Origin of the sequence: Halomonas binhaiensis, assembly GCF_008329985.2 — a bacterium.
GTDB classification, from domain to species: Bacteria; Pseudomonadota; Gammaproteobacteria; order Pseudomonadales; family Halomonadaceae; genus Halomonas; species Halomonas binhaiensis.
On sequence record NZ_CP038437.2, the window covers coordinates 1,094,590 to 1,555,962 of the forward strand.

The 461,373-nt window shown below is 57.4% G+C and carries 389 protein-coding genes, 11 tRNA genes, 3 rRNA genes, 1 other RNA gene and 4 pseudogenes (1 of these 408 only partly in view); 236 read left to right on the forward strand and 172 right to left on the reverse strand.

Features of this window, described 5'->3' with window-relative positions; genetic code table 11:
* Positions 1 to 146 precede the first annotated feature (146 nt).
* Together E4T21_RS04715 and E4T21_RS04720 are read right to left on the reverse strand one after the other, a co-directional pair.
* Positions 147 to 620 carry a DMT family transporter gene (locus E4T21_RS04715; RefSeq protein ID WP_187775113.1) on the reverse strand — a complete coding sequence of 158 codons (474 nt, stop codon included), beginning with the start codon at positions 618 to 620 and terminating at the stop codon, positions 147 to 149.
* 23 nt (positions 621 to 643) lie between these two features.
* Positions 644 to 1,075 carry a DMT family transporter gene (locus tag E4T21_RS04720; RefSeq protein ID WP_149283935.1) on the reverse strand — a complete coding sequence of 144 codons (432 nt, stop codon included), beginning with the start codon at positions 1,073 to 1,075 and terminating at the stop codon, positions 644 to 646.
* Between the two features lie 86 nt (positions 1,076 to 1,161).
* Between E4T21_RS04720 and E4T21_RS04725 the strand changes: the two genes are divergently transcribed.
* The 3 genes from E4T21_RS04725 (at position 1,162) to E4T21_RS04735 (ending at position 4,055) form a co-directional block, all read left to right on the forward strand.
* Complete coding sequence (locus E4T21_RS04725) at positions 1,162 to 2,076, forward strand: LysR family transcriptional regulator (protein WP_149283936.1); 915 nt, start codon at positions 1,162 to 1,164, stop codon at positions 2,074 to 2,076.
* Between the two features lie 93 nt (positions 2,077 to 2,169).
* The gene (locus E4T21_RS04730; protein ID WP_149283937.1) at positions 2,170 to 3,039 is read left to right on the forward strand and encodes a methyltransferase domain-containing protein; all 870 of its coding nucleotides are present in this window, start codon (positions 2,170 to 2,172) and stop codon (positions 3,037 to 3,039) included.
* Positions 3,036 to 4,055 carry a class I SAM-dependent methyltransferase gene (locus tag E4T21_RS04735; protein ID WP_149283938.1) on the forward strand — a complete coding sequence of 340 codons (1,020 nt, stop codon included), beginning with the start codon at positions 3,036 to 3,038 and terminating at the stop codon, positions 4,053 to 4,055. The genes E4T21_RS04730 and E4T21_RS04735 overlap by 4 nt, the downstream gene beginning before the upstream one ends.
* Positions 4,056 to 4,072: 17 nt before the next feature.
* Here E4T21_RS04735 and greB read toward each other — a convergent pair whose 3' ends face one another.
* Positions 4,073 to 4,630 carry a transcription elongation factor GreB gene (gene greB, locus E4T21_RS04740; RefSeq protein WP_149283939.1) on the reverse strand — a complete coding sequence of 186 codons (558 nt, stop codon included), beginning with the start codon at positions 4,628 to 4,630 and terminating at the stop codon, positions 4,073 to 4,075.
* A gap of 104 nt (positions 4,631 to 4,734) precedes the next feature.
* Positions 4,735 to 5,712 carry a LysR family transcriptional regulator gene (locus E4T21_RS04745; RefSeq protein ID WP_149283940.1) on the reverse strand — a complete coding sequence of 326 codons (978 nt, stop codon included), beginning with the start codon at positions 5,710 to 5,712 and terminating at the stop codon, positions 4,735 to 4,737.
* 186 nt (positions 5,713 to 5,898) lie between these two features.
* Between E4T21_RS04745 and amaB the strand changes: the two genes are divergently transcribed.
* The 11 genes from amaB (at position 5,899) to E4T21_RS04800 (ending at position 17,120) form a co-directional block, all read left to right on the forward strand.
* The gene (gene amaB, locus E4T21_RS04750) at positions 5,899 to 7,392 is read left to right on the forward strand and encodes an L-piperidine-6-carboxylate dehydrogenase (RefSeq protein WP_149283941.1); all 1,494 of its coding nucleotides are present in this window, start codon (positions 5,899 to 5,901) and stop codon (positions 7,390 to 7,392) included.
* Between the two features lie 78 nt (positions 7,393 to 7,470).
* Complete coding sequence (locus E4T21_RS04755; RefSeq protein WP_149283942.1) at positions 7,471 to 8,949, forward strand: sodium-dependent transporter; 1,479 nt, start codon at positions 7,471 to 7,473, stop codon at positions 8,947 to 8,949.
* Positions 8,946 to 9,248 carry a DUF8026 family protein gene (locus tag E4T21_RS04760; protein WP_149283943.1) on the forward strand — a complete coding sequence of 101 codons (303 nt, stop codon included), beginning with the start codon at positions 8,946 to 8,948 and terminating at the stop codon, positions 9,246 to 9,248. Before E4T21_RS04755 ends, E4T21_RS04760 begins: the two co-directional genes overlap by 4 nt.
* An 81-nt stretch (positions 9,249 to 9,329) precedes the next feature.
* Positions 9,330 to 10,610, forward strand: a complete 1,281-nt coding sequence (gene amaA, locus E4T21_RS04765) for an L-pipecolate oxidase (protein WP_149283944.1) — start codon at positions 9,330 to 9,332, stop codon at positions 10,608 to 10,610.
* A gap of 202 nt (positions 10,611 to 10,812) precedes the next feature.
* The gene (locus tag E4T21_RS04770) at positions 10,813 to 11,463 is read left to right on the forward strand and encodes a tetratricopeptide repeat protein (RefSeq protein ID WP_240349292.1); all 651 of its coding nucleotides are present in this window, start codon (positions 10,813 to 10,815) and stop codon (positions 11,461 to 11,463) included.
* Between the two features lie 173 nt (positions 11,464 to 11,636).
* Positions 11,637 to 12,263: an NUDIX domain-containing protein gene (locus E4T21_RS04775; RefSeq protein WP_149283946.1), complete on the forward strand. Its 627-nt coding sequence runs from the start codon at positions 11,637 to 11,639 to the stop codon at positions 12,261 to 12,263.
* A 113-nt stretch (positions 12,264 to 12,376) separates the two neighbouring features.
* Positions 12,377 to 12,829, forward strand: a complete 453-nt coding sequence (locus E4T21_RS04780; RefSeq protein WP_149283947.1) for a DUF1249 domain-containing protein — start codon at positions 12,377 to 12,379, stop codon at positions 12,827 to 12,829.
* Positions 12,830 to 12,864: 35 nt separating this feature from the next.
* A complete protein-coding gene (locus E4T21_RS04785; RefSeq protein WP_338036115.1) occupies positions 12,865 to 13,605 on the forward strand; it encodes a metallophosphoesterase in 741 nt (246 codons plus the stop codon).
* Between the two features lie 120 nt (positions 13,606 to 13,725).
* Positions 13,726 to 14,688, forward strand: coding sequence for a sulfate adenylyltransferase subunit CysD (cysD, locus tag E4T21_RS04790; protein ID WP_149283948.1), 963 nt, complete (start codon positions 13,726 to 13,728; stop codon positions 14,686 to 14,688).
* A gap of 170 nt (positions 14,689 to 14,858) precedes the next feature.
* Positions 14,859 to 16,283 (forward strand): sulfate adenylyltransferase subunit CysN, encoded by a 1,425-nt coding sequence (gene cysN, locus E4T21_RS04795; RefSeq protein WP_149283949.1) that lies wholly within the window; start codon positions 14,859 to 14,861, stop codon positions 16,281 to 16,283.
* 591 nt (positions 16,284 to 16,874) lie between these two features.
* Positions 16,875 to 17,120: a Rho-binding antiterminator gene (locus E4T21_RS04800; RefSeq protein ID WP_149283950.1), complete on the forward strand. Its 246-nt coding sequence runs from the start codon at positions 16,875 to 16,877 to the stop codon at positions 17,118 to 17,120.
* A gap of 350 nt (positions 17,121 to 17,470) precedes the next feature.
* Here the strand turns inward: E4T21_RS04800 and cmoB are convergent, their stop codons facing one another.
* Both cmoB and cmoA read right to left on the reverse strand, forming a co-directional pair.
* Positions 17,471 to 18,478, reverse strand: coding sequence for a tRNA 5-methoxyuridine(34)/uridine 5-oxyacetic acid(34) synthase CmoB (cmoB, locus tag E4T21_RS04805; protein ID WP_149283951.1), 1,008 nt, complete (start codon positions 18,476 to 18,478; stop codon positions 17,471 to 17,473).
* A complete protein-coding gene (gene cmoA / locus E4T21_RS04810; protein ID WP_149283952.1) occupies positions 18,479 to 19,222 on the reverse strand; it encodes a carboxy-S-adenosyl-L-methionine synthase CmoA in 744 nt (247 codons plus the stop codon).
* 137 nt (positions 19,223 to 19,359) lie between these two features.
* Here cmoA and pgi point away from each other — a divergent pair, with 137 nt between their 5' ends.
* The 6 genes from pgi (at position 19,360) to E4T21_RS04840 (ending at position 28,015) form a co-directional block, all read left to right on the forward strand.
* Complete coding sequence (pgi, locus tag E4T21_RS04815; protein ID WP_149287043.1) at positions 19,360 to 21,039, forward strand: glucose-6-phosphate isomerase; 1,680 nt, start codon at positions 19,360 to 19,362, stop codon at positions 21,037 to 21,039.
* Positions 21,040 to 21,171: 132 nt separating this feature from the next.
* Complete coding sequence (locus E4T21_RS04820; RefSeq protein WP_149283953.1) at positions 21,172 to 21,804, forward strand: YqiA/YcfP family alpha/beta fold hydrolase; 633 nt, start codon at positions 21,172 to 21,174, stop codon at positions 21,802 to 21,804.
* A 26-nt stretch (positions 21,805 to 21,830) separates the two neighbouring features.
* On the forward strand, positions 21,831 to 23,711 hold the full coding sequence (gene parE / locus E4T21_RS04825; protein WP_149283954.1) for a DNA topoisomerase IV subunit B: 1,881 nt from the start codon (positions 21,831 to 21,833) through the stop codon (positions 23,709 to 23,711).
* A gap of 6 nt (positions 23,712 to 23,717) precedes the next feature.
* Positions 23,718 to 25,976 carry a DNA topoisomerase IV subunit A gene (gene parC / locus E4T21_RS04830; RefSeq protein WP_149283955.1) on the forward strand — a complete coding sequence of 753 codons (2,259 nt, stop codon included), beginning with the start codon at positions 23,718 to 23,720 and terminating at the stop codon, positions 25,974 to 25,976.
* Between the two features lies 1 nt (position 25,977).
* Positions 25,978 to 27,183: a phosphoserine phosphatase SerB gene (gene serB, locus E4T21_RS04835; RefSeq protein ID WP_149283956.1), complete on the forward strand. Its 1,206-nt coding sequence runs from the start codon at positions 25,978 to 25,980 to the stop codon at positions 27,181 to 27,183.
* A gap of 4 nt (positions 27,184 to 27,187) precedes the next feature.
* A complete protein-coding gene (locus E4T21_RS04840; RefSeq protein WP_149283957.1) occupies positions 27,188 to 28,015 on the forward strand; it encodes an ion transporter in 828 nt (275 codons plus the stop codon).
* 259 nt (positions 28,016 to 28,274) lie between these two features.
* Here the strand turns inward: E4T21_RS04840 and E4T21_RS04845 are convergent, their stop codons facing one another.
* The gene (locus E4T21_RS04845) at positions 28,275 to 29,573 is read right to left on the reverse strand and encodes a glycerophosphodiester phosphodiesterase family protein (protein WP_149283958.1); all 1,299 of its coding nucleotides are present in this window, start codon (positions 29,571 to 29,573) and stop codon (positions 28,275 to 28,277) included.
* A gap of 534 nt (positions 29,574 to 30,107) precedes the next feature.
* On the opposite strand from E4T21_RS04845, the gene leuA reads away from it, so the two are divergent.
* On the forward strand, positions 30,108 to 31,814 hold the full coding sequence (gene leuA, locus E4T21_RS04850) for a 2-isopropylmalate synthase (protein ID WP_149283959.1): 1,707 nt from the start codon (positions 30,108 to 30,110) through the stop codon (positions 31,812 to 31,814).
* A gap of 272 nt (positions 31,815 to 32,086) precedes the next feature.
* Here leuA and epmB read toward each other — a convergent pair whose 3' ends face one another.
* Entirely contained in the window at positions 32,087 to 33,109 is a 1,023-nt protein-coding gene (gene epmB / locus E4T21_RS04855; protein ID WP_240349367.1) for an EF-P beta-lysylation protein EpmB, read from the reverse strand.
* Between the two features lie 123 nt (positions 33,110 to 33,232).
* On the opposite strand from epmB, the gene efp reads away from it, so the two are divergent.
* Positions 33,233 to 33,799, forward strand: coding sequence for an elongation factor P (gene efp, locus E4T21_RS04860; protein WP_149283961.1), 567 nt, complete (start codon positions 33,233 to 33,235; stop codon positions 33,797 to 33,799).
* 194 nt (positions 33,800 to 33,993) lie between these two features.
* Positions 33,994 to 34,968 (forward strand): EF-P lysine aminoacylase EpmA, encoded by a 975-nt coding sequence (gene epmA / locus E4T21_RS04865; protein ID WP_149283962.1) that lies wholly within the window; start codon positions 33,994 to 33,996, stop codon positions 34,966 to 34,968.
* A 53-nt stretch (positions 34,969 to 35,021) separates the two neighbouring features.
* On the opposite strand, the gene asd is transcribed toward epmA, so the two are convergent.
* From asd to rsgA, 3 genes are all read right to left on the reverse strand, one after another.
* Positions 35,022 to 35,858: an archaetidylserine decarboxylase gene (gene asd, locus E4T21_RS04870; protein WP_149283963.1), complete on the reverse strand. Its 837-nt coding sequence runs from the start codon at positions 35,856 to 35,858 to the stop codon at positions 35,022 to 35,024.
* A gap of 127 nt (positions 35,859 to 35,985) precedes the next feature.
* On the reverse strand, positions 35,986 to 36,816 hold the full coding sequence (locus E4T21_RS04875) for a sulfurtransferase (RefSeq protein WP_149283964.1): 831 nt from the start codon (positions 36,814 to 36,816) through the stop codon (positions 35,986 to 35,988).
* Positions 36,817 to 36,891: 75 nt separating this feature from the next.
* Positions 36,892 to 37,923 (reverse strand): small ribosomal subunit biogenesis GTPase RsgA, encoded by a 1,032-nt coding sequence (rsgA, locus tag E4T21_RS04880; protein WP_149283965.1) that lies wholly within the window; start codon positions 37,921 to 37,923, stop codon positions 36,892 to 36,894.
* Between the two features lie 60 nt (positions 37,924 to 37,983).
* Between rsgA and orn the strand changes: the two genes are divergently transcribed.
* On the forward strand, positions 37,984 to 38,583 hold the full coding sequence (gene orn, locus E4T21_RS04885) for an oligoribonuclease (protein ID WP_149283966.1): 600 nt from the start codon (positions 37,984 to 37,986) through the stop codon (positions 38,581 to 38,583).
* Positions 38,584 to 38,678: 95 nt separating this feature from the next.
* On the opposite strand, the gene queG is transcribed toward orn, so the two are convergent.
* Positions 38,679 to 39,779, reverse strand: coding sequence for a tRNA epoxyqueuosine(34) reductase QueG (queG, locus tag E4T21_RS04890; protein WP_149283967.1), 1,101 nt, complete (start codon positions 39,777 to 39,779; stop codon positions 38,679 to 38,681).
* Positions 39,780 to 40,018: 239 nt separating this feature from the next.
* Here queG and E4T21_RS04895 point away from each other — a divergent pair, with 239 nt between their 5' ends.
* The 16 genes from E4T21_RS04895 (at position 40,019) to E4T21_RS04970 (ending at position 59,144) form a co-directional block, all read left to right on the forward strand.
* The gene (locus E4T21_RS04895) at positions 40,019 to 41,548 is read left to right on the forward strand and encodes an NAD(P)H-hydrate dehydratase (RefSeq protein WP_149283968.1); all 1,530 of its coding nucleotides are present in this window, start codon (positions 40,019 to 40,021) and stop codon (positions 41,546 to 41,548) included.
* On the forward strand, positions 41,526 to 42,113 hold the full coding sequence (tsaE, locus tag E4T21_RS04900) for a tRNA (adenosine(37)-N6)-threonylcarbamoyltransferase complex ATPase subunit type 1 TsaE (RefSeq protein ID WP_149283969.1): 588 nt from the start codon (positions 41,526 to 41,528) through the stop codon (positions 42,111 to 42,113). Before E4T21_RS04895 ends, tsaE begins: the two co-directional genes overlap by 23 nt.
* On the forward strand, positions 42,110 to 43,585 hold the full coding sequence (locus E4T21_RS04905; RefSeq protein WP_420827726.1) for an N-acetylmuramoyl-L-alanine amidase: 1,476 nt from the start codon (positions 42,110 to 42,112) through the stop codon (positions 43,583 to 43,585). Before tsaE ends, E4T21_RS04905 begins: the two co-directional genes overlap by 4 nt.
* Positions 43,586 to 43,617: 32 nt before the next feature.
* A complete protein-coding gene (mutL, locus tag E4T21_RS04910; RefSeq protein WP_420827727.1) occupies positions 43,618 to 45,693 on the forward strand; it encodes a DNA mismatch repair endonuclease MutL in 2,076 nt (691 codons plus the stop codon).
* Positions 45,694 to 45,695: 2 nt separating this feature from the next.
* Positions 45,696 to 46,670, forward strand: a complete 975-nt coding sequence (miaA, locus tag E4T21_RS04915; RefSeq protein ID WP_420827728.1) for a tRNA (adenosine(37)-N6)-dimethylallyltransferase MiaA — start codon at positions 45,696 to 45,698, stop codon at positions 46,668 to 46,670.
* A 197-nt stretch (positions 46,671 to 46,867) separates the two neighbouring features.
* Positions 46,868 to 47,113: an RNA chaperone Hfq gene (gene hfq / locus E4T21_RS04920; RefSeq protein ID WP_149283971.1), complete on the forward strand. Its 246-nt coding sequence runs from the start codon at positions 46,868 to 46,870 to the stop codon at positions 47,111 to 47,113.
* Between the two features lie 17 nt (positions 47,114 to 47,130).
* Positions 47,131 to 48,447: a ribosome rescue GTPase HflX gene (hflX, locus tag E4T21_RS04925; RefSeq protein ID WP_149283972.1), complete on the forward strand. Its 1,317-nt coding sequence runs from the start codon at positions 47,131 to 47,133 to the stop codon at positions 48,445 to 48,447.
* A gap of 193 nt (positions 48,448 to 48,640) precedes the next feature.
* The gene (gene hflK, locus E4T21_RS04930; protein ID WP_149283973.1) at positions 48,641 to 49,897 is read left to right on the forward strand and encodes an FtsH protease activity modulator HflK; all 1,257 of its coding nucleotides are present in this window, start codon (positions 48,641 to 48,643) and stop codon (positions 49,895 to 49,897) included.
* Entirely contained in the window at positions 49,898 to 50,776 is an 879-nt protein-coding gene (gene hflC, locus E4T21_RS04935) for a protease modulator HflC (protein WP_149283974.1), read from the forward strand.
* Positions 50,777 to 50,988: 212 nt separating this feature from the next.
* On the forward strand, positions 50,989 to 52,185 hold the full coding sequence (locus tag E4T21_RS04940) for an ATP phosphoribosyltransferase regulatory subunit (protein ID WP_149283975.1): 1,197 nt from the start codon (positions 50,989 to 50,991) through the stop codon (positions 52,183 to 52,185).
* Between the two features lie 133 nt (positions 52,186 to 52,318).
* Entirely contained in the window at positions 52,319 to 53,614 is a 1,296-nt protein-coding gene (locus E4T21_RS04945; protein ID WP_149283976.1) for an adenylosuccinate synthase, read from the forward strand.
* A 451-nt stretch (positions 53,615 to 54,065) separates the two neighbouring features.
* Positions 54,066 to 55,637: a Re/Si-specific NAD(P)(+) transhydrogenase subunit alpha gene (locus E4T21_RS04950; RefSeq protein ID WP_149283977.1), complete on the forward strand. Its 1,572-nt coding sequence runs from the start codon at positions 54,066 to 54,068 to the stop codon at positions 55,635 to 55,637.
* A gap of 15 nt (positions 55,638 to 55,652) precedes the next feature.
* Positions 55,653 to 57,095 (forward strand): NAD(P)(+) transhydrogenase (Re/Si-specific) subunit beta, encoded by a 1,443-nt coding sequence (locus E4T21_RS04955; RefSeq protein WP_149283978.1) that lies wholly within the window; start codon positions 55,653 to 55,655, stop codon positions 57,093 to 57,095.
* Positions 57,096 to 57,213: 118 nt separating this feature from the next.
* Complete coding sequence (locus E4T21_RS04960; RefSeq protein ID WP_149283979.1) at positions 57,214 to 58,293, forward strand: NAD(P)H-dependent glycerol-3-phosphate dehydrogenase; 1,080 nt, start codon at positions 57,214 to 57,216, stop codon at positions 58,291 to 58,293.
* On the forward strand, positions 58,286 to 58,786 hold the full coding sequence (sixA, locus tag E4T21_RS04965) for a phosphohistidine phosphatase SixA (protein ID WP_149283980.1): 501 nt from the start codon (positions 58,286 to 58,288) through the stop codon (positions 58,784 to 58,786). The genes E4T21_RS04960 and sixA overlap by 8 nt, the downstream gene beginning before the upstream one ends.
* 43 nt (positions 58,787 to 58,829) lie before the next feature.
* Positions 58,830 to 59,144 (forward strand): antibiotic biosynthesis monooxygenase family protein, encoded by a 315-nt coding sequence (locus E4T21_RS04970; protein WP_149283981.1) that lies wholly within the window; start codon positions 58,830 to 58,832, stop codon positions 59,142 to 59,144.
* Positions 59,145 to 59,371: 227 nt separating this feature from the next.
* On the opposite strand, the gene E4T21_RS04975 is transcribed toward E4T21_RS04970, so the two are convergent.
* Positions 59,372 to 60,328 (reverse strand): AEC family transporter, encoded by a 957-nt coding sequence (locus E4T21_RS04975; protein ID WP_149283982.1) that lies wholly within the window; start codon positions 60,326 to 60,328, stop codon positions 59,372 to 59,374.
* Positions 60,329 to 60,600: 272 nt separating this feature from the next.
* Here E4T21_RS04975 and kdgD point away from each other — a divergent pair, with 272 nt between their 5' ends.
* The 8 genes from kdgD to E4T21_RS05015 all read left to right on the forward strand — a co-directional run bounded on the left by kdgD (position 60,601) and on the right by E4T21_RS05015 (position 70,822).
* Complete coding sequence (gene kdgD / locus E4T21_RS04980; RefSeq protein WP_149283983.1) at positions 60,601 to 61,518, forward strand: 5-dehydro-4-deoxyglucarate dehydratase; 918 nt, start codon at positions 60,601 to 60,603, stop codon at positions 61,516 to 61,518.
* Between the two features lie 64 nt (positions 61,519 to 61,582).
* Positions 61,583 to 62,641 (forward strand): type 2 periplasmic-binding domain-containing protein, encoded by a 1,059-nt coding sequence (locus E4T21_RS04985; protein WP_240349293.1) that lies wholly within the window; start codon positions 61,583 to 61,585, stop codon positions 62,639 to 62,641.
* Between the two features lie 78 nt (positions 62,642 to 62,719).
* Entirely contained in the window at positions 62,720 to 63,163 is a 444-nt protein-coding gene (locus E4T21_RS04990; protein WP_149283984.1) for a tripartite tricarboxylate transporter TctB family protein, read from the forward strand.
* 17 nt (positions 63,164 to 63,180) lie between these two features.
* Entirely contained in the window at positions 63,181 to 64,689 is a 1,509-nt protein-coding gene (locus tag E4T21_RS04995; RefSeq protein ID WP_149283985.1) for a tripartite tricarboxylate transporter permease, read from the forward strand.
* Positions 64,686 to 66,257, forward strand: a complete 1,572-nt coding sequence (gene garD, locus E4T21_RS05000) for a galactarate dehydratase (RefSeq protein WP_240349294.1) — start codon at positions 64,686 to 64,688, stop codon at positions 66,255 to 66,257. The genes E4T21_RS04995 and garD overlap by 4 nt, the downstream gene beginning before the upstream one ends.
* 107 nt (positions 66,258 to 66,364) lie before the next feature.
* Positions 66,365 to 67,690 (forward strand): enolase C-terminal domain-like protein, encoded by a 1,326-nt coding sequence (locus tag E4T21_RS05005; RefSeq protein WP_149283987.1) that lies wholly within the window; start codon positions 66,365 to 66,367, stop codon positions 67,688 to 67,690.
* Between the two features lie 244 nt (positions 67,691 to 67,934).
* Positions 67,935 to 69,512, forward strand: coding sequence for an aldehyde dehydrogenase (NADP(+)) (locus tag E4T21_RS05010; RefSeq protein ID WP_149283988.1), 1,578 nt, complete (start codon positions 67,935 to 67,937; stop codon positions 69,510 to 69,512).
* Positions 69,513 to 69,739: 227 nt separating this feature from the next.
* On the forward strand, positions 69,740 to 70,822 hold the full coding sequence (locus tag E4T21_RS05015) for an SMP-30/gluconolactonase/LRE family protein (RefSeq protein WP_240349296.1): 1,083 nt from the start codon (positions 69,740 to 69,742) through the stop codon (positions 70,820 to 70,822).
* Between the two features lie 46 nt (positions 70,823 to 70,868).
* Here the strand turns inward: E4T21_RS05015 and E4T21_RS05020 are convergent, their stop codons facing one another.
* On the reverse strand, positions 70,869 to 71,762 hold the full coding sequence (locus E4T21_RS05020; RefSeq protein WP_149283989.1) for a LysR family transcriptional regulator: 894 nt from the start codon (positions 71,760 to 71,762) through the stop codon (positions 70,869 to 70,871).
* Between the two features lie 355 nt (positions 71,763 to 72,117).
* Between E4T21_RS05020 and E4T21_RS05025 the strand changes: the two genes are divergently transcribed.
* The 3 genes from E4T21_RS05025 to E4T21_RS05035 are packed head-to-tail and all read left to right on the forward strand — an operon-like array spanning position 72,118 to position 75,792.
* Complete coding sequence (locus E4T21_RS05025; RefSeq protein WP_149283990.1) at positions 72,118 to 72,576, forward strand: (2Fe-2S)-binding protein; 459 nt, start codon at positions 72,118 to 72,120, stop codon at positions 72,574 to 72,576.
* A 10-nt stretch (positions 72,577 to 72,586) separates the two neighbouring features.
* Complete coding sequence (locus E4T21_RS05030) at positions 72,587 to 74,812, forward strand: xanthine dehydrogenase family protein molybdopterin-binding subunit (protein ID WP_149283991.1); 2,226 nt, start codon at positions 72,587 to 72,589, stop codon at positions 74,810 to 74,812.
* 2 nt (positions 74,813 to 74,814) lie between these two features.
* Positions 74,815 to 75,792, forward strand: a complete 978-nt coding sequence (locus tag E4T21_RS05035; RefSeq protein WP_149283992.1) for an XdhC family protein — start codon at positions 74,815 to 74,817, stop codon at positions 75,790 to 75,792.
* A gap of 73 nt (positions 75,793 to 75,865) precedes the next feature.
* On the opposite strand, the gene E4T21_RS05040 is transcribed toward E4T21_RS05035, so the two are convergent.
* Positions 75,866 to 76,885, reverse strand: coding sequence for a LacI family DNA-binding transcriptional regulator (locus E4T21_RS05040; protein ID WP_149283993.1), 1,020 nt, complete (start codon positions 76,883 to 76,885; stop codon positions 75,866 to 75,868).
* 351 nt (positions 76,886 to 77,236) lie between these two features.
* On the opposite strand from E4T21_RS05040, the gene E4T21_RS05045 reads away from it, so the two are divergent.
* The 3 genes from E4T21_RS05045 to E4T21_RS05055 all read left to right on the forward strand — a co-directional run bounded on the left by E4T21_RS05045 (position 77,237) and on the right by E4T21_RS05055 (position 80,766).
* Positions 77,237 to 78,058: a TIM barrel protein gene (locus E4T21_RS05045; RefSeq protein ID WP_149283994.1), complete on the forward strand. Its 822-nt coding sequence runs from the start codon at positions 77,237 to 77,239 to the stop codon at positions 78,056 to 78,058.
* 26 nt (positions 78,059 to 78,084) lie between these two features.
* The gene (locus tag E4T21_RS05050) at positions 78,085 to 79,101 is read left to right on the forward strand and encodes a Gfo/Idh/MocA family oxidoreductase (protein ID WP_149283995.1); all 1,017 of its coding nucleotides are present in this window, start codon (positions 78,085 to 78,087) and stop codon (positions 79,099 to 79,101) included.
* Positions 79,102 to 79,302: 201 nt separating this feature from the next.
* Positions 79,303 to 80,766, forward strand: coding sequence for a sugar porter family MFS transporter (locus tag E4T21_RS05055; RefSeq protein WP_149283996.1), 1,464 nt, complete (start codon positions 79,303 to 79,305; stop codon positions 80,764 to 80,766).
* 105 nt (positions 80,767 to 80,871) lie between these two features.
* Here E4T21_RS05055 and E4T21_RS05060 read toward each other — a convergent pair whose 3' ends face one another.
* The 4 genes from E4T21_RS05060 to E4T21_RS05075 all read right to left on the reverse strand — a co-directional run bounded on the left by E4T21_RS05060 (position 80,872) and on the right by E4T21_RS05075 (position 86,245).
* Entirely contained in the window at positions 80,872 to 82,638 is a 1,767-nt protein-coding gene (locus tag E4T21_RS05060; RefSeq protein WP_149283997.1) for a glycerol-3-phosphate dehydrogenase/oxidase, read from the reverse strand.
* Positions 82,639 to 82,641: 3 nt separating this feature from the next.
* Entirely contained in the window at positions 82,642 to 84,147 is a 1,506-nt protein-coding gene (glpK, locus tag E4T21_RS05065; RefSeq protein ID WP_149283998.1) for a glycerol kinase GlpK, read from the reverse strand.
* A 59-nt stretch (positions 84,148 to 84,206) separates the two neighbouring features.
* Positions 84,207 to 85,046 carry an MIP/aquaporin family protein gene (locus E4T21_RS05070; RefSeq protein WP_149283999.1) on the reverse strand — a complete coding sequence of 280 codons (840 nt, stop codon included), beginning with the start codon at positions 85,044 to 85,046 and terminating at the stop codon, positions 84,207 to 84,209.
* 296 nt (positions 85,047 to 85,342) lie between these two features.
* Positions 85,343 to 86,245, reverse strand: a complete 903-nt coding sequence (locus E4T21_RS05075; protein ID WP_149284000.1) for a LysR family transcriptional regulator — start codon at positions 86,243 to 86,245, stop codon at positions 85,343 to 85,345.
* A 113-nt stretch (positions 86,246 to 86,358) separates the two neighbouring features.
* Here E4T21_RS05075 and E4T21_RS05080 point away from each other — a divergent pair, with 113 nt between their 5' ends.
* Both E4T21_RS05080 and E4T21_RS05085 read left to right on the forward strand, forming a co-directional pair.
* Entirely contained in the window at positions 86,359 to 87,660 is a 1,302-nt protein-coding gene (locus tag E4T21_RS05080) for an SGNH/GDSL hydrolase family protein (protein WP_205423457.1), read from the forward strand.
* 3 nt (positions 87,661 to 87,663) lie between these two features.
* Positions 87,664 to 88,809: an alkene reductase gene (locus E4T21_RS05085; RefSeq protein ID WP_149284001.1), complete on the forward strand. Its 1,146-nt coding sequence runs from the start codon at positions 87,664 to 87,666 to the stop codon at positions 88,807 to 88,809.
* 68 nt (positions 88,810 to 88,877) lie between these two features.
* Here the strand turns inward: E4T21_RS05085 and E4T21_RS05090 are convergent, their stop codons facing one another.
* Both E4T21_RS05090 and E4T21_RS05095 read right to left on the reverse strand, forming a co-directional pair.
* Positions 88,878 to 89,279, reverse strand: coding sequence for a hypothetical protein (locus E4T21_RS05090; protein WP_149284002.1), 402 nt, complete (start codon positions 89,277 to 89,279; stop codon positions 88,878 to 88,880).
* Entirely contained in the window at positions 89,258 to 90,631 is a 1,374-nt protein-coding gene (locus tag E4T21_RS05095; RefSeq protein ID WP_149284003.1) for an MFS transporter, read from the reverse strand. Before E4T21_RS05095 ends, E4T21_RS05090 begins: the two co-directional genes overlap by 22 nt.
* 103 nt (positions 90,632 to 90,734) lie before the next feature.
* On the opposite strand from E4T21_RS05095, the gene E4T21_RS05100 reads away from it, so the two are divergent.
* Complete coding sequence (locus E4T21_RS05100) at positions 90,735 to 91,610, forward strand: LysR family transcriptional regulator (protein ID WP_205423458.1); 876 nt, start codon at positions 90,735 to 90,737, stop codon at positions 91,608 to 91,610.
* A 20-nt stretch (positions 91,611 to 91,630) separates the two neighbouring features.
* Here the strand turns inward: E4T21_RS05100 and E4T21_RS05105 are convergent, their stop codons facing one another.
* Positions 91,631 to 92,182 (reverse strand): hydrolase, encoded by a 552-nt coding sequence (locus E4T21_RS05105; RefSeq protein WP_149284005.1) that lies wholly within the window; start codon positions 92,180 to 92,182, stop codon positions 91,631 to 91,633.
* A gap of 315 nt (positions 92,183 to 92,497) precedes the next feature.
* Between E4T21_RS05105 and E4T21_RS05110 the strand changes: the two genes are divergently transcribed.
* Complete coding sequence (locus tag E4T21_RS05110) at positions 92,498 to 93,487, forward strand: quinone oxidoreductase family protein (RefSeq protein WP_149284006.1); 990 nt, start codon at positions 92,498 to 92,500, stop codon at positions 93,485 to 93,487.
* A gap of 140 nt (positions 93,488 to 93,627) precedes the next feature.
* Here E4T21_RS05110 and E4T21_RS05115 read toward each other — a convergent pair whose 3' ends face one another.
* Positions 93,628 to 94,653, reverse strand: a complete 1,026-nt coding sequence (locus tag E4T21_RS05115; RefSeq protein ID WP_149284007.1) for a MerR family transcriptional regulator — start codon at positions 94,651 to 94,653, stop codon at positions 93,628 to 93,630.
* Positions 94,654 to 94,695: 42 nt separating this feature from the next.
* Positions 94,696 to 95,079 (reverse strand): winged helix-turn-helix transcriptional regulator, encoded by a 384-nt coding sequence (locus E4T21_RS05120; protein WP_149284008.1) that lies wholly within the window; start codon positions 95,077 to 95,079, stop codon positions 94,696 to 94,698.
* Positions 95,080 to 95,256: 177 nt separating this feature from the next.
* Here E4T21_RS05120 and E4T21_RS05125 point away from each other — a divergent pair, with 177 nt between their 5' ends.
* Positions 95,257 to 95,961, forward strand: coding sequence for a glutathione S-transferase family protein (locus E4T21_RS05125; RefSeq protein ID WP_149284009.1), 705 nt, complete (start codon positions 95,257 to 95,259; stop codon positions 95,959 to 95,961).
* A gap of 70 nt (positions 95,962 to 96,031) precedes the next feature.
* Here E4T21_RS05125 and E4T21_RS05130 read toward each other — a convergent pair whose 3' ends face one another.
* The 5 genes from E4T21_RS05130 to E4T21_RS05150 all read right to left on the reverse strand — a co-directional run bounded on the left by E4T21_RS05130 (position 96,032) and on the right by E4T21_RS05150 (position 99,339).
* On the reverse strand, positions 96,032 to 96,208 hold the full coding sequence (locus E4T21_RS05130; RefSeq protein ID WP_149284010.1) for a DUF1289 domain-containing protein: 177 nt from the start codon (positions 96,206 to 96,208) through the stop codon (positions 96,032 to 96,034).
* Positions 96,209 to 96,574, reverse strand: coding sequence for a hypothetical protein (locus E4T21_RS05135; RefSeq protein ID WP_149284011.1), 366 nt, complete (start codon positions 96,572 to 96,574; stop codon positions 96,209 to 96,211). It abuts the gene before it with no gap.
* A gap of 202 nt (positions 96,575 to 96,776) precedes the next feature.
* Positions 96,777 to 97,454, reverse strand: coding sequence for a type 1 glutamine amidotransferase domain-containing protein (locus E4T21_RS05140; RefSeq protein WP_149284012.1), 678 nt, complete (start codon positions 97,452 to 97,454; stop codon positions 96,777 to 96,779).
* 55 nt (positions 97,455 to 97,509) lie between these two features.
* A complete protein-coding gene (locus E4T21_RS05145) occupies positions 97,510 to 98,538 on the reverse strand; it encodes an NADP-dependent oxidoreductase (protein WP_149284013.1) in 1,029 nt (342 codons plus the stop codon).
* A gap of 195 nt (positions 98,539 to 98,733) precedes the next feature.
* Complete coding sequence (locus E4T21_RS05150; RefSeq protein ID WP_149284014.1) at positions 98,734 to 99,339, reverse strand: TetR/AcrR family transcriptional regulator; 606 nt, start codon at positions 99,337 to 99,339, stop codon at positions 98,734 to 98,736.
* Between the two features lie 73 nt (positions 99,340 to 99,412).
* Here E4T21_RS05150 and E4T21_RS05155 point away from each other — a divergent pair, with 73 nt between their 5' ends.
* Entirely contained in the window at positions 99,413 to 100,135 is a 723-nt protein-coding gene (locus E4T21_RS05155; protein ID WP_149284015.1) for a GNAT family N-acetyltransferase, read from the forward strand.
* Here E4T21_RS05155 and E4T21_RS05160 read toward each other — a convergent pair.
* Positions 100,108 to 100,593: an NUDIX hydrolase gene (locus E4T21_RS05160; protein WP_240349297.1), complete on the reverse strand. Its 486-nt coding sequence runs from the start codon at positions 100,591 to 100,593 to the stop codon at positions 100,108 to 100,110. The genes E4T21_RS05155 and E4T21_RS05160 overlap by 28 nt on opposite strands.
* A 576-nt stretch (positions 100,594 to 101,169) precedes the next feature.
* Between E4T21_RS05160 and E4T21_RS05165 the strand changes: the two genes are divergently transcribed.
* The 6 genes from E4T21_RS05165 (at position 101,170) to E4T21_RS05190 (ending at position 108,200) form a co-directional block, all read left to right on the forward strand.
* Positions 101,170 to 102,006 (forward strand): alpha/beta fold hydrolase, encoded by an 837-nt coding sequence (locus E4T21_RS05165; RefSeq protein ID WP_149284016.1) that lies wholly within the window; start codon positions 101,170 to 101,172, stop codon positions 102,004 to 102,006.
* A complete protein-coding gene (locus tag E4T21_RS05170) occupies positions 102,003 to 102,896 on the forward strand; it encodes an alpha/beta fold hydrolase (protein ID WP_149284017.1) in 894 nt (297 codons plus the stop codon). The genes E4T21_RS05165 and E4T21_RS05170 overlap by 4 nt, the downstream gene beginning before the upstream one ends.
* A 176-nt stretch (positions 102,897 to 103,072) precedes the next feature.
* Entirely contained in the window at positions 103,073 to 104,371 is a 1,299-nt protein-coding gene (locus E4T21_RS05175) for a DUF3100 domain-containing protein (protein ID WP_149284018.1), read from the forward strand.
* Positions 104,372 to 104,446: 75 nt separating this feature from the next.
* Complete coding sequence (locus E4T21_RS05180) at positions 104,447 to 105,601, forward strand: M20 aminoacylase family protein (protein ID WP_149284019.1); 1,155 nt, start codon at positions 104,447 to 104,449, stop codon at positions 105,599 to 105,601.
* Positions 105,602 to 105,789: 188 nt separating this feature from the next.
* Entirely contained in the window at positions 105,790 to 106,695 is a 906-nt protein-coding gene (locus E4T21_RS05185) for an NAD(P)-dependent oxidoreductase (RefSeq protein ID WP_149284020.1), read from the forward strand.
* Positions 106,692 to 108,200, forward strand: coding sequence for an aldehyde dehydrogenase family protein (locus tag E4T21_RS05190; protein ID WP_205423459.1), 1,509 nt, complete (start codon positions 106,692 to 106,694; stop codon positions 108,198 to 108,200). Before E4T21_RS05185 ends, E4T21_RS05190 begins: the two co-directional genes overlap by 4 nt.
* Before the next feature lie 52 nt (positions 108,201 to 108,252).
* Here the strand turns inward: E4T21_RS05190 and E4T21_RS05195 are convergent, their stop codons facing one another.
* Positions 108,253 to 109,194 carry a LysR family transcriptional regulator gene (locus tag E4T21_RS05195; protein WP_149284022.1) on the reverse strand — a complete coding sequence of 314 codons (942 nt, stop codon included), beginning with the start codon at positions 109,192 to 109,194 and terminating at the stop codon, positions 108,253 to 108,255.
* Positions 109,195 to 109,565: 371 nt separating this feature from the next.
* On the opposite strand from E4T21_RS05195, the gene E4T21_RS05200 reads away from it, so the two are divergent.
* Complete coding sequence (locus E4T21_RS05200; protein ID WP_240349298.1) at positions 109,566 to 110,564, forward strand: MBL fold metallo-hydrolase; 999 nt, start codon at positions 109,566 to 109,568, stop codon at positions 110,562 to 110,564.
* Between the two features lie 26 nt (positions 110,565 to 110,590).
* Entirely contained in the window at positions 110,591 to 111,598 is a 1,008-nt protein-coding gene (locus E4T21_RS05205) for a zinc-dependent alcohol dehydrogenase family protein (protein WP_149284023.1), read from the forward strand.
* 111 nt (positions 111,599 to 111,709) lie between these two features.
* Here the strand turns inward: E4T21_RS05205 and E4T21_RS05210 are convergent, their stop codons facing one another.
* Positions 111,710 to 112,129: a VOC family protein gene (locus E4T21_RS05210; protein ID WP_149284024.1), complete on the reverse strand. Its 420-nt coding sequence runs from the start codon at positions 112,127 to 112,129 to the stop codon at positions 111,710 to 111,712.
* A 154-nt stretch (positions 112,130 to 112,283) separates the two neighbouring features.
* Positions 112,284 to 112,601 (reverse strand): NADPH-dependent FMN reductase family protein, encoded by a 318-nt coding sequence (locus tag E4T21_RS05215; protein WP_187775114.1) that lies wholly within the window; start codon positions 112,599 to 112,601, stop codon positions 112,284 to 112,286.
* On the opposite strand from E4T21_RS05215, the gene E4T21_RS05220 reads away from it, so the two are divergent.
* Genes E4T21_RS05220 through E4T21_RS05235 form a run of 4 tightly spaced genes read left to right on the forward strand, consistent with a single transcriptional unit; the run spans position 112,595 to position 115,582 of the window.
* Positions 112,595 to 112,807 (forward strand): hypothetical protein, encoded by a 213-nt coding sequence (locus tag E4T21_RS05220; protein ID WP_240349299.1) that lies wholly within the window; start codon positions 112,595 to 112,597, stop codon positions 112,805 to 112,807. The genes E4T21_RS05215 and E4T21_RS05220 overlap by 7 nt on opposite strands.
* Positions 112,808 to 112,864: 57 nt before the next feature.
* Positions 112,865 to 113,224: a YciI family protein gene (locus tag E4T21_RS05225; protein ID WP_149284026.1), complete on the forward strand. Its 360-nt coding sequence runs from the start codon at positions 112,865 to 112,867 to the stop codon at positions 113,222 to 113,224.
* Positions 113,221 to 114,429, forward strand: coding sequence for an RNA polymerase sigma factor (locus E4T21_RS05230; protein WP_149284027.1), 1,209 nt, complete (start codon positions 113,221 to 113,223; stop codon positions 114,427 to 114,429). The genes E4T21_RS05225 and E4T21_RS05230 overlap by 4 nt, the downstream gene beginning before the upstream one ends.
* Before the next feature lie 55 nt (positions 114,430 to 114,484).
* A complete protein-coding gene (locus E4T21_RS05235; protein WP_149284028.1) occupies positions 114,485 to 115,582 on the forward strand; it encodes a patatin-like phospholipase family protein in 1,098 nt (365 codons plus the stop codon).
* Positions 115,583 to 115,639: 57 nt separating this feature from the next.
* Here E4T21_RS05235 and E4T21_RS05240 read toward each other — a convergent pair.
* A pseudogene (locus tag E4T21_RS05240) lies at positions 115,640 to 116,044 on the reverse strand (Smr/MutS family protein); the annotation flags it as partial.
* Positions 116,045 to 116,241: 197 nt separating this feature from the next.
* Here E4T21_RS05240 and prmB point away from each other — a divergent pair.
* From prmB to phaC, 5 genes are all read left to right on the forward strand, one after another.
* Positions 116,242 to 117,195, forward strand: coding sequence for a 50S ribosomal protein L3 N(5)-glutamine methyltransferase (prmB, locus tag E4T21_RS05245; protein WP_149284029.1), 954 nt, complete (start codon positions 116,242 to 116,244; stop codon positions 117,193 to 117,195).
* Between the two features lie 57 nt (positions 117,196 to 117,252).
* Complete coding sequence (gene aroC / locus E4T21_RS05250; RefSeq protein WP_149284030.1) at positions 117,253 to 118,338, forward strand: chorismate synthase; 1,086 nt, start codon at positions 117,253 to 117,255, stop codon at positions 118,336 to 118,338.
* 138 nt (positions 118,339 to 118,476) lie between these two features.
* Positions 118,477 to 118,890: a hypothetical protein gene (locus tag E4T21_RS05255; protein ID WP_149284031.1), complete on the forward strand. Its 414-nt coding sequence runs from the start codon at positions 118,477 to 118,479 to the stop codon at positions 118,888 to 118,890.
* A gap of 192 nt (positions 118,891 to 119,082) precedes the next feature.
* Positions 119,083 to 119,559, forward strand: a complete 477-nt coding sequence (locus E4T21_RS05260; RefSeq protein ID WP_149284032.1) for a phasin family protein — start codon at positions 119,083 to 119,085, stop codon at positions 119,557 to 119,559.
* A gap of 102 nt (positions 119,560 to 119,661) precedes the next feature.
* The gene (gene phaC / locus E4T21_RS05265; RefSeq protein WP_149284033.1) at positions 119,662 to 121,500 is read left to right on the forward strand and encodes a class I poly(R)-hydroxyalkanoic acid synthase; all 1,839 of its coding nucleotides are present in this window, start codon (positions 119,662 to 119,664) and stop codon (positions 121,498 to 121,500) included.
* A gap of 105 nt (positions 121,501 to 121,605) precedes the next feature.
* On the opposite strand, the gene lnt is transcribed toward phaC, so the two are convergent.
* The 5 genes from lnt to miaB all read right to left on the reverse strand — a co-directional run bounded on the left by lnt (position 121,606) and on the right by miaB (position 127,105).
* On the reverse strand, positions 121,606 to 123,147 hold the full coding sequence (gene lnt / locus E4T21_RS05270; RefSeq protein ID WP_149284034.1) for an apolipoprotein N-acyltransferase: 1,542 nt from the start codon (positions 123,145 to 123,147) through the stop codon (positions 121,606 to 121,608).
* A 62-nt stretch (positions 123,148 to 123,209) separates the two neighbouring features.
* On the reverse strand, positions 123,210 to 124,076 hold the full coding sequence (locus tag E4T21_RS05275) for an HlyC/CorC family transporter (protein ID WP_149284035.1): 867 nt from the start codon (positions 124,074 to 124,076) through the stop codon (positions 123,210 to 123,212).
* Positions 124,073 to 124,552: an rRNA maturation RNase YbeY gene (gene ybeY, locus E4T21_RS05280; RefSeq protein ID WP_149284036.1), complete on the reverse strand. Its 480-nt coding sequence runs from the start codon at positions 124,550 to 124,552 to the stop codon at positions 124,073 to 124,075. Before ybeY ends, E4T21_RS05275 begins: the two co-directional genes overlap by 4 nt.
* Complete coding sequence (locus E4T21_RS05285) at positions 124,549 to 125,652, reverse strand: PhoH family protein (protein ID WP_149284037.1); 1,104 nt, start codon at positions 125,650 to 125,652, stop codon at positions 124,549 to 124,551. Before E4T21_RS05285 ends, ybeY begins: the two co-directional genes overlap by 4 nt.
* 109 nt (positions 125,653 to 125,761) lie before the next feature.
* Positions 125,762 to 127,105 carry a tRNA (N6-isopentenyl adenosine(37)-C2)-methylthiotransferase MiaB gene (gene miaB / locus E4T21_RS05290; RefSeq protein ID WP_149284038.1) on the reverse strand — a complete coding sequence of 448 codons (1,344 nt, stop codon included), beginning with the start codon at positions 127,103 to 127,105 and terminating at the stop codon, positions 125,762 to 125,764.
* Positions 127,106 to 127,897: 792 nt separating this feature from the next.
* Here miaB and E4T21_RS05295 point away from each other — a divergent pair.
* Together E4T21_RS05295 and E4T21_RS05300 are read left to right on the forward strand one after the other, a co-directional pair.
* Positions 127,898 to 128,521, forward strand: coding sequence for a TIGR04211 family SH3 domain-containing protein (locus tag E4T21_RS05295; protein WP_149284039.1), 624 nt, complete (start codon positions 127,898 to 127,900; stop codon positions 128,519 to 128,521).
* Between the two features lie 13 nt (positions 128,522 to 128,534).
* Positions 128,535 to 129,167: a thiopurine S-methyltransferase gene (locus tag E4T21_RS05300; protein WP_149284040.1), complete on the forward strand. Its 633-nt coding sequence runs from the start codon at positions 128,535 to 128,537 to the stop codon at positions 129,165 to 129,167.
* A 28-nt stretch (positions 129,168 to 129,195) separates the two neighbouring features.
* On the opposite strand, the gene E4T21_RS05305 is transcribed toward E4T21_RS05300, so the two are convergent.
* The 5 genes and pseudogenes from E4T21_RS05305 to E4T21_RS05325 form a co-directional block, all read right to left on the reverse strand.
* Positions 129,196 to 129,783 (reverse strand): YajG family lipoprotein, encoded by a 588-nt coding sequence (locus E4T21_RS05305; RefSeq protein WP_149284041.1) that lies wholly within the window; start codon positions 129,781 to 129,783, stop codon positions 129,196 to 129,198.
* Positions 129,784 to 129,998: 215 nt separating this feature from the next.
* Positions 129,999 to 131,093: a sulfate/molybdate ABC transporter ATP-binding protein gene (locus tag E4T21_RS05310; protein WP_149284042.1), complete on the reverse strand. Its 1,095-nt coding sequence runs from the start codon at positions 131,091 to 131,093 to the stop codon at positions 129,999 to 130,001.
* On the reverse strand, positions 131,090 to 131,917 hold the full coding sequence (gene cysW, locus E4T21_RS05315; RefSeq protein ID WP_149284043.1) for a sulfate ABC transporter permease subunit CysW: 828 nt from the start codon (positions 131,915 to 131,917) through the stop codon (positions 131,090 to 131,092). The genes E4T21_RS05310 and cysW overlap by 4 nt, the downstream gene beginning before the upstream one ends.
* Complete coding sequence (gene cysT / locus E4T21_RS05320; protein WP_149284044.1) at positions 131,917 to 132,774, reverse strand: sulfate ABC transporter permease subunit CysT; 858 nt, start codon at positions 132,772 to 132,774, stop codon at positions 131,917 to 131,919. The genes cysW and cysT overlap by 1 nt, the downstream gene beginning before the upstream one ends.
* 199 nt (positions 132,775 to 132,973) lie before the next feature.
* Positions 132,974 to 133,707: pseudogene (locus E4T21_RS05325) on the reverse strand (substrate-binding domain-containing protein); the annotation flags it as partial.
* Between the two features lie 278 nt (positions 133,708 to 133,985).
* On the opposite strand from E4T21_RS05325, the gene rpe reads away from it, so the two are divergent.
* From rpe to E4T21_RS05340, 3 genes are all read left to right on the forward strand, one after another.
* Positions 133,986 to 134,627: a ribulose-phosphate 3-epimerase gene (rpe, locus tag E4T21_RS05330; RefSeq protein WP_149284045.1), complete on the forward strand. Its 642-nt coding sequence runs from the start codon at positions 133,986 to 133,988 to the stop codon at positions 134,625 to 134,627.
* Positions 134,628 to 134,859: 232 nt separating this feature from the next.
* Positions 134,860 to 135,144 carry a GIY-YIG nuclease family protein gene (locus E4T21_RS05335; RefSeq protein ID WP_205423460.1) on the forward strand — a complete coding sequence of 95 codons (285 nt, stop codon included), beginning with the start codon at positions 134,860 to 134,862 and terminating at the stop codon, positions 135,142 to 135,144.
* Between the two features lie 123 nt (positions 135,145 to 135,267).
* On the forward strand, positions 135,268 to 136,134 hold the full coding sequence (locus E4T21_RS05340) for a mechanosensitive ion channel family protein (protein ID WP_240349300.1): 867 nt from the start codon (positions 135,268 to 135,270) through the stop codon (positions 136,132 to 136,134).
* Between the two features lie 87 nt (positions 136,135 to 136,221).
* Here the strand turns inward: E4T21_RS05340 and E4T21_RS05345 are convergent, their stop codons facing one another.
* Positions 136,222 to 137,523, reverse strand: a complete 1,302-nt coding sequence (locus E4T21_RS05345; RefSeq protein WP_149284046.1) for an NAD(P)/FAD-dependent oxidoreductase — start codon at positions 137,521 to 137,523, stop codon at positions 136,222 to 136,224.
* 200 nt (positions 137,524 to 137,723) lie between these two features.
* On the opposite strand from E4T21_RS05345, the gene E4T21_RS05350 reads away from it, so the two are divergent.
* The 5 genes from E4T21_RS05350 to trpC all read left to right on the forward strand — a co-directional run bounded on the left by E4T21_RS05350 (position 137,724) and on the right by trpC (position 143,020).
* A complete protein-coding gene (locus tag E4T21_RS05350; protein WP_149284047.1) occupies positions 137,724 to 138,389 on the forward strand; it encodes a phosphoglycolate phosphatase in 666 nt (221 codons plus the stop codon).
* 280 nt (positions 138,390 to 138,669) lie between these two features.
* Positions 138,670 to 140,154: an anthranilate synthase component I gene (gene trpE, locus E4T21_RS05355; RefSeq protein ID WP_149287053.1), complete on the forward strand. Its 1,485-nt coding sequence runs from the start codon at positions 138,670 to 138,672 to the stop codon at positions 140,152 to 140,154.
* 341 nt (positions 140,155 to 140,495) lie between these two features.
* Positions 140,496 to 141,077 (forward strand): anthranilate synthase component II, encoded by a 582-nt coding sequence (locus E4T21_RS05360; RefSeq protein WP_149284048.1) that lies wholly within the window; start codon positions 140,496 to 140,498, stop codon positions 141,075 to 141,077.
* Positions 141,078 to 141,112: 35 nt separating this feature from the next.
* Positions 141,113 to 142,132: an anthranilate phosphoribosyltransferase gene (gene trpD, locus E4T21_RS05365; RefSeq protein WP_149284049.1), complete on the forward strand. Its 1,020-nt coding sequence runs from the start codon at positions 141,113 to 141,115 to the stop codon at positions 142,130 to 142,132.
* Between the two features lie 87 nt (positions 142,133 to 142,219).
* The gene (gene trpC / locus E4T21_RS05370) at positions 142,220 to 143,020 is read left to right on the forward strand and encodes an indole-3-glycerol phosphate synthase TrpC (RefSeq protein WP_149284050.1); all 801 of its coding nucleotides are present in this window, start codon (positions 142,220 to 142,222) and stop codon (positions 143,018 to 143,020) included.
* Positions 143,021 to 143,131: 111 nt separating this feature from the next.
* Here trpC and E4T21_RS05375 read toward each other — a convergent pair whose 3' ends face one another.
* Positions 143,132 to 146,347: an FAD-binding and (Fe-S)-binding domain-containing protein gene (locus E4T21_RS05375; RefSeq protein WP_149284051.1), complete on the reverse strand. Its 3,216-nt coding sequence runs from the start codon at positions 146,345 to 146,347 to the stop codon at positions 143,132 to 143,134.
* A gap of 219 nt (positions 146,348 to 146,566) precedes the next feature.
* On the opposite strand from E4T21_RS05375, the gene serS reads away from it, so the two are divergent.
* Positions 146,567 to 147,841 (forward strand): serine--tRNA ligase, encoded by a 1,275-nt coding sequence (serS, locus tag E4T21_RS05380; RefSeq protein WP_149284052.1) that lies wholly within the window; start codon positions 146,567 to 146,569, stop codon positions 147,839 to 147,841.
* A gap of 83 nt (positions 147,842 to 147,924) precedes the next feature.
* Here serS and E4T21_RS05385 read toward each other — a convergent pair whose 3' ends face one another.
* The gene (locus E4T21_RS05385) at positions 147,925 to 148,728 is read right to left on the reverse strand and encodes an SIMPL domain-containing protein (protein WP_149284053.1); all 804 of its coding nucleotides are present in this window, start codon (positions 148,726 to 148,728) and stop codon (positions 147,925 to 147,927) included.
* A 177-nt stretch (positions 148,729 to 148,905) separates the two neighbouring features.
* Positions 148,906 to 149,229, reverse strand: coding sequence for a thioredoxin (trxA, locus tag E4T21_RS05390; RefSeq protein WP_149284054.1), 324 nt, complete (start codon positions 149,227 to 149,229; stop codon positions 148,906 to 148,908).
* A gap of 267 nt (positions 149,230 to 149,496) precedes the next feature.
* On the opposite strand from trxA, the gene cysB reads away from it, so the two are divergent.
* On the forward strand, positions 149,497 to 150,468 hold the full coding sequence (gene cysB / locus E4T21_RS05395; protein ID WP_149284055.1) for an HTH-type transcriptional regulator CysB: 972 nt from the start codon (positions 149,497 to 149,499) through the stop codon (positions 150,466 to 150,468).
* Between the two features lie 165 nt (positions 150,469 to 150,633).
* Here cysB and E4T21_RS05400 read toward each other — a convergent pair whose 3' ends face one another.
* Positions 150,634 to 151,254 carry a phosphoadenosine phosphosulfate reductase domain-containing protein gene (locus E4T21_RS05400; RefSeq protein ID WP_149284056.1) on the reverse strand — a complete coding sequence of 207 codons (621 nt, stop codon included), beginning with the start codon at positions 151,252 to 151,254 and terminating at the stop codon, positions 150,634 to 150,636.
* Positions 151,255 to 151,371: 117 nt separating this feature from the next.
* A complete protein-coding gene (gene pabB / locus E4T21_RS05405) occupies positions 151,372 to 152,772 on the reverse strand; it encodes an aminodeoxychorismate synthase component I (RefSeq protein ID WP_149284057.1) in 1,401 nt (466 codons plus the stop codon).
* Between the two features lie 206 nt (positions 152,773 to 152,978).
* Here pabB and E4T21_RS05410 point away from each other — a divergent pair, with 206 nt between their 5' ends.
* From E4T21_RS05410 to rlmM, 15 genes are all read left to right on the forward strand, one after another.
* The gene (locus E4T21_RS05410; RefSeq protein WP_240349301.1) at positions 152,979 to 153,794 is read left to right on the forward strand and encodes a GntR family transcriptional regulator; all 816 of its coding nucleotides are present in this window, start codon (positions 152,979 to 152,981) and stop codon (positions 153,792 to 153,794) included.
* 73 nt (positions 153,795 to 153,867) lie between these two features.
* Positions 153,868 to 154,764, forward strand: a complete 897-nt coding sequence (prpB, locus tag E4T21_RS05415; RefSeq protein WP_149284058.1) for a methylisocitrate lyase — start codon at positions 153,868 to 153,870, stop codon at positions 154,762 to 154,764.
* A gap of 166 nt (positions 154,765 to 154,930) precedes the next feature.
* Positions 154,931 to 156,058 carry a bifunctional 2-methylcitrate synthase/citrate synthase gene (gene prpC / locus E4T21_RS05420; protein WP_149284059.1) on the forward strand — a complete coding sequence of 376 codons (1,128 nt, stop codon included), beginning with the start codon at positions 154,931 to 154,933 and terminating at the stop codon, positions 156,056 to 156,058.
* A 146-nt stretch (positions 156,059 to 156,204) separates the two neighbouring features.
* Positions 156,205 to 158,826, forward strand: a complete 2,622-nt coding sequence (gene acnD, locus E4T21_RS05425; protein ID WP_149284060.1) for a Fe/S-dependent 2-methylisocitrate dehydratase AcnD — start codon at positions 156,205 to 156,207, stop codon at positions 158,824 to 158,826.
* A gap of 1 nt (position 158,827) precedes the next feature.
* The gene (prpF, locus tag E4T21_RS05430) at positions 158,828 to 160,030 is read left to right on the forward strand and encodes a 2-methylaconitate cis-trans isomerase PrpF (protein ID WP_149284061.1); all 1,203 of its coding nucleotides are present in this window, start codon (positions 158,828 to 158,830) and stop codon (positions 160,028 to 160,030) included.
* A 53-nt stretch (positions 160,031 to 160,083) separates the two neighbouring features.
* The gene (locus tag E4T21_RS05435; protein WP_149284062.1) at positions 160,084 to 161,565 is read left to right on the forward strand and encodes a bifunctional 2-methylcitrate dehydratase/aconitate hydratase; all 1,482 of its coding nucleotides are present in this window, start codon (positions 160,084 to 160,086) and stop codon (positions 161,563 to 161,565) included.
* Positions 161,566 to 162,139: 574 nt separating this feature from the next.
* Positions 162,140 to 163,677, forward strand: a 16S ribosomal RNA gene (locus E4T21_RS05440).
* A 166-nt stretch (positions 163,678 to 163,843) separates the two neighbouring features.
* A tRNA-Ile gene (locus tag E4T21_RS05445) sits at positions 163,844 to 163,920 on the forward strand.
* Positions 163,921 to 164,017: 97 nt separating this feature from the next.
* A tRNA-Ala gene (locus tag E4T21_RS05450) sits at positions 164,018 to 164,093 on the forward strand.
* Positions 164,094 to 164,368: 275 nt separating this feature from the next.
* Positions 164,369 to 167,239: ribosomal RNA gene (locus E4T21_RS05455) — 23S ribosomal RNA — on the forward strand.
* Between the two features lie 97 nt (positions 167,240 to 167,336).
* Positions 167,337 to 167,452, forward strand: a 5S ribosomal RNA gene (gene rrf / locus E4T21_RS05460).
* The 16S, 23S and 5S rRNA genes sit together here with 2 tRNA genes alongside, the layout of an rRNA operon.
* Positions 167,453 to 167,804: 352 nt before the next feature.
* Positions 167,805 to 169,364: a BCCT family transporter gene (locus tag E4T21_RS05465; protein ID WP_149284063.1), complete on the forward strand. Its 1,560-nt coding sequence runs from the start codon at positions 167,805 to 167,807 to the stop codon at positions 169,362 to 169,364.
* A 134-nt stretch (positions 169,365 to 169,498) separates the two neighbouring features.
* Positions 169,499 to 170,038 (forward strand): YaeQ family protein, encoded by a 540-nt coding sequence (locus E4T21_RS05470; RefSeq protein ID WP_149284064.1) that lies wholly within the window; start codon positions 169,499 to 169,501, stop codon positions 170,036 to 170,038.
* Positions 170,039 to 170,056: 18 nt separating this feature from the next.
* Entirely contained in the window at positions 170,057 to 170,530 is a 474-nt protein-coding gene (locus E4T21_RS05475) for a DUF2721 domain-containing protein (RefSeq protein ID WP_338036116.1), read from the forward strand.
* A complete protein-coding gene (gene rlmM, locus E4T21_RS05480) occupies positions 170,517 to 171,578 on the forward strand; it encodes a 23S rRNA (cytidine(2498)-2'-O)-methyltransferase RlmM (RefSeq protein WP_149284065.1) in 1,062 nt (353 codons plus the stop codon). Before E4T21_RS05475 ends, rlmM begins: the two co-directional genes overlap by 14 nt.
* Positions 171,579 to 171,600: 22 nt before the next feature.
* Here the strand turns inward: rlmM and E4T21_RS05485 are convergent, their stop codons facing one another.
* Positions 171,601 to 171,897, reverse strand: a complete 297-nt coding sequence (locus E4T21_RS05485; protein ID WP_149284066.1) for an antibiotic biosynthesis monooxygenase family protein — start codon at positions 171,895 to 171,897, stop codon at positions 171,601 to 171,603.
* Positions 171,898 to 171,923: 26 nt separating this feature from the next.
* Here E4T21_RS05485 and tusA point away from each other — a divergent pair, with 26 nt between their 5' ends.
* Positions 171,924 to 172,178: a sulfurtransferase TusA gene (gene tusA / locus E4T21_RS05490; protein ID WP_149284067.1), complete on the forward strand. Its 255-nt coding sequence runs from the start codon at positions 171,924 to 171,926 to the stop codon at positions 172,176 to 172,178.
* Between the two features lie 92 nt (positions 172,179 to 172,270).
* Here tusA and E4T21_RS05495 read toward each other — a convergent pair whose 3' ends face one another.
* The 3 genes from E4T21_RS05495 to E4T21_RS05505 form a co-directional block, all read right to left on the reverse strand.
* Entirely contained in the window at positions 172,271 to 172,978 is a 708-nt protein-coding gene (locus E4T21_RS05495; RefSeq protein WP_149284068.1) for a hypothetical protein, read from the reverse strand.
* Positions 172,979 to 173,101: 123 nt separating this feature from the next.
* Positions 173,102 to 174,031 (reverse strand): DUF3080 family protein, encoded by a 930-nt coding sequence (locus tag E4T21_RS05500; protein WP_187775116.1) that lies wholly within the window; start codon positions 174,029 to 174,031, stop codon positions 173,102 to 173,104.
* 131 nt (positions 174,032 to 174,162) lie between these two features.
* Positions 174,163 to 175,605: an MATE family efflux transporter gene (locus E4T21_RS05505; protein ID WP_240349302.1), complete on the reverse strand. Its 1,443-nt coding sequence runs from the start codon at positions 175,603 to 175,605 to the stop codon at positions 174,163 to 174,165.
* A gap of 155 nt (positions 175,606 to 175,760) precedes the next feature.
* Between E4T21_RS05505 and E4T21_RS05510 the strand changes: the two genes are divergently transcribed.
* Positions 175,761 to 176,348, forward strand: a complete 588-nt coding sequence (locus E4T21_RS05510; protein WP_149284070.1) for an elongation factor P hydroxylase — start codon at positions 175,761 to 175,763, stop codon at positions 176,346 to 176,348.
* A gap of 12 nt (positions 176,349 to 176,360) precedes the next feature.
* Here the strand turns inward: E4T21_RS05510 and E4T21_RS05515 are convergent, their stop codons facing one another.
* Together E4T21_RS05515 and E4T21_RS05520 are read right to left on the reverse strand one after the other, a co-directional pair.
* Positions 176,361 to 176,852 carry a hypothetical protein gene (locus E4T21_RS05515; protein ID WP_149287056.1) on the reverse strand — a complete coding sequence of 164 codons (492 nt, stop codon included), beginning with the start codon at positions 176,850 to 176,852 and terminating at the stop codon, positions 176,361 to 176,363.
* A 17-nt stretch (positions 176,853 to 176,869) separates the two neighbouring features.
* Positions 176,870 to 177,790 (reverse strand): TatD family hydrolase, encoded by a 921-nt coding sequence (locus E4T21_RS05520; protein ID WP_149284071.1) that lies wholly within the window; start codon positions 177,788 to 177,790, stop codon positions 176,870 to 176,872.
* Positions 177,791 to 177,944: 154 nt separating this feature from the next.
* On the opposite strand from E4T21_RS05520, the gene E4T21_RS05525 reads away from it, so the two are divergent.
* A complete protein-coding gene (locus E4T21_RS05525; RefSeq protein WP_149284072.1) occupies positions 177,945 to 179,906 on the forward strand; it encodes an ATP-binding cassette domain-containing protein in 1,962 nt (653 codons plus the stop codon).
* Positions 179,907 to 179,955: 49 nt separating this feature from the next.
* Here E4T21_RS05525 and E4T21_RS05530 read toward each other — a convergent pair whose 3' ends face one another.
* Positions 179,956 to 180,402 carry a universal stress protein gene (locus tag E4T21_RS05530; protein ID WP_149284073.1) on the reverse strand — a complete coding sequence of 149 codons (447 nt, stop codon included), beginning with the start codon at positions 180,400 to 180,402 and terminating at the stop codon, positions 179,956 to 179,958.
* A gap of 109 nt (positions 180,403 to 180,511) precedes the next feature.
* Between E4T21_RS05530 and E4T21_RS05535 the strand changes: the two genes are divergently transcribed.
* Positions 180,512 to 181,036 carry a preprotein translocase subunit YajC gene (locus tag E4T21_RS05535; RefSeq protein ID WP_149284074.1) on the forward strand — a complete coding sequence of 175 codons (525 nt, stop codon included), beginning with the start codon at positions 180,512 to 180,514 and terminating at the stop codon, positions 181,034 to 181,036.
* Positions 181,037 to 181,105: 69 nt separating this feature from the next.
* Here E4T21_RS05535 and slyA read toward each other — a convergent pair whose 3' ends face one another.
* Together slyA and E4T21_RS05545 are read right to left on the reverse strand one after the other, a co-directional pair.
* Positions 181,106 to 181,561: a transcriptional regulator SlyA gene (gene slyA, locus E4T21_RS05540; protein WP_149284075.1), complete on the reverse strand. Its 456-nt coding sequence runs from the start codon at positions 181,559 to 181,561 to the stop codon at positions 181,106 to 181,108.
* Between the two features lie 67 nt (positions 181,562 to 181,628).
* A complete protein-coding gene (locus E4T21_RS05545; RefSeq protein WP_240349303.1) occupies positions 181,629 to 182,957 on the reverse strand; it encodes a DUF5924 family protein in 1,329 nt (442 codons plus the stop codon).
* A 316-nt stretch (positions 182,958 to 183,273) separates the two neighbouring features.
* On the opposite strand from E4T21_RS05545, the gene fadB reads away from it, so the two are divergent.
* Entirely contained in the window at positions 183,274 to 185,439 is a 2,166-nt protein-coding gene (fadB, locus tag E4T21_RS05550; RefSeq protein ID WP_149284077.1) for a fatty acid oxidation complex subunit alpha FadB, read from the forward strand.
* A gap of 24 nt (positions 185,440 to 185,463) precedes the next feature.
* Entirely contained in the window at positions 185,464 to 186,642 is a 1,179-nt protein-coding gene (gene fadA / locus E4T21_RS05555) for an acetyl-CoA C-acyltransferase FadA (RefSeq protein WP_149284078.1), read from the forward strand.
* Positions 186,643 to 186,737: 95 nt separating this feature from the next.
* Here the strand turns inward: fadA and E4T21_RS05560 are convergent, their stop codons facing one another.
* Entirely contained in the window at positions 186,738 to 187,199 is a 462-nt protein-coding gene (locus E4T21_RS05560) for a flavodoxin family protein (protein WP_149284079.1), read from the reverse strand.
* Between the two features lie 137 nt (positions 187,200 to 187,336).
* Between E4T21_RS05560 and E4T21_RS05565 the strand changes: the two genes are divergently transcribed.
* The 3 genes from E4T21_RS05565 (at position 187,337) to E4T21_RS05575 (ending at position 189,025) form a co-directional block, all read left to right on the forward strand.
* On the forward strand, positions 187,337 to 187,816 hold the full coding sequence (locus E4T21_RS05565; RefSeq protein ID WP_149284080.1) for a YbhB/YbcL family Raf kinase inhibitor-like protein: 480 nt from the start codon (positions 187,337 to 187,339) through the stop codon (positions 187,814 to 187,816).
* Positions 187,817 to 187,890: 74 nt separating this feature from the next.
* Entirely contained in the window at positions 187,891 to 188,226 is a 336-nt protein-coding gene (locus E4T21_RS05570) for a zinc ribbon domain-containing protein YjdM (RefSeq protein ID WP_149284081.1), read from the forward strand.
* A 169-nt stretch (positions 188,227 to 188,395) separates the two neighbouring features.
* Positions 188,396 to 189,025, forward strand: a complete 630-nt coding sequence (locus E4T21_RS05575; protein ID WP_187775117.1) for a hypothetical protein — start codon at positions 188,396 to 188,398, stop codon at positions 189,023 to 189,025.
* A gap of 92 nt (positions 189,026 to 189,117) precedes the next feature.
* On the opposite strand, the gene E4T21_RS05580 is transcribed toward E4T21_RS05575, so the two are convergent.
* Positions 189,118 to 189,705, reverse strand: coding sequence for a helix-turn-helix domain-containing protein (locus E4T21_RS05580; protein WP_149284082.1), 588 nt, complete (start codon positions 189,703 to 189,705; stop codon positions 189,118 to 189,120).
* A gap of 234 nt (positions 189,706 to 189,939) precedes the next feature.
* Here E4T21_RS05580 and gltX point away from each other — a divergent pair, with 234 nt between their 5' ends.
* The 3 genes from gltX to E4T21_RS05595 all read left to right on the forward strand — a co-directional run bounded on the left by gltX (position 189,940) and on the right by E4T21_RS05595 (position 191,670).
* Positions 189,940 to 191,418 carry a glutamate--tRNA ligase gene (gltX, locus tag E4T21_RS05585; RefSeq protein WP_149284083.1) on the forward strand — a complete coding sequence of 493 codons (1,479 nt, stop codon included), beginning with the start codon at positions 189,940 to 189,942 and terminating at the stop codon, positions 191,416 to 191,418.
* 84 nt (positions 191,419 to 191,502) lie between these two features.
* Positions 191,503 to 191,578, forward strand: a tRNA-Ala gene (locus E4T21_RS05590).
* Positions 191,579 to 191,594: 16 nt separating this feature from the next.
* A tRNA-Glu gene (locus E4T21_RS05595) sits at positions 191,595 to 191,670 on the forward strand.
* Positions 191,671 to 192,313: 643 nt separating this feature from the next.
* On the opposite strand, the gene E4T21_RS05600 is transcribed toward E4T21_RS05595, so the two are convergent.
* Together E4T21_RS05600 and gltA are read right to left on the reverse strand one after the other, a co-directional pair.
* Positions 192,314 to 193,201, reverse strand: coding sequence for an NAD(P)-dependent oxidoreductase (locus tag E4T21_RS05600; protein ID WP_187775118.1), 888 nt, complete (start codon positions 193,199 to 193,201; stop codon positions 192,314 to 192,316).
* Positions 193,202 to 193,380: 179 nt separating this feature from the next.
* Positions 193,381 to 194,664 (reverse strand): citrate synthase, encoded by a 1,284-nt coding sequence (gene gltA / locus E4T21_RS05605; RefSeq protein WP_149284084.1) that lies wholly within the window; start codon positions 194,662 to 194,664, stop codon positions 193,381 to 193,383.
* Positions 194,665 to 195,134: 470 nt separating this feature from the next.
* Here gltA and sdhC point away from each other — a divergent pair, with 470 nt between their 5' ends.
* The 9 genes from sdhC (at position 195,135) to sucD (ending at position 207,023) form a co-directional block, all read left to right on the forward strand.
* Entirely contained in the window at positions 195,135 to 195,512 is a 378-nt protein-coding gene (gene sdhC / locus E4T21_RS05610) for a succinate dehydrogenase, cytochrome b556 subunit (RefSeq protein WP_149284085.1), read from the forward strand.
* Positions 195,506 to 195,853, forward strand: coding sequence for a succinate dehydrogenase, hydrophobic membrane anchor protein (gene sdhD / locus E4T21_RS05615; RefSeq protein WP_149284086.1), 348 nt, complete (start codon positions 195,506 to 195,508; stop codon positions 195,851 to 195,853). Before sdhC ends, sdhD begins: the two co-directional genes overlap by 7 nt.
* Before the next feature lie 3 nt (positions 195,854 to 195,856).
* Entirely contained in the window at positions 195,857 to 197,629 is a 1,773-nt protein-coding gene (gene sdhA, locus E4T21_RS05620) for a succinate dehydrogenase flavoprotein subunit (RefSeq protein ID WP_149284087.1), read from the forward strand.
* Between the two features lie 12 nt (positions 197,630 to 197,641).
* Entirely contained in the window at positions 197,642 to 198,352 is a 711-nt protein-coding gene (locus E4T21_RS05625; RefSeq protein WP_149284088.1) for a succinate dehydrogenase iron-sulfur subunit, read from the forward strand.
* Between the two features lie 302 nt (positions 198,353 to 198,654).
* Complete coding sequence (locus tag E4T21_RS05630; protein WP_149284089.1) at positions 198,655 to 201,510, forward strand: 2-oxoglutarate dehydrogenase E1 component; 2,856 nt, start codon at positions 198,655 to 198,657, stop codon at positions 201,508 to 201,510.
* Positions 201,511 to 201,552: 42 nt separating this feature from the next.
* Positions 201,553 to 203,073: a 2-oxoglutarate dehydrogenase complex dihydrolipoyllysine-residue succinyltransferase gene (odhB, locus tag E4T21_RS05635; protein ID WP_149284090.1), complete on the forward strand. Its 1,521-nt coding sequence runs from the start codon at positions 201,553 to 201,555 to the stop codon at positions 203,071 to 203,073.
* A gap of 221 nt (positions 203,074 to 203,294) precedes the next feature.
* The gene (lpdA, locus tag E4T21_RS05640; RefSeq protein ID WP_149284091.1) at positions 203,295 to 204,734 is read left to right on the forward strand and encodes a dihydrolipoyl dehydrogenase; all 1,440 of its coding nucleotides are present in this window, start codon (positions 203,295 to 203,297) and stop codon (positions 204,732 to 204,734) included.
* A 250-nt stretch (positions 204,735 to 204,984) separates the two neighbouring features.
* Positions 204,985 to 206,151: an ADP-forming succinate--CoA ligase subunit beta gene (sucC, locus tag E4T21_RS05645; RefSeq protein WP_149284092.1), complete on the forward strand. Its 1,167-nt coding sequence runs from the start codon at positions 204,985 to 204,987 to the stop codon at positions 206,149 to 206,151.
* Positions 206,151 to 207,023: a succinate--CoA ligase subunit alpha gene (sucD, locus tag E4T21_RS05650; RefSeq protein WP_149284093.1), complete on the forward strand. Its 873-nt coding sequence runs from the start codon at positions 206,151 to 206,153 to the stop codon at positions 207,021 to 207,023. Before sucC ends, sucD begins: the two co-directional genes overlap by 1 nt.
* Before the next feature lie 112 nt (positions 207,024 to 207,135).
* Here the strand turns inward: sucD and E4T21_RS05655 are convergent, their stop codons facing one another.
* Together E4T21_RS05655 and E4T21_RS05660 are read right to left on the reverse strand one after the other, a co-directional pair.
* A complete protein-coding gene (locus E4T21_RS05655; protein ID WP_149284094.1) occupies positions 207,136 to 208,242 on the reverse strand; it encodes a glucosaminyl phosphatidylglycerol flippase in 1,107 nt (368 codons plus the stop codon).
* The gene (locus E4T21_RS05660; protein ID WP_149284095.1) at positions 208,235 to 209,350 is read right to left on the reverse strand and encodes an N-acetylglucosaminyl phosphatidylglycerol synthase; all 1,116 of its coding nucleotides are present in this window, start codon (positions 209,348 to 209,350) and stop codon (positions 208,235 to 208,237) included. Before E4T21_RS05660 ends, E4T21_RS05655 begins: the two co-directional genes overlap by 8 nt.
* Positions 209,351 to 209,541: 191 nt before the next feature.
* On the opposite strand from E4T21_RS05660, the gene E4T21_RS05665 reads away from it, so the two are divergent.
* Positions 209,542 to 211,002, forward strand: coding sequence for an amidohydrolase family protein (locus E4T21_RS05665; protein ID WP_205423461.1), 1,461 nt, complete (start codon positions 209,542 to 209,544; stop codon positions 211,000 to 211,002).
* 57 nt (positions 211,003 to 211,059) lie between these two features.
* Here E4T21_RS05665 and E4T21_RS05670 read toward each other — a convergent pair whose 3' ends face one another.
* On the reverse strand, positions 211,060 to 213,006 hold the full coding sequence (locus tag E4T21_RS05670; RefSeq protein WP_149284096.1) for an exoribonuclease II: 1,947 nt from the start codon (positions 213,004 to 213,006) through the stop codon (positions 211,060 to 211,062).
* 334 nt (positions 213,007 to 213,340) lie between these two features.
* Here E4T21_RS05670 and E4T21_RS05675 point away from each other — a divergent pair, with 334 nt between their 5' ends.
* The 13 genes from E4T21_RS05675 to E4T21_RS05735 all read left to right on the forward strand — a co-directional run bounded on the left by E4T21_RS05675 (position 213,341) and on the right by E4T21_RS05735 (position 229,517).
* A complete protein-coding gene (locus E4T21_RS05675; protein ID WP_149284097.1) occupies positions 213,341 to 214,075 on the forward strand; it encodes a GntR family transcriptional regulator in 735 nt (244 codons plus the stop codon).
* 9 nt (positions 214,076 to 214,084) lie between these two features.
* Positions 214,085 to 215,221, forward strand: coding sequence for an N-acetylglucosamine-6-phosphate deacetylase (locus tag E4T21_RS05680; RefSeq protein ID WP_149284098.1), 1,137 nt, complete (start codon positions 214,085 to 214,087; stop codon positions 215,219 to 215,221).
* Positions 215,205 to 216,224: an SIS domain-containing protein gene (locus tag E4T21_RS05685; protein ID WP_205423462.1), complete on the forward strand. Its 1,020-nt coding sequence runs from the start codon at positions 215,205 to 215,207 to the stop codon at positions 216,222 to 216,224. The genes E4T21_RS05680 and E4T21_RS05685 overlap by 17 nt, the downstream gene beginning before the upstream one ends.
* Positions 216,225 to 216,278: 54 nt before the next feature.
* Positions 216,279 to 218,828, forward strand: coding sequence for a phosphoenolpyruvate--protein phosphotransferase (gene ptsP, locus E4T21_RS05690; RefSeq protein ID WP_149284099.1), 2,550 nt, complete (start codon positions 216,279 to 216,281; stop codon positions 218,826 to 218,828).
* The gene (nagE, locus tag E4T21_RS05695; RefSeq protein WP_149284100.1) at positions 218,825 to 220,537 is read left to right on the forward strand and encodes an N-acetylglucosamine-specific PTS transporter subunit IIBC; all 1,713 of its coding nucleotides are present in this window, start codon (positions 218,825 to 218,827) and stop codon (positions 220,535 to 220,537) included. Before ptsP ends, nagE begins: the two co-directional genes overlap by 4 nt.
* A gap of 138 nt (positions 220,538 to 220,675) precedes the next feature.
* Positions 220,676 to 221,488 carry a Cof-type HAD-IIB family hydrolase gene (locus E4T21_RS05700; protein WP_149284101.1) on the forward strand — a complete coding sequence of 271 codons (813 nt, stop codon included), beginning with the start codon at positions 220,676 to 220,678 and terminating at the stop codon, positions 221,486 to 221,488.
* A 108-nt stretch (positions 221,489 to 221,596) separates the two neighbouring features.
* A complete protein-coding gene (locus E4T21_RS05705) occupies positions 221,597 to 222,322 on the forward strand; it encodes a response regulator (RefSeq protein WP_149284102.1) in 726 nt (241 codons plus the stop codon).
* On the forward strand, positions 222,322 to 223,767 hold the full coding sequence (locus tag E4T21_RS05710) for a sensor histidine kinase (RefSeq protein ID WP_149284103.1): 1,446 nt from the start codon (positions 222,322 to 222,324) through the stop codon (positions 223,765 to 223,767). The genes E4T21_RS05705 and E4T21_RS05710 overlap by 1 nt, the downstream gene beginning before the upstream one ends.
* A gap of 105 nt (positions 223,768 to 223,872) precedes the next feature.
* Positions 223,873 to 225,075 carry an AGE family epimerase/isomerase gene (locus tag E4T21_RS05715; RefSeq protein WP_149284104.1) on the forward strand — a complete coding sequence of 401 codons (1,203 nt, stop codon included), beginning with the start codon at positions 223,873 to 223,875 and terminating at the stop codon, positions 225,073 to 225,075.
* A 108-nt stretch (positions 225,076 to 225,183) separates the two neighbouring features.
* Positions 225,184 to 226,458, forward strand: a complete 1,275-nt coding sequence (locus E4T21_RS05720) for an ABC transporter substrate-binding protein (protein WP_149284105.1) — start codon at positions 225,184 to 225,186, stop codon at positions 226,456 to 226,458.
* A gap of 89 nt (positions 226,459 to 226,547) precedes the next feature.
* Positions 226,548 to 227,477 carry a carbohydrate ABC transporter permease gene (locus E4T21_RS05725; RefSeq protein WP_149284106.1) on the forward strand — a complete coding sequence of 310 codons (930 nt, stop codon included), beginning with the start codon at positions 226,548 to 226,550 and terminating at the stop codon, positions 227,475 to 227,477.
* Positions 227,470 to 228,366, forward strand: coding sequence for a carbohydrate ABC transporter permease (locus E4T21_RS05730; protein WP_149284107.1), 897 nt, complete (start codon positions 227,470 to 227,472; stop codon positions 228,364 to 228,366). The genes E4T21_RS05725 and E4T21_RS05730 overlap by 8 nt, the downstream gene beginning before the upstream one ends.
* A 38-nt stretch (positions 228,367 to 228,404) precedes the next feature.
* The gene (locus tag E4T21_RS05735) at positions 228,405 to 229,517 is read left to right on the forward strand and encodes an ABC transporter ATP-binding protein (RefSeq protein ID WP_149284108.1); all 1,113 of its coding nucleotides are present in this window, start codon (positions 228,405 to 228,407) and stop codon (positions 229,515 to 229,517) included.
* Positions 229,518 to 229,583: 66 nt separating this feature from the next.
* On the opposite strand, the gene E4T21_RS05740 is transcribed toward E4T21_RS05735, so the two are convergent.
* From E4T21_RS05740 to E4T21_RS05765, 6 genes are all read right to left on the reverse strand, one after another.
* Positions 229,584 to 229,886: a hypothetical protein gene (locus E4T21_RS05740; protein ID WP_149284109.1), complete on the reverse strand. Its 303-nt coding sequence runs from the start codon at positions 229,884 to 229,886 to the stop codon at positions 229,584 to 229,586.
* A 116-nt stretch (positions 229,887 to 230,002) separates the two neighbouring features.
* A complete protein-coding gene (locus E4T21_RS05745; protein ID WP_149284110.1) occupies positions 230,003 to 231,076 on the reverse strand; it encodes a YcjF family protein in 1,074 nt (357 codons plus the stop codon).
* Positions 231,073 to 232,464, reverse strand: coding sequence for a YcjX family GTP-binding protein (locus E4T21_RS05750; RefSeq protein WP_149284111.1), 1,392 nt, complete (start codon positions 232,462 to 232,464; stop codon positions 231,073 to 231,075). Before E4T21_RS05750 ends, E4T21_RS05745 begins: the two co-directional genes overlap by 4 nt.
* A gap of 84 nt (positions 232,465 to 232,548) precedes the next feature.
* Positions 232,549 to 233,718: an MFS transporter gene (locus tag E4T21_RS05755; protein ID WP_149287061.1), complete on the reverse strand. Its 1,170-nt coding sequence runs from the start codon at positions 233,716 to 233,718 to the stop codon at positions 232,549 to 232,551.
* 107 nt (positions 233,719 to 233,825) lie between these two features.
* Positions 233,826 to 234,830 (reverse strand): GlxA family transcriptional regulator, encoded by a 1,005-nt coding sequence (locus E4T21_RS05760; RefSeq protein ID WP_149284112.1) that lies wholly within the window; start codon positions 234,828 to 234,830, stop codon positions 233,826 to 233,828.
* A gap of 182 nt (positions 234,831 to 235,012) precedes the next feature.
* Positions 235,013 to 236,605 (reverse strand): solute:sodium symporter family transporter, encoded by a 1,593-nt coding sequence (locus E4T21_RS05765; RefSeq protein WP_149284113.1) that lies wholly within the window; start codon positions 236,603 to 236,605, stop codon positions 235,013 to 235,015.
* 417 nt (positions 236,606 to 237,022) lie between these two features.
* Between E4T21_RS05765 and E4T21_RS05770 the strand changes: the two genes are divergently transcribed.
* Complete coding sequence (locus E4T21_RS05770) at positions 237,023 to 237,574, forward strand: DUF924 family protein (protein ID WP_149284114.1); 552 nt, start codon at positions 237,023 to 237,025, stop codon at positions 237,572 to 237,574.
* Positions 237,575 to 237,704: 130 nt separating this feature from the next.
* Here the strand turns inward: E4T21_RS05770 and gabT are convergent, their stop codons facing one another.
* Positions 237,705 to 238,997 carry a 4-aminobutyrate--2-oxoglutarate transaminase gene (gene gabT, locus E4T21_RS05775; RefSeq protein ID WP_149284115.1) on the reverse strand — a complete coding sequence of 431 codons (1,293 nt, stop codon included), beginning with the start codon at positions 238,995 to 238,997 and terminating at the stop codon, positions 237,705 to 237,707.
* Positions 238,998 to 239,022: 25 nt separating this feature from the next.
* On the reverse strand, positions 239,023 to 240,468 hold the full coding sequence (locus E4T21_RS05780) for an NAD-dependent succinate-semialdehyde dehydrogenase (RefSeq protein ID WP_149284116.1): 1,446 nt from the start codon (positions 240,466 to 240,468) through the stop codon (positions 239,023 to 239,025).
* A gap of 287 nt (positions 240,469 to 240,755) precedes the next feature.
* Between E4T21_RS05780 and E4T21_RS05785 the strand changes: the two genes are divergently transcribed.
* Together E4T21_RS05785 and E4T21_RS05790 are read left to right on the forward strand one after the other, a co-directional pair.
* A complete protein-coding gene (locus E4T21_RS05785; protein ID WP_149284117.1) occupies positions 240,756 to 243,212 on the forward strand; it encodes a DUF1266 domain-containing protein in 2,457 nt (818 codons plus the stop codon).
* A gap of 258 nt (positions 243,213 to 243,470) precedes the next feature.
* On the forward strand, positions 243,471 to 244,085 hold the full coding sequence (locus tag E4T21_RS05790; protein ID WP_149284118.1) for an NlpC/P60 family protein: 615 nt from the start codon (positions 243,471 to 243,473) through the stop codon (positions 244,083 to 244,085).
* A gap of 43 nt (positions 244,086 to 244,128) precedes the next feature.
* Here the strand turns inward: E4T21_RS05790 and E4T21_RS05795 are convergent, their stop codons facing one another.
* Complete coding sequence (locus E4T21_RS05795; protein WP_187775119.1) at positions 244,129 to 244,290, reverse strand: hypothetical protein; 162 nt, start codon at positions 244,288 to 244,290, stop codon at positions 244,129 to 244,131.
* 37 nt (positions 244,291 to 244,327) lie between these two features.
* The gene (locus tag E4T21_RS05800; protein WP_149284119.1) at positions 244,328 to 245,215 is read right to left on the reverse strand and encodes a LysR family transcriptional regulator; all 888 of its coding nucleotides are present in this window, start codon (positions 245,213 to 245,215) and stop codon (positions 244,328 to 244,330) included.
* Positions 245,216 to 245,304: 89 nt separating this feature from the next.
* On the opposite strand from E4T21_RS05800, the gene E4T21_RS05805 reads away from it, so the two are divergent.
* Positions 245,305 to 246,507, forward strand: a complete 1,203-nt coding sequence (locus E4T21_RS05805; RefSeq protein WP_149284120.1) for an MFS transporter — start codon at positions 245,305 to 245,307, stop codon at positions 246,505 to 246,507.
* Positions 246,508 to 246,509: 2 nt separating this feature from the next.
* On the opposite strand, the gene msrA is transcribed toward E4T21_RS05805, so the two are convergent.
* On the reverse strand, positions 246,510 to 247,163 hold the full coding sequence (gene msrA, locus E4T21_RS05810; protein ID WP_149284121.1) for a peptide-methionine (S)-S-oxide reductase MsrA: 654 nt from the start codon (positions 247,161 to 247,163) through the stop codon (positions 246,510 to 246,512).
* A 230-nt stretch (positions 247,164 to 247,393) separates the two neighbouring features.
* Here msrA and E4T21_RS05815 point away from each other — a divergent pair, with 230 nt between their 5' ends.
* Complete coding sequence (locus tag E4T21_RS05815) at positions 247,394 to 249,598, forward strand: FAD-dependent oxidoreductase (RefSeq protein WP_420827735.1); 2,205 nt, start codon at positions 247,394 to 247,396, stop codon at positions 249,596 to 249,598.
* A gap of 20 nt (positions 249,599 to 249,618) precedes the next feature.
* Positions 249,619 to 250,266, forward strand: a complete 648-nt coding sequence (locus tag E4T21_RS05820; protein ID WP_149284123.1) for a CDP-alcohol phosphatidyltransferase family protein — start codon at positions 249,619 to 249,621, stop codon at positions 250,264 to 250,266.
* 154 nt (positions 250,267 to 250,420) lie between these two features.
* On the opposite strand, the gene E4T21_RS05825 is transcribed toward E4T21_RS05820, so the two are convergent.
* Positions 250,421 to 250,903, reverse strand: coding sequence for an FKBP-type peptidyl-prolyl cis-trans isomerase (locus tag E4T21_RS05825; RefSeq protein ID WP_149284124.1), 483 nt, complete (start codon positions 250,901 to 250,903; stop codon positions 250,421 to 250,423).
* Between the two features lie 255 nt (positions 250,904 to 251,158).
* Here E4T21_RS05825 and E4T21_RS05830 point away from each other — a divergent pair, with 255 nt between their 5' ends.
* A complete protein-coding gene (locus E4T21_RS05830; RefSeq protein WP_149284125.1) occupies positions 251,159 to 251,440 on the forward strand; it encodes a hypothetical protein in 282 nt (93 codons plus the stop codon).
* A gap of 125 nt (positions 251,441 to 251,565) precedes the next feature.
* Here E4T21_RS05830 and E4T21_RS05835 read toward each other — a convergent pair whose 3' ends face one another.
* The 9 genes from E4T21_RS05835 to E4T21_RS05875 all read right to left on the reverse strand — a co-directional run bounded on the left by E4T21_RS05835 (position 251,566) and on the right by E4T21_RS05875 (position 260,463).
* Positions 251,566 to 252,039 carry an outer membrane lipoprotein gene (locus E4T21_RS05835; protein WP_149284126.1) on the reverse strand — a complete coding sequence of 158 codons (474 nt, stop codon included), beginning with the start codon at positions 252,037 to 252,039 and terminating at the stop codon, positions 251,566 to 251,568.
* A 203-nt stretch (positions 252,040 to 252,242) separates the two neighbouring features.
* Positions 252,243 to 253,838 (reverse strand): isocitrate lyase, encoded by a 1,596-nt coding sequence (locus E4T21_RS05840; RefSeq protein ID WP_149284127.1) that lies wholly within the window; start codon positions 253,836 to 253,838, stop codon positions 252,243 to 252,245.
* Between the two features lie 346 nt (positions 253,839 to 254,184).
* Entirely contained in the window at positions 254,185 to 254,628 is a 444-nt protein-coding gene (locus E4T21_RS05845; RefSeq protein ID WP_149284128.1) for a GNAT family N-acetyltransferase, read from the reverse strand.
* Positions 254,621 to 255,832, reverse strand: a complete 1,212-nt coding sequence (locus E4T21_RS05850) for a cupin domain-containing protein (RefSeq protein WP_149284129.1) — start codon at positions 255,830 to 255,832, stop codon at positions 254,621 to 254,623. Before E4T21_RS05850 ends, E4T21_RS05845 begins: the two co-directional genes overlap by 8 nt.
* Before the next feature lie 127 nt (positions 255,833 to 255,959).
* Positions 255,960 to 257,336, reverse strand: coding sequence for an adenylosuccinate lyase (purB, locus tag E4T21_RS05855; protein ID WP_149284130.1), 1,377 nt, complete (start codon positions 257,334 to 257,336; stop codon positions 255,960 to 255,962).
* A gap of 111 nt (positions 257,337 to 257,447) precedes the next feature.
* A complete protein-coding gene (gene hflD / locus E4T21_RS05860; protein WP_149284131.1) occupies positions 257,448 to 258,086 on the reverse strand; it encodes a high frequency lysogenization protein HflD in 639 nt (212 codons plus the stop codon).
* Positions 258,083 to 259,195 (reverse strand): tRNA 2-thiouridine(34) synthase MnmA, encoded by a 1,113-nt coding sequence (gene mnmA / locus E4T21_RS05865; RefSeq protein WP_149284132.1) that lies wholly within the window; start codon positions 259,193 to 259,195, stop codon positions 258,083 to 258,085. The genes hflD and mnmA overlap by 4 nt, the downstream gene beginning before the upstream one ends.
* 228 nt (positions 259,196 to 259,423) lie before the next feature.
* Complete coding sequence (locus tag E4T21_RS05870; protein ID WP_149284133.1) at positions 259,424 to 259,873, reverse strand: NUDIX domain-containing protein; 450 nt, start codon at positions 259,871 to 259,873, stop codon at positions 259,424 to 259,426.
* Complete coding sequence (locus E4T21_RS05875; RefSeq protein ID WP_149284134.1) at positions 259,870 to 260,463, reverse strand: pseudouridine synthase; 594 nt, start codon at positions 260,461 to 260,463, stop codon at positions 259,870 to 259,872. The genes E4T21_RS05870 and E4T21_RS05875 overlap by 4 nt, the downstream gene beginning before the upstream one ends.
* Positions 260,464 to 260,650: 187 nt before the next feature.
* Here E4T21_RS05875 and icd point away from each other — a divergent pair, with 187 nt between their 5' ends.
* From icd to clpA, 3 genes are all read left to right on the forward strand, one after another.
* A complete protein-coding gene (icd, locus tag E4T21_RS05880) occupies positions 260,651 to 261,907 on the forward strand; it encodes an NADP-dependent isocitrate dehydrogenase (RefSeq protein ID WP_149284135.1) in 1,257 nt (418 codons plus the stop codon).
* Positions 261,908 to 262,385: 478 nt separating this feature from the next.
* The gene (clpS, locus tag E4T21_RS05885; protein WP_149287062.1) at positions 262,386 to 262,724 is read left to right on the forward strand and encodes an ATP-dependent Clp protease adapter ClpS; all 339 of its coding nucleotides are present in this window, start codon (positions 262,386 to 262,388) and stop codon (positions 262,722 to 262,724) included.
* Positions 262,725 to 262,928: 204 nt separating this feature from the next.
* The gene (clpA, locus tag E4T21_RS05890) at positions 262,929 to 265,208 is read left to right on the forward strand and encodes an ATP-dependent Clp protease ATP-binding subunit ClpA (RefSeq protein ID WP_149284136.1); all 2,280 of its coding nucleotides are present in this window, start codon (positions 262,929 to 262,931) and stop codon (positions 265,206 to 265,208) included.
* Between the two features lie 211 nt (positions 265,209 to 265,419).
* Here the strand turns inward: clpA and infA are convergent, their stop codons facing one another.
* From infA to aat, 3 genes are all read right to left on the reverse strand, one after another.
* Complete coding sequence (infA, locus tag E4T21_RS05895; RefSeq protein WP_013332816.1) at positions 265,420 to 265,638, reverse strand: translation initiation factor IF-1; 219 nt, start codon at positions 265,636 to 265,638, stop codon at positions 265,420 to 265,422.
* Positions 265,639 to 265,809: 171 nt separating this feature from the next.
* Complete coding sequence (locus tag E4T21_RS05900; RefSeq protein ID WP_149284137.1) at positions 265,810 to 266,547, reverse strand: arginyltransferase; 738 nt, start codon at positions 266,545 to 266,547, stop codon at positions 265,810 to 265,812.
* Positions 266,548 to 266,593: 46 nt separating this feature from the next.
* Positions 266,594 to 267,307, reverse strand: coding sequence for a leucyl/phenylalanyl-tRNA--protein transferase (aat, locus tag E4T21_RS05905; protein WP_149284138.1), 714 nt, complete (start codon positions 267,305 to 267,307; stop codon positions 266,594 to 266,596).
* Positions 267,308 to 267,717: 410 nt separating this feature from the next.
* Here aat and E4T21_RS05910 point away from each other — a divergent pair, with 410 nt between their 5' ends.
* Together E4T21_RS05910 and lolA are read left to right on the forward strand one after the other, a co-directional pair.
* Entirely contained in the window at positions 267,718 to 271,107 is a 3,390-nt protein-coding gene (locus tag E4T21_RS05910) for a DNA translocase FtsK (protein WP_420827736.1), read from the forward strand.
* 200 nt (positions 271,108 to 271,307) lie between these two features.
* Positions 271,308 to 271,946, forward strand: a complete 639-nt coding sequence (gene lolA, locus E4T21_RS05915; RefSeq protein WP_149284139.1) for an outer membrane lipoprotein periplasmic chaperone LolA — start codon at positions 271,308 to 271,310, stop codon at positions 271,944 to 271,946.
* Between the two features lie 138 nt (positions 271,947 to 272,084).
* Here the strand turns inward: lolA and E4T21_RS05920 are convergent, their stop codons facing one another.
* Positions 272,085 to 273,422: a replication-associated recombination protein A gene (locus E4T21_RS05920; RefSeq protein WP_149284140.1), complete on the reverse strand. Its 1,338-nt coding sequence runs from the start codon at positions 273,420 to 273,422 to the stop codon at positions 272,085 to 272,087.
* A 273-nt stretch (positions 273,423 to 273,695) separates the two neighbouring features.
* Between E4T21_RS05920 and E4T21_RS05925 the strand changes: the two genes are divergently transcribed.
* From E4T21_RS05925 to E4T21_RS05940, 4 genes are all read left to right on the forward strand, one after another.
* Positions 273,696 to 274,244, forward strand: coding sequence for a hemerythrin domain-containing protein (locus tag E4T21_RS05925; RefSeq protein WP_149287064.1), 549 nt, complete (start codon positions 273,696 to 273,698; stop codon positions 274,242 to 274,244).
* A 308-nt stretch (positions 274,245 to 274,552) separates the two neighbouring features.
* A complete protein-coding gene (gene murI, locus E4T21_RS05930; RefSeq protein WP_149284141.1) occupies positions 274,553 to 275,359 on the forward strand; it encodes a glutamate racemase in 807 nt (268 codons plus the stop codon).
* A gap of 53 nt (positions 275,360 to 275,412) precedes the next feature.
* Positions 275,413 to 276,516 carry a tRNA (uridine(54)-C5)-methyltransferase TrmA gene (gene trmA, locus E4T21_RS05935; protein WP_149284142.1) on the forward strand — a complete coding sequence of 368 codons (1,104 nt, stop codon included), beginning with the start codon at positions 275,413 to 275,415 and terminating at the stop codon, positions 276,514 to 276,516.
* A gap of 220 nt (positions 276,517 to 276,736) precedes the next feature.
* Positions 276,737 to 281,575 (forward strand): NAD-glutamate dehydrogenase, encoded by a 4,839-nt coding sequence (locus E4T21_RS05940; protein WP_149284143.1) that lies wholly within the window; start codon positions 276,737 to 276,739, stop codon positions 281,573 to 281,575.
* Positions 281,576 to 281,774: 199 nt separating this feature from the next.
* Here E4T21_RS05940 and E4T21_RS05945 read toward each other — a convergent pair whose 3' ends face one another.
* On the reverse strand, positions 281,775 to 282,620 hold the full coding sequence (locus E4T21_RS05945; RefSeq protein WP_149284144.1) for an IclR family transcriptional regulator: 846 nt from the start codon (positions 282,618 to 282,620) through the stop codon (positions 281,775 to 281,777).
* 261 nt (positions 282,621 to 282,881) lie between these two features.
* Here E4T21_RS05945 and xsc point away from each other — a divergent pair, with 261 nt between their 5' ends.
* Positions 282,882 to 284,705, forward strand: coding sequence for a sulfoacetaldehyde acetyltransferase (gene xsc, locus E4T21_RS05950; protein ID WP_240349304.1), 1,824 nt, complete (start codon positions 282,882 to 282,884; stop codon positions 284,703 to 284,705).
* Between the two features lie 164 nt (positions 284,706 to 284,869).
* Positions 284,870 to 285,886, forward strand: coding sequence for a phosphate acetyltransferase (gene pta / locus E4T21_RS05955; protein WP_149284145.1), 1,017 nt, complete (start codon positions 284,870 to 284,872; stop codon positions 285,884 to 285,886).
* A gap of 32 nt (positions 285,887 to 285,918) precedes the next feature.
* On the opposite strand, the gene E4T21_RS05960 is transcribed toward pta, so the two are convergent.
* Positions 285,919 to 287,646 (reverse strand): cobaltochelatase CobT-related protein, encoded by a 1,728-nt coding sequence (locus E4T21_RS05960; protein WP_149284146.1) that lies wholly within the window; start codon positions 287,644 to 287,646, stop codon positions 285,919 to 285,921.
* On the reverse strand, positions 287,643 to 288,638 hold the full coding sequence (locus E4T21_RS05965) for an AAA family ATPase (protein WP_149284147.1): 996 nt from the start codon (positions 288,636 to 288,638) through the stop codon (positions 287,643 to 287,645). Before E4T21_RS05965 ends, E4T21_RS05960 begins: the two co-directional genes overlap by 4 nt.
* A gap of 301 nt (positions 288,639 to 288,939) precedes the next feature.
* On the opposite strand from E4T21_RS05965, the gene E4T21_RS05970 reads away from it, so the two are divergent.
* Entirely contained in the window at positions 288,940 to 289,332 is a 393-nt protein-coding gene (locus tag E4T21_RS05970) for a nuclear transport factor 2 family protein (RefSeq protein WP_149284148.1), read from the forward strand.
* A 43-nt stretch (positions 289,333 to 289,375) separates the two neighbouring features.
* Positions 289,376 to 290,818, forward strand: coding sequence for an NAD(P)/FAD-dependent oxidoreductase (locus tag E4T21_RS05975; protein WP_149284149.1), 1,443 nt, complete (start codon positions 289,376 to 289,378; stop codon positions 290,816 to 290,818).
* A 76-nt stretch (positions 290,819 to 290,894) separates the two neighbouring features.
* On the opposite strand, the gene mgtE is transcribed toward E4T21_RS05975, so the two are convergent.
* The gene (gene mgtE / locus E4T21_RS05980; protein WP_149284150.1) at positions 290,895 to 292,250 is read right to left on the reverse strand and encodes a magnesium transporter; all 1,356 of its coding nucleotides are present in this window, start codon (positions 292,248 to 292,250) and stop codon (positions 290,895 to 290,897) included.
* Positions 292,251 to 292,380: 130 nt separating this feature from the next.
* On the opposite strand from mgtE, the gene E4T21_RS05985 reads away from it, so the two are divergent.
* The gene (locus E4T21_RS05985) at positions 292,381 to 293,388 is read left to right on the forward strand and encodes a quinone-dependent dihydroorotate dehydrogenase (RefSeq protein ID WP_149284151.1); all 1,008 of its coding nucleotides are present in this window, start codon (positions 292,381 to 292,383) and stop codon (positions 293,386 to 293,388) included.
* A gap of 186 nt (positions 293,389 to 293,574) precedes the next feature.
* Here the strand turns inward: E4T21_RS05985 and rmf are convergent, their stop codons facing one another.
* Positions 293,575 to 293,781: a ribosome modulation factor gene (rmf, locus tag E4T21_RS05990; protein ID WP_149284152.1), complete on the reverse strand. Its 207-nt coding sequence runs from the start codon at positions 293,779 to 293,781 to the stop codon at positions 293,575 to 293,577.
* A 324-nt stretch (positions 293,782 to 294,105) separates the two neighbouring features.
* On the opposite strand from rmf, the gene rlmKL reads away from it, so the two are divergent.
* A complete protein-coding gene (gene rlmKL, locus E4T21_RS05995; RefSeq protein ID WP_149284153.1) occupies positions 294,106 to 296,331 on the forward strand; it encodes a bifunctional 23S rRNA (guanine(2069)-N(7))-methyltransferase RlmK/23S rRNA (guanine(2445)-N(2))-methyltransferase RlmL in 2,226 nt (741 codons plus the stop codon).
* 4 nt (positions 296,332 to 296,335) lie between these two features.
* The gene (locus E4T21_RS06000) at positions 296,336 to 296,725 is read left to right on the forward strand and encodes a glutaredoxin family protein (protein ID WP_149284154.1); all 390 of its coding nucleotides are present in this window, start codon (positions 296,336 to 296,338) and stop codon (positions 296,723 to 296,725) included.
* 39 nt (positions 296,726 to 296,764) lie between these two features.
* On the opposite strand, the gene E4T21_RS06005 is transcribed toward E4T21_RS06000, so the two are convergent.
* Entirely contained in the window at positions 296,765 to 297,733 is a 969-nt protein-coding gene (locus E4T21_RS06005) for a LysR family transcriptional regulator (protein ID WP_149284155.1), read from the reverse strand.
* Positions 297,734 to 298,557: 824 nt separating this feature from the next.
* On the opposite strand from E4T21_RS06005, the gene E4T21_RS06010 reads away from it, so the two are divergent.
* Together E4T21_RS06010 and E4T21_RS06015 are read left to right on the forward strand one after the other, a co-directional pair.
* The gene (locus E4T21_RS06010; protein ID WP_149287066.1) at positions 298,558 to 299,748 is read left to right on the forward strand and encodes an efflux RND transporter periplasmic adaptor subunit; all 1,191 of its coding nucleotides are present in this window, start codon (positions 298,558 to 298,560) and stop codon (positions 299,746 to 299,748) included.
* A gap of 14 nt (positions 299,749 to 299,762) precedes the next feature.
* Positions 299,763 to 302,960, forward strand: a complete 3,198-nt coding sequence (locus tag E4T21_RS06015) for an efflux RND transporter permease subunit (protein WP_149284156.1) — start codon at positions 299,763 to 299,765, stop codon at positions 302,958 to 302,960.
* Between the two features lie 210 nt (positions 302,961 to 303,170).
* Here the strand turns inward: E4T21_RS06015 and E4T21_RS06020 are convergent, their stop codons facing one another.
* Positions 303,171 to 303,452, reverse strand: a complete 282-nt coding sequence (locus tag E4T21_RS06020; protein WP_149284157.1) for a hypothetical protein — start codon at positions 303,450 to 303,452, stop codon at positions 303,171 to 303,173.
* 115 nt (positions 303,453 to 303,567) lie between these two features.
* Between E4T21_RS06020 and pdxB the strand changes: the two genes are divergently transcribed.
* The gene (gene pdxB, locus E4T21_RS06025; protein WP_149284158.1) at positions 303,568 to 304,731 is read left to right on the forward strand and encodes a 4-phosphoerythronate dehydrogenase PdxB; all 1,164 of its coding nucleotides are present in this window, start codon (positions 303,568 to 303,570) and stop codon (positions 304,729 to 304,731) included.
* A 69-nt stretch (positions 304,732 to 304,800) separates the two neighbouring features.
* Positions 304,801 to 305,445, forward strand: coding sequence for a Vat family streptogramin A O-acetyltransferase (locus tag E4T21_RS06030; RefSeq protein ID WP_149284159.1), 645 nt, complete (start codon positions 304,801 to 304,803; stop codon positions 305,443 to 305,445).
* A 98-nt stretch (positions 305,446 to 305,543) separates the two neighbouring features.
* Here E4T21_RS06030 and E4T21_RS06035 read toward each other — a convergent pair whose 3' ends face one another.
* The 5 genes and pseudogenes from E4T21_RS06035 to msrB all read right to left on the reverse strand — a co-directional run bounded on the left by E4T21_RS06035 (position 305,544) and on the right by msrB (position 310,011).
* Positions 305,544 to 305,909: a RidA family protein gene (locus E4T21_RS06035; protein WP_149284160.1), complete on the reverse strand. Its 366-nt coding sequence runs from the start codon at positions 305,907 to 305,909 to the stop codon at positions 305,544 to 305,546.
* A 165-nt stretch (positions 305,910 to 306,074) separates the two neighbouring features.
* Complete coding sequence (gene htpX, locus E4T21_RS06040; RefSeq protein ID WP_149284161.1) at positions 306,075 to 306,974, reverse strand: protease HtpX; 900 nt, start codon at positions 306,972 to 306,974, stop codon at positions 306,075 to 306,077.
* A 349-nt stretch (positions 306,975 to 307,323) separates the two neighbouring features.
* Positions 307,324 to 308,405: pseudogene (locus tag E4T21_RS06045) on the reverse strand (pyridoxal phosphate-dependent aminotransferase).
* Between the two features lie 26 nt (positions 308,406 to 308,431).
* Positions 308,432 to 309,484: a ribosome biogenesis GTPase YlqF gene (gene ylqF, locus E4T21_RS06050; RefSeq protein ID WP_149284162.1), complete on the reverse strand. Its 1,053-nt coding sequence runs from the start codon at positions 309,482 to 309,484 to the stop codon at positions 308,432 to 308,434.
* Positions 309,485 to 309,612: 128 nt separating this feature from the next.
* Entirely contained in the window at positions 309,613 to 310,011 is a 399-nt protein-coding gene (gene msrB, locus E4T21_RS06055; protein ID WP_149284163.1) for a peptide-methionine (R)-S-oxide reductase MsrB, read from the reverse strand.
* 371 nt (positions 310,012 to 310,382) lie between these two features.
* Here msrB and E4T21_RS06060 point away from each other — a divergent pair.
* From E4T21_RS06060 to E4T21_RS06110, 11 genes are all read left to right on the forward strand, one after another.
* Positions 310,383 to 310,458, forward strand: a tRNA-Glu gene (locus E4T21_RS06060).
* 27 nt (positions 310,459 to 310,485) lie between these two features.
* Positions 310,486 to 310,560: transfer RNA gene (locus tag E4T21_RS06065), tRNA-Gly, on the forward strand.
* A 3-nt stretch (positions 310,561 to 310,563) separates the two neighbouring features.
* A tRNA-Glu gene (locus E4T21_RS06070) sits at positions 310,564 to 310,639 on the forward strand.
* A gap of 40 nt (positions 310,640 to 310,679) precedes the next feature.
* A tRNA-Gly gene (locus tag E4T21_RS06075) sits at positions 310,680 to 310,754 on the forward strand.
* Between the two features lie 3 nt (positions 310,755 to 310,757).
* Positions 310,758 to 310,833, forward strand: a tRNA-Glu gene (locus E4T21_RS06080).
* A 21-nt stretch (positions 310,834 to 310,854) separates the two neighbouring features.
* Positions 310,855 to 310,929, forward strand: a tRNA-Gly gene (locus E4T21_RS06085).
* 269 nt (positions 310,930 to 311,198) lie between these two features.
* The gene (locus E4T21_RS06090) at positions 311,199 to 312,140 is read left to right on the forward strand and encodes an ABC transporter ATP-binding protein (protein WP_149284164.1); all 942 of its coding nucleotides are present in this window, start codon (positions 311,199 to 311,201) and stop codon (positions 312,138 to 312,140) included.
* Positions 312,137 to 312,910, forward strand: a complete 774-nt coding sequence (locus E4T21_RS06095) for an ABC transporter permease (protein ID WP_149284165.1) — start codon at positions 312,137 to 312,139, stop codon at positions 312,908 to 312,910. Before E4T21_RS06090 ends, E4T21_RS06095 begins: the two co-directional genes overlap by 4 nt.
* 38 nt (positions 312,911 to 312,948) lie before the next feature.
* The gene (gene queF / locus E4T21_RS06100) at positions 312,949 to 313,797 is read left to right on the forward strand and encodes an NADPH-dependent 7-cyano-7-deazaguanine reductase QueF (RefSeq protein WP_149284166.1); all 849 of its coding nucleotides are present in this window, start codon (positions 312,949 to 312,951) and stop codon (positions 313,795 to 313,797) included.
* A gap of 44 nt (positions 313,798 to 313,841) precedes the next feature.
* A complete protein-coding gene (locus E4T21_RS06105) occupies positions 313,842 to 314,402 on the forward strand; it encodes a nitroreductase family protein (protein WP_149284167.1) in 561 nt (186 codons plus the stop codon).
* 31 nt (positions 314,403 to 314,433) lie between these two features.
* Complete coding sequence (locus E4T21_RS06110; protein ID WP_149287067.1) at positions 314,434 to 314,925, forward strand: YiiD C-terminal domain-containing protein; 492 nt, start codon at positions 314,434 to 314,436, stop codon at positions 314,923 to 314,925.
* Between the two features lie 81 nt (positions 314,926 to 315,006).
* Here E4T21_RS06110 and E4T21_RS06115 read toward each other — a convergent pair whose 3' ends face one another.
* Complete coding sequence (locus E4T21_RS06115; RefSeq protein ID WP_149284168.1) at positions 315,007 to 316,017, reverse strand: Ldh family oxidoreductase; 1,011 nt, start codon at positions 316,015 to 316,017, stop codon at positions 315,007 to 315,009.
* A gap of 264 nt (positions 316,018 to 316,281) precedes the next feature.
* Here E4T21_RS06115 and E4T21_RS06120 point away from each other — a divergent pair.
* From E4T21_RS06120 to E4T21_RS06130, 3 genes are all read left to right on the forward strand, one after another.
* A tRNA-Ser gene (locus E4T21_RS06120) sits at positions 316,282 to 316,369 on the forward strand.
* A gap of 655 nt (positions 316,370 to 317,024) precedes the next feature.
* Positions 317,025 to 317,510, forward strand: coding sequence for a hypothetical protein (locus E4T21_RS06125; protein ID WP_149284169.1), 486 nt, complete (start codon positions 317,025 to 317,027; stop codon positions 317,508 to 317,510).
* Between the two features lie 400 nt (positions 317,511 to 317,910).
* A complete protein-coding gene (locus E4T21_RS06130) occupies positions 317,911 to 318,324 on the forward strand; it encodes an EVE domain-containing protein (protein ID WP_149284170.1) in 414 nt (137 codons plus the stop codon).
* A gap of 208 nt (positions 318,325 to 318,532) precedes the next feature.
* On the opposite strand, the gene katG is transcribed toward E4T21_RS06130, so the two are convergent.
* Positions 318,533 to 320,767, reverse strand: coding sequence for a catalase/peroxidase HPI (katG, locus tag E4T21_RS06135; protein ID WP_149284171.1), 2,235 nt, complete (start codon positions 320,765 to 320,767; stop codon positions 318,533 to 318,535).
* 589 nt (positions 320,768 to 321,356) lie between these two features.
* Between katG and E4T21_RS06140 the strand changes: the two genes are divergently transcribed.
* Both E4T21_RS06140 and E4T21_RS06145 read left to right on the forward strand, forming a co-directional pair.
* A complete protein-coding gene (locus E4T21_RS06140; protein ID WP_149284172.1) occupies positions 321,357 to 321,764 on the forward strand; it encodes a VOC family protein in 408 nt (135 codons plus the stop codon).
* A gap of 105 nt (positions 321,765 to 321,869) precedes the next feature.
* Positions 321,870 to 322,886 carry a hypothetical protein gene (locus tag E4T21_RS06145; RefSeq protein WP_149284173.1) on the forward strand — a complete coding sequence of 339 codons (1,017 nt, stop codon included), beginning with the start codon at positions 321,870 to 321,872 and terminating at the stop codon, positions 322,884 to 322,886.
* Between the two features lie 128 nt (positions 322,887 to 323,014).
* Here the strand turns inward: E4T21_RS06145 and E4T21_RS06150 are convergent, their stop codons facing one another.
* Positions 323,015 to 323,767, reverse strand: coding sequence for an IclR family transcriptional regulator (locus tag E4T21_RS06150; RefSeq protein ID WP_187775121.1), 753 nt, complete (start codon positions 323,765 to 323,767; stop codon positions 323,015 to 323,017).
* A gap of 216 nt (positions 323,768 to 323,983) precedes the next feature.
* On the opposite strand from E4T21_RS06150, the gene E4T21_RS06155 reads away from it, so the two are divergent.
* From E4T21_RS06155 to E4T21_RS06180, 6 genes are all read left to right on the forward strand, one after another.
* Positions 323,984 to 324,745 carry an enoyl-CoA hydratase/isomerase family protein gene (locus E4T21_RS06155; protein ID WP_149284175.1) on the forward strand — a complete coding sequence of 254 codons (762 nt, stop codon included), beginning with the start codon at positions 323,984 to 323,986 and terminating at the stop codon, positions 324,743 to 324,745.
* A gap of 132 nt (positions 324,746 to 324,877) precedes the next feature.
* Positions 324,878 to 326,410 carry a class I adenylate-forming enzyme family protein gene (locus tag E4T21_RS06160; RefSeq protein ID WP_149284176.1) on the forward strand — a complete coding sequence of 511 codons (1,533 nt, stop codon included), beginning with the start codon at positions 324,878 to 324,880 and terminating at the stop codon, positions 326,408 to 326,410.
* Positions 326,411 to 326,447: 37 nt separating this feature from the next.
* A complete protein-coding gene (locus E4T21_RS06165; RefSeq protein ID WP_149284177.1) occupies positions 326,448 to 327,497 on the forward strand; it encodes a TRAP transporter substrate-binding protein in 1,050 nt (349 codons plus the stop codon).
* Between the two features lie 68 nt (positions 327,498 to 327,565).
* The gene (locus E4T21_RS06170; RefSeq protein WP_187775122.1) at positions 327,566 to 328,108 is read left to right on the forward strand and encodes a TRAP transporter small permease; all 543 of its coding nucleotides are present in this window, start codon (positions 327,566 to 327,568) and stop codon (positions 328,106 to 328,108) included.
* Positions 328,108 to 329,415, forward strand: coding sequence for a TRAP transporter large permease (locus tag E4T21_RS06175; RefSeq protein WP_149284179.1), 1,308 nt, complete (start codon positions 328,108 to 328,110; stop codon positions 329,413 to 329,415). The genes E4T21_RS06170 and E4T21_RS06175 overlap by 1 nt, the downstream gene beginning before the upstream one ends.
* Positions 329,416 to 329,457: 42 nt before the next feature.
* The gene (locus E4T21_RS06180) at positions 329,458 to 329,835 is read left to right on the forward strand and encodes a bleomycin resistance protein (RefSeq protein WP_205423463.1); all 378 of its coding nucleotides are present in this window, start codon (positions 329,458 to 329,460) and stop codon (positions 329,833 to 329,835) included.
* A 165-nt stretch (positions 329,836 to 330,000) separates the two neighbouring features.
* On the opposite strand, the gene E4T21_RS06185 is transcribed toward E4T21_RS06180, so the two are convergent.
* Positions 330,001 to 330,294 (reverse strand): hypothetical protein, encoded by a 294-nt coding sequence (locus E4T21_RS06185; RefSeq protein WP_149284180.1) that lies wholly within the window; start codon positions 330,292 to 330,294, stop codon positions 330,001 to 330,003.
* 400 nt (positions 330,295 to 330,694) lie between these two features.
* Positions 330,695 to 331,939 (reverse strand): MFS transporter, encoded by a 1,245-nt coding sequence (locus tag E4T21_RS06190; protein ID WP_149284181.1) that lies wholly within the window; start codon positions 331,937 to 331,939, stop codon positions 330,695 to 330,697.
* 103 nt (positions 331,940 to 332,042) lie between these two features.
* Here E4T21_RS06190 and E4T21_RS06195 point away from each other — a divergent pair, with 103 nt between their 5' ends.
* From E4T21_RS06195 to E4T21_RS06215, 5 genes are all read left to right on the forward strand, one after another.
* Positions 332,043 to 332,489: a winged helix-turn-helix transcriptional regulator gene (locus E4T21_RS06195; RefSeq protein WP_149284182.1), complete on the forward strand. Its 447-nt coding sequence runs from the start codon at positions 332,043 to 332,045 to the stop codon at positions 332,487 to 332,489.
* 372 nt (positions 332,490 to 332,861) lie between these two features.
* Positions 332,862 to 333,449, forward strand: coding sequence for a Csu type fimbrial protein (locus E4T21_RS06200; RefSeq protein ID WP_205423464.1), 588 nt, complete (start codon positions 332,862 to 332,864; stop codon positions 333,447 to 333,449).
* A 39-nt stretch (positions 333,450 to 333,488) separates the two neighbouring features.
* Complete coding sequence (locus E4T21_RS06205; RefSeq protein WP_149284183.1) at positions 333,489 to 334,214, forward strand: fimbrial biogenesis chaperone; 726 nt, start codon at positions 333,489 to 333,491, stop codon at positions 334,212 to 334,214.
* Complete coding sequence (locus E4T21_RS06210) at positions 334,186 to 336,624, forward strand: fimbria/pilus outer membrane usher protein (protein ID WP_149284184.1); 2,439 nt, start codon at positions 334,186 to 334,188, stop codon at positions 336,622 to 336,624. Before E4T21_RS06205 ends, E4T21_RS06210 begins: the two co-directional genes overlap by 29 nt.
* A gap of 8 nt (positions 336,625 to 336,632) precedes the next feature.
* Positions 336,633 to 337,586, forward strand: coding sequence for a Csu type fimbrial protein (locus E4T21_RS06215; protein WP_205423465.1), 954 nt, complete (start codon positions 336,633 to 336,635; stop codon positions 337,584 to 337,586).
* Positions 337,587 to 337,674: 88 nt separating this feature from the next.
* On the opposite strand, the gene E4T21_RS06220 is transcribed toward E4T21_RS06215, so the two are convergent.
* From E4T21_RS06220 to E4T21_RS06240, 5 genes are all read right to left on the reverse strand, one after another.
* Positions 337,675 to 339,018 carry a hypothetical protein gene (locus E4T21_RS06220; protein WP_149284185.1) on the reverse strand — a complete coding sequence of 448 codons (1,344 nt, stop codon included), beginning with the start codon at positions 339,016 to 339,018 and terminating at the stop codon, positions 337,675 to 337,677.
* A 265-nt stretch (positions 339,019 to 339,283) separates the two neighbouring features.
* Positions 339,284 to 341,032 carry an acetyl/propionyl/methylcrotonyl-CoA carboxylase subunit alpha gene (locus E4T21_RS06225; protein WP_149284186.1) on the reverse strand — a complete coding sequence of 583 codons (1,749 nt, stop codon included), beginning with the start codon at positions 341,030 to 341,032 and terminating at the stop codon, positions 339,284 to 339,286.
* A gap of 64 nt (positions 341,033 to 341,096) precedes the next feature.
* Positions 341,097 to 342,707, reverse strand: a complete 1,611-nt coding sequence (locus E4T21_RS06230) for a 5-oxoprolinase subunit B/C family protein (protein WP_149284187.1) — start codon at positions 342,705 to 342,707, stop codon at positions 341,097 to 341,099.
* 92 nt (positions 342,708 to 342,799) lie between these two features.
* The gene (locus E4T21_RS06235; protein ID WP_149284188.1) at positions 342,800 to 343,645 is read right to left on the reverse strand and encodes a LamB/YcsF family protein; all 846 of its coding nucleotides are present in this window, start codon (positions 343,643 to 343,645) and stop codon (positions 342,800 to 342,802) included.
* Positions 343,646 to 343,654: 9 nt separating this feature from the next.
* On the reverse strand, positions 343,655 to 344,899 hold the full coding sequence (locus E4T21_RS06240; protein WP_149284189.1) for an NRAMP family divalent metal transporter: 1,245 nt from the start codon (positions 344,897 to 344,899) through the stop codon (positions 343,655 to 343,657).
* A 296-nt stretch (positions 344,900 to 345,195) separates the two neighbouring features.
* Here E4T21_RS06240 and E4T21_RS06245 point away from each other — a divergent pair, with 296 nt between their 5' ends.
* From E4T21_RS06245 to E4T21_RS06260, 4 genes are all read left to right on the forward strand, one after another.
* Positions 345,196 to 345,873, forward strand: coding sequence for a GntR family transcriptional regulator (locus tag E4T21_RS06245; RefSeq protein WP_149284190.1), 678 nt, complete (start codon positions 345,196 to 345,198; stop codon positions 345,871 to 345,873).
* A gap of 184 nt (positions 345,874 to 346,057) precedes the next feature.
* Complete coding sequence (locus tag E4T21_RS06250) at positions 346,058 to 346,399, forward strand: hypothetical protein (protein WP_149284191.1); 342 nt, start codon at positions 346,058 to 346,060, stop codon at positions 346,397 to 346,399.
* 321 nt (positions 346,400 to 346,720) lie between these two features.
* A complete protein-coding gene (locus E4T21_RS06255) occupies positions 346,721 to 347,185 on the forward strand; it encodes a copper chaperone PCu(A)C (protein WP_149284192.1) in 465 nt (154 codons plus the stop codon).
* A 24-nt stretch (positions 347,186 to 347,209) separates the two neighbouring features.
* Positions 347,210 to 347,788, forward strand: a complete 579-nt coding sequence (locus E4T21_RS06260) for an SCO family protein (RefSeq protein WP_149284193.1) — start codon at positions 347,210 to 347,212, stop codon at positions 347,786 to 347,788.
* Positions 347,789 to 347,888: 100 nt separating this feature from the next.
* Here E4T21_RS06260 and E4T21_RS06265 read toward each other — a convergent pair whose 3' ends face one another.
* Both E4T21_RS06265 and soxR read right to left on the reverse strand, forming a co-directional pair.
* Positions 347,889 to 349,448: an alginate O-acetyltransferase AlgX-related protein gene (locus E4T21_RS06265; RefSeq protein ID WP_149284194.1), complete on the reverse strand. Its 1,560-nt coding sequence runs from the start codon at positions 349,446 to 349,448 to the stop codon at positions 347,889 to 347,891.
* 589 nt (positions 349,449 to 350,037) lie between these two features.
* On the reverse strand, positions 350,038 to 350,499 hold the full coding sequence (gene soxR / locus E4T21_RS06270) for a redox-sensitive transcriptional activator SoxR (protein WP_149284195.1): 462 nt from the start codon (positions 350,497 to 350,499) through the stop codon (positions 350,038 to 350,040).
* Positions 350,500 to 350,648: 149 nt separating this feature from the next.
* On the opposite strand from soxR, the gene E4T21_RS06275 reads away from it, so the two are divergent.
* The 6 genes from E4T21_RS06275 to madM all read left to right on the forward strand — a co-directional run bounded on the left by E4T21_RS06275 (position 350,649) and on the right by madM (position 359,501).
* Complete coding sequence (locus E4T21_RS06275) at positions 350,649 to 351,779, forward strand: efflux RND transporter periplasmic adaptor subunit (RefSeq protein ID WP_149284196.1); 1,131 nt, start codon at positions 350,649 to 350,651, stop codon at positions 351,777 to 351,779.
* Positions 351,776 to 354,871 (forward strand): MexW/MexI family multidrug efflux RND transporter permease subunit, encoded by a 3,096-nt coding sequence (locus E4T21_RS06280; protein WP_149284197.1) that lies wholly within the window; start codon positions 351,776 to 351,778, stop codon positions 354,869 to 354,871. Before E4T21_RS06275 ends, E4T21_RS06280 begins: the two co-directional genes overlap by 4 nt.
* Before the next feature lie 233 nt (positions 354,872 to 355,104).
* On the forward strand, positions 355,105 to 356,463 hold the full coding sequence (locus E4T21_RS06285) for a malonyl-CoA decarboxylase (RefSeq protein WP_149287071.1): 1,359 nt from the start codon (positions 355,105 to 355,107) through the stop codon (positions 356,461 to 356,463).
* Between the two features lie 134 nt (positions 356,464 to 356,597).
* Entirely contained in the window at positions 356,598 to 358,136 is a 1,539-nt protein-coding gene (locus E4T21_RS06290; RefSeq protein WP_149284198.1) for a malonate--CoA ligase, read from the forward strand.
* A gap of 202 nt (positions 358,137 to 358,338) precedes the next feature.
* Positions 358,339 to 358,740 carry a malonate transporter subunit MadL gene (gene madL, locus E4T21_RS06295; protein WP_149284199.1) on the forward strand — a complete coding sequence of 134 codons (402 nt, stop codon included), beginning with the start codon at positions 358,339 to 358,341 and terminating at the stop codon, positions 358,738 to 358,740.
* Positions 358,737 to 359,501, forward strand: a complete 765-nt coding sequence (gene madM, locus E4T21_RS06300; RefSeq protein WP_240349306.1) for a malonate transporter subunit MadM — start codon at positions 358,737 to 358,739, stop codon at positions 359,499 to 359,501. The genes madL and madM overlap by 4 nt, the downstream gene beginning before the upstream one ends.
* Before the next feature lie 79 nt (positions 359,502 to 359,580).
* Here madM and E4T21_RS06305 read toward each other — a convergent pair whose 3' ends face one another.
* The 5 genes from E4T21_RS06305 to E4T21_RS06325 form a co-directional block, all read right to left on the reverse strand.
* Complete coding sequence (locus E4T21_RS06305) at positions 359,581 to 360,567, reverse strand: APC family permease (RefSeq protein ID WP_205423466.1); 987 nt, start codon at positions 360,565 to 360,567, stop codon at positions 359,581 to 359,583.
* Between the two features lie 11 nt (positions 360,568 to 360,578).
* A complete protein-coding gene (locus E4T21_RS21540; protein ID WP_205423467.1) occupies positions 360,579 to 360,941 on the reverse strand; it encodes an APC family permease in 363 nt (120 codons plus the stop codon).
* Between the two features lie 211 nt (positions 360,942 to 361,152).
* A complete protein-coding gene (locus E4T21_RS06315; RefSeq protein WP_149284200.1) occupies positions 361,153 to 362,184 on the reverse strand; it encodes a histone deacetylase family protein in 1,032 nt (343 codons plus the stop codon).
* 306 nt (positions 362,185 to 362,490) lie between these two features.
* The gene (locus tag E4T21_RS06320) at positions 362,491 to 363,516 is read right to left on the reverse strand and encodes an ester cyclase (protein ID WP_149284201.1); all 1,026 of its coding nucleotides are present in this window, start codon (positions 363,514 to 363,516) and stop codon (positions 362,491 to 362,493) included.
* Entirely contained in the window at positions 363,513 to 364,094 is a 582-nt protein-coding gene (locus E4T21_RS06325; RefSeq protein ID WP_149284202.1) for an ester cyclase, read from the reverse strand. The genes E4T21_RS06320 and E4T21_RS06325 overlap by 4 nt, the downstream gene beginning before the upstream one ends.
* A 154-nt stretch (positions 364,095 to 364,248) precedes the next feature.
* Here E4T21_RS06325 and E4T21_RS06330 point away from each other — a divergent pair, with 154 nt between their 5' ends.
* Positions 364,249 to 365,115, forward strand: coding sequence for a helix-turn-helix domain-containing protein (locus E4T21_RS06330; protein ID WP_149284203.1), 867 nt, complete (start codon positions 364,249 to 364,251; stop codon positions 365,113 to 365,115).
* A gap of 79 nt (positions 365,116 to 365,194) precedes the next feature.
* Here the strand turns inward: E4T21_RS06330 and E4T21_RS06335 are convergent, their stop codons facing one another.
* The 10 genes from E4T21_RS06335 to E4T21_RS06380 form a co-directional block, all read right to left on the reverse strand.
* Entirely contained in the window at positions 365,195 to 366,208 is a 1,014-nt protein-coding gene (locus E4T21_RS06335; protein ID WP_149284204.1) for a nuclear transport factor 2 family protein, read from the reverse strand.
* Between the two features lie 113 nt (positions 366,209 to 366,321).
* Positions 366,322 to 367,392: a porin gene (locus tag E4T21_RS06340; protein WP_149284205.1), complete on the reverse strand. Its 1,071-nt coding sequence runs from the start codon at positions 367,390 to 367,392 to the stop codon at positions 366,322 to 366,324.
* Positions 367,393 to 367,446: 54 nt separating this feature from the next.
* A complete protein-coding gene (locus E4T21_RS06345; RefSeq protein WP_149284206.1) occupies positions 367,447 to 368,145 on the reverse strand; it encodes an RraA family protein in 699 nt (232 codons plus the stop codon).
* 9 nt (positions 368,146 to 368,154) lie between these two features.
* The gene (locus E4T21_RS06350; protein WP_149284207.1) at positions 368,155 to 368,880 is read right to left on the reverse strand and encodes an alpha/beta fold hydrolase; all 726 of its coding nucleotides are present in this window, start codon (positions 368,878 to 368,880) and stop codon (positions 368,155 to 368,157) included.
* Positions 368,881 to 368,900: 20 nt separating this feature from the next.
* A complete protein-coding gene (locus tag E4T21_RS06355) occupies positions 368,901 to 369,914 on the reverse strand; it encodes a cupin domain-containing protein (protein WP_149284208.1) in 1,014 nt (337 codons plus the stop codon).
* Positions 369,911 to 370,882 (reverse strand): nuclear transport factor 2 family protein, encoded by a 972-nt coding sequence (locus E4T21_RS06360; protein WP_149284209.1) that lies wholly within the window; start codon positions 370,880 to 370,882, stop codon positions 369,911 to 369,913. Before E4T21_RS06360 ends, E4T21_RS06355 begins: the two co-directional genes overlap by 4 nt.
* Positions 370,883 to 370,909: 27 nt before the next feature.
* Entirely contained in the window at positions 370,910 to 371,662 is a 753-nt protein-coding gene (locus E4T21_RS06365) for an SDR family NAD(P)-dependent oxidoreductase (RefSeq protein WP_149284210.1), read from the reverse strand.
* Positions 371,663 to 371,686: 24 nt separating this feature from the next.
* Complete coding sequence (gene hisD / locus E4T21_RS06370; protein ID WP_240349307.1) at positions 371,687 to 373,000, reverse strand: histidinol dehydrogenase; 1,314 nt, start codon at positions 372,998 to 373,000, stop codon at positions 371,687 to 371,689.
* A 171-nt stretch (positions 373,001 to 373,171) separates the two neighbouring features.
* Positions 373,172 to 374,782: a sodium:solute symporter family transporter gene (locus tag E4T21_RS06375; RefSeq protein WP_240349308.1), complete on the reverse strand. Its 1,611-nt coding sequence runs from the start codon at positions 374,780 to 374,782 to the stop codon at positions 373,172 to 373,174.
* 197 nt (positions 374,783 to 374,979) lie between these two features.
* Positions 374,980 to 376,173 (reverse strand): LacI family DNA-binding transcriptional regulator, encoded by a 1,194-nt coding sequence (locus E4T21_RS06380; RefSeq protein WP_240349309.1) that lies wholly within the window; start codon positions 376,171 to 376,173, stop codon positions 374,980 to 374,982.
* A gap of 766 nt (positions 376,174 to 376,939) precedes the next feature.
* On the opposite strand from E4T21_RS06380, the gene E4T21_RS06385 reads away from it, so the two are divergent.
* Positions 376,940 to 377,785 (forward strand): helix-turn-helix transcriptional regulator, encoded by an 846-nt coding sequence (locus E4T21_RS06385; RefSeq protein ID WP_205423468.1) that lies wholly within the window; start codon positions 376,940 to 376,942, stop codon positions 377,783 to 377,785.
* 56 nt (positions 377,786 to 377,841) lie between these two features.
* Here the strand turns inward: E4T21_RS06385 and E4T21_RS06390 are convergent, their stop codons facing one another.
* From E4T21_RS06390 to E4T21_RS06400, 3 genes are all read right to left on the reverse strand, one after another.
* On the reverse strand, positions 377,842 to 379,257 hold the full coding sequence (locus tag E4T21_RS06390) for an NAD(P)/FAD-dependent oxidoreductase (protein ID WP_149284212.1): 1,416 nt from the start codon (positions 379,255 to 379,257) through the stop codon (positions 377,842 to 377,844).
* 68 nt (positions 379,258 to 379,325) lie between these two features.
* On the reverse strand, positions 379,326 to 380,705 hold the full coding sequence (locus E4T21_RS06395) for a Na+/H+ antiporter NhaC family protein (protein ID WP_149284213.1): 1,380 nt from the start codon (positions 380,703 to 380,705) through the stop codon (positions 379,326 to 379,328).
* A 54-nt stretch (positions 380,706 to 380,759) separates the two neighbouring features.
* Complete coding sequence (locus tag E4T21_RS06400; protein WP_149284214.1) at positions 380,760 to 382,100, reverse strand: NAD(P)/FAD-dependent oxidoreductase; 1,341 nt, start codon at positions 382,098 to 382,100, stop codon at positions 380,760 to 380,762.
* A 207-nt stretch (positions 382,101 to 382,307) separates the two neighbouring features.
* Here E4T21_RS06400 and E4T21_RS06405 point away from each other — a divergent pair, with 207 nt between their 5' ends.
* A complete protein-coding gene (locus tag E4T21_RS06405; protein WP_187775123.1) occupies positions 382,308 to 382,964 on the forward strand; it encodes a GntR family transcriptional regulator in 657 nt (218 codons plus the stop codon).
* Positions 382,965 to 383,045: 81 nt separating this feature from the next.
* Here the strand turns inward: E4T21_RS06405 and E4T21_RS06410 are convergent, their stop codons facing one another.
* The gene (locus E4T21_RS06410) at positions 383,046 to 383,930 is read right to left on the reverse strand and encodes a LysR substrate-binding domain-containing protein (RefSeq protein ID WP_149284216.1); all 885 of its coding nucleotides are present in this window, start codon (positions 383,928 to 383,930) and stop codon (positions 383,046 to 383,048) included.
* A 230-nt stretch (positions 383,931 to 384,160) separates the two neighbouring features.
* Here E4T21_RS06410 and E4T21_RS06415 point away from each other — a divergent pair, with 230 nt between their 5' ends.
* Genes E4T21_RS06415 through E4T21_RS06425 form a run of 3 tightly spaced genes read left to right on the forward strand, consistent with a single transcriptional unit; the run spans position 384,161 to position 388,282 of the window.
* Complete coding sequence (locus E4T21_RS06415) at positions 384,161 to 385,657, forward strand: sodium/glutamate symporter (protein ID WP_149284217.1); 1,497 nt, start codon at positions 384,161 to 384,163, stop codon at positions 385,655 to 385,657.
* Positions 385,657 to 387,279 carry an amidohydrolase gene (locus tag E4T21_RS06420; RefSeq protein WP_149284218.1) on the forward strand — a complete coding sequence of 541 codons (1,623 nt, stop codon included), beginning with the start codon at positions 385,657 to 385,659 and terminating at the stop codon, positions 387,277 to 387,279. Before E4T21_RS06415 ends, E4T21_RS06420 begins: the two co-directional genes overlap by 1 nt.
* The gene (locus E4T21_RS06425) at positions 387,266 to 388,282 is read left to right on the forward strand and encodes a CobW family GTP-binding protein (RefSeq protein ID WP_187775124.1); all 1,017 of its coding nucleotides are present in this window, start codon (positions 387,266 to 387,268) and stop codon (positions 388,280 to 388,282) included. The genes E4T21_RS06420 and E4T21_RS06425 overlap by 14 nt, the downstream gene beginning before the upstream one ends.
* 8 nt (positions 388,283 to 388,290) lie before the next feature.
* Here the strand turns inward: E4T21_RS06425 and pdxR are convergent, their stop codons facing one another.
* Complete coding sequence (pdxR, locus tag E4T21_RS06430) at positions 388,291 to 389,760, reverse strand: MocR-like pyridoxine biosynthesis transcription factor PdxR (protein ID WP_149284220.1); 1,470 nt, start codon at positions 389,758 to 389,760, stop codon at positions 388,291 to 388,293.
* A gap of 244 nt (positions 389,761 to 390,004) precedes the next feature.
* Here pdxR and E4T21_RS06435 point away from each other — a divergent pair, with 244 nt between their 5' ends.
* The 4 genes from E4T21_RS06435 to E4T21_RS06450 all read left to right on the forward strand — a co-directional run bounded on the left by E4T21_RS06435 (position 390,005) and on the right by E4T21_RS06450 (position 393,638).
* Complete coding sequence (locus E4T21_RS06435) at positions 390,005 to 391,141, forward strand: TRAP transporter substrate-binding protein (RefSeq protein WP_240349310.1); 1,137 nt, start codon at positions 390,005 to 390,007, stop codon at positions 391,139 to 391,141.
* A 68-nt stretch (positions 391,142 to 391,209) separates the two neighbouring features.
* Positions 391,210 to 391,755: a TRAP transporter small permease gene (locus tag E4T21_RS06440; RefSeq protein WP_205423469.1), complete on the forward strand. Its 546-nt coding sequence runs from the start codon at positions 391,210 to 391,212 to the stop codon at positions 391,753 to 391,755.
* A 2-nt stretch (positions 391,756 to 391,757) separates the two neighbouring features.
* Positions 391,758 to 393,098: a TRAP transporter large permease gene (locus E4T21_RS06445; protein ID WP_149284221.1), complete on the forward strand. Its 1,341-nt coding sequence runs from the start codon at positions 391,758 to 391,760 to the stop codon at positions 393,096 to 393,098.
* A gap of 57 nt (positions 393,099 to 393,155) precedes the next feature.
* Entirely contained in the window at positions 393,156 to 393,638 is a 483-nt protein-coding gene (locus E4T21_RS06450; protein ID WP_149284222.1) for a universal stress protein, read from the forward strand.
* Positions 393,639 to 393,788: 150 nt separating this feature from the next.
* On the opposite strand, the gene E4T21_RS06455 is transcribed toward E4T21_RS06450, so the two are convergent.
* From E4T21_RS06455 to E4T21_RS06480, 6 genes are all read right to left on the reverse strand, one after another.
* The gene (locus E4T21_RS06455) at positions 393,789 to 394,007 is read right to left on the reverse strand and encodes a hypothetical protein (RefSeq protein ID WP_149284223.1); all 219 of its coding nucleotides are present in this window, start codon (positions 394,005 to 394,007) and stop codon (positions 393,789 to 393,791) included.
* A gap of 142 nt (positions 394,008 to 394,149) precedes the next feature.
* Positions 394,150 to 394,668, reverse strand: a complete 519-nt coding sequence (locus tag E4T21_RS06460) for a DUF417 family protein (RefSeq protein ID WP_149284224.1) — start codon at positions 394,666 to 394,668, stop codon at positions 394,150 to 394,152.
* Between the two features lie 411 nt (positions 394,669 to 395,079).
* Complete coding sequence (locus E4T21_RS06465; RefSeq protein WP_149284225.1) at positions 395,080 to 395,862, reverse strand: IclR family transcriptional regulator; 783 nt, start codon at positions 395,860 to 395,862, stop codon at positions 395,080 to 395,082.
* Between the two features lie 112 nt (positions 395,863 to 395,974).
* Complete coding sequence (locus E4T21_RS06470) at positions 395,975 to 397,255, reverse strand: TRAP transporter large permease (RefSeq protein WP_149284226.1); 1,281 nt, start codon at positions 397,253 to 397,255, stop codon at positions 395,975 to 395,977.
* An 11-nt stretch (positions 397,256 to 397,266) separates the two neighbouring features.
* Positions 397,267 to 397,929 carry a TRAP transporter small permease gene (locus E4T21_RS06475; protein WP_205423470.1) on the reverse strand — a complete coding sequence of 221 codons (663 nt, stop codon included), beginning with the start codon at positions 397,927 to 397,929 and terminating at the stop codon, positions 397,267 to 397,269.
* Entirely contained in the window at positions 397,929 to 399,158 is a 1,230-nt protein-coding gene (locus E4T21_RS06480) for a TRAP transporter substrate-binding protein (RefSeq protein ID WP_149284227.1), read from the reverse strand. Before E4T21_RS06480 ends, E4T21_RS06475 begins: the two co-directional genes overlap by 1 nt.
* 204 nt (positions 399,159 to 399,362) lie before the next feature.
* Here E4T21_RS06480 and E4T21_RS06485 point away from each other — a divergent pair, with 204 nt between their 5' ends.
* Positions 399,363 to 401,141, forward strand: coding sequence for a GMC family oxidoreductase (locus E4T21_RS06485; protein ID WP_240349311.1), 1,779 nt, complete (start codon positions 399,363 to 399,365; stop codon positions 401,139 to 401,141).
* Positions 401,142 to 401,180: 39 nt separating this feature from the next.
* Positions 401,181 to 402,284 carry a YeiH family protein gene (locus E4T21_RS06490; RefSeq protein WP_240349312.1) on the forward strand — a complete coding sequence of 368 codons (1,104 nt, stop codon included), beginning with the start codon at positions 401,181 to 401,183 and terminating at the stop codon, positions 402,282 to 402,284.
* A gap of 3 nt (positions 402,285 to 402,287) precedes the next feature.
* Here E4T21_RS06490 and E4T21_RS06495 read toward each other — a convergent pair whose 3' ends face one another.
* On the reverse strand, positions 402,288 to 403,310 hold the full coding sequence (locus E4T21_RS06495; protein WP_149284228.1) for a lactonase family protein: 1,023 nt from the start codon (positions 403,308 to 403,310) through the stop codon (positions 402,288 to 402,290).
* A 506-nt stretch (positions 403,311 to 403,816) separates the two neighbouring features.
* Here E4T21_RS06495 and E4T21_RS06500 point away from each other — a divergent pair.
* Entirely contained in the window at positions 403,817 to 404,581 is a 765-nt protein-coding gene (locus E4T21_RS06500; protein ID WP_149284229.1) for a hypothetical protein, read from the forward strand.
* Positions 404,582 to 404,756: 175 nt separating this feature from the next.
* On the opposite strand, the gene E4T21_RS06505 is transcribed toward E4T21_RS06500, so the two are convergent.
* Positions 404,757 to 405,761, reverse strand: a complete 1,005-nt coding sequence (locus tag E4T21_RS06505) for a Bug family tripartite tricarboxylate transporter substrate binding protein (protein ID WP_149284230.1) — start codon at positions 405,759 to 405,761, stop codon at positions 404,757 to 404,759.
* A 221-nt stretch (positions 405,762 to 405,982) separates the two neighbouring features.
* Complete coding sequence (locus E4T21_RS06510; RefSeq protein ID WP_149284231.1) at positions 405,983 to 406,897, reverse strand: LysR family transcriptional regulator; 915 nt, start codon at positions 406,895 to 406,897, stop codon at positions 405,983 to 405,985.
* A 153-nt stretch (positions 406,898 to 407,050) separates the two neighbouring features.
* Between E4T21_RS06510 and E4T21_RS06515 the strand changes: the two genes are divergently transcribed.
* Positions 407,051 to 408,244 (forward strand): CaiB/BaiF CoA transferase family protein, encoded by a 1,194-nt coding sequence (locus E4T21_RS06515; RefSeq protein ID WP_420827729.1) that lies wholly within the window; start codon positions 407,051 to 407,053, stop codon positions 408,242 to 408,244.
* Between the two features lie 50 nt (positions 408,245 to 408,294).
* Positions 408,295 to 409,254, forward strand: a complete 960-nt coding sequence (locus E4T21_RS06520) for a hydroxymethylglutaryl-CoA lyase (protein WP_149284233.1) — start codon at positions 408,295 to 408,297, stop codon at positions 409,252 to 409,254.
* Between the two features lie 29 nt (positions 409,255 to 409,283).
* On the opposite strand, the gene E4T21_RS06525 is transcribed toward E4T21_RS06520, so the two are convergent.
* From E4T21_RS06525 to nhaC, 10 genes are all read right to left on the reverse strand, one after another.
* The gene (locus E4T21_RS06525; RefSeq protein WP_149284234.1) at positions 409,284 to 409,880 is read right to left on the reverse strand and encodes a LysE family translocator; all 597 of its coding nucleotides are present in this window, start codon (positions 409,878 to 409,880) and stop codon (positions 409,284 to 409,286) included.
* Positions 409,881 to 409,974: 94 nt separating this feature from the next.
* On the reverse strand, positions 409,975 to 410,805 hold the full coding sequence (locus tag E4T21_RS06530; RefSeq protein WP_149284235.1) for an AraC family transcriptional regulator: 831 nt from the start codon (positions 410,803 to 410,805) through the stop codon (positions 409,975 to 409,977).
* Between the two features lie 207 nt (positions 410,806 to 411,012).
* Positions 411,013 to 411,984 carry a cysteine synthase A gene (cysK, locus tag E4T21_RS06535; RefSeq protein ID WP_149284236.1) on the reverse strand — a complete coding sequence of 324 codons (972 nt, stop codon included), beginning with the start codon at positions 411,982 to 411,984 and terminating at the stop codon, positions 411,013 to 411,015.
* A gap of 308 nt (positions 411,985 to 412,292) precedes the next feature.
* A complete protein-coding gene (locus E4T21_RS06540; protein WP_240349313.1) occupies positions 412,293 to 413,798 on the reverse strand; it encodes a tripartite tricarboxylate transporter permease in 1,506 nt (501 codons plus the stop codon).
* A 29-nt stretch (positions 413,799 to 413,827) separates the two neighbouring features.
* Positions 413,828 to 414,394: a tripartite tricarboxylate transporter TctB family protein gene (locus tag E4T21_RS06545; RefSeq protein ID WP_149284237.1), complete on the reverse strand. Its 567-nt coding sequence runs from the start codon at positions 414,392 to 414,394 to the stop codon at positions 413,828 to 413,830.
* Positions 414,391 to 415,356 carry a Bug family tripartite tricarboxylate transporter substrate binding protein gene (locus E4T21_RS06550; protein WP_149284238.1) on the reverse strand — a complete coding sequence of 322 codons (966 nt, stop codon included), beginning with the start codon at positions 415,354 to 415,356 and terminating at the stop codon, positions 414,391 to 414,393. Before E4T21_RS06550 ends, E4T21_RS06545 begins: the two co-directional genes overlap by 4 nt.
* Before the next feature lie 150 nt (positions 415,357 to 415,506).
* Complete coding sequence (locus E4T21_RS06555; RefSeq protein ID WP_149284239.1) at positions 415,507 to 416,037, reverse strand: chromate transporter; 531 nt, start codon at positions 416,035 to 416,037, stop codon at positions 415,507 to 415,509.
* Positions 416,034 to 416,636: a chromate transporter gene (locus E4T21_RS06560; RefSeq protein WP_149284240.1), complete on the reverse strand. Its 603-nt coding sequence runs from the start codon at positions 416,634 to 416,636 to the stop codon at positions 416,034 to 416,036. The genes E4T21_RS06555 and E4T21_RS06560 overlap by 4 nt, the downstream gene beginning before the upstream one ends.
* A 14-nt stretch (positions 416,637 to 416,650) precedes the next feature.
* Complete coding sequence (locus tag E4T21_RS06565; RefSeq protein ID WP_149284241.1) at positions 416,651 to 418,297, reverse strand: gamma-glutamyltransferase family protein; 1,647 nt, start codon at positions 418,295 to 418,297, stop codon at positions 416,651 to 416,653.
* Between the two features lie 48 nt (positions 418,298 to 418,345).
* Complete coding sequence (gene nhaC / locus E4T21_RS06570) at positions 418,346 to 419,839, reverse strand: Na+/H+ antiporter NhaC (RefSeq protein ID WP_149284242.1); 1,494 nt, start codon at positions 419,837 to 419,839, stop codon at positions 418,346 to 418,348.
* A 264-nt stretch (positions 419,840 to 420,103) separates the two neighbouring features.
* Here nhaC and E4T21_RS06575 point away from each other — a divergent pair, with 264 nt between their 5' ends.
* Both E4T21_RS06575 and E4T21_RS06580 read left to right on the forward strand, forming a co-directional pair.
* A complete protein-coding gene (locus E4T21_RS06575) occupies positions 420,104 to 420,781 on the forward strand; it encodes a GntR family transcriptional regulator (protein ID WP_149284243.1) in 678 nt (225 codons plus the stop codon).
* A 223-nt stretch (positions 420,782 to 421,004) separates the two neighbouring features.
* Positions 421,005 to 422,198 carry a BamA/TamA family outer membrane protein gene (locus E4T21_RS06580; protein WP_149284244.1) on the forward strand — a complete coding sequence of 398 codons (1,194 nt, stop codon included), beginning with the start codon at positions 421,005 to 421,007 and terminating at the stop codon, positions 422,196 to 422,198.
* An 86-nt stretch (positions 422,199 to 422,284) separates the two neighbouring features.
* On the opposite strand, the gene E4T21_RS06585 is transcribed toward E4T21_RS06580, so the two are convergent.
* The gene (locus tag E4T21_RS06585) at positions 422,285 to 422,974 is read right to left on the reverse strand and encodes a GntR family transcriptional regulator (RefSeq protein WP_240349314.1); all 690 of its coding nucleotides are present in this window, start codon (positions 422,972 to 422,974) and stop codon (positions 422,285 to 422,287) included.
* 64 nt (positions 422,975 to 423,038) lie between these two features.
* Entirely contained in the window at positions 423,039 to 424,799 is a 1,761-nt protein-coding gene (locus tag E4T21_RS06590; RefSeq protein WP_149284245.1) for an IlvD/Edd family dehydratase, read from the reverse strand.
* A 237-nt stretch (positions 424,800 to 425,036) separates the two neighbouring features.
* Between E4T21_RS06590 and E4T21_RS06595 the strand changes: the two genes are divergently transcribed.
* From E4T21_RS06595 to E4T21_RS06625, 7 genes are read left to right on the forward strand one after another with little or no spacing between them, the layout of a single operon-like run.
* On the forward strand, positions 425,037 to 426,008 hold the full coding sequence (locus E4T21_RS06595) for a tripartite tricarboxylate transporter substrate binding protein (RefSeq protein ID WP_149284246.1): 972 nt from the start codon (positions 425,037 to 425,039) through the stop codon (positions 426,006 to 426,008).
* Between the two features lie 38 nt (positions 426,009 to 426,046).
* Positions 426,047 to 426,538 carry a tripartite tricarboxylate transporter TctB family protein gene (locus tag E4T21_RS06600; protein WP_149284247.1) on the forward strand — a complete coding sequence of 164 codons (492 nt, stop codon included), beginning with the start codon at positions 426,047 to 426,049 and terminating at the stop codon, positions 426,536 to 426,538.
* Positions 426,539 to 426,598: 60 nt separating this feature from the next.
* Positions 426,599 to 428,110, forward strand: coding sequence for a tripartite tricarboxylate transporter permease (locus E4T21_RS06605; RefSeq protein ID WP_149284248.1), 1,512 nt, complete (start codon positions 426,599 to 426,601; stop codon positions 428,108 to 428,110).
* A gap of 54 nt (positions 428,111 to 428,164) precedes the next feature.
* Positions 428,165 to 429,286 (forward strand): mandelate racemase/muconate lactonizing enzyme family protein, encoded by a 1,122-nt coding sequence (locus tag E4T21_RS06610; protein WP_149284249.1) that lies wholly within the window; start codon positions 428,165 to 428,167, stop codon positions 429,284 to 429,286.
* Positions 429,287 to 429,313: 27 nt separating this feature from the next.
* Positions 429,314 to 430,240: a dihydrodipicolinate synthase family protein gene (locus E4T21_RS06615; RefSeq protein WP_149284250.1), complete on the forward strand. Its 927-nt coding sequence runs from the start codon at positions 429,314 to 429,316 to the stop codon at positions 430,238 to 430,240.
* Positions 430,233 to 431,246, forward strand: coding sequence for a 2-hydroxyacid dehydrogenase (locus tag E4T21_RS06620; RefSeq protein WP_149284251.1), 1,014 nt, complete (start codon positions 430,233 to 430,235; stop codon positions 431,244 to 431,246). The genes E4T21_RS06615 and E4T21_RS06620 overlap by 8 nt, the downstream gene beginning before the upstream one ends.
* Positions 431,243 to 432,430 carry an alpha-hydroxy acid oxidase gene (locus E4T21_RS06625; protein ID WP_149284252.1) on the forward strand — a complete coding sequence of 396 codons (1,188 nt, stop codon included), beginning with the start codon at positions 431,243 to 431,245 and terminating at the stop codon, positions 432,428 to 432,430. Before E4T21_RS06620 ends, E4T21_RS06625 begins: the two co-directional genes overlap by 4 nt.
* On the opposite strand, the gene E4T21_RS06630 is transcribed toward E4T21_RS06625, so the two are convergent.
* The 3 genes from E4T21_RS06630 to E4T21_RS06640 all read right to left on the reverse strand — a co-directional run bounded on the left by E4T21_RS06630 (position 432,418) and on the right by E4T21_RS06640 (position 437,343).
* Positions 432,418 to 432,837, reverse strand: coding sequence for a SpoIIAA family protein (locus tag E4T21_RS06630; protein ID WP_149284253.1), 420 nt, complete (start codon positions 432,835 to 432,837; stop codon positions 432,418 to 432,420). The genes E4T21_RS06625 and E4T21_RS06630 overlap by 13 nt on opposite strands.
* Before the next feature lie 214 nt (positions 432,838 to 433,051).
* The gene (locus E4T21_RS06635) at positions 433,052 to 436,183 is read right to left on the reverse strand and encodes an efflux RND transporter permease subunit (protein WP_149284254.1); all 3,132 of its coding nucleotides are present in this window, start codon (positions 436,181 to 436,183) and stop codon (positions 433,052 to 433,054) included.
* Complete coding sequence (locus E4T21_RS06640) at positions 436,183 to 437,343, reverse strand: efflux RND transporter periplasmic adaptor subunit (RefSeq protein ID WP_149284255.1); 1,161 nt, start codon at positions 437,341 to 437,343, stop codon at positions 436,183 to 436,185. The genes E4T21_RS06635 and E4T21_RS06640 overlap by 1 nt, the downstream gene beginning before the upstream one ends.
* Before the next feature lie 149 nt (positions 437,344 to 437,492).
* On the opposite strand from E4T21_RS06640, the pseudogene E4T21_RS06645 reads away from it, so the two are divergent.
* Positions 437,493 to 438,155 (forward strand): annotated as a pseudogene (locus E4T21_RS06645) (aminoacetone oxidase family FAD-binding enzyme); the annotation flags it as partial.
* 50 nt (positions 438,156 to 438,205) lie between these two features.
* On the opposite strand, the gene E4T21_RS06650 reads toward E4T21_RS06645, so the two are convergent.
* Positions 438,206 to 439,759: a helicase HerA-like domain-containing protein gene (locus E4T21_RS06650; RefSeq protein WP_149284256.1), complete on the reverse strand. Its 1,554-nt coding sequence runs from the start codon at positions 439,757 to 439,759 to the stop codon at positions 438,206 to 438,208.
* 274 nt (positions 439,760 to 440,033) lie between these two features.
* Here E4T21_RS06650 and E4T21_RS06655 point away from each other — a divergent pair, with 274 nt between their 5' ends.
* On the forward strand, positions 440,034 to 440,993 hold the full coding sequence (locus E4T21_RS06655; protein WP_187775125.1) for a CHAD domain-containing protein: 960 nt from the start codon (positions 440,034 to 440,036) through the stop codon (positions 440,991 to 440,993).
* A 13-nt stretch (positions 440,994 to 441,006) separates the two neighbouring features.
* On the opposite strand, the gene E4T21_RS06660 is transcribed toward E4T21_RS06655, so the two are convergent.
* The gene (locus E4T21_RS06660) at positions 441,007 to 441,747 is read right to left on the reverse strand and encodes a ParA family protein (RefSeq protein WP_149284258.1); all 741 of its coding nucleotides are present in this window, start codon (positions 441,745 to 441,747) and stop codon (positions 441,007 to 441,009) included.
* Between the two features lie 309 nt (positions 441,748 to 442,056).
* On the opposite strand from E4T21_RS06660, the gene E4T21_RS06665 reads away from it, so the two are divergent.
* Positions 442,057 to 442,293 carry a DUF2164 family protein gene (locus tag E4T21_RS06665; protein WP_149284259.1) on the forward strand — a complete coding sequence of 79 codons (237 nt, stop codon included), beginning with the start codon at positions 442,057 to 442,059 and terminating at the stop codon, positions 442,291 to 442,293.
* A gap of 394 nt (positions 442,294 to 442,687) precedes the next feature.
* On the opposite strand, the gene E4T21_RS06670 is transcribed toward E4T21_RS06665, so the two are convergent.
* The 4 genes from E4T21_RS06670 to E4T21_RS06685 are packed head-to-tail and all read right to left on the reverse strand — an operon-like array spanning position 442,688 to position 445,008.
* Positions 442,688 to 443,002: a YqjK-like family protein gene (locus E4T21_RS06670; RefSeq protein ID WP_149284260.1), complete on the reverse strand. Its 315-nt coding sequence runs from the start codon at positions 443,000 to 443,002 to the stop codon at positions 442,688 to 442,690.
* The gene (locus E4T21_RS06675; RefSeq protein ID WP_149284261.1) at positions 442,992 to 443,399 is read right to left on the reverse strand and encodes a phage holin family protein; all 408 of its coding nucleotides are present in this window, start codon (positions 443,397 to 443,399) and stop codon (positions 442,992 to 442,994) included. The genes E4T21_RS06670 and E4T21_RS06675 overlap by 11 nt, the downstream gene beginning before the upstream one ends.
* On the reverse strand, positions 443,399 to 443,791 hold the full coding sequence (locus E4T21_RS06680; protein ID WP_149284262.1) for an ElaB/YgaM/YqjD family protein: 393 nt from the start codon (positions 443,789 to 443,791) through the stop codon (positions 443,399 to 443,401). Before E4T21_RS06680 ends, E4T21_RS06675 begins: the two co-directional genes overlap by 1 nt.
* A 53-nt stretch (positions 443,792 to 443,844) precedes the next feature.
* Positions 443,845 to 445,008, reverse strand: a complete 1,164-nt coding sequence (locus E4T21_RS06685; RefSeq protein WP_240349315.1) for a phospholipase A — start codon at positions 445,006 to 445,008, stop codon at positions 443,845 to 443,847.
* A 245-nt stretch (positions 445,009 to 445,253) separates the two neighbouring features.
* On the opposite strand from E4T21_RS06685, the gene mscK reads away from it, so the two are divergent.
* Positions 445,254 to 448,679, forward strand: coding sequence for a mechanosensitive channel MscK (gene mscK, locus E4T21_RS06690; protein ID WP_149284263.1), 3,426 nt, complete (start codon positions 445,254 to 445,256; stop codon positions 448,677 to 448,679).
* 28 nt (positions 448,680 to 448,707) lie between these two features.
* Here mscK and E4T21_RS06695 read toward each other — a convergent pair whose 3' ends face one another.
* A complete protein-coding gene (locus E4T21_RS06695) occupies positions 448,708 to 449,466 on the reverse strand; it encodes a TlyA family RNA methyltransferase (protein ID WP_149284264.1) in 759 nt (252 codons plus the stop codon).
* 160 nt (positions 449,467 to 449,626) lie between these two features.
* Here E4T21_RS06695 and E4T21_RS06700 point away from each other — a divergent pair, with 160 nt between their 5' ends.
* Complete coding sequence (locus E4T21_RS06700; RefSeq protein WP_149284265.1) at positions 449,627 to 450,667, forward strand: AbrB family transcriptional regulator; 1,041 nt, start codon at positions 449,627 to 449,629, stop codon at positions 450,665 to 450,667.
* A gap of 184 nt (positions 450,668 to 450,851) precedes the next feature.
* An RNA gene (ffs, locus tag E4T21_RS06705) (signal recognition particle sRNA small type) lies at positions 450,852 to 450,948 on the forward strand.
* A gap of 83 nt (positions 450,949 to 451,031) precedes the next feature.
* Here ffs and E4T21_RS06710 read toward each other — a convergent pair.
* Genes E4T21_RS06710 through E4T21_RS06725 form a run of 4 tightly spaced genes read right to left on the reverse strand, consistent with a single transcriptional unit; the run spans position 451,032 to position 455,518 of the window.
* Positions 451,032 to 451,697 carry a nucleotidyltransferase family protein gene (locus E4T21_RS06710; protein ID WP_240349316.1) on the reverse strand — a complete coding sequence of 222 codons (666 nt, stop codon included), beginning with the start codon at positions 451,695 to 451,697 and terminating at the stop codon, positions 451,032 to 451,034.
* On the reverse strand, positions 451,684 to 452,670 hold the full coding sequence (locus tag E4T21_RS06715) for an XdhC family protein (RefSeq protein WP_149284266.1): 987 nt from the start codon (positions 452,668 to 452,670) through the stop codon (positions 451,684 to 451,686). Before E4T21_RS06715 ends, E4T21_RS06710 begins: the two co-directional genes overlap by 14 nt.
* 2 nt (positions 452,671 to 452,672) lie before the next feature.
* On the reverse strand, positions 452,673 to 455,021 hold the full coding sequence (locus E4T21_RS06720; RefSeq protein ID WP_149284267.1) for a xanthine dehydrogenase family protein molybdopterin-binding subunit: 2,349 nt from the start codon (positions 455,019 to 455,021) through the stop codon (positions 452,673 to 452,675).
* A gap of 14 nt (positions 455,022 to 455,035) precedes the next feature.
* Entirely contained in the window at positions 455,036 to 455,518 is a 483-nt protein-coding gene (locus E4T21_RS06725; protein ID WP_149284268.1) for a (2Fe-2S)-binding protein, read from the reverse strand.
* Positions 455,519 to 455,887: 369 nt separating this feature from the next.
* On the opposite strand from E4T21_RS06725, the gene E4T21_RS06730 reads away from it, so the two are divergent.
* Entirely contained in the window at positions 455,888 to 456,622 is a 735-nt protein-coding gene (locus E4T21_RS06730; protein ID WP_149284269.1) for a tellurite resistance TerB family protein, read from the forward strand.
* 154 nt (positions 456,623 to 456,776) lie between these two features.
* Here E4T21_RS06730 and dauA read toward each other — a convergent pair whose 3' ends face one another.
* Positions 456,777 to 458,561 (reverse strand): C4-dicarboxylic acid transporter DauA, encoded by a 1,785-nt coding sequence (gene dauA, locus E4T21_RS06735; RefSeq protein ID WP_149284270.1) that lies wholly within the window; start codon positions 458,559 to 458,561, stop codon positions 456,777 to 456,779.
* A gap of 255 nt (positions 458,562 to 458,816) precedes the next feature.
* On the opposite strand from dauA, the gene E4T21_RS06740 reads away from it, so the two are divergent.
* Positions 458,817 to 459,017, forward strand: a complete 201-nt coding sequence (locus E4T21_RS06740; protein ID WP_149284271.1) for a CopG family transcriptional regulator — start codon at positions 458,817 to 458,819, stop codon at positions 459,015 to 459,017.
* A 78-nt stretch (positions 459,018 to 459,095) separates the two neighbouring features.
* Here E4T21_RS06740 and E4T21_RS06745 read toward each other — a convergent pair whose 3' ends face one another.
* Complete coding sequence (locus tag E4T21_RS06745) at positions 459,096 to 460,337, reverse strand: coiled-coil domain-containing protein (protein ID WP_149284272.1); 1,242 nt, start codon at positions 460,335 to 460,337, stop codon at positions 459,096 to 459,098.
* 314 nt (positions 460,338 to 460,651) lie between these two features.
* On the opposite strand from E4T21_RS06745, the gene dnaX reads away from it, so the two are divergent.
* On the forward strand, positions 460,652 to 461,373 hold the 5' end (the start) of the coding sequence (gene dnaX / locus E4T21_RS06750; protein ID WP_149284273.1) for a DNA polymerase III subunit gamma/tau. Its footprint extends 1,507 nt past the window's final position; the window shows 722 of its 2,229 coding nt (coding positions 1-722); the start codon lies at positions 460,652 to 460,654; its stop codon lies off the right edge, out of view.

Consider the following 461,373-nt stretch of genomic DNA (forward strand, 5'->3'; position numbering starts at 1 on the left):
GTCGCGCATTATAAGCATCTGACTCGTCAAGATAAACCCATGTTGTGGAAAGTGTTTGAATTGATGGTATTCCGTCGCGATACCATGATGCATGGGCAATGAACGCGAATCAGGCATGCGGAGACAGCGCGACGGCAGGATTCGCGTCAAGTGCTGTGCGCTACCAGACGTTCACGGCGCGCATTGCTCGCATAGATCAGGCATAGCGCACCGGCCAGCAGGACGATGGCTATCATGCGTGAGCTATCCAGTGGCAGGCGAGTATTACCCAGCCAGCCGAAGTGATCGATCATCAGGCTCATCAGCATCTGCCCCGAGATGACGGCGACAGTGGCCGCAGCGGTACCGACGCGGGGAATGGCAAATACAATGGCGAGCATATAGACCACACCAAACAATGCACCAGTCAACTGCCACTTGGGCACGCTGAACAGGGTGGCCTCGTGATGCGGTTCAAAGAAGAACACCAGCAGAAAGGTCACGACGGCACCCATCGAGAAGGTGAGCCAGGCACTGGCTAGTACACCGACAGTGGAACCGAGGCGGCCATTGATGGATGACTGAGCGGCGAGCACGGCTCCGCCTAGCAGCAGAAGCGGATATATCAGGGTGAGAAGCACTGGAATCTCCTTGGATGTAAGGTTCAGTAGATGAGCCACAGCGCAGCGAGAATCAGGACCAGGGCACCGATCCGATAGCTGTCGACTGCTCGCCGTTCGCTGCCCAGCCAGCCGAAGTGATCGATCACCAGGCTGGCGGCGACCTGGCCACACAGAATGCCCACCATCGTCATGCCGACGCCGACCAGCGGCGTGGTGACAGTCAGCACGACGACGTAGATTGGCCCAAGCAGGCCTCCAGTCAGTAGCCAGCGTGGTTGATTGAACAGGGTAGAGATTGGCGCACGGCCAACGAATACCATGGCCAGCGACAACAACAGAGCCCCCACCAAAAAGATGGATAAGGTTGCCGACAGGTGACCAACCTGTTCACCCAACGGGCCTAGCAGGCCGGCTTCGACCGATAGGCCCATGCCAGCGCAAAGCACTAGCAGCAAGATCGTGAGTTGCGGCATGTCCGCCTCCGCTTGAGGAAAGCCGACACCTTAGTTTTATGCTGTAATAGGCACAATCCAGTGAATTGACAAAGGTTCATTGTCCTATGGGCAACGATGTGCAACTGCTGTCACTGCGGCTTTTTATTCGAGTGGCCCATTCCGGCAGCTTCACTGAGGCCGCGTACGATTTCGACCTCCCGCCATCCTCGGTGTCACGTCGCATCTCTGCACTGGAGCAGGCGCTGGGCCAGCGCCTGTTGTATCGACATTCTCGAGCCGTAAGGCTGACAGAGGCGGGCGAGCGTTATCTGAGCCAGGTCAGCGAGGCACTGGCACTGCTGGATATGGCTACCGACGAAGTCTCCGGAACGGCGAGCGTGCCCCGGGGCATATTGCGGATCAATGCGCCGGTGGCATATGGCCGCAAGCACATTGCTCCACTGTTGGAAGCCTTTCAGTCCAGATACCCTGAACTGGAAATCGAACTGACCCTGACCGATGCGTTTGTCGATCCGGTGCAGGAAGGGGCAGATGTGGTGGTGCGCATCGGCGCCTTGGAGGACTCCAGCCTGGTGGCACGAGAGCTGTCTTGGCAACGTTTTGTGATTGCTGCTTCACCCGGCTATCTGGCCCGCCACGGCGTGCCCACGCAGCCTGAAGACCTGGGCCATCATAATTGTCTGGTCTACAAGGGGACGCGGGGGAAACAGCCCTGGTACGTACGTCGCGAAGACCACGAGTCATTCCAGGCCATCGAGGTGCATGGCAACCTGCGCAGCAACAATGCCGAGAGTCTGATTGAAGCTGCCATCAGTGACCAAGGTGTGGTGCTCTTTCCCACATGGCTGCTGCAGGATGCATTGAATGATGGAGGATTGGTCCCTGTGCTGGAAGATTGGCAGGCTGCCAATCAGCCTCGCATCGACGGTATTCATCTCATCTTCCCGGAGAACCGGCTGCGTTCTCCCAAGGTGGGGGCCTTTGTCGATTACCTGTTTGCTCAACACTCCAACGGATAGTAGGGGCTTGGGCTCGGGCTTGCGTGATGCGGATGCCGCCGCGCGCATTCCTCGGTAGAATGCGCTCATCCATTCCCTCTGATCTGTTCCTGCATGTCTGACTCTTCTTCTCCGCTTGTCCCTTCATCCTTTCTGTCAGCGCGTGGTGATCGCCACTTCGATGGCCTGGCCGACAAGTTCTCTGCGTCCCTTTACGGCCATCTGCGTGGTGAGCTGCGTCTATCGCTGCTGGATCGCTTGTTGCCGGAGATGCTCGACCTGCATGGCCAGCCGGTGCTGGATGTCGGGGCGGGTCTCGGGCAGCAGGCGTGCTGGTTCCTGCAACGTGGCCATCATGTAACGTTGGCGGAGCCTGCGGAGGAAATGCTGGCGCGGGCACGCCAAGTGGTGGGTGAGGGCGAGTCGGCCAGCTTTGTACATGCGCCATTGCAGGAACTGGTTCAGCAGGCGCCGGGACCCTGGGCGCTGGTGATATGCCATGCCGTGCTGGAGTGGCTGGGGAATCCTCGCGAAGGGCTGGCTCATCTGGCCTCTCTGGTAGCGCCGGGCGGTCAGCTGTCGTTGATGGTGTTCAACCGTGATGCTCTGCGCATGTCCAATGTGGTCAAGGGCAATCTGGAAAAGGCACTGGCGGATCGCCTGGAAGGCAAGGGCGAGCGTCAGCGGCTGACACCGATCTCTCCGTTGATCCATGACCAGGTGATGGACTGGAGCGCCGAGCTCGGGTTGCACTTTGAAGGTGTCGCAGGCATTCGCGTTTTCCATGACTACCTGCGCCGCCCTCCGCAGAGCGAGCAGGAACTCAAGCATCTGGTCGAGCTGGAGCATCAATATTGCCGCAGTGAGCCACATTGGCGTCTGGGGCGTTATCTGCTGTACACCTTCAGCCGCCCCTCCGCGGCAGAGGCAGTATCAGGAGAGCAGTCATCACAACCACTATCACCACAGGAGAACCCGCGATGAGCGCCGAGACCCCGGTATGCCAGCTATTGGAGCGTCAAGATGCGGACTATCGCGGCTGGTGGTGGGTGGCTCCGCCTCGCGATGCCTGGCTGGAAGGAGGTGAAGGCCGTTTGATCAGTGCTGACCTGGCCGTGAGACAGGCCTGGCAGGCGCGGGGCCGCGAGGCGGTATCACCGTTTGTGGAGGATTCCTCGCTGCAAGGTCCCGGTGCTGTGCTGTTCTGGCCCAAGGCACATGCACTGGGAGAATGGTGGTTGCTGTGGTTATGTGCCAACTTGCCGGAAGGCACACTTCTGCAACTGATCGGTGAGCATCAGGGGGGCATCAAGCGTGTGCTCAAGGTGCTGGCTGCACTAGGTCTGGGGTGCCGCAAGGTCGATAGCGCCCGACGCTGCACCTTGTTCGAGACGCGCACGGCGCGACTGGCGCTGCCGCCGGAAGCGGTATGGACGCAGTTTACCGCGGAGGGCATCGCGGAAGGGCTGACCCTGGCCAGCCATCCGGGTGTGTTCGGCCACGGCAAGCTGGATGAAGGAACCTTGCTGCTGCTGGAACAGTTGCCCGCCCAGTTACCTGCGGGCGAAGTGCTGGACATGGGTTGTGGTGACGGCATTCTGGCGGCCTGGATGGCTCGGGAAGGACGCGATGTCACGGCGGTGGATGTCAGTACCTTTGCGGTAGAAGCCACGCGACGCACCCTCAGGGCGAATGAGCTGGCTGGGGAAGTGCTGGAAAGCGATGTCTATTCGGCGCTGAAGGGAGAGACCGCACAGGAGGGGAAGCGTTTCGATGCCATCATCAGCAACCCGCCATTCCACCTCGAACGCGCCATCGATTATGGGCCTGCAGCACGGCTGATCCAGCAGGCCCCCGAGCATCTCAAGCCCGGTGGGCGCCTGGTCCTGGTGGCCAATGCCTTTCTGCCTTATGCAGAACCTCTGGAGCGCGCTTTCGGTGGCTTCGAAGTGCTTGCCGATAATGGGCGGTTCCGGGTGTATGCCGCGACCCGCCGATAACCTGACGCCTGGTCAGGTCAGGCATCAGTCTCCGCATCAGCCCCCGGCAGGCGATAGTGAATCTCGCTGATCAACCAGGTCTGTTCGCCGCCGGGGGCAGCTACCGTCACTTCGTCATCCAGTGACTTGCCCAGCAATGCCTTGGCCAATGGAGCATCCACACTGATCCAGTGCCTGGTGGTGTCTGTCTCATCGTGGCCGACGATACGAATGTGCATTTCTTCGCCCTGTTCGTCTTCCAGCGTCACGAAGGCACCGAAATATACCTTGTCAGTGTTGGCCGGGAGACGGTCCACGACCTGCAACTCATCGAGGCGCTTGGTCAGGTAGCGGATGCGTGCGATGACCCGATTGAGTTCTTTCTTGTTGTAGGTGTAATCCGCATTCTCGCTACGGTCGCCCAAGGCAGCGGCTTCGCCGACCTTGGCTGACAATGCCGGGCGCTTTACCCGCGACAGGTGGTCGAGGATGCCGCGCAGGCGCTGGGCACCTTCCAGGGTGATCAGGTTGCTCTTGGGTTCCTGGCGCGGGTCCTTGGCAGGGTCGCGCCAGCGGGTCATATTGCGGCCTTTCATGACATACCTCGAAATTCTCAGGCCGTTGAGATTGCCTTGGCGCCTCCCTGAAGACAAGAGGGGCGCTCCAAGACAGTACGGCGACCTGCAAGCAAAAGAACAGGTTAATGCATTCCAAAAAAGACTGAACTTGCTTCCTCATCCTTGTCTTTTACGGCTGGTGCTCCGTGTCGGCATTGCTCGGAGTTCTCCAGGTCTTCTAGATGTTCGAGCACCCATTCGATGAAGCCCTTGACCTTGCCTACTGCGCCTTTGTGCTCGGGGTAGGCCAGGTAATAGGCGCTGCTGCTGAGCAGCGAAAAGGACCACGGAATCACCAGTTGTCCTGACTGCAGTTCTTCCTCGGCCAGAAAGCGCGGGACCAGGGCAACACCGCATCCAGCCCTGGCGGCCTGCATGGCCATGTAGAAGGTATCGAAGCGGGGCCCATGATAGCTATGCGAGGTGTAGCAGTTCTGGGCTTCGAACCAGTCATGCCAGGCTTCGGGGCGCGTCGAGTTCTGCAACAGCACCAGACGTGTCAGTGCCAATGGGTCATCAATGCCCTCATCGGGAATCACCAACGGCGAACAGACCGGCACGACGTCTTCATCCAGCAGCTTGATGCACTCGGCCCGGGGCCAGGTGCCATGGCCAAAGAAAAAAGCCACATCGATGCGTTCTTGTTCCAGGTCGAAAGGTTCTACCCGGTTGCTGATGTTCAGGTAGACATTGGGATGGCGAAAGCGGAAACCGTTGAGACGCGGAATCAGCCAGCGCGCCCCGAAGGTGGGCAAGGTGGTGATATTGAGCACTTCGCTCTGGCCGCCATAGGACTGCATGTAGCGCGTCGACATCTCGACCTGAGCCAGTATCTTGCGTACTTCGGTCAAGTACAGCGATCCCTCCGGGGTGACCTGAAGGCGCTTGCGTACCCGGCGAAACAGGGGCTGCTCAAGAATCGATTCAAGCTGAGCCACCTGCTTGCTGACCGCGCTCTGGGTCAGGCTCAGCTCTTCCGCGGCGCGGGTGAAACTCAGATGTCGCACCGAGGCTTCGAAACAGCGCATGGCGGTCAGAGTAGGGATATGGCGGCTATTCATGCGCTAATTCCTGGTCGAGGTCGGTGCAAGAAAAAAAGGAATGATGTTGGTATAAAACGTCGTTTGAGATAGATCAAGGGCCAACGCAATACTGCGGACGTTGTGTATCCAAATGAATCGCGTATCCAAATGAATCGCGTATCCATTTGAATCGTGCATCCATTCGAATCATCCGCAGGAGCCATAATGATCGATTCCATCATGCAGCGTCTCGGTGTGGCCGAGTCCCTCTATCGAGGCGGCGACTATGCCGTGATGTCGCCCACTGACGGTCGCGAGATCGGTCGCGTTCAACTGGAGAATGGCGAGCAGGTCGCTGCGCGCATTGCCCGCGCGCAGAGCGCCTTTGAAGCATGGCGTCAGGTTCCGGCTCCGCGCCGTGGCGAACTGGTTCGCCTGTTCGGTGAACAGCTACGCCGGCACAAGGAAGACCTTGGCGCCCTGGTGACCCTGGAGTGCGGCAAGATCCTTCAGGAAGGCCTGGGCGAAGTGCAGGAAATGATCGATATCTGCGATCTTGCCGTGGGCCAGTCGCGTCAGCTCTACGGTCTGACCATCGCTTCCGAGCGGCCGGGCCATCATATGCGTGAAAGCTGGCATCCGCTTGGGCCGATCGGCCTGATCACGGCCTTCAATTTCCCGGTGGCACCCTGGGCGTGGAATGCTGCCCTGGCGCTGGTCTGCGGCAACAGCCTGGTGTGGAAGCCTTCCGAGAAAACCCCGCTGTGTGCGCTGGCCTGCCAGTCCTTGCTGGAGCGTGCCATGGCGGAGTTCGGTGATGAGGCTCCAGCCGATCTCAGTCAGGTCGTCATCGGTGATCGCGAGGCCGGCGAACGCTTGGTCGACGATCCTCGCATTCCTCTGATCAGTGCAACCGGCAGTACCCGCATGGGACGTGAAGTTGCCCCGCGTGTCGCGGCACGCTTCGGGCGCAGCATTCTCGAACTCGGGGGCAACAATGCCATGATCCTGGCGCCCAGCGCCGATCTGGACATGGCGGTGCGTGCCATTCTGTTCTCTGCCGTTGGTACGGCTGGTCAGCGTTGCACGACCCTGCGCCGCTTGATCGTGCATGAGTCGGTACGTGACGAAGTGGTCGAACGGCTGAAGAAGGCATATGCCGGCGTCAGCATCGGCAATCCCATGGACGGCCACCTGATTGGCCCGCTGATCGATGCCCAGGCCTATGACCAGATGCTGTCCGTGCTGGACTCGGCCCGTCAGCAAGGCGCCAAGGTCTTTGGCGGAGAACGCCAACTGGCCGATCGCTATCCCGATGGTTTCTATGTGTCCCCGGCCATTGTCGAAGTCGAGAGCCAGAATGCGCTGGTCAAGAACGAGACCTTCGCGCCCATTCTGTACGTGCTCAGCTATCGCGATTTCGCTGAGGCTGTCGCGCTGAACAATGACGTACCCCAGGGGCTGTCTTCCTGTGTCTTCAGCACCGATGTGCGTGAAGCCGAAGCCTTCATTTCCGACCTGGGCAGCGACTGTGGCATTGCCAACGTCAATATCGGCCCCAGTGGTGCCGAGATCGGCGGGGCCTTCGGTGGCGAGAAGGAAACCGGCGGCGGTCGTGAGTCTGGCTCGGACGTCTGGAAAAGCTACATGCGTCGGCAGACCAACACCGTGAACTATTCCCGTGAGCTGCCGCTGGCGCAAGGTATCAAGTTCGATTGAGGATGAGAGCCGCCACCTGCCACTGGCTGTGTGGCGGTCTTGCACGTGTTTCCTGAACAGGTGTCACGGAGGCATACGATGACAATAACAAATACAGCAACAAATACATCAACCACAATATCGCGAGAACAATGGGGTAGCCGTTTCGGTTACCTGATGGCCATCATCGGTGCCATGGTGGGCGCGGGTAATATCTGGCGCATGCCCTATGTCACCGGGGAGAACGGAGGCGGAGCCTTTCTGATCGCCTATTTCGTGCTGCTCTACCTGATAGCCGTTCCAGGCTTGATGGGGGAAACCGCCCTTGGGCGTTATACCCGCCAGGGGCTGATCGGTACCTTTCGCAAGGTCTATGGCAATAACCGCATGGTGGGGCTGGGCCTGGTGATTCTGGTCTTCAACATCGTGTTGATGTCGTATTACTCCTCCGTGGTCGGCTGGTCGATCTACTATGCCTACCATGCATTGATTGGCACCTTCACGCAGACCGGCTTCGATACCGCGGCCCTGTGGCAATCGTTCAGCCACAACAAGGTACTCAATATCGGCATGCACACGATTGCCATGCTGATGGTCACCGGCATTCTTCTGCTGGGCATCAAAGGCGGCATCGAGCGCATGGCCAAATGGATGATGCCGATCCTGACGATTGCACTGATCGCCATCGCCATCCGCGGTTTGACGCTACCGGGGGCCATGGCAGGGCTCGAATTCAGTTTCTCACCAAACTGGGAATATCTGGCCCGCGGGCAGACCTGGCTGGCGGCACTGGGTCAGGCGCTGTTTTCCACAGGCCTGGGTTGGGGCATTGCCCTGACCTATGGCAGCTACCTGGGACGCAACGATGATATTCCGCTGGGTGGTGGCCTCTTCACGGCGGTGGGCAATACCAGCTTTGGGTTGCTGGCCGTCTTTGCTGTCTTTCCCATCGTGTTTGCTTTCGGTATTTCTCCGACGTCGGGCCCAGAATTGGCATTCGTTGCCCTGGCCAGCGCCTTCGGCAGCATGACCGGCGGTTATGTCTGGGCGTTGCTGTTTTTCGCGGGTTTCTTCTTTGCCAACCTGACCACGGCACTGGCGATTACCGAAGTCGGGGTCACGACCTGCAAGGAGGAGCGCAACATCCCCCGTTCCCGGGCTGTGCTGATGATCTGCGGCCTTATCTGGCTGCTGGGCATTCCCAGTGCCATCAATGCCGACATCCTGGGTTATCTGGACTTCGTGCTGGGCAACTGGGGGCTGCCGCTGGCGACCTTCATCATCATGATCACCATCGGCTGGAAGTTCGACGCCAACCGGTTGCGTATCTTGAGTCTGAACCGTGGATCAGATCTCTATATTCCCAGTGCCTGGGAGGCAACGGTGCGTTACCAGATTCCTCTCATCATGCTCGGCATCATGGCGTATTTCCTCTATAGCAACCTTGGCGAGGCACCGCTGAAAACGCTGAGTGGCCTGTTTGTCCTGATGCTGATGATCCCTCTGTGCATGGGCGTCATGAAGCGCCGCCTTGAGGGCCAGGATTCCCAACATGTCGCTGGAGGACGGTTGTCATGAGCTTTTCCGCTATTGTCGTCATGGTGTCTTCCATGCTGGCGCTATGGGGTGTCGCCACGCTGGCGATGATCTACTCGATGCGTCAGGAAGATCGCAAGCTGACATTGCTCAAGGAGCAGGGCGACTTCGAGCCATTCTCGCCTGCCGCCCAGAGAGATATCGAGGACTGGCTGGCCCGTCATCCGGATGGTGACGAGGCTCGGGAAATGCGCGAACTGCTTGAATGCCAGCGCCAGGCAATGCAGAACAATGCCCGGCATTTCTACCCATGGCCGAGTATCGGGGCCGAGCGTCAATAAGCATGGAATGCTGCCATGAAATATCTCGATAGTGTGAGGTGGAAGTCAGCGCTTGGTCAGCCTGTGAATGCAGGAGTTGCCATGAAGGACCGTTGTCTTTGGTATGACAGCTCGCCAGAGGCCCCTCTGTCTCTGCAGCCGCTGCAAGGCGAATGTTGTGCCGAGGTGGCCGTGATCGGTGGTGGGATCACGGGGCTCAGCACGGCGCTGCATCTGGCCGAGGCGGGTAGCGACGTCGTTGTGGTCGAGGCCGGGGATATCCCGAGTGGGGGCTCGGGACGTAACGTTGGCCTGGTCAATGCAGGGATGTGGATTCCTCCCGACGATATCGTCGAGACCCTGGGAGAAGAGGATGGCGAGCGTGCCAACACCTTGCTTGGCAATGCGCCAGCGGAGGTCTTTGCCCTCATCGAACGCCATGCGATCGACTGTCAGGCAACGCGTACAGGCACATTGCACTTGGCACATAACGCCAAGGGTGAACAGGAGCTGGCCCGGAGGGCCGAGCAGTTCCTGAGGCGTGGCGCGCCGGTGGAGCTTCTCGAAGGCGAGGTATGCCATCAGCGCGTCGGAACTCAGCGCATCCAGCGTGCCCTGCTTGATAGGCGGGCGGGGACACTGAACCCTGCGGCCTATACCCGGGGCCTTGCCAGGGCAGCGAAGCAAGCAGGCGCGCGTATGCATACGCATAGTCCGGTCAACGGTATGCGGCGCCAGGGAGAAGACTGGGTAGTGAGCACGGATAGCGGCCATATTCGTGCCGCGAGAGTGGTGCTTGCGACCAATGCATATACCGAGGATGACTGGAACCAGGTGCGTGAGCACTTTTTCCCTGGCTATTTCTTTCAAGTTGCATCGCCTCCTCTGCACACTGATGCGGCGAAGGAGATTCTTCCTGAGCGCCAGGGGGCCTGGGATACTCGTATGGTGCTGAGCAGCATACGTCGTGATGCCGAAGGGCGACTGATACTGGGTAGCCTGGGACGTGGCGATGGCCGGCCAATGGCGTATATCCGCCACTGGGCAGACCGGGTTCAGTGCCACTACTTCCCGCAGTTGGGTAAGCTCGACTGGCAGTACACCTGGACGGGACGTATTGCTTTCACCCCTGAGCACACATTACGTCTTTTCGAACCTGCACCGGGCATTCTGGCCGTGACAGGCTACAACGGCCGGGGTGTGACAACGGGAACTGTCGTAGGGAAGGGGTTTGCTCGTTATCTGCTCAGTGGGGATGACAGTCTGTTGCCACTTCCCATCCGGCCCCACACGCCGGTGCTCGGCAAGGCCGTGCGTAGCTGCGGATATGAATGCGGCTTCACGCTCTATCATTCGGGACAATGCCTGCGGGTATTGACCTGACCGTTGATGCTGTCGATACGCAGAAGGGCTCATGAGCGGCAATCGACAACCGGTTGCCGCTCGTTGCATTCATGCACTGTTTCTGGCCGCTGAGCACTCAACTATAAGGTTTCCAGTGCTCTTGGACTTTAGGTGAACGGAAAATCATTCAAACGTTCGTTACATTTTATGAGTCCATAATGACAATGACTTGGAGATGCTCATGGTTCGCCCTTTTTCACATCGTGTTCGTATTGGTATAGCCACTGTTCTGGCAACGTCTCTCTGCTTGGCTTCCAGCCTGGCCATGGCCTGGGAAAGCGAGCTGGACCAGCTTCGCCAGCGCTGGGAAACGGCGACCACGTCCACCCCGGCATCTCAACGCGAAGGTACTTTGACCACACTGGCCGATGAAGCGGTTCAGCTGGTTCAGGCCAACCCGAATGTCAGTGACCTGCTGGTTTGGCAAGGGATCGTCCAAGCGTCTCTGGCCCGGGAGAAAGGAGGACTCGGTGCCCTGGATGATGCCAAGGCGGCACGTCGCGCGCTGGAGCGTGCGGTGACTCTTGATGCTGACGGCATGCAGGGTTCTGCCTATGTCACGCTTGGCGCCTTGTATGATCGTGTGCCCGGTTGGCCTGTTGCCTTTGGCGACGATGAAAAGGCCGAGCAGATGTTCCAGAAAGCCATGGCGATTCGGCCGGATGGTATTGATGTGAATTATTACTATGCGGTCTACCTGGCTGATGAGGGACGCAAGCAGGAAGCGCGCAGCCATGCAGAAAAAGCGGCCAATGGCGCACCGCGGCCGGATCGGGAGGCATCGGATCAGGCCCTGCAGGCTGAGGCTCGCACACTGCTGGGATCGCTATAGGTTCCTTGGTTTCCCCGCTGAGGGCTCTTGATAACCCCGCTGAGGGCTCTGCAACAGGGCCCTGTCTGCCGGGAATCCAGCATCGCGAAAGCATTCGTTGTCGCGACGACCCTTGGAACTTGCTCGCATCGCCCAGATAATGAGGAGATCCTAAACCGTTTCCAGAGGTCTCTATGGCGAAGCCAGCCGGTATTGATGCTCCTTTCTCGCCCGATGATGTGGATATCATCGCCCGGGACTGCCTGTACCAGGGTTTTTTTCGTCTGGAGAAAGTGACTCTGAAGCATCGCCTGTTCGAAGGCGGCTGGAGCCGTGAATTCTCCCGTGAAGTGCATCGCCGCCACGATGCTGTCGGGGTGATGCTTTACGATCCTGAGAAGGATGCGGTGGTGCTGGTGGAGCAGATACGTGCCGGAGCACTTGATGACCCGCTCTCGCCATGGAAGCTGGAGTGTGTGGCTGGACTGGTCGACAAGGAAGAATCGCCCGAGGAAGTGGCGCGCAGAGAGGCGCTGGAAGAAGCTGGCTGTGAAATCAGGGATCTCATCTTTTTGCATAGCTACTATCCTAGTCCCGGTGCCTGCGATGAGCGCGTCTCGCTATATTGCGGTATGGTCGATAGTTCCGAGCTGGGTGGGGTTCATGGCCTGGATGAGGAAAACGAAGATATCCGCGTGCATGTGCTACCGTTTCAACTGGCCTGGGAACTCCTAGGCGATGGACGACTCGATAACGCTATGTGCCTGATCGGTTTTCACTGGCTGGCAGCCAATCGGGCATCCTTGCGAGCATGCCGTTGATAAGGGTGTCGCAGAAAACGGATGTCGCTGAATAAGGGCATCATTGAGCAAGGCGTATCGTGGATATGGTACGTCGTTGAAGCGGTACGTCGTTGATATAAACAGGAGGTAACGTGACAAATCGGAATGCCTACGTCACCGACCTGAAGGCGCTCCAGAGCGAGTGCACGGCCAACTATGTGCGCTTGAAGCGGCTGCTGGGTGATCTGGATGCCGGTGAAACCCGCGAGGTCGAGCTGCTCAGCGGTGATCGTCATCTTGGTGCGCTATGCCTGTACCTGGAAGAGCTGGCACCATATACCAGCGTCATCCGAGTCTCCCAGCGAGGCGTTCTGGATGGCATCCTCGATACACCACGCATGCGGGTGCATCTGTACCATGATGTGCGCATGGCCGAAGTGACCGACTTTCAGCGCAAGCGTCATTTCGATGGGCGCTATCGCTACCCCAATGCCCATATGCACCAGCCGGATGAGAAACTGCAGCTCAATCGGTTTCTTGGTGAGTGGCTGGACCATGGCCTGACCCATGGGCATTCTTCCCTGGACCTGTCTCATCTGCCCTGATGGGGTGGGTCTCTTGATAACTGGTGAGCAGAGCCTTGATACGTCTAGTTCAGATCAGTGACTGTCATCTTTATGCCGATCCCATGCAACCTTCCCGTCGGGGATTGCCGGCTCGCCAATTGGCTGCGGTTGTCGATGCGGCGCTGCATGATCGCCCTGACATGGTGCTGGTGACAGGCGACCTCAGCCAGGACGAAAGCGAAGGCTCCTATCGCCTGGCCATGGACAACCTGCTGCGTTTCCAATGCCCGTGGTACTGGATTCCTGGCAATCACGATGATCTAGCGCTGATGGTCGAACACTGGGAAGTCGAGATCGACATCGGGGCGGCAGCGTGGCGTATTGTGCAGCTCAATACGCGCATCGAAGGCGAAGTGAAGGGGCGTGTCGGCGAAGAACAGCTGGCGGCACTGAGTGAGCTTCTGGCTGATGATGAGCGGCCCACTGTCGTTGTAATGCACCATCCGCCGGTTCAGGTAGGCAGTGTCTGGATCGATGAGCTAGGACTGGTGGACCAGGAGGCCTTTCAAGAGGTGGTAGGAGCCTTTCCTCAGGTGAAGGTGGTGCTGTGTGGTCATGTGCATCAGGCCTTCCATGGCAAGATCAATGCCCCGCATGGTGATATTGACGTTTTCGCCTGTCCCTCGACCTCTGACCAGTTCCTGGCGGGTAGTGTGGAGTTCGCTGTGGATGAAGCTTCTCGCCCAGGCTATCGAGTGCTGGATCTGAGTCGCGATGGCAGCTGGCAGACATGGGTGGAGCGTGTCGAGATCTGAACGGTATGTCGATATCGCTATTTTTGATATAAAAAGATAGATATTAATTCTTTTACGTTATTATCTTGATGACGGTATCCTCGCAGGATATTTCTCCACGTCATGCGAGGTCTCCAGACCATGACTAGCCTTCAGGCTCCTTCCAAGGCTGGAGCCGCTCAGCCCGGCTCGCCAATCACTCCGCAGCGTCTCACACATCTCAAGCAGCTTGAGGCCGAGTCCATTCACATCATTCGTGAAGTGGCCGCGGAATTTTCCAACCCGGTGATGATGTACTCCATCGGCAAGGACTCTTCTGTCATGCTGCACCTGGCCCGCAAGGCCTTCTATCCGGGTACACCGCCGTTCCCGCTGCTGCATGTGGATACCACCTGGAAGTTCAAGGAAATGATTGCGTTCCGTGACCGTATGGCCAAGGAAGCAGGCATGGAGCTTCTGGTACATACCAATGAAGAAGGGCGGACTGCCGGTATCAACCCCTTCGACCACGGCTCCAGTGGTTATACCGACGTGATGAAGACCCAAGCGCTCAAGCAAGCGCTGGACAAGTACGGCTTTGATGCGGCCTTCGGTGGTGCACGCCGCGATGAGGAAGCCAGCCGCGCCAAGGAGCGCGTATTCTCCTTCCGCGACAAGTACCATCGCTGGGATCCCAAGAACCAGCGTCCGGAACTGTGGAATCTCTACAATGCCCGCGTAAACAAGGGTGAGTCGATCCGTGCTTTCCCGCTCTCCAACTGGACTGAGCTGGATATCTGGCAATACATCTATCTCGAAGAAATTCCCATTGTCCCGCTGTACTTCTCTGCACCGCGCCCGGTAGTGGAACGCGATGGCATGCTGATCATGGTCGATGATGAGCGCATGCCGCTGGAAGACGGAGAAAAGCCCGAAGAGACGTGGGTGCGCTTCCGTACCCTGGGGTGCTACCCGCTGACGGGTGCAGTGGAGTCCAAGGCTCAGACATTGCCAGAAATCATCCAGGAAATGCTGCTGACTCGCACCAGTGAGCGCAGTGGCCGTGCCATCGATCATGATCAGGCCGGCTCCATGGAGAAGAAGAAGCGCGAAGGGTACTTCTAGTCACGGGCTACGAGCTGCGAGCCACGGGCGCCTTCACAGAGGCTTGTGGACCACTCGACCGCCGTTGAACATAACCATAGACAGCGGATCTGGAAAGGGCGGCTCGAAGCTCGAGACTCGTAGCTCGCCGCCTTTTCCACTATCCCATCACAGGACGGAGTACCAGGGCCGTGTCTCACCAATCTGAATTGATTGCCGATAACATCGAGCAATATTTGCACGAGCACGAAAACAAGGACCTGCTGCGTTTCATTACCTGCGGCAGTGTGGATGACGGCAAGTCGACCTTGATCGGTCGCCTGTTGCACGATTCCAAGATGATCTTCGATGACCAGCTTGCTGCCATTACCCAGGCATCCAAGACCCAGGGCACGACGGGGGAGGAAGTCGACCTGGCGCTGCTGGTGGATGGCCTGCAGTCCGAGCGCGAGCAGGGCATCACTATCGATGTGGCTTACCGCTTCTTCTCCACCGACAAGCGCAAGTTCATCATTGCCGACACGCCTGGGCATGAGCAGTACACTCGTAACATGGCCACGGGGGCTTCCACAGCCGGCCTGGCGGTCATTCTGATCGATGCCCGCCATGGCGTGCAGACCCAGACGCGTCGGCATAGCTTCATTGCCGATCTGCTGGGGATTCAGCATCTGGTCATTGCGATCAACAAGATGGACCTGGTGGAGTATTCCGAGGCACGCTTCAATGAGATCGTCGAGGAGTACCGTGACTTCTCCGGTCAGTTGGCGGCCAAGGATATTCGCTTTGTCCCGTTGTCCGCACTCAAGGGCGACAACGTCGTCAATCGTGGCGAAAACCTGGGCTGGTATCAGGGGCCGACACTGCTGGAATTGCTGGAGAGCGTGGAAGTCAGCCGTGACCAGAATCTCAGTGACTTGCGTCTGCCGGTGCAGTATGTCAATCGCCCGAACCTGGATTTCCGCGGTTATGCCGGCACCTTGGAAGCCGGTATCCTGCGTCCGGGACAGGCGGTCAAGGTGCTGCCTTCCAACAAGGTCAGCAAGGTCGAGCGCATTGTCACCTTCGATGGCGATCTGGAAGAAGCCTATCCGGGGCAGGCCATCACGGTCACGCTGGAAGATGAAATCGACATCTCGCGTGGCGACTGGCTGGTGGGGTCAGGTGCTGATGTCACGCTGGCCGATGCCTTCGAGGCCGATATCGTATGGATGCACGAGACTCCGCTGGAGCTGGGGCGCCAGTACGATATTCGCATGGCAGGCCGTGGCGTAGCAGGGCGTGTGGAAGCCATTCACTACCAGGTGGACGTCAATACCCTTGAGCGCCATGATGCTGCACGACTCGAGCTCAATGCCATCGCGCGTTGCCGGGTCGGGCTGACGGCTGAAGTGCCCATCGATGAATACGCACGTATTCCTGGCACCGGTAGCTTCATCGTCATCGACCGCCTGACCAATGTCACTGTCGGTGCCGGCATGATTCGTGGTGCTGCCAAGGCCGAGTCTACTGCCCGGGAAGTCGATTGGGCGGGTTTTGAGCTCGAACTGAATGCTCTGGTGCGCAAGTACTTTCCGCATTGGGAAGCCAAGGACTTGAGCGACCTGTTGAAGCGTTGATCTTCATCTTCCATGACTGACCGTCCCATGGGCATGGGCCCGTGGGACGGTTTCGTGTTGGCTTCCTTCACGAAAAGCACAGACGCTCCCCCGTTTTTCGCACACAACCTGGCGATGCATGTGCTGAGTGGCTGCACATGTTGCTTCTTCAGAGATGGCCAGAGCGCTGCTGTCCACACAGCGTCGCTTGTGGCTTTTGGTTGCTTGTAACCCTCGACCGCTGGTGCTCCTCAACCGTTTGTGGCCCTGAAATGTTGAACAGCGGGTTCTGGTTATGACCCGAAGCCGAGAAAGGTTCATCTGTTGTCGTTTTGCTGTCATATACAGGCATTATTCTGGCATCCCAAAAATAGGGTGCCATGAAGAATGTGTCGCAGACAAATACTAAAGTCGACACCATGGAAGTGGGGGTATTTATATTCGGTATGTTACATTGATTAACTCAAAGTGGGCATGGGTAAGGCTACTATCTAGCGCCATGAACCTGCTTCGGGCAAGATGCCCGCTTCAGGCAATATACCTAAAATAATGATGAAAGATGTCATTGAAATCTAAAAATTTATTGGTAGGGATACCAGGAGGGTAGTCGGCATGATCGCTTGCCACCTCTACGATAATATCGAGCTCGCTTGCCTTTATCATTTTCCAGTAAAACTTTCACTGCGTAATGGCAGCAGTCGCGAAGGCAGCGCGGTAGACACAGACTTCAACGACCAGCATGAAGAGTGCCTATCTCTGAAAACACACAATGGCAAGAAGTTGGTTGTGCTTGATGAGATTGCTCGTATGGAAGTGCTAGTTGATAACCCTCATTTCATGGTGCTTGATTTTGCATGATTTATGTTGAATGAGTGATAAAAAATAAAGCGAACGATTTGAGTGTCGCGAGTGAGCGAATAAGGGAAGGCTAGAATAGAAAAAGCCCCTGCTATCTAGAACGTGTTGTTTTAGATAGCAGGGGCTTTTTAGATGCAGGGAATCTTTTAGATATAGGAGCTTTTTAGATATAGGAGCTTTTTAGATATAGGAGCTTTTTCAGGTGCCGGGATTTTTCAGGTACAGGGAGGTGCAGGTATAGGGAGGGCCAGGTATAGAGGCTTTTTCAGGTATAAGGGCTTTTTCAGATATAGAGGCTTTGTTTTCCGGCAGGGGGCAACATGCCTTCGCCGTTACCCCCTTCGGTGTTGTCAGTGTTCTTTCGTCGCTATCAACACCGCCCGCCGGGGGGCGGGATGGCCTTCGCGAGTCCGGCTGGGGTCATTCGGATCAAGGAAGTCGGGCAGGGACTGGAAGGTCATCCAGTCGGTAGCGCGCTGTTCCTCGACGCTGGTAACGGCTTCGTCGACGATACGCACATCCTTGAATCCCGTTTTTTCCAGCCATGTCTTGAGCGCTCGGGATGAGGGCAGGAAGTAGACATTCGGCATGGCGGCATAGCGATCACCGGGCAGCAGCACGGTTGTCTCGTCGCCTTCCACCACCAGGGTTTCCAGAACCACTTCGCCACCGGGGCGCAGGGCTGCATGCAACTGGGCCAGGTGTTCCAATGGAGAAGGCCGATGGTAGAGCACTCCCATAGAGAATAACGTATCGAAAAAGCCCAGATTTGGTGGCACATCTTCGATACCGACAGGCAGGAAGTGCACACGTCCCTCATCAGCGTTACCCACAAAGTGGCGTACCGCCTGGAACTGCCAGTAGAAGCGCGGAGAAGGATCGATCACCAGGACGAAGCCAGCCCCTTGCCCAGCCATGCGCCAGGCGTGGTATCCATTGCCCCCACCTACGTCCAGCACCCGCCGACCGGTCAAGGGAGACAAGTGAGGGGCGACCCTTTGCCATTTCCAATCGGAGCGCCATTCAGTGTCAATGGTGATGCCGGCCAACCGATAGGGACCCTTGCGCCAGGGCATCAATGCCCGTAGCAGGCTTTCGCACTGACGCAGGCGGCTGTCATCCAGTTCCACGTCGACGCCGACATGGTCGTCATCGAGCCTGACGGTACGTTGTTCGGGCAAAGGCGGCAGCTTGCCGACGGCTTTTTCCCAGGCGGGCAGGTCGCCGTAGCGCTTGCGGTCCAGCCCCCGAGCCAACTGCTCGGGTAGCCGGGCGAGCCAGTCCGCCATGGCCTGATGGTGAAAGGACTGTTCGAGAAACGCCCGATACAGGGCGCGCTGATGCTCAGGAAGGCTCACTCACTTTTCCTTGAAGGCAATCATGGAAGAGAAGTTCAGGTACTGGAACCAGGTCAGGGAACGCGTGAAACCGACTCGGGCCAGGCGCTCGTGATGGGCTTCCAGGGTATCCGGGACCAGGACGTTCTCCAGTGCGTTACGCTTCTGGCTGATTTCCAGATCGCTGTAGCCATTGGCGCGCTTGAAGTCGTGATATCGCTCGACCAGCCAGGCATTGTCCTGTTCATCCCCGGCCTTGATCTTCTCCGACAGCACTAGAATGCCGCCTGGTTCCAGGGCGTTGTAGAGTTTGTGCAGCACATCATCGCGGTCCTCGGGAGAGAGGAACTGCAAGGTGAAGTTGAGCACGATCATGCCGGCAGGCCGATAATCGAAAGTACGGATATCGCCTTCCACCACCTCGATATCATGGTCTGGGCATTCTGTGGCAAGGGTTTCGCGGGCACGCTCGACCATGGCCGGAGACAGGTCAATTCCCGTCAGGCTGAAGGCATCCTTGGGGAGCTGCCCGGCCAGGGCCAGACCTACTGCGCCAAGCGAACAGCCCAGGTCGTAGACATGGGCGCCGTGGCGCAGATGACGCTGGGCGATCAGTCCCAGCATGCCGAGAATCTGGCCATAGCCTGGCACCGACCGACGAATCATGTCGGGGAAGCAGGCGACGACTGTCTCGTCGAACGAAAAGCGCGCCACCTTGTCCAGAGGTGTGGAAAATATGGCGTCACGGTAAGATGCGTCACTCATAGGCGGACGATGTCTTGGGCTCTGGATAGCAGGAAAACACGTATTCTACGCGTCAAGGCTCAAAGCTGCACGGTTGCCAAGGCCCAAGGTTGTCAAAGCCCAAGGTTGCCAAGGCGCAGGTTGCCAAGGAGAGGATGATGGTACAGATTGATCGGACGAATGCCTGGCAGGCATTGCAACAGCATGCTGATGACATTGCCAAGCGTCACCTGAAAGACATGTTCCGTGAAGATGAGGATCGCTTTGGCACCTTCAGTCGTGAAGGTGGCGGACTGCGCGTGGATCTTTCCAAGCAGCGTTGGCAGGCAGAAACCCTGGATCTACTGCTGCAGCTGGCCGAGGAGGCGCAAGTGCCCGAGGCGATCTCGCGCTTGCTCTCTGGTGACAAGGTCAACATCAGCGAAAATCGTCCCGCACTGCATACGGCGCTGCGCCTGCCGGCAGATGCCAGTCTTGTGGTCGAGGGCCAGGATGTCGTGCCTGGGGTCCACCGCACCCTGGACCACATGGCCTCCATGGTCGATCGTTTTCACTCCGGGCAGTGGCGTGGTGTCACTGGCCAGCCGATCAAGGACGTGGTCAACCTGGGCGTCGGGGGCTCGGACCTTGGGCCGTTGATGGTGACCCATGCGCTGTCTGACTACCGGGTCAAGGATGTGCACGAGGTGAATGTACACTTTGCCTCGACCATGGATGGCTCCCAACTAGCGGCATACCTGACGCATTTCGACCCGGAGACGACGCTGTTCGTGCTGTCGTCCAAGTCCTTCACCACCATCGATACTCTATCCAATGCCACGACTGCCCGTGACTGGCTGATGGCTCGCTTGGCAGGGCATGGCCGGGAGGGCATCGATGCGGACCTGGTCATGCGTCAGCACTTCATTGGTGTATCAGCAAGTCCCGAGAAAATGTCCGAGTGGGGCATTGCCGAGAATCATCAGTTGGAGTTCTGGGACTGGGTGGGGGGGCGCTACTCTCTCTGGGGAGGCATTGGCCTGCCTATTGCCCTGGTCATCGGCATGGAAGGCTTCCTCCAGTTTCTGGCGGGTGCGCATGCGATGGATCGCCATTTCCAGACAGCACCCCTGGCCGACAACCTGCCGGTACTGATGGCGCTTGCGGGGATCTGGAACAACAATTTTCTCGATATCCGCGCACATTCGATCCTGCCTTACGACGGACGCCTGGAATATTTCGCCGCCTACCTGGAACAGCTGGAGATGGAGTCCAACGGCAAGTCGGTGACCAATGAAGGCGAAAGTGTCACCTATTCGACCTGCCCCGTGTTGTGGGGACAGTTGGGACCGAATGCCCAGCATGCCTTCTACCAATTGCTGCATCAGGGGACCCAGGCGGTGGAGTGTGATTTCATTGCGCCTCTGGTGCGCTATGACGATGTTGAAGATCCCGCTACCCGTGAGCGCTTGATGGGCCAGCATCGTCTGACGTTGGCAAACTGCTTCGCGCAGTCGCGTGTACTGATGCTGGGTGATGATGCCATCGCGGATGATGGTCCGCGACCTGAGCACAAGCGTTACCGTGGCAATCAACCCTCGAGCACTGTATTGCTGGAACGCCTGACGCCGGAGAGTCTTGGTGCCTTGATCGCCTTGTACGAACATAAGGTCTTTGTTCAGGCGACCATCTGGGGCATCAACCCCTTTGACCAGTGGGGTGTTGAACTGGGCAAGAAGATTGCCAATGAGACGTGTGACATCATAGAACGACGTGACGGCTGTGACGCCGAACTGAAGCAGATGGACGCTTCGACGCGTGGTTTGATCGAGGCGACCTGGAATAGCAGTCGAACGTAGGTGCCATGAAGCAGGTGCCAAGAAAACGTAGCTGCCAAGAAGCAGGTGTCATGAGACGTGAGGTGTCATGGAATCAAGGCGTCTTGATATGAGTCGCTCAAGAATGCTGGTCAAATATACAGGGTTTTGGGTATGCTGAGTGCATCGAGTGCGCCTCCCCCGGCAAGTGGCCTCCTTTATCTGCACGGTTTCAACAGTGCCGGTGCATCGCCCAAGGCACGTCTGGTGCAACAGGCATGTCAGTCGCTGGGTCTGGCCTGTCTCGTGCCAGATTTGCCTCATCACGCTGAAGAGGCCCTGGACCTGGCAGAGAGCCTGCTGGATAGCCTCGGACCTCGGCCGGTATTGATGGGTAGCTCCATGGGAGGTTTCTTGTCCACGGTACTGGCAGAGCGGCATGGGCTGCCAGCTGTGCTGGTCAATCCGGCGGTGCGACCGGCTCGCCTGGTCAAGACAATGCTCGGCCAGGGTTTCATCAATGCCTATACCGGTGAGCGCTTCAGTGTCGAGCAGAGCCACTACGACCAGATAGTGGCGATGACGCCGGAGCGGGTGGATCCACAACATTACCTGCTGTTGTTGGTAACGCAGGATGAAACCCTGGATAGCGCTGATGCCTTCAACTTCTATCGTGGTGCCAGAATGGTGCTGCATCCAGGGGGAGAGCATGGCTTTGACAGGCTGGCGGACTATTTGCCGGCAGCCTTTGCTCACGCAGGATATACACTGGTGCCTGGTAGCATCGCACCTGTGATGAAGGAATGACGCTCAATAATGATGGATCTCCATACATGACCCAATACAGTGCCAGCTCTATTGAAGTGCTTTCCGGGCTCGAGCCCGTGCGCAAGCGTCCCGGCATGTACACGGATACCTCCCGCCCAAACCATCTGGCTCAGGAAGTCATTGATAACAGTGTCGACGAGGCCCTGGGTGATTTCGCCGACACCATACGCGTCAAGCTGCTCGACGATGGCGGCATCGAAGTGGAAGACAACGGCCGCGGGATGCCCATCGACATTCACCCGGAACATGGTGTTTCGGGTATCGAATTGATCATGACCCGCCTGCATTCCGGTGGAAAATTCTCCTCTTCCAGTTACCGTTTTTCCGGTGGTCTGCATGGCGTCGGGGTTTCTGTGGTCAATGCGCTGTCCAGGAGACTGGAGGTCGAAGTGCAGCGCGATGGCCAGCGTTATGCCATGGCCTTCGAGCATGGCGAAACGGTGTCTCCTCTGGCGGCGATAGGCACGGCAGCCAAGCGCGCCAAGGGAACCCTGGTGCGCTTCTGGCCAGAGCAGAGCTACTTCGACAGCCCCAAATTGTCTGTCTCGAGGCTCAAGCACCTGCTGCGCGCCAAGGCGGTACTCTGTCCTGGTCTCAAGGTCGAGCTGATCGAGGCCGACGGGACAGCGACCACCTGGCAGTTCGAAGATGGCTTGCGCGACTATCTGGCCCAGAGCACGAACGGCTATGAGGTGTTGCCGGCGTCGCCTTTCGTGGGTCATTTTTCCGATGAGGAACAGGCAGCGGACTGGGCCATACAGTGGTTGCCCGAAGGCGGTGACTCGCTGATGGAAAGCTACGTGAACCTGATCCCTACGGCGCAGGGAGGCACTCATGTCAATGGCTTGCGTTCAGGGCTGCTGGAAGCACTGCGTGAATTCTGTGAATACCGCAGCCTGTTGCCTCGGGGTGTAAAACTGACCGCTGAGGATCTGTGGGAACGGGTCGCCTATGTACTCTCGGTGAAGATGCTCGACCCTCAGTTTGCTGGTCAGACCAAGGAGAGACTGTCATCACGCACCGTGTCAGGCTTCGTTTCCGGAGTGGTAAAGGATGCCTTCTCGTTGTGGCTCAACCACCATGTAGATCAGGCCGAGGCGCTGGCGGAGCTGGTGATCAGCGCTGCTCAGCGGCGCCAGAAGACTGCCAAGAAGGTCGCTCGCAAGAAGATCACCTCAGGCCCAGCGCTGCCTGGCAAGCTGGCTGACTGCAGTGGTCAGGACCCAGCCCGCAGTGAACTGTTTCTGGTAGAAGGGGATTCGGCTGGCGGCAGTGCCAAGCAGGCTCGTAACCGCGAGACCCAGGCGATTCTTCCCTTGCGCGGCAAGATTCTCAATACCTGGGAAGTGGATTCCCACGATATCTATGGCTCCCAGGAAGTGCACGACATCGCAGTGGCCATCGGCATGGATCCCAACAGCGATGACCTGTCCAAGCTGCGCTATCACAAGATCTGCATTCTGGCTGATGCGGATTCTGATGGCCTGCACATCGCCACCCTGCTGTGCGCCTTGTTCGTGCGCCACTTTTCGGCGCTGGTGGATGCTGGTCACGTCTTCGTGGCCATGCCACCGCTGTACCGCATCGATCTGGGCAAGGAAGTGCATTACGCCCTGGACGAGAGCGAGAAGGCAGCCATCCTCAAGCGCCTGGAAAGCAAGCGGGGAACACCCAATGTGCAGCGTTTCAAAGGCCTCGGCGAGATGAGCCCGTTGCAATTGCGCGAGACCACCATGGCCGTCGAAACCCGGCGTCTGGTCCAGCTTACCCGGGAAGAAGGCGACGGCACCATGGAAATGATGGACATGCTGCTGGCCAAGAAACGCGCTGCCGACCGCAAGAGCTGGTTGGAGGATTACGGCAATCTGGCGGACATCGAGGTGTAACGTCTTATGACCATGGATATTCAGGTGGCGGAGGGCGACGTCGAACGTCTGTCCCTGCGCGAATACACGGAGAAGGCCTACCTCGATTATTCGATGTACGTCATTCTCGACCGGGCGCTACCCCATATCGGCGATGGCATGAAGCCCGTGCAACGGCGCATCGTCTATGCCATGCGCGAGCTGTCATTGACGGCCAATGCCAAGTACAAGAAGTCCGCTCGCACCGTCGGCGACGTATTGGGTAAATTCCACCCCCACGGTGACAGTGCTTGCTACGAGGCCATGGTACTCATGGCCCAGTCATTCAGCTATCGCTATCCGCTGGTGGATGGCCAGGGCAACTGGGGAAGCCCGGACGATCCCAAGTCCTTTGCTGCCATGCGCTATACCGAAGCGCGCCTATCGCGCTTCTCTGAAGTCCTGTTGTCGGAACTTGGGCAGGGGACGGTGGACTGGACGCCGAATTTCGATGGCACCATGAATGAACCGGTGGTGCTGCCGGCGCGCTTGCCCCATGTGCTGCTCAATGGTGGCATGGGGATTGCCGTGGGCATGACCACGGATATTCCGCCGCATAATGTGCATGAAGTGGTCGAGGCCACCTGCCAGGTATTGCGCAACCCGGGCGCGACCACTGCGGACTTGATGAAGCACCTGCCAGCACCGGACTTTCCCACCGAGGCCGAAATCATTACGCCCCGGGCCGATCTGCGCAAGATCTATGAAGCAGGTCGAGGCAGTGTCAAGCTGCGTGCTCGCTACATGCTGGAAGATGGCAATGTGGTGATCACGGCGCTGCCGTATCAAGTCAGTGGTGCCAAGGTGCTGGAGCAGATCGCCGCCCAGATGCAGGCCAAGAAGCTGCCTATGGTAGCGGATCTGCGTGATGAGTCGACCCACGAGGATCCGACCCGACTGATCATCGAGCCGCGCTCCAACCGGATCGATATCGAAGCATTGATGGCGCACCTGTTCGCCACGACCGACCTGGAAAAGAACATACGGGTCAACCTCAACGTCATCGGGCTCGATGGTCGCCCGCGAGTGATGCCGTTGCCCGAGTTGCTGGGCGAATGGCTCGATTTCCGTCGTACCACGGTACGTCGGCGCCTGGAGCATCGCCTGGGCAAGGTGATGGACCGGCTGCATATCCTTGCAGGCTTGCTGATCGCATACCTCAATATCGATGAGGTCATCCGCATCATTCGCGAGGAAGACGAGCCCAAGAGCGCCCTGATGGACGCTTTTGGCCTGTCCGATCGCCAGGCCGAGGCCATCCTCGAGTTGCGCTTGCGTCACTTGGCCAAGCTCGAGGAAATGAAGATTCGCACCGAGCAGGATGAGCTTGAGGAAGAGCGAAAGTACCTCGAGAAGCTGCTGGGTGATGCCGGAGCCATGACCGATCTGATCGAGGAAGAGCTACGCAAGGCGGGTGAAGAGTATGGCGATGCGCGTCGCTCGCCGATCGTCGAGCGTGAAGAGGCCAAGGCGCTTTCCGAAGTCGAGCTGGTCGGTGCAGATCCGGTGACTGTCGTGCTTTCGGAAAAGGGCTGGATACGTGCGGCCAAGGGCCACGACATCGATCCGGAAGGGTTGTCCTACAAGGCGGGAGACAAGTTTCACCTGGCGGCGCGAGGCAAGACCAACCAACCTCTGGTCTTACTGGATGACACTGGCCGAGCCTATACCTTGCCTGCTCACCAATTGCCAAGTGCCCGTGGTCAGGGCGAGCCCGTTACCGGAAAGGTCAATGTGGTTGCCGGTGCGCACATGGCCGGGGTGATGCTGGCACCGCCGGACACTCGCTATCTGTTGGCTTCGGATGGCGGTTATGGTTTCGTGGCCAAGCTGGTCGAGCTGACTGGCAAGAACCGATCAGGTAAATCGATCCTGTCACTACCTAATGGCTGCAATGTGCTGGCACCGGTGGAAGTGCCGGGTGGTGAAGAAGGCTTGAGCGTGGCGGCGGTATCCAATGAAGGGCGTCTGTTGCTGTTCCCGCTGGAGCAGTTGCCGGAGATGGCCAAGGGCAAGGGCAACAAGATGATCGACATTCCCGGGGCGCGGGCAGCGCGTCGCGAGGAATTCGTGCGTGACCTGGTGGTGTTGGCGCCAGGAGATTCCCTGGTGGTGCATTCCGGCAAGCGCAAGCTGACACTGAAAGGCGAAGAACTCGACTATTACCGTGGTGACCGCGGCAGACGCGGCAGCAAGTTGCCACGTGGCTTACAGAAAGTGGATCGCCTGGAGCGCCAGGAAGGATGACATGACAAGACGAATCTTGATGCGTGCCACTGGTCAGGCACGGCCGGGACAATTGGCTGGCCTGGGCTGTGCACTGGCCAGAAGCGGAGCTCGGCTGCTGGATATCAACCAGAGCGTGACCTTCGGTATCCTGTCGCTTGAGGCACTGGTCGCCCTGGACCATGAAGCGGAGCTGGAGCAGGCATTGTCTGAAGTGGGCGATGAGCTTGGCCTGGATGTACAGGCTATTCAGATCAGTGCCGAGGAATATCATCGCTGGAGCGTGGATGCCAGCCAGCCTCGACTGATCATGACATTGCTGGCGCCGAAATTGCCGGCCGGCATTCTGGCGGAAGTCGGTGCCTTGACCGCTGAGCATGGCCTGACCGTTGAGCTGATTCATCGCCTGTCCGGGCGTGAGCCCCTGGATGGTGAAGCTCCCGAGCATGGCAGCTGCGTCGAATGCTGGCTGCGTGGAGAGGAGGTCGATGTCGAGGCGCTGCACGAGAAAGCCTTGGCATTGGGGGCTGCCCATGGGGTGGATATCGCTCTGCAGGAAGATTCCATCTGGCGCACTCATCGTCGATTGGTGTGCTTCGATATGGATTCGACCTTGATCAAGGCGGAAGTCATCGATGAGCTGGCGCGTCGTCATGGCGTCTACGATGAAGTGGCTGAAGTCACCGAGCGGGCCATGCGGGGAGAACTGGATTTCAAGCAGAGCTTCCGTGAGCGAATGTCCAAGCTCAAGGGGCTTGATGAATCCGTGTTGGCCGACATCGCGGCAGAGCTACCGCTGATGGATGGTGTCGAGACGCTGATGAAGCAGCTCAAGCGTCTGGGCTATCGTACGGCCATCCTGTCCGGTGGCTTCACCTATTTTGCCGAATACCTGCAGGCGCGCCTGGGCTTCGATGAGATCCATGCCAATGAACTGGTCATCGAAAATGGCAAGGTGACGGGAGAGGTGCGTGAACCGATCGTCGATGCTGACCGCAAGGCACAATTGCTTCACGAGATTGCCGAGCGTCAAGGCATTCGCATGGAGCAGACCATCGCGGTGGGAGATGGTGCCAACGACCTGAAGATGCTCGCTGCCGCAGGCCTTGGCATCGCTTTCCGTGCCAAGCCTCTGGTGCGCCAGCAGGCACGTCATAGTATCTCGACATTGGGTCTGGATGCGGTGCTTTACCTGATCGGCTACCGTCAAGCCGACCTGGAGGCATAGCAGCATGGCTGTAACTGCGAGCAACTGGCGTGGACGCTTCGAGCAACTGCGTGCCAACAAGCTGTTTGAGCTGGTTGTCATCGCCATCATCATCCTGTCGGCGCTGTTGATTGGGGCCAAGACCTACGAAGAAACCTCCCGTTTCCAGCAGGCTCTCGTGGTGCTGGATATGGGCGTCACCGCGTTTTTCCTGGTCGAGTTGCTGATTCGCATGGCAGCAGAGAGGCGCGTGCTCGACTTCTTCAAGAAGGGCTGGAATGTCTTCGATTTCCTGATCGTCGTCGCCAGCCTGGTGCCCTTGAACGACTCGGAAATGGTATTGCTGGCGCGTTTGCTGCGTATCTTCCGGGTCTTGCGTCTGGTATCGATGATTCCTGAACTACGCATCCTGATGGTGGCGTTGTTCAAGTCGATTCCCCGCATGGGCTACGTGCTTCTGTTGATGTTCATCATCTTCTACATCTACGGTGCAGTCGGCAGCTTTCTGTTCGTGGACGTGGACCCCAAACTGTGGGGCAATATCTCTCTGGCCATGCTGACGCTGTTCCAGGTCGCAACTTTCGAGAGCTGGGCCACGGCAGTGCTCTATCCGGCCATGGAGCATTACCCATACGCATGGATCTACTTCCTGACCTTTATCTTCCTCAACGCTTTTGTCTTTCTGAACATGATGATCGGTATCGTTCTGGACGTCATGCAGAAGGAGAGCGTAGCTATTGAGCTGGAGAATGGCGAAGGGGAAGCCGCGGAGCTTCATGGACTGCGAAGCGATGTGCGTGAGCTGCGCGACCAGCTCAACCGGATGGAATCGTTGTTGAAGGAGCGTAGTTGATGGAATGTCGCTGATTTACCTCATCAGCCTGTCATCCGCGTGACATGAGTGATCTTCCGCCTACTCAATTGAGAACTACGGTACTACCGCCGATGGGATAGGTACGTGGCTGTTGCTTGGCGCTAGCATGGACATGCAAGGCGTTAAGGGCGCTAAGCACCAAGGAAGGCGCATGGCCGGGAGGGATTCCTCCCGGCTTTTTTTGCGAGCGGCGAGCTGCCGGTGGCAAGTGTGGTGGGGGAGATGGTGATGGAGCGGTCTACAGCTCGAGTTCATCTGCCATGCAGTTGGCATAGAAGGTCACACTGGCTGGCCAGTCAGAGAACATGGCGCGAATGCCGATGTCTCGGGCCATGACATCCAGCGCCACCATTTTATCGCCTTCATTGTCGACGACCGAGTCGATGGTCTGAAAATACCAGTCACCGTCCTCAGTCAGGGGGGCGGAGCGCTCGAAGGACCAGGCAATGATGTCGAGGCCTGCGGCTTTGGCTTGTTCAGCATAGGTGGATGGCACAATGGGCTTGTCGGGATCATCGTTGGCAGCCAGCAGCATCCACAGCGGAGGTGCCAGGATCTTGACCCCCATGTCAGCCAGTTCCTCCATCGAGGGCGACCAGGTGTCCGGGTTGGCGATGTTGAAGTCGGGTTGTGTGTCGCGATCATCCAGGAATACCGCCTGGTCACCGAAGTCGGTGTTGTCGACCCAGTAGCGAACATCATCGAGCAGGAAAGACTGGGGGAAGACATCTGACGGGTCGACGTCGGCGGCGACATACTCGTCAATCATCTTTTGTGCGTAGTCCTGCTGGGTCATGCCATCGAAAGGCATATCGACAGTCGGCGTCTTGAGTTCAGGGGTCATCTTCACGCCGAGGCTCTTGAACAGCTCGATGCTTTCGGCATGCGTCATCAAGGTTCCGGAGTTGGCCGCGTAAAGTTCCGTGCGCCAGGTTGGATTCCCGGCCAGGTAGTCATCCAGGGTCTTGGCCTCGGTGTTGACGCCATCCATGCGCCCTTCGAGTGTCTTGAACTCGGCCAGGGTGATATCGCTGGTGGAGCACATGATATCGGCGGCATTACTGAGATTGCCGGCGTCATCGAATGTTGGCGGCACACTGCACTTTTCGGCCAGCGGTGTTTCCAGGATATTGGTCGTGGAGTGCAGGTCGCTCTGGGAATGACGACAGACCAGTTCCTTGTCCTTGGTGAAAGCCACGTCACACTCCAGGACTCCGGCCCCCATGCGTGCGGCGGCCATGTAGGATTCCCGGGTGTGTTCCGGGAACATCAAGGGAGCGCCGCGGTGACCGATGGAGAAGTCACTGCGTTCATAGCTGTCCATGCTGGAAGCGCATTGTTGCAATTGAGTCTTGAGTTCGGCGGATTGAGCACTGTCCTCATCCATGTCATCGACGAGAAAGAAGGGGCGTGGCCCCAGCGTAACCGGCAACTGATCGATATCATCGACAACTTCATTCTCGGCAGAGGCATGGGCCGGACCAGCAAGGCTCACGACCAGCACGGGGAGCAAGGCAGCAGTCTTGGGCAGCTTCATCTTGTCATTCCTTAACAGCACAGAAAGTGGGTGCAAAATGGCGCGCATCAGTCTAACTGGACACCTGTGACAAGGTGATGGCAGTGCGAAGATGCGACATCAAACCATCAGCATAGTTGACAAGAACCTTCAGTCCTGATTTTCTATGGGGTATGGACATGACATATCGCAACTTCGATCTAGACCTACGACTACTAGCCCACCACTGAAATGTGTGCTGGGCGATGCCTCTTGCGTCGCCATTTGTCAGGTTTAATCGAGGTTGTTTACATGTCTTCCACCACTGCTCGCCACGCCATGAACGTTCGTTGTGTTCAAGTTATCGGTGCCAGCCGCCGACATTGTGTCGCTGCTCGCCATATCGTCGCGAGCGCAGTAACGCCAAACGCAGCAATGCCCGTCGACGTCACTACTGCTGCTACTGAATTTCACAGCGCCCCACCTGCCATTTGCAGGTGGGGCGTTTCCGTTTCTAGACCTTGTGTTTCAAGGTTTTTCATCTGATTCGCTGCACACGACCTGGAGAATGCCGCCATGATGCTCAACGATCCCTCGAAGAAATATCGCCCCTTTGTCGCTGTCGATATCCCTGATCGCCAGTGGCCCAATCGCCGTATCGAGACACCCCCGATGTGGTGCAGTGTCGACCTGCGCGATGGCAACCAGGCGCTGATCGATCCGATGGATCTGGAACGCAAGCAACGTTTCTTCGACATGCTGGTCAAGATCGGTTTCAAGGAGATTGAAGTCGGCTTTCCGTCCGCTTCCCAGACCGATTTCGACTTCGTGCGCGACCTGATCGAAAATGGCAAGGTTCCTGATGATGTCACCATCCAGGTCCTGACACAGGCGCGTCCGCACCTCATCGAGCGCACATTCGAGTCGCTCAAGGGAGCCAAGAACGCGATCGTGCACGTGTACAATGCCACGGCCCCGGTGTTCCGCCGGGTGGTCTTCAATGTCAATCGCAGCGAGTGCATCGATATTGCTGTCACCGCCACACGCCAGATTCGCGAGTTGATGGATGCGGCTCCGGAAACCCACTGGACCTTCCAGTATTCTCCAGAGCTGTTTACCAACACCGAGATGGATTTTGCGGTAGAGATTGTCAATGCCGTGAGCGAGACCTACGGTGCCACGGCGGACAAGAAGATGATCGTCAACCTGCCGGCAACGGTGGAATGCGCTACGCCCAACAATTATGCCGATCAGGTGGAATGGTTCTGTCGCAACGTGGCGCATCGCGACCACCTCATCGTCAGCGTGCATCCGCACAATGATCGTGGCACGGGCGTTGCTGCTGCTGAGCTGACCGTGATGGCTGGCGCCGATCGAGTCGAGGGCACCTTGTTCGGCAATGGCGAGCGCACCGGTAATGTCGATATTGTCACGCTGGCCATGAATCTCTATACCCAGGGTGTACATCCGGGACTGGACTTCTCCAACATCACCCCGATCATGCGCGAGGTCGAGTATTGCAACCAGTTGCCGGTTCATCCTCGCCATCCTTATGTCGGGGACCTGGTGTTCACTGCCTTCTCTGGCTCTCACCAGGACGCGATCAAGAAAGGCATGGCGATGCGCAAGGATGATCCGGATGGCGTCTGGGAAGTGCCTTACCTGCCGATCGACCCGCTCGATGTGGGACGCAGCTATGAGGCAGTGATCCGGGTCAACAGCCAGTCCGGCAAGGGCGGTGTCTCATACCTGCTCGAGCAGGAACATGGCATCGAGCTGCCGCGTCGTCTGTCCATGGAGTTCAGCACGGTGGTGCAGGAAGTGGCTGATCGGATTGGCAAGGAAATCACTTCCAAGATGATCTATCAGGCTTTTGTTGATGAATATCTGGAGCAGAAGACGCCGCTCGAGCTGGTCAGCCATCGCCTGTTCTCCGAGCCAGATAGCCCTGTCGTCACCATGGAGGCCTGCATCAGCAAGAATGGTGAGCGCCAGACCATCACCGGGCAGGGCAACGGCCCGCTGGCGGCATTCATCAAGGCACTGGCGGGTGAAGGTCATAACGTCGAGATCATCGACTATCACGAGCACGCACGTGGCCAGGGCTCTGATGCTGAAGCCATCGCCTATGTGGAGGTGCGCATCAATGGTGAAGCCGTGTTCGGTGTGGGTAGCGACGAAAGCATCACCAGCGCTTCCATCAAGGGAGTGCTGAGTGCCATCAACCGCCAGCTTTCCACGGCTGAAGTTGCCGCCAACGTGACGGCAGAAACCGTCGTCTGAACAAGAGCTGTAAGCGGTAAGTGAATAAGCCATAAGCTTCAAGCTTCAAGCTGTAAGCCATGAGCTTGGAGTGATAAGTGAAAGCCCCTGCACAGTGAAACGTCAGGGGCTTTCTTGTGTTGTTGCATGGGCTCGGCCCTGGCGCAATACTGCTGGCTTACCGCTTACCGCTTACCGCTTACCGCTTACCGCTTACCGCTTACCGCTTACCGCTTACCGCTTACCGCTTACCGCTTACCGCTTACCGCTTACCGCTTACCGCTTACCGCTTGTCAAAGCGGTGTCTTGCTTGCCCCGCCAGGGACTTCTCGGACCAGGGCCGGCATCAGGAAGCCGGGAAGCCGTGTGCGCAGTTCTGCAACGAGCTGCTGGGCTCTTGCGTCATCCACATCGAAGTGGGCAGCACCGACCACCGGGTCGAAGGCGTGCAGGTAGTAGGGCAGGATGCCGGCCTCGAACAGGCGCTCGGACAACTGTTCCAGGGAATCCACATCATCATTGACCCCGCGCAGGATGACGCTCTGGTTGAGCAAGGTGACGCCAATGTGGCGCAGGCGGTTGCAGGCGGCGATCACGGCATCGTCGATCTCGTTGGCATGGTTGATGTGCAATACCATGACCTTCTGCAGGCGCGTACTGGCCAGCCAATCAAGCAGGGCGCCATCGACACGATCAGGGATCACGACGGGGAGACGGCTATGCAGGCGCAGCCGCTTGAGGTGGGGAATGGCGTCAAGTCGCTCGACCAGCCAGGCCAGTTGACGATCACTGGCGGCCAGTGGATCGCCTCCGGACAGGATGGCTTCACGCAGTTGTGGGTCGGCACGTAGATAATCCAGCGACTCGTCCCATTGTGCCCGGGATGGTGCGTTGTCGTGGTAAGGAAAATGGCGACGAAAGCAGTAGCGACAGTTGATAGCGCAGGTCGGGCTGGCGATCAACAGTACTCGGCTGGCGTATTTGTGTATCAGTCCTCGACGGGCAGTATGTTCGGCTTCATCCAGGGGGTCGGTAACATATCCGGGGGAGATGTCGCTTTCTGCTTCCAGTGGTAATACCTGGCGCAGCAAGGGGTCGGCAGGGTCGCCGGGGTGCATGCGTCTGGCAAAGGCTTCCGGCACGCGAACCTCGAACAGGGCGTGTCCGCTTTCGGCACCAGGCAGTAGTGATGGGTCAAGCCCAAGACGTTGGCACAGAGCCCTGGGGTCACGAATGGCACCTGCAAGTTGACGCTGCCATGCCCCTGTCTCGGGCAAGTCCCTGTCACCCGGGGGCTGCGAGCAATGTAAAAGCATGGGGCTTCGGGTTATCATGCGTGCCACCCATAAATGCGAGCGAGGGATGCACCCTCGCGAAATGTCAGTCGTGTGCTGCCCTGCATTGAGTGCGGGGCCAGGCACCAAGAGGAATGAGAAGTCATGGCGAACTATTCTACCAATGAATTCAAGGGCGGTCTGAAAGTCATGCTGGATGGCGACCCTTGCTCCATCGTCGAGAACGAGTACGTCAAGCCTGGAAAAGGGCAAGCCTTCAACCGTGTCAAGCTGCGTAACCTGATGACTGGGCGCGTCTGGGAACGGACTTTCAAGTCCGGTGAGTCCCTGGAAGGTGCTGATGTTCTCGACCAGGACATGGAATACCTCTACACCGACGGTGAGATGTGGCATTTCATGAAGACTGATGGTTCCTTCGAGCAGTATGCCGTGGACAAGAAGGCCTTGGGCGATGCCGAGAAGTGGCTGAAAGAGCAGGTGGTGTACAACGTTATCCTGTGGAATGACAACGCCATCTCTGTGACTCCGCCTAACTTCATCGAGCTGGAAGTGGTCGAGACGGACCCCGGCCTCAAGGGTGATACCGCTCAGGGTGGATCCAAGCCGGCAACGTTGTCCTCTGGTGCAGTAGTCCGTGTGCCGCTGTTCATCAACCGCGGCGAAGTGCTGCGCATCGATACGCGTTCCGGCGAGTACGTTTCTCGCGCTTGAGGAGCGGGCCGGCTTGGCCAGCAGCAGTATCCGCCGTTGAGTTGCCGATGAACGTCCTGTGTCATCGTTGGCCAGCCACTCTTGCCGGTCACTCTTGTTAGCTATTCTTGTGAGCGACTCTCGTTATTCACTACAGGCCACGCTTTCGCGTGGCCTGTGTTATTTAGTCTGTGTTAATTAGAGGTGATCTGCATATGACAAGCGATTGGCGTCCTGTTGCCTCTATCGAGACGCTGCGCGCACGGGCGAAGCTGGTGGCCCAGGTGCGTCATTTTTTCGCTGAGAGAGATGTACTGGAAGTGGAAACGCCGATTCTCGGTCATGGCGGCAGCACGGATGTGCATCTGGCATCGTTGTCGTGTCATGCACTGACGCCAGCGGGGCGGGAGCGTCTATGGCTGCAGACTTCGCCGGAATTCGCCATGAAGCGGTTGCTGGCGTCAGGTTCGGGGCCGATCTTTCAAATTGCTCGCAGTTTTCGCGACGGCGAAGTGGGCCGCCGACATAACGTCGAGTTCAGCATGCTCGAATGGTATCGGCCTGGCTGGAGCCTGGGCGAGCTGATCGACGAGACGCAAGCCCTGATTCGTGTCCTGTTACCGGCCGACCCAGGTCCAACTCGGCAACGCCGCTACCGGGACCTGTTCATCGAGCAACTGTGCCTGGATCCCTTCGCGTCGCCACTGGCGACGCTGCGTGATGCAGCAGAAGAACGCAGCGGTATGGAGATGAAAGCGGCCGAGCGTGATGAATGCCTGGATCTTTTGATGAGCCTGGTGATCGAACCCACACTTGGGTGTGGCGGCATTGATATCGTCGTCGACTACCCTGCCAGTCAGGCAGCGTTGGCCAAGCGCCACCAGGACCCTCGCGATGGTAGCTGGGTGGCCTCGCGCTTCGAGATCTATCTCAAGGGAATTGAACTGGCCAATGGCTACGATGAGCTTACCGATGCATCAGAGCAGCGTCGGCGTTTCGATGAGGATAATGCCGCACGCTGCGCAGCAGGGTTGCCGCAAGTCGATGTGGATCAGTGTTTGCTCGATGCTCTTCAGGCCGGCATGCCCGAGGGCAGTGGCGTGGCATTGGGGCTGGATCGCTTGATACAGCTGGCGTTGGGAAAGGACAGCCTTGAACAGGTGCTGGCCTTCCCGACGCCACGATGTTGAGAATCATTGAAAGCTGTTGGAAATTGTTGAAATGTCCGGCTGGGTGAGCGGGCTCACATATCTCCCAGGCGTTGCCCCATGCGTACTGCAATGGGGCCATTGGCGCTGTTGGCTTCGAAGGTTGCCTTGTTGGCGAAGGCCATCACGACAGTAGAGCCGAGCTTGAAGCGTCCCATTTCTTCCCCCTGCGCCAGGTGGACGGGCTTGTCGAAGCGTACTCGTTCGACACGACCGGATAGCGGGGTCACCTGTCCACTCCAGACGGTTTCGATGGCAGCGACGATCATGGCGCCGACCAGCACCATCACCATGGAACCTTGCTCGGTCTCAAAGTGGCAGACCAGGCGCTCGTTGCGGGCAAACAGGCCTGGGACATGTCGAGTGGTCGCGTCGTTAACCGAGAACAGGCGTCCAGGCACATAGACCATTTCGGTGAGAGTGCCGGCGACGGGCATATGTACCCGATGATAATCCTTGGGCGACAGATACACGGTGGCGAAGCTGCCGTTGCGGTAGTCACTGGCCTTCAGAGGATCTCCACCCAGTAGCTCAGCCATGCTGAAGTGGTGGCCTTTGGCCTGGATCAGGCGGCCTGCATCGATTTCCCCCCATTGAGAAAGGGTGCCATCTGCCGGACTCAGCAACCCTTCGTCCAGAGGCCGGGCATCTGCCTTCAATGCCCGGGTAAAGAAGGCATTGAAGGTCGGGTAGACCGTGGGATCACTCTCCACCGCTTCATTCATGTTCACCTTGAACTGACGAATGAAGGCCTTGATCAGAGCATTCTTCAGCCAGCCAATGCGGCATTCGGCAAGGCATCCCACCAGCCGCGACAGCAGATGGTGAGGCAGGGGATACTGAATCAGGGCAAACAGTTTGGCGGGAATCACGAAGGTATTGTCTCTCAAAGAGGCTGATGAATAATTGAGCTACGAGCTACGAGCTACGAGCTACGAGCTACGAGCTACGAGCTACGAGCTACGAGCTACGAGCTACGAGCTACGAGCAGCTCGCGGCTTACTTTTCAATAGGGGTGTCGTCGCGATTGCCCCATTCCTTCCAGGAGCCTGCGTAGGCTCGAATCTTGCTGAAGCCGAGTGCTTTGCCTACCAGCCAGGTGAAACCACTGCGATGGTGACTCTGGCAATGAGTGACCACTTCCATTTCTGGTGTCAGCCCTTTGGCGCCCAGCTCGGTGAACAGCTCTGCGTAGTCGCGTATGCGTAGTGAGTGCTCACGATCCATGGCATCTGTCCATTCCATGTTCACTGCGCCTGGAATATGACCGAGATGCTTGTTGTTGCCTTTTCTGCCGGCAAATTCATCGGCAGAGCGGGCATCCCAGATGGCGAAGTCATCACTGCCGAGCTTGTCGATCAATTCACCACGCTCGATCAGCACCTCGGGATGCCTGATGGTTGCCTGGTAATCTCTGGGGGAGGGGCGGTGCTCCTCGGTGGACACCGGCAAGGCTTCTGCACGCCAGGCATGGATGCCACCATTGAGGTAGGAGTAACGGCTGTGGCCGATCAGCTCCAGGGTCCACAGCAGGCGCCCAGCCCAACCACCGCCTTCATCGTCGTAGGCCACCACATGGGTGTCGCGAGTCAGCCCCAGGGACGAGAACAAGACCGACAGAGCCTCGATATCGGGTACATCATTGGGCACTTCGCCGGAACCCTTCAACAGACGGTCATGATCAAGAAAGATGGCACCAGGTACATGGCCTGATGTGTAGCTGTCAGCCTTGAGAGGGACATCGATGATCAGGATGTCTTCATGGTCGATCACTGCGGCCAGTTCTTCGGGCTCGGCAATCAGTGGCAGTAGGTTGTCTTCTGAGCTCATGGCAGCTCTCCTCGAAACGTGTGGTCAGAGGCACGTGCGGTCAGGCAAAGGAAACACCGTATCAAGTGCCGTCATTCAGGGATTATCCAGACTATCGACGATACGGCGGTAACTGGCAAAGCGCTGAGGGTGAATGTCGCCCCGCTCAACGGCTGCCAGCAAGGCGCAACCGGGCTCCTGACGGTGACGGCAGTCGCGAAAGCGGCATTGTTCCAGGTAAGGGCGGAACTCGATGAAGCCTTCAGTGACCTGGCGCTCATCCAGGTGAGTGAGTCCAAACTCGCGGATGCCAGGAGAGTCGATCAGGGCGCCTGCTGTCACGCTGTCGCTGAGTGCTGGTAGATGATAGAGCTGGGCCGTGGTCGTGGTGTGACGTCCCTTGCGCGTATCAGCAGATAAAGCGCCAATGCGCAGCTGTTCATTGGGCAGGAGCAAGTCGATCAGAGAGGATTTGCCTACGCCGCTCTGCCCGACAAACACTGAGGTGCGTTCCGCCAGGCAGGCATGTAGCGCATCCATTCCCCCTTCACTCGTGGTCGAGGTAGCAACCACGGCATAACCGAGGTCTTCATAGCGTGCCAGCAGAGCGCGCAGCTCACCGCCTTGCTCAGGAAGCAAATCCGTCTTGTTGAGCACCAGCACGGGGGTGATGCCGGTGGCCTCGGCTGCGACCAGGTAGCGGTCGATCAAACCTGCGTGAGGCTCGGGTTCCACGGCGAAAACGATCAGAATCTGGTCGATGTTGGCAGCCACGGGCTTGAGCAGGCCGCGCATATCCGGGCGCTCCAGTACATTGTCGCGTTCACCGCGAGCGACAACGACACCGCTACCGTCTTCGCCTGCACGCCAGATCACCCGATCGCCTGTGACCAGCCCTTCCAGGTTGGCTCTCAAGTGACAACGTACGGGTTTTTCTCCCAGACGTTCCGTGACATCAAGCGTGCGGCCGAAGTGGGCGGTCACTCGCCCATCGCGCTCGGTGCCATACTCTCCGGCAGAGAGTTTCTCATCATCATGGTTCTGACGCTTTTCTGCACGCTTGGCCCGTTCGGCCTGGACCTTCTCGATGCGCCAGCGTTGCTGGCGACTCAGCTTACGTTTGCTCACATGACAGCCCGATGCTCGGTACAATGAGCTGCATTGTACTCATTCTCAAGGATGGCTGATATGACCGAGCGTACTCAAGGCACAACCCCTGCCCCGACCAATGCCTCAACAGAAGACGAACCTCGTTCCGATCTCCTGGTGTGGATCGACCTGGAAATGACCGGCCTCGACCCCAACAAGGAGCGCATCATCGAGGTGGCAACCCTGGTAACCGATGGAGACCTCAATGTCGTTGCAGAAGGGCCAGTGATAGCCGTCCATCAGAGCGAGGCGCTGATTGCCGGCATGGACGAGTGGAATACCAGAACCCATGGCGATTCTGGCCTGATTGAGCGAGTACGACGTAGCACCGTGAGCACGCAGGAGGCGGAAGCGCGAACCTTGGCGTTCCTGCAGACGTATGTGGTGTCCGGTACTTCGCCCATGTGTGGTAATTCCATCCATCAGGATCGCCGCTTCCTGGAGCGGGAAATGCCTGAACTGTGGTCTTTCTTCCATTACCGCAACCTGGATGTCTCTACGCTCAAGGAACTGGCCAAGCGCTGGAATCCTCAGGCCCTGGACGGCTTTTCAAAGCGCAATGTGCATCTGGCCATGGACGATATAAAGGAATCCATCGCGGAGCTGGCGCACTATCGCAAGACCTTCCTCAAGGCCTAGAACGTCATTCAACTGGCTGAACGGATACAAGGCCCAAGGCCTGGTTCAAGAGGAAGAGTGGCCAGGGGCAGCGATGTCACTGCGTTGGCGAGATGTCACTCGGTGCTGGCTATCAGCGTGCTGCGTTTCCTGCGCTGCTGCTTCAGAGCCCAGCGGACGTGCTCGCGTACCAGGTCGGAAGGATAGGCCAGGCGCACCAGAAGCGCTGTCTCGATGGCTTGGCTCCAAGGGGCATTGCCCAGGCCAATGGCGAGGTTGCGTAACCAGCGCTCATAGCCGATACGACAGATGGGGCTGCCGGCAGTGCGGGAGAGGAACTCCTCTTCCCCCCAGTTGAACAGGGTGAGCAGCTCTGCACGGTCGAGATCGTGGCGTGGGGCAAAGTCGGGCTCATTGCTGGCCCGGGTGAAGCGGGTGAAGGGGCATACCAGCTGGCAGTCGTCGCAACCAAACACCCGATTGCCCATTGCCTCGCGATACTTCTCGGGGATGCTGCCAAAAAGCTCAATGGTGAGATAGGAGATGCAGGCTCTTGCATCGACAATCCTGTCGTCGACGATGGCTCCGGTAGGGCAGGCCTGACGACAGGCACTGCAGCTACCGCAGTGGCTGTCCTCGAAAGGGGGATCTACCGGCAATGGCAGGTCGGTATACAGCTCCCCGAGAAAGAACAGCGAGCCGGCCTTGGGGTTGAGCAGCATGGCGTTCTTGCCGAACCAACCCAGGCCGGCCTTGCGTGCCAGGCCCCGTTCCATTACCGGGGCAGAGTCGACGAAGGCACGGTAGCCAATGGGGCCGACTTCGGCCTCGATCTGCCTGGCCAGGCTTTGCAGGCGCTTGCGCATCAGCTTGTGATAGTCGCGCCCGGTGGCATAGCGGGAGATATAGGCACGATGTGGTTGGCCCAGCACCTTGCTGGTTTCCACCTCCGCCGGAAGATAGTCAAGGCGCACGCTGATCACTCGCACAGTGCCAGGCTCCAGCTCGGCAGGGCGTGTGCGTTTGGTGCCATGCTTGGCCATGAACCCCATTTCACCGTGGTAGCCAGCATCCAGCCAGCGCTGAAGGTGGGCTTCATCCTCATGCAGGTCGATGTCAGTGATACCGACCTGCTGGAAGCCCAGCTCGCGTCCCCAGGCCTTGATGTTCTGGGCCAGGTGCGCCAGTTCAGTGGCATTGAGTGTCTTGGTGGTCATGGACGTGTCGGTGAATGCAGACGGGGTATGCGGGAAAATGGTGATACCTTGCACATCAGAGAAAGCTGTCTTGGCGAATGGGTGTAACACCTTAGACTGACAGATGGTAAAGGAAAGATGCCGTGAATGCCTGCGTCAGTATACTCCCCGGCCATGCATGGTGTATCGCATCAGCAAGGAAACGATAATTGAAGTCGCGCGTTACCATGAAGACAACGTTTCCACAGGAGGGAACATTTATGAGTGCCCCACAACATCGTGGGTTGATGCCATTGTACTGCGCCGACCAGGTGCGTGAAATCGACCGCCGTACCATTGCCAATGAGCGTGATGGTTTTGCTCTGATGCAGCGTGCTGCTGGTACAGCATGGCGCTGGCTTCGAGCGCGCTGGCCTTCTGCCAAGAGCTTGACGGTGTTCTGTGGTGGCGGCAACAACGGTGGTGATGGCCATGTTCTGGCGGCATTGGCGGCGCGGGAAGGCTGGCAGGTGCAGCGGCTCTCTCTGACGCCTCGTAGTCGACTGCATGGTGACGCCCTGCGTGCCGCCTTGCTTGCTGATGAAGCCTGTGTGGAATGGCGCGAGTGGCGAAAAGGCGTGGTCATCGAAGGCGAGGTGATTGTGGATGCCTTGCTCGGCACCGGGTTCTCGGGTGATCTGCGCATTCTCTATGCGGATGCCATCACGGCGATCAATGACAGTTCCCGCCCGGTGTTGGCCATCGATATTCCCTCCGGAATCAGTGGTGATGATGGCAGTGAAAGGGGCTTGTCGGTCAAGGCGGACATGACCGTGACCTTCATCGCCGACAAGCTGGGACTGCATACCGGACGAGGGGCCGCACGGGTGGGTGAGCTGGTGCTGGATTCTCTCGGTGTCGATGCGTTGACCCATACCGATATTCGCCCCACGGCCTGGCGCCTGGAAAAGTCTTTGTTGCAGGCAGCTCTACCTCCCAGGGAACGCGATATACACAAGGGCGACCTGGGATTTGTCGGTGTGCTGGGCGGAGCGCCGGGAATGGGTGGTGCGTCCCTGCTGGCAGCGGAAGCCTGTGCTCGAGTGGGGGCTGGCCGAGTCATGCTGGTCACAGCGCCGGAGCATGTGACCGCCAGTCTGATGCGTTGTCCCGAGGTAATGGCCAAGGGGGTTTCTGCTGCCACTCAGGTTGGCGATTTGCTCGATCGCCTCAGTGTGCTGGCGGTTGGCCCAGGGCTAGGGCAAGGCAGCTGGGGGCAAAGCCTGTTTCAAGTAGCCCTTGAAACGGTGGCTCCGCTAGTCGTGGATGCCGATGCACTCAACCTTCTGGCGTCGCGCTTTCGTTCTACCCGGCGTGATGATTGGGTGTTGACGCCTCATCCTGGTGAAGCGGCGCGCTTGCTGGATACTTCGGCTGCTGAAGTCGAAGCGGATCGTCCGGCCGCAGCACGTGCCTTGCAGGAACTGTACGGAGGCGTCGTGGTCCTGAAAGGCTCCGGTACGCTTATTTGCGGTCCAGATGGGCTGGCGCTATGTCCTTTTGGTAATCCGGGCATGGCAAGTGGCGGTATGGGAGATGCACTTTGCGGTATCATTGCCGGCCTTCTGGCTCAGGGGCTGGAGCTGGAAATGGCCGCCAGGACTGGGGTGCTGGTACATGCCATGGCAGGCGACATGGCTGCCCGAAAGGGTGGTGAGCGTGGTCTGTTGGCCAGCGATCTGGCATCCTGTGCGCGAGTTTTGGTCAATCCGACGATGGACGAGGAAAATGTTGCTGCGACTCGACGATGAACAGCGCCAGGTAGCACTGGGAGAATGCCTGGGGCGTGCCCTCGAGGGACGCGGACGTGTCCATCTTTCTGGTGACCTGGGGGCAGGCAAGACCACGTTGTCACGTGGGATATTGCGTGCCTACGGCTACCAGGGAGCGGTGAAGAGCCCTACCTATACCTTGATCGAGCCATATGAGCTGGGGCCATGGCGACACCTGGACAAGGTGCGGGTACATCATTTCGACCTCTATCGTCTGGGGGACCCCGAGGAACTGGAGTTCATCGGCGGCCGTGACCTGCTTGCCGATGATGTCCTGTGCCTGATCGAATGGGCTGAACGTGGTGAAGGCTGGTTGCCGCAGCCGGATGTGGAGATCGCTCTGGCGCATGCCAATAGTGGGCGTGAAGCACGCATCGTTGGCCATGGAGCCAGGGGCGCTGCCGTGCTGGAGCGCCTGAACAAGGAACTGAGTACTGCGGGGTTTGCCGTGGATACGCAAGGTACTGATGACCCAAGTACTGATGACCAACGTACTGATGGCCAAGGCCGGGCAGAGGGAACTTCGCAGGGAGGCGCGGCATGAGGCTGGTGATGAATCGTTGGCTGGGGTGGAATCGTTGGATGGGCATGTTGGCGCTGGCTTCTCTGGGAAGCCTGCACACTGCCAGTGCGGAAGCGGGGGATGTGGACAATATTCGGCTGTGGGCTGCGCCTGACCACTCGCGCCTGGTATTTGACCTGTCATCACCCGTCGATGCAGAGGTCTTCCAGCTCGACAACCCTAGCCGACTGGTCATCGACCTGACCGATGCCCAGCTCAAGGATGACCCCAGCAGTCTCAACCTCAGTGGCAGTGCGATCAACAGTGTGCGAACGGGAGTGCGTGACGGCACTGGTCTGCGTGTAGTGCTGGAACTCAACCGCCCCATCGAGCCACGCCACTTCTCCCTGGCGCCCAACGATCAGTATGGTGATCGCCTGGTGGTGGACCTGGAATATCCAGGTGAGAGTGCGGTAGATGACCCCATCGATCCGATCGAGAAGATGATCCGTGAGCAGGAAATTGCTGCCCAGCGTGCCAAGACGGAAGCGGTGGCTGAGGGGCGTGCCCCGGAGGAAGCCGCGGCTGCGACCCCGGTGGACCCTGCCAAACCTCATCCCAAGCGTGACATCATCATTGCTGTTGACGCAGGACATGGCGGCGAAGACCCAGGAGCCACAGGCCCCAGCGGTACTCGCGAGAAGGATGTGGTACTGCAGATGGCCGATCGTCTGGCCAAAATGATCAACCAGACACCAGGCTTCAAGGCCGTGATGATTCGTGATGGCGACTATTATGTTGGCCTGCGTCAGCGGACCCTGATCGCACGTGAACAGAAGGCTGACTTTTTCGTCTCCATTCATGCTGATGCGTTCAGCAGCCCTCGCCCCTATGGCAGTTCCGTGTTCGCCCTGTCCCAGAGTGGTGCCACTTCCGAGACAGCCAAGTGGCTGGCAGCCACCGAGAACCGTTCGGACTTGATTGGTGGCGTTGACGGTAACCTGTCACTGGATGACAAGGATCAGGTGCTGCGCGGTGTGCTGCTCGACCTGACCATGACGGCAACCCTCAACGACTCCCTGGCGATTGGTGGTGACATGCTGGAGCGGATCGGCCAAGTCAACCATTTGCACAAGAGTCGTGTGGAGCAGGCGGGCTTCGTGGTGTTGAAGTCACCGGACATTCCCTCGTTGCTGGTTGAAACCGGGTTCATCTCGAATCCAGAGGAAGAGCGCAACCTACGTAATGGCGCCTATCAGGAACGCATGATGAGTGCAGTGCTCGGCGGGATTCGTACCCATTTCGAACGTAATCCGCCGCCGGCCAGCCTGTTGGCCTGGCAGCGTGACCATGGACGTTCCACGGCAAGCGGTGAGTATCGTATTCAGGCGGGTGATACCTTGTCGGGCATTGCACAGCGCCATGGGGTGTCATTGTCTCAACTGCGTCAGGCCAATGAGCTTGCCAGCGATTCGATTCGCGTCGGTCAAGTGCTGCGCATTCCCAGCTCTTGAAAAGAGCCCTGAACGGCATGTAAGGAATGACCATGACTGAGAGTTCTGTCCAGCAAGATACGTCGGTGCGTCGCCGTATCCAGGTTCTTGATCCTCGGCTGGCCAACCAGATTGCCGCAGGGGAAGTGGTGGAGCGGCCGGCGTCGGTAGTCAAGGAGCTGGTGGAAAATGCCATTGATGCTGGTGGCTCGCGCATTGACATCGAGGTGGAAGTCGGTGGTGCCAGGCTGATCCGTGTACGGGATGATGGCTGTGGCATTGCGGAAGATGACCTGCCACTGTCGTTGTCGCGCCATGCCACCAGCAAGATTGCGTCTCTCGAAGAGCTGGAAGGCGTTGCCAGCCTGGGCTTCCGCGGTGAGGCCCTGGCATCGGTCAGCTCGGTGTCGCGTCTTGAGCTGGTGTCCAACGTCGAGGACGACCCTCGGGGTGGCTGGCGGGTCGTGGCGGAAGGTCGCAACATGGAACCTCGCGTGACGCCTGCGCCTCATCCGCGAGGAACCTCGGTCACTGTGCGTGACCTGTTCTTCAATACGCCGGCCCGGCGCAAGTTCCTGCGTACCGAGAAAACCGAATTCGGTCATGTAGAAGAAACCTTTCGCCGTCAGGCGTTGTCGCGTTTCGACATCGGCTGGACCTTGCGCCACAACAGCAAGACACTACACCAATTGCCTGTGGCTGAGAGTGTCGAGGAGCGTGAGCGGCGTCTCAGGTCGTTGCTTGGCAAGGACTTCCTGGGAAATGCCCTGAACTTGGATATCGCCGCAGGCGGTCTGCGTCTATGGGGTTGGGTCGGGCTTCCGACGCATTCCCGCGCGCAAGCCGATCAACAGTATTTCTTCGTCAATGGTCGCGTGGTGCGCGACCGACTGGTGGCCCACGCCATTCGGCAGGCCTACCGGGATGTGCTGTTCCATGGCCGCCATCCCGTGTTCGTGCTGTATCTCGAGGTCGATCCGACGGTGGTGGATGTCAATGTCCACCCGACCAAGCATGAAGTGCGCTTTCGCGATGGCCGTATGGTTCACGATTTCCTGTTCTCCAGTCTGCATCGGGCTCTCGGTGAAGCCCGGGCCGGGGGAGAGCGTGATGCCGGGCAACTGGCTTCCGACCAGGATGGGCTTGAAGTCGACCCGACCACTGGTGAAATCAAGACACCTTCGACGCTCGCCAGGGAAAGTGGGGAGGCATCCGCCCAACCCGCCTGGCAGCAGCAGCCCATGGCGCTTCATCCTCGTCGTGAGGATGCAACGGCAAGCGTGACACCTGACCGGGTGCGGGCCTTCATGGATGGCTACCGTCAGTTGCATCCCGAGCATGAGGAAAGCCTGCTCACCCCTCAGCCTGGAGCGCCTCAGGTAGGAGGGCGTGCTGCAGAGGTGGCCCTGGCGGAACGTGCCGGCGAGTACACGGCAAGAACGCTGCCAGCAGCCCAGGGTAGCGGCCCTCGGGAGAACCGCATCCAGAATGACGGGGGGCTTCCTGCGCCATCTGATCCAATGGCTGAGGAAGATCCCACCCAGGCTCCGCCACTGGGTTTTGCCGTTGCCCAGCTCCACGGCATCTATATTCTGGCCCAGAACGCCCAGGGCCTGGTGCTGGTGGACATGCATGCCGCTCATGAGCGTATTGTCTATGAGCACATGAAAAACCAGGTACATGGTGGAGCCCTGGAGGCGCAGCCATTGCTGGTCCCTGTGTCCCTGGCTGCCAGCCCGGCAGAAATTGAAACCGCAGAAAGTGAGCGTGAAGCCTTCTCCCGTCTGGGGGTGGAACTGGATGCTGCAGGCCCGGAAACGCTGCTGGTGCGCCAACTGCCGGCCCTGTTGTCGGATGCGGATGTAGAGCCGCTGATCCGTGACATGCTTTCGGACCTGGAGCGCTATGGCCGCTCGGACCGTATCGAGGCGCATATCAATGAACTGCTTGCGACCATGGCGTGTCATGGCAGCGTGCGGGCTAACCGTCAACTGACGATTGCCGAAATGAATGCGCTGCTGCGCGATATGGAGCGTACTGAACGCAGTGGCCAGTGTAATCATGGCCGCCCGACCTGGACCCAGATGAGCCTGCGCGAACTGGATCGTCTGTTCCTGCGAGGGCAATGAGCATGGCATCGCTTGACGTGTCAGATACGCGACCTTTTGCCGTGCTGCTGATGGGACCTACGGCTGCGGGCAAGACAGACCTGGCCATCGCCCTGCATGAGCGCCTGGGAGCCGACATCATCAGCGTCGACTCCGCCATGGTCTATCGTGGGATGGATATAGGCAGTGCAAAGCCTTCTGCAGAAGAGTTGTCTCGTGCCCCTCATCGCCTGATCGATATCCGCGATCCGGCTCATGCCTACTCGGCAGCGGACTTCCGTACCGATGCCCTGCGTGAAATGTCGGACATCACTGCCAAGGGACGGATTCCACTGCTGGTCGGCGGCACTATGATGTACTTCAAGTGTCTTATTGATGGGGTAGCCAAGATGCCAGCAGCAGACCCTCAGGTGCGGCAGTTGCTTGAACGAGAAGTCGAGCAGCATGGGCTTGAGGCGCTGCATAGGCGATTGGCTGAGGTCGATCCAGAGTCGGCAGCCCGCATTCACCCCAATGACCCTCAGCGCTTGATGCGCGCTCTGGAGGTGTTCGAGATCAGTGGGCGCTCCATGACGGAGCTATGGCGTGAACAGCAGCGTGAAACCTTTCCCTATCGGACGCTGTCCATAGGGCTCGCCCCGGCACAGCGTTCCGTGCTACATGAAAGAATAGCAAGGCGCTTTGAGGCGATGCTGGAAGGTGGCTTCCTTGATGAGGTTGCTGCTTTGAAGGCAAGGGGAAATCTCTCGCCTGACCTGCCGTCGATGAAAAGCGTCGGCTACCGTCAGGCCTGGAGTTATCTGGATGGCGAGTATGATCTGAGTGAACTGCGCAAGCGTGGAGTGATTGCCACTCGTCAACTGGCCAAGCGTCAATTGACCTGGATGCGTAGTTGGTCAGATCTACACTGGATCGACTCGCTGGCTGACAGTCCCGAACAGCGGTTATATGACGCTGTTGCCAGGAGCATTGCCAAGGGGACTACCAAGACCTCGTGAGCAATGCGGAAATACTTGTCGCGCATCTTAAAATCGTGCGTGGTGCTGGCACATAGCGTAAGATATCGAGTTCGTGTGGCTGCATGACCAGGCCCCGCCGAATCCAAGACGTTCGCCGTTCCTCACGGGAAGAGTGGGTGTCAGGGAAGCACTTATTTATTTAACGTTAACAACCTAGAGATTACAGGGAGAGCAAGATGTCCAAAGGGCAGTCCCTCCAAGACCCGTACTTGAACATTCTGCGCAAGGAGCGCATTCCGGTGTCGATTTTCCTGGTCAATGGCATCAAGTTGCAGGGCCAGATCGAATCTTTCGACCAATTTGTCATCCTGCTGCGTAATACCGTCAGTCAGATGGTCTACAAGCACGCCATCTCCACCGTGGTGCCGTCTCGCAATGTGCGACTGCCGGCCCAGGATCCTGCGGCGCAGCCGGATAGCTGATATCCGTGAGGTATTGATTGTTTTTTGAACGTCCCGACGCCGGTGAAACGGCGATACTCGTCCATATCGATTTTCAGGACGAGCAGGAGCGCGAAGATCCCAGCGAGTTTCTCGAACTGGTGAGGTCGGCGGGCGCTGAGCCCGCCACTCTGATCACTGGTAGCCGTCAGCGGCCCGATCCCAGGAGCTTCGTAGGCTCGGGAAAGCTGGATGAGCTACGTGATGCTCTCTCGGTGCACGAAGCCGAGCTGGTGATCTTCAACCATGCGCTCAGTCCCTCTCAGGAACGTAACGTCGAGCAGGCGCTCAAGTGCCGTGTGCTTGACCGTACGGGCCTGATTCTTGACATCTTTGCCCAGCGTGCACGTACCCATGAAGGTAAGTTGCAGGTGGAACTGGCTCAGCTCGAATACATGTCTACCCGACTGGTTCGTGGCTGGACCCACCTTGAACGCCAGAAAGGGGGGATTGGTCTGCGTGGCCCGGGTGAAACCCAGCTTGAGACTGACCGTCGCCTGCTGCGGGCGCGGATCAAGTCGATTCACAGGCGTCTCGACAAGGTGCGCAGTCAGCGCACCCAGAATCGCCGTGCACGCTCCCGGGCAGAGATCCACAGTGTGTCGCTTGTGGGCTATACCAACGCCGGTAAATCGACGCTTTTCAATTCATTGACCTCTGCTGAGGTCTATGCGGCAGACCAGCTCTTCGCTACTCTCGATCCTACGCTGCGGCGTCTAGATGTCGAGGATGTGGGCTCCGTGGTGCTGGCGGATACCGTAGGTTTCATTCGCCATCTACCGCATAAACTGGTGGAAGCGTTTCGCGCAACCTTGCAGGAAGCTGCGGAAGCGACGTTACTGGTGCATGTGATAGATGCCGCTGACCCTGACCGTGATCTCAACGTGGCTCAGGTCAACGCGGTGCTGGAGGAAATAGGTGCCTCGAAGGTACCGACCCTCAAGGTGATGAACAAGATCGACGTGTTCGATAGTGCTCCACGCATCGAGCGGGATGAGCACGGAGTCCCTCAGGTCGTATGGTTGTCGGCACGAGAAGGCCGTGGTCTCGACCTGCTGAAGCAGGCATTATCCGAGCGTCTGTCGGATGACATCATCGACTTCTCTCTGACATTGTCGCCGGCGCAGGGGAGAATGCGTGCTGCACTTCACGAGTTGGGGGCAGTACGTGGGGAAGGTTTCGATGACGCAGGACATACTCAGCTGAGGGTCCGCCTGCCACGGCGCGATTTCAATCAGCTGATGGCGCGGCTGGGAGAGAGCGCCGACGATTATCTTCCTGAGGCGCTCAGGGAACGCGAAACCTGGGAAGCTTGAGCACACCTCATGGACTGCAGTCTAGGCTGATAACGAACGAGGAAGCTCAACTGGTGATCTAGATGAGTTTTCCTGGGTCGATAGAAACGCAGGATGGCCAAGAATGTAGCGAGCCATGAGTGGGTTCGGATATAAGACAAGGATCGCAACCGATGCTCCTCTGCAGAGAGGAGCACCAGAGTGGAGACATTGTATGGCCTGGAATGAGCCTGGTGGCGGCAACGGCAACCAGCATGACCCCTGGAGTGGCGGGGGGCGCCGTGGCAGTGGTGGCGGCGGCAACAAGGGCGGAGGTGATAATCAAGGGGGACCTCCTGACCTCGATGAGGCGCTGAAGAAGTTTCAGGACAAGCTCAACAGCATGTTGGGTGGCCGTGGCAATCGCGGAGGCAAGGGTGGTCGTGGCGGCCGAGGGGGCCGTTCGCGTAACCCCTTCACCTTGCCGGGCTTGCTGATCATCATTGCGCTGGCAATATGGGCGGCCAGTGGCTTCTATCTGGTCGACCAGTCTGAACGTGGCGTGGTTCTGCGCTTTGGCAAGTTCCAGGAAGTGGTCTCGCCGGGTCTGCAGTGGAATCCGCCGTTGATTGATGATGTACGCATGGTCAATGTGACCCGTGTGCGCTCTGTCAGCCAGACACAGTCAATGCTGACCCAGGATGAGAACATCGTCTCGGTGGAAATCTCGGCCCAGTATCAGGTTGCTGATCCGCGTGGCTATGTCCTCAATGTCCGTGACCCGGAGCTGTCTCTGGCAAATGCTCTCGACTCGGCTCTGCGCCATGTCGTCGGCGGCACCGACATGATCGATATCCTGACCTCCGGTCGTGAGATTCTTGGCTCTGCCGTGTCCAACCGTTTGCAGTCCTACATGGACAGCTATGGTACAGGCATCAGCTTGGTGACCTTGAACGTCGAGTCGACCTCGCCGCCTGATGCGGTGCAGGATGCCTTCGACGACGTCATCCGTGCGCGTGAGGATCGTCAGCGCACCATCAACGAAGCCATGGCATACGCCAATGCCATCATTCCGGCTGCCCAGGGGCAGGCTCAACGCGTTGTCGAGCAGGGCCAGGGGTATCGTGAGTCTGTGGTCGCCGAGGCGCGTGGTCAGGCCAGCCGTTTCTCTGCCTTGCTGGCGCAATATCGTGATGCTCCGCAGATCATGCGTGAACGTCTCTACCTTGACGCGATCAGTGAAGTACTTGGCCAGACCAACAAGGTGCTGGTGGATGTAGACCAGAACAGCCCGTTGATGGTTCTGCCCATGGACAAGCTGAGCCGTTCCAGTGGCTCCAGTGCGGCAGCGTCGGACGCTGACCATCAGCTGGATCCCAAGGTGCTCGAGCGCATTCGAGCCGAGTCACGGGCAGCCGGCGAAAGCAGCACATCCAGCAGCAGTGTTGGCAGCTCTGGCGGTAGTACTGGTATCCAGCGGGAGGGTCGCTAAATGATCAATAACAAGTCTCTGATCATTGTCGGTGGCCTGGCGGCTCTGGCCTGGCTCGCCAGCAACACTCTGTACGTGGTCGACGAGACCCAGCGTGCGGTGAAGCTGCGCTTTGGTGAAGTCATCGAGGAAAACATCCAGCCGGGCCTGCATGCCAAGGTGCCGATCACCCAGACTATCCGCAAGTTCGACACTCGTGTGCTGACACTGGATACCGAAACCAGCCGTTATCTGACCAGAGAGCAGAAAGCGGTGATCGTGGACTCTTACGTCAAGTGGCAGGTGATCAACCCGACACGCTACTACGAGGCGACGGCGGGCGACGAATTGATGGCGGTACGCCTGATTCAGCCGCGGGTCGATGAGAGTCTGCGTAATGAGTTCGGTCAGCTCAGCTTGCAGCAGATCATCGCGGAAAAACGCGATGAACTGATGTCCGGCCCTACCGCAGATCTCAATGCATTGATGCGTGAGGAGCTTGGTGTGGCAATCCTTGATATCCGCGTCAAACGCATCGATCTGCCAGAGGATGTATCCTCGGCGGTATATGACCGCATGCGCTCTGAACGTGAACGTGAAGCTCGTGAGTGGCGCGCTCAAGGCAAGGAAGAGGCCGAGCGCATCCAGGCCAACGCGGATCGCCGTCGTCAGGTACTGCTGGCTCAGGCCAACGAACGGTCAGAGACCTTGCGCGGTGAAGGCGATGCTGAGGCTGCGGCAATCTTTGCACAAGCCTATGGGGAGGACCAAGAGTTCTTCTCGTTCTGGCGCAGCCTCAATGCGTATCGTGACACCTTCGGCGCCTCCGGTGGCAACATGATGGTGCTCGATCCGTCCAGTGATTTCTTCCGTTATCTGAAGAGTCCAGACGCCAATTGAGGTAATGGGTACACCTCTGTGCAGTACAGGGGTGTACCCGAGCCATAAAGCTGATAGAATCTGTCAACCGGGCGTGGCCCGGTTTTTTTGTGCGATTTTTTTGTGCTGCCACTTCCGTTCATCGCCTGCACGCTGGGGGAAATACTGCCCCCGATAGTGCGCGAGGTTTCGCGTGCGCGCAGGCTTGGCCCACAGTCCAAGCAGGATAAGACATGACCATCGCTGACCGCTGGCTCTTGCCCGACGGCATGGACGAGGTACTGCCGCCTCAAGCCAGTCGCATGGAGGAGTTGCGCCGGGCGCTGCTCGACCTTTATCACCTATGGGGCTATGACCAGGTCATGCCGCCTCCGGTAGAGTTTCTCGACTCTTTACTTACCGGTACAGGCACCGATCTTGATCTGCAGACCTTCAAGCTCACCGATCAGCTCAGTGGTCGCATGATGGGGGTCAGTGCCGACGTCACTCCCCAGGTAGCACGCATGGATGCCCATTCGCTCAAGCGCGAGGGGCCGGTACGTCTGTGCTACTGCACCAATGTGTTGCGTGCCAAGGCCGACCAGCATCAGGGCGGTCGCAGCCCGGTGCAGGTTGGCGTTGAGCTGTTCGGGCATGCCAGTCTTGCTGCGGATCTCGAGATACTGCTCCTGGCCCTGGAAAGTCTGGATGTGGCCGGTGCCCACGAAATCCACCTGGCTCTGGGGCATGTGGGCATCTATCGTAATCTTGTACAGGCTGCGGACCTGAATCAGGACGCCCAGGAGGCTTTCTCCGCTGCCTTGGCGCTGAAATCGCCAGGCCAGCTGGAAGAGCAGGTCACGCGTCATGTCAGTGATCCTGCACTGGCTGACATGTTCCGGGCACTGGAAGAACTGCACGGTGGGCCTGAAGTGCTCGAACGCGCTCGCGAGGTATTCGCCGAAGCGCCCCAGGCGGTCAACGATGCACTCGACAAGCTATGTGATCTGTACCGTGGTGTGAGTGCCGAGCATCCAGAGGTTGCCTATTATTTCGATCTGTCGGAGCTGCGTGGCTATCAGTACCACACCGGCATGATGTTTGCCGCCTATGTTCCGGGCTATGGCCAGGCACTGGCGAAGGGCGGACGCTACGATGACACCGGTCGGGCTTTCGGTCGTGCCCGTCCGGCGACAGGGTTCTCCATGGATCTCAAGGTGCTGGCATCACTGGCACCGAAGGAACCCGCCAAGGATGCTGTCTGGGCGCCAGCCGAGGACGCCGAGGGCTTGAGCGAGGCCATTCAGGCCTTGCGTGCGCAGGGGCGCAGGGTGGTTCGCGCTCTGCCTGGCCAGCGCACCGGAGCAGAGCAGCATGGCTGCTGTGAGCGCCTGGTCAGTACGAAGCAAGGCTGGACATTGGCGCCTCTCGATGAGGCGGAATCTGCTTGATCAAGAACTGCATGACCTGCAATGCGGGTCATGCAGCGTTAATTTCGTGCGCTTTCGCACATGACATTTCCGATGCGCCGTGGCGCAGCACATTTTCGCAGCGCCATGGCGCTAAACGGAGAGATGAGAAGCAATGGGCAAGAACGTAGTCGTACTGGGCACCCAATGGGGCGATGAGGGCAAAGGCAAGGTGGTTGACCTGCTGACCGAGTCTGCCTCTGCGGTGGTGCGTTTCCAGGGCGGTCACAATGCGGGTCACACCCTGGTGATTGATGGCGAAAAGACCGTCCTGCATCTGATTCCTTCCGGCATCCTGCGCGAAGACAAGACCTGTGTGATCGGCAATGGTGTAGTTCTCTCACCAGAAGCCCTGCTCAAGGAGATTCACGAGCTGGAGGCCAAAGGCGTACCAGTGCGTGAGCGTCTGCGCCTGTCGCCGGCCTGTCCGCTGATCCTGGATTACCATGTGCGTCTCGACCAGGCGCGTGAGAAAGCTCGTGGCGTCGCCAAGATCGGTACCACCGGTCGCGGCATTGGCCCGGCCTATGAAGACAAGGTGGCGCGCCGCGGTCTGCGTCTAGGCGATATGCTTCACCGCGAACGCTTTGCCTCCAAGCTGGGGGAAGTACTGGATTATCACAACTTCGTGTTGACCCAGTATCATGGCGAACCGGCAGTGGACTTCCAGTCCATTCTCGACAGCGCCATGCAGATGGCTGACGAGTTGCGGCCCATGGTGGCTGATACCGTGGGATTGGTTCACGACCTACGCAAGGCGGGCGAAAACATCCTGTTCGAGGGGGCTCAGGGCTCTCTGCTGGATATTGACCACGGTACCTACCCGTATGTGACCAGTTCCAATACCACGGCTGGTGGTACCGCGACAGGCTCTGGTGTCGGTCCTCTGTATCTGGATTACGTGTTGGGTATCACCAAGGCTTACACCACTCGTGTCGGTTCTGGTCCTTTCCCCACTGAGCTGTTCGATGAGCATGGCCGCCACCTGGCCGAGCGTGGTCATGAATTCGGTGCAACCACAGGGCGTGCTCGCCGTTGCGGCTGGTTCGATGCCGTGGCTCTGCGTCATGCGGTGCAGATCAACTCCGTGTCTGGCCTGTGCCTGACCAAACTGGACGTTCTCGATGGCCTGGAGAACATCCGTGTCTGTGTAGGGTATCGCAGCAAGGATGGTGAAGTGCTGGACACCCCTGTGGATTCAGAAGGTTACGAGGCCGTTGAGCCGGTTTACCAGGACCTGCCGGGCTGGAATGAGTCCACTCTGGGGGTCAAGCGTGTCGAGGATCTGCCGGCCAGCGCCCGCGCCTACATCAGCTTCCTCGAGGAGCAGGTAGGGACGCCGATCGATATCATCTCCACAGGCCCCGATCGCAATGAAACCATTGTGCTGCGTAACCCGTTTTCTGGCTGATCAGTAGCGGAATTGGCAGGCAGCGAGAGACCCGGTAGACCTGGAAAATCGAGGGTAGACCGGGTGTCGGGAAACTGTTGAAGCAACCAGATGGATACAAGTCTCTCATGACAGGTGTAGCGAAATCAGATAACACCAAGTCGGGGAGATATAATAAACATCGTAAAAAGGCTGACATCATTGTCGGCCTTTTTTATGCGAATCCAGAGAAGAAGGTTCTCTGAATGGATTCAGTAATTTGTCGTTATGTTGCTATGCACAATAATAATACATGTGCCTCTTGTGTCGGTATCCACAAGAGGTAACACTGATAGGAACGACAAAAAGTAATAGATAGCAAGCGAAACATAATAAGTGGGATTAACGTGCAGCTTGTCGTACTGCTCAGCCAATGATTGGCTGAGAAGGCTCGCACGTGTCCATACAACGTTGGCCACATGGGAGATCCATAGTGATAGTTGGAGCACTAAGGGAAAGGTACGAGGGGGAAGCGCGGGTAGCGTTGACCCCCGAAAGTGCTGGGCAGATTCAGAAACTGGGTCATGAGTGCCTGGTCGAGAGTGGTGCCGGGGAGCTTGCCGGGTTCTCTGATGAAACTTATGAGCAGGCTGGCGTTACGGTCGTGGCGAATGCCCAGGCGTTGTTCGATCAGGCCGATGTAGTGGTCAAGGTGCGTGAGCCGAGTCAGCAGGAAGCTGACCAGCTGCGCAAGGACCAGACGCTGATCAGTTTCTTCTGGCCAGGCCAGAGTGAAGAGATGCTGGAGCGCTGCAAGGAAAAGGGCGCTAATGTCATTGCCATGGACATGGTGCCGCGGATCTCCCGCGCCCAGAAAATGGATGCTCTGTCTTCCATGGCCAATATTGCCGGGTATCGTGCGGTCATCGAAGCTGGCAACCAGTTTGGCCGCTTCTTCACCGGACAGGTTACTGCGGCGGGCAAGGTGCCTCCGGCCAAGGTGCTGGTCATTGGTGCTGGTGTCGCCGGTCTGGCAGCCATCGGTACTGCAACCAGCCTGGGAGCCGTGGTGCGTGCTTTCGATGTGCGCCCGGAAGTGGCGGAACAGATCGAGTCGATGGGCGCTGAGTTCCTGTTCCTGGATTTCGAGGATAGCCAGGATGGCGCTGCGACAGGTGGCTATGCGGCGCCTTCCAGCCCCGAATTCCGCGAGAAGCAACTGGAGTTGTTCCGCCAGCAGGCTTCGGAAGTGGACATCGTCATTACCACTGCCCTGATCCCGGGCCGTCCTGCGCCGAAGCTGTGGCTGGATGACATGGTCAAGGCCATGAAGCCGGGCTCCGTGGTCGTCGACCTGGCCGCTGAACGAGGTGGTAACTGTGATGCTACCGTGCCCAACGAGCGCATTGTCACTGACAATGGTGTGGTCGTGGTGGGTTACACGGACTTCCCTTCACGCATGGCGACCCAGTCATCACTGCTGTATTCCACCAATATCCGTCATATGTTGACCGATCTGACACCTGAGAAGGACGGCCAGATCGTGCATGACATGGAAGATGACGTCATCCGTGGTGCTACGGTCACCTACCAGGGTGAAATCACTTTCCCGCCACCGCCTCCCAAGGTTCAGGCGATCGCAGCAGCGAAGCCCAAACCCAAGGAAAAGGAACTGACCGCGGAAGAGAAGAAGGCGGCGGAACATGCCTCCTTCGTGGCACAGAGCAAGCGCCAGATCGGCATGCTTGCCGCTGGTGGTGTGCTGATGCTGCTGCTGGGTCAGGTGGCACCGGCTTCTTTCATGCAACATTTCATTGTCTTCGCGCTGTCATGCTTCGTGGGCTTCCAGGTGATCTGGAACGTCAGCCACTCATTGCATACTCCGTTGATGGCGGTGACCAATGCCATTTCCGGAATCATCGTTCTCGGTGCCGTTCTCCAGGTAGGATCGGGCAGTTGGCTGGTCACGTTGCTGGCGGGTATCGCGGTGCTGATTGCATCCATCAACATCGTGGGTGGCTTCCTGGTGACACGCCGGATGCTGGCCATGTTCCAGAAGTCCTGACCGCGGAGATACGATATGTTTGGACATCAATTCGTAACTGCCGCGGCAATAGCGGCAAGTGTCCTGTTCATCCTCTCGCTAGGTGGACTGAGTAATCAGGAAAAGGCCAAGCGAGCAGTATGGTATGGCATCGTCGGTATGGGCCTGGCGGTGTTCTTTACTGCCTTCGGGCCGGGTATCGGCAGCTATTGGCTGATGCTGCCGATGATGGCCATCGGTGCGGCCATCGGCGTGGTGGTGGCAAAGAAGGTCGAAATGACCGAGATGCCGCAATTGGTTGCTGCCCTGCATTCCTTCGTCGGTCTGGCGGCAGTGTTCGTCGGCTGGAACGCCGACCTTGAGCGCGAGCGTGTCCTGTCCATGCGCGCTGCTGGAGAATCCCTTGATTCCCTGTCGGCCTTCGCCGGGACACTGGCACACAAGACTGCCGCAGAGCTGAGCTTCCTGCAGGTTGAGGTTGTGCTGGGCGTATTCATCGGTGCGGTGACATTCACTGGCTCGATCATCGCTTTCGGCAAGCTGGCAGGCAAGATCGACGGCAAGCCCAAGCAGTTCCCGGGCGGTCACTGGCTGAATGCAGGTGCGGCGGTACTGTCCTTGCTGCTGGCCATTGCCTACTTCAGTGGCGCAGGCTTCTGGACGTTGCTGCTGATTGCTGCTCTGGCATTCTTCATTGGCTGGCATCTGATCCAGGGTATCGGTGGTGCGGACATGCCGGTGGTGGTGTCGATGCTCAACAGCTACTCCGGTTGGGCCGCAGCGGCTATCGGTTTTACCCTGTCTAACGATCTGCTGATCGTGACCGGGGCCCTGGTGGGTTCTTCCGGTGCGATTCTGTCGTACATCATGTGCAAGGCGATGAACCGCAAGTTCATCAACGTCATCCTGGGTGGCTTTGGTGGCAGCAAGGGCCCGGCAGCCGAGATCGAAGGCGAGCAGATCGCCATCGACTCCGGAGGCGTGTCCGCTGCGCTGAATGATGCTGACAGTGTCATCATCGTTCCCGGATATGGCATGGCGGTGGCCCAGGCGCAGAACGCTGTCAGCGACCTGGTACGCAAGCTGCGTGCGGCAGGCAAGGAAGTGCGCTTCGGTATTCACCCGGTAGCGGGGCGCTTGCCTGGCCACATGAACGTGCTGCTGGCCGAAGCCAGGGTGCCGTATGATATCGTGCTGGAAATGGATGAGATCAACGATGACTTTGCCTCCACGGACGTGGTCATCGTCATTGGCTCCAACGACATCGTCAACCCGGCCGCCCAGGAAGATCCCAACAGCCCCATTGCAGGGATGCCGGTACTGAAGGTGTGGGAAGCCAAGCAGGTGTTCGTGAGCAAGCGTGGTCAGGGAACGGGATACTCCGGTATCGAGAACCCGCTGTTCTACAAGGAGAATACCCGCATGTTCTATGGCGATGCCCGCGAGAGTATCGACTCTTTGCTGTCCTTGATCGACTAGTTGCCGTCGTTCGACGGGTACCAGCGTCATCAATTGCAGTATGTCCTGATGGAAACGCCCCTTGCGAGGGGCGTTTTTCGTTACAATCCGTACAGGACATTCTTGGGTTGGAGACAGTATGACTGATGAGCGCATGACGGTAGCGGTTCTGGGCGGTGGTAGCTTCGGCACGGCGCTGGCCAGCATCGCAGCGGACAATGGTTGCGAAGTGCACCAATGGTTGCGTGATGCCTCCCTGGTGGAAAGCATCAACCGCGATCATCGCAACCCGAGCTATCTGCCAGATTACGTCATCAATTCCGCGGTGGTGGCTTCGACTGACATGAGCAAGGTACTGGACGGCGCCGATGTCGTTCTGGTGGCCATTCCATCGAAGGCTTTTGCTGACGTCGTACGACAGGCGCGCCCCTGGCTCAAGCCGGAGCAGACTCTGGTCAGTACGACCAAGGGAATTCAGGAAGATGGCTTCAAGCTGATGAGCCAGATTCTCGAGGATGAAACCGGCTTTTCCCATGTCGGGGTGCTGTCTGGACCCAACCTGGCCTCGGAAGTGGCCGACAAGCAACTCACCGCCACAGTGATTGCCAGCCAGGATGCCACGACGCGTTCACGTATCCAGGCTGCCCTGGGGTGTGATTATTTTCGCGTGTATGCCAGCAACGATCGCTATGGTGTCGAGCTGGGTGGCGCACTGAAGAATATCTATGCCATTGCGGCTGGCATGGCGGCCGCTCTGGGCATGGGAGAAAACACGCGAAGCATGTTGATGACCCGGGCCTTGGCCGAGATGAGTCGTTTTGCCGTGGCTCGGGGCGCCAATCCCATGACATTCCTTGGCCTGGCTGGGGTGGGGGATCTTATTGTGACATGCTCATCCCAATTGTCGCGCAACTATCGGGTCGGCTACGCCCTGGGGCAGGGCAAGGCGCTGGATGAGGCAGTGGAATCCCTGGGGCAGGTAGCGGAAGGCGTCAACACAGTTCGCCTGGTGCGCGATAAGGCGCGTGAGGACAATGTCTACATGCCGCTGGCCGAGGGGCTTTTCCAGGTGTTGTTCGAGGGCGTGCCAGCCCGGGAGATGGCAAAGCTGCTGATGCGTGGCGAACAGAGCAGCGATGTGGAATTCGTACTGCCTCGCGAGCATGTGCAGCAGGACCAGCGACAGGCAGAAAACCCAGGGGAGCGAAGCGATGGCTGAACCCTTGTTGATCATGCGTCATGGCCAGGCGGAGCCAGGTTTTCCTGACCCTGATCGGCGCCTGTCCAGGAAAGGTGAGAAGGAGGCCCGTCGCATGGGACGTTGGCTGGCCAAGCGCAAGGACCTGGATGTCGCACGTTTGCGCCTTGTTGCCAGCCCATACGTGCGTGCCCAGCAGACCGCGGCCCTGGTGGCGGATGCCCTGGCCGACAGGTCAGGGAGCGAGCCTGATATCGACACCCTCGAACTGATCACTCCGGATGATTCTCCCCAGGTCGTCATCGATTGGCTGCTGGGCGAGGATGATGATTGTCCGTTGATACTGGTCAGTCATATGCCGCTGGTTGCAGCACTCACCGGCATGCTGATCGAAGGGCGCAATGATGCCGGCATCGGCTTTTCCACGGCCGCCATTGCTGAGTTGCACGCTGATGTACGTGCTGCCGGTTGCTCGCGCCTTGTCGGTCTGATGACACCATCGCAGTTGAAATGAGCCGTCGCAGCTGAAATGAGCCGTTGCTGAACAGGAGAACCCGATGGGCTATATCGTCAATAACCGGATCTATGTGAACCCTGGTTTCGAAGAAGAGTTCGAAGCACGTTTTCGTGCCCGGGTCGGCCAGATCGACAAGCAGCCTGGCTTTGTTGCCATGCGCGTATTGCGCCCCATGGGCAACCAGGCGCCCTATGTCGTCGAAACCGAATGGGAAAGCCAGGATGCCTTTCGTGCCTGGGTAGGCAGTGAAGACTTCAAGCTTGCCCATGCCAACCCACTGCCCAAGGAAGCCACCCGAGAAGGAGGTGGCCTGGAACAGTTCGAGGTGGTAGTGGGGACGGAATCCAGGGGCTGAGCAGTGGAACGGCCTAGGCTTTGTGTAAAAAGTCGGCGAGCGATGATCAGGCAAGGCGGAATCGATCGACAAATCGTCAGGAATGGCGATTTGGGCAGCTCCGCTGCTCGTAGAGCGAGCGGCAGGGAGGCCGCGAGTCAAAAAGCAGAGTTTACAGGGTGTAAATGAGCATTTTGAGATCGCTGCCAACGCAGCATGAGCAAGCGCAGGCACTTTTCGTACAAAGCCTAGATCAGTCCACTGACCCGAAGTACAAACACCCCGGCCGTTACCGTGATGCTGGCCAGGAGTGTTGTCAGGGCGATGATGTTGGCAGTCAGCGTTTCGCCACCACCCATGGCCTTGGCCATGACGAAGGCTGCAGCCGCGGTGGGGCTGGCGAAGAACAGGAACAGCACACCCAGCTCCCGTCCTTCGAAACCGCATGCCCATGCCAGCCAGGTCGCGACCGCCGGAATGACCACCATCTTGGCGATACTGGCACTGAACGTGGTGCGATATCCCTGGCGCAGGGCTCGGGTGGAAAGGGTCGCGCCGATGCAGATCAAGGCCAGAGGCAGGGTCAGTGAGGCGAAGTAATGGCCGCTGGTGTCCAGCCACTTGGGCAGGTTGATATCAAGGATAGCCAGCGGGATGGCGGCCAGCACAGACAGAATCAACGGGTTATGCAGGATATGGCGAAAGATGCTGGCCCAATCCACCCCGGTGCCATCCTGGCGTTCCTGGTAAGTAGCCAGGGCGATCACCGACAGCACGTTATAGCTCAGTATCACCACCCCCAGCAGCAGGCCTCCTGTCGAAAGACCAGCGTTACCATACATTCCCGCCGCCAGTGCCAGTCCGACAATACCGGCATTGCCCCGGAAGGCCCCCTGGATATAGATGCCACGCAGTGGTCGTTTCACTCGCAGAATGGCCCAGCCCCAGCAAGCCAGGAAGCTGGCCAACGTGGCCAGGGCAAAGAACCCCAATAGCCAAGGGTTGAACGTCGTATCGAGGTCGGCATTCAGCAGGCTGAGGAAGATCAGTGTCGGCAAGGTGCCACGAAATACCAGTCTGGAGGCGGTGTTGACGAAGGTCTGGTCGATCCACTTCAAGCGCTTGAGACCGATACCGATAAAGACCATGGCGAAGACGGGCAGGGTGATATTGAGGGTGGCGAGAAAGATATCGAGGAGCGACATTCCGCTGTCCTGGAGGTAAGGCCGACCTCTTTGTTCACGACCTGACGAGATCGTTTCCAGATGCTGTCAGTAGTGATCGGGAAGGCAGGGTGGTGGTTAAACTTTGGTCTAAATCTACCATATCGTCTCTTGTCAGTCAGTTTCAGGATGGCTAGTTTATCATTTGTATGATGTATGACATTGAGGCTATCAAGGGATGCGCAGCCACTCATGCGCGTGTCTCCTCCTGGCTTCATGTTCCCACATAGAACAGGTGAGATGAGGGCTATCAGGTGAGTTTTACACGCGAACAAGTCAAACAGGCCATTGGCGATGGGTTGCTGTCATTTCCGGTGACAGATTTCGATGATCAGGGTCGCTTTGACGCTGACAGCTATCGTGCGCGCCTGGAGTGGTTCATCAGCCACGACATTTCCGCCGTGTTCGTTGCGGGGGGGACAGGGGAGTTCTTTAGCCTGTCTGTCGACGACTTCCGGGAAGTGGTGCGTCTGGCCGTGAAGACTGTCGCCGGCAAGATTCCGGTGATTGCCAGCGCCGGCCTTAGCGTGGCCACCGCTTCCACCTTTGCCCAAATTGCCGAGGAAGAGGGCGCCGACGGCATTCTGTTGATGCCCCCTTATCTGACCGAGTGTCCTCAGGATGGCCTGGTCGAGTATGCCCGTCAGATCTGTGATTCCACTTCTGTCAGCGTGATCTATTACAACCGTGGCAATGGCGTGATGAATGCACGCTCCGTGCAGCGCTTGGCCGATGCCTGTCCGAACCTGATTGGTCTCAAGGATGGCAAGGGCGATATGCAGGCCCTGAACCGTATCATCAAGTCCGTTGGTGAGCGGCTCAGCTATGTCGGAGGGGTACCCACGGCAGAGATCATGGCAGAAGCCTATCTCGCGGTGGGTGTGAATACCTACTCATCCGCTGTCTTCAACTTCGTGCCTGACATGGCGGTAACGTTCTACAAGGCACTGCGTGCAGGAGACTCTGACACGGTGCGCAAGATTTCCCGTGAGTTCTTCCTGCCCTTTGTCGATCTGCGTGACAACAAGTCCGGCTATGCCGTGAGTCTGATCAAGGAAGGCACCAAGCTGATTGGCCGTCCTTCCGGTAGCGTACGCGCCCCGTTGGAGATGCCGGATGCCGAGGAAAGTGCCCGCCTTGCGCAGTTGATCGAGCGTGCCAGGAGCTTCTGAGCATTCGCGTAACGACCCATATCATCAATAACACCAATAACAACGATCGTTTGAGAGGTGAAAGATGAGCACGCCCAAGAATCCTTTTGCATTTGGCATGGTCGCATCTGTACTTGCTGCAACACTGGCCCTGGGGGCTGGTGTTGCCATGGCGGCAGATGGTCCTCTGCGCGGTAATGTACGTGTCGTGATCGGCTCCAGCTCCACTGGCGGCGATACCTACCAGAATTCTTCCATCGTGGTGGACAAGCTGGCCGACAAGCTGGGGGTTCGCATGAAGGTCGATGCGGTAGGGGTGAGTGCCGCCTATCGTGCGCTGGATCGTGATCCGCGTGGCAATACCCTGATGATCTTCCATGATCAGTCCTACCTCGGCCACCTCTACGGCGTGGAAGGTTACAAGGATCCCTTCGAGAACTATACCGTCGGTCCGACCATTGCCATCAACCCAGGCAATGCCTATCTGGTTCCCAAGGACTCTCCCTACCAGACGCTCGATGACATCATCGAGGCAGTCGGCAATGGCACAACAGTTCGAGTCGCGATCCAACCGGGCGGTGTCTCGGAAATCGGCTATACCGCACTCAAGAATGCCATTCGCATTGAGCATCCCGGCAAGGAAGACAACCTGGTGGCGGTCAATACCGGTTCTCAGGCGGACAAGAACCAGCTGCTGTTCGATGACCAGGCCGATCTGATCAATGGTTCCGTGCAGGCCAACGAGCAATACACACGCTTGCCGGAGGACGATCAGAAGGCCATGCGCTTCGTCTGGTTGACGGCCCGGCACGACACTATCCAGCAGGCACCGGAAAGCGGCCTCGGCGAAACCGACCGCGAGACTCTGCTGCAGTATGTGGAACCCAATGTCAGCGTGACCATGGGAGATGAAGACTTCACCTTCGATAAGGAGTTCTTCTTCCTCTACAACAAGGACATGGATCCAGCGATTGTCGAGCAGATCGACGCCACGCTGGAAGAGATCTATGCCGAAGGGGAAATCCAGGAAGAACAGAAGAAATCCTTCTTCATCCCGGACTTCATGCCTTCAGATGAGGCCCAGGCCCATCTCAAGGAAAAGGCGTCTCGCTACGAAGACATCATCGACAGCCTCAAAAAGTAAGCGGGGGCTCTTCTCTGGTACGGGAAAGGCGCGGCCAAGGCTGGCGCTTTTCCCTGTCGATGCCCTCCCGGAGTCACTATGGAATCCGTGCAGTCTTCCTTGTTCAACGTCTCGATTGATTTCGGGACCTCGCACTTGTTCTTTCCGCACATCATCCACTGGATTCTGGCGATTCTGTTTGCCTTCATCCTGGTGCTGAAAGTCCTGCCTTTCCTTGCCGCGGTCAGGCGTGGAGAGCGTACGCTTCCCATCATCGGGGAGCCGATGCATGTCAGCATGTTCATCGGAACGCTGGTTCTGATAGCGGCATATTTCTATCTGATGGGAGTGATCGGTGAGCTGTTTCCGTACACCGGGCTTGGTTTCCTGTTCACCTCCATTGTCTTTGTATTCCTCATGTCGTTGATGTTCATGGGCAGAAAATCCAGGCGCAAGGTCATCACTGCTCTGATCAATGCCATCGTCGCGCCCACTCTGGCCTGGTTCATTCTGGGCAAGCTGTTCTACATCACCTTGCCCTGACGGAGGCGGCTATCATCATGGATATTCTGGCTTCACTCGATTTTTCCTTCTTCCTGCTGGCGGCCCTGGGGACCCTGGTCGGTATCATCTTCGGTGCCATCCCCGGCATGACCGCGACCATGGCGGTGGCCGTCTGCCTGCCGCTGACCTATGCCCTGGGGCTGGAGCATGGTCTGGCATTACTGCTGGGCCTCTATGTCGGCGGGATTTCCGGAGGCATGGTGCCTGCCGTGCTGCTCAATATTCCCGGGACGCCTTCCTCGATCACCACCACCTTCGATGGTTATCCCATGGCCCAGAAGGGGGAAGGTGAGAGAGCGCTGAAAGTCTGCATCGTGGCGTCCCTGGTGGGGGGCTTGATCAGTGCGGTGGTGCTGTTCCTGTTTGCCCCCATGCTGGCGGACTTTTCGATCAAGTTCTCCTACGTGGAAAAGTTCCTGATTATCCTGCTGGCGCTGACGGTCATTGCTTCACTGTCGAGCAACATGCTGGTCGGTGTGTTCAGCGGGGTGATTGGTGTCTGGCTGAGCCTGATCGGTACCTACAGCCTGTCTGACGGGGGCAACGGCAAGACCCGCCTGATGTTCGATTTCCTCGAGCCCTATCTGGTCGATGGCTTTGCTCTGTTGCCGGTACTGATCGGGATCTTTGGTATTTCCACCATTCTGCTGGAGGCGGAAAAGGGCGTGAAAGGGGGGCTTTCCGGCAAATCCCTGAAGATTGGCAAGGAAGGCCATTTTTCTCTGGGACTGTTCAAGGGACGCTTGACCAACCTGGTGCGCTCATCCTTCATCGGCACCTTTGTTGGCATGTTGCCTGGAGTCGGTGGCAGTGCCGCCTCAGTTCTGGCCTATACCCAGGAAAAGAACCTGGCCAAGGACTCCAGCCAGATGGGCAAGGGGGCGCCGCAAGGTCTGATTGCTTCCGAGTCAGCCAACAATGCGCTGACCGGTGGGGCACTGATTCCACTGCTTTCCCTGGGAATTCCCGGCGATTCCACCACCGCGGTACTGATCGGAGCCTTCACGCTACAGGGAATTCAAGTCGGCCCGCTGTTCATTCCGGAAAACTCCACGACCTGGTACATCATGATGGTGGCGCTGGTGTTCGCCAACTTCGTGATGTTCTTCCTGATGTTCTTTGCCATCAAACACATTGCCAAGGTGGTGCTGGTACCCAAGTACATTCTCTATCCCCTCATCGTAATGATGTGTGTGGTCGGCGCCTACGCCATCAACTACGGCATCATGTTTGATGTCTGGACCCTGCTGATCTTTGGCGTGGTCGGGTATCTGGTGCAGAAGATAGGCCTTGAAGTCGCCCCCTTGATCATCGGCTTCATCCTGGGCGGCTCGGCGGAGGTCTACTTCGTCAAGAGCCTGGAATCCTTCGGCACCTATAGCATCTTCTTTACCAAGAGCCCCATTGCCATGGTGTTGTGGGGATTGATTGCCGCATCCGTGATCTTTGCCATCGTGATGGAATGCAAGAAGCGGGCACAGCATCGCCTGGAGGCAGCTCAGTGAAATTCGATCAGACTCCCAAGACGCATGTCATCAAGGTTCATCCTGACGACAACGTGGCCATCGTCGTGGAGGCAGGTGGCCTGAGCGAAGGCACGCGCATTGCCGATGATGTGGTGCTGGTTGCCGCCATTCCCCAGGGCCACAAGGTGGCACTCACCGAGCTGGCCGAGGGCGATACAGTGGTTCGCTATGGCGAAGTCATCGGCACCGCCACCCGTGCTATTCCCAAGGGTGGCCACGTCAATGAAACCAATGTACGCCTACCGACACCACCGCCCCTCGACAGCTTGCCGCTGGCGACTCGCAAGGCAGCGCCTGTAGAGCCGCTCGAAGGTTACACCTTTGAAGGCTTTCGCAACCCGGATGGCAGTGTCGGCACCAAGAACGTGCTGGGTATCTCCACCAGTGTGCAGTGCGTGGCGGGCACCGTGGAACATGTCGTACAGCGCATCAAGCGTGAGCTATTGCCGCGATTCCCCAATGTGGATGATGTCGTTGGGCTCAATCATGCCTATGGCTGCGGGGTGGCGATCAATGCTCCGGCGGCGATAGTGCCGATTCGGACGCTGAAGAACATCGCCTTGAACCCCAACTTCGGCAACGAAGTGATGGTCATCGGCCTGGGCTGCGAGAAGCTGCAGCCTTCGACACTGATCGACGATCGCCCGGTCAAGATCTACGAGAACACTGAGGCCGCGAATCCCGATGCCAATGTACTGAGCCTTCAGGACGAATCCTTCCAGGGCTTTGGCGACATGATCGACGGCATCCTGGCCATGGCTGAGCGCCATCTGGAGCGCCTCAATCGTCGCCGTCGCGAGACGTGCCCGGTTTCCGACCTGGTGGTGGGAACTCAGTGTGGTGGCAGCGACGCCTTTTCTGGCGTGACGGCCAACCCTGCTGTCGGCTTTGCGGCAGACCTCATCGTGCGTGCCGGTGGCAGCGTGATGTTCTCCGAAGTCACGGAGGTTCGGGATGCCATTCACTTGCTGACGCCACGTGCCGTGACCCCGGAAGTGGGGCAGGCATTGCTCGATCAGATGGCCTGGTACGACGACTATCTGTCCCAGGGGCAGGCTGATCGCAGTGCCAACCCTTCCCCTGGCAACAAGAAAGGGGGGTTGAGCAATGTAGTGGAAAAGGCACTGGGCTCCGTCATCAAGTCCGGCAATTCTCCGATAGCGGATGTCATTGGTCCCGGAGAGCGCCTGCGCCGCAAGGGGATGACCTTTGCCGCAACCCCGGCTAGTGATTTTGTCTGCGGCACCCTGCAACTGGCGGCAGGCATGAACCTGCAGGTGTTCACCACCGGGCGTGGGACGCCCTACAACCTGTCCATGGCCCCTGTGATCAAGGTGTCCAGCAACTCGACCCTGGGCCAACGCTGGCATGACCTCATTGATCTGGATGCCGGGCGTATTGCCACCGGAGAAGCTTCCATCGAAGACATCGGCTGGGAGCTGTTTCATTTGATTCTCGATGTGGCCAGCGGCCGAAAGCAGGTCGCGGCTGAGCGACTGGGGCTCTACAACGATCTGGTGCTGTTTAATCCTGCTCCGGTGACGTAAGGCCCTCGCCATCGCAAGCGTCTGTCATCGGCGCTTTGTATAGATGGCTGTGCCTTATGTGATCGTGCTTTCCATTTTTCTGATTCTGTTTTTCCGAGGCTCAACCGATGTTCCCGAAAATCACGCAAATGAAGATCGTGCCCGTCGCTGGCGAAGATGGTTTCCTGCTCAATCTCAGCGGTGGTCATGCCCCCTGGTTCATTCGCTGTGTGGTGATACTGGAAGATGATGCCGGCAACCGCGGTGTCGGCGAAATTCCCTCCAGTGCAGGTATCCTCAAGGGCTTGGAACAATGCCGCACGCTGGTGGAAGGCACTCGGGTCAATGAGATCAAGCAAGTCCTGAGCCGAGTGCGCCAGGCGCTGTCGCAGAATGGCCCGGAAGAGCGTGGCCGCCAGACCTTCGACCTGCGTGTGGCGGTGCATGTGATCACGGCCATCGAATCAGCCCTGTTCGACCTGTTCGGTCAGGCGCTGGGAATGCCGGTGGCCGATCTGCTGGGCCAGTATGGTCGTCAGCGTGATGAAGTCGAAGCCCTGGGTTATCTGTTCCTGCTCGGCGATCCGAACAAGACCGATCTGCCTTATCCGAAAGTCACCAACCCGGTGGATGCCTGGGACGAAGTGCGCTATCGCGAAGCCCTGACCCCGGAAGCGGTCGCCAACCTGGCCAAGGCCGCCTATGAGCGCTACGGTTTCAAGGACTTCAAACTCAAAGGGGGCGTGTTGCGTGGGGAAGAGGAAGCGGACTGCATTCGCGCCTTGCACGAGGCGTTCCCCGAGGCTCGTCTGACGCTCGACCCCAATGGCGCCTGGAAGCTGGACGAAGCCGTGCGCGTACTGGAGCCGATCAAGGATCTGCTCAGCTATGCCGAAGACCCCTGCGGGCAGGAAGGCGGCTACTCCGGACGCGAGACCATGGCCGAGTTCAAGAAGCGCACCGGTCTGCCCACGGCAACCAACATGATCGCTACCGACTACCAGCAGTTGAAGCTGGCGGTGCAGCTCAACTCCGTGGACATTCCACTGGCGGATTGTCATTTCTGGACCATGCAGGGGGCCGTGGCAGTCGGTGAGCTATGCAACGAGTGGGGCATGACCTGGGGCTCGCACAGCAACAATCACTTCGATATCTCCCTGGCGATGATGACCCATGTGGCAGCCGCCTGCCCGGGGCAGATCACCGCCATTGATACCCATTGGATCTGGCAGGACGGGCAGCGTATCACCAAGGAGCCCTTCAAGATTCAGGGTGGCAAGCTGCGCGTTCCCGATGCTCCTGGCCTGGGGGTCGAGCTGGACGATGCCAAGTTGATGGAAGCTCACGAGAAGTACCGGGGACTGGATGTGACCCAACGCAATGATGCCATGGCCATGCAGTATCTGATCCCCGGCTGGGAGTTCGATCCCAAGCGTCCAGCGCTTGTTCGCTGATGATGGTATGACATTGCATCAAGGAAACGCTGAATAAATCAGCCGAGCGGGATGAAGGCTATGTTCGTTCCTGACGAACAATCGCACTTCCCACATCCATGTGGGTCGCACAAGGCGCACGGAGCGCAACCACCGGAGCCTATGGGGTATAGGTGAGGATGGTGAGCACCGCGCAACGCAGTGATTCGCACGCACAGGCCTTTATGCAGTGTTTCCCTTATCAACCAGACACAGGAGAAGCTTCATGTCTCTCGAAGGCAAGCAACTGATAGGTAATCAGGCGGTACTGGCCTCGGGCCGTGCTATCCACGGCATCAACCCGGCCACTGGCGAAACGTTGGAGCCGGGCTATCCCGGTGGTGGCCAGGCTGAAGTCGAGCGCGCCTGCGAACTGGCTTGGCAGGCCTTCGATGCCTATCGCGAAACCGGACCCGAACAGCGTGCCTCCTTTCTGGAAACCATTGCCGATGAAATCGAGGCCATTGGCGATGACCTGATCGTGCGTGCCATGGCCGAATCGGGCCTGCCGCGCGCCCGCCTGGAAGGCGAACGTGGCCGGACTTGTGGCCAGTTGCGCCTGTTTGCTCAGGTGGTGCGTGCTGGCGAATGGCTGGATGTGCGCATCGACCCGGCACTGCCTGAGCGTCAGCCACTGCCGCGTGTCGACCTGCGCCAGCGTCATATCGCTCTGGGGCCGGTGGTCGTGTTCGGGGCCAGCAACTTTCCGCTGGCCTTCTCGGTGGCCGGTGGCGATACCGCCTCGGCACTGGCGGCCGGCTGCCCGGTGGTGGTCAAGGCCCACTCCGCGCACCCCGGCACTTCCGAACTGGTCGGCCGGGCCATTCAAGCTGCGGTGGCCAAGCGTGACTTGCCCGAAGGCGTGTTTTCGCTGCTGTATGGCTCAGGCCGTGAAGTGGGCCAGGCCCTGGTCGCCGATCCGCGCATCAAGGCGGTGGGCTTCACCGGCTCTCGCGCCGGTGGCACCGCGCTGATGAAGACCGCTCAGGCTCGCCCTGAACCGATTCCGGTCTACGCCGAGATGAGTTCCATCAACCCGGTGCTGCTGATGCCGGAAGCGCTCAAGGCGCGTGGCGCAGAACTGGGCCAGGGTTTCGTTGCCTCCCTGACCATGGGGGCGGGGCAGTTCTGCACCAACCCCGGCCTGGTCATCGCCATCAAGGGGCCGGACCTGGATGCCTTCCTCAATGCCGCCGCCGAAGCCGTGCGTGGCGCTGCCGCCCAGACCATGCTGACACCGGGCATTCACGATGCCTACCAGAGCGGTGTGGCAGGTCTGGCAGCCAGCGACAAGGCCAATGAAGTGGCACGCGGCCAGCAAGGTACGGGGCCCAACCAATGCCAGGCTGGCCTGTTCGTCGCCGAGGCTCAGGACTTCCTGGCCGACGAGGCGCTGCAAGCCGAGGTGTTTGGTTCAACCTCGCTGGTCGTGGCCTGTTCCAGCCTCGATGACATGCAGCAGGTCGCCGAGCACCTGGAAGGTCAGCTCACCGCTACCCTGCAGATGGACGATGGCGACATCGATGCCGCGCGCCGCCTGCTGCCGACCCTGGAACGGCGTGCCGGGCGAGTGATGGTCAATGGCTGGCCCACTGGCGTGGAAGTGTGTCACGCCATGGTGCATGGCGGTCCGTATCCGGCGACTTCCGATGCCCGCACCACCTCTGTGGGCAGCGCGGCCATCTATCGCTTCCTGCGCCCGGTGTGCTACCAGAACCTGCCCCAGGCGTTGTTGCCCGAGGCCTTGCGTGATGGCAACCCGCAAGGTGTCAGCCGTCTGGTCGATGGCAAGCGAGAAGCTTGATGAGGTGACTGGCCCGGGGAGTTTCCCCGGGCTTTTTCTCAGAAGCACTGCATAAATGTCTGCGCGTACGAATCACTTCGTTGCGCGGTGCTCGCAATCCTCACCTATCCCCTCATAGGCTCCGGCTGCTGCGCTCCGTGCGCCTTGTGTTTCATTCTGCTCGACTGATTTATTCAGTGCTTCCCTAAAAAACAGGTAGTTATAAGAACAAGGAATTCATGATGAAGATGACACGTCGCACCGTTCTGTCATATGGGGCTGCTGGGGCCGCCACTGTGGCTTTTGGCAAGGCCTTTGGGCAGTCCTTCGCTTTTACCCCCAATCAGCGCTATCCAGACCCCGCTGTGCTGATCCTGGACCCCAGTTTCGCCAACTATCGAATTTACTCAGCAACGGTCGAACAGCTCGGCACAGGAATGCGCTGGGCGGAAGGGCCTGCGTATTCCCGGCAGGATGGCGTGTTGCTGATGTCTGATATCCCCAATAATCGCATCATGAAATACGACGAAGCTGACGACTCCTTCAGTGTCTTTCGCGAGCCCGCGAACTTCTCCAATGGCAACGTCTTCGATGCAGAAGGTCGCCTGATTACCTGCGAGCATTCCGTGACCCGGCGTGTCGTGCGTACGGAGAAGGACGGCAGTCAGACGGTATTGGCCGATCAATATCAGGGAAAGAAACTCAATGCGCCCAACGATGTCGTGGTCAAGTCGGATGGCAGTATCTGGTTCACTGATCCGCTGTTCGGCATCAATGGCAACTATGAAGGCGAACAGGCCGAGCCGGAGCAGGAAACCACCAATGTCTACCGCATCGATACGGATGGCACCCTGACAGCAGTGCTCACTGACCTGGTCAACCCTAACGGCCTGGCATTCTCACCGGATGAGAGCAAGCTCTATGTGGTGGAATGGAAGGGCACACCCAATCGCAGCATCTGGAGCTACGACGTTGCTGCTGATGGCACCCTGGGCAACAAGGCCAAGCTGATCGACGCAGCTGATTTCGGAGCGCTCGATGGCTTCAAGGTGGACCAGGACGGCAACCTGTGGTGCGGCTACGGTAGCAACGGAGCGCTCACTGAAGAGCCTGTGGAGGAGGCCGGACGCAAGGTGTTTACCCTGAAAGGCAAACCGGAGGAACTGGATGGGGTGATGGTGTTCAATCCTGAAGGCAAGCCGATCGGTTTTATCCGCCTGCCCGAGCGTTGTGCCAACCTGACTTTTGGTGGACCCAAGGGCAATCGGTTGTATATAGCTTCCAGTCATTCCCTTTACGCGCTTTATGTGAATACCCGAGGGGCGGCGTGATACCTGCAGATGAGGGGGCTCTATCTGTACTGGTGTGGTCCTGCAATCAGTCGCGATAGCGCAGTGTTTCGACCAGCAGCGAGAAGGCGGGAGACGCTTGACGGCGATTCGGGTAATAGAGGTGGAATCCCGGGAAAGGCAGGCACCATTCGTCCAGGACCTGAACGAGGCGTCCGCTATCAATATGCGGACGCACCATATCCTCTGGTAGGAAGCCCAGGCCGATTCCGTTCAGGATGGCTGTCAGTATCTGCTGCGAGTTATTGACGACGAGCTGGCCGCTGACCTGGACGTTGAACTCTCGACCGTCCTGCTCGAATTCCCAGGCATACAGGCCACCATGAGTGGGAAAGCGAAAATTGATGCAATTGTGTCGGGTCAAGTCACGGAGCGTTCCTGGTTCAGGGTGGCGTGAGAAATAGTCGGGAGTGGCCACCACGATCAGGCGTATATCCGGCCCGATGCGGGTTGCAATCATATCCTTGGCCACCTGCTCGCCGAGACGCACGCCAGCATCGAGGCGCTCGGTGACGATATCGCTCAGGCCATCGTCAATCTTCAACTCGACCTGGATGTCGGGATACTCAGCAAGAAATGGCGTCAGCTTGGGCAGCAGGATAGTGTCGGCTGCCAGGCCGCTGGTGGTGATGCGGATAGTGCCGGAAGGCGTGTCGCGTAGCTCGCTCAAGGAAGATAGCCCGAATTGAATCTCTTCGAAGCAGGGCCCCAGGCTTTGGATCAGGCGTTCGCCGGCCTCAGTTGGAGAGACGCTGCGCGTCGTGCGTGCCAATAGGCGAATTCCCAGCCTTTCTTCTAGACCACGGATAGTGTGACTCAATGCCGATTGGGAGACGCCAAGTTCAGCCGCTGCTCGGGTGAAGCTGCCTTTTTCTGCCACCATCAGGAATGCGTGAAGGTCGTTGAAGTTCTCGCGAGACATTAATGAGTGCCTTTCATGAGTTCCATATTTCCCAGCATATAAGCATGAATCAGCCATGTTCATCATCATGGCGAGGTCGTTATCGTTCGATCAACCTTCAGCACTCGATTCATCATGGGGTTTCGCACCAGATCGGTGCATGTCGATCCTTCTGGCCTGTCATGCGGTGGCAGTGCCGATATCTCCTCTGTGGTAACCCGTCTGGCAGCATTCATGAGCTGAGCTCATGACGACATGTTGGTTATGCCGATAATACAAGTGCCTTGTGACTGCTAATGTGAAGGGTATTTGGGCCGACGGGCATGCCGGCAGCGGATCGTATTGTCGCCGGATGCCACATCATGAGGGGGAGATCATGATCACACTTAATATCAACGGCCAGGCGCAGGAAGTCGATGTCGAAGGCGATACGCCCTTGTTATGGGTATTGCGCGACACGCTCCAGCTCACTGGTACCAAATTTGGCTGTGGGATGTCGCTGTGTGGGGCTTGCACTGTCCATGTGGATGGCAAGGCGACGCGTTCATGCATGCTGCCGGTATCCGCAGCAGTCGACAAGGAAATCGTGACCATCGAAAGCATCGGCGATAGCCGGGTCGGCGAGGCGGTACAGGAGGCATGGCAGCGCCTTGATGTGGTGCAGTGCGGATATTGCCAGTCCGGCCAGGTCATGAGTGCCGTTGCGTTGCTGGAAGAGAACAGGGCGCCATCGGACGAGGATATCGACAACGCCATGGGCGGCAATGTCTGTCGCTGTGCCACCTATGTACGCATTCGGGCCGCGATTCATGAAGCGGCCGAGTCGCTGGCCTGAGGGAGAGAACATGACCCGACACATCGAGAACGAAAGTCGTCGACGCTTCCTGAAGGGTACGGCGGGGCTCACCTTGGCACTTTATATGCCCTGGAGCATGGCGCAAGGTACCGGCTCTGACGGCACTAATGGTGCAGCAGACGCTCAGGATTTCGAGCCCAATGCCTTTCTGCGCATTGACGAGGATAACAACGTCACCGTGATCGCCAAGCATCTGGAGATGGGGCAGGGCACCTACACAGGGCTCGCCACGCTGGTGGCCGAGGAGCTCGATGCCGACTGGTCCCAGGTCCAGGTCGAAAGCGCACCTGCGGATGTCAGTCGCTACAACAATCTTCACTGGGGGCCGAACCAGGGCACCGGTGGCAGTAGTGCCATCGCCAATTCCTGGGAGCAACTGCGTCAGGCCGGGGCGGTTGCCCGTGCCATGCTGGTAACGGCAGCGGCACAGCAGTGGCAAGTGCCTGCCGAAGAGATCACTGTCGAGAAAGGCGTGGTAAAGCACTCGGCCTCGAATAATGAAGCGAGCTTTGGAGAGCTTGTCGGCGCTGCTGCCGAGCTGCCGGTGCCGTCCGATGTGGCCCTCAAGGACCCTGCCGATTTCACCTTGATCGGTCAGCATATTCCGCGCCAGGACAGCGCAGACAAGAGCACGGGGCGTGCGGTGTTCACCCAGGATATCCATTTGCCCGACATGCTCACGGCGGTGGTGGCGCATCCGCCGCGCTTCGGTGCCAAGGTAGGTTCCTTCGATGCGACAAAAACTCGTGAGGTAAAAGGCGTTGTCGATGTGGTCGAGATTCCTTCCGGGGTAGCGGTATTGGCCCGTGACACCTGGAGTGCCAAGAAGGGGCGCGATGCATTGAGCGTCGAATGGGACGAGGCCGATGCCTTCACTCTCGGTTCCGAACAGATCCTCGAACGCTTCCAGGCGTTGGCCGAGTCGCCGGGTACGCTGGCGGAGCAGCGAGGTGATGTCGAAGCAACGCTCGCTGAAGCGGCACAGACGCTGGATGCGGCCTATGACATGCCTTATCTGGCTCATGCCGCCATGGAGCCGCTGAACTGCGTGATTCAGCTTACGGATGAGGGTTGTGAGGTCTGGAATGGCGACCAGATGCAGACCTATGACCAAAGCGTTCTGGCAGAGCTGTTCGGGCTGGAACCGCAGCAGGTGCGTATCAATACGCTCTATGCCGGCGGCAGTTTCGGGCGGCGTGCGGCCAAGAAAGCGGATTACATTCTCGAAACGGCGCATATCGTCAAGGCCATCGATGGCCGGGCACCGGTCAAACTGGTATGGCTGCGCGAAGATGACATGCGTGCCGGCAATTATCGCCCGATGTTCCATCATCGGCTGTGGGCGGGGCTGGACGAGCAAGGCCAACTGGTGGGCTGGCGTCATCGCCTGGTCGGACAATCTGTTGCCGCGGGTTCTCCCTTCGAGGGAATGATTCAGGACGACATCGACCCCACTTCTGTTGAAGGTGCTTCCAACCTGCCTTACGCCATTGCCAATTTTCAGGTGGAACTGCATACCCCGGAAGATATCGGTGTACCTGTGCAGTGGTGGCGTTCGGTGGGTTCGTCGCATACGGCTTTCTCGACGGAGTGCTTCATTGATGAGCTGGCGACCGAGACCGAACGGGATCCTGTTGCCTGGCGCCTTGAGATGCTGGCCGAGCATCCCCGCCATGCAGCCGTGTTGAAGCTCGCGGCAGAAAAGGCCGGGTGGGAGTCTCCGCTTGCTGAGAGTGAAGAAGCAGGGAGTGAAGAAACAGAGCGCGAAGAAGGCGAGAAGCGCGGTCGAGGCGTGGCAGTGCACGAGTCGTTCAACAGCTATGTCGCTCAGGTGGCGGAGGTCAGTGTCAGTAGCGATGGGCAGGTGCGCGTGGATCGAGTGGTCTGTGCAGTGGACTGCGGCATTGCCGTCAATCCCGACGTAGTGAAAGCACAGGTGGAAGGTTCGATCGGATTTGCCCTGACGGCTGTTCTGTACGGCGAGATCACGCTGACGGAAGGCAAGGTGGATCAATCGAACTTCCATGACTACCAACCGCTGCGCATCGGTGCGATGCCGAGTATCGAGGTGCATATCGTGCCCTCGGCAGAGGCGCCCACCGGGATCGGTGAGCCACCGGTTCCACCTTTGGCGCCGGCAGTCGCCAATGCGATCTTTGCCGCCACCGGCAAGCGCATTCGGCGTTTGCCGCTGGGTGACCAGCTGGCGAGCTGAGCATGCAGCATCTCGACCTTCAAGTCATCGAGCAGGTCCTGAGCTGGGCGCGCAATGGCGAGACAGTGTGGCTATGTACGGTGCTGGCCACTTATGGCTCCTCGCCGCGTGCCCCGGGGTCACTGTTGGCGGTGCGCGGTGATGGACGGCACGTCGGTTCGCTGTCGGGAGGTTGCGTCGAGGAAGACTTCCTGGCCCGGCTGCAGGGTGGCGAGTTCGATACGCCCATCACTGTACTGCGCTATGGCGAGGGTGGCATCGATGGAACCGGGATTGCGCTGCCTTGTGGCGGAATCCTGGATGTGCTGGTCGAGCGCCTGGCACCGGAAGCCGAAACCCTGGTGCACCTGGAGGTGCTGCTGGCCACTCTGCAAGGCCAACGGCCTCTGGCTCGTCGGGTCGACCTGGCCAGCGGAGCTCGGCACTTCGTGGAAGATGATGGCATTGGGCCGCAGGTGATCCATGATACTGAGCGCAGTGCCGTGCAGATCCGTCTGGCGCCAGTGGCGCGTCTGATCATTGCCGGTATCTCACCGGTCTCGTCGTTCTGCGCCCAGTTCGCCCAGGGCCTGGGCTTTGAGGTGATCGTCTGCGATCCCCGCGAAGAGATGCTGGAAAATTTCGTTGTCCAGGGCGTCGAGGTGCGCCCTGAACTGCCTTCACGTTACATCGCGGCAGGAGGTTGTCATGCTGCCACTGCCATCGTCGCCCTGACTCATGACCCGAGGATCGATGATCTGGCGATGATAGAAGCCGTGCGTACCTCAGCCTTCTACATCGGAGTAATGGGCTCTCTGCGCACTTCCGGAAAACGTGCTGAACGCCTGCGTCGCTCCGGAGGGTTGAGTGACGACGACATCGCCAGGATACATATGCCCATCGGCCTGGATCTTGGCAGCAAGACCCCCGCCGAGATAGCCCTGTCCGTCATGGCCGACATTCTGCGTGTCCAGCGCGGCAAGGCACGCGATGAGCTTTGATGCTGAAGATCACTCATGATTCCTGGAGAGGAGGAGACTTTTTGTATCCCTGTCTTTTATCCAATGAATGAATTCATTTCTTCAGGTGAGACTCTCTCAATACGATTTGACCTGGTGCAATGAACCGACTTTCTTCAGTATCTCCACGCTCCAGCTGGGCCACGGCCTCAGCGGCCAGTCGCTCGTATGGCTGCCGGTAAGATGTGAGCCTGTAACAGCTGGAAGCGCCTAGCTCGATACCGTCAAAGCCGACGATGGCGATCTTTGAGCCATTTTTATGGTCCCGGAGAGCATCCAGTGCACCAATGGCAAGGCTATCGTTTTCGCAAAACAGTGCATCGATCTGGTCATCGACCCGGGTAGTGCGTAAATATTTTGATAGCACCTCATAGCCGTGTTGGTGCTGATAGGACCCCGCTTCAAGTGTCAACTCCAGCTCCAGGCCGTGCTGGTCAAGTGCAGCATGGAATCCTTCCACCCGCTTCAAGCGTGTCGAACCATTGGGAAGACCGGCCATATAACCCATCCGTCGATGGCCCTGAGTTAACAGCAGCTCCGCAATTTGCTTCCCAGCATGATAGTCATCGGTAGTGACGACCTGAACGCCCGGAATGTTGCTATCTCGATAGAGGACAATCAGGGGAATATGGCGAATTTCTTTGATCAGGTGAACGAATTCATCCGGTAATGTTGCGCCAAGAAAAACCACCCCATCGACCTGAAACTGATCTGCCCGCAATAGCGCAGGAGCATAGCCATTATCGGCGTTAATATTCAGCAGCATAGTGCTGAAACCCTTCAGTTGCAGTTGATGAGTGATTTCATCCAGTACTGGCAGGATATTGAGGTTGGTGAATTCGTCGACCACCAATCCGACGATGCCTGAGCGTTTTTTGGTAAGACTGCGAGCCAGCAGGTTGGGGCGATACCCCAGTTCCTCGGCCGCCTTCATGACGCGTTTTCGGCTGTCCGGGGAGATGTAAGCGCCTGGCGTATAGGCCCGCGATACTGTCCACTTCGATACGCCCGCTTTTTCGGCAACGTCGTTCGCTGTGACCTTGCGGGAAGTGTTTTTTTTGCTGTGGTCGCTCATGGGTGACAGAACTGTTAGTCGAATGGGGCGAAATCAAGATGTTATCTGCAATTGGGTGTAGGCGCACTTGAATTCACCATATTGTGCACTCGGGTGCATGAATATTGGATCGAAATCCTATGTTGGAAGATTCTACTCTTTCTTGATGACATTGTTTTTCATTTAATATTTTTATTTAAAAATCAAAAATTTATTGTAAGTTTTTAGATGGCTTTCCTATCGTGCGTCCCATGGATGACACTAAAGTCTGATTGAAAATATCTGCTTAGACTCAAATAGTTGCACAATAATTCTGCAACCGGGTGCAGATATTTTGCACAGAAATGCACATACAGGTGCTGGAGAACATCCATGGCCCCACATGAGAAGCAAGCCGATCAACCTTTTGCGCTTGCTGTCTGCGCTGAGATGGTGTTTCGCGACCTGCCTGTCGCGGAGCGCATAAAACGAATCGATGCCCTTGGCTTTCAAGTCGAGATTTGGGATTGGACCAAGCATGATTTGAAAATGCTGGCTGGGAGCGGTGCAACCTTTTCGTCGATGACAGGGTATGTCTCTGGAACCCTGTCAGATAGCGGTGGTGCTGAAGAGCTTCTTCGCACAGCAGAACAGTCAATTCCAGTCGCCAAGGACCTGGGAATACCACGGCTCAATTTGCATGGCACGGGGCTTGATGGCCAAGGGCTGCCAGTCAAGTCATCGAGCAAGACGACGGGTGCCATGTGGATCAAGGCATCTCAGACGTTGGACCGGCTTGCGGATCTAGGCGAGAAGCATGGTGTCACTTTTGTGCTCGAAAACCTCAATACCGAGGTTGACCATCCTGGTGTTCCTTTTGCCAAGGCACAGGAAGTATTGGAGCTGGTCGCCAGTGTGAACCGGCCAGGACTTCGCATGATGCTGGACCTGTATCACGCACAGATTGGTGAGGGAAACTTGATCGACCTGATTCGCCGTAGTGCGCCATATATTGGTGAAGTCCAGGTCGCTGATGTGCCTGGTCGTTGTGAGCCTGGGACCGGTGAAATCAACTATCCGGCCATAGCGAGGGCTCTTCATGAGGTTGGCTATCGAGGCAATGTTGGCCTGGAGGGTTGGGCTTCCGGCGACGATGAACTCGCTCTTGACCGGTTCCGTAAAGCTTTCACCTACCCCTTTTCCGCCTTCCTCTGATCTTGATATTGCCAGGAGCTAACATCATGTCACTCAACAATTCCGTCAATGTCGCTTTGATTGGAGCTGGCCGTATTGGCTCCTTCCATGCTGAAAGCGTGGTATACCGTTTAGCTGATGCCAATCTGGCTGCAATCGCTGACCCTGCTCCAGGAACAGCCAATCAGCTTGCGGAAAAACTGGGATGTTCGTTTGCCACGACCGACCCGAAAACAGTGCTTTCTGATCCTGATATTCATGCTGTCATTATCGCGACACCTGCTCGTTACCATAGCAACCTTGTTGCTGCAGCAGCCGAAGCTGGAAAGGCAGTGTTCTGTGAAAAGCCGATGGCACTTACGATTGAGGAAGCCAACCGGGCCATAGATGCAGCAAAATCAGCGAATGTTCCTCTGCAAGTAGGATTCAACCGGCGTTGGGACAAGGCATTTTCTGAAGGGCACGAGGCCATCGCCAATGGCCAAGTAGGTACACCTCAGCTATTGCGTTCCCTAACCCGAGACCCTGGCCCATTTGGTGCTGATCCAGCAAGAATTCCAAACTGGACCATCTTCTATGAAACCCTGATCCACGACTTCGATACCTTGCTTTGGCTTAATATCGGTGCCAAGCCTGTTGAGGTTTATGCTGTTGCCGATGCATTGATTCGTCCTGATTTCAAGGAAGCAGGCCACCTGGATACGGCCGTTGTCACTATCCGCTTCGATAACGGTGCTATTGCTGTGGCCGATGCCAACTTCAGCGCACTTTACGGATACGATGTGCGAGGGGAGGTATTTGGCTCGGAAGGAATGGTAACGATGGGGGATGCTCGACGTTCGAGCATGACATTGTTCAATTCCCAGGGGGTCTCATGCGATACCTTTCGCCTGGATGCGCACCATTTTCTCGATGCCTATACAGCCCAACTTGCATCCTTCATCAACACCGTAAGAACCGGCGAGGTAAAAGGACCTGGTGGAGAAGATGCCCGTTCAGCCCTGAAAATTGCACTGGCATGCATCCAGTCAGTCAAGATCAAAGCCCCTGTAAGCCTGGGTTGATAGTTATAGAAAGGAATATTTCGATTAAGAGATATTCCTTTCTCTCCTATAAAGATAATGATAAATGACCCGTTATCTTTGGCTGTGTGTCGTGAAGCATATACTTTGCTTGTCAGGGGTAGATTGTTTCCTGACTTAAGCTCCATGTTTTCGCAGTAGCTATCGTTAACTTGCGTGATAAATATAAAGCTGGGGAATATAATGTCTCAAGTGAGTTCGAATAAACGCTATGTAGTTTCTATGGTGATCATTGCATCGCTGAGTGGCATTATACTCGGCTATGATGCAACCATTATTTCTGGCGCCATTGATCCACTCACAAAATATTTCGATCTTTCGCCTGCAATGAGTGGGTGGGCTGTATCTAATGTTATCTTTGGTAGTATTGTTGGTGCTTATTCTGCTGGGCATATTGCCGATAGAATGGGGCGAAAACTTACACTTTTTTTCACGGCACTGCTTTTCATTGTATCCGCAGCCGGTTCGGCATTGGTCACGGATTTCGTCTGGTTCGTTGCCTTTCGCATGCTGGGAGGGATTGCGGTAGGCATCGCTTCTGCAGTTACTCCCATGTATATCTCAGAGATTTCCCCCAGTGCCATACGTGGCCGTATGCTTGGTCTGCAGCAGTTTCTGATGGTGGGTGGTCAAGTTATCGTCTACATCGTTAATTTCAGTATCGCGGATGGCAACACTCCTGAATGGTTGGTTTCATATGGCTGGCGTTGGATGCTGGCATCAGAGTTGGTGCCATGCATGCTATTCCTGTTGTTCGCTTGTTTTCTTCCTGAATCACCACGCTGGCTAGTAATGAGGAACCGGAATGAAAAGGCTCAAGCTATACTTAAGCGTATATCGGGAGAGCAGTATGCCAACACGGTGGTAAACAAGATCAAGGAATCATTGGCCACTGATGGCCAGTCCACAGGAGGGAGAGTACACCTGTTTCGTGATGCCAAGGCTCGTTATATCTTGATAATTGGCTGTACAATAGCGGTACTTCAGCAGGTCATGGGAATCAATATCCTTCTTTACTATGCTCCATCGCTTTTAAGCAATGTTACATCAACAGCTCATGACTCGCTGTTCCAAAGTATCTTTATTGGTCTTTCTTTATTCGTTGGTGTTGTCTTGTGTTCATCCATTATTGATAAGTTTGGGCGAGTTAAATTGTTGCGCTGGGGAGCAATAGGATGTGGAGTAAGTTTGCTTTATACAAGCTATACCTTCATGACTTTTTCAGGTGGTTACTGGCCCCTTGTCGGCTTGATGGGATTCATCCTTTCATTTGGACTGTCGTGGAGCCTGGGGGCGTGGTTGTTGATCTCGGAAATCTTTCCAAACCGTATGCGGGCAGTGGCCATGGGGTTTGCTTTTTCTTCCATGTGGGTGTCTAACTTTCTCGTCACTCAGTTGTTTCCAATGCTGAACCGTAACGTGTGGCTGATGGATACCATGAACGGTGCTTTTCCGTTGCTAATTTGTGCAGGTTTCTCATTCATGGCTTTTTGGTTCATTGGTCGGTTTCTCCCCGAGACCAAAGGGGTTCCACTGGAATATATTGAGCCAGTCATGCTTTCCAAATCACGCCAATTTGGCTCAAATGATGTAGTGCAAGAGGTGTCTGAGAGCGGGCCTCGGCCGGAATCATCCATTGTCTCGTGACAAATGCCTGGGAGCGGAAAGTCTCACTTGGAAGAATTTCCGCTCGCCATGCAGGAGGGCATTCGTCAGCAACTACCTCCAGTTTTTGTATTCTGCGCATCCTGCCTAGGATGGGGTCATCCCCGCGATCTTGAGGGGTGCCGGATTGCCTGCGGAATCATCACCAGGCTCGTTGCTGCAGTTCTCATTGGACAAGTATTCTCTGGGCGAGCGCTCGGCGGCAAAATACTCATCGAAACGTGCCTGGGCCTGGTCGCCGAACAGTATCCGGCAGGCTTCCATCAGCCCGGGGGATTGGCGAATCTGGTCGTCGGTCGCCACCAGGGATATCTTCGAGCGCCGGCGCAGGAAGTCCTCGAGCCGTGTGATCATTTCGCGGCGTTGGGCCTGGTATAGCTCGCAACGCAGGTATTCGGTGCCTTCGATCAACAACTCGCCCTGACTCGGGTCCTCTCGAATGGCCTCGAGCATATCCATGGCCTGGGCCCCATAGCGGCGCCACAGGCGGGTGGTCAGCGGCTCGCTGGATTCTGGTGAGGTCATGGCATCGAGGTTCATCAGCCTGGCCTGGTGCAGGAAGGCTTTCTTGACCGCTTCGGGAGGCTCGCCATACCAGCGATAGTGCGGATGCGGGATGTCCACTCCAAGATGCTTCACCTCATCGACAATCTCTTCTCCTACATTCAGACAGTCGGTCAGCTTGCCGCCGAAGATACTGATGTGAGCGGTGTCGCTGTCAGTATCAATGGCGTGCTTGCGCGAAAGCTGCAGGAAGTCGCGGTCGTTGCCATTGCTGGCCTTGATGGCGAGAGGGCGGACACCGCAGCGAGTCGAGATGATGTCGCTTTTGTCGAGCGGCTTGTCCAGGCAAAGGCGTTTATTGATGTTGTCCAGCACGAAGGCGATATCTTCGTCGGTGACATGTACTTCAGGGCTTTCCATGCGGGTATCGGTCGTCCCGATGCAGGTGCGCTGCCCCATGGGGATGACGAAGAACAGCCGGCCGTCATCGGCGAAGAAAGCCAGTACACGCTGGCTATCGGTCAGCCGTGGCACGATCAGGTGGATACCCTTGGAGTAGGCGTGATGGTGCTGGGTCTGCTGCCCGGTCAGCCTATTGTGCTGATCGACCCAGGGACCGGCAGCATTGATCAGCACCTTGGCGCGAATCTCGAAGCTATTCTCGTCAGGGCTATTCTCTCCGGGGCTGTTCTCGTCAGGTCTGTCTTCGTCAGTCCCAGCCTTCATGACATCGCGGGCCTGGATGACCCAGGCACCGTTTTCGCGATGAGCCCCCAACGACTCGACATAGTTGGCTGCCACGGCGCCATGATTCAGCGCGGTACGCACGAAGTTGAAAACGAAGCGTGCGTCATTGTCATGCAGGTAGGCATCGGAGTACTCGAATCCACCAACGGCTTCGCGGGTATCGATGATCGCTTCTTCTTTCTTGATGGCCGATGGTTTCAGAAAACGCGGCAGGCGTGTGAAGCCATTGCCCATCAACCAGTAGAGCCAGGTGCCCGCCCAGAGATAGCGAGGCTGGTAGCGAAAGCCCTTGGCGATGGTGGTCAGGAAGCGGATTTCCTGGACGGTAGAAGGAAAGCTCTTGATCAGGTGGTTGCGGCTCTTGCACAGCTTGCGGACCAAGGCGAAATCGTGGCTCTCCATGTACTTGATGCCTCCCCATACCAGATTGGAGGAGTGCATGCTGGTGCTGCCAGCGAAATCGCCGCGATCAATCAGTCCCACCCTGACGCCCTTGCCGGCCAGGGCAGCCGCTGCCGAGGCGCCATTGATGCCGCCACCGATGACCAATACGTCGAATGTCTCGCTGGTCAGCTTGCGAATATTGCTGTTGCGCAGTTGCATAAGTTACTCCATGTCCTCCAGCTCCCACTCCATGGTGCGCCGCACGGCTTTCTTCCAACCCTTGTACTTGCGCTCGCGTTGCGTGGCATCCATGTGTGGTTCGAAGGTGCATTCCAGCTTGCCCTTGTCGACGATCTCTTCCTTGGTCCACAGACCCACGGCGATGCCGGCCAGGTATGCAGCTCCCAGTGCGGTGGTTTCAGTCACTTGGGGGCGATCCACGTTGACTCCGAGCATATCGGCCTGGAATTGCATCATGACGTTGTTGGCCACGGCGCCGCCATCGACACGCAGCGATTTCAGCGGGATGATCGAGTCAGCCTGCATGGCATCGATGATGTCGCGAGTCTGATAGGCCAGGGATTCCAGCGTGGCCCGGGCGATGTGTTCCTTGCGCGTGCCTCGGGTGATGCCGAAGATGGCTCCGCGGGCATACATGTCCCAGTAAGGGGCTCCCAGGCCGGCGAAGGCCGGGACCACGTAGACACCACCGGTGTCCTCGACCTTGCTGGCGAAGTATTCCGAGTCTTCCGCAGAGTCGATGAGCTTGAGCTCGTCGCGCAGCCACTGTACTGCTGCGCCAGCGATGAAGATGGCGCCTTCCAGGGCATATTCCACCTTGCCATCCATTCCCCAGGCGATCGTGGTGAGTAGACCGGACGTCGAAGGCACCGGGGTTTCCCCCGTGTTCATCAGCAGGAAGCAGCCTGTGCCGTAGGTGTTCTTGACCATGCCTTCTTCGAAGCAGGCCTGGCCGAACAGGGCGGACTGCTGGTCACCGGCGATACCGGCGATGGGCATCTGGGCACCTCCGAACATCTCGGCGTCGGTGGTGCCGTAGACCTCGCTGGAGGGACGAACTTCCGGCAGCATGGTGGACGGAATGCCCAGCTCGTCCAGCATGCGGGCGTCCCATTCCAGGGTGCGGATGTTGTAGAGCATGGTGCGCGAAGCATTGCTGTAATCCGTCACATGACGCTCGCCACGGGTCAGGTTCCACACCAGCCAGGTATCCATGGTGCCAAACAGCAGGTCGCCACGTTCTGCCCGCTCCCGAGCGCCCTCGACATTGTCGAGAATCCAGCGAATCTTGGTGCCCGAGAAGTAGGCGTCCGCCACCAGCCCGGTCGTCTCGCGGATATAGTCTTCCAGGCCGCGAGCGCGGAGCTCATCACACAGCGGGGCGGTACGCCGATCCTGCCAGACGATGGCGTTGTATACCGGTTTACCGGTGTGTCGGTCCCAGACCACGGTCGTTTCACGCTGGTTGGTAATCCCGATGGCAGCGACTTCGGAAGGCTTGATCCCTTGTGTTTCCAGAACTTCACGGGCCACTCCCATCTGGCTGCCCCAGATCTCCATGGCATCGTGCTCGACCCAGCCTGGCGTCGGATAGTGCTGGTTGAACTCCTTCTGGGCGACGCCCACGATCTGAGCGTCACGATCGAAGAGGATGGCGCGGCAGCTGGTGGTGCCCTGGTCGAATGACAGGATGTATTTTTGTGACATGGAACTATTCCTCGAAAATGTCGCTTGATGGCTGCGAAAGGGGTGCACCGGAGCCGCTATCATCCGTTGTGCTTCATGGCGGTTCTGCTGCTCGAGCCGTGTTTGCTTGAGTCGCGTTTTTCGGTAATGACGCTGGCGGCCAGGCACATCACGAGCACGACCAGTCCTGCCAATAACGCCAGTGGATTGCCATCAACGAATACATGGCGATAGAAGAGGGCTCCTGCGACGCCCCCGACCAGCGGTCCGACGACGGGAATCCAGGCATATTTCCAGTTGGAGCTGCCCTTGCCGGCAATCGGAAGGAAGAAGTGCGCCAGTCGTGGGCCCAGGTCGCGGGCCGGGTTGATGGCGTAACCGGTGGTGCCGCCCAGTGACAGGCCAATGGCGAGGATCAGCAGGCCGACGATCAGCGGATTGAGGCCTTCAGTGAAGTCGTTGGCGCCAATGGCGAGAACACCCAGTACCAGAATGAAGCTGCCGATGATTTCGCTCATCAGGTTCGCTGGCGTGTGGGGGATAGCAGGATCGGTACAGAACACGGCCAGCTTGGCTCCCTGGTCTTCAGTGGCTTCCCAGTGCGGGTAGTAATGCAACCAGACCACAACGGCGCCGATGAAGGCCCCCATCATCTGGCCCAGTAAATAGACCGGGACCTTGGCCCAGGGAAATTCTCCGATCGTTGCCATGCCGATGGTGATCGCAGGATTGAGGTGGGCGCCGCTGAACTGGCCCACTGCGTAGATCGCCATGGCGACACCAAGGCCCCAGCCAAAGGAAATGACGATCCAGCCGCTCGCCTCGGCCTTTGAGCGCTTCAGGACGACTCCGGCGACAACGCCGCCGCCGAAGATGATGAGGATCATGGTGCCGAGTATTTCGCCGATGAAGGGTGTCATGAGGGGCCTTTTCTTGTCAGTGTTGGATATTCTGAAAGTTCGGAATAGAAACCTAATGTGCGATAACGAACATTTCAACACCTGGTGGAAAAAGACTTGGTGAAACGAGAGCATTCGTTTGATTTTAATTTAATTTTCTTGTTTTTATACTTTTGTCTATAAGGGGTGTCATGATGTAAAGCGAAAGAAGCTATGTGCGATTTTGCCCTATCCTGATCGCAATGTTCGATTTAGAACCTTGCGGTTGCAGATATCTGGGGAGGGGGGGCTGGGAGTCTCGTCTTTGTGTTCAAATACTAGAGCTGCACACGCTCCACGAGAAAATCAAGAAAGGCACGCACGCGCAGTGGCAGGTAGCCGCCTTGCCCCATGAATACGGCATGCACTTCTTCACCATCACCTGGATTGCAATCTTCGAGCAGCGCTATCAGTCGCCCAGCGGCAATGTCATCGAGCGCCTGGAACCTGGCCAGCCTTGCCAGTCCCAGACCGGCGACAGCCAGGCGGCGGACTGCCTCGCCATCGCTGGCCTGGGCATTGCCGGAAGGCACGATGAGATGTTCTTTGCCATTGCAATGGAGTGGCCAGCCGCTGGTGGCACGTGTGTAGTTCAGGCCCAGCATGTTGTGGCGCTGTAGCTCTTCGGGAGTCGTTGGGGTGCCATGGCGCTCCAGATAGGAGGGCGCGGCAACGATCACCATGCGGGTGACGCCGAGCTTGCGTGCGACCAGGCTGGAACTCTTCAGTGGGCCGGCGCGAACGGCCACATCGGTGCGTTGCTCCAGAATGTCGACGACCTCATCTGTCAGCACGATGTCCAGGTCCACCTCGGGGTGTCGTTGCAGGAATTCGGGTACCAGCGGGAGAAGAAAGTGGTGGCCGAACGGCACGTTGGCATTTACGCGTAGGCGCCCGCGCGGTGTGGCATTGGCACTGGCACAACGTTCGGCCTCATCCAGGTCGGCCAGTACGCGTACGCCTCGTTCATAGAATGCGCATCCTTCCGGGGTGAGCTGCAGCTTGCGCGTGGAGCGGTTCACCAGGCGGGTTGCCAGCCGCTTCTCCAGTCGTGTAACCAGCTTGCTCACCGCCGAGGGCGTCATGCCACAGGCGCGTGCAGCAGCGGAAAAGCCTCCCAGCTCGATGACACGGACGAAGACTTCCAGCTCACCGGCACGGTTGACGTCGAGTCGAGCCATGACAGAGGACTCCTGTGAATTCAATTCATGAATGTTTGTCCTTCAGTCAGTCTATTCCTTTTGTGTCCTTGAATTCATCATCAAATCTCTTGTTGGTGATGAGTTCATAAATCATGAAACCTGTTTTCGACGACATGAACGCAGTAGCGCTCGATAACGCCGGTGACAGGGCAAGAGCATGCACTGATGAAGTTGTGCCTGCTCCTGCCTGGGTTGCCAGTTGGACAGCCAGTCCGCAAGCGGTGTGGGAGCCAGGCTTCCTGTTCCCCACCAATGTGCCGAACGAGCTGCACGACCAGACGGTACGTCAGGTAGCGCGTATCAGTCTGGGGGGAAGGCGGCTGCGCATCGTGCTGTCCAACGCTTATGGCAAGGCGCCATTGGTCATAGGAGGTGCCAGCGTAGGACGGGAAGGCATGCAAGGTGCGCTCGCAGGGGAGCTATTGCCTGTCACGTTCGATGGAGAGCCGACAGTGACCATTGCCCCTGGCGCCTCGTTGACCAGTGACCTCATCGCGCTTCCCCTGGCTGCGTTATCGAGGGTCAGTGTGAGCCTGTACCTGCCACAGAAGACACCGCTATCCACCTTTCATTGGGATGGGCGCCAGACTGCCTGGATAGCGGCGGGAAACTGGACGGCCGAGCGTGATCTTGCCGTGGACGCGCAGGCTACCACAGCACGACTGCTGCTTAGCGCTATCGAAGTGGAGGCAGAGGCTTCGGCCTGGAGTGTGGCTGCCATTGGTGACTCGATCACGGATGGTGCGGCTGCCAGCCTGGATGCCGACACGCGCTGGACGGACTTCCTGGCCGAGCGATTGGCGCCACAGGGAGTGGCGGTGATCAATGCGGGTATCTCCGGTGCTCGCCTGCTGTCCGATGGCATGGGTGTCAATGCCTTGGCTCGCCTCGAACGTGATGTACTGGCCCAGCCGGGCGTTCGCAGTGTTGTGGTGCTGCTGGGCATCAATGACATCAGTTGGCCGGGAACGGCATTTTTCCCGGATGGCTCTCGGCCTGCGCTGGAAACGCTGGTTTCCGGTTATCGGCAACTGATCGCACGAGCCCGGAGCCGAGGCCTGCGTGTGATCGGCGCAACGTTGCCACCTTTCCTTGGTGCACTGCCTGATACGCCGCTGGAAGACTATTACCACCCCGACAAGGATACCTTGCGCCAACAGGTCAATGCCTGGATTCGCGAAAGTGATGCCTTCGATGCTGTAGTCGATTTTGATGCGGTACTGCGTGACCCTGACAATCCTGCGCGTATGGCGGAACCTTTCGATTCCGGTGACCACTTGCATCCAGGGGATGCCGGCAACAGGGCCATGGCCGAAGCGGTGGCGCTCGACACCTTAGGAGTTCGCATGAATTCTGCGATGAATGCTTTATCATCTGCCGTGCAGGAGCGCTGAACCATGCTGTTTTCTTCCTACCGTCTGGGTGAGCTGGAATTACCCAACCGCATCGTCATGCCGCCGATGACCCGCGCACGTGCCGCCAACGGCAATGTTGCCACTGAGCTGATGGCCGAGTATTACGCCCAGCGTGCCTCTGCCGGATTGATCATCACTGAGGGCACGCAAATCAGCCAGCAAGGCCAGGGCTATGCCTGGACACCAGGTATTCATTCTCCTCAACAGGTCGCTGGCTGGCGCGCTGTGACCGATGCAGTGCATGCTGCTGGGGGGCGTATCTTCGCTCAGCTATGGCATGTCGGCCGGGTTTCCCACGTTTCCTTGCAACCTGGTGGCGCTGCACCGGTGTCGTCTTCTCCGCTTATGGCCGAAGGCGTCAAGGTCTTCATTGATCCTGAGGGTAGAGGGCCTCAGGCCGGTGAAGGGCAGATGGTGCAGCACTCGTCTCCGCGTATGCTGAATGCAGAAGAGATTGCCGGCATTGTGCGCGACTATGCTGATGCTGCCCGTAACGCCATGGCAGCAGGTTTTGATGGTGTCGAGCTGCATGCGGCCAATGGCTACCTCATCAACCAGTTCATTGATTCCCAGGCCAATGCGCGTACTGATGAGTACGGAGGCAGCCTGAGCAACCGGCTGCGTTTTCTGCAGCAAGTCGTCGAAGCGGTGGCTGTTGTTACCGGGCCTGAGCGCCTCGGCGTTCGCCTGGCGCCATTGACCACATTGCAAGGTGCCGTGGATGACACACCACAGGCCACCTATCTGGGCGCAGCAAAATGTCTCGATGAGCTCGGAGTGGCCTATATCCATGTCGCCGAAGCGGATTGGGACGACGCGCCGGTGATGCCGGAAGCGTTCAAGGAAGCGCTGCGCCTGATCTATGGTGGCACGCTGATCTATGCAGGCAAGTACACGCAGGAGCGAGCCGAAACGGCACTGCGTAATGGCTGGGCCGACCTGATTGGTTTCGGGCGACCGTTCATCGCCAACCCTGATCTGCCGGAGCGCCTGCGCCAAGGCATTCCCTTGAATGAACTCGATACCACACATTTCTTCGGAGGAGGTGCCGCGGGCTATACCGATTATCCACTTGTCGTGTCTGATGTCCCCGAGCCTGCTGCAAGAGAAAGCTCGGCACGAGTGTGATATCACACTTCGGCCGGCCTGTGACATCTTGATGGAATGGGCTGTCACAAGCCGGCCGGCATCATGCATTACTCCGCTATTTTCGTTTCGTGAAGGTAGCGCCAACGCGGCTTGTCCTTATCCAGCTCAATCATCACCACTGACCAACGCGTCAAGACTTCTCCGGCGTTGTGATGCGTTTCCCGATATCGGCACATCACGCCATGGGGCGCATTGAGCAGCATCTCGTAACCATCAATGGCAATGCGCAGATCCGGAAAACGGCCAATGTTTTTGTGAAACAGGCTCTCAACCTGGGAGAAGTTTGCTGTCTGGCCCCCTATTGTCACCATAGTGAAGCTTTCACTGAAGCTACCAAGCAGCTTCTCCAGTGAAGCGTCATATTCGTTTTTTCCGGTGAAAACGTCTTCTATCCATTGATGAATTTCAATCACACTGTGATAGGCAATTAATTCCCTTCGGGACTGCATGGCGACTCCTGATGTCTGCTGAGCTGAGAGAGGCGGAGCAAGGGGAGTAATCCCAGTGCAGCCGCAATAAGAAATGTGATGTGATAGGCCGATGTCGTAGTGGTCTGCTGTTGCAACAGGTTAAAGATGAAGGTGAAGACTGCCGCCCCGATACTGAGCGATAGTTGGCGATTGAGATTCCAGATGGTACTGGCCCGGGCGAGACTTTCGTCTTCGAAATCCAGCATGGCAGTGGTCTGAGCAGTGTTCGCGACAACTCCGCCACCCGCTCCCATCAACAGATACGCGGCGACCAGTAGTAATAGTGAAGAAAGGTGTGCCTGGCCAACCAGAGAAAGTAAGGCAATGCCCGCAGCATGCAGCACTATGCCGGTGAAGAACAACGGCATGGCTCCGGTGCGGTTGTAAAGTCGTCCACAGGTCAGTATGGCGAAGAAGGCTGCTACAGCATAAAGCACCATCAACAGGCCAGATTGCCCGGCTGACCATCCCAGCACTCTCTGAAGGTAAAAAATGCTCAATAGATTCACGCCGGTAAAAACACCAGGAACAGCGTGATAGACCATAACTGAAAGACGCATGCGAGAGTTGTTCAGCATGCTTAAATCGAGAATCGGATCTTGCTTGTTACGGTAATGCTTCCAATAAAGCTGAGCGCAGAAAATTCCCAGCATGACCAAGCCAAGAGGTATATGTTTGGCAGCAGAGTCGGCATAGAGAGATAATCCAAGCAGTAGTGTGGCAACCGAAAGGCTGATCAGTAGAAGTCCCTTAAGATCCGGGCGTCGAACTATGATTTTCTCTGGCCTGATCCAGAGTAATGCCAGTACAGCAACTGCAAGGCTCAGCGGGATATTGCTCAAAAATACCCAGCGCCAGGAAAAGTGGTCGACAATGGCGCCGCCTGTACTGGGAGAAATAGCTGGCGCAATCAGTGCCACTGTCATGACCAATGTGGAGATCCGGGCACGTTCGTGTTTCTTGAATAGATTAAGTGTGAGCGCCTGGCCGACTGGGATCAACAGGCCACCACCGAGCCCTTGAATGATGCGGGACAGTACGAGTAATGAAAGGTGATCGGATATTCCTGAAAAGAATGCACCAAATGAAAATATTAGCATGGATGCCATAATGGTCAGGCGTGCTCCAAAAAGGCTGGAGAGCCAGTTGCTGACCGGAATGACAAGAGTGATCCCGAGGATATAACCATTGGCTACCCAAGTGATGCTGGATTCAGAAACCTGCAGCTCGCGAGCAATATCCGGCAAGGCAATTGCTGACATGAAGATGTTTATGCAGTCGATAAAGAAACCGATCAGGAAAATCAAGGCAATACGATAACGATATGTCATTTTAGACCTCCGGTGTGAAGTCTAATTTGGCTTGACCGAAGGCGTCGACTAAATTACTTTGAACGCATCGTTTACTTATTATTAACCGTCAATGCATAATCATTTGAATCGCATACAGGCCTTTTTGTCTGTGGTGGATAGTGGATCATTCACCCGTGCAGCAGAGCGGCTTTTCATTAGCAAGGCGATGGTGAGTATCCATGTGAAGTCACTGGAGGAGGCTCTGAATGTTCCCTTGCTTATTCGTAATTCACGAGGAATATCTCTAACGGAGTCAGGAGAAGCGCTCTATCATGATTTTAAAGAAATATTCGCTAATATAGAGGCATCGCTGGAAAATGTTGCGGATATACATCGCTCACTTAGTGGAGAGTTGAGGATCACTTCCACAGCAGAATTTGGCGAGCAGTTTGTTCTTCCCTTGGTTGGAGAATTTTGCAAAGAGCATCCTGGTATCAACATCAGCTATTATGCTGACTCTTCCTTGAATAACCTGGTCAATGAACGGATAGATCTGGCAATCCGTCTGGGTACGTTGCGTGACTCCTCTCTGAAGAGCCGAAAACTTGCGAGTTATGGAATAGTGATGGTGGCTTCTCCTCAGTGGTTGGAGGAAAACCCAATCAACACGCTGGATGACGTGAATTCGGCCACATGGATTGCGAACACCAATTTGCCCACGCCCACGCAGTGGACATTACGCAAAAGCCATCACCCGGATTTCGAGGTGCGCGCTGTCGCACGCTTCCACAGTAACGCATCGTCTTCCACGAAGGTCATGGCTCGCTCTGGTCTGGGGATCGCGATTCTGCCTGAATGGATGGCTCAGGAAGACATTGCCCAAGGACACCTTGTTCACCTGTTTCCTGACTGGTCATTACCTCAGCAGGACGTCAGTGTCGTCTTTCCAGGGGATCATCGCGTCCGTCTGAAATGCCGGGTGTTTATCGATTTCCTCATAAAGAACCTGCAGATATAAATTAACCTGCATAATTCCCGCTAGTCGGCGGCCTTGATGAGCTCCAGCACCTCCCGGAAGTGTGGATGCTTGCAGTCATGCAGCCATTCGAACAGCACCATTTCGTGGGTCACGATGGTCGCCCCGGCTTGCTCCAGTCGGTTCATGGCCGCTGCATGGTCCTCGGGGTGACGCGAGCCACTGGCATTTGCTACCACCCATACCCGTTTGCGGGCTCGAAGCAGGCCTAGCGCTGTTTGCAGCATGCAAACATGCGCTTCGCAGCCAGCAATGATGACCTGATCACACTTCTTGGTGGCTCCTGCCAATTCCTCAACCAGCCCATCCGCGCAAGCGTCAAAGTGCGTTTTGGCGAGGGTATGAGTACATTCGGACTTCACCGGTGCGATGTTGGGCCCAAGCCTCGACGGGTTCTGCTCTGTTCCGAGCACCGGAATGCCAAGTATCTGCGCTGTTCGAGCGAGGATCCGGGCATTGCTCGACACTTTTTCTGCGTCGTGAATGGCGGGCATCAAGCGCGCTTGATAATCCACCAATACCAGGGCGCTTGCTCTTGCATTGATCGCCTGCATCCTTCATCTCCAGAGAAGCTGATTCGGCTAGCCGAGTGAGGGCATAGATTGAGAAAGTGGATCTGAGTATTGATGACCTCGCCCGTTCTTTGCTCTGTTCGTTGGTGCTGGATGAGGTCGATTGAAGTCATAGTATCACCGGGACCAGACGCTGGACTGACCAAGGCACATCGCCCATTTCGAAGGTCCCTGGCGGTAATGTGCTCCTATCTATCCATAAATCGGCATAGTCATATGCATCTGGTTCATCTACCGGATAGGAGTGGGGCTGGCTACCTTGGAGTTCTGTAATAGGACTCAAAGGAGAACAAGGCTATGGCACAGAGCATTCCTGACACCATGAGGGCGGTTGCGGTCAATCGCTTTGGCGGCATCGGCGAGATGGCACTACAGACGGTTCCCGTGCCTGATCCGGGACCCGATGAGATTCTGATCCGAGTGGAATCTGTTGGCGTAGGGGTATGGGATCAATGGGAGCGCGAAGGAGCTTTTGCCGAACTCTTTCGTGAGCGGCATGGCAGTGAGCCAACATTTCCCTATGTCATCGGTTTTGATGGGGCAGGTACCGTCGCCATGACGGGAAGCGATGTCACACGATTCAAGCCAGGGGATCGTGTATATGCCGATCGGCACATCAACCCCAAAGGCGGGTTCTATGCCGAGTATGTCGCGGTAAAAGAGGACTTCGTCTTTCCTGTTCCGGCAAACCTGAGCATAGAACAGGCGGGAGCGATGCCGGTAGACGCGATCACAGCACTTCTGGGGCTCGATGATACGTTGCAACTCAAGGAAGGAGAGTCACTGCTGATCTTTGGTGCAGGCGGTGGTCTTGGACACTTGGCCTTGCAGTTGGCAAAGCGGATGGGGGTGCGTGTGATCGCGGTCGCTTCGGGTGAGGATGGCGTGGCGTTGGCCACTCGTCTGGGAGCTGATGCGACAGTGAATGGACGCAAGGATGATGTGGTTGCAGCGGCACGCGAGTTTGCGCCGGAGGGCCTGGATGCAGCATTGCTCACTGCTGGCGGGGAAGTCGCCCAGCGTACGCTTGAGGCATTGTGTAACGGCGGGCGCGCTGCCTATGCACGTGGAGTGAGTCCAGCGCCTCAGGCTCGGCCCGGTGTGGAGATCAAGGAGTACGTCGGTGATGAAGCGGGGCGTGCGGTATTCGAAAAGCTCAATCGCCTGATCGAGTCCGGTCCATTCGAAGTGCACGTTGCTCGCACATTTTCACTCGAGCAGGCCGCAGACGCTCATCGAGCCCTTGGTGAGCACTATCTGGGAAAACTTGCCTTGAAGCTGGAGTGATGAACCGGTGTTCCTGCTTGTCTGCACCTGGCCATGCCGAGGATCTGGCTGTCGGGCCAGGGCAGACAAGCGGGAAACTCCAAACGAATGGGATGCATGGATATCACGCATCGGTCATCCTGCGAACCCAAGGATCAGCGTCAGCTCTCCATCAAGTGCGTCACGGCTTGGGTCAGATATTCCTGCATGGGCTCGTTCATCCATGTGTTTTTCTTCAGCTCTGGCTCCTGTTCGTTGGCCTGGCGAATCCTCGCGTGTGTTTCGAGATTGTCACCGGCAAACCTTCGCAATAATGCCAGCCATGCTCCTGCCAGTTGCTGGGCAGCAGGTGCCTCAGGAGGTGTTTGATCTTCCACCAATTGGCGGAGCTGGGCCATCAAGGGGGGCCATTCATGCATGCACTGTGGATAGTTCTCGCTCATGAGCTGGAACTCGTCTTCCGACAGGTATTGCCGGTAGATGGCCAGCTTGTGCGAGGCAAGTGCCTGCATCACGAAGTCCGCGACTTGCGTGGAAATGCCTAGCTGATTCTGGACCCCAGGCTCATTGGCATGCATGGCATTCAGCTTGTCGAGCAGGCGAGGGTCGCCGTCCGTATCGCGCTCCAGTGTCGTCATCCAGCGCTTGGCTAGCTCCTGGGCCTCGGTCGAGGAAGGCAAGGCGTTGTGGCTCAACAATGTTTCGGCCTGTGTTATCAGGTTTTGCCATTGTGTCTCGCACTCGGCATCGGCCTGATAGAGCTGCAGGCGATTCAACTCTTCGGGGGTGAAGTAACGGTCATACATGGTCATCAACTCCAGCGTTTTCAGCCAATCGCCCATGGCAGGCTCTTCACCGTGCACGAACTGCCGGTGCATGTTTCGCAGCCGGTCACACAGCAGACGGCGGTGAGCAATCTGCTGTTCCAGCATGTGAATCTGCCGTTCGATCACCGTAGCCATTGGTGGCGATGGCTGGTCGAGCAGGGTGCCGATATCGCTCAATGTCATACCCAGGGACTGTAGCGCCTGAATGCGGTGCAGGCGGTCTATATCCTGACGTCGATAGAGTCGATAGCCGGCCTCGGATCGCATGGACGGTTTGAGCAGACCAATGTCGTCGTAATGGTGAAGTGTTCTGACCGTGAGTCCCGTGCGTTTGGCCAGTTCACCAATGCGCAGCAACATGCCTCATCTCCTTGCGTTCATGCGTGACTGGAGCATGAAGGATCACGTTACGTGAGGGTCAAGCGTGCTGTTGGACGCTTTTTGCGTGCTGGAGGATGACTCGCTTTCTTCATCTTTGTCTGAGGTCGTTTCCCACCATTGGCCCAAGGCATCGATCAGCGGTACCAGTTGGTGGCCGGCGGCTGTCAGGTCGTATTCGACACGCAATGGATATCCCTCGAACTCGGTGCGTTCGACGATGCCGGCTTCCTGAAGCTTGCGCAGCTCCATGGTCAGCATCTTATGAGAAATGGTGGGATTGTCCCGGCGCAGGTCGGCAAAGCGCTTCGTGCCTTCCTTCAGGTAATAGATCAGCAGAGTCGGCCAGCGGCCACTCAGGATCTGCATCACTTCTTCGATGGGGCAGCGTGAAACCAGATCTTTCATGGCAGGCCTCGTAGTTCAATTTCTTAGTTCAATCTCGTCGTTGCAGTCTCGTAGCGACAATCTCGTCGTTGCCATCATGGTTACCAAAAAGTGCGTAATTTACTTGCCTGGGAAGGCGAGTAGGATCGGACCGAGCTGCGCAGCGTCATGACTCATTCGTGTCTTGGAGAATAGACGATGGAACCGATCCTACTTTACGGCTACCCCTTGGGCAGCTCAATGGGGCTTGTCGCTGCCCTGGAATGGCTGGGCCAGCCTTACCGCCTGTGCCGCGTTGATATGCTGGGCGAAATGCGTGATCCATCCTATGCGCGGATCAATCTTCGCCATGAAACACCCGCTTTCATCACTGATGAGGGCAGGGTGCTGAGCGAAACCATGGCGATTGCTGCCTGGCTAGAAGCCAGAGACGTCGAGCGGCGTATCAGTTTCGATCCGTTGACAGCGGAGGCTGATCGCATGCATCAGTTGATGGGGTTCGTGAACAGCGGCTTCACAGGGGCATTCACTCCTCTGTGGATTGCTTTGGAGATGGAAGTGCCAGACCCCACCATTCAGGCGATGCTGCGGAAATCAGGTATTGAGCGGGTTATCGAGCGGCATGACAAACTCGAAGCCATGATCGGAGAGGATGCCTTTCTTATTGGCGAACACCCGACACTCGCGGATGCGCTGCTGGCTGGTGTTGCCCGCTGGCTTGAGTACTTCGATGTTGCCGCCAAGGCGCGCTGGCCGAAACTAGCGGCACTTCGTCAGCGATTGGAAGCCGAGCCAGCCGTGATCTACGCGACAGCATTGGAAAGCGGCGAGAGTATCCAGGGAGCGGGTGCCTGCCTTGGCCATGTGTCACTGGCTGAGGTGATCGAGCGTTACGGTAACTGAGATCTCCTCACGCGAAGCCACCGGCTTTGGCTGGCTTCGCATGAGCATGATGTCCTTACTGGGGCTGGCGTCAATCTCGCGAGAGCTTCTTGACTCGTTGCTCGGCACGTTTCACTGTCGCTATTTTCTCTGGTCGTTTCATGGCCTTCCAGCGACGTATTTCATCTATCGTGCGCCCACAATCGACACATAGCTCCCCTTGGAGTCGGCAGGCAGATATACAGGGGCTATCTATTTTCTTCGCCATTCAATGACTCTCCGGTTTCGAGCGTAGTCGTCGTTGCCAGTTGCCTCCGTGGGCTCGCTGGCACTCTTCTTCGCTATCGAAGTCGACATGGCGAGAGATGTCGTCGACGTGGATACCCATACTGGCAAAGGCTTCGGCGGTAAGGTCGAGAATTCGTCCATGGGCTCTGCCTTTCAACGCCTTGGCAAGGTGGGTATGCGTATCGAATACCCAGATCACTTCCAGGCTTTCGGGAAAGTGTTGGTAGTCGACTCGATGAGTCAGCCAACAGAACCCGAGCAAGGTTGGCTTGGCCGCCTCACAGACGCGTGTCAGCTCCGTGACTAAAAGCCGATCCATCTTGCCGCGTTCTCGCTTGGCAATCATGCAGGCTCCTGTGTGTCAAAGTGGTCGAGAAATGTGTCGATCTGATCCAGAAACGAGTGAGTTGCCTGTCGACGTTTCTTGGGCCAATGACACGATGGCGGCACGGATTCGTATCTTTCAAGATGTTATAACATATCCATACTGAAAGGCCGATTCCAGAAAAGTGGGGTTGGCTTGCTATCGCTCCAACCCCACTCTCTGATCAGGACAGCAGCTTCAACAGCGCCAGAGCGGATGCTTCGGATGAGGCGGGGTTCTGGCCAGTGACCAGCAAGCCATCCACTTCGACATGGGACTGCCAATCGTCCCCCTTGGTATAGCGACCGCCATTATCCTTGAGCATGTCTTCCACCAGGAAGGGGACGGCCTGGGTGAGTCCCACAGCATCTTCTTCGCTGTTGGCGAAGCCGGTGACGGAGCGGCCATTGACCAACGGTTTGCCGTCGCTGTCTTTGACATGGCGCAGTACACCGGGAGCATGGCAGACGGCTCCGATGGGCTTGCCTGCTCTGTCGGCACTTTCCAGCAGCATGATGGAGTCGTGATCCTCGGCAAGGTCCCATAATGGGCCATGTCCGCCGGGATAGAACACGGCATCGAAATCCGCGATGGAGACATCGGCCAGCTTGCGGGTATTGGCCAGGGCCTGCATGGCCGCGGTATCGGCCTCGAAACGACGAGTGGCGTCTGTCTGGGAATCGGGCTCGTTGCTCTTGGGATCGAGCGGAGGTTGGCCACCCTTGGGAGATGCCAGGGTCAGGCTGGCACCCGCATCGATGAAGGCATAGTAGGGGGCTGCCAGCTCCTCGAGCCAGAATCCCGTCTTTGCGCCAGTATCACCGAGTTGGTCGTGGGATGTCAGGACAATGAGAACGTTCATGATATGCCTCTGTGCATGCTCTGGTGTGTAAGTCCGGTGTGCTGGTACGCAAGCTTTACAGCTCGCCGACGCGGACGACGACCTTGCCGAAATGCTTGCCTTCAAGCAGGTCGATAAGGCCTTGGGGCGCTTGTTCCAGTCCATCGATGAACGCTTCGCGCAGCTTGACCTTGCCTTGTGCCAGCCATTGGCTCATGTCGCGCATGAAGGGGGCCAATCCTGTCTCGTAATGGTCGAGGATGATAAAGCCCTGCATATGCAGGCGTTTGGCCAGTATCTGCATCATCAGTTGCGGAACGCGGTTCGGGCCTGCGGGTAGCTCTGTCTGGTTATAGTGGGCAATCAGCCCGCACACGGGAATGCGTGCTGCGACATTGAGCTGGGGTAGAACGGCTTCGAACACCGCGCCACCGACGTTTTCGTAGTACACGTCGATGCCATCGGGAGTGGCGGTGGCCAGCTGCTCGGCGAAATCCGCAGCCCGGTGGTCAAGGCACACATCAAAGCCTAGCTCTTCCACTGCATAGCGACACTTTTCTGCGCCACCGGCGATGCCTACGGCGCGAGCTCCCTTGAGTTTGGCCAACTGGCCCACTACCGCGCCGACCGGGCCGGTGGCCGAGGCCACGACGACCGTCTCGCCAGCCTGGGGCTGACCAATGTTCAGCAAGCCGTGATAGGCCGTGAAGCCTGGCATGCCCAGTGCGCTCAAGGCCAGCGATGGCTGCGGCATGTTGTTGTCGAGTGGAATGAGATCAGAGCCATCCGAGAGTGCATATTCCTGCCAGCCGCTATTGCCGTTGACCAGGTCGCCAACCTTGAACTCAGGATGACGAGACGCTTCCACGCGGCTGACCGTGCCGCCGACCATCACCTCGCCGAGCTCTACCGGAGGGGCATAGGAAGGGGCATCGCTCATGCGTCCACGCATGTAAGGATCGAGGGAGAGATAGATCGTGCGCAGCAGTACCTGTCCCTCGCCAGGTGTTGGCACCGCTTGCTGCTCAAGGCGAAAATCGCTTGGCTTGGGAGCCCCGTTGGGGCGTGAGTTCAGGACGACTCGGCGATTGCTGGGGGTTGTCATGGTAGCTCCTTGAGTTGTGAGCATCGTGATGAATTTCAAGAGTAGACCAGTCGTCTACAGGGTGGGCGAAAAAGTGGGTAAAAAAACAGAGAGTAAAACTTCAGGGGCAACACATTCCGCTAAGTCGAAATTTCACAAAGTAGAAGTTGTAGAGAATGAAATGGTAGGTAGTGAAAGTTTTAGATCATGGAAACTTTAGATCGAGGAAGAAGGCAGCCCCAGAAGAACATGGGTGGCTCTCAGCGCCGTATCCAAGGGCTCACGGTCGCGAGTGATCTTGGCGCGCAAGCTTGCCCCCAGCCAAAGCTGATATAGCGTAGTCGCCGTATCCTGTGGGCTGCTCTGGTGCAATAGGGAGCCATCGGTCATACCGGCTTCGATTGCCCGTGCCAACCGCGCGATCACCTGATCGGTACCATGTTGCAGCACGATACGCATGGATTCGGACAGATCACTGACTTCCGCGGCCAGTTTCACGGCGAGACATTTGCCCTTCGGGTCACAGTCGGACTGGGTATCCCGCCATTTGATCCAATAGCCCATCAACAACTCGGCTCCGGATACGCCAGGTTGGGTCAGGCATGCCTCGAGCTGGTCCAGATAGGCGGAAAAATACGTCTCCAGGAGAGCTTCACCAAAGGCTTCCTTGGAGCCGAAGTAATGGTAGAACGAACCCTTGGGCACGCCTGCTGCCTGGAGGATCTCATTCAGGCCAACCGCCGAGAACCCCTTGCCGCTGATGATAATCTGGGCAGTATCGAGGATGTGCTGGCGCATTTCGTTGATGGGGGATGTTTTCATGCTCTGCAGCATACTCATTATTAGACCAGTCGTCTACAAGCCGGTCGTCTATCAACATTAGGGAGCCAACGTAATGGATACAGCACTGGCCGCAGCGTGCGAAGCCACATGGCCCGCCACAGAATATGCCAAGGCAGGTGGATTCAGCGTAGGGCGTGGACTTGGCGCAGGAGGGCGCGTCAGTTCCGCCCGAGCGATAGGTGACTGGCAAGAGAGTGACATTGATGCTGTCATCGCCGTGCACCAACACTGGCAACAAGCACCACTCTTTCGGGTGGTGGATGACGAACAACGGCTAATTGTGGCTCTCGAAGCTCGCGGGTTTCAGTGTGAGAACCCGACCGTGGTCATGGAAACCGCAACAGTTGAATTGGCCACTGTGGCATTACCTCGAGGAATGGCTTCTTCCATCTGGCCACCATCTGAGAGCCAGCGTGACATCTGGGCTGCGGGAAATATCGGCCCACAACGCCAGGCGGTGATGGAGAGAGTGAAGGGCGCCAAAGCTGCCATTCTTGGTCAAGTGGAAGGATGTTCGGCAGGTGCCGCTTTCGCCGCTATAGCGCAAGGTGTGGCAATGGTGCACTGCGTCGAGGTGCTGCCCGACTGGCAGCGTAGGGGCGTGGCCAGCCGCATGATGCACCAGGCTGCGCTTTGGGCTGCCGAGCAGGGAGCGTCGCGGCTGGCGCTGGCCGTTGGTCGCGAGAACATGGCTGCGATAGCCCTGTATCGGCGTCTTGGGCTTCGGGAGGTGGCGGGATATCGCTATTACTCGCCACCAGAAGGAGAGATCTGAATCTGCTCGCCTTGCCTGGTACACCATGCCTGGATTGATCTTGCATAGCCGGGGGGCAGGTTTCCAGGCAGGTCATTGATCGGGAAAGTTTCGATCATCTCGTGTTCATGGCTCACCAGGGGAGCGAACTGGCCGAGCAACGTGCAGCCGTAGGTGGCAATGAAGACATGCTTGTGCGGAATTACCTCAAAGAGGTAAGTATCGATAATATCCTCGACACACACTTCTATACTGATTTCTTCCTGAAACTCCCGCGCCAGGCAGCCTTCAGGCGTCTCTCCGAGTTCTATGCGTCCCCCTGGAAGTTCCCATTCGTTACGCTCATTGAGTGCCAATACCACCTTGTTGGACGGTAAGAGCAAGACGCCTTTTATTGATACAGGAAACATGACGACCTCTGGTAGTGACAGGTGGTAGTGACAGGCGTGATGACTTTGAACCTGTAAATGCATGTTCATGGGTATTCAATGATCACCCTACCCCTGAATCAAGCCCACTGTCTGCATGGCAAACAGGGCACTCAGCAACGCGTGTAGAGATCAGAACGAAGAAAGAATATCAGCCATCACAACGGTGACTTGATGCTCGCTAGGTGGAGCCGGGTGGTGAATCAGGGTTGAGGAGCAAGACCGCTATAACAGGTGTCATACAGAGAAACCCATGATAGAAAAGAAATGCATGATGTATGGGCGTGAATGGCTGCCGTAGTAACCGACAGCTCATCGCGCTGGAAAAGGAACATCAACGGCTTAACCACAAACCTGCTGCCACGGCAACGGCCACGGTGATGAAGAAAATGCGATTGCGCATGCGGGTATCGCGAGGGGGCTTGGCACTCATCAGGCTTCCTCGAAGTGAACGGATTGGTTTTGCCAATGGCAATGGGGTGACACATGGTAATCCCGTTGTGCGGCTATCTCTACTCGCTGGACTCTGCAGCGATGATTGGAGAAATGCCTGTGCCCATTGGCTTTTCGTGCATGGCCTGGAGAAGGTGATGTCCCGGCGAATGCAACAGTACAGGAGAAGCCCTGATGACTCAGCCCAATACAACACCTACAAAGACGCTCCTGCCGACGCTGATGTTCGCTCATGCCAATGGCTTTCCAGGACGCAGCTATCGCAGCCTGCTTGAACCGCTGAAGCAGCATTTTCATGTCCAGCCGGTGGATCGCCTTGCTCATCATCCGGATTTTCCGGTGGGACATAACTGGCTGGCCTTGCGTGATGAATATCTGGAAGGACTCGCGCAGATTGAGGGGCCGGTGATCGGAGTGGGCCACTCCATGGGGGGAGTGATCACTGCGATGGCAGCGAGTGAGGCCCCTCAGCGCTTTTCCGCTGTGATCATGCTCGATCCTCCGCTGATGTTGGGGATTGATGCCCTGGCAATACGGGCAGCCAAGTTGCTGGGCATGGTTGACCGCGTTACCCCGGCGGGCAAGACCCTGGGTCGTCGACGGCAGTGGCAGAATCGTGAAGAAATGCGTGCTCACTTACGTCGCAAGGGGCTTTTCCGTGACTTTACCGAGGATGCCCTGGACGACTATATCGCCGGAGGGACCCAGGATCTCGACGATGGCAGTGTGGTGCTACGCTACGATCCCGATATCGAGGTGGAGGTATTCCGCCATATTCCCCATCATCTCGACAGCCTGCCGCAGGAATTGTGGGTGCCGGTTGGGGTGATTGCCGGGGTGGATTCGGACCTGCTGAACAAGTCGCGTCGGCGCCGCTTCAAGCGCCGGGGAATTCCTCTGGAAGTCGTGCCCGGTAGCCACATGTTCCCCATGGAACAGCCTGAAGCTACACGTGCGGCACTGGTCGAGATGATAGAGCGGCTGCGGGCCGGAAAAGAGGAAAGTGCATGAGTGTAGTTGAACAGTCAGTTGATCAGTCAGTCGAGGCTATCACCCTGGCCGATGGACGGCTTGCTGGCCTTGCCTGGGGACGTCGGGATGCACCGACTTGGCTGGCATTGCATGGCTGGCTCGACAATGCTGCCAGCTTCACTCTGCTGGCCCCCATGCTGGTCGAGCGCCTGGGTATTCGCATTGTGGCCATCGACTTTTCCGGGCATGGTGAATCTGCCTGGTTACCAGGCAAGTATGACTATGCCCTGTGGGATTACTGCCACGATGTGCTCGATGTCCTCGACGAGCTTGGTATCGAGCGCGCCACGCTGCTGGCCCATTCCATGGGGGCAGGGGTGTCTTGCCTGGTAGCTTCGGCAATGCCGGAACGTGTCGCTCGCATGACGCTGATCGATGGGCTGGGTGCGCTCACCACGCCGGCCGAAGAGACCCCCCAGCAGTTGGCCAGGTCGCTGCGTGTGCATCGTCGCCTGCGTACTGGCTCTCCGCGCTATGCTGATCTCGAAGGTGCTGTAGCGGCGCGCGTTGCAGGAGGGGTGACCAAGGTCGATGCAGATACGGTGCGTCCCATCGTAGCGCGCAATATCGTTGCACTTGATGAGGGTGGCGTGAAGCTGCGCACGGATCCTCGCCTGGTGCGGCCTTCGCCGGTGCATCTGACGTCGGAGCAGGTCACCGCCATGCTGGGTGCCATCGAATGTAGGGTGACTCTGATCGAAGCCGCTGAGGGTAGCATTCTTGGCGAGAGCGAAAGTGGCAAGGAGCGGCGTGCTGCAGTGTCTCATCTCACACGTCATGTGCTGGCAGGAGGGCACCATCTGCATGCGTCTCCGGCCCACGTGCAAGCGGTCGCTGAAACCATCATTGGGGCCCATGACAGCATCTGATCCTGGCCGAGCAGCAATGCCTGAGCCTGTGTCTCAAAAGCCCCTGATCTAAAAAACAGTACATTATTGTCCTTTTATTAGAGCGTGCCCTGCTTCGATACTCGTGATGACGATATGGCTCTGCCCTTGTGTAAGGAGAGCCGTCGTTGCCGCTATTACAACAACAGGGCACTCTCATGAAACTCTCCATGCTCCTCGATTGGCGCTTGCACAGCATCGTGGCGGTTGCCGCCTTGATCTCTGAAGCCATCGGCATCATCAAGATCCCGCTTGGGCCCGGTACGTTACTGCTACTGCCACTGTTCTATGCCTTTATCATCGGGCTTCTGCTCAACCCCCACTTGTTCTCGGCTACATCTCGCCTGGTGCCGGTAAAGCTGAGTGAAGCGGCGGCTCCTGTCATTCTGCTGTCGATCATGCCGTTCATTGCCCGTTTCGGTTCCACGATTGGACCGGCGATCGAGCAGATTCTCAGTGCCGGCCCAGCCTTGATCCTGCAGGAACTGGGCAACCTCGGCACGATGCTGGTGGCCATGCCATTCGCAGTGCTGGTGTTGAAGATGGGGCGGGAAGCCATTGGCGCCACATACTCCATTGCCCGTGAACCCAATATTGCGATCATCTCTGACAGATATGGTCTCAAGGGGCCGGAAGGTATTGGTGTCATGGGGGTCTACGTCGTGGGCACCATGTTCGGCACACTCTGGTTTGCATTGCTGGCAGGTTATCTGACGACATTGGATATCTTTGACCCCCGTGCCCTCGCGATGGCGTGCGGAGTGGGTAGCGGCAGTATGGTGGCAGCCTGTTCGGGTGCCATTGCCGGTGCCTTGCCGGAGCTGCGTGATGAGCTGTTGGCTTTCGCCGGTGCAAGCAACCTGCTGACCTACGCAACGGGCCTGTATATCTCGCTGTTCATTGCACTGCCGATGGCCGAACGTATCTTCAAGTGGTGTTCAGGACACCGGGCAGCACGCTCCGTCGGTGCCAAGGCCACCGTCGAGCAGGATTTCGCTGCCACGGTCAGTGACGAGGAGCGTCCCGAGCGTCACCTCGGTCAGACCGCCATCGTCATGGCGGTGGTCTGTGTGGTCGGATGGATCAGCAATACCATCAATGGCGGCTCCCTGATGATGGCGCTGCCGGGGATGGTGATCCTTTATGCCATGACCATGCTGGGGCTGGTCATCACTCGCTTTGCTCCTTTCTATCTGCCGGGTGTGGCCTGGGTCTCGCTGGTCAGCATTGTCGTGACCCTGCCCTGGTTCCCTGGCAATGCCTGGATCATCGAACAATTGGAGTCGGTGAGCTTCCTTGCCATCGTAACTCCGGTGCTTGCCTATGCCGGACTGGCACTGTCACCGCGGGAATTCACCATGTTCCGACAGGTCGGCTGGAAGCTGGTCATCGTGTCGCTGCTGGTCTTTACCGGTACCTTCATCGGTTCGGCTGTCGTGGCCCAGGCGCTGCTGTAGCCGAAGTGACTGCCATTGATGCAACTGCGACTGATGTAACTGCAACTGATGCGACCGTAAAACAGAGAGAACGCTATGTCGACGATCACCCCGGACCTGCTGCGTGAATGGCGTCGTGACTTTCATTGCCATCCGGAAACTGCTTTTGAAGAACATCGCACGAGTGCTCGCATCGTCGAGATCCTGAGTGGTGAAGGGATCGAAATGGTCACTGGGCTGGGCGGTGGTACCGGCGTGGTGGCTTGGGTCGATGGTCGCCATGCCAGTGACCGTGCCATTGGGTTGCGTGCCGATATCGATGCGTTGGATGTGAGCGAGGCCAATGACTTCGCTCATGCTTCCCGGATTCCGGGCAAGATGCACGCCTGCGGTCATGATGGACACACCACCATGTTGTTGGGAGCCGCTTGTGCGCTGGCCAAGGATCCTGATTTTGCTGGCCGTGTTTACTTCATTTTCCAACCGGCGGAGGAGAATGAGGGCGGTGGACGCGTCATGGTCGAGGAAGGGCTCTTCGAGCGCTTTGCGATGGAAGCCGTCTATGGGGTGCATAACTGGCCTGGCCTGGAGGTTGGCGAGGCCGCTGTGCATGACACCGCGGTGATGGCTGCGTTCGATGTGTTTCGGGTGAAGATCACCGGCCATGGCTGCCATGCCGCCATGCCGCATATGGGCAAGGATGTGGTGCTGGCGGCGTGCCAGCTGGTCAATCAATTGCAGGGGATCGTCAGCCGCGAGACACCGGCTCACCAGACTGCCGTCATGAGCGTGACCCAGTTCCATGCCGGGGATGCCTATAATGTCATGCCGGAAAGCGTCGAGCTGTGCGGCACCGTACGTTGTTTCGACGCCGAACTGCGTGACTATCTCGAGGAGCGCTTCCGCCAGGCGATTGCGGCGATGGCGGCCTTCCATGGCCTGGAGGCCAGTGTTGACTACCAGTCGCGCTATCCAGCCACCTTCAATACGCCTGCTCATGCCAACCGCTGTGCAGAAGTGCTGGAAGCGATGCCGAATATCCGCCAGGTACACCGAGACCTGCCGCCTTCGATGGCATCGGAAGACTTCGCCTTCATGCTGCAGCAGCGCCCCGGTGCCTACATTTGGCTGGGTAATGGCAAGGACAGTGCGGCCCTGCATAACCCGAATTACGATTTCAATGATGAGCTGGCGCCGATTGGCGTGACGTACTGGAGCGCTCTGGTGAGAACACTGCTCAGCCAGGCCTGACCAGGCGGACCTTCCTTTCCCCAAGGAAGCGCAGCAACTTATTCAGCATTTCCCATACGACATGGTCTTGCCATGCCATCGTGGCATGGCCCGGGGTCCCTTTGCCTGAATTCTGGCGCTGGCGGCTCGCATCAGACAAGCACAAACCAGACAAGCACAAACCAGATAAGCACAAGCCAGGAGTTATCATGAAGATCGTCGTAATAGGTTTAGGTCATATGGGCGGCAACATGGCCCTGACCCTGCATGCCGCCGGATTCGAGGTCCTAGGGACGGATGTCACGGAGAATGCGCGCAACGGCATGGCATCACGTGGGCTCTCGGTGTTCAGCCCGGAGGACGCGTTGCCATCAGCCGACGTCTACCTGCTGTCATTACCTACGTCGGCACATGTCAGGGAGGTGATCGAGTCCTCTCCCGGAATACTGCGGCAGGCGCCTGCGGGCAGTGTGATTGTCGATACCTCGACCAGTGATCCGGTGGTCACCCGGGAGTTGGCAGGGAAGGTCGTCGAGGCGGGCCTGGAGTGGCTTGATGCCCCGGTCAGCGGTGGGCCAGCAGGGGCCGCTGCGGGAACTCTCGGCATGCTGCTGGGTGGCGGGGAGGCGACCATCGAACGTGTCGAGCCCATGCTCAAGGCAATGTCGTCGCGCTACACCCATGTGGGCGCCGCGGGAAGCGGGCATGTGGTCAAGCTGGCCAACAATTACCTGTGCGCAGCACATCTGCTGACAACGGCCGAGGCTGTCGCGCTGGCACAACGGGCCGGCGTGGAACCCGAAGCTTGCCTGGCGGGGCTGAACAGTGGCTCTGGGCGCAGCGCTGTCAGCGAAGTCAACTTCCCCAAATGGATTATTTCCGACACCTTTGACTCCGGTTTCACCACGGGGCTGATGCGCAAGGACCTGCGTCTGGCGCGCGATGCCGCCATTGGTCAGGGGCTGTCGCTGGATCTGCTGAGCCAGGTGGTGGAGCGCTGGCACGCCGGGCTCGACGACTTGCCCGACAGTGCGGATTTCAACCATGTCACCGATGCGATTCTGCGCCTTGCCCAGGGAAGTGATACATCATCCAGCCAGGAGGACGTGCAATGATCTCTCCCAGCCATGTTCGCAACAGCAATGCTCTCAACAGCAATGCTCTCAACAGCAAGGCAATAGCGAGAGTCTCCGAACTGCTGGCCGCACTGGAAATGCAGGCGGAGACGCCGCTGACCAACTGGGTCAACGGGAAACTGGTGGCCGGGCAGGGAGAGGTCATTGAGCTGCTTGATCCTGTGACAGGGCTGCCCCTTGTTGCATATCGTGATGCGGGGAGAACTGTGGTCGAGCATGCTGTGGAAGCTGCAACCCGTGCCCAGCAGGAGTGGATGGCGCTGACGGCCAGTGAGCGTGGACGGCGTATGACGGCTGCGGCTGGGGCGTTACACGGCTATGAAGAGACGCTGGCACGGCTGGAGAGTGTCGTGGCGGGCAAACCCATTCGTGACTGTCGCGGTGAGGTCAACAAGGTCCGTGAGATGTTTGAATACTATGCCGGCTGGTGTGACAAGCAGCACGGTGAAGTGATTCCGGTACCTACGTCTCATCTCAATTATGTACGCCCTGTACCTTATGGCGTTGTCGGCCAGATCACCCCTTGGAATGCACCGATGTTCACCTGCGGCTGGCAGCTGGCTCCAGCCATTGCAGCAGGCAATGGTGTGGTGCTCAAGCCCTCGGAGATGACCCCTTTCTCGTCGGTGGTGATTGCCATGCTGCTGGAGCGCAGTGGGCTGCCCAGGGGGCTGATCAATATCGTCAATGGTGTAGGACCAACCACGGGGGCCGCGTTGACCGGTAATCCCGGCATCAGCAAGCTGGTCTTCGTCGGTTCGCCAGAAAGCGGTCGGCGTATCTGGAGCTGGGCAGGCTGGGGCTCGACGACGCGTGGCCAGGCTGCCAGCCGCTGCCAGAGTGTGTCTGGTTCCCGGTTGCTGGTACAGCGGGAAATCCTCGAGGAGGTCTGTGAGCGTCTGGCACGCGCGGCTAGTGAGATAACGGTCGGGCTACCTGATGATGATGCCACCCTGATGGGGCCAGTACAGAACGCCAGGCAATATCAGCACATCAGCTCAATGCTGGAGACGGCGCAGCAGCAGGGCGCACGAGTACTGTGTGGCGGGAAGCGCCCGGAGACCCTGCCGCCAGAGGCCACTGGCTATTATCTGGCCCCGACCGTGCTTGTCGATGTCACGCAGGACATGGCCATCGCTCAGGAAGAAGTCTTTGGTCCAGTGGTGGTGGTCATGCCATTCGATAGCGAGGACGAGGCAGTACGCATGGCGAATGCTACGCGCTTTGGTCTGGCCGGTGCTGTGTGGACTCAGGATCCAGCTCGCGCCCACCGGGTGGCTGCTCGTCTGCGTGCCGGTACGGTATGGATCAACAGTTACAAGGCGATCAATGTCATGTCACCGTTTGGTGGCTTTGGCGAAAGTGGGTTCGGCCGCTCCAGCGGTATCGAGGGACTCAAGGAATACACGGTCGCCCAGAGTGTCTGGGTGGAAACGGCGACATCCGCCAGCGTGGCCATGGGTTATGGCAACGGCGTAGGCTGATGAGTGATCCTGTAGCCAGGTTCGGTTGACCTGGCTGCAGGTCTTGAGCGGATCAGGAGTGTGTGGCGTTGATGCCTGCTTCAGTTCGTGAGTTGAAGGCGCGCATCCAGCGTTCCAGATGACGCAACAATTGCAGTCCTGCTCTGGGCATGCGCCGACCGACTCGTGTGACGATATGAGCATGAGCCTGAAGAAAACGTTCACAGTCCACGCTACGGGCAACGAGCAAGCCGTCCTCCAGCTCCCTGGCTGCTGCGAACGCGGGCAGTAGCGTCAAGGTCAGTTCGGAACGGGCGGCATGCTTGAGCACGGAAAGTGAGTTGGTCTGCATGCTGACCTGGTGGCGAAGACCTGCTTCCCGGAAGCCCTCCTCGACCAGTTGGCGAACCCCATGCCCGGTACGCCATAGCGCCAGCGGGTGTTCGCTGAGTACCGCCAGGGGCAAGGCATCCTGTTCCCTGGCCAGGCGGTGTGTCGGAGACATCAGGGCGACCAGTGGCTGGCGGCTGGAGTGCCAGAAGCGCAGTTTAGGATGGACTCGCTCGTGGTACATCAATCCGATATGGGCTTCGTCCTCGACGACGGCATCAATGATTTCACTGGTGCTTCCCGTATTCACATCGAGGCGTACGCCGCGATAACTCTCGGTAAAGGTACGTAGCGGCGTATCGATCAAGTCGCCGACGAAGCCTTCGCCGACGGTCAGTGACAGGTGGCCGGTTTCCAAGCGTTGGTAGGCATCGAGTTCTTCACTGAAGGCATCATCAAGGGCTGAGCGCTTGCGGCAGTAAGCCAGCAGCATTTCTCCCACTGCTGTCGGTACCACGCCATTGCGTGAGCGCTCCAGTAATGGAGCGCCGAGAGCTGTCTCGATCAACGTGAGCTGGCGACTGACAGCAGAAGGGGCTATATCCAGGCGTGCTGCGGCCTGACGCACAGAACCCGCCTCGATTGTCACCTGGAAGTAGACCAGCCGCTGGTGAGGAATATCCATGTGATGTTCTCTAATTGCTCAAGCGACGAGTGTACTGGTCTCTTGGCCAGTTTTCCTGATAGGTGATGGGTAGCAGGCCTTGAGGCGACTTAATCTTGGGGAAAGGTCGAGAGAATTGGGTACTGTCGAGAGAGCTGCAATAGATAACATCGTGGCGAGGAGCCTCCGTTCTATCTCGCCCGTTTCATCTCGCCCGTTTCATCTGCCATTCCTGTGCAGCTTGCCTGGATAGGAGGGAGGACAGGCAAGAACAGGAAAACTGTGCTATCCCTTCGCAGGCGAATAAAGGAAATGCTGAATAAATGGCGTGATCTGTTTCTCTCGATGTCACTTCTCTCGCTGACACTGATTTCTCTGGACGGGATCCTCCAATGACCAAGCTTCTGATGGACAGGCCTTGTCGTTCCTTGTGGCTGGCGATAGGCGCCGGCTGTATGACATCGTCAATGATGGCGGCCTCCGTCGCCAGTGCGGCACCCCCCGAGCAGCGTCATGATCAGGTCGCGGGCTGGTTTCGCATGATGGTCGGTGGAGATGAGGTCACGGCGCTATACGACGGCTATGTCGGTATTGATACCGCACTGCTGTCCGGCCTCGATCAACAGCAGATTCGTGAGCGTCTGGATAGCCTGTTCATCGATAGCGAGAACGGTGTGCAGACGGCGGTCAATGCTTTCCTGGTACACACCGGAGAGCACCTGGTGCTGGTGGATGCCGGGTCTTCGGCGTGCTTTGGGCCGACCCTGGGGCATGTGCCCGACAATCTGCGAGCTTCCGGATACACGCCTGAAGATGTCGATACCATATTGATGACGCACCTGCATCCGGATCATGTCTGTGGCCTGACAGACAGTGAAGGCAATGCCATCTATCCCAATGCTGAATTACGTGTCAGCCAGGCGGATGCAGATTACTGGTTGAGTGAGGAACAGGCGGCGGCTGCCCCTGAAGATGCCAAAGGCTTCTTCGAGATGGCACGCAATGCTGTCGCTCCCTATCAGCAGGCAGGGCGGCTTGAGACCTTCCAACCGGGAGATGAGCTGATGGACGGTGTGTCGGCTCAGGATACTTCTGGACATACTCCTGGCCACACCAGCTTCCTGTTCCAGAGCGAAGATGATGACATGCTGGTATGGGGTGATGTGGTCCACAGTTACGGGGTGCAGTTTGCTGACCCTGGCGTGGCCATCGAATTCGACAGCGACCAGCAGCAGGCGATTGCCGCCCGTCAGGCAGTATTGTCAGCCGCTGCGGAAGATCAGCATTGGGTGGCCGGGGCGCATATGCCGTTCCCCGGCATCGGCCATGTGGTACGTGATGGCGAGGGCTATCGTTGGTTGCCAGTGGAGTATGGCCCAGTCAGTGAATGACATATGCATTCAGGGAGAAACGAAGAATGAAAGTCGTGACCCTCAAGGCCCCAGGTGGGCTCGATAATCTGGTGGTGGAAAAGCGTGAGGCTCCGGGAGAACCGGGGCCTGACGAGATTCGTGTACGCCTGCATGCCAGTTCGCTCAATTTCCATGATTACGGCGTTGCTATTGGTGCCATTCCCACTGCGGATGGTCGTATTCCCATGGCGGATGGAGCCGGGGTCGTCGAGGCCGTAGGTGACGGTGTGACGGATTTCTCGGTAGGCGATGCCGTGGTGTCGACATTCTTTCCAACATGGTTGGAAGGACCTGCGCGCGTCGGCGATTTTTCCACCACCCCGGGGGATGGTGTCGATGGCTATGCCCTGGAGAGCGTGGTACGCCCGGCGACCTGGTTCACGCATCAGCCCAAGGGCTATTCCCATGAGGAATCTGCCACGCTGACCACGGCAGGTCTTACCGCATGGCGAGCGCTGGTTGCTGATGGCGGGCTCAAGGCCGGCGACACGGTGCTGGTGCTGGGAACGGGAGGTGTCTCGATCTTTGCTCTGCAATTCGCAAGGATGATGGGAGCGCGTGTGATCGCTACGTCTTCATCGGAGGAAAAACTGGAGCGGCTCAAGGCCATGGGGGCCGAGCATGTGATTCATTATCGTCAGGAGCCCGAGTGGGGGCGCAAGGTAAAGGAAATCACTGCGGGCGTCGGTGTCGATCATGTGGTCGAGGTGGGCGGCCCTGGAACCTTGCCGCAGTCGATCGAGGCAGTGCGCATTGGTGGGCATATTTCACTGATAGGTGTACTGACAGGACGCCAAGGAGACATTCCTACCGCCAAGCTGATGGCCAAGCAGGCGCGTTTGCAGGGGTTGATCGTTGGCAGCCGGCGTCAACAGATGGAAATGATCCAGGCCATCGAAGCCTGTGGCATGAAACCGCTCATCGATAGCAGTTTTGCTCTGGAAGACATTGCTGCAGCCTTTCGTCACCAAGAATCTGGCAAGCACTTCGGCAAGATTTGCCTGAACTGGTGACAGGCCGCAGCAATCGGCGTGGCTTTCCGCGCCTGGAACACCAGGCGCTGGATACATGAGGCTAGGCCTTGTCTTGAAAGTCGACGAGCGTAGGCACTTTTCAACCAGGCCCTAAGCCTCTTTCTCGCAGTTGACCATCCAGGCAACGCCAAAACGGTCCGTCAGCATGCCGAAGCGCTTGGCCCAGAAGGTTTCTTCCATCGGCATCTGTATGGTGGCGTTGTCGGATAACGCCTGGAACAGGCGCTCGGCCTCTTCGGGAGTATCGACGCCCAGGGTCAGGCTGATGCCTTTGATGCCTTCGAAGGGCGCAGGACAATCGGGCGAGACATCCGATCCCATCAGCACATGGCCGTCGACCACCAGGCGGGCATGCATGATCATTTCCCGGGACGTGACGGATATCTGTTCATCGTCGGGGGCCTCGGCATAGGTGAACATGGCAACGATCTCGCCACCAAGGGTGCGCTGGTAGAACTCGAAGGCTTCGCGACAGTTGCCATCGAAGGTCAGGTAGGCATTGAGCAACATGAGTCTTTCTCCTGGGGGTAAATGACATTGGGTGAAGGACATCTTGATGGATGACGTCATGTAGTCGAATGAAAGCGTGCAGATTCGACAACGCTTGAAACATGACTAGGCAATATTGCGCGATAGCGCCTTCTGGAAGCGCAGATTCCTTGGCTCAGGGGCGCCAGGCCAATGGATGATCCGCATTGAGCACACCATTTTCATCCCAGTCGTTCCAACCACTGAAAGGGATGGGAGCATCGCTGTCGAGCCGTTGCAGGCGGCGTATCCAGCCTGCCTTCTCGTCTTCCAGACGGACGCGAAATTCACTCTCGTCCTGATAGCTGACACCACTGCCCTGTATACCGTAGATCACGTGCGGCGATAGCACCGTCATACCTAGGTAATACAATGAGCAATGCAGAGGCCACAGCAAGGTCGCCATGTCGCCGCCACGGCCATTGTGGGTGAAGGCGAGAGGCGGTATTGCCATGCTACCTGGCAGATGCCGAACCATCCCTGTGCCGGCTTGGCGAGCCTATCCATGAGCTTGCAACCGATCTGTGGCTACTGACGCATCCTGACTTGCGCCGAGTGGCACGTATCCGTGCCTTCATGACTTTCATGGCTGATGCACTGGCAGCCCGGTCGATGCAGCTCGACCCGGATGTCGATTCTCCAGACCTTCATTCGAGATAACAGTGAGGCACAGCCAAGCTGGGCCAGCTACTTTTCGAATAGCGAGGAGGGAAGATCATGCAATACATGCTGATGTGCTGTATCGAAGAATCGCTTTGGGAGGCATTGCCAGAGGCTGAGCGGGCTGGGGTCATGGAGGATTACAATGTCCTGATCCAGGATATGGTGACCAGCGGGACGTATCGCGGCGGTGCTCGTTTACAGTCGACGGTCAGCGCGACGACGCTGCGTCAGAATAATGGAGAACTGACGATGGTGGATGGGCCCTTTATCGAAAGCCGAGAGCAATTGGGTGGCTTTCATGTGGTGGAATGCCGTGATCTTGACGAGGCACTGGCCCTGGCTCGGCGTATCCCGCCGCTGCGCGTTGGAGGTTCGGTGGAAGTGCGGCCGGTGGATCCGGCGTATCGGCTGTGAACCTTGACACTCTCTACCGGCGTGAGTACGGGCATCTGCTGGCCGGGCTGATTCGTCGCTTTGGTGATTTCTCCCTGGCCGAGGATGCGCTGCAGGCTGCCTTCGAGGCGGCAATGGTCCAGTGGCCCAAGGAAGGAGTTCCAACAACGCCAATATCCTGGCTGTCGGCCACGGCGCGGCATAAGGCGCTGGACCAGTTGCGTCACCGCCAGATGCGCGAGCGCAAGTCGAATGAACTGGCCAGTCATGTCGAACTACTGCTCGCAGATGACCCTGATGAGCCGGAACCTCTGGACAGCCTGCGGCTGATGTTCACCTGCTGCCATCCGGCTCTGGGGCGACCGGCACAGGTTGCCTTGACGCTGCGCACACTCGCCGGGTTGACCACCGAGGAAATAGCTCGGGCTTTCATGGTGCCAGTGCCGACACTGGCCCAGCGTCTGGTGCGAGCCAAGGCCAAGATTCGCGATGCCGGCATTCCGTTTGACGTACCCGATGGTGATGCCCTGAGCGAGCGCCTGGACGCTGTACTGGCTGTCATCTACCTGATCTTCAACGAAGGTTACGCCGCGAGCCAGGGAGAGCGCGTGGTGCGGAATGATCTGTGTCAGCAAGCGATAGAGCTGGGGCGCCAACTGGTAGGGTGGTTGCCGGCAGAAAGCGAGCCGCGTGGCCTGCTGGCCTTGATGCTGCTGCACCACTCTCGGCGAGATACTCGTACTGACGAGGCGGGGGATCTGGTGCTGCTGGAGGATCAGGACCGGTCACGCTGGGATAGCGAGGCAATCGAGGAGGGCATGGCCCAGATCGGTTTGGCAATGCATAGTACCGCTCTGGGGCCCTATACATTGCAAGCGGCCATCGTCTCTCATCATGCCAGGGCGGCAACGGCGGAGGAAACGGATTGGCGACGTATTGCAGCGCTCTATAGCCTGCTCTATCGCATGCAGCCGAGTCCCGTTGTGGCACTCAATCGTGCTGTGGCAGTGGCCATGGCCGATGGCCTGGAGCAGGGGCTGGATCTGCTCGATCAGGTTCATTTGACAGACTATCACCTGCTGCCGGCCACCCGTGCTGACCTGTTGCGTCGTCTCGGTCGCTTGTCTGAAGCCGCTGAACAATATCGTCAAGCTCTGAGCCTGGTGACTCAGGAGCCAGAGCGACGTTTCCTTGAGCGGCGCCTGGCGGAAGTCACGGGAGGCTGAGAGAATGATTGGACTAGCCTGGTAAGCAGGTCTGATTGCGATCAAGGAGGATGGAATGATCCAGGTACATCGGCAGAGCTATCCTTCTTCGGTTTCTGGCAAGCGTATTGCTCTGACCCTGGGGAGTGGTGGCGCACGTGGCTATGCCCACATAGGCGTGATCGAGGAACTGCTGGCACGGGGCTATGAGATCACCGCGATCGCCGGCTGTTCGATGGGCGCGCTGATCGGAGGGATCTATGCCGCCGGACAGCTTGAGGCCTATCGCCAATGGTCGGAGGAACTGAGTACCTTCGGCGTGCTGCGCCTGCTGGATGTGACCTTCGGTTCCATGGGAGCCATGCATGGCAAGAAGGTCATGGGCAAGATCGAGTCATTCATCGGCGATATCCAGATCGAGGACCTGCCTATCCCTTTCACTGCTGTTGCCACTGACCTGGTGCGCCAGCGAGAGGTGTGGTTTCAGCGTGGTCCTCTGCTCAAGGCTATCCGAGCATCCATTGCCATCCCCGGGGTGTTCACGCCGGTAGAAGATGAGGCTCGTTTTCTGGTGGACGGAGGATTGCTCAATCCCTTGCCGATCCTGTCCACGGTATCTGAAGACGCCGATCTGATGATGGCCGTCAATGCGACAGCCATCAATGCAGCGAATGTGACGCTCCGGGATTTGCTGCCCGAAGAGAATGCCGAGGCTGAATCCAGCTCAAAATCCCATTCAAGGCCGTTTGCAAAGTCCAGTGCAAAGCGCCTGTTTCTTGGAGAGCTTCGTCGAAGTGGGCGGCAGACCCCTCTGAAGGAGGAGAGTGATGATGCCGAGGTTCATGAGCTAAACGATGATGAAAAAGAAGAGGCCACCCATCGGCTATTGGCCTCGGTGCGTCGCGCCGCAGAGGCAGATCGTGCCGAACGTGGCGTAGCGGCGCTGGGCAAGAAGGAGTGGAGTCGGTTGGCGATGATTCTGATGTCTTTCGATGTCACCCAGGCTGCGCTGGCACGCTACAAGATCGCTGGGTGTCCACCGGATATTCTGGTGGAGATACCCAAGTCAGTATGTGGATCCTTTGAATTCCATCGTGCCCATGACCTGATTCGCCTGGGACGCCACTTGACCAGCCAGGCGTTGGATCGCCTGGAGCGCTATACGGACGGTTGATAGAAGTGTGCCAGGTCGCGGGCCTGATGAGGCCTTCAGCATCATGTACTAACCAGCACAGCGCTGACCTGATGCATAGCTATCACGCAGGAAACTTTCGAGCTCGATGCGCGCCTCCTCCAGGTTATAGCCATGCAGGTCGAGGCCTGCTTCCCAGGAAATTTCACCGCGCTTGAGCTGACTACGGGTGCGATAAGGCAGGTCGGGCAGGGCGAAGTCGAGATATTCCGATGGGCGCACGGCTTCAACACGACCATCGGAAGTGCGACCTGTGACGCTGTTGTCAGCACTGAGAGCAGCCGCACGACGTGCGGCTGCTGCGGGATCCAGCTCATCATTGTCGGCGCGGCGTCGTTTGCCAGGATCAGCCTGGTTGGTCTTGATGCGTCGTACGCCAGCCTGTTTCAGGGCCTGACGAAAGGCATTGATTTCATCATCGGGCGGAGGCTGGTGTCGACTCATGGGCAATACAGAACTGGGTTTTGGCAGGGCTGCACAGTATAACGTGCCAAGGTGGCGGCGATAACCGCTTCTTTGTGACGCCTCGTTCGTACAGATTGCCGTGTGAGAACAGCAATCGTGCGGGGTTTTCGCTACAATCTCGAACGCGGTCGGGCTAGCTGATCGCTTATCGTTAACCCTATCGACAGGATTGCCCCTTGGCCGATACCGCTTCCAATGCCTCTACGCTGGTGCTCGATGACAAAGCCCTGGCCGAAGGCCTGATCACTTTGCGCGATTGTTTACGCTGGGCCACCAGTGAATTCCACCTGGCCGGCCTGACATATAGCCATGGTACGGACTCAGCCTGGGACGAAGCTGTCGCCTTGATACTCGGTGCCCTGCACTTGCCTTGGGACGTGGATCCCAGCGTGCAGGAGGCGCGTCTGCTGCCGATGGAGCGGGAGCGTATCGTATCCCTGGTTCGCGCACGTATCAGCGACCGCCGACCGTTACCCTACCTGCTGGGCGAGGCATTCTTTGCTGGCCTGAGCTTTGTGGTGGATGAACGCGTGCTGATTCCGCGCTCGCCCATTGCTGAACTGATCGAAGATGGCTTCCAGGCCTGGTTTCCCGAGGAGCCGCCGGCACGCATCCTGGATTTGTGCACGGGCTCTGGCTGCATCGGTATCGCTGCGGCCCATTACCTGGCAACGGCTGAAGTGGACCTGGCGGATATCAGCCAGGATGCGCTGGCAGTGGCCCGGGCCAATATCTCCCGCCATGATGTAGGACGCCGGGTGCGTGCGGTGCATAGCGATGTCTTCGATGGCCTGCAAGGGCAGCGTTATGACCTGATCGTATCCAACCCCCCGTATGTCGATGCGCGTGACCTGGCCAACATGCCAGCAGAATTCCGTCATGAACCAGGGCTGGCGCTGGGAGCGGGGGATGATGGCCTGGATATTGTGCGTCGCATCCTGCGCGAGGCTCGCGAGCACCTTACGGATCGCGGTGTGCTTATCGTCGAGGTGGGCAATTCTGACCACCACCTGGAAAAGGCCTTTCCTGAAGTGCCTTTCCTGTGGCTCGAATTCGAGCGTGGCGGCCAAGGAGTGTTTGCCCTTGCCGCTGATGAACTCGACGCCCATGCGGCGTCCTTTGCCTCCTGAAATGGCTCCCTGAAACCTGTTGATGAGAAATTCAGGCCGAACGACTGAGGAACGCCCATGTCTGGCAATACTTTCGGCAAGCTGTTCACTGTAACCACCTTCGGCGAAAGCCATGGCCCTGCATTGGGGGCCATCGTCGATGGTTGTCCTCCGGGTATGCCTCTGTGCGAGGAAGACCTGCAGCATGATCTGGATCGCCGCCGTCCGGGGACATCCCGGCATACTACCCAGCGTCGCGAACCGGATCAGGTAAGGATTCTGTCTGGTGTGTTCGAAGGTGTCACCACCGGCACTCCGATTGGTCTGCTGATCGAGAATACCGATCAACGTTCCAAGGATTACGGCAAGATCAAGGACCAGTTCCGGCCGGCGCATGCGGACTACACCTATCACCACAAGTACGGCGTTCGTGATTATCGAGGCGGAGGGCGTTCGAGTGCCCGGGAGACTGCCATGCGTGTGGCAGCCGGAGCCATCGCCAAGAAATACCTGGCTGCCCAGGGCATCCAGGTGCGTGGTTACATGAGCCAGCTTGGGGACATTGCCATCGAGTTGCGTGACTGGGAGGCGGTGGATAGCAATCCCTTCTTCTGCCCTGATCCTGACAAGCTGCCGGAACTCGAGGCCTATATGGATCAACTGCGACGTGACCAGGACTCGGTAGGGGCTCGTGTGACTGTCGTGGCCGAGGGCCTACCGCCTGGACTGGGTGAGCCGATCTTTGATCGCCTGGATGCTGAGCTGGCCCATGGGCTGATGAGCATCAATGCAGTGAAAGGCGTCGAGTTCGGCGATGGCTTTGGTGTCGTGACTCAACGAGGCAGTGAGCATCGTGATGAAATGACCCCTGAAGGCTTCCTGTCCAATCATGCTGGCGGTGTGCTGGGGGGAATTTCCAGTGGCCAGACGCTTATCGCTCATCTGGCGCTCAAGCCGACTTCCAGCATCACCATTCCCGGACGTTCCATCGACGTGCATGGAAACCCCGTGGAAGTGGTCACCAAAGGTCGCCATGATCCCTGCGTTGGCATTCGTGCCACTCCCATCGCCGAAGCAATGATGGCGTTGACCCTGATGGATCATCTGCTGCGCCATAGAGCACAGAATCTGGATGTAGAAGTGTCGACTCCGCGCCTGCGCTAGGTCATTCTGGAGAAGTCATTCCAGGTACGCAGCCAGTCTTGCCAGACTGGCTGCAATCGACTGCTACACTCAGGGTACCGGAATACAGGTCCAGGTGACTGGTACTACCGGTACTAATAGGTAGATGAAGAGGCCGCCATGAAGATCAATGTCGAGTTCGACCTCACCCCCGAGGAGTTTCGCCAGGCACTGGGCCTGCCCAATATCGAGGCATTCCAGCAAGATCTGCTTGACCGGATTCAACGCCAGATGGAATCCGGAGTGGAAGGCTATGATCCAATGAGCCTGATGCAGCCTTTTCTCCAGCAGCCCGCGTTGCAGCAAGGGCTTTCCCAAGGGCTGGCCAGCTTTGGCAACTATCAGAAAATGATGCTCGATATGCTCACCCAGGCAGCTAGCCGTGCCCGTGCGAGCAGTCACGAAAACCATGAAGATGATACTGCCACAGACGACAGTGCCGCCAAGGCAGCATCGGCGAGCCGATCCTCGGCCTCGGCCAGTTCTCGCACCAAGCGCAGCAGCTCAACACGTAGCGGGAGCAGTAAATCCTGATACGCAAACTGGCAATGATATGGAGGCTGCCAAGGAAGAACCCGGGATTTGGCTCCTGTCATGGAATTGTCATTGCGGGTATGCCAGACTGAAGTTTGCTGCGATGCAGCACGACCATTTTTCTGATGGCTCACGACTTGACCGATTGCAATCCCACAGGCCATTACCACTTGATATCAGGAGGATAAGGCCATGCAAGACAAGGTATTCGAAAACTTCAACGAGCAGACCCGTCAGTTCTTCGAGCCGATGCGCAAGCTCAACTCCCTGATGCTCGACAATATGGAAAAGCTGTCGCAGCACCAGATGGAGTCAATGAAGCGCTATAGCCAGATGGGCACCGAGCGCATGCGTGATGCGACAGAAATTGCCGATACTGAAGGGTTGCACGACTTCACTACCCGTCAGGCTGAGATGCTCAATGAGCTGTCTTCGCAGATGTTGGAAGATGCACGCACCATGAGCGAGATGAGTCTGGAGTTCAAGGCTCAGCTCGAAGCCTTGCTTGCCGAGTCCGGCCAGGCGTTTGTCGATCAGGTTTCCCAGATGGGCAATCAAGCCAGCGAGGTCGCCCAGCAGATGGGAGAGCAGGCCAGTGAAGCCGTCCAGAAGGCAGCCCCGAAATCCAGCCCGGCACGCGCTTCCAGCCGCCGCAAGACATCTTCCTGAGCACGATTTCTGACTTGCAGGCAGAACCGATGCGACAAGGAGGTTGCGTCGCGCAGAATTCAATCAACAAGAACCCAGCTTTCGTGTGTGCAGGAGGTGGCAATGTTGTCTGGTGACCCGAAGATGTCACAGGATGCAGCTCAGGAGTGGAGCGACCAGTTATCTGCCTTTGGTGAGCAGTATCAGGCACTGATGGAAGACATGCTGGGCCGCATGATTCCCAGTGAAGCAGCTGATGCCGTGCTGGAAGATATCCGCAACAGCTTTCAGGCGGGGGCAGAGTCGCTGATGAACAATCCGACTCTGCTATGGGAAACACAAACCAAGCTACTGCAGGACCAGTTGGCACTGTGGCAGCAATCCATGCAGGTGGCCAATGGGGAAAGCGCAGGGGTACCCCTGGCACAGCCGCCGAAGGGAGACCGCCGTTTCAAGGATGAGGCCTGGACGACAGAGCCTGCCTACAACGCCATCATGCAGCAGTATCTGCTGTTCTCCGAGACAGTGGAAAGGCTGGTCGGACGCCTGGAAGGCATGACCTCGGGCGACAAGCGCAATCTGTCGTTCTATGTGCGGCAGATGGTCAATGCCATGTCGCCCACCAACTTCGTTTCCACCAACCCGGAAGTCATGCGCAAGACGCTGGAGACACGAGGCCAGAACCTGGTCGATGGTCTAGCCCGCCTGCGGGAAGACCTGGCCAACTCCGCAGAAGGTCTCAACGTTACCATGACTGACCGCAAGGCCTTCGAAGTCGGCGGGAATATCGCCATCAGCCCTGGTGCGGTGGTGATGGAAAATGAATTGATTCAGCTGATCCAGTACACGCCGAGTACCGAGAAGGTCTTCAAGACGCCATTGCTGATCATCCCGCCGTGGATCAACAAGTACTATGTGCTGGATCTGCGCCCAGAGAATTCCATGGTCAAGTGGCTGGTTGACCAGGGACATACCGTATTCCTGATTTCCTGGCGCAATCCGGGGCCTCCCCAGAGTGACCTGACCTGGGCAGACTACATGCAGCTTGGCCCCATTGCGGCACTTGAAGGCATTGAACAGGCGACAGGTGAGAAGTCGGCTAATTTCCTGTCCTACTGCATTGGTGGAACCCTGGCAGCTTCTACTATGGCCTATCTCACCAGTACTCGTCGTGGCCGCAAGGTCAAGTCTGTGACCTATATGGCGACGCTGCAGGATTTTCGTGATCCGGGCGAGATCGGTGTCTTTCTCAGTGAGCCTGTATTGCAGGGCATCGAGACCAAGCTGGAGAGGGATGGCTACCTGGATGGCCGGGTGATGGCCTATTCCTTCAACCTGTTGCGCGAGAATGATCTGTTCTGGTCATTCTATGTCAGCAACTACCTCAAGGGGGAAGAGCCGGCAGCCTTCGACCTGCTGTACTGGAATACCGATGGCACCAACCTGCCGGCAGGCACTCACGGTTGGTACCTGCGTCACTTGTACCAGGAAAATCGCCTGGTGGAACCGGGTGGTGTGGAGCTTGATGGGGTCAAGATCGATCTGCGCAAGGTCTCTACCCCAAGCTATTTCGTTGCGACCCGGGAAGACCATATTGCCAAGTGGAACAGCAGTTACTACGGTGCATTGTTGCCCAAGGGGCCGGTCACGTTCGTGCTCGGAGGATCCGGTCACATTGCCGGAATCGTCAATCCTCCGCACAAGAACAAGTATGGCTACTGGACCAACGATGAGCTGCCGGAGAGCCACGAGGCATGGGTGGCTGGAGCCGAAGCCCATGAAGGGTCCTGGTGGCCACACTGGCAGGAATGGATGACCGGCAACGGCTATGTCGATGCAGACAAGATGGTTGATGCCCGTCAGCCAGGGGATGGCGAACTTCCGCTGCTGGAGCCCGCTCCTGGTCGTTACGTCAAGCAGAGCATTCCTGACGTGTTGGGGGAAGCAACCCAGAACGGATGAACCGTTCGTCTATACAGGCATTTATGCAGTGTTTCACAAAAAGCCCGGATTCTGGTGACCAGAGTCCGGGCTTTTTTGCGATTGACCGCCTGAACAGACCTGGCTTCAGGACTTGTCGTATCCAGACTGAGTTTGCGCTGATGAATCGGTCTTGGCAGTACTGCCAGAGCGACGATGGATCAATCCAGGTAGCACCAGAAGAGCGGCAAGAAGCCACACTGGCCAACTTCCGGTGCGAGTGAAAGGTGTCAGTCCCTGCATGGCCTGTACCTGACCGTCGAGGCGTGCAGTTTCGAACTGGGGGGCCTGATCGAGGATATTGCCCTGGTCGTCGATGATGGCGGTGATGCCATTGCTGGTGCCACGAATGACGTAACGACCATTTTCCAGTGCGCGCAGGCGGGCCATTTCGAGGTGTTGATGAGGGCCGAGGGAATCACCGAACCAGCTGTCGTTGGACACGGTGAGCAGAATATCTGACTGGCGAGCACGGCTGGCCACCAGGTCGGAGTAGATGATCTCGTAACAGATAGCATTGCCGAGGGTGTAGCCTGCCGCATGAATCGGTGGTTGATCGTCTCTTTCCGGGGTCATGGCCGGCATGGGCAGGTCGAAGAAGGCAATGGCACCGCGCAGCAGACTCTCCAGTGGCAGGTATTCACCGAAAGGCACCAGGTGGGCCTTGCGGTAGTGGCCGCTGGCGTTACCCATGCCTACCACGGCGTTATAGAAATTACCGTTCTCGTCACGCTGCAGGATACCCGTGATCAGAGCTGTATCCGGGGACAGTGCCGCCTGGGCACGAGCCAGTACGGGTTCAGCTTGATCCTCGAACATGGGCAGGGCGGCTTCGGGCCATATCACCATGTCTGGAGTGCTGCCGTTCCTGTCTCCCTTGACGCCAAGCTGAGTGGTCAGGCCGAGATAGGTATTGACGGCCTCACGCTGACCCTCGGCACTCCATTTGATTTCCTGTGGCAGGTTACCTTGCAGCAGGCTGACCTTGAGGGGCTCGCCCTTGGCGGTGGTCCAGTGGTTCGGCAGAACCAAGGGAATCAACCACGCGACGACCAGTGGGGCGAGAGCCAGCCAACGGCCACGACACGCTTGCACGAGCAGGGCACCGCTCAAGGCGATGACCAGGGAAAGCAGGTAGACACCACCGATGGGTGCCAGGCTGGCCAGAGGCGAGTTCACCTGGCTGGTGCCAAGCAGCAGCCAGGGAAAGCCGGTGAACAGCCAGGTACGCAGCCACTCCATCAGCACCCAGGTGCCGGCAAAGGTGAGCACGCTAAAATGTTGACCGCAGAAGCGCCGATACAGGCCAAGGGGCACAGCAATGAACAATGCCATGCAGGCCACGAACAGGCTGGTCAGGAAGAAGGCCAAGGGGGCACTGGTGTAGCCGTACTCGTGGATCGAGACGTATACCCAGGACGCCCCGGTGCCGAACAGCCCCAGGCCATACATCCAGCCGCGCATGAAGGCCTGACGGCCGTTCTGGCGAGAGAGACCGGCATACATCAAGGCGGCAGCAACAGGAGCCAGCCACCAGTGGGAAAAGGGTGCAGAAGCCAGGGTTGTCAGGCCTCCGGCAATGACGGCGGCGGCGTAACTGGCCCGGCCGCTGAACAGACGCTCCAGCATGTGGATCCATCCTCAAGAAAGTGGGGCGAGTGAGAATAGACCGTCACCTGGACGGTCTTGGGTCATTCGTCGTCAGCGGGAGCCGCAGGCTCCATCTCCAGCAGACGAATGCGACGATTATCGGCGTTGAGCACAGTAAAGCGCCAGTTGCCGATGGTGGCGTGTTCGCCTCGGCTGGGCAGATGGCCGAAACGCTGCATGACCAGGCCGCCGAGGGTGTCAAACTCATCGTCGGGAAAGTGAGTGTTGAAGCGCTCGTTGAAATCCTCGATGGGAGTCAGGGCGCGGACGGCATAGCGATTGTCGCCCAGGTCACGGATATCCACTTCCTCATCGATATCGTGCTCATCTTCAATGTCGCCAACGATTTCTTCGAGGATGTCTTCAATGGTAATGATGCCTGCGGTGCCGCCGTACTCATCCACCACAATGGCCATGTGATTGCGAGTATCGCGGAATTCCTTGAGCAGACTGTTGAGGCGCTTGGATTCCGGCACGAACATGGCCGGGCGCAGGACTTCTTCGAGCTTGAAAGGGAGAACGTTGTCTTTGCTGTGGAGCAGCGGAAGGAGGTCCTTGACCAGCAGGATGCCTTTGACTTCATCCAGGTTTTCGCCAATGACCGGATAACGAGAATGTGCCGTTTCCAGGATGATCGGAAGATAGTCTTCCAGAGGCTGGTCGATTTCGATGGCGGTGACCTGGGAGCGTGGGATCAGGACTTCTCGGACCTGCTGATCGCTGATGTTGAGCGCGCCCTCTATGATGGTCAGGGAATCCTGTTCGAGCTTCAGCCGGGTGGCAGCCTCGCGCAGGAAGTCACGGAGCTCAGCACGCGAGCTGGGTTCATCACTGTCGCTGGAAAGGGCGCTGAAGAGTTTTTCGAGCCAGGACCTGCTGCCCTGGCTACTCGATCGGTCTTCGCTCATGCGTTGGTTCTCTCGTCCTCACTTGCATAGGGGTCGGCGATACCTAAGCCGGCCAGGATCTCTCGTTCAAGGCCTTCCATGTGCTCGGCCTCGTCGTCCTCGATATGGTCATACCCCAGCAGGTGCAGGGTGCCATGTATTACCATATGAGCGTAGTGCTGCGTCAGGGTCTTGTCTTGTTCAGTGGCTTCCAGGGCAACGACTGGATGACAGATGATCAGATCACCGAGCAGTGGCAGTTCCAGGCCTTCAGGTGCTTCAAAGGGGAATGACAGCACATTGGTTGGCTTGTCCTTGCCGCGATAGTCGCGGTTCAGGCTCTGGCTCTCATCATTGTCCACGAAACGTATCGTAAGTTCCGTATTCTGCTGATTCGGGTGTCGGGTGAGCACAGCATTGACCCAACGCTCCAGGCTAGCCTGATTCGGCAAATCGGTCGCAGCAATGGCGACCTGGCGGTCGACAGTCGCACTCACGACGATGCTTCCCTGGATGAGTCGCTGGCCTGTTCCTGACGCCCGTTTCGCTTCTCTTGGGCCGCAGCGGCACGCTGCTGTTCCCGAATCTCGCGCTGGGCACGCTCCTCGACTTCCTGGTCAGCTTCGAACTGCTCGTAGGCTTCGATGATGCGCTGAACCAATGGGTGGCGCACCACATCCTTGGAAGCAAAGTGAGTGACCCCGATTCCGGAAGTACCCTTGAGTACGTCGAGCACCTGGATCAGCCCTGAGTGCTGTCCACGAGGCAAGTCCACCTGGGTGACGTCACCGGTGATCACGGCCGTGGAACCGAAGCCGATACGGGTCAGGAACATCTTCATTTGCTCGCGCGTGGTGTTCTGGCTCTCGTCGAGAATAATGAAGGAGTCGTTGAGCGTTCGCCCGCGCATGTAGGCCAGCGGGGCGATCTCGATCACCTGGCGTTCGATCAGCTTGCCGACCTGCTCGAAGCCGATCATTTCATAAAGGGCGTCGTACAGCGGTCGCAGATAAGGGTCGATCTTCTGTGCCAGGTCACCGGGCAGGAAACCTAGTTTCTCACCGGCTTCCACTGCCGGGCGTACCAGAAGAATGCGACGCACCTGCTGCTGGTTGAGCGCTTCTACTGCGGCAGCCACGGCCAGGTAAGTCTTGCCGGTACCCGCGGGGCCGATACCGAAGTTGATATCGTATTGGCGGATATTGGCGACATAACCTTGCTGGTTGAACCCGCGAGGCTTGACTACCAAGCGTGGAGTACGAATCAGTACCTCGCCGGCAGTCTCGTTGCCATCATCCTCTTCCAGAGACTCAAGCCCGGCTTCCTGCAGGAACAGGTGTACGCTATCTGGCGTCAGCTCAGCGGCTTCAGCTTCGCGATATAGCTGCTCGACCACGTTGGCAGCGGCCTTGACCTGGGAGGTGGGACCGGCGAGCTGGAAGATGTTGCCGCGGTTTCTCAGGGTCACGCCGAGTCGTTCTTCGATCAGCTTGAGATGTTCGTCACGCTGACCACAGAGGTTGGCCAAGCGGCGTGGCTCGTTGGGTTCGAGATTGAGCGTGATGATGCGATTGGCCTGGGAAGATGGCTGGCTCAAGACAGAGTGGTCCATGCGTTGGTGGTAGGTAATTGGCGTCAGCTGTCAGATTACTGCCCTGACCTAGGCCAGGGCAATGCTATAGCAGGACGATCTTAGTTGGACTTGATCAGAAACGCTCAGCAGAGGCAAGTTCTCCGCGCAAGGAGTTGGGCAATGCCTCGGTAATCTCCACATCAACGAAGTAACCGATCAGCTCGGTCGGATTGGCCGCCCGGAAGTTGACCACTCGGTTGTTTTCGGTACGGCCGGACAGCTGCCCTGGATCCTTGGATGAGAAACCAGTGACCAGAATACGCTGAGTGGTACCGACCATGCGACGGCTGATCTGCATGGCTTGCTGGTTGATGCGTTCCTGCAGTATAGCCAGACGCTGCTTCTTTATTTCCTCCGGAGTATCGTCCGGCAAACTTGCTGCCGGAGTTCCCGGGCGGGCGGAATAAACGAAGCTGAAGGAAGCATCGAAGCCAATACGATGGATCAGGTCCATGGTGGACAGGAAGTCTTCTTCCGTTTCCCCCGGGAAGCCGATGATGAAGTCGGAGGAAAAGCTGATGTCCGGACGCAGGGCGCGGATACGTTCCATCTTGTCGACATACTCCTCGACCGTATGGCCACGCTTCATCGCTGCCAGGATTCGGTCGGAGCCGGCCTGTACCGGCAGGTGCAGGTGACTGACCAACTCGGGAATCTCGCCATAGGCTTCAATCAGACTATCGCTGAACTCCACGGGGTGCGAAGTGGTGAAGCGGATGCGATCGATGCCATCCACTGTGGCAATGCAGGCAATCAGTTCCGCCAGATCGAGTTCATCGCCATCTTCATTGATACCGCAATAGGCGTTGACGTTCTGACCCAGCAAGTTGATCTCGCGTACGCCCTGGTCGGCCAGGTGGAAGACCTCGTCCATCACGGCCTCGAAGGGGCGCGATACCTCTTCACCACGGGTATAGGGAACAACGCAGAAGGTGCAATACTTGGAGCAACCTTCCATGACCGAGACGAAGGCTGTTGCGCCATCGGAACTTGGCTTGGGCAGGTGATCGAACTTCTCGATTTCCGGGAAGGTGACATCGACCACGGATATCTGGTTGTCACGGCTGGCATCAAGCATGGAAGGCACGCGGTGCAGCGTCTGAGGACCGAAGACCATGTCCACATGCGGTGCCCGCTTGCGGATGGCCTCGCCTTCCTGGCTGGCCACACACCCCCCCACGCCAATCACCAGGTCGGGGTTGGCTTCCTTGAGCTTTTTCCAGCGGCCGAGCTGATGGAATACCTTTTCCTGGGCCTTTTCACGGATAGAGCAGGTGTTGAGCAGAATGACATCCGCATCCTGTTCGTTGTCAGTCAGCTCCATCTGATGAGATTCACCGAGCAGATCCGCCATGCGTGCGGAGTCATACTCGTTCATCTGGCAGCCGTGGGTCTTGATGAATAGTTTCTTCGTCATGGGATTCTGGAAAACACCGGAGGTGCGTATCGACGGAGGTGAATGGCTTGCGAGTGCGAGAAACGTTACCGTTGCTGGCGTCATGAACGATCGCCGAGAAACAGCGATATATCGCGAGTGGCAAATGAATACTGTGGTTAGACAGGCACCACCAAGGAAACACTGCATGAATGCCCGCGCTTCAGGCGATCTGCGCCGGGCATGCTCGTCGAATCGATTCGTTCAGTATTTCCCTGACGCCGCGGCAACCGTCGGCGGAGTTTCTCGATGGGCCAATGTATCTGGTGGCGCATTATACTCGCCGGATGAGACAGGGGCCAGCATCGGTAGAAACAGACGCCGATCATTATGGTAGTCTTGCCCATCGAGATGACAGGTCTGGCGAATGCTGCTGGCGATAAAGCCTGGTCAGATAATGACCGATTTGTGCTCAGGGCAGGGCTTCCGCCGCTCTTGTCGTGGTTTCCAGCGGTTTTCCCGATAGTTGTCCACAGAAGTTGTGGAATACTTGGTTGTGAAATACCTGGTTGTGAAATACCTGGTTGTGAAATACCCGGTTGTGGAATACCTGGTTGTGGAATACCTGGATGCGATGGCAGGGCATGACTCGCGCTGGGTCGATGCAAGGAAATGGCCAGTGTGAGAAGACTGTACTTGAGCGAGCACGCTGAGCGGTCGAGTTGGATAGATCGGTCTTGAAAGACTAGTGTGAAAAATTTTGTAGGAAAGGTTTCGCATGGGTAGCTTGGAAAGGCAGTTGCCATTCGAGCCTAGGATAGCCAGGAACAGGGCATGAAAACGATTCTCAAGACTTTGACACTGGGTACAGTGCTCTCCGCCATGGCCATGCCGGTGGTGGCTCAACAGGACGATACCAGCCGTTGGGTGTCGGATGAACTGTCTACCTTTGTGCGCAGTGGGCCGACCGACCGTTATCGCATTGTGGGCACGTTGACAGCCGGACAACCGGTGACGCTGCTTTCTACCAATGGCGAATATTCCGAAGTGCGTAGCGAAAGCGGCGATGTGGTCTGGGTACAGAGCAAGGAACTGCAAGAGGAGCCCAGCGCCCAGGACCAGCTTCCTGAGCTGCAGGACAGGGTCAAGGCACTGACCAGCGAGCTCGATGGCATCAATGACACCTGGGAAAAACGCACCAGCGCCATGCGTGACAATCTGGCGGTGCGTGAACAGCGTATCAATGAGCTGGAGGCACGAAACCAGGAGCTGGAAAGCGCCAATGCTGCCATTGGCCAGGCCAATCGGAAGCTCGAGGCTCGTCTTGATACTCAGAAAGAAGACTTGCTGATGCGCTACTTCATGTATGGCGGCGGTGTCGCTGGAGCCGGGTTGGTGGTTGGCCTGCTGGTGCCTCATCTGCCACGGCGTCGTCGCAAGCGCGATCGCTGGTTCTGATACGGGGCTTGTGATGCAGGAAGACTGGCTCAAGCGCTGGGAAGAAGGCCGCATCGGTTTTCATCGCGATAGTGTCCATCCAACCTTGGTGCGGCATTGGCCGACGTTGGGTGTTGCACCTGGCTCCAAGGTGCTGGTGCCGATGTGTGGCAAGAGCCTGGATATGCGTTGGCTTGCTGAGAAACAGCACCCGGTTCTTGGCATCGAGCTTTCGATGCTGGCGCTGGAGCAGTTTGTATCGGAGGGCTCAGGAGATGTGGCGCGCTATCAACATACGGGTTTCTCGGTCATGCGCCAGGGAAACATCGAATTGTGGTGCGGTGACTTTTTTCACTTCCACATCCAACAGGCTGCAGAGGTTGGTGCCTTCTATGACCGTGCGGCCCTGATTGCGTTGCCCGAGGCAACGCGTCAGCGTTATGCCTTTCACATGGCTCAGCTGGTACCGCCGGGAACGCCAGGGTTGTTGATCAGCCTGGCTCGTCCTGAACCTCATGGACCTCCTTTCAATGTAACGTCCGATGAAGTGCAGCGCCTGTTCGCGCCTAACTTCACCATCACGCATCTGGGAGATGGTGAAGTCGAGCCTAATGGCTTTCAGGAAAGTGCATGGGCCCTGGTGCGTCGAGGGCCCATCGAATCATGATGATGGCCTGGCGATCTTCGCCTGCGATTCACTTGCCCAGCATCTGACCCAGGGCTGGATCGGAGAAGGCGCGGTTGAGAGCATCGGAGAGCAGCTCTGTGACCATGCTGGTATTGGCAGCCTTGTTAGGCGCGACGGCATAGCTCTGATTGCGCAGTGAAGTATATTTGCCTGTATAGGTTTCTCCACCATTCTGAGCCTGCACTTCGATGACCCCCTTCAATTGGGCTTCTGGCAGTACGACCTGGCTGGCGCCGCGCAGGTAATTCAGTTCCTTCAGCGTCAAGGTCAGGGAAGGGGCGCCCTCGACCGGGGCGGCCGTTGGAGTGAAGCCCATGTCATGTACCGCGCGCTCGGCTTCAGCCTGTAGCTGGGGCACGATCTCGTGTGCATTGACCCGGATTTCAGCAGTGGAATTGGCTACACCACTGCGGGTTCCAAGGACATCGGAGGAGCGACCATCCACTGCAATGACTGACACCTGCTGCCCTTGACCGGCAGTAGCGACAGGAATGCTGCGCTTAGGTTCGGGAAGCAAGCTCTGAGGGGCTGCGCAGGCACTAAGCAAGAGTGCGGCTGCCAATGCTGAAGCAGTCAGGTACATGCGACGAAGCATTCCATTTCTCCTGTCAGGAAACGATACAACTCTTTGGTCGAGATGTTGTTTTTTGGCATCATCCCATCATCTGGACAGGCCGTCAGGCGGGTATGTCCAGGCTGTGTGTCAGATACATGAAGGTAACGGGAAGTTCCGTTCTTGAACTTCCACCCTCTTTCTCTCCATGCCTTGGCAGTGCATGGTATTACCGACGCCAGGCACCGTCACTATCCTCAGGCTGGCTGTGCAGTTCCTTGCGCTGAGGCGCTTGTGCTCTGTGGATAATGATGCCAGCTCAAGGGGCGGGCATAGACCTTCTTGCCTCTGGCCAGGCCGAGGGCGCTGGCTTCCTGATGTCGCACGGTGGCCAGCCAAGGCTGGTCCATCCATTCTGCCGTGAGTTCAACACGTATTTCAGCCCCTACCGGTACCACTGACGTAACAATGGCAGGTAGGTGGGCAATATCGTCGGCGCTGGAGGACAGAGTGACTTCATGTGGACGAAACAGGAGTTGCTGACGGCCTTCTGGCAGCTCCACATGCAACTTGGCATCGCCGCAGGTCAGCACGCCTTCACGTACTTCGCCTTCCATATGGTTGACATCACCCAGGAACTCGAAGACAAATCGATTGGCCGGGTTGCGATATAGCTGGTCTGGTGTGTCGACTTGCTCGATGCGGCCATTGCTCATCACCACAACTCGGTCGGATAGTTCCAGAGCCTCTTCCTGGTCATGGGTGACGAATACGCTGGTAAAGCCCAACTCGTCGTGCAGATGGCGTAGCCAGCGGCGCAAGTCCTGGCGCACCTTGGCATCCAGGGCACCGAAGGGCTCGTCAAGCAGCAGGACTTCGGGCTTGAGTGCCAGTGCGCGGGCCAGAGACACACGTTGCTGCTGTCCGCCGGAGAGCTGTGCGGGATAGCGGGCGGCAAGGTGCTCGAGCTGGACCATTTCCAGCAATCGATATACCTGGGCACGGATCTCGTCACTGCTTGGTCGAGAGCGGCGTGGCAGAACGGTCAGACCAAAGGCCACGTTGTCGAACACGCTCATGTGACGGAACAGGGCGTAATGCTGGAACACGAAGCCGATGCGACGATCGCGGACATGGACCCGAGTCACATCACGTTCTCCGAACAGAATGCGGGGGCCAGCCTCGGCATCCGGACTCTCCAGACCGGCGATGATGCGTAACAGGGTCGTCTTGCCCGAACCTGAAGGTCCCAGCAGACCGATCAATTCGCCATTGTCGATATGCAGGCTGGTCGATGTCAGTGCCTGAGAGCGTCCGAAGTGCTTCTGAATATTTTCGAGGCGAATGCTCATGCGGCAACCTCCCGGCGCGATACGCGCCATTCGAGCAGGGCCTTGGCGGCCAGAGTGAACAGGGCGATCAGTGCAAGCAGGGCGGCGCTGGCAAAGGCGCCGACGGTGTTGTAGTCCTGATAAAGCAGCTGTACGTGCAATGGCAGTGTATTGGTTTCGCCGCGGATGGCGCCGGATACGACAGAAACCGCACCAAACTCGCCGACCGCACGTGCGTTGGTCAGGATCACCCCATACAGCAGTGCCCAGCGGATGTTAGGCAGGGTGACGCGGCGGAACAGGGTATATCCCTTGGCACCAAGAGTGACGGCTGCCTCTTCTTCCCGGGAGCCCTGGGCCTGCATCAGCGGGATCAGTTCCCGGGCGACAAAGGGACTGGTCACGAAAATGGTCACCATCAAGATACCCGGCCATGCGAACATCAGCTGTATGTCATGGCTATCAAGCCAACCGCCGATCCAGCCATTGCGCCCGTAGAGCATCAGGTAGACAAGCCCAGCCACCACGGGGGAAATGGCAAAGGGAATATCGATCAGGGTCTGCAGCAGACGGCGTCCGGGGAAGGCGAAACGGGTCACGAGCCAGGCCAGTGCCACGCCAAACACCAGATTGACCGGAATGGTCAGTATCGTCACCAATACGGTCAGGCCAATGGCGGCGAGAGTATAGTGCTCGGTGACATTGGCAATGAAAGTACTCCATCCGCTGGCAAAGGCCTGGGCAAAGATCGCCACCAGAGGCAAGAGCAGAAATAGCGCCGAGAACGCCACGGCAGCGCTGATCAGGCTGTAGCGAACCCAGCGGGCATCTCCGATACGTTGCATCAGCGGCCTCCATGCAGGCGGCGAATGAATCGGCCTTGCCATAAATTGATGGCCAGCAGCATCAGCAAGGACACTGCCAGCACTATGGAAGCGATGGCCGAGGCGCCTGCATAGTCATACTCCTGCAGCTTGACGAAGATCATCAGCGAGGTGATTTCCGTCTCGTAAGGCATATTGCCAGCGATGAAGATGACTGCGCCAAACTCCCCGAGTGAGCGTACGAACGCCAGCCCTGTGCCTGTGACCAAGGCAGGCCACAAGTGTGGAAGGATGACGCGTCGAAATGCGACGCCATCTCTGGCACCAAGTGCCATGGCGGCTTCATCGACCTCGGCAGGCAGGTCCTCCAATACCGGTTGCACGGTACGAACCACGAAGGGAATGCTGGTAAAGGCCATGGCCAGAGCAATACCGACCCAGGAGTAGGAAATTTTCCAGCCAAGCGGCTCCAGCAACTGGCCCATCCAGCCATTGGAAGAATACAGCGTCGCCAGTGTAATGCCGGCCACGGCTGTGGGAAGCGCAAAGGGCAGGTCCATCAAGGCATCGAGCAAGCGCTTGCCCGGGAAGTCGTAGCGTACCAGCACCCAGGCCAGCAGGAGGCCAAAAGCGGCATTGATCACTGCTGCCACCGCAGCACCACTGATGGTAGTGACGTAGCTGGCGACTACTCTGGGCTCAGTGACGATCGCCCAGTACTGGGGCAGGGACATTCCCTTGAGTTCACCGATCAGGCCTGTCAATGGCAGCAGCAGTACCAGCGACACGAAGGTCAGGCTGATACCCAGGGAAAGGCCAAAGCCTGGCAACACACGTTGCTGGGATTGCCAGGGAAGTCGGAATGACAAGGCGCTCATGATGTTTCCTGTATGCGTGCTATCTCTATGCGCACGATCTGCATGCGTATCAACTGTCTGCATGCCAGATTGCCCAGGAAGTGATCGCATGCATGAAGTCTGCTGGCAACCTGCCGAAGACGTCTTCACCCGGTTTCGAATTGCGGAGAACTCTTTCGCCACTTCTTCGTCATGCACCCCAGTATGCGCCAGGTGTAGCCAGATAATCCTCGGCAATATCCAGATTGCCGTTGCGTTCTGCGCTGTCTTCTACCACGGCCACCGGGAATTCAGCGAGAATATCCACAGGAGGCACGATCACTTCGTAGTCATCACTGCCGTATTCTTGGCGGATATTGTTGACCTCTGACTCGAAGCTGATCAGCACATCGCCGATACCACGTTCAATGAAGGTGGTGGTGGCACCACGGCCGCCTGTATCGAAGACTTTTACATTGCCCAGGAAGTCGCGCATGAAGTCCTGAACCTTCTCTTCATCCCCGTTGAACTGCTGCTCTGCAGCACCCCAGGCAGCGCCGCCGGAGGTCGGGGTGGGAATATCTCCACGCCGCGAGGTCGCTATGTATGCCCTGGGGTTGTCACGAGAAACTGGCTTTGCCAGTCTTCGGCGACCAGGCCGGCATCGGCCAGTACTTGTACGTCAGTGACCTGGTTATAGGTCACGACATCGGCCTTGAGCCCCTGCAGAATGGCCCGGGCCTGAGCCGAAGACCCTCCATGAGACTGCTTGATGGTCAGGGTGTCGTCATGTTCTGCCTGCCAGTGTTCCTTGAACGCAGGATTGATAGTGGCAAACAACTCACGCGCAATGTCGTAGGAAGAGTTCAACAGCTCGCGCTCTTCGGCCATGGCGGGCATTGCCATGCCGGCTCCGACGCCAGTGGCCAAGGCCAGAGACAGGGTGGTTCGACGCAGAAACGCGGGCAGAATCATGGATGACTCCCTGAGCAAAAGTGGGATTGAGGGTATTGTGTGCAGACTAATGGCTACCTAAAGGAATTACAATTATGTCTGTTATGATTTTTGGGCATAACAATGCACCACAGTTGCGTGCCACCAGTAGCATCGAGAGTGGGTATTAGAGTGGGCATTGAGGCGGTCGGGATGCTCATTGCGTAGATTTTGCCCTCATGGAGTGCCACGCAGGCCCCCAAGCTCGCCGGCAGCTGCTAGAATGCGGACTTTCTATGCCTTAATCCGCGACTGCGACCATGACAGCGACTTCCAATTTTCAGATTGCTCCTTCGATTCTTTCCGCCAACTTCGCCAAGCTTGGTGAAGAAGTGGACGACGTGCTGGCTTCCGGCGCCGATATTGTTCATTTCGATGTGATGGACAACCATTTCGTACCCAATCTGACGATTGGTCCCATGGTCTGTGAAGCCCTGCGCAAGCATGGCGTTACTGCTCCCATCGATGTGCACCTGATGGTCAAGCCAGTGGACAGAGTGATTGGTGACTTCATCGATGCCGGTGCCACCTATATCACCTTTCACCCCGAAGCCTCCGAACATATCGACCGTTCCCTGCAGTTGATCCGCGATGGCGGTTGCAAGGCCGGACTGGTGTTCAATCCAGCGACACCGCTGTCTTATCTCGACTATGTGATGGACAAGGTCGATATGGTGTTGTTGATGAGCGTCAACCCAGGTTTCGGTGGACAATCTTTCATTCCTTCTACACTGAACAAGTTGCGTCAGGCGCGTCAGCGTATTGACGAAAGTGGCCTGGATATCCGCCTGGAAGTCGACGGCGGTGTCAAGATCGACAACGTTGCAGAAATTGCCCGTGCGGGTGCCGATACCTTCGTTGCCGGTTCTGCTGTGTTCGGGGCTCGACAGTCGGTCTGGTGATCGGCGGTTACGATACGGTGATCGGTCCTGTTCCGCGAACAAAGATCTGCCCGTGCGGGTGCCGATACCTTCGTTGCCGGTTCTGCTGTGTTCGGGGCTCGCCAGGAGTCTGATCCACATCGTTACGATACGGTGATCGGTCGTTTCCGCGAACAGTTATCGCCGCTGACCTGATGATATTGTGATCTGGATGGTGAGTGGTGATGCTGACAATAAGCGTGCCAAATCGGGCATGAGTGATGAGAGTCGCCATCGCCAGGAAGTGCGTATTTGGCACCTTTATGTCATCAAAACAGCGGCTGGAGCACTCTACACCGGTATTACCACGGATGTGGAAAGGCGCTTTGAAGAGCACCGCAAAGGCCGTGGTGCCAAGGCACTGCGTGGCAAGGGGCCGATGACGCTCGTCTACCAGGAATGCATTGGTGGACACGGTGATGCCTTGCGCCGAGAGGCTGCTTTCAAGCGCTTGTCAGCAACTGCCAAACGACAGTGGTTGAAAGATCAGGGCTATTAAGGGGTTCTGTGTCCCCGTTTACAGGTAATATTGCCACTGTAACGCAAGGGAAGACACCGGTGCATGGAAAGGCTGGTGCTAGGTAGTTGACGTCTTTGATGGCTCGAAAACAAGGAGTTCCGTATGGAGTCAATGGAAAATGTGAATGTAGATGCATTGGTCGAATTCGCATCGACCACTGGACTGCAGTTCTTGATCAATCTGGTGGCAGCTGCCGCTATTTTCATTATTGGCCGTTGGGTCGCGAAAGCGATTCATCGCCTGGTGATCAAGGGAATGGAGCGGGCCAAGCTGGAGCCGCTGCTGGTCAAGTTCCTGGGCAATATTGTTTATACCTTGCTGCTGCTGTTCGTGGTCCTGGCGACCATCAGCAAGCTTGGTATCCAGACCGCTTCATTGATTGCGGTGCTTGGTGCCGCAGGCCTGGCAGTGGGGCTGGCGCTGCAGGGGTCCCTGGCCAACTTCGCTTCCGGTGTCATGGTCATCATCTTTCGTCCGTATCGCATCGGTGATTATGTCGAAGCTGGTGGTGTCAGTGGTACCGTGCAGGATGTGCAGATCTTCACCACTGAACTGACCACGCCGGACAACCGTAAAGTCATCGTGCCCAATGGCCAGATGATGGCCGGAGCCATCACCAACTACTCCGCTCACGCCACCCGGCGGGTGGATCTGGTCGTGGGTGTTGGCTATGACGATGATATCGATACCGTGCGTCGTGTACTGGAAAGCGCTGTAGCTGATGATTCACGTGTCATGGAAGCACCTGAATCTACAATTCGTATCGGCACCATGAATGAATCCAGTGTCGACTGGATTGTGCGTCCCTGGGTGAAAGCCGAAGATTACTGGGATGTGTACTGGGGGCTGACCGAAGAGATCAAGCGTCGCTTTGACAAGGAAGGCATCAGTATTCCGTTCCCGCAGCGTGATGTTCATGTCTACCATCATGGTGACAATGCTCCGGGCCTGGACAAGCAGGACCAATAACGGTTCTGTTCTTCAGGTCTGCTTTAAATGAAGAAGGTCGCCCTTGGGCGACCTTCTTCATTTGCTGTGTCGTTTTTATGGCATCGCTCAGTGCAGTTTCATGCGTGGCTTGAGATAACGGTTGATGCCATCGACCACTACCATCATGCCGGTCTTGAAAGTACCGTGAATGGCACGCTGGTGCATGCGGTACAGCGAGGCATAGAAGAATCTTGCCAGATTCCCCTCGATAAACAGGCTGCGGGCGGATGCTGCGCGCATTAAGCTACCGATGGCATCGAAATGAGCCAGGGAAATCAGCGAGCCGCGATCACGGAACTTGAAGTCCTTGAGCGGCTTGCTGTCCATCGTAGCCACCAGGTTCTTGTAAAGCACTTCGGCTTGCTGGTGGGCTGCCTGGGCGCGAGGTGGTACCACGGAGCCATCTTCCTGAGGGCAGCTGGCACAATCACCGAAGGCAAAGATGCGAGGGTCGTCCACGCTCTGCAGGGTTGGCTGCACCTTGATACGGTTATTGCGCTCGACCGGTAGCCCGAGTTCGGCAAGAAACCCTGGTGCCTTGATGCCTGCTGACCAGACACCGAGATCAATCTCGATGTTGCCTTCATCGGCTGTGTGAATCGCTTCGGCATCGACCTTGGTCACTCGGGTATTCACATGTACCTGAACACCAAGCTTTTCCAGCTCTCGATGCACTGCCTGGCTGATGCGATCAGGAAGGGCGGGAAGAATCTTGGGCGCAGCCTCGATCAGGTGCACCTTGAGATGTTCGCGACCCTTGGCAGAGAATCCATAACTCTTGAGCATGCGTGAGGCATCGTGGAGTTCGGCTGCCAGCTCCACGCCAGTGGCACCAGCACCGATGATGCCGATAGAGATGAACGGGTGATCTTCATGGCTGTCCTGGCTGCTGTAGCGCAGGAAGGTATTGAGCATGGCCTTGCGGAATTCTTCAGCCTGCGCCGTGCTATCGAGGAAGTGGCAGTGTTCACGGACGCCCTCGGTGCCGAAATCGTTGCTGACACTGCCGATGGATAGCACCAGATAATCGTAGTTCAGCTGGCGTGCCGGCAGCACTTCATTACCGTCCTCGTCAAGGATCGGGGCCAGCGTCAGTGTGCGGGCTTCACGGTCCAGTCCGCATAAAGTACCGCGCTGGAAGCGATAGCCGTTGGCAGCGGAATGGCCTTGGTAGGAAATGCTGTCAATGCTGGAGTCGATGACCCCAGTGGCGACTTCATGCAACAGTGGTTTCCAGACATGGGTGGTGTCACGATCGACAAGCACAATGTCTGCCTTGTCCTTTTTGCCTAGCTTCCGTCCGAGTCGGGTGACGAGCTCCAGGCCGCCGGCGCCTCCGCCGACAACCACAATAGTGGGTTTGCTCATGTTGATGAGCTCCTGAAAATGAGTGGAGCCCTCATCATATGCGCAGGAATGGAACCTTGCTATCTTTTGCACTGCACAATGCAGCGGATCGCATAGCCATGCTGTTCCCGTTATGGTCTTGCCCGTAACATATGGCCGGCATGAACAGGTAGCAACAGAACTGTTGCTGGCCGAGATCCTTGACGATAGAGAGACCCTTGATGCACCCATTGCTGACCGATATTCGCCTGGTAGCTTTCGACCTTGATGGTACTCTGGTGGATTCCGTACCAGATATGGCCGCAGCAGTGGATGCGGCACTCATTGATGTGGAATTACCCGTGGCAGGCGAGGACAAGGTGCGCCATTGGGTGGGTAATGGCGCCAGGGTATTGCTGGAGCGGGCTCTCGATGATGCGTTGGGTGAAGCCCCTGGCCATACCCTGACCGAGACGGCCCTTGAGCATTTTCTGGAGCATTATCACTGTGCTCCCTGTGCTCGAACACGCCTTTATCCTGGTGTTCGTGACGCCTTGGAAGGACTTCACGGCTCTGGCAGGACGCTATGCCTGGTAACCAACAAGCCTGAGGCGTTTATTGCTCCAATACTGAGTGCACTGGATGTGGAGAGGTTTTTCTCGTCCTTCCTCGGAGGGGACTCGCTTCCCTGGCGAAAGCCGGACCCCATGCCACTCATGCACTTATGCCAGCGCTTCGATGTTTCACCGCGCGAATGCCTGATGGTGGGAGACTCTCGTCATGATGTTGCTGCGGGCAAGGCCGCTGGTTTTCGCACATTGGCGGTGCCCTATGGATACAACCACGGCGAGCCGGTGGAACAGAGTGACCCCGATGCAGTAGTTGAATCGCTGGCCCAACTCCTTTAGGTTGATAGCGAGTCGGCACCATGTTTGCCGATGGTCATTGTTCTGAACTCGCTGCGATGGACAGCCCCATGCACAGCCCCTTCATGCGTACAGCGCTATTCCTTTCGCTTTCGGCCAGCATGCCGAAGGTCTGCCTGATCCCTGCACAAGCCCCCGGCCTCAACGGCTCTTGGCGATGGTGAAGCTTCGCCATTGAAGTGCCGTGCTGGCGCTTCGCCCTGCAACCATCATATTTCCAGCATTTTCTGCGTACCGCTATTTTCTCGAGGATTCGGGCATGATGACCCCTGAGCGCTTCAACGACCTGGCCGCGGCTGGCTATAACCGTATTCCCGTCACCCGTGAGGTTTTGGCAGATCTGGACACCCCGTTGTCCACTTATCTGAAGCTGGCTGACGCCCCCTGGACTTTCTTGCTGGAATCGGTCACCGGAGGGGAGAAGTGGGGACGCTATTCCATCATCGGCCTGCCGTGTCGTGAACGTATCGAGGTACGTGGTCATACCGTGACTCACCTGGTCGATGGGGAGGCCCTGGGCGTTTCGGAGGTGACAGATCCGCTGCAATGGATCGAGAACTTCCATGCTCGCTTCAAGGTACCGCAACTGGACGATCAGCCACGCTTTGACGGTGGCCTGGTGGGATATTTCGGTTACGACACCATCCGTTATATTGAGCCGCGCCTGGCGGGTGTGGAAAAGCCGGATCCCATCGGGGTACCGGATATCCTGTTGATGGTTTCCGATGAGCTGGTGGTGTTCGATAACCTCTATGGCCGCCTGACTTTATGGACTCACGCCGATCCCGCTGATGCAGATGCGTTGCAGCGGGCTGAAGGGCGTCTGGCAGAGTTGGAAGAACGATTGCGCAATCCCTTGGCCATATCGCCGTCGCCGATTCGCACTGATCGTCCTCCGGTGGAAGAAGGTCACTTCACTTCTGGCTTCACCGAGGAGGGCTTCAAGGCGGCAGTAGAAAAGATCAAGGAATACGTGCTGGCGGGTGATGTCATGCAGTGCGTGCCATCACAGCGCATGTCGATTCCTTTTACTGCAGCTCCGTTGGACCTGTACCGTGCCTTGCGTAGCCTCAATCCGTCGCCCTACATGTTCTTCCTGCACCTGGAGGATCACCATGTCGTCGGTTCGTCTCCGGAAATCCTCACGCGTCTGGAAGATGGCATGGTCACCGTGCGCCCCATCGCAGGCACTCGTGTTCGCGGCAAGACAGAAGCCGAAGACAAGGCGCTGGAGGAAGACTTGCTCAGTGATCCGAAGGAAGTTGCCGAGCACTTGATGTTGATCGACCTGGGACGCAACGATGTGGGGCGTATCAGCGAGACGGGAAGCGTCGAAGTGACGGACCAGATGGCCGTCGAACGTTATTCCCATGTCATGCATATCGTGTCCAATGTCACTGGCCGCTTGAAACCAGGTTACAGCGCCATGGATGTGCTGCGTGCCACCTTCCCGGCCGGTACCTTGTCTGGGGCGCCGAAGGTCCGTGCGCTGGAGATCATCGATGAGCTGGAGCCGGTCAAGCGTGGCATCTATTCCGGGGCGGTGGGCTACCTGTCCTGGCACGGCAACATGGACACCGCCATCGCCATTCGTACCGCTGTGATCAAGGATGGCCAGCTGCACGTGCAATGCGGGGCTGGCATTGTGGCTGATTCGGTGCCTGAAATGGAATGGCAGGAAACGCTGAACAAAGGACGGGCACTGTTCCGTGCTGTTGCGATGGCAGAGCGCGGACTGGGTTCCTGACAGCAGCAATTGTGGCCCGACAATAGCCATTGTGGATAGCGATACCTTGACAGGCCTTGGGCCGAGACACACTATAGACGCCATGATGACTCAGACTGCGTTCTTCGCCATTTCTGCCCCTGCCCTGGTTGCTATCCAGTGGTGGCGTCCTTTCTTCTGAAGGGGCGGTAGGCTCGTGTGCGAGTCTGGTCTGGAAAATGCCGCCCACCGAGGCGGCATTTTTGTGTGCGTTATAGATCAAGGTGCTGCACTTCGACGATGACGGTGCCGATGAATCGGTGGGTTACATTCATGACATCACCAAGGTGATGAAATAAGAAAATCAAGAGGTTATTTCAAGAATGATCTTGATGCTGGATAACTACGACAGCTTTACCTTCAACATCGTCCAGTACCTGGGCGAGCTTGGGGCCGACGTTGTCACCCATCGTAACGATGCCATCACTCTCGATGAAATCGAGGCATTGTCACCGACCCATCTCGTCATCTCCCCGGGGCCTTGTACGCCAAATGAGGCTGGAATTTCCCTGGATGTGATCCGCCATTTTGCCGGAAAGCTGCCCATTCTCGGCGTATGCCTTGGACATCAGGCCATTGGCCAGGTATTCGGCGGCAAGGTCGTGCGCGCTCCACAGGTCATGCATGGCAAGACATCGGACATCCGGCACTCTGGCCAGGGCGTATTCACTGGCCTGGATGATCCACTGCCCGTGACCCGCTACCATTCTCTGGTAGTGGATCGCGACAGCTTGCCGGAGTGTCTGGAGATCACGGCCTGGACAGACGATGATGATGTGACCCCGGGACTGATCATGGGGTTGCGCCATAAAGAACTGGATATTGAAGGAGTGCAGTTCCACCCTGAATCCATTCTTTCGCGCCAGGGCCACGAGATGCTGGCCAATTTCATCAAACGCCGCTGAAGGTCGGTGTTGACCCAGAATACAGGAGCCTAAGTATGCAGATGTCAGCAGCGATCAGTGCGGTGATGCGCCGGGAAGACCTGAGTTTCGACGAGGCCTATAACGTCATGCATACCATCATGACGGGCGAAGCCTCTGATGCCCAGATTGCCGCCTTCTTGATGGGAATGGCGATGAAGGGGGAAACGGCTCAGGAAATCAGCGGTTGCGCCAAGGTGATGCGTGACTTGATGAAGCCGGTAACGCTGCGCTCGGAAAATGTCGTGGACATCGTCGGGACGGGTGGCGATGGTGCCAACCTGTTCAATGTTTCCACTGCTTCCAGTTTTGTCGTGGCTGCCGCCGGAGCCCACGTGGCCAAGCATGGCAATCGCGGAGTGTCGTCATCTTCCGGCAGTGCTGATCTGTTTCAGATTGCGGGCATCGAGTTGAACCTCGATGCTGAACAGACTGCCCGGTGCATTGATGAGGTCGGGGTCGGTTTCATGTTCGCCCCCAATCATCACCCTTCCATGCGACATGCCATAGGCCCTCGTCGTGAAATGGGAGTGCGTACGTTGTTCAATATCCTGGGTCCGCTGACCAATCCAGCCGGGGCCGCCAATCAACTGCTGGGTGTCTATGCGCCAGAGTTGCTTGTGCTGATGGCTGAAGTGTTGAAGCGTCTTGGGAGTCACCATGTACTGGTCGCCAATGCCGAAGACGGGCTCGATGAAATCTCTCTGGCGAGCCCGACGCGCATTGCCGAACTCAAGGACGGTGAAATCACCACATATACGATTACCCCCGAGGATCTGGGCATTGAGCGGCAGTCATTGGCACCACTCAAGGTCAAGACCGCGGAAGAGAGTTTGCGTCTGGTGGAAAAGGCGCTGATTGGAGATGGACCGGCGGCGGATATCGTGTCGCTCAATGCCGGTGCCGCACTGTATGCTGCTGATGTGGCCGATAGTCTCAAGGAAGGCGTGATGATGGCCCAGGATGCCCAGTCGACCAAGATGGCTCTGGAGAAAATGAAAGAGCTGGCGAACTTCACTCGGGTATTCCAGCAGTAATCTCACTTGCCACACCAGATCAGCAAGTAGCACCAGACGAACAGCCTGCCAATAAAGCCGCCAAATAAAGAAAGGGACGTAAGCATCATGGCCACTGATACCCCCACCATCCTGACTCAGATTCTTGAGCGCAAGGACGAAGAAGTTGCTGCACGGAGTGCTCAGGTGTCGGAGCAGGAACTGCTCGCGCGCGCTGCGCAACAGGATGCGCCGCGAGGCTTTGTGGCAGCCCTGGAAAGTCGCATTGCTGATAGCGACCCCGCCGTGATCGCCGAGATCAAGAAGGCATCTCCATCCAAAGGGCTCATTCGTGAGGATTTTCGTCCTGGTGAGATTGCAGCCCAGTACCAGGAGGGGGGAGCCACATGTCTTTCTGTCCTGACCGATGCCGACTTCTTCCAGGGACACGAGGACTACCTGATTGAAGCTCGTGGTGCCTGTGAGTTGCCAGTGATTCGAAAGGACTTCATCGTCCATGGCTATCAGGTCAGTGAAGCCAGGGCCATTGGTGCCGATTGTATCCTGCTGATTGCCGCTGCCCTGGACGATACTCGCATGAAGGATCTGTACCAGCAGGGCTGTGATCTTGGTCTGGATGTGCTGGTCGAGGTTCACGACATCCATGAGCTGGAACGTGCCATGGCGCTGGACCTGAGTCTGGTCGGTATCAACAATCGTGACCTGCATACCTTCAATACGCGCCTTGAAACGACGCTTGAGTTGCTGCCGAGGATTCCGGCCGGTGTCACCGTCGTGACCGAGTCAGGTATCCACACCCAGGAAGATGTTCTGCGTATGCGTGAGAATGGTGTCGATGCTTTCCTCGTCGGTGAGGCCTTCATGCGCGAGGACGATCCGGGCGAAGGCCTGCGTAGATTGTTCTTCTGAATACGCGGCAAGCCGCTCCGGAATTGCAGGCAATGTTTGCAGGCAACATGAACAAGCCGGTCACGATAGTGACCGGCTTGTTCATTCATGACGAGCAATAACTGGCTTTGGTCAGCTCGCTCGGCGAATGGCGCCAAGCAGCGCCTGCAACGGGTGAGGCAATCGGGTGTCAGATAGGCGCTTGGCTTGGCTGCGGCAGGAATAACCCGTGGCCAGTAGTCTCCCCATGGCACCATGGGCTTCGACCATCGGCTGCCACGACTGAGCATAAATCGTCTTGGATGTCTCCAGGTTACGAGCCTCGTGGCCGTAGGTACCGGACATGCCGCAGCAGCCACTGGCTAAGGTATCGAGGCTCAGACCGAATTGCTCGAACAGTTGCTGCCAGGCTCTGGGGCTGCCGGGGCTCTGGGTCTTTTCAGTACAGTGGCTCAGCAGCGAGAAGGGCGCTTCGCCACTCAGGTCGAGGGTCGATGGCGTCAGGCGCGGGCCCAGGGAAAGCAGCCATTCCTGCAGCATCAACACCTGAGGTACGGCATCGCTGCCCAGGGCCTTCACGTACTCCTGGCGATAGATCAGGGTCATGGCTGGGTCGATACCGACCAGGGGGACACCGCTCTCGGCAAGCGCCTTGAGCTGTCTGGCCTGGCGTTTGGCGGTGCGCTCGAAGGCACCAAGGAAGCCTTGTACGTGCAGAGGCTTGCCATTGGGGCGGAAGGGTGTGACGAACACGCGAATATCGAGGCGTGATAGCAGTTCCACCACGTCAGCCACCAGTTGCGCCTCGAAGTGGCTGGTAAAGGCATCCTGCACCAGGATCACGCTGGCGGCTTTCTGGCGTTCGGTAAGCCGGCCAAGGGTGACGGGGGTGGCTTCGGTTACGCCCCAGGCGTTGAGCAGCGTCTTGAGTCGCGAGCGAGAAAGCCGAGGGCTGTCTACCATGCCCAGGCCCTTGGTCATCAGGCGATCTACCAGACGATTGCCCAGGGCAGCGTTGTACAGCGGCGCCATGGGAGCCAGGTAGGGCAGCATGAATTCCAGCCCCCCGATAAGATAGTCGCGCAATGGGCGCAGGTAACGTCCGTGATAGATTTCGAGGAACTGGGAACGGAAGGTCGGTACATTGACCTTTACCGGACATTGACCTGCACAGGACTTGCATGCCAGGCAGCCGGCCATGGCGTCATAGACCTGGTGAGAAAAGTCATCCTTGTGGCGTACGCTGTTCAGTGTCCTGGCAGGCAGATGGCGCAGGAAGCCGAGGACACCCTCCTGCTTCTTCTTGCGCGACTCTTCGATCACATCAATGCCGGCCTGGCCCTGCAGGCGTAGCCATTCGCGCATCAGGCTGGCACGGCCCTTGGGAGAATGAATACGGTCTCGGGTGGCTTTCCACGACGGGCACATGGCGTCATTGGGATCATAGTTGTAGCAGGCCCCATTGCCATTGCAGTACACCGCATCGGCATGAGCCTGCCATACGCGCTCGTCGATCTGTCGATCAAAGTCACCGCGCATGGGCACGCCATCGATGGCCAGCAACCCCGGGTCGACGCTCATGACCGCAGAGGTGTTGCGGTCGGTGACAATATTTTTGGGTGCAACGCTACCCGCGGCATCGGGCGGGGAAAGTGAAGCACTCGCGGCATCGGGCGGGGAAAGTGAAGAGCCCGCGGCATCGGGCGGGGTAACAAGCGGTGTGGCGATCTTGCCGGGATTGAGCTGATTGTGGGGGTCAAAGGCACCCTTGAGTCGACGCAGGCTGGGATACAGCTCGCCAAAGAACTTGGGTGCATATTCGGAGCGTACCCCCTTGCCGTGCTCTCCCCACAGCAGGCCGTGATACTTGTGGGTAAGCTCTGCCACGGCATCGGATATTTCACGAATCATGGCCTGTTGTGCGGGGTCCTTCATATCCAGTGCCGGACGCACGTGGAGGACACCGGCATCCACGTGCCCGAACATGCCGTAATACAGGCCGCGGTCGTCGAGCAGCGCGCGGAACTCTGCGATGTAATCGGCCAGGTGCTCTGGGGGTACGGCAGTGTCTTCGACAAAGGGTAGTGGCCGTTTCTCACCCTGGATATTGCCAAGCAGGCCAACAGAGCGCTTGCGCATGGCATACACACGGCCGATAGCGGCACGCCCCTCGGCCAGGGTGAAGCCGAGTCGATCAACGCTGGTGTCCTGCTCCAGGTGAGTGCAGAAAAGCTCGACACGCTCCTTCAGGCGCTGAGGGTCGTCGTCATTGAACTCGACCAGGTTGATACCGCCGATGGCGGGGCTGTCGGCCGCACTTGCAGGGAAGAACTCGGCGACGCTATCCCAGACAAAATCTTCCATGGCGAGGTTGAGCACCATGTCATCCACCGTTTCGATGGATGTTGGCTGCGTCTCGCCGGTCATTAGTGCCTTGGCGTCACGCAAGGCGTCCATGAAACTGGCATAGCGGACATTGACCAGGGTCGAGTGCTTGGGGATCGGCAGCACATTGAGCACAGCCTCATTGGTCAGGGCAAGTGAACCTTCGGCACCACACAGCACGCTGTTGAGGTTGAAGCGGCCATCTTCATCACGAAGGTGGGCCAGGTCGTAACCGGTCAGGCAACGGTTCAAGGGCGGAAAGGTGGCGGCAATGGCGTCGCGCTGGGTATCGATGATCTCGCGGGCGACTCGGTAGGCGCGTCCGGCGGTACTGTCTTCGTTGCAGCATTGGCTCAGCTTGTCCTCGTCCAGCGCCTGGGTGATGAGGCGCTCCCCACCGATCAGTACGCTGTCCAATTCCAGGACGTGGTTGCGTGTCTTGCCGTATTCACAGCTGCCTTGGCCACTGGCATCGGTCGCGATCATGCCTCCAATGGTCGCACGATTGGAAGTGGACAGCTCCGGGGCGAAAAACAACCCATGGGGCTTGAGGGCAGCGTTGAGCTGATCCTTGACGACACCGGCCTGAACCCGGACTCGACGCTTCTCGACATCGATGTCGAGAATCTGGTTCATATGACGGGACACATCGACCACGATGCCATCGGTGAGCGACTGACCATTGGTGCCCGTGCCGCCACCACGTGCGGCAAGGATAACCTGGCGGAATTCTTCGCTGCCTGCCAGGGTGGCCAGGCAGACCAGATCCTCGGCATGGCGTGGGAAGACCGCGGCCTGGGGCAAACGTTGGTAAAGAGAGTTGTCGGTGGCCAGTACGGTACGACTGGCATAGTCCGGGGCAATTTCTCCTTCGAACCCAGCCTTGTTCAAGGCCTCAAGAAAACGCAGGTAGATAGGGTTCTGTACAGTCACAGCATCGTCAGCGGGCAGTCGTGCGATCATGGTCTCGGTCGATAGTCGCCTACGGTTGGTCATGTGCAGGCATTGTTATGGGCAGGAGCTACCACTTTAACGCGTCAGAGGGCTCTGATGCATCCCATCAGGCGACAAGGATTTATACCGATGACGTTGGCTGATGACTGTGGCGCATAGCATGGTGGAAAGCTTTTGCCTACAATGAGCGTCTTTAATTGGACCTCAGACTCGACGGACCCCGATCCCATGCTCGACCCAAAACTGCTGCGCAGCGACCTTGAAGCCGTCGCTCAACGATTGGCCACCCGTGGTTACACGCTGGATATCGAGCGGCTTTCCTCGCTGGAATCCCGCCGTCGCGAGCTGCAGGCCGACACCGAGCGCCTGCAAAATGAGCGTAATACCCGTTCCAAGTCCATTGGTCAGGCCAAGGCCAAGGGAGAAGACATCCAGCCGCTGCTTGATGAAGTCAGCGATCTGGGGGATCGCCTGGGAGCTGCCAAGACGGCACTAGACGAAGTTCAGTCCGAATGGGACGACATCGTGGCTGGCATTCCCAACCTGCCTCATCACAGCGTTCCTCAGGGCAAGGATGAGGACGATAACGTCGAGGTAGCGCGTTGGGGTGAGCCGAATCAGTTCGACTTCGAGGTCAAGGACCATGTTGACCTGGGTGCCAAGAATGGCGATCTGGATTTCGAGCTGGCTGCCAAGCTTACCGGTGCTCGCTTCGCGGTAATGCGTGGACCAGTGGCTCGCCTGCATCGAGCCTTGACGCAGTTCATGCTCGACAAGCAGACCCTGGAGCATGGGTATGAAGAATGCTATGTGCCCTATATGGTCAATCGTGACTCCTTGTTCGGCACCGGGCAGTTACCCAAGTTTGGCGAGGATCTGTTCCGGCTCGATGACGAGCGTGGCTTCCACCTGATTCCTACCGCCGAAGTACCGCTGACCAATTTAATGCGTGGTGACATTGTCGAGGCCAAGCAACTGCCTCTCAAGCTCACTGCCCATACGCCATGCTTCCGTAGCGAGGCAGGATCCCATGGCCGGGATACGCGCGGCATGATTCGTCAGCACCAGTTCGACAAGGTTGAAATGGTGCAACTGGTCGACCCGGCTGTCAGCTATGAAGCTCTCGAAGAAATGCGTGGTCATGCCGAGGCTATTCTTCAGGCTCTGGAACTGCCTTATCGTGTGGTGACGCTGTGCACAGGCGACATGGGCTTCTCCGCAACCAAGACTTATGATCTGGAAGTATGGCTGCCAAGCCAGAACACTTATCGCGAGATATCTTCCGTTTCCAACTGCGAGGACTTCCAGGCCCGCCGCATGCAGACGCGTTTCCGTGCTGCAGGCGAGAAGAAACCACAACTGCTGCATACCTTGAATGGCTCGGGACTGGCTGTGGGCCGTTGCCTGATCGCAGTGATGGAAAACCACCAGAACGAGGATGGTTCGATCAACGTGCCGACAGTGCTACGTCCCTATATGGGCGGTGTTGATAGGATCAACTGATCCGCCGTCCTGCATGTCTGAACGTAAAACCCCCGGGTGGCGACACCTCGGGGGTTTTGTTTGCATGAGATTTGATCAGTGTTTCATTTCTGATCGATTTCCCAGCGCACATTGACCCCGGCATCGATCGTGATGGTACCTGGGCGATACTCAGCAGGTGAGCTTGCTCCTCCTGCTTCGGCACGCATGGCCATCATTTTCGGCTGGAATCCTGGCATGGGGGCCTCGCTGACGCTGATTACATCGCCTAGCTCGACATTCAGGCTCTGAGCCATCAGCTCGGCTTTCTGTCTTGCTCGCGCGAGTGCCTTGCCTAACGCTTCATCCTTGGCAGCATCGCTATCGGCCAGACTATAGCCGACACCATCCAGAGAGTTGACGCCTGCCTCAGTGAGGGCATCGAGGATAACCGGCAAGCTGGACAGGTCGCTGATGGATAGCGTGACGGGCCGTTCCAGACGCGTGCGCACCATGGGTTCTGCTGGAGTGTCACCTCCCCGTTGGGGGCGCTGGATGACTTCCTGATTAACCTGCAGTGAACCTGCCCGGATGGCGTCGCGCTTCAAGCCAGCCTTTTCCAGTGCAGTGACAAGCGCAGCGGCGCGCTTTTCAAGGCGTTGACGGGCATCTGACAGAGCTTGTCCTGAATCACCGCTATCGTCTTCTTGAGCGATGGCGGGAGTTAGCTCCCATAGACGGGCATTCAGCGTGGCCTCATCGGGTGCGACTTCCAGTTGAGCCTGTGCCTGGACGTCCAGGTAGCGAGCTGCATCCTGGTTGTTGGCCAGTACTGGTGTACTGAACAGAATGGGGCTCAGCGCAGTGGCCAGGGCCACTGGTACAAGTGAGCGCCGGGAGGGTAGCCAGCGTGAATGAAACTGTGGCATGAGACAGGAACCTCCATGTCTGGAATGCATTGGATGAGAAGAAGGCCGCTCATGGCAGCGCTCCAACTTCTTGAGATATCTCTTGTTCCCGGAAGGTTCCCAAAAAAAGCCCGCACCGGAAAGCCGGTGCGGGCTTGTTCAGCTCAGCTGAGCATTGACCCAAGAGGCACGTTGGTCTCAGGAATTCTGGTCAATGAACTGGTTCAACTGGGATTTGGACTGGGCACCGACCAGGGATGCGACTTTGGTGCCAGACTTGAACAGCATGACGGTGGGGACACCACGTACGCCTTGCTCGGCGGCAATCTCCGGAGCATCGTCAACATTGATGCTGACAACCTTCAGAGAGCCATCGCGCTCCTCGGCGACTTCGTCGACCACCGGAGCCATCACCTTGCAAGGGCCGCACCAGGGGGCCCAGAACTTCAGCAGAACTGGAGAATCCGATTCCAGTACTTCCTGCTTGAAGTTGGCAGTGGTGACATCGACGTTGTTGGCCATGTGAATCTCCGTTTACGTTACGCTTCTATTGAGCGGAATGGGGGACACGTCAGCCATGTCCGGTGGGACGATGTTATCTGGCGTCCTGGTAGCTGGCAAATATTGGGTCGATAGTTTTTTGCCAAATTTCACGCTCGTCTCGGGTTAGTCTTATATGCTATAAGGTAATCACTGCAAAAGTTTTTATTGCGAACTGGCATTGCGTCGCGCTGGCAGGCTACCTCTGACAATGCGGCATGGGTATCACTCTTGGTATGCGAGTAGGTCATGAAATTACAGCAGCTGCGCTATATCTGGGAAGTCTCGCGTCACAATCTCAATGTGTCAGCCACTGCTCAGAGCCTGTTCACTTCTCAGCCTGGTATTTCCAAACAGATCCGGCTGCTGGAGGATGAACTGGGCGTCGAGATTTTTGCGCGCAGTGGTAAACACCTGACTCGAGTGACACCCGCGGGAGAGGCTATCATTGAACTGGCTGGCCAGGTTCTGCGCCTGACTTCCAACATCAAGGATGTTGCTCAGGAGCACAGCGATGAGCGCCGCGGCAGCCTATCCATTGCGACGACGCATACCCAGGCGCGCTATTGCCTGCCGCAGGTGATTCATACCTTTACTCAGCGTTATCCAGATGTAGCGCTGCACATGCAGCAGGGCACGCCCAAGCAGATCGCCCAGATGGTCAGTGATGGTCAAGCGGACTTCGCCATTGCCACGGAATCTCTGGAGTTGTTCAACGACCTGATCCTGTTGCCTTGCTATCGCTGGAACCGTTGTGTGCTGGTGCCACGAGACCATCCTTTGGCACAGTCTTCCCGATTGACGCTGGAAGAGCTGGCCAAGTATCCCATCGTCACTTATGTATTCGGCTTCACCGGCCGTTCTCAACTGGATGATGCCTTCCGCGCACAGGCATTGACCCCGAATGTTGTGCTGACAGCGGCTGATGCAGATGTCATCAAGACGTATGTACGTCTTGGCATGGGGGTCGGGATCGTCGCCCATATGGCCGTGGATGAAAACGTGGATACGGACCTGGTCGCTTTGGATGCCAGCCATCTATTCGAGAGTTCCACGACCAAGATCGGCATTCGTCGCGGAACCTTCATGCGCGGCTACATGTATGATTTCCTGGAAGGCTTTGCCAGCCACCTGGATCGCGACGTCGTGGATGCGGCGCTCGCCGCAGGCCCGCGCCATGAACATACGCTGTTTGATGGTGTGGAGTTGCCCATACGCTGAAGGCTTTTGGTTCGCTGAAGGCTCTTTGTTCGCTGAAGGCTCTTTGTTCGCTGAAGGCTCTTGCCACAACGACACAGCCCGTCCAGATGGACGGGCTGTGTCGTTGTGGCTTTGACTACTGGTTCGTGATCTTTGCCAGTCGCCTCATTGCTGCTTTTGCGCTACTCAATGCTGCAGATGGAGTCCGCACTCGCGCTTGGCTTCGACCTTGGTGGGATCGAAGTAGTCGAACTCATTGGGCAGGTCATGCGTCTGCAGATACTGGTAGAGGTCACGGGCTGTCCAGTGGAGCAGCGGAGCAACCTTGAGCAAGCCATCGCCATTGCGCGAGACTGGCTGCATGCGAGAGCGCTCTGGAGTGTCCTCGGCACGAAGTGCGGTGAACCAGACATCCGGGGCCAGCTCACGCAGTGCCCGGTTGAAGGGCTCCAGCTTGACCTCTTCGGTAAAGGCTGCGTGACGTGGGTCATCAATACCCGGAGTAGGTCCCTCGACGGCTTCGCGGTGAGCCCGGGTACGCAGCGGCAGGTAACTGATCAGGTTCAGGTTGAGACGTTTGACCAGAGCATCTGCAAAGCGATAGGTCGCCTCTGTGTTGTAGCCATGATCCATCCACACCACAGGAATATCCGGTCGCTGCGATGCCACCATATGCAGGATGACCGCTTCGAACGGGCGGAAGTTGGTGGTGACAATGGGGCGGCTGCCTTGCTCGAGCGACCAGCGAATCAGGGCGGCGGGATCTTGGCCCAGGTCCCGATTGATAATGTCGAGTTGCTGTTCCATTTGGAAACTCCAGAATGATGCCATTCGATATGCCGCTACCCTACCAGAGCTGCGACAGGCTTCCCCAATATCGATTTATGGGTTGGTTATTCCTGCAGGTTTTAATAGCCGGCGTTCTTATTGCTTGCAATGCTGCTCAGGCCCGCTGATCAAGGCATCCATGAGATGGCGAATCTTGGTCAGTGTCTCGGCATATTCTTCGTTGGCATCGGAGTCGGCCACGAGGCCTCCGCCACCCCAGAGGTGCAATTGGCCAGCATCGGCCACCAGTGTGCGAATGGCGATGGAGGTATCCATGTGGCCACGTACATCGATATAGCCGAGGCTGCCGCAATAGGCACTGCGTTGATCAGGCTCAAGTTCGTCGATGATCTGCATGGCGCGAACCTTGGGGGCTCCAGTGATGGAGCCTCCGGGAAAAGCGGCTTCCAGGAGCTGGAGTGGGGAGAGGCCAGCAATGAGTTGGCCGCGAATCACGCTCACCAAGTGGTGCACATTGGCATAGCTTTCGAGCCCGCATAGCTGTGGTACAGAGACACTACCTGGGCGACAGACTCGACCCAGATCATTGCGCAGCAAGTCCACAATCATCACGTTCTCGGCACGGTCCTTGATGCTTGTAGTGAGTGTTTCTGCCATGGCACGGTCTTCATCAGGAGTGCTGCCACGAGGGCGAGTGCCTTTTATGGGGCGTGCTTCCACCTGCCCGTCACAGGCCTCGATAAAGCGTTCGGGAGACAGTGAAAGAATGGCCTGTTGGCATCTGTCCGACTGTCTTTCCCAGGCCATGAAGCCTGCGAAAGGAGTTGGCGTGGCTTGACGAAGATATTGATAGGCTTGCCAGAGATCTCCTTCGTAATGGGCGCTGAAGCGTTGGGCAAGATTGATCTGGTAGCAGTCACCGGCATGGATATAGCGTTTCACGGCTTCAAAGCGCTGCTGGTATTCCGCCTGAGTCAGATTGGCACTGAATTCGGAAGTCAACGCAAACTTGCCTGTTGGACGTTTCGTGCCTAGCCACTGTTCTACCTGACGGCGTCTCTCTGCGCTTGCGACCAGCCAGCTCTTGCACTGGTCATGGTCCTGTATCAGCGCCCAGTCATAAAGGCCGATCCGAGCCAGTGGCAAGGAGGTAACCGCTCTGGCCTTGTTGCCCACTGGTTCCAGATGGCGTCCCAGTTCATACCCCCAGTAACCGATCAAGCCACCAACAAAGGGAAGCTCGCAGTCACGGCAGGGGCTGTCGGCGGAGAGGGCAGGAAGCTGTTCGAGTAGCTGCTGTTGAGCCTCGAAAGGGTGCTGGCTTGTCACCTGCCCATTGCGTGTAGTTGCGATCCCATCGGCCGCCACCTCAAGGATGTCGAGGGGGTCGCTGGACATGATGTCAAAGCGTCCGCCAGGCGCCTCGGGACGACCGCTATCCAGCAATACGGCATCAGGGCGCTGACGTAGCGCCTGGAAATACTCGAGGGGATTGTCGTGATAGGTGACGGGATAGATATCTAACACTGGAGTCATGCCGGCCTTGGGTGAAACAACACGCCATTCTACGAACCTTGCAGCGCTTTGTCGCTGAAATGCGGTCAACGCAGGAGAGACGTCGAGAAAACCCGGTTGGCACATTGTCTACAACAAAAGGTGTATGCGTGATACTTTTCCCACCATTGACCTAGATAAATGACTGCTTTACATTTCCTTCAAGCCTATATTGTCGACAATCAATCATGACCTTCTATGACTCCGACACATCCGTGATACCCGAAGTCCGCACTCTGGCTGAGCGGGTCTTTCATCAGTTGCAGGATGCCATCGTACGTGGGGAGCTGCCTCCGGGTAGCAAGATCACTGAACCGGGTCTGTCCAAGACCTATGGTATTTCTCGTGGCCCCCTGCGTGAGGCAATGCGTCGGTTGGAGGCGCATCGCTTGATCGAGAGGGTTCCCCATGTAGGGGCGAGGGTGGTCAAGCTGTCGATGAAGGAACTGATGGAGCTGTTCGATGTGCGTGAAGCACTGGAGAGCATGGCGGCGCGTATTGCGGCAGAAAATATGACGGCTGCTGAAATTGCAGGCCTGCGTGAAGTGCTGGCAGTGCACGAACAGCAGGCTGACCTGGCTCGCGGCGAAGCTTACTATCAGCGCGAAGGTGATCTCGACTTTCACTACCGCATTGTTCAGGGAAGCCACAATCGCATGCTGATGGCGTTGCTGTGCGATGACCTCTATTACCTGGTGCGTATGTACCGGACTCAGTTCAGTGCCAGTGGCAGCCGCCCTCAAAGGGCTTTTGTCGAGCACCATCGTATCGTCGATGCCATAGAGGCTGGCGACGCGGAGTTGGCAGAGCTGCTGATGCGACGCCACGTCAGTGCTTCAAGGGAAAACGTGATGGCACGTTATGCCGCTTCCTTGGAAGGTCGTGATGAACCTAGCGTTGTTGCACGCAGCGTCTCGGAGCTGAGTGGAACTGAGCAGGACAGGCCCGAATTGAATGAGGGCCAGTTGAATGAAGATCCGTTGAATGAGAATGCATCGAACTGAGTGATAGGTTCCAGCCGGACTCATTTCTCAGCCAGGAATCAATCCAACCTCACTTTCTCTGCGGAGAGACAAGATGACAATCGCTACCCCCGGCGCCCGTTTCCGCGCCGCATTGGATGCCAATCGGCCACTGTCTATCGTTGGTACCATCAATGCCTACACCGCCATGCTTGCTGAGCGTGCGGGCCATCAGGCGATCTATCTCTCCGGAGGTGGTGTGGCCAATGCTTCCTTTGGCTTGCCGGACCTGGGCATGACGACCATGAATGATGTGGTCGAGGATGCTCATCGTATCTGTGGTGCCAGTGACCTGCCGTTGCTGGTGGATATCGATACTGGCTGGGGCGGTGCTTTCAATATCGCTCGTACCGTGAAGGAGATGCAGCGGGCTGGCGTGGCAGCGGTTCACCTGGAGGACCAGGTGGCCCAGAAACGCTGCGGCCATCGTCCAAACAAGGCCATCGTATCCCAGCAGGAGATGGTGGACCGGGTAAAGGCGGCTGCAGATGCGCGTATCGACCCTGCTTTCTATCTGATTGCACGCACGGATGCTTTCCAGAAGGAAGGCCTGGATGCGGCCATTGAGCGTGCCAATGCCTGCATTGAAGCTGGCGCTGATGCCATCTTCGCAGAAGCCGTGCATTCATTGGATGACTACAGGGCCTTCTGTGAGCAGACCAATGCCCCGATTCTCGCCAACATCACAGAGTTCGGTGCCACTCCGCTGTTCTCTCAGCAGGAACTGGCTGAGGTAGGGTGCCGCATGGTGCTTTATCCATTGTCGGCTTTCCGTGCGATGAGTGCTGCAGCCCTCAATGTCTATCAAAGCATCCAGCAGAAAGGGCATCAACGTGATGTAGTCGAGTCGATGCAGACCCGGGAAGAACTATACGACGTGCTCGGCTATCACGCTTTTGAGCAGAAACTCGATGCATTGTTTGCCGAAGAAAGTGAAGCAAACACCAACTGACAAAGATTCAAGCGCAGTCCAGCTGCCTGCCACAGCAAGTTTGCCACGAAACTATTGCCATTAGAGCTGTTACCACAAGAACTATTGTCACAGAGATCTATTGTCACCAGAGCTATTTCAATATAGCCATTTTATAAAGTTATCAGAATAAACAAGGAGCTACGCCATGGTTGATAAACCCCTGGGAGGTGCAGGTCTACGTGGTCAGAGTGCCGGATCCACAGCCTTGTGTACGGTCGGCAAGACTGGCTCCGGGTTGACCTATAGAGGCTATGATATCGCCGAACTGGCCGAGAAAGCGCATTTCGAGGAAGTCGCTTTTCTGCTGCTCAAGGGTAAATTGCCGAACCAGGCAGAGCTGGATGCCTATATCAGCAAGCTCAAGGGATTACGTGGCTTGCCTTCGGCACTGAAGACGGTTCTTGAGCAGATTCCTGCTGACGCTCACCCCATGGATGTCATGCGCACAGGCGCTTCCATGCTCGGCAACCTGGAAACTGAACAAAGCTTCGACCAGCAGTCGGATGTCGCTGACCGCTTGCTGGCAGTACTGCCGTCGATCATCTGTTACTGGTACCGCTTCAGCCATGATGGCGTGCGCATCGATACCGAGACGGATGATGAGTCCATCGGTGGCCACTTCCTGCATATGCTGCGCGATGAACCGGCTTCCCAGCTGCACGCGCGAGTGATGAATGTCTCGTTGATCCTGTATGCCGAGCACGAGTTCAATGCCTCGACTTTCACGGCTCGTGTCTGTGCTTCGACGCTGTCTGACATGCACTCATGCGTCACCGGGGCCATCGGCTCCTTGCGTGGCCCATTGCATGGTGGTGCCAACGAAGCCGCCATGGACATGATTCAGGACTGGAAGTCGGCGGAAGAAGCGGAGCGTGAAATTCTCGGCATGCTCGAGCGCAAGGAAAAGATCATGGGCTTTGGCCATGCCATCTACCGTGAATCCGATCCGCGTAATGCCATCATCAAGCAATGGTCGGAGAAGCTGGCCGAAGATGTGGGTGATAACACGCTCTACCCTGTTTCTGAGCGTGTCGAGGCCGTGATGTGGCGTGAGAAGAAGCTGTTCTGCAATGCTGACTTCTTCCATGCCAGTGCTTACCACTTCATGGATATTCCGACCAAGCTGTTTACCCCTATCTTTGTCTGCTCTCGGGTGACAGGCTGGTGTGCCCACGTGTTCGAACAGCGCGAGAATAATCGCATCATTCGTCCCAGTGCCGACTACACAGGCCCCGAGCACAGCGAGTGGGTGCCAATAGAGCAACGCCGCTAGGCTGCTCCGCAGCATCCGCGACTGGCGCTGGCATGAGTGCTGACGCCAGTCGCGAAGCGCAATTAGCGGGACACTCCCTGTCCGATCATAATGCCAATGCCGCAGCCTCTCGGGGCTTGCCGCGCCTGACTCCGTGACATGCCAACATGAATACTGACTATCGCAAACCCCTGCCTGGCACAGAACTCGACTATTTCGATACTCGTGAGGCGGTGGAGGCCATTTCTCCTGGCGCCTACGAGCGTCTGCCCTATGTCTCGCGTGTACTGGCCGAGCAGTTGGTACGTCGTTGCTCTCCAGAACTGCTGGCTGACGCACTCAAGCAGTTGATCGAACGTAAACGTGATCTGGATTTTCCCTGGTATCCCGCCCGTGTCGTATGCCATGACATTCTTGGCCAGACGGCTCTTGTCGACCTGGCTGGTCTACGTGATGCCATTGCCGAGAAAGGGGGGGATCCGGCCAAGGTCAATCCGGTGGTGCCGACGCAATTGATCGTCGACCATTCCCTGGCGGTGGAACATGCTGGCTTTGATCCCGAGGCGTTCGACAAGAATCGTGCCATCGAGGATCGGCGCAACGAAGACCGCTTCCACTTCATCGACTGGACCCGTACGGCGTTCAAGAATGTTGATGTGATTCCGGCCGGCAATGGCATCATGCATCAGATCAACCTGGAGAAGATGTCGCCAGTGATACAGGTGCGTTCTGATGAAAGCGGCAGGGGAGTGGCGTTCCCGGATACCTGTGTCGGTACCGATAGCCATACGCCCCATGTGGATGCCCTTGGTGTCATTGCCGTCGGTGTCGGTGGCCTGGAGGCTGAAAGTGTCATGCTGGGGCGGGCATCGATGATGCGCCTGCCCGACATTGTCGGTGTCGAGCTGACCGGCAAGCGTCAGCCGGGTATCACAGCCACTGACATTGTACTGGCACTGACCGAGTTCCTGCGTCAGCAGCGAGTGGTGGGAGCCTGGCTGGAGTTCTTTGGTGAAGGGGCGTCGAGCCTGACTATCGGCGACCGAGCCACCATCTCCAACATGACCCCGGAATACGGCGCCACAGCTGCGATGTTCTATATCGATGATCAGACCATCGATTATCTCAAGCTGACCGGTCGTGAACCTGAGCAGGTAGCACTGGTCGAGAACTACGCAAGGCTCTCGGGGCTGTGGGCCGACAGTCTGGAGCAGGTCGAGTACGAACGGGTGTTGACCTTCGATCTATCCACGGTCGAGCGCAACCTGGCAGGCCCTTCCAACCCTCATCGCCGCTTGCCGACGGCCGCTCTTGGCGAGCGCGGCATTGCGGTCGATCTGGACAGGGCGTTGGCAGAAGAGAATGAGGGCAAGATGCCTGATGGTGCCGTGATCATCGCGGCTATCACCAGTTGCACTAATACCTCCAATCCTCGCAATGTGGTGGCAGCCGGCCTGCTGGCGAAGAAAGCAAATGAGCTGGGGCTGATCCGCAAGCCTTGGGTCAAGTCATCTTTTGCCCCGGGCTCCAAGGTCGCACGTCTCTATCTGGAAGAATCAGGGCTGTTGCCAGAGCTGGAAAAGCTCGGCTTTGGCATCGTTGCCTATGCCTGCACGACGTGCAATGGCATGTCCGGTGCTCTGGATCCTCAGATCCAGCAGGAGATCATCGACCGAGACCTCTATACCACAGCGGTGTTGTCCGGCAACCGCAACTTTGATGGTCGTATCCACCCATACGCCAAGCAGGCTTTCCTGGCTTCACCTCCGCTGGTGGTGGCTTATGCCATTGCCGGTACGGTGCGCTTTGATATCGAGAAAGACACACTGGGTCATGATGCCGAGGGCAACGCCATCACGCTCAAGGACCTGTGGCCATCGGATGAAGAGATCGATGCCATCGTTGGCCAGTACGTCAAGCCGGAGCAGTTCAAGCAGGTCTATATTCCGATGTTCGACCTGGATGCCGTGGAAGAAGCCAAGAGCCCTCTCTATGACTGGCGTCCAACGAGTACCTATATCCGCCGCCCACCATACTGGGAGGGCAACATGGCCAAGGAACGTGCGCTCAAGGGAATGCGTCCACTGGCTATCCTGCCGGATAACATCACCACTGATCACCTGTCGCCATCCAATGCGATTCTGGCGTCAAGTGCGGCAGGTGAATACCTGTCCAGGATGGGAGTACCGGAAGAAGACTTCAATTCCTACGCCACACACCGGGGGGATCATCTCACCGCTCAGCGTGCGACCCTGGCCAATCCCAAGCTGTTCAATGAAATGGTGCGGGACGAAGAGGGCGAGGTCGTGCAGGGGTCGCTGGCCCGTATTGAACCGGAGGGCAAGGTCACGCGCATGTGGGAAGCCATTGAAACTTACATGGAGCGCGGCCAGCCACTCATCATCATTGCAGGAGCCGATTATGGCCAGGGTTCGTCGCGTGACTGGGCGGCCAAGGGCGTGGCCCTGGCAGGTGTCGAGGCGATCGTTGCCGAAGGTTTCGAGCGCATTCACCGTACCAACCTGATCGGCATGGGGGTGATGCCGTTGCAGTTTGAAGAGGGGACAACGCGTACCTCCCTCGAACTGGAGGGTACGGAAACGTATGACGTCGAGGGCAAGCCGGCGCCTGGGGCAAGGCTTACGCTGGTGATTCATCGAGCAAATGGAAGCGCCGAACGGATACCCGTGCTCTGCCGTCTGGATACCTTCGAGGAGGTCTCCATCTATTCTGCCGGCGGTGTGCTGCAGCGTTTCGCTCAGGATTTTCTTGAATCGGAGGTGGCTTGAGATGAGTGCGCCCTTCGCCCCACAGTTGCGTATCCCTGCTATCTACATGCGCGGAGGAACCAGTAAAGGTGTGTTCTTCCGTCTCGAAGACCTTCCTGAAGCGGCCCAGGCTCCTGGACCGACGAGGGATGCCTTGTTGATGCGGATAGTGGGTAGTCCTGATCCCTATGCCAAGCATACTGATGGCATGGGAGGAGCAACTTCCAGTACCAGCAAGGTGGTCATCCTCTGTAAGAGCGAGTCGCCGGATCATGATGTGGACTACCTGTTTGGACAGGTGGCTCTCGACAGGCCCTTCATCGACTGGAGTGGTAACTGCGGCAATCTGTCGGCAGCCGTCGGGCCCTGCGCGCTTGAGCTTGGTCTGGTTGATCCTGAGCGTATTCCACAGAATGGAGAAGTCGAAGTACGCATTTGGCAGGCCAATATTGCCAAGACCATCATTGGGCGCGTAGCGATCACGAATGGTCAGGTTCAGGAGACAGGTGACTTCGAGCTGGATGGGGTCACGTTCCCGGCTGCGGAGGTCGCTCTGGCTTTCCAGGATCCCGCCGATGGTGAAGGATCCATGTTCCCCACGGGAGCCGTTGTCGATGAACTGGAAGTAACTGAAGAAGTCGCGGTAGGCGGCCGCATTCGTGCCACTTTGATCAATGCGGGTATTCCGACGATCTTCGTCAACGCGCAAGACCTGGGATATAGCGGAACTGAGCTGCAGGACGATATCAACTCGGACCCTGGCGCTCTGGCGCGCTTTGAAACTCTGCGTGCTCATGGGGCACTGCGTATGGGGCTGATTTCACGGTTGGATGAAGCGGCCTCTCGCCAGCACACTCCCAAGGTTGCCTTCGTGGCACCTCCCAAGTCCTATACTGCTTCAAGTGGCAAGGAAATTGATGCGACCAGCATTGATCTGGTAGTGCGCGCGCTTTCAATGGGTAAGCTGCACCACGCCATGATGGGAACTGCCGCGGTGGCCATTGGTGTCGCGGCGGCAGTGCCGGGCACGTTGGTCAACCTTGCGGCAGGAGGAGGGGAGACACGGACCTCGGTGGTCTTCGGGCATCCTTCTGGGACATTACGTGTCGGTGCTCGAGCTGAGCAGGCTGACGGACGCTGGGTCGCGACCGAGGCCACCATGAGCCGAAGTGCCAGAATATTGATGGAGGGAAAGGTCAGGGTCCCTGCCGAAGTCCTCGCATGATGACAGTGACGCCGCCTTCCCGGGCGGCGTCTTCCGTTTCGCTGGAGGCCAGCATGAGCAATGTCGAGAGCAATATCCGTCCTGATTATGATGAAGAACTCCAGTGCATTGCAGACTATACGCTGGAGTTCGAAGTGGAGAGTGACGAAGCCTTCGAGACAGCGCGCCACTGCCTGATGGACAGCCTTGGCTGTGGACTGCTGGCGCTGCGTTTTCCCGAATGCCTGAAGCACCTGGGGCCATTGGTCGAAGGCACATGGGTTCCCCATGGTGCTCGAGTGCCGGGCACTAGTTTTCGCTTGGATCCCATCAAGGCGGCCTGGGACATAGGCGCCTGTATCCGCTGGCTGGACTACAACGATACCTGGCTGGCGGCGGAGTGGGGGCACCCATCGGACAACCTCGGCGGCATCCTTGCTGTTGCGGATCACTTCTCGCAGCAGCGAGTGGCGCGAGGGGAGTCTGCGCTGACCATGCGCGATGTGCTCGATGCGATGATTCGGGCGCATGAGATCCAGGGGGTGCTGGCGCTGGATAACTCCTTCAACCGTGTGGGACTGGACCACGTTCTATTGGTCAAGGTGGCATCTACTGCCGCCATTGCCCGACTGATGGGGGCAAATCGGGAGCAACTGCTGTCGGCGTTGTCGCATGCCTGGGTCGACGGGCAGAGCCTGCGAACCTATCGTCATGCCCCCAATGCCGGTTCGCGCAAGAGCTGGGCGGCGGGAGATGCTTCCTCTCGCGCCGTGCGGCTGGTTGATATCGCCATGCGCGGAGAAATGGGCGTTCCCGGAGTGCTCAGTGCGCCTCAGTGGGGGTTCTATGATGTCAGTTTTAGCCACTTCAACAGCAACTTGTCACTCAAGCCCGAGGCCGAGCGGCGACTGAGTTTCCAGCGTGACTTTGGCAGTTATGTCATGGAAAACGTACTGTTCAAGCTGACGTTTCCTGCCGAATTTCATGCCCAGACAGCTTGTGAGGCGGCGGTAACATTGCATCCAGAGGTCAAGGGCCGCCTGGATGAGATAGAGCGTATCGAATTGACCACTCACGAGTCGGCGATACGTATCATCTCCAAGCAGGGAGATCTGGCCAATCCGGCCGATCGTGATCACTGCCTGCAGTACATGACGGCAGTCCCGCTGGCCTTTGGCGAGCTGCGAGTCGAGCACTATGAAGATGGTTTCCATCAAGATCATCCGGTCATCGATTGGCTGCGCGACAGGATGGTCGTGCAGGAAGACCCGGCATACAGTCGTGACTATCTGGACCCGAGCAAACGTTCCATCGCCAATGCGATACAGGTCTTCTTTAACGATGGCAGTTCCACCGACAAGGTGGTGGTGGAGTACCCTATAGGTCACCGCCGTCGTCGGGATGAGGGCATGCCGGTGTTGATCGATAAGTTTGCCCGCCACTTGGCGACGCGGTTTCCTCCTCAGCGCTGTGAGGAGATCATGAACCTGTGTCGCGATCGGCAGCGACTCGAGGCCACTGCCGTGGATCGCTTCATGGCGATGTGGACGATCTGAGCTACGAGCTACGAGCTACGAGCTACGAGCTACGAGCCGGCGTCTGGTACTGTTCGTTGCTCGAAGCTTTGGGAACTTTTTTACAGAAAGTCCTTGCAGGGCTCCGGTGAAATCCGTAAAGTACGCATCCGCTGCCGGGGACGAGACAACGTCACCAGCGGTAAGAGGTGGTAAAAGCGGTTGATTTGAAAAGACTTTTTTAAGTGCTCGGTAAAATCTTTCGCTTGACGGACAGGCTGAAATCAGTAGAATGTCCGCCACTTCGAAACGAGTCGCTGATGAGGCGCTCGTTCAGACTTTCTGTCATCACTGCTTCGATGAAGCAGAGCCTTGAAAAATAGGCACTTGACGAAAGCTTCTGAGTCTGTAGAATACGCCTTCCTCGCAGGGCGATCCGCGAAGCGGATCAAGTCGCAAGACAGCGAGATGCTCTTTAACAATTGATCAGGTAATTCATGTGGGCGCTTGCCGATATGTTGGTGACAAGTCACTGAATATCAAGGCAAGCGACTCGTCAAACGAGACGTTTGAACCTTGAGCCAAGTTTGGTCCACTTAATGGACTATCAAGCTTTTAACTGAAGAGTTTGATCATGGCTCAGATTGAACGCTGGCGGCAGGCCTAACACATGCAAGTCGAGCGGAAACGATGGAAGCTTGCTTCCAGGCGTCGAGCGGCGGACGGGTGAGTAATGCATAGGAATCTGCCCGATAGTGGGGGATAACCTGGGGAAACCCAGGCTAATACCGCATACGCCCTACGGGGGAAAGCAGGGGATCTTCGGACCTTGCGCTATCGGATGAGCCTATGTCGGATTAGCTAGTTGGTGGGGTAAAGGCCCACCAAGGCGACGATCCGTAGCTGGTCTGAGAGGATGATCAGCCACATCGGGACTGAGACACGGCCCGAACTCCTACGGAGGCAGCAGTGGGAATATTGGACAATGGGCGAAAGCCTGATCCAGCCATGCCGCGTGTGTGAAGAAGGCCTTCGGGTTGTAAAGCACTTTCAGTGAGGAAGAAGGCCTTCGGGTTAATACCCTGGAGGAAGGACATCACTCACAGAAGAAGCACCGGCTAACTCCGTGCCAGCAGCCGCGGTAATACGGAGGTGCGAGCGTTAATCGGAATTACTGGGCGTAAAGCGCGCGTAGGTGGCTTGATAAGCCGGTTGTGAAAGCCCAGGCTCAACCTGGGAACGGCATCCGGAACTGTCAGGCTAGAGTGCAGGAGAGGAAGGTAGAATTCCCGGTGTAGCGGTGAAATGCGTAGAGATCGGGAGGAATACCAGTGGCGAAGGCGGCCTTCTGGACTGACACTGACACTGAGGTGCGAAAGCGTGGGTAGCAAACAGGATTAGATACCCTGGTAGTCCACGCCGTAAACGATGTCGACTAGCCGTTGGGCTCCTTGAGAGCTTTGTGGCGCAGTTAACGCGATAAGTCGACCGCCTGGGGAGTACGGCCGCAAGGTTAAAACTCAAATGAATTGACGGGGGCCCGCACAAGCGGTGGAGCATGTGGTTTAATTCGATGCAACGCGAAGAACCTTACCTACCCTTGACATCGAGAGAACTTTCCAGAGATGGATTGGTGCCTTCAGGGAACTCTCAGACAGGTGCTGCATGGCTGTCGTCAGCTCGTGTTGTGAAATGTTGGGTTAAGTCCCGTAACGAGCGCAACCCTTGTCCCTATTTGCCAGCGATTCGGTCAGGGAACTCTAGGGAGACTGCCGGTGACAAACCGGAGGAAGGTGGGGACGACGTCAAGTCATCATGGCCCTTACGGGTAGGGCTACACACGTGCTACAATGGCCGGTACAAAGGGTTGCGAAGCCGCGAGGTGGAGCTAATCCCGAAAAGCCGGTCTCAGTCCGGATCGGAGTCTGCAACTCGACTCCGTGAAGTCGGAATCGCTAGTAATCGTGAATCAGAATGTCACGGTGAATACGTTCCCGGGCCTTGTACACACCGCCCGTCACACCATGGGAGTGGACTGCACCAGAAGTGGTTAGCTTAACCTTCGGGGGAGCGATCACCACGGTGTGGTTCATGACTGGGGTGAAGTCGTAACAAGGTAGCCGTAGGGGAACCTGCGGCTGGATCACCTCCTTAATCGACAAGTCACTGACTGTCGGTAAGTGCTCACAATGAATTACCTGATCAAGATAGAGCAATGACTGTTTGAGTCTGTGGCTCAGTTAGTTGAAGCCGCTTCTCTGATCTTAATGAAAAGAGGGTGGAGTCAGCTGATGAGTCGTGGATTGGTGGCCCGAAAAATGGGTCTGTAGCTCAGTTGGTTAGAGCGCACCCCTGATAAGGGTGAGGTCGGCAGTTCAAATCTGCCCAGACCCACCAAGTTCAAGCTGTAAGCCATCAGTTTAAAGCTATAAGTAATTCTGGCATTGAAAAGCTATTCAGTGCGAGGTTTTCTTTCAGCTTAAAGCTCAAAAATGGGGCCTTAGCTCAGCTGGGAGAGCGCAACACTGGCAGTGTTGAGGTCAGCGGTTCGATCCCGCTAGGCTCCACCATCTTGCCGCAATAAGCCTTAAGCTTTAGTGGTAAGAAAAGACGCTACCATACAGTCTGATAATAAGTCCTAAGCTATAGGCTTGAGGTGACGCTGAACGAAGCTGTCTCCTTGGAGCTTACAGCTTAGAGCTTATGGCTCTAAACGCTCTTTAACAATGTATATCATGCTGACAAAGTCTCTTTCTCTTCCCGGAGAAAGAGCAAACGATACGTTTCAAGCGTATCCGGCAATTGTCGTGATCGTCATCGATTGACAGACCCCTTGGGGTTATATGGTCAAGCGATGAAGCGCATACGGTGGATGCCTTGGCAGTCAGAGGCGATGAAAGACGTGGCAGCCTGCGATAAGGTTCGGCGAGGTGGCAAACAACCTGTGACCCGGACATTTCTGAATGGGGAAACCCACCCAGCACAAGCTGGGTATCTTGTACTGAATACATAGGTACAAGAGGCGAACCGGGGGAACTGAAACATCTAAGTACCCGAGGAAAAGAAATCAACCGAGATTCCCTAGTAGCGGCGAGCGAACGGGGACCAGCCCTTAAGCAACACAACTGGTAGGCGAACAGACTGGGAAGTCTGGCCATAGTGGGTGATAGCCCCGTAGCCGAAACCTGAGTGTTGTGAAATCGAGTAGGTCGAGGCACGTGAAACCTTGACTGAAGACGGGGGGACCATCCTCCAAGGCTAAATACTCCTGACTGACCGATAGTGAACCAGTACCGTGAGGGAAAGGCGAAAAGAACCCCGGAGAGGAGTGAAATAGATCCTGAAACCGTATGCGTACAAGCAGTGGGAGCAGACTCGTTCTGTGACCGCGTACCTTTTGTATAATGGGTCAGCGACTTATTTTCAGTGGCGAGCTTAACCGTATAGGGAGGCGTAGGGAAACCGAGTCTTAACTGGGCGACCAGTCGCTGGAAATAGACCCGAAACCGGGCGATCTATCCATGAGCAGGTTGAAGGTTGAGTAACATCAACTGGAGGACCGAACCAGGATCTGTTGAAAAGATTTGGATGACTTGTGGATCGGGTGAAAGGCTAATCAAGCCCGGAGATAGCTGGTTCTCCTCGAAAGCTATTTAGGTAGCGCCTCACGTATCACCGCCGGGGTAGAGCACTGTTTCGGCTAGGGGTCATCCCGACTTACCAACCCGAGGCAAACTCCGAATACCGGTGAGTGCAAGCGTGGGAGACACACGGCGGGTGCTAACGTCCGTCGTGAAAAGGAAACAACCCAGACCGTCAGCTAAGGTCCCGAAATCCTGGTTAAGTGGGAAACGATGTGGGAAGGCTTAGACAGCTAGGAGGTTGGCTTAGAAGCAGCCATCCTTTAAAGAAAGCGTAATAGCTCACTAGTCGAGTCGGCCTGCGCGGAAGATGTAACGGGGCTAAACCAGGTACCGAAGCTACGGGTTCGTCGAATGACGAGCGGTAGAGGAGCGTCGTGTAAGCCGATGAAGGTGGATTGAGAAGTCTGCTGGAGGTATCACGAGTGCGAATGCTGACATGAGTAACGACAAGGGTGAAAACTCCCCGCCGGAAGACCAAGGGTTTCTGTTCGACGCTAATCGGAGCAGAGTGAGTCGGCCCCTAAGGCGAGGCCGAAAGGCGTAGTCGATGGGAAACGGGTTAATATTCCCGTACCTCACTGTATTGCGATGGGGGGACGGAGAAGGCTAGGTGAGCCAGGCGTTGGTTGTCCTGGTGAAAGTCAGTAGGCTGGGGATTTTGGCAAATCCGGATCCCTAAGGCCGAGAGACGAGACGAACTGACTACGGTCAGGAAGTCATCGATGCCACGCTTCCAGGAAAAGCCTCTAAGCTTCAGATACAGTGGGACCGTACCCCAAACCGACACAGGTGGTCAGGTAGAGAATACCAAGGCGCTTGAGAGAACTCGGGTGAAGGAACTAGGCAAAATGGTGCCGTAACTTCGGGAGAAGGCACGCCGCATCAGGGTGACAGGACTTGCTCCTCGAGCCCGAAGCGGTCGAAGATACCAGGTGGCTGCAACTGTTTATTAAAAACACAGCACTCTGCAAACTCGTAAGAGGACGTATAGGGTGTGACGCCTGCCCGGTGCCGGAAGGTTAAATGATGGTGTTAGCTCACGCGAAGCTCCTGATTGAAGCCCCGGTAAACGGCGGCCGTAACTATAACGGTCCTAAGGTAGCGAAATTCCTTGTCGGGTAAGTTCCGACCTGCACGAATGGCGTAATGATGGCCACGCTGTCTCCACCCGAGACTCAGTGAAATTGAAATCGCAGTGAAGATGCTGTGTACCCGCGGCTAGACGGAAAGACCCCGTGAACCTTTACTACAGCTTCACACTGGACGCTGATGTTGCTTGTGTAGGATAGCTGGGAGGCTTTGAAACCCGGTCGCCAGATCGAGTGGAGCCAACCTTGAAATACCAGCCTGGCATCATTGGCGTTCTAACTCAGGACCGTTATCCGGTTCGAGGACCGTGTGTGGTGGGTAGTTTGACTGGGGCGGTCTCCTCCCAAAGAGTAACGGAGGAGCACGAAGGTACCCTCAGCACGGTTGGAAATCGTGCATTGAGTGCAAGAGCATAAGGGTGCTTAACTGCGAGACAGACACGTCGAGCAGGTACGAAAGTAGGTTCTAGTGATCCGGTGGTTCTGTATGGAAGGGCCATCGCTCAACGGATAAAAGGTACTCCGGGATAACAGGCTGATACCGCCCAAGAGTTCACATCGACGGCGGTGTTTGGCACCTCGATGTCGGCTCATCACATCCTGGGGCTGAAGTCGGTCCCAAGGGTATGGCTGTTCGCCATTTAAAGTGGTACGCGAGCTGGGTTTAGAACGTCGTGAGACAGTTCGGTCCCTATCTGCCGTGGGCGTTGGAGATTTGAGAAGTGCTGCTCCTAGTACGAGAGGACCGGAGTGGACGTACCTCTGGTGTTCCGGTTGTCACGCCAGTGGCATCGCCGGGTAGCTATGTACGGACGGGATAACCGCTGAAAGCATCTAAGCGGGAAGCCCCCTTCAAGATGAGATCTCCCTGAGGCCTTGAGCCTCCTAAAGGACCCAGCAAGACCAGCTGGTTGATAGGCCGGGTGTGGAAGCGCTGCGAGGCGTTGAGCTAACCGGTACTAATGGTCCGTGAGGCTTGACCATATAACACCCAAGGGGTTTTGGTCGATGACATCACGACGAACAATTGACGGGTACGTTGGAACGTGTCGGTCAGCATGATATGCATTGCCTTTTTTCGCCTGACGACCATAGCGAGTGGGAACCACCTGATCCCTTGCCGAACTCAGCAGTGAAACCGCTCAGCGCCGATGGTAGTGTGGGGTCTCCCCATGTGAGAGTAGGTCATCGTCAGGCATTTATTCGAAAAAATCCCCCGGATACGTCCGGGGGATTTTTTTTGCGTCGAGCGACGAGCACGCTACTCTCGGACCGTGAGCAGTGCCGTGCCACCATGCTGCTCGAAGCTTGAAACTCATTGCTTGCCAACCCCGATCGCCAGGATGGCTGGAATTTCACGTTTCTGGAGGTTGGCACGGCCCTCAGTGACGCCATCATGCTGCTCGTAGCTCGTAGCTCGTAGCTCGTAGCTCGTAGCTCGTAGCTCGTAGCTCGTAACCCACCGCTTACAACGCTCTCATTCCCTTCAACAGGAGTTTTCGGTAATTCGGTACGTCCTCTGGCGTGCTTTGCTGCCGCATATCTTGATATGACTGATTCCAATCCTGCCCTTGTCGATGGTGCTGACTTGTCACGCGATCGACTAGGCGACCCTCTTGTACTGATTCTTACCATCGGCTTCATTGCTGGGTTCATTGCTCTCTCTGTGTACGATATCGATATGGTCGCGAATGGTATTGCCACGGGCTTTGCATGGACGGCGAAGACGATGGGCAGTTATTTTCAGCTGCTGCTGTTGCTGACCTTCTTCATTGCCATTGGAGTTGCTATCAGCCCAAATGCGTTGGCACGTATCGGCAATCTCGACACACCCGAGATCAGCACCTTCAAGTGGCTGTCGATGATCATGTGTACTCTGCTGGCCGGTGGGGGAGTGTTCTTCGCCGCCGGGGAGCCGGTATATCACTTCATCGTGACGCCTCCGGCCTTTACGACCGAAGCTGGCACGCCGGAGGCCGTCGCTGGTGCACTGGCGCAGTCCTTCATGCACTGGGGATTTCTGGGCTGGGCGGTGCTGGGGACCCTGGCAGCTATCGCGTTGGCGCGCGCGCATTACGACAAGGGATTGCCGCTCCAGCCGCGTACCTTGCTGACCCCCGTGCTGGGTGATCGCCTGATGAAGGGCTCACTGGGTGGCGTTGTCGACGCGCTATGCGTGATTGCTGTTGTAGCAGGTACCGTGGGGCCGATTGGCTTTCTTGCCACTCAGGTGAGCTTTGGACTGCATCGTGTCTTCGGTGTGACGGATGGCTACACCACACAACTGGCGGTATTGGCCATGCTGGGGTTGGTCTATGTCACCTCTGCAGTGAGCGGAATTCATCGAGGTATCCAACTGCTGAGTCGCTTCAATGTGTTGCTGGCATTGGCCATTGCGGCGGTCATCTTCCTGTTCGGGCCAACGCTGTTCCTGGCCAATGCCTTTTTTCAGGGATTTGGCACGTATTTGGGCTCCTTCTTCGAGATGGCCACCATGACTTCGCAGACGGCGCCCGATTGGTGGATGCAGTGGTGGACGGTGTTCTTCTTCGCCTGGTTCATCGGCTATGGCCCCTTGATGGCCATATTCGTGGCACGTATTTCCCGCGGCCGTACCATTCGGGAGGTCATCGTCGCGGTTGCGGTCATGGCTCCGGTGGCAACGGCTGTCTGGTTCACGCTATTGGGTGGTTCGGGCATCTACTATCAGCTGACCGGTGTGTTTGATCTCAGCGAGGCACTGAACAACTTCCAGTTCGATGTCGCGACCTTGACCGTCGCCGAGTCTCTACCCGGAGGTTCGATCATGGTGTTGGCGATCCTGCTGTTGACGACGATCTTCGTTGCCACTACTGGTGACTCCATGAGTTATGCGATTTCTGTGGTCGGTAGTGGCCATGATGAGCCCAGTCCATTGATCAGGGCCTTCTGGGGAATCGCCATGGCGCTGATGGCAGGCATTCTGCTGCGTATGGGGGCAGGGCAGATCAGTGCACTGCAGCAGTTCATCGTCATTACAGCCATCCCGGTTTCTCTGGTCATGTTGCCGACGCTATGGACCGGGCCGCGTGCCGCAAGGGAGATGGCGCGTGAGCAGGGAATTGTGTAGCGATGGCCGTGCGCGAGGCTCCGGCCTCGCGCTGATACTACTGTCGGTGGTTGACAGCACTCCTGTGTCGGGACAATACATGGCCGGTAATCCAAGGTAGACTGCAGCCCCTGGTTTAACCCGGATGTTGACTCATGGCCCTGCAAGCCACGCCCTACAAGATTGAATTGAATTTCTCCGACATGGATCGCCATGTCTACGAGACGTTGCGTTTCACAGTTGCACGCCACCCATCGGAAACCGAAGAACGCCTGGCTGCCCGCTTGATTGCCTATGTACTGTTCCATCACGAGCAGTTGGCCTTTGGCCGTGGGCTTTCAGATGTGGACGAGCCAGCCCTGTGGGAGAAGAGCCTAGATGGCAGGGTGCTGCACTGGATCGAGGTTGGACAGCCGACTAGTGAGCGCATGACCTGGTGCTCTCGACGAACGGAACGCTTCAGCCTGGTGGCCTATGGCAGTCTCCGGGTCTGGCAGAGCAAGGAGCTGGACCCCGTTCGCCAACTGAAGAACCTCAATGTGGTCGCTGTGTCTCCAGAAGCGCTGGAAGAGTTGGCGCGCGACATGCCGCGCTCTCTGAGCTGGGCGGTAATGATTAGCGACGGTGAGTTGTTCATTACTGACGAGCGAGGGCAGCACGAAGTGCCATTGGAGTGGCTGGTGGGCGAGCGATAGAAGGTATGATGCAAGACCTTGCTCGATGATGCGGAGCTTTCTGCTGTGAATGTCACCACACCGGCGCTGTTGTTTCCGGCTATCTCATTATTACTGCTGGCCTATACCAATCGCTTTCTGACTCTGGCGTCGTTGATCCGCAAGCTGGCGGAGGCGGAGTCCAGCCTCGGCAATGAGGCACGCCTGCGGCAGATCATGCTGTTGCGTCGGCGTATCTCGCTGACCAAGCGCATGCAGGTTGCCGGGGTCTTCAGTTTTCTGCTCTGCACTTTGTCGATGTTTGCGCTGTTCATTTCGCTGGACTGGCTCGGGTTGATACTGTTCGGGATCAGTCTGGTGACGCTGTCGATTTCGCTAGTGTTCTCGCTTTGGGAAGTGCTTATCTCGACCAATGCGCTCAATGTGCAACTACAGGATCTGGAAGGATATGCGCGGGCGCGCCAGCAGCGCTCGGGAAGTCGTGCTGAAGAGGATCAGAATGCAGCCGAATGAACTATTGATGTTATGCCGGCCCGGCTTTGAAGCGGATCTTGCAGCGGAGTTGCAGGATCGTATTCAGGCATTGGGAGAGCAGGCCGAGGTCGAGCCCTGGATGAGTGAAGGGCTGGTACGGGTGATCCTCGCTGATGGACGGCCGGCCAATGAGCTTCATCGGCAGTTGAAGCTCGAACAACTGGTGTTTGCGCGTCAGACACTGGTGGCATTAGCGCCATTGCAACTGTCACGCGATGATCGCCTGTCGGCAATAGTCGATCAGGTCAAGGCCAGTGGCTGGAGCTTCGAGGAAATCTGGCAGGAAACACCGGATACCAACGAAGCCAAGGCGCTGTCTGGGCTGTTGAAGGCGCTTGAGCGCCCGCTGTCGAGTCATCTGAAGAAACGTGGTGCATTGCGGCGCAAGGCAGGAGGAAGACGCCTGCATCTGGTCTGGCGTGATGGCGATCAGGTGCAGTTGGGAATGAGCTTTCCGGGTAATCGCAGTGAATTTCCTGGCGGCATTCGCCGCCTGCGCTTTCCGCATGGTGCGCCGAGCCGCTCGACGCTGAAACTCGAGGAGGCATGGCACGAATTCGTTCCTCGGGATCAATGGGAAAGCCGTATCTCCGAAGGCATGCAGGCTGCCGACCTGGGAGCTGCACCTGGAGGCTGGACCTGGCAACTGGTGAAGCGCGGGATGCATGTCTATGCCATTGATAATGGCCCGATGGACAAAGGGCTGATGGCAACGGGAATGGTGGAGCACCTGCGTGAAGATGGCTTTGTCTGGGAGCCCCCTACACGTCTGGACTGGCTGGTATGCGATATCGTCGATAAACCGGCTCGTGTGATAGTCATGGTCGAGCGTTGGTTGCTCAATCGCTGGTGCAGGGAATCGGTATTCAATCTGAAATTACCGATGAAGAAGCGCTGGCAGGAAGTTGACCACTGTCTGGAAGGGCTAAAGCGACGCTTGGAAGACGCTGGAGTGGCGGCTCACATTCGTTGCCGCCACCTTTATCATGACCGCGAAGAGGTCACTGTTCACGTTCGGTTGCAGTAGCGCCTGATCTTGCCTTTTCTGGCTATAGGCCCGGGAAGGCAGGTTCATAGATGCGTATTTTCTCTTCTTCGGTGAGAAGGGGTTGCAGGTATTGCATGGCGCGCAAGCGAGCCTCGCTGGTGTACCATTCTTTCCAGGCGCGGAGATCCCGCCACTTGGTGATCATCACTCGGCGATCAGAATGACCTTGCTCAACCAGGCTTTCGCCACCGAAGAAGCCACTGGCTCCTAGCGATTCGCGCAGAGCCTGACGTGCGGCCTGTTCATATTCTTCTTCCAAGCCTGGCATGATACGTCGCTCAATGATGATTTTGATCATTCTTATACTCCGACTCCGAGGTACTGATAGTGGATTTTGCCGATTCGCTGCCCATCAGCGACAGGGAACTGGATACCACAGGGCTATTCTGTCCTGAGCCGATCATGATGATGCACAACGCTGTGCGTGACATGAATGCAGGACAAGTGCTCAAGGTGATTGCCACTGACCCTGCTACCACTCGCGATGTACCCAAGTTCTGTCAGTTTCTGGGGCATGAACTGGTGGCCCAGCAAGAAACGGAAAGTGGATCTTATCTGTATTTTATCCGTTTGGGATGAAGTGCGGCAGGCGTGTGCCCGCCGCCGTACGTCCTTTCAGGCCGAGCGATATAAGCAGTCGTTGTCTTCAAGTGCATGACGGGGGATGTGAGTCATGACTGCTGGCTTGCCTCTGGAATCACCATCATGGCAAGCGCCTCCAGTGTCGATGGGTCTTCTTGCCGAATACGATTGGCAATCTGGCGCTGGAAGAAATACACCACCTGATGGCGACTGTGTCCAGGATACAGGCAGTTATCGCTGGGCAGTATTGGCAGACTATCGATCAGGCTTTCGTCGGCCAGCAGGGCCTCGATGTTGCCATCACTGTAAAGGCGCCAACCGAACACCTGCTTGAGCTGCCAGGGCGAGTTATCGTCATCCATGCACAGAGCATGTGTCCCTTGATGTTCCGGCAAGGTCTGGATGAGAGTCGTTTCTTCAGTGGCTTCGTAGTCGAAATACGCAGCTGCATGATGTAGCTCGACTTCCTTGTGCTCAGGAGGGGACTCCAGCAGTTCTTCGGTCTCTGGGTCGCGATAGCCGATGAAGTGACCATAGTCGGGATCATTGAGCTGTTCGCAGGGCGCCAGTGACTCCATCCAGGGCACAAGGCCGACGATGTCGCCGTTTTCTCTCAATCCCCAGGCCAGAACAGGCATGCCATAAAGGGTTTCTGGCTGAGAAGCGAGACAATAGACCATTTCCAGGCCATCAAGCTCGGGAGAAAGCCGGACGAAACGCCGACGAGCCTGGTGGCGTTGGCGCATACTCTCCAGGTCGATGACCTGGGCGGGGCGGGGTGACAACGGGATTCCCATGATGTCCCTCCAGCGGCTGCGTGGTTACTGCATCATCATCACGACCGACCAGGGTCGGATGTTGCGCTTGGCGTCACTCTCTCATCAATAGCACAGACTGGGGACATAACGTAAGCCCTGTTGCTATGGGAAAGTAGGTTGGCATATGCGTGTGACATGTCGGCGAAGCTGAAAGTGTTCGTCGAGAGCTACTTCATAGCGTGTCAGTGGGGATGTGGCACTGCCTGGAGCGAGCCAGGTCTGGCGGTAAAGGACAAAGTCCGGCGTGCCAGCGACATGGGCATCCAGAAGCGTTTCCATAGCGTTGAACCAGGTATTGGCCTGTTCACGCAGCGGCTCCAGCCAATTGGGTGGTTGGGGTAATACCAAGGCCTCATCTGAAGGGCAGGATGAGGGATCGGTAACTCCTTTAAGCAGGGCGTTGCTGTCAGCCAGAACTGTCGTAGCCAGCATCAGTGTGCGTAATAGTTCAGCACTGAGTGGCCTTTGCTGGAGGCGCTCGAAGTGACTTTCCAGAGTGGCCGACTCTGGCTGCCAGTTCGGGTCATATTGCTGCTGAACGGCTGCGGTCAGATAGTGGAGAGCGGGTAGCTGTTCATCAACTGCCGAGAAATCATCTGGAGGCAATGGTGTGCTGGCGCGGGAGAAATTGCTTCGCCACTCATCGGAGCCGACCAGGGCATTGTAGCTGATGGTTGGAAGTTGTCGGGTCTTGAATTCCAGTAAGTGGGAGAGACGGTTACGGTCCTCCTTGGCCAGCTTCCGCGCCTGTTCACTTTGCCGGCATTCGCTCAGAAGCCGCCATAGTTTCAGTTCGTACAACCATTGCTGGCTAAGTGGCGCAACCTTGCCGAGCTGATTGTTGTGTCCTGCTACCAGGTTCGTGATATGGCAACCACGCAACGCATAGATGTCGAGCAGGCCCGAACGTATTTCTGTGGTCTCCAGCAGCAAGTCACGCTTACGTGGGAAAGCGTCGATGTTGGGAGGCGCAGGGGGATCGGAGGTGGGTTGATCAAGCGCTATCTCCAGCCCCTGGTAGTAACGCGTCAAGGCATCCTCAGTCCGATTGTCTCCACAGCTGGTCAGAGACAAGAGCAGTGTCAGGGCGAGCCCGAGGCTCAGGCAGGCTCGCCCAAGTCTCCCTCGCCTAAATCTCTCTTGCCTAGGCCTTTTGGGCGTGATCAGGTAGTGCATCCTTCTGCCTGTCGGGCACGATTGCTGCATTGGCGTAAGCGTGCACTAAGCAGTATGGCTGCCATGGTCAAGCCTGCGACTAGCCCGATCCAATAGCCGTGGACCCCCATTGGCGGAATCCAGGCGCCTAGCCCGTACTCGCCTAACCAGTGACCACCGCCCAGGCCTATCAGCCAATAGGACAGCAGGGTGAACAGCATGATGACACGTGTATCCTTGTAGCCGCGTAGAGCGCCTGCGAGAGCAACTTGCAGCGCATCAGAGAGCTGGTACAGCATGGCCAGGCCCAACAGGCTGAGCGTCAGGACCTGGACGGCCTGATCGTGAGTGTAGAGGGCAATCACGGGGCGTGCGGTCAGCCACAGTATAAGGTCGTTGAGCAGCGCAACCGCCGCTGCGATCAGTACACCATTCCAGGCTACCAATCGGGCCAGGCGTGCATCGCCGCGTCCCAGGGTATTGCCGACTCGCACGGTCAGTGCCATGCCCAGGGAGAGTGGCATCATGAACAGCAGAGAGGTGTAATTCAGGGCTACCTGGTGAGCAGCAACTACGACTTCTCCGAGGCTGGCAACAAACAGGGCGATCAGGGTGAACAGCGTGACTTCGACAAAGATCGCGATGCCGATGGGAACCCCTACATAGAGTAGCTCTCCGATTACCCGCGGCGAAGGCATGGCGGGTGAGTGCCATAGATCGATATCACGGTAGGCGCGACTCTTGCGGGTATAGAGCACCATGGATAGTGCCATTACCCACATGGCGAAGGCGGTAGCGATACCGCAACCAAAGGCGCCAAGGGCAGGGAGCTCCAACACAAAGGCGGGAGTCGCATCGCCGAGCAGCGCTTGAATGCCCGGGCCACCATAGATCAGCAAGTAGTTGGCAGGAATGTTGACTGCCAGGCCGATCAGGCTGATCCACAGCGACGGACGAGTATGATTGAGTCCATCGGAGAAGGCGCGCAATGTCATGAAAATAGCCACACCAGGCATGCCAAAGGCCACTGCTCCGACATAGTCGGAGGCTCTCGTGGCCACAGCCGGAGGCACATCCATCAAACGGAAGATGGGGTCGACCCATAGGCTCAGAGCCAGAGCCGATAACAGGCCCATGGCAATGCCCACCCACATGGCCTGGTGGACGTTAGGGCGAATGCGATCCAATCGATTGCCGCCAGACAATTGAGCGACAATTGGCGTCAATCCCATCAGGGTGCCAGTCATCAGCAACATCAGCGGTACCCACAGACTGGCTCCGACAGAAACGGCAGCAAGGTCGGATGCGCTCAGACGTCCGGTCATCATGATATCGACGACGCTCATGCCTGCCTGGGCGAGTTGAGCACCACAGATCGGCAAGGCGAGACGGATCAGCGGCCAAGTCTCACGACGGCTGGTCGCGAGAAAGTCAGTGGGTAGAACACGCAAGGTTTTTATGCTCCATGCAGAAGGGCCGGACATCATGTCCGGTATCAATCTAGTGTATCAGTGCCTGCACCATTTTGGAGCTTTGCTACGCAGCTACCTGCAGGCTTGGTATCCTAGAGGGCTTAATTCATGGCTGTTCCTGTATAGGTATTCGAGTGTCCCACTGTCTTGACGATGTTATCGCGTTATTTGATGGGGTGTTTCAGAAGACTTTCCGCACTCGGCTGGTGCGTGGTGGCGATGAGCCGTTGTACCTGCCGGCAGATGATGACTCACCCTGGCATCGTGTCATTTTTGCTCGAGGCTTCTATTCCAGCGCACTGCATGAAATCAGCCACTGGTGTATTGCTGGCACTGCCCGGCGCCAATTGGAAGACTACGGTTACTGGTATACACCAGATGGGCGTGATGCCGAGCAGCAGCGTGCCTTTGAAAAGGTCGAGGTTGCCCCCCAGGCTCTGGAGATGTTGTTCTGTGAAGCCTGTGGCCTGCCATTTCATGTCAGCGTTGACAACCTGGGCGAGGTTGACGTCGACCGGGAGGCCTTTGCCACCCAGGTCCAGGAAAGAGCCGAGCGCTATCGCAGCGAAGGATTGCCATGTAGGGCCCGGGCCTTTGAGCAGGCATTGTGCAGTTTTTACCAGGATGGCCTGAACATGTCGTCGGCTATTGCTGCTGGGCTTGAGTGCCTTTCAGACTTACATGAAGGCACTCGTGAGCCCCTGCTGGAAACCCAGAGATAACGCAAGAAGTATCTACTCCTCGCTCCATTCGCTGTCGTTCAGGCGACGATGCAGATGCAGCATGACCTCGACTTCCTGTTCTGGACGCATGGGTTCCATTCCCAACTCGCCAAAGAGCTCGTTACGTGCCTGAGACCACTCTCCAGGAAGGAGGTCATGGTAGAGGCTGTCGGCCGGTGCCAGTTCGACGAATGGATCTATACCATAGATATCGAAGAGGCGTGACAGGGCGGCTTCGTCGTCGAATATACCTGCGGTATAGAGAGTGGCATTGAAGTGATCGCTCTCCAGCTCGCGAATCACATCCAGGGGGCTGACACCCATGCTGGAAAGTTCCTCCAGGCTGTAGTCGCCCAGAGACAGCGTTTCGTTGTCGAGCCAATCATCATCGGGCTGAATCAGCGTGTGCTTGATTCGGCCATCTTGCAGGCTCCAGGCAATCGCCAGAGGTAAACCGCCATCTTCGCCAGTTTCCACTGCGATGAAGGCTGGCATTTCAGGCATACTCTCCGTAGCCATAATCAGGACTCCTCTCCTGGCGTTTCACCTGGACCTGTGATGGGTCCTTTGCTTGAACTTGCTGATGGTGCTGCGATACCAAAGAACGCCAAGGCAGTGGCGGTGCTGCTGGCAGCCAACTGGGCTTCGCTTTCGCCTCGCCAGTGAGCAATTTCCCGAACGATCCATGGCAGTAGCGCGGGCTCATGGCGCCGCCCCTTTAGCTTGGCCGGAAGATTGCGAGGCAGCAAATAAGGGCAGTCTGTTTCCACCATCAGGCGATCAGCCGGGATATCCGCTACCAGTTCACGCAGGTGGTGGCCGCGTCGCTCATCGCAGATCCATCCGGTCAGGCCGATATGCAGGTCCTGATCCAGGTAGCCGTATAACGTGTCTTTGTCTGCCGTGAAACAGTGCACGACTGCATGCTGGATATCATCCCTCCAGGACTTGAGGATGTCGCACATTCGTGCGCCGGCATCGCGCTCATGCAGAAACAGCGGTAAACCGCTTTCTACGGCCAGGCCGAGCTGGGCTTCGAAAGCTCGTTCCTGCTCATTGGGGGTGGAAAAGTTGCGATTGAAGTCCAGGCCGCATTCGCCAACAGCCACGACTTCAGGCTGGCGATGCAGGTCGGCCATGGCCTTGTGCATCTGGGGCGTCCAGTCACTGGCGTGATGTGGGTGCACGCCAGCGGTTGCGTAGAGGCTTGGGTAACGTTGGCATAGCGCCACTGCCTGTTCAGCATTGTGCAGTTCGGTACCGGTGAGCACCAATGTCTGGACACCGGCTGCATGTGCCCGCTGCAGTGTGGCTTCCAGGTCGCGGGCAAAGCTCTCGTGAGTCAGGTTTGCACCGATATCGACCAAGGGAACCGGCGAGTGGAAGCGCAATGCTTCGGGAAGCCCTTCGTCGATGGATGGCGAGGAATGGACAGTGGGCAAGTGACAGCTCCTTGGATGATTTCTCACACGAAAAGTGGCAGTGCCTGCCACTTTTCGTTCAAGCCGAGAATTGTACCTGTAGCACCTCACGGCATGCACCTGACGGTGGGTGCATGAGTTACACTGGCGTGATCAAGCAATGGAGAGGTGACGTGTGACCCTGCTACGACTGGAGCAGCTGCAACTGGCCTATGGCCATCATATTTTGCTCGACAATGCCGACCTGACCCTGGAAAAGGGAGAGCGGCTGGCGCTGGTAGGGCGCAATGGGACCGGCAAGTCGACCTTGTTGCGACTGGTGTCCGGAGAGAGTCAAGCGGACTCGGGTGTTATCTGGCGTGCTCCGGGGCTCAAGATCGGTGTGCTCGCCCAGGATCTGCCGGAGGCCAGTGACGAGAGTATTTTCGATGTAGTGGCCCAGGGGCTCCCCGAGGCGGGTAGTCTGTTATCTGAGTATCATCGGTTGATACAGTCCGACGAACCGGACATGGCCCGGGTGGCGTCGCTGCAGACCCGGTTGGAAGCCATTGATGGTTGGTCCTTTCATCAGCGCATAGGCGTTGTGCTGAGCCGCCTGGGCTTGCCTGAAGATGCGGCAATGTCATCCCTGTCGGGTGGCTGGCGCCGACGTGTGGCATTGGCCAGGGCTCTGGTGGCCGAGCCCGACTTGCTGCTGCTGGACGAGCCAACCAACCACCTGGATCTGGACACCATTACATGGCTCGAAGAACAGGTTGCTTCCTTCCCAGGTGCCGTGCTGTTCATCACCCACGACCGGGCTTTTCTTTCGCGCTTGGCGACCGGTATTCTGGAACTGGACCGTGGGCGCCTGGGGCGTTATCCCGGTGATTATTCCGCCTACCAGGCTCAGAAGCAGCACGAACTGGAAGTCGAAGCCAAAGAGAATGCCGAGTTCGACAAGAAGCTGGCTCAGGAAGAAACGTGGATTCGTCAGGGTATCAAGGCTCGTCGAACCCGTAACGAGGGCCGGGTAAGAGCGCTTGAGCAGTTGCGCCGCGAACGTAGCCAGCGCCGTGAACGCCAGGGTACCGCGACACTGTCGGTAGATAGCGGGGAGCGCAGCGGCAAGCGTGTGGTGGAGCTGACCAATGTCACTCAGCACTTTGAATCATCCACGGTGATTCGTGATCTCAGCATCGAGATTCAGCGAGGTGATCGTATTGGCTTGATTGGCCGCAATGGCGCCGGCAAGACGACGTTGCTCAAGATTCTGCTGGGGGAACTGGAGCCGAGTGAAGGAGAAGTTCGTCTCGGTACCAAGCTGCAAGTCGCTTATTTCGATCAGCTGCGTGCCGGCCTGGAGCCGGAGAAGAATGTCTACGACAACGTGGCCCAGGGTAGTGACAGGGTCGTGGTCGGTGGGCGAGACCGCCATGTGATGAGCTACCTGCAGGATTTCCTTTTCTCCCCTGAGCGAGCTCGTCAGCCTGTCAAAGCGCTGTCTGGTGGCGAATCCAACCGCTTGCTGTTGGCCAAGCTGTTTACTCAGCCTGCCAATGTCCTGGTGCTCGATGAGCCGACCAACGACCTGGATGTGGAAACACTGGAGTTACTAGAGGAACTGCTACTGGACTTCGATGGTACTCTGTTGCTGGTATCCCATGACCGCGCTTTCATGGATAACGTAGTGACGAGCGTTCTGGCTTTCGAAGGTGGCGGAGCGGTACGCGAGTACGTGGGAGGCTACAGTGACTGGGTCCGCCAGGGCGGTAAATTGCCACCTGCTCCTTGGGAAGGTGGTTCACGTTCGGGTAGCAAGGGAGTGGATGGCAGAGCCGAGAAAGCCGGAGTCGAGGGAGTTGAGAAAGGCACGCTCGAACACGTCAGGTCGGTAGAGAAGAGGGCCGTGCCAGCGCGGCCTGCCAAGCTATCCTACAAGCTGCAAAGGGAACTCGATGCCTTGCCTGCGGAGATCGAGCGCCTTGAAGGCGAGATCGCTGCATTGGAAGCGGAAGTGGGTGATCCTGCCTTTTATCAGCAGGACTCTGGCTCCATCAATGAACGTCTCGGGGTGCTACAGGCAACCCAAGAGAGTCTCGAAGCAGCCATGGAGCGTTGGATGGAGCTGGAAGCCATGGCCAGTGGCGAGAACTGAGAACCTGTGCGGCGGCCACGGACGCTGTGTCCGTGGCCACAAAGCTGGCTTACTCTTCGCTTTCCTTGCCGACGCGCACCGCGAGCACGTCACACTGGGCTCCATGCAGCACGCCAGTGGAAGTGGAACCCAGCAACAGGGCGAAGCCATGGCGACCGTGAGAGCCAACGACGATCAGGTCGACGCCATTATCCTCGGCAAAGCGATGGATCTCTGTATCGGGCATGCCGACAACAACATGCTGGTCGTCCTTGGTAACGTGGGCATCGGCGATTTCGCCCAAGCGTTGCTTGGCATGCTCGTCCAGTTGGTCCTGAATACTGGTCAGGTCCATCGGAATGTCGCCACCATAGGCAAAGCCGAGTGGCTCCAGCGTGTGGATGATGGAGAGTTTTGCGTGGTTGCGGTCGGCAATCTGCAAGGCGCGCTCGAGGATCTTGTGAGAATCCTTGGTCAGATCAACAGCGACCAGCACATGACGATACTCGTTGCTCATGGGGTAATGCCTCCAGCGGCAGTCGATGAGAGAAATCCTGTGTTCAACTCTAGGACGCTCGCGTGGCCAAGACAACGTTATTGATCAACCTTTTACCAGAGGAAGGCTTATGTTATGGGTGATCATCCTGGTGGTGGTGGGCATAGCGTTCGCGCCGGCCATGTGCCTCAGGCCTAGTGCCAGGGAGCGCCATCTGGGCAAGCTGCGAGATGCGGCGGTTCATTCTCACGTCAGCGTCAAGTTGGAGACATCGCCTTTGCATGGCGATAACGACAAGATGGCGGCCTATCGTTGGCCTTATCCTGCACAGCGCCCGGGGCCCGTCTTCATGCTAGTTCGCGAGGAGCATGCCAGTCAGGCATTGAAGCTCTGCGAGCCAGGGTGGCGTTGGCGGATTGAGCCGCTGCGGCCTATGCCTCCCTCGGTCAACACCAGTTTCCTGCGCTTGCTGTCGAAGCTGCCGGCAGATGCCTGTGTTGTGGAATCCAACGCGAAGGCATTGACCTTATGGTGGGACGAATCTCTGGATGTTGAGGATTTCTGTTCCTTGGCGGCTCCTGCTGCGGCGCTTCGTGATGCTCTGCAGGGACGGCCTGACCAACCCAGTGGAGGTGTGCCTGAGGCACCGATCTGAGGCTGGGTCTGCCAGACCTCCCTGAGGTGGCGGGAGGCCTGGTTTCAGAAGGAGCTTGCGGCGGGGAAATCAGCAGTCGTCGTCTTTGCTTCCATCAGGATTGAGCAGCGCCATGCCGTTGGCCTCGATACGTCCAAGTATTTCGCCGAGTTTCTGCTGATCATCTTCCTCCAGCCCTGCCAGCATTTCGGCTCGGGCCTGCTTGACGATAGCGTCAATCTTTTCCAGCAGGGGAGTGGCCTGCTTGGTAAGGTGAATGCGCTTGGTTCGACGGTCCTGGTCACAAGGGTGTCGCTCGACAAGCCCCTGTTCACATAATTGATCCAGCGTACGTACCAGTGAAGGGGCTTCGACGCCAATGGCGCGAGCCAGGTCGCATTGAGGCTGGCCTTCGGGCATTTGCCACAGATGATAAAGCGTGACCCAGCGCGTTTGAGTCAGCCCCAGTGGTGCCAGGCGCTGGTCTAGAACGGCACGCCAGATACGTGGGGCGCGGGACAGCTGTAAGCCAATGTTCTCATTCATGTCGGTTCGCAATTAGGAAGTCTGCAAATAATTTGATTGTCGGAATGCTTGTGGCGTATTGCAAGTGTCACTCCTCCCGGGAATCGTCATTGCCTTTCCCTGAGGAGTACTCCTTGTTGTCCTGTTGCTCTTTGTCCTTGGCATCGTTATTTGCCGAGGTTCCTGGGGATTCTTTGCTTGCCCTGGGGGTGGCATCGTCCGTTCCGGCCTGTGCGTACGGTCGTGCTGGCTCCTTTTCTATCGGAGTCTGTTGATCGGCTGTTGGTTCCGGTGCGGAGCTGCGCCAGTGCAAATTCAGCCCAGGTATACCAACCTGGGGCGTGATATTTCCGTTGGCGAGGGTAGCGTTATCTGGATTATCGCTGACGTTGAAATTGATTTCACCAATACGCTGACCGCCACTGGTCATGACATCAATACGCCAGTGTCCCTTGCTGTCATCGGGGAAGCGCGTCTTATGGGTCCAGGCACGATAGCCCTTGGCCCGACCACCATGGATTTCCAGAGGGATGCGGTCGACCAGCTTACCGTCGCGATACCACTCATGAACAATATCTTCACGCAAACCTCGTGGGGCATGGATCGCGGTATAGGCATAGAGCCCCTGTGCCTTCAGGGCTTCGGGAGTCAGGGCGGTACTACCTTGGGGTTGCCTTGCTTCAACATCGAAGGATGGCGACAGGGCGCTGCCTGATAACCACAGCGTTGCCGGTGGAACCCAGTAGCGTCCGAACCAGGCAAGCGATGCCAGCAATGGCAATAGCGCGAACATGGCCAGCCAGCGTCCGGGAGTCATGGGGCTCAGCAATTGCAGCAAGCTAGGCAGGCTGAATACGACCATGCACAGAGAAGCCAGGATCAGGCTCTGAGTGGTCGTCAGCTGCAGTATCAGCGGAAGAGTGACCAGCACGATCAGGAAGACACACTGGGCGTGGAAGACGATGTACAGCCAGCGCTTGTGCTCAGCCAGGCGGTAGTACAGTGGGTCCAGAATCGACAGCACTGCCATGCACAGCATGGCCAGGGTGAACAACGCTTGGCCACTGGTCCAGACGGTTGTTGCCAGCAGGAAAGGTAGAGTAAAGAACAGAGTCTCCTGATGAACCATCTGTGTAATGAATGTCATCAGGCCGCGGGGAGATACTGGCAGACCACGTTGTTGCAGGCGACGTTCAATGAGGCTTTCCGACAGTAGCAGGAGCCAGGTCAGTATCATGCCTGCTGCAAGCAGGATGCCTAGCCATTGCTGACGTTGGACCAGAAAGAAACTTGCGACACCCGTAGCGAAGGCTACCGGTGGCCATACCCAATGCCACGGACGCAACCGCTCCGCCCAGCGCTCGATAATGAGATGCAGGCGGATCAGAGGACTTGGAGAAGAGGGTGATGGTGTCAAGGGTATGCCAATGTTCTATGCGAAAGAGAGCATTTTATCAGACCTGGCGTCTGGTGCAGGCAGGATCCAGAGGATATCTCGTCAATGATCTGCATTAACTGTCTGCCGACCCCTTGCATATGTTCCTTGGTAGGGGTTGACGTCATTCCAGCTTTGCACCAAGCTGCAGTAAATCAAACGGCCGTATGAATTTATGATTTCACAGCACTAGGGATTCAATGTGCTGTCTTCATCGCTCGCATTCGGAAATGGTTGGTTGATGTCGTGAAGGCTGTGAACCAACGCTTCCTTCAGTACAACAAGCGGAGACCCCTGGATGATCTATCAAGGCAATGCCATCACGGTAGCAAGAGGTGGTGACGATATCGCCACCCTAAACTTCGACTTGAAGGATGAATCGGTCAACAAGCTGTCCAGCTCGGTGGTGACGGAACTGGAGCAGGCTCTGCAGGCGCTACGCAGCGAGAGTGGTATCAAGGGGCTGATGCTGGCCAGCGCTAAGGACGCCTTCATTGTTGGTGCTGACATCACCGAGTTTCATGCCATGTTCGAGCAGGATGAGTCTGAGATTCAGACCATGCTTGAGCATGTTCACAGCATCCTCAATGATCTGGAAGACCTGCCTTTCCCCACTGTCAGTGCCATCAATGGCCTGGCTCTGGGCGGTGGCTGTGAGGTGGTGTTGTCCACGGACTTCCGGGTCATGGCCGAGGGCGCCAAGATCGGGTTGCCGGAGACCAAGCTGGGAATCTTGCCCGGTTGGGGAGGCTGTGTGCGCCTGCCACGCCTGATCGGTGCCGACAATGCCATCGAATGGATTGCTGGTGGTGGAGAAAACCGGGCAGATGCTTGCCTTAAGGTAGGTGCGGTGGATGCCGTGGTCCCAGCCGAGGAACTGGAAGCTGCAGCGCGGGATATTCTGCTGCGGGCCAATGCCGGTGAATTCGATATTCAGGCTCGCCGTACTGAAAAGCAGTCTCCTCTCCAGCTGAACGCGATTGAGCAGATGATGGCGTTTGAAACCGCCAAAGGTTTCGTGGCAGGAAAGGCTGGACCTCACTATCCAGCTCCCGTGGAAGCGATCAAGGTCATTCAGAAGGGCGCTGGGGAAGAGCGCGCCCGGGCACAGGCGATTGAAACCAAGGCATTCATCAAGCTGGCCAAGACAGAAGTATGCTTCAACCTGGTCGGGCTGTTCCTCAACGACCAAGTGGTCAAGAAGAAGAGCAATCGTTACGCCAAAGAAGCAAGGCCGGTGCGTCAGGCGGCCGTGCTTGGCGCCGGGATCATGGGCGGAGGCATCGCCTATCAGAGTGCCTCCAAAGGTGTTCCCATTGTGATGAAGGATATCCGCGAGGAGGCCATTCAACTGGGCCTGAAGGAAGCACGCAAGCTGTTTGCCAAGCAGGTTGAGCGTGGCCGGCTGACCTCTAGCGGCATGGCCGAGAAGCTGACCAATATTCGCCCGACGCTGTCCTACGGTGATTTTGCCAATGTCGATGTGGTCGTCGAAGCCGTGGTCGAAAACCCTCAGATCAAGGGGGCAGTACTGCGTGAGCTTGAAGCCGAGGTAGGGGAATCCACGATTCTGGCTTCTAACACCTCGACTATCTCGATCACTCGACTGGCAGAGAACCTGGAGCGTCCAGAGAACTTCTGCGGCATGCATTTCTTCAACCCGGTACACCGTATGCCTCTGGTCGAGGTCATTCGTGGTGAAAAGACAGGTGATGCTGCTGTGGCTGCTACGGTGGCCTATGCCAAAGCCATGGGCAAGACGCCTATCGTGGTCAACGACTGCCCTGGCTTCCTCGTCAACCGAGTCTTGTTCCCGTATTTCGGAGGGTTCAGCCTGCTAGTGGAGCAGGGGGCCGATTTCCAGCGTATCGACAAGATCATGGAGCGATTTGGTTGGCCCATGGGGCCGGCATATCTGCTCGACGTGGTCGGCATGGATACAGCGGTCCATGCCAATGAAGTAATGGCGGAAGGCTTCCCGGAGCGCATGGCGAGAGAAGGCAAGACGGCCATTCAAGTGATGTTTGAAAACGATCGTCTGGGCCAGAAGAATGCCAAGGGCTTTTATGCCTATGAGGAAGATCGCAAGGGCAAGCCGAAGAAGGTCATGGACGAAGAAAGTGGCAAGCTGGTGGCCCAGGTGGTAAGCAGCCAACGCGAGTTCAGCGATGAGGACATCATTGCCCGGATGATGGTGCCCTTGTGCATGGAAACAGTGCGTTGCCTGGAAGATGACATTGTCGGGTCTCCTGCCGAGGCCGACATGGCACTGATTTATGGCATCGGCTTCCCTCCTTTCCGCGGTGGTGCACTGCGTTATATCGATGCGACTGGGGTGGCCGAGTTCGTTGCCCTGGCCGATAGTCTGGCCGAAGAGCTTGGGCCGCTGTATGCCCCTACTGAGCGCCTGCGCCAGATGGCGGCGGACGGTGAAACTTTCTACGGCGTTGCCAAAGCCAACTGACACCACGAGACAGGAGAAGAATCGATGAGTTTGCAACCGAGAGATATCGTGGTGGTCGATGGCGTGCGGACGGCCATGGCCAAGGCCAAGCAAGGTGCATTTCGCAATGTACGTGCCGAGAACTTGTCTGCCGAGGTGATGAAGGCGCTATTCGTGCGTAATCCGAACCTGGACCCTGGTGAAGTTGATGATGTCATCTGGGGGTGCGTCAACCAGACCCTCGAGCAGTCCATGAATATTGCTCGCAATGCCCAGATTCTGACGGGTATTCCTCGTAGCGTGCCTGCCCAGACCGTCAACCGGCTCTGCGGTTCGTCGATGAGTGCGTTGCACATTGCTGCGGCCAATATCAAGGCGGGCATGGGAGACTTCTATATCATCGGTGGGGTTGAACACATGGAACATGTGCCCATGGCCCATGGTGTCGATGTCAACCCGGCAGCCAGCAAACATGCTGCCAAGGCGGCGATGATGATGGGGCTGACAGCAGAGCTGCTGGGCAAGCTGCATGGCATCTCTCGTGATGATCAGGACGCTTTCGGCGTGCGTTCGCATCAACGGGCATATGCTGCCCAGCAGGAAGGCGGCTTTGACAATGAGATCATCGGGATCGAAGGGCACGATGGTGCTGGTCGCCGTATCCTGGTCAAGAAGGACGAGGTGATTCGTCCTGATGCCAGCCTCGAAGCCATGGCAGGGCTCAAGCCGGCGTTTGATCCCAGGGGTGGCACGGTCACGGCAGGAACGTCTTCGGCGCTGTCGGTCGGTGCCAGTGGAATGGCCGTGATGAGCTACGAACGGGCCAAGGCCCTGGGCCTCGAGCCCTTGGCCAAGGTAGTGTCCACTGGTGTGTCAGGATGCGATGCCTCAATCATGGGCTATGGGCCAGTACCTGCCTCCAAGAAGGCTTTGAAAGCTGCTGGCTTGACCATCGAAGATATCCAGACGGTCGAGCTCAATGAGGCCTTCGCTGCTCAGGCATTGCCGGTACTCAAGGATCTTGGATTGCTGGATAGCATGGACGAGAAAGTCAACCTGCATGGGGGAGCGATTGCCCTCGGACATCCGCTGGGGGCATCAGGAGCCCGAATCTGCACGACTCTGCTCAATGTGATGCAACAGCAGGATACTGCCTTTGGCCTGGCCACCATGTGCATCGGTATGGGACAGGGTGTGGCGACGGTCTTCGAGCGTCTGCGCTAAGAAAGCCTTGCTGCATGTCGATGCGAATGCATCAACACATATCCTGACACGCAGAAGTGTTTTCAAACGGCTCCGATTGGGGCCGTTTTTTTCGGTTATAGAATGCCGGCATCCAGTCCTGCTGCCATGGTCATGGCAAGCTCTTCGACCTGTCTGGGAAAGTCCTCGTCCCAGGCGCCACGCAGGGTCAGGGGTTCCTGTACCCAATGCCAGCGCAAGCCAGTGACAATGCCTTCCACGGCTCGCCGAGTCCCTGTTCCATCTTGTCCGGCCCGGATGTAGAGTGCACAAGACAGGCCTTGAGTATGTTCAAGTAGAGGGTAATAACAGCGATCGAAGAAATCTTTCAAGGCTCCACTCATGTACCCCAGGTTCTCCGTAGTACCGAGCAGAATGGCATCGGCCTGGAGAACGTCATCCGCTGTAGCTTCCAATGGCGCCATGACGCGCACGGAAACGCCCTCTATATCTGGGTGGCTGGCGCCATGTTTGGCAGCATCCCGCAGGCGCAAGGTATTGGGCGAAGGAGCATGAGCGACGATCAGCAGGCGTTTCATTTGGCATGACTCTTCATTGCATTGCGGCCCTTGACCGGGAAGCAGCAGTTCTCGCTACGATGTCAGAGAATGGCTTGCATGACAGAATTCCCTGCTGACGACACCCATTCCCATGTGTAACTCCAGGAGGACCAAGGATGAAATTCGCACTTTCTTCTCTCAGTGTTTCCAGCCCAGACTTTGCTGATGACGCCCCTTTGTCGGCTCGTCACAGTCAGGAAGCAGACGATCTGTCACCGGCGCTCAGCTGGAGAGGGGTGCCTGATGGCACTCGCGGTATTGCGGTGATATGCCATGATCCGGATGCCCCTGTCGTCAATAATGGCGGTTACGGTTATGTACATTGGGTGCTGTATAACCTTCCTGCCTCGGTGACTGAGCTGGAGGAAGGCAGCAAGCTGGGTACGGCAGGTGTCAATGATGGTGGCTCTCTAGGTTATTGTGGGCCAATGCCGCCCCAGGGCCACGGCTTGCATCGATATTACTTCTGGGTGCTGGCGCTGGATACAGAAACAGACTATCCAGAGGGGCTGACTCTGGCTGATTTTCTTAGCAAGGTAGAGCTTCATGTACTGGGCATGAACCGGATCATTGGCACGTATCGTCGAGAGCCTTGAGGCTATCTGCATCACTGGCTTTTAACGTTACCACGGAGTAGGCTTGGGCGCCCGTCATACTAGGTGATAGCGTCATGAGTGAACTGCCTCCCTGTCCTAGCTGCCAGTCTCCATATGCGTATGAGGACGGCGCTCAGTTGATCTGCCCCGAATGCGGCCATGAATGGGTTCCGGGGGAGGTCCAGGAAAGCGATGCAAAAGCGGTACGCGATGCCAACGGCAACGAGTTGGCGGATGGCGATACCGTTACCGTGATCAAGGATCTCAAGGTCAAGGGCTCTTCGTCTGTGGTCAAGGTGGGTACCAAGGTCAAGAACATCCGTCTGGTGGATGGCGATCATGATATTGACTGCAAGATCGATGGCATTGGTGCGATGAAGCTGAAGTCGCAGTTCGTCAAGAAAGTCTGACACCCATCAACCGCGTTACGTGTAGAGGCCCCCATCCTGCTCTTCAGGATGGGGGCCTGGCATTTATCGGCACCATACCTGTCTCCTGTCAGGGGACGGAATAGCTCGCGCGCCTTTCACAAGTAGCGCCTAATCTGATGCAAAAGGGAAAAGATCGGGAGCACGGCCAATGCACGAGAGCAGATACCGAATCCTGTTCCTGGCCCTATGTTTGGTGCTGGCAGGGTGCGACGGCAGTGACAGGGAAGAAGCGGATAATGAATCACCGCTAGCCTCTGGTGATGCCCAGGAGATACAGGAGAATGCACGCCAGACGCAGGATAGCGCAGGGCAGCCTTTAGATGAGTCTACCGAACCATTGCCGGATGTTTCCATGACAGATCCGGTAACGGTCTCGCTTGATGCTCGGTTGCAGAGTGACCGTCGAATGCTGGTGGCTGGGAATACCAATCTGCCTGATGGCACACGACTGTCAGTCCTGGTTGAGCGTGAAGCCAGTGGTGTGCATTGGCAGGAGCGGACCACGGTTTTCGAGGGGCGCTTTGAAGTAGGGCCTCTTGGGCCTGGCAGTGGACTGCCAGATGGTGGCTATCGTTTACGGGTCCAGACGGAGCCCTCGAGTGTTCAGCCTCGTTCGGTGCAGCAACGCCTGGGAGCAAAGGGAGAGCACCTGAGAGGCTCTCTTGTGCAGGACACACCTCATGGGCTTGGGAAGGTCATCAATGCCGGTCAGCGTATACTGGTAGGTCAGGAAGTCCGACGAACCAGCGATGATGTACAGGTCCAGGAAAGGCAGTAGGATGGTTTTGCCTGATCATGGCCATGCGCGCTCCACGTACCGTTTCTGTGATGCTGCTGCCATCACTGCCGTGGTAACGGTGCGAATGCTTGCTATACAGGCTCGTGGCGCCACAAGGCGACAATCTTGGCCGTCAGGCGCATGCCACTATGATAACGAGTGACATCCTGTTGGCCTTCCTGTTGAAAGATCAACTGGCCCGTGGGGTCCTGGGCCACGTGGCGAATACACAGCTTGTCGTTTTCGGCAACGAGATAGAGGCCTGGCTGACGAAAGATTTCGGTCGGCGCAACGGCTGCCAGATCCATCTGGCGAAGGAAATCGAATTCTTCGCCGGGCCCTGGTGTCAGTAGGTGGCAATCACCGTCCCAACGCTGCCCGGGAATCAGTTCTAGAGGCAGGTCGATGCCTTTATGCGCCGCTTCGTTCCAGGGCAGAGGCAAGTGGGAGCGAAGGTATAGCGGAGAAGGCCGATTGGGTTCCCCCTCCAGCAGATGAGATAGGGGGCAGTTCAGGGCCTGGGAGAGGGCTACCAGCCGCTCGTGACCAATCTGCTTGATAGCACCGGACTCCCAGTAGGAGATGGTGACATCCGAGACCCCCACCTGACGTGCAAGCGCGGCCTTGTTCAGACCTGCGGCTATGCGAAGTTGCTTGATGCGCGGACCCAGCGCGTCCATGAAACCTTCCTTCGACTCGTTAAACGAAACTGGAATACTCATGGATTCGGCCTGCGCATGCAATATCCAACGTCAACTAAGTGTCCTTGGCACGTCTGGCTGCGATGGGCTACAGAGGTGCGTATAATGTTGGCCATTCTGCTGCAATGGCCTGTACAAGGCGGGCCGGCACCTGCTTACTGGTGCTTGCGCTGAACCAGGACGTAGCTTTCTTTTTCCAGGATGCAGGACCCTATGACTGTTCGCACGCGAATCGCGCCTTCACCCACGGGTGACCCTCACGTAGGCACTGCCTATATCGCACTGTTCAACCTGTGCTTCGCTCGCCAGCATGGCGGTGAGTTCATTCTGCGCATCGAGGATACCGACAGAGTTCGCTCGACAACTGAGTCGGAGCAGATGATTCTCGACTCACTGCGCTGGCTCGGCCTGGAGTGGGATGAAGGGCCTGATGTGGGCGGGCCACATGGTCCCTATCGCCAGAGCGAGCGCGGAGATATCTATGCAGAACATGCCCAGCGTCTCATTGAGGCTGGCCATGCCTTCAAGTGTTACCGCACCAGTGAGGAACTGGACGAACTGCGCGAGGAGCGCAAGGCAGCAGGCCAGCATCTGGCACTCAAGCCTGCCGATCTGGCTCTGGAGCCGCAGGAACAGGAACGTCGTGAGCGTGAGGGAATGCCCTATGTCGTGCGCATGATGGTGCCGGACAGTGGGACCTGCGTGGTCGAAGATATGCTGCGCGGCACTATCGAGGTGGACTGGGGGCAGGTTGATGCACAGATCCTGCTCAAGTCAGATGGCATGCCGACATATCACCTGGCCAATGTGGTCGATGATCACCTGATGAGTATCACGCATGTGTTGCGTGGTGAGGAATGGATCAATTCCGCTCCCAAGCATCAATTGCTGTATGAGTACTTCGGTTGGGACATGCCTAGGCTGTGTCATATGCCTTTGCTGCGTAATCCTGACAAGTCCAAGTTGTCCAAACGCAAGAATCCTACGTCCATCAATTACTATCGGCGCATGGGGTTCCTGCCTCAGGCCGTGACAAATTATTTGGGACGAATGGGCTGGTCGATGCCTGATGAGCGCGAGAAGTTCTCCCTCGAGGAAATGATGGCGAACTTCGATATCCAGCGTGTTTCTCTGGGAGGCCCGGTATTTGACCTGGACAAGCTGACCTGGCTCAACGGCGTGTACCTGAGGGAAGACCTGGATGACCGTGGCTTCCTCCAGGCATTGATGAGCTGGGCCTTCAACGAGGAATACCTGAAGGATATCCTGCCTCAAGTTCGTACTCGGGTAGATACCTTGTCCGATGTGGCGCCGTTGGCTGCGCATTTCTTCTCGGGCATGCCTGCCATCACGGAGGCCAGCTTCTCTGATGTGAAGATGGAGCGTGAGGACCTGGTCAAACTGTTGCAGTTCCTGGTGTGGCGCTTCGAATCCGTTTCCAGTTGGAAGAAGGACAGCCTGCTTGTCGAAGTCAAGGCGCTATGTGAGCACTTTGATCTGAAGATGAAAGCATTCCTTGCGCCGGTGTTCATTGCTATTACTGGCTCGTCTTCCAGTACGTCAGTGATGGATGGAATGGCCATCATTGGTTCAGACATGACGCGTGCACGCTTGCGCCACGCCATTGAAGTGCTCGGTGGTGTGTCCAAGAAGCAAGCCAAGCGGCTCGAAAAGGAGTATCGCGAGCTGTGACGGGGGCTTGTGGCTAACCTTCGTCAAAAAGTGTTGACCTTTCCCGGAACAATCAGTAACATGCGCCCCGTCTTCGAGAGATACGGGGCCTTAGCTCAGCTGGGAGAGCGCAACACTGGCAGTGTTGAGGTCAGCGGTTCGATCCCGCTAGGCTCCACCAATTCCTCGTACGATGCGTCCCATTCGTCTAGTGGTCTAGGACACCGCCCTTTCACGGCGGGAACAGGGGTTCGAACCCCCTATGGGACGCCACTTCTTTTTCCATGCGTACCTTGCATGCTAATCATTTACTGGTTTTTCCTTGTAGATGATGTCTCTTCCAGGCGACAAAACATACTGCTCATTCCAATAAAAAGGAATGAGAGTGCTTCGCATGTCATGTGGACTTGTTGCCTTGGCAAGCCCTCATGCGTATGAATTTTCTATGTCTTCATGGGTAGTTTTGCCTTTTTTCTATTGACAGGCGACAAAGCTATCCACCTGTGGTTGTTCTTTGTGCCTCTTGCCTTCCAAACCGCACGGTTGCGCTGTTATTCTGTTTTTTCCTTATATATCAACAAGTTGGAACGGGTTAAAAATTGACCAATCTAACAGCTCCCCCCTGTTCATGGCGATTCTGGGGCGGTTTCTAATGGTTGTGAACAGGGTTATCCACAGAATGTGTGGAAAACATAATACGAGGACAGGAAGGAGGCGTAAGGGAGCGTAGAGATGCTCCGAAAGAGGGCGGAGAAATCATTTATCCGCCCTCTTGCGGTGCAAGTGTCTCTTAATGCAGACGTCTCGTAGGCGCAATTTGCAGACAACGCAATTTGCCGGCAAACAGGTGAATAGTCTGTGGCTGAATTATTGGCGTTCTAACGCTCTAAACAGTTCCAGAGAATAGTTCCGGAGGCTATCTGGAAATGTCCCGGAGTCGTTTCAATAGGGAGGAGGTATCCCATCTGCCGCCTCCCATGACCTGTACATCGGCATAGAACTGATCCACCAGGGCAGTGACAGGGAGTCGGGCCTGGAGTGTGCGGGCCTGTTCCAGGCAGATTCCCAGATCCTTGCGCATCCAATCCACGGCAAAGCCGTGATCGTACTGATCATCGATCATGCTGGCGTGACGATTTTCCATCTGCCAGGAGCCGGCAGCGCCTTGGCGTATCACTTCCACTACATGCTTGCGGTCGAGGCCGGCCTGCTCGGCGAAATGCAGGCCTTCCGCCAGCCCTTGAACCAATCCGGCAATGCAGATCTGATTGACCATCTTGGTCAGTTGTCCGCTTCCAGCAGGGCCCATCAGGTTGACTGCGCGGCCATAGTGCTGGAGTACGGGTTGAATGTGCTCGAAGGCAGACTGCTCCCCGCCGCACATGATGGTCAGTACGCCATTCTCTGCACCTTGCTGGCCTCCGGATACGGGGGCATCGATAAAGCTGACGCCATGTTCACGACAGGCCTGGTCAAGCTCTTCTGCGAGGCTGGATGAGGCGGTGGTGTGGTCCACCAGCAGGCTTCCTGGCGCGAGAGAGGCAAGAACCCCATCGGGCCCGGTGCTGACGGAGCGCACATCGTCGTCGTTGCCGACGCATATCAATGCCACGTCGGCACCTTCGGCTGCAGCGGCGGGGCTGGGGTGATGGCTGCCGCCAAATGCTTTGCTCCAGGCTTCTGCCTTGGTGGTCGTCCGGTTGTAAACCCGCACGTTCAGGCCTGAACGGGCCAGGTGGCCAGCCATTGGGTAGCCCATCACGCCGAGTCCAATGAAGGCAACGGTAGTGATATTTCGGTTCATCGTTTCTTCCTTGTGAGTGTTTCGTGTGTTCAGCATAACGCGTCGAGGCGGCCGGTCTCGACTATCGCTGATTCGTGATCTTTCTCAGCATCGCACTTGAGTTGTGCGCGAGGTTAGAAACGCAAAGAGCCGCCCGAAGGGCGGCTCTTTAGTGCGTCTATGACATGAGTGAGTGGAACTCACTTGGTCGGATAGTCGCGCTCGGTGTGTCCGGTGTAGAGCTGGCGCGGGCGGCCAATCTTGTAGCTCTCGCTGATCATCTCGTTCCAGTGGGAGATCCAGCCGATGGTTCGGGACACCGCAAAGATGACCGTGAACATGTTGGTCGGAATGCCCATGGCCTTGAGGATGATGCCGGAATAGAAGTCGACATTCGGGTACAGTTTGCGCTCGATGAAGTACTCATCTTCCAGGGCAATCTGCTCCAGGCGCTTGGCAATCTTCAACTGCGGATCATCGATGCCGAGCTGAGCCAGAACCTCGTCGCAGGTTTCCTTCATGACCTTGGCGCGCGGGTCGAAGTTGCGATAGACACGGTGGCCAAAGCCCATCAGCTTGAAGGGGTCATCCTTGTCCTTGGCCTTGTCGATGAAGCGCTGGATGTTCTCTTCGGAATCGTCACCGATCTCGTCCAGCATCTTGAGGACGGCTTCGTTGGCGCCGCCATGGGCCGGACCCCACAGAGCGGCGATGCCGGAGCTGATGCAGGCAAAGGGGTTGGCGCCAGTGGAGCCTGCCAAACGCACGGTAGAAGTCGAGGCATTCTGCTCGTGGTCGGCATGGAGCATGAAGATGCGATCCATGGCCTTGGCGTAGACCGGGTTGATTTCGTAGGGCTCGCACGGGTTACTGAACATCATGTAGAGGAAGTTCTCTGCATAGTTCAGGTCGTTGCGAGGATAGTTGAACGGCTGACCGATGTTGTACTTGTGTGACATCGCGGCCAGGGTCGGCATCTTGGCGATCAGGCGGATGGCGCTGATTTCGCGATCTTCTTTCTGGGTGATGTCCAGATGGTCGTGATAGAAGGCGGCCAGGCCTCCGACCACGCCACAGAGAATTGCCATGGGGTGAGCGTCGCGACGGAAGCCGCGATAGAAGTTGGCCAGTTGCTCATGAACCATGGTGTGCGACCGAACACGGCTTTCGAACTCTTTGTACTGCTCTTCGGTAGGTAATTCACCAAACAGAAGCAGATAGCTCATTTCTACGAAGTTGGAATTCTTGGCCAGTTGCTCGATCGGGTAGCCGCGGTGCAGAAGAACGCCCTTGCCACCATCGATGTAAGTAATGCCGGATTCGCAGGAGGAGGTGGCCATGAAGCCTGGGTCGAATGTGAACAGACCTTCAGCACCCAGTCCACGCACATCGACAACATCGGGGCCCAGAGAGCCTGAATAGATCGGGAGTTCAATCGGCTTCTCCAGTCCATCCACCGTCAGGGTTGCTTTTCTGTCAGCCATGATTGGCCTCCTTTGTATGCGATATGAAGCGATAAGTCGTTATTTCTCGCTATCGTGTCGGCGAAAACCATGCCGCACTGCCAAAAAGGTGTGCCCACTATAGAAGCGTTCCAGATATTGTCAATTCTTCCATTGGACCTGTTAAGTTGTACTATAAGCTGTTTCTTGCATAAGTTTTGTATAGCTTATGGTGCTTTGCATCATTGTAAAGCATTTTGCACTGCAGCATGATTGATGATCCTGTGATTTTAAGCAGTTTCGTCATGGTTTTTTCATTTCTGCGACGTCAAAATCGAACTCACAGGTATTTGTCATAGGGTGGGGGAGTCCCTATAATTCACGCCGCGACTGGCAGGAACAGGAGGTCGTGTCCAATTGTTGGTCACGATGATACCCTTCCCGAAACCACCGCCCGCTCGGGCCTCTGGCCCAAATGTCGTAGAGTGGGCCATGAGAGTGTGTAGAGAGCCGTGAAAAGCAAACGACCCGTAAACCTGGATCTCAATACGATCCACTTCCCCCTTCCCGCGTTGACGTCGATTACGCACCGTATCACTGGCGTCATTCTCTTTATCGGTCTGATCTTCGCCTTCTGGGCCCTGGACGCTTCATTGTCGTCTGAAGAGGGTTTTGAAGCCGTACGTGATGCATTGGCACATAATTTCTTCGCCAAGCTTGTGGCGTGGGGGCTGTTGTCCGCACTGGCTTACCACTTCGTGGCGGGCATCAAGCACTTCATTATGGACGCTAACATCGGCGTTACTACTGAAGGGGCTGTGAAGAAAGCGCAGATCACTATCGTGGTAAGTGTCGTGCTGATCATTCTGGCGGGGGTCTGGGTATGGTAACCAATATCACAAGTTTCAGCCGTAGTGGACTGTCTGACTGGATCATCCAGCGCGCCAGCGCCGTAGTGATGGCTGTCTACACAGTCTTTCTTGTCGGCTATGTGCTGTTTCACCCGCAGCTCGATTATGCCACCTGGAGCGGTCTCTTCCAGCAGACCTGGATGCGCATCTTCTCGGTACTGGCTTTCGTGTCATTGGCTGCCCATGCTTGGGTGGGCCTGTGGACCGTGACGACTGATTATATCAAGCCGACCTGTATCCGTGTCGCTACCCAGTCCGTCATCATTCTTGCCATCTTCGTGTTCCTGGTCTGGGGCATCCAAGTACTGTGGGGAGCCTGATTCATGTCAAACATGCGTAGTATGACTTTTGACGCCATCATCATCGGTGGCGGTGGCGCAGGCCTGCGTGCTGCACTGGAACTGGCCAAGTCCGGCAAGAATACGGCTGTGCTGTCCAAAGTCTTCCCGACTCGCTCGCACACAGTGTCTGCCCAGGGCGGTATCACTTGTGCCATTGCTTCTGCCGATCCCAATGACGACTGGCGTTGGCACATGTATGACACGGTCAAGGGCGGTGACTACATCACTGACCAGGATGCTGCGGAATACATGTGTTCCGAAGGTCCGAAGGCGGTGTTCGAACTTGAGCACATGGGGCTGCCGTTTTCTCGTTTCGACAATGGCCGCATCTATCAGCGTCCATTCGGTGGTCAGTCCAAGAACTTCGGTGAAGGTGGTCAGGCTGCCCGTACCTGTGCTGCCGCTGACCGTACCGGTCATGCACTGCTGCACACCCTGTATGAAAATAACGTCAAGCACGACACCACTTTCCTTAACGAGTGGTATGCCATCGATCTGGTGAAGAATGCCAACGGCGATGTTGTCGGTTGTATCGCCATGGATATCGAAACTGGCGAAGTGGTTCACATCAAGTCCAAGGCTACCGTGCTGGCGACTGGTGGCTCCGGTCGTATCTATGCCTCTACTACCAATGCCCTGATCAACACGGGTGATGGTATCGGCATGGCTCTGCGGGCTGGTGTGCCTATCCAGGATATCGAGATGTGGCAGTTCCACCCGACCGGTATTCACGGTGCTGGCGTGCTGGTGACGGAAGGCTGTCGTGGCGAAGGTGGCTATCTGATCAACAAGGATGGCGAGCGCTTCATGGAGCGTTATGCTCCGAATGCCAAGGACCTGGCCGGTCGTGACGTCGTGGCTCGCTCCATGGTGATGGAAATTCTTGAAGGACGTGGTTGCGGCGAGAATGGCGACCATGTCTATCTCAAGCTCGACCACCTGGGCGAAGAGGTTCTCAGCAAGCGTCTTCCGGGTATCGTGGAACTGTCCAAGACCTTCGCTCATGTGGATCCGGCCAAGGAGCCGATTCCCGTGGTTCCGACCTGCCACTACATGATGGGTGGTGTTGCTACCAATATCCATGGTCAGGCCATCGGTCAGGACAAGGACGGTAACGACTACATCATCAATGGTCTGTATGCATGTGGTGAGGCGGCGTGTGTCTCTGTACACGGTGCCAACCGTCTGGGTGGTAACTCTCTGCTTGACCTGGTGGTCTTCGGCCGTGCTGCCGGCATGTTCATCGAGAGCGCGCTGAATGAAGGTGTCGACTACCTTGATGCTCGTGATTCCGATGTTGAAACGGCCATGCAGCGTATCAACCGCTGGAACGAGTCAAGTGGCGGCGAGAGCGTGGCTGACCTCAAGCGTGAGCTGCAGAGCATCATGCAGAACTCTTTCGGTGTATTCCGCGAAGAGAAGAACATGAAGGATGGCGTCGAGAAGCTGGCTGAGCTGCGTGGCCGTATTGCTGAAGCTCACCTGTCTGACAAGTCCCTGGCTTTCAATACTGCTCGTGTCGAAGCTCTCGAACTGGACAACCTGATGGAAGTGGCTGAAGCCACCGCCATTGCCGCGCTCGAGCGCAAGGAAAGTCGTGGTGCGCATTGCCGCTACGACTATCCGGATCGTGACGACGTCAACTGGCTCAAGCACTCGATGTTCTTCCCTGGTGAGAAGCGCGTTGGTCAGCGTGATGTCAACTTCGCGCCGAAGACCATGGATAAGTTCGAGCCGAAAATCCGCACATACTAAGGAGGAGTCACGATGTCCAAGCTTCAGGTATCCCTGTATCGCTATAATCCGGAAACTGACTCCGCACCTTATATGCAGGAGTTCGAGGTCGACACCCAAGGACGTGATCTCATGGTCCTCAACCTGCTTGAGCTGATCAAGCAGGACGATACGACTGTCGCCTATCGTCGCAGCTGCCGTGAGGGTGTGTGTGGCTCCGACGGCATGAACATGAACGGCAGCAACGGCCTGGCTTGTATTACACCGCTGTCCCAGGTGGTGAAGAACAACAAGCTGGTGTTGCGTCCGCTGCCTGGCCTACCGGTCGTTCGGGACCTGGTGGTCGACATGAGCCTGTTCTATCAGCAGTACGAGCGTATTCAACCGTACTTGAAGAACGATGCGCCGGCGCCGGCCATCGAGCGTCTGCAGTCTCCGGAAGATCGCGACAAGCTGGATGGGCTCTACGAGTGCATTCTGTGCGCCTGTTGCTCTACGGCCTGTCCGTCCTTCTGGTGGAATCCGGACAAGTTCGTTGGTCCGGCAGGTCTGCTGAAGTCCTATCGCTTCCTGGCCGACTCTCGCGATACGGCAACCAATGAGCGTTTGTCTGATCTGGAAGACCCGTTCTCTGTCTTCCGTTGCCGCGGAATCATGAATTGTGTCGCGGTATGTCCGAAAGGACTCAACCCGACACGTGCGATTGGCAAAATTCGTGAGATGTTGCTGGCAAATGCCACTTAAATCGTGGCGCTGAGCTTGCTATCATATGTCGGTCCTGGGCGCGACAATCTGTCGCGCTGGGGCTGCGAAGAACTTCGCTTCGGCAGAAGTGTCGAAAGCCGGTGCCTTGGGCACCGGCTTTTGAACATGGAGCAAGTCATGGCTGGCTGACATTGTTGTCAGTAGCAGAACCACAGGGCGCTTGGCATAGGTCGGTGCCAAGGGGTGACAAGCAGGCAGAATGCTTTCTGTCAGGCGTTACTCCCGAGGCAGGCCAAGGTGCTGAGCCCAATACCACCCCATCAGTGCAGGGTGACCGAGAGATGCAAGAAGGCATAATGGAGTTGATGTGGCGCTCCTCTCACGTAACGGGCAGTAACGTCCACTACGTAGAAGCGCTCTACGAGCAGTACCTCGACGACCCCGCTGCCGTTCCCCAAGAATGGCGCGACTACTTCGACCAGCTGCCTAACCCCGATGGACAGGGTTCCGGTAGCGCAACGTCCCACGATATCCCCCTCACGCCGATTCGCGAGCAGTTCTATCAGCTAGGCAAGCAACAGCACCGTGCTGCCTATGCCATCGCTCCGAGTTCCGACGGCGAAGACAGCCGTAAACAGGTTCGCGTTCTCCAGCTGATCAATGCTTACCGCTTCCGCGGTCACCAGCATGCGAATATCGATCCGCTCGGTCTGCGTGACCCGAGTGCGGTTCCTGATCTGGATCTGGCTTTCCATCAGCTGTCCAAGGCCGACCTTGAGACTGAATTCCAGACAGGCTCATTCTTCCTGGGCCAGGACCAGGCTCCGCTGCGAGTGATTGTCGACGCTCTGGAGCAGACTTACTGCCGTTCCATTGGTTGTGAGTTCATGCATATCGTCGATACCGAAGAAAAACGTTGGCTGCAGCAGCGTTTTGAGTCGGTGCGCTCGAAGCCGCCCTATACCGAGGGTATGCGCAAGCATGTTCTGGAACGCCTGACTGCCGCCGAAGGTCTGGAGAGCTACCTGGCCTCCAAGTATCCGGGTACCAAGCGCTTTGGTCTTGAGGGTGGCGAGTCCTTCATTCCGATGATGGACGAGCTGATCCAGCGCGCTGGTAGCTACGGTACCAAGGAAGTGGTTATTGGCATGGCCCACCGTGGCCGCCTCAACGTGCTGGTCAATATTCTCGGCAAGAATCCATCCGAATTGATCGATGAATTCGACGGCAAGAAGTTGATCGAGCGCGGGTCTGGTGATGTCAAATACCATCAGGGCTTCAGCTCGAATGTCATGACACCGGGTGGGGAAGTCCACTTGGCCATGTCGTTCAACCCTTCGCATCTCGAAATCGTGGCTCCGGTAGTCGAAGGCTCCGTGCGTGCCCGCCAGGATCGCCGCAATGACGGCGATGGTGGCAAGGTTCTGCCGATCAATGTCCATGGTGATGCGGCCTTTGCCGGCCAGGGCGTGGTCATGGAGACATTCCAGATGTCTCAGACCCGTGCCTACAAGACAGGCGGTACTGTCCATATCGTCATCAACAACCAGGTCGGCTTCACCACGTCTGATCCGCTCGATGCACGTTCCACCGAGTATTGCACCGACATTGCCAAGATGGTTCAGGCTCCGATCCTCCACGTCAATGGTGATGACCCTGACGCTGTGCTTCATGTCACTCAGGTAGCACTGGATTATCGTCAGCAGTTCAGCAAGGACGTAGTGATTGACCTGGTCTGCTATCGTCGTCGTGGTCACAATGAGGCAGATGAGCCGTCTGGTACCCAGCCGCTGATGTACCAGAAGATCAAGGATCATCCCTCTTCCCGCGCCATCTATGCCACGCGCCTGGTTCAGGAAGGCGTGGTCAGCGAAGATGAAGCCAAGGCGCTGATCGAGAAGTACCGTGATGATCTGGTCGCTGGCAACCATGTGGCCAATGCCCTGGTACAGGAACCGAACACTTCTCTGTTCGTCGACTGGAAGCCATACCTGGGCCATGAGTGGACCGGTTATGCAGATACTTCCTTGGATCTCAAACGTCTGCAGCAGCTTGCTGCCAAGATGTGCGAGGTTCCGGAGGGCTTTGCCGTTCAGCGTCAGGTCGCCAAGATCTATGAAGATCGGCGCAAGATGCAAGGTGGCGGCCTGGCACTGAACTGGGGCTTTGCCGAGACACTTGCCTACGCCACTCTGCTGGATCAGGGGCATCCTATCCGCTTGACCGGACAGGATGTGGGGCGCGGTACCTTCTCTCACCGTCATGCTGTATTGCATAACCAGAAGGACGCTTCTCTGCACGTTCCGCTGCAGCATCTGGCACCGGGGCAACCGGACTTCACCATCCACGACTCCTTCCTTTCGGAAGAAGCGGTGCTGGCCTTCGAATACGGCTATGCCACCACCATGCCCAATGCGCTGGTGATCTGGGAGGCTCAGTTCGGTGATTTCTTCAACGGTGCCCAGGTGGTGGTTGACCAGTTCATCTCTTCCGGGGAAACCAAATGGGGCCGACTGTGTGGACTGACCATGCTGTTGCCGCACGGTTTCGAAGGGCAGGGGCCTGAGCACTCATCTGCACGTCTGGAACGCTTCCTGCAGTTGTGCGCCGAGTACAATATGCAGGTTTGTGTGCCGACTACTCCGGCTCAGATCTTCCACTTGTTGCGGCGCCAGGTGATTCGTCCGCTGCGCAAGCCGTTGGTGATCATGTCACCGAAGAGCCTGTTGCGTCATAAGGAAGCTGTATCCAGTCTCGAAGAGCTGGCCCATGGCAGTTTCCAGATGGTGCTTCCGGATCAAGGCAAGCGAGATGCCAGTCAGGTCAAGCGCGTCATCATGTGTTCAGGCAAGGTTTACTATGACCTGGACAATTGGCGTGAGGAAAACCTGCTCGATGATGTGGCGATCATTCGGGTTGAGCAACTGTATCCGTTCCCGAAAGAAGAGCTGTTCGAGACGATTTCTCAGTATACCAATACCACCGATATCGTCTGGTGCCAGGAAGAGCCGCTCAACCAGGGGGCCTGGTACTCCATGCAGCATAATCTGCGTAGCGTGGCAGAAGAGCTCAAGGCGGGTTTCGGAGCCACACTCAAGTTTGCCGGACGCCCAGCATCCGCTGCACCTGCAGCAGGCTACATGTCCGTTCACATCGAACAGCAGCGCCAGTTGGTCGAAGACGCCTTCAACCTTTAAGGCAACGACCCGGAACGAGAGAAGAGAGACTAAGGAAATCACATGGCTACCGAGATCAAGGCACCAACCTTTCCGGAATCCGTTGCCGAAGGTACCGTTGCTGCATGGCACAAGCAGCCTGGCGACAGCGTGGAGCGTGACGAGCTGATCGTCGAGATCGAGACCGACAAGGTCGTGCTGGAAGTTCTGGCTCCAGAGGCGGGCACTCTGTCCGAGTTCCTGGTGGCGGAAGGCGATACCGTTGCTTCCGAGCAGATACTGGGACGCATTGGTGAAGGCGCTGCTGCACCTAAGGCTGAAGCTCCTCAGGCTGAAGCGTCTGCACCTGCAGCGGCTCCTGCCGCAGCAGATGCCGGTGGCGAGAAGTTTGAAGTCAAGGCACCGACCTTCCCTGAGTCCATCCAGGAAGGCACCGTTGCTGCTTGGCACAAGCAGGTAGGTGAGCCGGTCAAGCGTGATGAGGTACTGGCCGATATCGAGACCGATAAAGTCGTGCTCGAAGTCGTTGCTCCGGCAGACGGCGCTCTGGTGGAAATCAAGACAGAAGAGGGCTCCCAGGTCGCTTCCGAAGCCCTGCTGGCCGTTTTCCAGGCAGGTGCTGGTGCAGGTGGCGCGCCGGCGGCTGCTGCGGAGCCAGCAGCGGAAACAGCTGAAGAGGAAGTCTTCGAGCAGGTGGGTGACAAGATCGTGGCGCCTGCCGCACGCAAGCTGATCGCCGAACATGGCCTCGACGTTGCTGCCATCAACGGCACAGGTAAGGATGGCCGCGTGCTCAAGGAAGACGTGCTCAAGGCTGTCAAGTCCGGCTCTGCCAAGAAAGCGGCTGCTCCGGCTGCCGCCGCTGCTCCCGTCGTGGAAGGAGAGCGTCCCGAGAAGCGCGTGCCGATGAGCCGTCTGCGTCAGACCATCGCCAAACGTCTGGTCCAGGCTCAGCAGACTGCTGCCATGCTCACCACCTATAACGAGGTGGACATGGGCGCCGTGATGGAACTGCGCAAGCAGTACAAGGACACCTTCCTGAAAGCGCATGATGTCAAGCTCGGCTTCATGGGCTTCTTCGTCAAGGCGGCCTCCGAAGCACTCAAGCGCTTCCCGGACGTCAATGCCTCCATCGACGGCAGCGATATCGTCTATCACGGCTATCAGGATATCGGCGTTGCCGTTTCCACCGAGCGTGGTCTGGTGGTTCCGGTACTGCGTGATACTGACAGCATGAAGATCGCCGATGTCGAGAAGGGCATTGTCGACTTCGGTCAGCGTGCTCGCGCTGGCAAGCTGGGCATCGATGAGATGCAGGGTGGTACCTTTACCATCACTAACGGAGGCATCTTCGGTTCTCTGATGTCCACTCCGATCCTGAATCCGCCGCAGACCGCTATCCTGGGTATGCACAAGATCCAGGAGCGTCCGATGGCAGTGAATGGCAAGGTCGAGATTCGTCCGATGATGTATCTGGCATTGTCCTACGACCACCGAATGATCGATGGCAAGGACGCAGTCCAGTTCCTGGTAACTATCAAGGAGCTGCTTGAGGATCCGGCGCGTCTGTTGCTGGAAATCTGATCCCGGCATCGATTGAGACTGGTCTGAAGACCCGTGAAGCCAGATGGTTTTCAGGCAGTCTCTCGAGGAACGCTGAATAAATCGACCGAGCGACATGGCCACAAGATGCAAGGCATTCAGTACGCCGTGATGGCGTTGACCTGATGGTCTGCACGCTCAGGTCCTTATGCAGTGTTTCCCAAGGAAGCGTTGCAGACAGCTGAATACATACAGGAGCCAAAATGGCCGACAAGTTTGATGTGATCGTTATTGGTGCAGGCCCCGGTGGATACGTGGCCGCCATTCGCGCTGCCCAGCTGGGTCTGAAGACCGCCTGTGTCGAGAAATGGATTGGCAAGGAAGGCAAGGTCGTTCATGGCGGTACCTGCCTGAACGTCGGTTGTATTCCGTCCAAGGCGCTGCTCGAAGCGTCTCACAAGTACGTCGAAGCCAAGCACGAGTTTGATAGCCTGGGCATTCAGACGGGTGACGTCAGCATGGACGTCGCCAAGATGATCGGCCGCAAGGAACAGATCGTTAAGAACCTGACAGGTGGCATCTCAGGCCTGTTCAAGGCCAATGGCGTGACTGCCATCGATGGTACCGGCAAGGTTGTGGCCAAGGACAAGGTGGAAGTGACCGGCCTTGATGGCAACGCCACCACCTATGAAGCCAGCCATATCGTCATCGCTGCTGGCTCTGTCCCGGTTGAAATTCCGCCGACCCCGATGACCGACGGCATCATCGTCGACTCCACCGGTGCGCTTGAATTCCAGGAAGTGCCGAAGCGTCTTGGCGTGATCGGTGCCGGTGTCATCGGCCTGGAACTGGGCAGCGTGTGGAACCGTCTGGGCAGCGAAGTCGTCGTACTCGAGGCGTTGGATGCTTTCCTGCCGATGGCCGATGCTGCCATCGCGAAGGAAGCCCAGAAGCTGCTCAAGAAGCAGGGCCTGGATATCCGTCTTAACGCCCGAGTGACCGGTTCTGAGGTCAAGGGTAATGAAGTCGTCGTCAAGTACGAAGACGGTGAAGGTGCGCAGGAAATCACCTTCGACAAGCTGATCGTCTGTGTGGGACGTCGCCCCTACACCAAGGGCGTTGTTGCTGATGGTCTGGGCATCGAGCTCGACCAGCGCGGCTTCATCCATGTCGATGATCAGTGCCGTACCAGCGTACCGGGCGTATACGCCATCGGTGACTGTGTACGCGGCCCCATGCTTGCCCACAAGGCATCCGAGGAAGGTGTCATGGTGGCGGACATCATCGCCGGCCATAAGGCCCAGATGAATTACGACACCATCCCGAGCGTCATTTACACCTTCCCTGAAGTCGCCTGGGTTGGCCTGTCCGAGCAGGAAGCCAAGGCCCGTGGCATCAAGGTCAAGACCGGCAGCTTCCCGTTCGCTGCCAACGGTCGTGCAATGGCCAACAATGCCACCGAAGGCATGGCCAAGATCATTGCCGATGAAGAGACTGACCGTGTACTCGGTCTGCATATTCTCGGCATGGGAGCTGGCGAGATGATTGCCCAGGGCGTTATTGCCATGGAGTTCGGTTCCAGTGCCGAAGACCTGGCGCTGACCTGCTTCGCTCACCCGACCATGTCGGAAGCGGTGCATGAAGCTGCCCTGGCGGTGGATGGCCATGCCATCCACATGGCCAATCGCAAGAAGCGCAAGTAACGCGCCAGTTCTGGGAAGGTGATATCGATGTGGTGAGGTTCTCTCACCGTCTCGGATCGGTCCTTCCCGAGACAACAAGCGTCAGGCATCAAGGCTAAACAAGCTTCAGTGATATTTAGAAGCTTGTTTAGCAGGTCTGGCGTATCGCCTCTGGCTATGTATCGGAGGCGGTCGGTGGCGACATGAAATGGCATTCTCATGAATGCAGCATGTCGCCGTTCGAGTCACATGCAACCAATGGCATGAATCGATGAACCTTCACGAGTATCAAGGTAAGCAGCTGTTTGCCGATTATGGTCTGCCCGTTTCCAAGGGCTTCGCCGTCGACACCCCTGAAGAGGCCGCTGAGGCCTGTCGCAAGATCGGTGGCGACATGTGGGTGGTCAAGGCTCAGGTCCACGCTGGTGGCCGCGGCAAGGCTGGTGGTGTCAAGCTGATCAAGAGCCCGGAAGAGGCTAAGGCCTTTGCCGAGCAGTGGCTGGGCAAGAACCTGGTGACCTATCAGACTGATGAGAATGGTCAGCCGGTTGCCAAGATCCTGGTCGAGAACTGCACCGATATCGCCAATGAGCTGTATCTGGGTGCCGTGGTCGATCGCTCCACCCGCCGCGTGGTCTTCATGGCTTCCACCGAAGGTGGTGTCGAGATCGAGAAGGTCGCTGAAGAGACTCCCGAGAAGATCCTCAAGGCCGAGATCGACCCGTTGGTCGGTGCCCAGCCGTACCAGGCCCGTGAGCTGGCCTTTGCCTTGGGCCTCGAAGGCGTCCAGGTCAAGCAGTTCACCAAGATCTTCCTGGGTCTGTCCAAGATGTTCCATGACAAGGACCTGGCACTGCTCGAGATCAACCCGCTGGTGATCACCGACGAAGGCAACCTGCACTGCCTCGACGCCAAGATCAACCTGGACAGCAACGCTCTGCATCGCCATCCGGACCTGCAGGAAATGCGTGATCCGTCCCAGGAAGACGAGCGTGAAGCCGAAGCTGCCCGCTGGGAGCTGAACTATGTTGCGCTGGACGGCAACATCGGCTGCATGGTCAACGGTGCTGGCCTGGCCATGGGCACCATGGACATCGTCAACCTGCACGGCGGCAAGCCGGCCAACTTCCTTGATGTGGGCGGTGGCGCCACCAAGGAGCGCGTGGCTGAAGCCTTCAAGCTGATTCTCTCCGACGACAATGTCCAGGCTGTCCTGGTCAACATCTTCGGCGGTATCGTGCGCTGTGACATGATCGCCGAAGGCATTATCGGTGCTGTCGAGCAGGTCGGCGTCAACGTACCGGTCGTGGTGCGTCTGGAAGGTACCAATGCCGAGCTGGGTGCCGAGAAACTGGCTTCCAGTGGTCTGAACATCATCGCTGCCCAGAGCCTCACCGACGCCGCTCAGCAGGTAGTTAAAGCAGCGGAGGGCAAGTAATGAGCATCCTGATCGACAAGAACACCAAGGTTATCTGCCAGGGTTTCACTGGCGGCCAAGGTACCTTCCATTCTGAACAGGCCATCGCCTATGGCACCCAGATGGTCGGTGGTGTGACGCCAGGCAAGGGTGGCCAGACTCACCTGGGCCTGCCGGTGTTCAACACCGTCAAGGAAGCAGTTGAGCAGACTGGCGCCGAAGCCAGCGTGATCTACGTGCCGGCACCGTTCTGCAAGGACTCCATCCTGGAAGCCGCCAATGCAGGCATCAAGCTGATCGTGTGCATCACCGAAGGTATTCCGACGCTCGACATGCTCGACGTCAAGGTCAAGTGCGACGAGCTGGGTGTACGTCTGATCGGCCCGAACTGCCCCGGTGTCATCACTCCGGGCGAGAGCAAGATCGGCATCATGCCTGGTCATATCCACAAGCCGGGCAAGGTGGGTATCGTATCTCGCTCCGGTACCCTGACCTATGAAGCCGTCAAGCAGACTACTGATTACGGTTTTGGCCAGTCCACCTGCGTAGGTATCGGTGGTGACCCCATCCCCGGTTCCAACTTCATCGACATCCTCGAGATGTTTGAGAAGGATCCGCAGACTGAAGCCATCGTCATGATCGGTGAGATCGGCGGTACTGCCGAGGAAGAGGCTGCAGCCTACATCAAGGCCAACGTGTCCAAGCCGGTGGTGTCCTACATCGCGGGTGTCACTGCTCCTCCTGGCAAGCGTATGGGCCATGCTGGTGCCATCATCTCCGGCGGCAAGGGTACTGCGGATGAGAAGTTCGCTGCTCTGGAAGATGCCGGTGTGCGCACCGTGCGTTCTCTCGCCGATATCGGTGAAGCACTGAAGGACGTGACCGGCTGGTAAGCCGTTTCGTCCTGGCAGTACAGCGTCATGCAAAAGGCCACCTTTGGGTGGCCTTTTGTGTTTCCGCTGATCTGATATCGCCAGCAGGGTTCTGTTGGTTGTCCTGGTCAGGTCAGCTCGCAGTGAGTTTGGATCGCACCTTGCGCCCCTTGAGCCAACGCAGGGCATGGGTCGTGAAGAATGGAGCTCCGGCAAGCAGATAAAGGTGGTAACTGACCAGGCGCCAGATAATCACGGCCGCAGCGGCTTGCTCTCGATCCATCAACGGCAGCAGCAGGGCACCGACACTCACCTCGGCAGCGCCGGCACCGCCAGGAAGCATGCTGAGCTGCCCAGTAGCCATAGACAGCATCTGGGCGAGGAAGCACCAGGCCCAGGTGGCCATTCCATCACTCATCCCTCCCGGGGCATTTTCATTGCTGGCCCCCATGCTGGTGACGCCGACGACAGCCAGGAAAAGCAGGCTGTAGCGCAGTACCCAGTGGAGACTACATAAAGCGAAGATGGCCACCAGCTTGGCGGGAGGTAGCTGCAAGGTCATGATGGCCGAGCGTCGACAGCGCAGTAATCTGCGGGCCAGCCAACGGCGTTTTGATCTCCCGAGCCAGTGTCTGCGGCCTATCGACAGTGGGCGAGTACGCAGTAGCCTGGGCAGAAAATACAGCGACAGGATGAGGAGCAGGATGGTCACTATCAGGCCTAGCAAGGCTGACTCGATCAGCGCTTGATATGGCCAGTCTGTGGCGGTGGTCATGGTAATGGTGACAATGATGCTGAGCATGAGCGTGAAGAACAGCATGTCGCAGCTCTGATCAACCAGATAGATGGCCGCTCCCTGTGAGGGTGAATAGCCGCGTCTGGTCAACAAGGCGAGGAAGGTGGGCGGGCCTCCTGCACCTCCCGGGGTAGCACAGATGGCGAACTTGCTGGCCATTTCGATGGACAAGGCGCTGGCCTGCCCCAGGCGTCCTGCGCGGCCTGCCAGCATCAGGCGTAGGCGGGCAGCATTGATGTTCCAGCACATGACGGCCAAGACGATCATCAGGGCGAACATGGGTAGTGGAAATGCTGCAATCGCCAGGAAGGTGCCCCGACCTCCCAACCACCAGGGCACGACTAGCGTCGCCAGCAGGGCAAGGGCAAGGGCAAGGGCGAGGAGAGTACCGTGCAGGTAGTGTCGATGGGCTGATCTGGGAAAAATAGCGAGACTTTCAGCCATAGCGGCGCTGGGCTCCGTGCCCTATATCAATGAGCTCTTCATAGTGATTGAGCAATTTACCCATGACCTTGTCCCAATCGAAATATCGTTCCACATAGCGGCGGGCATAGCGTCCACTGGCTGCGGCATCGTTGGCGAACAGGGCTTCGGTGGCATCTGCCATGGCTTGTGGGGCGAGAGGGGTGCAAAGAATACCGGCACCCAGCGGGATGTTCTCGATCAATGCTCCAGCCCTGGCTCCAATCACGGGAATGCCAGACGCCATGGCCTCCTGAGCGATCAGGCCAAACGTTTCTCGAGTTCCTGCATGCAACATTGCATCACTGCTGGCCAGGGCACGAGCGACCTCGTGAGTCCCGACGCAGCGGTCGACCACAGTGACATTGCTCGGCACCTTGTGGGGCATGCCGGGGCCCATCAATAGCATGTGATAAGGAGAGCCCAAGCGCTCCATGGTGGCCAGCAGCACGTCGATGTTCTTTTCTCGAGAATAGCGTCCGACGAAGATCAGCAGACGTGAATGATTGTCCAGCCCCAGCCGCTGGCGTAGCTCCGGATGGCGCTTGCTGGGGTGGAAGGTGTCCAGGTCGACACCCAATGGCTGGACTCTGACGCGCTTCAGGCCCAGAGAATAGAGACGATCGGCCATGGATTGACTAGGTGCCAGGACACTGTCGAAACGCGAGTAAAGGTTGACCACATAGCGTTCCAGGCGGCGACGTACGGTGTTGCCAAAGCGATCTCCCATCAAGCGTGGGAGATCGGAGTGGTAAAAGCCCACCACCGGTACCCCCAGGTGCTTGCCAGCATTCAGGGCTGCCCAGGCAGTGACATAAGGGTCCCCGGCTTCGATCAGGTCGGGGGCCAGATCCACCAGGGCATCGCGCCAGGGGCGGGCGCGCAAGGGAAATCGATAGCTCTGACCCAGCGGTAGTTTCATGGCCGGCAGATAGTGGTGGTCACCCAGGATGTCGTGTTCTGCGCCAGGAACCAGGAGGCTGGTGCGCAGGCCTGCGTCGCGGTTGAAGATGCGGTGCTTGGCCTGAAGGTAGGTTCTGACCCCGCCACTGGCGGGAGCATGGAACATGGTCACGTCAGCAATGTGCATAGGTTCCTCCTGAACCCGCCTTGAAGATGTCTCCCAGCCTATGGCGTTGATACGACAGTTTTGCGACAGCCTGGAGCACGTTGCATGTCCGGTTTGCGGTATTCATAAATCGAATGCCTGGCATTCGAAAATATCCTTGGCAGTGTTGTCGATAATTTTTTAGCTTTGACAATGGGTTAGGTGAAAGCTGCATGCCTGAAACAATGACAAGACAGGAAGGTGCGCGAGTGAGTGAAATGAGCGAAGGGAATGAAAGGAGTGGAAGAGGCAAGGTAAGCCGTCGAGACTTTCTCAATGCGACCGGTAAGCTGACGGCAGCATGCGCCCTGGTGGGAGCGGGAAGTGGAAGCGTTCAGGCAGACAATTTTTCTGGCCAGCCAAGAGAGGGCAGCGATGGACGCCAGAAGGTGATTACCGATCGCCATTACTATCTGGGAGATGTTCGGCTTGAGGAGGGTTTCGAATATGACGGAGATACTGTCGTAGGCACCCGGACAGCCTTGTACACTCTTGAACTCAAGGATGGCAAGATCGCCAGCATTCTCCCTGCCGGTGCCTCGTTGGATGCCAGTTTGCCGCGCTACAGTGCCCAAGGCCGTCTGGCCCTGCCTGCAACCCGCGACATGCACATTCATCTGGACAAGACATTCTATGGTGGGCCGTGGCGGGCTCCTCGCTCACGCCAGGGCAAAAACATTGCGGACATGATCGCGCTGGAACAGCAGCTGTTGCCTGAGTTGCTACCGACATCGCAGCAGCGTGCCGAGGCATTGATTGCACTGCTCCAGGCCCATGGCAGTACTCAGGCCAGAAGTCACTGCAATATCGATCCGGTCAGTGGATTGAAAAGCCTGGAACATTTGCAAAAGGCCCTGGACAACCATCGTGACGGTTTCTCTTGCGAGATCGTGGCCTTTCCGCAGCACGGCTTGCTGCGCTCCAATGTCGATGGTTTGATGCGCGAGGCCATGCAGATGGGTGTTCAGTACGTTGGTGGACTGGATCCCACCAATGTCGATGGAAGCATGGAAGCCTCGCTGGATGCGATGTTCCAGATTGCTATCGATCATGATGCCAAGGTCGATATCCATCTCCATGAAACGGACCCCTCGGGGGCTGCTGCGATTCGTTACATGACGGACATGGTTGAGGCGACGCCCGAGCTGCGTGGCAAGCTGACCATCAGTCATGCCTTTGCCCTTGGCACCTTGGATGCAGGAGCGGTTGATGAGCTTGCGACTCGCTTTGCCCAGCAGCAGATCAGCATTGCCTCCACGGTACCGATCGGTGAACTGGTCATGCCACTGCCGGCGCTGTATGCCAAGGGCGTCAACGTGATGACTGGCACCGACAGCGTGATCGACCATTGGTCCCCCTTCGGTACGGGCGACATAATGACCAAGGCCAACCTCTTTGCTCAGCTGTATGGCGACATAGATGAATTTGCACTGTCGCGTTCGATGGCGATTGCCACCGGAGGCATGCTGCCCTTGGATGAGCATGGGCAACGTCAGTGGCCGGCTGTGGGCAGTGATGCCCGCTTCGTGCTGACCGATGCCAGTTGTTCTGCTGAGCAGGTGGCGCGGGTCTCACCACGCCTGGCGACGTTCCATGATGGCCGGCTGGTTGCAGGGGGAGTCTGGAAAGCTTGAAGCAATAAAACGGCGCCCCATGGGGCGCCGTAGATGTGTATAGCATAGAGGAGAGGATCAGGCAGCAGGGCGAGCCACCAATGAGCGGGTCTCCTCGCGAGCTTCGGTCAAGACGACCTGAATCTGGTCGCCCAGCTTGAAGCGTTCTTCCCCTTCGATCTGGATACGGCCTTCCTTGTCATCCACCGCCACCTTGTCACGGTCGGCGTGCATCAGGGGGGCAGGGACGAAGGCCGTGGCGCCATTGGCTGTCAGGCGCACACGCATGCCACCACGATTGATGGCGATGATCTCGGCATCGAACGTTTCTCCTGAAACTGCTGCCGAGGCCAGATAGCGTACGTACAGCCAATCCTTGACATCACGCTCGGCCATGCGATTCAGGCGGCGACGCTCGGTCAGCTGCTCGGTGAGCTGCTGACTGGCTTCGGCGGGTGCCTGCTCGCCCTTGAGGACGCGCTTGATCAGGCGATGGTTGACCATGTCGCCGTATTTACGGATCGGGGACGTCCAGGTGGCGTAAGCCGGCAGACCCAGGCCGAAGTGAGGGCCCGGTTGGGCGGACATGCTGGTAAAGCCCTGGAACTTGCGCAGACGGGCATCGAGCCAGGCATCATCGCGGCTTTCCAGCGCACGCTTGAGTTCCTTGTAGCGAGCCAGGTCGGTCAGCGCTTCGCACTCGACATCGATTTCCTGACTTGCCAGGAAGCTTTGCGCAGCTTCTGCCTTATCGTTATCAAAAGCACGGTGGACATTGAAGATGCCGTGACCCACATGGGTAGCCAGCAGGTCTGCACAGCAGGCGTTGGCTGCGATCATCGACTCTTCGATCATGCGGTTGGCAATGCGCCGTTCTTCCGTGCGGATGGCCAGCACATTACCGGCCTCATCCAGGTCGAAGACATAATCGGGGCGGTCCTTGAACACCAGGGCGTGCTGCTCACGCCAGGAGCTTCGTGCCTCTGTCATGTCACGCAGCAGCTTGAGCTGTGTGGCAATGTTATCCGCTGGAGCACATTCGCTCTGGCCTTCATTTTCCAGCCAGTCGGAGACCTGATCGTAGATCAAGCGTGCATGTGAGCGCATGGTGGCAGCGAAGAAACGATAGCCCCCGAGGCTGCCATCGGCGTTGATCTCCAGGCTGCAGGCGAGAACCGGACGCTCCTGGTCCTGATGCAGTGAGCACAGATCGTCGGCCAGCTGCTCCGGCAGCATGGTCACGTTCTGGCCAGGCAGGTAGACCGTAAAGGCGCGGGTACGGGCTTCCAGATCGGCGGCGTGGCCTTCTTCCACATAGGCAGTGGGGTCTGCGATGGCCACGGACAGTGTCCAGCCACCCTGTTCGCGGGGTTCGATGCTCAGGGCATCGTCCATGTCGCGGGTTTTTTCGCCGTCAATGGTGAAAAAGGGCACTGCTGTCAGGTCTTCTCGAGCCAGGCCTTCATCACGCAGGACCCAGTCACTGCCTGCATCCGGGCATTCCTGCTCCAGTGCATGACGGGCCAATGTTACACGCCACGGCACTGCCGGGTTATCGACCTTGGCTACCAGTTCATCGATCTGGGTGAAGAAGGCGCGATCGTCAGGCTTGAGCGGGTGACGCACCAGACGTACCACGACCCAGTCACCGTTAGCGATGTCATCTTCGTCGATACCACGCTTGATGCGAGCCTTGAGCACATTCTTGACCGACGGATGGTCCGGCACCACGGCCAGGCGCCCATCACGCTTTTGCACCCGGGCGATGAAGCGCTCCATATTGGTTTCGATCAACGTGTCGGGTTCTACCGACTTGCGCTCACCATCTTCATGCAGGACGGCTTCGACACGATCACCGTGCAGAACCTGCTTCATGGCAGGGGGCGGTACGAAGTAGGACTCTCCATCATCGGTTTCAAGAAAACCGAAGCCCTTTTCCGTTGCTTTGATGACACCGCTGACACGTGGAGTGTTTTCGCGGATCTGTTGCTTGAGCTGAGCCAGCAAGGCGTTGTTCTGCAGCATGGTCACGATCGAGTGGCGAGAAGTAAGGAGGCCACTATACGGATTGTTCGAGCTGGGGCCAAACCCTGAACTGGCCGACTACGCCAAATCAACGATTTGCGGGCGCCTGTAGCACTCTTGGGGCACATGAATGTGCGCTAGGGCAAAGTTTGGATGGGTATGCGACTAAATTGGTATTCAAGTGGTATGGCTTGAAGGGCATATTGGTTCTATATTGGTTCTATGCAGATCCGGTCATGACCTTTTGCTCATCAATGGATCATGTCCTGACAGCTGCTGCCCTTGCAGTTGACGCTTATACAGCCATCGCCTTGACGACTATCGAGATGCCCGCATGGATTCACGATTCGAACGCCTGAAACTCGACGCTTCCCTGGCGACACCGCTGTACCGCCAATTGGCCAGCCAGCTTGAAATCGCCATTCGCTCAGGGGAGTGGCAGGCAGGAGAAGCCCTGCCTTCGGAACGCAATCTGGCCGAGGCTCTGGCGGTATCCCGAATCACAGCACGCAATGCTCTGGACCAGTTGGAGGAAAGTGGCCTGATCCGGCGTGATCGTGGGTCTGGCACCTTCATTCGTCCCAGCATGAATCAGTCGCTCGCCCGCTTGGTCAGTTTCAGCGAGATGCTGACTCAAAGAGGGTTTGCGCCACGTTCAGAATGGTTGGTCCGGGAGTTATGCCGGCCGAGCAGTGAGGAAAATCTGCGTCTGGGCCTGCCTGCCAATGCGCAGGTGGCCAGACTCAAACGCTTGCGTCTGGCTGATGACGTTGTGATGGCGGTGGAGGAAACCTGCATGCCGATCACCGTCATGCCTGACCCACGTGTGGTGGAGACCTCGTTGTACCGCTGTCTGGAAGACGCCGGGCAGCCCATTGTTCGCGCTCAGCAGCAGATAACGGCAGTGAACGCAGGAGAGGAGCTGGCCCGGTTGGCTGAGGTACCTATCGGTCAGGCGCTGCTCAAGGTCACGCGTCTGGGGTATCTGGCTGATGGCACTCCGGCCGAGCTGACGGTGACCTACTGCCGTACCGATTACTACGACTTCAGCGTCGAACTGGCGCGCTAGGAGAATCCCATGTCCCGATCTTCCTCCACGCTACATGGCAACATCCTGACATCGGAGGGTTGGCTGCTAGGTGAACTGAAGATGGTGGATGGTCGCATCGCTGCCATTGAAGGCCATCTGGTGGATCCCGCCGACAATGACCTGCCAAGATTCCTGCCGGGTTTTATCGACTTGCATGTCCATGGCGGTGGGGGAGCCGACACCATGGAAGGGGGGGATGCCGTCGCCACCTTGGCGGCCACCCATGTGCGCTTTGGCACTACCAGCCTGCTGGCGACGACCATGACGGCTGCCCAGCCAGAGATTCGCCAGGTGCTCGATGATATCGCTCGCTATATGGACGCGCCCGAACCACAGGCTGCGAGGGTGATCGGTGTACATCTGGAAGGCCCCTATATCAACCCGGGCAAGCTTGGGGCACAACCCGCACAAGCCCAGGTGGCGACCATTGCCGAGCTTGATGAGCTGTTGGCTCTGGCACCGATACTGCTGGTGACCCTGGCGCCGGAATTGTCCGGGCATCACGACGTGATTCGCTATCTCAGTGAGAAGGCGGTGCGCGTTCAGCTCGGACATACCCTCGGTAGCTATGAGGAAGGTGTCGAAGCCATGGCGCATGGTGCCTGCGGCTTCGCGCACCTATTCAATGCCATGACCGGATTGCATCACCGTAAGCCGGGAATGGTGGGTGCGGCCCTGGCTCATGCCGAATATGCCGAACTCATTCCTGACCTGCTGCATGTGCACCCCGGCGCCATTCGAACGGCCCTGCGCTGCATTCCCCGTCTCTATGCCGTGACGGATTCCACGGCAGCTGCAGGTATGCCAGATGGTGATTACAAGCTTGGTGCACAGACAGTCACCAAATGCCTTGGAGGCGTTCGGCTGGCAGATGGCACCTTGGCAGGCAGCACTCTGACCATGGACCAGGCTCTGCGTAATTTCGTCAGCCTGGGCCTGACGCTTGAAGAAGCCTCACATCGCCTCTCTCTCTACCCCGCGGATTTCCTTGGACGGCACGATATCGGTCGCCTGAGTGTGGGGGCACAAGCCGACGTCGCGGAGTTTGACGCTGAGCTCAACCTATTGTCCGTCCATGTGGGCGGTAGTCTCGTATCTGGAGAATCCTATGTCTCTCATGCTTGAAGAGGCGCTGAATGCGCCGGAGCGCGTGCGTGGCCAACTGGTACGCAATCAGTCAGTGCTGGGTGAGCTGGGGGAGCGTCTGCGCTCTGCAGCGCCCCGAGCCGCGATGACTGTGGCTCGAGGCAGCTCTGATCATGCTGCCAGCTACCTGGCCTACCTGTGCATGCAGAGCAGGGGAATCCCGGTTGCTTCGTTACCGCCGTCCCTGTCCACGCTCAGTAATGCCCCCTGGAAACTGGATGGGCAAGTTGCCATAGCGATTTCCCAGTCCGGCCAGAGTCCGGACCTGGTGGCCAGTCAGAAGGCATTGAAAGAGGGAGGAGCCCTGACCTTGGCACTGGTCAATACGCCGGAATCTCCTTTGGGCAAGATCAGCGATGTTGAAATTCCGCTATTCGCCGGAGAAGAGCGCAGCGTGGCGGCTACCAAGAGCTATCTGGCCACTCTGTCCGCGGCAGCGCAACTGATGGCCTACTGGAATGATGATCAGACTCTGCTGGGGGCCCTAGAGGAACTGCCCGACCGTCTTGGTGAGGCGGCTGCCCAGGATTGGAGTTCAGCACTGGACGTACTGCGCAACAGCGAACGTCTGATGGTGATTGGACGCGGCCCTGGTCTGGCCATTGCCCAGGAAGCTGCACTCAAGTTCAAGGAAACCTGTGCCATTCAGGCCGAGCCGTTCAGTGGTGCAGAAGTACGTCATGGCCCCATGGCATTGATCGAGCCTGGATATCCAGTGCTGGTGTTCGCACCTCCTGGGCCGGAACAGGCAGGGTTGCTGGAGTTGGCTGAATGGCTGGGTAGCGTGGGGGCTCGGGTGTTGCTGGCGGCGGATGAGCGCGTTTCCCAACGTCACCTCACTTTGGCCGATACCGGACATGAATCGCTGCAGCCGTTGTCGGTCATCCAGAGCTTCTATCCCATGGTGGCGCATCTGGCACAGGCCCGGGGCATTGATCCGGACCAGCCGCGTCATCTGAGGAAAGTCACCTGCACGCTCTGAGCGAATAACGATAAATCCAACCAGCCTACCTGTTACCAGGTAACGGAGCCGATCATGTCATCCTCCACAATCACACTGGTTGCACCGCTCAAGGGGATTGTCGTCCCCTTGGCGGAAGTGCCGGATCCAGTCTTTTCCGAGGGAGCCCTGGGTGATGGTATTGCCCTGGACCCGCTGAGTGATTGCTTGTGCGCCCCCTGTCATGGCGAAGTCATTCAATGTGCCAGGACTCAGCACGCATTTACCTTGCGTCATGCAAGCGGCATTGAAGTCCTGGTCCATCTTGGCCTGGACACCGTGGCCCTCGCGGGACAGGGCATAGAAGCTCTGGTCAAGTTGGGACAGCAGGTCGAGGCTGGACAGCCTCTGTGTCGCTTCGATCCGGACAAGCTGGCCCGTGAAGCCACCTCCTTGATCACGCCGATGGTCGTACTGGATAGCGCTGGCTGGTGTCTGGAAGGACAAGCGGAACCTGGTGTGGTGATTGCACAGGGGGAGCCGCTGCTGACCTTGAGCGATACGCAAGTGGAAGCCAGCAGTGCCACTCCTGTATCCGGTACGCGCAAGGAGGGCCGCTTGACGTTGGCGCTGGAAACCGGCTTGCATGCACGCCCGGCAGCGAGGTTGCGCAGCATTGCCAAGGAGCATGGCGTCACGCTCGTGGTCTACGGAGAGGGCCGCTCCTCCAGTGCCAACAGTGTCAGTGGGTTGATGAACCTGGGACTGGTATGTGGCAGCGAGGTGACTCTCGTTGTGGACGGTGACGGTGCCGAGCAGGCATTGACCAAGGCAATGGCGCTGTTGACCACAGCGGAAGGCCATGCAGCCATACCCAAGTCGTTGGCACCATTGGTGGCAGAGCTGGGTGAGGGAGAGTTGGCTGGCCTGGTAGCGAGCCCCGGTCTGGCCAGCGGGCCGCTGGCCAGGCTCAGCATGCGCTTGCCTCAAGTACCCGAAAAGGGACAGGGCGTCGACGTCGAGAAACCGCGACTGATGGCGGCGCTGGAAAAGGTCGGCGGACAGCTGGAAGCGGCTCGTCATGCGGCCGAGGTAGCTGGCAAGAAAGCGGAAGCAGAAGTCTTCGATGCGCATCTGGCTTTGCTGGATGACCCGGGGTTGATTGCGGTCTCAGTAGGCCGCCTGGAACAAGGCCTGAGTCCTGGGCAGGCCTGGCGTGAGGCGCTCGATGAAGAAGCGGAAAAGCTGCGTACCAGTGGTAACGAGATTCTGGCGGGGCGAGTGGCCGACCTACAGGACCTGCAACGCCATGTGATGATGGAGTTCTGCACGAATCTCGAAGATGCCGAATCTTTGGTAGGCAGTATTCCTCAGGGCGCCATTGTTCTGGCTCAGGACCTGACGCCGTCTGCCTTTGTCGAATTGTGTGAGCAGAACCCGGCCGGATTGTGTCTGGAAGCGGGCGGTGTGACATCCCATCTGGCCATTCTGGCACGCGCCCGAGAGCTGCCTTGTCTGGTCGCCATGGGCGATGCCATCAGTCATCTGTGTGAAGGTGTCGCGGTACTGGATGCGGATAGTGGCAAGCTGGAGACCACGCCAGACCACGAGCGCCTGGAGCAGGTAGGCAAGACACTTGCCAGTCGTCGGGCCCAGGCGGAAGCCGAGAGAGCGAAAGCGCATCATGAAGCGGTGACCTGTGATGGGCGCGTTGTCGAAGTGGCGGCCAATATCGGCTCCAGTGAGGAGGCTCGTCAGGCTCATGCCAATGGTGCCGATGGTGTCGGTCTGATGCGCAGCGAGTTCCTTTTCCTCGGACGTGACCAGGCACCAAGAGAAGCCCAGCAACTGGCTGAATATCAGGCGACCATCGACGCTCTGGGCGCCAAGCCTCTGGTCATTCGTACCCTGGATATTGGTGCCGACAAGCAGCTGTCTTATGTCAGCCTGCCTTCTGCCCCCAATCCTGCGATGGGAATTCGTGGTACACGCCTGTGGCAGAGCAACCCTGAATTGCTGGATACCCAATTGCGTGCATTGCTGGGCGTCAAGCCATTGCGCCATCTGCGCATCATGGTGCCGATGATCTCGGATGTCAGTGAGCTGGAATGGGTGCGTGAACGCATGGAAGTCACGGCCGCCGAGATGCATTTGACCGAGTTGCCACTGCTTGGCGCCATGATCGAGGTACCTAGTGCAGCCTTGTGCGCAGGTAGCCTGTCAAGAGCGGCAGACTTCCTCTCCATCGGCACCAATGACCTGACTCAATATGGCCTCGCCATGGATCGGGAAGATCCTCTGTTGGCCGCCCGTGCCGACGTGTTGCATCCGGGAATACTGCGCTTGATCCAGGCCGCGCTGCAGGGCACAGCAGGACGCTGTCCAGTGGCCGTGTGTGGTGCTGCCGCGGGCGATCCACTGGCGGGCCCCTTGCTAGTGGCCATGGGCGTCGATGAACTGTCGGTGGAGCCATCGCGTATTGCCGCGGTCAAGGCACGAGTACGTCGCCTGGATAGTCGGATCATTGCATCTGAACTGGAGCGTTTGCTGGCGCTGCCGGATGCCGCAGCGGTACGCCACGAGCTGGCGCCGCTGGTCGATGCTGCGCTCAATTCTGAGGTTACCCCGGAGAGGATCCCATCATGATAAAAATACTTGGATCTCGCCTGATGGCCGCGTTACAGCTGCTCGGGCGTTCACTGATGCTCCCTATTGCGGTGTTGCCGGTGGCCGGCCTGTTGCTGCGTCTGGGACAACCGGACTTGCTGGATATTGCGTTCATCGCCGGCGCGGGTGATGCCATCTTCGCCAACCTGCCGCTGGTGTTTGCCATTGGCGTAGCCGTCGGGCTTGCCAATGACAGCAACGGCGCTGCTGGACTCGCGGGTGTCATCGGTTATCTGGTGCTCGATGCTGTACTCAAGAGTATCGATGAGAGCATCAACATGAGTGTGCTTGCCGGTATCCTCATGGGGGTTGTTGCAGGTCTTTTCTACAATCGCTTCAAGGCCATTCAAATGCCGGAATATCTGGCATTCTTTGGTGGTCGTCGTTTTGTGCCCATTGCCACTGGCCTGGCAGGTGTCGTGCTGGGGATCGCGCTTGGCTGGGGATGGCCGCCAATTCAGCAAGGTATCGATACCCTCGGCCACTGGTTGATCGATGCGGGAGCCCTGGGCAAATTTGTCTACGGTGCGCTCAATCGCCTGTTGATCGTTACCGGGCTGCATCATGTGCTCAACAGTTTCGTGTGGTTCGTGTTCGGCAGCTACGATGGTGCGACCGGTGATCTACATCGCTTCTTTGCTGGTGATCCGACTGCAGGTGGATTCATGACCGGCTTCTTCCCGGTGATGATGTTTGGCCTTCCGGCCGCCGCTCTGGCGATGTATCACACGGCCGAGAAGGGGCGTCGTGCCCAGGTCGGAGGCCTGCTGATGTCCCTGGCTCTGACGGCCTTCCTGACGGGAGTGACTGAGCCGATCGAGTTCACCTTCATGTTCCTGGCACCGTTGCTATATGCCTTCCATGCGGTGATGACGGGGGTGGCCATGGCCATTTCCCAGTGGCTCGATATCAAGTTGGGTTTCACCTTTTCTGCAGGAGCGTTCGACTATGCCTTGTCCTATGGCCTGTCGACCAACGGCTGGATGGCGATTCCGTTGGGCCTGGCCATGGCGGCGATTTACTACTTTGTCTTCCGTTGGGCGATCGTACGCTTCAATCTGCCAACCCCAGGGCGTGAGCCTCTGGTGGATGGAGGAGGTACTGCCGCGACAGTATCCCTGGACGAGCGTGGCCCGGCCTTTGTCGTCGCCTTGGGAGGCGCTGACAATCTGGCCAGCGTGGGCGCCTGCACGACTCGCTTGCGCTTGGTCCTGGCTGAGCCCGACAGGATTGACGAGGCGACCCTGAAGGCACTGGGAGCCCGCGGTATCCTGCATCTGGCAGGCGGAGGCCTTCAGGTCATACTAGGGCCGATTGCGGATAGTGTGGCAGATGAAATTCGTACTGCGATGACGGCCATGGGGCAAGCCGCTCCAGTGGTCTCCGCAACCGACAACCGGGTCGACGAGCCAACGGTTCCGGCACTCGAGCTCAGCGCCGATGATCTGTCGGCCTGGCAAGAGGCCTTGGGCGGCCAGGATAATGTGCGCGAGCTTGAAGCCTGTGCCGTTACCCGTTTGCGTGTCACCGTTGCGGGCAATGGCAATATCGACGAGCAGGCATTGACGCATCTTGGTTGCCACGCTGCGATGCGTATTGGTGACAGTACCTGGCACTTGATCGTTGGTGACAGGGCGGCTGGACTTGCCGGGTGTCTGAAAAGGGCGGGTCTGGCAGCAAGCGACTGAGCTGACGTACCCAAGCCCCGATAATGCAAACGGCACGCCTCTTGGCGTGCCGTTTGCGTCGAGACACGGTAATCTGGGCATGGCAAATGCCACAGGCAATACCGCCAAGGGCTGGGCGTAATGGAGGTTCTTCATTTCATGGATGCACACCTGATCGTTTCCGATCTCGATGGTACCTTGCTCGGTGCCGATCATGATCTGGCCGAGATCACTATAGCCACTCTACGGGAGCTGGCTGGCCAAGGGCACCATATCGCCCTGGCATCCGGTCGGCATCATCTCGACATGCTGGCTTTCCGTGACCGCCTTGGTATCGATGCACACATCATCAGCAGCAATGGTGCCTGGACATTGAACCCTAAGGGCCTGTGCCTGCGCCGGCACTATCTGACGTCGGAGATTGCCCAGACATTGATTGGATTGCCGCGTCCAGATGGTGTGCGTCTCAATATTTATCGCGATGACGCCTGGGTGATTGACGACCATGCCCCGGGGCTGCTCGCATTGCACGATGCTACGGGGTTTGGCTATCGCGTGGAGGCCAGCCCGGAAATGAGCGCAGAAGGCATTGGCAAGGCGCTGTATATCGGTCAGCCCCAAGCATTGGCAGAGCTCGAGTCCGCAGTGAGGCTGGTGGCAGGGGAGGCACTGCACATTACCTATTCCATGGCCAACTCTCTCGAGATCATGGCCGCAGGTGTCAATAAGGGAACTGCGGTTGCGGCATTGCTCGATGACCTTGGCATTCCTGCCGATCGTTGCCTGGCCTTTGGTGACAACCTCAATGACATGGAAATGCTGGCTCTGGCAGGGGAAGGTCATGTGATGGCCAATGCTCATCCGAGGCTGGCGACGGAAGTGCCAGGAGCCAGGGTCATTGGCCACCACGCAGAGCATGCCGTGGCGGTGCGGCTACGTGAGCGCTTTGGTTTGACGCCAGCAGTGAGCTAGGTCTGCCTGCCGCAAGGCCTGCAGCCTCTACCACCATGGTGCAATCGTGATAACTCGTGGCGCTGGCTAAGGTATCTTGCCTTGAGACAAGCGCTTTCAGAGACTTCCATGAACACACCTAGCGCGCCTATTGTCGTCGTCGATGACGATCCCGAAATTTGTGAGCTGCTTGCCGATTATCTGGGTCGTCATGGGTACTCGGCACGCATTGCTGAAAATGCCCAAGCGCTTTATCGCTTGCTTGAGGAAGCAATACCGGCTCTGGTCATTCTCGACCTGATGATGCCCGGCGAGGATGGATTCGCGGTATGCCAGCATCTACGCAAGCAGGGCGATCTGCCCATCATCATGCTGACGGCAAGCGATGATCACACAGACCGCATTCTAGGGCTGGAATTCGGAGCTGATGATTATCTGTGCAAGCCATTCGACCCTCGGGAGCTACTGGCCAGGGTCAAGGCGGTCCTGCGTCGCTGCCAGCCCCGTGAAGTCAGCCTGGCACCATACAAGGCTCGGGTGCTGGCGTTTGGCGACTGGCGCCTCGATAGAGTAAGCCGTGAGCTGATGGGGCATGACGGGGAACGTTTGCCTCTCAGTGGCGCGGACTTTCAATTGTTGCAGGTGTTTCTGGATCGCCCAGAACAAGTCCTGTCTCGTGAAGACCTTTATCAATTGACACGGGGGCGTCCGGCTCCGCCGCTGGATCGTTCCATGGACGTGCATGTGTGCCGCTTGCGTCAGCGATTGGGTGAAGATGCCCAGCATTCTCAGTTGATCCGTACGGTGAGGGGCGCGGGCTATGTGCTGGCAGCCCGGGTTGAGGCGCTGGCCTGATGCGCATCCTGCCGCGGACTCTGCGCGGGCGCTTTCTGTTGATCATGGTCATCGGTGTCCTGGGGGCTCAGGTGATGAGTTATGCCTGGTGGAGTGCCCAGGAGAGTGAGGAGCAGAACGCGCGTGTGGATGAAATGTCGAAAAACCTGGCCTACAGCGTGGCTTCCACGGTGCGTTTCTTCCGTTCCTTGCCCCATGCCTATCGCCATGTTGCCCTGGATCAGCTGCGTGACATGGGTGGCACGCGTTTCTTTGTCAGCGTCAACGATCATCGTTTGCCGGTCATGGATATTGGTGATGGCCCGGCCAAGGAGCTGGTCGTCGATACCATGCGTCGAGTGTTGCATCGGGAGCTTGGGGTATCCCAAGTGACGGTGGAGTTTTCCCATCCTCGTAATCTGCGTTTACTCAGTACGGAAGTACTGCTGGCCGAGATGCCTCCTCGTTGGGGGCAGCATACCTTGTTGAGCGCCACGCAAGATCAGCCGATTCTGGTGGTGCAACTGCCCCTGGGAGGAGGGCAGTGGCTGTATGTGGCGACCCTGATGCCGATGCCCGGTATCTTCCATGATGATTTCTGGCTATCCCATGATCGGCTATTCGTATTGCTGGTCGTGCTGGTGACGGTCATTGGGTTGTCGGCATTGGGGATTCGCAGTGCGACACGCACGCTGGGACGTCTGGCCAGGGCTGCCCAGCGCCTGGGCAATGACCTGGATGCGCAGCCGTTGCGCGAGACTGGTCCCAGAGAAGTGGCCACGGCGGCGGCGGCCTTCAATCGCATGCAGAGACAGCTGCAGCATCAGGTGGAGGAGCGTGAGCGCTTGTTCTCAGCGATTTCTCACGATCTCAAGACTCCGATCACCCGTATGCGGTTGCGTGCCGAGATGCTGGATGATCCGCTACAGCGCGAACGCTTCGCCGCGTCACTGGATGAGATGGACCAACTGGTGCGCGGTGCCCTGGCTTCGGTCAAGGGGTTGGATATGCATGAACATGCTGAACCTTGTGAACTCAGGCCTCTGCTGGAACACCTCTCCACGGAAGTCGCTCTGCTGGGAGGCCGGGTCAGCATCAAAGGCAAGGCAGAACCGCTGCTGATCAAGCCTCTGGCATTAAAGCGGGCACTTGCCAATCTGCTGGAAAATGCCGTGTTCTACGGCACGAGTGCGGAAGTCACACTGCAAGACAGCCCGGATGTGCTGACGTTGACGATACATGATCATGGTCCAGGTATTCCCGAGGAACAGATGAATCGGGTTTTCGAGCCATTCGTACGCCTGGAACCTTCGCGCAGTCGCCATACAGGCGGTAGTGGGCTGGGCTTGAGCATCGCCCGTCATATCATTCAAGCACACGCAGGGACTCTGGTGCTGACCAACGGTCTGGGCGGTGGGCTGGAAGTGTCCATCCGCATGCCTCGCCCAGGTCCTTTTGCACATTAATCGGAGTGGCAGCCAATTTGTCGTGCCAGGCCCTTTGCAACACTTGGTAAAAGAATTCAGCAAAGGACTTGGCGTAGGCTGTGGTGATCAAAGGAGGATGCTGCAATGAATTATTTCGATCCCGCTTTTCTCGATCAGCATGTACGCAAGACGATGGCCTTCTACCATCCTCGGGCCATTGATCCTCATGGTGGTTTCTATCAGTACTTTCGGGATGATGGTGAGGTCTATGAAAAAGGCCATCGCCACCTGGTCTCCAGTGCACGTTTCGTTGTCACCTATGCACGCTTTGCGCGCCAGACAGAAAATGCCGAGTACCTGCGTTGGGTACGCCATGGCCTGAAATTTCTCGAAAGTCAGCACTTTCAGTCTCAACAGCAAGGCTATGCCTGGACGCTAAAGGATGGTGTTGTCGAGGACAGTACCCATCACTGCTATGGCCTGGCGTTTGTGCTGCTGGCCTATGCCGAGGCATATCGTGCGGGAGTCGAAGAGGCTCGGCAGGGGGTCGATCGTGTCCATGCCATGCTTCAGCGGCGTTTCTGGGAGCCGCAGTGGAACCGTTTCGCCGATGAGGCCGACGCCCATTGGCAGCTTTCGGACTACCGGGGGCAGAACGCCAACATGCATGGATGTGAGGCGTTGATTGCCGCTTATGAGGCCACTGGCGAAGTGCATTTTCTGGATCAGGCCATGGCGATTGCCAATGCCCTGGTGCGTGCCAATCTTGGTGATCCTCGTGATAACCCGAATGGCTGGATCTGGGAACATTACGATCGGCAATGGCGGCGTGATCTCGATTACAACCGCGATGACCCCAAGCATCTGTTCCGCCCCTGGGGCTATCAGGTTGGCCATCAGACCGAGTGGGCCAAGCTATTGGCCATTCTGGCGCGACATCGTGATGATGCCTGGTTGATTCCTGCTGCCGAACGCCTGTTTGTCTCGGCGCTGGAGGCCGGCTGGGACAGCACACACGGCGGCCTGGTCTATGGCCTGGACCTGCAGGGAAAGGTCTGTGATGGCGACAAGTATTTCTGGGTCCAGGCCGAGAGCCTTGCGGCTGCGGCTCGCCTTGGCGAGGCGACAGGCAAGGCCGTGTATTGGCGCTGGTATCGCCGTCTGTGGGATTTCAGCTGGGCCCATATGATCGACCATCGCCATGGCGCCTGGTATCGCATCCTGACCCCGGACAACCAGGCCTATTCCGATGAGAAGAGTCCTGCCGGCAAGGTGGATTACCACACCATGGGGGCCTGTCAGGAAGTCATGGAAGTCTTGACGCGGCGAAATATTACAGCCTCGTAAGATTATCCATTACTACGTAACCCAAGAAGGAAGCGGGATGCGCTAGCGTATTGTCAGGCGGTGCCTCGGGTGCCGCTACATAACAAGACAATAAACAGGAGTGACATCATGCCCGCACGCTTGCGTTTCCCGATGCTGCGTCTTACTTGCGCGGCCGTGGCCACCGCCGCCGCCCTGACAACGACGGCGGTTCAGGCAGGTGAGGTAGAGGTTCTGCACTGGTGGACATCCGGAGGGGAGGCCGAGGCAGTCGGTACACTGCGCGATCTGCTGGAGCAGGAAGGGCATTCCTGGAAGGACTTCGCCGTTGCCGGTGGTGCCGGCGACAGTGCCATGACGGTGCTCAAGTCACGTGCCATGTCCGGGAATCCTCCATCCGCCGCTCAGATCAATGGTCCAGAAATCCAGGAATGGGGAGAACTTGGCCTGCTCGGCAATCTGGATGATGTTGCGCAGGAGGGGAACTGGGACGAACTGCTGCCGGACGTTGTGGCCAACATGATGAAGTATGACGGCCACTATGTGGCTGTGCCGGTCAACGTGCATCGTGTCAACTGGCTATGGGCCAATCCGGAAGTGCTGGCGGCTGCAGGAGTGGAGGTGCCTACCTCCTGGGATGAGCTGTTTGCCGCGGGCGAGAAGCTGCGTGAGGCCGGTTACGTTCCCTTGGCCCATGGTGGTCAGCCGTGGCAGGACGCCACCACTTTCGAGACCGTCGTACTGAGCCTGGGAGGCGCCGATTTCTATCGCAACGCCTTTGTGGAACTGGACGAGGATACTCTGAAGAGCGAGACCATGATTGAAGCGCTGGATACCTTCAAGCGTCTGCGCGAGTTGATGGACGAAGGCATGCCCGGGAGAGACTGGAACCTGGCGACCAAGATGGTCATCGACGGTCAAGCGGCCATGCAGATCATGGGGGACTGGGCCAAGGGGGAGTTTTCCGCAGCAGGCATGAAGGCAGGCAGCGACTACGTGTGCGCGCCGGTGCCTGGCACTGATGCCGATTTCATCTTCAATATCGATAGTTTCGCCATGTTCCAGCTGGAAGATGAAAGTGCTGCCGAGGCTCAGAAAACACTGGCACGGCTGATTCTTGAACCGGACTTCCAGGAGTCCTTCAACAAGATCAAGGGCTCGATTCCGGCACGTCCGGACCTCGACATGGGCGATTTCGACAGCTGTGCCCAGCGTTCCATGGAAGACTTCAAGGCGGCTCAGGCCAATGACACCCTGGTGCCGAGTGTTGCCCATCGCATGGCGATGCGAAGCGACGTTCAGGGAGCCTTCTTCGATATCATCACCAACTACTTCAACGATGAGTCGATGACCGCCGAACAGGCGTCCGAGCGTCTGGCGCAGGCTGCCAGTCTGGCGTTCTAGATCCGGGAACCGACTCTCCCATTCGCGGCCCTGGTCGGGCAACTCAGGCCAGGGGCGCGGTTGTCGAGGCATGTTGAGGTAATTCTGCGATGCCCATCAGCACATCTCAGGTACCGGCTCAGGCTGGTACTCGGGGCCACTCCGTCTCTGCCAGTCTGCAATCCTGGCTGCCCAGGCTGGTGTTGGCTCCCTCCGTCGCCATATCTCTGTTCTTCGTCTATGGCTTCATGATCTGGACGTTTGTCCTGTCCCTGACCAACTCACGCATGTTACCGAGCTACCATTTTGTCGGTTTCGGTCAGTACGCCCGCCTGATGGCCAATGAGCGCTGGTGGGTCGCTGCCTCCAATCTGGCCATTTTTGGCGGCCTGTTCATTGCCATCTGTCTGGTCATCGGAGCCGGGCTTGCCATTCTGCTCGATCAGCGCATTCGCCAGGAAGGCACCTTGCGCACCCTCTATCTCTATCCCATGGCCTTGTCTTTCATTGTTACCGGGGTGGTGTGGAAGTGGCTGCTCAATCCCGGGTTGGGCATCCAGGCCATGGTACGCAGCTGGGGATTCGACAGCTTCACCTTTGACTGGCTGGTACAGCCTGACATGGCAGTCTACACACTGGTCATCGCGGCAGTATGGCAGGCGTCCGGGTTCGTCATGGCACTGTTTCTGGCCGGGTTGCGCGGTATCGATGACGAGATCATCAAGGCGGCCCAGCTCGATGGAGCCAGTCTCCCGCGCATCTATAGGCGAGTGATTCTGCCTTGTCTACGACCGGTGGTGTTCAGTGCCGTGATGATCCTGTCGCACATTGCCATCAAGAGCTTTGACCTTGTGGTAGCGCTGACCGGCGGCGGGCCCGGTTATTCCTCGGATTTACCCGCTACCTTCATGTACGCCCATGCCTTTACTCGGGCCCAGATTGGCCTGGGGTCGGCCAGTGCCATGCTGATGTTGGGGGGCGTGCTGGCGATTCTGGTGCCATATCTGTACAGCGAGTTGAGGAGCAAGCGCGATGTCTGATGCCATTCGCCGAGGACAGGTGATTCGTCGTCAAACACCCGCAGCCAAGGCTCTGCGCGGACTACTTTATGCCGTGCTGATCGTTGCTGCTGTGGCGTACCTGATGCCTCTGGTGGTCATGCTGTTGACCTCCATCAAACCGCTAGCCGAAATCACTCCGGGAAACCTGTTGGCGCTACCCCGGTCGCCGACCGTCGAACCCTGGGTGAAGGCTTGGGGAGAGGCCTGTACGGGCATGCGTTGTGAAGGGGTCGGGGGCTATTTCTGGAACTCCTTTGCCATTGTCATTCCTGCCGTGATCATCTCGACGCTGGTCGGTGCGCTCAATGGCTATGCCTTGACCAAGTGGCGCTTCAAGGGCTCGAACCTGGTGTTCGCGATGATGCTGTTTGGCTGCTTCATCCCCTTTCAGGTCGTGCTGCTGCCCATGGCCCAGACCTTGGGTTGGTTGGGATTGGCCAGCTCGCGCTCGGGGTTGGTACTGGTGCATGTGGTATTTGGCATCGCGTTCACCACCCTGTTCTTCCGCAACTTCTATGTGGGTATCCCCGATGAGCTGGTGAATGCGGCCAAGCTGGATGGCGCCGGATTCTTCCGCATCTTCTGGCGCATTCTGTTGCCGGTGTCGGCTCCGATCATCGTGGTCTCGGTAATTTGGCAGTTCACTCAGATCTGGAACGACTTTCTGTTCGGGGTGGCGTTCTCGGGCCATGACACTCAGCCGGTGACGGTAGCACTCAACAACCTGGTCAATACCTCCACCGGTGCCAAGGAATACAACGTCGACATGGCGGCAGCGATGATTGCTGCGCTACCAACGTTGGTGGTCTATGTGCTGGCTGGCAAGTACTTCGTGCGGGGCCTTACCGCTGGTTCGGTCAAGGGCTGACGTTCATTACAACGACAATTCAGCGACGAGAGTTCATCATGTCCGCTCTGGAAATACATCAACTGCACAAGAGCTTCGGTTCGACTCATGTCCTCAAGGACGTCAACATTTCCATCGCTTCTGGAGAATTCCTGATTCTGGTAGGGCCATCAGGCTGCGGCAAGTCGACCCTGATGAATGCCATCGCTGGCCTTGAGCCGATCACTTCTGGGGAGATTCGTATCGGAGGCGAGGATGTCACCTGGCGAACGCCGGCAGAAAGAGATATCGCCATGGTGTTCCAGTCCTACGCGCTCTATCCCAGCATGACCGTGCGTGGCAACATCGCCTTCGGCCTGGAGATGCGCAAGATGCCCAAGGCCGAGCGTGAAGCTGCGGTGCAGCGGGTTGCCGACCTGTTGCAGATATCGCATCTGCTGGATCGCAAGCCATCTCAACTGTCGGGAGGACAGCGACAGCGAGTGGCCATGGGCCGTGCCTTGGCCCGAGAGCCGCAGATCTATCTGTTCGATGAACCGCTTTCCAATCTGGATGCCAAGTTGCGTGTCGAGATGCGCACCGAGATCAAGAAACTGCACCAGCGTCTTGGCACCACCATCGTCTATGTCACCCATGACCAGATCGAGGCCATGACACTGGCGGATCGTATTGCGGTGATGCGTGATGGACAGGTGCAGCAACTTGGTACGCCGGATGAGATCTACAATGACCCCATCAATATGTTCGTTGCCGGTTTCATGGGCTCGCCGGCAATGAACTTCGTCGAAGCTGTGCTGGAAGGCGGTAGAGGCAACTACGCACTGCGCATCAGTACGCCAGAACAGCAAGACCTGGTCTTGCCATGGCCGGCCGAGCGGGACACCGATGTGCTGGCTTCGCGCGTCGGGCAGAAGATGATGCTGGGACTGCGTCCGGAACATTTGAGCGAAGCAGGCGGGCATTCCGGGGCAGGCACAGGCATGGCCGCCGTGATCGGGGTCGTGGAGCCAACCGGTGCCGATGTGCTGATCAATCTGCCCCTGGGGGAGGGGGAGGTGACTGCCCGGGTAGGGCCGGACTGTCGCGCTCGCCCTGGTGAACGGCTGGAACTGCAGGTGGATATGCGTCGCGCGGTGCTTTTTGATCCGCAAAGCGAAGTACGTCTGGCATAAGTGCGTCTGGCATAAGTTCTGGTGCTCCTTTCGACAAGTGCTGGCGACGGCGCTTGTCGTCAGTGGTTAGTCACCTCCGCCATCTCCACCCCCACCGCCGCCAGAATCACCACTGAAGCTCCCTCCTGAATCGCAACTGCTGCTTGAAGATATCCGGTTGGAAGTATCGGTATTGCAATTGCTGGAACTGTCGTCAACGGCGTAAGCCGAAGATGTGCCATTACCGACGACAATGGGGGCGCTGTTATCAGATGAACGGCGCAGGGGGCGAGATCCAGTGACGCCTCGGGTACCCAGGTAAATGGCCAGGGCGAGCATCACGAGGCCAAAGGCAACTGTGCCAATGGCCCAGTAGAGAGTAGCTGTCATTCTTTGCTTCCTTGCTTGTCGGTATCTACAAAATGCCTGTACTTGGCAATGCGGCGTTGAAATTTTGCCTTGTCTTGAGAAGGTCTTTTCCTGTGCCAGACATCCATTCCGTGTTTTCAGTCCTGTCCCTTCTTCGGTGCCTCCATTCTCTTGAGTTGTTGCCATAGTTCCTTGCGCAGGTCCGTGAGGCGGGGGCGCTCATTCGGAGTGAAGGCGAGAGGGCGGGCCAGTTGCTGGGTACGCAGTCCGAGACGGGCCCCCAGCAGGCCGACGCCCAGTCCCTGGGCAGCGCGTGCGGAAAGTCGTCCGGCCAGGTCCAGGGTCAGCATCTGCATGCTGGCATCCGTGGCCAGTTCAGTGGCACCGGCAAATGCCATTTGATACAGCACGCTGCGCAATAACCGCAGGCGGGCGCCGTAGCCAAGCTCCAGGCCATAGATACGGCAGATACGATCGATCATGGCCAGGTGGCGCCAGGCCACCAGCCCCATATCCACCAGAGTAAGCGGGCTGACCGCCACCATGACGGCGGTTTCGCTGCTCATCCTCGAGATCAATCGACGGGCTTCTCGGTCCCGGGGAGCCAGCAAGTGATGCTGGACGAGCTCGGCAAGATCGCGGCCATCATGATGGGCCTCCCGCGCGTTGCTGAAGGCCTGCCAGTGTGGATGGTCGTCGTGCAGAGCAAGCTGCTGGCGCAGGCGTTCGACCAGAGCACTGGCGTGCTTGGGCGAAAGTCGGGGCAGCTCGGAGAGGTCCTGGCGCAGGTTGTCGTGGCGCTTGAGGCGACGCAGGCGAAACAGTTCTCGGCCGAGTGCGCCCGTTCCCAGGCCAATGACGCCCAATCCCAGTATCTGCCAGCCGGTATTGAGCCAGTCACCACCAGCCAGCGCGGCGGGCAGCCCGGTAATCAGCTCTGCCGTACCAAGGCCAGCTGCTCCAGCAAGCACAGCGAGCAGTCCCCAGCGGCGCTTGCGTGGACGCAGGATAGGCTCAAGCGCTGGATCATTCGCAGAGGCACCGTCGCCTTCGCGGGCGACCGGAAGTTGGCGGCTAGGTTGCTCGGCATCGAAGCGCAGTCCAGGTTGCGGATCGACACGAGGAGCCTCGGGTGAGCGTGGCTTGGCATCGCTGAAGCGTATTCCTGGGCGAGGGTCCTGAGGGCGCTGATCGTCCTGTGGTGATGTCATGTGAGCTTGTCTCCGATCAGCCACTCCAGTGCGGCATCCATGCGAATGTGAGGCAGGGCTCCGGGTGCTGCCTGTTGGGGGCGGAAGGCAATGAAATCGAAGCCCTGGCGTGTCCAGAAGTCTGCGGTAGGCAATCGCGATGGTACTTCACCGGGAAAGGTCAGCAGGGATTCACCATCCAGTGTCGTACCTTTCAGGGCCGGGGTGCTGTGTCCTTGATGGGAGACCTCCCGCGCCTCGGTTGCCCGGATAGATGCCAGAGAAAGCGCTTTGACCGGGATATTGGCGTATTTCAGGTTCTTCAATGGCTCTGCCAGCAAGGCTTCAAGCAGAGCAACCAGGTGTTGGTGCTGCTCGGGTGTGACATGGTCAGCCTTGGTGGCAGCGATGGCCAGGCGATCGATGCGTGGCGTGAAGAGTCGCGAGAACAGACTGCGTTGACCGTAGTTGAAACTCTGCATCAGCCGCGTCAGGGCCCGGGAAAGATCTTCGAAACGTTCAGGGCCGGCGTTGAGTGCCCCGAGGACATCCACCAATACGATCTGGCGGTCGAAGCGCCGAAAATGCTCCCGGTAGAAGGGGCGTACGATATGGCTCTGGTAATAGGCAAAACGTTTGGCCAGTTGAGCATAGACGCTGGCTTCGGGGAGCTTGTCCAGGGTTTCCGCATCCTGCTCGGCGAGCCCGGGGAGGGGGAAAAACTGCAGTACAGGAGCCCCCTGGAGTTCTCCTGGCAACAGGAAACGTCCAGGCTGGAGGTCGGAAAAGCCGGCTTCGCGTGCAGCCCTGAGCCCTTCAGCATAATGCTCACTGATGGCAGCCAGGCGAGCCTCGTCGATCTCGGCGTCAGGGGTGAGTTCCTCGACCTCGGCGTAAAAGCTGGCCAGCATGCTTCGGCGAGCAGGGCCAGCATCTGCGAACTGAGCCTGGCTCCAGCTCAGATAGTCGTGCTCGAGCAAGGGGAGATCCAGCAGCCATTCGCCAGGGTAGTCGAACAGATCCAGGGTCAGCTCTGTGGTTTCCGGACGCAGCCAGGCCTGACGCGCTGGGCGATAACGAATCTTGAGACGCAGCTCGCTGATGCCGCGAGTCGGTTCCGGCCAGCGCGGAGGTGTTTCTTCCAGTGCTGCGCGGGCCTGGTCAAACGGGAAGCGTGGTACACCGAGATCCTGCTGGGCGACGCGTTGAGCACCGAGCAGGCGTGCTTCACGGGCAGCAGAAAGCAGATCTAGGCGGGCTTCCAGGCCAGAGTGGCGAAGTTGATCCACCAATGAAGTGAGAAAGGCCGTCTTGCCAGCGCGGGAAAGCCCCGTGACCGCCAGGCGTAGCTGACGATCACGGCCGCGCTCGATCAAATCCATCAGATCACGGGTCAGGTCCTGGGCCATTCAGGGCTCCATGCAAGAATATCAGCCCATAATTTGGGGCCTGCCGTGTGCAAACACAAGTGAAGCCGAGCACTGAGCTCCTGTCTATTGCAACTGATGGCGCTGAGGTATCAAGCGTTGCAGCAGAATGACGACAAGGGGAATCGATGCCAGGGGCAGCAGCAGCAGGTTGAGACCGGACCATCCTAGCAGTACCGCGCTGGGACCAGCAGCCAATGAGGCGAAAGCGACGGTGGAAAACACCAGGAATTCGTTGGCTGCCTGTACCCGTGCTTTCTCCTCGGGACGATGGCATTCCGTCAATAGGGCAGTGGCGGGCAGGAAGGTGAAGTTCCAGCCCAGCCCGAGCAATATCATGGCTGCAGTGAAACGAATGCTGTCCAGCGTAGAAAACGCCGTCAGAGCACTGGCAATCAGCAAGAGACATCCGATGATGATCATGCATTCGCGACCAAATCGCTCGGTCAATCGGCCCGTGAAGAAGGAAGGTACGAACATGGCCAGTACATGCCACTGAATTGTCGTGGCGACGTGGTTGAAAGGGTGGCCTGAGTGGGACATGGCCAAGGGCGCCGCGGTCATCGACAGCGTCATGACACCGTAGCCGATCATGGCAGAGATGACGGCCAGTACGAAGCGTGGTTGGCGCAGTAGCGTGCCAAGTGGTCGAGCAGCCCCTTGTTGATGCTGAGCGTGTGACACGGGCAGCGAGGTGAAGCGCAGAATCACCAGGGCCACGGTATAGAGAACAGCGAGTCCGATGAAACTGCCGAGAAAGGGCGTTGTGGCCAGGTCCTGGCTATGGCGGGCCAGCCAGGGGCCGAAGAACGCTGCCAGTACCCCACCGCCCATGACCAGGCCAATGGCACGATCCCTGGCAGCCACCGGTGCTGCTTCAGTGGCGGCGAAGCGATAGAGTTGCCCGAATCCGATGCCAATACCGATGGCGAAGGTGGCGGCGGTAAATCCCCAGAAGCTCCCTATCATCAGGGTCCATGCTGCGGCGAGAGCGCCACTCAGGCCGATCACGTTACCTAGTGTGAAACCCTGCCGACGACCGAGTCGCCCCATGATGAGAGACGCAGGAATGGTGGCTCCCATCAGCCCCAGCCACTGGCTGGCGATGGGCAGGGTTGCCAGCCAGGGTGATGGTGCCAGCTTGTCTCCAATCAAGGGCGATACAGCGATCAACAGGATATTGCCGCTGACCAGTAGTGCCTGACATAGAGACAGCAAGACCACACTGCGTGGCAAGGAACGGGATTCGCTAGCGGATGAGGGCATGAGCAGCTCCAGTGGGATAGCAGCAAGATAGTGCAAGTCGGTTTTGTGGGACAGAGGGACTTGGGGTATAGGGCGTATTAGAGAGCGCCTGAGTCGGTATTTGGTGGACTGGCAGCAAAGCGTGCCCGATAGACGGATGGGGAGACGCCGTAATGGCGCTGGAACAGGCGCCGGAGCTGTTCGGCGCCGCCCAGGCGCCATCTCGATGCCAGGCGTTCCAGAGAGGGTTCCCCACCAAGCAGATCGCTGCGCGCGGCTTCCAGGCGCAATTGGGTCAGATACTCACCCGGTGATGTATCAAGCTGACGTCGGAAAAGACGCGACAGGTGCCGGGGTGTGATAGCCAGTCGCTCAGCCATGGAGTGGATGTCATGATCCTTGCCAGGGGTGGCGTGCAGTTCCTCTATCAGAGGTCTGAGTCGAGGACCGGCGCGTTGTTGATGCAGCAGTGCCTCACTGAACTGGGATTGACCACCGGGGCGATGCAGGAACATGACCAGTTCCCTGGCAACACGGCTGGCCAGCTCGGTTCCATGGTCGGCTTCCACCAGTGACAGTGCGAGATCGATGCCTGCGGTGACCCCCGCGCTGGTAAAGCATCCCCTGTCTTCTACATAAAGGGCATCAGGCAGGACCTCTATATCAGGGTAATGCTGGGCCAGGTCGGTGCAATGGCGCCAGTGGGTGGTGGCCTTGCGACCATTCAGCAGTCCTGCTTCGGCCAGCAGAAAGGCTCCTGAGCAAATGGCTCCCAAGCGCCTGACGTGAGGAGCCATCCTGCGTAGCCCATCGACATGAAAACGCTGGCGGCACTGGTTAAAGACACCGCTGCCACCGGCTACCAGCAGCGTGTCCGGGGCGCCTTGAGCTTCCAGTCCCTGCCAATCCTGGTCGGCGCATAGCGTCAATCCGCCGTTGGTCTTTATCATGCCGGCCGCTCGGGCCACCAGGCTCAGGTCGTAGAGCAGACGGTTGGCCATCTGGTTGGCACTGGCAAATACCTGCCAAGGGCCGCTGACATCGAGTACCTGGCAATTGGGATAGGCAACGATCGCAACTCGGCGTAAAGGAGGGGGAGGCATCGCAAGCTCCAGCATGTCGGGGTTTCTGGAGTCTGGAGGATGACGAGGATGTCATCAATGACAAATACCCCACCAATAAGGACATTCGGGGCGGGAGCAAGTGGTTCAAGTCGTCGCCAACACCGCAGCGCCCCGCTCGGTGAGCGGGGCGCTGTCAGTAAGAAGGCCTGGTGTGGGGCAGGTCAGGCGAAGGATATGTACATGGCAATGACCAGGACAACCAGTACGATACCGGCGGGAATGGCGCCTTTCCAAGGAGTCAGGTCCACGGCGCCAGCGTCTTCATGCACCCAGGCTTCGGCACGTGGACGGATCTTGCCGATCCACAGCATCAGCGCCACCAGCAGAACGAAGACCAGGGCCACGAAGTGGAATTCATGCATGATGGTCGGCAGCTTGTTGAACGGCGGAATGAAGTAGCCAGCAAAGATAAACAGACAGCCCCCGACCAGGGAGATCTTGGCCGCCATGGCAGGAACACGGCGCGTCAGCAGGCCGACGATGACCACGGCCAGGATGGGAATGAAATAGATGGCATTCATCTTCTGCAGATAGCTGAACAGGCTTTCCTGACCGGCCAGCAGAGGAGCGATGGTCATGGCGGCAATGGCCATGATCCAGCCGAATACCTTGCTTGCCTTGACCACCTGTTCGTCAGTGGCATCCTTCTTCAGCACGGCCTTGTACAGCCCCAGGCTGAACAGTGTGGTAGTGGAGTTAAGTGCTGAGTTGAAGGAAGACAGGATGGCACCGACCATGACGGCAGCGAAGAACCCTGTGAGCGGTGCGGGCAATACGTTGAACACCAGATGACCGTAGGCTTCGTCGGCACGAACGCCCTGATCGGCGTAGAGGTGGTAGGCAATGATCCCGGGTAGCACCAGGTAGAGCGGGCCAAGCAGTTTGAACAGGCCTGTCAGCAACACGCCTTTCTGGCCTTCCGCCAGGTTCTTGGCGGCGAAGGTACGCTGGATGATCTGCTGGTTGGTGGTCCAGTAGAAGAGGTTGATCAGGAATACCCCGGTGAACAGCGTCAAGAAGGGAACCTGCTGCTCAGCAGTGCCCATGGAGTTGAACTTGTCCGGGTTGCTCTGCTTGAGAAGCTCCCAGCCTGCCAGGATGCCTCCATCGTCGCTGACGGCCTGCAGGCCGAAGTAGACGATAACGAAGCCGCCGACAAGCAGGCCGATGCCATTCAAGGTGTCGGATACGGCAACGGTGCGCAGGCCACCAAACAGGGCATAGATGGAACCGATGATGCCGACAATCCATACCGTCAACCACAGCAGGGTGGTATCAGACTGAATACCGGTCAGGGAGTGCAGGTCGAGCATGCCCTGCAGACCAACGGCACCGGAATACAGAATGATTGGCAGCAGAATCACCGCATAGGCAATCAGGAAGATGATGTTACAAATCAGTTGGGTGCCGCGGTCAAAGCGGATTTCCAGCAGTTGAGGAATGGTAGTGATGCCGCTCTTGAGGAAGCGCGGCAGGAAGAACAGCCCCAGGGAGACCAGCGCGATGACGGCAACCACCTCCCATGCCATGACACTCAAGCCATCAGTGAAGGCAGAACCATTGAGGCCCACCATCTGCTCGGTGGACAGGTTGGTCATCAGCAGTGAGCCTGCGATCAACGGGAATGTCAGGCTACGTCCAGCAAGGAAGAATCCGTTGCTGCTGGAATGGTCGTCTTTACGCGTGATGCGCCAGGTGATGAGGGCGACCAATCCTGTAAAGAACAGGAACGACGCGAAGGTGAGTAAGGGCATGTTGTCTTCCTTGCGGTCAGAATGCGGAGTACGTTCGCCAATCAATTCGGCTGTCTAAGCCGGCGATATCGCTAATAAGCCTAGGCAGTAACTGAGTTATCTGGCTCAAAAAACTTCGCATCTGGCATTCGGTTCGTAGTGAAATCTGGGAGTGTTCTGCTCGGAAACTTACGTTTATTGTGCCTTGTTCATCTGTCTTAAAGGATTAAGAGTGCAGGCAAGACACGTTATAAAACGAACAGCATGCGAGTTTAGGCGTTATGAAAACTACGGCTATACGCCTTTTGTCGTATAGCCGAAGGCGGGCGTATTGTTGCCCATTTGTGGCTAGAATGCATTCGCAGTCAGGATTCCTGGTGACGGGAAACCTGTGATGAGGTTCCTTGCCCCCCAGGCACCATATTAATGGAGATGAGCATGCCCGATGTGAAGGCGGCTGAAGAGGTGGTGGGATTCTGGTTTCAGGTGCTGACACCGAGGCAGTGGTTTGCCAAGGATGACGACCTCGACCAGCGCATTCGCCAGGATTTTGGCAAGACCCTGGAAGCGGCAGCGGCGGGGGAGTTGTGGCATTGGCGTCGTTCTGCCCGCGGGCGGTTGGCGGAGGTTATCGTGCTGGACCAATTTTCGCGCAATATTCATCGGGGCTCTGCGCAGGCCTTTGCCTGTGATGGTCAGGCACTGGTTCTGGCTCAGGAAGCAGTGACCCAGCAAGCTGACCGCAAGCTGGATGTCCATGGGCGGTCGTTCCTTTATATGCCTTACATGCACAGTGAGTCTCTGGTCGTGCATGATGAAGCCTTGCGGCTGTTCGACCAGCCCGGGCTAGAAGATAACCTGCGTTATGAACATCTTCATCGGGAGATTCTTGCACGCTTCGGTCGCTATCCTCATCGCAATGAAGTGCTGGGGCGTGCCTCGACGGCGGAAGAGCTGGCTTTCCTTTCGCAGCCGGGTTCTTCTTTTTAACCTGGCCGCTCTTGCTGGTGACACGTCAAATAGCGGGCCAGCATGACCTTTGTCCAGTATGACCTTCGTAAAGACGCCACCGGCCAAAGGCCGGTGGCGTCGTCTGTGGTGCTTGCTTGCCGCGTCAGTGTCAGGCGGTAGCGGCAGCCTTGCTGCCCACCATGGCTTCCAGGCCTTGCTCGATGATGGTCAGGCCTTCTTCAAGGATGTCATCCTCGATAGTGACAGGCATCAGGAAACGAATGGTATTGCCGAACATGCCGCAGGACAGCAGGATCAGTCCCTTCTCGCGGGCTCGCTTGCACAGTTCTGCCGCCAGCGCGGGAGAGGGCTCGCCATTGCTGTCAGCGAGTTCGAAGGCGGCCATGGCGCCCAGGTTGCGTGGATGAACAACAGCATCGAAGCGTTGTTCCCACTGCTGGAAGCGCTTGGCCAGCTTGTCGCCCAGGGCCTGGCTCTTGCCAAGGATGTTGTCTTCTTCGAACACTTCCAGCACGGCAAGGGTCGCGGCACAGGAAACGGGGCTGCCAGAGTAGGTTCCGCCCAGGGAGCCAACACCTGAGGCATCCATGTGCTCGGCCGTGCCCACCACGGCGGAAATGGGCATGCCTGCCGCCATGCTCTTGGCCATGGTCATCAGGTCTGGCTGAACGCCGCTGTGTTCAATGGCGAACATCTTGCCTGTCCGTCCGAAGCCACTCTGAACTTCGTCGATGATCATCAGGATGCCGTGCTCATCACAGATCTCGCGAATCTTCTTGAGGAAACTGGTCGGGGCTGCATAGAAGCCCCCTTCACCAAGCACTGGTTCCAGTACGATGGCTGCAGTGTCCTTTGGGTTGGCATCGGTCTTGAGCACCATCTTCAGGCGACGAATGGATTCTTCTTCGCTGATGCCGTGCTCGGGGACTGGGTAGCCGGCCCGGAATACACAGCCCGGCATGGTGCCGAAGTCGCTGGCATAGGGCGCTACCTTGCCGTTCATGGCCATGGTCATGAACGTCCGGCCATGATAACCGCCATCGAAGCAGATGACGTTATTACGGCCAGTGGCGGCGCGGGCGATCTTGACCGCATTTTCCAGTGCCTCGGCACCGGAGTTGACCAGCATGACCTTGGCATTGCCGCGCACAGGGGTAATGCCGGCGAGCTTTTCCGCCACCTGGACATAGCCGGCATAAGGCATGACGGTCTGGCAGGTGTGCATGACATGGTCAAGCTGATCCTTGACGGCCTGCACGACCTTGGGGTGGCGGTGGCCGATGTTGAGTACGCCAATGCCGCCGGCAAAGTCGATCAGACGGTTGCCATCGGCATCCCAGATCAGAGCGTTTTCAGCACGGTCTGCAAAGGCGGTGGCAGGACTGGCAGCGCCTTTGGCAACGTAACGTTCTTTCAGCTCATTCAGTTGTGCGTTGTTCATGACGAAGTCTCCAGATGAGGAATGATTAGAGGCCGCCAAGACAGGCGTACTTCAATTCAGTGTATTCATCCAATCCGTAACGAGAACCTTCTCGACCCAGCCCGGATTCCTTGATGCCCCCGAAAGGAGCCAGCTCTGTGGACAGGATGCCCTCGTTGATTGCTACCATGCCGTATTCAAGGTTTTCCATGGTATGCCAGATACGACGGTAGTCTCTGGCATAGAAGTAGGCTGCCAGGCCGAATTCCGTGTCGTTGGCCATGGCGATGGCTTCTTCGTCCGTGGTGAAACGGAACACCGGAGCCAGGGGACCAAAGGTTTCTTCCCTTGCTACCTGCATGTCTGTGGTGACATCGCGCAGGACAGTAGGTTCGAAGAAGGTGCCACCCAATTGGTGAGGCTTGCCGCCACACACCAGGGAAGCCCCCTTGCCAAGTGCATCGCTGATATGAGACTGCACTTTGTCCACGGCGGCAGCGTTGATCAACGGCCCTTGGAGCACGCCATCATCCAGTCCATTACCGACCTTCAGCTCAGCCACACGTTTTGCCAGCTTCTCGACGAAGGCATCGTAGACACCGTCCTGAACCAGCAGACGGTTGGTGCATACGCAGGTCTGGCCGGAGTTGCGGTACTTGGACGCGACGGCACCTTCCACAGCAGCATCCAGGTCAGCATCGTCGAAGACGATGAATGGAGCATTGCCCCCCAGTTCCATGGAGGCTTTCTTTACCGTAGCAGCACATTGTGAAAGCAGGATCTTGCCCACGGCGGTGGAGCCTGTGAAGGATACCTTTCGTACGCGAGAGTCACCCGTCAGCACAGGGCCTACTTCACGTGGTGAACTGGCTGTCACGACATTGAGTACACCGGAAGGAATGCCAACATCTTCCGCCAGCTTGGCCAGCGCTAAGGCTGTCAGAGGTGTGGCCTCTGCGGGCTTGATCACTACGCTGCAACCGGCAGCCATGGCAGGCGCGCACTTGCGCGTGATCATCGCCAGGGGGAAGTTCCATGGCGTGATGGCCGCCACTACACCGATTGGCTCGCGAAACACCAGGATGCGCTTGTCGGGACCATGACCAGGCAAGGTGTCACCGGCGATGCGCTTGGCTTCTTCGGCATAGTACTCGACAAATGACGCGCCATAGGCAACTTCGCCTCGTGCTTCGGCTAGAGGCTTGCCTTGTTCGCGGGTCATCAGTTCAGCAAGGGCGTCCTGGTGCGCCATGATGCTGTCATACCAGGCGCGTAGCAGGGCGGAGCGCTCCTTGGCTGTCTTGCGCTTCCAGCCATGCCAGGCGGACTCGGCAGCGGCGACGGCCTCGCGAACGTCGTCGGCACCGAGGTCGGCCACTTGGGCCAGTACTTCACCGGTGGCTGGGTTGGTCACGGCGAAATGGCGCTCAGAGTCGCGCCACTGGCCGCCGATATATGCCTTGTCGAAGATCAGGTCCTGATAGCTGGACATGGGACGCTCCACGAACAATGTAGGGGTGGGTCAATGTTTGACGAGTGTGCATTATTTGAAACATCGAGCCAAGAGGGTGTTCTGAATTTTTTTGACAGTGCTTCTTTTATTCATCGTGGCTTTTGCATGCACCACAATTTTTTTACCTATAGCAAGTGGTCAAGCATCGGACTGCCGCTTGCTTTCCGGTACACTGTGGCGCCGAATTCCCGAAGCTCTCGTGCTATCCGGGGATGATTCGCTTGCGCAGGCATTGATGAAGCAACAGTCCCTTAATGAGGTGAGCCTTGGTAGACCCCTTGAACGCCTGGTGGGCCCAGCAGTTGGTGATGTGCAACTGGGCTTTCATGCCCGATCCCATGATGTTGCCCGAGGAGGCAGCACGCGAACGGCTGGCGGCACTCGAGATTGCCGACCGTGGTGAGCTGGGCTGGCGATTGCTCGAGCTTAGAGGGGCTGTTGAAGTACCGGCTTCCTGGTTGCTGACCAGTCTGGAACTGGCGGCATTGGCCGGTGCCGCCGGCTGGCTTTCTCATGAACAGGCGCGTCAGTGGGGGGTGGATACCTGTCACAGCATTCATGGCCGCTATGCCGACCTGGATACTTGGCTGGAAGCGGTTCGCACCTGTCGTGGGGCGGAAGATTGGATGCGAGGTGATGACGGCCTGCCTGAAGCCTGTCAGGCATTGTCCACGTTGGAGGCTGAAGGCGATGGCGTGACCTGGGCCTTGCTGGGGGCTTGCCTGGAAAAGACAAGCAAGGCTCAGCTTTGGCCCCAGCAAGCTGAAGATCAGGTCTGGCGATTACGTGCGGCATTCTCGCCGGTCATGGTAACGCCTGCTTGCGAGCTGGATTGGGCGGGTAGTGAGCGCTGGCTGTCCGAGGTCTGGCAGATTCACGGACGCGATGACTTGATACGGGCCATCCTATGGCTGACGAGTCAAGGAGACCGACAGGGCTGGGATATTGATGCTGCACGCTTGATGACGCTAAGCCAGGAAGAGCAACAGACATGGCTGGAAAGCCTGGAGTCACAGGTAGTGGCTTATGGCCGCCTGCTCAGTCAATACGTCACGCAAGGTGAGCCTCTGGAGTGGGCTGCATGGGACTGGCTGCGAGCTGTCGATCTGGCCTGGGCGGGTTGCTGTAGTGGCTGGTTGACCCAACAAGAAGGAACCATGCTGGCCACGCATGCGGGTGACCTGGTGGTCCGACGTTACAGTGACTGGAGTGCCCTTGCCCGAGCCTATCAGCGTGGTCGTAGCCTGTTCGAGGGGCAGGATCGCCTGCCGCAACTGAGCATGGACTGGCGCCTGTTGATGTCATCGCCGTCAAGCCCGTGGCGTGGAAACCTTGGAGAACTGCTCAATGCGGACGTGGTAGAGGCTGCACGGCACTCCATACGCCAGTGGCGAAGTTCTCCGCGCCACTGGGTGCTGGCGCTGGCTTCAGTGCGTGATCCGGAGCTGTCGACTCGGCAGGGGGCAGAACCTGTCTTGTCCGAGTCCCGCGCCAAGGAAGCGCGTCAGTATCTCATTGAGAGCCTGGAGCTATATGCAGATGAAGGAGCAAAAGCATTGATGCGCTATTGGTTGCCGGCGCAGGCTCATCATCTCAACCAATTGGCCGCCGATGCTGCACATCGGGCTTTGCCGCCATCTCGCACACCATTTGGTGATCCGGCTTCTGCGGACTTGGTTAATCGAGATTCCCTGGGCAAGGCGACACGCCATTCGGCGACCATCCACATGGCCGAGAAGTACGCTTTCTATTTGCAGATGGCAATGGATAGCCAGCAATTCAACGAACGAGAACTGATCGAAATGGCGTCATCTCTGCGAGATGTCTTGTGTCGTTTCTACAGTTCTCCCAAGCAGCTTCTTGAAGCCTGGGCCACTTGGGATAGCCTGTTACCCGAGCCAGAGCAACCGACTTTGACGGTAGAGATTCGTTGGCATCTGGAGGATCCGGGTAGCCTGTTCCATTGGCTTGACTGGGCCAGTGATACCTGGAATGAGCCGGGAGAGCGCCCGTCGTTGAGCCACTTCACGGCTTTGGCTCTGGTAGGACCGCTGAATACACCGGTCTGGAATCTGCCGCAGCAGGAGAGCGATCGCGAAGGCGCTTCCATCCGCGACTGGATTGACAGCCATTATGGTTTGCACAGTTCAACCGAGTTGATCGATTTCGTACGCTTCTTGCTCGATGTGGGTGATCGACAGGAATATCAGATCAACTATGCACCTTATACTCTCAACCCTGCGCGACTGAATTCAGAAATTGCGACGCTGGAGTCTGGCGATTGCAATGAGGAAGAGCGCAACCATCTTTCCCGGCTGATTCGGGTTCGCGACAATGCCGAGAGCTGTAATGATGTTGATATGTGCGCCTGGGATCTGGCTCAGGCGGTAGATCTGGCGATTGCAGGGCGTCAGCTTGGATGGCTGGCCAGATCCGACTTCCTCTCCGTGCTGGAAAGAGCCTATGCATTGGCTTCCGAGCACTATTCCGGGTGGCAGGATTATGCCCAGGGCCTCTATGCCGGCTTCTCCTTTTTCATGGGAGAGACCCCGGATAGAGAAGCCTTTCTGGCCAGTTTCCGCCAAGCCATTACCGCCTGGTTGAGTGCTGCCCCGCCTTTGGCAGGTAGTTGGGCAAGCCTGGACTTTCCGGGTGCTCGACCACGTCATTGGGCACCTTTGCACATCGATACTCTGCCGGGTGATGGCAGGACTTTGCACTGATTTGCGCACCCTACGGATAAAAAGGGAAAAAAATTGATTTTTCCTATCGCCAAGATTGGAGATATTGGCTAGTATCGCCTAACAACAATTAAAGCTTCCTCACTTTAGGGGAATGGTATTAACCATAGTGAGTCATGGGGCGCTATGGCAGTGGCACGAATATCTGGTTTGAGGCGCCACTTCCAGAGCGACTCTCAGGACACCGAGCAGGAAGTCTTTCATGGCTCCCACGGGTTCAGGGAATGAGGTTAGATTCTAATGAGTGTCGCACTATCGTGTCGCGCCGCTGCGGCTCTGGTTTTACTCGGTCTGTTGGCCGGATGTGCTTCCAGTAGCCAGAAGGATGTTGCCAGCCAGGATTATTACTCCCAGGATTTGCCGGGAATGGCTGCTCAGACACCGCCATTGATGTCTCCTGCCGGAGGGTCCCTTACCGCCAATGTTGGGGACGAGCTTGTCCGTGAAACCCTGATGGAAGAGCACGGCAAATGGGCCGGGACTCCCTATCGTCTCGGTGGGACTTCCTTCAGTGGCATTGACTGTTCTGCCTTGGTGCAGAACATTTTCAATGAAGCCTTTCAGGTTGATTTACCACGTACTACCGGTAGTCAGATCAACACAGGGATCCCGATTGGCCGCACTGAACTGTCCCCGGGCGATCTGGTGTTCTTCCGCCCGCCAGGTAGCCGCCATGTTGGCATCTACGTTGGTGATGGACGCTTCCTACATGCCTCCTCTTCTCGTGGCGTGATGATCTCCAAGCTCAGCAACAGCTATTGGTCCCGTTACTATTGGCAGGCACGTCGTCCACTTCAGTCTACTGATCTGGCATCCTTGCAGCTGTCATCCTCCGGATATGGCTTCGGTAGCTGATTATAGTGACATGCAGGCAGTGACGATCTCTCACGCTGCTATATCAAGGGTCGCCATGCAGTAATGATGCTATGAAATGAAGAGCAACGTGATTCAAGGCTCCATATTCGAAAAAACCGGCTTCTTTAGAAGCCGGTTTTTGCATTTCAGTGCCCGATTTTTGCATTGCGGTGCTCAATTTATGCATTGCAGTGCATGGGATCATGTATTTTCTCCTCTGCCATATGGTATCTCCTTGCAATCTACAGGGCATCGCGTTGGGCAATGGTGTAATCGATGAAGGCACGCTCTGCTCGTGAAAGGTAGCCACTGGGTCGCCAGGCCAGGGACAAAGTCAGCCAGGTAGAAGGGGAGAAGGGAATCGCTGTCAGCTCCGGCTCATCGACGACTCGGCGCAGGAAAGTCGTGATCCCGAAGCCCTGACGAACGATGGCCTTGGTCAAGGGAATCAGGTTGGATTGGAAAGCAATGTCCGGAGTGACTCCCAGGCGTCGCGCCATCGTGTCGACGAACTCACGGTGAAAATAACCATCTTGAAAGAGTACGAGAGGTTCATTAAAGAAGTCCTCGGGGCGAATACTCTCTCTTTCAGCAAATGGGTGTTCCCTTTGCACGCAGACTACCATTTCCTCGCGCAACAATGGGTGCCTTTCCATGGGGGTGCTGGTGTGATCATCGACAATAATACCCAGGTCCAGTTCTCGTTCGCTGATCAAACGTTGCAGGCGGCGAGCTCCCGCTTCGATCACAGTAAGGCGAATGCCAGGGTAGCTGGACTTGAATCCCATCAATAATGGAGGCAGGTAGTAGGAGCCGAGCATTGATGGGATGCCGATACGCACCTCTCCCTTCACCAGTCCCTTGAGCTCGCTCACGGCCAGCTCCGCAGCTTCGGCATGCTCCAGCAAGCGTCGGGCATGCTGGAGCAGTACCTCTCCCTCCGGAGTCAGGTCAATACGACGGTCCTGTCGGTAAAACAGGGGCGTTTCCAGGCGACGTTCCAGATTGGCAATGGTCTGACTGACGGCAGACTGTGCTACATGGCGAGCCCTGGCAGCAGCGCTGAAGCCTCCATGATCCACCACTGCCACGAAGACAGCCAAGGAGCGCAGGTCGAAGGATAAGGTCATAAGGAAATCAGATGGTATTCATCTTTTTCTTTCGTTGGTGTGATGGGAGTGAAACATGGATCATGGGAAACCACCAATGAGAGATTGCCATGATTCAAGCCAAGAGTGCCGCCTGGTGGCGGGCAACCCTGGCACTTTGCCTGGGTTCCGTGCTGGTATTCATCAACCTGTATGCGCCCCAACCACTGTTGCCCGAACTACGTCATAGCCATGATGTCACCACGTTGACCATTGGCCTGGTCATGTCCCTGGCGACCCTGACCATGGCCTTGTCGCTGCTGGTTTATGGTCCGGTGTCCGATGCTTTTGGCCGTCAGGCCATCATGCGCTTTTCTCTGTTGGCAGCCGCCTGCGCCACGCTGCTGGTGGCATTGGCTCCGAATATCACTAGCCTGTTGCTGCTGCGTGCTTTGCAGGGTATTGCCCTGGGAGGACTGCCGGCGGTAGCGATCGCCTGGATGGGCGATGAGTTCGAACCAGCTGCCATGGTGCCTGCGGTGGGGTTGTACATCGCAGCCAACACGCTCGGTGGCATCGGTGGACGAGTGATTGGCGGTGCCATCGGTGAGTGGCAAGGAGCTGAAGTTGGGTTTCTAACCATCGGTGTTCTTTCCCTGATCGGCGTGGCATTGTTCTGGCGCCTGCTGCCGGCATCGACGGACTTCAAGCCACAACGCTTCCGGCCATCCCGGGCCATCGGGCAGCTATTGGGCCATTTGCGCAATCCTTTGCTGTTGACGGCCTATCTGATTGGTGGATTGAATTTCCTGATTTTCATCAATCAGTACAGCTATATGACCTTCCGCCTTGCCGAGGAGCCTTTCGGGCTGGGGCCTAGCTGGCTTGGATTGTTGTTTTTGACCTATCTGGGCGGGACATTGGGCTCAAGCCTGTCAGCTAAGGTGGTGGCTCGGCTGACGGCGCCATATTCCATGGCACTGGGCATCGCGATCCTGGCCTGTGGCAGCGCCATGACACTGGTACCTGTCCTCGGTCTGATCGTTCTCGGGCTGACAGTGGGAGCCTTTGGATTTTTCCTTTGTCATGCGACAGCTTCTGGCTGGGTAGGGCGCTGTGCGACCGAAGCGCGTGGTAGCGCCTCGGCCCTGTACCTGACTTTCTATTACCTTGGCGCTAGTCTCGGTCCAGTGTGGTTTGAGCCGTTCTGGAAGTGGGCGCACTGGCCAGGCATCGTTGGTGCTTCCTGGTTAGTGCTTGCCATCACCTTTTCCCTGGCCTTGTGGCTAGGGCACAGAGAGGCAGGACGAGAACTCAAGGAGTTGGCCCACTGAATTCATGAGGCTGCATGAGGTACTTCATGCGGCATGGCTTCATCCCCCCAGATTTGTTTCAGCCTATCTGGGCGACCACAGGCGTTCTTGTAGAAGGTGTAACGTATCGGGTTCGTGTTGTGATAGTTCTGGTGATAGTCCTCGGCGGGGTAGAAAGGGCCGGCAGAAGTAATTTCGGTGACAATGGGCTGGTCAAAGCGCTGGGCCATATCAGCCTTGCTAGCTTCCGCCAACTCCTGCTGTTGGTCATTGAGAGGAAATAGCGCGCTGCGATAGGACTCTCCTTCATCACAGAACTGGCGATTGGCTACAAAGGGGTCAATGTTGCGCCAGAACACATACAGCAGATCCTTATAACTCACCTTGTCATTGTCGAATGTCACTTCGACGGCTTCGGCATGACCTGTTCCCTCCCCGCCGACCTGCTCGTAGGTTGGATTCTTGGTATGTCCGCCGCTATAGCCGGAGATGGTTTCCTGCACGCCATCTATCTTGTCGAAAGCTTCCTCCATGCACCAGAAACAGCCGCCAGCAAAGATGGCCTTCTCTGTTTCGGCCATTGCCGGAGTACCAGTCAGTGCCAGGGCCAGACCAGCCGCCATAACGGCTGAAGATAAAAGAGAGAATCGCAAGCCAGAAAATTGGGAAGATTGCATGATATTTCTCCGTATGCCCCGATAGAGGATTGGATAAAGCCGCCCTAACTTGAGTTCCAGTAATGTCCATTTCCTTACACTACCGGGCAACAAATGTCCCTGGCCCTGTAAGGTAGTGCGGGATATCTACGACCATACTGGAAACTGCGGCATCAGGTCGTGCAGTGAAAAAAGCCATTCAGGAGGCACGAGTGAACATAAAGAAATGGGGCTTGGTGGCAGTCATCATCATGGCGGTGGCTGCTTTCTTCATCAGTGGAGCCCAGAATGAGCTGACGCTGGAATCCATCAAGGCTCAGCAGGCTCAGTTTCACGCCTGGTGGCTGGATGAACCCCTGAAGGTCGCTGGTGGCTTTTTCATCATCTACGTCCTGATGGCAGCTCTGTCATTACCTGGTGCCGTGTTGTTGACCTTGTTGGCAGGCGCCTTGTTTGGCTTCTGGGCTGGTCTGGGCATTGTCTCCTTCGCGAGTACGTTGGGCGCCACATTGGCCGCATTGATAGCTCGCACCTTGTTGCGTGACAGTCTTGAGCGACGCTTTGCGCGCCAGCTTGTGCGGATCAACAATGGTGTCAACGGGGAAGGGGCCTTCTATCTTTTCACGCTGCGACTGATTCCGGTATTTCCGTTCTTCGTCATCAATCTAGTGATGGGCCTGACGCGCATGCGCCTGCGGACCTTCTATTGGGTCAGCCAAGTGGGCATGTTGCCGGGTACGGCAGTATTCGTGAATGCCGGGCGTGAGTTGGGCAACCTTGAATCATTGTCTGGCATCCTGTCTCCCGGGATGCTCCTGTCCTTCGTTCTGATAGGCGTCTTTCCCTGGATGGCTCGGGCGCTTGTCGCCTTGGCCAAACGGCGTCGTCTTGCCCGACAATACAACCGTCCAAGCCGGTTTGACCGGGATATCGTGGTGATCGGAGCTGGTTCGGCAGGGCTGGTTGCCAGTTACATTGCGTCAGCGCTCAAGGCCAGGGTGACATTGGTGGAACGTCATCGCATGGGGGGCGATTGCCTTAATACTGGCTGTGTGCCGTCCAAGGCGCTCATTCGTGCGGCCCGAGCAGCAGAGGATGTGCGGCGGGCATCATCTTATGGTGTCAATGCCGGGGAGCCTCAGGTGGACTTTCCTGCCGTCATGGGTCATGTGCATCGCGCGGTTCGAGAGGTCGAGCCCCATGACAGTCCTGAGCGCTATCGAGGGCTGGGTGTCGATGTGATCCAGGGCGAGGCTGTGTTGGTGGATCCTTGGCGTGTACGTATCGGCGATCAAATCCTGTCGACTCGCCATGTGATCATTGCCAGTGGAGCTCACCCAAGGGTGCCTCCCATCCCTGGCCTTGAGCATGTCGAGGTGCTGACATCCGATAACCTGTGGCAACTGGATACACTGCCTGACCGGCTATTGATCCTGGGTGGTGGTCCGATAGGCTGTGAGCTTGGGCAGAGTTTTGCTCGTCTGGGCAGCCGGGTCACTCTGGTGGAAATGGGCAGTCAGCTCTTGCCAAGAGAAGATCTGGATGTGGCCGAGGAAGTTGCCCTGGAGCTTAGAGATAATGGTGTGGATGTCAGGCTTTCCAGCCGAGCGGTGGCGGTAGTCACCGAGGAGAAAGAAGGTCGTCATTATCTGGAAGTCGAGGTGACTGAAAATGAAGAGACTCGTCTTGATAGGCTCGAGTTTGATCGGATTCTGGTCGCAATAGGGCGGCAGGCGAATGTGAAAGGGCTGGGGCTGGAAGAGCTTGGCATAACCACACGCCCCGGGGGAACCTTGGATGTTGATGATGCACTGCAGTCGCTGTTGCCCAACGTGTGGGCCTGTGGTGATGTCGTGGGACCCTACCAACTGACCCATGCCAGTGCCCACCAGGCCTGGCATGCCACGGTCAATGCTCTGTTCGGTGAGGTCAAGCGCTTCAAGGTGAGTTATCGGGCATTGCCTGCAGTAACTTTTACTGACCCAGAAGTGGCTCGGGTGGGGCTTAATGAACGTGAAGCCCAGGAGCAGGCGATCGAGTATGAAGTGACGCGTTATGCGCTGTCCGAGCTGGATAGAGCGATTGCGGAGGGGGATACTCGTGGCTTTATCAAGATCCTGACCGAGCCGGGCAAGGACCGTATCCTCGGTGCTTCGATTGTTGGGCATGGCGCGGGGGAGATGCTAGCCGAGTTCACCCTGGCCATGACCCAGGGGATAGGCCTGAACAAGCTGCTGGGCACTATTCACCCTTACCCGACATACTCTGAGGCCGCAAAGGCCACTGCCGGAGTGTGGAAAAATGCGCATAAGCCGGAGCGGATACTACGCTGGCTGGAGAGGTACTTTGCCTGGCGACGTGGAGAGTCTTCAACTGGAGGGAGCGAAGCATCTTCCACGGACTCGGACAAGGCAGCCGTTTCTGATCGCAGAGCAGAAGGCTCCCGTTCCCCGTAACGCCTACTTCAAGGACTGATATGCTTGATCGCTGGACCATGCCGCTGACACAACGACCGCTTCAGGCTCTGGCTCGACGCTTGTGGCAGCTGGGAGTGACACCGGACGCAGTGACAGTGTTTGCCTTTCTGGTGGGCATGCTGTCTCTGCCCCTGCTGGCGATGGAGCTTTATGGCTGGGCCTTGCTGGCTATTCTGCTCAATCGCCTGGGAGATGGTCTGGATGGGGCGCTGGCGCGCTGTTCCGGAAAGAGCAGTGATGCTGGGGGATTTCTCGATATTGGTCTGGATTTCGTTTTCTATGCCGCTGTGGTGCTGGGGTTTGCCTTGGCCGATAGTGAGCGCAATGCATTGCCCTCTGCGTTGTTGCTGTTTGCCTTCATTGGCACGGGGTCTTCCTTTCTGGCCTTTGCCATCATGGCTTCACGGCATGGCCTTCAACGTCCCAATTTCCAGAGCAAAGCCTTTTATTACCTGCATGGTCTGACAGAAGGTACCGAAACCGTGGTGGCTTTTGTGGCCTTCTGCCTTTGGCCTGCACAATTTCCCTTGTTGGCATCATTATTCGCCGCTGCTTGCCTGGTGACCACCGCTACACGGCTGTGGGGTGGTTATTGCACGCTCAAGAGACTGCCTGCCCCCAACACTGAAAAGCTCACGCCCGACTGACCGAGCAATGGCATTGATGTGCGAGATGATTTGCGGCGGTTGGCAGCATCTGGCAAGCACAAAAAGGGCAGCTGATGAGGGCTGCCCTTTCATGCCTGTCACTCCACGACTCCTAGATCAGAATGACATAGGAGGACGGAGGGAAGGAAATATCTTAGTGCTGGTGACCGCCTTCACCATGCACATGGCCATGCTCGATCTCTTCCTGACTGGCTTCGCGCACGTCAGTGATCTCGACATCGAAGTTCAGGGTCTGGCCAGCCAGCGGGTGGTTGCCATCGACAGTGACGGTATCGCCTTCGACCTTGGTGACGGTGACCATCAGCGGGCCACCTTGGGTCTGGGCCTGGAACTGCATTCCGGCTTCGATGTTGTCAACGCCCTGGAAAGCATCACGAGGAACTTCTTGCACCAGCTGATCCTGGACTTCGCCGTAGCCTTCAGCAGGAGCCACCTTGGCGACGAGCTTATCGCCTGTGCTCTTGCCTTCGAGCTCCTTTTCCAGCCCGGGGATGATATTGCCAGCACCGTGCAGGTAGGTCAGCGGCTCACGGCCTTCCGAGCTGTCCAGCACTTCACCAGCGTCATTGGTCAAGGTGTAGTGAAACGCGACGACAGAGTTTTGCGCAATCTGCATGGATGAACCTTTGGTCTTTGGTGAGTGCATTTAAGCCTTCATGGTAACGTGCAGAGGAAGGTGATGTCAGGGGGATGGGACATTTTTCAGCTTGTTGCTGTCGTATCCTGAACAGGATTCACGCACTAATGCCTTAACTTGCCGGTAGTTGCATGACTTTCCAGTCGTTAGTTGCGCGGTTCCGATGGTGGGGATACCCTCTGGGAACGTTTTTTTCCCATCCTTTCAATTAACGTCACTCGTGTGGAGTCTGACATGATGCTATTCGTGATCTGGCTGGTCGTATTTGCCGTCATCCTGGCCCTGACAATCAAGGCCTGGCCAGGTGTCTTCGGTTCTATGATAGATCGGTTGTTGCCTGCCGTGCTGCGCAGTGAGGATGACCGTTGGATCTGGTGCCCAGCCTTTGCCGCCATTGTGGCGACGGCTATTGTGTCTCCCATCGATATGCTGATGACGCTGTTGATCATGGCAATCATCGTTGGTGTCGGTGGCAAGCTGGGCTGCTGGATCATGAGCAAGGTCAAGATGCACTGATGAGCAGTTTCCTATAGCCCTGCATGATGGGTCATAACGACATCGCCCCAGCCAAAAGCTGGGGCGATGTCGTTTATGTCTCCTGCCTGGAATACAAGAGTCACACTGGTCAGTCTGGCGTCATATCAATAAGGCGCTACGCTCAGGTTCGATCCACTGCCAATCAGGCGAACGCGCTGGCCGACCTGGAACGGCTGGTCCGCTTTCTGCACGACGACGACTGTCTGGCCGTTGTCCTTGCGGACTTCCAGCTCCCATGCAGCGGTACGGTTGGCTGACTGTTCGATCTTGCTGCCGGCCATGGCGCCACCAATAGCACCTGCGGCAGTGGCCAGGGTACGACCGGAACCGCCACCGACCTGGTTGCCGAGCAGACCACCGATAATAGCGCCACCGCCGCTACCCAGGATGCCGCTGTTCTCGGCCTGGATCTGCACCTGACGCATGGCGCTGATGGTGCCGTATTCCACGCTCTGGGCAGCCTTGGCCTGGTTGCCAGAGTAGACATTGCCTGAGTAGCCAGAAGTATTGGCACAACCGGTAAGAGCAAGGGCTGCAATGGCCAGAGCGGGAACGAGTCGTGTCTTGGTGACCTGCATGGTGGGTATACCCCTCTACTGCGTTAAAGAATATAAGGTTAAATAAGAGAAATGCTGTTTTCTAATCTTTCATTATTAGAATTCAGCATATCGCTTTAGTTCCTTGGTTTCCCGAGAAAATCATTTAATCAGCGATCATGCAAGCAACAAGTCGGGGAGGCCATAGGCCTCCCCGTGGTTCTTGCAGGAATGACAGTGGATGTTCAGCCGAACTGGTTCATGGTGTTGTCCTTTCCGCCAGCCTTGAGTGCTGCATCGCCGTGGAAGAATTCCTTGTGATCATCACCGATGTTGGAGCCAGCCATGTCCTGGTGCTTGACCGTAGCGATACCTTCACGGATCTCGCGGCGTTGGACACCCGCCACGTAGGCCAGCATGCCTTCCTCGCCGAAGTAGCCCTTGGCCAGGCTGTCGGTGGACAGGGCTGCGGTATGATAGGTCGGCAGTGTAATCAGGTGATGGAAGATACCGGCTTCACGAGCGGCATCGCGCTGGAAGTTCTGTGTCCATTCATCTGCCAACTGGCCAAGCGGGGTATCGTCATATTCTGCACCCATCAACTTGGCACGGTCGTAGGCGGAGAGGTCCTTGCCTTCGGCTTCCCAGGCATCGAATACCTGCTGGCGGAAGTTCAGTGTCCAGTTGAAGGATGGTGAGTTGTTGTAGACCAGCTTGGCATTTGGCACGGCTCCTCGAATGCGGTTGACCATACCTGCAATCTGGCCGACATGAGGCTTCTCTGTCTCGATCCAGATCAGGTCGGCACCGTTCTGCAGGCTAGTGATGCAATCCAGCACTACTCGATCTTCGCCCGTTCCTGGCTTGAACTGGAACAGGCCAGAAGGCAGACGCTTGACCTTGATCAGCTTGCCATTCTGCTTGATCACGACATCGCCAGGGCCAATGTCGGAGGCGGAGGTGATTTCGTCGCCATCGAGGAAGTTGTTGTACTGATCGCCCAGATCTCCTGCTTCATGGGAAACGGCAATCTTCTGAGTCAGGCCCGCGCCCAGAGAGTCGGTACGCGCGACGATGACGCCATCATCTACTCCCAGTTCAAGGAAGGCGTAACGTACGGCATTGATCTTGGCCAGGAAGTCCTCGTGGGGAACAGTCACTTTCCCATCCTGGTGGCCGCACTGTTTCTCGTCAGACACCTGGTTCTCGATCTGGATACAGCAGGCCCCCGCTTCAATCATCTTCTTCGCCAGCAGGTAGGTGGCTTCGGCATTGCCAAAGCCGGCGTCGATGTCAGCGATAATCGGCACCACGTGAGTTTCGTGGTTGTCAATTTTGGCTTGAAGCTCGGCAACCTTGGCACTGTCGCCGGCCTGACGGGCGGCTTCCTGATCCCGGAAGAGGTGGTTGAGCTCCCAGGCATCAGCCTGGCGCAGGAAAGTGTAAAGCTCTTCTATGAGATCTGGCACGCTGGTTTTTTCGTGCATGGACTGGTCCGGCAGTGGACCGAACTCTGAACGTAGAGCGGCAACCATCCAGCCGGACAGGTACAGGTAGCGGCGCTTGGTATTGCCGAAGTGCTTCTTGATCGAAATCAGCTTCTGTTGGCCGATGAAACCGTGCCAGCACCCCAGGGACTGGGTGTAGAGGGAGCTGTCGTTATCGTAGGCGGCCATGTCTTCGCGCATGATTTTGGCGGTGTAGCGGGCGATGTCCAGGCCTGTCTGAAAACGGTTCTGGGCACGCATGCGGGCGGCATTCTCGGGGCTTATGCTTGCCCAGTGATTGGCATGGGCCTCGCGCAGCTGGGTCATTGCCTTAAGGTCGTCATTGAAGGTCATGGTCGGGCCGTCCTTTCGTATCTGAAGTGGGAACACCTGCGAAACTTCAATGCTGCAGTTGCTAACAATCGTTGCTAACTATAGCCAGATTCTGTCGCTGTACTCACCATGTTTTCCATGGCTGCCATGAATCTGATTGGTGCGGCATGTTGTGACTACAAGATAATCAATCTGGCTGCCATTGCAGTGCAGCACATGCCGTCTTGTTAGCGACTATGTCCTACTGTGGCGGGGCTTGACCATTGTCACTTGGGGGTAGGCGGGGTTGTAGTATGACTACAAGAATGCCTCTGAACAGCACATTCTTGTAGTCGAGTTCCCTGGGAATAGGAAACGGAGGGGATGTTTATTTGCTGAAATTCAATGTCATGTTGCGATGCGGAATGCCAGCATCAAGGAAGGTATCTCCTTCAGCCTCGAAGCCGAGCCGTTCATAGAATGGCAGGGCATGGGTCTGGGCAGCCAAGGCCACATGATCGTGGCCTCTCTGGCGTGCAGCTTCGATCGCGGCGCGCATCAGGCTGGCGCCGGCACCCAGGCCTCGGGCTTCCTGGAGTACAGCAACTCGGCCGATATGACCATCGGGCAGCAGTCGGGCTGTGCCCAGGGCCTTTTCTCCTTCACTTGTTTCGACCCAGGCCAGCAGGTGAAGACACTGAGGATCGAGGCCATCCCATTCTTCGTCGAGGGGCACGTGCTGTTCTTCCACGAACACGACTTGACGAATATGGCTGGCAGGTCCGCCGAGCTGTTCCCAGGAACCGCTTTCAATGCGTACTGTGTCATTCATGATCTTCGTCCTGATCGTCCTCTTCATCAGCGTAATCTTCATCCAGCCAGGTGAGGCTTCCGGCGTCCAGCAACTGGGTCAGCAACTGAGGTGCGCCGGGAAGACCGAGCAGTTCTGCATCGACAGGGTCGAGGCTTGCCAGGGTGCGGGCCAGATTAAGATCACAGTCATGTCCATCGCCATCGACGAACAGCGTCGCCAGACCATTCTCCAGTGCGCGCCAGGCAAAACGAGAGCCAGGGGAGCGCTCGAGTTGTTCGCCTTCCTGTAGTGCAGCAACAAGGTCGTCCACCTCGGCAGGTGTCTCGCTGGGCACCAGTTGATCTACATACTTGGGCTGAGTCATGACGCGACCGAACCACTGAGCCAGTTGCGCAGGGTCATCCAGGGTGTCGAGAATCAACGAACGCATGCGCTGAACGGCTTCATCATCCAGTTCGCCGGGGTCCCGGGGAGGAGCCATGCCTGGGTCGCCATAGCGATGGGAGGCCGGTTGGCGCTCGCCAAGATAGTCGGCAAAGGAGGTGATGGCCTCATCGGCGGAAGGCGCGCGAAAGCCCACGGAAATTGTCATGCAGTCATCGGACTGACTGACACCATGGTGGGCCCAGCCGGGTGGCAGGTAGAGCATGTCACCCGGTTCCAGCACCCAGTCATGTTCAGGTTCGATATCGAAGGTTTCGAGAATGCGCAGGTCAATGCCAGAAATGATGGGAGCATCATCGGCGACTTTGCCGCCCAGTTGCCAGTGGCGCTGGCCGCTGGCCTGCAGCAGGAATACATCGTACTGGTCGACGTGAGGACCGACACTGCCCCCCGGTGGCGCGTAACTGATCATGATGTCGTCCAGGCGCCAACGCGGTAGGAAGTGGAAATGCTCCAACAGTGCCGCGACATCCGGTACATAATGATCCACTGCCTGGACCAGCAGGCTCCAGTCGTGTTCTGGCAGTCGGGCGAAGGTGGCATCGTCAAAAGGGCCATGGCTGACTTGCCATGGGCCATCGGGACCTTGCTCCTCGACCAGGCGAGCTTCGATATTGTCTTCGCAGGCCAGTCCTGCCAGTTCGTCTGGGGATAGAGGGCTTTCGAAGTCAGGGAAAGCTCCCCGGATGAGCAACGGTTTCTGCTGCCAGACATCGCGCAGAAAATCATTGGCGGACAGACCGCCAAGCAGGGCGATAGGAGAGTCGTAGGCGGACATAGCGCATCCTGTAGAGAAGTGGCTGAGCCATAAAGTACAAGAGGCTGCCGGTGTGCGAAAGCAGCTCCGGCAGCCTCATCATTGCAAGCCCAGGCCTCTTGTGAGTCCGAAGGGCGGCAAGTATCCCTTAACGCATGGTAGAGAGCTTGTGCGCCTGTTCGACGGCGTTACCGATATAGGTCGCCGGAGTCAGCGCCTTGAGCTCTGCCTTGACCTCGTCCGGCAAGGCCAGGGTGTCGATGAAGGCAGCGAAACCTGCCTGGTCGATACGCTTGCCTCGCGTCAGTTCCTTGAGCTTCTCGTAGGGTTTCTCGATGCCGTAGCGACGCATCACCGTCTGAATCGGCTCGGCCAGGACTTCCCAACTGCTGTCGAGGTCTTCCGCCAGGCGCTCGGGGTTGGCCTCTAGCTTGCCGATGCCTTTGAGAGAGGCCTGGTAGGCGATCAGGCCATAAGCCATGCCGACACCCAGGTTACGCAACACGGTGGAATCGGTCAGGTCCCGCTGCCAGCGCGAAATCGGCAGTTTCTGGGCAAGATGGCCAAGGATGGCATTGGCCAGTCCCAGGTTGCCTTCGGAGTTCTCGAAATCGATGGGGTTGACCTTGTGCGGCATGGTAGAAGAGCCGATTTCACCCGCTACCGTCTTTTGCTTGAAGTAGCCCAGCGAGATATAGCCCCATACATCGCGATCAAAATCGATCAGGATGGTGTTGAAGCGGCATACCGCATCGAACAGCTCCGCGATGTAATCATGCGGCTCGATTTGGGTCGTATAAGGATTGAAGGTCAGGCCCAGGCTCTCGACGAAGGTCTGGGCATTGGCCTCCCAATCCACATTCGGATAGGTGGTCAGGTGAGCGTTGTAGTTGCCCACTGCGCCATTGATCTTGCCCAGAGTCTCGGTGCTCTCGATCTGCTTGAGCTGACGGCGCAGGCGATAGGCAACATTGGCCATTTCCTTGCCCAGGGTAGTGGGGCTGGCGGTCTGGCCGTGGGTGCGTGACAGCATCGACAGCTCGGCATGACGCTCGGCCAGCTGGGCGATGGAGTCGGCCACTTCGTGCATTACCGGCAGCAGGGTGGCAAGGCCGCCTTGCAGCATCAGGCCATGGGACAGGTTGTTGATGTCCTCGCTGGTACAGGCGAAGTGCACGAATTCGGTGATGGCGTGCAACTCGGGCTGGGCCTCGATCTTCTCCTTGATGAAGTACTCCACCGCCTTGACGTCGTGGTTGGTGGTGCGCTCGATTTCCTTGATGCGTTGAGCATCGGCTTCGCTGAACTCATTGACCAGACGATCGAGGAAATCGGAAGCGGCAGAGGACAGCGCAGGAACCTCACTGATACCGGGCAGCTCAGCCAGGCGTTGCAGCCAGCGGATCTCGACAGTGACTCGGGCACGAATCAGGCCGAATTCGCTGAAGTGCTCGCGCAGGGACTCAGCCTTGCTGCCGTAGCGGCCATCGACGGGGGAAAGGGCGGTAAGAGCGGAGAGTTGCATGATGAGGTTCCGGCTGTTCAGAAAGTCAGTTGATATTGGGGTGAAGGCTTGTTTTGATCCCGCGTGCTTGTTCTGAGCCACGAGAGTGTCGTTGCGTTCGCTCAGGCAGCTTCAGAGTTCGTCCAGGGCACGTTTGAGAGAGTTGCGCTGGAACATCAGTTTCCAGCGGCGCCCCCCTTGTTGATGCCACAGCAGGGCGAAGCGAATACCTGATAGCAAGGTGGCACGAATGCGTTCCGGCATCATGGGACTTTGCAGCAGGCTAGGGTCGCCCTGGATGACGATGCGATTCTTGAGCGTCGAAATTGTTTGCTGGTAAGCCTCGCCGAGGCTGGCAACAACATTCTCGTGGGTGTTGCCGAAGTGTTCCGCCTGGGCCCGAATACGTTCCAGACGTGCACCCAGGTCATCCATCATGGCGTTGTCACTGCGTAGTCTGTTCATCAGCAACATGATGCTGAAGCCATAGCGCAGTACCACAGGGTTGACCTGGCGTTTACCTACAACGGCCTCCAGCGTTTCGAGACCAATGCGCAGGTTGTTGGGGTGGCCACCGTAAACTGACTCGAAGGTCGGCGGCTGGGTTTCCAGTGTGGCATTGATCTGGGTTTCCCAGGCGCGGCTATCGGCCTGTCCAGTGCGAGCCAGGGAGTCGGCCAGGTGAGCGGCCTGGAACACACCTGCCAGGGCGATGACCTGGCGTGCGATGGGCGACTCGGGGGCGCGGTGAATCGGGACGGACTCGTTCATGCCGCTTTCTCCTGCGCATTCCAGGTTGCATTGATCACCCCGCCACCGAGGCACACATCTCCAGAGTAGAGCACGAGAGACTGGCCGGGTGTCACGGCGCGTTGCGCCTCGTCGAAGTGAACATCGACACCACCATCGGGGCGTGTGCGCATGGTGCAGGGGACGTCTGTCTGGCGATAACGTGTCTTGGCGGTGAAACGTCCTTCGCTGGCAGGTGCGACACCTGCCACCCAGTCCATGGCTTCGGTGGACAGGCTGTCGGTGTACAGCAGCGGATGGTGCTTGCCTTGTACGGCAATCAGCACATTGCGCTCTAGGTCCTTGGCCGCCACGTACCAGGGTTCTTCGGGGTAGCTGGCCAGTCCGCCGATACCCAGCCCCTGACGCTGACCCAGGGTGTAGTACATCAGCCCCATGTGCTCGCCGATCCTGTCACCATCTGGCGTTTCGATAGCGCCTGGCTGGGCTGGCAGGTATTGCTTGAGAAAGTCGGAGAAACGGCGTTCCCCGATGAAGCAGATACCGGTGGAGTCCTTTTTCTTCGCCGTGACAAGACCGTGGCGTTCAGCGATGGCGCGGACCTGAGGTTTTTCGATCTCGCCCACTGGGAACAGTGTGCGAGCGATGGCGGCTTCCGGTACAGCATGCAGGAAGTAGCTCTGATCTTTATTGGCATCCAGGCCCTTGAGCAGGCGTGGACGGCCGTCGCGTTCACCACCACGCACATAATGACCGGTGGCGATCAGGTCGGCACCGAGCATCTCTGCGTAGTCGAGGAAGACTTTGAACTTGATTTCACGGTTGCACAGGATATCGGGATTGGGCGTGCGCCCCGCCTTGTATTCGGCGAGGAAGTGTTCGAAGACATTGTCCCAGTATTCTGCCGCGAAATTGGCCGTATGCAGTTTGATGCCGAGCTTGTCGCACACAGCCTGGGCGTCCGCCAGGTCTTCCTTGGCGGTACAGTATTCAGTGCCGTCGTCCTCGTCCCAATTCTTCATGAACAGGCCTTCTACTTCGTAGCCTTGTTCAAGCAGGCGCAAGGCCGAGACGGAGGAGTCGACACCGCCGGACATGCCGACGATGACTTTGCCGGTGGGCGCGGACATAGCAATTCTCTATAGCAATTCTTTATAAGCGGTCTCTATAAAGACTGTCTCTATAAAAGCAGTTTCTGGAAAAAGAGCAGTCTCTACGAAACAGAACAACCCAATAACCGCTTTCTCGTACAGGAGCGGGCATTCACGAGTCTTGCAGGTGCCGCAGGCCTGTGCAGGTACTGAGATGTAGTAAATGGGCCGGAATTATACACGAAGCGGGGCAAGGCGACGAGCGGCTTACCGTTCGTGAAGCACCTCCATGGGGTAGGTCTTGCCGGCCAGGGCATCACGAATACGACGCAGCACCAGTGGGCTGCGCAGGCGGCCTTGCCTGTCGAGCTCTTCGACTTCCTCCAGGGTCAGCCAGTGAATGTCGAGGATGCCCGGGTCCAGTTCGTTGCCGAGGTGGGCCAGGGCCATGCCGAAGAAGGCGTGACTATGGAAGGTCTGTCCGTCCGGCGCATGGTAGACATACATGCCAAGATAGTCGGTGATGCCGACCCTCCATGCGGTCTCCTCGGCAACCTCTCGCAGGGCACCGTCCTGGATGCGTTCTCCAGGCTCAAGGTGGCCCGCCGGCTGGTTGAACAGGGTGTGCGGGCCTCCGCGGCCTTCTTCCACCATCAGGAAGCGGCCTGCACGCTCTACCACGGTGGCCACGGTAACGTGGGGTGTCCAGCGCATCATTTGTGCCTCCTTGAACGTGGTGAGGAGTGGCCTGCAGGTCGCTTGGGAGCATGCAGAGTCTGGCATTGCCACTGGCCTGGGGCCAGGCCGTCAAGCCTCCAGGGGCCGATGGCTACCCGGACCAGGCGTAAAGTGGGATGGCCGATGTGTGCGGTCATTCTGCGCACTTGGCGATTGCGTCCCTCGGTGATTGTCAGTTCAAGCCAGCAAGTATCCGGGTGGCGCTTGGGGTTCAATGGCGGTTCTCGCTCCGGCAGGCCGGAATCCGCGAGTCGACGAACCTTGGCTGGCAATGTTGCTCCATCCTTGAGCGTGACCCCTTTGCGCAAAGCCTGCAAGGCTGCATCGCTGGGTTGGCCTTCGACCTGGACACGATAGGTCTTGGGTTGCTTGTGTTGCGGATGACTGATGCGGTGAATCAAGTCGCCGTTATCGCTCAACAGAAGCAGGCCCTCCGAGTCATAGTCCAGGCGCCCGGCAGGATAGATGCCAGGTATGTCGATCACGTCGGACAGGGTGGCCCGGCCTTCGCTGTCCGTGAACTGGGACAGCATGCGATAGGGTTTGTGCAGTAAATAAAGCTGGCTCATGAAGCGATGATGGGACTCGTCAGGGCAAAGAGAGAAAGATTGTCGACAAAGCCTACTCCGTGAGCGGGGGGTAATGCTATACTCCGCGCTCCACTGAACAGGGGGAGCTGTGAGAAGCGGCAACTGGAGTGCACCTTCGACGCCATTCCCACGGCCTTCTTCACAAGACCAGACAGGGGAGTTCTCCATGGGTTTCCAGAAAATTGTCGTCCCTGAGGGCGGCGAAAAGATTACCGCCAACGCCGACAACACCCTGAACGTACCGAACAATCCGATCATCCCGTTCATCGAAGGTGATGGTATCGGTATCGACGTGACTCCGGCGATGAAGATTGCAATCGACGCCGCTGTGCAGAAGGCCTACAACGGCGAGCGCAAGATCCACTGGATGGAAGTCTATGCCGGTGAGAAGGCGACTCAGGTCTACGACGCTGATACTTGGCTGCCAGAAGAGACTCTGGAAGTAGTCAAGGATTATGTCGTTTCCATCAAGGGCCCACTGACCACGCCGGTGGGTGGTGGTATCCGCTCTCTGAACGTGGCCCTGCGTCAGAAACTCGACCTGTATGTCTGCCAGCGTCCGGTTCGCTGGTTCACCGGCGTGCCGAGCCCGGTCAAGAACCCGGGTGACGTGGACATGGTCATCTTCCGCGAAAACTCCGAAGATATCTATGCCGGTATCGAGTGGAAGGCTGGCAGTGCTGAAGCCGACAAGGTCATCAAGTTCCTGCGTGAAGAAATGGGCGTCACCAACATCCGCTTCCCGGAAGGTTGCGGTATCGGTGTCAAGCCGGTTTCCGAAGAAGGCACCAAGCGTCTGGTGCGTCAGGCCCTGCAATACTGCATCGACAACGACCGTGAGTCGCTGACCCTGGTGCACAAGGGCAACATCATGAAGTTCACCGAAGGTGCCTTCAAGGACTGGGGCTACGAGCTGGCCAAGGAAGAGTTCGGTGCCGAGCTCCTCGACGGTGGCCCCTGGATGACCTTCAAGAACCCGAAGAACGGCCAGGACATCGTGGTCAAGGATGTCATCGCTGACGCCATGCTGCAGCAGATCCTGCTGCGTCCGGCCGAGTACGACGTCATCGCCACGCTGAACCTGAACGGTGACTACCTGTCCGACGCTCTGGCAGCCGAAGTGGGCGGTATCGGTATCGCTCCGGGTGCCAACCTGTCTGACACCGTTGCCATGTTCGAGGCTACCCACGGTACTGCTCCGAAGTATGCCGGTCAGGACAAGGTCAACCCGGGCTCCCTGATCCTGTCCGCAGAAATGATGCTGCGTCACATGGGTTGGGTCGAAGCTGCCGACCTGGTGATCAAGGGCATGGAAGCGGCTATCTCCAAGGGCGAGGTCACCTATGACTTCGAGCGCCTGATGGACAATGCCAAGCTGCTGAAGTGCTCCGAGTTCGGTGAGGCTGTTGCCGCCAACATGTAAGTGCTGACGCGCTGACATGATGCAAGCCCCCGCCTGGCGACAGGCGGGGGTTTTTCATATCTGAGCCAGACGCATGATCGGGCTATGTTTATACAGGCAGGTTTATACAGGCAGGTTTATACAAGCACGTTTTCATCGGATGCTTTCAAGAGCATTTCACTAGAAATCGTCTACCGGGAGCATGGTTTTACGTGAAAGCGTGAGTGATTGGCCCGATAATGAAGATAAAGTTGAGAACCAAGCTGCTCGATCGACGTCCAATGCTCGACAGGGTGTCTATCTCCCAGGTATCACCATCTTGCAGGAGAATCTGTCATGAGAGCCTGTCATGCACGCTTGTCATGATAGTCTGCAGGGAGATGGCCAACTGTGAGAGGTTGGGTCGTGAGCGGTGCACGAATACGATGATGTGAGGCTTATGTTCAACCAGTATGATGATAACTGGGCCAGGTGGCCGGCGTCCGCAGTAGTGAGCACGATGGCGGGCATGACGCGACCGCCGCAACCGAACGAGGAGGAAGAAGGGGATCTGGCCACTCAGGCGGCTGATCCAGAACTGGCCAGGCCACCCATGTACAAGGTGGTCTTGCATAATGATGACTTCACCCCCATGGAGTTTGTCGTTGAGGTGCTGCGAACTTTTTTTCATCTGGATGACGAGAGCGCAGTGCAGATCATGTTGACAGTGCATACCCAGGGCAAGGCAACTTGCGGTATCTTCACTAGAGATATTGCGGAAACCAAAAGTCATCAGGTCAATCAATATGCAAGAGAGTGTCAGCATCCGCTGCTGAGTGACATCGAGTCAGCAGACTGATTTCACGCGATGGACTCAGTCGTTCGTTTCACGTTATCCAGCGATGCTCTTGACTTACGGGACGGGCTCACGGCATGGGTTAGCGGGCAGCAAGTACCGCAACGTTGAAGGAGAACTTGCAACGGCGGCGTTTGTGCCCGATGTTGATGATGCCGGACCACAAAAGATCCGACGCAAGCCCTAGGCGGCGAGAAGGGGACTGCCATGCTGAGCAAAGAACTTGAACTGACCCTGAACACGGCTTTCACTGTGGCGCGCTCGAAGCGCCATGAGTTCATGACCGTGGAGCATCTGTTGCTGGCGCTGCTGGATAATGCAGCTGCCTCCGATGTGCTACGTGCCTGCGGGGCCAATCTCGATAAGCTGCGGTCCGACCTGCAGGATTTCATTAATTCCACCACGCCTCTGATTCCTGAGGATCAGAGCGAACGTGAAACCCAGCCTACCCTGGGCTTCCAGCGAGTGCTTCAGCGCGCGGTATTTCACGTGCAGTCATCCGGCAAGAGTGAAGTGACTGGAGCGAATGTGCTGGTGGCTATCTTCTCCGAACAGGAGAGTCAGGCGGTTTATTTCCTCAAGCAGCAGAATGTTGCTCGGGTCGATGCAGTCAACTATATCGCCCACGGCATTTCCAAGGTGGCAGGGCATGGCCAGAGCCCGGCTCCGTCATCTCCTGAATCGGAAGAGGGCGAGGAGGGCATCAGCGAGTCTGGTGGCAATCCGTTGACCGGGTTTGCCACGAACCTCAATGAGCAGGCGCGCATGGGCAAGATCGATCCATTGATTGCGCGCGATCATGAGCTCGAGAGGGTGGTGCAGATTCTGGCCCGTCGGCGCAAGAACAACCCTCTGCTGGTAGGTGAGGCGGGTGTCGGCAAGACAGCCATTGCCGAAGGCCTGGCCAAGCGTATCGTTGAGGAAGACGTGCCTGATGTCATCGCTGATGCTGTGGTGTATTCCTTGGATATGGGAGCGCTGCTGGCAGGCACCAAATATCGTGGCGATTTCGAGAAGCGCTTGAAGGGCCTCCTCGGTGAGCTACGCAAGCAACCCAATGCCGTTTTGTTCATCGACGAGATTCATACGGTCATTGGTGCCGGTGCCGCTTCCGGCGGGGTGATGGACGCCTCCAACCTGCTCAAGCCACTGCTGTCTTCCGGTGAGCTGCGTTGTATCGGCTCCACGACCTTCCAGGAGTTCCGCGGTATTTTCGAGAAAGACCGCGCTCTGGCTCGTCGTTTCCAGAAGGTGGACGTGCTGGCTCCTTCGGTGGAGGATTCCATTCGTATTCTAAAGGGGTTGCGCTCACGCTTCGAGGAGCACCACCAGCTCAAGTACACCGATGCAGCATTGGAGTGTGCGGCACGCCTTGCTGATCGTTATATCAATGATCGCTACCTGCCGGACAAGGCCATTGATGTCATCGATGAGGCGGGGGCCCATCAGCGCTTGCTGCCTCCAGAGATGCGTATCGATACCATCGACGTGGATCAGATCGAGGCAGTGGTAGCGTCGATTGCCAGGATTCCGCCAAAGAGTGTATCCAGTTCTGATCGCAAGCTGCTGGCGAATCTGGATCGTGACCTCAAGATGCTGGTGTTCGGTCAAGACGAGGCCATCGACAGTCTAGCCGCGGCGATCAAGCTATCACGCGCTGGGCTCAAGTCGCCGGACAAGCCGGTTGGCAGTTTCCTGTTTGCAGGCCCTACCGGGGTCGGCAAGACCGAAGTGGCACGTCAGTTGGCCACGATCATGGGCGTGGAGCTGGTACGCTTCGATATGTCCGAGTACATGGAACGCCATACCGTATCGCGTCTGATCGGTGCGCCTCCTGGATATGTCGGTTATGACCAGGGCGGGCTGCTTACCGAAGCCATTACCAAGCAGCCTCACTGTGTCTTGCTGCTGGATGAGATCGAAAAGGCACATCCTGAGGTCTTCAACCTGCTGCTGCAGGTCATGGACCATGGTCGCCTGACCGATAACAACGGGCGCGAGGCCGACTTCCGTCATGTCATTCTGATCATGACCTCCAATGCAGGAGTGGAGCAGGCTACGCGTCGCTCCATCGGGTTCCAGACCCAGGATCACTCTACCGATGCCATGGAGGTGATTCGCAAGACCTTCTCGCCGGAATTCCGCAACCGCCTGGATGGCATCATCCAGTTCCACGCTTTGCCCGTGGAAGTGGTGCGCAATGTGGTCGACAAATTCCTCGTCGAACTACAGGCGCAACTGGATGAGAAGCGTGTTCAGTTGGAAGTGGACGATGAGGCTCGGGATTGGCTGGCGGAGCAAGGGTATGACCCTGACATGGGCGCGCGCCCGATGGCTCGCCTGATTCAGGAGAAACTCAAGAAGCCATTGGCCGAGATGATTCTGTTCGGCGATCTGGCAGAGCATGGCGGTGTGGTTCACGTCACGCTGGAGAACGGGGAGTTGAGTCTGTCTACGGACGTGGAGCTGGCAGCAGACACTCCCTGAATCTCGATGTTCAGCATGAGGTTTCTGGCGTAACTGCCGACGCCCCGTCCAGCGACGGGGCGTCGCTGTATAGGGGCGCAGTAAGCAGACAGGCTTATAGAGAACTGCGGCAAGCTGCGTGAAGCTTACAGGGCAGGGGCGAGGGTGAGAGCAGCGCATACTGCGCCATCATGCTGCGTTGCCCACGCCGAATGTTCCGCCTCGATGGGGCTTAACGGGAGCGGTAGACGATACGACCCTTGGACAGGTCGTAAGGTGTCAGCTCTACCTTGACCTTGTCGCCCGTCAGGATGCGGATATAGTTCTTGCGCATCTTGCCAGAGATGTGAGCGGTAACGACGTGGCCGTTTTCCAGCTCGACACGAAACATGGTGTTGGGAAGGGTATCGACGACGACGCCTTCCATTTCGATATGGTCTTCGCGTGCCATATAGGCGAATCCTCGCTGATGGATCAGGACAACGCCGGAGACATGAAAGTTCCTCCTGGCGTTCGGGTAGCGCGGTATTCTGCCGTATGCCGCGGCAGATGGCAAAAATAGCGCGCAAACGAGCCCTCCACGAGCCATGCTCGAGGGTGGCTTTTGCTTAAGTTTAGCTTGTCAGAGAGGGATAAGGCGACGCCATTGGCGGCCATCGAGCCGTTCGAGGGGAGAGAAAGTGCTTTTGTAGTTCATTTTTTGGCATTCTTCGATCCAATAACCCAGATAGAGATGTGGGAGACCAAGATGCCTGGCTTTCTGGATCAATGTCAGAACCGCCTGGGTACCTAGAGAGCGTCGTTCGAATGCTTCGCTCGGGTCGAAAAAGGTATAGATGGCCGATAACCCATGGTGAAGTTCATCGAAGGCAGCGACCGCGACCAGCTTGTCATCAAGATGAAATTCCAGCATGCGTGCATATGGCTGATCCAGGCTGAGGAATGTCCGGTACTGCTCATGGCTAGGAGGGAACATGTCCCCATCGTGGTGCCGCGTAATGATATAGCGTGCATACAGATCGTAGTGTTCCTGCTTGAACTGGGCCTGACAGTCCGTCACCCGCAGGTCGGCATTGCGGCGCATCAAGCGACGTTGGGTTCGATTTGGCGTGAATTCTGTGACAGGAATGCGTACGGATATGCAGGCGTTGCAGCCTTCACAATGAGGACGATAGAGGTGCTGGCCGCTGCGGCGAAAGCCGAGCAGGGTGAGAGAGTCATAGACAGCCTGACCAGGTGACTCCTTGGGGTCGAGAAACAGCGTAGTGGCTTCTTTATCCGGCAGGTAGCTGCAGGCATGGGGCACTGTGAGAAAGAAGCGCAGATCGCGTACTGGCTGCCGCGGAGTATTGCTGCTCAAGGGATGCCTTCTCCGTAGAATTTGCCGCAGAAAATAGCACGTGGATTCACAATGCAGATCCAATGAATTCAAAGGACCAGTCAGGTCGTGTCACATCGAGATTATCCTCACCCAACCATCTATCAAGATAGCCGATGAAGGTTGTTCGGGCGATGCTGCTGGCTCCCATACTTTGCAAGTGTGCGGTGTGCATCTGGCAGTCGATCAGTTTGCCGCCATCATGTGCCATGCCTCGGGCCAGGTGGACCAGGGCCACCTTGGATGCATCGGGCTCGAGAGAGAACATTGATTCACCGAAGAATACCGGCCCCAGTGCAACACCGTACAAGCCCCCAACCAAGGCGTCCTGCTTCCATACCTCCACAGAATGCGCAATGCCGCGGCGATGCAGTGTTTCATACGCTTCCTGCATTTCCGGAGTGATCCAGGTGCCTGGCTCGCCTGTGCGCGGCGCTGCACAGGCTGCAACGACATGATCAAAAGCCTGGTTGGCAGTTACCTGGAAACCGGCGTTTCTGATGCGTTTTGCCAGGCTGCGGCGGACACGTACCTGCTCAGGAAACAGTACCATGCGCGGATTGGGACTCCACCACAGAATGGGCTGGTCGTCGCCATACCATGGAAAAATACCGCGGCGGTAGGCGCTCACCAGCCAATCGCAGGTGAGTGCTCCTCCGGCAGCCAGCAGGCCATCAGGGTCATCCAGGGCGTCGCTGACGGGGGGAAACTGAACGGGGTGCTCGGGGAGCCAGGGCAGCATGGTTGGGCTCTTGATATGAGAGAAAATGCAAGTTTGGCCTGTGCGTCGATCATGCTCAAGGTTCTTTCTCACCTACGTTCAGCGCTATTTTTCCGCTTCCTCGCAAAGGTTTCCGGATCCGCTCAGTCCGACTTTTTCCGGCCAGCTCAAGACGGCCGCTCTGTGATCCGCTCATGATGATTTTCCTGGGCAGTCCCGGAGCTGAGAAACCTGTCCTCAGTATCCGATAAAAACCACTTGGAGGTGCTTCAGGCCTATAACCTTGCGCTCTGGCTCGGTATCATGGCCTCCAGAAAGAACGTTGGAGACGCCCTCAGGGGCGCGAGGGAGGCCGTTTGACTGCCAAGAAGAAATCCACGTCGCCGTTGGCGACGGCGGCAGCCGCCAAGGAGACTGCCAAGAAGGTTGGCCTGCGTCTTCAAGGCTCTGCTACGGAAGGTGTGATCATTGTCTTGCTGGCCGCCTGCGTATTCTTGCTGCTTGCATTGTTCAGCTTCAACTCGGCGGACCCGGGCTGGTCCAGTAGTGGCCCGGAAACCGAGGTCAGCAACTGGATGGGGCCGGTCGGTGCCTGGTTGGCTGATGTGCTGTATTCGCTATTTGGTGTCAGTGCTCTCTGGTGGCCGGGTATGCTGGGTTTTGCGGCCTGGTGGCTGATTCGTTCGCGTCAGGTCCGCATCGACTGGGATGCCACCGCTCTTGCGGTACGTTGCGGTGGACTGGTCTTGCTGTTGCTGGGGTCCACGACATTGGGGGCCTTGTACTTCTACGATCCGAATAGCCCTCTTCCCTATTCGACCGGCGGGATTCTTGGTGAAGGCCTGGCTGGGGCCTTGCGTTTGCTGGTGGGTACCGGCGGCACGGGCCTGTTGGCCGTAGCGGGGATCCTGTGTGGTCTGCCGCTTTTCACCGGCTTGTCCTGGTTCAATGTGATTGATGAAATGGGCCACCGTGCTCTGTCGCTGATCCAGCGGTTTCGCCGTGATGCCGGCACTGAGCTTGAACAGAGCAAGGTGAAGACCGAAGACGCTCCCGCGGCGGAGTCTGTTGAAGAGGCGGGCAAGCCACGCTGGTGGCAGCGCCTGTTGCCTTCGTTGCGAACGCGGCGTGATTCACAGGCGCCGGACCTGGGTGACTCCCGCAAGCGTCAGGAGCCCGCTTTTGGCAATGATGGCAACAGTGAGATTCCGTGGGATGTCCCTGAGCAGACGCCTTCTGCCAAGCAGCCTGGTGCTGCCTATACCGAGCAATACGCCAAGGCTGAACGCAAGGAACAGGGCCGTACGGGTGCCCAGAAAGAGGCTCTTGAGCCAACGCTGGGCAGTGCCTTTTCCAGCGTGACGCCTGAACAGGGCAAGGGGCAGGGCAGCAACGTGCCACAGGAAACGTTGCCATTGCGTGCTGAGCGTGCAGAGCCGCAGCAAGCCCCTCGCACAGCCCCTGAAATAGCCTCTGAGAAAACGGCCAGGGCCGCAGGAGAGCAGTTGCCGGCCGCCGGCTCTCGGAGTGAAGCCTCTCCAGATGCATCTCAACTCGCGCCAACAACCGAGCCTGCTGTTGAAACGGTTGCACCGGAGTCAAAACCGGCCACGAAACCGCGTATCTCTGTGCACGCACTGGTCAACAAACCTGGCGAGTACAAGTCGACACATACCGAAGTGCCTTTTGTCGAGGAGTCCCAGGCGGTTGAAACGCTCCGATCGGTAGAAGAGCTTCAGCCAGTTGAGGAGCTTCAGCCCGTTGAGGAGCTTCAGCCAGTTGAAGAGCTTAAGCCAACTGGAGAGCCCCGGACTGTCGACAAGCCCCAGGACAGTCCAGAGTCCAGGGCCAAGGACGCTGCCATGGCTACTGCAGGTGTTGCTGGCACGGTTGCAGCTGCTGCGGCCCTGGCATCTCGTGAAGGAGAGGCGCCTGCGCCCGAGCCATCGCATGTCATCTCTACACCAGAAGCGCCCAGGGCCGAGCGTCGTGCAGAAGACATTCCTGAGCCGGTGTTGCCTGATGATGACTTTGCCCCGGACTATGTGGCCAGTGCGCCCTCAGCCCCCCTGCATGGCGACATCAGGAAAGAAGAGTCTACCGATGGCAGGGAAGCAGACAAGGCTCCCGTTTCCGCTACACCGGTACCGGCTTCTCAGCCGGCCGACAGGCAAGGCGATGAGCAGGCTGTATCGGGCCGTGTGGCAACTGCTGAACAGGCGCAGGAAGCTGCAGAAGCCGGTGGTCCGACCTTGTGGACAGTAGAGCACCTGCAGAGCCAGCGCCCGGGCCTGGATGACCTGCCAGAGCCGGATGGCGAGATTCCGAGCATGAGGCTGCTGACACCACCTGAGCCTCACCAGCCCAACTACACGCCAGAGCAGCTGCAGGATATGGCTGAACTGCTCGAGATGCGTTTGCGTGAATACGGGGTCAAGGCAGAAGTGGTCGATACCTGGCCGGGGCCGGTGATCACCCGCTTCGAGATCAAGCCTGCTGCCGGGGTAAAGGTGTCGAAGATCAGCAACCTGGCCAAGGACTTGGCTCGTTCGCTGATGGTCAAGAGTGTACGTGTGGTGGAGGTCATCCCTGGCCGGCCCACGGTGGGTATCGAGATACCCAACCCCAATCGCGCCATGATTCGCCTGCGCGAGGTGATCGACTCCGAGCGCTTCCTCCAGGAGGCCTCTCCCCTGACGCTGGCTCTGGGCCAGGACATTGGCGGTGCCGCGGTGATCGCCAACCTGGGCAAGATGCCCCATGTGCTGGTGGCTGGTACTACCGGCTCGGGTAAATCGGTGGGGGTCAATGCGATGCTGATCTCCATGCTGCTGAAGGCCACGCCAAGAGAGCTGCGCTTGATCATGGTTGACCCCAAGATGCTGGAGCTGTCGGTCTACGATGGCATTCCCCATCTGCTGGCGCCGGTTGTCACGGACATGAAGGAAGCCGCCAATAGCCTGCGCTGGTGTGTCGCCGAAATGGAGCGTCGTTACAAGCTGATGGCTGCCATGGGGGTGCGTAATATCGCCGGCTTCAACAGCAAGCTGGATGAGGCCGAGCGTCATGGCGCCCAGGTGGCGGATCCGTTATGGGAGCCTCAGCCCTGGGAAATGCATCAGACGCCGCCTGTATTGGAAAAGCTGCCCTACATTGTGGTGGTGATCGATGAATTTGCCGATATGTTCATGATTGTCGGCAAGAAAGTGGAAGAGCTGATTGCGCGTCTGGCGCAAAAGGCCCGTGCAGCAGGCATCCACCTGGTACTGGCAACACAGCGTCCTTCCGTTGATGTGGTCACCGGCCTGATCAAGGCCAATATTCCCACGCGCATGGCCTTTCAGGTTTCCAGCCGGGTCGATTCTCGTACCATCCTTGATCAGGGTGGGGCAGAGAACCTTCTGGGACACGGCGATATGCTCTATCTTCCGGCGGGCTCTGGCCAGCCGACCCGTGTACATGGCGCTTTCGTCGATGATGACGAGGTGCATCGCGTGGTCGAAGACTGGAAGCGTCGTGGTGAGCCGGAATATATCGATGAGATACTGTCCGGTGGCGTTTCCGCGGATGCCTTGACTGGCCTCGAGGCAGATGGCGCCGGCGATGACGGTGATGCTGAGCAGGATGCACTCTATGACGAGGCTGTCGCCTTCGTGACAGAGAGCCGTCGGGCTTCCATCTCGGCTGTGCAGCGCCGCTTCAAGATAGGTTACAACCGTGCCGCAAGGCTGGTTGAATCCATGGAGATGGCTGGCGTGGTCTCACAGATGGGGAGTAATGGCGCGCGCGAGGTATTGGCGCCGCCGCCCGTTGGCAGTTGAGCTTCGACAAGTAAAGCTGCGACAAGATGAGCGGAGAGTGTTGCAGAATGGCGACACCTTCCGTTCAGCGTGTAACGACCATGGAAGTCCATGATTTTCGCTTTATTCGGGCAACTTGCCCGGCATACTGACGTCATACCAGACAGCGCGTCACACAGACATTTACGTGTGGCATCACCAGGATCATCAAGGAGAAGCCCATGACCCTGAGACGTACTTTGACTTTGAGCCTCGCCGCCATGGCGGTGGCCTTGCTGGTTCCCGTTACTGCTCTGGCGGATGGCGCCGAACGCCTGACTCGCATGCTCCAGCCGCTCAATACTTATTCGGCGGATTTTGACCAGCAGATTCTGGATGGCAGTGGTCAACGCCTGCAGCATGCCCAAGGCCACATGTGGTTGTCCCGCCCAGGCAAGTTCCGCTGGGAGGTTGATGCACCCTATGAGCAGGTGGTGGTTTCCGATGGCAACGAAGTGACTCTGTATGATCCTGACCTGCAACAGGCGACGGTTCAACCGCTGGACCAGCGTGTGACGCATACACCAGCTCTGCTGCTCTCTGGTAGTGCGAGCGATCTGGTGGAGAACTATGAGGTATCCAGCAGCCAGCAGGGCGTGAACGAGACCTTTACGCTGGTGCCCAAGGCGGCAGACACCCTGTTTGAAGAGCTCAAGCTGACATTCCGCAGCGAGCGTCTGGGTTTCCTGCAGATGACTGACAGCACCGGTCAGCGTACGGCGATCGAGTTCAAGAACGTCGAGCAGAATGCTTCCATGGATAGCGACCGCTTCCGTCTGGAGCTGCCGTCCGATACGGATATCATTCGTCAGTCGCCCTGAATGGTCGACGCCTGGAATCACCATGTTCGCTACAGGTGAACAGGCCAGAGAGAAATGAAGAATGCCTCCCAGTGATACTGGGAGGCATTCTTTTTGGCAACTCAGAAAGTAAAGACCCCGCAGCTGACGCTCAACGGGTCATGGAATATCATCGGCCTGCTCATCAAGCTGGGCACGCCAGCTCATGATGCGCGCAAAGCGCTCTTCCTGGCCATATTGGGTAGGCTGATAGAAGCGTTGCGTGGCGATGCCATCGGGCCAGCAGTCGTGGCTGCTGCCAGCAGGATAGGCATTAGGCTCGTTATGTGCATAACGATAACCGTCGCCATGGCCGAGGGATTCCATCAGCTTGGTCGGGGCGTTGCGCAAGTAGATCGGAACTTCCAGGCTTGGTTGACTGGCAACGAACTGCTGGGCGTGCTTCCAGGCCTGGTCGATGGCATTGCTCTTGGGGGCCACCGCGAGATGAATGGCCGCATGAGCAATGGCTCTTTGGCCTTCGTAATCCCCTAGGCGTAGATAAGCGTCCCAGGCAGCCATGACCAGGGGTAATGCTCGGGGGTCGGCATTACCCACGTCCTCAGAGGCAATGGCGCTGAGCCGTCGGATGACGTCAAGAGGATCGCCTCCCCCCTGAATGAAGCGGGCGATATACAGCAGCGCAGCATCCGGGCGGGATGAGCGTATCGATTTGTGAATGGCCGACAGAAGGTCGTAATAATGGTCACCCTGCTTGTCGAAAGCACTGGTCGTGTGGCCGATGACATTTTCCAGAGCTTGCCGTGGAAGACGTTCTGCATTGCCTTCCGCCTGAGTGAAGTCACAGGCAGTTTCCAGCAATCCCAAGGCGCGTCGGGCATCACCGGCTGCCGCGCGAGCCAGAATCGACAATACTTCCTCGTCAACGAGAATCTGGCGCTGACCGAGGCCACGCTCGGGATCGGCAAGCGCTTGACGCATCACTTCGATCAACTCGCTTTCATCGAGTGACTTGAGAACATGCACCCTGGCCCGGGACAGCAGGGCAGAGTTGACCTCGAAGGATGGGTTCTCGGTTGTCGCGCCAATCAGGGTGAGCAGGCCGGATTCCACATGGGGTAGCAGAGCATCCTGCTGGCTCTTGTTAAGACGATGGATCTCATCAAGGAACAGCACAGTAGGCTGGCTCTGGGCCTGGGCGGCTCTGGCCCGTTCCACTACCTCGCGAATATCCTTGACCCCCGCCATCACGGCAGACAGGTGTTCCAGGCGGGCATGCGAGGCACTGGCAAGAATCTCGGCCAGTGTGGTCTTGCCGACGCCAGGAGGTCCCCACAGGATCATCGAGCGTACGAAGCCTTCCTCGACCATGCGGCGAAGCGGCTTGCCAGGGCCGACCAGTGCCTGCTGGCCAAGGTAGTCATCCAGGCTCCTTGGGCGCATGCGCCATGCCAGAGGAGCGTTGGCATCCTGGTGAGCCTGTTCAAACAAATCCATCACGCTCTCCTGCAAGTACCGGGTGAATCGCGACAGCTCCAAAGCTGGGCGGGCTTGTAAGATAAAGATTACTTTCCCTGCGGCAAATAACGACAGGCAGAATTCTCGATTTACGTCTAGGGTGATACATTCCGGGCTCCGGCTTATGCTGGAAAAAACTTTATCTGATGGCTATAAACGACAGGAGGAGCCGGAACCCGACTCGCGAAGGCAGGTCTAATCCTAGAGTACCTTCCGCCCTGTTACGCGCCAGAGGAGGTTTCCGCCATGCCCATGCTGAAACAACTGCGCCAGGATCATGCCAATATGGCACGCATACTGCACGTTCTTCAGCTCAAGCAGAAGACCCTCGCCAGAGGAGAGCGTCCTAATTTCCAGCTGATCAGGGAAGTGGTGGACTACATTCTGGACTACATGGCTGGTTTTACGCTGCCGCTTGAAGAGATCTGCACCGAACGACTCAGGAGCGTCGCCCCTGAAAGCGAGGCGGTGACTGCACAACTGTCAGGGGACTATCGCAAGCTCAAGGCCCGTCTGTCTCGACTCTCTCGGGATATCGACATGATTCTGATGGATGTCGCTATTCCAATGGACAAGTTTGCCGAGGATCTGCACGACTATCTCGATAGCCACCGCACCTATCTGCGCGACGAGCGCGAACAGCTATTCCCTCTGATCGACAACCACTTCACCGACGAGGATCTTGAACGACTGGCATCGGCACTGCCGCCCAAGGCTGCTTCTGAGCTTGAACGCTTGCAGGCTGCCTATCCCGAACTTTACGCAGAACTACGAGAAGAGCCCGATAGCATATCGGCTTAAGGGTTCGAGTAGGGTAGAATGGCGCCGCCCCGTTTGTCGGAACACTTTCAGCGGCACCATTCATGATTTGCCACCTTTTCTTTAGACCCGTTGTCCCGAGTTTTCATAGCGTATCGTCCTGCCCTGACGGGTGGGACGATACGCTATTGCTGCGTTGTGACATGGCTCACCGCATCACTCATCACCACCCAGCTCGATACCGCTCACTGCCAAGATGTGCGCTTCAAGGGCGCACTCTTCAAGGACGCCTTCAGAGACGCACTGCAGAGACGCATTGCAGGGACGCACTGCAGGAAATAGGAGCGTAGATGACAGGGCCGGTATTGGTTTTCGACTCAGGCGTTGGCGGGCTGTCGGTAGTGGCGGCGTTACGTCAGCGTATGCCGGGCGTGTCACTGGCCTATTGTTGCGACAACGCCATGTTGCCCTATGGCATACGGGAAGATATCTGGCTGGTGGAGCGTATCCTGGCGGTATGCTCTGCAGCGGTCGAGGCCAGTGGGGCGGGAACATTGGTGGTCGCTTGCAATACTGCCAGCACGCTGGCTCTGGATGCCTTGCGAGCGCATCTACGGATTCCGGTAGTGGGAACGGTACCCGCCATCAAGCCAGCCGCCCGGGAAAGCCGGAGCGGACACCTGGCCCTGTTGGCCACCAGTGCGACCGTGGCGCGTTCCTATACCCAACGCCTGATTGATGATTTTGCCCCTGGCTGTCAAGTCATGCGCATTGCTGCAGATCCTCTGGTCACTCAGGCTGAGCGCTGGATTCTGGGGTGCTCTCCTGATCAGAACGTATTGCGTCAGGCGTTGATCCCTCTACAGCAAGACCGCCAGATTGACACGATCGTACTAGGTTGCACGCATTTCCCTCTATTGCGCGATCTTCTGGCCAAGGCAGCCGAGGAGCACCTGGGGCGAGAGTTCGCCTGGATCGATTCCGGTGATGCCATTGCCCGACGCACTGCCCAGGTGGCGGGTACACCGGAGTTGAGTGATGCACCTGGCCTGGTGCTGGTTACGGCACTCGAGCCAGAAAGAATACCTGCCATGGCTCAAGGTTTTGCCTCCTTTGGCTTCAACTCCCCGACATTGCTGTCAATTCCTCGCGCCTGAATACACGAACCTGCATTCCCGTTCATTATTTACCTTCTTCTACAGGAGCCGCCGTGGCCATTCCCGTTGTCGATCCTGAGCGCTATGACGAGCAACTCGCTGCCAAGCGTGATCGCCTGGAAACCCAGTTCGCTCGATTCTCCGTACCTGAGCTGGAAGTCTATCCTTCACCGCCTAGCCACTATCGTCAGCGTTGTGAGTTCCGTCTTTGGCATGAGGGCGACGACCTTTACTACGTGATGTTCGAAAACGACCCGGAAGACTCGAGTCGAAAGGTACCTGTGCGGGTCGACCAGTTTGCGGTGGCCAGCCAGCGTATCAATGCATTGATGCCCGCTCTGCTTGATGCCATTCGCGATAATCCCGTACTGCGCCGCAAGCTGTTCCAGGTCGAGTTTCTCACGACGCTAAGCGGCGAGGCATTGGTGACGCTGGTCTATCACCGCCCGCTGGATGAGGACTGGGAACGGGATGCTCGCGAGCTGGAGGCAATGCTTGATGTCATGATCATTGGTCGGTCACGCAAGCAGCGTATCGTGCTGACCCGCGATCATGTATGGGAGCAATTGGAGGTCGACGGCCGAGCCCTGCATTACCAGCAGGTGGAGAACAGTTTTACCCAACCCAACGCACGTATCTGCATGTCCATGTTGAGTTGGGCCCAGGATGTCACGACAGGTAGCCAGGAACGTGACCTGGTCGAGCTGTATTGTGGCAATGGCAACTTCACCATCGCCCTGGCGGACAACTTTCGTCGGGTCCTGGCCACAGAAATTTCGCGTACCTCAGTGTCCAGTGCGCGACTGAACATCGAGCGCAACGGTACTGACAACGTGCATGTCGCCCGTATGTCAGCAGAAGACTTCTCTGCTGCCCTGAAAGGTGACAAGAAAGGGCGACGGGTGGACGAGATGGACCTGGAAAGCTATGACTTCTCTACAGTGTTGGTCGATCCACCACGGGCAGGGCTGGATACAGCGAGTTGTGCGCAGATAAGTGGGTATGAGCGCATTGTCTATGTGTCGTGCAATCCGGATACCCTGGCCGAGAATCTCGATCAGTTGACCAAGACGCACCAGGTGATGCGCTTTGCTCTGTTCGATCAGTTCCCCTTCACCGATCACTGCGAGTGCGGGGTACTGCTGCAACGCCGCTGAGCCAGGCGTGAGGATGTGTTTCAGCAGTATGTCAAGCCCCGATGCACAACCGACATACAGCATGAGAAGGCAGGCATGTCGGTAGGGAAGGAGAGAGGATTGGCGTAAGCTGAGCCCACGTCACCATGGGCCGCCTCTAGCAAGGGAGCGGCTTGTTTCATGGGCACCGTATTTCCCAGGCCACACTACCGAGGGGTGGCCACTGCCAGCTGAGGTCAGGATGCAACATACCGCACAGGATGACAGTCGCGAGGATCTGCTCAAGCAGCTTGAGGAACGGCTCACGGCCGGCCTTGACGAGAATAAAGTAGAGCGTGTCATCGCCTTTGCTCGTCTCTTCTACGCCAATGCGCCAGTCGAGGACATGGTTGACCGGCGCTTCGATGATTTCTACGGCGCCACTCTATCGCTGTGGCATTTTCTGCAGCAGTTCGATCCCAGCGCTCCCAAGGTTCGCGTGCTGAATCCCGAGTTCGAAGAGCATGGCTGGCAGTCCAATCATACCTTCGTTGCTGTACTGCATGAGGATATGCCGTTCCTGGTCGACTCGGTGCGTATCGAGCTCAACCGCCGTGGCATGACCGTACATGCGATTCATAACGCCGTACTGACAGTGGAGCGTGACCGTCATCATCGCGTCAGCGGACTATCCTCTGCCAAGAATAGCGAGCCTGGACATCGTGAGTCCCTGATTGCCATCGAAGTGGACCGACACTCCGATCCTGAGGAACTGGCCAGCATCGAACAGAGCCTGCAGGATGCGCTGCAGGAAGTGCGTACTGCCGTGGCCGACTTCGCTCCCATGAGAGCGAAGGTCACCGAAGCATTGGATGAGTTGAAAGCCTCGCGTCCGAAGCAGATCGATGCGGCCAACCATAAGGAAGCTGTGGCATTCCTGGAATGGATGCAGGATGAGCACTTCACCTTCCTGGGGTATGACGAGTTCGAGGTGACGGGGCAGGCCGGTAGCCAGCAGCTCAAGCAGACCGAAGGCAGTGAACTGGGTTTGTTCCGTCTGCAGGATTCTCCGTATCGGCAGCGCATTCGTACCGACCAGGGCGTCGAGGATGGCAAGTTCGTGCTGGTGCCCGAACTGGTGTCTTTCGCCAAGAGTTCGCAACACTCTCGTGTGCATCGCCCGGCATACATGGACCAGATCACCATCGATCGCTATGACGCCAAGGGCAATGTGGTCGGCGAGCGCCGCTTCCTGGGCCTGTTCGACTCCAGCGTCTACCACGAGTCTCCACAGCATGTTCCTATCCTGCGGCGCAAGCTCCAGGCGGTCATGGACATCGCTGGCTTCGATCCCAAGGGCCACACCGGCAAGCAGCTGTTGCATAACCTGGAAGTTTATCCACGTGATGATCTGTTTCTGATCGATACCGATGAATTGACCCAGACGGCGCTGGGCATCGTCGATATTCGTGAACGCCGCAAGGTCCGCCTGTTCATCCGCGAAGAACTTTTCGGTCGCTTCTATTCTGTGCTGGTGTTCGTACCTCGGGATGTGTTCTCCACGGAGCTGCGTGTCCGCCTGCAGGAATTCCTGTGCGAGGAGCTGGATGCCACTTTCGGTGACTTCAACACCTACTTGTCGGAGTCGGTGCTGGCGCGCATTCAGTTCATCCTGCGCTTCAATGGCGATGCACCAGTGGAGTACGATCTCAAGGCGCTGGAGGCCAAGCTGACACGGATGGCGCGTAACTGGCGCGATGATCTGCTCAATGCCGCCATCGATAGCTATGGTGAGGAGCAGGCCAATAATCTCATGCAGCGTTTCCGCGATGCCTTCCCGGCCAGCTATCGCGAGGACTTCAACGCGCGCACCGCCGTCTATGACCTGCAGCACATTGGCGAGCTGGATGAGGGCAATACGCTGGCCCTGTCGCTGTATCGCCTGATCGAAGAAGAAGGCAGTGGCGTCAATCTCAAGCTGTTTCACAAGGGCGCACGCATCCCGCTGTCTGACGTGTTGCCGATGATGGAAAACCTGGGCCTGCGAGTGCTGGGAGAGCGTCCCTACGATCTGCATGCCACGGATGCCGGGTACTGGGTCCATGACTTCGACCTGGAGCACCATACCGCGACCGAGGTCAACCTGCAGGAGATGCGAGCGCCTTTCATCGAGGCTTTCCAGCGCATCTGGGCCGGTGAGGCAGATAATGATCGTTTCAACCGCCTGATTATCGGTGCCAACCTGGATTGGCGTGAAGTCGCGATGCTGCGTGCCTATGCACGCTATCTCAAGCAGATTCGCTTTGGTATCTCCCAGGACTTCATTGCCAATGCACTGGCCAGCTATCCGCATATCACCCGCGAGTTGGTCACCCTGTTCGAGTTGCGCTTCGACCCGGAAGAGCGACCGGCCGAAGGTGAGGTCGATGCTTGCCTCGAACGCATCAACGGCATGCTCGATGAGGTGGCCAGCCTCAACGATGACCGCCTGCTGCGTCGTTATGTGGAACTGATCCAGGCTACACTGCGTACCAACTATTACCAGCGCACCGCGGATGGCGCCATCAAGGACTACATGTCCTTCAAGCTGGAGCCTTCCAAGATCACCGGAATGCCCAAGCCGCGCCCCATGTTCGAGATCTTCGTCTGCTCTCCTAGGGTCGAAGGTGTACACCTGCGTGGCGGCAAGGTGGCTCGCGGAGGCTTGCGCTGGTCGGATCGTCACGAGGACTTCCGCACAGAGGTGCTGGGGCTGGTCAAGGCTCAGCAGGTCAAGAACTCGGTCATCGTGCCGGTAGGGGCCAAGGGCGGTTTCGTCTGCAAGCGCATGCCGGAAGGAGCTGATCGTGAGACGGTGCAGAAGGAAGGCATCGCCTGCTACCAGACATTCATTCGCGCCCTGCTCGATGTCACTGACAATCTGGTCGCTGGTGATGTGGTGCCGCCCAGGGATGTCGTGCGTCACGATGAGGATGATCCCTACCTGGTGGTGGCAGCGGACAAGGGCACAGCGACCTTCTCCGATATTGCCAATGCCATCTCCATCGAGTATGGCCATTGGCTGGGTGATGCCTTCGCCTCAGGTGGTGCCAATGGCTATGACCACAAGAAGATGGGAATTACCGCCAAAGGGGCCTGGGAGTCGGTCAAGCGCCATTTCCGCAGCCTCGGCGTGAACACCCAGAAGGATGAGTTCACCGTGGTGGGTGTCGGTGACATGGGGGGGGATGTGTTCGGTAATGGCATGTTGCTGTCCAAGACCATCCGCCTGGTGGCAGCCTTCAACCACCTGCATATCTTCATTGACCCGAACCCGGATGCGGCAGCGACTTTCAAGGAACGTCAGCGCATGTTCGAGCTGCCGCGCTCGACCTGGGAAGACTTCGACAAGTCACTGATTTCTGAAGGTGGTGGCGTGTTCTCTCGTGCCGCCAAGTGGATTCCCATCTCTGCTCAGATAAAGGAACGCTTTGGCATCAGCGAGGACCGCCTGGCGCCCAATGACCTGATTCAGGCACTGTTGCGTTCACAGGTCGATCTGTTGTGGAACGGTGGCATCGGCACTTACGTCAAGAGCAGTGCAGAAACCGATGCCGATGTGGGTGACAAGGCCAATGATGCCCTGCGCATCAATGGTTGCGAGCTGAACTGCCGCGTAGTGGGTGAGGGTGGCAACCTGGGCTTGACCCAGCGTGGACGCATGGAAGCTGCGGCCAAGGGTGTCCGGGTCAATACCGATTTCATCGACAATGCGGCTGGCGTCAACTGCTCCGACCATGAGGTCAACATCAAGATCCTCATCGATGAAGTCGTGGCCAACGGTGACATGACCGACAAGCAGCGCAACAAGCTGCTGGCGGAAATGACCGATGAAGTCAGTGAACTGGTGCTGATCAGCAACTATCGCCAGAGCCAGTCTCTGGACTTGTCCGAGCTGCTGTCCCATCAGGGAATCGGTCCGTATCGTCGTTTCATCAGTGAGCTGGAAGCCGCAGGCCAGATCGACCGGGAGCTGGAGTTCCTGCCTTCGGATGAGGACCTCCAGGAGCGCGCAGCCAACGATCAAGGAATGACTCTGCCCGAGCTGTCAGTGCTGATCAGCTATGCCAAGAGCGCGCTCAAGGGTGACTTGATCGCCTCTGATGTGCCTGATGACACGATTGTGGCGCAGCATGTCGAACGAGGCTTCCCCAAGGTGCTGCTCGAGCGCTACCACGACCAAGTCTACAACCATCGCCTGAAACGCGAGATCGTATCGACTCAGCTGGCCAATGATCTGGTCGATCATATGGGTATCGTGTTTGTACGTCGCCTGGTGGATTCCACTGGTGTCGGGCGTGCCGATGTTGCACGTGCCTACGTGATCGCTCGCGAGTGCTTCCAGTTGCCGCGTCTGTGGGATCAGATCGAAGCGCTGGACAACAAGGTGCCGACCGGTATCCAGTACTCCATGATGCTGGACCTGATGCGCATGATTCGTCGCGCTACCCGCTGGTTCCTGCGTCTGCGTTCTGCCATGTCGGCAGCGGATTGCATTGCCTATTTCGCACCACGTATTGCCCAATTGCAGGAAAAGGTCGGCCAGCACCTGCGTGGTGAAGAGCAGGAGGCCTGGGAAGCCCGTCGTCAGGAACTGGTGGCTGCCGGTGTACCTGAAGCGCTGGCATCCGCGGTTGCCGCTGCCGGTAGCTTGTATGCTGCACTCGGTATCATCCAGACGGCTCGTCAGGTCGATGAGAAGCCACAGAAGGTTGCCGAGGTGTACTACGAAATCGGTGCTCGCCTGGAATTGCCCTGGATGATTCAGCAGGTGACGGCGTTGCCGGTCAAGGATGGTTGGCAGTCCCAGGCGCGTGAAGCGTATCGTGATGACATCGAGCGACAGCAGATGGCACTCACTGCAAGCGTGTTGCAGATGGAAGGTGGTGCTCGCGAAACGTCGGCACGCGTCGACCAGTGGATAACCAACCACTCCAGCATGCATGAGCGCTGGTGCCGCCTGGTCAATGAAGTCAATGGTGGTACTCCGGCCAGCTTCCCGCTGTTTGCCGTGGCGGTGCGTGAATTGGTCGATCTGGCAGAAAGCAGTCGTGAAGCATGACGCTGCCAGACTGGCCGCAAGGCATCACGTCGTGATGCACATATGATGTGAGTTGCAGTGAGTGCGAATTGCAATGCAGTACGGATTGCGAGGCAGTACGGATTGCAATATCGAAAGGGGCGCCATATGGCGCCCCTTGTCGTAGGTCTGTGCGTTTTCAGGTCGGATCGAATCACGCCCGCATGCAGGTGGGCCGACCCTAGCCTCCCAGCTGTTGAATCTCCTGCTTGTCGATCTCCAGGTCATCCATACTGTCTGGCACGGCCCCCTGGTTGATTTGGGCGATAGCGGCGGCGGCACGCTCCAGTACAGGCAGGCATTCCAGTGCTCGTTGCCGATCCATACGCATGATCGGAGCCTGAATCGCCAGGCCGACATTGGATACACCGCTGGGGTTGGGAGCTAGCACGGCGATACACAACAGTCCGGGAAGAAACTCTTCGTCATCGAAGGCGTAGCCTTGCTGCCTGACCTGCTCAATCTCGATTTCGAGGGCCTTGATATCCGTAATGGTATTGCGGGTAAAGGAGGACAAAGGCACTTCTGCCAGCAGGCGGCGACGCTGGGCCGGGCTCATCTGGGCCAGGAATAGCTTACCGCTGGCAGAGCAGTGCGCCGGTACCCGAGAGCCTGGGTGCAGATAGAAACGCAGGGGGGCGGATGTCTCGACACGATCGAGATAGAGAACCTCTGCACCTGCCAAAGCCGTGATGTTGCAGCTCTCTCCGACTTCCCTTACCAACTCCGCAAGAACCGCGTGGCGGGCTCCCTGAACGGTATCGTTGAGCAGGAGCGTTTCTGCCAACCGGCGCAGTCGGGTGCCTTTGCTGTAGTGGCGATTGTCGGCTTCGCGCTGGAGCATCCCGGAGTTTTCCAGTTGCTGAAGCATGCGATGCAGCGTTGGCTTGGGCATGCCCGTTTCGTCGACGAGGCTCTGCAACGTGAAGTACTGATCCTTTTCAGCAATGACTTCAAGCAGAGCCAGCAACCGCTGGGCCGGTGTGTCTCCTTCGATGCTTCGGGCATCCAAACGCGATGTGGTCATGGTGGTGTCCTCCCTGAATCCAGAGTCTATCCGTTTCTGAAAAGAAATCAATTTGTACCGTTTTTCGAAATTTATGTTGACGGCCATGTATGGCTAGTCTAATTTTTGACCATGTTTCTAATAACGAGACATTTAGTACCGAAAAATGGTTTTTGCAGAGTGGCAGGAAGCACCTGCAGCCTTGCATTCACGAAGAATCTTTAGACGAGCTTCCGGATGAACCTTTCACAAGGCGTCCATGGAGGCGTTCCTGGAGGAGCTATGAACCACAACCACAATAACGGCGACAATCGCCAGGTCGTTCAAGGCAAGCAGAAGATGACACCCTCTGAAGCCTTTGTTGAAACCCTTGTCGCCAATGGTGTCACCGACATGTTCGGCATCATGGGATCTGCATTCATGGATGCCATGGATATCTTTGCTCCTGCTGGCATTCGTCTGATTCCCGTGGTCCACGAGCAAGGCGCGGCACATATGGCCGATGGTTATGCCCGTGTATCAGGACGCCATGGGGTGGTGATCGGTCAGAACGGACCAGGTATTTCCAACTGCGTGACCGGCATTGCTGCTGCCTACTGGGCGCATAGTCCGGTGGTGATGATTACGCCTGAGACCGGTACCACCGGCATTGGCCTGGGCGGGTTCCAGGAATGCAATCAGCTGCCGATGTTCCAGGAGTTCACCAAGTATCAGGGCCATGTGACCAACCCGGTACGCATGGCCGAGTTCACCGGCCGCTGCTTCGATCGCGCCATGTCCGAGATCGGGCCTACGCAGCTGAATATTCCGCGCGACTATTTCTATGGCGAAATCGAGGCAGAGATTCCCGAGCCTCGTCGTGTCGACCGTGGCCCGGGCGGCGCCCAGTCCCTGGATGAAGCTGCGGCACTGCTGGCCGAAGCCAAGTTTCCCGTCATTGTTTCTGGTGGTGGCGTGGTCATGGCCGATGGCGTCGAGGAGTGCAAGGCGCTGGCTGAGCGACTGGGGGCACCTGTGGTCAACAGCTACCAGCACAATGACTCCTTCCCGGCGAGTCATCCTCAGTGGTGTGGCCCGCTGGGGTACCAGGGCTCCAAGGCTGGCATGAAGCTGATTTCTCAAGCAGATGTTGTGTTGGCGCTGGGCACACGACTGGGACCCTTCGGCACCTTGCCGCAGCACGGCATGGACTACTGGCCGAAGGAGGCCAAGATCATCCAGGTCGACGCTGACCACAAGATGCTGGGGTTGGTGAAGAAGATCTCCGTAGGTATCTGCGGTGATGCCAAGGCAGCGGCCATCGAACTGTCCAGGCGCCTCGAGGACAGAACACTGGCCTGCGATGCGACCAAGGATGAGCGCCTGGCCAGAATCAAGGCAGAGAAGGATGCCTGGGAGAGGGAACTGGATGAATGGACCCACGAACGTGACCCATTCAGCCTCGACGCCATCGAGGAGGCCAAGGAAGAAACGCCATTCTCCGGTGGCCAGTATCTGCATCCACGCCAGGTGCTGCGTGAGCTGGAGAAAGCCATGCCAGAGGATGTGATGGTGTCGACCGACATCGGCAACATCAATTCTGTGGCGCATAGCTACCTGCGCTTCGAAAAGCCTCGCAGCTTCTTTGCCCCCATGAGCTTTGGTAACTGTGGCTATGCATTGCCCACCATCATTGGCGCCAAAGCAGCGGCTCCGCATCGTCCGGCCATTGCCTATGCCGGCGACGGTGCCTGGGGCATGAGCATGATGGAAACCATGACCGCGGTGCGTCACGAGATTCCGGTGACGGCGGTGGTCTTCCACAATCGTCAGTGGGGAGCCGAGAAGAAGAACCAGGTCGACTTCTACAACCGGCGCTTCGTTGCGGGGGAACTGGACAACCAGAGCTTCGCCGAGATTGGTCGTGCCATGGGGGCAGAAGGCATCACCGTGGATCGTCTCGAGGATGTGGGGCCGGCACTGAAGAAAGCCGTGGACATGCAGATGAATGAAGGCAAGACCACCATCATCGAAATCATGTGTACTCGTGAGCTGGGCGATCCCTTCCGTCGCGATGCGCTCAAGAAGCCGGTGCGTCTGCTGGAAAAATACCAGGACTACGTCTGAACCATGGGAATGACCCTGCGTTGATATTGCCCCGGCTCTGTGCCGGGGCTTTGTCTGCAGGATAGGTCTTGTACGAAAGTAGCCGTGCTGGCCGGCTTTTCGTACACAGCCTGAGGCAATTGCCTTGAGGGCCCTGACATGAAGACAAGCCGGAGCGAACAACAATGAAGGCACTGAACCATATTCGTGACATGGCAAGGGCTGCGCCACGCCGGATTGTACTGTGTGAAGGCGAAGATCGCCGGGTGTTGGAAGCCGCCGTGCGAGCAACGCAGGAAGGCTATGCAGAGATCCTGCTGGTGGGAGACAGCGAGCGCATCAAGGCCCGAGCAGAAGAAGAGCACCTTGAACTAGGTGCTGTCTCGCTGATCGATCCACGTGTCTCGCAATATACCGAAACATTGGCTGAGCACCTGTTCCAGTTGCGCGAAGCCAAGGGCATGAGTCGGGAACAGGCGCGCGCGAGCGTGCTGGAACCACTGATATTCGCCAACCTGATGGTCAGTACTGGGCTGGCGGATGGTAGTGTTGCCGGCGCAGTGAACACCACGGCTGATGTGGTGAGAGCCGCCATTCAACTGATTGGCAAGGCGCCGGGGGTGACCCTGGTGTCGAGCTTCTTCCTGATGATGCTGTGCAAGCCATTTCATAATCTCAAGGGCGGGATGATCTTCTCGGACTGTGGGCTGGTGGTGGATCCGAATGCCGATGAACTGGCACAGATCGCCATGGCGGCTGCCGACAGTGCCGAAGCCTTGCTTGATGAGCCGGCAAGAGTCGCGATGCTGTCATTCTCGACCAGTGGCAGTGCCCGGCATGCCTCTGTGGATAAAGTGATCCAGGCAGCCCGCAAGGTGAAGGGGTTGCGCCCACAACTGGCCATCGATGAAGACGTACAACTGGATGCCGCGATTGTCGCCGAGGTAGCGCAACGCAAGTTACCTGATTCCAAGGTCAAGGGGCAGGCCAATGTGCTGGTCTTCCCTGAACTCGAGGCAGGCAACATCGGCTACAAGCTGGCAGAGCGCATTGGCGGAGCAGAAGCGATCGGGCCGCTGTTGCAAGGGTTGGCCAAGCCGGCCAATGACCTGTCTCGGGGATGCAGCGTGGAGGACATCATCAATGTCATTGCCGTGACCACTGTCCAGGCACAGCGACAGTCACCATTGGCCACGGAGTGAGGTAAGGGTAGGAGGGCGGTCCGAGCACCGCCTTAGCGATGCTGTTTTACCAGCAGAAGAGCGATTTCCTCGGCCAGGGCATTATCCAGTGTCTGGGCCAGGTCGATAATTCGGTGCTGGCGATAGTAGGGGCTCAGGTCCAGGCCTACGCCGAGCCCGCTTATCTCTACCTGGCCAGGACGATCATAGTGTTCGACCACGGCTTGAAGATGGTTGTCCAGGTAGTGGCGGTCGTTGGCCAGGTGGGTAGCGCTGTCCGATGGGCTGCCGTCGGACAGCACCACCAGTAGACGCCGTTTGACGTCTGCACTGAGCAGCCGCTGGCAGGCCCATTCCACGGCTTCTCCATCAATGCCTTCCTTGTACAGGTCTGCCTTGAGCAGAGCACCGAAGGCTCGTCGTGCCCGACGCCAGGGTTGTGCCGCGTGCTTGAATACCAGATGACGGACTTCATTGAGGCGGCCCGGTGCTTCGGGGCGCCTGGCCTTGAGCCAGTCCTTGTGGGCTCGTCCTCCATTCCAGGTTGTCGTGGTGAAGCCCAGCACTTCGGTGGCGATGCCTGCCATGTCCAGAGCTCTGGTCATTAGTTCGACGAGAACTGCAATGGCCTCCCCGTGAGCCTTCATGGAACCGGAACAGTCAATCAGGAAACTGACCTGGGCATCCCCCTGCGGGTGATAGCGCTCGCGCTGGAACAGGCGGCGTTCCATGGGAGAGGCAACGACCTGAGCCAGGCGCCGGCCATCAATAACGCCGCTTTCCTCTCCGTGCTGCCAACCATCCCTGTCCGGTTGGGTCAGGGTATTGCGAAAGAAGCGTGCCAGGCGGCGTACATTGATGCGTTGGTCGGAAATCCGTCGGTCGAGACGTTGGCGATACTCTTCGAGCAGGACAGGCCGGACCAGGGTTTCGGCTTCCAGCTCACGGTCGTAGGCCAGGGTGAAGGCGCGGTAACGGCGGCGATGATGCTCAAACAGTCGACTGTGCCCACTGGGTGCCAGAGCAACCGGTTCGTCGATATCGTCTTCGCCATCCAGCAACAAGGCCAGCCGGCGCCTCGGGTCCTGCTCTTCCTGATCCCGCTCGTCCTGGGCATCGAAGCCGGACAGCTGATGATCAATCCAGTCGGCAATGGCACGCGCATGCTTCTGGAAAGCCTTCTGGTGATGACGTTCTCGGCGCAGTCCCGCCAGGGCATGGCCCAATGCAGGAACGATGGAGGCTCGTGTGGCTTCGATGAGATCCTCGATTTCCCCGATCACTGGCTGGGCCATGAGACGCGACCAGCAGATCTGTATCAGGCAGAACAGCAACAGTCCCAGGGCCGTCTCGGTAAGCTGGGCGTGATGGAAGGCCAATGACCAGCGCTGGAATCGCTGGCGCAGATTATGGCTCATGCCCGGGCTTTCTGCCGTGGCCAGCGCCTCCACTCTCAACTGTTCCAGCAGGTCATAGATCAGGCGTGCCTCTGGCCCTTCAGGGCGCAGTTCTTCATGCAACTGAGCATCGCTATGGCGCTGTCGCATCGCCATGGCATCACTGACCGCTCGATAGTCCGGCGCATCCAGGGAATGGATGTCGAGGCGCAGGTGCGGGGCACGCAATGCCACTCGGGAAGTACCTTGATGCAGGAGCCGGCTGCGATAGTGCCATGACCGGTCTGCGCTCAAGGCACGTAATGTCGCTGCTTCCAGCTCCTCCAGATACTGCTGTCGACGGCGCTGCCCGGGTGGCTGATCGAGAGCGGACGATTCGTTCATGCTCCCGCCTCGCTATCGTTGATCACTGACTCTTCCAGCTCCTCATCAAAGCAGCGCTGGTAGAACTCGGCGACCAGAGCACGCTCGTGCTCATCGCACTTGTTGAGGAACGACAGGCGGAAGGCCAGGGCAGGATCACGAAATATCTCGCAGTTTTCCGCCCAGGTGATCACGGTGCGAGGTGACATCAGCGTCGACAGATCGCCATTGGCAAAGCCTCGGCGAGTCAGTTCAGCCACAGCGACCATGGCGTCGATGTGTCGCCGTCCACGCTCAGTGTCCTTGCTGGGTACTCGGGCCAGCACGATCTTGACCTCTTCGTCGCGAGGCAGGTAATCCAGCTTGGCAACAATGTTCCAGCGGTCGACCTGGGCATGGTTGAGCATCTGGGTGCCATGATACAGGCCGTCCTGGTTGCCCAGGCCCAGAGTATTGGCTGTAGCGAACAGGCGAAACATGGGGTGAGGCTGGATGACCCGATTCTGGTCCAGCAGAGTGAATTGACCATCGCGCTCCAGAATACGCTGGATGACGAACATGACGTCAGGCCGGCCAGCATCATACTCATCGAAGATCAGGGCGACTGGGCGTTGCAGGGACCAGGGCACGATACCTTCCTGAAACTCGGTAACCTGAACACCATCGCGTATCACGATAGCGTCCTTTCCCACCAGGTCCAGACGACTGATATGACCATCCAGGTTGACCCTGACACAGGGCCAGTTCAGGCGCGCTGCGACTTGCTCGATATGGGTCGACTTGCCGGTGCCGTGCAGCCCTTGGACCAGCACCCGGCGATTTCGTGTGAAGCCGGCGAGTATCGCCAGAGTGACATCAGGGTTGAAACGGTAGGCGTCGTCAACGGCAGGGACATGGTCATCACGCTCGTCGAAAACCGGCACCTGCAGGCTTGATTCAATGCCGAACAGTTCCTTGGCACTGCGATAGTGCCGGGAAGGGATGCCATCAAGGGAGAGAGATGCATCGGCCATGGTGTGGTCATCCTCCAGGGCTGAATGGAGCGGAAATGGAACGCTGCTGTCAGGATAATCATGTTTCGAAAAATATCTCAAACTGTTTCGAAAAATATATAAATTAGTTTCGAAAAATGAGATTTGTATTTTCTGTCGTGAGGCTGCCCGGAGCGGCAGGCGGGCGCATAACGGCCTGAGGCAATGAGAAGACGGCCAGGATATGGCTGGTCCAAGAGATGGCGGACAACTGGTGCTAAGCGGCATGACCTGCGCGGTCGTAGGCTCGATGGTGTCGAATCAATAACAATGGAGACCCCTCATGAGCCAACCTGATGCCCAATTCCTGGCGGATTTCAGTGCCGCCCTCAACCGTCATGACATCGATGCCGTGATGGAGATGATGACCGACGATTGTGAATTCCATGCCGTGGCAGGACCTGAACTGCTGGGCAAGAGCTTCATTGGCAAGGACGCGGTTCGTGCTGGCCTGCGTGCGGCCTGGGAGAATGCAGCGGATGCCGAGTGGGTCGATGGTGTGCATGTGGTGATCGGTGATCGAGGCTATAGCGAGAGTACATATCGCGGTACTAGCGCAGACGGCATGCGTTCAGAAGCTCGCATGATCGATGCCTTCACCTTCCGGGATGGCAAGATTGCCGTAAAGAACGCCTATCGCAAGCAGCGTCCGGCAACCCCCGTCCAGGGCGCCTGATACGGCGACACGATCATTCTGGCCAGGAAGGAGGAAGATCATCATGTTGGATGTGCAGCCCAGCGTCTCGCCGGCACATAGTGAACGTGCCACACCGGCCCAGACACCTTACGACCCTGCCTATGACCCCTTGACCACGCCTCGGACAGGAAGCGGCTGTGACTATGCTCCGACCTACTGGATCGGCACGGCGGGCGAGCCGCCGGCGGATGATGGACCCATTGAAGCCGATATTGATGCGGACGTGGTGATCATCGGCTCGGGGTTCACTGGCCTGACAGCGGCGATCTTCCTTGCTGAGCAATACGGCATCAAGGCTACCGTGCTTGAGGCCAATCGCGTTGCCTGGGGATGCAGTACCCGCAATGGCGGCCAGGCCCAGTGTGCTTCGGGACGCTTGAAGCGTTCCCAGTGGATCGAGCGCTACGGACTCGACACGGCACTTGGCCTGCATCGTGAATGCGTGAATGCCATGCAGACATTCAAGTCACTCATCGCAGATATCGAGTGTGACCCTCAGCCAGGGGGACACCTCTATATCGCCCACAAGCCCCGGATGATGCCCGGGCTTGAGAAGGAGGCGCGGCTGCTACGCGAAACCTTCGACTACGATGCACGTATCATCGACGCAGACAGCGTGCGGCGTGAATGGGTGGATGACAAGGAAGCGGCTGGCGCCATGCACGAACCTGAGGGTATCGGCATTCATGCGGGCAAGCTCGCGTTTGGTTATCAGCGCAAGGCTCGTGCCTTGGGCGTCAAGGTGCATCCTGCCAGTCCAGTATTGGGTTGGGAGAGTCGCGATGACGTGCATTACCTGCGCACTCCTGGTGGTGTGGTCAAGGCGCGTGCAGTCGGCATCGCGACGGGGGGATATATCACGGGGCAGCTGCACCGGTCGCTCAAGAATCGGCTATTGCCGATACTCTCCAATTCCATTGTGACCCGCCCGTTGAGCGAGGCGGAAATCGAGGCCACAGGCTTCCGTACCCGCCAAGTGCTGACCGATACCCGGATTCTTCGCCACTACTATCGCTTGCTACCGGATAACCGGGTACAGATCGGTAGCCGTAGTGCCATTACCGGGCGTGATGCCCCCAAGCAAAAATATGAAGCGATGTTGATTGGTGACCTGGAGCGCAAGTTTCCGGCATTGGCTGGCATCGATATCGATTATTCCTGGTGGGGCTGGGTTGATGTCAGCCATGACATGATGCCGCGTATCCACCAGCCGGATCCTCGTGAAAGCATCTACTATGCACTGGGCTACGGCGGTAATGGCGTGATGTACTCGGCCCAGGCAGGCAAGCGCCTAGCGCAATGGATCGCAGGAGAGAGCGCGAGTCTGGATCTGCCGATCTTCACCTCGACGCTGCCTTATCCCAACTTGCTCGAGAAGGTCGAATCCGAGGCATTGGCACCGTTTCGGCGCCTGGGGCAACGCTGCCTGTATCGCTGGTATCAGCTGAAGGACGAGGTACTGTGAGCTGAATAATGGCGGAACCGTCGGCAATAGGGGGGGGATGATAACCCCCTTGCCGACGGCCGAGTGGTGATGGGCGCTACAACAGAAAAATGGTAGCCAACCCAAGAAAGGACATGAAGCCGACCACATCGGTCACTGTGGTCAGGATCACAGAACTGGAAAGCGCGGGATCGATATTGATGCGCTTGAGAAACAGCGGGATGACGATACCGCAGACACCCGCGGCCAGCATGTTGATGACCAGGGCTGCGGCAATGATGGCACCGATGGGAACACTACCGAACCAGACTACAGCGAGTACGGCAACGACCAGGGCCCAGACCACGCCATTGATCAGGGAAATACCGATTTCCTTGTACAGCAGCCAGTTGCTGTTGGTCTTGCTGATCTGACCCAGGGCCAGGCCACGAATGGTCAAGGTCAGTGTCTGACTGCCTGCGATACCGCCCATGCTGGCCACGATGGGCATCAATACTGCCAAGGCCACGATCTGCTGCAGGGTGGCCTCGAAGCGACCAATGACCCAGGCCGCCAGAAATGCGGTGAGCAGGTTGATACCAAGCCAGACAGCACGTCGCCTGGCACTGGGCACGACGGGGGCGAAGAGGTCTTCTTCCTCATCCAGACCCGCCATGTGCATCAAGGCCTGTTCGGAAATCTCCTGGATGACATCGACGATGTCATCGATGATCACGCGGCCCAGCAGCATACCTTCCTTGTCCACAACCGGGGCCGATGTCAGGTCGTGGGTCTGGAACAGGGTCGCCACGTCCCGGGATTTCATGTCCACCTGGATGGCATCGACATCGGTATCCATCAGCGTTTCCACCAGGGTCTCCTGATCATGGGAAACCAGGCGCGCCAATGGCAGGACTCCCATGAACTGCCCGGTACGATCGATCACCATCAGGTTGTCGGTGTTGTCGGGAATAGAGGCTTTCCAGCGCAGGAAACGCTGCACGGTTTCCAGCATCACATCGGCACGCACCGCAATGGTGTCGGTACGCATCAGACGACCGGCACTGTCTTCCTCGAAGGATAATGTCTCCTGCAGACGGGCTCGCTGCAGCTCGTCCATGGAGCGCAACATGTCTTCTGCGACCGGTTTGGGCAGGTCGTCGAACAGCTCGGCCAGGTCCGCGGTATCGAGGCTGGCGGTGGCAGCCACGATCTCTTCGGGATCCATGTCCTGAAGCAGGGTGCTACGCACTTCGTCATGCACATGCAGCAGCACCTCGCCATCGAGCTCTGCCGGTACCTGCTCCCACAGCAAGGTGCGCTCATGCAGTGGCAACGACTCGAGGAGCAGGGCGATCTCGGCAGGCTCGAGATCGGCAATGGCAGCACTGATCTCTTCAGGCCGGTTTTCTTCCAGGGCCTGATGGATACGTGACAGCAGGCTTTCGAGAGATTCTGTTATTTCTTCTGCCATGGCTTCCTCCCGGCTGCCGATCCAAATTTCAAGAGCCGGTAGTAGACCATAATCGAGGAGGAAATTGCGCTATACTCGCGCTCCAGATCTATGCAGAACCACTACTTTGACATGTTGACCTGGAGACCCCATGTACGATCTCGCCCGTTCTTTGCTGTTTCGCCTTGATGCAGAGGTCGCCCACGGTTTATCGCTCAACTCGCTGGATTGGTTGGAGCGTTTTCGTCTCGCGGGGTGCCTGGGGGGAGCCAAGGTCGACGATCCGGTCGAGGTGATGGGGCTGAGCTTCCCCAACCGTATCGGGCTGGCAGCAGGGTTGGACAAGAATGCCGACCATCTGGATGCACTGGGCGCACTGGGCTTCGGTTTCGTTGAAGTGGGTACCGTGACCCCGAAGGCACAAGCGGGAAATCCCAAGCCACGCCTGTTCCGCTTGCCTGAACAGGGAGCCATCATCAATCGCATGGGGTTCAACAACCTTGGGGTCGATCATCTGGTCGAGCGAGTCAGAAGCAGCCGTTATCGCGGTGTCATCGGGATCAACATTGGCAAGAACCTGACCACGGCCGTCGAGGATGCGGTGGACGACTACCTCTATTGCCTCAAGCGTGTTCACGCTCATGCCCATTACATCACGGTCAATATTTCCTCGCCCAATACCCCGGGTCTGCGAAACCTGCAGTTTGGTGAGCATCTTGATCAGTTGCTTGGACGCCTGCGTGAAGAAGGCTCGCGGCTCGATGCAGAAAACGCTCGACGAGTGCCGCTGACGGTCAAGATCGCACCGGATATGGACGACGAAGAAGTGGCGCTGGTGGCCCAGGCGCTGAATCGTAGTGGTATCGATGGGGTGATTGCCACCAATACCACGGTTTCCAGGGATGCCGTGGCTGGGCTCGAGCATGGCGATGAACAGGGCGGGCTTTCTGGGCGACCTGTGTTTACCGCTTCCAACCATGTGATCTCCCTGTTGCGCCAGGCGCTGCCCGAGATGCCGATCATTGGTGTCGGCGGCGTGGACAGCGGACAGGCGGCGGCGGCCAAGCGTGCCGCCGGTGCGGATCTGGTGCAGATCTACTCCGGTTTCATCTATCGTGGGCCTGAACTGGTGAGAGAGTGTGCTCGAGCCTTGCAGTAGGCCTGAGGGAGTGGCGGACGGCGAAGCCGGTCAGATCGCGTTGGGCGCAATGATGCTTATCACAGTATCATTACCAGGAAAGCAGGTATCAGAAAAGCACAGGTATCAGAAAAGCAAAAAGCCCATGGCACCATGGCCACGGGCTTGTGTGTTGGTTGCTGAAAGAAGTCTCACAACCGCAGGGGGTTAGAGCACCATGGGGTTCTTGTGGATACCGGAGACACCTGTCATGCCGGACCATTGATCCCCACGACCTTCACGCCAACCGCTCATCCAGTATTCGCGTAGATTGATATCCTGGCTTGGACAGTCATCACGGGAGCGGCCCGAGACACCTGCTTTATAACCATGTACATAAGCGCGCTGGAAGCGATCACGTTTCTGTCGTTTCATGGGTCTACCTCATGATAAAGGTACCAATCTGACCCGCCGCTCCTGATATCAACCGCTGTAGTGACAGCGCTGAAAGTGTGTAGATACCAGATAGAGGCGAGCCCTTAACGCCCAAACCTCGCCAGCATAGCCATGGTTGGCTAAATCTGCATGAAGGCTTGTTGACGGGGACGCATGCGTTGACTCTTGTAGCTACCGTTTAATTGATAGCGCAATGCGGATGGCGCTGTCGACCGAAGAATTGTAACAAGCTGTTTACTGTAACGTCACATTAGCCCGCCCTGTTTTAGGGGTGGCTTGAGGCATTCACCGAAGGAGTTACAAGTGCCTGAGAAGCTTGACCTTCTGGCAACCTGTCCTAAAGGCATCGAGTTACTGCTGGCCTCTGAGCTGGCTGAGCTTGGTGCCGAGGAAGGCAAAACCACCGTTGCTGGCGTCAACGTCCAGGCAGACTTGGCGGGGGCATATCGGGCCTGTCTATGGTCGCGTCTGGCCAACCGGGTGATCCTGTGCCTTAGCCGGGCCGAGGGTATCGAGACGCCGGATGCGCTGCGTGATGTCGTTGCCAGCATCGACTGGAGCCAGCATATGCGCCCGGGGGCGACCATTGCCGTGGATTTCCATGGCCGTAGCGATCAGATACGCCATACCCGCTTTGGCGCTCAGACGGTCAAGGATGGGGTGGTGGACCGCATGCTGGCCGCTGGGCTGCCGCGGCCCAATGTCGATGTCCGCCAGCCTGATGTTCGCTTGTATGCCAATCTGCACCGTGGACGGCTGACCCTGGGCATCGATCTTTCCGGAGACAGCCTGCATCGTCGGGGATATCGCCGTGATACGGGGCATGCTCCGCTCAAGGAGAATCTTGCAGCAGCGCTGCTGGTGCGTGCGGGTTGGCCGGAGATGGCGCGTCATGGTGCTCCCTTGATCGACCCCATGTGTGGTTCGGGTACGCTGCTGATCGAAGCCGGACTGATGGCGGCAGATATTGCTCCCAATCTGTCTCGGGAGCGGTTTGGTTTCCATGGCTGGCTGGGACATGATGCTGCGCTGTGGGCGGAGCTCAAGCGTGAAGCCGAAGCTCGTGCCAGCATAGGGCGCAAGCGTTGCAAGACGGTAATCTTCGGCTTCGACCAGAGCCCTCCGGCGCTGTCCGCTGCCAAGACCAATGCCATGCGTGCGGGAATTCCCGCCATGATCCACCTGGATGGCGCCAGTGTGCAGCGTCTATCGCGTCCACGGGTACTCAACCCTGCAGAGCCTGGTCTGGTGATTACCAATCCACCATACGGCGAACGTCTGGGAGAGTTGCCAGAACTGGTCCAGCTGTATACCGACCTGGGACATCGCCTGCGACTGGAATTTGCCGGTTGGCGTCTGGCCCTGTTTACCGGCAACCCTGATCTCGGTCATCGCCTGGGAATGCGCTCCCATAAGCAATATGCGCTGAACAATGGCCCTCTGGAGGCCAAGCTGCTGCTGATCGATGTGAATGATCGGAAATCGTCCGCAGCTCGTGCCGACAGTACGGACAAGGCGGCCGAGCCTGCCCGGGCTCGGGATATGGAAACCAGGCAAGAGGCGGCACCGGCACGCTCCGAGGGCGCTCAGATGTTCGCCAATCGCCTGGAAAAGAACGCTCGCAGGCTGCGCAAGTGGCTCAAGCGTAGTGGCGAGACTTGCTACCGGCTATATGATGCGGATATGCCGGAATATGCGCTGGCCATCGATGTCTATGGGGATCGCGTTCACGTACAGGAGTACGCGCCTCCCAAGTCCGTGGATCAGGCCCAGGCCCAGAAGCGTCTGTTCGATGCCTTGGGAGTGATTCCCGAGGTGCTGGGCATCAGTGCCTCGAAGGTCGTGATCAAGCGCCGCCAGCGGCAACAAGGCAAGGCTCAGTATCAGAAGCAGGGTGCCAGCGGTGAGCGCTTCGAAGTCCGCGAGGGCAGGGCCCGGCTATGGGTCAATCTGCGTGACTATCTGGATACCGGCCTGTTTCTCGATCATCGTCCGGTCCGCCGCATGCTGGGCGAGATGGCACCGGGCAAGCGGTTCCTCAACCTGTTCTGCTATACCGCTACGGCCACTGTGCAGGCTGCGCTGGGCACCGAGGCGGCAGGTGGGGCCAGCGACAGTGTCAGTGTCGACATGTCCAATACCTATCTCGATTGGGCCCGGGACAACTTCGCACTCAACAAGCTCGATCCTTCCCGCCATCGCGTCATACGTGATGATTGCATGCGCTGGCTGGAGACTGCCAAAGGAGAATTCGATCTGATCTTCATGGATCCGCCGACGTTCTCCAACTCCAAGAAGATGGATGATACCTTGGACATCCAGCGTGACCATCCGCGTCTGGTGCGTCTGGCCATGGCCCGATTGGCCAAGGGAGGCACGCTGGTCTTCTCCAACAACCAGCGTCGCTTCAGTCTGGATACTGCGCTTGATCAGGAGTTTGTCGTGGAAGATATTTCGAAGAAGACCTTCGACCCGGACTTCAACCGTCGCCCGGACCTGCACTATTGCTTCTTGATCAAGCATCGTTGAATCGATGACGCGTCTGGTGCTCTATACCACCCTGGGTTGCCATCTGTGTGAGCGGATGGAAGCCCTGGTGGTGGCTCTGGCCGATCCCAAGCTGCAGATCGAGCCGGTCGAGATTGCCGATGACGCGTCTCTGCTGGCCCGTTATGGGGAGCGGATTCCTGTACTTTGCGCAGTATCTTGCACGCAGCAAGTGCACAATGAGCAGGCGGTCAGCGATCCGAGCGAAACGCTGGAAGGTCGGGTGGAGGCCAGAGACATTGCCGTCTGGCTGGCCGCCAGGGGCTGGTTGGCGCAAAGTGCACAGGTCTACCTGAAGCAAGCGCCAACCGACCAGAGCCGCAGTGATGGCTGCGGTACTCTGGTACATGGTCGGCGGGTCCTCGGGAAGCGTTGATCCGGCAATGCTGATGGACATCAGCAAGCAGGTTTCAGCTCATGCTGGTACGACTTCCTCTTCGGCAATTTCAGCTTGTGGTTCAGGCTGCCGATGTTTGTCCGGAGGCAGGTTCTCCAGGCGCAGTCGCTCGGCGACGAAGTCGACGAAAGTGCGGACCTTGGGCGATACCAGTTGTCCCCCGGGAAAGACCGCAGCCAGCTCGACTTCTGGTCCTGACCAATCTTCAAGTATCCGGCGCAGCTCGGTTTCCCTGGCCCCCCAGCAGGCTACCACTTCACTGGCCAGCATCAGGCCTTGGCCATCGACAAACAGCTCTTGCAGGGCAAAAGGGTCGTTGGCCACAGCAATGGGGGTAATCGGGGCTTCCTCTCGGCGCTGACCATTCTGCAACAGCCACGTGTAACGCTGATTGCGCAAGTCGGAGGACTTGGCCAGTGCATGGTGATGGACCAGCTCGGAAGGCTCCTTTGGCTCACCGTAACGAGCGATATAGCGTTTGCTGGCATAGATGTAGGAGCGATATCGTGCCAGAGGGCGAGCGACCAGGCTGGAGTCGGGAAGTGGGCCCACGCGTAGTGCCACATCGATCTGGTGGGCGACCAGGTCAAGGCGATCGTTGGACAGCACCAGGTCGATCTTGACCTCTGGATAGAGCGTGCGGAAGTCCCGGATCAGTGCCGAGACAAACTCTGTGCACAGGGTAAAGGGAGCCGTGACTCTCAGCCATCCACGGGGCTTGTCTTCCAGGCGGTGAACGGCACTTTCTGCTTCGTTCAGTTGCAGAGTGATCTGGTTGCAGTATTCATAGTAGAGAGATCCAGCTTCGGTAAGGCTCAAACGGCGAGTCGTGCGGTTGAGCAGCCTTGCTCCCAGGCGTTGTTCCAGCATCTGAACCTTGCGGCTCACGGTCGTCTTGGGAATGTCCAGGATGCGTGCGGCTGCAGTGAAACTGCCTTGTTCCACGACCTTGGCGAAGATCAGGACATCATTGAGATCCTGGTTCATGGTATCTGTTCCGAGGTAAAGGTCCGGGGTAAGGATTTGTGGTGCAGTTCTATTTTGTGGTGCAGTTCTATGATGATGCTGTTCTATCGTGATCCAGCTTGTCGGTGGTCCAGTTCTTTTGTGGTCTAATCCTTTCGGATGAGACCGCAGTAGTACTGCTGTCCTGCAGGATGGTTCGATTGTCCCATCAGTGAAACAGTATTTCCCTCAAAGATAGGCTAATCAAGCCGACGTATAGGCATTAACGTAAATAAGTACAAGCAATGCATAAATGCCTGTGCGTGTGAATCACAGCGGAATCCGTACGTTATAGCCTCTATCTCATGACGGCTTTTTGGTCATTGTGTACCAGTTTGCTGTTGGCAAGTTGGCACTCAGTGCTTGAGCGTAAGAATCCTCTCTCCTTTATCCGGATGCTTTTTTCCGGTTGCTGTGCTCTGCGTACCTTGTGGCCCATATGGATGTGGGAAGTGCGTGTCAGCTCGTCTGAAGCGAACTTTTCCTGCCACTCATCCTGTTGGTCATTGACCCAGCGCTTCACTGAAACGTGCAAGCTGCATTGTCGATTCATCTCGTGGTTGAGAGCTCGTAGTTGAGAACCCGTAGTTGAGAACCCGTAGTTGAAGACTCGTAGTTTGGGGAATGCTGATGTATTCAGCATCTCTCCAGGTGCTTGTCGATTCTTGGGCCCGGTAAACGACATTTAGCGGACCTTGGACTTCTTTTTCCAGAATGCGAAGTGGAGAAATGCACCCATGAACCATACAGCCAAGGCTGACGGCGTGATCAGACGGGCGCTGCTGGTCATTGCCGGGGCGCGCAACATGCCCGTGCGCGCCACCTTGAGCGTCTTGTTGTTGGTTGCTGTTGCTGGCTGTGACAGTCAGGCGGATGAAGCCCAGCAGGCGCCTCCACCTCCTCATGTCAGTGTCGCCGATGTGCTGGTCAGGGACGTCGACTTCTGGGACGAATTCACCGGACGCATCGAGCCAGTGGATAGGGTGGAGCTACACCCTAGAGTGTCGGGCCAATTGGTCAGCGTCAACTACACCGAGGGCCAACAGGTGGAAAAGGGGGATGTGTTGTTCGTGATCGATCAACGCCCTTACCGTGCCACGGTGGCGAAGGCCGAGGCTGAAGTGCAACGTGCCCAGGCCCAGGTCGTGCGCAGTCGTGGCGAAGCAGCGAGGGCTGAGCGTCTGTCGCAGAGCAATGCGATATCCACAGAGGAAAGGGACCAGCGCCGTGCTGTTGCGGCCCAGGCGGAAGCGGACCTGGCAGCGACCAAGGCAGAACTGGAAATGGCCCAACTGGACCTGGAATTCACCGAGGTTCGGGCTCCTATTTCAGGACGTACAGGGCGGGCTCTGGTGACAGAGGGCAATCTGGTCACCGAAACAACCGCACTGACCAACATTGTCTCTCTGGATCAGGTGTATGTGCACTTCTTCAGTGATGAGCAGACATTCCTGAAATATAACGCTCTGGCGCGTAACGGAGAGCGTCCCAGTTCCCGTGAAGCGAGTACTCCCGTGCGCATTGGTCTTGCTGGTGACCAAGGCTATCCATATCAAGGAGAAGTCAACTTCGTTGACAACCGCATGGATGGCACCACGGGCACCATATTGACCCGTGCGGTGCTCGACAACCCTGATGGCGTCTTCACTCCTGGCATGTTTGCCCGTGTTCAACTGCTTGGTGGTAATGCGGAAGACGCCATCCTGATCGATGACAAGGCGGTACTCACGGATCAGGACCGCAAGTATGTGTATGTCATCGATGATGAAGGCACGGCGGTGCGCAAGGACATTCAGACAGGACGCAAAGCCGATGGGCTGAGGGTAGTCTCCGCCGGCCTGGAAGCTGGAGACAATGTCGTGGTCCGCGGTGCCCAGCAGATCTTCTTTCCGGGAATGAAGGTCGTGGCGGAAAGCGTCGATATGGAGAGCGGGGAAGACGCTACTCAGCTCTCCATTAGCCAAGTTCGCAGTGAAGCGGATGCCAACTCGCCCTGAGGGAGAGTCCTTTCATGGATTTCGCGAAGTTTTTCGTTGACCGCCCTATTTTTGCTGGGGTGCTGTCAATTCTTATCTTTATTGCCGGCCTGATCACTATTCCGCAGTCTCCGATCAGTGAGTATCCGGAAGTGGTGCCGCCGTCGGTGGTCGTGCGTACGGTGTACCCTGGTGCCAACCCCAAGGTCATCGCCGAGACAGTGGCGACGCCGTTGGAAGAGGCGATCAATGGAGTTGAGGACATGATGTACCTCAAGTCCACTGCCGGTTCCGATGGCGTGTTGCAGATCACGGTGACCTTTCGTCCAGGCACCGATGCGGATGATGCGGCGGTCAAGGTGCAGAACCGCGTCAGCCAGGCGCAGGCGCGCTTGCCTGAGGAAGTCCGGCGTCAGGGCGTGACGACCCAGAAACAGTCGCCGACCTTCTTGATGGTCGTTCATCTGACATCTCCGGATGGCCGTTACGACACACTGTATCTACGCAACTATGTCCGGTTGCACGTCAAGGATGTGCTGTCACGTATCGAAGGCGTGGGGGATGCGCAGATATTCGGTGGTGGCGACTATGCCATGCGTGCCTGGCTTGACCCTGATCGTATCGCCGCACTAGGGCTCACCTCGGGAGAGGTAGTGGAGGCCATGCGCGAGCAGAATGTGCAGGTCTCGGCTGGGCAGCTGGGGGCTGAGCCGATAGCCAATAGTGACTACCTGACCTTGATCAATGCCAAGGGGCGTCTGACGACCGAGCAGGAGTTCGGTGACATCGTGATCAAGTCAGGGGCGAACGGCGAGGTCGTGCACCTGTCCGACGTTGCGCGTCTCGAGCTGGGCGCGGGCGACTATACGCTGCGTTCACAGCTGGATGGCAAGGATGCTGTTGCCGTCGGTATCTTCCAGGCGCCAGGGGCGAATGCGCTGGATATCCAGAAGCAGGTCATTGCCGCCATGGATGAGTTGTCCCAGTGGTTCCCCGAAGGCGTCGAATACGAGGCGGTGTACGACACGACCATCTTCGTGCGTGACTCCATCAGCTCGGTCATCCAGACCCTGTTTGAAGCTGTGTTGTTGGTGGTACTGGTGGTGACGCTGTTCCTGCAGACCTGGCGAGCTTCGGTGATTCCCCTGATCGCGGTGCCGGTATCCGTGATCGGCACCTTTGCGGTGCTTTATCTGCTCGGCTTTTCGATCAATACCCTGACATTATTCGGACTGGTGCTGGCGATTGGCATCGTGGTCGATGATGCCATCGTGGTGGTGGAGAACGTCGAACGTAACATCGAGGAAGGTCTGACGCCCCTGGCGGCGGCGCATCAGGCCATGCGCGAGGTATCTGGACCGATCATTGCTATTGGCCTGGTGCTGTGTGCCGTATTCGTGCCCATGGCCTTCCTTTCGGGGGTTACCGGGCAGTTCTACCGTCAGTTCGCCGCGACCATCGCCATTTCCACGGTGATTTCCACCATCAATTCCCTGACGCTGTCGCCTGCGCTGGCGGCCATGCTGCTCAAGCCGCATGATGCGCCGAGGGACAGGGCGACGCTGCTGATCGACCTGATGTTCGGCTGGCTGTTCCGTCCGTTCAACCGCTTCTTCGCCAGCAGTTCACAGCGTTATCAAGGGGCGGTATCCCGTTCCCTGCATCGGCGCGGATCTGTGTTCGTGGTCTATGCATTGTTGCTGGTGGCCACCGGAATGATGTTCAAGGTGGTGCCTCCTGGCTTCATTCCGACCCAGGACAAGCAGTACCTGATCGCTGGCGTCAAGCTGCCGGAAGGGGCTTCTTTGGAGCGTACGGATGCCTTGCTGAGCAAGGTCAGTGAACTGGCCATGCAGGACGAGGACGTCATCCACTCGATAGCTTTTCCGGGGCTCAATGCCTTGCAGTTCACCAATACACCCAACAGTGGGGTGGCTTTCCTGACTCTGGCGCCATTCTCTGAACGTTCACGTACGGCGGCTGAGATCAACGCCGGCATCAACCAGAAGATATCGGCCTTGCAGGAAGGCTTCACCTTCTCGTTCATGCCACCGCCCATTCTGGGGCTGGGCAATGGCAATGGCTGGCAGATGTTCATCGAGGACCGTGCCGGGCTTGGATATGGCGCCATGCAGAGTGCGATCCAGGCCTTCCAGGGGACCGTTGCCCAGACGCCAGGCATGGGCTTCCCGATTACCAGTTATCAGGCCAACGTGCCGCAGCTGGACGCGGAAGTCGACCGAGTCAAGGCGAAGACGTTGGGGGTACCGCTGACGTCTCTGTTCGAGACGCTGCAAACCTACCTTGGTTCCACCTATGTCAACGACTTCAACCAGTTTGGCCGTACCTGGCAGGTGATTGCCCAGGCCGATGGTCCTTTCCGGGATAGTGTCGAAGACATTGCCAATCTGCGTACCCGCAATGTGCATGGCGAAATGGTACCGATTGGCACGATGGTGAATATCGATGAGACCTTTGGCCCGGACCCGGTGCTGCGCTACAACGGCTATCCGGCAGCCGACCTGGCAGGGGAGTCGGACCCCTCTGTGCTGTCATCGTCCCAGGCGATGCAGGTGTTGAGCGAGCTGGCTGACCAGGTGTTGCCCAATGGCATGACCTTCGAGTGGACGGACCTGAGCTTCCAGCAGGCAACTCAAGGGAATGCTGCTCTGATTGTGTTCCCTCTGTCGGTGTTGCTGGTGTTCCTGGTGTTGGCGGCGCTCTATGAAAGCTGGACCTTGCCGTTGGCCGTGATCCTGATTGTCCCTATGTGCATGCTTTCCGCCTTGCTGGGGGTGTGGTGGATGAAGGGCGACAACAATGTCTTTGTTCAGGTCGGGTTGGTCGTATTGATTGGCCTGGCATGCAAGAACGCGATTCTTATCGTCGAGTTTGCCCGCGAGCTTGAGCAGCAAGGCAAGGGCATCATTGAGGCTGCTCTCGAGGCATGTCGCTTGCGCCTGCGTCCGATCATCATGACGTCGATCACCTTCACGGCGGCGGTAATACCGTTGATGCTGGGCTCTGGTGCAGGTTCTGAAGTTCGCCAGGCACTTGGTGTCGCAGTGTTCTTCGGCATGCTCGGGGTCACCCTGTTCGGGCTGTTCCTCACGCCAGTGTTCTACGTGGCGCTGCGCAAGCTGGTGACGCGGAAACAGGCCCGCCGGGAACAGCAAGACGCCACGCCGGAAGGCCCTGACGACCCGGATGAATCACAAGGGTATCTTGCTTGACCGTGGTAGTTAGGTCAGCGGTTAGGCAAGTCAGTAGGTAGGTAAGTCAGTGTAGGTAAGTCAGAGGGGCATCCAGTGCCCCTCTGTTCCATTACCAATGAAAACACCCCGAAGGCTGGAAAAGATGTCCGGCTTTCGGGGTGTCGTCTTCTTGCGAGGCGTTCAGGTATGCGGGGTGTTCAGAAGCAAAGGCCTGGACGTCGTTCGGCGCTACAGAGCATCGAGTAAAGAAAGCTGCCCCATGGCCTCTTGAGCTTCAGGACTTGAGTCATCAGCTTCGAGGACCTTGCGAAAGCCACGGGAGGATTGGATGGTGGTTTCATCCTCCAGCCACAGCATGGCCTGGGCATGGTCATCGGCCAAGGCATGCTTCAGGCCTCCGAACTGGGTGCCAATCTGGCCCCAGGCACGGCTGAATATCCAGTCACCGAACATGTCCTGGTGGATATGCACGAGGACGTAGTCATGGTCGGTTTCCCAGCGGATGATCAACGTTGGCTCCTGGTGTAACTCAAGTCATTGCGGCAACGGGTGACGCGGGGGGCGCACCTGCGGGTAAGATCGCGCTATTGTACGCTGAGAAAGTATATCGAGACCAAGGAAAGTCATGAAGATTCTTGTCGATGCCAATGTGCCTGCCAGTGATATCTGCTTTTCTCCCTTGGGAGAGGTGCATCGCATGCCTGGCCGGGAGATCGATGCCCAGGTATTGGCGGATATCGATGCCCTGGTGATCCGCTCGATCACCCGCCTGGACGCTGCGGTCATTGACCAGGCCAAGGGCCTGGGCTCTCCACTGTCCTTTGTCGGGACCTGTACCATCGGTACGGACCATGTGGACCAGTCGGCTCTGAAGGCGCATGGTGTTGGCTTTTCCAGTGCGCCAGGCTGCAACGCTGAAGCAGTGGTGGATTATGTGCTGGCTGCACTTGGGCTGGCCATGGAGCGGAGCGGAGAGGCGCTGGCGGATCAGTGCATCGGTATTGTCGGTGTCGGCAATGTCGGTGGGCGTTTGGCTGGACGCCTGGCGGCCATGGGGATCGCGCATCGCTTATGCGACCCTCCCAGGGCTGCAGTGGAAGCCGCCGGTGAGTTCATGTCGCTTGAGCGTGTCATCGAAGAGTGCAATGTCCTGTGCTTGCATACCCCTCTAGTGCGTGAAGGGGAGCATGCCACCCATCATCTGCTGAATGCACAGCGTATTGCGGCACTGCGGCCGGGGACGGTATTGCTCAATGCCGGGCGTGGCGACTGCGTGGATGGTGACGCACTCAAGCAGCGCTTGCAGCAGCAGGGGGATATCACGGCGCTGCTGGATGTATGGGAAGGCGAGCCAGCCATCGACGTCCAACTGGAGCGACGGGTCGATCTGGCGACGCCACATATCGCGGGGCACAGTCTGGATGGCAAGTTGCGCGGTACGCACCAGATCTATCAGGCCTTGAGCCGGCATCTGGGACTGCCGGCGCGAATCAGTTTTGGTGATCTGACGCCTGAACCGCCACTTTCCCGTCTGGAGCTGGGTGCAGGCCTCTCGCCGGATGAAGCGTTGCGCTTGTGCATGCGTGCGGTTTATGACCCTCGTCGTGATCATGATCGCCTGGACCGGGCACTGGACGGTGACCGATCGGGCAAAGCGTTTGATGCCTGCCGCGCCAACTATCCCTTGCGCCGGGAGTTCGCCACTCTGGAAGTCGGCTTGAAGGGAAGTGCTGTTGAGCTGGCGCCATGGCTATCTGGCGCTGGTTTTCGTGTTTGCCCTCCAGTCTGAGCCTGATCAGGTCGGTATGACGAGAGGCATAATGGAAAGGGTGTGGATACGATCTCAAGGGAGGTGAGCATGATAGGGCCAAGTCCGGATGACAAGGAGCCGATGAAAGGATTTCCCCAGGTCGGTTTTCTGAAGAATTTCATCTCTTCCGCCAACATCATCGTCGGTGACTATACCTATTACGATGATCCCCAGGGGCCAGAGCGTTTCGAGAGCAACGTCCTTTATCATTTTCCCTTTATTGGCGACAAGTTGGTGATCGGCAGGTTTTGTGCCATTGCCAAGGATGTGAAGTTCATCATGAATGGTGCCAATCATAGGATGTCAGGCTTTTCCACTTACCCTTTCCAGATCTTTGGCCAAGGTTGGGAGAAGGTCATGCCTGGGGAAGGTGACCTGCCGTACAAGGGAGATACGGAAATTGGCCATGATGTCTGGATCGGCTATGAAGCCACCATCATGCCTGGCGTCAAGATCGGTAGTGGTGCCATCGTGGCGAGCAAGTCTGTTGTGACCAGTGACGTACCTCCTTATAGCGTGGTAGGTGGCAATCCCGCCCAGGTCATCAAATATCGTTTTGATGACAAGACGATAGCGGCGTTACTGGAAATAGCCTGGTGGGATTGGAGTGCAGAAAGGATTACCCGGCATCTCGATCTTATTGTCGGCGCTGATATTCATGCATTGAGGGCAGTGGCGGAACAGGGAGGATAACCGCTGTTCAGGAAGTCAGAAAAGCCGGCTGATTGGCCGGCTTTTTCTATTCAAGGTGGTTGTTATTCACGATGGCTTTTATTCACGATGGCAGCGCTTCATGACTGAAAGCGTTCTCCAGCGGCAGCGACAAAGGCCATTTCCACCAGGTATCTGGGGTTGGCCAGCTCGGCCTTGACGCAGGCTCTGCTGGGACCGCTACCGTCTGGGAACCACGCGTCCCAGACTTCGTTGAGTGCGTCAAAATTGGCAAAGTCGGTGAGATAGATAGTGACCGACAGTACGCGACTCTTGTCGCTGTCGACAGTCGCCAGACTTTGCTGCGCCTGCTCCAGTACCTGGCTGACCTGGCCCTTGATGTCGGCATTGAGGTCGCTTTCCGGGACTTCGACAAAGTGAGCGATACCATTGAATACGGTGGCATCGGACCAGCGCTTCGAGGGGTTGATTCTATGGATGTTCATATGGGATTTCGCTGTGATGTTTGAGCTACGAGCTACGAGCTACGAGCTACGAGCTACGAGCTACGAGCTATGAGCTGTGAGCTGTGAGCTACGAATGTATATGGTGTGATTATTGACGAGGGAGTCTGAAAAATGGCCCCCGCACAGGGCGGGGGCGGGGCTGTCTTACTCGCGGTAGGCGGCTTCCTTGAGCGCGCGGATACGATCGTCCAGCGGCGGGTGGCTGGCGAACAACTTCTCCATCAGTTTGCGGCTCTGGCCGGTGGTGATGGCGAAGGCCGTCAAGGTGTCAGGCATCTGGTCGGGCATCTGCGTCTCGGCCTTGAGGCGGGCCAGAGCATTGATCATGGCGCCGGAGCCAGCCAGTTGGGCGCCGGCTGCATCGGCACGGTACTCGCGGAAGCGTGAGAACCAGGCCGCGATCATCGAGGCAAGAATGCCAAAGACGATTTCCGCCACGGTGACCACGGCAATGTAGCCGAAGAAGCCGAGGCCCTGGTTGTCATCACGCCGCAGGAAGGCATCCAGCAGATGGGCAATGATGCGGGCGAAGAACATCACGAAGGTGTTGAGCACGCCCTGGATCAGCGCCAGGGTGACCATGTCGCCGTTGGATACGTGACCGATCTCGTGGGCCAGCACGGCTTTCACTTCTTCCGGCTGCATACGGTTTAGCAGGCCGGCAGAGACGGCCACCAGTGCGTCGTTCTTGTTCCAGCCAGTGGCAAAGGCATTGGACTGCTGGGCAGGGAAGATGCCGACTTCCGGCATCTTGATACCGGCCTTTTCGGACAGTTCTGCCACAGTGTCGAGCAACCACTTTTCCGTAGGGTTGGACGGAGACTCGATGATCACTGTGCCCGTGGATCTCTTGGCCATCCACTTGGATATGAACAGCGAGACCATGGAACCTGCCATGCCGATGACGAAGCAGAAGATCAACAGCGCATTGAAATTGATGCCCTGAGCATTGAGATAAGGCTCCACCCCCAATAGGCGCAGGGTGAAACTGGCAACCAGCACGACGGCCAGGTTGGTACCCAGGAAAAGCAGGATTCTCATCATTGCCGGATATCTCCGTGAAGGGGTTGTCCCTGCCCGCATCTGAGATGGCATGTCCTCAGATGCGGTATGGTAAATCTGCAGTTTTTAGAGAAATATTGTTGTCCAACGTTGTCCGAACTGACCGCTGGATGCGTTTTGCATGAGCGTGTTGCATGAGTCTGTTGTGGGCCAGCATGCTGCTTAGATATGTGCAATGCCGGTGAGTTTCAAGAACTTGGTTTCAAGATCAGGAATACTGTCACAGTCGTTGCACAATTTGTTCAGCACAGCACAGCACAGTACAGCACAGTACAGTACAGTACAGGCGAATCAGTATTACCCAAGCACATGTTGTTTTCTTGAAGGCTTCCTATTGGCGATAACGTGACAGGAAGCGAGCGAACCGGTCCAGGGCATCTCCTAATTGGTCGGCCCAGGGCAGGGTAACGATGCGTACATGGTCTGGATCTGGCCAATTGAAGGCGGTTCCCTGAACCAGCAAGATCTTTTCCTGCAGCAGTAGGTCAAGCACCAGTTGTTCGTCATTCTTGATGTCGTACATCTTGGGGTCGAGCTTGGGGAAGGCGTAGAGCGCCCCCTTGGGCTTGACACCAGCACTTGGGCGAGCAGAGAATCAGGTCGTTGATTGACTGATAACCGCCAAGCGCGGTCTGGATGGCATGCTGTGCCGGCACATTGGCGCACAGGCGCATGGATGCCAGCATGTTCAGGCCCTGAATGAAATCCAGCGACCACCTGGTGTCATGCCACTCAGCCGGTTGCAACATGCACAGTGTCGTCGTAGAGGATCTTGTCGTAGATCTCGTCGGAGAACACCACCAGGTTGTGTTCCCGGGCGATATCGAGCAGTTCGTGCAATACCTCCGGTGGATAGACCGCACCTGTGGGATTGTTGGGGTTGATGATGACAATCGCACGGGTGTGGCTGGTCACCTTGGCACGGACGTCGTCCATGGCTGGGGCCCAATCAGCCTGCTCATCACACAGATAATGTACCCCGCGGCCTCCGGACAGGTTCACCGCAGCGGTCCACAGTGGATAGTCGGGTGCTGGAATCAGCACTTCGTCACCGTCGTTGAGCAAGGCCTGCATGGCCATCACGATCAATTCCGAGACACCGTTGCCGATGAAGATGTCCTCGATACCGACGCCAGGGATCTCCTTGCGCTGGCTTTCCTGCATGATCGCCTTGCGCGCCGAATAGAGTCCCTTTGAATCGCAGTAGCCCTGGGCCGTGGGCAAATTACGCATCACATCCTGGAGAATCTCTTCCGGTGCCTCGAAGCCGAACGGCGCAGGGTTGCCGATATTGAGCTTCAAGATCCTCTGGCCTTCATCTTCCAGGCGCTTGGCGTGCTCGAGTACTGGTCCACGAATGTCATAGCAGACGTTGTCGAGCTTGTGGGACTTGCGAAGGATGGGCGTATCCATGGCGCTGGGGGTCTCGTTCAATCCGTTTATTGGGGCCCGTTGTCGGGGGTGCTGTCCTGTGTCTTCTGGCTCTGGCTGGCGTCGCCAACCTGGGCGTTGGCAGGTGCCTGGCCAGCCGTTTCCTGTAGATCCTGTTCTGCTTCTTCAAGCCCTTCTTCTTCAGGCTCCTCTTCGGGAATATCGGCCGGTGTTTCCAGTGTCAACCGACCAATCTTGCCGTCGCGCAGCTCGTGGAGCAGGACTTCACTGCCACGGTGCAGATCGATCTCGCCGCCTGCACGAAGCCCGCCGCGCCTGGAGGCAATGTCGGCGAGGATGGCGTGACCGTCGAAACCGGCATTGGCCATCAGGTCCAGACGAAAACCACCATCGGCCTCGACACTGTCGGCTTCCGGATTGGCTTCATATGTCGGCAGCTGTTTCAATTTATAACGCGACTTGAGGGCATCGGGATAGCGTTTGGCCAGCTCTGCAGCCGCAATCAGCGCCACGTCGACATAATCGATGGCGGTATCGCGAATGGCGCCGCTGGCAGCCAGGCGATAGGCACTGGCCTGGTCCTCGATCTTGGGCCATAGCACGCCAGGGGTGTCGGTCAGCGCGATGCGGCCCGGAATGCGTACTTTCTGCTGGCGCTTGGTCACGGCTGGCTCATTGCCGGTCTTGGCAATGGTGCGCCCGGCCAGTCCATTGATCAGGGTGGACTTGCCGACGTTGGGAATGCCCATGACCATCACACGTACATCCCGATCGGCACGCACCTGGCCGGCCAGCTCGTGGCACAGCTTGGGAATGCGCTTCAACTCCCGCGTATTGGTCGTGGTGATCGCCAGTGCCCGGGTGTTTTCCTGGGCATCGAAGAATGCCGTCCACTCCTTGGTACGTTGTGGATCTGCCAGGTCTGCCCTGGACAGGATCTTGAGCACAGGCTTGTGACGGGTGAGGTGGGCCAGCATCGGATTGGCACTGGAGTATGGAAGACGAGCATCCAGCACTTCGATGACAACGTCGATTTCCGGCAGTGCCTCGAGTATCTGGCGCCGCGCTTTATTCATGTGTCCCGGAAACCAGCCGAGCATGGAGCCTCTCCTGCAAAAATCATAGCGGTCGGCCATCTTACCAGAAGGCCGACCGCGCGTACTGCAGTAGGGAAGTGTTAATGAGGGCGGGAAGTATCAATAAACAAGCTGGTAGAAGCGCAAGAGCCTCACTCGCCTTCGTGGAAGTTCAGTGCGACTGAGTTGATGCAGAACCGGTTGCCGGTCCTGGTAGGGCCATCCGGGAATACATGTCCAAGGTGGGCACCACAACGAGAACACGTAATCTCTGTACGATGCATGCCGTGGCTGGTGTCCATGTGCTCCTCGACGCTTTCTCCGGACAATGGGCGATCGAAACTGGGCCAGCCACAACCTGCATCGAATTTGTGCTCATTCTCGAATAGCGGTGCGTTACAACATACGCAGTGATAGATGCCGACAGTATCCGTGACCTGGTAGTCGCCAGTGAAGGGGCGTTCAGTACCTTTCTCGCGCGTGACGTGATACTGCTCCGGTGTCAGCTGCTCGCGCCATTCAGCTTCGGTCTTTTCAATCTTCTTGCGCATGGGCGTACTCCTGTGACGAACTCACCTCGGTTAAAGACTCACCTTGGCTACAAGCTACAGTTACAAGCTACGACGTTTATGCCTGTTTGACCAATCAACGCCATCCTTTGATCCCTCATCATCCTATCCACCGCTATTCCTTTCTAACCATCGTAATTCCTTTCTATCCATCAACCTTTCTATCCATCAACCTCTCTATCCGTCAGCCTTTCAAGCTAGCTACCTTTGATAGTAGAAGAAGAGTGGAAAGCCGAAGCTCCTGCAGGGTAGGGCAAGTGCAGGAAAACGGCAGCGAAATTGTGGGAGGAGGCTTGACACTTTTCAGGGTGCTCAGTAACATACGCGCCACCTCGACGAGACGAGCGACATGTGTCCCATTCGTCTAGTGGTCCAGGACACCGCCCTTTCACGGCGGGAACAGGGGTTCGAACCCCCTATGGGACGCCACTCGACTCATCAAGGTTATCGGAAAGCGCGGGAATAGCTCAGTGGTAGAGCACAACCTTGCCAAGGTTGGGGTCGCGAGTTCGAATCTCGTTTCCCGCTCCATGCGTCCCATTCGTCTAGTGGTCTAGGACACCGCCCTTTCACGGCGGGAACAGGGGTTCGAACCCCCTATGGGACGCCACTTCCGATCAGAAGTCTGCGCTGCGAATGTAGTAAGATACGCGGGAATAGCTCAGTGGTAGAGCACAACCTTGCCAAGGTTGGGGTCGCGAGTTCGAATCTCGTTTCCCGCTCCATGCGTCCCATTCGTCTAGTGGTCCAGGACACCGCCCTTTCACGGCGGGAACAGGGGTTCGAACCCCCTATGGGACGCCACTTCGCATCGCCTCCTCTCAAGCGGGAATAGCTCAGTGGTAGAGCACAACCTTGCCAAGGTTGGGGTCGCGAGTTCGAATCTCGTTTCCCGCTCCAGTTTTTGATCTATCGTATGAAGCCAAGGTTGGGGTCGCGAGCTGGAACGCCAGCCCGGTCGATTGCGCTTTTGCTCTAATATCTCTCAGAAGCTCCGTTTCTCAGAAGCTCGGTTTTCTCGCACAAGTCTCTTGTGGGCTTATTCGTCTGTGGACTTGAAGTCACATTGCTTCACCCCCATATGTTAAGCCCTCTATCTAATCGTCTTCCTGACCGCCAACCAGTGCGCGGCAGGTGGCGACTCCTCTGACATTCTCCAGGATTTGCTCATGGCCGAACCGGCGTTGTCCATTCGTGGCCTGACCAAGGTCTACGGCAATGGATTTCAAGCCCTCAAGGGCATCGATCTCGATGTGCAGCAGGGTGATTTCTATGCATTGCTCGGTCCCAACGGGGCTGGCAAGTCCACTACGCTAGGCGTGGTCTGCTCGCTGGTCCAGAAGACGGCAGGCAAGGTGAAGATCTTCGGCATCGATATCGATGAAGACTTCGCCAAAGCCAAGTATCACCTCGGCGTGGTGCCCCAGGAATTCAATTTCAACCAGTTCGAGAAGGTCATCGATATCGTCCTGGCCCAGGCGGGCTATTACGGCATGCCGCGGCGAGAAGCGCTGCCGCGGGCAGAAAGCCTGCTGCGTGATCTCAGCCTGTGGGACAAGCGCAATGGTGCGGCGCGCAACCTGTCGGGCGGCATGAAGCGCCGCCTGATGATTGCCCGGGCGCTCATGCATCGGCCAAAATTGCTGATTCTGGATGAGCCTACCGCCGGGGTGGATATCGAATTGCGGCGCAGCATGTGGGAATACATGCAGCGTATCAACCGTGATGAAGGCACCACCATCATCCTTACCACGCACTATCTGGAAGAAGCGGAAAGCTTGTGCCGCAACGTGGGCATCATCAATCGTGGAGAAATCGTCCGTAATACCAGTGTGCGTGAGCTGCTGGCGGAGCTGGATACCGAGACTTTCCTGCTTGATCTGGCAGATCCCATTGAACAGGCGCCAGTGATCGACGGCTTTGAAGTGCGGCGGGTCGATGCCGCTCAACTGTCAGTGATGGTGCACCGTGGTCAGCGGCTCAATGATGTTTTCGAGGCCTTGCATCGTGAAGGCATTGAGGTCATGTCCATGCGCAACCGAGCCAACCGCCTGGAGGAAATGTTCGTTTCCATGGTGGAGCAGGGTAGCAAGAAGGAGATTCAGGGATGAATGCCAGTCAGATAGCAATCGCGCTGTGGACGCTGGTGGTCAAGGAGATCAAGCGCTTCACGCGGATCTGGCCGCAGACATTGCTGCCGCCGTCGATCACCATGACCATGTACTTCATCATCTTCGGTAACCTGATCGGCTCGCGTATCGGCGAGATGGATGGCCAAAGCTACATGGACTTCATTGTCCCTGGTCTGATCATGATGTCAGTGATCACCAATAGCTATTCCAACGTGGCATCGAGCTTCTTCTCCAACAAGTTCCAACGCAGTGTCGAGGAGATGATGGTGTCGCCCATGCCCAACTGGGTGATTCTGTCTGGCTTCGTGCTGGGAGGCATGGCGCGTGGGCTGGGAGTCGGCATCATTGTCACTGGTGTATCATTGTTCTTTACTCGTATCCAGGTGGCTCATCCGCTGTTGACCATTGGCGTAGTGGTACTGACGGCAGCGCTGTTTGCCATCGGTGGTTTCATCAATGCGCTGCTGGGCAAGAAGTTCGATGATATTTCCATTGTGCCGACCTTCGTGCTGACGCCACTGACCTACCTGGGAGGTGTGTTCTATTCGATTTCCCTGCTGCCGACATTCTGGCAGGCGGCGTCGATGCTCAATCCTATCCTGTATATGGTCAATGTATTCCGTTACGGCTTCCTCGGCGTATCGGATATTCCAGTAGGCTGGGCATTGCTGGCCGTCTTTGGCTTTATCGTGGTGCTGTTCGCCATTGCGTTGTGGATGCTGGAGCGGGGCAAGGGCATTAGAACCTAGCCCGGAGCACCTCAAGGCTTGTAACGAGATTTCCCCTGATGACTAAATCAATTTCCAACGAACGTCCGACAACGCTGGAACATGCCCCTCTGGGGCGTGATTCCGCTTATCCGGAGCACTACGATGCGAGTTTGCTGTTCCCGATTCCCCGGGCGGCTAATCGTGCTCCTTTAGGCATTCAGGAAGGTGCGCTGCCGTTTGTGGGCGAAGATGAGTGGCATGCTTTCGAGCTGTCCTGGCTCAATGCTCGGGGCAAGCCGATCGTCGCGGTGGCGCGATTCCGCCTGCCTGCCGAATCACCCAGCCTGATCGAGTCCAAGTCGTGGAAGCTCTACCTCAACAGCTTCAATCAGACTCGCTTCGCTACACGCGAAGAGGTTGTTTCCACACTTGAGCGAGACTTGTCTGCGGCGGCAGGAGCCAAGGTTTCGGTAGAGCTGTTCTCGGTCGATGACGAAGTCCTGCAGACGCGTCCGCTGCCCGGTGAGTGTATCGATGAGCTGGATATCGACATCAATGACTACACACCCAGCGCTGATCATCTACGGGTAAGTGATGTGATTGTTGAAGAAACGCTGACCTCGCATCTGCTCAAGTCCAACTGCCCAGTCACTGGCCAGCCTGACTGGGGTAGCGTCCTGATTCGTTATCGTGGGCCCAAGCTCGATCGCGAGGGGCTGTTGCGCTATATCGTGGGTTACCGCCAGCATCAGGATTTTCATGAGCATTGCGTGGAGCACATCTTCATGGATCTGATGGCCAAGGCGCAGCCTGAGCGCCTTCTGGTGCTGGCACGCTATGTGCGCCGTGGTGGTCTGGATATCAGCCCATGGCGGGGGACACCAGGAGAACAACCTCCGACGCCATTGCGTCTGGCGCGGCAATAATGCCTTCTGTTAGGGTTTTGTGATCCATATTCAGGAGATTATCGATGGATGCCATGACGTTGCTGCATGAGCGCAGTTCCATGGGCAAGCTGACCGGGCCAGCACCGAATGCCGAGCAGCTGGAGGCTATATACCGTGCTGCGGTACGGGCTCCTGATCATAAGGAATTGCGCCCTTGGCGCTTTATCGAGTTCTCTGGCGCGGGTCTGGAGCGCCTCGGTGAGCTGTTTGCCGAGGCTGAGTTTCGTGAGGATCCCAGTGCCTCGGATGATGTGCTCAATGCCGCGCGCATGAAGCCCAAGCGTGCACCCATGATTATCGCCGTGGTGGCCAAGGTGACGCCGGATGTTCCCGGTGTGCCGAAGATCGAGCAGGTGATTTCTGCCGGCTGTGCTGCCCATGGCATTGTACAGGCCGCCCATGCGCTGGGACTTGGTGCCATGTGGCGCAGTGGCAAGTACGCCTTCGATGCCACGGTACGCAAGGGACTGCATCTGGGGGATGACGATGAGTTGATCGCATTCATCTATATCGGCCAGCTGGGTGGGCGCCACAGGCCTCTACCAACGCATGACATCGACAGTTTTGTCGAACACTGGAACTGAGTTGAGCACCGGAACTGAAAAGGGGACTCAGATGCGTCAGGTCGGTATTCCTCATCCTCGTCTCCCTCTGCCCGAAGCCGAAGACGATCTGGCGGCCTTTCTTCAGTGGCTGGAGGAAGCTATTCCCATGGTGAGCGCCATGGGCATTCGTGAGATGCAGCGGGAAGAAGGCACCTTGATCTGGGATCTTTCCCTTGTTCCCAACCTCAATGACAAGGGCACCGGCTTTGGTGGAGGGCTGACCGCCCAGACCACCTTGCTCGGCTGGTGCTGGGTCACATTGTGGCTGCGTCGCCAGGGCATTCAGCGTGATGTTGTTGTGGCAGAGGCCAGCCAGCGTTTCCTGGCCCCGGTGACCAGCGATTACCGTTTGGTATGCAAGCCGGTAGAGGACGATGCTGCCAAGCGACTCGCGGAGCAGCTTGATAAGAAGGGGCGAGGGCGCATCTCTCTGACTCAGCAGCTTTGGTGTGGCGATACGCTATGTCTGGAAGCCAGCGGCGACTATGCAGTGCTGAAGTAATCAGCCGCCACTGGGTGTACTCCAGGACTACTCTTGAACACCTATTGAACACCTCTTGAACACCGCCAAGAAAGCACTGCTCTACAGCAGCGCTTTGAGCTCGAGATATAGTGCCTCAGGAATCGTGACACCATTGACCAGGCTTCGTTCTCTGGCGGCATAGCGACGTTGTGAGGGCAAGCGTGCATCCTGGTCAATGATCCCTTCGAACAATCGCTCCGCATGGGATAGATGTTGGGCGGCCTGATCACCCAGCAGGACCTCGGGTGCAATGGCAATCAGCAGTTCTCCGTGGAATGGCTTGCCGCCTCCCTCAGCGGTGGGCGCTTGGGTTTCATGGCCCAGCAGATCACCAATCAAGGGCCCGGCCAGTAGCTCGATCATGGTCGACAGCGCCGATCCCTTGTGCCCCCCGAAAGTCAGCATGGCGCCGGCAAGGGCATCCTCGGGGTTGGTGGTGGGGTTGCCGTCGGTATCCACTGCCCAGTGATCAGGTATCTGCTTTCCCGCACGACGATGCAGTTCGATTTCTCCACGTGCCACGACGCTCGTGGCAAAGTCGAAGGTATAGGGTGTCTTGCCCGGTCGAGGCCAGGAAAAGGCGAAAGGGTTGGTGCCGAACAGAGGCTTGTGGCCACCGGCAGGGGCAACGAAGGCATGAGTGGGGTTCATGGCAATGCCGACCAGGCCCTGTGAGGAAAGCGCTTCGACTTCCGGCCAGAGTGCCGAGAAGTGAAAGCAGTTATTGATACCCAGCAGCGCAATGCCGGTCGTTCTTGCCTTGGTCACTAGCAGCGGCAGGCCCTGTTCCATGGGTAGCAGCGAGCAGCCCTGGTGTGCATTGACCCTGACAACGGCGGGAGCCTGGTCGATGACCTCCGGTTCGGCACGCGGATCGATGGCGTCGAGGCGAGCCGCTTCGACACAATTGAGTATGCGATACAGACCATGGGAGTGACACTCATCGCGTTGAGCGGCCAGCACGCTACGTGTAATGGCAGCAGCATGGGCGTCGCTGAAGCCATTTCGGATCAGGATGTCGAGACTGAGCTGCTCAGCCTGTTGCAGGGTCAATGTAATGGTGTCGGACATGATATTCCTTGAGCGCCAGTCGGCAGGGAGGGGAGGAGTGGTTGTTATCAAGCTCAACATTAGTGTTTTAAGGTAAAGCTTCCTGCTGAGGCTCTCCATGCCACTTCCGTCGATGGTCGGGCCGGTGTCGTCGGCGAAGGAGAATGGAACAGAGCAGAAGACAGAAATTGTCTTGCAATCGCGAACTTAAGCCGTTAAAGTATGCGCCGTCTTGAGCGAAACGGTACGCGCAACGCGCTACAGAAGTGCTTGGGATGACAATGCGGAGGGGTGTCCGAGTGGTCGAAGGAGCACGCCTGGAAAGTGTGTATGTCGAAAGGCATCGAGGGTTCGAATCCCTCCCCCTCCGCCACAGAATTGAGAAAACGGGATCAAGCGAAAGCTTGATCCCGTTTTTGCGTTTGGGCTGCCATCAAGGAGCCTCGCGATGTGGGCAACTTTCGCAACCTGTTCCTCTATAGCCCCAGCGGCAAGAAGGATGGCATCCAGATCATTCCCATCTCGGAAGTCGCTGCAAAGGACGAGTTCACTACAAGCAAGAACATCACTCGCGATAACCAGCTTGCCGGTCACCGGATCCCTCTACAGCTGATGGGTATTATTCCCAACAATCTAAACCTACCAGTTGCTATGCATCCATGCGCCTGGATAGGGCTCCACGGCTACTGGGCTCTACACGGAATAGAGGGCCCTTTGAACTCATGAGAAATCATGCGGGTTTATCCAGGGCATAGAGGATATTTGAAGAGCGTTGGTGGCAGTAGGCATGGATTTGTGCCAAGTTCAGAACAAGAAGGGTCTTAGGAATACAGCCGGCGTGATCATCTGTGCTGTGCAGAAGGCAAGGTGATCGACGCCATGTTGACTTGCCATGCTGAATATTAAGAAATTTCAGTGAGTTGCCGAGGGGGATGCGTGCGATATAACGTTGTTGAACGCGATTGCTCATGCATCCAATATCAGAGCTTGTAGCCTCATCACTATAAGAGTGCACAGGGGAGTCTCTCGTGAATCACTACAACAAAACGACGCGGTTCTTCGCGGCCATGCTCGTAATTGGAGGAATCATCGGCATAGCCATTGCCGCAATACTTGGAGTTCAACTCATTCGGCAAAGCTGGCTACTTGCATTCCCAATGGGTGGGCTGGCGGCTCTTTTTGCATGGGCGGTTTTTACCGGCTTGCGGCTATGGCAGGGCACTCCTTATGGTCGCAAATGGGCAGCTATCCTCTTTGCCTCGCAGATTCCGGAACTCACCTTACCTGGTCTCAAATATCAGTGGTATACCGGTGCTCACCTTAGCCCCACTCTTCAGTTTGGCAATGGTTCGGCTGGAGCAGACTTCAGCGCAAATATTGGTGCCAGCGGTGAATTCTTCATTGGTGCTGGCGTGCCTGAGCTTGTAATAGGTATCAACTTGTTCGCCGTTCTCGCGGTCATCCTGCTGATGCGTGCTAATCATTCATTCAAGTTGAAGACCCCTCCCGGCTAGGCTTAATTGAGGTGTTCGGGCTGTGGCAAAACTGAGCTGCCTTGGCTATTGCACTAGCATTGCAAGATGTAGGATTGGTCAACGCAGGGGGCGTGCTCCTCCCAGGTAGTGATATCCCAAAGGGATTATGAGGAACGTTTTCTGTGGTTTCGCGTAATATTTGGCATCGCATTACTGGCATCGCATTACTGGTATTGTCATTTGCCTTAAGGGCATGGCGCGCAGCCCTCTGCTGATTTTTACGCTGAGTGCGCTGTTCATTATTGCTTATGTTGCTAGCAACTGACGCAGTACCCTGTATCAGTTGCGAGCCGGTATGGATGAGGTATAAGCATGCCGTGTGGCAGGACTCGGTCTTGTGTGAGAGGCAGCATAACCGAATGAAAAAGAGGGTGAGCTGATGGCGTATTGGTTGTTCAAAACCGAACCTGATGTATTTGGCTGGGATGATCTGGTTGCCAAGGGCGAGCGAGGCGAAGAATGGGACGGTGTGCGTAATTATCAGGCACGCAACAATATGCGCCTGATGAAAAAGGGCGACCTTGGTCTGCTTTATCATTCCAATCATGGAAAAGAAGCCGTCGGTATTGTTGAGGTTGTCGCTGAGGCACACCCTGACAGCACCGCTGATGATGCCCGCTGGGAATGCGTCGATATCAAGGCAGTAAAGCCCTTGCCGCGTGCAGTTTCGCTGGCTCAGGTGAAGTCGGATCCACGCCTTTCCTCAATGGCACTGGTCAGCAATGCGCGCCTTTCCGTGCAGCCCGTCACCGATGAAGAATGGAATATTGTCATGGAACTGGCCGGTTTGTGATGCCTATTGGCATGAAGGGGGACGGCTGAGTGGTCGGATGTGGAACTGAAGAGGTGGAAACGGGGAGTGCCTGGGTCGCCTATCCTTTGTGTCTCAGCGTGAGGACCTAGAGTGGCAGGTTTTGTTTGACGAAGCGCAAGAAGGCAGATGATAGGCATCAAGAAGGCGGCGTCACCGGACGCCGCCTTTTTCAGTGAGGGTAGCCGTATTATGGGCGGTCGAGGTTCATGACCTTGGTCCAGGCGGCAACGAAGTCGTTGACGAATTTCTCGTCGTTGCCGTCGGAGGCATAGAACTCGGAGACAGCTCGCAGCTCGGCGTTGGAACCAAAGATCAGGTCTACCGGGGTTGCGGTCCACTTGACCTCACCGCTCTTGCGGTCGAGCCCTTGGTACAGGCCTTCTTCTTCGACGGGTTGCCACTGGGTGGACATGTCCAGCAGGTTGACGAAGAAGTCGTTGCTCAGGGTGCCCGGCTGGTCGGTGAAGACTCCGGCTTCGCTGCCGTCGGCATTGGCGTCGAGGACACGCATGCCGCCAACCAGCACGGTCATTTCCGGTACGGTTAGGGTCAACAGGTCAGCCTTGTCGACCAGTGCAGCCGTGGGGTTCCAGAAGCTTTCTATAGTGAAGTAGTTGCGGAAGCCGTCTGCCTTGGGTTCCAGCACGGCAAAGGACGCGACATCGGTGAGTTCCTGGGTCGTGTCGCCACGCCCTGGTGTGAAGGGCACTTCGATGTCGTAACCGGCATCGGCAGCAGCCTTCTCGATGGCAGTGGCACCGCCCAGCACGATCATGTCAGCCAGGGAGATCTGCTTGTCGCCGTTGTCATTGAAGTCTTCACGGATCTCTTCCAGCTCACCCAGTACCTTGGCCAGTTCATCCGGGTTGTTCACCGGCCAGTCTTTCTGCGGCGCCAGTGCAATGCGGGCACCATTGGCACCGCCACGCAGGTCCGACCCGCGGAAAGTGGAAGCGGATGCCCAGGCGGTGCGTACCAGTTCCGGAACGCCAAGCCCGGAATCGATGATCTCGTCCTTCAAGCCGTCGATATCACTTTCGGATGCCAACTCGTAGTCCACCTTCGGAATTGGGTCCTGCCAGATCAGGTCTTCGTCGGGTACATCCGGACCCAGGTAGCGGCTGATCGGGCCCATGTCGCGGTGGGTCAGCTTGAACCAGGCACGAGCGAAGGCATCGGCAAACGCTTCCGGGTTTTTGTGGAAGCGTTCGGCAATCTTGCGGTACTCCGGGTCCACCTTCAGTGCCAAGTCGGTCGTGAACATCATCGGCGCGTGGCGCTTGCTCGGGTCATGCGCATCGGGCACCAGGTTGGCAGCCTTGTCGTCGACCGGCTTCCACTGAACGGCGCCATTGGGGCTGCGGGTCTGCTCCCATTCGTAGCCAAACAGGTTGTCGAGGAATTGTTGGGTCCAGGCTGTCGGGTTTACTGACCAGGCGCCTTCCAGGCCACTGGTGATGGTGTCCTCGGAGTGGCCCTTGCCACAAGTGTTCTTCCAGCCCAGGCCTTGCTGTTCAATCGGGGCTGCGGCGGGTTCAGCTCCCACGCATTCTGAGGTCTTGTGCGCGCCATGGGCTTTGCCGAAGGTATGGCCTCCGGCAATCAGGGCAACCACTTCTTCGTCATTCATGGCCATCTGGCCGAAGCTGACACGAATGTGATCGGCGGCCAGTTGTGGATCCGGGTTGCCGTGAGGGCCTTCCGGGTTCACATAGATCAGGCCCATTTCGGCGGCAGCAAGGGGCGGTTTCACTTCGCCTTCCTTGCTGAAGCGGTCGTCATCGGTAAGCCATTTGTTTTCGCTGCCCCAGTAGGTGATGTCGCTTTCCCAATCATCTACACGGCCACCGGCAAAGCCGAAGGTCTTGAAGCCCATATCTTCCAATGCTGTGGTTCCGGCCAGCACCATCAGGTCGGCCCAGGAAATGTTATTGCCGTATTTCTGCTTGATCGGCCATAGCAAGCGGCGGGCCTTGTCGAGGCTGGCGTTGTCCGGCCAGCTGTTGAGCGGATCGAAGCGCTGCTGGCCACCACGGGCACCGCCACGGCCGTCAAAGATGCGATAAGTCCCGGCAGCGTGCCAAGCCATGCGGATGAACAAGGGACCGTAGTGATCATAATCGGCGGGCCACCAGTCCTGGGAGTCATGCATCAGTTCGCGCAGGTCAGCCTTTACAGCTTCCAGATCGAGCGACTTGAAGGCTTCGGCATAGTTGAAATCCGGAGCCATCGGGTTGTTTTCTGCAGCGTGCTGGCGCAGTGGGCGCAAGTCCAGTGTCTCTGGCCACCAGTAAGGGCTGGACATGGGCGACTCAGAGGGGCTGGAGTGCCCGTGGCCTGAGTGCCCGATGGGCGTCGCGGTCGCAGCCGTACTGGATGCTAGCGCAATGGCCATCATCAGAGATGTTGTCTTCCCTTGCATAATCTTGCTCCTGAAAAATCCTGATTAATTTAATTGGAATTTTCACTATATGTATTTCATGAAACACTTATTAATATATTTCCTCTATTACTCGGATAGGAATAAGTTAATAGCGTTTTTGTTTCGCAAAGGTTTATGAAAAACAGTGTGTTATGAGTATTTTTTATGTTGTATTTATGCTTTTAAAGTGCGCTTTTATTGATTTTTATCCTCTTTCGGCACAGAGTTAACAAGCGTTATTTATGAAAAATTGATAGCTGAAAAGAAGAGTCAAAGAAGCTAAAAAAGCCATAGAAGATAAAAGCCGTTTTATATGCCCTGTAACAAGATGCCTTGCCGGACCAGCAGGAACCTCCCAGGCTCGCGACCTATATGGATCGCTTTGGTCGCGGCACGGAGATCCGCCCCTTATCCCGGCAGCATGCGAGCTGCCCTTGCCATATATCGCTATTGCGCGAGTGAAGAGACTTCTGTGGCATAGGCATACACTATTCATGCTAGAGATATAGATGAAAGGCCATGGCTGCTCGTGCGACAAAGGGGCCATGGCGACGAACCGCAACTGCTTGATCGGCTGGAGGTGAATGACATGTCATCCAGGATCATTCCAACCCTGAGGTATCAGGATCCTGCCTCGGCAATCGAATGGCTGTGCAAGGCATTTGGCTTTGAGCGGCATCTGGTAGTCACCGGTGATGAAGGGCGGGTGGAACATGCGCAGCTAACGCTGAACGGCGACATGATCATGCTCGGCCCAGTGCGTGACGGCCCATTCGATAAGCTGCAAAAGACGCCAGGTGCCGTTGGTGGTGTGGGGACTCAAAGCCCCTATATTGTTGTTGATGATGTCGATGCACACTATCGTAGAGCCGTTGATGCGGGCGCAGAGATCATGATGGAACCGGAAGACCAGGGGTATGGAGGGCGACTCTACGCGTGCCGGGACCCGGAAGGACACCTATGGAACTTTGGTTCCTATGATCCTTGGCAGCCATGACTCTGGTATCTATGCCCTTGGTATCTAGTCCCTTGGTAACGATGGACTTTTCACAGCATGGCTAATGCATTGCGTGTTTACTTCACCCCAATATGACGAGGCTTCATGAACAAGGTCACTATTCCTGTCGCACTGCTGGCGCTTGCCACGTGTTTCAACACGACGGCCATGGCTGATAGTGCTGCGCAACAGAGATTTCGCGATCAGGGGCAAGCTCTCGATCTGTCGGGATACCTGCAGGGCAAGAACGATGCCCAGAGTCGCAGCTTTACCTTCGGATCCGCCCACGCTCACGACTTCACCGTCAAGGAGGCAGGAGTCTATCGTTTCGAGAGCGAGGCCGCTCCGGGGTTCGCGGATGGCTACCGTATCGAAGCCATGCTGATGGATGCCCAGGGCCAGGTCATCGCCAGAGGCGAAGGAAATGGCAATGCAGGTGGTCTGAAGCTTGAGCAGCGCCTGGAGCCGGGGGATTACGTGCTGCAGGTTCAGGCCAATCGTTTTGGTACCCGAGGCAAACCAGGTGATGGTTATTCCGTGTCTGTGGCTGGCCTGGATGCTCAGGGTAACGAAGTGGATGGCGCCGTCAGTGATGGCGAAGGCCTGCAGTTCGTAGGCCGCGATCGGGAAGGTAATGCCAACGCTTTCGTGCGTGGCGGCGCGGTGGCAACGCTGGGCGCGGGTTCCGCAGCGGCAGCTTCTTCTGCAGGCGCTGCTACAGCAACGGATGAAGGCAATGCCACCGCTGCCTCTTCAGCGAACAGCGAGGTATCACAGCAGGTTCAGAGCATTGCCACTGATGTGAAGATTCGCGCCCGTGGTGAAGTCTTGACCTTCGAAGTGGCAGAGCAAAGCCAGGTGGCGATCACCACTTCCACGTATCCGGGTGGAGATGAAGATACCTACCGTCTGACATTGGAAGTTGTCGATGAGTCCGGTCGTGTCGTTGCCAATGGTGCAGGCAAGGCAGGCAATGGGAACGTGGATATTCATACCCAACTGCCTCAAGGACGGTACACGATCAACGCAACCGGACAGAAGTTCGGCTCTTCGCATAGTGGCCCAAACAACTATGAGCTGAAGGTCACGCTGGACCAGGAAGCGGTGGCTCTCGCCAGATAGGCCCTGGTTCGTACTGGTGGCGGGAAGGTGACAAGGACAAAGGGATCAAGTTTTTACTTGATCCCTTTTTTCGTCCTGGGAAGGGGGCTTCGGGGTGTGCGGCGTAGCTTGATCACAATGTCGCCTGATCACAACCTCGACAGCTGTCGTGCCGTTGCAATCAGCAGGTGCGACAGGTTTCGCTCCATTTCTTCAGGCATGCTGCTCGCTCGAGACATCGAGACACTAATCGCTGCCTGGGGACGGTTATGTCTATCCAGCACGGGTACGGCAATCGAGATATCGGAGAGGAAATACTCTTCTATCGATAGCGCATAGCCCTGATGCTTGAACTGGGTTAGGCGTTCCAGGATAGCCGGCAGCTCATGCACGGTATTGGGTGTGTAAGGCTTGCGTTCGCTGTGCTCCAGAACGGCCATGGCTTCCTGTTCTTGCAGTTGCGACAACATGGCCAACCCCGGTGCAGTACAGAAGGCCGGCAACCTTGAGCCGATGGTGATATCTGTATCCAGCATGTTTCGGCTCACCAGGCGGGAAAGATAGATAACATCCTGGCCATCGAGAATCGTCAGGCTGACAGATCCTTCCGTTTCCTTGCTCAGGTTCAATAGGTAGGGGCGCACCTTGTCGACCAGAGGGTGCGCATGCAGATAGTGCGCGGCAATGTCCAGCGTACGCACGCTGGGCTCGATCAGTTGTGTCTCTTCATTGCGCTGCAGATAACCCAGTTGCATCAAGGTATGGATGAAACGTTGGGCTGCGCTACGGTCCATGTCGCAACGTTCAGCCAACTGCTTGACGCTCATTGCCGGATGCTCGGCGTCGAAGACCTCAAGAATGCGGAATGCCTTGACGACGCTCTTGACCAGCAAGCGATCCACTTTTTCGTTTTGCTCCTCACCCTTGTTTTTCTCTTTTCTATTCAAGGTATTACTCCCTGTTTTCTCATCCTGCCGACAAGCAGAGTCTTTCTCTGGGCAACCTTCGGGCTTTACATTACTCGCATTTTAACTACATTGATTAAATGTAGATCATAGATGATTGCATTGCAATCACATTGGCTCTAATAAACAAAGACAACCCACCGAGAGACAATCATGTCGGAACATATTCTCAGCAACAAGCAAGGTCGCGTAGGCGTCATCACTCTCAATCGTCCTGAGGTGCTCAATGCGTGGCACAGCGAAATGCGCCAACAGCTCATTGCTGCCCTGGAGACCTTTTCTCATGACGAGTCGCTCGGTGCCATTGTGCTCACAGGGGCTGGTGACAGGGCCTTCAGCGCAGGGCAGGACCTGAACGAGACGCGCTCTTTTGATTCCGATCGCGCGGTCACCTGGGTCGGGGAGTGGGAGACGCTCTACGACACGCTACGCAGCAGTCCAAAGCCGATTATCGCGGCACTCAATGGCGTGGCTGCCGGCTCGGCATTCCAGGTAGCACTGCTGTGTGATTTCCGCATTGCCCATGCCGGCGTGCGCATGGGGCAGCCGGAGATCAACTCGGGTATCGCCAGTACCACTGGCCCCTGGATCATGCGCGAGCACCTGGGGCTGGCGCGGACCATTGACCTGACGCTGAGCGGCCGCCTGATGAATGCGGATGAATCCCATGCTCTGGGTTTGATCAATCGCCTGGTAGCGGAAGAGCAAGTGCTGGCGGAAGCTTTGGCGCTGGGCGAGGAGCTTGCCGACAAGCCTCCTGTTGCCATGCGTCTGGATCGTCAGCGCTTCAAGGAGATCACCGAGCCTGGTTTTCGTGACTGTCTCGAGGCGGGGGTCCGTATCCAGAGTGAGGCATACGCTTCGGGTGAGCCGGCACGCATGATGGAGCAGTTTCTCAAGCGTCGGAGCGCTTGAGAAAGAGGGCGGACCACTGGCGCAGGCAGGAAGCGCCAGTGGCGATATGCCAGCGATGATGTGTCAAAAGCGATATTTCAAGAGCGGTATTTCAAGAATGGTATTTCAAGAGCACAGGACAACCGGATTGCCATGATATTCAGCTTGAACGACCCCAGCTTCATCCATGCACTGCGTGATATCGCCAGGCGCGATCCGGATCGCGTATTCGGGACTTTCAATCAGCGTCCGCTGACGTTCGGGCAGCTCGATCAGCAGGCGGAGGCACTTGCTGCGTACCTTTGCCGGGATCTGGGGATTTCCCCTGGAGAGCGTGCTGCAGTCATGATGAACAACGGCTCGGAAGCTATCGCTGTCCTGTTTGCACTGGCCAAGGCGGGTATTGTCTGGGTACCGGTCAATGCCCGTCAGCGTGGTAGTGGATTGAAATACATCCTCGAGCACTGTGATCCCTCGGTACTCTTCGTTGACGCCGACTTGTGGCCGGTCGTTGTCGATAGTCAGGCAACGTTGCCGGGCAGGGTTCTGTCCCTCGGGGGAGAGAATGGCTCATTGGCCGAACTGCTGAACAGCAGAAAACGCCTGGATGCACCGGCGCCTGTCATGTCGCAGCTCTATGCCTTGATGTATACCTCCGGCACGACTGGCAAGCCCAAGGGGGTGCGTGTCACACACGCGATGATGGCCTATGCCCTCAAGAGTGTCGAACTGCTCAGTTCCATCCAGCCTGGTGACAACTTCTTCCAGTGGGAGCCCTTCTATCACATTGGTGGTGCTCAGATGCTGTTGTTGCCATTGTTCTTCGATGTGCAACTCAGCCTGACCGAGCGCTTCAGCGCCAGTCGCTTCTGGACGCAGGTGAATGCCAGTGGGGCGACCCACATCCATTATCTGGGCGGGGTGCTGCAGATATTGCTGAAGCAACCCCCCAGTGATCTGGAAACGTCGCACAAAGTGCGCATTGCCTGGGGCGGCGGTTGTCCAAGCGCGATCTGGTCGACCTTGCAGGAGCGTTTCGGTTTTGAAATTCGCGAATGCTATGGGATGACCGAAGCCTCCAGCCTGACCACGGTCAATGACGAAGGGAGACCCGACTCGGTAGGGCGTGTCGTTCCCTGGCTGGATATCGCCATTCAGGATGAACAAGGGCAGCCGGTGGCGGCAGGCCAGCCCGGACAGGTGGTGGTTCGTGAAACCCAGCCGGGCGTGCTGTTCGATGGTTACTTCCGCAATACAGAAGCTACCAACAAGGCGCTGGTGGACGGCAGATTGCATACCGGTGACCGTGGCTGGATCGATGCGGAAGGTTTTCTTCATTTCCTGGGACGGATCACTGACAGCGTACGTTGCCGAGGTGAGAACGTTTCCGCCTGGGAAGTGGAGTCAGTCACCCAACAGCACCCTGGTGTCGAGGAGTGCGCAATGATTGGTGTCGAAGCCGACATCGGCGAGCAGGACATCAAGCTCTTCGTGAAGCCGAAAGGTGGCCATGTCATCGAACTTCAGGAGCTCCACCTGTGGTTGAAGGAGCGCTTGGCAGCCTATCAGTGTCCACGCTATCTCGTCCTTGTGGACGAATTCGAGCGGACACCCAGCCAGCGCATCATCAAGCGTGGTCTATCCACCAACACAAGCGAGGCCTGGGATAGCCAGCAGTCTTATTGATCCAGCAGTTTCATTGATAGAGACACAGAGGAAGACAATGGATAACAACGACAAGAGCAAGCAATCGTCCACTTCCGTGACAAGCCAAAGAAAGATGGCCACTGGCAGTGTGCATGCATTGGGCAAGGCATCGGTTGCAGCCCTGCTGGCCCTGACAGTCTGCGGTGCTGCCTATGGAGAAGTCTGGGACCTGCCTTCGCCACAACCTGCGGACAACTATATTACCGAGAATGTCACCTGGTTTGCCGATCAGGTGCGAGAAGCCACGGATGGTGAGCTGGAAATCCGTGTTCACCCGAGCGGATCGCTGTTCAGTGGCGATCAGATCAAGCGCGCAGTACAGCGTGACCAGGCACAGATTGGTGTCCATGTACTCTCTGCCCACCAGAACGAGAACCCGATCTTCGGCATCGACTCGGTCCCTTTCCTGGCCAACTCCTTTGAGGAGTCCGCCCAGTTATGGGAAGTCACCAGACCCGCACTGGATGAGCTGATGGCCGAGCAGAACCTGCAGCTGCTTTACCACATCCCCTGGCCCCCCCAAGGGTTGTTCTTCGATCGTGAGATCCAGGCACCCGAAGATGCCGAGGGCCTCAAGTTTCGTGCCTACAACACCGCTACCGCCCGCTTTGCCGAACTGATGGGCATGACGCCAACCTTGATCGAAGAAGCAGAGCTCTCGCAGGCCGCCGCCACCGGGATGGTGCAGTCACTGATCTCTTCAGGAGACCCTGTCTACAACCATCAACTTTGGGATTACCTCCCGCAGTTCTACGATGCCAAGGCCTGGCTCGTGCTCAGCCATGTCTTCGTCAACAAGGAACGGTGGGATGCCCTTGATGAGGACACGCAGCAACAGATCCTGGCCATTGCCGAAGAGGCTGAACAGCGGGGCGAGGAGGGAGCTCGGGCGCTGACCGATGAGCTCAAGACGCAACTGAGCGACAAGGGCGTTGCCATTCATCAGCCCAACGAGGTGCTGCAGGCCGAGTTCAAGCGCATCGGCGAGGAGATGCAGGAAGAGTGGCTGGAAAAAGCCGGTGAACAAGGCCAGCAACTGGTAGAGGAATATCGTGCCATGCAGTGATGGTGCGGTTCATGTCCCCATTCCCTGGAATGGGGCTTCGCTTGGCTGATGGTTATAGGGTTGCTTCCATGAATACATCTTCTCATCGAATGGCCAGGTGTCTGGAAAGGCTGTACCGAATTTTCGGGTATCTTGCCGCTCTCTGCATTTTCGCCATGCTGGTCGTGATTGTTGCTCAGATCGTGCTGCGCTGGAGTGGCCAGTCCTTGCCTGGTGCCACGAACTATGCCGGATATCTGATGGGGGCCAGTACCTTTCTTGCTGCCGCCTATACCTTCCATGATGGCGGACACATCCGTGTTGGTCTTGTGGTGGAACGGCTTGGACGCTGGCGCCCCTTTGGCGAGCTATGGTGTCTGCTGGTGGCTGGCAGCATTGCGGGCTTCATCACCTGGAATGCCTTCGATGCCGCTTACTGGTCCTGGAAGTTTGGTGACATCTCGTCAGGGCAGGATGCACTGCCGCTATGGATACCCCAGGCGCTGCTGGCGCTTGGCTCCACGGCTTTCACCATCTCGGTAGTGGATCATTTCGCCCGTACGCTGATCGCGCTGATTTGTTCCTTACGTGCCAACCGTCACGGAGTTCATCCTGTCGTGAGGAGCCTGTAATGGATTTCACTGAACTGGCCATTGCGCTTCTACTTATCCTCTTCCTGCTGCTGGGCTCCGGTGTCTGGGTCGCCTTGTCCCTTGTCGGCGTGGCCATTATCAGCATTGCGTTCTTTACCGGGCGCCCTGTAGGCGCTTCCATGTACAGCTCATTGTGGACGTCATCCACTAGCTGGACGCTTACCGCGCTGCCTCTGTTCATATGGATGGGTGAAATTCTCTACCGCACTCGACTGTCGGAAAGCCTGTTTCGTGGCTTGAGCCCCTGGCTTGGCTGGTTGCCGGGACGGCTGATGCATACCAATGTCATTGGTTGCACCTTGTTCGCGGCGGTTTCCGGTTCTTCCGCTGCCACGCTGACCACCGTGGGAAAGATGTCCATGCCGGAACTTCGCAAGCGTGGATATTCAGAATTCATGAGTGTGGGAACCCTGGCGGGGGCTTCTACCCTTGGCTTGATGATTCCGCCTTCGGTGACGATGATCGTATATGGCGTCATTACCAACCAGTCCATCCCCAAGCTGTTCATTGCCGGCATTGTTCCTGGTTTGATATTGGCCGCGTTATTCACGGCCTATGTTGTTGGCTGGGGAATATGGAAGAAGCAGGATCTCGCTGAAGAACCCAGCATGACGATGAAGCATCGCCTGTATGAGTCCAGGCTGTTGATTCCCGTGGCGTTGCTGATCATTACCGTGATTGGCTCAATGTATTCCGGTCTTGCCACGGCGACGGAGGCTGCTGCGCTCGGTGTGGTAGGGGCTTTGCTGCTTGCAGCGATCCAGCGCAGCCTGACCTTTTCCTCGCTGGTGGAAAGTCTGCTCGGGGCGGCAAGGACGTCCTGCATGATTGCCTTGATCCTGGCTGGCGCTTCCTTTCTGACATTGGCAATGGGCTATACCGGATTGCCGCGGGGTCTGGCCGAATGGGTCGGTTCTCTGGAGCTTTCACCGTTCATGCTGCTGATCGCATTGATGCTGGTGTATATCGTGCTCGGGTGCTTTCTGGATGGTATCTCGGCCGTGGTGCTGACGATGGCTGTGGTGACACCCATGCTGAATGATGCCGGCATTGACCTGCTGTGGTTCGGCATCTTTGTGCTGGTCATGGTCGAAATGGCCCAGATTACTCCCCCTGTGGGATTCAATCTTTTTGTCATGAAAGGCCTGACCAATCACAGTCTGTCTTTCATTGCCAAGGCGGCGGCGCCCATGTTTCTGATCATGGCGCTGATGGCACTGCTGCTGATTGTCTTCCCCGATCTGGCAACGTTCCTGCCCCGTTTCATGAATGAAGCTACCCTGTAGGCTGAATGCGAGACGAAACCGCCATACTGGCCGGGAGTGAACATGACGCCAAATATGCTCAGTACCATTCCGGTACTTCAAGTCGAGAACGCAGCACGTAGCTGTGACTTCTACTGCGGCAGGCTAGGTTTCGAAAAGGACTGGGAGCATCAGTTTGAACCCGGCATGCCATGGTTCGTGTCCGTCAGCAGAGGAGAGGTTACCTTGTTCCTCACCGAGCATCCCGAGAGCGCTGCCGGGGCGCTCGTCTACCTGATTGTGGAAGCCGTTGATGCCCTGGCCCAGGAGTTTCAGGCCAACAAGGTAATGCTGGAACAAGAGCCTGTGACCCAGCCTTGGGGAATGCGCGAAATGCAGTTAAAGGATCCGGATGGCAACCGACTGCGTTTCGGGCAGGATATGGAGGACGGAGAGGTCTGATACCCTCGAATACTGATGTTCTGAAGCGCTCAGAGATCGGTGTGAAGGAAACCGAAAACCGCCCCGAAGGGCGGTTTGGATGAGGTGAGGATGGCGTAGGTCCCGACCATCGAAGTGAACCCATTTATCGTATTTGTTGGTTCTTTCGGTTGATCATGAAGCGTATCACTGCCCAATCTCGCCAAAGCGAAAATCAAGAGACATCAGTTTAGGGTAGATATCCAGGGAGGCCAGAGACAGGTGAACATTCCGGATCAAGTGAAGTGACTCGATAGAGAACTCATTGAGCTGCTGGTTCATTTCCTGCAGCTCAGCGTTCTGTTGCTCCAGGGCCTCGAGGTGAACCTTGTACCCCTGACACTTGGCCATAAACTCGGTGAACCGTTTGGAGTCACGATTATCAAGGGTCAGCCTGACGGGCTCCATCCCATCCTCTAAGTCGATTCTGATTTCGGCCATAATTCATTCATTCCTCTGCGTCTATAACACCCTTCAATAGAAGGCAAACACTCAACGCCTTCAGGGTGGAGTGATTTTCGAGGGTCTATTTGCCCTCGTTTCTGGCCTTTACCGGTATGTCCATGCAGGAACGATACTGGCTAAGACTTTTGTGTCTTCCTGACAAAGGTATGAAAAACCACTTCCGTGAGTTTTTGTTCTTAATCCCTTGGGCGGCATGCCTTTGGGATTCATTGCTTTCAGCATCCTTTCGCTTTCCTCAGCGAAAGGGCGCATAGGGTATCATGTAGCTTATCCTGTGGCCTGAAGGGCGAGAGTCATTGGGCTCACTCCCTTGATGCAGAGCGCTCCGCGGAAGATCAATGATTTCGCAAGATGGAAAAGCGGTGTCGTGGCTGTATCAAGCCTGAGCAACTTCACTCAATGCATATTTCCGGGTAACGGCCCAGAATATCAGTGCAAATAAGCTGACGGATGCTCCCAGAATACACACACCTTGCCAGCCGGCGTAGGCGTAAGTGGCGGTGGTGCTGATGGCTCCCAGGCCACTGCCAATCGAATAGAACAGCATGTAAAGGGCGACCAGACGGCTTTGTGCTTCCGGCCGGGTCCGAAAGATCATGCTCTGGTTGGTGACGTGCAGCGCCTGTCCACCCAGGTCGAGCAGCACAATGCCAATGATCAGCGCCCACAGCGACCATTCCATCAAGGACAGTGGCCACCAGGCCAGCAACACCACCACCAGCGCAGCGAAACTGGTGCGTTGTCCGAGGCCATGGTCAGCCCATTTGCCAGCGCGGGCAGCGGCCAGCGCGCCCACCACACCGGCTAGGCCAAAGGCTCCAATGGCAGTATGGGAAAACTCATAGGGTGGCTGGCGAAGTGGCAGTACCAGGGCGCTCCAGAAGATGTTGAAGGCGGCGAACATCAACAGTGCCAGTACACCACGGATCTGCAGCATCCTCTCTTCCCGCAGTAACCCCAGCATCGAGGTTATCAAGCGTGGATAACTCATGGAGCCTGGCGTAGAACCCAGCGCTGGTAGCCATCGCCAGAGTGGCAGGGCAAGTACCAACATCAAGGCAGCGGAACACAGATAGACACCACGCCAGCCAGCCAGGTCACTGACACTGCCTGCGAACACCCGGGCCAGCAGCAAGCCAATAAACACACCACCTTGTGCCGCACCCACTACACGTCCTTTCTCATGAGGTGCCGCTGCGCTGGCCGCGTAAGCGATCAATCCCTGGGTCATTGCTGTACCGAGCAGACCAACACTCAACATGCCTGCCAGCAGGACAGGAACGGATTGTGCCAGTGCGACAACGCATAGCGCCGCCGCCAAGGCCAGTAGTTGCCATGCCATAAGGCGGCGGCGATTCGTCCGGTCACCTAGCGGGACAAGGAACAACAGGGCCAAGGCACAGCCAACCTGGGTAGCCGTGATGACACCGCCGACCGCGGCATGGCTGATAGAGAAGTCCAGCGCCAATGCGTCGAGCAGCGGTTGTGCGAAATAGACGTTGGCAACACTTGAACCGCTGGCCGCGGCGAACAGCAACACCAAGCTGCGCGGCATGGCGTGGTGCACGATGTGCTCTGAATCATCGTACCGCGAGATAGGGATTGCCGGGGAAGCCTTCATGATGACCCTCCTCTGGTTTTGATTTGAAACTGGTTGGAGAGTAGTGGCGGTGGTTTTAAAATGCAACTGAATAAGTCGCTGAAACGTATGGAAGGTAACCATCATGGCTCGCCGAAAAACTAAGGCTGATGAAACTTGCCCAGTGGCACGCTCTGCCGATGTCATCGGTGACCGGTGGTCACTGTTGATCGTGAGGGATGCTTTTGACGGTGTGAGTCGCTTCGGTGACTTCCAGCGCAGTCTGGGGGTAGCCCGCAACATTCTGTCCGAGCGTCTGCGTAGACTGGTTGAAGCCGATATCCTGGAGACTCGGCCAGCATCGGATGGCACGGCGTATCAGGCGTATGTGCTGACAGCCAAGGGAGAAAGTCTCTTTCCTGTGGTGGTTGCCCTGCGCCAATGGGGAGAGCAGCATCTGTTTTCGCGCAACGAACAGCATTCCGTTCTCATGGATAAGGCAACGGAACAACCTATCCCCTACATGGCGCCGCAATCGGCTGATGGAAGTGCTCTGGCGCCATCTGAAACCGTGGTCAAGAAATTGCCATGACAACTGTGCTGCCAGCACATCATCCTGAATTAATTATCAATATAAGAATTATCAAATCCATGTGGTCAGGCAATGATGAGCCTGGTCATGTGGCAGCCAACTGACGTTATCCCTCCTCCACTCAGTCCCCAAACGAGATTGGCTTACTGCCTATTCTTGTAAACTCAATGGTGTTAGTGCGTCTCTTTGCTACACTGATCGCTAAGCCAATGGCATGAATGCGTTGAGTGCATTTTATGGGACCTGCTCATTCCAATGATTTGTCGCATTAGCTATTTCAGCTGGCTCGTGATGAGTTGAAAAGAATTGCCGGTAGTAATGCGCTCATGACTGCTACCTTCCGGCAGGTAGCGCCGAATCAAGGGGATATGTATGCGGACCAATTCTCGTGCTCGTAGTTTTTATGCGCGTGGTTTTTATGCACGTAGTTTTTATTCACGTAGTTTTCAAGCCCGTAGTTTTCAAGCTCGTAGTTTTCATGCGCGCAGTGGCCTTCTGGTCGTCTTGATGCTTTGGGCGGGATACTCCGCTGCCCAGACGGCGACCACCCAGTTCAATGTTCAAATCACCATTGACGCCGAATGCCAGATCAACTCTGCAGCAGATCTGGATTTTGGCAATGCTGGTGTGATTGATACGGCGATCGAAGCCTCAAGTGACATTGCCGTTCTGTGCACAAACGGCACGACTTACGATATCGGGCTGAACGAAGGGCAGGGTACGGGTGCAACAGTGGCGACCCGTTTGATGACGGGCCCAGACTCCGAGACCGTCTCTTATTCTCTCTATACCGATGCTGGCCATACCGATGTGTGGGGCGACACGATTGGTACTGATACAGCTTCGGGCACCGGCACAGGTACTGAACAGGTATATACCGTCTTTGGCCAGGTCCCTGGGCAGGATGCTCCAGCACCAGGCACTTATACCGATGTCGTCACCGTCACCGTGACCTATTGATTGATCTGACCAAAAATCGATCTGACCAAAGAGAGAACGATGCGATCAATCGCCAGATTCGTCACGTGCTTCATCACCGCTCTTAGTCTGTCTGCGCCGTCAGTGGCGGCGTCATTGCGTGTCGCACCCGTTATCCTTGATCTCAGTGCACCGACGTCGGCATCCACGATCCGAATCTGGAACGACGCGCAACGACCGATCAATGTCCAGGTTCGGGTGTTCCGCTGGACCCAGCAGAATGGTAACGATGTCTATGAGACAGCAAGCGATGTTGCTGCCAGTCCTCCCATCACCACGCTTCAGCCTGGTGGCGAGAATATCGTGCGTATAGTGCGAACAACAAAACAGCCCGTACAGGCGGAGGAAAGCTATCGGCTGGTCGTGGATGAGTTGCCATCTCCGTCGCGACAGCATGCCGGCACGGTCACTCTTGTGGTTCGCCATTCGATCCCTGTGTTCTTCGCCGAGCCTGATGTTAAGGATGCGCATCCTTCATGGTCGGTCGAGAAGCGACAAAATGGCTACATGGTTTCGGTACGTAATGATGGCGACCGCCGTTTCAAGGTATCGAATCTCTCCTTGATCAGTGACGGTACGGTCGTGGCCCAGCACGAGGGCCTTGTCGGCTATGTACTGGGGAGTTCGACCGCCAGCTGGTTTGTACCGGAAAAGGGCCGCAGCGATATTTCAGAAGGGGCGGTGACAATAACAGCGGACAGCGAAACAGGACGTTTTGATGCGACCGCACGTATTAGCGGCGGCTAGCATTCTGCTTCCAATGTCGATTGGGTTCCTTGCGCCGTTGTATGGTCAAAAAGCGTTTGCCGGGGCAATTCCTCCTGCTGCCATGGGTTTCGAATCGGCCAGTTCGTTTTCGAACGGCACCCGTGACCTGCAGCTCGAAGTCTTTATCAACGGCACTTCGACTGATCTGGTTGCCGTCTTTCGACAGGACGCTGACGGGGGGCTTGCGATCGCCCCCGACCAGCTACGCAACGTGGGTATCCGGGTGCCTGAAAAGGCCCTTGGGCCGGATGGGCTCGTCGATATCGCACAGCTCCCTGGGGTGTCCTTCGATTACAGCGAAGCCAGTCAAAGCATCCACTTTACCGCTGAGTTCGATGCACTTTCCGAACGTGTCATCGAAGCCCAGGCAAGCGCGTGGGATGAGCCTCCTTCGGCCGATGCCCAAAGCAGCTTTGGTGCGCTCATGAATTACACGCTGTATACCAGTACCGGCGGAGATGACATTGATGACGTGTGGGACTTCGAAGGTGTATCGGGATGGTTCGAAGGCCGTATCTTCAGCCCATTCGGCGTGTTCACGAATTCGTATGTCGCCAGCGCTTCGTCGAACGAGCGTTACGACTCCACGCGCCTTGATACGACCTGGTCTTATTCGAATCCTGAATGGTTAACCTCGTTTCGGGCTGGTGATGTCATCTCCGGTGGCTTGAGCTGGACGCGTCCCACCCGGCTTGGCGGTCTCCAGGTCCAGCGCAATTTTGGATTGCGGCCGGATCTCGTCACCATGCCATTGCCCGATCTGTCTGGATCCGCGGCGGTACCTTCTACGGTCGACATCTACGTCAACAATGCCCGTCGGGTTTCCGAGCAGATTCCGGCTGGTCCGTTCCAGGTGACCAACCTGCCGGTGGTGACGGGAAGCGGGACGGCTCGGGTAGTGGTACGCGACGCACTGGGGCGAGAGACAACCTCAGAGACGCCTTTCTTCGCTTCATCCAACCTCCTGGCGTCAGGGCTTTGGGACTATTCGGCAGAAGCCGGCTTTGCCCGCCGCTTTTACGGGGTCGAGTCCAGTGACTATGACGAGAGCCTCATGGCCTCGGGTACGCTTCGCTACGGACTTTCCGATCGGCTTACCCTGGAGGGGCATGCCGAGGGAGGAGGCGGGCTTGTGAACGGTGGAGCCGGAACGGCGTTTGGCCTTGGCTCCTATGGCGTGGGTTCCCTTGCCGGATCAACAAGCCGCGTTGATGGTCAGACAGGCTTTCAAGTGGCAGGAAGTGCCGAATTCGAGTTCTGGGACTGGCATCTTTTTGCGCGAACACAGCGCACGTTCGGAGACTACAACGATATTGCTGGTGTAACGGCGGATTCTTCCTCGTTCCTGGACGATGGCGTTAATACTGCCGCACCACCGCGCGCGCTGGATCAGGTGTCCATCTCTGCGCCTTTGACGTTCGACCCCTCAACGCTCAATGTCAGCTACACCCAGGTTGAGACAGTCGAGCAAGATCGTTCGCAGATCCTCGGCCTTTCCCTGAACCGTCCGATCGGCAGGGCGTCCCTCTTTGCCACAGCCTTCACGGATCTCGAGGATAGCGATTCCTTCGGCGTTTTTGTCGGCCTTTCAATACCGCTTGGCAGGGATATCTATGCATCGACCGGTGTTTCCTCGGATTCCGACGGGACCTCGGTGACGACGGACCTGGTGAAGGCGGAAAGATCAGAAATCGGCAGCGTTGGCTGGCGTCTTCGCGATACTGAGGGGGAGGTCACCCACCGAGCTGCGGCCATCAGCTACCGCCCATCCTTTGCCCGCCTTGAAGCTGGTGTTGAACAGTATGACGATATTTACCGTGCCACGGGTCAGATAGACGGAGCCGTCGTCTTCGCTAGCCGGGACGTCTTCCTGTCGGACCGGATCGATGACGCCTTCACTATTGTCGATACCGGCGTTGCGGGTGTTGATGTGCAGTATGAAAACCGTCCGGCGGGACGTACCAACCGCAAGGGTAAACTGCTGCTGTCCGATCTGCGTTCCTACGAACGCAACCAGATCTCGATTGATCCAAGAAACCTTCCCATCGATGCCACGATCGGCAGTACCCGCGAGATTACGGTCCCGGCCGACCGTAGCGGTACCGTGGTCGATTTCGATGTTGATACCGACGCCCAGGCTGCGCTTGTCACGCTGCGAAATGCGGCGGGGGAATACCTGGAAACGGGGGCGACTGGCAAGGTCGAGGGTGCTGCGGAAGGTTTTGTCATCGGTTATGACGGCCTGGCCTTTATCACTGGGCTCGATTCGCACAACCGAATCGTCGTGGATCAGCCCACCCGTGGACGCTGCTTCGCTGAATTTGGCTACGAGCCCCACGAGGGTGAACAAGTCACCATTCCCAATGTGGTCTGTCGCCCGATTGAATGAGGAATTGCATGTTGCGTCCTGCCATCATCCCATTGCTCTTCATCCTGCTGCTGCCGATGTCGGCAGCGGCTCAGGTGCTGAATAATTGCTCCTTCAGTGTGACCAACGTCAACTTCGGCAATGTCGACACCTTGACCGGTGGCGACGCCGATACCACTGGAGACGTCGACATCACATGCAGTTCCACACTTGGCGCGACCTTCCGTATCTGTCTTAACCTCAATGCAGGCACCGGCGGCTCAACCTCTGGGGTTCGCCACATGCTTGGTCCGGGCAACGCCAGGCTGGATTACAGCTTCTTCCAGGATGCCGCCCGTGCAACGCCTTGGGGGTCGCGAACACAGTCAGCCCTCGGGACACCGGTCTTCCTGCAGCTATCGGTGCCGGCCCTGGGGTCTGTATCGACCACACGCACGATCTATGCGCGGGTTGCGGGGAATCAACAGGGGGTTGCGCCAGGTGTCTATACGTCAACGTTTCCTGGCGCCCACGTGGAACTCAACTGGCGCACGACCAGCTCAGCCAGCTGCGGTGGTTTGACGCAAAACCCTACGAATTCGAATTTCACTGTGCAGGCAAACGTCACTCCCAACTGCAATGTCACTGCGCAGGACATCAATTTCGGTAATCATGGTGTGCTGGATGCTGCCGTGGATGCCACGGGCGCTATCGCCGTGAACTGCACTTCGGGCACGACCTACAACGTCGGCCTGAACAATGGACTCAATGGTGATGGCCCGACCCAGCGGCGCATGATGCTGGGCGGCCAGGCCATCACCTACGGTCTCTACCAGGATGCTGCCCGCAGCCAGCCCTGGGGCAACACCATCGGAAGCAACACGGCGAGTGGTACCGGCGCCGATGCCACGCAGAACCTGACCGTGTATGGTCGTGTGCCGTCACAATCGACGCCTCCCCCAGGAACATACACGGATACTGTCGTAGTGACGGTCACCTATTGATGTTCTTTATGGATGGTCTTTATTGATGAGTGATTCGCTCCAGTACTGATGGCATCGTGAGATCGCTGTTCACCTGCAATCCGAAGTGTCAGGCTGTTTTGGCGTCGGCATTCAACAGAGAGCGATACTCCTGGAGTTTCTTTGTTATCACGGGCGCATTGGGTTTGAGCAATGCGGCTTGCTTCATGATGGCATTGGCGGTTGTCAGGTCACCGATCTCTTCAAACATGCACGCTGTTTCGCGCAGGACGTCGGCTGACTCTCGATTATTCTTCACCTTGGATTTCAATGAACTGAACGTCGACAAGGTAAATGCCCTGGAGGTCGGCTTTGATATGAGCCACCGCTGACGTAGAGCTTCCATATCCATGGCTGTCGGAATGTCTTCAGCAGGCGCTTCCTGCTCTTCCATGGTCATAGCCGGGTTGTGTACCAGTAGTTCCACGATATTGGCGGGTAACACGGGAGGGCCCATGGATTGCCTTCCCATCAGGTTGGAAAACTGGCCATCGCTGGTGTCTGCATGTGTCTTTATATGGACAAGGTCCTTTATCTCTATCGGGTCGTCAAATGACTCATGGTAATAAAGCTTGCCATTGAGTGTGTAACGGTGTGACTTTCCATGCTTGTCATTTATTGAGATGCCATGGGGTTTCTCAGCCAGGTTGATATAGCCGATGGATAATAGTTCAGAGTTCTCGAATGCTTCAGGCAGCGCGTACTTGACTCCGCTGGCTGTAGAAGTACCATCAAGGTATCCAAGCGATATCAGGCTATTCGTGAAGTTTTCTAGAGATACATTGTCAGACTGACTTTTTACTTTATCAGCAGACAGCACCATATATGGGCTGTTTTTCAATGAATCAAGAATGCTGGATCTCTCAGAAGGGGCATGATGCGCATTTTGTGGCTGGCTTTTTGAGTAGTGCTTCACTATATATTCAGAAAGATACTCACCAAAAATAAAAGACTTCTGTGGCTTGATATGTACCGCATCCTTGTAATGCGTCTTTTCGATCCTGGTTTCATTAAGGTCTATGACGTTATGCCCATATCTTTTTGAAATTCTTTTTATTCTCATATGGTTCTTGTCTCCCGGCTTTAGAAATCGGATAGGAAACATGACGTTTATGATAGGTGTCCCAAGCATCGAAAGAAGTTTATAGTAATTATTTATGTGGTGAAAGTAATTGTTGATCCTGTTCTTTTTCTGATAATGATTGCAATAGAAGTTTATATCATTGACATAGTGGTCAATGATGATGATGTCACTTGACATCAAGGATTCCGCATTGTTAAGTAATTGCTTGATGTGAAAGAATATAGGGTTTCTTCCAGAAGATAAGTTATTTACCTCAAATTTTTCCCGCAATGCCTGGGTATAGCCATTCTTTATCACTGAATTGCTGGTTCCAATAATAGATACTTTCATATTCCATCCCTGTAAGTTGAATATAAAATGATGCAGCTTATGTGTGCATAAAAATATATTGAACAATATTGTATTTTGTCACAGGAATGACGAGAGTATTCTGTTGTATACGCGAGGTATTTTTATGTAATTGATGATGTTTACTGTGTCTGTGTTTTTAGTCAGTCTGGAAATGACGATGTCCTGCTATCCCGGTGGCGATCTCCACTTCCACCTGATGCCGGTGGAAGTGGAGATACCTATCGCTTGCTTCTCGCTTGCTCCGTCAATCGCCTTCGATCAGCCGGGCGATGAGCGTGGCGGCTTCCACTTGTTCGCCCGCCTTGGTCAGCAGTTGGACTCGGCCACGTCGAGAAGCTGTCACGGTGGTTTCCATCTTCATGGCTTCCATGATGGCAAGGGTATCGCCCGGTTCGACCAGGGCGCCATCTTCCACCGACCACGACAGCAGGTTACCGGTAATGGGGGACAGGACCCCATCTTCCGGCGAACTGTCCTGCGCTTGAGGTCCATCCTGTTGGTGCTGTGGCAGTGCGCCTTCGGGAATGGTCTGAATGGCATTCAACAGTTCCACTGGCAGTCCGATCTTGACGCGACGCCCGTTGATTTCCATCACCGTGTGGTGCAAACGAACATCACCGGCAGGTTGGGGGCGTTCCGCTGTCGGCAGGTCTGTGAGTTGCGTCTCTATCCAGCGCGTATGGACCTTGAAATTATCCTGGCCGACAAAATCGTCATGCTGCATGACGGCCTGATGAAAGGGCAGAACACTGGCGACCCCCTCGATGCGGCATTCCTGCAATGCCCGTCGTGCACGAGCGATAGCCTGCTTGCGTGTCGCGCCCGTGACAATCAACTTGGCCATCAATGAGTCGAACTCGCCAGGTACGCGTGAGCCTGAGTCCACGCCGCTATCCACGCGGATACCGGGGCCGGAGGGCATGCTGAATGTGGTGATGCTGCCAGGTGTCGGCAGGAAGCCTCGCCCGACATCTTCGGCATTGAGGCGGAATTCGAAGGCATGGCCTCGTGGCGTCGGTGTTTCAGTAGAGGCAAGGGGCAGTCCGTCAGCAATGCGCAGTTGCTCGACGACCAGGTCGATGCCTGAGGTTTCTTCGGTAATGGGATGCTCTACCTGCAGCCGGGTGTTGACCTCAAGAAACGAAATGGCGCCACTGGTGCTGAGCAGAAACTCCACCGTACCGGCCCCGACATAGCTAGCTTGGGCACAGATATCCCGGGCGGCTGTCATCAGCGTCCGATGCTGATCCTCGCTGAGGAAAGGCGCCGGAGCTTCCTCGACCAGTTTTTGGTTGCGACGCTGCAATGAACAGTCGCGCGTGCCCAGCACCTGAACGTTGCCATGCTGGTCCGCCAGTACCTGGACTTCCACGTGGCGCGGGCGGTCAAGGTACTGCTCGACAAAGCATTCCCCACGGCCAAAGGCCGCTGTCGCCTCACGCACGGCGGAAGCATAGAGTTCTTCGACCTCGTCGAGTTGCCAGGCGACCTTGAGTCCTCTGCCACCTCCGCCAAAGGCGGCCTTGATGGCAATCGGCAGGCCATGCTCGCGGGCAAAGGCCACGACCTCAGCGGCGCCTGTGACGGGGTCTGTTGTGCCCTGAACGAGTGGCGCACCCACCTGCATGGCGATCTTGCGCGCCTGAACCTTGTCGCCGAGTTGTTCGATGGAGGCAGGGGATGGGCCGATCCAGGTCAGGCCTGCATTGATCACGGCTCTGGCAAAGTCGGCACTTTCGGACAGGAATCCGTAACCGGGGTGTACCGCGTCAGCTCCGCTTTGATGGGCAATCGAGAGCAGCTTATCCAGATTGAGGTAGGTCTGCGTCGCGCTCTTTCCTTCCAGTGCATAGGCTTCGTCGGCGACCTGGGTATGCAGCGCGTTGAAGTCTGCATCTGCATAGACGGCCACCGAGGACACGCCGTAGTCGGCACAGGCACGTGCGATGCGCACGGCAATCTCGCCACGGTTGGCGATGAGGACTTTTTTCATCGGTGCATTTTTCATCGGTGCATTTTTCATCGGTACTTTATTCATTGTGAGTCTGTCTCCAGCGTCAGTCATCGATGCTCTTGGCCTCAAAAGCGGTAATGGGGTTGAAGCGCACCCGAGCTCCGACAGGGAGCTGCCCAGCAAGATCGAGGTGGTGGCGAGCGACACAGGCGATGACGGGATATCCCCCGGTCAGAGGGTGATCCGCCATGAACAATACGGGTTGGCCGTTGCTGGGTACCTGAATGGCCCCGCGGACAGTACCTTCACTGGGGAGCTCATGCGTAATGCGGCGAGTGAGCGGGGCCTCGCCCTTGAGGCGCAGGCCAACACGGTCGGATTGCGCTGTGATCTGCCATTCCTGCTGGGTCAGCATGTGAATGGCATCCGCATTGAACCAGTCGGTTCGCGGGCCCAGCTCAACATCCAACATCACCACATCGTGCAGGGTAGGAAGCGACTGGATAGGCACTTCTGGCGCCGCGACGGCTCTACGCAGAGGGTGCGGAGAAACGGCGAGGATGTCGCCGACGGCCAGAGGCGCTGGACCGATGCCCGCCAGGGTGTCGCTAGAACGGCTGCCCACTACAGCTTCCTCCTGAAAGCCGCCGCGTATCGCCAGATAAGCGCGTATACCTGCACGTGGGCTGCCTAGCGTGAGCGTGTCACCATCAGCCAGAGCGACCGGTTGATGCGTAAGCAAGGGCCATTGTCTGCCATCAGCCGTCTTCAGCATCAGTGGCACGTCGGCACCGGTGATGGCGACTACCTGTTCGCCTCTGGATATGCACTGAAAACCACCATGGACCAGCTCGATTCCGGCCTGATCGGCATCATTTCCCACCAGGCGATTAGCCTGGCGCAGGGCACCACGATCCATGGCGCCTGAGCGGGATATCCCCTGGCTGGCCTGGCCGGGACGACCCTGATCCTGAAACAGCGCCTGCAGGCCGGTGGCCGTGATCTCGAGTCCCGATGAGGCAACACGTCTGCCAGAAGCTGTCTCACGCTTCGAGGGTGAGGCAGGACAGTTTTCCCCGACCGGAACCTGTGTACGAGGCGAGGGGCCGGCATCGACGAAATGCACCTGGTCGCCGGGTTGCAACAGCGCAGGGGGAGTCCGGTCAAGATCCCACATGTTCAGTGATGTGTGGCCAATGATCTGCCAGCCTCCCGGGCTGGCCTTGGGGTAGATGCCGCTGAAGGCACCGGCCAAGGCCACGGCACCTGGAGGGATGCGAGTCCGCGGTTCGCTGCGCCTGGGAACATTGAGTAGCGAGTCATCACTGCTGAGGTAGGCAAAACCCGGCGCGAATCCACTGAAGGCAACGTGATAGGTGCTTTGTGTATGGCGTTGGATGACTTCGTGGCTGGATATACCCAGCAACTCGGCAACATGCTTCAGGTCCTCGCCCTCGTAGTGAACAGGAATCTTGAGGTGGCGAGTCGCCGAGATACTGCCCTGGTCAAGGTCGCAGCCAGCCAATTGCTCTATCAAGTGCTGTCGGGAAATCACCTCAGGCTGGAAGGTGGTCAGAAGGGTGCGTGCCGCGGGAACCAGCTCGACGATTCCCTTGATGGGCGCCCTCTGCAGAGCATGGAAGAGCGACAGGGTCTGCTGCAGATCCTCGAGCTCGACCATCAGGGTGTGTGAATTGACCGGCAGAAAACGCAAGAGGATTCTCCTGGTAACAGGTGAAAAATAGGGATACCGGGGTGGCAGATGGTTCCGTCTTCAATCGCCGCGTAGCGCAATGCGACGCTGGCTCACGACCCGTCGCCGGCAACAGCGGAAGCAGCAGCGGTTGAAACAGTGGCTGTCAAAGCGGCAGAGGCTGAAGAGGAGACCGCAGATGAAAAGGGCTGGATCTCCACGCCTGCGCTTTCCAGTGTGTTGCGTACGGCACGCGCTATCTCGACAGCACCAGGGCTATCGCCATGCACACAGATCGAGTTGGCCTCGAGGCGGACGTTGCTGCCATCGATGGATGGCACGCTGCCTCGTTCGACAAGCTGTAGCATGCGTTCAGCGACCTCGGTCGGGTCATGGATGACGGCCCCCGGAGTGCGACGTGACACCAATTGACCGTCAGCCTGATAGGCCCGGTCAGCAAAGGCCTCCGCGACAGTGCGCAATCCTTGTTCCCTGGCCAGTTCCAGCACCCGTGAACCTGCCAGTCCCACCAGTATCAGGTCCGCATCAATGGCACGGATCGCGGTGATCACATCAGTCGCCTGGCGTTGGTCAAAGGCGATGGTGTTATAGAGGGCACCGTGGGGTTTTACGTAACTCACACGAGTTCCGGCTGCCGCAGCCAATCCCTTCAGGGCGCCGATCTGGTAGACCACATCAGCAATAAGTTCGCGGCTGGAAGGTGCCATGTTGCGACGGCCAAAACCCACCAGATCGGGGTAGCCCACATGTGCACCCACGGCGACGCCCTTGCTGGCAGCTTCGCGCAGGGTGTCGAGAATGCCCGCCGGGTCACCGGCATGGAAGCCGCAGGCCACGTTGGCACTGGTGACAATGTTCAACATGGCGGCGTCATCGCCCATGTGCCAGGCGCCAAAGCTTTCGCCAAGATCACTGTTCAAGTCGATACGAACTGACATGTCGTCTCCTCAGGCTGCCAGGAAGGAAAAGATGGGGCCGATGGACTCGAAGCCCATGTACCAGGTCAGCAGGCAGGTAAGTGAACCAAGTACCAGCAGCCAACGCGGATAGGCGTAGTCATTCATCAGGTCTCTGCGGCACCAGCCCACGTACATGAAGATGGTCAGGCCGAGAGGCAGGATCAGGCCATTGAAGCCTCCTGCGAAGATCAGCAGGGCAGCAGGAGGGGTGCCCAGTGTCAGGAATATCGCCAGGGATACGGCAATGAAGCCGACCGTGATGTGATGGCGACGGGTATCGGAGAGTCCCTGCTTGAAGACGGTGGTGAACGATACTGAGGTATAGGCGGCCCCAATCACGCTGGTAATGCCCGCGGCCCACAGGATCAAGCCGAAGGCGCGCAGGCCGAACTCACCAGCCGCGGCCTGGAATGCCTGAGCGGCAGGATTGGCTGCGTGGCTGGAAATGTCGATGGTCACGCCGCTGGCGACGACGCCAAGAATGGCAAGAAACAGAATGAAGCGCATGACACCAGTGACCAGGATGCCATTGAGGGCACCCTTGGTGACGGCCTGTACGTTCTCGGCTCCGCCCAGTCCCTGGTCAAGGATGCGGTGTGCGCCCGCGTAGGTGATATAACCGCCAACCGTACCGCCGACAATGGTGGTGATGGCGGCGAAGTTGAGAGTATCCGGCATTACGGTCTGACGCAGAGCTTCACCGACAGGAGGCTGAGAGGCAAAGGCAACGAACAGTACAAGCCCCATCATCATGATACCGAGCACGACGATCAGGCGATCCACGGCCATCCCTGCACGGCGGGAGAGAAATATGCCGATGGCAGTCGCGGCACTCAGTGCGCCGCCCAGTTTGACATCGATACCCAGCAGCGCATTAAGACCCAGTCCCGCCCCGGCGATGTTACCGACGTTGAACACCAAGCCCCCGAAGATCACCAGTACTGCCAGCAGATAACCGCTGCCGGGAACGGCAGCGTTGGCCACGTCCGAGGCGCGCATGCGGGTAATGGTGATGATGTTCCAGATGTTCAGCTGCACCACGAAGTCGATCAGGATCGAGACGAGAATGCCGAAAGCAAAGGCGGCCCCCAGCGTCGCGGTAAAGGTTGCTGTCTGGGTAATGAACCCTGGGCCGGTCGCTGAGGTCGCCATCAAGAAGATGGCGGCAATCAGAGATGATCGTCGTGCCTTGGCAAAGTCTTTTGTCGATGCCGTCGCATGTTGTTCGCTCATGGGGGTCTCCATGGAGAGGGAAGCATATCGAAGAACAAATCTGGAAAAATGTTCTTTATGCATTTGTGTTTTGATAAACCATACATATTTTTTGTTGAACAATTCATGGGAAAGATGTCATCAATTAGTCGAATACTCATCACCAATGAGTCCTGTTGGTGGCCAGGGGCGTTACAGTAGAAGCGTTTCACCTGTCTCGGAGAGGTATGGCAACGTGCTGACATCACAGCTTTTTTCAGTGGGTGTGTGGGGGCTTCCTGCTGCCCTTCAGTGCCTCGACAATCCACGGAGGCTTCATGACTGACATCCCGAGCCAGCAGAACCTGACCACCCGCATTGCCGAGGAAATGCGCCGCAAGCTGATCAATGGCGATTTCCTGCCGGGGCAGAGGCTCTCGGAAGCGGCGCTGGCGCAAAGTCTGGATATCTCGCGTAATACCCTGCGCGAAGTATTTCGCCTGCTGACCAAGGAAGGTTTGGTCAAGCATGAGAGAAACCGTGGTGTTTTCGTTGCGGCACCGAGCCTTGCGTCAATCATTGACATCTATCGAGTACGGCGGCTGATTGAATGTCAGGCGTTGGCCCAGGCATATCCTCAGCACCCTGCACATGACCGCATGCAGGAAGCTGTCGCTCGAGCGAAGCGCTGCCTCGCTAACAAGGATTGGCAGGGGGTTGGTACGGCGAACATGGAATTCCACATGGCGACAGTAGAGCTTGCCGACAGTGAGCGTTTGAATGCCATGTTCACTCAGTTGCTGGTTGAGTTACGGCTGGTATTCGGCCTGCTCAAGGATCCCGAGTTTCTGCATGCCCCTTATGTGGGCAAGAACGAGCAGATTCTCGAGCAGTTGGACAAGGGAGAGTTTGAAAAGGCAGCGGCGACCCTCAATGACTATCTGGTGCAGTCGGAACGTATTGTGCTGGCAGAGTATGCCCGGCGGATGAACGATGCAGGAGTGCAGGTTGGCTGATCCCATGATGGGGTTTTGACCCAGCCTGTCAGGTCAAGCGACTGCGCGACTTCATTAGTGACAAAGCGGGTTTAGTGGCAGAGCGGGTTTATGTAACAGAGCGGGTTTATGTGGCTGAGCAGGGCATGCACTGCGACATCCTGTCGCCTTGTGCCTGGCGATATCATCCGGATAGCATGCAGAAATGCGTTATTCTCGTGCCATGACATTCAATGTTGCCCTTCCGCTCGCTGCCTTCGTGATTCTTGGTGGTGCGATCTTCGGTGGCCAGGCCTACTCGGAGAGTCGTCTGAGTGGCGATATTCAGCGTGCCCTGGCAACTGAGCTCAAGACACCTGAGCCGATGGTCGAGGTGAAGTACCTGCAGAAGGTCAATCACGGCTATGGCGTATGTGGCTTGTACAAGACGCCATCCTCCCCGCAGGGCTATGCCTCGTTCTTCTATGACAAGGTCAATGATCGTGTGACGCTGGATGTCAACTCGACGCGTTACACAGCAAATTGCGGCTTGTCAGCGCTCTGTTGATACTCGGTACGCGGGTTGTGCAACTTGCGCAGATTCTGCAATTTACGCGGATTCTGCAACTTACGCGGATTCTGCAACGACAGCCTTTCCGCCTGCCACTCGCTTCAAGCCGCACTCATCCGGTGGTTTTCCCTCAACTGCGATAGCCCAGCGTGTCATGCCGTCTGTCCATGCCAATGGCAGGGCTTCGAATGTTCCAGGCTTATTCGTCATCCCTCCAGACTGCGACAATATGACGTGCCCAGGTTGGGCTTTGTGGATGCGGGGATCTGCTATCGTATCGCTCTATCTATGTTGTCTGTGCAATGAATGGAGCGAGATATGCCGAGTACAAGAAACAACAATATGCGTCGTATTTCTCACTCATGGCGATGGGCCGTGATGGCTACCATGCTGCTTGCAGGCGTTGCCCAGGCAGCACAACTGGAAGTGACTGAAGCCAAGGTGAGCCTGCTGCCCGGGGCATCACCTTCTGCAGGTTATTTCAATCTGCATAATGCTGGCGACGAACCTGTGACCCTGGTCGGAGCGGAAAGTCCGGCCTTCGATCAGGTTCATATGCATCTCAGCACGGACAAGGATGGTGTGGCCAGCATGCAGATGGTGCATGAACTGGAGCTGGCTCCGGGAGAGACCATCAAGTTTGCACCGAAGGGTTATCACCTGATGTTGATGAATCGAAACCAGCCCCTGGCGATAGGGGATGAGGTCGAGATCGTACTGCAGTTTGCTGGAGAGGAGCCACTGCCAGTGAATTTCGACGTGGTTTCCCCTGTATCAATGTAGTGGGACTGTCTGGGAAATAGTCATATGTACAAGGGGTTATGCACGGCTTTCGTATCCTTGTGGCTGACAGGTTGCGGTGATCAGTCCTGGCAGACAACGGATATCTCCGAGATGATGCCTCCTCTCGACTTCCACTTGACCGACGAGGATGGCAAGGACGTGGATGCGGAGGACTTTCAAGGCAAGACCACGCTGTTGTTCTTTGGCTATACCCACTGTCCGGACGTTTGCCCGATCACGCTGGCCCGTCTTGCCACCGCTTTCAGGCAGGTTGATGACAAGGCTCGTGAAGACATTCAAGTGTTGTTTGTTTCGGTTGATCCGGCCCGGGATACTCCGGAGATCATGAAGGAATACACGAATGCATTCGGGCCACAGTTCATCGGACTGACAGGCAGCAAGTCTGACATCGATGCCATTACCAACCGGTATCGTGTTTCCTATGAATACGGAGAAAAGGACGAGAGCGGCAATTACGATGTCACCCACTCCAGCGCAACCTTTGCCTTCAACCGCGAGGGGGATGCGCAACTCCTGATTCGTGACGACGACCCAATGAAAGCGGTGGTGTCGGATCTTGAGGCGCTTGCCGAAGGAAGCTAATTCCTGGGAGGAGGGCTAGGGCCGCTCCAGTATTCTGGCACCGGGCCCTTTCTCTCCAAGAACATCATCGGGGTTGTGCAACGGACATGTTGGTGATCGATCAGCCCATTATGATCTTCTTGTAGAAGCCGAAGCCGGCGGTTTTTCTTAATTCCTTGAATATCCTGGACTTCTCTTTGCTCCCTAGTTTGGATGCGGCGGCAAGAGGCTTTGCTTCCGACAGGCTTTCATAGACTCGCCCAGGCTGGATCAGGTAACGCTCATTCGTTTGCACGATGACATGGTCAGCCTGTTCATGATCGGCAATTTCCTGTACGTAGCTACCAGGAAGGTTGATGGCGACTACCCGGGAAAAGAAAAGTGAAAAGAATTTAGAGAAGTTGCCGGCACTCAAGGATGATCCCCCGAACATGAGTATGTTCTTGTCAAACATGGGGTTGGGGTTTGTGAACACCTTGACGTTACCGGCACCAGGGATCTGATTGTTGAAAGCCAGCCTTGAACGCAGCAGACCTATCATTTTCAATGTCTTTTTAGGATCCTTGGCGGGAGGATAAAGCTTGGACCCCAGGTCACCATATACCTCTCTTTCAAAGAAAGAGAAATATTGATCATAGTCATGCTGATAGCCTAACCTGTGCATGCATTCCTTGAAGCAGATAAAGGCTCCGAGGTCACTCCAGTGTGTATCCGTTCTATAATAGCTGTTTCTATCTTTGCTGCATTTCTCAACAGGATTGATATAGTTTACACCAAAGTCACGGAATATCTCTTCGACTTGCTCGGTGATAGTGAAATCACCTTGTGGATACGGGTAAAGTTCAGGAAACACCTTCTCTTTGGAGTTTGATATTACATATAATGCATTTTTCTTTTTATTGAAATTTCTTGAAAAATTTTTCCAGGTAGTGATCGTGGCATCATTTAACAAGGTTTCCCCTGTGTGCTGCTTGACAGTAGAATCTGCATGGTTGGTCAAGAAGAGCCATCCATCCTTGCCCTCGATGACTTGACGCACGGGCTGTATATCAACCTCATGGTACCAGTCAGCTTTTCCGTTAACGGAGAGGCCAATTCTTATATTCCTCTTTCCTCCTAGATCGATAGTATGCCTGAAACCGCATAGGTTTCTTATGAATTCTCTTTTAATCCCATGTTTTTCAATGAAAAATTTAACAACATCGGGCCTGTTGGCGTTTAATGGATACGATGTGATGCATCCGTTATCCACCAGTATGGAAATATCTTGTTCTTTCAGGTTTCTTGCCCAGCCCAAAAGCAGGAAAGAAGCCAGATCCTTTCCCTTGATAATGGTGTCATGGATTGACTTGTTGAGGTGAAAGATTGGTGGGCGCTGTGGGTTGTTTATGTTTTTTATCTTGACGCTGAACTTCTTTGCTTCTTCACTGGCAATGATGTCGATGAAGTTCAACCCACCTTGATGGTTGGGATGATATTTAAGCAATCTGTCTATTGTATTTCTTGCATCGGTAAATCTTCTCTCTCTTACAAGAGATTCTGCCAAGCGAATATGCAAGTCGGGCAGCAGGCTGTCCAGGTCATCAAGGATGGTACTGTATTGGTGTGATGCCTCATCATATATCCCTTTCTGCATTGATGAGTCTGCTGTCGTAATCCTGGTTGCGATATTTTGATACATAGCCTAAGTTCCCTGAAAGCTATTTGAGTTTGTTGTTGGATGTCTGGCAGCACACCCTGTCTCGATAGTATGATTCGCCTCTCCGGGCGACTATGAGAAGCTTTTCATCGACAAGCCTTTCATCCTTGATAGTCTAGGTTACCAAGATGAAAGTAACGTGAACGTTTCTTGTAATGTCCTTTACTGAACAGCGTCACGCTGGTGCATAAATTATTTTTCCGATAAAGCATTCATGTCTTTTTGGATCATTATGAATGAAATAATAATTCCTTGATCCAGTAAGCAACATTCTGGATATATATCGATCTATAAATAGCAATGATGTACATTTTAAATGACTGGTTATTATTTTCAGTTCATTAAAGGTATCAGCTTGTAAAGTTGTTTGTATCGTTCTTGCCGGTGGATAAGAAATATCCTCTCCAGCATGTATGCACATATATTACTTATATATGCTGATGGTCTCTTCTCTTCTCTTCTCTTCTCCTGCTCTGTGGACCTGATGGGTTTTGTGAGGGCAGAGAGGTGCCATTGAAGGGAGTTTGTTACGACTTTATAAACAGCAATGGCTGGCGAGGCCCAAGAAGACCTAGGGCCGCTCCAGTATTCTGGCACCGGGCCCTTTCTCCCCAAGAACATCATCGGGATTGCGTAACGGGCATTCCTCCAGAGATAGGCAACCACAACCGATACAGCGATCCATTTCGTCCCGCAAGCGCGTGAGTCTCTTGATACGCTCATCAAGCATGTCCCGCCAGAGTGATGAGATTTCGTGCCATTGAGAAGCGGTCAATTTGCTGCTTGGCGGGTAGCTGCCCAGTGTCTGACGAATTTCTTCCAGCGGAATACCAGCGCGTTGGGCGACCTTGATGACAGCGATATAGCGCAGCATGACTGGGGCAAAACGCCTCTGATTGCCTGCGTTGCGTGTGCTGCTGATCAATCCCTTGGACTCGTAGAAGTGCACGGTAGATATTGGCACGCCACTACGCTGAGCAACTTCCCCGACGCTCAGTACCCGTTTTGGATTTCCTGATGCTGTTTTCTTCATGATGCTTGACCTCAAGTTTGCTTGAGGTTTTATAGTCCGCGACTCCATGACTTGCAACCCCGTTGTACGGGCCAGTGGTACGTGCAGGCTTCCTCGGAAAAAGAAGCGTGTTGCCGGGGCTGACATTGGGCGAGATGAGGGGAACAGTGATGAATAAAAGCGTCGCTCAAGCAGGCGTGATGATAGCCATTGTGGCCATTGTCATCGTCGTCGTTGTGTTCTTGTCGGGACAGCCCGATGCATCAGCAGAAAATGCCTGGCCTGCGACCAAGGTGGCGTTGGCAGAAGTAAAGCGCCGCACCCCACCTCGCGCATTTTTTGGTATCGGTGAACTCGAGGCTATTCGTCAGGTGCAAGTCGCAGCGGAAACATCCGGTAGGGTGTCTCAGCTGGAATTCGACTCTGGCCAGAAGGTCGAGCGAGGCCAGGTGCTGGTCCAGCTAAATGATGCACCAGAACGTGCAGAGCGGGTACGCCTGCAAGCTCAGCTGCGTAATGCGCAAGCTTTGTTGCAACGCCTTAACAGCCTGGCGGCGCAAAGCGCTACGACTCCCGAGCAGCGCGATAATGCAGAAGCCCAGAGGGATATGGCGCGTGGTGAGTTGCAGCAGGTTGAAGCGCGTCTTGAGCAGAAGGCCATTCGAGCGCCATTTTCAGGAACCGTTGGTATCCGCCGGGTGCATCTTGGCCAGTATCTGAGTGCCGGTGATACCATCGCCAGCCTTGTTGATGCTGATCAAATGCATGCCAATTTCGCCCTGGATGAAGAGGCGATACCCCAACTTCGGCCAGGTCAACCGGTGGAGCTGGAGGTAGATGCCTATCCCGGTCGCACTTTCCTTGGTGTGATCAGTGCTGTTGACCCTCTGGTCGATGCAGCGCGCATGGCACAGGTCCAAGCAACCTTGGCCAATGAAGACGGAGAGCTGCATGCCGGGATGTACGCCAGCATTCGCGTACCACGCTTGGATGATGCTGAGGTACTGAGCGTGCCTGAAACTGCAGTGACCTATACCGCATACGGTGAGACGGTCTTCATCGTCGAGCCTGGTCAACGGCAGTCGCTCAGCGTCAAGCGCGTGGCGATCGAGACAGGCGAACGTTGGCAGGGCTATGTAGCGATTGACAAAGGCCTCGATGAAGGTGATCGAGTCGTGACCTCCGGGCAGCTCAAGCTCAGTGATGGCATGGTCGTTGAGCCACTGGAACATGACACTCTGCAGGCGTCACGTGACGTTGCCACACTCGAATCCTCCTCCACCAGGGAGGAAGCTCAGTGACCTTCACCGATCACTTTGTACAGCGTCCCGTGCTGGCACTGGTCATCAGTAGCCTGATTGTACTTTCAGGCCTGTTTGCATTGAACAAGTTGCCGCTACGCCAGTATCCGATGCTGGAAAACTCTACGATCACCATCACCACTGAATATCCTGGTGCCTCGGCGGAGCTGATGCAGGGCTTTGTCACCCAGCCCATTGCCCAGGCGGTATCCTCGGTGGAAGGCATCGATTACATGACGTCGTCCTCGACCCAGGGACGTAGCCAGATCAGTCTGCGCATGCAGCTTAACCGTGATTCCACACAAGCGATGACCGAGACGATGGCCAAGGTCAACCAAGTGCGCTATCGACTGCCGGAAGACACATTCGACCCCGTGATTGAGCGCTCGGCAGGCAGTGACACCGCACTGGCTTATGTGGGGTTTGCCAGCAATACCTTGTCGGTGTCGGAGATCAACGACTATTTGTCACGTGTCGTCGAGCCAATGTTCGCCAGCATCGAAGGTGTGGCCAAGGTGGAGTCGTATGGCGGGCAGCGTCTGGCGATGCGCTTGTGGCTGGACAGTGATCGTCTTGCGGGACATGGACTGACGGCAGCGGATGTAGCCGATGCGATTCGCCGCAACAACTATCAGGCTGCTCCGGGCACGGTGAAAGGGCAGTATGTGATGGCCAATGTACGCGTCGATACTGACCTTGCCAGCGTCGAACAGTTTCGCGACATGGTCATTCGCAATGATGGCCAGGGCCTAGTGCGTCTGCGTGATGTGGGAACTGTTGAACTGGGGGCTGCATCCAGCGACAGCAGCGGTCAGATGAACGGTAAACCTGCGGTTTTCGTCGGGGTATTTCCCACGCCTACCGGTAACCCGCTGACCATTGTCAATGGCCTTCGCCACCAGTTGACCCAGATAGACAACACGATACCGCCTGGAGTTGAAGCTCACCTGGGTTATGAGACTGCGCGCTTTATTCAGGCCTCCATTGATGAAGTCATGCACACGCTGCTGGAAGCCGTGCTGATCGTGGTGGTGGTGATCTTTCTGTGCTTGGGATCATTGCGCAGTGTCGTGATTCCGGTAGTCACGATCCCGCTGTCGATGCTGGGCGCTACTGCGCTGATGCTGGCGTTTGGCTTCAGCCTCAACCTGCTGACTCTGTTGGCCATGGTCCTGGCGATTGGCCTGGTGGTGGACGATGCCATCGTGGTGGTAGAGAACGTACACCGCCATATTGAGTCCGGGCGCTCACCGATAGTTGCTGCTCTGTTCGGAGCCCGTGAAGTGGCAGGGCCCGTGATTGCGATGACCATCACTCTGGCTGCGGTATACGCACCGATAGGCCTGATGGGAGGGCTGACAGGGGCACTGTTCAAGGAATTTGCCTTGACGCTGGCAGGCAGCGTGATCGTTTCAGGTGTGGTGGCTCTTACCTTGTCCCCGGTAATGAGTTCGATATTGCTTCCCGAAGGACAGCACCAGGGCTGGCTGGCGCAAACCTCGGATCAAATATTCGCTGGTTTGATGCGGCAGTATGGGCGAGTACTGGAGGTGTCTCTGCGCCATCGATGGATAGCGGCAGGGCTGGCATTGATGGTATGTGCAAGCCTTCCGTTGCTGTATCAGTTACCACAGAGTGAACTGGCTCCCGCTGAGGATCAGGCCTCAATACTCACTGCCATCAAATCACCACAGCACGCCAATCTTGACTATGTCGAGCGTTTTGCTGACAAGCTCGATGCCATCATGGGCCGCCTCCCTGAAGCGACCAGCACCTGGATGATCAATGGCACGAACGGGCCGGCTGAAAGCTTTGGCGGTGTCATCCTGTCGGATTGGGAGCAGCGTGAACGCTCCGGCGCAGACATCACCAGCGTACTACAGCAAGCGGTTAGCGAAGTTGAAGGCAACAGCATCTTTGTCTTTCAGGAACCCGCCTTGCCGGGGTCCAGTGGAGGGTTGCCGGTACAGTTGGTATTGCGCAGCGCCGAGGACCACCGTGTGGTTTTCGAAGCGATGGAACAGCTCAAGCAAAGTGCTCGTAGCAGCGGGCTATTCGTAGTCCTTGATAGTGACCTCGATTACAACAATCCCGTGGTCAAGGTAAGCGTGGACCGCTCGCGAGCCAATAGCCTGGGGATTCGCATGGATGACATCGCCGAGTCGTTGGCTGTCCTGGTGGGCGAGAATTACATTAACCGCTTTGCGTTGCAGGGAAGATCTTACGATGTCATCCCGCAGAGCATCCGACATCAGCGTCTGACACCGAAAGCACTGGCCCGGCAGTTTGTGCGTACTGATAGCGGAACCCTGGTGCCGCTTTCCAGCGTGGTTGATGTGTCGATGCAGGTGGAACCCAACCGTCTTGCTCAGTTCGACCAACAGAATGCTGCCACGATGCAGGCGATTCCGGCACCCGGCGTGTCGTTGGGTCAGGCGGTCTCCTTTCTTGAACAACAGGTTCAGCAGCTACCTCCGGGCTTTTCCCACGACTGGGAGGCCGAATCACGTCAGTACATCCAGGAAGGGAACACGCTGATGTGGGCCTTCATGGCGGCGCTGATTGTGATCTATCTGGTGCTTGCGGCACAGTACGAGAGCCTGCTCGATCCCTTGGTCATCCTGATTACCGTGCCATTGTCGATCTGTGGAGCATTGCTGCCATTAGCCCTGGGGTGGGCGACCTTCAACATCTATACCCAAATAGGTCTAGTGACCCTGATTGGCTTGATCAGCAAGCACGGCATATTGATGGTCGAATTCGCCAACGAACTGCAGGTGCATGAAGGATTGAACCGTTCTCAGGCAATTCTGCGTGCCGCCCAGATTCGCCTGCGTCCAATATTGATGACGACTGCCGCCATGGTACTGGGCTTGATCCCCCTGGTGTTCGCTGATGGGGCCGGGGCCAATAGCCGTTTCGGGCTTGGTGTGGTCATTGTTTGTGGAATGTTGATCGGTACCTTGTTCACCCTGTTTGTGTTGCCGACCCTATATTCCCTGATTGGCCGGGATCACACGCTTCAAAGCTCGCGTAGCCAGCAGTTAGCCGAAGCCGAACAGATGTTGCTGAATTCTGGGGAGGGCAACTGAAGAAGAGGGCTGACTTTCCTGCATTATTTGTCTGGGCATCCACTATTCGAAACTTCCTCATGAATGCCACGACCGCAGAAATGCGGTTGTGGCATTTGACCTATGTATATGTAGACACCATCTGTTATATATAACACTGTGTGCTGAAGTATTCCTTTGGTGATGGCTCTCGACAGTCAGGCAGTGTCGACCTGGCTCCGATGGCTGGCGCAGCGAGGTGCCACGACATGAATATGAACATGAAGTTTCTGCAGGATCTGTTGTCACGTGCTGCCAGGCGGGCTCGTGAACAGACATCCATCGCGACATATCGACGAGGGGGGAGCGGGGAGTCGCCGCTGACCCAGTTGAGCGCTGCCTGTCATGCTCTGATGAACAGTAATGGGGAGGCCTCGAGCATCCTGGTGGCCCAGCAGGCGCTGGAACGCTATGCGGAGCTGTCGGAGGAGGAGCGGGTGGCGTTCTTCACCTTGCTGGCAGATCAGTACGCTGCTGATCCTGATGCCGTGCATGGTGCCTATGAGGCTTACCGTGAGGACTCAGGTAATGCCAACCTGCAACGCCTGTTTGCCGCCTGTGAGCCGGCTCGCCAGAACTTGCTGCGGCGTCTCAATCTTTCACCTGGCGCCACTATCGAACTGGTCAGGATGCGCGCAGACCTGCTGGGACTACTCAAGCAGCATCCAGAGCTGGCACCGCTGGATGCCGATTTCGCCCACCTGTTTGCTTCCTGGTTCAACCGTGGCTTCCTGGTGCTGGAAAACATCGACTGGAATACGCCGGCCGCGGTACTGGAGAAGGTCATCCAGTATGAAGCTGTCCACGAGATCCACGACTGGGATGACCTGCGCCGGCGGCTCGGTCCGCAGGATCGACGTTGCTACGCTTTCTTCCACCCCGCTGCCGGGGACGAACCGCTGATCTTCGTGGAGGTCGCCTTGTGTCGGGGAATTCCCGACAACATCCAGGGAATTCTCGCTTCTTCGCAAGCGCTGCATCCTGATGAAGCCGACACAGCGGTGTTCTACAGCATCAGCAACTGCCAGCGTGGGTTGAAGGGCGTCTCCTTTGGCAACTTCCTGATCAAGCAGGTCGTGCAGGAGCTCAAGCGTGAGCTGCCCAACCTCAAGGAATTCGTCACCCTGTCGCCGGTGCCGGGGTTTGCCGGTTGGCTCGAGGCACAATGCAGTGAAGGTCAGGTCACTTTGTCCGAACAGACCGAATCGGCCCTCAAGGAACAGGGTTGGAACACGGATGAAGAACGTTGCAAGACGTTGAATACAGAACTGATGCCGCTGGCCGCTCGCTACTTCCTCGAAGCCAAGCATCGTAGCGGGCAGCCGCTGGATCCTGTGGCACGTTTTCACTTGGGCAATGGTGCCAGTCTGTACCGACTGAACTGGCTTGGAGATACCTCAGCCAAAGGGCTGCGCCAGGCTCACGGCCTGATGGTCAACTACCGCTATCAGCCTGATCAGATCGAGCAGAATCACGAAGCCTATAGCCGAGAGGGCAGTGTCATCTGCTCGTCAGACATTCGCCGCCTGGCAACGCGTAATAAGTCGCGCCGTCATGAGCGAGTTGATGCTTGATGCTGCGCATATCGTCCGATTCTGACTATTTCATTTTTCGCCATTTTCACTTTCAACTAGTGCTTACCTCCAAGTGCTGACCGCCAATGATCGTCTACCTTTGACGATCACCTACTTTCAGTAGTGAGATCATCATGAACCATAACCTTTATCTGCAGTTTCTCCCGCATTTTGAGCATCAACCGGACAAGTGCCTGATCGATACACTGGATGGCAAGCGCTATCGCTATGCCGATGTGCTGGCGACGTCGCAGCGTCTGGCTTCAGTGCTGTTCGAACTTGGTGTTCAACCTGGCGACCGTGTTGCGGTGCAGGTCGACAAGAGTCCGCAGGTCGTCATGCTGTATCTGGCATGTCTGCAGGTAGGGGCGGTATATCTGCCGTTGAATACCGGCTATACCGAAGCCGAGATCGAGTATTTCCTCAGTGATGCAGAGCCGCAGCTCTATGTGTGCACGCCGGCTCAACTGGCCCAGGCACAGAGCTATAGTCAACGGGGGCTGGTGGTCGAGGTCGAGAGCCTTGGCACCCAGGAGGATGGCAGCCTGATGGAGCGTGCCGAGTCCGCGCAACCCACCACGGATGTCGCTCAGCTTGAGGGCAAGGATCTGGCGGCCATTCTGTATACCTCCGGCACGACGGGACGTGCCAAGGGTGCCATGTTGAGCCATGCCAACCTGGCCTCGAACAGCCGTTCTCTGGTGGAAGCCTGGCGCTATACCGCTGATGACCATCTGCTGCATGCTCTGCCGATCTTCCACACCCATGGCCTGTTCGTGGCCTGCAACGTGACCCTGACAGCCGGGGCCTCGATGACGTTCATGCCGCGCCTGGACATCGATGCGCTGCTGGAGCGAATGCCCAAGGCCACAGTGCTCATGGGGGTGCCGACCTTCTATACCCGTCTGTTGCAGTCACCGCGCCTGGACCACGATGTGGTGCGCAACATGCGTCTGTTCGTGTCAGGTTCGGCTCCGCTGCTGGCAGAGACTCACGAAGACTTCCAGGCTCGCACAGGGCACGCCATTCTCGAGCGCTATGGCATGACCGAAACCAACATGAATACTTCCAACCCCTACGATGGCGCACGCCGTCCAGGCACGGTCGGTATGCCTTTGCCCGGCGTCGAGGTACGCATCACCGATCGGGAAAGTGGAGCTGAACTGTCTCAGGGGGAAACCGGGCTGGTCGAAGTGCGCGGCCCCAACGTGTTCCAGGGCTACTGGCGGATGCCGGAGAAGACGCGCAGCGAATTCCGCGATGATGGTTTCTTCATTACCGGAGACCTGGGCTGTATCGATGACCAGGGCTATCTGAACATCGTGGGCCGTGACAAGGACCTGGTGATCTCGGGTGGCTATAACGTCTATCCGAAAGAAGTCGAGCAACTCATCGACGAGCTTCCTGGTGTTCTGGAGTCGGCGGTCATCGGAGTGCCTCACCCTGACCTGGGCGAGGGGGTTACCGCAGTCGTGGTACCGCAGGGCAACAACACCCTGAATGAACAGGACATCATCGCCAGCCTGGAAGGACAGTTGGCGCGCTACAAGCAGCCGCGTCGTGTGTTCTTCATCGACAGCCTGCCGCGCAATGTCATGGGCAAGGTACAGAAGAACCAGCTCCGTGACCGCTACGCGGACATCTATCAGCCGCAGAAGGAGGCGACTTCCTGACCGTTGGCTGGTATCGACAAGGAGCAGGTACTGAAAACAGCATGGTGATATTACCTGCTCCTTTCCCCTGACCGAGACGCTTTGCCAAACAAGGACCCGCAGTTCAAGGACGAGAAGTACAAGCACGCCAAGAAACGCGCTCATGAGGTGACCGACAAACGTTACGTCTCCTCACCAATAACGACAAATAGAGAGAATTCCCATGGTGATATACGGAGTCGCCCTGCTCGCAGGGTGCATGATGATCGGCCTGATCATCGGCGATCTGCTAGGCCAATTGCTGGGCATCGGTGCCAACCTCGGTGGTGTCGGCATTGCCATGCTGCTGCTCATCTTTATCACTAGCTGGCTCAAGGATCATGACAGGTTGCCCGAAGCGACGGTTTCGGGAATCAATTTCTGGAATGCCATGTACATTCCCATCGTGGTGGCCATGGCCGCCAGCCAGAACGTTGCAGCCGCTTTCAGTGGCGGGCTGGTTGCCTTGCTGGCAGGTGTACTGGCCGTGGTACTCGGCTTGCTGCTGGTACCGGTGATCGCAGGAAAGACAAGCGACGAGGAAAGTCGTCGTTCTCTGGCGGCAGCCACCGAGGGGGATGAATGATGCTGGAATCACTGATCGAGCTGTTCGACAAATATCATCTTGTTGCTGCCTTCGCCATCATCGGCCTGGCCATGTATGCCGCGTACTGGGTGAGTGCACGCTTTACCCGTGGCAAGTTGCATGGTTCTGCCATTGCCATCCTGATTGGCCTGCTGCTGGCCTGGGTGGGGGGCGTGGTCACGGGGGGCAAGCATGGATTGGCGGACATCAGCCTGTTCTCCGGTCTGGGGTTGATGGGCGGAGGCATGCTGCGTGATCTGGCGATTATCGCAACGGCCTATGGTGTGCAGTTCAGCGAAATCCGCAAGGCGGGGGTTCGTGGTGTCGTGGCGCTGTTCGCTGGGGTGATCGTGTCCTTCGTGGCTGGCGGTGCGGTCGCTGTTGCATTCGGCTATACCGACCCGGTGGATATCACGACCATCGGTGCTGGCGCCGTGACTTACATTGTCGGGCCCGTGACCGGTGCAACGCTGGGAGCAAGTTCTGAAGTCATTGCTCTGTCGATTGCCGCCGGGCTGGTCAAGTCGATCCTGGTCATGGTAGTGACGCCGATGAGTGCACGCATGATCGGGCTGGATAATCCACGTTCTGCGATGATCTTTGGTGGCCTGATTGGCACGACCAGTGGCGTAGCGGCGGGGCTGGCGGCCACTGACGCACGCCTGGTGCCTTATGGGGCCATGACGGCGACGTTCTACACCGGCCTGGGTATTCTGCTCGCGCCTACCTTGCTGTTCCTGGCGGTCCGCGCCCTGGTGTGACGTTCTCTGCAGGAAAACCTGAATGGCTGACGGAGCGTCATATGACGCCCCGTCAGCCGTTTGAGAGCAGGAGGTTGAATTACACTTCCTTGAGTTCCAGGTCAGGCACCTCGTACTTGAACATGCGCGTCAGGTAGAGCAGGTATGCGAAGCCGCATGCCACCCAGGTCAGCCCCACTTGAAAAGTGTTGCCGGACAGGCTGCTCCATAGCCAGATGGTCAACAGAAAACCGATGCTGGGCATCACGCCGTAGCGCAGCAGGTGCTTGGGTTGCAACAGGTGCTCGTCGACCAGGTAGTGCTTGATCACGGATAGATTGACGAAAGAGAACGCCACCAAGGCACCGAAACTGATCATGGTTGCGGCCAGTTCCAGGCTGATGGCCAGGGCGAGCAGGGAAATGGCACCGACGATCAGTGTTGAACCCAATGGGGTACCGTAGCGCCTGCTGATGACGGCAAACCAGCCCGGCAACACATGATCGCGCCCCATGGCATAGAGAATGCGTGACACGCTGGCCTGGGAGGCCATGGCCGAGGCGAAACAGCCGGCAACATAGGCTGCCGTGAAGAAAGTGACCAGCAGGGTGCCGCCGACCCGACGCATGACATCCACGGCTGCCGAATCGGCACTGCCGAAGTTGGCATAGTCCGGAAATGCCAAATGGCTGATGTAGGACGCGAGGATGAACAGCGTGCCGCCGATCACGGTGCACAACATGATGGCACGCGGAATATCGCGCTTGGGCTGGCGGGTTTCCTCGCTCAGGGTCGATACGGCATCAAAGCCCAGGAAGGACAGGCACAGAATGGCCGCACCACCGACAATGGTTGGCCACTGCAGTGACTCGCTGTAGAACGGTGCCAGCAGAGAAGGGGCTTCATCACTGCCGATGGCACTGAATGACATGGCAATGAAGGTGGCGAGGAAGATGAACTGGAAGGCGATGATGATCAGGTTCATGCGCGCCACCAGCTTGATCCCCAGGACATTGAGCAGGGTGACCATGGCGATGGCGCCCAGCACCCAGACATATTGGTCGACGGCGGGAAAGTATTCCTTCATGTAAATGCCGATCACCGATAGTTGATCATGGGCAGGAAGATGTAATCCAGCAGCAGCGCCCAGCCCACCATGAAGCCGATACGCCCGCCAAAGGCGCGCCGGGTGTAGGTGTAGGCCGATCCCGCTGCCGGGTAATGTTCGACCATGCGGCCATAGCTGTAGGCGGTGAAGAACATGGCGGCCAAGGTAATGACATAGGCCAGGGGAACATGTCCCTGGGTGGTTTCGGTGACGACGCCATAGGTCGTGAACACGGTGAGCGGGACCATGTAGGCGAGGCCGAAGAACACCAGGGCTGGCAGGCCGAGAATACGCTTGAGGTCACTGTCGCCTGTATAGGCCGGGGGCAATGTCGAGGTTTTTTGCTGTGTCATATGCCAGTACCTGTTGTTGTGGTGGTGATGTCAGGTGACATTGGTGATTGCTGGCAGGTGCTTTTTTCTTGTCTTCTTAATTCCTTACTTCTTGGGCTTGGTGTGTTGCTGTATCGATATCTGTCTTCAGGGCGCTGCGTCGAGGGTCTGAGGGAAATGGGGCGGGGCGCTGATGCAGGGCCCCGTCTCTTAATGGCGATCTTGGGTTGGTTCAGGCGTTATCGAAACCCTTGAGCACATTGACGGCATTGATGCCGATCTCTTCCACGGCGTAGCCACCTTCCATGACGAACAGGGTAGGAAGGCCAAGTTCGTGAATGCGGCGTCCTATATCGAGATAATCCGGGCTCTTGAGCTTGAATGAGCTGATCGGATCGTTCTCGAAGGTATCCACACCCAGTGCGATGATCAGCAGTTCGGGAGCAAAGTCGCGTATGCGAGCCTTGGCCTGTTCCAGGTGCTTCGACCAGGTGGCATAGTCGGTACCGCTGGGCAGCGGGTAATTGACGTTATAGCCCGTGCCATTGCTTTCTCCCGTTTCTTCGGCAAAGCCGAGGAAGTAGGGGAATTCATCCATGGGGTCACCATGTAACGAAAGCGTCAGTACATCATTGCGCGTATAGAAGATGTCCTGGGTGCCGTTGCCGTGATGGAAGTCGATATCCAGGATGGCGACCCGCTGGCGACCTTGATCACGTGCACGTTGTGCGGCAACTGCCACATTGTTGATGAAGCAGTAACCACCAAACTGATCGACAGCGGCGTGATGCCCAGGCGGGCGGCACAAAGCGAAGGCGCTTTCGCCGCTGGTGAGGACGTGATCCAGGGCGGTGAGGGCGATGTCCTTGCTCAGCAGGGCTGAAGTGAAGCTGTCGGCATTGATGGACGTTTCCCCCGCCAGCGCATAATAGCCCAGGCGAGCTTCGATATTGCGCGGCAGGTGCCGACCGGGCATGCGTCGTGATGGCCAGATATTGGGGATGGCTTCGCCTTCATGGCCATCGGTTTTCCATTGCTCCCATGCTCCGCGCAGGAACTCGATATAGTCACGGTCGTGAATGGCCAGCACCGGCGCCAGGTCGTAGGATTGCGGTGCACGAATTTCGCCCAATTGCTCCTGGCGGGCGCGCTCGATGATGTAATCGACCCGTTCGGGGCACTCGAAAGGGGCAACCAGTTGGCCACCGCACAACTCGGTCTGGGTGCGGCGGTCGCGGGTCTTGTCACTATGAATGATCAGCATGGCAGTCTGCTTCCTTGGAGGAGGTGCCGTATTATTCTGAGGCAGACGTGATCACACGTCAGTAACCAGTCTACGCCGTGAGCCAGGAAGGCCCATCGCATAAAAGGGGTACTCCAAGGGGGTGAAGACCCCAGTATGCAGAAAAGCGGGTGGGTGACGTCATACAACCTGGCAAGCGGCAGCCGGGCGCCCGAATGACACACCAGGAATGTCGTCAGTCATTCGAGACCAGGTATCTAGAAGCATGACCGGGGAAGGGGGCCGTGAATGGTGCCTAGGTCAAACGACGGCCCCGGAATGATATTCCTATCGATCTGGAAACCGCACCCGGTGGCCTGCAGTCAGTTCACGCATCCGGGACAGCACATCTACGCCTATCTGATCAAAGACGTCGAGAAGGTCCACAAGTACCCAATTTTCGCGAATCTGGTCCTTCTCACAGCGCCAAAAGTCGAGACTACGCAAGGTCACTCTTTGCCCGGAAGGTGCAATGCCAAGCCAGCCGTCTTGGCTGATAGTGGCTTCCAAGGCTGGCCAGCCGAATAGTCCGACATAGTCGTTGTCGGCAAACATGACGTCTGCGCCAAGGGAACGTCGATCAGGCATCCCTGCCAGAAAAGGTTTTTGATGCCAGTTGCGAAACCCCGTGATTCGCCTGCCCGAGCCGATTCCTGCGGGACCATACCAGACCATCCGGGGATGCCAGTAATGCTCCAGGTTCATGGCTTCCACGCCGCCCTGGGCATACTGGCCGAGGGCGTTGAGCATGTCGCTGACCAGTTTTAAGCTCTTGGCAGTACGTATCTCGTCTCTGGGTCCGGTGATCAGGCCATCCTGAGTAGCCGGTCCCGGAACCAGGAATTCTCGACCCAGGCTAGGGCCCATTGGCCAAGCGTTGGCCTGCATCATGAGCTCCGGGATATCCCAGAGGGCGCGCATTTCGACGATGCGATCGTCCTCGAGGCGAAAGAACTCGGCATAACGCATGGTGACGATGTGCTGAGTCGGTGGAATGTCCAGCCAGGGTCGCTCAAAGACACCCGTGTAGAAACCGGCGCAGCCGATCCAGTGCTGATCGTTATCGCCGCCCCCGATGGTAATGTAGTCCCGGCGCTCAAGATCGGGAATGGCTGCTATCAGAGGAGCATAACCTCGCTCATGCAGTGCCTGGGGGCCGACCATCTCGCCGAGAGGGTGGGCCAGGTGGATGGCACAGTCCGGCGCAAAAAGTTTCTCCAATTGTTCAGGCAAGGCATCAGTATTGGTGTCATACAGGGCCTCACGCAGTCTTGTGATGGTCATCTTGTTACGTGTATGAATGTCTGGACTCATGCTGGCTTCTCTTCATTGGGTCGTGTCTCTTTAGCCATGTGCTGGCGTGATGGTTGGCGATGGTCTGCCGGTAGATAACTGCTGTCATAGCGTTCCCAGCCATGCCCGTCAAAGGGATCAACACCGAGTTGCTGCATGACAGAGGGAAAATCGACCATCACCCAGTTATCGACGATCTTTCCATTCACCACTTTCCAGAAGTCCATGTAGCGGATTTCGACTCGCTTGCCAGTTGGAGCGATCCCCATAAACTCACCCGTATGAATGGCTTCCTGGTGCCCGAAAGCGGCACACCATTCCCCCTGAACCACTCGAGCTTCGTCGATACATACCTTGTTGGAAAAGGCCGCCTGAAAAGGGCGTTGCCAGTGATTCTGGAATTCTGTTAGCCCCTGCTTGAAACCGCAGCCGGCATTACCCATCCAGCGAAAGGAGTCGCTGAAAAAGCGTCCCATGCCGTCGATATCGTGGTCATTGAGCCCCTCAACCATGGCTTCGATAGTGGCCATGGTCTCTTCTCTTCTGGAGAGATCATTGTCCCGGGTCAATCGGGCTTGTAGTGGGTGTACACCAGCCATATGGTAAGGCTCCTTCTAGCCAGGGATAGTGCTGCCAGTCTAAGTTCGCCTACCTGGTTAGCCCATGTCACAATCACCTCCATACATGTATATTTACACTCCTCGCGGCACGCTGCCTCGCCAATATTTCCTCGATGACTTATCGTGGTGAATCATGATCGATGCCCCCAGTCTCCCCGCCGATGCCTCCTTGAATTACCGAGTCGATTGGTCGGCTCATGGAAGTGATCATTGTGTGGCAACGGGGTGGAGAGTGCTGCCACACTGGGTGGTTCTGCATATTCTGGAAGGGACTTATCACTGCGAATGGCGTGATGCGAGACAACAAGGTCGAGTCTCGGCGACTAACGGGGAGGTCTTGCTGGTTCCTGCTGGCATGCGGCATGCCTTGACCTTTGAGCCCGGTACGGCGGCAGACGGGCTGCATATCACTTTCAACCTGTACCATAGTCTGGATGTGTTTTCTTTCTACCGTGTTCCCTGGGTAGTGCTCGATGCTCCTGGCGTCGATGTCGCTGACGCTACCCGAAATCTGACAGCCTTACTGGAGACAGATCAGGGCATAGGGGTAGGTATCTTGGCCGCTCGCCATACAGCGGCTTACCACTTTCTTCAGCAGGTACTGGCGGTGTCCAGTGAACTGCCTGAGCGAGAATGGCGCTTATTTGCTCTCGGTCGTCTACAGAGTTCTCTACAACTGATTGAGATGCGTCTTGAGCGGCCGCCGACGATTGGACAACTGGCCGAGCATTGCGCGTTGTCGCGCAACCGTTTCGGAGAACTTTTCAAAATGACCCTTGGGGTGACACCCAAGCAGTATATCGATCAACAACGCCTGAATCGTGCGATGTCATTACTGGTCCACAGCGACCAGGCCATTGCCGAAATCGCTGCAAGATTGGGTTTTTGTGACCCTTATCATTTCAGCAAGCGCTTCAAGCAGCTTACGGGGGAGACACCTAGCCGCTATCGGTGCCAGGTGCGCAAATCCCTTGCGCTTGTGCTTCCTGTCACGCGATAGCAAGTATCAGATAGACGAATTATCACGTCACCCTGATGGTCGACATAAGGAGTAGGGCGTAGACGAGCTCTGTCGGGAACTATGAACCGCCGACGGTTAGGTCGGCCGTGCGTTTGAGAATGTCCAGTCCCTGCTGCTTCAGCCAGTATGGCAAGTCAATGAATACCCAGTTCTCGGCCAACTTGTCACCTTCGCGGCGATAGATATCTACTACTCGCATATCGGCGCGAATATTGTTTCCAGGCAGCCCCAAAAAACCTCCCACGGGCGTATTGGTGAGGTTCGGCCAGCCAAAGAAGCCTGCGTAGTTGCCTTCGGCGAAACGCGCGATGTGGCCATTGAATACCTTGCCTTTGAGGCCTGTACGAAACGGTAGTTGATGCTGCTCCTGATAGCGGGGAATGGTATAGGTAGCCCCGATCCCTGCAGGGCCATACCAGATCATGTTGTCGTGCCAGGTGCGTGCCAATAATTCTGGGGGTGGCAGGTCATTACCGCTCTGGTTGAGGGCGGAGAGGTCATCGACCATACGATTGACCAGGGCTAGCGTCTTCTCTCCTTCGGCGGTGTCTTGCGCCTCGAATAAAAGGCCATCGTGTGTTCGTGGGCCGGGATAGAGAAAGGCTGCACCTGTCTGGGGTGGTAGAGGGTTGATCCCAGCCTGATGCATCACGCCGATGATGTCGCAGAAAAAACCACTGCGAACAATCTTTCCGTTTTCGATGCAGTGGAAATCCGCATAGCGTAGAAACCCCATGCGCCTGGTGGCAGGAATGCCTAGCCATGGGCTGTCCCGCAGCCCCATGAAATGTCCCATACTGACCACCCAGGCGCTGCCATCACTGGCGTTGGTGCCGGCAAAAAATACATCCTGCCGCCGTTGGACCGATGACCAGGACTGTAAGAAAGGTTTCCAGAAGGCCTCGGCCACGGCCTTTGCGCCCCACTGTTCTTCAAATGGGTGAACACCGCGCCAGTGATAATTGGGCGCAGTATAGGCACTGAGGACGTCACTGACATTATCGACCGAAGCCATTTCCAGGTCGTGATAAAGATTGAGGATCAGGGTCTTGTTGTCTTGATGTGGTGTCATGATGTTTCCAGGGGTGGAGGAGCGCAACCGAGTCTGACCGCTAAAGACATCAGGCTCGATGTGTCATATCCAAATGTACTACGTATGCAGGCAGCAAGAAGAAAACCACATATTCAGAAATAGTAGCGAATTCCCAGACTCCATTCGTCTTCGCCATTGCGGTAACCGAGGCCATCCCAATTGTTGCCGTGATTGTCCTGATACTCACCCCATACCAGGAATTTATCCTTCGTGAAGTGATACTCCAGGCCATAGATGTAAGTCAGGCGATGATAGCCATGACTTCGTTCGCCGGTATCCCCCAGCCAGTTGAAGTTGAAGGTGGGGCGCCAGCCGTTGGCAAAATGATAGTGGGTATATCCCTGAACGCCCAGAGCATCATAGAATTGGCCGTTTTCAGCGATCTCCCAATTTTCGCTGTAGCCTAAATTGACTGCGGCATGTGCGTTGTCGGTCTGGTACTTGAGGCCAGTGAGCCACAGCCTGGCCTTGTCGCCCGATTCTACACCCGCCCCAGTTGTCACCTCGTCATAGGTATTCTGGTAGTAGGCGATGCCAGTTTCGAGATGCTCAGCAAGTAGATAGCGTAATGATCCACCGATTCCGTTGGTGAGGTCAGCCTCGATGCCATAACCCAAGTCTTCATCGGAGCGACGTCCCTGGTACTGAAGCCCTAGCTTCCAATCACCAAACTCTTTTCGCCAAGCCACGGCTTGATCTGCTCGACCAGCACCACTGGTCTGGCCCCAGTCACGATAGTTGTAAACCCCGAAGGCGCGGCTACCATACTGGCGCCCCATGTCGGTCCACCAGCCCACATCGTAGATGACTCCCCACAGCTTTCCCCCCGTCAACTTGCCAAAGCGAACATGGTCGAAGCCCGCATACAGCAAGCGTTGTTCAGCATGAGGATGATCGTCATAGTCATCTTCTGTAAGGTAAAGCCCCCACTCGCCTTCGGCGATGAAATCCAGTTCATCATTGATTGCCTGTTTAACGGCCAGAGCCCAGCGGGTCGATCCGGTGTCCCAGATGTGTGTGTCATCCTGAAAGGTGTTGTAGCGGACCTCAATCCGGCCATCGAAGGTCAGTTCAGTATCGGTGTCATGATAGAGGTCGAACGCATGAGCTGAGGATAGATAAAAAGGGGATAGCAACCCCAAGGCAAGGGTCAGTCGCTTCATTATGGTATTCCTGTTGTTATGGGTTGTTCAGGAAGGGGGGGAGTATCAGTGCCGCTAGACGCGACGCTTCTCGAAGGTCTCCCAGGCCTCGAGGAGCCTGTCAAAATTGAAGTCAGATGCTCTGGCACTGGTCAGTAATTCCTGTTCAGCGCCGACGATGCGCCCGATGGCATCGGGTAATGCAATAGCTTCTTCCGTGGTCAGCCGCACCGCCCCATGGCGATCGGCATGCAGCAGGTCTCCGGGGGCCACTTGCATCCCGAAAACCTCTACGGGCTCATCCACGGCGGTCACCCGAACAAAGGCATGGGAAGGTCCAATCCTTCCTCCCAGTACAGTGAAACCGGGTTCCAGGTCGTCCAGGTCTCGAATGACTCCGTTGGTCAACACACCATTCACACCAAGCCGTTTATGCAGGCAGGTATTGACCTCGCCCCAGTAGGCTCCCACAGCGTCTTCGCCATCTTCGTCTTCGATCACCATCAGGCTATCGTTGGGGCTTTCCGCTACGTAGCGATAGTATTCAATGCGTCGCTGGCGGATGACCGATGCGTCTTCTGTAGGTCGAGTCAAGGCACGAATCTTGGCGCAGCGCGCATAACCCACCAATGGGCTAGCGCTGGGGTCGGCAGCCACCAGTGGCCTGCGTGTGAATCCCTCGGCGCTGCGAGTGCCGCGCACCAGATCCAAGGCGTTGGCCACGGTCGGGGTATCGTAACGACGCAGTTCGTTTAATAGTTTTGTATTCACCATTGTTTTCTCCTAGCGTTGGGCGCGGGGCATACGATCGAGCCAGCGCGATAAAGCTTCGCTGACAAGATCAGGGGCTTGCAGGGTGGTGAGATGTCCGGCGCCACTGAGGACCACCAATTCGGCATTGGGGATCTGATTGGCCATGTAGATATGGCGAGACGGTGGACATAGCCGGTCTCCATCGCCGCACAGGATTAAGGTCGGCTGTGTAATGACCGCGAGGTTGGCGCTGCCGTCGGGCCGGTCGCGCAGAGCCAGGGCTTGGCGGCGGAATGTTTCGAAACCACTACGTTCGGCCATGGCTACCACCAGCGCGCTGTGCTCAATCTCTTCGGCCTTGCCCTTTGCTGGGTACAAGGGCGCCAGTACCTCCCTGGCATAGCGAGCAATGCCCATTTCCTTCGCCTGAGCGATGTCATCGATCCTTTGCGCCTGGCGCTCGGGAGTCTCGGCGAAAGGGTTGGTACCGAGCAGCGCCAGGCGATCAACGCGCTCAGAGGCCTGACGCAGGATCGAGAGTGCCAGGATGCCCCCCATGGATAGCCCTGCCAGGCTGAATTGTCGCCAAGGCACCTGGTCGAGAATGTCTCGCGCCAAGGCATCCAGGTCGTCGCTGGTGTCGATTCGTGGCACCAGGATGTCCGCCCGCTCGCTGAGGGCCTCGACCTGAGGACCCCAGAGGCGTTCGTCGCAGAGAGTGCCAGGAATTAATAGAAGAGGTATCGGCGCTTTCATGAAGTGCTCCCCATGGACCGTTAGCATCTCTTCTGCGGACCAGACGGGGCATCTCCGCCGCGTACCATCACCAGTTCCGTATCGATATCGGCAAGTATTTGATGATCCCAATGCTGGGGAGATGTAAAGGTATCGCCCGTCTCCAGTACAAGCTCACCAGCCTTGCTGACCAACCGCACTCGGCCAGATTGCACGAATATCACCTCGGGTTCCTCGCAGTGATATTCAGGTGTGTGCGAGCCTTCTGCCATCCGTAGCATGCGAAGGTGGAAGCCATGCGGCCACCAGCCGACGATTGGGCCAGGGCCAAAACCGTCTCCGCTGGCTGCGGGAGCGATCACCGAGGACTCTTCTACCCCAGGGGCAGCAAGCATGCTGGAGGGGTTGGGGCGCAAATCCTCATGGCGCACCAAGCACTGTGCCAGCCGGTCTGGAGACGGAGTGACCAGGCGCGCGATCTCCTCTGCATCCGGGGCCGTTTCGAGTTCGGCGTCTTCGGGTAGTGGTTCGCCACGGTCCAGGTCCACGAGGCGACCGCTCTTGAGCAGTACCAGCCCATATTGTTTGGCCAGCTCGAAGACGTTTGGTGCCCAGCGAACCCGACCGGGATCATCTCCGCCCAATACCACCCACAGAAAGCCGATGCCGGAATCGAGCTTTTCGAAACCTCGGAACATGTGGGTCGGCACGCTTACAACGTCACCTGGGCTGATGTCGAGGGTGCCGTCCTCGCGATCCGGTCCGAAGAACAGTCGCCAACGGCCGGTATGCACGACAAACACCTCGGCTCCCTCGTGAGAGTGCTGAGAGTTGAGGCAGCCATCGGGCTGTCGGGCGCCTCCGACATTGAAACCATGGGGTTCGGAGATATGCACATGCTGGTCAGTGCTTTCCGCAACTCCTGGGCCGATGATGGTGAAGTTCTCCTTGCGGTCAGAGCCAGGTGAGCGGGTGTCGATAAAGGCATTACGACAAGGCATCAGGTCGTCGTAACGCACCCTGCGATGACATAGTGTGTCCAGATCCCAAGTCATGAGGCCTCCTGTTGGCGATGTTGGGCAATCTGGGCATGAATGGCGATCTCGTCGAGCATGTGCCATTCGCGTACCACCGTATCGCCACGCAGCTCGGCGTGTGTGATACCGAGCAGTACCACCGGGGCTCCGCTTGCAGAACCGAACGCGCCATTCCCTTGGTGAGTTGTCTCAAGCGACCAGCGAAACGCGACACGACGCGCTGCTCCGGTATCCTCACGATCAATCCAGTGGTGGATGCGAAACTCTCCTGAGGGAAAAGCACCTTTATAGGCGAACCAGAAACGCTCCAGGTCATCATGTCCACGCAGTGTCCTTGCTCCCGGGACCTTGGTCTCGATAGCTCTGTCGTAGCCGTTTCGCAGTTGCTCGATGCGGGAATGCTGCCAGAGGTCCCGGTAGCGCACAGCGATGGGACCTAAGGTGTCGATGTCCAAATCCCCCTCTGGGCCACGCCAGCGATCTACCAGGGCTTCCGGAGCAGGCAGCTTGGCTTTATCGGCCAGGTTTCGTCCCATGGTTTCAGGCGAGTGCCCCAGTTGCAGCGCCAGGCCTGCTTGGTCGCGGACCAGCCACTCGTCGACGATACGGTTACCGCGACACAGGCAGTCTGCGATGGTCATTACCTCTGCGCGTATGCCGGTTGGCGCACCGAAAGTACCTTCACCCAGGTGGGTCATATGAGAAAAAATACGATGCGAAGAGTAATAGGTCCCTGGCTCATCTTCGCTATCGATCACGTCCTCGCCGAGCAGGGTGCGGTCGGGAAACTCCTGCAGGGTTTCCAGAGTGCCGAGTATCACTTTCTCAACGCCACAGAACGCAGCAGCTGGAGTTTTTACCGGACAGTCCTCTGCGTAGTAGTCGCTAATCAGATCGATACCGCGTCCCTCCCAAATCCATTCTGTGATCTTGAGGATGTAGTCACGAAGGTCGTCGAAGCGATCATCGAATCCGGACAGGCTCATATCATTCTCCTAGTGGGCCTCGTGGGTTTATTGGGCAGTCCAGCCACCATCGACCATCAAGGCACTGCCGGTCACCATGGCGGCAGCGTCTGAGGCAAGGAAGGTCACTGCTCCCATGATGTCTTCGAGTTGTCCTAAACGGCCCAGCGGGATCTTTGCCAGAACCTCATCGCGAAAGCCAGGTTCGGCCAGGAAGGGGCGAGTCATGGGGGTTTCGACAAAAGTGGGGCAGATGCTGTTGACGCGAATGCCGCGAGCGCCGAGTTCTACGGCCATCGAGCGAGTCATGCCCTCTATCGCCGATTTAGAGGTGCAGTAAAGAGTCCGGTTGGCGGCTCCTACATGGCCCATCTGGGACGACATGTTGATGATAGAGCCGCCTCTCGGCATGGTCTCTGCCACCTTTTGAGTCAAGAAGTAGGCCGCACGAACGTTGATGTCCATGACTGCGGCGTAGTCTGCCTCACCGATATCGGCGAGTGGCTTGGGGCGGTTCGTGCCGGCATTGTTGACCAGGATATCGATGGTGTGAGCAGTCAGGGCTGAGCACACCGCGCTGGTGTTGGTGACGTCCAGGGCCAGTGCTTCGGCGGTGAATCCGGCGGCGGACATCGCCGCTACTACTTCGCCGAGCGCCTTGGCGTCACGGGCCATTAGAATCACGCGGGCACCGGCCTCGGCCAGCGCACAGGCCGCGGCCAGACCCAGCCCCTTGCTGGCACCGGTTACCAGGGCAGTGCGTCCATCCAGTCGTAGGCTCGGTGTCTGAGGTAATGCCATGGTGGCCTCCATCATGGGATCGACTCAGGCTTTCACTTGGCCAGCGTAGGGCACATCGCGCTTGCCATATCGGCGAACGCGCTCGTTGGCCTGTTCGCCGTGACCAGCGAAACCCTCGAGAGCACAGAGTCGCGAACAGTAACTGCCGATACGAGCGGAGGCCTCGTCCGTCAGGACCTTCTGATAGGTGCAGGTCTTGAGGAACTTGCCGACCCACAGTCCCCCGGTATAGCGCGCAGCCCTCTTGGTGGGCAGGGTATGGTTGGTACCGATCACCTTGTCTCCAAAGGCGACATTGGTGCGCGGACCCAGGAAGAGCGCGCCATAGTTGGTCATGTTCTCAAGGTACCAGTCAGCGTTCTCTGTCATTACCTGGACGTGCTCGTAGGCCATCTTGTTGGCGACCTGCAGCATTTCTTCGTGACTGTCACAGACAATGATTTCGCCGTAGGTCTCCCAGGACTGACGTGCGATATCGGCAGTGGGCAATTTTTCGAGCAGTTCCGTGATGGCTTGCTCAGTCTCATGAGCCAAAGCCTCGGAATTAGTCAGCAACGCACAGGGGGAATTGATGCCATGTTCAGCTTGACCTAGCAGGTCAGTGGCACATAGCAGGCCATCGACGCTGTCGTCGGCGATCACCAGAGTCTCTGTGGGGCCTGCGAAAAGATCGATACCGACACGCCCAAACAGCTGACGCTTGGCCTCGGCGACGAAGGCGTTACCTGGGCCAACCAGCATGTCTACCGGAGCGATGCTCTCGGTGCCAATGGCCATGGCGCCTACCGCCTGTACTCCGCCCAACACCAGTATCTCGTCGGCACCCGCCAGGTGCATGGCGGCGACAATTGCCGGATGAGCCTTGCCTTTGTAGGGCGGAGCAGCGGCGATCACGCGCTTGACGCCAGCCACCTTGGCGGTCAGCACGCTCATATGTGCAGAGGCAACCATCGGATAGCTGCCTCCCGGGATATAGCAGCCCACTGAATCGATAGGGATATGCTTATGGCCGAGAATGACGCCGGGGCTGTTCTCGATTTCGACCTCTTGCATAGATGCCAACTGCGCTTCAGCGAAGCGGCGTACTTGGGCTTGAGCAAAGCGAATATCTTCCAGTGCCTGAGGTTCGACCTCGTCGATAGCCCGGTCAATCTCCTCCTTGCTCAGAAAGAAGCTTTGAGGCGACCAGTCATCAAAGCGTACAGAGAGCTCGCGCACAGCGGAGTCACCATTGGCCTCAATGTCAGCCAGCGTGGATTCGACCAGTTCGCGAACCTTTCTATCAGCCTTGGCACGTGTTTCGGTGGTGGCGCCGGACTTGAGATAACGAATCATCATTTCACCTCGGGAATTGCATTTATTGGTATCGGGTTTGGCGTCTTTGTTTGTTGTTGAGACTCTGGCAATGAGCTCATCAAATGCTTCGTGCATACGAATGCAAAAAAGATGCTGTTTTCTGTATTGTTATTCGAATCTGTCAATGATTGCGGACAGGTTTTCTAAATGACGTCAGATCAGAACCGTAAGCAGGTACAAGAAGGCCAGTGTCGCCAGGAAGAACACCACCAGCAGCCAGCTGATGCGGTCCACTTTTCCGGGAATCAGGTACCAACCTTGATCCTTGGCTGCGAGGTTCTGATCACGAAACATGATCTTCTGCCCCTGAATGGTATAAGGCGAGAGTTCAGTCTGGCGTCCATCCAGCAGCAGGCTAACAACGATAGCGACTGGAATGTTGACCACTGCTCCTATTGCACAGAACCAAGGCCAGGCTATCTCGGTCTGGGTAGCGGCATACCAGACGGCCACGAAGCCGACGGCAACTCCGATTAACAGGCCACGCTCGGAGGTATGGCGAGAGAAAAAACCAAGTGCATACATGCTCAACTTGGCGCCAACGAAATATGAACCGACCTTGGTCAGCAACTGCAACACTGACCCTTCGCTTTGGGCGAACAGAATGGCAGGTACGATAATCAACACTGCCCAGCCTACCGTGAACCAGCGCGAGGCCTTGAGATAATGAGCCGAGGAAGCATCCTTCATGAAGTACTTCTCATAGAAATCAAGCGTCGTCACTGTTGCCAGCGAGTTGAGTGCGGAGTCAAGGCTCGACATTGATGCAGCGACCACTGCGGCAGCGACAATTCCCAGCAGGCCAGGCAAGCCATAGTCGGCAGCGAACTGCAATACGATGGTATTGCTGTTTTCGAACTCGCGGCCACCATAATAGCTATAGAACAGTACTCCCATGAACAGGAACAGGAAGTAGATGAAAAAAGCTGCAAATCCCATGAACAGGAAAGATTTTTTTGCATCGCCGATGTTCTTGGCCGCAAGCGCCCGCTGCACCACCATCTGGTTGGCACCATAGACAGTGACATGATAAAGCACCATGGCGATGACACCGGACCAGACGGTTGCCTCAACATGAGTGTCGAAGGACCAGTTCATGATATCCATCTTACCCTGAGCCTTGAGTTCGCCCAGGGTTGATACCAGAGATTCTGGCATGCGATCGAGCAGTGCATAGAAGATGATTCCAGCTCCCACCAGTAGAATCACTGCCTGCAACACATCCGTCCAGATGACTGCGGTGATCCCACCCATCAGGGTATATATCAGGGCGATCAAAGTGATCACCAGGATGGCGGTAATGACATCAACACCGGTAATGAAGCTGAGCACCAGTGCAGTGGCATAAAGTACCGCGGCTGAGGACAGTGTCTGTGTCATCATGAAAATGATTGACATCACCCCCCGGGCTTTCTTGCCGAAGCGCTGCTCCTGATATTCGTAGATGGAGGCCACGCCGCTGTTGTAGAAGAACGGCAGGAACAGGGTTATCACCAGGAATACCACCAACGGGTAGTTGATCTGAATCATCATCACGCCAAGTCCGTTGCTATAAGACCAGGCGGGGCCACCAAGAAACGACATGGCGCTGACATAAGTCGCCATTACCGATAAACCGATGGCCCACCAGGGAATGGACTTATTGCCGAGATAGTAGTCTTCGGCGCTGTTGACCTTAGTACTTAGCAGTGACCCCATAGCCAGATTGCCTATGAGATAGACGATCAGGATCGTCCAATTGAGTAACCCGAAACTTTCCATCATGGCGCCCCATTATCATTATCTTGGTTGGCAGTGCGGGGAAAAATGGCATGTTTTGAATACGATTGCAAAAATGAAGTGCACGTATCCATATCGAAATGCCATGCTGGGGAAAAAGAATAAAATTTTTCTAAATCAAGTGGTTATCGCAGTGCTGGCGAGGGTCTTACTCTTGCCGTCATGAGACTAAAGATTTAGAGCTAATCGAGAGTTGCTTCACGAACCGGAGATCGAACGCTATGACGCAGAATGGGAGTGACTGGCAGGATACGGCTCTCCGCGCGAAAGTCACCTTGTCGGATCTGCCGCAAGAGTAGTGTTGTGGCCTCTTCAACCATCTGGTCTACAGGTTGCCGCACGGTAGTCAGGCGATAACTTGGCCAAGCGGCAACCGGAGTATCGTCAAAGCCGATCACTGAGACATCCTCAGGGATCCGTAAATTAAAGTCATCACGCAGGGTTTCCATGACCGCTATGGCCATGTGATCACTGGCGGCGAAAACCGCATCAGGGTAGGGAGGGGCTGTGAATAATTGCCGTGTTGCTGCGCGTGCCTGCTCAAAGTCGTAGTCGCCATGGGCTATTGCATGGCATTGCTTGCCAAGCGAGGCCAAACCATCAACCAGTCCCTGATAGCGATGACGGCTGGTAGAAGAACTCTCGAGCCCTGCCAAATAGGCGACCCGATCATGACCGGCCATGGCAAGGTAGCTGCCGACCCAGAAGCCACCATGGTAGTTGTCACTGTAGACCTGACTGATTCCATCGAAATCTACCTTGCGATTGACGAGTACTACTGGAATGCCACTGTCGACACATTCGCGGGCCAGTGAGGAGGTGAGTGAGGCTGACATCATCAGAATACCATCCACTTGGCTTTGAAGTATGCGCTCCATGACGCCAGAAAAATCACCTGCCTCAGGAACCACGAACAAAAGGAGATGATAATCTTCAGCTTGAAAACGCAATGAAGCTTTTTCAATGACCAGTGGATAGAACATGTTATCCAGGTGCGAGAGCACCAAGGCAATGGTACGCGACGATCGAGTGATCAGTGAGCGAGCGATACTGTTAGGTCGATAGCCAAGCTCCTTGGCAGCTTTGAGCACCTTGTTTTTGGTCTTCTCCGAGATACTGGCCTTGGGAGAAAAGCAGCGGCTGACTGCCGACTGCGAAACTCCCGCACGCTCGGCAACATCGCGGGATGTAATCGTTCTCTTCCTCTGCATACCTGTCGACCTCGGAAAGAATACGTAATCAACATTATCAGATGTAGTGCTGAAAATCTTCCAGCAGCCTAAAATGCCGCATGTTTTCAATATGTTATTTTTTTGATTTCTATCAGCCTGGTGCAATTCAAGCACTTTCCATATGACGGCACTATAACCTTTCAATCATCTATGCAACCTGGGCAACAAAAACCATCATGAGATCAATATCGGATCGGTAAGACGGATAGTTTTATGCCGTATCTGCCGCAGTGAGGAAAGATAATGCCCGATATCCCCGTCAATCTTCGATACGAGTATGGCTGCGGCCTTCGCAGTGCTGTGAAGAAGACAAGGATCTCATCGTCAAGAGTGGTATCACACTTGATTGGCTGGACATCTGTTGGTCATCGAAGCACTGGGACGACATGGGCATCGGTCCGTCACTGCGAATGCAACCATATGCAAACAGGCTGATAACATCGACACCTGCTATCGAGCGATATTGCCCGCGTCCAGCAGATAGGCGTGCTGGGCACGGGCATCCATGGAAGTACAGGAATGCAAGAGCAGAAGCCACCCAAGGCAATGCTCTCCGGTGACGCCAGCGCCAGAATGCTGTGAGTATCGTGGCTAGCAAAACCAATGGCCCCGTAAATCAGTGCTCCCATGGCGGTCAACTGCCTCCCGATATGAAAAGGGGAAAAGCGCTTGGGCGAGGGGGGCCAAGAAGCGTTCATATCACCAGTCCTACCGGCAAATTGGTGAAAAAATCCAGCGCCAGTCAACTCCCGCCAACAGGCCTCCGATCACGGTCCAGAGGTGGCCGCCACTGCTCCCCCGTGGACCATAAGACCACCGTATGCACCTGCTTGACCGGGTTGCTATAAGCTTGCCGGATCAGTGCAATGAACGACCAATGACCCTCCATCATTGAGTCTGAGGATCCATCATGCCAACACTGGAACTGCTGGCCTGGCACCGCGCTTTCGGCCAGTTGCTGGACAAGCTCGACGATAGCGGTTTCTGGCTATCGTTGATTCGCCTGCTGCGTGGGAAAGCCGACTTTCACACCTGGGCGGTATTGCTGTACTTGCCTCATCAGGCGCCACGTATTCTGGCGCACAGTGGTGAAGAGGAGGGCAGCGACCAGGAACTGTTCGACGACTACCGGAAGGGGCTGTATCTGCTCGATCCCTTCTATGTCGCCCTGACAGACCGGCAGCGTGAAGGGCTCTATCGCCTGGATGATGTTGCGCCTGACTGTTTTGCTTCCACGGAGTACTACCAGCGTTATTTCCAGCGCAATGTGGTGAGTGATGAAGTGCAGTTCAATCTGGCTCTGGAAGGTGGTGCTACCTTGGCGTTGTCGCTGGGAACGCGCCAGCCATACAGTGATGAGGCGATGGGCTTGTTCAGCCTGGTCCAGCCCTGGTTGTTGCCGTTGATGCGTCAGCGCTGGCGTCATGAGAGGCAGCGGGCTGGTACCGATAGTGATCATCGGGACCTTCCCGGAGGGGAGGAACCGAGTGTGTCTCTGGCACCAGAACTGGATGTCTCGAAGGGGATTCGTCTCCTGGATGAAGGCGTGCTGACAGAGCGTGAACGGCAAGTCTGCCAACTGATGCTGGGGGGCGGGTCGGCCAAGAGTATTGCGCGCAAGCTGGACATCAGTGTCGAGACCGTACGCAGCCATCGCCGCCATCTCTACCACAAGCTCGGCGTCAGCACTCAGTCGGAGCTGTTTGCTCTGTTCTGGGCCAGCTATTCGGGTACCCCGTCACGTGATGGTGGCTGAGGTGGGGCACTCCAACCGACGAGCATCACGTGTGCTCTCCCACGCCTTGCTTTCGTTCACTCGATCACTGAAGCGAAAGCGTCATTCAAGCGTGTGAGTCCGTTGCTGAGCACAGGAATGTGACGCTGACGGCGCATGAGAGCCTCTTCGCCGGCGTAGCTGAAGAGAATGGTTTGCGCGGCCAGCCAGCGTACCGGCTCAGGTTCCCAGCGCTTGACCACCTGTGTCAGTGAATGATTGTCGAACACCCATGGCATGCGCGTCAGCTCGGTGTCGCGTTGAAGAATCATGTCAGCGAGCGTGCGTCCCATCAGGTGAGTTGCGGCGACACCTTCCCCGGCATAGCCTCCCGCGTTAGCGAGTCCTTGCTTGCGGTCCAGTACGACGTGGGGCCGGAAACTGCGTGAAAGACCCAACGAACCACCCCAGCCATGGGTGATGTTCACACCTTCCAGGGCAGGAAACATGTCGACGAGAAGGTCACGGCGCATGGCCATGTCGCTGGCGCTGATGCCCGTGTCATGACGCGGATGGGCTCCCAGGCGATAGGCTCCACGGGCGCCGAAGACCAGGCGGCCGTCGCGGGTGCGCTGGCCGTAGTTGATCAGGCGGCTGGCATCGGCAAAGGTAGGGCGGTCGTGCAGTCCGACTTCCTGCCAGGTGGATTCACTGAGAGGCTCGGTGGCAATGATCAGGCTCTGCACGGGAATGACGTGCTGGCGCACATGGCCCAGATGTTCGCTGTAGCCTTCGGTAGCCTGCACGATCGTTTGTGCGGAAACACTGCCCTCGTGAGTACTCACTCGCCGTTCAGACATGGCACAGACTCGACTGTGTTCGTACAGGCGCACTCCCATGGCATCCAGACGCTGAACCAGGCCATTGACCAGCTTGCGCGGATGAATGGTGGCGACCTGGCGATGCCAGATACCGCCATAAGGATTGCGCATGCGTGCCATGGCGCTGAGCTCATCGGCATTGAGCCATACGCAGTCTTGCTCAGCGTGGCCGATTTCCAGTAAATGCTCTCGGTAGTGGCGCTGGATCGATTCCTGCGCAGGGTAGCGGGCGGCAGCATAGAGTGCCCCGCCTTTATGAAAATCCGCATCGATACCTTCTGTGGCGAGTGTGGCGCCGAGATGGTCGACGTTGTTGGCCAGCAAGCGGCAGCAGGCTTGGCGCTGCTGGCGATCCAACCCATGCAGATGACGCTCCAGTCCTGCGAGGTTACCTACCACCCAGCCGCCATTGCGTCCTGACGCACCATGTCCGAAGCGCTCGGCTTCCAACACGACGACTTCCAGCTGCGGAGCTTCATGCTTGAGGTAATAAGCGCTCCATAGTCCGGTAAAACCACCACCGACGATGACCACATCGGCTTGCAAGGGACCTTCCAGCCTGGCAAACGGCGCACAGGGCTCACCCTGTGAGTCGTCCCAGTAAATGTTGTGAGAGGTGTGTTCTGTGTTCATGGCGGTTCCCTGGATGAACGGTCCTTGAATGGTTCCTTGAATACCCTAGCCCTTGAATCAACCTGCCCTTACATGACAAAGCCCAGCACCAGATACATGGCGGCAGCCAGGCAGCCAGCCAAGGCTGCATAAGGCAGCTGGGTGAGGGCATGCTGGAAAGGCGTACAACCGCTGGCCTGGGCGGTCAGGACCGTGGCATCGGAATAGAAACAGGCGTGGCTGCCAAAGGTACTGGCCGACAGGGTCGCACCGATGACCAGTGTCATGTCGGCATCAAGGTTCTGCCCGAGAGTGGTGACGATCGGCAGAATGATGACAAATACCCCCCAGTTGGAGCCGGTGGCAAAGGATACGAAGCCCATCAGCGTGAAGATGATGAAGGGCAGCATCTCGGCATTGATGAGTGGCTGGACGCTGTTGATGATGTATTCGTTCAGTCCCAGTGTGGTATTGACCTCGTTGAACAGGAAGGCCGCGACCAGCACGGCCAGCGCATCGAGCATCGACTTGAAGCCTTCGAGAATATTGTCGAAGGTCTGGCTGGGGGTCAGTTTCTTCAAGGCAATGAAGGCAACGATCATGCCGCCCAGGGTGACGAAGATGCCCATCAGGAAGTCGAGATCGAACCACCAGGTGAAGAAGGCCAGTGACATCATCGGCAGCAGGAACATCCAGATACTGCTTTCGGTGGTGTCACTGGCCTGCAGGTGAGCAATCTCGTCGTCGATATGTTCGGCTCCGGGAGGCACGCACTTGCCTTCGTTCTGGGCACGCAGTTCGGCGCGCTTCATTGGCCCCAGCAGCGGTATCTTGCCATAGGCGACCAAGGGGACCAGGGCGACAGCCAGCCAAGGATAGAACATGAAGGGGATGGCCTGAATATAGGCCAGCACGCCAGCGCCATCCGGTGCCAGGCCATTCTTCTCGATCAAGGCGCCGAAGAATACCGCCCAGGTCGAGATGGGAATCAGCACACTGACTGGCGCAGCGGTGGAATCGATCACGTAGGCCAGCATCTCGCGCGATGTCTTGAAGCGGTCGGTGACCTGACGCATCGAAGTGCCAACGGCCAAGGAATTCAGGTAGTCATCGACGAACAGGATGATGCCCATGAACCAGCAGCCCAGCAAGGCACGCGGCTTGTTGGTGATATAGCGCAGCAAACCGGTGGCGAAAGCCTTGGAAGCACCGGACTTGAGCAACAGGGCGATGATACTGCCCATCAAACCACAGACCATGATGACCCAGGCGACGTCTTCGTCAGTCATCACGGCCATCAGGCTATCCGACAAGGTCGACAGGGCATCGCCGGGACCAATCAACAGCGTACCGACAAAGGCCCCTGTGACCAGGGGTTCCAGGGCTCTTCGGGTCCATAGTGCCAGGGCCAATACGACGACGGTCGGCAATAGAACCCACAGCCCGCTCAGAGGGAAGATGGCATCCATTCAATGTCTCCAGGGTTGTTATTGTGAGAAGACGCTGCCTGAAAGAGAGGGGTGTCAGCGCAGCTTTTCGCGCAGCTGGTAGTACCACATGCCAGCAGACAGCAGGCCGTTGCCGATGCGCTCGCTGACCGGAATCCGCCAGTGGTGCATATTGGCGAACAGGTCGAATTCCTTGAGTTGTCCACTGACGGCATTGGCCATGATTTCACTGACAATGTGCGAAGTGGCGATGCCATGCCCGGAATAGCCCTGGGCATAGAACACATTGGGCGACAGCTTGCCGAGCTGCGGGATACGGTTGATGACGATGCCGGCCATGCCTTGCCACTGGAAGTCCAGTGCCATGCCCTTGAGCTGGGGGAAGGTATGTTCCAGGCGGGGGCGTAATTCGGCACCGATGTCAGCGGAAGGTTTGCCTGAGTAGTTGGCGCCCCCGCCGAACAGCAGGCGACCGTCCGCGGTCAGGCGGTAATAATCGAGCACGAAGCGAGTGTCATACACGGCCAGGTCCTCGGGGTTTACCGATGCCTGTTGTGCCTCCGTCAACGGAGCAGTGGTGACGATACCCAAGGCCGCAGGGAACAGCTTGCCTTGCAGCGCCTTGCGCTCAAGGCGGTGGTAGGCATTGCCCGCCAGCACTACGCTGTCGGCGATCACCCGTCCCTTGGCAGTGACCACTGCGGGGGTATCGCCATGCAGGATGTCGAGTACCGGTGAATGTTCGAACAGTTTGACGCCAAGAGACGCCGCTGCACGGGCCTCGCCCAGACACAGGTTGAGTGGGTGCAAGTGCATGTTGAAGTTGTTGCGAATGGCGCCGTGATACAGCGAGGTACCGATGACATTCGCCGTGGCTGGCGCATCGAGCCATTCCACATGCTGACCGATCTCGTGCTGCTGTGAAGCCTCATAATCGCGTCTGAGTTCATTGATATGGCTAGGCTTGTAGGCTGCCTGCAGGTGTCCGAACTTGAGGTCACAGGGAATCGCATACTTGTCGACACGCTGGCGGATGATGCGATGTCCACGCCAGCGCAGGTTCCAGACGAAATCTTCCGCGTTCTCCTGGCCCAGCCTCTTGCCCAATTGCTTGAGCATGGCGTCCTGGCCCGACAGGCTGCCGGTCACCTGACCGCCATTGCGTCCGCTTGCCCCCCAGCCGATCTTGTTGGCTTCCACCACCGCTACCTGAAAACCACGCTCAGCCAGCTCAATGGCAATATTCACTCCAGTGAAGCCGCCACCGATGATGGCAACATCGACACGTTGATCGCCTTCCAGTTGCGGATAATCGGACGCCTGATGAATCGTGGCCGCGTAGTAGGAAGAACAGTAGGAAGCACAGTAGGAAGGGCTGTGAGGAGAGCTGTGAGAAGAGTCGCGCGATTCGGACATGGACGCTCCTGTCGAGGATGAAAAAGTGTGATCACACGTTGTGATCACACTAGCAGGGGCATACCCTGTACACAAGGATGTGTTGCTCAGCACCTTGGCATTGGCTGCATGACAGCAAGGAATGATGGGGTGAAAATGCTAAAGACTTGCAGACCGGAGTTAGAGAAGCCTGTGGTTGAAAAACATCACGACATCGAGAGTGGAGCAATGGACAGCGTTGGCGCTGAAAGCGATGCACCGTACATGCCGGATACGGCATCGACGCGCTTGCACAGCGCATTGAAGCTGCGTCTGTGTGAAGGTGACTTCGCCCCGGGAGACGTGATCTCCATTCGCTCGGTGGCGGCGGAGTATGGCACCAGTGCCATGCCGGCCCGTGAAGCCTTGCGCTGGCTGGTGACTGAAGGGGCCTTGGTATTTTCGGACAGTCGCAAGATCATGGTGCCGAAGCTATCAAGAGAACGTTTCCACGAGGTGCTGTTCGCGCGCAAGAGCCTCGAGACGCAAGTCTCGCGACAGGCGTTCGAGCAGTTGGGCTGCGATGATATCGAGGTGCTGGAGGCGTTGGACGCGCAGATCAACCGCGCTATCGAACAGGCTGACCTGCCCAGTTACATGCGTGGCAACTATCGTTTCCATTTCCACATCTATCAGCGCAGCGGCTCGGTGGTGCTGTTGCCGCTGATCGAGACACTCTGGCTGCAGTATGGACCCAGCATGCGGCAGATCTGCATGCGTTGGGGAGCCTCCATCAGCGATGACTATCATCGGGAGATCACTCAGGCTCTGCGGCGTGGTGACAAGGACGCATTCTGCCGCGCTGTCGCCGCCGACATCGAACAAGGCATGATGCTGCTCGATTGAAAGTGGAGTGAATGAAAGTGGAGTGAATCAAAGTGGAGCGGATGGCAGCAGCACGACACAGCCTGATATATGCAGCGAGTGTCATGAGCGTTGTTCGAGATGATCGAGAAAGGTTTGCTGGGCCGGCGAAATCTCTTCCTTGCGCCAGGCGACTTCTGTCACCAGGCTTTCGTCCACATCGCTGAGTGGCACCATCCTGACCCCTTTCCTGACATAGTTGCGCGCACATTCCAGGTGCACGGTAACGCCGAAATTGCAGGCGACGAAGGCGAAAACCGTTTCGCTGTTGAACGTCTCCTGGGCAACCTGAGGCACAAATCCTGCCTTGGCACAAATATCATCCACTCGCTTGCGAAAGTGAAACCACATATCCCGGGAGCCGAGGATGAAAGGTTCGTGGGCCAGTTCCTGCAGACAGATACTGTCGCGCTGGGCCAAAGGGTGAGACTCGCTGACTGCTGCAATGAAACGATCACGCTGGATCGGGCGAGAGGCCAGGCCCGGTGTCAGGTTGGGGCCGGTGATGAATCCGAAATCCAGGCGTTTCTGCAGGAGCGCTTCCAATTGCTGAGCCGTGGATCCGAAGGCCAGGTCGAAATGCAGGTCGGGATGTTGATGGCGAAAGTCGTCGAGGATGGCAGGTAACTTGCCGGAAATGGCGAAGTCGGTATAACCAATGGCCAAGCGTCCTATTTCTCCGCGCCCTGCACGCTGTGTTTTGGTCACGGCCTGTTCAAGCTGGCTCAGAACCTGCTGGCTTTCCTCAACCAGTACACGGCCTGGTTCCGTGAGCTCCACCTGTCGGTTGTTGCGTCGAAACAGGGTTTCTCCCACGGCATCTTCCAACTGGGCAATCGTGCGGCTCAGCGCCGGCTGGGCAACGTTTAGCTGTTCTGCGGCACGACGGAAGTGCAGGCAGTCGGCAACCGCAAGCAGAGCACGAAGGTGGCGAATTTCAATGCGCATGATGATGCCTCCAGGGCATCAATGAATATATAAATGATATTATACATGCAACAACTGACTGCCTAGCCTGAACGAGGGTCGAGCATTTCTCTCCTTCTCGACAACTAGCTCGACAACAACCTCGACAACTACCGAACGCCAACGACAACGACAATGAAGGGCAAGGTGGGTTCCTGTATTGCCTGTGTGCACTGAGTGAACTTGCCTTTCCCGTATCAGGTGAGGCCGTTATGCAAGATACCTTTCATGGCGTGATAGCCTTCGCGCTTCTCGCTTTCATGCTGCTGTTGGGCAGTCTGTTGCGTAGCCGTGTTCCCTGGCTGCGCGCTTCTTTGGTTCCGGCCAGCATTGTGGGTGGTGTACTGGGGTTCGTGCTGCTGAGCCTAGGTTTGCTGCCCGGTTATTCCCCCGGAGACTTCACCACCCTGACGTTTCACTTCTTCACGCTGAGCTTCATGTCGCTATGCCTGATTGGTACCCGGCGGCATGGTGGACTGCAGGGGGGAAGTATTGTGCGGGGAGGCATGTGGCTGACCCTGGCCTGGAGCGTCAGCCTGGGTATGCAGGGGGTTATCGGTTATGTGCTTGTCTCGGTCTATGATGCGGTGACCGGCTCGAATGTCAGCGCCTGGTTGGGTGCCATCGTGACGCATGGCTTTACCCAGGGGCCCGGACAGGCTCTGACCTTCGGCAATATCTGGGAAGACACCTATGGTGTGGCGAATGCGGCGCAAGTTGGCCTGATCTATGCCTCCCTGGGGTTCCTGATGGCCTTTGTGGTTGGCGTACCGCTGGCACGCCGCTATCTCAACAAGGGGCTCAATGCCAATCAGGCTTCGCGTCTGGATGTCAGCTTCCGCCAGGGTTTCTTTCCTGCTCCCGAGCAAGGGGAGGATGCAAATTCATCGGCGCCCAGCATGGGGCGCATGGTTTCGCACCCGGCCAACCTGGACTCCCTGGCCTATCACCTTGGGCTGCTTGCTGTCGCTTATGTCATCACGCACCTGTGGCTGACCTTCATGCAGGGAGTGATCGGCGACGCTGCTCCGATGGGGATCAACCTGGGGGTGCTGTTCAGCCATAACCTGTTCTTCCTGCATGGGCTTGGTGTCTGTGTGGTGATGCGCAAGGTCATTGATCAACTTGGCCTGGGCCATCGTATCGATGACGAGACCTTCAAGCGCATCACCGGAACTTCCGTGGATTTCATGGTAGTGGGGACGCTGATGAGCATTCAGTTCTCGGTGCTCTATGCGTTGCTGACCCCGGTATTGCTGGTGGCCGTTGCCGTGACCCTGGCCACCTTGCTCAGTTGCCTGTTCATCGGACGCATGAGCGGTCGGCTGGGGCCGGAAAGGGCCCTGACGTCCTTTGGTTGCTGCTGTGGTTCCACCGGTACAGGCCTGCTGTTGCTGCGCATGATGGATGCTGACTTTTCCACCTCGGTGCCCAAGGAACTGGCGTTCTTCAATCTGGCGATCATCGTGGTCAATTTCCACCTGCTGATGATATTTGCGCCGATCGTGCCTTCCCTGAGCGGAGGTGCCTATCTGGCCGTCTTTGGCGGCACCGCTATCGTGATGCTGGCCTGCCTGCCACTGATGCGGTACTGGGAGCGGCGTGGTGCCATGACCTTCAAGGCAGTCAATGCCGACAAGGCTGCCGACAGGCCAAACGGATATGGCGTGGTCGCCAATTCATCCCCCAATAAAGGAGTGGTGTCCTGATGACAGTGACTGTCTACCCTGCGCGGCGCATCCTGACCATGGATCCGTCCCAACCCGAGGCTACCCACATCGCTGTCGATGGCGACCGGATTCTGGCAGTGGGAGGCAGGGATGCGATGCCTGCCGATGCTGTCATCGACCAGCGCTTTGCCGACAGGATCATCCTGCCTGGCTTTGTCGAAGGACATAGCCACGCCCTGGAAGGGGCCATGTGGGATTACCTCTATCTGGGATATTTCACTCGCCGCGGACCTGATGGCAAGGACTGGCCAGGCATTACCAGCGTCGCAGCGATGCAGGAATGTCTGCGCGAGCAGGCTGCGCATCTTGCCCCCGGAGAACCCCTGGTGGCCTGGGGGTTCGATCCGGTGTACTTCCCTGGTCAACGCTTGACGCGTAGCGAGCTTGATGCGGCAGTCAGCGATCGCCCTGTCGTGATCCTGCATGCCAGCCTGCATGTGATGACCGTCAACAGCGTCATGCTCGAACAGGCAGGCATTCAGGCCGGGCCCAAGGTCGAAGGGGTGATGTGCGATGCGCAGGGCCTGGCCAATGGCGAATTGCAGGAAATGGCGGCGATGTTCGTGGTCTTCGATGCGCTGGACGACAACCTGTTTGAGGCGGTTGCTTCACCACAGGTATTGCAGCGCTACGCAAACATTGCGGCAGCGGCAGGGGTGACCACGATCACCGACCTGTACAACCCCATGACCGATGCCGCCATCGAGGCCATGATCGAGGTCACGCGGTCGCGGGATTATCCAGTACGCCTGGTGCCAGCCATGGGCGTGCTTGGCTGGTCCGCCGATGAAGGCATCTCGCGCTTGCAGGCTGCCATGGCGCATAACCATGAACGCCTGTATTTCGGCCCGGCCAAGCTGATGACCGACGGCTCGATCCAAGGCTATACCGCGCGCTTGAAGTGGCCGCACTACCACGATGGTCACGCCAATGGCCTATGGAATGCTGCGCCGGAAACCCTCATGGAACTGGTCCATGCCTACCATCAGGCCGGGTTGCAACTGCATATCCATACCAATGGCGACGAAGCGGTGGCATTGATGCTGGAAGCCATCGAGCAGGCGCTGACCCTGTGGCCCCGAGCGGATCACCGGCATACCTTGCAGCATTGCCAGGTCATCGACCACGCGCAGATGAAGAAGGCGCAGCGGCTTGGCCTGTGTCTCAACATGTTTGCCAACCACATTTATTACTGGGGCGATATCCACTATCAGCGCACCTTGGGTCCATCGCGCTGCCAGCGACTGGAACCCTTGGCATCGGCACGTCGCCTGGGCATTCCCGTGGCCATTCATTGTGACGCCCCGGTCACTCCGTTGGGCCCCTTGTTCACAGCCTGGTGTGCCGTTAATCGTCAGACTGCCAGCGGTCGTCAGTTGGGCCAGCATGAGGCCGTCAGCGTGGCCGAAGCATTGGAGATGATCACCCTGGGGGCAGCCTTCACGCTGGGGCTGGATGATCGCGTCGGCAGCCTTGAAGTGGGCAAGTTCGCCGATCTGGCGATTCTCGATGAGGATCCGTTGGCTGTCGATCCGATGCATCTCGGCCAGATCAAGGTACATGCCACCATGCTGGGAGGCCGGGTGCATGAGGTCTCATGAGCAACAGATACCGCTCACCGTGATCGCCGGGTTTCTGGGCGCGGGCAAGACCAGCTGGCTCAATGCACGTATCGCTGCTGGTGATGTCGGAGACGCGCTCATTCTGGTCAATGATGTGGGCGCCGTGAATGTCGATGTGGCATCGATCGAGTATCGGGACGACCGCGTGGTGGCGTTGAGCAACGGTTGCCTGTGTTGCTCGCTCGGCGGGACGCTGGCCGAGCAGCTGTCCCAGGCACTGCGCATCAAGGAGCGCCCGGCCGAGATCATTATCGAGGCCAGCGGAGTGGCGGATCCCGCTCGTATCGCCGACATTGCTCGCCTGGCACCAGGCCTGCGGCTTGAAGAGGTCGTGGTGCTGGTGGATGCCAGTCAGGCAACACGCTTTGCTGCGGATTCTCTGGTCGGGAGCTTGTGGCAGGTCCAGTTGGCCGCGGCGCAGCGCTTGCTGGTCAATCGTCTGCCGCCAGAGGGTCGGTCACGGGAGGATCTACTGTGCTGGCTAGGCGAACGAGCCCCTGACGCCAGACTGGAGATCCTGCCTTTATCGGTTCATGCAGGGGAGATGGAGAGCTGTGGGGAGATGGAGAGCCGTGCGTCAGAGCTGAAGAATAGTGTCATGGCCGATGCCCCCGCTTTTACGCCACGGCGGCCAGGGAGCGGTACTGATGCGGTCTCTACTATCTCTGCCGGTCCTCATGGACTGGCCCATGAATCGGTGAGCTTCACCCAGGCCATTGATACTTCGGTTGTCGAGTCGCTATTGCATGAACACCGTGACGTGCTGTTGCGTGCCAAGGGGTTTATTCGCTGCCGCGATGATGGCCAGAAGGGAATGGAATGCTGGCGTAGCCTGCAACTGAGCGGAGGGCGCCTGGTCTGGCGCCCTCAGGTAACACCGGCATCGCGTTCGGCACTGGTCTGCATCGGTCGCGGCGGAGAGCGCTTCGCGGGGCTGGTTCGCTGTCTGGAAGCGCTGGGCGGGCACGCGCTGGGGCGCTGATCGCCTGATCAGTTCGCGACCATGGCTTGGAGCAGTAAGGTTGCCAGACGCTCTATGCCCGGCTCGATACGGGCATCGTCGATGGCGGAAAAGCCCATGCGCAGTACATTGCGGTGCTGCCCGTGCAGGTAGTGCAAATCGCCGCATTCGATCAGGATGTCGTGCTCCCGGGCCAGCTGGCACAGGCGTGCAGCGTCCAGTTGCGGCGGGCCTTCCAGCCAGAAACTAGAGCCACCGAAGGTGGAGCGGGTGCTCAGCTCGGGCAGGTGCTTGTCGAGGGCTTCACGCATGAGCATCCAACGCCGCTGGTAGGTCTGGCGTAGCTGGCGCAGCAGGGCATCGTGATAGCCGCGATCAAGGAACAGGGCAATGGAACGCTGGTTGTTGGTGGCGGGATGGCGCAGCATCAACCGGCGCAGAGCCCTGGCTTCCTGAATGAATGCCGGCGGCGCCACCATGTAACCCAACCGGAGACCCGGAGCCAGGGTCTTGGACAGGCTGCCGACATAGATGACTCTGCCTTCTTCGTCGAGGCTCTTCAGCGCTGGCGTCGGGTTGTCGACGAAGTTGGTTTCACTCTCGTAGTCATCTTCGATGACCAGCAGGTTGTGGCGCTTGGCACTTTCCAGCAGCAGGCGCCGACGCTCCATGGGCATGGTGACGCCGGTAGGCGACTGGTGACTGGGTGTGACGTAGGCCAGGTGACACCCACTCAGGCGTTCGTCTGGCACCATTCCCTGATCATCGACGTCCATGGCCACCACCTGATCAGTAAAGGTGCGGGCGATATTGGCCATGTCCACATAGCCGGGATTTTCCATGGCGAAGCGGCGTCCGGGGCCGAGAACCAGCATGGCGGTGATCCACAGGGCCTGCTGGGCACCCACGGTAATCAGAATTTCCTCTGGACGTGCCCATACGCCGCGCCTGGGCAGCAGGCGTTGGTGAATCTGCTCGATCAGCAGAGGATCGTCCTCACTGAGATGATCCGCCGACCAGTGGCGAATGGCGGGTACGCTCACCGAGTCGCGGCTGCATTCGCGCCAATGCTGGGTCGGGAACAGAGCGGGATCGATCTGGCCATAGAGAAAGGGGTAGTCGTACTGCAGCCAGTCGCGTGGCTTGGTAATGCTGCGCTGCCGTGAAGGGGCCATGGTCAGCAGCGTGTTCCAGGGCAACTGGTCCTCGACAGGGGCGGGCTGGGCCACCGCCTCGACTCTACCGCCAAGAATGTCCGGATTGACGAAATAGCCGCTGCGCTCTCGAGCGATGAGGTAACCGTCATCAAGCAACTGCTCATAGGCCAGCATCACGGTATTGCGGGCGACGCCCAGCTCCTTGGCCAGCTTGCGGCTGGAGGGCAGGGCTTCATCTACCGGCAGGTGCCCTTCGAGAATCGCATGGGCAATCTGCTCACGCAGTTGGCTCTGCAGGCTTTGAGGTAGTGAAGCGTCGAGATGAAACAGAAGGGCGCTCATACGATGTTGTAATTTCCATTGTTCATGGGGAAAAGCCGAATAAATCAGCACTTTCCTTATTGAGCTGTTTCGGAAAACCCCACCTTGTTACAGCTTGGTCCTATTGTCGAGTCTGACATGCATTCTGGCCCAATCGTTGGTAAGCCACTGGCTCTATCAGGAGGCCTATCCACGGAGGAAAGTGGATGATGTCCCAATACAAGACCGTCGCCGTCTGGCGGCTCAACAACGATGGGAGGTCACTATGCATTCCAAGGTCCAGGCGCACTCCAAGGTCCAGGTGCAAACCAAGGTTCCGATACAGACCAAGGTCTCGGTCCAGGTCGATGCCGATCCAAACGGATCGGATGCCACATTGACGCTTAGTCGCAGCAAGCGGTTTCCACGAACCACCATGGGCGGTGCCATTGCTCTGGCATTGTTTGCCTTGAGTACCCAGGCGAGTGCAGCCACCTGGAAGATGGCGCTGGGCGATGCTGCTGGTGGCACCCAATATGAATTGGGCACGACCTTCGCCAAGTTGATCGAGGAGAAGACCGACGGCGAGATCAAGGTGGACCTGTTCCCCAATGGTCAACTGGGTAGTGAACAGGACACCGTGAACAATGCCAGCATGGGATTGCTCGACCTATCCGTGTTGGCCATCAACAACATTACGCCGTTTTCTCCCACGGTCGGTGTCATGACTCTGCCGTATGTCATTCGCAGCCCAGAGGATGCCAAGACTCTGACGCACGGAAAGGTTGGCCAGGAAATGGTCGATAACACCCTTCGCGATGCCGGGGTCCGGATTCTGGGCTGGGCCTACTCAGGTTGTCGCCGTCTGACCAACTCTGAACGTCCGGTGGCAAATCCCGAGGATCTGAAAGGGATGAGCATCCGGGTACCGAAGAACGAAATCATGATTGCGGCCTACCAGGCCTGGGGAGTCAATCCCAATCCGCTGGCCTGGTCGGAAACCTTCACGGCCCTGCAGCAGGGCGTCGTCGATGGTCAAGACAATCCATATATCACCATCAACGCGATGAAGTTCTATGAGGTACAGAAATACGTCACCGACAGCTGCTACGTGTTCTCCATGGAACCGCTGATCATCGGTGAAGGAATGTTCCAGAGCCTTGATGAATCGCAGCAGCAGGCAGTACTGGAGGCCGGTAAGGAGGCCACTGAACACAGCTATGAATACCTGCTTGCCCAGGAAGACGCGATCAAGAAGAGCCTTGTCGACGAACATGGCATGGAAATCACCGAGCCAGCCGATGATGAGAAAGCCTGGGTCGATCAGGCAACCAGCATCTGGCCACAGTTCTACGACAGCATCGGGGGCAAGGAAAAGCTTGATGAAGCCCTGACGGCGCTGGGGCGTGAGCCCGCACCCTGAATACAGCAATGGGCACCACCGCTCGAAAGAGCGGTGGTGAGCGATGTTTCTCAGGGGGAATCTCCATCATGAAGCTTGTCTGGAAGCTGCTCGACAATCTCGAGAATATATTGTGCCAGCTGCTGCTGGTGACTTTCGTACTGCTGCTGTTCGCACAGATCATGCTGCGCAACCTGTTCCATTACTCACTGCCCTGGGGCGATGAACTGGCTACCTATGCCTTCATATGGTTCGCCTACCTGGGGGCGGTCTATGCGGCCAAGAAATCGGCCCATAACCGGGTGACCTTCCAATTCCGCTTTTTCCCCCGCTGGGTGGAAACGGCCTGTGGCCTGCTGACGGACCTGATCTGGATCGGGTTCAACCTGGTGTTCATCTGGATGAGCTACGACTTCGTCTTCAACAAGATGAATGCCTTCTGGAAATCCCAGACCCTGGGGCTGCCGATGAAAGTCTTCTACGTCATCCTGCCTATCGCCTTCGTGGCCATGACCCTTCGTATCCTGCAGAACAATTATCTGCGCTTCATAAAGCATCGTGAACTTGAAAACCCCGATGCCGAAGCCATCGAGGAAGCCAAGGCAGCCGCCGTCGGCGGGAAGGAGGGAGACTGACCATGGATGCCAGTATCATCTATATCCTGTTCGGCGTATTTTTCCTGCTTCTGGTGCTGGGGGCTCCGATTACGGTGTCGTTGGGCGTGGCGGCATTGGCGACCTATCTGGCCCTGGATGCCAATCCCATGTCCTTTGTCCAGATCGCGTTCACTTCAGTCGGTTCTTTCCCATTGATGGCACTGCCAGCATTTATCCTGGCTGGAGCTCTGATGGAAGCGGCCGGGATATCCAAGCGCCTGGTGGACATTGCCGAGGCTTTCGCCGGCCCGGTCACGGGGGGATTGGCGGCGGCGACCGTCTTTGCCTGCATGTTCTTCGGCGCCATTTCCGGATCGGGGCCGGCCACGACAGCTGCCGTCGGCATGCTGATGATTCCTGCCATGGCCAATCGAGGCTACGAGAAGAGCTACGGTTCAGCCATTACGGCGTCTTCCGGTGGCTTGGGGGTCGTCATTCCGCCATCCATCCCCATGGTCATCTTCGGCATTTCCGGCATGGGATTGCAGCCACCTGCCGAAGCGATTGCCGAGCATGGGGCCTTCCAGACCTTGTCGATTCCCAAACTGTTCATCGCTGGAATAGTCCCGGGCATTGTCATTGCTGCCTGTCTGTTGACCGTCAATTACGTCATCTCCAAACGGCGTGGTTATAGCGGACTCAGTGATCATTGGTCAGCCGAGACCATTTTCGGCAGCCTGAAGCGTGGCATATGGTCGATCCTGGCCCCGGTGATCATCCTCGGTGGCATTTACAGCGGCCTGTTTACCCCGACGGAATCTGCCATTGTTGCCATTGCCTATACATTGATCGTCGGTATCTTCCTGCACCGTGAACTCAAGTGGAAACCTGCCTTGAAGACACTGGAGACCACGACCTGGATTACCGGCAGGGTGCTGCTGATTCTTTTCACGGCCACGGTATTCGGGCGGTTGCTGGTGGAGCACCGAGTGCCTGCCATCATTGCCGAAAGCATGCTCAACATGACGGATAACGTCTATCTGATCTGGGCCATGGTCATTGCCTTCCTGTTGTTCGTTGGCATGTTCATGGAGACCCTGGCCGCGATCATGATCCTGACACCAGTGCTGTTGCCGATCATGTACATGCTGGGCATGGATCCGGTGCACGTGGGCATTGTCGTGGTATGTGCCTTGGCTATCGGTTTCCAGACACCACCGCTGGGTGAAAATCTGTTCGTGGCTTCAGGGATTGGTGGTTCCTCCATTGAGGAGATCTCGTTGAAGGCATTGCCCTTTGCGGCAGGCTCAGTATTCGCCTTGTTCCTGATTGCATATTTCCCGGAAATCTCGCTGTGGTTGCCGCGCCTGATGGGGTATTGAGCAGCCTGGAAAGGGATCAACACTGGGAAGGGACCAATAATAGAGAGGAGCCACGCCATGCCTACCTCCATTCGTCGATTGCTGTGTTGCCTCGGCCTGCGGGATGACTGTCATCAGGTGCTGGCGCATTCCCTGTGCCTGGCTCAGGCCACCGGCGCCGAGCTGCATGTCCTGCATGCCGTGAAGGCACTGTCGGACGATGTGATGAATACGCTCAAGGCCAACATTCGTCAGCGCAAGACACTGGAAGCATTGATGGAGCAACGCCTGGATCAGGCCCATGATCGCCTGGAGGCCTTTCTTGATGACTTCTGGGAGAGTCCTCTGGGCAAGACGCCCTCGCGAGAGATCATCAAGTCCAAGGTGGTCGTCGAAGGCTATCCCGCTGCGGAGATCATCCGCTATGCCACACGTCATGACTGCGACATGATTGTCATGGCCACCAACAAGCGCGGCTTCACTGCTTCCTATGCAGGCAAGGTCACCAAAGGAGTGATCAAGCGTGCCAGTGTTCCGGTCGTGGTGGTGCCTCCGGTGTAGCAACGAATGGGGATTTAGCGCATGGAAGATTGGAATATGACGGATATCGGAGAGGGTGAGGCTGATAAAGTATCGTAAGCAGGTGGAAGGTAAAAATGTTGAAACTATCAGGCTGCTTTCGGGCAGCCTGATAGCAAGAAGATAGATGCTTTACTTGGCATCGTCTTCCATTGATTCCTGAATCAACATCTTGAGTTCTGCAATTTGATCTTCCAAGGAAGTGAGCCGATCTTCCATGCTCATTTCTGCCACATCATGATTCTTGCTCAGTGTTTCCTGGGATTGCTTGAGTGCCGTCGACTCCATGGCAGAGGCGCCACCAGCTGCCAGAAGGGAAATGAGAGCCGTTGCAATAAGATATTTCTTCATTATCTGCATCCTTTTGTCAAATTAATACCTGGTTATCCAGGTTATTCATACCAGATGTTTCATGTGCCAGAGCACGGTTATACGAGTTTTAGCCAGCCAATGTGGTGTGGCATAGCGCTTTGTTTACGTACCTGGGCATTCCTTACAGGTGAAACTCAAAATCTGCTGAATTTTTTTCAATGATCTGTATCGCACTGTCGGCGACTACGCACAGAGCTGCGCCGAGCAACACGATGTCCTTGAACAGGAAGCCGCCAAACAGGGATGGGAAAGGCAATGTATTGCCACTGCTGCTGGTGTGCAGGACCCCTGGTGCGCTCAGCAGAAAGGTAATGGTCGTCAGAAAGATGATAGAGGCAATAATGCCGCCAGCCAGAGAGGCTTTGCTTGAAATTGGGTACAAGGCCAGCAGAATGCCGGCGACTATCTCGACGCTGCCAATCAGGATGGATGCTTGATGGATATCAAGGAAACCGTACAGCCAGGAAATCAGAGGAGAAGAGCTTATGATGCCTCTGATAGCATGTGCTTCATCCGGGTGAAACTTGAAGACTCCAATCCATAATAGAGTTATTGCGACACCATACAGTGCGATGTAAAACCCTATTTTGTGTATTGAAATAGATGAGTGGATTTCTGTATCGCTTGTTATATCGCTCATGGTTCTATCGTCCTGAATGCGCTCTCATGGTGATCCGTTGTTGTTGAAAGACGCTGAAAAAAGAATCCACATTTCTTGGCGCCATGCTGGTTGGACGCTTGGTGATGGTCATTCCTTACAGCGCAACTCATAGAAATACCGCATTAATTTTCGCTGGCATCGGAGCATTGCATATCATCAGTCACCATACTTAAAGGGCCCGACACATACGTTTGTCGTAATGTGTCAGGCACAGAAAGCGGGTTATTGGTGAGGATGTACGGTCGACAAGAATGAATCGGCCAGTATTACTGAGCCCGGGGCGGGTTCAGAACCTGCCAACAACTCATGTCGGCACCTTGGTTCTGGCAGTTCTGGCTTCAGCGAATATCAGTTATCAAGCTGAATTGTCATGGCAGATGGACGAAACAATCAGTTTTCGCTCCATAGCGTGTCCTGCAGGTTACCTGCAATGCGCCGCATCAGCGGTACCCATTCCTTGAGGCTGTCGATGCTGTGGCGCAGGCGTGGGGCATGAATGGCCAGTGCCGCCTGGATGCGTCCTGCCTGGTCGTAGACCGGGACCGCCACGGCGACCATGCCCTGGATGAATTCCTCATCGTCGATGCTGAGTTCATCTGTCGCAATGCGCTCCAGGCGCAGCTCAAGTTCCTGGATGTCGGTGGCGGTATAGGGCGTATAGTCCTCCAGCGTCAGATGCTTGAGCAGGCTTCTGCGCTGCGCTGGCGGCATCAGGGCCAGGAACAGCTTGCCGCTGGCGGTGCAGTGCAAGGGCAGCAGTGACCCGGGGGGGAGCTGGATACGCACTGGCCAGTTAGTCTCGACCCTTTCGTAGTACAACACTTCATGGCCGTGCAACAGTGTCAGGTTGCAGGTTTCCCCGACTTCATCGGCGAGGCGCTTGAGCTGCATGCGACAGGGTGCCTTGAGGCTTTCATTGGCCAGTACTCCCATGGCCATTCTGTGCAGGCGCTCACCAGGCAGCAGGTGACGACCTTCCACGTCCTTTACCACCAGCGCCTGTTCTTCAAGTTGCTTGAGCAGGCGATGCAGGGTCGGCTTGGGAATATCGAAACGACGTTCCAGGTCCGCTGCACTGAGACCATGGGGAGTGGTGGCGATGGCTTCCAGCAGCATCAGTCCGCGTTGCAGGGTGGAATTGGTGGTGTTGCGGCTGGGACTGTCGGTGGGCATGGGCGGTCCTTGTCTCGTTCTTGGCAACAAATTCATTCAGATTGGCACAGGCCCTATGATACTGCGGGAAATGAGACAGCGCGGTAAATGGCATGCCGGATGGCAACTCCCGTCAGGGAGATGCCACCAGGAACAAGGACAGGTTCGGCCATAGTGAAATGGCGATCCAGCATGCCATCAGTGCCAGGAAGTAAGGAATGACGAACTTGACCAGTCGCAGATAAGGAATGCCGGTAATGCTGCTGGCCACATACAGGTTGAGGCCGAACGGCGGCGTGATGAAACCGATGGCTGCACCGACCAGGAAGATCACGGCGAAGTGGATCGGGTCGATACCGACATTCTGGGCGATGGGAGCCAGGATCGGCGCCAGGATAATGGTGACAGGCAAGCTTTCCAGAATCATGCCGGCAAGCAGGATGATCAGCATGCAGGCGGCAAGGATCAAGTAGCGGTTGCCCAGGCCAGTGAGCAGATCCTCCAGCATCTGGCCGGCACCCAGCACGGACAGCAACTGCTGCATGACCACGGAGATGGCGATCAAGGGAGCCAGCATGCCGGCAATCTGACCGGAGCGCAGCATGATGCTGGGCAGGGCCGTAAGACGGATCTCACGGGTAATGGCCAAACCGGCGATCAGGGTGAAGCCCACGGTGATGGCGGCAGCTTCGGTAGGAGAGAACATTCCCGAGTAGATGCCATACAGCACCACGCCGATGGTCGCAAAGCCCAGGTAGGCCCGAAGGGCAAAGCGGGCACTGGTACCGGCCCGAAAAGATATCAGGGTTCCCCAGCCATGTCGCCGGGCCACCAGGTGGCAAGCCAGCATCATGCCCAGCACCATCATTGCACCAGGGACCATGCCGGCAATGAACAGGTCGCTGATCGACAGGTTCATCATGAACCCATAGACAATGAAGATGATGCTGGGAGGGATGATGATACCGACGGTGCCACCAGAAGCGGCGGTGGCCGCAGCGAAGCGCTCATCGTAGCCATTCTTGATCATTTCAGGTTGCATGATCGAGCCGATGGTCGCTGTCGTCCCCGCATTGGAGCCAGAGATGGCGGCGAACAGACCACAGGCACCGAGCGAGGCCATGCCCATGCCTCCACGTAGCCAGCCGGTAATCGAGTAGGCAAAGTCCGACAAGCGCTTGGCAATCCCGGCGGCGTTGATCAGGTCTCCGGTGAGAATGAAGAGTGGCAGGGCCAGCAGGCCGAAGAAGCTCAAGCCCTGGAACAGGGTGACGCCGATATTGGCCAGGGTGAAGTCAATGATCAGGCTGGTGCCGACCACCCACAGGCCAATGACCAGGAAAATGGGGACTCCCAACAGGAAGAACAGGGTACAGCCGGCCGTCGTCAGGCCGATCAGCATGCCGTCAGTCATCTCTTGGCCTCCTAATCCATGATCGAAGGTTGCAGATTGAAGGGTTCTCGGCGCCGGTAGCGTCGAATGTCGATGATCAGGTTCTGCATGACCCGAATAAGGATCAATATCCAGGCCATTGGCGTAGCGAGGTAGAACCACCACTGCATGACATTGTCGGTGCCGGGAACAATGGCAAAGTTCATGCGTGCCAGTGCGACTTGATCGAGGGTGAAGTGAATGACCATGGCGCCGAAGCCGATCCACAGCACTGCATCGAGCCATTGACACAGAAATTGACCGGTGTAGGGCAGGCGCATGCGTATTTCGTTGAGCGACAGGTGGCTACGCTGCTTGACGTTCAGGGAGGCACCGAACCAGGTCAGCCACAGGAACAGCAGGATCGGGATGCTGGTGCTCCATGAGGCCTGCTGGCTGAAAACAAAGCGCCGAATGACCTCGACAAAGATGATGCCGGCCATGCCGCTGTACGACACCAGGATGACGCACTTTTCCAGATTGGCATCGAGCCATCTGAGTGGTAACAGCCAGCGTGATGCGGCTGATCCGGGAGTGCTCTGGGATGTTTCATCGCTGCCCATTGGTCTGCTCTGGTCCTGGCCTGCATGATGGCGGCTGCTGGGAGAGTGGCTGGGAGAGTGGCTGGACGGGGGACTGGAAGGAAATGAGTGCATCAGGCCCTCCACCAGCGTTGCGGCGCTACATTGACGGCCGCCAGTTCCTTGGGAACCTCTCTGGCCAGGGCGTAGATTTCTTCATAGACATCAATGTCCCCTGCCCAACTGTTGAGCCGCTCGCGCCACTGTTCCCAAGGCTCCGGGTTGAACTTCGGCGCGCAGCGCTGCTCGGCTTCGGCCCGGACTTCATCCGACAGCGGCGCGACGCGAACATTGTGCTTGGCAAATACGGTGTCGGCAGCGGGGTGCTCGGTAGCGCCCACGATTTCGAAGCGTCCGCCTTCATTCATGCCCTGGGTGTAGATCTGCGCGGTATAGGCCGATTCCATGACCTGGTCTTGCAGTTCGGAGCCGAGGCTATCGAATTTGGGCAGGCTCATGGCGGTGTGTTCTGTGCCAGCAAAGAAGCGCAGGTCGACGGCCTGAGAGATGACGGGGGCCATGCCTGCATAAGCGACGGCGCTCATCCATGTCTCGGCACCATCCAGCAAGCCTTGACGCAGCCCATCCAGGGTTTCTTCCCATGCTACGGGTACTGGATTCAGGCCGAGCTGTTCCATGGCAATGCGACCCAACTGGGTGCCGGTGACTCGGTTCTTGGTGCCTTGCAGGTCATCCAGACTGGTGACCAGCGGCTTGTCCTTCCACTTCAGCCCCATCATCAGGCCACGCAGGTCGCAGTGGGTGAACAGGAACTGCAACTGGTGACGCTGGCGCAAGGGTTCGCGCAGCAACTTCTCGCTGCGTGGGTCGTAGAAGAAATGGAACATCGAGGCCACGCTGGGGAACAGATAGGCGAAATCCAGCACGTTGAGGTAAGGCGCGCCGCCTGCGGAGTTCTGCGTCGAGGCCGAGAAGATATCGACGATTCCCTGTTGAGTCTTGCTGACACAGTCGAGCTGATTACACACCTCATTGCTGCCCATGAACTCCACCCGGATGGCTCCGTTGGTGCGTTCTTCCAGGTCGCGGGCAAAGAACAGCTGGCCCGATTTCTGTATCTGCAGATTGCGCTCATTGAAGCCTGAAGCACCGAACCGGAGCTGAAACTTGGGCTCGGTCTGGTAGCGACGTTGCTGCTCTTTCTCGGCCGCTCGGGCCAGGCCGGATGCACCAAGGCCTGCACCAAGCCCTGTGACGGCCAAGAGAGTGGAGGTAAGGCCGAAGCGGCTGGATATATCGAGGAAATCGCGACGCGATAGCGTCGAATGCTGGCGTGAAGTCATGGTGCGCCTCTCGGATGTTGTCGTTGTGATCTCAGTCAGCGAGTGCTGCCGGATCTCGGAGGGACCGCTTTTACACCTTCAACATAGAAGCCGATTTTTTATCCATCAAGAAAAAATGAGAAGATTTGTCTCAATATTGATGTTTTTATTCTTTGTGACCATATTATTTGGAACAATGTGTATCGCTAAAATGGTTGTGTGCCCATGACATCATCGCAACGCGTGACCTTTGATCGACACAAGGACAGGGCTGGACACATGGAAAGCGCTCGTCATATGGAGAACTCTCAAGACGTGAACAGAACGCTGGAACGCTTTGACTACGTGATCATCGGGGCTGGTTCGGCTGGCTGTGTGCTGGCCAATCGGCTCAGCGAAGATCCACAGGTTTCGGTGCTGCTGCTGGAAGCGGGGGGCTCAGACTGGAATCCCTGGATTCATGTGCCGGTAGGCTATTTCAAGACCATGCATAACCCTGCTACCGACTGGTGCTATTTGACCGATCCGGACGACGGCATCAACGGGCGGCGCCTGCAATGGCCAAGAGGCAAGGTGCTGGGCGGCTCAAGTTCGCTGAATGGACTGCTGTACATTCGCGGCCAGCGCCAGGACTACGATGACTGGGCCGCGGCAGGCAACCACGGTTGGGACTACGCCTCGGTACTGCCGTATTTCAAGAAGTCGGAATGCCAGGAGCGCGGCGCAGATGAGTTCCATGGGGTCGATGGGCCCCTGAAAGTCTCCGACCTGCGCCTGCGAAGAGAAATTGCCGAGCGCTTCATCCTGGCGGCCAAGGCAGCCGGTATTCCGGAAAACCCGGATGTAAATGGCGCTACCCAGGAAGGTGTGGGGTACTTCCAGCAGACTTCCTACAAAGGTTTTCGTTGTTCCACTGCCAAGGCGTTCCTGCGCCCGGCGCTGTCACGCCCCAACCTGACATTGATCAAGCGCGCCCACTGCCAGAAATTGCTGTTTGCGGATGATCTGTTTGCCGCTGAACGGCGCTCAGATGAAGGAGCCCGTGAGGTGAATGGCCCGGAGGATGCCTCATCCATCAAGCGCATCGCAGGGGTGGAGTTCATGGTGGATGGCGCCAGGCGGCGAGTGCAGGCACGGCGTGAGGTGCTGCTGTCTAGCGGGGCGATTGGTTCGCCGCAGATTCTGCAATGCTCGGGTATTGGTGACCCGCAGCATCTGAACAGTGTCGGCGTGACTTGCCGGCATGCCTTGCCCGGCGTCGGGGAGAACCTTCAGGATCATCTGCAGGTTCGCCTGGTGTTCAAGACCCGTTGTCGAACGCTCAACGATGAAGTGCGCCACCCCCTGAAACGACTGGTCGCAGGCGCACAATACCTGCTTTCCCGTACCGGTCCGCTGACCCTTGCGGCCAGCCAGGTGTGTGTATTCACCCATTCACGGGAAGGGCTGTCACGGCCGGATATCCAGTTCCACATGCAGCCGCTGTCTGCCGACAAGCCTGCCGAAGGGGTGCATCCGTTTTCTGCCTTTACTTCGTCGGTATGCCAGTTGCGTCCTGCCAGCCGTGGTTCGATACGTATCACCAGTGCCGATGCTTCAGTCTATCCGTCGATTCAGCCGCGCTACCTGAGTAGCGCAGAAGATCAGCGTGTGGTCGTTGATGCCATCAAGGTGGCACGACGCATTGCCATGCAGGCGCCATTGGCCGAGGTAATCAGCGAAGAGTACGTCCCGGGCAGTGGCTACCAGAGTGATGAGCAACTGCTGGACGCGGCCCGCCAGTATAGCCAGACGATCTATCACCCCGCCGGTACCTGCAAGATGGGCCAGGATGCCATGGCTGTGGTCGATGAGCGGCTACGAGTTCATGGGCTTGAAGGGTTGCGGGTAGTGGATGCCTCGATCATGCCGGTGATCGTGTCCGGCAACACCAATGCACCGACCATCATGATTGCCGAAAAAGCAGCCGACATGATCAAGCAGGACTGCCTGGCCCGATCATGAACCTGGTTCTGGTCCTAACGTGCAGGATCGAGCTCCACCATGATCGATGTCACTTCGATTCTGTCCGAGGATGCCGTCATGCCACATTCCCCGACGTCGACTGCCACCAATACGCCGAGTTCCGCCTGGCAGCGTCGCCTGGATCCGCTGCGCCAGAAGCTTCCCGGGGTGATGATCTGTATCACCATCGCCCTGGCCACGACCTTCATTGCTGATCACTACGGTGGTCCAACGCTGTTGTATGCGTTGTTGTTCGGCATGACACTGCACTTTCTCACCGAACAAGGTCCATGTCTTGCTGGGGTTGAGTTTGCCGCGCGTACCATCCTGCGTATCGGTGTGGCGCTGTTGGGGGTGCGAATTACCCTGGAGCAGGTGGCACAACTTGGTATCGGGCCGGTGGTGACGGTAGTGGCAGGCGTCATGCTGACGATAGTGGCGGGTGCGGTGCTGGCTCGACTCATGGGGCTATCGCGTGACCTGGGCCTGCTGACCGGTGGCGCTGTCGCCATCTGTGGAGCTTCGGCCGCGCTGGCTTTATCTGCGGCCATGCCGCGTGATGAACATAGCGAGCGCAACACCATTCTCACCGTTGTCGGGGTCACGACGCTGTCCACGGTTGCCATGGTGCTGTATCCACTGCTTGTCGGGGCGTTGAAGCTGTCTCATGTCGATGCCGGCATCTTTCTTGGCGGCACGATTCATGATGTGGCACAGGTGGTCGGGGCAGGCTATATCATCTCGGATCAGACTGGCGATGTGTCCACCTTTGTCAAACTGCTGAGAGTGGCCATGCTGGTGCCGGCAGTGATGGTGTTCATGCTGCTGTTCCGCCGGGCACGGGGCAGTGAAGAGAACAGTGAAGGGCGCGGCAAGGTGCCCATGTTCCCGCTGTTTCTGATGGCCTTCGTGGTGCTGGTGCTGATCAACAGCCTCGGGGTGATTCCCCAGGCCATGGTCGATGGCATGACCGACCTGTCGCGCTGGTGTCTGGTCACGGCCATTGCGGCCCTGGGGATCAAGACATCGTTCCAGAAGCTTGCCGTGGTCGGCTGGAAGCCCGTCATCCTGATGGTCGCCGAGACGTTGTTCCTGCTGGCTGTTGTGCTCGTGTGTCTCTACACCGGTATCGCTGACTGGTAGCTCTTATATGGCCTCGACCCAATCCGGACTGCCGCCAAGCTCAAGCCGAGCGAGTGGCTCAAGCCGGCCAGTGTCCACCTGGTACAACGTAACATGGTGCGATGCCTGGCCAGCAGCCAGAAGATAGTGGCCGCAAGGGGAGAGGCCGAAGCCGCGGGGCTGGGCTTCTGTCGTGCATTCATCGTGATAGGTCAGCTCACCATGCTCCTCTGCCACGCTGAAGGAGGTCAGCAGCGAACTGTTGCGTTCCGATGCGTAGAGAAACTTGCCATCGGCACTTAGCTTGAGTTCGGCTGCCCAGTAGTTTTCGTGCTCCCCCTTGCTGATCAGGACCTTCTGACGAAAGGTCATCCGCGCAGAAGCGCTGTCATAATCGAGCAGGGTAATCGAGCCATCCAGCTCGCCCAGCACATAGATTCTATTGCCTTCCGCGTTGAAGACGACATGGCGTGGCCCTGTGCCATCGGGAAAACGGTAGTGATCGACGGTCTGGAAGCCGTGCACCCGGTCGAAATCCAGGCAGTAGAGCAGGTCGCCTCCCAGGCTGGTGGCCACGACGTGTCTACCGTGGGTGTCATGCATCACCGCATGGGCGTGGGGTTGAGTGGCGAACTGGAAAGAAGAGAAGGAGGCTGTGCCGGTAGACGGGAGACTGTCCGCCGCGATCAGGTGTGCTCCGTAAGAGGCGCCGAAGAGATAGTCACCCGTTGCACTGAGGGCGATATACGCCATGCTGGCGGACAACGGCCGGCTGTCCATGAAGGTCAATTCCCGGGTGGTCGCATCAATGGCATAGCGTGCTGCCAGCAGCGGAGTACCACGCGATGCTGCGTAGAGATAGTGCTGGTCGGCACTGATGCAGAGCGGAAGACTGCCGCCAGCCTGGGTCACGTCCGGTAGATGAGTGCGCTGGCGCAATGCCAGTGTCTGTGTGTCGGGGTCGTAGACCACCAGGCAGATGTCACTGGCTGCTCCACAACCCACATAGAACGTCACCGGATCATGCGATGCCTGCGGCTGGCTCATGCTTGTCTCCTGTTTGGTTTTTTCACGGCCAATAATTGGTAATACATACTATTATAGAAAAAGTATTTCATCTATCTGGCCATTGCTTCATCTACCTGGAGCTAGCGTCATTGGCTAGCAGGTGAGTTCCCCATTCAAGATGCATCTATAAAGAGGTATATCATCTTTGCTAAACGAGGGGTGCCTTGAACGCGAGAAGTAGCATGTCTTACTGCTTGGCAGGGAGGTCTACTCGCTACCAGTCTGATGCATTTTGTGCGCTTTTCTTCACAGTCCAGATTAATCATGGGGTTATTCACCAAATGGAAATTTTGCGTATTTTCCACGTGTCCATTTGCGCTTCAATAAAGGTGCCAAAATTCACCTGAGAGCCTGTATCCATATCGGGTGATTCCCCTAAATGCTCAAGCAGAAAAATAGGCAAACTAGATGAGCGACTCACGCTTGTTCGCATAAATCATAGGTGCCTAATGAAGAATGTTGCTTCCTTTTCACAGGCCACTATCATGGTGGTTGGGACTCTGCTGGCTCTCCCTGCATTGGCTGAAAATGATCACGCAGGAACAGCAGCACAGGCCAATAACCCTCTGGCAAACATGACGGCTTTCAGCCTGCAGAACTATTACATCGGTGATATCAACGATTCCGATGAAACGGCCAATCAGTTTTGGCTACGCTTTGCTACACCTTTTTCATTGGGTGACTCGCGTTGGCTGCTACGTACCTCCTTGCCGATCAATAGTTATCCCACTGCGCCAGGAGGACATAGCGAAACCGGTCTTGGCGATCTGAATACTTTTGCTTCCTATCTGTTTGATACTGGCAGTTCCAAGATCAGTTTCGGTATTGGTCCTCAGGTCACAGCACCCACGGCAAGTGAAGATACGCTGGGTAGCGAGCAGTGGTCTGCTGGCCTGGTCAACGTTCTGTTCAATGCTGAGTCAGCGAAATTCCAGTATGGATATCTTGCAGGCTGGCAGCATAGTTTTGCTGGCGATGATGACCGTGAAAACGTCAATTCTGCGACCTTGCAGCCCTTTGCCTACTATCAGTTAGGCAATGGTAACTATCTACGTGGTGCACCTATCTGGAGCTACAATTTCGAGAATGACAACTATAGCGTGCCTCTTGGTTTGGGGATCGGTCATATCGTCAGACAGGGCAAGACCCTCTACAACTTCACTTTCGAACCTCAGTTCTCTGTAGTCGAAGAAGGTCCTGCTCCTGATTGGCAGGTTGTTGTTGGTCTCAGCATGCAGTTTCTACAGTAATGCACATCGCTTGCCATGTCGGGATGTCCAGTGTTCTTAGAACGCCCAGATATGGCTAGTTGTATTGTCATTGACTGCTGGTTGGTCGGTATATGAAGCAGGATAATTTACAGCGCTCCAGCCGTAGGCGACGGCTAGGGCGAGCAGCGCTGGCCCGAAAAGACGTCGCTGTTGGTCATCGGCTGATACCAACGTCAGCAGAGATCTGGGCAATGGAGGCTACCTGGTCGGTCACGAACTTACTGAATTCTTCACCCGACAAGTGGAAGGGCATCAGGCCGTTATCGACCATGACCTGCTTCCACTCATCACTGTCGTAGACCGTATTCAGGGCATCCGCCCAATAGGCCTTGGCATCATCCGGAATATCCGACGGGATGTAGAAGCCGCGCCAGTTGGCTCCGACGACGTCGATGCCTTGCTCCTTGGCGGTCGGGATATCAGCATAATCTTCCAATGGCAGGCGTTCTTCCGAGAGCACGGCGAGTACCCGCAAGTCGCCGGACTTGATGAATCCGCGGGCTTCACTGATATCTCCAGTAAAGCCATCGACATGGCCACCGACCACCTGGGTCAGGGCTTCGCCGCCACCGTCGTATGGCAGGTATTTGATGCTGCGTAGCTCTGGAACACCGGCCTTCTGGGCAACCATCAGCAACTTGAGATGGTCCCAGCTACCTTTCGAATCGCCACCGGAAAAGGTGACCGAATTGGGGGCTTCTTTCAGCGCATCCAGCAGCTCATTGAGATTCTGATAGGGCGAGGAAGCGCCCACGGCGATGATTCCGTAGTCGGCACCCAGAGAACCCACCCAGTCCACCATATCCGCCGACATGCCTGGAAACAGGCCCTGGGCCAATCCGGCAGCAGTGGTGGTGGAAGCCGCGACCAGCAACTGATCATCGTCGTTGCGTTTGCTGACGACATGACCGAAGGCAACGCCGCCAGTCGCCCCTGCCATGTTGACGGTTTGCACGCTGGCAGGAACGAGGTCCAGGTCTTGAAGGGTTCGACCGACGGAGCGGCAAGTGAAGTCCCAGCCGCCACCTGGGTTTGAAGGGGCAATACAATCGACCTTGCCGGACGGCTCAAAGCTCCAGGCAGAGGGGGCAACAAGGGCTGAGGATAGAAGCGTGCAGGCAATTGCTGCCGCGCGGGCAGGTTTCGTCAGGGTTGTCATGATATTTCTCTCGTTGGCGTGGCTGTTTGTTATTAGGGCTGTTTGTTATTAGGGCTTTTTTATTAGAGCATTATTTTATTAGAGCATGCTGTTATGAATACATGATGCATTGGTGATGTGCCTTCATAGGAAAAGGCATCACGACCATAGGAGGCCAATCAACGAAAGAACATCACTAAATCACAAAGCAAGCTTTCGCGATGAACGAAGCCGGAGAGTATTTACTTTAAAATCAACTGGTTGAGTTGTTGTGTCGAGGTCAAGTGCATGAACATGTGCTTGCTGATGGACGATAAGGTGTCCACATCCTTTACCCCTACCACCAGTTCTCGGTGGGCCCAGTCATCCTTCAATGGCACTGTGCAGATATTCAGGCTGGCTAAATGACTACGTACGGACTTCTCCGGAAGCACGCCAATTCCCATGCCCCTGTCGATCATGTGCAGAATGCCTTCGAAACTTCTTACCTGAATGCGTGTATGCAGGTTCTTTTGCTGCTGCCTGACCTGGCTGCTCACCAGTTGATGCAACGATGAGCCCTGTTCCAGGCCAATGAAGTCATAGTCCGTGGCAGCGGCCAGAAAAATGGCCTCGTTAGCGGCGAGTGGATGATCCTGAGGCGTGACCAGTACCAGTTGATCGGTACGGTAAGGAAAGGTTTGCAGACCATCGGCGGGAATATGGCGGGAGAAGATGCCGATGTCGGTCAGGTTGTCCTTCACTGCACTGATGACTTCTGTGCTCAACTTTTCTTCGAGATCAATCTTGATACCAGGGTACTCGGCAGAGAACTGTGCCAGATCATCAGGAAGAAACTGAATGACAGCCGAGGTATTGGCATGCAGGCGTACATGTCCTCTGACCCCTTCGCTGTACTCGCTGAGGTCCGCACTCAGGCGCTGTAATTGATCGAAAACATTGCGCGCGTGATGCAGCATGGCATGTCCCGCAGGGGTGAGTTCCACCCCTCGTGGGCGGCGGTAGAGCAGAGGAGTACCCACCATGCTTTCCAGGTCGCTGATGCGCTTGCTTACTGCGGCCAATGCCATGTTTTCGCGGTTGGCTGCTGCTGTCAGACTGCGCTCATCGGCAATGGCGATGAATAGCCGTAAAGTGATGAAGTCGAAGCGCATCATGGGGAAATCTCCTGAAGCCAAGGCAAGTAGATACTCTGCGTACCAACCCTAGCCTTCGCAACAGGTGAAGGCCGCCTTGGTCAATGCCTGATTGTGCCAAGGTCATGTCAAACACACACTTTCAGCATGAATGACGGGAGAGGTGGAATAACAGTGGAAAATACACAAGTTCTGCAAGGCCTGAAAGTCCTTGAACTTGGGCAGCTTATTGCGGGTCCTTTCGCCACCAAGCTGTTGGGTGAGTTCGGGGCTGACGTGATCAAGGTCGAGCCGGTCGGCAAGGGAGATCCCCTTCGGAAATGGCGAAAGCTCAAGGATGGCACTTCTCTCTGGTGGCATGTGCAAGCAAGAAACAAGCGTTCACTGGAACTTGATCTGCAGTCGGCCGAGGGCCAGGAAGTGGTGCGCCGACTGGTTCAGGATGCCGATGTGGTGGTCGAGAATTTCCGCCCGGGCACTCTGGAAAAGTGGGGACTGGGCTGGGAAGCCTTATCGGAGATCAATCCCAGGCTGATCATGGTGCGAGTCTCTGGCTACGGCCAGACAGGCCCATATCGTGACAAGCCAGGCTTTGGTGTCATCGGCGAGGCCATGGGAGGGCTGCGCTATCTATGTGGTTTCCCCGATCAGCCCTCGGTGCGGGTGGGTATCAGCATCGGTGATTCGCTTTCTGCGCTTTACGCGGTGATCGGTACGCTTCTGGCATTGCATGAGAGACAGCGCAGCGGACAAGGGCAATACATCGATATCGCGCTTTACGAGGCGGTGTTCTCCATGATGGAAAGTCTGATTCCCGAGTACGACGCCGATGGTCACATTCGCGAACCCAGCGGCAGTGCCTTGCCCGGTATTGCGCCCTCGGATGCCTATCCTTGCGAGGATGGTTCCTATGTCATTGTCGCCGGCAATGGCGACAGTATCTTCAAGCGCCTGATGGAGACCATCGGTCGCCCCGACCTGGCCGCGGATTCTCGCCTGGCCCACAACGATGGTCGTGTCCAGCATGTTGACCTGATCGATGACGCCATCACCGAGTGGACTCAACGACATTCCCGCGACTTCATCATCCAGTCTCTCGATGCAGCCAATGTACCGGCGGGTTATCCCTATACCGCCGCGGATATCGTCAAGGACCCTCATTTCGCCAGCCGTGACATGTTGCAGAAGATTCAGCTACCCGGCGGTGACTCGCTCAAGGTGCCTGGTGTCATGCCGAAGCTGAGCCGCACGCCAGGACGCATTGGTGGCGGAGGTCCGGAACTCGGAGAACATACTCGTCAGATCCTCGATGAACTGGGCATCGATGCCGAGACGCAGAGGAAGATGAAAGAGAAAGGCGTCATTTAACGGGAAAGGGGAATTACCAGGCCACATATCAGATAGAGGAGAGCAACATCATGAAAGGCGATGGCAAGCAGATATACATCCAGGAAGTGGTCACCCGTGACGGCTTTCAGAATGAGTGCGAATTCGTGGATACGGCCAAGAAGATCCGTTTGGTCGATCAGCTCAGCGACTGCGGTTTTGCCAAGATCGAGGTGAGCTCCTTCACCTCGCCCAAGGCCATTCCTGCGCTGCGCGATGCCGAAGAGGTCATGCAAGGCATCAAGCGCAATCCGGCCGTTGAGTATACCGCTCTGGTACCTAATGTCCGTGGTGCTGAGCGCGCATTGGCTTGTGCCGTGGATGAAGCCAATCTGGTGATGTCGACCAGTGAAAGCCACAACCTCTCGAACCTGCGCATGACTCGGGAACAGTCGTTCAGTGGTCTCAAGCAAGTGATCGAGGAACTGGCATCGACGGATATTGCGATCAATGTCTCGCTGTCCACGGTATTTGGCTGTCCCATGGAAGGTGACGTTGAACTGGATACAGTGATGTCCTGGGCTGAGCGTTTTGCTGAGCTGGGGGTAAGGGGAATCACGCTGTGCGATACCACCGGGATGGCCTATCCCACCCAGGTGGGAGACGTCATCCGTGCTTTCAAGCAGCGCTTCAGTGACCTGCAAATGACCGTCCACCTGCACAACACCCGTGGCATGGCACTGAGCAATGCCCTGGCGGCCATTGATGCCGGGGCAGATCGCTTCGATGGCGCGTTAGGAGGGCTGGGGGGATGTCCCTACGCACCAGGTGCCACTGGCAATGTGTGTACGGAGGATCTTGTCCACATGCTGGAGTTGATGGGCTTTCACACAGGCGTCGATCTCGACAGAGCATTGTCGGCCGCATCGCTGTTGCCGGGCCTGGTGTTGCGTGAAGTCCCCAGCCAGGTGCTCAAGGCCGGTAAACGGCTCGACCTGCACCCGGTATCGGAGTTTGTGCGCGAGCGTCTGGATTCAGCTTCCGTGTCCTGATCCCGAGTCTTGATCCTGATAGGTGGCGTTCAACTCAACACGCTCCACCAGGCCATGCCTACCAGGGCCATCGCCATGGACAGGTTGAACAGTTTCATGCGGCGTGGCGTCGTCAGCCACTTGCGGCTGCCGGTGCCCATCAGTGCCCAGGTGGATGTTCCCAGAAGGGCGAATGCCAGGAATACCAGTGCCATGCTGACAATGGTGGCCGGGGTGGCATCGGATCCTGCGAAAACGGTCACTGCTGTCAGGGCCATCATCCAGCCCTTGGGGTTGATCAGTTGCAGGCCGGCCGCCCTGGGACCATTCAATGTGACAGCTCGTTCAGTATTGGAGGCAGACATCGCGGGATCTGCGGTGGCCAGGCACCAGGCCATGTAGGTCAACCAGATGACGCCGATCCAGGATAGCACTGCAGGTACCAAGGGGGCCTTGATCAACAGGCTGGCGGCACCCAATCCTGCCAGCACGATGGTGAGAGCCGCGGTGATGCAGGCGGCGAAGACGGCGGGCAGAGTGGCACGCCAACCGGCCTGCCCGGCCATGGCCATTACCAGCAGGTTGATAGGGCCAGGGCTGAAGGTGATGGCGAGCGTGAACAGCGTATAGGGAATCCATTGTTGCATGGCATGAACCTCGTCGTGTTGATATGACGAGTGTCGCCGGGAGCAGCCCGCAAGTCTGGAAGATTTGAGCAGCGCTCAAAAACCAATGCGCTGGCTAGTGAGAAAGACAGCGACGCCGGTATTGTGCCGGTGTTATGCCATAGGCGCGACGGAACCAGCGTCCCAGATGGCTCTGATCGGCAAAGCCTAATTGGTGCGCAATATCGATGGGGAGCTGGCCTGCAGCCAGCTTTCTACGAGCCTGATTGAGGCGCAGTTGCACCAGATAGGCATGGGGAGCCATGCCGTATTCGGCCTTGAAGGCACGTGTCAGTCGAAAGCGGTCGACATCGCAGGCGCTGGCAAGGTCATGAAGGCTGATGTCCTGTTCGATATGGGCATGCAGGTAGTCACGGGCACGCATGGCAACATTAGGGTGATGGGGCTGCAGGATCTGGCGGGCTTTCCAACCGATATGAGGCAGCATGTCCTGAACCAGGGCATCAAGGGCTGTGTCACGCATGATACGCCATGGCTGGCGGCGCAGTGCTTCGAAAGCCTGATAGATGCTCTTTACCAATTTCGGATCGTCGGCCAGGGTGCTGTTGAATCCAGGGTACAGTGTGCTGGAACCATCATGGCTTTGTTGACGCAACTCGTTATCCAGCCAGGAGGCAGACAGGTAGAGCATGGAATAGGTAAAACCGGCATCAGTGGCTGCCTGCCCATCGTGGACTTCACCCGGCTCGACCAGAACCAGACGTCCGGGAGTGCTGTCGTGGCGAGACTTGCGGCAGTGGAATTGTTGCACGCCCTGTTCAGTGACACCTACCAGATAAGTGTCGTGCCAATGCGGGTCGTAGGCGTGACCGTCGAAGTGCGCGCGGATGGTTTCGATACCCGTATCACTGTCTTGCTGCAGATCGACCCAATCGGACGCGGCCATGGTAATGAGGCGCTCCTTGTCTGGCCCGGGGAAAACCAATGCCGTCACGGTGAACGGGGCATGGGTGGCTCATCTGGGTAGCATGGCATGACGAGCGAGCGACAAACTAGAACATTTGTGATGAACGGCAGAGGGAAGGTGTGAGGCGAATAGCGCAATGTGAGCGCAGTGCCGTAAAGCTTTCTACAGCACTGCGCGAAGGGATGGTTACTGCTGCAGTTCCTGTTCGCCGAAGCGACCTTCGAACAGGGCGGAAGACAGGTAGCGTTCTGCACTATCCGGCAGCACGACCACGATGTTCTTGCCCTGGAACTCTGGCTCCTGGCTGACCCGCACCGCGGCGACGACAGCGGCTCCAGAGGAAATACCGCACAGAATGCCTTCCTCCAGCATCAAGCGATGGGCCATGTCGATGGCATCTTCATTGCTGACCTGTTCAATGCGATCGACCAGGGACATATCGAGGTTGCCTGGGACGAAACCAGCGCCGATCCCTTGAATCTTGTGTGGCGCGGGTGTCGGTGTTTCCCCTGCTCGGGTTTGCGTCAGGATAGGGGAGGCCGAAGGTTCCACTGCCACGGCGGTGATGTCCTTGCCGCGGCTCTGCTTGATATGGCGTGCCACACCGGTAAGGGTGCCACCAGTTCCGATACCAGAGACAAACACGTCGACCTCTCCATCGGTATCGTCCCAGATTTCGGGGCCTGTGGTGTTTTCATGAATGCGCGGGTTAGCCGGGTTGTCGAACTGCTGCGGCATGAAATACTTGTCCGGCTCGGATGTGGCCACTTCTTCGGCTGCTGCAATGGCACCGGGCATGCCCTTGGCGGGTTCGGTGAGGATAATTTCTGCACCCAGCGCCTTGAGCACCTTGCGTCGTTCAAGGCTCATTGAAGCAGGCATGGTCAGCACCAGCGGGTAGCCACGGGCAGCGGCCACATAGGCCAGAGCGATGCCGGTGTTGCCGCTGGTTGGCTCGATGATGGTCATGCCGGGCTTGAGGGCGCCTTTTTCCTCGGCATCCCAGATCATCGCGGCACCGATTCGGCATTTGACGGAATAGGACGGATTGCGTCCCTCGATCTTGGCCCAGATGGTGGCACCCTCGTTGACCCGGTTGAGCTTCACCAGGGGAGTGTGGCCGATGGAACGGGAGTTATCATCGTAGATGCGTGCCATTTGTCCTGTCCGTTGTCAGCGAATGAATATCGAGAGCTTATGTCTCTCCAGCACCATGAATACTGCGGACTAAGCATATAGAGTTCTATGAATATCGGGTGCTATGTATATAAGAAAAATGCTGAAGACCAGGCCAGTGAGAGAAGGTCCAGTCGAGAACGCACCCAGGCAAGAACACCTATCGTCACTATGCCCAGTTTAGGCGACGAAACCAGACATTGGCCAAGCCCTGGCCCGGATCCTGGCAGTGGTCGAGTTTCGGTTGGCGAGACGCCATGACCTGCCCATGTGGGCAGGTCATGATGGGTTCAGGCTGTCTGAGCGATTCGCCTTTGGCGATGATGGTGGCGAATGGCCAGCAGAATGGAAATGACTGCCAGCACCAGTAGCGCCAGAGAGATCGGGCGGGTGAGGAACAGCATCCAGTTGTCATCGGTCATCAGGGCCCGGCGTAGATTGGTTTCCGCGATCGGACCGAGAATCACACCCAAGACCAAAGGTGCCAGGGGATAGTCCAGCTTGCTCAGGATATATCCCAGCACACCGACACCCAGCAGCAGGTAGACATCCGTGACGCGGTTATTGAGGGCGAAGGCGCCGATGACACAGCACACCAGCACGACAGGGACAATCACGAACTTGGGAATCTCCGTTACGCGCAGGAACAGGCGCATGCTGCACATGCATACCAGCAGGACCATGCCCGCTGCCAGCAACATGGCCATGAACATGCCATAGACCAGGTCTCCATGATCGAGGATCAGGCGCGGCCCGACACCGATGCCGTGGACCATCAGCGATGCCATCAATACCGCATCGACGGCGCTGCCGGGTATGCCCAGGGCAATCATGGGGATCAGGCCGCCGCCGGATGTGGCCGAGTTGCCGGATTCCGAGGCAATGACTCCTTCTGGTGTTCCGGTGCCGAAGGCTTCTGGATGTTTGGAAGCTCGCTTGGCCTGATCGTAGGCCAGCAGATTGGCAATGCTGCCCCCGGCACCGGGAACTGCTCCAATGAACACGCCGACCATGGAAGAGCGGATCAGGTTGACCGGGTAGGACAGGGTTTCGCGCAAGGCAGCCATGGGGTGAAATGTCACCCGACCAGGCATGCAGGCCTGGTTGCCCCTGGTGCCATCTGCAGAGCTCTCCACCTCGGACAGCAGTTGGCTGACCGCGAACATGCCAATCAGGACCACCAGAAATGGCAGGCCATTGGCCAAAAGCTCGGAATCGAAGGTAAAGCGCGGGACGCCCATCAGTGGGTCCGACCCTACCGTGGCAATGAGTAGCCCAAGTAACCCCGTCATCAGCCCCTTGAGCATGGACTTGCCCACCAGGCTGGCGACGACGGTCATGGCGAAGATGATCAACGAAAAGTATTCCCAGGCGCCCAGCTTGACGGCGATCAGGGCCAGCGGTGGAGCCGCGATGATCAGTACAACGGCGCTGATCAGGGCGCCGAAGAAGGAAGCCCATACCCCCAGAGCCAAGGCTCTGCCGGGTTCGCCATTGCGTGACATGGGGAAGGCATCGAAGGTGGTGGCCACGGATGATGGTGTGCCCGGAATACCGAGCAGCGCCGCAGAAATAAGCCCCCCGGAATAGCCACCGACATAGACCGCCAGCATGGTCGCGACGCCTTGCAAGGGTGGCATGGAGAAGGTCAGCGGCAGGGTAAGGACAATGGCCATGGTAATGGTGAAGCCAGGTATGGCCGACGCAATGACACCAGCAATGACGCCAAGCAGCATGGTGATCATGGTCATGAGAGTGAACAGCTGTGCCATGCCGTCCAGTAGTGCAGTCATCATATCCAGGTTCCTCGTGGAATCATGATCGGTCAGCCCAGCAGGCCGCGTGGCAAGCTGATCACGAAGACATCGCGGAACAGGGCGTCAGCTCCGAATGAAAAGACCACAGCAATGACCACGGCGATACATATCTGCCTCAAGGATCTGGCGCCGAGCAACCACTGCCCGAGCATGATGAACAGAAAGGACGCCACGGCGAATCCAAGCCAGGGCAGTGCCAGAATGAAAACAGCCAGTAGTCCCAGGACTGCGAAGGCGAGGCGATGACGCCATATCCAGGCCGCTGTCTGGCCTTTGGCACCGGGCGAGCGTCCTTTCAGGTTGCGCAGTTCCTTGGCGATGATGGCGAGGTTGATCAGCATCAGCAGGCCAAGCACGAGACGCGGGAAACTCCCGGAACCCAGGGGTTCCCACATGGAGGAGGGCAGCTCTCTCGCCTGCAGGAAAAAATAGCCGAACAGCACCACGAGGATACCGTTCAACATGATATGGGCCAGAGGGTTGGCCCTCCCCGCAGGAACCAACGGCTCCCCCGAGGGGGAGCGTGTATCACGGGAATGTGTTGTATCGAAGGAATGTGCGGGTTGCGTTTTCATCGTGCCAGCTTCCCTGCCAGGCGTTTGAAGGTGGCGTCAGTCTGTTGCAGGTAGTCCGAAAACTCCTCGGGTCCCTGGTACACGACACTGGCGCCGGCACTGTTCACACCCTTGATGAAATCCTCATCCTCGCTCATGGCCTTGAAGGCATCGGCCAGGACTGCGACACGATCCTCGGCAATTCCCTTGGGGGCGATGATGCCGCGAATGATGTTCAGCTTGAGTTCGGGATGGCCTAGCTCAGCAAAGGTAGGAACGTCAGGCATTTCTTCCTGGCGCTCCTCACTACCGACGGCAAGAAAGCGCAGATCGCCGTTCTTGACGAATTCCCCACTGGAGGAAATGTCCCCGATAGCGGCATCGATATGTCCTCCCACCAGGGCGCGAATGCGATCGCCGGTGCCTTCAAAGCCGACATAGCGGAACTGAAGTCCCTCGGCATCCTCCATCATCGCTGCGTGTACATGCGGGACGCCGCCGAGAGTGACGCCAAAGCGAACCTCACCGGGGTGTTCCTTGGCATAGTCGACGAATTCCTGATAGGTGGAGTAAGGGGCATCCCCCTTGACGGTCAGGTATTGAGGTGACTGGGTGACCGCGGCAATCGGAGTGAAGTCATCCCAATTGTTGGGTGTCAGTCCGGTATGGTGGGCCACCATGAGCCCTTCGTGAACTTGCCCGACAGTGTAGCCATCGGCATCGCGTTTGGTGAGTTCCTTCAGGCCAGTGGTACCACTGACGCCGGGCATGTTGATGACGGGCATCGGTTGGCCGAGGTAGGTTTCGGCGTAGTTGGCCACCAGGCGCATCAAGGTATCGCTGCCGCCTCCCGGTGACCAGGGAACGATGAATTCCACCGCTTTGTCGGGATAGGCCTCATCTGCGGCCATGGCTGCCGTCGAGGCACCCAGACTCAGGCTGGTGAGGAACATGGCCAGGGTCGTTTTATAGTGACGCTTCATCTTGATTATCCTTGTTTTACAGAGGATTTAATGGATGGAGTGACGGAGTTTCACCATCAACCGGCAATCAGGGCAGCAATTGCCGGCACGGTGCTGGCTGGCGAGTCATTCCTGTAGTGATCATCTCCACCGTGATCATCCCCACCGTGATCAGCCCAACAGCAGGGCGCCATAGGTGAGGCCGAAGCCAACGACCAGGGCGGGGTGCACTTTTGTTTTCATGAGAAGCAGGGCCGCAACGGCGGCAATGATCAGGGTGTGGATGAATCCCGAAGTGGCCAGGCTTTCCTCCAGGAAGTTCCAGGTCAGGTAGGCCATCAGAATCATGACGACCGGCCGCACCCATTGGCTCATGGACTTGACCTTCACCGAGTCGCGATAGCGATAAAGAACGCCGAGGGCGACGATCATGAGAATCAACGATGGTGCCACTGTCGCGAAGATGGCAATGGCAGCGCCACCGATGCCGGCGACGTCATAACCGATATATCCCGCGATCTTGGTGGCAATAGGACTGGGCAGGGCGTTGCCCAAGGCCAGGGTTTCAGCGAACTGCGGATGCGTCATCCACCCATAGGTGGCAACGACTTCGTTCTCGATCAGCGGAATGATGGCAGGACCGCCACCATAACCGATGATATTGGGAATGAAGAAAGCCAGAAATAGCTGCCAGTAGATCATTGCGCCCGCTCCTTGGCTTTCGCTTCACTTCCGCTGCCTGATTTCACCTTGCCTTCCCATGGCAGCTTTTCTGGTCTCAACAGCGCCGCGATGAGCAGAATCCCGATGACCAATCCAGGGTGCAGGCCCAGGCCATAGATCAGGCCTCCGGCTACCAGGCCAATGATGAGTGTCATCATCCAGCCAAGACTGACCCGTGACTTGTTGAAGAAGTCCAGAGTGAGCTGGACCATCATTATCATCACCACTGGAATCACCCCTTGGCCCATACCGCGGACCCAGGACTGATCACCATAGCGGCGATACAGCCCCAGCAGGGCGATCATGGTCAGTGCCAGGGGGACCGTGACGGCCACAACGGCGTTGATGGCACCCAATGTGCCGCCGACGCGATAACCGATGTAGCCGGCCATCTTGGTCGCGATGGGCCCAGGCAGGGTGTTACCGATGGCCAGAACGTCGGCGAAGTCGCCGTCATCCATCCATTGGTAGCGTTTCACCGCCTCCTGATGGACCAGCGGGATCATCGAGGGCCCTCCACCGAAACCAAAGATGCCGATGCGGAAAAAGGCCAGGAACAACTGGATTTGTACGCTCATGCTCAATCCCGCAACTAGAGAACGGCAATGGCGGCATCGGTGCGAGGCTCTGTTCCACCGCAATAAATACCGGTTTCAGGATCTCGCAGAATGACCTGGCCGCGCCCATAGCTGCGACTGTCGTGCGCTACCTGCATGTTGTGACCGCGTGCTGACATGGCGCGCACCAGTGCAGTCGGATAGCCGTGCTCAATGCCGATGGTCTTGTCGCCCATCCATTGCCAGCGGGGAGCATCCAAGGCCGCCTGGGGGTTGAGGCCGAAGTCGACCAGGTTCATGACGACCTGGACATGGCCCTGAGGCTGCATGAAGCCACCCATCACGCCAAAGGGCCCCAGAGCCTTGCCGCCACGCGTGAGGAAACCAGGAATGATGGTGTGGAAGGTTTTCTTGCCCGGCTGCAGTACGTTGTCGTGAGCTTCATCGAGGCTGAAGTCATGACCGCGGTTCTGCAGCGCAATACCGGTACCGGGGACCACGATGCCGGAGCCGAAGCCGTGGTAGTTGCTCTGGATGAAGGACACCATGTTGCCGTCACTATCGGCAGTGGCCAGATACACGGTACCTCCAGCCGCGGGTTTGCCGGGTTCGGGCGTGATGGCGGTTTCACCGATCAGCGCACGCCGCTCTTCCGTGTAACGCTCAGAGAGCAGCTGCTCGACGGAATACGTCATGTGGTCCGCTTGCGTGATATGGGCCTTGCCATCGGTATAGGCCAGCTTCATGGCTTCGAGCTGATGATGCAGCAATTCAGGATCATCACGATGGGACGGAGGGAAGCCATCCAGCAGGCGCAGGGCCATCAGTGCTACCAGCCCCTGGCCGTTGGGGGGAATTTCCCACACATCGACATCGCGGTAACGAGCGTTGATCGGGGTCACCCATTCAGGCTGATAGGCAGCCAGGTCTTCCTTGCGCAGGTAGCCTCCGGTCTGGCGCGAGAATGCATCGATCTTCTCGGCCAGCTCACCACGATAGAAGCTTTCTGCCTGGGTAGCGGCGATTGCTTCCAGTGTCTTGGCCTGATCCTCGCACCGGAACCATTCTCCTGCCTGGGGCGCTGTGCCTTCGATGGTGAAGGTATCGAACCATGGGGCGGTGGCAGGGCCCTGTTCCAGTTGGCGCTTGAAGGTTTCGGTGTCTCGCTGCCAGAGGCTGGCAATGACGGGCGAGACGGGAAAGCCCTCCCGGGCGAGACGAATGGCAGGCTTGAGCAGGCTGGCAAAATCGAGCTTGCCGAAGCGGCGTGAAAGCTCCGCCCAGGCGGATGGTGTTCCAGGTACGGTGACGGGTGTCCAACCATGCAGTGGCATCTGTTCATGGCCGGCTGCGCGTACAGCATCCCGGGTCAATGCCTGAGGGGCAACGCCACTGGCATTGAGCCCATGCAATTCCCCATTGCCCTGATTGTCGGAAGCGATCCACACCAGGGCGAAAGCATCGCCGCCAATGCCACAGCCCGTAGGTTCGACGATGGTAAGTGCTGCCGCCGTGGCGATGGCAGCATCCACTGCATTGCCGCCCTGGGCCAGAATATCCCGTCCGATCTGGGCCGCCTGTGGCTGGGAAGCCGCTACCATGCCGTGCCGCGAATAGGTCGGGCTGCGCCGGGAGGGGTAGGGAGTGGCGTCAGGATAGGGATGTCGAGATGGTGATGTCATGGTGACTCCTTGTCATGAGGGAATCGGTTGAATTTGAAAATATCGATTTTATCTGCCGGGATCGGGCCGTTGTTCTAGCGTTCGCTCTAGCGTTCGTTCCGGAGCTCGTTCCGAAGTTCGTTGCGGATGCGATGGCTTGCGTTCATGGCCGAGGCCCAGGCCGGTGATGACAAACAACAGGGAAAAGATGATCGCGCCATAACAGAGAATGGCATATGGCAAGAACTCGGCAGTGGCCACGCCCAGAGTGGCGGCGGTGAAGGCGCCGGTGACACCCCATGGCACCAGAGGCGAAAGGGTGGTGCCGGTATCTTCCAGAATGCGTGACAGGTTCTTGGCAGGTGTGCCGGTGTTTTCCACCAGGGGACGCAGCAGCGGCCCCAGCAGCGAAAAGGTCACGTAGTAGCTGCCGGTCAGCAGGAACGCCAGGCTGTGCAGACCCATGGCGCTACCCAGAACCTGGCGCCGACTCGCGTGCTTGCGGTTGAGCATGGCGATAGCGGCATCCAGCGTGCCAGCACTCTTGAAGGGAGCCCCCAGCAATGCCGCGGCAATCAGCACGGCAACGGTAGACATCATCGCCTGCAGGCCGCCCCGTGAGAGCATTTCATCCACCATGGCAACGCCTGTTTTGGCGTTATAGCCACTGTCCATGGCCTGGCCGATATCTGCCAAGGTGGCGCCTTGCAGCACGACAGCGATAACGGCGGCACTGAGAATGCCGATGACGAAGGCTGGCAGTACCGGCTTCTTCAGCAGAATGCAGCCGAATACTACCAATGGAGGCAGAAATGTCAGCGGGTTGGCGCTGAAGTGTTCCCCCAGGGTCGCAATGATGATCTGGGTCTGTTCCGGTGTGCCTGTGGCCGATACCGAAACGCCATGCCCCAACCAGGCGTATACCGCAAGGGCGATCAAGTAGGCCGGCAGGGTGGAATACAGCATGTGGCGGATATGCGAAGCGATATTGACGCCACATACAGCGGAGGCCATCACCGTGGTATCGGACAGTGGCGAGAGCTTGTCGCCGAAGAAGGTACCGGTGATGATGGCACCAGCGGCATAGGCAGGGGGAATGCCGATTCCCTGGGCGACGCCCATCAGGGCGATGCCGATGGTGCTCAGCGTTCCCCAGGAGGTACCCGCCATGACTGACATCAGTGAGCAGGACAGGCAAGCGGCGACCAGGAACCATGCCGGGGAGAGGGACTCCAGGCCCAATGTGACCATGGCGGGGATGGTGCCTGACAGAATCCATACGCCAACCATCATGCCCACGCACATCAGAATCAGGATGGGGATCAGCATGGCCTGGATGCCGCTGAGCAGGTCCTTTTCCAGGCGCGACCAGGGAATGCCCCAGAGCAGACTCAAGGCCATGGCCATGCAGCCCGAGAGTATCAGAGCGATCGCGGTAGGAATGTCAAACAAGAGAATCAACAGCAGCAGGCTGCCAACCGTGACCGTCAGCAGCGCGAAGTGTTGCAGGCTGGAAAACCCCGGTGCGGACCTGGATGAGGAAACATCACTGTCCTTGTTCATGAACACCCTCGTCTCATTATTGTTGGGTAGTAACTGTCGTTGGATCGTAGCGATTGTCAGGTAGTCACTATTGCCGAGCAGTAACTAATGCTGGGTAGCAACTAACGTCTTGGCGTGTAAAATCGTTAGTTCTAATTAAAATCGATTTAATGGGCTTCAATATGAACTAGCCCTTGGCGTGCGTCAATTGGCGACGTACTGTCAATTGGCGACGTACTGTCAATTGGCGACGTACACTGCAGATGGATTCATGAGAATGGTGATATGACGAAGCCCAAACCTGTTGAGCGGGCCTTGGCTCCCGGCGTGAGTGAGACAGCGGCGAGCCAGGTGTTCGATGAACTCAAGCGAGACCTGATTCGTGGCCGCTTTGCGGCAGGCGAGAAATTGGCCATCAGCGCATTGAAGGCGCAATACGCAGTAGGGCTCAGTCCCTTGCGCGAGGCTCTCAACCGGCTGGCAGCATATGGCCTGCTTGAACAGCACAATCAACGCGGGTTTCGTGTCCCTCCGCTGTCTGCGGGGGAACTGGAAGATATTGCGCGCTTGCGCGTACAACTCGAGTGCATGGCCCTGACCCAGGCCTTCCAGGAGGGAGACGCCGAGTGGGAGTCTCAATTGCTCGCTGCTCAACACCGGCTGTTGCGTGCCGACAAGTCCCCCGAGCAACTGGAAAAATGGGAACAGGCCCATCTGCAGTTTCATCGTACCCTGCTGGCCCCTTGTGGCTCGCACTGGCTGCTGCGCTTCATCGAACAACTGCATGATCAGTTTGATCGCTACCGTCGCCTGGCGCCGGGGAATCCGGCTATCCGTGCACGGCTCGATGCCCAGCATGGAGAGCTGGTGCAGCTTGCTCTCGAGCGGCGAATACAGGATGCCCGCTGGTTGCTGGAAGAGCACATTCGCTTGTCATGGGACGTGGCGCGTGGGGCATGCTGATGCGTTGCGCGTCGGGGAGCCCTGCAAGCATCCGTTGAAGGTATGCCGATACAGACTCAGGTATCGATGCTTCGATAGCCGCACAATCTGTTCTATTCTGGTTCAATGAGTCATACCTGAAATGTTGGCAAGTCTACAGTGTAGTCTTGCCGGGCAGCTATCCACGGTATGAGGCCACGGCGTAGCTTCAGCCACTGCTCTTGTCCTGTTCCAGGGAATCTTCATGAACCGGCTCGTACGTTCTACGCTGCTTGGTAGTCTGCTGCTGATCTCGCTGGCACCTCATCCGAGCCTTGCCCAGGACTCGCGGTCTGATGCAGTGGCAACCCCGCCTGCCAGCAAATCAACCAACCCTTCCCCTGGCTCGACACCACCACAACAGGTGGGCTGGCGCAGTAACTTCTTCGACGAGGTGGATGGGCAGTTGGATATGTCCAACCTGCTCGCCAAAGGGGGATTTATCCCCATGCCGATCGTCATTACCGAGCCCGCTGTGGATGATGGCCTGGGCATGGCGGCGTATTTCGTGCAGAACCCGTCGCCAGGCTCTGATCTGCCGCCGACCCGTACCATTCTTGGGGGAGCGGTGACCGGTAACGGCTCCTGGGGTGGTGGCATCATGCGGTCCGGCTCATTTGCCGGTGGACGCTGGCTCTATGATGTCGCGGCTGCCACGGGGTTGGCTGTGCTCGACTTCCACCCCGGCAACCGGGATCTGGCGCTGCGTTACAACAACGATATCGATTACATTGGTGTAAAGACTCGCTACCGCTTTGGTGATAGTGGTTTCTCGCTGGGGCCCTCGCTGCGCTGGCGACGCAATGACATCAATCTGGATACCGAAGATCAGTTTCCGCGTATCGAGGAACTGGCCGAACGCAAGATTGAACTCGTCTCTCTGGGGGTGGCAGGGCACTTCGACAATCGTGACAATCCTCTCACGCCTACTCGTGGGCTCAATGTGGTCGCTGAGTTCCAGCGTTTCGATGAGGCCATCGGCAGCGATGCTGATTTCAATACCGCCTCGTTGTTCGGTGCCTGGTTCCATTCATGGGACAACTGGACATTCGCTGCCATGGCGGATGCTCAATCAGCCTCCGAGGATGCGCCATTCTTCATGCAGCCGGATATCAATATCCGTGGCCTGGCACGCAATCGCTACACCGGCGACGAGGTATTGTCCTCGGAAATCGAAATCAGACGGCAACTCACGCCTCGCTGGGCGGCAGTCGGCTTTACAGGTTATGGCCGTACCTTCGGCGATGATGGCGCGGATGCCACCACCTGGGGTGGGGGAGTGCGTTACCGTATTGCCCGCAAGCTGGGGCTCGATATCGGGCTTGATTACGCTGTGGGTCCTGAGGAGGAGGTGGCCTACATCCAGTTCGGTCATGCCTGGGGCATGCAGATGGACTAGTTACGCTTGATGTGCAACACCGCATGGCATGCTGATGCACCACCTGTGGTCGTCGTCAGTAATGGTCGACTCAATTGAAGGTCGACTCAATTGAAGGTGCGCCGATACAGGTCCAGATAGCGATTCTTTGATGGTAACAGGTGCTCTCGGCAGAGCTGGCGGAGCTGGGCGCGGTCCTCAGCGCGAATCGCCTCCAGCATGGCCTGATGTTCACGGCGCGCCTGAGCCAGGCTTTCCGTATCGGCAATGGCAATGAAGCGAATGCCATGGGCGCGCTGGGCAAATTCGTTGATGGTCTGGTAAAGGTAAGGATTGCCGGTCGCGGCGAACAGGGTTCGGTGAAAGGCAATGTTGAGATGAAAGACCTGCCGCAGGTCTTGAGCATCCACTGCCGCACTGTACTCGTGGTGAATCGCTTCCAGTTCCTTCAGCCATGCTTCCGCAGCGGGCAGGGGCAGGGCATCGATACCGGCCAGTTCCAGGATCTCGCGCATGGCATAGAGGTTTTCGACTTCTTCGGGCGTCCATGTCTTGACGAAAGCGCCACGGTTCTTGATGCGCTCCACCAGGCCGATATTCTCGAGCTGGAAAAGCGCCTGACGCACCACATGGCGCTTGCCGTTGAAACGTTCGATCAAGTCTTCTTCCACAAGCCTTTCGCGGGGGTGCAGGCGTCCCAGAACGATGTCTTCCTCGACCGCTGCAACGATGTCCTCCACGCCGCAGGCGTTTTCCTCCATCGATGTCGAACGGGCAGTTGCAGATGGATTTCCCATGTTCGCTTCCCCTGCGATGAAATATGTCGTGATGTAATGACGCCAGTCTACCAAGAGCGGTAGCTCATGAGCGAGGGACCCGGCAGCTTGGTTCGGGCCGGCAGGCCCGGAAATCGCAGCCTTCCTCCGCCTGCAGAATCTGCTCCATGAACAGCCTGCGATAGCCGAGCAGGGTGGCATCTTCCTGCAGAGGAGTCTGTTGCTGGCGCCTGGCCTGGAGTTCGTCTTCCGCGACTTCCAGCACCAACTCGCGCGATTCCACATCAAGGCGAATGGTATCGCCGTTGCGCACCAGGCCCAGCGGGCCTCCTTGTGCCGATTCCGGCGATACGTGCAACACGATGGTGCCGGCTGCGGTGCCGCTCATGCGGCCATCGGAAATGCGCACCATGTCCTTGACGCCCTGGGCCGCGAGCTTTTTCGGTATCGGGATATAGCCCGCCTCGGGCATGCCGGGGGCGCCCCTGGGGCCGATATTCTGCAATACCAGGATGTCATTGGCCTGGACGTCGAGGTTCGGGTCGTCGATGCGTTGGGCGAGATCCTCCAGTGAAGTAAACACCACAGCACGTCCGCGGTGACGCATCAACTCGGGACTGGCAGCGGATTGTTTGATGATGGCCCCGGCCGGGGCCAGGTTGCCACGCAGTACGGCGATCCCACCGCGGGCATAGATGGGGTTGTGGCGTGATCGCACCACGGGTTGGTCGACCAGGTGTACCGCTGCATCGATATTCTCGCCCAGAGTGCGACCATTGATGGTCATGGCGTCGAGGTGCAGCAACGGCTTGAGCTCACGCAGCAGAGTGGGCAGACCACCGGCGCGGTGCAGGTCTTCCATGTAGTGCTCGCCGGAGGGTTTCAGGTCGACCAGTACGGGAGTTTCATGGCTCATGCGGTCGAAGGCATCAAGGTCGATATCGATGCCCAGCCGGCCGGCAATGGCGGTCAGGTGGATCAAGCCATTGGTCGAACCGCCCAGTGCCAGTAGTACTCTCAAAGCATTCTCGAAAGCGTCTGGCGTCAGGATCTGGTCTGGGGTTACGCCGGCACGTGCCAGAGCCACGGCGAGACTCCCGGAGTCCTCCGCGACTCGCAGGCGGTCGGCAAACACGGCTGGAGCCGTGGCGCTTCCCGGCAGCATGATACCGAGGGTCTCGGCAAGACAGGCCATGGTGCTGGCGGTTCCCATCACCGAGCAGGTGCCGACAGTCGGTACCAGCTTGTCATTGACCTCGGCGATCTCGGCTTCGTCGATATCCTCGCCACGGTACATGGCCCAGTAGCGACGACAGTCGGTACAGGCGCCCACGCGAGTGCCTCGATGCGAACCGGTCAGCATCGGGCCGGTCACTACCTGAACGGTGGGAATACCGGCACTGGCAGCGGCCATCAACTGGGCGGGTACGGTCTTGTCGCAGCCTCCGATCAACACCACTGCATCCATGGGTTGGGCACGAATCATCTCTTCGGTATCCATCGCCATCAGATTGCGCAGGTACATGCTGGTGGGGTGGGCGAAGGACTCATGCAGAGTAATGGTCGGGAAATCCACCGGCAGGCCGCCCGCCAGCATGACGCCGCGCTTGATGCTCTCCACCAGCCCAGGAACGTTGCCGTGGCAGGCATTGTATCCACTGTAGGTGTTGGCAATGCCGATGACAGGGCGTGACAGCGCATCATCGGTGTAGCCCATGCCCTTGATGAAAGCCTTGCGCAGAAACAACGAGAAGGCCGCATCGCCGTAATTGGTCAAGCGGTTGGACATGCCATGACCTTGATGGCCTGTGCTGTCTCCCTTGCGCTGTTGCTGGTCATCGCTCATCGCAGATTCCTCGCTGGTCACATGGTTTGTTGTATTTGGCAGGGCCTGTCTTCAGCAGTGCTTGTTGCTGGCCAATTCGATTGCCTCTGCACTGGATGCTAGGTGTCGATTATATGTTTGACAAGATTATTGACAATTTTATTGTCGATCTACTAGCTTGATTCCGGCAAGTGCGATCCCTGCCTGCAGCCATGCTGTAGCGCAGCACAACGACAACAGCACTGGAGATCAACTCTCATGATCAAGCGTGGAGCAAGCGCCGCCGTTCTCGTATCCGGCCTGCTGGTGGCCGGTCTGGCCCAGGCCGAGTATTCGGCTGGCGATGAAATCAAGGTACTGCAGGGTTTCAAGGCTGGTGGTGGCAGTGATGCCCTGGCGCAGTTGACACAGCCGTTCCTCAGCGAAGTGCTGGACGCGGACTTCGTCAACGAGTACCTGCCCGGGGCCACCGGAGCCATTGCCTGGACCAGGCTGGCCAAGCAGTCTCAGGCCGATGGCACCGTGATCAGCATCACCAATACCCCGATGCTGATGACCAACTACATCATGAATGACGCCATCACCTACTCGGTGGACGAGATGACGCCCATTGCCAATGTGGTGACGGATCCGGGCATCATCGTGGTACCCGCCGACAGCCCCTACCAGACGGTGGAAGACTTCCTTGCCGCTGCCAAGGCCAGCCCTGGCACTATCACGGTGGGCAATTCCGGCGTCGGTGGTGATGATTTCTTCTCCACCATCCAGATAGAACAAGCCACAGGACTGTCCTTCCAGAAGGTGCCTTTCCAGGGGGATGGACCTTCGGCTACTGCCGCCATGGGCGGGCAGGTCGATGCCAGCTTCAACAATCTCGGCAATGTCTACAGCCATATCGAGGCGGGGAGCCTGCGTGCTCTGGCGGTGTTCTCCGAAGAGCGGCTGGAAATGCTGCCCGATGTACCGACCATGACCGAGAAGGGGGTGGATGTCGTGGCCGGCTCGTCTCGGGGTTACAGCGCTCCGGCGGATATCCCGGAAGAGGCCCGCGAGCAGCTGATAGCCGCCTTCGAGTCGCTGAAGGACAACGAGAAGTTCCAGCAGACTGCACGTGACCGGGCCCTCAACCTGGATATTCGCACCGGGGATGACTACCGGCAGATGATCAAGGACATGGAAACCCAATACGAGCAGATCTGGGACGAAGTGAAGGATCAGGTCAATGGGTGACGCCCAGTGACGGATCACGGATTGGAAGGGGGGCTGCAATGAATATCAGTCGTGTGGCTCTGGCGCTGGCCAGTATCGGCATTGCCGGGGGCTTCCATGTCGATGCCCTGGGGTACCCATCACGCGCAGCAAGCATGCCATTGATCTATTCGGTAGTCGTTGCCCTGCTGGGTGTCGCGATGCTTGTTCAGGAAGTGATCGGGGCACGGCGTCGAAGGATAGCGTCTACGCCATCCTCCGACACACCCGGTACAGCATCAGCTGAAAGTGACAGCGACGCGGGTGGGCAGCGCTGGAAGGCCCTGCTGGTACTGGTGCTGGCCGCGATCTACGTCAACAGCATCATGTGGTTGGGCTATGTACTGGCGACGGTGGTGTTCATGTTGATTGCGTTGGCCATTGTTCGCCATGTGGCACTGCGCTTCAGCCTGATCGGCATCTCGGTGCTGGTGGCCATGGTGTGTCTGGTGTTCATCGGCTTTCTCGGTTTGCCCGTGCCAATTCTGCCTCCTGTCCTGGCCGCTTTCTGATCTTCCGGGCTGTCGTCATCTGATCGCAGATGGCGGTAGCCGGGGATGGAGTCTCGTGTAATGGATAATTCCCTGATCATGACCGGACTGGTCAATGTGCTGAGCTTCACCAACGTGGCACTGGTGATAGGCGGCACCCTGCTGGGCTTGTTCGTGGGTGCCATGCCAGGGTTGTCGGCGACCATGGCCTTGGCACTGTTGCTGCCGCTGACCTTCTCGATGGATCCGGCCAGTGGCTTGAGCATGCTGGCATCTCTGTATGTCGGTGCTTGCTACGGGGGCTCGATCGCGGCCATTCTGTTGCGCACGCCAGGGACACCATCGGCGGCCGCGACGGTGCTGGATGGTTTTCCACTCTCGCAACAGGGCAAGGCAGGTCAGGCACTGGGTGTGTCGCTGTTTGCCTCCTTCTTTGGCGGGCTGCTCAGCGGTGTGGCCTTGCTGACGGCCGCCCCGCTGTTGGGGGTGATGGTGCTCAAGTTCGGCCCGGTAGAACTGTTCGCCATTGCCGTGCTGGGTATCACCATCATCGGCTCGTTGTCGCAGGGCTCGGTGATCAGCGGCCTGTTGTCCGGGGCTCTGGGTTTGTTGCTGAGTACCGTGGGCATGGACCTGATTACCGGCACGCCGCGCATGACCTTCGGCAATATCAACCTGTTTTCCGGGATCGAGTTCACCGTGGCGTTGATCGGGTTGTTCTCGATCCCCCAGGCACTGTTGTTGATCGAGAAGGCGCACGGTAGCCAGAAGGTCGCCAGCCGCATCACTGATCGGCTGATTCCGCGTCTATCCGAGTTGCGCTGCCTGATGCCCAATATTCTGCGCTCCAGTGGTATCGGCATTGTCACTGGCCTGATCCCCGGTACCGGTGGCGATACCGCCAGCTGGTTCGCCTATAACGAAGCCAAACGCTTTGCCCGTGACAAGAGCCGTTTCGGCAAGGGGGATCTGGCAGGTGTTGCTGCCCCCGAGGCGGCCAACAACGCCGTGGTGGGTGGTGCGTTGATTCCCACCATTGCGCTGGGGATTCCCGGCAGCTCATCGACGGCGATTCTGCTGGGTGCCTTGATGGTACAGGGCATTCTGCCGGGCCCCAATCTGCTCACCGACTATGGCGATGTCACCTACACCCTGATCTGGGCGGTCATCATGGCCAACATTGGCCTGCTGGTCGTAGGGCTGATGTTCACTCGCATGTGTGTGGCAGTGACCCGAATTCCGGACAGTTTCGTCGCCTGCGCGATCATCACCCTCTGTGTCATCGGCGCTTTCGCCATCAACAACAGTCTGTTCGAGGTCGGTCTGATGCTGGGCTTCGGGCTGTTCGGTTACTGGATGCAGAAGGCCGGTGTCTCACCGGCACCGATGGTGATTGGCCTGATCCTGGGGCCGGTCATGGAAACCAGCTTCCAGCAGTCCATGCTGATCGGCCAGGGACGCATGAGCATTTTCCTCGATAGCCCCATTGCGGTGGTGCTGCTGAGCATCGCGGCGCTGTCGATTCTACAGGCGACACCACTGTTCCGCTGGCTGCGTACGGCAGTTGGTAGGCGGCACCAGACGCAACGATGAAAGTAGAGACAACCCCGACGACAAGCTCAGTAAAATTCCCAGCGAGGACCCTTCATGACAACGATAAGATCGGTACGTGCCCGCACCATCAGTGTGCCTCTGGACCATCCCACCAGTTTCTCCAACCGCCAGGTGTTCAAGCGCGACTATGCCGTCGTAGAAGTCGAGGGTGAGGATGGCCACAAGGGTATTGGCTTCTGCTACGGCGGCAGCAATGCCGGTGCGCTGGTCACCCATGCGGTACGTGAGCTGTTTGCGCCGATGTTGGTTGGCACTGACTGCCATGCCACCGAGGCGCTGTGGCAGGCCATGTATCAGGAAGCACTATTGCATGGCCGCTGCGGCTCGGTGATGCGCGCCATCAGCATCCTCGATACCGCGCTGTGGGATCGCAATGCTCGAGCGGCGGGGTTGCCACTGTACAAGTACCTTGGGGCCAGCGATCTTGCGTCTGTCCCGGCTTATGCCAGTGGCGGATATTACCTTGAGGGCAAGACGCCGGATCATCTTGCCCAGGAAATGGCCAACCATGTGGAGCAGGGCTTCACGGCGGTGAAGATCAAGGTGGGACGCGGAGATCTGGCCAGTGAAGAAGCGCGTCTGGCGGCAGTGCGAGAGGCCATCGGGCCGCATGTGCAACTGATGATGGATGCCAACAATGTCTGGCATGACCTGCCCAGTGCGTTGGCCTTCATGCGCATGGCCGAGCCTTATTCACCGTTCTGGATCGAGGAACCCTTCAGCCCGGACGACATCGACAATCACCGTCGTCTGGCCGAGCGTACACCTGTACCGGTGGCGACCGGCGAGATCGAGGCCGGGCGCTGGCGCTTCCGCGAGCTGCTCGAAAAGGAAGCGGCGATGATCCTGCAGACCGATGCTGCCGTGTGCGGCGGGATTACTGAATTCCGTCGTATTGCGGCCACCGCTGCCAGCTTCGGTGTGGAGGTCTACCCTCACTGGTTCCATGATCTGCATGTGCATTTGGTGGCGTCGGCACCCAACGTGCGCATGGTGGAGTTCTTCGCCGATGACCAGGTGCTCAACTTTCGCCGTCTGGTCGACACTCAGCTGGCATTCGACAACGGACGTTTATTGTTGCCGAAGACACCGGGCCTTGGCTTCGACTTCGATGCCGAGGCGCTGAAACGTTATGCCAGTGAGCCATGGCAGTGATCGCGAACGGCGCGCAAGGAGGTGAACATGAACCATGCAGCAGGAAAGGTCTGGGCCCCCGTCATCACCCCATTTGATGCCGACCTGGCGGTTGATGCAGGACGCCTGGTGGCGCATGCCCAGTGGTTGACTGAGCAGGGTGTTGGGCTGGCCGTATTTGGTACCAATTCCGAAGCCAATTCGATGAGCGTGGCCGAGAAGCAGGCGTTACTGACAGCGTTGGTGGAAGCCAGCATCCATGGCAATCAGCTCATGCCAGGAACGGGGCTCTGCGCCATCCCGGATACGGTCACATTGACGCGTCATGCCCTCTCCTGCGGTTGTGCAGGAGTGCTGATGTTGCCACCGTTCTACTACAAGGGCGTCAGCGACGAGGGGTTGTTCCGCTATTACGCGGAAGTCATCGAACGGGTCGCGGATGAACGACTGCGCATCTATCTCTATCACATTCCCCAGGTGACCAAGGTACCACTGTCGCTGGATCTGATCGCTCGCCTGCGAGCCTCCTTCCCTGGTGTCATCGCAGGGATCAAGGACAGCGGCGGCGACTGGTCGCACACGCAAGCGTTGATCCAGCGATTTTCATCCGAGGAGTTCGCTGTCTATGCCGGTAGCGAGCGTTTTTTGCTCGATACTCTGAGAGCAGGTGGTGCGGGTTGCATCAGTGCTACCGCCAATGTCAATCCTGCCGCCATCGTGGCCTTGGCCGGCAACTGGCAAGCTGATGATGCTGATCTCCAGCAACAGCGCTTGAACGCGCTACGCGATTGTTTCGAAGGCTATCCCGTCATTCCGGCGATGAAGGCGGCGACGGCGTACTACTCGTCCTCCGATGCCTGGAGAAGGGTGCGCCCTCCCTTGCTGGAGCTGAATGATGAAGCACGCGACGAGTTGGTGGAGCAGCTCAAGACGCTGGGGTTCAGCATGCAAGGAGTGGAGGTGGTCAATGGTTGAATCAGGACGACGCATTGTTGCCCTTCGACGCCTGAATCATGAACAGCTCGAACGTCTTCGGCAGGTTGCTGAAGTAGAAGTCTTCGATGATCTGAACGAAGACAATCGAGAAGCTTTCAGAGCGGCTGTTTCTCGCGCCCATGGATTGATTGGCGGCAAGCTGGAGCTTGATGAGGACATGCTTGCCGAGGCTCCGTTGCTGGAAGTGGTGTCAACCATTTCGGTAGGTTATGACCATCTTCCGCTGGCGGAGATGAACGATCGTGGCATCCTGCTGTGCAATACCCCTGATGTGCTCACCGAGACCACTGCCGATACTGCCTTTGCCCTGATCATGGCCACCCAGCGCAGGCTGGTCGAGCTGTCGATGATGGTACGAGAAGGGCGTTGGACAGCGCACGTTGATCGAGAACACTTCGGCAGCGATGTACACGGCAAGACCTTGGGCATCGTCGGAGCCGGGCGCATAGGAGCGGCTATTGCCCGGCGAGGGGCGTTGGGCTTCGGCATGCCGATCCTGTATACCGCCAACTCGGCCAAGCCGGAGCTCGAGGCTGAACTGGGGGCGCAGCACTGTCATCTCGACGAGTTGTTGAGCCGTGCGGATATCGTCTGTCTGGTGGTGCCCTACAACGTGGACACTCACCACCTGATCGATGCCGAGGCGCTGGCCCGCATGAAGTCGAATGCGGCGCTGATCAATGTGGCACGGGGCAAAGTGGTGGATGAGCAGGCTTTGATAGAGGCATTGCACCATGGTGTGATTCGCGCGGCGGGGCTGGACGTCTTCTCGCAGGAGCCTTTGTCTGTAGACTCGCCTCTGCTGGCGCTGGATAACGTGCTGCTGCTGCCACATATCGGCTCGGCGACCCATGAAACGCGAGATGCCATGGCATGGCGTGCCGTCGACAACATGATTGGCGCCTTGACGGGGAAAGGCGCCGTGGATGCGGTCAATGCGCAGCAGTGGCGCCGCGCTCATGGACACAACGAGGACCCTGCATGACGCGACGCCTGGAACGGATTCTGAACCTGGATGATTTTGAGCATGCCGCCCGTCGGCATTTGCCTCGTCCGCTGCTGGGGTATGTCGCCAGTGTGGCGGAAGATGGCCACACGGCGCAGGCCAGCCGTGATGCGTTCGAGGACCATCAATTTCTGCCGCGTGCGCTGGTCAATGTGTCTTCCATCGAGCTCGAGAGGGAGTTGCTGGGCCGCCGTTATGCACTGCCGTTTGGCATTGCGCCGATGGGCATCAGTGCGTTGAGTGCGTTTCGTGGTGATCGGGTGCTGGCGCAGGCCGCCGCGACAGCCGGGATTCCGATGATCGTCAGTGGCTCATCGTTGACGCCTATGGAGGACCTGGCGGGAGCGCAGGGAACGGACTGGTTCCAGGCTTATCTCCCTGGGACGCCTGAGCAAGTCGAGGCGTTGCTGGCCAGGGTGACGCGAGCGGGCTTTCGCAATCTGGTGATCACCGTGGACTTTGCGGTACCGCCGAATCCGGAAACGCATCGCCGCCATGGGTTTTCCAGTCCCTTGAGACCCAGTCTGCGTCTGGCCTGGGATGGGCTGGTGCGCCCGCGTTGGCTATTCGGTACTTTCCTGCGCACCATCATCCAGGACGGCATGCCACATTTCGAGAACAATGCCGCGACACGTGGTGTGGCGGTGCTGTCGCGTAACGTCAATCGTGATTTCTCCGGTCGCCGACATCTCGACTGGTCGACGCTGGCCCACGTGCGCAGGCACTGGCCGGGTAATCTGGTGGTCAAGGGGATTCTGCATCCCGACGATGCACGCCGAGCCGTGGCAACCGGGGCCGATGGCCTGATCGTTTCCAACCATGGCGGTCGGCAACTGGACTCCACCGTGGCGCCTTTGCGTATGCTGCCGGAAGTGCTGGATGCCGTGGAGGGGAATGTGCCGGTAATGATCGACGGAGGGTTCCGGCGCGGTAGTCACGTGCTCAAGGCGCTGGCATTGGGCGCGGACTTCGTATTTCTGGGGCGGCCGTTCAATTATGCCGCCAGCGTTGGTGGACAGGCTGGCGTCGCCCGTGCCGTTCAACTGCTGGCGGAGGAAATCGAGCGCAACATGGCATTGCTGGGAGTCACCCGCCTTGCCGAGCTGGGGCGGGAGCAGCTACGCCCGGCAAGGTCTGTAGCCGCAGAGAATCAGGCGCCGTGATAGCCGTCTTCCTCCGGTGTCTCGTGTTGACCATTGGGTAGCTCACCGACCCACGCCATGGCAGCTTCGCGCTCCTTGCTGGGGAAGGTGCGTATTTCCAGGTTTTTTATCAGCTTGTCTTCCAGGTGAGTGACGTGCTTGATCCAATCCTTGTCGCTAATGACTGCGGCACGATGATAGTGCTTGAGCTCTCCAAACTGGGTCAGGCCATAGCCGATGTCCTTCAATACGGCGGTCACTGTCATCCAGTGCAGTTGATCGAGCTCCGCCAGCATGCTGACGCGAGGGTGAGCCTTCTTGGCGGCCTCGATGGCATCGATGGCCTGTTGTAGGTCCTTGGCAGTCACGGTGCCTCCGACACGCATGGCGACGACGTGGGCTGCCGGGTGAGGGATGAGTTCCAACATGGTGAGTCTCCTTGGCGTCAGGCCGATACCTTGATGACTGTCGTAATGACAGTCGCCTGGATAGGGGCTGCCTTCAGCATAGCGCTTGGTGGCATGGCTAACAGCACTGGAAGCGAATGGTAGGGAAGAGGTAGTGATCTCTGGCAGCAAGAGGCCAGGCGTGGATTGTCTGGGGACGAATTCACGCCTGGCTTGGATGGAAAGGCAGACTGGGTCAGTGGGCGTCCGGTGAATTCTCCATTTCTTTTTCCAGCTTGCGTGCCACATCTCCGGGGGACCCCGTATGGCGGGCGAGGAGATCGTAGGCCACCGGCACCACGAACAGGGTGAAGAAGGTGGCGGCGGCCACACCGGTGAAGATCACCGTACCAATGACCATGCGGGTCTCGGCACCAGCGCCGCTGGAGAGTATCAATGGAATACTGCCGGCGATGGTGGTCACCGAGGTCATCACGATCGGACGCAGGCGGGTGAGGGCGCTGCGGATCAATGCATCGCGAAACGCCACGCCTTCATCACGCAACTGGTTGGCGAACTCGACGATCAGGATGCCATTCTTGGCCGCCAGCCCTACCAGCATGACCAGCCCCACTTGGCTGTAGATGTTCAATGTCTGCCCCGTTGCCCAGAGGCCGAGCAGGGCGCCACCTATTGCCAGGGGAACCGTGAGCATGATCACCAAAGGATGTACGAAGCTCTCGAACTGCGCGGCCAGCACCAGGAACACCACGATGGCGCCGAGTATCAGCAGAAAGGTAGTGGCACCGGTGGACTCGCGGTAATCCCGTGCCGCGCCCTTGACATCGGTCTGCACGCCGGTTGGTAGAACATCCTCGACTGCCTGGTCGAGGTAGTCGAGCGCCTCGCCCATCGAATAGCCATCGGCCAGGTCAGCCTGGAGGGTGATGGCGCGCAGGCGGTTGTAGCGATTCAAGGTACTGGGACCGGCATAGGACTCGATATCGACCAGGCTCGACAACGGCACTAACTCACCGGTACGCGCCGAGCGCACCCGCAAGCTGTCCAGCGCAGCGGGCGTAGGGTTGGACCCACGCTCGGCCTCGAGGATCACGTCGTACTCTTCGCCGTCGTCGGTAAACTGGGTGACGGTGCGACCACCCAGCAGTGTTTCCAGGGTGCGTCCGATCTCGGTCACTGTCACGCCAAGATCCGCTGCGCGAGTGTAGTCGATGTTGACGCTCAGTTGTGGCTGGCTTTCCTCATAATCGCTCTCGAGGTTGATCAGCTTCGGGTTGGTCTGGCGGATATAGTCCATCAGTGCATCGCGCCAGATCACCAGTTGTTCGTAGCTGCCGCCACCGAGCACGAATTGCAGCCCCTGTTCGCTGCCACCGCCGAAGCCCTGGGCCATGACCGGGAAGGCACGGATGCCAGGCAGTTGACCCAGCGACTCACGGACTTCATTCATGATCGGCCAGGCAGAACGGCGCTCGGACCAGTCAGACAGTCCAACGATGGCGAAACCAGAGTTGAAGGATTCGACATTGCCGCGCCCCATGGGCGAGATGACCAGCACACGCTCGATTTCAGCCTTCCCTTCCCCTTCCCCAGGTTTGGTCAAGGGCATGATGCGTGCCTCGATCTCGTCCATGTAGTCTTCCATCCACGAGAAGGTGGCACCGGGCGGGCCATTGACGATGACGAAGAAGGTCCCGCGATCCTCGCGTGGGGTGTACTCTGCTGGCAGCTGTGGGTACAGCCAGGCGATGCCGCCGAGCATGGCGACAAAGGCCGCGACCACCAGCCAGCGCAGCTTGAGGACCTTTTTCAGCAGGCCTTGATAGACCCCTTGGGCGTGCTTGAGTCCTGAGTCGACCCAGTGGGCAATGCGCCCCTCGTGCATGCTGGGCGAGAGGATCCGTGAGGCCATCATCGGTGTCAGGGTCAGGGCGAGCAGGGTGGAAATGGCCACTGCTGTCGATAGTGTCAGAGCAAACTCAGTGAACAGCTTGCCGACATCGCCCTGCACAAAGCTCAGGGGCACGAACACCGCGATCAGCACCAGACTGGTGGCCAGTACGGCAAAGGCCAGTTGGCGGGCGCCACGGAAGGCAGCAACCAGCGGTGTCTCGCCATATAGCTGCATGCGCCGGTGGATGTTCTCCAGCATGATGATGGCATCATCCACCACCAGGCCGATGGCCAGCACTAGTGCCAGAAGTGTCAACAGGTTGATCGAAAAGCCCAGTGCCGCCAGGCCGGCAAAAGTACCGACCAGGGTGATGGGCACGGTAATGGCGGGGATCAATGTGGTGCGGATATTGCCGAGGAAAATGAAGATCGACACGACCACCAGGCCAATGGCGATGATCAGCGTCGATACCACCTCCTGGATCGACTTGGCCACAAAAGTCGAGGAATCGTGGCTGAGAGTCAGTGTCATGCCTTCCGCGAGCTGTGGCGACAACCGTTCCATCTCGTCGCGTACGGCCTTGGACAGTGCCATGACGTTGGCATTGGACTGCTTGATGATGCCTAGGCCGACGACGGATTTGCCATTGCCTCGGAACAGCGAACGTTCCTCGACGGTGCCGAGCTCGACATGTGCGACATCGGCAAGTCGCACCAGGTAGTCATTGTCGCCTCGGTTGAGAACCAGCTCGCGGAAGTCTTCCGGTGTGCTGAAACTACGTGGTAGACGCACCACGAACTGCCGATCCACAGATTCCACCGCGCCCCCTGGCAGCTCGACATTCTCGGCGCGCAGCACATCCTCCACATCACCCACCGTGAGACCGCGAGCGGCCAGGGCATCACTGTCCAGCCATACCCGCATGGCATACTCTCGCGAGCCCCCTATACGCACGCTGGATACGCCTTCCTGTACCGAGAAGCTGTCGACCAGGTAGCGCTCGGCATAATCGGTCAGCTCCGCCGTGGTATAGCCCTCACCGGCGAGCATCAACCACATGACGGTTTCTGAGCTGGTGTCTTCCTTGCGCACTTCGGGCGGGTCAGCCTCATCGGGCAGGTTGTCGGCGGCACCGGAGATACGGTCCCGCACATCGTTGGCGGCGGCATCGATGTCGGTGGAGAGGCTGAACTCGATATTGATGCTGGAACTGCCGTCCTCGCTAGTCGAGGAAATGACCTCGATGCCGGCAATCCCGGCGATACGATCCTCAAGTACCTGGGTGATGCGCGTTTCGACGATATCTGCCGAGGCGCCCGGGTAGCTGGTACGGATGCTGACCACTGGAGGATCGATGGTGGGATATTCCTGCAGTGGCAGACGGGTGAGGGCGAGCAGACCAAAGGCTACAATCAACGCCGCGATGACCATGGCCAGTACAGGGCGCTGAACGGAGACATCCGATAGACGCATCAGTCGTCTTCCCCACTGCGTTGGCTCTGCAGAATATCGCTGACGCTGGTGGTGGCGTCTTCGATGCCCAGCAACTGGATGGCTGCCGCCGAGTGCAGGCGGTCAGCACCGTGAGTGACGACCAGCTCACTTTCATTTAGCCCAGCGGTTACCTCGACTTCGCCCTCGCGACGTGAGCCGACCTCGATATCACGTTGCTCAATGCTGCCGCTGTCGCGATCAGTGATGACCCACACTCGCTTGCGCTGTCCCTGGGGCACCACGGCAGACTCGGGAATGACCAGTGTCTGGCGTGGTGAGCGAGCGATGGTCACGCGCATCAGCATGCCGGGTTTGAGTACCCCATCGCTGTTGTCGAGCACTGCCCGGACCTGGATGCTGCGACTTACCGGATCGATACGCGAGTCGATGGTGGCAATCTCACCGTCGAATACCCTGTCCGGGTAGGCAGCGGTAGTGGCCGTCAGTGATAGTCCTTGGGACAGGGAGCCGAGACGCACCTCAGGGACCTGGAAATCGAGCTTCATGTTCGAGGTATCATCCAGTGTGGCCAGCTCTGTGCCAGGGGTGACCAGGGTACCGACGCTGATCTGACGCACCCCCACTACACCATCGAAGGGCGCTCGGATGGTGTAATTGCCCAGATGGGCCTGCAATGCCTGGATATCAGCCTCGACCTGTTGCAGTTGGGCGCGACTGTCCTCGACATCGGCACGCGGTACCATATTGCGAGACCCCAATTGGGCAAAGCGGTTCACGGCATTCTGGCGCTCCTGACGCAAGGCCTGAGCCGAACGCAGATCTGCCTGTTCCTCGCTGTCATCCAGCTTGATCAACACATCGCCGCGCTCGACATGCTCGCCGCCGTCGAAGTTGATTGCGTTGATGATCTCGGTCACCGTCGCTGAAAGCGTCACGCTCTCGTTGGCCTTCAGCGTACCCAGTGACTCCAATGGATCAGACCACGCCTTTTTCTCCGCCTCGGCACCGATGATTGGTATGGGGGGGAGTTCCGTGGGCATCTCCTGGGCCAAGGCCGTTTGAACGGCGAACAGCGAGGTCGCCAGAGAGGTGAGCAGCATCGCTGCGATACACCATCCATGGCAACGCTCAAGGAACTTGCGGCTGAATGGCAGGCGCGAAGCAGGAACTACGGTCATGTTATTGGTTTCCGATGGATTCACCATGTCCAACGATACCCCGTGAGCGTGACTTACAGTTTTTCATTCGATATATCAAACAAGTCCATGGCGCAATGAACTCTGCGGCTTGGGAGGAACTGGGCCATGTGGGCGACGGAAGGCGACAGGGCTATGACATTGCTCGCCAGTTTGGTCTTGAGGTTACCGCAACCCGGGCAGCACTGGTCCCCTTTACGTTGACGTCTCAGTGGAAGGAGCGGGCCGAAGCTCTGGCGGGTGTCAGTACCGAGGTGCAGGTGCGTTGCCGGGATGGCCAGTATCGCGAGCCGATGCTGTTCACGCATCGTGGCGTGTCGGGCCCGGCCATGCTGCAGATTTCCAGCTACTGGCTACCTGGCGATGAGCTGGATATCAACCTGTTGCCCGGGGAGGATGCCCTGGCGGCCTTGACCCACGCGCGCCAGGCAACACCCAAGCGGCGTCTTTCCACCTGGTTGGGGGAGCGCTTTCCGAAGCGCCTGGCGCAGTCGCTGGTGGAATGGCAGGGGCACGATGGTGTGCTGGCCGAGTGCTCCAACGCGGCGTTGTGCGAATGGGCAGAGGCGCTCAACCAATGGCGACTCAAGCCCGCCGGAACCGAAGGCTGGCGTACCGCAGAGGTGACCATGGGCGGTGTCTGTACCAACGCCATCTCGTCGAAGACCTTTGAAGTACAGGGCCTGCCGCAACTGCGTTTTATTGGTGAGGTGCTGGATGTCACTGGTGAACTGGGCGGTTACAATTTCCAATGGGCCTGGGCGTCGGGCGTTGCCTGCGGTCAAGCCCTGTAAGGAACCCAGGCTCTGTAAGGAATCAGCGCAGATACTTTTTCAGGCCAAGCCTAACGGCGGCGGCCGCCCAGCAATGACCCCAGAATGCCTCGGACCAGTTGGCGACCAGCGGCGCTGCCGATGGAGCGAGTGATTGTCTTGGCCGCGACCTGGACCAGGCCATCATGCTTTCCTCCCCTGGGGCCCGTGGAACCAAACAGCAGCTCATTGACGGTATCCGCGGTACTACGTGCCTGTTGTTTGGAAATAGAAGGCTTGGAAATGGAAGGTTTGGAGGCCGAGCCGGTAGTGCCTTTTTCTTCGTCGGAGGATGTTGCCTCGGTATTCATCGTCTGGGCACGCAGCCTTTCATAGGCGGATTCGCGATCGATGGCTTTTTCGTAATGACCATGTATCGGTGATGCTTCAATCAGTGCTTTGCGTTCGCCCTCATCCGCAGGCCCCAGGCGCGAGTTGGGTGCAATGACATTGGCGCGCTCGGTAATGCGTGGACTGCCTTTCTCGTCAAGAAAGGACACCAGGGCTTCGCCTACGCCCAGTTCTGTGATGGCTTGTGCCGAATCGAAATCCGGATTGGGGCGCATTGTCTCGGCAGCGACCTTGACGGCCTTCTGGTCACGGGGAGTGAAGGCGCGCAGGGCGTGTTGTACCCGGTTGCCCAACTGGCCCAGTACGTCATCGGGAATATCGGATGGGCTCTGGGTGACGAAATAGACACCCACGCCCTTGGAACGAATCAGGCGAACCACTTGTTCAACCTTGTCCAGCAGTGCCTTGGGAGCATCATCGAACAGCAAGTGAGCTTCGTCGAAGAAAAACACCAGCTTGGGCTTTTCAGCATCGCCGACTTCCGGCAATTGCTCGAACAATTCTGCCAGCAGCCATAACAGGAAGGTGGAGTAGAGCTTGGGCGATTGGTAGAGCTTATCGGCAGCCAGCACATTGATCAGGCCATGGCCGGCATTATCAAGATGCATGAGGTCTTGAATGTCCAGCATGGGCTCGCCGAAGAATGTCTCGCCTCCCTGCTCTTCCAGCACCAGCAGATTACGCTGGATGGCGCCAATGGAGGAAGAGGATACGCGGCCATATTCACCACTATACTGACTGGCATTCTCACCAACGTGCTGGACCATGGCGCGCAGATCCTTGAGGTCCAGCAACAATAGGCCATTGTCATCGGCTACTTTGAATACCAGCTGAAGCACACCCGTCTGGGTGGGATTGAGGTCCAGCAAACGGGCCAGCAGCAGGGGACCCATGTCGGAGATGGTGGCGCGTATCGGATGACCGCGTTCTCCGTACACATCCCAGAACAGGACGCTATTGGCTCGCGGTGTGTAATCAGTGATGCCGATGCTGGAGAGATGCGACAGCAGTTTTTCGGAGGCTTTGCCTTCCATTGCTATCCCCGACAGGTCACCCTTGATGTCGGAGACGAATACTGGAACCCCGATTTCTGCAAAGCTCTCTGCCATCTTCTGCAGGGTGACCGTCTTTCCGGTACCCGTGGCCCCGGTAATCAGGCCATGCCGATTGGCCAGTTTCGGAATGATGGCAATGTCCTGATCAGGGGTCTTGGCAATGGGACTAGCAGTGATCATCGGGTTCCCTCCGTGGGGAAGCTATAGGTAACAGTTATTTAGAATAGCGCCAGAACGCGGTCATGAAGTGAAGGCAATAGAAAGGTGCCTTGATAGAACGGTACTTTGCATAGAACGGTACTTTGCATAGAACGGTACTTTGCATAGAACGGTACTTTGCATAGAAAGGTGCTTTGGATAGAACGGTACCTTGGATAGAAAGGTACTTTGATAGAACGGTTTTTTGAATAGCATAATGCAACCGCGTGTCGCCAGTGCACATCAGGAGAGTTTCATGGCCAAACCTCTTGTCAGACGCCGACTGGGAACGGTATTCGAAGCAACGACGATCGAGTTGCTTGATGAAGCATGTCGTGCCTTTCCCAGAATCCAGGATCCACAGGACAGCGAAGGATTGCATGACTTTCGTGTTGCCCTGCGTCGGTTGCGCTCGTTGTTCAAGGACTATATCGGGTACTTTCCTGCGCGAGCGCCGAGAAAGTTGGTAACCGACCTGCGTGATCTAGCCCGTTCCACCAATACTGCGCGCGATGCGGAAGTGATGCTGGCCTGGCTTGAGTCTCAGGCCGAAGGAGCGCCTGCAGCAGAACGGGGAGCCATTGCCTGGTGGAAAGAACGCCTGAGTGCTCAGGTGGGCGAAGAGTATGCTGTTCTGGAAGGACGTGTCGCGAGTTTTCCGTTGCTGGATAACCGATTGCGTTCGGCCGTCAAGTCTCTACGCAAGGAATCCAGCAAGACGCCTCGTTTCGGTGCTGTCAGTGCGGAAGTGCTGGAGCACCTGACTGAGCAGCTAGGGGAAGAGCTGTCGGCCATGCGGGGTCGTGAAGACGAGAATGCCTTGCACCGGCCACGTATTACCGGCAAGCGAATCCGTTATCTGCTGCGGCCATGGCGCAAGGAAAGCGAGCTGTTCGAGAGGACGGAAGCATCAATGAAGGCGTTCCAGGATGCCTTTGGCGATCTGCATGATGATCTGGTTCGAGCCGAAGTGCTGCGTACCACGGTCCATCAGCATGTGTGGGAGGAAACCGAATTGCGCCTGGAGGCAGCTGTCTCGACATCAGGGGCGCGAGCCATGGCACCGCGCCATTTGCGAGGTTTCATGGGCTTGGTGGCCCAGCACGAGCAGCACACAGAGAACAACCTCCAGCGCGTCATGGCTCTGGTCAAAGGGCCGAACCGCCAGCAGTTGGACACCTGTCTGGCGGAGGCTGTTGCTTATATGCGTGGCTGAACCAGGTAACCTGTCACGCGATTCCCAGGCGCTGGTGGAGTTCTTTCCAGAGTGCCTGGTAAGCCCTGTTGGCTGGGCTGTGCGGTGCAAAAGAGCATAACGGCGCACGCTCCACACCCATGCGTTCTACAGCGCTGGCGGCGGGAATGACTGTCGACATGCGCAGTGGCCATTGCGCTCCCAGAGTATCCATGATGTCCCGGTGCATAGTGCGCCGGCGGTCGGCCAAGGTGACGAATGGCCATACCGGGCAGGCCAGGTCCTCGTCATCGAGAAAACTCTGCAACTGGTCCAGGGTGCGCAGGGAAAGGGTGGTTGGCACGAGCGGGACGAGCAGGGCATCGGCGCTGGTGAACATGTTTTCCGACAGATGGGAGAGTGTCGGAGGGCAGTCCAGCACGATCAGATCGTAATCGTTGCGGACTTCGTGGAGCATCTGGCGCAAATGGCTAGTGCCACGCTTTTCCAACAACTGGTCCAGGCTTCGGGATTCCAGTGATGCGGGCAGCACATCGAGGTTTGGCATCGCGGTAGAGCGGATGACCTTGTCGAAAGAGGACTTACCCTTGACCAGCTTGTTCACCCCACCACGTATACGTGGCTTGATCTTCAGGTAGAAGGTCGTGGCAGCCTGAGGATCAAGATCCCACAACAGCACTCGGAGGCCATGATTTGCGGCTTCCGCCGCAAGGTTGACGGCAGAAGCGGTCTTGCCCACCCCACCCTTGATGCTGTAGAGCGAAAGCATTCGCATGCTGGAGCTTCCCATTGTGCTAATACAAGGTGTCTTAATGCATGGCATAAGCTCATTTCGTGCATCGATCGTACCATGAAGTTATGACATTTCAGTAAGCGATTTAGCTGAGCAATAGCTCTCGTGCTCCTTCGCCTCTGGGCCACCCGTTTGACCTTCTACCGCCCCAGGGGCGCGCTGTAAGGCCTGTCTTGCTTGAAGAATCCTCAGCAACCTGCCTGCTACTGGCAAGAACCATTGGGCAGGCTGGGGCGTGGGCGTTTCTCGGGCTATAGTGGACTTGAGTGATATTCGCCATAAAGGTTTTTCATGAGTGAAGAAACGTTTGATCTGGTCAAGTTTTCCTCTGAAGTCAAAGAGCTCCTTCTAAGCGAACTGGATGTATCTGTAGGAAATATGGAGGTTATTGAATTTAGTGAAAAACTCTATGGAATGATTAGGGCAAGAGCATTTAATGAGGGATTGCTGGCTGCGAAAGATGTGTTGGAAAAGAAAATGGAAGATATTTCCGAACAATTGGATTTCTTGGTGAAAGATGAAAACTGATTTTCCACTTGAATAGTACGGGAGAGGGTGGGTGGATGCTTACCTCGAGAGGATGCGGACTGGCTTTCCTGTATCGAGTTGTCATTCTTTTTCGTCAAGAGAGGAGGTGTACGGGTATCAAGGGATGAGTAGATTTCATTCATAGAAAGGAATAGTGAAAAATTGAATGTTAAATCGTGGTGATGTTGAGCTCAGTGAGCCCATAGAGGAGTTGCGTGAATATTCAAAGTGGGCAACGGTGTATGGTTTTTCTTCCATCTCAAGAGATAGAGAAATAGAAAATCATGATAGGTTTTTGAGCTGTAATGGGGCGTGAATGAACGCTGAAAGTTGCTTCGTTTTGCTACGGCGTCATTGAGCTGGATGAATAGAAACGGAAAGAAGATATGCCCGCTCAACGAATTTTCAAAAGCCGCAGAGCGCGGTTCGCGATAAAGGCGGTAGTGGCTGCTTTGCGGGCGATCCGCACGATATGGCCAGGGCGACGCAGCAGTGGCAACAATGCTACCCCGCCAGCTATCAGAAGCGGGGTGCGCAAGGGGATTAGCCGGGTGAAGCCTCGGTCGATTTTCTGGCCTGCCTGATGCCATTCCCGAGTCGCCTCAAGCAGCATCAGGCGTTGTTGCTCGATGGTTGCCTCAAGCTCTGCCTTTCGCTGTTTGATAGTGACCCGAGAGCGAGGCTTTTTCCCTGGCGAATCAGCGGCCATTGTCGCTCTCCTGCCTTTCCTCTTCAGCGATTTCCCTGTCCAGGGCCAGTTGCTTGAGGGTGCTGACAAAAAGCGTGCGACGCTTGGCCAGGTGCAGGCAATACCAGGCCAGGCATAAGCCGCCTCCCAGAAGTACAGCGGTACAAATGGCCAGAGCCTGAAGCCGATAGGTCTCCCAGAAGACCACCACCACTAACGCCGTCAGGGCGGTGATGCCCAGCATCAGCAGGATCAGGCTGATGCCGACCAGCATCAGCAAGGTAATGAGACGCGCACGCTCTTCCTCGAGCTCAAGCACGATCAGCCGCAGGCGCGTCTCACCCGTGGCCAGCAATGTCATCAGGACATTCTTGCCGGCCTGCCATAGCCGTTGTACCGGTCCCTGGGACTGTGGCATCAGCGCCGTCCGATCAACAGGCCAACAATGACGCCTACCGCTGCGCCGACACCGACGGCCTTCCATGGATTTTCATGGACATAATGGTCACAGGCATCGACCTGGTGGGCAACACTATCACGGGTCTGGCGATAGGCGCGTTCCCCACGCTCCTTGATATGTCCCTCCATATCATTCAAGCGAGCTTTGGCATGCTTGAGGCTGTCTTCGGCTTTGCTCCGCCAGGCCTTGACGTTTTCACTGACACCACTGCCCACTTCGTCGGAGGTCGCGCTGAGCAGTTCTTCCAGAGTCTGGGAGAGGTGCTGCAGATCTTCCTTGAGCTGGTTCGCCGATGCACTGGCATTGTGTTGCTGCGAATCGTCCTTCTTGCTTGCTCTTTGATTTGCCATGGGATCGTCCTCTGACATAAGGGCTGCTTCGTGGATGATGGGATATACGCAGGTTACTGGCTATAGGTACCGGTTGAAAACAGTGGATTGAGACTGAAGCCCAAGCTGATTCGGTTGGAGCGATCATCGTAGTCGATCAAGCTCTCACCGTAACCATAGTAGTACTGCAGGTGGCCACGCACTTTTCCGAACAAGGGAATGGAATAATCAAGCTGTGAGCCGTAGTTGCCCTTTCCTGGATTGCCACGCACCATCAGACTGGCTTCGTGGTTGTTGAACATTTCGTGAGCGATGGTGATGTCACCATAGCCAACGTAATCCTCGATGTCAGGGTTATCGTCTTCGTTCTCATTTTCGGGAACCCGCCAATGGGGGGCAAGGGAAACAGCCCAATCATCGTTGACCCATGTCGATGTCAGGATCAGGCGGTTCCAGCTACGCGAAAGAGGCTCGGAGCGACCATTGGACTGGTGCGTGAACGAGACACGGTTGGTGGTGTTGGTCCAGCCCCACAGGTGGTAATCGTTGTTGAATTCCAGATAGGCTTCTGGCTCGTAGTTGGTCTCGCGAAAGGGCGCCGAGTTATCGCTGTTGTAAGCCTGCCACCAGCTGCGCTGGGTGTAGGCGAAGTACAGGTCAGCGTTGTCGAACAGCACATTATCGGCGACCTTCACCTTGGCACTGAACTGGAACTTGATTTCGGTGTTCTCGATATCCGGGACGCTGCCATCCCCGTCTTGGAAGGGCTCCGAATTGGGGTTCTTGTTGTAGCTGATGGGGAGGAAGTAATTACGCTTGTAGGCGGTAATCGCAAAAGGATTGCTATTGGACTCCCGCTCTAGCTCACGCCGCCTGCTCACCGTGGTTTCAATGGTAGGTTCTGGTTGAATTGTGTCGGCGGCAGCCACAGCGACAGGGCTGACATATGCCGTCGTCTCGGTAACGGCGGCTTCCTGCGTCTCAGCAGAAGCAGGTGCCTGTGTCGCCGTGGTTCGCGCTGCCACATCTGGCTCGGGCGTGCTGGGAGCAGGCTCAGCAAAAGGGCTCTGGTCTGCTTCCAGTCGTGTCTCCAGCTGTGCGAGTTCGGCCTTCAGCGCCTTGACACGGGCCTCCATTGCAGCACGTTCGGCATCGCTCAGGGTCGACTGAGCCGAGGCCGAGGAGGTGATACCGAGGATCAACATCGGCGTCGCCAACACAGTGAGACGTTTCATCATGGGCCTACCCATAGTGAGTGGAAGTTGGTGAATGGTTCTACCATGGCAGAATGGCAAGTCAACTTTGTGCAAGTAAATTGCGAAAGATTGCCATATTGACACACTGCGTTGAAAATCTCGTGTTTCTTCTGTGCCAGGGTAGGAAACGACCAACCATCAGCAGATCCTATCGTACCAGGAAGCTATTTCGTGTCAGGAAACAATACCATGCCAGGAAATTATGCCGTGCCAGGAAACGCAACTACATGATGCGCCATATTCGTATTCCCGTTCGTACCAGAGTGGTCTGGCTATTACTGGCAGTGTTATTGGCACTGTTCAGCACCTGTTCCCTGGCACAGCAGGCTGATGCCGAGGCTTTACCGAGCAAGGAACAGTTGCAGAAGCAGCTTGATGAACGCATTGCTGGTGCCAGTGATCCGCCCAGCGAGTCGGCTCAGCAGGACATTGACGCCCTTACAGAGACGATAGACTCACTGGATAAACTGGCCGATATCCGCCGCCAGTTCGATGAGTTGGACAAGCACCTTGAGGAGGCGCCTCAGGAGATCGAACAGCTGGAAGAAAAGTTACGCCAACGCCAGGAGTCGCCCGGCTTTGATGCAGGGGCCTTGGAAGGCATGACATTCGCGGAGCTGGAAGCACAACTGCGTCAGGCCAACCACAAATTGCAGCAGGAACAGGATGCCCTGACGGAAGTGCAAAGCGAGTTGCTGGGCGCGCGCACCCTTCCCGAACGTGCCCAGCAGACCATCTCGGATACCATACAGCGTCTCGATGAAACGCGCCTGGCAATGGAAGATTTCGATCGAGGCGATGTGCCTGACGATGACCCCCAGCGTCTTGCATACCTGTCTCGCCAGTTGCTGGACGAAGAACAGTTGCGCCTGAGCCAGCACCAGCTCAACACCAATACTCGCTTTCGAGAACTGTTACAGCAGCGCTCTGAATTGCTTGAGGTGGAAGTGGCCAGCGTCGAGGCCTGGGTATCGGCCTTGCAGGGCAGGGTCGACATGCTGCGACGGGAGAGATCCGAGCAGGCCATTGCCGAGGCAGTGAAGGATGAACCCGAGGCGGTAGCCGCTCATCCGGTGATTCGTCAGGCTCAGCAGGACAATCGTCAGTTGTCATTGGATCTGTTGGATGCCACTTCCAAGTCCAATGAACTAGTCCGCGATAGCCTCGATGTGCGTCGCCAACTGGACCGTGTCCGCCGTATGCAACAGGGGCTGAGTCAGAATATTGAAGCGGTGCGCGGCAGTGTGCTGCTGTCACGTATTCTGCGTGAACAGCGCGAGGCCTTGCCGAATGTCGAGCCGCGCAGGGAGCTGCGTGACAATATTGCTGACCTGCGTCTGGAACAGTTCGAGTTGGACGAACAGCGTGAACAACTGCGTTTTCCTGAGCGTCTGGCACGCCAGGCCCTGGAAGATGCGGGTGTCAAGGATGATGACATGGAATCCTTGGTCCCCCCGCTTGAACAACTCTATCGCTCCCGGCGCGATCTGATCGGCCAGTTGGAGCCGATCTATGGCGATATGCTGACATCGGCCATTGAGCTGCAACTCAATCAGCAGCAACTGCTGTCCATCAGCGAGTCTTTGCGCAAGAGCATCGACGAGCAACTGTTCTGGGTGGCCAATGCCCGGCCAATCGATCTGGCCTGGTTGAAGCGCTTGCCGGAGCACTTTGTCAGCGAATGGACCCAGGGAGAGTGGCGCAGGGTGCTGCCCAACAACTGGCGCTGGCCTGATTCTGGTGCCTGGTCGGCCTTGCCTGTGTTGCTGCTTGCTCTCGTGCTGCTATTGCTGCGCCGAAAGATCAAGCGACACCTGTTGGTGATACATGAACAGATCGGTCGCCTGCGTTTTGATACTCAGTTGCATACACCGAAGGCGGTTATTCTCAATGCCTTGCTTGCAGCGCCTGCACCATTGGCTCTGCTGGCCTTTGGCCTGGTTCTGGAATTGGGTGGAGCGGGAGTCGCGGTCAGCATAGGGCAGTCTGTGGTCCAGCTGTCCCTGGCATGGGGCGTGGTGGCCTGGGCCAGACGTCTGCTGGTGAATGATGGTGTCGCCCGGCGCCATTTCCACTGGCCACTGGGTTATGTGCAGAAGCTGCGCTGGTGGATGTTATGGCTTGGCGTCAGCCTCATACCGGTGTTGCTGATTGCGCCGTTGGCGCGGGATGCGGCGGTAACATTCAATCAGCGTCCGTTAGGGCTGGGATTGTTGCTGATCGGCCTGACTGGCATGAGCATTTCTATGGCCAAGTTGATCATGGCCCATACACCGTTCTTCGGTATCAAACTGTTCCGCCTGATCCTGGGGCTGCTCATGGCCATGATACCGTTGGTGATTGGTGGGGCCGTGCTGTATGGCTATGTCTATTCGGCACTCAGCCTGGTCAGCCGCTTCGGCTTTACGCTGTATCTGCTCGGTGTCTGGATTCTGGTTGAAGCCGCAGTGGTGCGAGGACTGGCCGTGGCGGCCCGACGCCTTGCCTATCGCCGAGCCCTGGCCCGGCGCCGGGCGATGACCCAGGACGAGAGCGAGCGTGGCCTGGATATCGTTGAAGAGCCACCGCTGGATATGGAGCAGGTCAATCAGCAGTCTCTGCGCTTCTCCAAGCTGATTCTGACACTTGGCTTTGCCGCGCTGCTGTATTTGGTATGGGCAGACTTTCTCGCCGTGCTTGGCTATCTCGATAACGTGACCCTGGTGGAAGGGGCCGCAGGAGAAGGCGCCGAGGCGCTTCAGGATCGCCTCAGTGTGGCGGATGTGGTAATAGCGCTGTTCATCGCAGGACTGACGATGATGCTGGCGCGTAACCTGCCTGGCTTGCTCGAAGTATTGGTATTGTCCCGCCTGGAGCTGAAGCAAGGGAGTTCCTACGCCATTACTTCGCTGCTTTCCTACACCATTGTCGGCACCGGCACGGTGATGGCCCTGGCAACCCTTGGGGTTTCCTGGACCAAGCTGCAATGGTTGGTAGCAGCGCTGGGTGTGGGTCTTGGTTTTGGTTTGCAGGAGATCTTTGCCAACTTCATTTCCGGCTTGATTATCCTGTTTGAACGGCCGGTGCGTATCGGGGACACCATTACACTGGGTAATCTCACCGGTACGGTCAGCCGTATCCGTATTCGTGCCACGACGGTGACGGACTTTGATCGCAAGGAAATCATCATTCCCAACAAGACCTTCGTCACCGATCAGTTGATCAACTGGTCACTGTCGGACAGTGTGACCCGGGTAACGCTGCACTATCGGGTCAGCCATGATGCGGACAGGCATGTGGTCCACCGTTTGCTGGTGCAGGCGGCCCATGACAACTCCCGTGTACTGTCGGATCCGCCCCCAGAAATCTTCTTCATGGCATACACGTCCAGTGCCATGGAGTATGAACTGCGCATTTATGTCAACGCCTTGGGTGACCGGCTGCCTGCCACCGATGAGGTCAATGGTGCCGTTGGTGACCTGTTTGCTGAACATGGCATTCGCATTGCCTTCGAGAAGATGGATGTACATATCCAGCATGCCAGCCATGAAAGCTGGGGCAGTCGCCCCGCCCGACCCGGTGACTCGGAGCAGCCGCCGATGGGCCGCACGGGCGATCCTGGTGATGTCGGCATTGGCGATGGTGACGGCGGGGGAGATGGCGGCGGGCGTTGATGCGCTGTCTGCTCCAGGCCGCGCCGGATCAGCGCCGCATGGCCTGGAGCAGAAACTCGCGGTTGCCGTCGCCTCCCAGGATCGGACTATCCTGCCAGTGAAGAATATTGAAGCCGCATTCTGTGCAAACGGCACGAATGCGCGCTTCGACTTCGGCATAGCGGCGAGGATCAGCCACCACTCCACGGGCGTCGACAGCACCTGGGCCGACTTCGAACTGGGGCTTGACCAGGGATACCAGGCTGCTGCCTGACGGCAGCAGGGCCGCAATTTCCGGCAGTATCAATGTCTGAGAAATGAAGGACACATCCATCACTGCCAAGGCGACAGGACCATGTTGAGCGATGGCTTCTACCAAGCGGGCATCATTGGCCATGGCGCGTGCATTGAGCCCTTCCAGGCAGGTAATGCGAGGATCTGAGCGTAGGCTTGGGTCGAGCTGGTCATGGCCAACTTCGACACCAATCACATGTGCCGCGCCAAAGCTCAGGGCGCAATCGCTGAATCCCCCGGTGGATTGACCCACGTCGAGTACGCAAAGCTCCTGGAGCTCCAGCCCAAGTGTCGTGATCACGGCCTCCAGCTTGAGCCCGGCACGGGATACATAACGCTCTTCCGGGTCTTCTTCCACCACCAGTTGCAGATCGTCCGGGCACTTTTCTCCAGGACGGGTCAGTACTTTTCCGTCATCGGCCCTGCGTACCCGTCCGTGGCGAATCAATCGTTGAGCACGAGTTCGAGAGCGGGCAAGGCCCTGGCCGACAAGCAACTGATCGAGGCGTGGCATGGAAATTCCTGTGGCTGACTCAAGGTGCCGAAGAAGTTGGCGGCACAAGTATGCCATACTGGATTGATTAGTCAGTTAACTATGGCAACACGGCATGGAGGCTTGCAGGTTCGGCACTTCCATCGTGTTTCCTTCGATAGGCATGACAACAGGGGGATAAATGGATCGCTCTCGCTGGCTGGCCCTGGGGCGTTCCCTTGTCGGGGGAGCTGTTGGAGGTAGTGTATTTTCCCTGACTGGCTTGCCGCTGGCATGGATGCTTGGCCCTCTTGTGGCCAACCTGCTGCTGGCCAGCCGTGGCGTGGATGTGGCAGTGCCAGAGCGCTTGCGCGGTGTCTTTCTTGGGGTCATGGGGCTGGTGCTGGGGGCCAGAGTAACACCGGAACTGACTCACCAGGTGCAGGAGTGGTGGTTGTCGGCGCTGTTGCTGGTGGTGGCGATAACATGCTCCACGCTGGTTGCCGCGTGGTGGTATCGACGTCGAGGCTTTGATGGTATCAGCGCGTTGTTTTCCTCTGCTCCCGGTGCCATGACTGCGATGATCATCATGGGGGAGCAGAGCGGCGGTGAACCCACCCGTATCGCAATTGCTCAATCGCTGCGCATCGTTCTGGTGATCCTGCTGTTGCCGCCTCTGTTCTGGATGCTGGAGGACCCTGCCACGGGCATGACTCGGCCAGTTCTGGAACTGGAAGATGCCTGGCTGCTGCTGGGCATACTGCCGGCAATCTGGCTGGGCAAGAGGCTGTGTCTGCCGACACCGGAATTGCTGGCACCGTTGATCCTTGCTGCGCTGGTTTCAGTTGCTGATGTCGCTCATTTCAGCCTGCCTCCTGTCGGCATGAACATCGTGCTGTGGGTGACCGGCAGTGCCATCGGGGCTCGTTTTCGCGGTCTATCCGGTGCGATTTTTTCTCGCTCGTTGCTCGATTCGACAGTAGCCACTGCATTGGCATTGATGGTGCTGGCAGTCTTTGCTGAGCTGATTCATCGTCTCGTTGGTGTGCCTCGGGATGTGGCTCTGTTGGCGTTGGCGCCAGGGGGCATTGGCGAGATGACGATTCTCGCCGTGGCGTTGAACCTGGATCCGGTATTCGTGGCCTTTCACCATCTGCTCAGAATGATCCTGCTGATGTTCGCAGCTCCCATGCTGGCCCGCTGGATACAGCACAAGGCCCAGCGCGATGTCGCCAAGGAGTGAAACGGCAGCCAATGCGTACACTTTCCCCACTTCAGGGTTGTGGTCGCGGTGCGGCGTTGGTATAGTGCCTGCCGTCTTGGAGAGATAGCACAACGTGCTGATTTTCCAAGCGCCTTCAATCAGGCACCTTCATTCATGGAAGTTGAAATTCATGAATGTCGAGACTGCCTTGCTGTGGTGGCCCCGTCGGTCCTCCCGCAACGCGAAACTGCGAACCCCGCCAGGCCCGGAAGGGAGCAACGGTAGTGGTGGATGCGTGTGCCGGGATGTGGCTGTCGGGGCTGCCTCCTTTTGTGGTCGATGATGACTCCCGTAGTGATGAACTAGCGATGAACTAGTGACGAACTGTCGCTATAGGCCATGATCATAGGTCGTGGTTGCCAGTCATCTTGTGGCGATCCATTGCTCTCCAACGTTCCAGCGCTTGCGGTGTGTCGATATCACGACATACGCCAGGATCGGCAACGTGGATTTGCCGACAGGCATCCCGGTGGCGTTGGATGATTTCCTTTCCCCCCTCGTCTCCATCCAGTCGTTCCAGTTCGTTGAAGAAATCCCGACCGAAAAGGACAGGGTGTCCCGGTAGCATGCTGTGGCTGGACAGGAAGACTGGGCGAATGATGTAGTCTGGTGCTGACTGACGGCACAGTGCCTTCAAGGTACTGCTGGCAATATCCGGCATATCGCCGAGCAGGATGGCGGCAGCATTCACCTTGGCCATGGACGGATCACACCGGATAGCCGCGATGGCATCACCCAGGCTGGCCCCCAGTCCAAGCAGGGCTCGAGGAGCACGCAGGACGGCAACGCTCTCAGGTATTCCCAGGACAGCCGGGTTGTCTTCTTCGCGCAGAACCACGAACACCTGCTCGAAGGCTTCGCAAGCCCTGGCCACTGAAGCAGCGAGCAACGCCTGTCCATTGGCCAATTGGCTGATACGCTTGTCCTCTGGACCAAAACGCCGCGAGAAGCCTGCTGCGAGAACAATGGCGATCGCTGTGTCGGGGAGTATTCGCTCACAGTTGGTCACGGGGCTTGTCTCGTTGAACTCGTACAATATCCGCCATCACGGACAGGGCGATTTCGGCAGGGGTCTTGCTGCCCAGGTCCAGACCAATGGGCATGTGCAGGCGCGCAATATCGTCTTCGCTCAGCCCCCCTGAGCGTAGCAAGCGCTCCCTGCGGGATTGAGAAGTCTTCAGGGAGCCCATCACGCCGATATAGAAAGCCGGAGTACGTACGGCTTCGATCATGGCCAGGTCATCGATGCGAGGGTCATGGCTGAGTGCGACCACCGCGGTTGACGCGTGACAGCCACCGGAACTGATGAACAGGGAAGGCAATACGGCCTGTACCTCGACCTCGGAGACATGAAAGCTATCCCGAGCTTCATCTCGTGGATCGCAGACGATGACCTCGAAACCGAGTGTCTTGGCGAACTCCGCGCAGACCACCGAAACCGGAGAAATGCCCGCGATGATCAGCCTGGCAGAAGGGCCTATGCGCATCTGAATCAGATGGCGTGTGGTGTCGTGCTCCACGCGTGGTCCCATGCCATTGTCCGACAGGAAGCGAAAGCTGCCGTTGGTGCTGTCGACACAGCGTGTCAGGCAGCGTTGGCCGAGCAGAGTGGCGTGAAGAACTTCCAGGTGCACCAGAGTGGGGGTATCCGGGATCAGGCGCTCAACCAGCACCTCGAGGATACCGCCACAGGGCAGGGTGATGCTGGGGTGCTGGGTTTGTATGGCCTGGTTTTCTCCGTAACGCACCAGCGTGACCGGCTGGTCGAACTCTCCCTGCTGGACCCTGGCCAGGAAATCCTCTTCCACACAGCCGCCGGAAAGCGATCCGACATGCTTTCCGTCGCTTCTTGCCACCAACCAGGAACCGGGCTCGCGCGGCGACGAGCCGAAGGTGGAAAGCACTGTGCATAGCCACAGAGTCTCTCCTTCGCGAGCCCAGGCCAATGCCTGCTCAATGACCTGCAAATCCAGGTGCTTCATTGTCAGGCCTTCAATTGATTTCCGATAGGCAAGCGGCGAATACGTTTGCCGCAGGCGGCATGGATGGCGTTGCACAGTGCAGGAGCCACCGGTGGCAAGCCGGGTTCGCCAACCCCACCTAGCGGGGTATCCGGCACATCACCAATCAAATGCACACGCGTGATCTTGGGTGTGTGATTCATGCGTGGAATCAGATACTGGTGGAAGTTGGTCTGCTCTATGGCGCCATTCTTGGCGGTAATCTCGCTGTGCAACGCGATACCAATGCCCATGACGCAGGCGCCTTCCATCTGCGAACGGATACGTTCAGGGTTGATCTGCGGGCCGCAGTCAAAGGCGATGTCAGCACTGTGAATCGTCAGTTCGCCTGCATCATCCACCTCGACATCGAATACCACGGCGGCATAGGACACGAAGCTATGATGCACCGCCAGCCCCAGCCCGCGTCCTTCCGGGCGCTCACGTTCCCATTCGGCAGCTTCCGTGGCTTTTTCGACCACAGCACGCAGGCGCGCAACATCGATGGGATAGCGGTTAGGGTCTTCGCCATAGTTCCAACTATCGTCCACGTCACGCGGATTGATCTGGCGATCGGGGCCGAGCAGTTCAAGCAGGTAGTCACGATGGTCGCGATTAGCCGCTTGTGCCATTTCGGCAACGAAGCTCTGGATGGCAAAAGCATGGGGCAGGTTGTATACCGACCGGAACCAGCCAATACGCAAGTGGGCGGGGGCCGCCGGATTTTCCAGGCGTACATTGGGGATATCGAAAGGCATCGTGTTGAAACCCATGCCCAGTTCGGAAGCACTCAAGTGCTTGGGATCTTGCTCGAACAGTGAACTGATCGTCGGTGCCGCGGTGCGGTGCCGCCATCCTAGCGCGTTACCATCGGCGTCAAGACCCGCTTCCAGCCGATCCGCGGACACTGCGTGGTAAAAGGAATGCTGGACATCGTCTTCCCGCGACCATTGCACACGAACAGGTCGACCATCCAGTTGCTTGGCCAGTGTGGCAGCCTCAAACACATAATCCGGCTTTGATTTGCGGCCGAAGCCCCCGCCAAGCAGCGTGACGTTGATGGTGACATCCTGGGCATCGATACCCAGCAACTCTGCCACGCCATCGCGAGTGGCTTGTGGGGCCTGAACGGGAGCCCAGGCTTCGGCCTTGCCGTCCTTGAATACCACCTGGGCGACGGGAGGCTCCATGGGCGCCTGGGTCAGGTGAGGCATGTAATAGGTGGCGTCCAGCAGCGTCTCGGCATCATTCAGAGCCGCGTCAATGTCCCCGCTATTGCGGATCACTTCGCCAGGGGACTGTATGGCTTTCTCAAGTTGTTCACGAAAGTCATCGGAGTTGTAATTGGCATTGTCGCCAGCGGAGTCATTATCCCATTCGATCTTCAGTGCACGGCGGCCTTCCATTGCCGCCCAGGTATTTTCGGCCACTACTGCCACGCCCCCCAGTGGGTGGAAGGCGGAAGGCTGAGGTGTCCCTTCGATCTTCACCACCTTGACCACGCCAGGGACTTCCAGGGCGGCACTGTCGTCGACGCTGGCAAGCTTGGCACCGTACACCGGCGGATGTGCCACCACCGCGTAGAGCATGTCATCCAGCAACACGTCTGCCCCATAGGTGGCTTTGCCGGCGACGATATCTGCCCCGTCGATGGCAAAGGGGCGTTTCGAGACATCCGGGCCCGTTTCGTTGTCCCGGCCGATATAGCGCCACTGATCTCGCGGTTTGAGCACCAGGCTGTCGCGTTCGGGGACCGGCAACTGGCTGGCGGCTTCGGCAAGTTCGCCAAAGCCCAGCTCACGACCGCTGGGAGAATGCTTGACTGAGTGAACTCCCGCCTGGCACTCCTTGGCATCGACTTTCCACTGAGCTGCAGCGGCCTGTTCCAGCATGGTCCTGGCCGCGGCAGCGGCACGCCGCATAGGATCGAACCAGTGGCGCATGCTACGCGAGCCATCGGTGTCCTGGTTGCCGTAGCGTTCTTCATTGCCTGGGGCCTGCTCGACATGCACTTTTTGCCAATCTGCCCCCAGTTCATCGGCAACCACCATCACCAGGCTGGTGCGAATGCCCTGACCCATTTCAGAGCGATGGTTGACGACCGTGACATTGCCATCGGTGTCGATATGGATGAACACATTGGGATCATCGACCCAACCATGCGGCATGCCATCCGCGCCATACTTCGGGGATTCCTGATCTTCGGCCCAGGCCAGGTTCCAGCGTGCGGCAATGACCAGAGCCCCGCTTGCTGCCATGCCCTTGAGAATCTGGCGGCGGCTGACATTGGCCAGCAGCAGGGAATCGCGTGGCTTGTTTACGGCTTGGTTCATGGTGACATCCCTGCTCATGACTGCTCCTCCTTGGTGGCTTCAGGTGCATTTCCCGCAACCTGCTGAATGGCCTGGTGGATGCGCTGATAGGTACCGCAGCGACACAGGTTGCCGTTCATGGCCGAGATGATTTCCTCATCGCTTGGGGCAGGGGTTTCCTTGAGCAGGGCCGTGGCGCTCATGATCTGCCCTCCTTGGCAATAGCCGCACTGGGCAACGCCAAGATCCAACCAGGCTTGCTGGACACGGCTGCCGGTTTCATCGTCGGCAATGGCTTCAATCGTGGTGATCTCGTGTTTGGCGGCGGTGGAGATCGGAGTGATGCAGGAGCGTGTTGGCTTTCCATCCAGGTGCACCGTGCAGGCGCCACATTGTGCTATGCCACAGCCAAATTTGGTTCCGGTGAGCTTGACGACATCCCGCAGTGCCCACAGCAGCGGCATTTGCTCAGGTACATCGAGCTCATGCTTCTGCCCGTTGATGGTTAGGGTGATCATCTGCAATTCTCCTCATTGACATGCATGTCAGGAGACACCGATCTTTGCCGGCTCTGTCCCCCTGGAAAGATTTCCTTGATGCAGGTGCACAGAAAAACAGTGTAGGTAAAAGTTAGGTGGATAAGCGTAAAGCGCCAGTAGATTGATTATCGTAGAGGATTAGCTTGATATGCGAGGGCTGTCTATAAGCGAGAGACTCTGGGGAGTGGAAGAGCTTAGTTGAGCATATTCAGGCAGTTGGCTCTTGTCATATTTATTATGCTCTTTCGGTTGTTGGGCGGCTCCGTGTATCTAGTAGGGTGTATCTAGGCGTTCGTTGGACGGGTAGGATCTATACTTTCTCACTCTTTCTATAACGAGGCTGCAACTATGAATGCCAAGTTCCTGTTGGATCAGTTGCTGAATCAGGCCAAGGGAGGCGGCAAAACGTCGTCCCGCTCTGGTGGATCTTCAGGTGGTTTTGATGTCGGGGGGCTGATCGGTAGCGTGGCGTCCTCACTGGGTGGTGCCAAACGTGGTGGCAGTAGTCGCGGAGCAGGCATGGGCAGTGGGATGGACATGAAGAGCCTGCTGGGAGGCGGTGCGCTTGGCATGTTGCTGGGCAAGGGCGGCGGCAAGACGGTGAAGTACGCTGCCTTGGCTGGCCTTGGCATGATGGCCTTCAAGGCATGGCAGCGTTCTCAGGGGGCTGCTGCAACTTCCCAGCCTCCGTCCAGCGAAGGGCAGCCACTCGAAAATCTGGAAGGGTCGGCCCAGGAGCAGCGCAGTCTCAGTGTATTGCAGGCTGTGATCATGGCGGCCCGCGCCGATGGCCATATCGATGCCCAGGAGCGGCAACTGATCACGGAGCAAATGGGGCAACTGGGGGCTGATGACGAGCTGAATGCCTGGGTGCAGCGTCAGCTCGAGGCACCGCTGGATGCCCAGGCGCTGGCCAGTCAGGCGGACTCTCCTCAGGCCGCTCGTGAAATGTACCTGATCAGCTACGCCGTGGTCAGCGATGAAAACGCCATGGAGCGAGCCTGGCTGAATGAGCTGGGTCAAGCGTTGGGGTTGGATGAGAGCGTGCGCAAGGAGCTGGAAAATCAGCTGCAAGCCGGCTGATATGCAGGCAAGGGTCCATGGGCTCCACCGATCAAGGCCATGAGGTGCCTTTGGTAACGCCAGCAGAGTGACATCAAACCTGACAGCAGCGCCGGAATAAGTCTCCATCTGGAGCCTCGTTCCGGCGCTGCAGCTTCATTCTGGTGCTGTAACTTCATTCCAGTGCTGCAACCTTGTTACGTGCTCGTTGCCATTGCAGCGCAATGGCTCGGGCGCGTTTTCCACTTCTGGCATAGCTTAGCCGACCTGCTGTCTTGCGAATGCCCGCACGGCGCAGCTTGACGATCATTCTGGACGGCAGACCGGTAAGGATGAGCCCGACGCCAGCATGATGCATTTCATCGATCAGCGACTTGAAGGCAACGATGGCGGTGCCATCGATGCTCGGCACGTCGTGCATGTCGACGATGACAGTGCTTATCTTGGGGTCGACCACGCGTAGCGATACCAATGCTTTTTCGGCCACGGCAAAGAACAATGGGCCATTGATGTCATAAACAGCGATGCTGTCGGGTAATGGCGCGATGCTGGGGTCGTCGTCAGTTTCCACGCGGATCGATTGTGTCACCAGAGCCATGCGGTGGATGAACAGGGCGGCAGCCAGGCCAATGCCAACGGCTACGGCCAACACCATGTCAAACAATACGGTCAGTCCGAAGCAGGTCACCAGTATGGCGACATCCCCCGGAGGCGCTGAGCGCAAGGTGTGCATGAAGTGGCGCACCTCGCTCATGTTCCAGGCGATGATGAACAACAGGGCTGCCAGAGACGCCATGGGTACCATGCCGAGTACTTTGGCAAGGGCGATGACCGCGAGTAATACCACCAGTGAGTGAATCGTGGCGGCAACCGGTGAGTGGGCTCCACTGCGGATGTTGGTCGCTGTACGTGCAAGGGCGGCCGTGGCGGTAATGCCACCGAACAGTGGTGCGATGAGATTGCCCAACCCCTGGCCGATCAGTTCAGCATTGGGGTCGTGCCTGGTCTTGGTCAGGCCGTCGGCAACAACAGCGCAGAGCAATGACTCAATAGCCCCCAGCATCGCGATGGCCACGGCAGGACCGAGCAGTTGGTGAACCAGCTCGAAGTTCACTGTCAGTAGGGAGTTGTCTGCGCCTGGCAGTTGCCAAGGAAGTTCGAAGCTCGGGGCAATGGGAGGAATGCCATGCCCAGTGGTGCCATCCTCTGCTGTCCAGGTGAACCGTGATGCGATGGTTTCCACCATGGGGTTCGATCCACCCAGCCAGTGGTTGACCATCCAGGCTGCGACGCTGCCGATGAAGAGGCCAATCAGCGGAGCCGGAATGGGAATCCTCAATTTTGGCCAGACCAGCATGGCTGCCAAGGAGAGGATACCGATGCTTGATTCATAGGGATTGAGACTGGGCAACGCGTGAAGAGTGTCTGCAAGGTTGGCAATGAAGTTCTCGCCCTGAGCGACATGGATTCCAAAGAAGTCGGGAATCTGCATGGTGGCGATGACCACTGCGATGCCAGAAGTGAATCCCAGGATGACGGGATAGGGAACAAATTCGATCAGACGCCCCATACGCGCGAACCCCAGAGCAACAAGGATCAACCCTGCCATCATGCTGGCGATCAAGAGCCCACCCAGACCGTGGTTGGCCACGATCGGAAACAGGATGACGACGAAGGCAGCGGTGGGGCCGGAGACGTTGAAACGGGCTCCGCCAGTCAGCGCGATGATGGCACCGGCCACAATGGCCGTATAAAGGCCATGCTGGGGGGGGACGCCGGTAGCAATCGCCAGAGCCATGGACAGTGGTACGGCGACGGTGCCAACGGTCAGCCCTGCCATGACATCCCTGCGCAGATCCTTCGCACCATATCCATCTTGCAGAGTTGTCCGCAGGGCGGTGCCGATGCCGGGGATACTTCGGAGCAAGCGATGTGATGATCTGCGTTGCTGTGACGACATGATCGAAATCCCCAGTGAAGGTGGTGGGGTAGTGACCAAACTGCTCGCAGTCGCAACGTATGGCGCTGGCCCGGTTAGATCACAAGCATGTTAATAACATTAACATGTGGTTCTCATTGTCTACAAACAAATGCCTATGCAATAGGTGGTGTAGGGGTTCTCAAGGACAGCCATGAGGCTATTGGTGGGCATTGGCATTGCGGGAGGAAGGCCTTGCAATTAACATTTAATGTTAATGTTTTCTGGAGCTTTGCCATGGAAAAGAAGACCGCACGCTTGACGCTGCTGATCGATCCGCACAAGAAACGGGCTTTCGAGCAGTTATGTGCGGAACAGGACCTGACGCCATCCCAGGTGGTTCGCCAGATGATTCGTGACTACCTGCGTGAGCATGGCGTGGAGTATGAAACTCAGCCCGGTGCGGATGTCGGTCGGCATCGAAATGGCAAGGCATGAGCGAGAGGTACATGTGAGTCCTCTCGCCATGACTGCGCCACCATCTGATGGAGTCCAATCCTGTCAACTGGCTGGCAGTCAACTGATTGATAGTCGTTCAGGGGGCTGATCCTGAGGCAACAGCGGTATCGGGCGAACAGCGAAGAGTACCCGGAACAGCTTGATGGTCAGCCACAGAATGCCCAGCGGAAAGATCAGGGTCTGAAACACGAAGAGTGCCATCAGGTGCAGGACGGCGCTGGTACCTGACTCTATCCGTGCCTGGATGGCCTCGGTGTCGATGGTACTGGACAGTGTCGACAGCTTGTCACCTAGGCGGTCAATAAAGCCTTGATCCTCACCTGCAAGGTGGCGTCGAACACTTTCGCGTTGCTTGTCGAGGCGGGCCAGTTCCGCCAGCTGTGCCTGGTGCTCTTCCGTTGCTGTCTCCAGGTCTTCGCTTTGCCGGGCGAGGCGTGCCTCGAGCTCTTCCAGCCGGGGTTCCGTATGGAACGGATTAAGAAGGTCTGAAAGGCTCATGTCGGCCTTGATCATGGCAATGCGAGCGCGACTCTGAGTCACCAGGTTTCTGGCCACGGTGAGACGCTGGTTGACTTCTACCAGGTCATCGCGTACTTCCCGGCGCTGGGTTGTCAATTGGGTTATCTCGTCCTCCAGGCGTTCTCGCTCCTTGGCAGTGAGGTGATCGGCGGAGGGCGCTGCTGCACTCGTCTGGACTTCTTCGGCCAGGATATTGACCTGGGCCATGTTGCGTTCGGTGGGCTCATCCAGAAAGGCCTGTGACACTAGAGTGTTGAGCAGCAGGGTAATCAGCACCAGAAAGCGAGGCAGGCAGACCAGCACAAAAAGTTTCCAGCACCAGCGTGCGCTGCGAGGATGCAGCCATACGCTGGCGAGCAGCAGCAAGGCAGTGATGCTCAAGGTGGCCTTGAAGAAGGGCGTTGCGGAAATCTCGAGGAGCAGGTTCTGACCGACGAGGGAACCGATGGCCAGCATCATGATGTCGGCATATTGCTCCACCAGATCATTGAACGGATCGAGTATCTCGAAAGGTCTTGTCGAGACGCCGGCGCCGAGGGAGAGGCCAACCTCGGATGACTGCAGTACGGAAATTCCCGCGTTTAGCCCTCGAGCAGCGGCATAGGCGACCAGAGCCTGAGTGGTGGCACTTTCTACATGGCGTTGAGCCGTATGGTCGACAGCGTCCCACCAGGAGATAGCGACGAGCATCAGCAGCACGAGAGAAAACAGGGCCTTGAGCAGGATTCTGCGATGATGCTGGCCATGATGAGAGGGTGCGGGAGAAGAGGGTGCAGGCATAGAAGAACATCCAATCAAGCGTATTCGGTGATAAAAGATGGAAGCTTGGCAAAAGCGCCGATTGATGCTCTGGCGACTTGGCTTTGCGCTATTGGCGCTGCCCGGTAGAATGTTACCCCAAGACTCCAGCACCGATCATCGCTAAGCACCGGCGCATTGTGCCGTAGTGCTAAGTAGTGTTAAGGCCGCGCTAATGTCGCAGTATGCCTGTGTAGTGTTAATGTGTGGCGTTATTGTGGCGAACGGGATTCATTCGATGAGACGGTGCTGACAGGTCAACCGTCCCCACTCCAGCAGTAAGGAAAATTCGTTCCATGAGTTATCAGGTCCTGGCCCGCAAGTGGCGGCCGCGCACCTTCCATGAGCTGGTTGGGCAAGAGCATGTTCAACGTGCCCTGGTCAATGCTCTGGACCAGGGACGTCTGCACCATGCTTACCTGTTCACTGGAACCCGGGGAGTAGGCAAGACCACGCTGGCGCGGATTCTGGCCAAGTGCCTGAACTGCACTGCGGGAGGCCATGGGGATGAGGGCATTACCTCGAACCCTTGTGGTACCTGTGATGCTTGCGTATCCATTGATCAGGGCCGCTTCGTCGACCTGATCGAAGTCGATGCGGCATCTCGTACCAAGGTCGAAGATACCCGTGAACTGCTCGACAATGTCCAGTACGCGCCGACCCAGGGTCGCTACAAGGTGTACCTCATCGATGAGGTGCACATGCTCTCCACCAGTAGTTTCAACGCTCTGTTGAAGACATTGGAAGAGCCGCCTCCTCATGTAAAGTTCCTGCTGGCAACCACCGATCCTCAGAAGCTGCCGGCAACGGTGCTGTCGCGTTGTCTGCAGTTTACACTCAAGCATATGCCACCCGAGCGCATCGTTGGACACTTGTCCAAGGTGCTGGAGGCGGAGAATGTGCCGTTCGAGGAATCGGCCTTGTGGTTGCTGGGCAAGGCAGCAGCAGGTTCCATGCGCGATGCAATGAGCTTGACTGACCAGGCCATCGCCTTTGGTCAGGGTGAAGTGCGTCATGC

Coding starts and splice junctions, on each gene's coding strand:
- E4T21_RS04720 (WP_149283935.1), bottom strand. CDS start 1,075: ATGCCGCAACTCACGATCTTGCTGCTAGTGCTTTGCGCTGGCATGGGC.
- E4T21_RS04725 (WP_149283936.1), top strand. CDS start 1,162: ATGGGCAACGATGTGCAACTGCTGTCACTGCGGCTTTTTATTCGAGTG.
- E4T21_RS04730 (WP_149283937.1), top strand. CDS start 2,170: ATGTCTGACTCTTCTTCTCCGCTTGTCCCTTCATCCTTTCTGTCAGCG.
- E4T21_RS04735 (WP_149283938.1), top strand. CDS start 3,036: ATGAGCGCCGAGACCCCGGTATGCCAGCTATTGGAGCGTCAAGATGCG.
- greB (WP_149283939.1), bottom strand. CDS start 4,630: ATGAAAGGCCGCAATATGACCCGCTGGCGCGACCCTGCCAAGGACCCG.
- E4T21_RS04745 (WP_149283940.1), bottom strand. CDS start 5,712: ATGAATAGCCGCCATATCCCTACTCTGACCGCCATGCGCTGTTTCGAA.
- amaB (WP_149283941.1), top strand. CDS start 5,899: ATGATCGATTCCATCATGCAGCGTCTCGGTGTGGCCGAGTCCCTCTAT.
- E4T21_RS04755 (WP_149283942.1), top strand. CDS start 7,471: ATGACAATAACAAATACAGCAACAAATACATCAACCACAATATCGCGA.
- E4T21_RS04760 (WP_149283943.1), top strand. CDS start 8,946: ATGAGCTTTTCCGCTATTGTCGTCATGGTGTCTTCCATGCTGGCGCTA.
- amaA (WP_149283944.1), top strand. CDS start 9,330: ATGAAGGACCGTTGTCTTTGGTATGACAGCTCGCCAGAGGCCCCTCTG.
- E4T21_RS04770 (WP_240349292.1), top strand. CDS start 10,813: ATGGTTCGCCCTTTTTCACATCGTGTTCGTATTGGTATAGCCACTGTT.
- E4T21_RS04775 (WP_149283946.1), top strand. CDS start 11,637: ATGGCGAAGCCAGCCGGTATTGATGCTCCTTTCTCGCCCGATGATGTG.
- cysD (WP_149283948.1), top strand. CDS start 13,726: ATGACTAGCCTTCAGGCTCCTTCCAAGGCTGGAGCCGCTCAGCCCGGC.
- E4T21_RS04800 (WP_149283950.1), top strand. CDS start 16,875: ATGATCGCTTGCCACCTCTACGATAATATCGAGCTCGCTTGCCTTTAT.
- cmoA (WP_149283952.1), bottom strand. CDS start 19,222: ATGAGTGACGCATCTTACCGTGACGCCATATTTTCCACACCTCTGGAC.
- pgi (WP_149287043.1), top strand. CDS start 19,360: ATGGTACAGATTGATCGGACGAATGCCTGGCAGGCATTGCAACAGCAT.
- E4T21_RS04820 (WP_149283953.1), top strand. CDS start 21,172: ATGCTGAGTGCATCGAGTGCGCCTCCCCCGGCAAGTGGCCTCCTTTAT.
- parE (WP_149283954.1), top strand. CDS start 21,831: ATGACCCAATACAGTGCCAGCTCTATTGAAGTGCTTTCCGGGCTCGAG.
- parC (WP_149283955.1), top strand. CDS start 23,718: ATGACCATGGATATTCAGGTGGCGGAGGGCGACGTCGAACGTCTGTCC.
- serB (WP_149283956.1), top strand. CDS start 25,978: ATGACAAGACGAATCTTGATGCGTGCCACTGGTCAGGCACGGCCGGGA.
- E4T21_RS04840 (WP_149283957.1), top strand. CDS start 27,188: ATGGCTGTAACTGCGAGCAACTGGCGTGGACGCTTCGAGCAACTGCGT.
- E4T21_RS04845 (WP_149283958.1), bottom strand. CDS start 29,573: ATGAAGCTGCCCAAGACTGCTGCCTTGCTCCCCGTGCTGGTCGTGAGC.
- leuA (WP_149283959.1), top strand. CDS start 30,108: ATGATGCTCAACGATCCCTCGAAGAAATATCGCCCCTTTGTCGCTGTC.
- epmB (WP_240349367.1), bottom strand. CDS start 33,109: ATGCTTTTACATTGCTCGCAGCCCCCGGGTGACAGGGACTTGCCCGAG.
- efp (WP_149283961.1), top strand. CDS start 33,233: ATGGCGAACTATTCTACCAATGAATTCAAGGGCGGTCTGAAAGTCATG.
- epmA (WP_149283962.1), top strand. CDS start 33,994: ATGACAAGCGATTGGCGTCCTGTTGCCTCTATCGAGACGCTGCGCGCA.
- E4T21_RS04875 (WP_149283964.1), bottom strand. CDS start 36,816: ATGAGCTCAGAAGACAACCTACTGCCACTGATTGCCGAGCCCGAAGAA.
- orn (WP_149283966.1), top strand. CDS start 37,984: ATGACCGAGCGTACTCAAGGCACAACCCCTGCCCCGACCAATGCCTCA.
- queG (WP_149283967.1), bottom strand. CDS start 39,779: ATGACCACCAAGACACTCAATGCCACTGAACTGGCGCACCTGGCCCAG.
- E4T21_RS04895 (WP_149283968.1), top strand. CDS start 40,019: ATGAGTGCCCCACAACATCGTGGGTTGATGCCATTGTACTGCGCCGAC.
- tsaE (WP_149283969.1), top strand. CDS start 41,526: ATGTTGCTGCGACTCGACGATGAACAGCGCCAGGTAGCACTGGGAGAA.
- E4T21_RS04905 (WP_420827726.1), top strand. CDS start 42,110: ATGAGGCTGGTGATGAATCGTTGGCTGGGGTGGAATCGTTGGATGGGC.
- mutL (WP_420827727.1), top strand. CDS start 43,618: ATGACTGAGAGTTCTGTCCAGCAAGATACGTCGGTGCGTCGCCGTATC.
- miaA (WP_420827728.1), top strand. CDS start 45,696: ATGGCATCGCTTGACGTGTCAGATACGCGACCTTTTGCCGTGCTGCTG.
- hfq (WP_149283971.1), top strand. CDS start 46,868: ATGTCCAAAGGGCAGTCCCTCCAAGACCCGTACTTGAACATTCTGCGC.
- hflK (WP_149283973.1), top strand. CDS start 48,641: ATGGCCTGGAATGAGCCTGGTGGCGGCAACGGCAACCAGCATGACCCC.
- hflC (WP_149283974.1), top strand. CDS start 49,898: ATGATCAATAACAAGTCTCTGATCATTGTCGGTGGCCTGGCGGCTCTG.
- E4T21_RS04940 (WP_149283975.1), top strand. CDS start 50,989: ATGACCATCGCTGACCGCTGGCTCTTGCCCGACGGCATGGACGAGGTA.
- E4T21_RS04945 (WP_149283976.1), top strand. CDS start 52,319: ATGGGCAAGAACGTAGTCGTACTGGGCACCCAATGGGGCGATGAGGGC.
- E4T21_RS04955 (WP_149283978.1), top strand. CDS start 55,653: ATGTTTGGACATCAATTCGTAACTGCCGCGGCAATAGCGGCAAGTGTC.
- E4T21_RS04960 (WP_149283979.1), top strand. CDS start 57,214: ATGACTGATGAGCGCATGACGGTAGCGGTTCTGGGCGGTGGTAGCTTC.
- sixA (WP_149283980.1), top strand. CDS start 58,286: ATGGCTGAACCCTTGTTGATCATGCGTCATGGCCAGGCGGAGCCAGGT.
- E4T21_RS04970 (WP_149283981.1), top strand. CDS start 58,830: ATGGGCTATATCGTCAATAACCGGATCTATGTGAACCCTGGTTTCGAA.
- E4T21_RS04975 (WP_149283982.1), bottom strand. CDS start 60,328: ATGTCGCTCCTCGATATCTTTCTCGCCACCCTCAATATCACCCTGCCC.
- E4T21_RS04985 (WP_240349293.1), top strand. CDS start 61,583: ATGAGCACGCCCAAGAATCCTTTTGCATTTGGCATGGTCGCATCTGTA.
- E4T21_RS04990 (WP_149283984.1), top strand. CDS start 62,720: ATGGAATCCGTGCAGTCTTCCTTGTTCAACGTCTCGATTGATTTCGGG.
- E4T21_RS04995 (WP_149283985.1), top strand. CDS start 63,181: ATGGATATTCTGGCTTCACTCGATTTTTCCTTCTTCCTGCTGGCGGCC.
- E4T21_RS05005 (WP_149283987.1), top strand. CDS start 66,365: ATGTTCCCGAAAATCACGCAAATGAAGATCGTGCCCGTCGCTGGCGAA.
- E4T21_RS05010 (WP_149283988.1), top strand. CDS start 67,935: ATGTCTCTCGAAGGCAAGCAACTGATAGGTAATCAGGCGGTACTGGCC.
- E4T21_RS05015 (WP_240349296.1), top strand. CDS start 69,740: ATGACACGTCGCACCGTTCTGTCATATGGGGCTGCTGGGGCCGCCACT.
- E4T21_RS05020 (WP_149283989.1), bottom strand. CDS start 71,762: ATGTCTCGCGAGAACTTCAACGACCTTCACGCATTCCTGATGGTGGCA.
- E4T21_RS05025 (WP_149283990.1), top strand. CDS start 72,118: ATGATCACACTTAATATCAACGGCCAGGCGCAGGAAGTCGATGTCGAA.
- E4T21_RS05030 (WP_149283991.1), top strand. CDS start 72,587: ATGACCCGACACATCGAGAACGAAAGTCGTCGACGCTTCCTGAAGGGT.
- E4T21_RS05035 (WP_149283992.1), top strand. CDS start 74,815: ATGCAGCATCTCGACCTTCAAGTCATCGAGCAGGTCCTGAGCTGGGCG.
- E4T21_RS05040 (WP_149283993.1), bottom strand. CDS start 76,885: ATGAGCGACCACAGCAAAAAAAACACTTCCCGCAAGGTCACAGCGAAC.
- E4T21_RS05045 (WP_149283994.1), top strand. CDS start 77,237: ATGGCCCCACATGAGAAGCAAGCCGATCAACCTTTTGCGCTTGCTGTC.
- E4T21_RS05050 (WP_149283995.1), top strand. CDS start 78,085: ATGTCACTCAACAATTCCGTCAATGTCGCTTTGATTGGAGCTGGCCGT.
- E4T21_RS05055 (WP_149283996.1), top strand. CDS start 79,303: ATGTCTCAAGTGAGTTCGAATAAACGCTATGTAGTTTCTATGGTGATC.
- E4T21_RS05060 (WP_149283997.1), bottom strand. CDS start 82,638: ATGCAACTGCGCAACAGCAATATTCGCAAGCTGACCAGCGAGACATTC.
- glpK (WP_149283998.1), bottom strand. CDS start 84,147: ATGTCACAAAAATACATCCTGTCATTCGACCAGGGCACCACCAGCTGC.
- E4T21_RS05070 (WP_149283999.1), bottom strand. CDS start 85,046: ATGACACCCTTCATCGGCGAAATACTCGGCACCATGATCCTCATCATC.
- E4T21_RS05075 (WP_149284000.1), bottom strand. CDS start 86,245: ATGGCTCGACTCGACGTCAACCGTGCCGGTGAGCTGGAAGTCTTCGTC.
- E4T21_RS05080 (WP_205423457.1), top strand. CDS start 86,359: ATGAAACCTGTTTTCGACGACATGAACGCAGTAGCGCTCGATAACGCC.
- E4T21_RS05085 (WP_149284001.1), top strand. CDS start 87,664: ATGCTGTTTTCTTCCTACCGTCTGGGTGAGCTGGAATTACCCAACCGC.
- E4T21_RS05090 (WP_149284002.1), bottom strand. CDS start 89,279: ATGCAGTCCCGAAGGGAATTAATTGCCTATCACAGTGTGATTGAAATT.
- E4T21_RS05095 (WP_149284003.1), bottom strand. CDS start 90,631: ATGACATATCGTTATCGTATTGCCTTGATTTTCCTGATCGGTTTCTTT.
- E4T21_RS05105 (WP_149284005.1), bottom strand. CDS start 92,182: ATGCAGGCGATCAATGCAAGAGCAAGCGCCCTGGTATTGGTGGATTAT.
- E4T21_RS05110 (WP_149284006.1), top strand. CDS start 92,498: ATGGCACAGAGCATTCCTGACACCATGAGGGCGGTTGCGGTCAATCGC.
- E4T21_RS05115 (WP_149284007.1), bottom strand. CDS start 94,653: ATGTTGCTGCGCATTGGTGAACTGGCCAAACGCACGGGACTCACGGTC.
- E4T21_RS05120 (WP_149284008.1), bottom strand. CDS start 95,079: ATGAAAGATCTGGTTTCACGCTGCCCCATCGAAGAAGTGATGCAGATC.
- E4T21_RS05125 (WP_149284009.1), top strand. CDS start 95,257: ATGGAACCGATCCTACTTTACGGCTACCCCTTGGGCAGCTCAATGGGG.
- E4T21_RS05130 (WP_149284010.1), bottom strand. CDS start 96,208: ATGGCGAAGAAAATAGATAGCCCCTGTATATCTGCCTGCCGACTCCAA.
- E4T21_RS05135 (WP_149284011.1), bottom strand. CDS start 96,574: ATGATTGCCAAGCGAGAACGCGGCAAGATGGATCGGCTTTTAGTCACG.
- E4T21_RS05140 (WP_149284012.1), bottom strand. CDS start 97,454: ATGAACGTTCTCATTGTCCTGACATCCCACGACCAACTCGGTGATACT.
- E4T21_RS05145 (WP_149284013.1), bottom strand. CDS start 98,538: ATGACAACCCCCAGCAATCGCCGAGTCGTCCTGAACTCACGCCCCAAC.
- E4T21_RS05150 (WP_149284014.1), bottom strand. CDS start 99,339: ATGAAAACATCCCCCATCAACGAAATGCGCCAGCACATCCTCGATACT.
- E4T21_RS05155 (WP_149284015.1), top strand. CDS start 99,413: ATGGATACAGCACTGGCCGCAGCGTGCGAAGCCACATGGCCCGCCACA.
- E4T21_RS05160 (WP_240349297.1), bottom strand. CDS start 100,593: ATGAACATGCATTTACAGGTTCAAAGTCATCACGCCTGTCACTACCAC.
- E4T21_RS05165 (WP_149284016.1), top strand. CDS start 101,170: ATGACTCAGCCCAATACAACACCTACAAAGACGCTCCTGCCGACGCTG.
- E4T21_RS05170 (WP_149284017.1), top strand. CDS start 102,003: ATGAGTGTAGTTGAACAGTCAGTTGATCAGTCAGTCGAGGCTATCACC.
- E4T21_RS05175 (WP_149284018.1), top strand. CDS start 103,073: ATGAAACTCTCCATGCTCCTCGATTGGCGCTTGCACAGCATCGTGGCG.
- E4T21_RS05180 (WP_149284019.1), top strand. CDS start 104,447: ATGTCGACGATCACCCCGGACCTGCTGCGTGAATGGCGTCGTGACTTT.
- E4T21_RS05185 (WP_149284020.1), top strand. CDS start 105,790: ATGAAGATCGTCGTAATAGGTTTAGGTCATATGGGCGGCAACATGGCC.
- E4T21_RS05190 (WP_205423459.1), top strand. CDS start 106,692: ATGATCTCTCCCAGCCATGTTCGCAACAGCAATGCTCTCAACAGCAAT.
- E4T21_RS05195 (WP_149284022.1), bottom strand. CDS start 109,194: ATGGATATTCCTCACCAGCGGCTGGTCTACTTCCAGGTGACAATCGAG.
- E4T21_RS05200 (WP_240349298.1), top strand. CDS start 109,566: ATGACCAAGCTTCTGATGGACAGGCCTTGTCGTTCCTTGTGGCTGGCG.
- E4T21_RS05205 (WP_149284023.1), top strand. CDS start 110,591: ATGAAAGTCGTGACCCTCAAGGCCCCAGGTGGGCTCGATAATCTGGTG.
- E4T21_RS05210 (WP_149284024.1), bottom strand. CDS start 112,129: ATGTTGCTCAATGCCTACCTGACCTTCGATGGCAACTGTCGCGAAGCC.
- E4T21_RS05215 (WP_187775114.1), bottom strand. CDS start 112,601: ATGGCAATACCGCCTCTCGCCTTCACCCACAATGGCCGTGGCGGCGAC.
- E4T21_RS05225 (WP_149284026.1), top strand. CDS start 112,865: ATGCAATACATGCTGATGTGCTGTATCGAAGAATCGCTTTGGGAGGCA.
- E4T21_RS05235 (WP_149284028.1), top strand. CDS start 114,485: ATGATCCAGGTACATCGGCAGAGCTATCCTTCTTCGGTTTCTGGCAAG.
- aroC (WP_149284030.1), top strand. CDS start 117,253: ATGTCTGGCAATACTTTCGGCAAGCTGTTCACTGTAACCACCTTCGGC.
- E4T21_RS05255 (WP_149284031.1), top strand. CDS start 118,477: ATGAAGATCAATGTCGAGTTCGACCTCACCCCCGAGGAGTTTCGCCAG.
- E4T21_RS05260 (WP_149284032.1), top strand. CDS start 119,083: ATGCAAGACAAGGTATTCGAAAACTTCAACGAGCAGACCCGTCAGTTC.
- phaC (WP_149284033.1), top strand. CDS start 119,662: ATGTTGTCTGGTGACCCGAAGATGTCACAGGATGCAGCTCAGGAGTGG.
- lnt (WP_149284034.1), bottom strand. CDS start 123,147: ATGCTGGAGCGTCTGTTCAGCGGCCGGGCCAGTTACGCCGCCGCCGTC.
- E4T21_RS05275 (WP_149284035.1), bottom strand. CDS start 124,076: ATGAGCGAAGACCGATCGAGTAGCCAGGGCAGCAGGTCCTGGCTCGAA.
- miaB (WP_149284038.1), bottom strand. CDS start 127,105: ATGACGAAGAAACTATTCATCAAGACCCACGGCTGCCAGATGAACGAG.
- E4T21_RS05295 (WP_149284039.1), top strand. CDS start 127,898: ATGAAAACGATTCTCAAGACTTTGACACTGGGTACAGTGCTCTCCGCC.
- E4T21_RS05300 (WP_149284040.1), top strand. CDS start 128,535: ATGCAGGAAGACTGGCTCAAGCGCTGGGAAGAAGGCCGCATCGGTTTT.
- E4T21_RS05305 (WP_149284041.1), bottom strand. CDS start 129,783: ATGCTTCGTCGCATGTACCTGACTGCTTCAGCATTGGCAGCCGCACTC.
- E4T21_RS05310 (WP_149284042.1), bottom strand. CDS start 131,093: ATGAGCATTCGCCTCGAAAATATTCAGAAGCACTTCGGACGCTCTCAG.
- cysW (WP_149284043.1), bottom strand. CDS start 131,917: ATGCAACGTATCGGAGATGCCCGCTGGGTTCGCTACAGCCTGATCAGC.
- cysT (WP_149284044.1), bottom strand. CDS start 132,774: ATGAGCGCCTTGTCATTCCGACTTCCCTGGCAATCCCAGCAACGTGTG.
- rpe (WP_149284045.1), top strand. CDS start 133,986: ATGACAGCGACTTCCAATTTTCAGATTGCTCCTTCGATTCTTTCCGCC.
- E4T21_RS05335 (WP_205423460.1), top strand. CDS start 134,860: ATGAGTGATGAGAGTCGCCATCGCCAGGAAGTGCGTATTTGGCACCTT.
- E4T21_RS05340 (WP_240349300.1), top strand. CDS start 135,268: ATGGAGTCAATGGAAAATGTGAATGTAGATGCATTGGTCGAATTCGCA.
- E4T21_RS05345 (WP_149284046.1), bottom strand. CDS start 137,523: ATGAGCAAACCCACTATTGTGGTTGTCGGCGGAGGCGCCGGCGGCCTG.
- E4T21_RS05350 (WP_149284047.1), top strand. CDS start 137,724: ATGCACCCATTGCTGACCGATATTCGCCTGGTAGCTTTCGACCTTGAT.
- trpE (WP_149287053.1), top strand. CDS start 138,670: ATGACCCCTGAGCGCTTCAACGACCTGGCCGCGGCTGGCTATAACCGT.
- E4T21_RS05360 (WP_149284048.1), top strand. CDS start 140,496: ATGATCTTGATGCTGGATAACTACGACAGCTTTACCTTCAACATCGTC.
- trpD (WP_149284049.1), top strand. CDS start 141,113: ATGCAGATGTCAGCAGCGATCAGTGCGGTGATGCGCCGGGAAGACCTG.
- trpC (WP_149284050.1), top strand. CDS start 142,220: ATGGCCACTGATACCCCCACCATCCTGACTCAGATTCTTGAGCGCAAG.
- E4T21_RS05375 (WP_149284051.1), bottom strand. CDS start 146,347: ATGATCGCACGACTGCCCGCTGACGATGCTGTGACTGTACAGAACCCT.
- serS (WP_149284052.1), top strand. CDS start 146,567: ATGCTCGACCCAAAACTGCTGCGCAGCGACCTTGAAGCCGTCGCTCAA.
- E4T21_RS05385 (WP_149284053.1), bottom strand. CDS start 148,728: ATGCCACAGTTTCATTCACGCTGGCTACCCTCCCGGCGCTCACTTGTA.
- trxA (WP_149284054.1), bottom strand. CDS start 149,229: ATGGCCAACAACGTCGATGTCACCACTGCCAACTTCAAGCAGGAAGTA.
- cysB (WP_149284055.1), top strand. CDS start 149,497: ATGAAATTACAGCAGCTGCGCTATATCTGGGAAGTCTCGCGTCACAAT.
- E4T21_RS05400 (WP_149284056.1), bottom strand. CDS start 151,254: ATGGAACAGCAACTCGACATTATCAATCGGGACCTGGGCCAAGATCCC.
- pabB (WP_149284057.1), bottom strand. CDS start 152,772: ATGACTCCAGTGTTAGATATCTATCCCGTCACCTATCACGACAATCCC.
- E4T21_RS05410 (WP_240349301.1), top strand. CDS start 152,979: ATGACCTTCTATGACTCCGACACATCCGTGATACCCGAAGTCCGCACT.
- prpB (WP_149284058.1), top strand. CDS start 153,868: ATGACAATCGCTACCCCCGGCGCCCGTTTCCGCGCCGCATTGGATGCC.
- prpC (WP_149284059.1), top strand. CDS start 154,931: ATGGTTGATAAACCCCTGGGAGGTGCAGGTCTACGTGGTCAGAGTGCC.
- acnD (WP_149284060.1), top strand. CDS start 156,205: ATGAATACTGACTATCGCAAACCCCTGCCTGGCACAGAACTCGACTAT.
- prpF (WP_149284061.1), top strand. CDS start 158,828: ATGAGTGCGCCCTTCGCCCCACAGTTGCGTATCCCTGCTATCTACATG.
- E4T21_RS05435 (WP_149284062.1), top strand. CDS start 160,084: ATGAGCAATGTCGAGAGCAATATCCGTCCTGATTATGATGAAGAACTC.
- E4T21_RS05465 (WP_149284063.1), top strand. CDS start 167,805: ATGACTGATTCCAATCCTGCCCTTGTCGATGGTGCTGACTTGTCACGC.
- E4T21_RS05470 (WP_149284064.1), top strand. CDS start 169,499: ATGGCCCTGCAAGCCACGCCCTACAAGATTGAATTGAATTTCTCCGAC.
- rlmM (WP_149284065.1), top strand. CDS start 170,517: ATGCAGCCGAATGAACTATTGATGTTATGCCGGCCCGGCTTTGAAGCG.
- E4T21_RS05485 (WP_149284066.1), bottom strand. CDS start 171,897: ATGATCAAAATCATCATTGAGCGACGTATCATGCCAGGCTTGGAAGAA.
- E4T21_RS05495 (WP_149284068.1), bottom strand. CDS start 172,978: ATGGGAATCCCGTTGTCACCCCGCCCCGCCCAGGTCATCGACCTGGAG.
- E4T21_RS05515 (WP_149287056.1), bottom strand. CDS start 176,852: ATGCCTGAAATGCCAGCCTTCATCGCAGTGGAAACTGGCGAAGATGGC.
- E4T21_RS05530 (WP_149284073.1), bottom strand. CDS start 180,402: ATGAGCAACGAGTATCGTCATGTGCTGGTCGCTGTTGATCTGACCAAG.
- E4T21_RS05535 (WP_149284074.1), top strand. CDS start 180,512: ATGTTATGGGTGATCATCCTGGTGGTGGTGGGCATAGCGTTCGCGCCG.
- slyA (WP_149284075.1), bottom strand. CDS start 181,561: ATGAATGAGAACATTGGCTTACAGCTGTCCCGCGCCCCACGTATCTGG.
- fadB (WP_149284077.1), top strand. CDS start 183,274: ATGATCTATCAAGGCAATGCCATCACGGTAGCAAGAGGTGGTGACGAT.
- fadA (WP_149284078.1), top strand. CDS start 185,464: ATGAGTTTGCAACCGAGAGATATCGTGGTGGTCGATGGCGTGCGGACG.
- E4T21_RS05560 (WP_149284079.1), bottom strand. CDS start 187,199: ATGAAACGCCTGCTGATCGTCGCTCATGCTCCTTCGCCCAATACCTTG.
- E4T21_RS05565 (WP_149284080.1), top strand. CDS start 187,337: ATGAAATTCGCACTTTCTTCTCTCAGTGTTTCCAGCCCAGACTTTGCT.
- E4T21_RS05570 (WP_149284081.1), top strand. CDS start 187,891: ATGAGTGAACTGCCTCCCTGTCCTAGCTGCCAGTCTCCATATGCGTAT.
- E4T21_RS05575 (WP_187775117.1), top strand. CDS start 188,396: ATGCACGAGAGCAGATACCGAATCCTGTTCCTGGCCCTATGTTTGGTG.
- E4T21_RS05580 (WP_149284082.1), bottom strand. CDS start 189,705: ATGGACGCGCTGGGTCCGCGCATCAAGCAACTTCGCATAGCCGCAGGT.
- gltX (WP_149284083.1), top strand. CDS start 189,940: ATGACTGTTCGCACGCGAATCGCGCCTTCACCCACGGGTGACCCTCAC.
- E4T21_RS05600 (WP_187775118.1), bottom strand. CDS start 193,201: ATGAACCGAAATATCACTACCGTTGCCTTCATTGGACTCGGCGTGATG.
- gltA (WP_149284084.1), bottom strand. CDS start 194,664: ATGGCTGACAGAAAAGCAACCCTGACGGTGGATGGACTGGAGAAGCCG.
- sdhD (WP_149284086.1), top strand. CDS start 195,506: ATGGTAACCAATATCACAAGTTTCAGCCGTAGTGGACTGTCTGACTGG.
- sdhA (WP_149284087.1), top strand. CDS start 195,857: ATGTCAAACATGCGTAGTATGACTTTTGACGCCATCATCATCGGTGGC.
- E4T21_RS05625 (WP_149284088.1), top strand. CDS start 197,642: ATGTCCAAGCTTCAGGTATCCCTGTATCGCTATAATCCGGAAACTGAC.
- E4T21_RS05630 (WP_149284089.1), top strand. CDS start 198,655: ATGCAAGAAGGCATAATGGAGTTGATGTGGCGCTCCTCTCACGTAACG.
- odhB (WP_149284090.1), top strand. CDS start 201,553: ATGGCTACCGAGATCAAGGCACCAACCTTTCCGGAATCCGTTGCCGAA.
- lpdA (WP_149284091.1), top strand. CDS start 203,295: ATGGCCGACAAGTTTGATGTGATCGTTATTGGTGCAGGCCCCGGTGGA.
- sucC (WP_149284092.1), top strand. CDS start 204,985: ATGAACCTTCACGAGTATCAAGGTAAGCAGCTGTTTGCCGATTATGGT.
- sucD (WP_149284093.1), top strand. CDS start 206,151: ATGAGCATCCTGATCGACAAGAACACCAAGGTTATCTGCCAGGGTTTC.
- E4T21_RS05655 (WP_149284094.1), bottom strand. CDS start 208,242: ATGGCTGAAAGTCTCGCTATTTTTCCCAGATCAGCCCATCGACACTAC.
- E4T21_RS05660 (WP_149284095.1), bottom strand. CDS start 209,350: ATGCACATTGCTGACGTGACCATGTTCCATGCTCCCGCCAGTGGCGGG.
- E4T21_RS05665 (WP_205423461.1), top strand. CDS start 209,542: ATGCCTGAAACAATGACAAGACAGGAAGGTGCGCGAGTGAGTGAAATG.
- E4T21_RS05670 (WP_149284096.1), bottom strand. CDS start 213,006: ATGCTGCAGAACAACGCCTTGCTGGCTCAGCTCAAGCAACAGATCCGC.
- E4T21_RS05675 (WP_149284097.1), top strand. CDS start 213,341: ATGGATTCACGATTCGAACGCCTGAAACTCGACGCTTCCCTGGCGACA.
- E4T21_RS05680 (WP_149284098.1), top strand. CDS start 214,085: ATGTCCCGATCTTCCTCCACGCTACATGGCAACATCCTGACATCGGAG.
- E4T21_RS05685 (WP_205423462.1), top strand. CDS start 215,205: ATGTCTCTCATGCTTGAAGAGGCGCTGAATGCGCCGGAGCGCGTGCGT.
- ptsP (WP_149284099.1), top strand. CDS start 216,279: ATGTCATCCTCCACAATCACACTGGTTGCACCGCTCAAGGGGATTGTC.
- nagE (WP_149284100.1), top strand. CDS start 218,825: ATGATAAAAATACTTGGATCTCGCCTGATGGCCGCGTTACAGCTGCTC.
- E4T21_RS05700 (WP_149284101.1), top strand. CDS start 220,676: ATGGATGCACACCTGATCGTTTCCGATCTCGATGGTACCTTGCTCGGT.
- E4T21_RS05705 (WP_149284102.1), top strand. CDS start 221,597: ATGAACACACCTAGCGCGCCTATTGTCGTCGTCGATGACGATCCCGAA.
- E4T21_RS05710 (WP_149284103.1), top strand. CDS start 222,322: ATGCGCATCCTGCCGCGGACTCTGCGCGGGCGCTTTCTGTTGATCATG.
- E4T21_RS05715 (WP_149284104.1), top strand. CDS start 223,873: ATGAATTATTTCGATCCCGCTTTTCTCGATCAGCATGTACGCAAGACG.
- E4T21_RS05720 (WP_149284105.1), top strand. CDS start 225,184: ATGCCCGCACGCTTGCGTTTCCCGATGCTGCGTCTTACTTGCGCGGCC.
- E4T21_RS05725 (WP_149284106.1), top strand. CDS start 226,548: ATGCCCATCAGCACATCTCAGGTACCGGCTCAGGCTGGTACTCGGGGC.
- E4T21_RS05730 (WP_149284107.1), top strand. CDS start 227,470: ATGTCTGATGCCATTCGCCGAGGACAGGTGATTCGTCGTCAAACACCC.
- E4T21_RS05735 (WP_149284108.1), top strand. CDS start 228,405: ATGTCCGCTCTGGAAATACATCAACTGCACAAGAGCTTCGGTTCGACT.
- E4T21_RS05740 (WP_149284109.1), bottom strand. CDS start 229,886: ATGACAGCTACTCTCTACTGGGCCATTGGCACAGTTGCCTTTGGCCTC.
- E4T21_RS05745 (WP_149284110.1), bottom strand. CDS start 231,076: ATGACATCACCACAGGACGATCAGCGCCCTCAGGACCCTCGCCCAGGA.
- E4T21_RS05750 (WP_149284111.1), bottom strand. CDS start 232,464: ATGGCCCAGGACCTGACCCGTGATCTGATGGATTTGATCGAGCGCGGC.
- E4T21_RS05760 (WP_149284112.1), bottom strand. CDS start 234,830: ATGCCTCCCCCTCCTTTACGCCGAGTTGCGATCGTTGCCTATCCCAAT.
- E4T21_RS05765 (WP_149284113.1), bottom strand. CDS start 236,605: ATGCCCTTACTCACCTTCGCGTCGTTCCTGTTCTTTACAGGATTGGTC.
- E4T21_RS05770 (WP_149284114.1), top strand. CDS start 237,023: ATGCCCGATGTGAAGGCGGCTGAAGAGGTGGTGGGATTCTGGTTTCAG.
- gabT (WP_149284115.1), bottom strand. CDS start 238,997: ATGAACAACGCACAACTGAATGAGCTGAAAGAACGTTACGTTGCCAAA.
- E4T21_RS05780 (WP_149284116.1), bottom strand. CDS start 240,468: ATGTCCAGCTATCAGGACCTGATCTTCGACAAGGCATATATCGGCGGC.
- E4T21_RS05790 (WP_149284118.1), top strand. CDS start 243,471: ATGAGTGTCGCACTATCGTGTCGCGCCGCTGCGGCTCTGGTTTTACTC.
- E4T21_RS05795 (WP_187775119.1), bottom strand. CDS start 244,290: ATGATCCCATGCACTGCAATGCATAAATTGAGCACCGCAATGCAAAAA.
- E4T21_RS05800 (WP_149284119.1), bottom strand. CDS start 245,215: ATGACCTTATCCTTCGACCTGCGCTCCTTGGCTGTCTTCGTGGCAGTG.
- E4T21_RS05805 (WP_149284120.1), top strand. CDS start 245,305: ATGATTCAAGCCAAGAGTGCCGCCTGGTGGCGGGCAACCCTGGCACTT.
- msrA (WP_149284121.1), bottom strand. CDS start 247,163: ATGCAATCTTCCCAATTTTCTGGCTTGCGATTCTCTCTTTTATCTTCA.
- E4T21_RS05815 (WP_420827735.1), top strand. CDS start 247,394: ATGGCGGTGGCTGCTTTCTTCATCAGTGGAGCCCAGAATGAGCTGACG.
- E4T21_RS05820 (WP_149284123.1), top strand. CDS start 249,619: ATGCTTGATCGCTGGACCATGCCGCTGACACAACGACCGCTTCAGGCT.
- E4T21_RS05825 (WP_149284124.1), bottom strand. CDS start 250,903: ATGCAGATTGCGCAAAACTCTGTCGTCGCGTTTCACTACACCTTGACC.
- E4T21_RS05830 (WP_149284125.1), top strand. CDS start 251,159: ATGATGCTATTCGTGATCTGGCTGGTCGTATTTGCCGTCATCCTGGCC.
- E4T21_RS05835 (WP_149284126.1), bottom strand. CDS start 252,039: ATGCAGGTCACCAAGACACGACTCGTTCCCGCTCTGGCCATTGCAGCC.
- E4T21_RS05840 (WP_149284127.1), bottom strand. CDS start 253,838: ATGACCTTCAATGACGACCTTAAGGCAATGACCCAGCTGCGCGAGGCC.
- E4T21_RS05845 (WP_149284128.1), bottom strand. CDS start 254,628: ATGAATGACACAGTACGCATTGAAAGCGGTTCCTGGGAACAGCTCGGC.
- E4T21_RS05850 (WP_149284129.1), bottom strand. CDS start 255,832: ATGTCCGCCTACGACTCTCCTATCGCCCTGCTTGGCGGTCTGTCCGCC.
- purB (WP_149284130.1), bottom strand. CDS start 257,336: ATGCAACTCTCCGCTCTTACCGCCCTTTCCCCCGTCGATGGCCGCTAC.
- hflD (WP_149284131.1), bottom strand. CDS start 258,086: ATGAACGAGTCCGTCCCGATTCACCGCGCCCCCGAGTCGCCCATCGCA.
- mnmA (WP_149284132.1), bottom strand. CDS start 259,195: ATGTCCGCGCCCACCGGCAAAGTCATCGTCGGCATGTCCGGCGGTGTC.
- E4T21_RS05870 (WP_149284133.1), bottom strand. CDS start 259,873: ATGATGCGCTGGACACCCCACGTTACCGTGGCCACCGTGGTAGAGCGT.
- E4T21_RS05875 (WP_149284134.1), bottom strand. CDS start 260,463: ATGAGCCAGCTTTATTTACTGCACAAACCCTATCGCATGCTGTCCCAG.
- icd (WP_149284135.1), top strand. CDS start 260,651: ATGGGTTTCCAGAAAATTGTCGTCCCTGAGGGCGGCGAAAAGATTACC.
- clpS (WP_149287062.1), top strand. CDS start 262,386: ATGGCGGGCATGACGCGACCGCCGCAACCGAACGAGGAGGAAGAAGGG.
- clpA (WP_149284136.1), top strand. CDS start 262,929: ATGCTGAGCAAAGAACTTGAACTGACCCTGAACACGGCTTTCACTGTG.
- infA (WP_013332816.1), bottom strand. CDS start 265,638: ATGGCACGCGAAGACCATATCGAAATGGAAGGCGTCGTCGTCGATACC.
- aat (WP_149284138.1), bottom strand. CDS start 267,307: ATGCTGCCCTGGCTCCCCGAGCACCCCGTTCAGTTTCCCCCCGTCAGC.
- lolA (WP_149284139.1), top strand. CDS start 271,308: ATGACCCTGAGACGTACTTTGACTTTGAGCCTCGCCGCCATGGCGGTG.
- E4T21_RS05920 (WP_149284140.1), bottom strand. CDS start 273,422: ATGGATTTGTTTGAACAGGCTCACCAGGATGCCAACGCTCCTCTGGCA.
- E4T21_RS05925 (WP_149287064.1), top strand. CDS start 273,696: ATGCTGAAACAACTGCGCCAGGATCATGCCAATATGGCACGCATACTG.
- murI (WP_149284141.1), top strand. CDS start 274,553: ATGACAGGGCCGGTATTGGTTTTCGACTCAGGCGTTGGCGGGCTGTCG.
- E4T21_RS05940 (WP_149284143.1), top strand. CDS start 276,737: ATGCAACATACCGCACAGGATGACAGTCGCGAGGATCTGCTCAAGCAG.
- E4T21_RS05945 (WP_149284144.1), bottom strand. CDS start 282,620: ATGACCACATCGCGTTTGGATGCCCGAAGCATCGAAGGAGACACACCG.
- xsc (WP_240349304.1), top strand. CDS start 282,882: ATGAACCACAACCACAATAACGGCGACAATCGCCAGGTCGTTCAAGGC.
- pta (WP_149284145.1), top strand. CDS start 284,870: ATGAAGGCACTGAACCATATTCGTGACATGGCAAGGGCTGCGCCACGC.
- E4T21_RS05960 (WP_149284146.1), bottom strand. CDS start 287,646: ATGAACGAATCGTCCGCTCTCGATCAGCCACCCGGGCAGCGCCGTCGA.
- E4T21_RS05965 (WP_149284147.1), bottom strand. CDS start 288,638: ATGGCCGATGCATCTCTCTCCCTTGATGGCATCCCTTCCCGGCACTAT.
- E4T21_RS05970 (WP_149284148.1), top strand. CDS start 288,940: ATGAGCCAACCTGATGCCCAATTCCTGGCGGATTTCAGTGCCGCCCTC.
- E4T21_RS05975 (WP_149284149.1), top strand. CDS start 289,376: ATGTTGGATGTGCAGCCCAGCGTCTCGCCGGCACATAGTGAACGTGCC.
- mgtE (WP_149284150.1), bottom strand. CDS start 292,250: ATGGCAGAAGAAATAACAGAATCTCTCGAAAGCCTGCTGTCACGTATC.
- E4T21_RS05985 (WP_149284151.1), top strand. CDS start 292,381: ATGTACGATCTCGCCCGTTCTTTGCTGTTTCGCCTTGATGCAGAGGTC.
- rmf (WP_149284152.1), bottom strand. CDS start 293,781: ATGAAACGACAGAAACGTGATCGCTTCCAGCGCGCTTATGTACATGGT.
- E4T21_RS06000 (WP_149284154.1), top strand. CDS start 296,336: ATGACGCGTCTGGTGCTCTATACCACCCTGGGTTGCCATCTGTGTGAG.
- E4T21_RS06005 (WP_149284155.1), bottom strand. CDS start 297,733: ATGAACCAGGATCTCAATGATGTCCTGATCTTCGCCAAGGTCGTGGAA.
- E4T21_RS06010 (WP_149287066.1), top strand. CDS start 298,558: ATGCCCGTGCGCGCCACCTTGAGCGTCTTGTTGTTGGTTGCTGTTGCT.
- E4T21_RS06015 (WP_149284156.1), top strand. CDS start 299,763: ATGGATTTCGCGAAGTTTTTCGTTGACCGCCCTATTTTTGCTGGGGTG.
- pdxB (WP_149284158.1), top strand. CDS start 303,568: ATGAAGATTCTTGTCGATGCCAATGTGCCTGCCAGTGATATCTGCTTT.
- E4T21_RS06030 (WP_149284159.1), top strand. CDS start 304,801: ATGATAGGGCCAAGTCCGGATGACAAGGAGCCGATGAAAGGATTTCCC.
- E4T21_RS06035 (WP_149284160.1), bottom strand. CDS start 305,909: ATGAACATCCATAGAATCAACCCCTCGAAGCGCTGGTCCGATGCCACC.
- htpX (WP_149284161.1), bottom strand. CDS start 306,974: ATGATGAGAATCCTGCTTTTCCTGGGTACCAACCTGGCCGTCGTGCTG.
- ylqF (WP_149284162.1), bottom strand. CDS start 309,484: ATGCTCGGCTGGTTTCCGGGACACATGAATAAAGCGCGGCGCCAGATA.
- msrB (WP_149284163.1), bottom strand. CDS start 310,011: ATGCGCAAGAAGATTGAAAAGACCGAAGCTGAATGGCGCGAGCAGCTG.
- E4T21_RS06090 (WP_149284164.1), top strand. CDS start 311,199: ATGGCCGAACCGGCGTTGTCCATTCGTGGCCTGACCAAGGTCTACGGC.
- E4T21_RS06095 (WP_149284165.1), top strand. CDS start 312,137: ATGAATGCCAGTCAGATAGCAATCGCGCTGTGGACGCTGGTGGTCAAG.
- queF (WP_149284166.1), top strand. CDS start 312,949: ATGACTAAATCAATTTCCAACGAACGTCCGACAACGCTGGAACATGCC.
- E4T21_RS06105 (WP_149284167.1), top strand. CDS start 313,842: ATGGATGCCATGACGTTGCTGCATGAGCGCAGTTCCATGGGCAAGCTG.
- E4T21_RS06110 (WP_149287067.1), top strand. CDS start 314,434: ATGCGTCAGGTCGGTATTCCTCATCCTCGTCTCCCTCTGCCCGAAGCC.
- E4T21_RS06115 (WP_149284168.1), bottom strand. CDS start 316,017: ATGTCCGACACCATTACATTGACCCTGCAACAGGCTGAGCAGCTCAGT.
- E4T21_RS06130 (WP_149284170.1), top strand. CDS start 317,911: ATGGCGTATTGGTTGTTCAAAACCGAACCTGATGTATTTGGCTGGGAT.
- katG (WP_149284171.1), bottom strand. CDS start 320,767: ATGCAAGGGAAGACAACATCTCTGATGATGGCCATTGCGCTAGCATCC.
- E4T21_RS06140 (WP_149284172.1), top strand. CDS start 321,357: ATGTCATCCAGGATCATTCCAACCCTGAGGTATCAGGATCCTGCCTCG.
- E4T21_RS06145 (WP_149284173.1), top strand. CDS start 321,870: ATGAACAAGGTCACTATTCCTGTCGCACTGCTGGCGCTTGCCACGTGT.
- E4T21_RS06155 (WP_149284175.1), top strand. CDS start 323,984: ATGTCGGAACATATTCTCAGCAACAAGCAAGGTCGCGTAGGCGTCATC.
- E4T21_RS06160 (WP_149284176.1), top strand. CDS start 324,878: ATGATATTCAGCTTGAACGACCCCAGCTTCATCCATGCACTGCGTGAT.
- E4T21_RS06165 (WP_149284177.1), top strand. CDS start 326,448: ATGGATAACAACGACAAGAGCAAGCAATCGTCCACTTCCGTGACAAGC.
- E4T21_RS06170 (WP_187775122.1), top strand. CDS start 327,566: ATGAATACATCTTCTCATCGAATGGCCAGGTGTCTGGAAAGGCTGTAC.
- E4T21_RS06175 (WP_149284179.1), top strand. CDS start 328,108: ATGGATTTCACTGAACTGGCCATTGCGCTTCTACTTATCCTCTTCCTG.
- E4T21_RS06180 (WP_205423463.1), top strand. CDS start 329,458: ATGACGCCAAATATGCTCAGTACCATTCCGGTACTTCAAGTCGAGAAC.
- E4T21_RS06185 (WP_149284180.1), bottom strand. CDS start 330,294: ATGGCCGAAATCAGAATCGACTTAGAGGATGGGATGGAGCCCGTCAGG.
- E4T21_RS06190 (WP_149284181.1), bottom strand. CDS start 331,939: ATGAAGGCTTCCCCGGCAATCCCTATCTCGCGGTACGATGATTCAGAG.
- E4T21_RS06195 (WP_149284182.1), top strand. CDS start 332,043: ATGGCTCGCCGAAAAACTAAGGCTGATGAAACTTGCCCAGTGGCACGC.
- E4T21_RS06200 (WP_205423464.1), top strand. CDS start 332,862: ATGCGGACCAATTCTCGTGCTCGTAGTTTTTATGCGCGTGGTTTTTAT.
- E4T21_RS06205 (WP_149284183.1), top strand. CDS start 333,489: ATGCGATCAATCGCCAGATTCGTCACGTGCTTCATCACCGCTCTTAGT.
- E4T21_RS06210 (WP_149284184.1), top strand. CDS start 334,186: ATGCGACCGCACGTATTAGCGGCGGCTAGCATTCTGCTTCCAATGTCG.
- E4T21_RS06215 (WP_205423465.1), top strand. CDS start 336,633: ATGTTGCGTCCTGCCATCATCCCATTGCTCTTCATCCTGCTGCTGCCG.
- E4T21_RS06220 (WP_149284185.1), bottom strand. CDS start 339,018: ATGAAAGTATCTATTATTGGAACCAGCAATTCAGTGATAAAGAATGGC.
- E4T21_RS06225 (WP_149284186.1), bottom strand. CDS start 341,032: ATGAAAAAAGTCCTCATCGCCAACCGTGGCGAGATTGCCGTGCGCATC.
- E4T21_RS06235 (WP_149284188.1), bottom strand. CDS start 343,645: ATGTCAGTTCGTATCGACTTGAACAGTGATCTTGGCGAAAGCTTTGGC.
- E4T21_RS06240 (WP_149284189.1), bottom strand. CDS start 344,899: ATGAGCGAACAACATGCGACGGCATCGACAAAAGACTTTGCCAAGGCA.
- E4T21_RS06245 (WP_149284190.1), top strand. CDS start 345,196: ATGACTGACATCCCGAGCCAGCAGAACCTGACCACCCGCATTGCCGAG.
- E4T21_RS06250 (WP_149284191.1), top strand. CDS start 346,058: ATGCGTTATTCTCGTGCCATGACATTCAATGTTGCCCTTCCGCTCGCT.
- E4T21_RS06255 (WP_149284192.1), top strand. CDS start 346,721: ATGCCGAGTACAAGAAACAACAATATGCGTCGTATTTCTCACTCATGG.
- E4T21_RS06260 (WP_149284193.1), top strand. CDS start 347,210: ATGTACAAGGGGTTATGCACGGCTTTCGTATCCTTGTGGCTGACAGGT.
- E4T21_RS06265 (WP_149284194.1), bottom strand. CDS start 349,448: ATGTATCAAAATATCGCAACCAGGATTACGACAGCAGACTCATCAATG.
- soxR (WP_149284195.1), bottom strand. CDS start 350,499: ATGAAGAAAACAGCATCAGGAAATCCAAAACGGGTACTGAGCGTCGGG.
- E4T21_RS06275 (WP_149284196.1), top strand. CDS start 350,649: ATGAATAAAAGCGTCGCTCAAGCAGGCGTGATGATAGCCATTGTGGCC.
- E4T21_RS06285 (WP_149287071.1), top strand. CDS start 355,105: ATGAACATGAAGTTTCTGCAGGATCTGTTGTCACGTGCTGCCAGGCGG.
- E4T21_RS06290 (WP_149284198.1), top strand. CDS start 356,598: ATGAACCATAACCTTTATCTGCAGTTTCTCCCGCATTTTGAGCATCAA.
- madL (WP_149284199.1), top strand. CDS start 358,339: ATGGTGATATACGGAGTCGCCCTGCTCGCAGGGTGCATGATGATCGGC.
- madM (WP_240349306.1), top strand. CDS start 358,737: ATGATGCTGGAATCACTGATCGAGCTGTTCGACAAATATCATCTTGTT.
- E4T21_RS06305 (WP_205423466.1), bottom strand. CDS start 360,567: ATGAAGGAATACTTTCCCGCCGTCGACCAATATGTCTGGGTGCTGGGC.
- E4T21_RS21540 (WP_205423467.1), bottom strand. CDS start 360,941: ATGACACAGCAAAAAACCTCGACATTGCCCCCGGCCTATACAGGCGAC.
- E4T21_RS06315 (WP_149284200.1), bottom strand. CDS start 362,184: ATGCTGATCATTCATAGTGACAAGACCCGCGACCGCCGCACCCAGACC.
- E4T21_RS06320 (WP_149284201.1), bottom strand. CDS start 363,516: ATGAGTCCAGACATTCATACACGTAACAAGATGACCATCACAAGACTG.
- E4T21_RS06325 (WP_149284202.1), bottom strand. CDS start 364,094: ATGGCTGGTGTACACCCACTACAAGCCCGATTGACCCGGGACAATGAT.
- E4T21_RS06330 (WP_149284203.1), top strand. CDS start 364,249: ATGATCGATGCCCCCAGTCTCCCCGCCGATGCCTCCTTGAATTACCGA.
- E4T21_RS06335 (WP_149284204.1), bottom strand. CDS start 366,208: ATGACACCACATCAAGACAACAAGACCCTGATCCTCAATCTTTATCAC.
- E4T21_RS06340 (WP_149284205.1), bottom strand. CDS start 367,392: ATGAAGCGACTGACCCTTGCCTTGGGGTTGCTATCCCCTTTTTATCTA.
- E4T21_RS06345 (WP_149284206.1), bottom strand. CDS start 368,145: ATGGTGAATACAAAACTATTAAACGAACTGCGTCGTTACGATACCCCG.
- E4T21_RS06350 (WP_149284207.1), bottom strand. CDS start 368,880: ATGAAAGCGCCGATACCTCTTCTATTAATTCCTGGCACTCTCTGCGAC.
- E4T21_RS06355 (WP_149284208.1), bottom strand. CDS start 369,914: ATGACTTGGGATCTGGACACACTATGTCATCGCAGGGTGCGTTACGAC.
- E4T21_RS06360 (WP_149284209.1), bottom strand. CDS start 370,882: ATGAGCCTGTCCGGATTCGATGATCGCTTCGACGACCTTCGTGACTAC.
- E4T21_RS06365 (WP_149284210.1), bottom strand. CDS start 371,662: ATGGCATTACCTCAGACACCGAGCCTACGACTGGATGGACGCACTGCC.
- hisD (WP_240349307.1), bottom strand. CDS start 373,000: ATGATGATTCGTTATCTCAAGTCCGGCGCCACCACCGAAACACGTGCC.
- E4T21_RS06375 (WP_240349308.1), bottom strand. CDS start 374,782: ATGATGGAAAGTTTCGGGTTACTCAATTGGACGATCCTGATCGTCTAT.
- E4T21_RS06385 (WP_205423468.1), top strand. CDS start 376,940: ATGCCAACACTGGAACTGCTGGCCTGGCACCGCGCTTTCGGCCAGTTG.
- E4T21_RS06390 (WP_149284212.1), bottom strand. CDS start 379,257: ATGAACACAGAACACACCTCTCACAACATTTACTGGGACGACTCACAG.
- E4T21_RS06395 (WP_149284213.1), bottom strand. CDS start 380,705: ATGGATGCCATCTTCCCTCTGAGCGGGCTGTGGGTTCTATTGCCGACC.
- E4T21_RS06400 (WP_149284214.1), bottom strand. CDS start 382,100: ATGTCCGAATCGCGCGACTCTTCTCACAGCTCTCCTCACAGCCCTTCC.
- E4T21_RS06405 (WP_187775123.1), top strand. CDS start 382,308: ATGGACAGCGTTGGCGCTGAAAGCGATGCACCGTACATGCCGGATACG.
- E4T21_RS06410 (WP_149284216.1), bottom strand. CDS start 383,930: ATGCGCATTGAAATTCGCCACCTTCGTGCTCTGCTTGCGGTTGCCGAC.
- E4T21_RS06415 (WP_149284217.1), top strand. CDS start 384,161: ATGCAAGATACCTTTCATGGCGTGATAGCCTTCGCGCTTCTCGCTTTC.
- E4T21_RS06420 (WP_149284218.1), top strand. CDS start 385,657: ATGACAGTGACTGTCTACCCTGCGCGGCGCATCCTGACCATGGATCCG.
- E4T21_RS06425 (WP_187775124.1), top strand. CDS start 387,266: ATGAGGTCTCATGAGCAACAGATACCGCTCACCGTGATCGCCGGGTTT.
- pdxR (WP_149284220.1), bottom strand. CDS start 389,760: ATGAGCGCCCTTCTGTTTCATCTCGACGCTTCACTACCTCAAAGCCTG.
- E4T21_RS06435 (WP_240349310.1), top strand. CDS start 390,005: ATGCATTCCAAGGTCCAGGCGCACTCCAAGGTCCAGGTGCAAACCAAG.
- E4T21_RS06440 (WP_205423469.1), top strand. CDS start 391,210: ATGAAGCTTGTCTGGAAGCTGCTCGACAATCTCGAGAATATATTGTGC.
- E4T21_RS06445 (WP_149284221.1), top strand. CDS start 391,758: ATGGATGCCAGTATCATCTATATCCTGTTCGGCGTATTTTTCCTGCTT.
- E4T21_RS06450 (WP_149284222.1), top strand. CDS start 393,156: ATGCCTACCTCCATTCGTCGATTGCTGTGTTGCCTCGGCCTGCGGGAT.
- E4T21_RS06455 (WP_149284223.1), bottom strand. CDS start 394,007: ATGAAGAAATATCTTATTGCAACGGCTCTCATTTCCCTTCTGGCAGCT.
- E4T21_RS06460 (WP_149284224.1), bottom strand. CDS start 394,668: ATGAGCGATATAACAAGCGATACAGAAATCCACTCATCTATTTCAATA.
- E4T21_RS06465 (WP_149284225.1), bottom strand. CDS start 395,862: ATGCCCACCGACAGTCCCAGCCGCAACACCACCAATTCCACCCTGCAA.
- E4T21_RS06470 (WP_149284226.1), bottom strand. CDS start 397,255: ATGACTGACGGCATGCTGATCGGCCTGACGACGGCCGGCTGTACCCTG.
- E4T21_RS06475 (WP_205423470.1), bottom strand. CDS start 397,929: ATGCACTCATTTCCTTCCAGTCCCCCGTCCAGCCACTCTCCCAGCCAC.
- E4T21_RS06480 (WP_149284227.1), bottom strand. CDS start 399,158: ATGACTTCACGCCAGCATTCGACGCTATCGCGTCGCGATTTCCTCGAT.
- E4T21_RS06485 (WP_240349311.1), top strand. CDS start 399,363: ATGACATCATCGCAACGCGTGACCTTTGATCGACACAAGGACAGGGCT.
- E4T21_RS06490 (WP_240349312.1), top strand. CDS start 401,181: ATGATCGATGTCACTTCGATTCTGTCCGAGGATGCCGTCATGCCACAT.
- E4T21_RS06495 (WP_149284228.1), bottom strand. CDS start 403,310: ATGAGCCAGCCGCAGGCATCGCATGATCCGGTGACGTTCTATGTGGGT.
- E4T21_RS06500 (WP_149284229.1), top strand. CDS start 403,817: ATGGTGGTTGGGACTCTGCTGGCTCTCCCTGCATTGGCTGAAAATGAT.
- E4T21_RS06505 (WP_149284230.1), bottom strand. CDS start 405,761: ATGACAACCCTGACGAAACCTGCCCGCGCGGCAGCAATTGCCTGCACG.
- E4T21_RS06510 (WP_149284231.1), bottom strand. CDS start 406,897: ATGATGCGCTTCGACTTCATCACTTTACGGCTATTCATCGCCATTGCC.
- E4T21_RS06520 (WP_149284233.1), top strand. CDS start 408,295: ATGAAAGGCGATGGCAAGCAGATATACATCCAGGAAGTGGTCACCCGT.
- E4T21_RS06525 (WP_149284234.1), bottom strand. CDS start 409,880: ATGCAACAATGGATTCCCTATACGCTGTTCACGCTCGCCATCACCTTC.
- E4T21_RS06530 (WP_149284235.1), bottom strand. CDS start 410,805: ATGGCCGCGTCCGATTGGGTCGATCTGCAGCAAGACAGTGATACGGGT.
- cysK (WP_149284236.1), bottom strand. CDS start 411,984: ATGGCACGCATCTACGATGATAACTCCCGTTCCATCGGCCACACTCCC.
- E4T21_RS06540 (WP_240349313.1), bottom strand. CDS start 413,798: ATGATGACTGCACTACTGGACGGCATGGCACAGCTGTTCACTCTCATG.
- E4T21_RS06545 (WP_149284237.1), bottom strand. CDS start 414,394: ATGAAAACGCAACCCGCACATTCCTTCGATACAACACATTCCCGTGAT.
- E4T21_RS06550 (WP_149284238.1), bottom strand. CDS start 415,356: ATGAAGCGTCACTATAAAACGACCCTGGCCATGTTCCTCACCAGCCTG.
- E4T21_RS06555 (WP_149284239.1), bottom strand. CDS start 416,037: ATGATCTACTGGCAGCTATTTCTGGCTTTCTTCATTCCCAATATCATC.
- E4T21_RS06560 (WP_149284240.1), bottom strand. CDS start 416,636: ATGAGCGTACAAATCCAGTTGTTCCTGGCCTTTTTCCGCATCGGCATC.
- E4T21_RS06565 (WP_149284241.1), bottom strand. CDS start 418,297: ATGACATCACCATCTCGACATCCCTATCCTGACGCCACTCCCTACCCC.
- nhaC (WP_149284242.1), bottom strand. CDS start 419,839: ATGAACAAGGACAGTGATGTTTCCTCATCCAGGTCCGCACCGGGGTTT.
- E4T21_RS06575 (WP_149284243.1), top strand. CDS start 420,104: ATGACGAAGCCCAAACCTGTTGAGCGGGCCTTGGCTCCCGGCGTGAGT.
- E4T21_RS06580 (WP_149284244.1), top strand. CDS start 421,005: ATGAACCGGCTCGTACGTTCTACGCTGCTTGGTAGTCTGCTGCTGATC.
- E4T21_RS06585 (WP_240349314.1), bottom strand. CDS start 422,974: ATGGGAAATCCATCTGCAACTGCCCGTTCGACATCGATGGAGGAAAAC.
- E4T21_RS06590 (WP_149284245.1), bottom strand. CDS start 424,799: ATGAGCGATGACCAGCAACAGCGCAAGGGAGACAGCACAGGCCATCAA.
- E4T21_RS06595 (WP_149284246.1), top strand. CDS start 425,037: ATGATCAAGCGTGGAGCAAGCGCCGCCGTTCTCGTATCCGGCCTGCTG.
- E4T21_RS06600 (WP_149284247.1), top strand. CDS start 426,047: ATGAATATCAGTCGTGTGGCTCTGGCGCTGGCCAGTATCGGCATTGCC.
- E4T21_RS06605 (WP_149284248.1), top strand. CDS start 426,599: ATGGATAATTCCCTGATCATGACCGGACTGGTCAATGTGCTGAGCTTC.
- E4T21_RS06610 (WP_149284249.1), top strand. CDS start 428,165: ATGACAACGATAAGATCGGTACGTGCCCGCACCATCAGTGTGCCTCTG.
- E4T21_RS06615 (WP_149284250.1), top strand. CDS start 429,314: ATGAACCATGCAGCAGGAAAGGTCTGGGCCCCCGTCATCACCCCATTT.
- E4T21_RS06620 (WP_149284251.1), top strand. CDS start 430,233: ATGGTTGAATCAGGACGACGCATTGTTGCCCTTCGACGCCTGAATCAT.
- E4T21_RS06625 (WP_149284252.1), top strand. CDS start 431,243: ATGACGCGACGCCTGGAACGGATTCTGAACCTGGATGATTTTGAGCAT.
- E4T21_RS06630 (WP_149284253.1), bottom strand. CDS start 432,837: ATGTTGGAACTCATCCCTCACCCGGCAGCCCACGTCGTCGCCATGCGT.
- E4T21_RS06635 (WP_149284254.1), bottom strand. CDS start 436,183: ATGCGTCTATCGGATGTCTCCGTTCAGCGCCCTGTACTGGCCATGGTC.
- E4T21_RS06640 (WP_149284255.1), bottom strand. CDS start 437,343: ATGACCGTAGTTCCTGCTTCGCGCCTGCCATTCAGCCGCAAGTTCCTT.
- E4T21_RS06650 (WP_149284256.1), bottom strand. CDS start 439,759: ATGATCACTGCTAGTCCCATTGCCAAGACCCCTGATCAGGACATTGCC.
- E4T21_RS06655 (WP_187775125.1), top strand. CDS start 440,034: ATGGCCAAACCTCTTGTCAGACGCCGACTGGGAACGGTATTCGAAGCA.
- E4T21_RS06660 (WP_149284258.1), bottom strand. CDS start 441,747: ATGCGAATGCTTTCGCTCTACAGCATCAAGGGTGGGGTGGGCAAGACC.
- E4T21_RS06665 (WP_149284259.1), top strand. CDS start 442,057: ATGAGTGAAGAAACGTTTGATCTGGTCAAGTTTTCCTCTGAAGTCAAA.
- E4T21_RS06670 (WP_149284260.1), bottom strand. CDS start 443,002: ATGGCCGCTGATTCGCCAGGGAAAAAGCCTCGCTCTCGGGTCACTATC.
- E4T21_RS06675 (WP_149284261.1), bottom strand. CDS start 443,399: ATGCCACAGTCCCAGGGACCGGTACAACGGCTATGGCAGGCCGGCAAG.
- E4T21_RS06680 (WP_149284262.1), bottom strand. CDS start 443,791: ATGGCAAATCAAAGAGCAAGCAAGAAGGACGATTCGCAGCAACACAAT.
- E4T21_RS06685 (WP_240349315.1), bottom strand. CDS start 445,008: ATGATGAAACGTCTCACTGTGTTGGCGACGCCGATGTTGATCCTCGGT.
- mscK (WP_149284263.1), top strand. CDS start 445,254: ATGATGCGCCATATTCGTATTCCCGTTCGTACCAGAGTGGTCTGGCTA.
- E4T21_RS06695 (WP_149284264.1), bottom strand. CDS start 449,466: ATGCCACGCCTCGATCAGTTGCTTGTCGGCCAGGGCCTTGCCCGCTCT.
- E4T21_RS06700 (WP_149284265.1), top strand. CDS start 449,627: ATGGATCGCTCTCGCTGGCTGGCCCTGGGGCGTTCCCTTGTCGGGGGA.
- E4T21_RS06715 (WP_149284266.1), bottom strand. CDS start 452,670: ATGAAGCACCTGGATTTGCAGGTCATTGAGCAGGCATTGGCCTGGGCT.
- E4T21_RS06720 (WP_149284267.1), bottom strand. CDS start 455,021: ATGAACCAAGCCGTAAACAAGCCACGCGATTCCCTGCTGCTGGCCAAT.
- E4T21_RS06725 (WP_149284268.1), bottom strand. CDS start 455,518: ATGATCACCCTAACCATCAACGGGCAGAAGCATGAGCTCGATGTACCT.
- E4T21_RS06730 (WP_149284269.1), top strand. CDS start 455,888: ATGAATGCCAAGTTCCTGTTGGATCAGTTGCTGAATCAGGCCAAGGGA.
- dauA (WP_149284270.1), bottom strand. CDS start 458,561: ATGTCGTCACAGCAACGCAGATCATCACATCGCTTGCTCCGAAGTATC.
- E4T21_RS06740 (WP_149284271.1), top strand. CDS start 458,817: ATGGAAAAGAAGACCGCACGCTTGACGCTGCTGATCGATCCGCACAAG.
- E4T21_RS06745 (WP_149284272.1), bottom strand. CDS start 460,337: ATGCCTGCACCCTCTTCTCCCGCACCCTCTCATCATGGCCAGCATCAT.